Origin of the sequence: Mesorhizobium sp. B2-4-15 (assembly GCF_006658505.1) — a bacterium.
GTDB lineage: Bacteria > Pseudomonadota > Alphaproteobacteria > Rhizobiales > Rhizobiaceae > Mesorhizobium.
The window spans coordinates 1-346,096 of the sequence record NZ_VFUZ01000004.1 but is presented as its reverse complement, the minus strand read 5'-3'; the positions used below and the strand labels follow the sequence as shown (position 1 = coordinate 346,096).

Sequence of the window (346,096 nt, the reverse complement as noted above, 5' to 3'; positions counted from 1 at the left end):
AACCGACCAGAGCTTCGCAGCCATCATCCTTCTCGCAGCCGCCGTCATCAACTCGCGATGAATCTCAACAAGCCTTAGTGCATGTCGCCCAAAAGTGATCTCGGTTTTGGGAGAACGACATGCTTAAAAACAAAGACCTCAAGCGCGTTGCATGAATCCGCTTCGACGCGACGCGCTTTGGATCGTTTTCGCTTACGTCAGAAGGGGAATGGCCCGCGCTGACTATCGCCGCATCTTTTGCCGCAGCATGGCCTTCACATCAGGCCATTCGGAATCGATGATGCTGAACCGGACGGAATTGCGCTTTCGCCCATCCGGCATGATCCGCTCATTGCGAACGATTCCTTCCTGTTTTGCCCCTATTCTCAAAATAGCGGCTCTCGACGCTTCGTTGAGTTCGTCGGTGGTGAATTGCACGCGAACACATCCCATCACCTCAAATGCATGCGCCAAGAGAAGGTATTTGGCCTCGGTATTCACGCCCGATCGCTGAACCGAACGGCTGAGCCAGGTGTGCCCAATCTCTAATTTCCTATTCGTACGGTCGATCTTCCAGAACCGTGTGCTCCCGCAGATCGCTCCTGTGCCGCGCAGGATGATTGTATAGGGCATGACAGTCCCGGCCTGTCGTCCAGTCAGAGCGCTGGCAACATAGCCATCGATCGTGGCTGGCCCGGGGACCACGGTGGCTTTCAGGTTCCACAGCTCACCGTCGGCGGCTGCACAGACAAGTCCCTGCGAATGCGCCGGCTGCAGGGGTTTCAGTTCAACAATTTCACCGACCAGGGCGAGTTGCCTGGAGTGGATATCCATTTCCAATGGTCCTCGATTCTCTGGCCGGCGGTCATCGGGAGACAAATCGAGGGCGGATTCCAATTTCAGGCAGTCTCCAAAGCCAGCTCGCTGATGTCACTGTCTAATTGGGATTGCGTCAGAGCCGCCTCCGCCATGACCCATTGTTTGAAGAGCAGCACCTTGCGTGCGGCAAGGCTCTTGTGGGGGGAAACAAAATACCAACCGGCCGTGTTCGGATGATGGACGGCGAAGGGAGCCACCAATCTCTCGGCGTGGATGTCGCTGGCCATGTAGGCGCGGTTGGCGACGGCAAAACCCATTCCGGCGTTGGCCGCCTCGTAGGACATCATGCACGAGTCGAAATAGATGCTTTTGGTCTCGCTGAGCACGAAGCTGGCGCCGGCGAAACCAAGCCAGGATTGCCAGTTCTGGGTGCAGGTGTCGGAGTGCAGCAGCGTGAAGTGCTTGAGATCGTCCGGTGTCACTTTTGACAGCGGCCTGTCGCCGAGAACCTCACGGAACAGCTTGCGGCTGCACACCGGTGTCAGGTCTTCCCGAAACAGCAGATCGGACGGTAGCCCGTTGAAATGGCCGTCGCCATAGCGGATTTCGAGATCGAAATCCGAGGTCGTGAACTCATGCGTCGCGTATAACGTCGAGACCCGCATCACGATATCGGGATATTGCCGCTGGAAAAGCGGCAGGCGCGGAAACAGCCAGCGCGCGGCAAAGGTCGGTAGCACGGATATCTTCAGCACATGTTCCTGCGATTGCCCGGTTGCTTCCATGCTGGCAGCGACGATCCGCTCCAGCGCCTCGCGAACGCGCGAGACATAGGTTTCGCCCTCCGGCGTCAACGACACGGCATTGCCACCGCGTTGGAATATCTTGAATCGCAGCTGGTCCTCCAGGCTCTTGACACGCTGGCTGACCGCCGAAGCGGTGATGAACTGCTCCTCGCCAGCACGCGTGAAATTCCCGTGCCGTGCAGCACTTTCCACGATTTTCAGGGAATTGAGGTTGACCTGACTGAGCAGACGCACGGTTTTCGACCTTAAGCTGGGCTTACACTAGCACCAGCATTCCTAATTTTACAGGGGGTGCTAATTTAATCGACTGTTTACCAAGTGTTTGCCCCCCACTTGGAGAAGTACAATGAACGCACATACCATCCCCGAGCTGCGCTATGCGATGAGCCGCGAGGCCATCATCGGCCACGAAACCGCCTGGAAAGTGTCGAGTTTCGGCGTCGCGCAGTATCGGCATGGCTATGACCCGGCGCTGCTTGCGGCAATCGAGGAGGCTGCGCTGCAGCTCAAGGCCAGCCACGCCGTGCACAAGCACCTCGATCTGACTTTCATCACCGGCGCCGACCGTTTCATCCCCGAAATCAGGGAGTTGCTGCACGATAAGCTCCGCCTGGAACGCCTGTCCGACATGATGGGCACGAAGCTGGAGCCCTATCCGCTGTCGATCGTCGGCTCGACCGTCACCTTCATGAATCCCAGGGACGGTGCCGTCGAATGGCATTGCGACGGCGTTCCGGTCACCGAACTCATTCCGCTGTCGATCAGCGATCCGCTGGTCGGCGGGCATCTCGAAATTTATTGCGACGACTCCGAAACCGGTCGCGCCATCCTTGAATCCGGCAGCGAGATCCCGCGCAACCGCATCATGCGCATCGACCACAAGATGCACTACGCGACACTCGGGCAGTTCCTTGGCGTCCTGCATCGCACTGCGCCGATCCAGTTCGGCGAGCGTGTCACCCTGGTGCTCAATCAACGCTCGGTCGCCAAGCCCTATGTCGACGACAACAGAATGTTCTACCTTGCCGCAGACAACGATCACGACCGCGAGTGGGTCAACGAGCTGGCCGAAGACGTCTGGACCAACCAGTTGCCCGCCTATCGCCGCTTCGAGGCAGAGCGCCCCGTGCCGGTGCTGCCCGAGGCGCCGTTCCCCGGCGGTGCAAGGGAATCGTGGTGACCAGCCATCATGGCTCCGTCCGGCCGCAGCCGCCCCTTGCCTCGATGAGCCGGGGGTCGGCCGTGGCTGACAGACCGGAAGGGAGCCTGTCTCGGGCCGCGCGGAACCGGCCTGGCTCCAGGCTGGCCCTGGCCTTCGCCGCTGGCGCGGTCGCACTTTGGGCGACCAACGCATTGGTCGGCAAGGCGCTGTTGGCAAGCCATCCAGTGTCGCTGGTGCAATGCCTGCAGTTCTGCGGGGCGACCATGGTCTTCGCCTTGATCCGCCTGATCGGCGCCGCGCGGGAACCCGCCATGCCGCGCCATGCGGGTCTCGTCGCGGCACTGGCGCCATTCGTGGTCGGCTTCGTCGGTCTCGTCGGCACGATGATCCTGCAATATGTGGCCTTCGCCTCGATGTCGGTGATCGAGGCGAACCTCGTCGCCTACACCTGGCCCCTGATGGTCGCGGCGGCGGTGATCGCGTTCGAGAACCCGCAACGACCCACGGTGCTGGGCCTTGCCGCGGCCCTTGGGTTTGCCGGCGTCGTGCTTGTCATCTCGGGCGGGCGCGGCCATTCCTGGTTTCAGGGCAACCTTGTCGGCTATCTCGCCGCCTTCGGATCGGCGCTGTGCATGGCCTTCTATTCGATCCTGGTGGGGCGGCTCGCCGTCTCAGCGGACCGTCTTTTGCTGCCGTCCTCATTGATCGGCGTGGCCGTGACATTGCTGTGGTGCATCCATGACGGCGCAACCTTGCCCGCTGCTGCCGACCTTGCGCTTGGGCTCTATCTTGGTGCTGGCCCGATGGGCCTGGGTTATTATTTCTGGTCGCGGGCCTTGAAGCTCGAGGATCGCGGCAAGGTCGCGGTTATCGCCTATCTCACCCCGATCGCTTCGACACTGCTTCTGGTCCTGTCCGGCGAACGGCTCACGATGACGGCCATCGCCGGCGCGATCCTTGTCATTGGCAGTTGTATTGCCGTCGGTGTGGAGCGTTCGGAGGCCGAAAATCATGTTTGACGACAACGAACGTCTGGCCCGCAGGGAAGCGCACTGGCTGATCAAGGAATTTGGCGCCGAGGCGCCACTTTACGCGGCGATGAAGGCTGAAAAGGCGATCGAGCAGAAGGATTTCGGGCGTTGTGCCCGTTGGAGGCGTATTCTTGAGATATTGGCTGACGGCCGCACAACCAAGTCTGCTGCCTTGAAGTATTAGATTTTCTAATTTGCCCGATGTCGATTTCCCATAAAAATAGTTGATGTCAAGTCTTGATTCGTTTTGGGACTGGGCGGTCCGTTGGGGGACGCGGTTCAGGCGATACATCGACAAAAGTCTTCTATGGGGTGGATGACTTTGTCGCAAATAGGATGAAAGAATTGTCAAATATCGAGGATAAGACCGTTATCGAGCTTACGGCCGATATTGTCTCGGCCTATGTCGGCAACAATCCGCTTCCGGTCTCCGGCCTGCCTGACCTGATCGCCAGTGTCAGCGCCTCGGTTCGAAAACTGGCTGGTGCGGCTGTCGCGGAAAGCCCAAGCCTGGTTCCGGCTGTAAACCCGAAAAAGTCGGTGTTTCCCGACTACATTATCTGCCTGGAGGACGGGAAGAAGTTCAAGTCGCTCAAGCGACACCTCAGGACAGACTATGGCCTAAGCCCGGATGACTATCGGGCCAAATGGGGTCTGCCGCCGGACTATCCGATGGTCGCACCGAACTATTCGGCCACCAGGTCCGCGCTCGCGAAGTCGACGGGACTTGGCCGCAAGCCGGCCGCGGCGCCGGCCACCGTGGCCAAGGCGACGAAGCGTGGCAAGGCGACCGCCTGAGGGTCTGCTGGCCAGTATGGCAAGCCACTGAGCGGCTGCCCTGACGGCGCAATCGCGCGCGCCGTTTTCGGGCCTTGTGCGTTCAACTGGCCGGCAGGGCCTTGCGAAGCGTTGATGTCCGGTGCAAAAGCGCCGCCATGCTGATCATCAACGACCTTTCACTCCGCATGGCGGGGCGCCTGCTTCTCGACCACGCCTCGCTGACTTTGCCGGCCGGCACCAAAGCCGGCCTTGTCGGCCGCAACGGCACCGGCAAGACGACCCTGTTCAAGGCGATCACCGGCGATTTTCCCTCCGAGACCGGCTCGATCAGCCTGCCGAAGAGCACGCGCATCGGCCAGGTGGCGCAGGAGGCACCCGGCACCGAGGAGCCGCTGATCGAAATCGTGCTCAAGGCCGATGTCGAGCGCACGGCTCTGCTCGAAGAGGAAAAGACGGCGACCGATCCGCACCGGATCGCCGATATCCATATGCGGCTGGCCGACATCGACGCCCATTCCGCGGAGTCCCGCGCGGCCACCATCCTGGCCGGCCTGGGCTTCGATGACGCGGCACAGCGCCGCCCGGCTTCGTCCTTCTCCGGCGGCTGGCGCATGCGCGTGGCGCTGGCCGCCGTGCTGTTTTCCGAGCCCGATCTTCTGCTGCTCGACGAGCCGACCAACTATCTCGACCTCGAAGGCACGCTATGGCTGGAAAATTACGTGTCGAAGTATCCGCACACCGTGCTTTTGATTTCGCACGACCGCGACCTGCTCAACCGCGCCGTCAACTCGATCGTACACCTCGACCAGAAAAAGCTGACCTTCTGGCGCGGCGGCTATGACCAGTTCGAGCGCCAATACACTGAACAGAAGGAATTGCAGGAGAAGGGCCGCGTCAAGCAGGAGGCCGCCCGCAAGCACATGGAGTCCTTCGTCGAACGCTTCCGCGCCAAGGCTTCCAAGGCCAGGCAGGCGCAGTCGCGCATCAAGGCGCTGGAAAAGATGAAGCCGATCGCGGCGATCGTGAACGATACGGTGCGGCCGTTCTCCTTCCCGGAACCGGTCAAGACGGTGGCCTCGCCGATCGTTGCGCTGAACAACGTCAATGTCGGCTATACCGAGGGCCAGCCGATCCTGAAGAAGATGACGCTGCGCATCGATGCCGACGACCGCATCGCGCTGCTTGGCGCCAACGGCAACGGCAAGTCGACCTTCGCCAAGCTGCTGTCCGGCCGGCTCAAGCAGGAGACCGGCACCATGACGGTGGCGCCCGGGCTGAAAGTGGCGATCTTTGCCCAGCATCAGCTCGACGACCTTCGTCCGGAGGAAAATGCCTATGAGCATGTCCGACGGCTGATGCCGGAGGCGCCGGAATCTAAGGTGCGCGGCCGTGTCGCCCAGTTCGGTCTGTCGACCGAGAAGATGAACACACCCGCCAAGGATCTCTCGGGCGGCGAGAAGGCGCGGCTTCTGATGGGGCTGTCGGCCTTCGAGGGCCCGAACCTGTTCATCCTCGACGAGCCGACCAACCATCTCGACATCGACAGCCGCGAATCGCTGATCCACGCGCTCAATGAATTTCCCGGCGCCGTGATCCTGATCTCGCACGACCGCCATTTGCTGGAAGCGACCGCCGACCGGCTCTGGCTGGTCAAGGACGGCGCGGTCAACCCGTATGATGGCGACCTGGAAGATTACAAGACTTTGGTCACCGGCGTGTCCGGCGACCGCCGCGAGCGGCGCGAGGCAGACAAGGCGTCAAAGGCCGACCGCCGCCGCGAGGCGGCCCAGCGCCGCGCCGCCTTCGAGCCCCTGGCCAAGGAAATCCGCGCCACCGAAGCGTTGATGGATCGCATCCGCAAGCGCATCGACGGCATCGAGGACGAACTGGCCAACCCGGCGATCTACGAAAAGGATCCGTCGACCGCGACACGGCTGGCCAAGGAGCGTTCGCAACTGGCCCACACGCTCGCCGGCCACGAGGAGAAGTGGCTCACCATGTCGGCCGAGTACGAGGAAGGCACGGCGGAGTAGGGGGAGCCTCTTCCTTCTCCCACAAACAAGGGGAGAAGGGAACGCGCCATCTGGCTCTACACGCCGTGCCCGAAACCCGCTAGACAAACGCCATGAACCAGCACGCCAAGCTCAGGATCGGCTATTCGGCCTGTCCGCATGATTGCCCGTCGACCTGCGCGCTCGAGGTCGAACTGCTCGATGGCTACCGCATCGGCCGCGTCCATGGCGCGAAGGCCAACACCTACACATCCGGCGTCGTCTGCGCCAAGGTCGCGCGTTATGCCGACCGCGTCCATCACCCCGAACGGCTGCTGAAGCCTCTGGTGCGGGCCGGCGCCAAGGGCGACGGCGTCTGGAAGGAAGCGAGTTGGGAGGCCGCCCTCGATCTGGTCGCCGAAAAGTTCGTTACTGCCGAGGAGAAATACGGCTCGGAGACGGTCTGGCCCTATTTCTACGCCGGCACGATGGGGCTGGTGCAGCGCGACGGCATCGACCGGCTGCGGCATGCGAAGAAATACTCCGGCTTCTTCGGCTCGATCTGCACCAATCTGGCCTGGACCGGCTGGATGATGGGAGCGGGTGCGCTACGCGGTCCCGACCCCCGCGAAATGGCGAAATCCGACTGCGTGGTGATCTGGGGCACCAATGCCGTGGTCACACAGGTCAATGTGATGACTCACGCCATAAAGGCGCGCAAGGAACGCGGCGCCAAAATCGTCGTCATCGACGTCTATGAAAACGCGACCATGAAGCAGGCCGACATGGGCCTGATCCTAAAGCCCGGCACCGATGGCGCGCTGGCGTGCGCGGTCATGCACGTTCTGTTCAGGGAAGGTCTGGCGGACCGTGCCTATCTCGAAAAATACACCGACGACCCTGCCGGGCTGGAAGCACATCTCAAGCCCAGGACACCGGAGTGGGCGGCAGGCATCACCGGGCTTTCGGTGGCCGAGATCGAGGCCTTCGCCCGTCTCGTCGGCACGACGAAAAAGACCTATTTCCGCCTTGGCTACGGCTTTGCCCGCCAGCGCAATGGCGCGGTCAACATGCATGCCGCGTCTTGCATCGCCGCTGTCATCGGCAGCTGGCAATATGAGGGCGGTGGCGCCTTTCATTCCAATTCCGGCATCTTCAAACTCAACCAGGAGGTGCTGGAGGGCACGCGCATGCGCGATCCCTCGATCCGCTATCTCGACCATTCGCGCATAGGTCCGGTGCTGACCGGCGCCACCGATGCGCTCTATGGCGGCCCGCCGGTAACGGCGATGCTGATCCAGAACACCAATCCGGCGAATGTCGCGCCCGAGCAGCGGCTGGTGAAGCAGGGGTTTCTGCGCGACGACCTGTTCTCCTGCGTGCATGAGCAATTCATGACCGATACGGCCAAGCTTGCCGATGTCGTGCTGCCGGCGACGATGTTCCTCGAGCACGACGATCTCTACAAGGGTGGCGGCAACCAGCACATCACGCTCGGCCCCAAACTGATCGATCCGCCGGAAGGGCCGCGAACCAATCATTTTGTCATCGAACAGCTGGCCGAGCGCCTGGGCGTCGCCGACCGCCCGGGCTTTGGTCTTACCGAGCAGCAGCACATAGACATCATTCTCGGCAAGCGCGGGCTGGGCAGCTTCGACAGCTTGAAGGAACAGAAGTGGGTCGATCTGCAGCCGGACTTCGAGACCGCCCACTACATCAGGGGCTTTGGCCATCCCGACGGAAAATTCCGCTTCCGCGCCGATTGGACCGGCCAGCCGGCCCCCAACCGGCCGCCGAGGAGCATGGGACTGTTTGGCCCCGTGGAACGCTTGCCTGAATTTCCCGACCATGTCGACCTGATCGAGGTGGCGGACGAGGCGCATCCGTTCCGGCTGACGACCTCGCCGGCGCGCAATTTCCTCAACTCGACATTCTCGGAAACGCCGATATCGAAAGCCAAGGAAGGCCGTCCGGAACTGCTTCTCCACCCCGACGATGCCGCCGCTCACGGGCTGACGGAGGGCGACCGTGTCGAGATCGGCAACCAGCGTGGTGAGGTGGTGCTGCACGCCAGATTGTTCGACGGCATCAAACGCGGCGTGGTGATCGCCGAAGGCATCTGGCCAAACAGCGCGCATGAGCGCGGCGAGGGCATCAACGTGCTGACCGGCGCCGACGCGCCGGCGCCCTATGGTGGTGCGGCCTTCCACGACAACAAGGTCTGGCTGCGCAAGGCGCAAGAACTCGGCGCCGGCTGAAACCGTCAAATGCTTTTGCTGTCGAGGATCCTCGGCATGATGCTGAAGACAGGGCGCCTCGTGGATTGAGAAGGCAAAGCGCGGCCGTAATGCGCCAAATCACACCGGCAAGATTTCGGCGGCCTTTTTCCTGTTCAGCCGGAGCCGGACGTCGTCGGCGATCGCCTGCGCTTCGATCCCGATTTCGCGCAGCAATCCGGTGACTGCGTTGTGGAAACCAACAAGGTAAAGGCCGAGATCCGAAGCTTGCGCGGTAACGCCGCTGCGGTCTGGCTGGATGCCGGGCTCCAGGAATTTGGCATAGCCCGGCCGGAAACCGGTGGCGAAGATGATCGTGTCGAATTCGCTGTGCTTGCCGTCGGCAAAACGGGCGCCGCGTTGCGAGATCTCTGCGATATCGGGCGCAACCTTGATCGCGCCTTCCCGGATCTTGCCGATGGTGCCCACATCGATCACCGGTATGCGCGATGCGATCGCAATCTGTTCCAGCAGTCCCTGTCTCGGCCGTCTGAGCCCATATGTCTCCAGCCTGCCCATCACCAGGTCGAGGATAATGGGGAAAAGAACATCGTTGAGGCGTCGCGGCCCCAGGCGCGTCGCCATGCCGACCATTTGAATAGGCACGCCGAACAGTTCGCGTGGCACGACATGAACGCCGCCGCGCACGGAAATCGTCGGTCGTGCGCCGCTTTCCGCCAGATCGAGCGCAATCTCGGCGCCCGTGTTGCCCATGCCGATGACCAGCACCGACTGGCCGGCGAAAGGCTCGGCATTGCGGTAGTCGGCGCTGTGCAGTGTCCGGCCCTTGAATGTGTCGATGCCAGCAAATCCGGGCCGCAAGGGTTCGGCATTGTAGCCTGAGGCGATCACCACATGCCTGGCGCCCAGCGAGCCGGATGTCGTGTCCACACGCCAGCCGCGACCCTCCCGGGTGATCGCCTTCACCGTTTCTCCGAAGCGGGGCTTGAGGTCGAACCGCTTCGCATAGGCATCGAGATACTCGACGAAAAGATCGCGCGGTACATAACGTGGATAGTGCTTGGGGAAGGGCACGAAGGGCAGCGACGAATAGCGCTTGGTCGTATGCAGATGGACGCGCTCGTAATGGCGCCGCCAGGCGGGCGCCGCCTGCTGCTCTTTTTCGAGAAGGATGAAGTCGACCCCGGCCTGCCGCAGGCATGCGCCAACAGCCAGGCCCGCCGGCCCGGCACCGATGATCGCAACTGGGGTGGTGTCGTCCAAGCGCGCCTCCACTGCACAATTCGCGTCCGGAGCATGTCAAAAGCATGGCAGAGCCTCGCTTCAGCTGCGCCCGGCAAGGTTCAATCCGGCAACGGCACCGTCAGCCCCACCTTGACGCGATCCATGGCCACGAAGGTGCGGAACTTGCGGACATTGTTGCTGCCGAAGAACAGCTTTCGCGTCAGCGCCTCATAGGCGCCCATGTCGGCCACGGTGATGACGAGGATGAAGTCGGCCTCACCAGTCACATAGTAGCATTGCTGCACTTCAGCCGCCGCCGAGAACTGCCGCTTGGCCGCGTCGATCAGCTCGGAGCGCTCGCTCTCGAGCTCCACTTCGACGAAGATGGTGATCGGCTGGCCGACCGCCGCCGGATCGACCACCGCGACATTGCTTGCAATGACGCCGTTCTGCTCCATGCGCTTGATGCGGCGCTGCACCGCCGGTGCCGACAGGTTGACCGCTTCGCCGATCAGTCGCTGCGGCGTGGTGTTGTCCCGCTGCAGGATGGCAAGGATGGCGAGATCAAAGCTGTCGAGTGAGCGGGGCGATGGAGGCAATGGAGACATCCTGGCGAAACAAACTTGCGTTCTGGAGGGTCAATTACAGCGCTCTTTGCGCCGATCCTGCAATATATTCTCGGCGACCCAAAAGGAGAGAGCGCCAGTGTTCCTGCTCAATCGCGATGCCCTGCACCGCCAGCCACTCATCGCCTCCGATGCCGAAACACTTGGGGTCGCCGGGGCGGACATCGTCGAGCACTTTCTTGCTCATCGCGACAATCACCTGACAACGCCGCTGCACGCCCTGCCGGCGCTGGCTGCCGAACTCGGCCTCGGTGCCTTGCATGTCAAGGATGAGGGCTTTCGTCTCGGCCTCGGCAGCTTCAAGGCGCTGGGTGGCGCCTATGCCGTATTCCGCCTTGTGCTGGAGGAAGCGGAGAAGCGGTTTGGAGGCCCTGTCGATGTCGGTGATCTCGATCGACCCGATGTTCGGGCTGTCGCCGCGACGATGACGGTTGCCTGTGCCACAGATGGCAATCACGGCCGCTCCGTCGCGCAAGGGGCTGAGCTTGCCGGTGCCAAGGCCGTGATCTTTGTCCATTCCGGTGTCAGCCAGGAGCGGATTTCGGCAATAGCCCGCTACGGTGCGGAGATGGTCCGTATCGATGGAAACTACGACGATTCGGTCAGGCAAGCCGCGAAGGTCGCGGCCGACAAAGGCTGGACCGTGGTGTCGGATACGTCGTGGCCGGGCTATGAGCGCATCCCTGGCCTGGTGATGCAAGGCTATACCGCGATCGTGCGCGAAGCGCTGCGCCAGCTCCGGGAACCGCCAACCCACGTTTTCGTCCAGGCGGGTGTCGGCGGCATTGCCGCCGCGGTGGCCGGCCATCTGGCCATCGTGCTCGGCGACGCCAGGCCGATTTTCACCGTGGTTGAGCCGGCGCGCGCCGGTTGCGTTGTCGCGGCTGCCCAGGCAGGGCGCGTGGTCAAGGTGGCGCACGACCGGCCGACGGTGATGGCCATGCTTGAATGCTATGAAGCCTCGCAAGTCGCCTGGCGCGTGCTGGCACGCACCGCCGACGCCTTCATGACCGTGGACGAGGATGACGCCATCGCGGTGATGCGCCGGCTGGCACGGCCGGCCGGCAGCGATCCGGCGATCGTCGCCGGTGAAAGCGGTGGCGTCGGCCTCGCCGGACTGATGCGGGCGGTGGCCGAAAACAAGATGGTTCTCGGGCTCGACGGCAACTCCCGCGTCCTGGTGATCAACACCGAGGGCGCCACCGACCCGCAACGTTATGCCGAACTGGTCGGCACGAACCCGGCCGACGTGCTGGCCGGCAAGCTGGCTGCCGAGGCAACACCATGATCGCGATCGATGCACCGCGCCTGCTTGGTCGCATCCGTGAGTTGGGCGCTGTTGGTCGCGACGGCGAGGGCAGGCTGATCCGGTTGGCCGCCTCCGACACGGACAGGCTGGGCCGTGATCTCTTCATCGGCTGGCTGCGCCAGGCCGGGCTTGATGTCGCCATCGACCGCATCGGCAACATTTTCGGCGTTTGGCAAAGTGCCGACAATGCAGGCAAGGCACCACTGCTCATCGGCTCGCACATCGACACCGTCATCGACGCCGGCATCTATGATGGGTGCTACGGCGTGCTCGCCGGGCTGGAGGTGATCGAGACGCTGAAGGCGTCCGGCCTTTCGCCGTCGCGCCCGCTCGCCGTCGCGGCCTTCACCAATGAGGAGGGCGTGCGCTTCTCTCCCGATATGATGGGCTCGCTGGTCTATGCTGGTGGCATCGACGTCGAAGCGGCACTCGCCGCTGTCGGGACCGACGGCAGCACGCTTGGGCAGGAACTGGCCCGCATCGGCTATGCCGGCGATCGCGAACCGGGCTTTCTCAAGCCGCATATCTATCTCGAACTGCATATCGAACAGGGGCCGGTCCTGGAGCGCGAAGGCATTCCGATCGGCGCGGTGGAAAGCCTGCAGGGAATCTCCTGGCAGCGCATCACCATCGATGGTGTCGCCAATCATGCCGGCACCACGCCGATGTCGATGCGCCGCGATGCCGGATACGCCGCGGCACGCGTGGTCACCTTCCTGCATGACCGGGCCGCGGCCTCCAACTCGCCAACGGTTGCCACGGTCGGCACGATGCGCTTCGAGCCGAACGCCATCAATGTCATTCCATCACGCGCTGTCTTCACCGTCGATTTGCGCGATCCCGACGAGCAGCGCCTGCAGGCGGAGGAGGCGGCGCTGGCGGTCTTTCTGGAACAGCTCGCCGCCGACGGCATCGCCGTGACGGTCGAAAGGCTGGCGCGCTTCGAGCCCGTTGTCTTCGACAGGCAAGTCGTCGAACTGATCGAGGCCGCGGCGAGGAAGCGCGGGCTTGTCTCGAGGCGCATGACCTCGGGCGCGGGCCATGACGCCCAGATGATCGCGCGCATTGCGCCGGCGGCGATGATCTTCGTGCCGAGCGCCGGAGGCATCAGCCACAATCCGCGCGAGCACACCGAAGATGCCGAGCTTGTTGCCGGCGCCAATATCCTGCTTGATGTGGTCACCGAACTTGCCGAGTTCGAGGGGTGAGGAAATGGCTGGACTCGATCCCGAAACACTGAAGCACGAGATGACGGGATGGCGGCGTGACCTGCATGCGCATCCCGAATTCGGTTTCGAGGAGAAGCGCACGGCAGCCTTCGTCGCGGCCAAGCTGCGCGAATTCGGGCTGGACGATGTCGTCGAGGGGATCGGCGGCACCGGTGTCCTCGGCACGTTGAAACGCGGCAGCGGCAACCGCGCCATCGCGCTGAGGGCCGACATGGACGCGCTGCGCATCGCCGAGCAATCCACCGCGCCATATCGCTCCGGCAATCCCGGAATCATGCACGCCTGCGGCCATGATGGCCACACAACGATGCTTCTTGGCGCGGCGAAGCTGCTGGCCGAGGCGGGCGGTTTCGACGGCACCGTACGCTTCATTTTCCAGCCGGCCGAGGAGTGGGGCAGGGGCGCGCTGGCCATGCTCGACGATGGCCTGATGGAGCGCTTTCCCTTCGACGAGATCTTCGGCTTGCACAATATGCCCGGCCTGCCCGTCGGGCATTTCGAGACCCGTGCCGGCCCGGTCATGTCGGCCGAAGACAATTTCGAGATCGTGCTCAGGGGGTTGGGCGGCCACGCCGCGCGGCCGCATTCGGGCCAGGAAACGCTGGTCGCCACCTGTGCGCTGGTCGTCAATCTGCAGACCATCGTCGCGCGTCGCCTGAGCCCTGCCGACATATCCGTGGTTTCGGTGACCGAACTGGTTACCGACGGCACCCGCAATGCACTGCCAGGTCTTGCCCGCATCCTCGGCGACGCGCGCAGTTTCCGCCCCGAGGTCAGCGCCGAGATCGAACGCCAGATGCGCGTCATCGCCGAAGGCACCGCTGCCGCCTACAATGTCACCGCCGTGGTCAACTATACCAGAGAGTTCGTTGCGCTGCGCAACGATGCCGAACTGGTCGACGCGGCCTTCGCCGCCGCCAAGAACGTCTTCAAGCCGGGCAGTATCGCGCTCGCCCGCGAGCCAATGACGGCGTCGGAGGATTTCGCCCGCTTCCTCGATCACGTGCCCGGCTGCTTCGTCTTTCTCGGCAACGGCGAGGCCTCGGCGCCTTTGCACAATCCGACCTATGACTTCAATGATGAGGGGCTGTTGTTCGGCGCCAATTTCCACGTCGCCATCGCCAGGCAACGGCTTGGGATTTGAACGGTGATGGATACATTCGGCGCGCTTTTGCCGGGGGAAAACGCCCGGGAAAGCCGGAAATCCGCGATGTCGCATGACGCAGGGGCAAGACTCAGCTAGCCTCTGTGTCGCGGCGGACCTGATATCCGCCTGGCCGGCGCTATCAGATTACCTCCCAAGCGGCGCCGGCCTTCTTCCTTGCGCCTCTTGTCTTGCTAAATTAGCAATCCTTAAATTTAGAATGTTCGCCATTGCAGGAAGTTAGGGTCTTGCTGGCATGGAAGCGACGGACTTTCGGGGATGCTTGCAGGACACAGATGCGCGGGCGGAGCTGGATAAAGGCGTTGCGTCAGGAGGAGGCCCTCCAGGTTCGTGCGCGCATCGCCGAGCTCGAAAAAGACCTGACGGCGGCGTCCCCAGCCCAAGGCCGTCAGCAACGGCATGAAGCAGGGCATGAATTGCGCAATGCGAAGTTCCGCCTTGAGCGGCTCGAGGAGTGCATCGCGGCGATGCCCTGATGCTCCGGCCCAATCTTGTTGTACGGAACACCATCTCAATTGCCGGCACTGCCTGCTTTCGTAACGGAATTGCCGGCGACGTAAGGGCTCTGTCCGGCATCCGGGGCCTTCGTCGGCGGCAGTTTGTTGTCGCAAGCCGAGACAGTCGCCGAAACGATCAAAGCCACCAGAACGAGGCCCAATCTTAGCTTTTTCATCGCTATCGCCTCCAGCCTCACAACGATGCGGTGCCGGTTTGGTTGCGAATTTCGCGTCGGGAACAAAACGTCATATCTGCGGTTGATCTCCATCAAAGGAGAACCGCCGCATGTTTCGTTTGCTTCTGGCAGGCACCTTTGCCTTTCTCGCCTACCGCCTCGCTCGCAAGATAATCGATGAGGTGCCCGGTAACGTTGATCCGCTGTTGTTGCCGGCGCCAAGAAGTGATCGCGAGGCACTGCGCCGCCAATCGGCGGCGATGGGTGTCGACCCCAAGCGGTAGTATCACGGCGCTTCTGTGTTGCGAACAAAGCGGAAACGATGCTTGATGGGCGATGAACCTTGCCGCCCATGATTCGACCTTCCTGGAATCGACTGCCCAGCCTGCCTATCTCGCCCGCCTGAACGACGCCCAGCGCCAGGCCGTCGAGCATGGTGACGGCAAGATCGCCGGGCCGCTTTTGGTCATTGCCGGCGCCGGCTCCGGCAAGACCAACACGCTGGCGCATCGTGTCGCTCACCTGATCGTCAAGGGCGCCGATCCGCGCCGCATCCTGCTGATGACCTTTTCGCGGCGCGCCGCAGCGGAAATGGCCAGGCGCGTCGAGCGCATCGCCGGCGAGGTGCTTGGCCGCGACGCCGCGGTGATCACGGATGCGCTGACCTGGGCCGGCACCTTTCACGGCATCGGTGCGCGGCTGTTGCGCGATTATGCGCTGGAGATCGGCCTCGATCCGGCCTTCACCATCCATGATCGGGAGGATTCCGCCGATCTGATGAACCTCGTGCGCCATGAACTCGGCTTCTCGAAGACCGAAGCGCGCTTTCCCACCAAGGGCACCTGCCTTGCCATCTACTCGCGCGCCGTCAACGCGCAGACGCCGCTCGGCGAGGTGCTGGGGTCCGCCTTTCCCTGGTGCGCCGGGTGGGCGGAGCAGCTGAAGCAGCTGTTCGCTGGTTATGTCGAGGCCAAGCAGGCGCAGAACGTGCTCGATTACGATGATCTGCTGCTCTACTGGGCGCAGATGGCGGCAGAGCCGGAAATAGCGACGCATCTCGGGAGCCGCTACGACCATGTGCTTGTCGATGAGTACCAGGACACCAACCGGCTGCAGGCTTCGATCCTTATGGCGCTGAAGCCCGACGGGGCCGGACTGACGGTGGTCGGCGACGATGCGCAGTCGATCTATTCGTTCCGTGCCGCCGAGGTGCGCAACATTCTCGATTTCCCCCGGCAGTTCGCGCAGGCGGCCGATGTGGTGCTGCTGGAGCGCAACTACCGCTCGACAGAGACGATTCTCGCAGCCGCCAATGCGGTGATCGGCGAGGCCCCGGAACGCTTCACCAAGAACCTGTGGTCGGAGCGTAAATCCGCCGACAAGCCGAGACTGGTGAGCGTGCGCGACGAGGTCGAGCAGGCCAATTTCGTTTGTGACACCATCCTGGCCGAGCGCGAGGCCGGCACGGCGCTGAAATCGCAGGCGGTGCTGTTTCGCGCCTCGCACCACAGTGGGCCGCTCGAAATCGAGTTGACGCGGCGCAACATCCCTTTCGTGAAGTTCGGAGGCCTGAAGTTCCTCGACGCCGCGCACGTCAAGGATGTGCTGGCGGTGCTGCGCTTCGCCGAAAATCCGCGCGACCGCGTCGCCGGCTTTCGGGTGCTGCAGCTCATGCCTGGCATTGGCCCTTCGGCCGCCGGGCAAATCGTCGAGACCATGACAACGGCACTGGACGAGGCGATGGGCCTGGCGGGATGGCGTCCTCCGCAACGCGCGGCGGATGACTGGCCGGGCTTCGTCGAGCTCTATTCCGGCCTGCGGGCCGGCGCCAAATGGCCGGCTGATCTCGAACAGGTCAGGCTCTGGTACGAGCCGCATCTGGAGCGTATCCACGAGGATGCGATCACGCGGCGGGCCGACCTGTTGCAGCTCGAGCAGATCGGGTCGGGCTATGCCTCGCGCGAGCGTTTCCTGACCGAGCTGACACTCGATCCGCCCGACGCGACCAGCGATCAGGCCGGGCCGCCGCATCGCGACGAGGACTATCTGATCCTGTCGACCATCCATTCCGCCAAGGGCCAGGAGTGGAAGAACGTCTTTGTGCTCAACACGGTCGACGGCTGTATCCCGGCCGATCTCGGTGTCGGTACCAAGGAGGACATCGAGGAGGAGCGCCGGCTGCTCTATGTGGCGATGACAAGGGCCAAGGACAACCTGAATCTGGTCATGCCGCAGCGTTTCTTCCCGCACGGCCAGCCAGCGCGGGGAGACCGCCATCTTTACGCCTCGCGCACCCGCTTCATTCCGGCTTCGATCCTGGGTGCGTTCCAGCAAATGTCGTGGCCAGGCGCGCAAGCGGCGCAGGGCAGGGCACCCCGGCCGGAGGTGCGCGTGGACATCGGCGCGCGCATGCGCGGCATGTGGAAATAGGCGAAGGCCAATGGCGCAACCGCCGGTCAGGATTGCCATCGCCGGCGCGCTGGGTCGCATGGGCCGCCAGATGGCGGAAGCCGTGCAGGCCGATCCGCGGCTGGCGCTCGCGGCGCGCTTCCGCCGCCCGGGCAGTGTCGGCGAAGGGATGGTGAGCCGCGATCAAGCGCTTGCAATGGCTGATGTGGCGATCGATTTCACCACGCCGGCCGCGTCCGCTGATCTGGCAAGCTTGTGTGCGGAGCGCGGCGGACCGGCCCTGGTGATCGGCTCGACCGGTTTCGGTACCGCCGAACTGGCCACTATCGCCAACGCTGCAAAGACGATCGCTATCGTCCGCTCGGCCCCGATGATTTGGATGCAGAGATATTCGAGGCACACCATCGCCACAAGATCGACGCCCCGTCAGGCACCGCCCTGATGCTGGGGCAGGCTGTTGCAGGCGGGCGCGGCATCGAACTGGACACGGTCGCAAGGCGCGTCCGCGATGGCGTCACCGGCGCGCGTCCCGCCGGCGAGGTCGGTTTTGCGGTGACGCGTGGCGGCAGCATTGTCGGCGAACACAGCGTCGGCTTCTGTGCCGAAGGCGAGCTTTTTACCTTGTCGCATACGGCCGGCGACTGCGTCATGTTCGCCCGTGGCGCCATCGCCGCGGCGCTCTGGGTGGCGGGGCGGCCGCCTGGCCAATACGATATGCGCGACGTGCTGGGGCTGGACAATTGAGACGGGCACGTTGCGGATGTAGCCACGTGCCGTGGAAATTGGCTGGTCATGGCTTACCAATCTGCAAGATTTCCCATCGTTTTCGGCTTGAAAGCTGGATGAAAGGTTGATGCCATTACCATTGTCGGCGCGTCCCCATATTGTCGCAGAAGCGATGGGAGAGAGAGGGACGCGGAAACGAACAAAGGGAAGAGGCCATGTCGCTCGCGCGAATACTGCTTGATTCAGCCGCCACAACCGCACTCGTCGCCACCATGGCCTTGTCCGCGCCGTCCGCGCGCGCCGCCGACAAGGTTTCGATCATGGTCGGGGGCTACGAGAAACAGATTTATCTGCCCGCCAAGCTGACCGAGGCGCTCGGTTATTTCAAGGACGAGGGTCTCGACGTCGAATTGCTGAATGAGCCCGCCGGCGTCGATGCCGAGAACGAGATGCTTGCCGGCGCAGTGCAGGGGGTCGTCGGCTTCTACGACCACTGCATCGATCTGCAGGCAAAGGGCAAGTTCGTCGAATCGATCGTCCAGTTCAGCCAGGCGCCGGGCGAAGTCGAACTTGTTTCGACCAAGCATCCCGAGATCAAGTCCCCAGCCGATTTCAAAGGCATGAGCCTTGGCGTGACCGGCCTCGGCTCCTCGACGAATTTCCTGACGCAATATCTTGCCGTCAAGAGCGGTCTGAAGCTCGGTGACTTCACTTCCGTTCCGGTCGGCGCTGGCAACACCTTCATCGCCGCCATGCAGCAAGACAAGATCCAGGCAGGCATGACCACCGAACCGACAATCACGCGGCTCTTGAAGACCGGCGAAGCCTCCGTTCTGATCGACATGCGCACGATAGAAGGCACCAAGGCCGCTCTCGGCGGCACCTATCCGGCTGCTTCCCTCTATATGCAGACCGATTGGGTCGAGGCGCACAAAGACGTTGTGCAGAAACTGGCCAACGCCTTCGTCAAGACGCAGAAATTCATCAACACGCACAGCGGCGCCGAGATCGCTGAAAAGATGCCGAAGGACTACTATGTCGGCGACAAGGAAGGCTACGTGAAGGCACTTGATGCCGGCAAGGCGATGTTTACGCCGGACGGGATCATGCCGGAAGGTGGGCCCGAGACGGTGCTGGCGGTGCTTTCGGCCTTCTCGAAGGACTTGCAGGGCAAGCAGATCGATCTGGCCAAGACCTACACCTCGGAATTCGTCAAGAACGCCAAGTAGCCGGCCGTGCCGGCGCGATGAAAGCATCGCGCCGGCAATCGTCAGTTTCCAGCGTCCGGCGGCTCTGGCCGACGGCGGGCGTTCGCTCGAACCCGGAGTTCCACCATGATCCAGGAAAAGACCACACCAGCGATCGAGCTGATCAATGTCAGCCGTCGCTTCCTTTCGCCCACCGGCAAATCGCTGACGGCGTTGCGCGATTTCACCATGACGGTGGAGCGCGGCGAGTTCGTCGCCGTTGTCGGTCCAACCGGCTGCGGAAAATCCACGACGCTCAACCTGGTCACGGGGCTGGCCAGCCCAAGTGCCGGCGAGGTTCGGGTCATGGGTGCCCCTGTAAAGGGCATAGATCCGCGCATCGGATTTGTGTTCCAGAGCGACGCCTTGTTTCCCTGGCGGACCGTGATCGAGAACGTGATGGCCGGTCCACTGTTTCGCGGCAAGGCGAAGCCGGAGGCCACGGCCGCTGCAAAGGACTGGCTGGCGCGTGTCGGGCTGTCGCGGTTCGAGCACCATTATCCGCACCAGCTTTCGGGCGGCATGCGCAAGCGGGTGGCGCTGGCGCAGACGTTCATAAACGGACCCGAGATCCTTCTCATGGACGAGCCGTTTTCCGCGCTCGACGTCCAGACGCGTGTCCTGATGCACGAGGAACTGTTGCGCCTATGGTCGCAAACGAAGGCTTCCGTGGTATTCGTCACACATGATCTGGAAGAGGCGATTGCCCTCGCCGACAAGGTCTATGTCCTGACCGCCGGACCCGCGACTGTGAAATCGGTCTACAGCATAGATTTGCCACGTCCTCGCGTCGTTGCTGACATCCGCTACGAGCAGAGCTTCATTGATTACTCGCGCACCATCTGGGCCGACCTCAAGGAAGAGGTCGAGACCAGCTATGCACGCGCCGCGGCCTAAGGAGGAAGCCATGACCGATGCTGCCATCGACATCAGAGCGGGAGCTTTCAAGCCGGGCACCTCCGATGCGGAAATCGAAGCGGCCGCCGCCAAGGCAGCCCTGCATCGCCGCCGTACCGTGATGTTCTGGCGGGTCTCTATTCTCGTCGCCTTTCTCGTGCTGTGGGAAGTCGCCGCGCGGATGACCTGGATCGATCCGTTCTTCTATGCGATGCCGAGCGCGATCGCGCAGCGGCTCTATGAGTGGACGACGGAAGGAACTTCCGAAGGGCCTCTCTGGTACCACCTCTACGTCACCATGGAGGAATCGGTCATCGGCTTCGTCACCGGCTCGGTCGCCGGCATCATCATTGGTGTCGCGCTCGGCCGCAACCGGATGGCCGCCGATATCTTCTCCATCTACATCAAGGTCATCAATTCCATCCCGCGCGTGGTTCTGGCGCCGATCTTCATCATGATTCTCGGGCTCGGACTCGCCTCCAAGGTGGCACTCGCCTTCGTGATGGTTTTCTTCGTCGTTTTCCACAACGCTTTCCAGGGAGTCCGGGAAGCCGACAGGGCAATGATCGCCAATGCCCGCATCCTCGGCGCCTCCAACTGGCAGCTCACGCGCTCGGTGATCGTCCCCTCGGCGATGAGCTGGATCTTCGCCAGCCTGCATGTCAGCTTCGGCTTTGCCATCATCGGCGCGATCGTCGGTGAATTCGTCGGCTCGCGCTACGGCATCGGCCTGCTGATCAACATCGCCAAGGGATCCTTCGATGCCGCCGGCATGTATGCCGCGATCGTCATCGTAATGGTGGTGGCGCTTGGCGCCGAATACCTGATGACAATGGTCGAGGACCGCCTGGCAAAATGGCGCCCCCAGCCGTTGCACGAGACGCAGTAAGCTTCGGACTTTAGCTGGCTGCGAGCGGCAGCCGCACCTCGACCACCAGACCACCGGCCGCGCCATCCCCAAGGGTGACGCGGCCGCCGGCATTTTCAACGACCTCGCGCACGATAGCGAGCCCGAGCCCGCTGCCTTCCTCCGCAGAACCCGCGATGCGGTAGAAGCGCTCGAACACGTGATCCCGTTCGTCCTCGGGAATGCCGGGTCCGTCGTCGGCGACCGTCAGAACGGCTTCGCCTTCGATGATCGCCAGTCTGACCGTGACGCAGCCGCCTGATGGTGAGTAGCGCAGCGCATTGTCGACAAGATTGACGATCATCTCGCGCAGCATGGTGCCGTCGCCGATGACCGGCACGGGGCCGGCCTCCTCGAGGCCGAGATCGATCTTACGGGCGATCGCGTACGGAGCATGCGTTTCCAGCACCTGCCGGGCGGCCTCGGTGAGGTCGATGCGATCGGCGCGTGGCCGCCGGCTGCCCGGCTCGGCCCGCGACAGGGTGAGCAGCTGTTCGGCGAGCCGCGCCAGCTTGCCGGAACTCGCCTGCAGCGCCACCAATGCTTCCTGGCGCTGATCGGCCGAAGTTTCGCGCAGCGCATAGCTTGCCTGTGTCGACAGCAGCGCCAGCGGTGTGCGCAACTGGTGTGCGGCGTTGGCGATAAAGCGGCGTTGCGCCGCCATCTGCGCCCGCACGCGTTCCATATAAGCGTTCAGCGCGTCGATCAGCGGGCGGATCTCGCTTTGCGCACCGGGCACTTCGACCCGATCAAGTTCATTTCGGCCTGGCGAGCGCACCACGTCGCGCAGCCTGATCAGCGGCGCCAGGCCACGATGCAGGCCAAGCAGAACGAACACACCGGCGATTGCCACCAGCGCCAGTTGCTGGGCAAAGGCGCTGAGCCACAGGCGTTTGACCATCGCGTCGTGACCGGCAAGCGTTACACCCACAGTGACCGTTATGGGTGAATCGACGCCGGCTCCGACCACGGCGTGGCTAAAGGTGAGGAGCCTCAGCCGATGGCCGCGATAGCTTGCCTCGGCGTCGGGCGGCTTAGACGCCTCCGGCAGGTCGGGATAACCGGTCAGCAACCGCCCCCCGGCAGCCTTGACATGGTAATAGACGCTGTCGCGATCACCGGTATCGAACATCTCGATCGCCGCTGGTGGTATCGCGGCATCGAGCACGCCGTCGGTTACGGCCACGTGCTCGGCAATGGTCCGCGCCGAACCCAGCAGCATGCGGTCGGTGACCAGATCTGCGGTCGCCAGCGCATTGCCATGGCTGGTCCATAGGTTGATGGTGGCAAGCCCGGCGAGCGGCAGCACCACCCAGGCCAGCAACTGCAGGCGAAGACTGTTAATCCTCATGGCGCAAAAGATAGCCGAGGCCGCGCAAGGTGGCGATCTGGACCCGCGACCCTTCGAGCTTCTTGCGCACACGGTGCACATAGATCTCGATGGCGCTGGGGTCGGCGTCGGTCTCGAAGTCGTAGATCGCCGCCGACAGGGCGGCCTTGCTCACGGTTCGCCCGGCCTTGACCATCAATTGTTCAAGCACCGCGTGTTCGCGCGGCGTCAGTGACAGTGTCTCGCCAGCGAGCGAAAACAGCCTCGTGTTGGTGTCGAAGACGAGATCGCCACAGGCAACGACAGGCGCGGTCCGGTCGTTGGCGCGCCGCAACTGCACGCGGATGCGCGCTTCGAGTTCCTCGATCTGGAAGGGTTTGGCCAGATAGTCGTCGGCGCCTTCGTTGAGACCCTTGACCCGTCCGTCGAGGCTGGCGTTGGCGGTCAGCACGATCACCGGTACCCGGTTGCCGCGCGCCCGCAGCATGCGCAGCACCTCCAGCCCGCTCATGCGCGGCAGCGCAAGGTCGAGGATGACCAGCGCATGGTCGCCGGCCGCCAGCGCATGCTCGACATCCTCGCCGTCATGGACGATGTCGACCACGTAGCTTGCCTGACGCAAGGTCTTGCCCAGCCAATCAGCCAGTTCGCGATTGTCCTCGACAAGCAGCAGCCGCATTTCTCTAACTCTGTCCCGGGCAGCACTTCATGCTGAATTCCGTCCGCTTCTTTGACCGGCACAGCCGGATCGCGTTCCATTGGTGAGCGTCTGCAAGCGATAATATCGATCCCGTCGCAACGCAAATGTGGGAGATCCAGTGCCCGGGCTGCAATCTCGATCGTAAAGCCAACCCGTTCGGTTCGATTTCTATGAGGGACCGTGTGGTGGGCTTGGCCCTCTTGTTTATGAGCAAGAGGGCAGGCCCAGCCGGCATCGTCTTGAGCGCCGGTCTTCGCGCTCGGCACCAAAAAGCTTCCACTTCGAGGAATAAAACCGAACGGCCTCGGGTCTTGTCCTCAGCGGAACCGTCCTCCCAAGACGCCGCCTAACGGATGAAACAGGAGATTGAAATGAACAAGATCGCTCTGGCTATCGTCGCCATCCTTGTTGCTGCCGGCGCCGCCTTTGCCGGCAGTGACCATTATGGTTCGGACAATGCCAATCAGCCGGTTGCTGCGGTAGCCGGCGTCGACCATGCCGTCACCGGCGCGGTCAAGACTGCGGAAATGGCCGTGCACAAGGCAGCAGCCGACACCAAGATGAAGGCCACCACCGACTGGCCGGAACCGGGCCAGGGCATCTGGGGGAACTGACGTCTTGAGACGGTGTGCAGCAGGCTTGACGGAGTCTAGCTCAGATCCTTTGGACGCAGGCAATGTGTCAACCGCGCCGACGATAGGTCAGACCAGTGGCCTTCGAAGACAAAGCGCGCAAGGGCCGCTGTCGGGAACTTTTCCTCCAGCCTCTTGCGCGCCTTGATCTCCGACGTTGGCGCGGCAAGCTGTCTCGCCAGGTTCTCCAGGCCTGGATTGTGGCCAACCACCACCAGGCAACCGCTCGACGGGTCGGCTTTATGAACCTGCCCCAGAATATCGGCTGCTGAAGCTTCATAGAGCGCTTCGGCGAACGCCACCCGCGGATGCACGGGCAACTCCGCCGCCACCAGCCGCCAGGTGTCGCGGGTGCGCAGCGCCGGCGATACCAGCGCCAATTCCGGCAGCCAGTCGCGCGCCGCAAGCTCGCGGCCCATCAATCGGGCGGCCTTCAACCCGCGATCGGCCACGGGCCGGTCGAAATCATCGAGATCAGGGTCGTCCCAGCTCGATTTGGCATGACGAAGCAAGAGAAGTTGTTTCATCGGCATTTGTCAGGACCAGGGAATCAAGGCATTGAAATCCTTGCCATGTCCGCCACCGTACTTCGCGCCTGTGGCGGCATCAAAGGCGGCTGTCAGGACGCCGAAGACAAACAGGCCCACACGTTGCTCGTCCCGATCCCACCTGACGGCGACATCTGCCTCGGTGATCGCCCACGCGCCTGAGCGAATGTGAATCACGCCAACGATCGGTCCAACCGCCTGGCCCTCGATTTCGCTCAGATAAAAATAGGCCGTAGCGTTTTGTGGTCCACCGGCCTCATCGTACTCGAAGACACCGGCGAGGTCGCCTTTTCTTCGCATTGAACTGTCGAAGATGTCCAAGGCTTCCATCCTAAAACAGCGTCGACACATCACGCGCGCCATGCACGATGCGCACGACCTCGATCCGTCTTCCGGCCAGGCGATAGAGAATTAGATGGTTGCCAATGGTCAGCGCTCTGGCGTCAGCGGCGATGTCGGGTCTGCGCGGTCCGGCTTCGGGAAGGTCAGCAAGGTGCAGGATGCGCTCGGCGATGGCATCCAGAAAATGGTCGGCGGCACGTGGGCTGTCCCCGGCGATGGCAAGCCAGATATCGACAAGATCATTTTCCGCCGCCGGGCTGCGAATGATCTGTACGCTTCCCATGGCCTATTTCTTGGAAGTGTCGATGAGCCGGCTGCGGGCTTTTCGCTTGATGTCCTCGATGTCGAAATCAGCAAACGGGCCGCTCTCCAGCCCCTCCGCCCAAGCCTTGCGCAATCGCTCCACTTCGGCTTCGCGGAGCGGCTGACGCAAGCGCCACTCGCGCAGTGCCTCGCGGATCACTTCGCTTACCGATCCATAGCGTCCGCTGCCGACGGCGTCCTTGACCATCTCCAGGAGTTCCGGGGAAAGCGCCACGCTGACCTTTTCGACTGTCGTCATCGAACTGTCTCCTTGGTCAGAAGGTAGCAATATTTGCTACCAACCTCAAGGTCAGGGCGTAATCCGTGCCAGATGCTCAAGGTCGGCTTCCTCGCGCAGCGGGTCGGGTGCCATCACCACCGAAGTGCCGTTGTCGGCATCGTCGGCAAAATAGGCAAGCACGGTCCGGCCGGCCTCCATGCGCGCCTTTCCCTCGGCAACCAGTCCCAGGGCCAGAGGATAAAGCCTGTGCTCGGCCTTCAGCACCCGGGCGGCCAGCATATCCGCATTGTCACCGACCATCACCGGCACGGCCGCCTGAGCGATGATCGGGCCGTCATCCATTTCGGGCGTGACGAAATGGACGGTGCAGCCGTGGATGCGCAGGCCGGCCGCGAGCGCCCTGGCATGGGTGTCGAGGCCCTTGAACGCGGGCAGCAGGGCGGGGTGGATGTTGATCATGCGGCCCTGCCATTTCTCGACAAGGCTGGTGGTGAGGATACGCATATAGCCGGCCAGCGCCACGATCTCGGCATTGAACGCCTTGAGTGCCGCGTCGATCGCGGCATCATGCGCCTGCTTGCTGCCATGGTCGGCACGGGAAATGACCTGCGTGGCGATGCCGCGGGACTTGGCGATGCCGAGCCCAGCGGCATCCGCCTTGTCGGCAATGACGCCGACGATCTCGGCCGGGAAGGCCGGGTCGCTCGCCGCCGCGATCAGCGCCGTCATGTTGGAGCCACGTCCCGATATCAGAACGACGGTGCGTTTCCTCTGCATGCTCATAGGCCGATCGAGCCCCGATAGATCACTCCGGCGTCGCGGCGCGGCACGATGCGGCCTATTGGCGTCACCGTCTCGCCGGCTTCCTGCAGCACGGCGGCGACCTGCGCCGCCTGGCCGGACGCCACCGCCAGGATCATGCCGATGCCGCAATTGAAGGTACGCATCATCTCCTCCGGCGCCACGCCGCCGGTCTTGGCCAGCCAGGAGAACACTGCCGGCACCTCGATGGCGTCGAGGTCGAGTTCGGCGGAAAAGTCCTTCGGCAGCACGCGCGGAATGTTTTCGGGGAAGCCGCCGCCGGTAATGTGCGCCAGCGCCTTTATGCCATGCGTGTTGCGGATCGCCTTCAGGATCGACTTGACGTAGATGCGCGTCGGTTCGAGCAGCGCCTCGGCCAGCGTGGCCTCGTCGTTGAACGGAGCCGGATCGCCCCAGGCAAGGCCGCTGGCGGCGACGATGCGGCGAACCAGGGAAAAGCCGTTGGAGTGGAGGCCGGAGGAGGCGAGGCCCAAAAGCACGTCGCCTTCGACAATATCGTCGGTCGGCAAAAGCTGGCCGCGTTCGGCCGCACCCACGGCAAAGCCGGCAAGGTCGTAATCCTTGCCATGATACATGCCGGGCATTTCCGCCGTCTCGCCGCCGATCAGCGCGCAGCCGGCCTGCCGGCATCCTTGGGTGATGCCGCCGACGATCGCGGCGCCCTGGTCGGGATCGAGCTTGCCGGTGGCGAAATAATCGAGGAAGAACAGCGGCTCCGCGCCCTGCACGACGATGTCGTTGACGCACATGGCGACGAGATCGATACCGATCGTGTCGTGCTTGCCGGCCTCGATGGCGATCTTGAGCTTGGTGCCTACGCCGTCATTGGCGGCCACCAGAACCGGATCGGTGAAGCCGGCAGCCTTGAGGTCGAACAGGCCGCCGAAACCGCCGATTTCGCCATCCGCGCCCGGCCGGCGCGTGGCGCGCACCAGCGGCTTGATCTTCTCGACCATCAGATTGCCGGCATCGATGTCGACGCCGGCCTCGGCATAGGTGAGCCCGTTCCTGCGCTTGCCCGTTTTGTGCTGGCCCGTTTTGTGCTGGCCAGTTTCGCGCTTGCTCATCACAATTTTCCTGCTCGTTTGCGGGCTCTTCGCATGAACGGTTTCTGTCCGCAAGGATAACGGCGGAAGCGGGCGCCATTTGGCCCGACAAAAGCGTGGATAGCCGGGGCATCGCACGCGGCGTTTGCGGCTAGCCAACCTGCTTCCTCCTTGCCTCGGCTCTCCATCTCCCTCATCTATCTCAAGGCAAAAATACGGCGGGACAATGCGTTGACCATCCCCAACATGATCACCCTCCTGCGCCTTATCCTGGTGCCCGCCGTGGTGCTGGCGATGCTGCAGGCGCGCTGGGACTGGGCCTTTGCCGGGTTCGTCGTTGCCGGCGTCTCGGACGGCGTCGACGGCTTCATCGCCCGCCGTTTCAACCAACAGTCCAGGCTCGGCGCCTATCTCGATCCGATGGCCGACAAGCTGCTGCTGGTGTCGGCATTCGTCGTCATGGGCTTCGCAGGCGAACTGCCGCTGTGGCTTGTCGTCACCATGGTGTCGCGCGACGCGCTGATCGTTTGCGCCGTATTGCTGTCTACCGTCATGGCCCATCCGGTCGAGATGAAGCCGCTTCTGGTGTCGAAGGCCAATACCGCCATCCAGATCGTACTGGCGGCGACTGTGCTGGGAGAGCTCGCCTTTGCCACGCACCTCGACCCTCTGCGGCCTGCCCTCATATTGCTGTCCGGGGTCTTGACCGTGGCTTCGGCCACGGCCTATCTCGTGGCTTGGCTGAGGCATATGAGCGGCTATGGCGAAAGCTCCACTCCGGACATCTGAGAAAGAAGCGGCAGTGATCGAAGCTGCGGCTGCCGATCTTGCCGCGTCCTACGCGTTCCGCCGGCAAATCTTCTTCTGGCTCGCCGGCGCGGCGATCGTGGCGCTTTTCCTCTATGTTTTCAGCGCTATCCTGTTGCCTTTCGTCGCCGGTATGGTGCTTGCCTATTTCCTCGATCCCGTCGCCGACCGGCTGCAGCGGCTCGGCCTGTCGCGCTTCATGGCGACGGTGGTCATCCTCATCACCTTCCTCATCGTACTGGTGCTGGCCTTTGTCATCCTCATTCCGGTTCTGGCCACCCAGATGGCCGATTTCGCCGGCAAACTGCCGGAGTATCTGACCCGGCTGCAGAGCCTGATCACATCCTTTGATCCGAAATGGCTCGAACAGAAATTCGGCGTCAACGCCAATGGTTTGCGCGACGGGCTGAACTCCTTGCTGACCTCGGGCTTCGGCCTGCTGACCACGGTCTTCACCTCGATCTGGAGCTCCGGCGTGGCGCTGGTCTCGGTGATCAGCCTGTTCGTGGTGACGCCGGTCGTTGCCTTCTACATGCTGCTCGACTGGGACCGCATGGTGGCGGTCATCGATAGCTGGGTGCCGCGCGACAATGTCGCGACCGTGCGCGCCATCGCGCGCGACGTCAACACCGCGACCGCCGGCTTCGTGCGCGGGCAGGGCACGCTCTGTCTTGTCCTGGGCGCCATGTATGCCACCGGCCTGACGCTGACCGGATTGAATTTCGGCATTCTCATCGGCCTGTTCGCCGGACTGATCTCTTTCATCCCCTATGTCGGCTCTCTGACCGGACTGGTGCTGGCCGTTGGCGTCGCTTTCGTGCAGTTCTGGCCGGATTGGACCATGATCGTCGCGGTGGCGGTGGTCTTCTTCATCGGCCAGTTCATCGAAGGCAACATTTTGCAGCCCAGGCTGGTCGGCAAAAGTGTCGGCCTGCACCCGGTGTGGCTGATGTTCGCGCTGTTTGCCTTCGGTGCGCTGTTCGGCTTCGTGGGCCTGCTGATTGCCGTGCCGGCATCCGCCGCCGTCGCCGTGCTGGTGCGCTTTGCCATAGCCCGCTATCTCGAATCGCCGCTCTACAAGGGCCATTCGACACAGCCCTTGCCGCCGCTGCCGGCAGATCGCGGCGGGGGTCACCGCACGCAGTCGCGTGGCTGAAGTGACCGCCCAGCGAACCGATCCGCCTCGCCAACTGCCGCTCGATCTCGGCCATGGTACCGGCTATTCGCGGGACGAACTCGTCGTCTCCGGCACCAACCATCAGGCGGCGGCGTTGGTCGATCGTTGGCCGGACTGGCCCTCGCCGGTGGTGGTGCTGGCCGGTCCCGCCGGTTCCGGCAAGACGCATCTCTCCTCAATCTGGCGTGCGCATGCCAACGCGCTGGCCGTGGATGCCAGGCGCATTGGTGACAGCATCGCCAATCTCGGCGCTCGCCCTGCGCTGATCGACGATGTCGATGCGGGGCCAATCGACGAACAAGGCCTGTTCCATCTGATCAATGCGGTGCGCGGCGCCGGCTCGACGCTGTTGTTGACGGCGCGCCGCTTTCCCCTGGCCTGGGGTGTTTCGCTGCCGGATCTTGCCTCACGGCTGAAGGCGGCGGCGACGGTCGAGATCCATGAGCCTGACGATCTCCTGCTCGCCGGCGTCATCACCAAGCTCTTCGCCGACCGCCAGGTCGAGGTCGAACCGCATGTGGTGCAGTATCTGGTGCGGCGCATCGAACGCTCGCTGGCGACAGCAATGCGCGTGGTGGAGCGGCTCGACCGCACCGCGCTCGAGCGCAAGATGCCGATCACCAGGGCGTTGGCGGCCGAAACAGTCAGTGCCATGGATGAGGGGCAGGGCGAGTTCGAGATCTGAGCAGTTCCAGGAAAGGGCGTGAAACGGTTTTCTGTCCGGAATTGCGTCAAAACAAGAGTTAGGCCGGCCTCGATATTCATCCGGCCTGCAAATGGCGGTTCGTTGTCCCCAACTGCCGTCCCATTTCGGGAAACGGCAGCTGGCACCCGTCTTGCAACGCAAGCTTGCCGGCTGATCCCGGTCCTGATTGCGCTCCAAATCAGGTTGCGGGCTCGCCGGGCACGAGGCGGTTGGGGTTCTCGCCCGGCGAGCTTGCCTTCAAATGCATTGGGCGATTGCCGATGCTCAGTCGGCGGAACGTGCTCAACCACGGCGGTAGCCGGCGAGTTGGGCGTCGTCGACGTCAGGCAAATTGATCACGATGTTCTCAGGGGTTCGGCAGGCCAGCCACCACAGTTCTTCCGTCGTGCTCATATTGGCCTCGAGATGCGGCAGGAACGGCGGCACGAACATGAAATCGCCCGCCGATAACTCGACGAACTCCTGATAGCCCTCGCCGAAATAGATACGGGCATTGCCCGACAGCAGGTATGCGCCGGTTTCAGCTTCGCCATGGTGGTGTGGCAGCGAACGAAAGCCGGGCGCGTTGCTCGCCTTGCCAAACCACAGTCTTGTCGCCGAGGTGTGTTGCGGCCCGACACCGGTGACCAGCGCCATGCCCCCGGACTGGCTGGTCTTGTTGCTCTCCTGGCCTTTCCTGGTGATCACCGGCCTGTCGTTTGGTGCCATTTCGAAGCGCCCCCGTTGCCGCCTTTGGACTTTCGCCAGAAAACAGACTTGCACCAGAAAACTGTCGCGGCAAGGCCCACGACCGGAAGCGGCGCGAGGTGGCCATAGGGTCACGCCAATGGCGGTCGATACTGTGTTTTCGAGAGGGATGGTCGGAGTGGAGAGATTCGAACTCCCGACCCTCTGGTCCCAAACCAGATGCGCTACCAGCCTGCGCTACACTCCGAACGGTCTGTTGCCTATTCATTTCGGTGCTGCATGGCAAGTGCAAAAACCTTGCCGCGGTCCTCATTGCGCAGTAATGACGGGCGAAAAGGTGGCGATGCTGCCTTGCACAGTAACGAGGTGGCCATGTCCGCGCGCATTTTCAGCCCAGCCAAAACCGCGATGCAGTCCGGCAAGGCCAAGACCGGCCACTGGGTGCTGGAATTCGACCCCGAGATGCGCAAGAAGATCGATCCTCTGATGGGCTATACCACGTCGGGGGACATGAAAAGCCAGATCAGGCTCACCTTCGACACGCGGGAAGAGGCGGTGGCCTACGCCGAAAAGGAAGGGCTTGCCTTCCGCGTCGAGGAGCCGAAAGAGCCCAAGCGCCGCCAGATTTCCTATGCGGAGAATTTCCGCTATGACCGCAGGACGCCCTGGACGCATTGATCGCAGGCCCAAATGGGCGCCAGAGCGAACACTACCGGCCCCAAGCCGGCCAGCGGTCCCGTAGCTCAGCTGGATAGAGCACCGGCCTTCTAAGCCGATGGTCGCAGGTTCGAATCCTGCCGGGATCGCCAATAATTTCAACGGCTTATGCCGTATGATCTTGCCGAAGCCGCCGAATCTAATCGCTGCCAAGGCTGCGCTGTGTAACGGAAGCTGGGCGGGAGTTTCAGGCCCGTCCGCGCGGCGACCGTAGAATTATTTCGTGATCTGCCAAGGCTGGAACCTTAGCGCGCACTGCGCGTTCGGGGCCTTGTATTCGCGGAGCCTCATAAAAGGCAATATGCGGGCTGGCGAATGGGCGAGGCAAAGCAAGCACGGGTTGGGGGAGGAGAAGCCAAGCCATGTCGAAACGTGAAATTGGAACGTCCCCTGCCTTGGGGCGGCGTATCGCCGAACTCAAGGCCAGAATGCGGGATGCCGAAATTTCCGATTATGAGATGAAGACCTTTCATAAGGTCGCCGCCATCATGGGTGCAGGCGACGGCTCCCTACAACTGGATGCCGACGACCTGATCGCGGCATCCTTCGTTGTCGAGGCGGGCGAATCGATGCCCAACCGCTGACGTTCAGGATTTCCCTGCATCCGCATCGGATTCGGTGAATGAGCTTTGCTTTCATCGCCGGAGCACGGTTGTCCATTGGCGAGCGTGCCCGGCTCCGGGGCATCTGATCTCGAATTAAAAGGAAAGTCTTATCATTTTGTTTGCGTTGGCACGTCATGGTTGAGACGGCTAACGGAGTGGAACAGGATGAGGCTCGACCTGTCGCCGACCAGCTGGGGCAGGGTGATCGCTGTGACGGCCGCCGGCACGGCATTCTTCATTGCCGTGGCGTTTTTCGTCGATTCGTTCAATTTTCCCTATCTATCGTCCGAAGCTGTTCGGCGCGCGGAAATGACCGACCTGCTGCTTCCTCTGATCCTGGGCGGTTCGTTTCTGTTTTTTCTTATGTGGAAGATCCGCCAACTGGCCATAGCCCAGCGCGATCTCAGCATCATTGCCGCGACCGACAGTCTGACGGCGGTTCTGAACCGCGGCGCCTTCTCGATGCTGGTCGAAGCCTATCTCGAGCAGACCCGCAAGCAAGAGCAGACCCGCTCCGGCGCGTTGCTGATCATCGATGCCGACCACTTCAAGGCGATCAACGACCGCCTCGGTCATGACTGTGGCGACCAGGCCCTCAAGCTGATCGCGCAGGCGATCAAGGAACAGTTGCGCGGCAGCGACATCGTCGGCCGCATTGGCGGCGAGGAATTCGGCGTGTTTCTTCCCGGTGTCGATCCCTCCCAATCCTGGCTGGTTGCCGAAAGCATCTGCCGGCGGATTCGCGAGATGGACTTTTCGCCCGGCGGCCGCTCCTGTCCGCTTTCCGTCAGCATCGGCGGCACCAGCTTCAACGGGCCGACCACCTACGAGGCAATATTCTCCGCCGCCGACAGGCGCCTTTATGCGGCCAAATCGAATGGACGCGATCAGGTCAGCTTCGATCCGGCGGAAGCCTCGCTGATGCCTGCGCCCAGCCCCGCCACCGTGCATTGACCAGAGCCACCGGCGGTGCGGACGGACAGAGACCGCTTCCTTGACGCTTTCTTGTCTGTGTGCTTCCTCCGGTAAGTGATGTATGGGGCACCGCCGGGGACGTTCCAGCCCTTCTTGAGCTCCTCGACCGTCCGGCCGACGGTACGGTCAGGGCCTTTTCGGTGCCGGCGAATGAATGGCGAGACAGCCCGGCAAGGCCAGATAAGCACAGCGATCATGATCCATTTGTTCAACGGCTTTCAAAACCCGTTTGGCGGCAGCGAACGCGAAACCCTGGAGCTGTATCGGCTGTTAAGCGCCGACTCGGCGGTACGTCTTTGGGCAACCTCCTCGCGCGTGTCCGACGAGTTGATGCGGCAGTTTCCGATTCGCCGTGTCTCGCCGGCAACGCGCAACGTGCCTGATGGCGGCATCCATGTTTTCGTCGGCGCGCATTGGCGCAACAAGCTGTGGCCCCACCTGATCCGGCGACCACGCCGGCTGATCTATGTCTTCAACACCTTTCATCCGAAGATCATAGCGCTGACGACACGCATGCCGCGCCTGCTGGGCTGGCCGGAGGCTGAATTGGTGCTGATCTCCGACTTTCAAAAGCGCATGCTGCATGTCGAAGGCGTCGTGCATCCGTCGCCGATCGATATCGACCGTTTCTCACCACGAGTGGCAAGGCTGGATGGTCCGTTCACTGTGGGGCGGCTGAGCCGGGATACGGCGGACAAGCATCATGGCGACGATGTGGCGCTCTACGAGGCCTTGCTGGCCGATGGCGCCGCGGTAAGGATTCAGGGCGGGATGCCGCTCAGGGACAAGCTCACGCCGCACCCCCAACTCGAACTCCTGCCTCAGGGCCAATTGGCCGCCGAACAGTTTCTACCGACGCTCGACGTGTTCTATTATCGCACCGGTTCGCATGTCGAGACATTCGGCCGCGTGGTGTTCGAGGCGATGGCCTGCGGTTTGCCCGTGGTCTGCCATTCGCATGGCGGCTACGCCGACCATATCAGGCACGGCGAAAACGGTTACCTGTTCGAAACGACGCAACAGGCGGCAGCGATTCTGGCCGAACTCAAAGCCGACCCGGCGCTGCGGGCGAAAGTGGGCCGCAAGGCGCGGCAGACCGTCGAGCAGCTGTTTTCGCCGCAGGCATTGCGGCAGCGGCTGGACTTTTATCGCAGTTAGCGATGCCACGCGGTCTGGCCTTCCAGACACTCTCAGCCAACAATCCAACCAGCCCGTTTGGCATCGATCCCCACATCGCGCTAAGGCTTTTCGTCGGGTGAATCGCGGGGCGTCCGGCATCGGTGCGCAAACAGATCGAGCAGGGCTTCTACCGATGACACTAATGGGCGCCGCGGCACTGCTGATCCTGGTCCTCACCTATGCCGGCGTCGCCATCGGCCGCATACCAGGTCTGCGCCTTGATCGGGCGGGCATTGCGCTGCTTGGCGGCGCGGCGATGATCGCCATCGGCGCGGTCAGCATGGAGGACGCCTACCGCGCCATCAATTTCGACACCATCACGCTTCTCCTCGGCATGATGATCGTGGTGGCGCATCTGAAGGTGTCGGGCGCCTTCCGCGGCCTTGGCGCCATCGCCATCGAGCATGCGCATGCGCCCTTCATGCTCCTGGTGATGGTGACGCTGCTGACCGGCGTGCTCTCGGCCTTCCTGGTCAACGACGCCATCTGTCTGGTCATGGCGCCGATCGTCGTCCACGTCACCCGGGTCATCAACCGCAACCCGGTTCCCTATCTGATCGCCACCGCCACGGCATCGAACTGCGGCAGTGTCGCCACCATTACCGGTAATCCGCAGAACATGGTCATCGGGGCGCTGTCGGGCATTTCCTATCCGGCCTTTTCGGCGGCGCTGGCGCCGGTCGCCTTGTTCGGCCTTGTCGCGGTCATTGTCATCGTGCGCATCGTCTACCGGGCCGAATTCACCCGCACCGCCCAATTGACGCCCCATGTCTCGCGCGGCCGCATGCATCGCGGGCAAGTGCTGAAGGCCGTGATTGTCTGCATCGGGTTGGCCATTGCCTTCTTCGCCGGCGTTCCCGTTGCCAAGGCAGCCTTGATCGGCGGCGCCATTCTCCTACTCACACGCGCCATCAAGCCGGAACGCATCTATCGCGAGATCGATGGGCCGCTGCTGTTCATGTTCGCCGGCCTGTTCGTGGTGGTTGCCGGCGCCGAAAGGACGCTGCTGACGCCCGATATCATCGCCTCGGCCAGGAATCTCGGCCTGGACGACGTCTGGCGGCTATCCGGCTTCACAGCGGTACTCTCGAATATCATGAGTAATGTTCCGGCAGTGCTGGCACTGCGGCCGTTCATACCCGGCCTGGAGAACCCGGAGCGTGCCTGGCTGGTGGTCGCCATGAGCTCGACGCTGGCCGGCAATTTCACCCTGCTCGGCTCGGTCGCCAATCTGATCGTCGCCGAGCAGGCCAAGGCGGCGGGCACGCCGCTTTCCTTCGGCGCTTTCTTCAAGGTCGGCCTGCCGTTGACACTGACAACGCTCGTCGTCGGCACGGCGTGGCTGGCGCTCGGACTCTAGACCCGGCTGCCTGGAATCCACGCCCTGACCAGCAGTGCCGCAGCCCGCCCGGCGGCTTCGATGGAGTCGGGATTGCGATGGATCAGCATGATCGAAAAGCTACCGTCGATCAGCAGCACGATTCCCGACGCACCCGCATGACCGGACCAAGGATCTGCACCAAGAACCCGACGCCAGGATCGAGCGGCGCAGGCCGAGCCATGATGACTCATGGACGCATGCCGCCCGGCGCGACGAGGCCAGGCGTGCTTCGCTGTAAATCGAGCGCCCGCGGGTCAGGGCGACACGCCGACATGGCCTTTCATCTTGGGTTGGAGGCGGCAGAAACATCGACCGCTCCCGCCGTGGCGGCATCGCTATTTTTACGCCGCCGCCAATCCCTTGTCCGCAGTCTGCATGCGCGCGGCCGCCGCCAGAAGGTCGGTCTGGGTGATGAGGCCGAGAATCCGCCGCTCGCCGTCGACGATGACCACGGCGTGACTGCGCCCGTCGGTCAGCACCGGCAGCAGGCTCATCGCCGGCGCCTCGGGCGAGGCGGTGCCGGCTTTCTGCATAACACTCTTCACGGTGTCGGTGGCTCTTGTCAGTTCGCGCAGGCCGACGGCACCCAACAGCCTTGCTTCGGCGTCGACCACCGGCAAGGTGCGGATATTGTGATCGAGCAGTTGCTGGCGCGCCTCGTCGATCGTGGCCTGCTCGGGCACTGAAACGACGTCGCGGGACATAATGTCCTTGCACAGCAGCGTCCGGTGCGAGCGCACCATGGCCTGCAACTCGACTTGTCTCAGCAGCCGTTCGAGGTCGTCGCGGTCGATGTCGAACGTCTCGTCGAGGGTGGTCAGCGCCGCGTCGATATCCTCGGGCCGGAAGCCGACGCGCTGCTGCGCCGGCGGATCGGCGGTGCCGTGGCTGTTGGCGGCGGGGGCGGCGACATGCGGATAGTTGCGCCGCGCGAGTTTGTGGAAGAGGAAACCGAGCGTGACCAGGATGGTCGAATTCAAGGCCACCGGCACGAAAGGAAACAGGAAGCCCGCGCTGATGACGGCCGGCCCACCGAGCACTCCCGTCAGCGCCGCCGCGCCGCCCGGCGGATGCAGGCAGCGCGTGAACGACATCGCCGCGATGGCGAGCGCTACAGCCAGGCCCGACGCAATGACCGGATCATGGACGAAATGCGCCACGGTAACCCCCACCAGCGCCGATATCGAATTGCCGCCGATGATCGACCAGGGCTGCGCCAGCGGGCTCGCCGGCACGGCGAAGAGAAGCACGGCGGATGCGCCCATCGGCGCCACCAGCAGGGCCACATGCGGGCCGCCACCCATGGCCAGCCCGCTGATCACGCCGGTCAGCGCGATGCCGATCGTGGCGCCGATACACGCCAGGATGCGTTCACGCAGCGTCGCGCCGGCGAGGATGGGGACAAAAAGACGAAAGGCCATGGGCAAGCTTGTGACGAGTGGGTTGAACGCGGATGCCGGTGCACCACGCAATGCAGCCGAACCCGCGGATTTGAAAGTCAAACAAATCCGGAAAGTCACGACCCGGGAGAATAATATTGCGCGCGGCATCCCCGCTCGAATGCTGCGAGCGGTTCGCGGTTTGTCATCAGCGTCAAGATGTTGCGGTCGTTCTTGCCGTTCCGTCCGGCAGTCGGCCTCGTATGCGACGGTCAGGCGGCGGCTGCGGCCAGGCCGCGCATGATGTCGGTTTTCAGGTCGTCGACATCCTCAAGGCCGATCTGCAGGCGGATCAACGGACCTTCATAAGGGGCCGTTGCAACAACGCGGTCGCTGAGCCAGACCGGCACCGCAAGGCTCTCATACCCACCCCAGGAATAGCCGAGCCCGAAGATCTGCAACGCGTCGAGGAACGCGTGCTGTTCTTTCTGGCCGCCTCCGGCAAGCACGATCGAAAAGATGCCGCTCGAACCGGTGAAGTCGCGCTTCCATAGGCCATGGTCCGGGTGGCTGGGAAGGGCGGGGTGAAGCACGCGCGCCACGCCCTTCTGGCCTTCGAGCCACGACGCGATGGCGAGTGCGCTGCGCTGGTGATGCTCCAGGCGCACGCCCATGGTCCGCAGGCCGCGCAGCACCTGGTAGACATCGTCGGGGCCCGCGCAGCAACCAAGCGTGCAAAAGCTCTCATAAAGTTGCTCCCAGCAGCTCTCAGTGGCCGAGACCGTGCCAAGCAGCACGTCGGAATGGCCGGCCGGATATTTGGTTGCCGCATGGATGGAGATGTCGACGCCATGGTCGAGCGGCCGGAAATAGAGCGGTGTCGCCCAGGTATTGTCCATCATCACGATAGCGCCGGCGGCACGCGCCGCCTTGGCGATCGCCGGGATGTCCTGCACCTCGAACGTGTTGGAAGCCGGCGATTCCGTGAACACGACCCTGGTGTTGGGCTTGATCAAGGCGGTGATGCCTGAACCGATATGGGGATCATAATACTCCACCTCGACGCCGAGGCGCTTCAGCATCGTGTCGGCGAAATTGCGGGTCGGATGGTAGACGGAATCGACGATCAGGAGATGATCGCCAGCCGATAGGAAGGCGAGTAGCGGAACGGTCACCGCTGCCAGGCCAGACGGCACCACGATGGTGCCGGCGGATCCCTCCAGCGCGTCGACGGCGTGGGCAAGGGCATCCGTCGTCGGCGTGCCGCGCGTGCCGTAAGTGTATTTCTGGCTGCGTCCCACCATTGCTTCGGCATTGCGGAACAGCACGGTGGAGGCATGCACAACCGGCGGATTGACGAAGCCGAAATAGTCATGCGGGTTGTTGCCCGAATGGGCAAGCCGCGTGTTGATGCCCACCTTGCCGTAACCCTGCTCGCTGCCGTCTTTCGCCATTCTTCTTCGCCTTGTTTGATAGGGCGCTAGCCATAGTGCGGCGTCACGGGCCGTGCAACAGCCCAGCACCCGCCAGGAATGGACTTCGAATGTGCCAATTCTCCAGCGGACTGGCATCGCGGCCAGACGCCGACCTGGCCGGCCAGCCGCGTGGTGCTGATGGCTCTGCTGTTCGTCATCGGCGTCATGAATATGCTGTGGATCGCCGGTGCCGCCATCCTCGTCTCCCCCGGGGAAAGACAGCCGCGACCCTGTTGATCTCGCCCATTTCCGGCGCGTTGATGGCGGCGGCCGGGACGAGGCTCCTGTCTCGCGCATTCTAAGGGCGCAGCCCTGGCGACAGTCTTCGGAAGGGCCAATTCATTGCGCGTCCAGATCAGTAGCGCCAAAGCTATTGCCAAGATGGATTTCGCTACCGCGGCCCCGCATTGTGTTGAATGCGCTTTGCCGACTTTATTTGCTCTCTGATCAAATTGCGGGTGCGTTTGTCTGCAATTCAGGCAAACAGGGCAATCGATTTTCAAACACGTTCGGATTCGGTCATTTCCCTTGACCTCACGGGAATTATCGCCTTCGATGCCGTCCGTGAATGGGAGGCAGCGCGTCGGTTGCGATGCGGGGTTCCGGGAATGGGCCGGGATGGGAGCTGCGTTCACACGGGAAAAAAGATCAGGGTTTGCCTGAAAAACAGAGAAAAGGGTCTGTGGGTCATGAAACATATTGCTTTCGGCATTCTTGGCGCCGCCACGCTGGGGTTTATGGCGTCGGCCGCATCGGCTAGCACGCTCGACACCGTCAAGGCGAAGGGCTTCATCCAGTGTGGCGTCTCGACCGGTTTGGCCGGCTTCTCGGCGCCGGACGACAAGGGTGACTGGCAAGGCATCGACGCGGATTTCTGCCGCGCCGTTGCAGCCGCTGTCTTCGGTGACGGCACCAAGGTCAAGTTCACGCCGCTCAGCGCCAAGGAGCGCTTCACCGCCCTGCAGTCCGGCGAGGTCGACGTCCTGTCGCGCAACACCACCTGGACCATCAACCGCGACACAGCACTTGGCCTGAATTTCGTCGGCACCACCTATTATGACGGCCAGGGTTTCATGATCAACGCCAAGAAACTGCCGGGCGTCAATTCGGCGCTCCAGCTTTCGGGCGCCGCCGTCTGCGTGCAGAGCGGTACCACCACCGAGCTCAATCTCGCCGACTACTTCAAGGCGAACAAGATGGAGTACAATCCGGTCGTCTTCGAGAAGCTCGAAGAGGTCAATGCCGCCTATGATGCCGGCCGCTGCGATGTCTACACCACCGACCAGTCGGGCCTCTACGGCATCCGCCTGACGCTGGGCTCGCCGGCCGATCACGTCGTGCTGCCCGAGATCATCTCCAAGGAGCCCCTCGGACCGGCGGTGCGCCAGGGCGACGACCAGTGGTACCACATCGTCAAGTGGACCTATTTCGCGCTGCTCGATGCCGAGGAACTCGGCATCACCAAGGCCAATGTCGATGAGATGAAGAACTCCGCGAGCCCCGAGATCAAGCGCGTGCTCGGCCAGGAAGCCGACACCAAGATCGGCACCGATCTCGGTGTCTCCAATGACTGGGTCGTCAACATCGTCAAGGCTGTCGGCAATTACGGCGAAATGTTCGACAAGAATGTCGGCTCGGGCAGCCCGCTCAAGATCGCCCGCGGCATCAATGCGCTGTGGACCAAGGGCGGCCTGCAATACGCTCCGCCGATCCGCTGATTGAAATGTGATCCGGGAGGCATATCATCTGCCTCCCGGTTTCTCTTTCCAGGGGACGGTCGAATGGCATCGCAGGAAGTTCTTCGCGAGGAGTCCAATCGGGCTTCCTTCGTCAATGATCCGAAAGTCCGTAGTCTCTTCTTCCAGACGCTTGTCGTCATCGTTCTGTTCGGCTCTGTGTGGTGGATCGTGCAGAATGTCATCGACAATCTGCAGCGCCTTCACATCGCCTCCGGTTTCGGCTTCCTCAAAGGGCGTGCCGGGTTCGATATCTCGGACACGCCGATCGCCTACACGTCTGACGATACTTATGGCCGCGCCATCGTCGTCGGCCTGATCAACACGATCATCGTCGCCGTCGCCGGCGTCATCACCGCCACCATCATCGGCTTCGTCATCGGTATCGGCCGCCTGTCGCAGAACTGGCTGATCCAGAAGATCTGCACGGTCTATGTTGAGGTCTTCCGCAACATCCCGCCGCTGCTGGTCATCTTCTTCTGGTATTCCGGCGTGCTTGCCGTGCTGCCGGCGCCACGTGACAGTATCCATCTGCCGTTTGGTTCCTTCCTCAACCAGCGCGGCTTCTATTTTCCGCGCACCATCTGGGGCGAAGGTTCCTGGCTGATCCTGGTGGCGTTCGTCGTGGCTGTTGCCATGGCATGGTTCGTCGCCCGCAGGGCGCGCCAGCGCCAGATGGCGACGGGCCAGCAATTCCCGGTGTTCTGGACATCCGTCGCGCTGATCGTTGGCTTGCCGCTGCTCGCTTTCCTGCTCAGCGGAATGCCGCTCACCTTTGATCTGCCGAAACAGTCGACCTTCAACCTGACCGGCGGCTTCCAGGTCAAGCCGGAGTTCCTGTCGCTCTATCTGGCTCTGTCCTGCTACACGGCGGCCTTTATCGCCGAGATCGTGCGTGCCGGCATCAGGGGGGTCAGCAAAGGTCAGACCGAGGCGGCCGGCGCCCTGGGCTTACGCTCGGGGCCGATTTTGCGGCTGGTCGTGGTGCCGCAGGCCATGCGCATCGTGATCCCGCCGCTGACCAGCCAGTATCTCAACCTGACCAAGAACTCGTCGCTGGCGATCGCCATCGGCTATCCGGACCTGACGGCGACCGCCGGCACCGTGCTCAACCAGACCGGACAGGCGGTCGAAGGCGTGCTGATCATGATGGTCGCCTACCTCATACTCAGCCTTGTGACCTCGGCCGTCATGAACGTCGTCAACGCCAAGATGGCGCTGGTGGAAAGGTAGAGCCATGCAGGAACACGACATGTCCTGGGTGCGTACCGAAATGGCGCTGGCGCAGCCTGCGCCAGCAAGCGTGCGCGGCCCGACGGCCTGGGTACGCAAGAACCTGGTCGGTTCGGTCGGTGACACGATCCTGACCATAATCGGCATCGCGCTGGTCGTCATGATCCTGCCGCAGATCATCAACTGGGCGTTCATCAATGCCCAGTGGACAGGGCCGAATCGCACCGTCTGCGCCACCGTTGCGCAAGGCGGCATTCAGCCGGACGGCTGGAGCGGCGCGTGCTGGGCCTTCGTCAATGCCAAGTTCGGCCAGTTCATGTTCGGCACCTATCCGATCGAGGAGCGCTGGCGCCCGATTCTGGTCGCCATTCTATTCGTGGAGCTGCTGGTGCCGATGCTGATCCCGCGCGTGCCGCGCAAGGGGCTGAACGCGATCCTGCTCTTCCTGGTGTTGCCGATCGTTTCGTTCGTTCTGCTGATCGGCGGCATGTTCGGCCTGCCGAATGTCGAGACCTCGCGGTGGGGTGGCCTGCTGGTAACGCTCAGCCTGTCTTTCGTCGGCATTGCCGTGTCGCTACCGCTGGGCACCGTGCTGGCGCTCGGCCGGCGTTCGAAGATGCCGATCGTCAAGACGCTTTGTGTGGTCTTCATCGAGACGGTGCGCGGCATCCCGCTGATCACCGTTCTGTTCTTCGTCAGCGTCATGCTGCCGCTGTTCCTGCCGGCCGGGGTCACCTTCGACAAGTTCCTCAGGGCATTGATCGGCGTGTCGCTGTTTGCTGCGGCCTATATGGCCGAAGTCGTGCGCGGCGGCCTGCAGGCGATCCCGAAGGGCCAGTATGAAGGCGCCGATTCGCTTGGCCTCGGCTACTGGCAGAAGATGGGGCTGATCGTGCTGCCGCAGGCACTGAGGCTGGTCATCCCCGGCATCGTCAACACCTTCATCGGCATGTTCAAGGACACCAGCCTGGTTCTCATCATCTCGATGTTCGACCTGCTCGGCGTCGTCAAACAGAATTTCTCGGATGCCAATTGGGCGACGCCACAGACCGCGAAATCCGGTCTGGTCTTCGCCGCCTTCGTGTTCTGGCTGTTCTGCTTCGGCATGTCGCGCTATTCGATGTATACCGAACGCCGACTCGACACCGGCTACAAACGCTAAACAAAAGAATAAGGGGATCCTGTCATGGCCACCGAAAACGCCGTCAGCGCGGAAGAGCTCAAAGTCAACGCCGCCAAGATGCACATCTCGACCACCGATGTCGCCATCGACATCATCGCCATGCACAAATGGTACGGCGAGTTCCACGTGCTGAAGGACATCAACCTCAAGGTGATGCGCGGCGAGCGCATCGTCATCTGCGGCCCGTCCGGCTCCGGCAAGTCGACGATGATCCGCTGCATCAACCGGCTGGAGGAGCACCAGAAGGGCAAGATCATCGTCGACGGCAAGGAACTGACCAACGATCTGAAGAAGATCGACGAGGTGCGCCGCGAGGTCGGCATGGTGTTCCAGCACTTCAATCTGTTCCCGCACCTGACCATCCTGGAGAACTGCACGTTGGCACCGATCTGGGTGCGCAAGACGCCGAAGAAGCAGGCTGAGGAAATCGCCATGCATTTCCTCAAGCGCGTCAAGATCCCGGAGCAGGCCAACAAGTATCCGGGCCAGCTCTCCGGCGGCCAGCAGCAGCGCGTGGCGATCGCCCGTTCGCTGTGCATGAACCCGCGCATCATGCTGTTCGACGAGCCGACCTCGGCGCTCGACCCGGAAATGATCAAGGAAGTGCTGGAGACCATGGTCGGCCTTGCCGAGGAAGGCATGACCATGCTGTGCGTCACGCACGAAATGGGTTTTGCCCGCAAGGTCGCCAACCGGGTGATCTTCATGGATCAGGGCCAGATCGTCGAGCAGAACACACCGGCCGAATTCTTCGACCATCCGCGCCACGAGCGTACGAAACTGTTCCTGTCGCAGATATTGCACTGAGCGCTCCGGCGCCGGTTCAAAAAAGCCCGGCGGCACCACGGTCGGGCTTTTTTGCATATGGCGATCGGCCATTGGTCGCTGCTGTCGAGGCGAGGGAGCCCCCAAACCGCACGCCGATGAAAAAGCTCCTGCGTTTACTGGCCGCGTTGGCAACCATGTTCATGCTTGCCGCCGCTCTCGGCACGCTGGTGCCACGCCCGCTCTGGCCGGCGGCTGCCGCGGGCGAGGGCACGCGGCGCATATTGGTGCTGAAGAACCCGATCCACACCGACATCGCCATCCCGGTGGACGACGCGGTTCGCAGGCGTTTTCATTTCCTGACCGAGGCCGGCCTTCCGGCCGACGCACCCGAGGTGCGCTACATCGTCTTCGGCTGGGGTGGTCGCGCCTTCTATCTTGAAACGCCAACATGGTCGCAACTAAAGGCGGTGCCGGTGGTCAAGGCGCTGACGCTCGATGCCTCTGTGATGCATGTCGATGTCGCCGGCGCGATCGCCGAGCCGCATCCTGACATCGCTGGCTTCGACATCGGCGAGGATCGGTTCACGGCGTTGCTCGATTATATCGCGGCGAGCTTCCAGCAGGGGCAGAACGGTCCGGTCGTGATCGAGAATGCGCGCTATTCCAGCTTCGACCGCTTCTACGAGGCGAATGGCCGTTTCAACGCGCTGATCGGTTGCAACACCTGGACGGCGGCGGCGCTGCGCACGGCCGGCCTGCGCACAGGCTGGTGGAATCCGCTGCCGGCTTCGCTTGGGCTGTCGCTGCGGCTTTACAATTAGCGCGGCCTCCGAGCGTCTCTACGTCGCATGACAGGCGGTTTAGCGCCGGACGATCCTTTGTTGCTGCCAGCCGTAAAGCCAGTCGAGATCGGCAGCAAGCTGGTCAGCCGAGCGCACCTTGAGGTAAAGGTTACGAGCCATCGCCACCGGCCCGGCGGCGTGCCAGGCGAGCCGATTGAGGCCGCCGCGTCGGGCGACGCTGGCGACGCGCCGCCGCCGCAAATCTTCCCAGATGACGAGAGCCCGTGAAGGGTCGGTTGGACAGGCGGCCAGCCAAGCGGCAAGCGTGGCGGCGTCCTCGATGGCCATTGCCGCGCCTTGTGCCGCGAACGGGGTCATCGCATGCGCGGCGTCACCGATCAGAGCGATGCCGGATGGCGTCGTCCAGGGCTGCTTTTGTTCGACCGTGTGGAGCGGCCAGGTCAGCCAAGGGCCAGCCATTTCCACCAGTCTTGCAAGGCCCGCGGCCGTGCCGCGCATGGCGCCGGCGAGGATGCCGGGATCGGCGTGCCCGGACCAGCCCTCGGCAATGCGCTCGCCTCTGGTGAAGGCGACAAAGTTGAAGGCGTCACCCTTGCTGACGGGGTAGGCGACCATGTGGAACCCCGGATGCAGGAAGGTCGTGACGCTGTCGGTAGCGCCGATCGCGGCAAATGCTTGTCCGGCGGCGCTGCCGGCGGCGACGGTGGTGCGCCAGGCCAGTTCGCCGAAAAAACGGCTTCTTGGCGATGCCGCTCCCCGGGCCCGATCGACAACCGCGCGCACCGACGACCATACGCCATCGGCCCCGACCAAAAGGAAGCCCCGGGACTGGACGATCTTGCCGTCCCTCTCGAGTGTGGCCGTCACACCATGGCCACCTGTGACAACATCGCTCAAGCGCGCGCCTGTGAGGAGCGCAATATTCGGGTTTTCGGCGACGCGTTCGGTCAGTGCGCTCTGCAGATCGGCCCGGTGAGCGACGAGATAAGGCGCCCCCCAACGTTTTTCGGCGGCTTGCCCCAGCGGCACGCGCGCCAGTTCGCGCAACGTCGCGGCGTCCTTCAGCACCACGGCTTCCGGACGCACCGCTGCCGCCAGCAGCCGGTCGAGCACGCCGAGCTGGCGTAGGATTCGTGTCGCGTTTGGAGAAAGCTGGATGCCGGCGCCCACCACGTCCAGCCGCTGCGCCTGTTCGAACAGCTGTACAGGGTAGCCGCGTTCGCCGAAAGCAAGAGCCGCGGTCAGCCCGGCGACGCCAGCTCCGGCTATCACGATCTGCCGGGGCTGTGCATCGGGCATGGTTTCAGCCGCTGGAAATCAGGCGGCCTGGTCGATGTAGAGACAGCCGGCCGGAACCGTTTCCGTCGCCTTCAGCTTCGGCGAATAGCGGTAGAGCGTCGAGCAATATGGGCAGACCTTCTCATTGTCGTCGCCCATATCGAGAAACACATGCGGGTGGTCGAAAGGCGGATTGGCGCCCGTGCACATGAATTCCTTGACCCCGATGTCGATCGCCGGGTAGCCCGCATCGTTCTGGAAATGGGGAATGGAACCGCCTGCCATCGTCGTCTCCTTAACGCAGTCTCGTCTGCATCTGGAACATAACAGGTCTCTTTGCAAGATCGATGAAATGAAACTGTCGCAAAAGCCTGTCAGAGGATAAGTTAAGCCGGTTAACCGGCTGAGCTGGTGGGAAGAGCAGGAATCATGAACGAACTGAAGCCGGTGCAGAGCGAATTCATCAATGTCGAGGCGGCGAGCCCGCAGGGCGGCAATCCGGACCGTTTCGTCAATCGGGAGTTTTCCTGGCTGCAGTTCAATCGCCGCGTTCTCGAAGAATCGCTGAACGAGCACCATCCGCTCCTCGAACGCGTGCGCTTCCTGTCGATCTCGGCCGCCAACCTCGACGAGTTCTTCATGGTGCGCGTCGCCGGCCTCGCCGGGCAGGTCCGCGAGGGCATCGTGCTGAAGAGCCCTGACGGCCGCACGCCCGAACAGCAGCTCGAACAGCTGCTGCGCGAGGTCGAGCGGCTGCAGGAAGATCAGCAGAAGAGCCTTTCGGCGCTGACGATACTGCTCAACAAGGAAGGCATCGAGAGCATCACCCGCGACGCCCTGACCAAGGACGAGAAGGTCTGGCTGGAAGAGCATTTCCAGGACCAGGTGTTTCCGGTGCTTACCCCACTGTCGATCGACCCGGCGCATCCGTTCCCGTTCATCCCCAATCTCGGCTTCTCGATGGCGCTGCAGCTTCGCCATCGCAAGAATGGCGAGGAGATGAGCGCGCTGCTGCGCCTGCCGGTGGCGCTGAAGCGCTTCATCCGCCTGCCGGACCGCAAGAACCACGTCCGCTTCATCCCGCTGGAGGAGGCGGTCGGCCTCTATATCGGCAAGCTGTTCCCGGGATATGAGGTCAAGGGCTCCGGCACCTTCCGCATCATCCGCGACAGCGATATCGAGGTCGAGGAGGAATCGGAAGATCTCGTGCGCCTGTTCGAGACGGCGCTGAAACGCCGCCGCCGAGGTTCGGTGATCCGCATCGAGTTCGACAGGCTGATGCCTGCGGAACTGCGAGACTTCGTCGCCGGCGAGCTTGGCGTCTCGTCGAGCCGTATAAGCGTGCTCACCGGCCCGCTGGCGCTCAGCCAGATCTCAGAAATCGTCTCCGTTCCCCGCGACGACCTGAAGTTCACGCCTTATAATCCACGCTTCCCCGAACGCATCCGCGAGCATGGCGGCGACTGTTTCGCCGCCATCCGCGAGAAGGACATCGTCGTCCACCACCCCTACGAATCCTTCGACGTGGTGGTGCAGTTCCTGCGCCAGGCGATGGCCGACCCCGAGGTGGTGGCGATCAAGCAGACGCTCTACCGCACCTCGAACGACAGCCCTATCGTGCGTGCGCTGGTCGACGCGGCCGAGGCCGGCAAATCGGTGACGGCGCTGGTCGAGCTCAAGGCCCGTTTCGACGAGGAAGCCAACATCCGCTGGGCCCGCGATCTCGAGCGCGCCGGCGTGCAGGTTGTGTTCGGTTTCCTCGAACTCAAGACCCACGCCAAGATGTCGCTGGTGGTGCGGCGCGAGGACGGCAAGCTGCGCAACTACGTGCATCTCGGCACCGGCAACTACCACCCGGTCACAGCGCGCATCTACACCGACCTGTCCTTTTTCACCACCGATGCGACGATCGCGCGCGATGTCGCCCAGCTGTTCAACTTCATCACCGGCTATGCCGAGCCGACCGCCGAGATGCGTATCGCGATCTCGCCGTTCACGCTCAGAAACCGCATTCTCCAGCACATATCCGACGAAGTCGCCCACGCGCTGGAAGGCAGGCCGGCGCGCATCTGGATGAAGATGAACTCGCTTGTCGACCCGATCATCATCGATGCGCTCTATGATGCCAGCCGTGCCGGGGTGGAAATCGACCTCGTCGTGCGCGGCATATGCTGCCTCAGGCCGCAGGTGCCGGGCCTGTCGGAGAACATAAGGGTCAAGTCGATCGTCGGCCGCTTCCTCGAACACAGCCGCATCTACTGCTTCGGCAATGGCCACGGCCTGCCGGCGGACGAGGCGATCGTCTACATCTCCTCCGCCGACCTCATGCCGCGCAATCTCGACCGCCGCGTCGAGACCATGGTGCCGATCACCAATCCAACTGTGCATGAACAGGTTCTCGGCCAGATCATGCTGGGCAACATCATGGACAATCAGCAAAGTTTCGACGTATTGGCTGATGGAACCTCCCGGCGTGTCGTGCTGGAGGAGGGCGAAGAACCGTTCAACGCGCAGGAATATTTCATGACCAATCCGAGCCTGTCGGGACGGGGTGACGCGCTGAAGTCGCATGCGCCCCAGCGGATCGCCCAGTTCAAGCGCCGCAAGAAGAACGCCGCAGCGTCCATCTGATGTTGTCCATTTCCCAGGGCCGGCTGCAGGATCGCCGACCGCTGTCCATCATCGACATCGGCTCGAATTCGATCCGCCTTGTCGTCTATGAGGGGCTGGCGCGCTCGCCGACCGTGCTGTTCAACGAAAAAATGCTGGCCGGCCTCGGCCGCGGCATCGTGTCGACGGGAAAGCTCGACCCCGAAGGGGTGACGCGCTCGATGGAAGAATTTCGCCGTTTCCGCGCGCTCTCCGACCAGGCCGGCGCCGAACAGATGTATGTGCTGGCCACCGCCGCCGCCCGCGAGGCAATCAACGGTCCCGATTTCATCCATCGCGCCGAAGATGTGCTCAAGACCGAGATCCGGGTGCTCTCCGGCCGCCAGGAAGCGCATTACTCCGCGCTCGGCGTCATCTCCGGATTCCACCCCGCCAACGGTATCGCCGGCGACCTTGGCGGCGGCAGCCTCGAGCTCATCGACATCGATGGCGAGGCGATCGGCGACGGCATCACGCTGCCGCTCGGCGGCTTGCGTCTGCAGGACATGGCGAAGAATTCGCTCGTTCAGGCGCAGAAAATCGCGCGCCAGGAATTGGCAAGGGCCAAGCTGCTGAAAAGCGGGCAGGGCAGGACCTTTTATGCCGTCGGCGGCACCTGGCGAAACCTCGCCCGGCTGCACATGGAGATGAACAACTACCCGCTCGGCGTCATGCACAATTACGAGATATCGGCCGACAGCGCGCAAAACTTCCTCAAGCAGGTGGCGAGAGGCGAGGTCGAAAAAGTGCGCGGTATCGAGGGTGTCTCCAAGAACCGCCGCTCGCTGCTGCCCTACGGCGCCCTGGTACTGCAGGAGATCATGGCCGCGATGCAGCCCTCCAGGATCATTGTTTCGGCGCAAGGTGTGCGTGAAGGCTTCCTCTATTCGTTGCTCGACGAGGCGGAACAGAAGACTGATCCGCTGATCTCGGCCGCGGAGGAGCTTGCCCTTTTGCGCTCGCGTTCGGTCCATCACGCGCATGACCTCGTCGAATGGACCGGCAAGGCCTTCAAGGCCTTCGGGATCGACGAAACGGAGGACGAGGCGCGCTATCGGCACGCCGCCTGTCTGCTTGCCGATATCGGCTGGCGCGCGCATCCCGAATATCGCGGTCGGCAGTCGCTCAACATCATTGCGCATGCCTCCTTCATTGGCGTCGACCATCCCGGCCGCGCCTATCTGGCGCTGACCAATGCCTATCGCCACGACGGTGTCTTCAACGAGGCGATTGCGCCCGAGATCAAGGCGCTGGCGCCACCGCGCCTGTTGGAGCGCGCCCGCGTACTGGCGGCGATGATGCGGGTCATTTATCTGTTGACGGCCGCAATGCCCGGCATCATGCCGCGGCTGAAATGGGAAAGCCGCCCAAACGGCGCGCTGGCGCTGGTGCTGCCGGCTTCGCTCTCCGACCTCTATGGCGAGCGCCCAGCCGGCCGGTTGGCGCAACTGGCTCGAATCACCGGACGCCGCCTGGTGCTTGCGGTCGAGGGCGGGCCGAGCGTGTCGGTGAAGTAGGCACGGCCTTACGGCAATTCAGGAAATGCGCAGCGGTTTTCCGTCCGAAATCGCGTAATGCCAAAGACTGAGAGCGGGCCTACGATTCCATCAGACACGGAACCGCTCTAAACTGAACCGCGTCCATCGGCCGACCATGCTCCCGCACCGGCCATGGCCAGCGCCAGGAAGCCGCCCGCAATAGCAATGTCCTTCATCAGCATCTGCTGGTGCAGGAAGGCGAGCGTCGCATCGCCAGCGCCTTGGCCGTAATGGCCAATGAACCCGGCCGCGACGCAGAAGGCCGCCAGCAGCAGTGCCACGATCCGGGTCTGGAACCCGATGAGGATCAGCAATCCGGCGATCAACTCGAACAGGCCCGTGCCCCAGGCGGCGAGCGTTGGCAGCGGCAGGCCGAGGCCGACGAAATAATTGATTGTGGCGGCGATGCTGCTGAGTGCCTGGAAGCCGGACGGCACGAACAGCACGGCAAACAGCAGCCGCGAAACCAGGAGCAATGCATTGCGGTTCATGGCTACTCCCTTGCCGGCGCCCCGGTCAGGCCCACGCCGGCTATCGTCCACCTTACGCCTGCGGGACTGCGGCCGAAACCACCGAGGCGCTCGTTTTGGACAACGAAAAAGCGGCGCGGAAAATTCCGCGCCGCTTGAATTCAGGTCGTTGGGAGGATGGAATTTCAGCCGCGCTTGGCGTCGATCGAGTAGGCGCCGGCGCCCAGCGCCGCAAGCAGAATAAAGCCGCCGGTGAGGCCGAGATTCTTCTCCAGCATCAGCAGCTGGATCTGGTCCGAGAAGTTGAGATGCGCGATGGCGGTGGCGGCGAGCGTGAAGATGGCGAGCACGATCGCCACAATGCGGGTCTGGAAGCCGACCAGAATGGCGAGGCCGCCGAAGAATTCCAGCAGGCCCGAACCGATCGCGGCGACCGTCGGCAGCGGCAGGCCGATACCGCCGAACCATTGCGCTGTGGCGGAAATCGCCGTGAGCTTGGCGAAGCCCGAAAGGATGAACAGGATTGAGAGAAGGACGCGGCCGGCGAGGATCGCGCCCGAGGCGTTGGATACGGTGCCGGTGCCGGCGACAGAAGTGTTGGTGGACATGGTGGCTCTCCGAATGGGTTGAATGCCAATCAAATAGACCATGCCGACTGTTCACCAAAGGCGCCTGTGTGGCGACACATTGTTCACAGGTTGTACGTCCTCGGGGCCGGGCAAGACGCGCAAAATTCGTGCCGGGCTGTGCGACGGTGGAGGAAAATTCTCCCGCCGAAATATGCCTTACCCCGGATGCGTCATGTCCTCCGGCCGCACCAGCCGGTCATAATCGGCTTCGCTGACCAGGCCGGTGGCCAGCGCTTCCTCTCGCAGCGTGGTGCCGTTCTTGTGCGCGGTCTTGGCGATCTTGGCGGCGTTGTCGTAGCCGATGGTGGGCGCCAGCGCCGTCACCAGCATCAGCGAGCGATCGAGCGCCGCCTTGATGTTGTCTTCCCGCGCCTCGATGCCGACCACGCAATTGTCGGTGAAGGAAACCGAAGCGTCGGCGAGCAACTGCACCGACTGCAGGAAGTTGTAGGCCATCAGCGGGTTGTAGACATTGAGCTCGAAATGGCCCTGGCTGCCGGCGAAGGTCAGCGCTGCATTGTTGCCGAACACCTGCACGCAGACCTGCGTCATCGCCTCGCACTGCGTCGGATTGACCTTGCCCGGCATGATGGAGGAGCCGGGCTCGTTCTCCGGCAGCGACAATTCGCCAAGGCCCGAGCGCGGGCCCGAACCGAGGAAGCGGATGTCGTTGGCGATCTTGAAGAGTGCCGCGGCAGCCGCATTGATGGCGCCGTGCGAGAACACCATGGAATCGTGGGCCGCCAACGCCTCGAACTTGTTCGGCGCGGTGACGAAGGCGATGCCGGTGATCGCGGCGATCCGGTCCGCTACCTTTTCGGCGAAGCCGACCGGCGCGTTGAGGCCGGTGCCGACGGCGGTGCCGCCCTGCGCCAGTTCCTGCAGGCCGGGCAACGTCATCTCGATGCGCTTGATCGAGGAGGCGACTTGCGCCGCATAGCCGGAAAACTCCTGGCCGAGGGTGAGCGGGGTGGCATCCTGCGTGTGCGTGCGGCCGATCTTGATGATATGATTGAAGTCCCGGCTCTTGGCGGCGAGCGCCTTGTGCAGGTGGTGCAACGCGGGGATCAGGTGATGCACGATCTGCTCGGCGCAGGCAATGTGCATGGCCGTCGGATAGGTGTCGTTGGACGACTGGCTCATATTGACGTGGTCGTTGGGATGCACCGGCTTCTTCGAGCCCATGACGCCGCCCAGCATTTCGATCGCCCGATTGGAGATCACTTCATTGGCGTTCATGTTGGACTGCGTGCCTGAGCCGGTCTGCCAGACCACCAGCGGGAAATGGTCATTGAGCTTGCCGTCGATGACCTCTTGCGCGGCCTCGACGATCACCTTGCCGATCGCGGGATCGAGCCGCTGCAGGTCCATGTTGGCTTCCGCCGCGGCCCGCTTGACGATGCCGAGCGCGCGCACGATCGAAGCCGGCTGCTTTTCCCAGCCGATCTTGAAATTGCCTAGGGAACGCTGCGCCTGCGCGCCCCAATAACGGTCGGTGGCGACCTCGATAGGCCCGAACGTATCGGTTTCGGTTCTGGTCTTTGGCGTGCTCACAAGGTTTCTCCTTCTCGAAGTCGGCAACGGCGTATCGCGTTGCACAAATGGCTTCAAGCAGAGATTGTGCGCGGTAAGGATGCAAATCGGTTGAAGAAGGTGCTCCGGTAATACGCTTCGCAGGCAGCCGAAGCGTGGTTAGGCGCTAGGCTATCCCACGGTATGAACTTCGCCAGTTGCCAGCCTCTTGCATCCCCCTCGTCAACGGGATAGCCGCCTTGATGAACGAGCCGCGCACGGTCAGATTGTATCAGTCGGCTTTCGGATCTAGATGGGTCGCGGCAAAAGCGTCGTCAAAAATGGCACCACTCAAGACGGGACTGAACGCGCTTCCCATGGCTGTCGATGTCGCCGAGGTCGGCAGGCGCTTTCTGCCTGGGCTCAATCGCGGCGAGATCCACTGCCGTTTCGAGGGCGGCAAGCTCAGGGTGCGCTCCCGCGCGGCCTGGCTTGAGAGGCACGTGCAGGTCCTAACCCTCATTGCCGACGCGTTGGCGTCCCTTGGCGTCCGCAGCCTGCCACCATTCTATATGCTTCTCGGCGATACGCCGTCGCGCAGAAGGCATCGCTATTTTCGCACGCGTTTCGCCTTCTCCCAGGCCGACGGCTATGGCGAGGTGGCCGCACCCGATTTCGTTTTCGATGGCTGGCCGGACGCGAAGTTCGACGACTATGACCGGAAGACGCGGGCGATGGCGGCTGCGTCGGAAGAGCCGCCGCGCGATGACAGGTTGTTCTGGGCGGGGCGCTGCATGAACGGTGTCCGCAGAAGGATTGTCGAGATCGCGTCGGTCCGCCCGGACCTCGTCGAGGCGTACGACACCGAGCAGAATTACGACGTCGCCATCAATCGGTACTCCACCAGGTTCAGGACGATGGAAGACCAGGTCGCGACTTACAGGTACATGATCGATGTCGAAGGCGCTGGCTACAGCGGCCGCTTCAAGATGCTGCTCCACACCAAACGCGTCGTGCTGCTGCAGGACCGGCCCTGGCGAGAATGGTTCTTCGACGATATCGAGCCGTTTCGCCACTATGTTCCGGTGGCGCGCGACCTGTCGGATCTGACTGAACGCATCGAGTGGCTGCGCGCCAATCCGAAGATGGAAACCGAAATCGCCGCGGAAGCGCGGCATTTCGCGCAGACCCGCCTGACGCGCGCGGCAGCCGTGGCGGCATGGGCGAAGCTCCTTCAGGATCATGCGGCGGCTGGAGGCAATCTGAAGTCCGGTCTTCAGCGGCGCAAGCGCGCGACCGGCTGGCCTGACTGATGGCGCGCGGTGCAGGGCCGGCGAGTGGTGCCAAGCCCTTGGATCGGCGTGGTGATACCGCGCGATGTCGCCCGGCATTCCTATGCGAGGCAAGTCCAGCAGGCGGACAATAGGTTTGAGCCAGGTAAGGGGGGATTGATCCAACAAGTTCATCGGGCAGCCTCCATAAACAGGTTGATCATCCTGTTTATAAACAGACAGGTTGTCCTGTTTTGTCAACATGCTATTGTCGGCCAATGTCAGCAGAGACGACCAGTCGATCAGCGCCCCGGCGGCGAAAACGCGTCAACGACCCCGAGGGCATGCGCAGGAAAATGCTCGACGTGGCCGAGGAATCATTCCAGGCGCGCGGCTATCACGCTTCCAGCCTGGGCGACCTGATGACGGCGGCGGGCGTCAGCGGCGGGGCTTTGCATCATCATTTCCCCACCAAGAAGGCATTGGCGCTGGCGGTAATCGATGAGCGCGTCGCGGCGGCGGTCGAGGAGACGTGGATCGCGCCGGTGCGGGCGGCGGCTTCGGCGCGCGACGGCGTGCGGGCTGTGTTCGAGGCCGTGGCGGCGGAACTGGAGCGGCAGGGTTTCGTGCGCGGCTGTCCGCTCAACAATCTCGCGCATGAACTGTCGCTCGCCGATCCCGATTTCCGTGCTGCCCTTGCCGGCATTTTTGCGGCGTGGCGCCAGGCGCTCGCCGACAAGATCAGGGCCGACCAGCAGGAGGGCAGGGAGCAAGGCACCGATCCTCAGCGTTTTGCGGCACTTGCCATGGCCACCTATTCCGGCGCCATGTCGATGGCCAAGGCGATGCAGGACGCCGCCGTGCTGCGCGACTGTCTGACGGCCCTGGACAAAGCCTAGAACCTGGCTTCGAAGCCCGCGATGACCATGGCGAGGTCGCCTTCACCAGTGCTTTCAGCAAGGGCTGGAGCACATGAAAAAGGCGGCTTTGGCAGCCGCCCTTCCTGATGAACAGAACCAGGTTGGCTGGGGTCATAGGGCCTTCCTAACCTTGTCCTTCAAGTCGCCATAGGTCTTCTGCACCTTGCCCGCGGCCTTTTCCGCCATGCCTTCGGCCTGGGTCCGCTTGTTGCCGGTCGCCTTGCCGGCCGCCTGTTTGACCGAGCCCTTGACCTGCTTGGCCATGCCCGCGACCTGATCCTTGTTCACCATTTTCCGCATCTCCTGGGAGTTCGAGTTCGGAGGAACTCGTCCGCGCGCAACAAACGGGCCAGTGTCTGTTAAGTTCCAGGCATTGTCCCGCAAGCAAATGAGTGCGAGCAGCCGCTTCCGGCGGCAAAGCTGACCGGGTAGGTTGCCGAGACGCACGCGCCGAAGTTTCCAGGACGGTCGTGCGCATGGGGAGAGAAATGGCGGACTTCACGCTCTACATCGGTAACAAGTGCTTCTCCTCATGGTCGCTACGGCCATGGCTGGCGATGAGGCATCTGGAGATCCCGTTCGAGGAAGGTTTTGTCCGGCTGCGCACGCCCGAAACTGCCGCCAGCCTCGCCAAAGTGTCGCCGACCGGCCAGGTGCCGGTCCTGAATCACAAGGGCAGGGTCGTCTGGGAAACCCTTGCCATCCTTGAATATCTCGCGGACCTGTTTCCGGACAAGAAACTCTGGCCCGCCGATATCGGCGCTCGCGCGCTGGCGCGCGCGGCGGCGACCGAGATGCATTCCGGTTTCCGCGACGTCCGCTATGGCTGGCCGATGAATTTGCGGCGGCCGAAAGCGCACAAGCCGCTTGACGCCGAAGGCGAGGCGCAGCGAGCGCGCATTGAAGCCCTATGGCGCGAGTGCCGCGAGAAATACGGCAAGGGTGGCCCTTTTCTGTTCGGCCATTTCACCGCGGCCGATGCCATGTACGCGCCCGTTGTCACACGCTTCGACACTTATGGCGGCATGCTGGCGCCTGACACCAGGGCCTATGTCGATGCCGTGCTCGCGACGCCGGCGATGCGACAATGGTACGCGGAGGCGGCGAGGGAACCTTGGCCCGAGCCCGGACCTGACGAATAGCGTCTGTCTGGAAGCGGCCTTTCAGAAGGATCGGGCCAGCCTATCTAGGAGCGTTGGGCAGGGGCTTTTTGGAGATGTTGCAATGACCGTTTCTTCCACGCTTGCCGACAAGGTCGCTCTCGTCACCGGCGCCTCATCGGGTATTGGTGAGGCAACAGCCATGGCGCTGGCCGCCGCTGGGGCAAAGGTGGCGGTCGCCGCCCGCCGTGCCGATCGGCTCGAAGCGCTGGCCGCGCGCATCGAAAAGGCCGGCGGAGCGGCGTTGCGCGTCGAGGCTGATGTGACCCGCAACGATGACATCACTGCTGTGGTCGGAAAGGTGGTGGCCGAATGGGGCCGGCTCGATATCCTCGTCAACAATGCCGGAGTGATGCTGCTGTCGCCGGCCGCGGAGGCGACGCTCGAGGACTGGCGCCAGATGGTGGAACTCAACCTGCTGGCCCTGATGGGCATGACCAAGGCAGCCCTACCGCATCTCCGGGCTGCCAAGGGTCATATCGTCAATGTCTCGTCCGTCGCCGGCCGCGTCGCCAATCCCGGCGCCAGCGGCTATGCGGCGACCAAATTCGGCGTCGTCGGTTTTTCGGAATCGCTGCGGCGTGAGGTCTATGCCGACAAGGTCCGCGTTACCGTCATCGAGCCCGGCTTGGTGCGCACCGAACTCGGCGACCACATCACCAACGCCGCCTCGAAGGCGGGACTGGACCAGCGCCTCGCCACGATGGAGGCGCTGACCGCCGAGGATGTCGCCGCCGCCATCCTCTATGCGGTCACTCAACCGGCACGCGTCAACGTCAACGAGATCGTCATCAGGCCGACCGACCAGGAGCGCTGAGCAGTCTTTTGGAGCAAGGTTGACGGAAGTCTGTAATCGGCATAATACGTAACCAAATGGATACGCATTATGCCGCAGACTGATCCTGACCGTTCCGTCTTTCGGGCCATTGCCGACCCGACCCGCCGTGCCATTCTCGACCGGTTGAGGCATGGGCCGGCGCCGGTCAACGAACTCGCCGCGGCCTTTTCGCAGAGCCGGCCGGCGATTTCCAAGCATCTGAGGGTTCTGCGCGAGCTGCGCGTCGTCTCCGAGCAGAAGCACGGCCGCGAGCGGCTCTACCGGCTGGAGCCGGCTGAACTGAAGGACGTGGCCGACTGGATCTTGCCCTATCGCGATTTCTGGCAGGCAAGCCTCGGCAATCTGAAGTCTTACCTGGAGAACGAATGATGGCCAGCCACGACAGACCTCGCGCCATTGCCGACGTGTCGACGGGCACGATTCTCGCCACCGTGACGATCTCGTCACCACCCGAGCGGGTGTTTCGCGCCTTGACAGCGGATGATCAGATACCGCTCTGGTGGGGGTCGGACGAGCTCTACCGGACAACGAGACATACGGCAGACGTGCGGCCGGGCGGCACGTGGCGATCGGAAGGCAAGGGCGCCGATGGCCAGGAATTTCATGTCCAGGGCGAATATCTCGAGGTCGAGCCGCCCCACCTTCTGGTCATGACATGGAAGGCCCCGTGGGACGGCGACAACGTCACCACCGTGACCTACATGCTCGAAGCGATCGACACCGGAACGCGGCTGATTTTGCGTCATGAGGGGTTCGGCACTCGCGAGGGTGCTTGCCGCGATCACGGCCTCGGCTGGGAACGCGTGCTGGGTTGGCTGGCCGCCTTCCTCACGGATGGGGCCGGCGGCAAACCGCAGGGCGTGTTTCACTGCCGGCTGATTCCGCCACGGCCCGACTTTGCTTTCACTCTGACCGATGCGGAAAAGGCGCTGATGAAACAGCATTCGGATTATCTGCGCGGCAAGCTGGGCGAGGGCGGTGTCATCCTGTTCGGACCGGTCGCCGATCCTGTCGGCCCCTGGGGACTCGGCATCGTGCGCGCCGACGATGAGGCCGCTGTGCGGGAATTGACCGAGGCGGACCCGGCGATTCGTTCCGGGTTGGGCTTTCGCTATGAAATCCTGCCGATGATGACCGCCGTGATGTGAAGGCCAGGCGCCATACAAAAACGCCCCTCGTGCGTTTTATTGCGCGGGAGGCGTCCTTTTGCCGTCAACCTTCTTCGATTGCTCTCATGAATTGTTGACGGCATGTCCAAAACGGCCGATCGGGACATCGGTTCCCAACGAACACAAGTTTTTCTTCACGCGGCTGTGGCAAGTGGCCGCGGCGTTGCGGCGCAGCAGCGCGGGCATCGTCTTTCTCGTGCAGGACCATCGAATTCCGGGCCGCTGGCCGTCAGGCTGTGCTATGCATATTTGTGGGCCAGTCATAGCGGCGAGGCAGCACCCGACAAATTTGAACCAGACGCCGTATTGCTTTGTACGCAGCCATGGCCGAAAGACCGGCCTCGCCATTTTCGGCGCGCTCCGGACAGGAGAATATTTTGACCGCCACTTCGAATGAACCGCGCAAGCCAGCCTTGCCGAAACACACGGACGCACGCTGATGGCCACCAAACGCGTGCCGCCAACGCCGATCGCTGCCCATGCGACCATCGCCGATATGGTCGAAGTGCTGGACAAGCCGGTCGAATATGTCCGGCGTGTGCTGGAAAAGCTCGAGCGCTGCAAGCGGGCCCACGGCGATGCGCAGGTGCGGATTGGCGTGCGTGGCCGTGCCGAGTGCCCGAACTATCTGATCGAATATATCCGCGAAGATCCCAAGACACGGCAGCTGGTCACCTATCAGGACGCCGCTTACAGCGGCAGCACGCATCGCGAACTTGGGCCGCATCACATCGAGGCAACGGCGATCTGGTCGCCGGAGGAAATGAACATCACGGCGGTTTCGGCGCTGATCGGCCGCTTGCGCAATCCGCGAGCGCCATCGCGCTCCGGCAACGAGGACTGACATGGCCATAAAATTCTCCGCCAAGGACCAGCCGGCAGCGTCGGCCGTTGCAAAGCCGGTGAAGCCGGCCGCGGCGCTGAAGACCGCGCCCGTTGAGGCAGCGACCGACCTGTTCAAGTCACCGGTCGAGACGCCACCGCGCAAGGCGGGTAGGAAAAAATAGCGCCTTGCCGCAGGACGCCGATCGCAGCCTTGTCGTGCTTGCGCCGCGCGGCCTTGCGGCGCCCGCCTTCGACTGCCAGAGCTGTGGCGCTTGCTGTTCCTACTCGGCCGAATGGCCGCGCTTTTCCACCGAGGATGACGCGCAGCTCGACCGTATCCCGGCAAAATATGTCGCGACCAACGAATCCGGCATGCGTTGCGAGGGCGTGCGCTGCTCGGCCCTGACCGGCGAGGTCGGCAAGGCGACGGCTTGCGGCATTTACGACGTCCGCCCGGATGTCTGTCGCGCCTGCATGCCCGGCGACGACGACTGCCTGATGGCGCGCCGGGCGCACGGATTGCCGACGACGTCGTAGCCGCATTTCCGGCGGCTTGTGCTGTTCTACCTTGCTGGCTAGGCTGCATCGGTGCAGGGCTGCGGAGGATCAATCGTGAGCATCGAATTCCTGTTGACGTCGCTGATCGTCGTGGCTTCGCCCGGTACCGGCGTTCTCTACACGCTGAGTGCCGGGCTTTCGCGCGGTGCGCGGGCCTCGATCATTGCCGCCTTCGGCTGCACGCTCGGCATCATCCCGCACATGGCCGCCGCCATCACCGGCCTTGCAGCGCTGCTGCACACCAGCGCGATCGCCTTCGAGACGCTGAAATATCTCGGCGTCGCCTATCTGCTCTACATGGCCTGGAACACGCTGAAGGAGAAGGGTGGCCTCAGCGTCGATGAAAATGTCGCGCCGCGCTCGTCCGGCAAGGTGATTGCCACCGGTATCCTCGTCAACGTGCTCAACCCGAAACTGTCGATCTTCTTCTTCGCCTTCCTGCCGCAATTCGTCAGCACCACCGAGCCCAATGCGCTGTCGAGGATGCTGGAACTCAGCTTTGTCTTCATGCTTCTGACCTTCGTGGTTTTCGTCGGCTACGGCATCTTTGCCGCTTCGATCCGCAGCCATGTCGTGTCGCGGCCGATGGTGCTGACCTGGATGCGTCGCACCTTCGCCGGCGCCTTTGTGATGCTCGGCGCCAAGCTGGCGCTGGCGGACCGCTAGCGCCACAGGGGAAAGCGGTTCAGCTTCGTAGATACCCTCCCTGCACTGGCTCCTGCGCAACTCCGGACGGAAAACCGCCATGGACTTTCCGGGAATTGCGCGAGGCGCTATCCCTTCACGTAGCCCATCGCCTCGACGATCCGCCCGTTTGCGACACGCATCAGGTTGACGCCGCGCAGCGAGTTGCCGTCGACCATCCAGTAGCGCCAGCGGATCGTCGCCCGGTCGCCGGCCACGAACGTCTCTTCAATGTCGAAGCGTGTGCCGGGTCCGGTGGCGATCGCCGACCACAGTTCGACGCAGGCGGCTTTGCCGGCGTGGCGAGCGCCGTCCGGTGCTGGCGTGGTGTTCTCGATCACACAGCCTTCGTCGACCAGTTCGCTCAGCGCCGAAGGGTCGTGGCGCTGGAAGACGTCGTTGAAGCGCCGCATGATTTCCGCCGTTGCATCGGAGCGCGAGGCAGCGGCAGTGTCGATGATGTTTTCAGTGGTCATTTGATTTGCTCCTTCCATTCAGTCGTTGGGGCTAGGCAGTCCTGAGCGTGATGGTGGCGACGCCGGCCAGCGCCCGCGGGACGAGCAGGCAATCTTGGCCTTTTGCGCCAGCCGCTCGAAATCTTCCGCATCAATACCTCTAAAAATATATAGACCGATTTACATATTATGTAGACCGGTTGTCATATTTAAGGCAAGGCCTATAATGCGCTCTGCTGACAGAGGTTGACATGGCGACGGACACACGCACCCGGATGATCAAGGCGACGGCCCTGCTTTTGCGGCGGCGTGGCTATCACGGGACCTCGCTGAACGACATTTTGAGTGCCAGTGCCGCGCCGCGCGGCTCGCTCTACTTCCATTTCCCGGGCGGAAAGGATCAACTGGTTATCGAGGTGACGCGGGCCAGCGTGGCCGAGGTGACCGAGCGGCTGGGCGCGGCCTTGGCGGCGGAAAAAGATCCGGCGGTGGCCGTCCACCACATCTACCAGTCTGTGGCCCGCATGCTGGAGGAGAATGAGTTTTCGCTCGGCTGTCCGATCGCGCCGGTCGTGCTCGACGCGCCCAACGACGTGCCGGACTTGGCGGAAATCTGCCGCTCCGCCTTCGAGCAGTGGATTGGGCTGCTGCGGGAGGCGTTCGTGCGGGCAGGGGTGGCCGAGCGCCGCGCGCAGGCGCTGGCGCTGCTGGTCGAGTCGTCGCTGGAAGGCCTGATGGTGATTGCCCGCGCCACGCGCGACCGCGCGCCGCTGGCTATTGTGGCAGACGAGGTCGCCGCTTTGGTCGAATCGGCGGTGCTTGCGGGCAAGGTCGCGCAACGCGCTGATGCTGTTGTCTAACGGTCGGTCCGCCAATCGGCGCACCGAAAAAGCTATCGCGAGTTCCTAATGAAAAGGGCGGCCTCTCGGCCGCCCTTCCATATTTAAGCGAGATGGCTGGATTAGAAATCCATGCCGCCCATGCCGCCCATGCCGCCGCCCATGCCGCCAGGCATGCCGCCGCCGCCAGCCGAGTCCTTCTTCGGAGCTTCGGCGATCATGGCTTCGGTGGTGACGAGCAGGCCGGCAACCGAGGCCGCGTCCTGCAGAGCCGTGCGTACGACCTTGACCGGGTCGACGATGCCCATGGCGATCATGTCGCCATACTCGCCCGTCTGGGCATTGTAGCCGAAGGTCGCGCCCTTGTTCTCAAGGATCTTGCCGGCAACGATCGATGCTTCCGCACCGGCGTTCGCAGCGATCTGGCGGGCCGGAGCCTGCAGTGCGCGGCGCACGATGTTGATGCCAGCGGCCTGGTCGGCATTGGCGCCAGCAGCCTTGATGTTGGCCGAAGCGCGCAGCAGGGCAACGCCACCGCCGGCAACGATGCCTTCTTCCACGGCCGCGCGGGTCGCGTTCAGGGCGTCGTCAACGCGGTCCTTCTTTTCCTTGACTTCCACTTCCGTCGCACCGCCGACGCGGATTACGGCAACGCCGCCGGCGAGCTTCGCCAGGCGTTCCTGCAACTTCTCCTTGTCGTAGTCCGAGGTGGTCTCCTCGATCTGCTGCTTGATCTGGGCGACGCGGCCCTGGATCTCGGCCTTCTTGCCGGCGCCGTCGACGATGGTGGTGTTCTCCTTGGAGATCGACACCTTCTTGGCGCGGCCGAGCATGTTGAGGCCGACGTTCTCGAGCTTGATGCCGAGGTCTTCCGAGATGACCTGGCCACCGGTGAGGATGGCGATGTCTTCCAGCATGGCCTTGCGGCGATCACCGAAGCCCGGCGCCTTGACGGCGGCGATCTTCAGGCCACCACGCAGCTTGTTGACGACCAGCGTGGCCAGGGCCTCGCCTTCGACGTCTTCCGAGATGATGAGCAGCGGCTTCGAGGTCTGCACGACGGCTTCGAGAACCGGCAGCATGGCCTGGAGGTTGGAAAGCTTCTTCTCGTGGAGGAGGATGTAGGCGTCCTCGAGATCGGCAACCATCTTGTCGGCGTTGGTGACGAAATAGGGCGAGAGGTAGCCGCGGTCGAACTGCATGCCTTCGACGACTTCCAACTCGGTCTCGGCGGTCTTGGCTTCCTCAACCGTGATGACGCCTTCGTTGCCGACCTTCTGCATCGCTTCCGCGATCATCTTGCCGACCGACTCGTCGCCATTGGCCGAGATCGTGCCGACCTGTGCAACTTCCTCGGAGGTCTTGATCTTCTTGGCTGCCTTGCCGAGCGCCGTGACGACTTCGGTGACCGCGAGGTCGATGCCGCGCTTCAGGTCCATCGGGTTCATGCCGGCCGCAACCGCCTTGTGGCCTTCCTGGACGATCGACTGAGCCAGAACGGTCGCGGTCGTGGTGCCGTCGCCGGCGATGTCGTTGGTCTTCGAAGCAACTTCGCGGACCATCTGCGCGCCCATGTTCTCGAACTTGTCCTCAAGCTCGATTTCCTTGGCGACGGTGACGCCGTCCTTGGTGATGCGCGGGGCGCCGAACGACTTGTCGATGACGACGTTGCGGCCCTTGGGGCCGAGCGTGACCTTCACCGCGTCGGCGAGGATGTTGACACCGCGCAGCATGCGCTCGCGGGCGTCGCGGGAGAATTTTACGTCTTTGGCAGCCATGTTTAACTCCTGGCAGGGGCTCGGATCGAGCCCGAAGATTCAAGATTCAGTTGATGGAAAGGCCGATATTCAGCCGATGATGCCCATGATGTCGGATTCCTTCATGATCAGAAGGTCTTCGCCGTTGAGCTTGACTTCAGTGCCCGACCACTTGCCGAACAGGATGCGGTCGCCAGCCTTGACGTCCATGGGCACGAGCTTGCCGCTTTCGTCGCGGGCGCCGGAGCCGACGGCGATGATCTCGCCTTCCTGCGGCTTTTCCTTCGCCGTATCCGGGATGATGATCCCGCCGGCGGTCTTGGATTCGGATTCGACCCGGCGAACGACCACGCGGTCATGAAGCGGGCGGAACTTCGACTTTGCCATTTTTTCTTCCTCGATGAGAACGGTGAGAAACAGTTCCTCCATCCGGCGAAGCCGGACAACAACAAAGTCCGGCGGCGCCGGACCTGTAGTTAGCACTCACCAAGGGCGAGTGCTAACGTGGCGCTGAGATAGGCCGCTGGTTGGCGAGAGTCAAGGCGCGCGGAGTGCCTCTTTCCATCATGATGGTGAACTTACCGAAGCTTGGCCGAACCGAAGACCAGAAGCGGGCAACGTTCCGCCAGCGGATAGCTGCCGCTCGGCACGACACGCACCTCGTAGAACCAGCCACTCGCTTCATCTACCAGCATGGCCAGCGTCGCGAAACTGTACCTCGTTTCGGAGCCCGCATAGACGTCGATCGTGTTGATGGACGCCATGCTCCATCCCGTCTGGGCAGCAAGAGCCTCGCGATCCGGAAACAACCGGTCGAACGCCGTGCGGATTGCCTGGACATCGACGGTATTGTCGCAGTCGTGCGTCGTGCACGCCATCGCAATCCGCCATTTGAGCGCGTGGAAATTCTCGACCCCGCCGGCCAAGACCAGGGCGTGGACGCCGCGCAGGTCATCCGCCGTTTCCGGCCGCGCAAAAACGCGGATCGCCGCACGCCTGCCAGGCTTCAGCACTCTTGCGATTTCAGCGAACAGCAGACCGCGTGCCGCCTTGGAATCGACCGCCGACAGGCATCCGTCACCGATAACCGCGTCGAAACTTGCCCGCTCCACGGGGAGGTCGAGCCAGTTGCCGGCCATCGCCTTTCGCGAGGCGTTGTCGCCGGCCCATACGCCCGAAATCATGCTTGCCGATTGATCGATCGCGACCATCGATCTGCCCAGGACTGCCAGTTCAGGGGTCACACCGAGGAGGAGGACATCGGCATCCTTCAGATCAAGTTCGCGATCGAATATGTCGACGGTTTCCGGGGTCGGCCGCAGCGGGGCATCCAGGAGCTTCCAATGCCGATGATAATTGTCCCAATGATTGGTCATTCAAACCTCTTGGAGCCCAAGAAAGTCTGGCGTCGATTGATTAGAGCCGCTTAATAGAAGCGGGCGTGTAAGCCAAGGGTATGGCCATGGCGCGTGTCACCGTCATAACGCATGAACATGACCGGTTCCTGGGCAAGCGCAACCTCATGTTGCGCAGGGGCAGCCCCTATTTGCTTTTCGATGTCCTGGAGCAACTAAAAAGCCGCGGCCATTCAGTCCGGATTCAGCAGGGACCGTCAAAGACACACGGTGCCGACATCGCGGTTCTGCATGTCGATGCGACGACAACGTCCGCCGATTACGTCGACTATGCGCGGGGTTTTCCATTTTGCCTCAACGTCGGCGCGGCCGATATATCCAAACGGCTAATCAGTGGCGCCTTGATAACCGAAGGGGACGCCTGGCAGGGCCCGGTCATTGTCAAGAGCAACCTCAACAATCAGGGCATTCCGGAGATACTCCTCAACCGGCGATCGAAGCGCGCGGGCAAACCGCCGCCTTTTCCGCATCTGCAGGCTCCGCGGCCTTATGAGGTCTATGGTTCTCTTGGCGAGGTTCCGGACGACATCTTCGAATGCGATGACCTGGTGGTGGAAAAGTTCATTCCGGAAACAGAACCCGACGGCTTCGCGGTGCGCTTCTGGGTGTTTTGCGGAGAGCGGGAGCGCTGCACCCGCTATGTCTCGCCAAACAGCCTGGTCAAGGCATCGCAAACGTTTCGACGTGAACCCGTCCCTGTTCCCGACGAAATGCGCGAGCGGCGACGTGAGCTGGCCTTTGACTACGGGAAATTCGATTTCGTCCTGCACGAGGGCAGAGCCATCCTACTCGACGCCAACAAGACTCCCGGCCGTCCCCAAAACCTCGTGAAGATGTTCGCGGCCGGCGCCTCCGATCTGGCCGACGGCTTCGAGGGCCTCATTCGTCGGGCGAGATAGACCAGCAACCGGCCAGGATCGCCCTCACGCCGCTCCCGCCTGTTGACATCGGTTGCAGCAGTTCATGGGCCTGCCTGCCGATACGGTCATCAGGCCAGGCGACTACGCGTTCCTGCGGCCGACGCAGAGCGAGGCAGTGCTGCAGCGGGCTGATCGCGGTGCTATCCGGCGGCAGGATTGTGGATCGTTGGCCGGTGTTGCCGATGATGTGAACATGTCGGAGATACTTGACTAAGTCAAGTAAATGATTGATCCTGTAAAGACAGGAGATGTCCATGACGGTTCACCATCAGTCCGGCAATGATGCGCCCAACAAGGAGCGGATCGACGCGGTGCGGGCTTTCAACCGCTTCTACACCCGCCAGATCGGGCTGCTCGACGAAGGGTTGCTGAAAAGCGCCTTCTCCCTGACCGAGGCGCGTGTGCTCTACGAATTGGCGCATCGCGACGGCCTGACCGCGACCGACCTCGGACGCGATCTCGGTCTCGACGCCGGCTATGTCAGCCGTTTGCTGAAAAAGTTCGAGCGCCTTCACCTCATCTCCAGGTCGACGCTGGTTTCGGACGCCCGGCAATCGTCGATTGCGCTGACGCAGGCGGGCAGGAAAGCCTTCGCACCGCTGAACCAGGATTCGCACGATCAGATCCGGGCCCTGCTTGATCGACTGCCCGCGTCGGAGCAGGATCGGCTGGTCAAATCCATGCAGACGGTGCAGCGTCTGCTCGGCGAAAATGCCGAGCCAAGGATCCCCTATCTGTTGAGGCCGCTGCAGATCGGCGACATCGGCTGGATCACCCACCGGCAAGGACTGCTCTATGCCCAGGACTATGGCTGGGACGAAACCTATGAGGCGCTGGTCGCCGAAATCCTCGCGGCCTTCGTGAAATCCTACGATCCGAAATGGGAGCGCAGCTGGATCGCCGAGCGGGAAGGCGAGGTCGTCGGCTCGGTCTTCGTCGTACGCAAGTCGGATCAGGTGGCGAAGCTGCGTCTGCTCTATGTCGAACATTCGGCGCGTGGCCTCGGCATCGGCAAGCGACTGGTGGAGGAATGCATCGGCTTTGCCCGCGCCAGGGAATACAAGACGCTGACCTTGTGGACAAACGACATTCTCGCCGCTGCCCGGCATATCTACCAGGCCGCCGGCTTCAAACTGATCGAGGAAGAACCTCACCATTCCTTCGGCAAGGATCTGGTTGGTCAGAACTGGAATCTTGATTTGTTATCTTCCGCCAGAGCGTGATGCCGAAAAGTGTGAAGCGGTTTTCGGACGACATCATGCTCTATCTCTTTTGGAGCGGATTCAGATTTCAGGTCGAGTCGACCTGAATCATCCGGCTTTCCGCTCTCGGCCAATTTGATCGAAATTGCGCACTCCGAGCAATCGCTCGACAATGGCTGACAGCCATCGCTTGACAGCGCCGGGCCTCATGCACTAGTACGTTATGTTATTACATAAAGGGGTGTGTGGTCGCACGCGGCTTCGGCTCCGATCGTGGCGACCGAGAAATCCGTTGCGAAGCAATCTGGGGAAAACTAGGGTGGAATGGTGATGGTCCCCGAGTCGAAAGGCGAGGGGTGAAAAGGGAACACGGTGAGATCCGCCTCGGATCGAGGCCGTGGCTGCCCCCGCAACTGTAAACGGTGAGCGAGATCCAAAATGCCACTGGCCGGCAAGGCTGGGAAGGCAGGATTGCGCCGAGACCCGCGAGCCAGGAGACCTGCCATTACAGAGTTGACCGGACGGGGTGTGCCGGGAGGAGACGTGGACGTCGGTCTGTCGACCGACCGCCAACATCCTTCCGTCGCCAATCGAGAAAGACGGAAAGTTGGGCGCCGCCATCGATCGTATTCACCGCATCGTCGTGTGCACGCTTTGCCGCGACATCCCGACAGGGACCAGGTCGGGCGAAGCTTTGTGCGCCGATTTGCGCTCCCGGCTCTCGGCCCACATCGAGCCAGCTTTAGCGCATGGTTTCATGGTCGAGGGCGTGGCTTGCATGGCGGGCTGTGCACGGCCACTCGCGGTGGCATTCCAGGCGCCCGGCAAGGCAGCCTATCTCTTCGGGTCCATCGATGCGGAAGCCGATGCCGGCGATCTCGTGCGATTTGCCAGCCTCTACGCCTCGCTCGCCGATGGCTGGTGCAATGCCGGACAACGTCCGCCGCGGCTGGCCGGCAAGACGCTGGCCCGCATCCCCGGACCGGGCAAGCCTGCGGGTGGCGACCTATGACAGTGCCGCTTCTCGAAGCGCGCGATCTGGGCGCGGTGGCGAATGGCCGGGCTCTGGTCCATGCGGTCAGCCTGTCCATGGCTGTCGGCGATCGCCTCGCCATCATCGGTCCCAACGGTGCCGGCAAGACCACGCTGCTGCGCATGTTGTCGGGCATGCTCAGGCCAAGTTCCGGAGAGGTAAAGCTTGGCGGCCGCCGCCTCGACAGGATCTCGGCCGCCGAGCGGGCCCTGCACATCGCCGTCGTCGGCCAGACCGACCAGCCGGATCCGCGGCTGGCGGTGATCGACTATGTCGAGCTTGGCCGCGTTCCGCATGCCGGCCTGAGGCACAGGAGCGAGGAACGCGACATTGTCGTGGACGCGCTGCGACGGACCGGCCTGCTGCCGCTGCTTGGACGCACCATTGGCTCGCTGTCGGGCGGCGAGCGCCAACGCGCTCAGCTCGCACGCGCCATCGCCCAGGAACCGAAAGTGTTGTTCCTCGACGAGCCGACCAACCATCTGGACCCACGCGCCCGCGCGGAACTGCTCGAACTCGTTGCTGGCTTCGGCATGACGGTGATCGCGGTGCTGCACGATCTGGCCCTGGTGGCGCCCTTCGCCACCAGGGTCGCGGTGATGAACGAGGCCCGGCTGCATGCGCTGGCGGCGCCGCGCGAAGCGCTGACGCAACAACTGATCCGCGAGATTTTCGGCGTCGATGTGTTTCGCCTGCGCCATCCCACCGAGGATCGCGAACTGACCGTGTTCGATGTTCCGAACCGTGCCGCGCCTTCCTGACCGAAACCGACTTTCATCCGACACAGTTCAACCAAGGAGCAAAAAAAAATCGTGAAACGCCTCGCTTTGTCGCTCGTCTTCTCGCTGCTGGCCTCGGCAGCTTTCGCCTTCCCGGTCACTGTCGACAGTTGCGGCAAAACGCTGACCTTCGATGCGCCGCCCAAACGCGCCGTCATTCACGATCTCAACATGGCGGAGATGGCCTTCGCGCTGAAGCTGCAGCCGTCGATCGTCGGCCTGACCGGCATCACTGGATGGTATAAGGTGGGCCCCGAATTCAAGGCCGAGCAGGGTTCCATTCCGGAACTGGCGCCAAAATACCCGACGCTCGAGAACCTCGTCGCGGTGGAGCCCGATTTCTTTTTCGCGGGCTGGTACTACGGCATGAAGCCGGGCGGCGACGTGACCCCCGACACGCTCGCGCCACACGGCATCAAGACGCTGGTGCTGACGGAAAGCTGCGTCCATCTCGACAAGAACCGGCCCGCCGCCTCGATGGACCTTCTCTACGGCGATGTCGAAAAACTGGGCAAGATCTTCGGCAAGGAGGCCGAGGCGGAGAAGCTCGTTGCCGGCTGGAAGAGCCAACTCGCTGACATCACCGCCAAGGTCGGCGATCGCAAGGGAACACGGGTATTCCTCTACGATTCCGGCGAGGACAAGCCATTCACCGCCGGAAAATTCGCCATCCCCAGCGCCATGATCACGGCAGCCGGCGGCGACAACATCATGGCCGACATGGACACAAGCTGGGGCAACACCGACTGGGAAACGGTGGCGTCGCGCAATCCGCAATTCCTCATCCTGCTCGATTATCAGGACGGTGGCGGCTACAAGAAGCTCCTCGACTTCCTCAAGGCCCATCCGGCGATGAAAGAGACGGATGCGGTCAAGAACGAGCGTTTTGTGGCCCTGCGCTATGCCGAACTCACGCCGGGACCGGCAAACATCGAAGCGATCGGCAAGATCGCCAGGGCGATGCATCCGGAAGCGTTCTGATGCATCTCGCCCTGAAGCACAAATCCGGCGCGCTCTCAGGGCACAAGGCATTCCCGCTGGCCATGGCGGCGGGCGCGGTGGCGACCGTCGCTCTCGTGCTGCTGTCGATCGCCTATGGTTCGACGCTGATACCGCTGACCGACGTCATTGCCGCACTTGGCCATGCCGTTGGGTTGAGTGAACATCAGGTGTCTGGCCCGGTGGGCAAGATCGTCGTCGATCTGCGGCTGCCGCGCACGATCCTGGCAGTCTGTGTCGGCGCGGGCCTCGGCATGGTCGGCGCGTTGCTGCAGACGGTGACGCGTAACGATCTCGCCGATCCCTTCCTGTTCGGCCTGTCTTCGGGGGCCGCCGCGGGCGCGGTTTCCGTCATCACCGTCTTTGGTGACAGTTTCGGCATCTGGACCTTGCCGATCGCGGCCTTCACCGGCGGCATACTGGCAGCGGGCATCGTGCTGCTGCTGGTCGCGCGGGTAAGGGGGCAGGGCCCGGAACGCTTGATCCTCGCCGGGCTTGCCGTCTCCTTCATGTTCACGGCGTTGACCAACTACCTGGTCTTTGCCGGAGACCAGCGCGCGGCCCATTCGGTGCTGTTCTGGACGATGGGCGGGCTTGGGCTGGCGCGCTGGGACAATGTGTGGCTGGGCGCGTTGGGGGCCGGCACGATTGCGATTTACGGGCTGTGGAACCATCGCAGGCTGGACGCCTTCCTGGCTGGTGAAAGTGCCGCCGAAAGCCTTGGTGTGCCCGTGGCAAGGATGCGCAGGGCGACATTCCTCGTCGCCGCCTTCTCGACGGCAATTCTGGTTTCGGTTGCCGGCGTCATCGGCTTTGTCGGATTGATGATCCCGCATTTGTCGCGGCCGCTGGCCGGCCCCTTGCATTTGCGCCTGGTCGCAAGCTGCGCGCTGTTTGGGGCGGTGCTTTTGCTGGCAAGCGATCTTCTGGCCCGCACGCTTCTGCCGCCACAGGAATTGCCGATCGGCATCATCACCAGTTCGCTCGGCGCGTTCTTCGTCGTCACGATGGTCGTTCGAAATCGCCTGTGAGAACGTTCGGTTCTGCCTTGTCAGGTTCCTTCTAAAAAGCTCACGACGCTTACTTCTTGCCAACCATGACCGTGTCGCATGGCTGTCCTGCACATTTTGCCGGCTTCCGTCGCGATTTCGCACCTTGAATAGTAAGCACGCTTATTATAAGTATCGCTCATGGTTTCTGATGGCATCGATAGATTGGGATTTTTAATCCACGACGTACAGCGTCTGCTGCGCAAGCGCTTCGAGATGCGCGCCAGCGGGCTTGGCCTGTCGTCGGCGCAGTGGCGGCTTATGGTGCGTGTCGCCAAGGAGGCTGGGGTCTCCCAGGCCCGGCTCGCGGAATTGCTCGAAATCGAGCCCATCAGCGTCTCGCGCCTCGTCGACCGGATGGAGGAGGGCGGCTGGATCGAACGCCGCGCCGACGCCGCCGACCGCCGAGTGCGGATGATTTTCCCGACCGCCAAGGCGAGCGCGGCCTATGCCGAGGTCAAGAGCCTCGCCGGCGAGGTCTATGAGGAATCGCTTGTCGGCGTTTCGCCGGAGGACCGTCGCGTCCTGATCAGGTCGCTCGATGCGATGGCGCAAAATCTCGCGGATGGCGATTCATCGTCGGACGAAAAGGTCAAGAATACAGAAGGCGCAACAGCATGAACGCGGTAGCCAAGATAGACGAGAGCGCCCCCAAGGTGGAGATGGAAGCACCGGCCCAGCCGGCTGCTGCTCCTGTTGCCGTCGCTCCTCCCGTGCAGCCAGTGCCAGCGCCCAAGAAGCGCCGCATGGGCCGTTTTTTTCTGATGTTCGCCTTGCCGGCGGCCCTGGTCATCGGCGGCGGCTATGTCTGGGTGACCGGCGGACGCTATCAGGAAACAGAGAACGCCAATCTGCAGCAGGCCAAGGTGTCGATTGCTTCAGATACGGCGGGACGTATCGTCCAGGTCGCCATATCGGACAATCAGATGGTGAAGCAGGGCGATCTCCTGTTCGCCATCGACCCCGAGCCTTACCGGATCGCGCTTGCCCAGGCCGACGCGGCTGTTGCTGCCGCGCGCCTCAATGTCGAGCAGCTGCGCGCCGCTTACAGCCAGGCAATGGCGCAGGAGAAGTCCGCCAGCAGCGAGGTCGACTACGCCCAGTCGCAGTATGGCCGTGCCGCCGATCTTGCCCAGAAAGGCATCAACGCCAAGTCTTCACTCGACCAGGCCAGGAACGATCTCGACAAGGCAAAGCAGCAGCTTGCCGTTGCCCAGCAGGGCATCATCAGCGCCAAGGCCGCCCTCGGCGGCAACCCGGACATCGAGACCGACAAGCATCCGACGGTGATGTCGGCGCTCGCCGCCCGCGACAAAGCCGCCTACGACCTGGCGCAGACCACGGTGAAAGCGCCCGCTGATGGCGTCATCTCCCAGGCCTCGTCCTTCAAGGTCGGCCAGTTTGTCGGCTCCGGGACGCCGCTGTTTTCGCTGGTCGAGACCGGCGACACCTGGATCGATGCCAATTTCAAGGAAACCCAGCTCACCAACATGAAGCCGGGCCAGAAGGCCGAGATCGTCGTCGACACCTATCCGGGCAGGACCTTCGAGGCAACCGTCAAGGCGATCGGTGCTGGAACCGGTGCGGAATTCTCGCTGCTGCCCGCGCAAAATGCCACCGGCAACTGGGTCAAGGTCACCCAGCGCATCCCCGTGCGCCTGGAACTGACCGACCCCGACGCCAAGATGGCACTGCGTACCGGCATGAGCGCCTCCGTCACCGTCGATACGGGCGTTGCGCGCGGTTTTCCAGCCATATTCGGTCATGCAACGGCTGGCGAGCCCACGCAATAAGTCGGCGGAAGCCCGCGGGGACCAGGCGGGTGGAAGCGAATAGCAGGATTGGTCCGATGGGCGGCGCGGGAAGGATCAGTGCCTGGTTCGAGCCGCGTCGTGGTTTGGCCGACATCTGAAATCTTCGACTCGGCCCCGTCGGTCCTCATGTTTCCGGGCGGCAGGCATCCGCTCACTCGAGACTTTCGGTCGATGTAACCCCCACATCGATAATCGCGTCCCACCGTGATGAAGGTCTCTCAACGGAAGGCCTTGCCGCCCGGAAACCCTGTGTACACGTTTTTGTTACCTGCTGGAAGTTCCGCGCATGAGCACGTCCGAACCCTTCAAAGAAGTGCCGCACCGCGGCCTGATCACGGTAGCGCTCATGCTGGCGACGATCATGCAGGCGCTCGACACGACCATCGCCAATGTCGCGCTGCCGACGATGACCGGCGATCTCGGCGCCTCCCCGGACAACATAAACTGGGTGCTGACCTCCTACATCGTGGCCGCCGCCATCATGACGCCGGTCACCGGCTGGCTTGCCGATCGCTTCGGCCGCAAGGAATTGTTCCTGACGGCGGTGGTCGGCTTCACCATCTTCTCCATGCTGTGCGGCCTGGCGTGGAGTCTGGAAACCATGGTGCTTTTCCGGCTGATGCAAGGGGTGTTCGGCGCCGCGATCGTGCCGCTGTCGCAGACCTTCCTGCTCGACATCAATCCCAAGGAACGTCACGGCCAGGCAATGGCCATCTGGGGCGCCGGCATCATGCTGGGACCGATCCTTGGCCCGACGCTGGGCGGCTGGCTGACCGAGAACTTCAACTGGCGCTGGGTGTTCTTCATCAACCTGCCGGTCGGCATCGTCGCCTTCCTTGGCATGGCCGCCTATTTGCCGGTCGTTGCCCGGCGCGTGCGCAGCTTCGATTTCTTCGGCTTTGCCATGATATCGCTCGGCGTCGGCGCGCTGCAGCTGCTGCTCGACCGCGGTGGCGAGGTCGACTGGTTTTCCTCGGTCGAGATCTGGATCGAGCTGGGGCTTTCGATCACCGGCTTCTGGGTGTTCATCATTCACACGGTCACATCGGAACATCCCTTCATCGATCCGAAGATTTTCCTCGACCGCAATTTCGTGACCGGGCTGGCGTTCATCTTCGTCATGGGTGTGCTGATTTTGGCTTCCATGTCACTGCTGCCGCCGATGCTGTCCACCATCTTCGGCTATCCGACCGTCACCATCGGCATCGTCATGGGCCCCCGTGGCGTCGGCACGATGGTTTCGATGCTCGTCGTCGGACGCATCATGAGCAAGATCGACGCCAGGATTCTCGTCGTCATCGGCTTTCTGCTGACGGCGCAGTCGCTCTACACCATGGCCAGCTTCACGCCGCAGATGGACAACTGGCTGATCATCAGCTCCGGCGTGATCCAGGGCCTGGGCATGGGAATGGTGTTCGTGCCGCTGTCGACGGTTGCCTTCGCCACGCTCGACGCACGCTACCGCACCGATGCAACCTCGTTGTTCAGCCTGGTGCGCAATCTTGGCTCGTCGATCGGCGTCTCGGTCGTGACCGTGCTGCTGGTGCGCAACACGCAGGTCAATCACGCCGAACTTTCCGCCTTCATCAGCCCGTTCAACCCCAATCTCTGGGCAGTCTCGCCGGCTGCGGCGGGTGGCGATCCAATGGCGCTGTCAGAGGTGGACCGCATGGTCAATCTCCAGGCCATGATGATCTCCTACGTCAACGACTTCAAAATACTGATGGTGATGACGCTGCTCGCCATCCCCTTTGTCTTCCTGCTGCGCAAGCCGACGGCCGGTCCGGCCGGCGGCGCGCCTGCAGCGCATATGGACTAGACCCGGCGGCAGGCGGTCTGCCTGCAGCCAATATGGACTAGGCCCGGCGGCAAGCGGTCTGCCTGCTGCCAATATGGACTAGGCCCGGCGGCAGGCGGTCTGCCTGCTGCCAATATGGACTAGGATGGACCAGGATTGCCGGGTCGATTGGTCCCAGCCCGCTGTCCAGGCGGACTGCATGTTCCATCATTGATCAGCTGGATGACGTTCTTCCACCATCCGAACTGGGACGTCGAGATCAAGGTGCTGGACGCCTGTCTTGCCGATGGCGAAGCGCCGAATACGAGGCGGTGCGCTCCGGTCCCTATCTGATGGGGAAATTCAAGGCGACGCCCAAATTGGGGCGCTACCTGCCGAGAACCAGCGCCCAATAGCGCAGATTAGGATCACGTCCGTCGCGGACATAGGCGAGCCCGAAGCGGCTGAAATCCGGGTCGAGGATGTTGCGCCGGTGGCCCTGCGAATGCATCCAGATGTCGAACAGTTTTTGCTGGTCGAAGCGGCCCTCGGCGATGTTCTCGGCCGCGGCACCCCGCACTCCGTTGTCCTTCATGCGCGAGGCGAAATCCTTGCCCCAACCTGTGGTATGGCTCATGCGCTCCCGCGACGCCATGTAGCCGGCCTGCTGGAGTGCTGCTTGTTGCAGCTGTGCATCGGGAACCAGCGGCCCCAGTCCCGCGGTCGCGCGCAGGCTGGCCAGCGTGCCGGTGGCGGAGGAGGAGACCCCCGCACCTTGACCGGTCGGCACAGAAACGGTGCCGCAGGCGGCCAGCCCGGCCAACGCCGCGAGGCCGGCTGCCTTGAGCCACATGCGCCTGTTCAGGCCTGCTTGACGGATTTCGATTTTTTCAGCGGTCATGCTTGCCTGACATAGTCGCGATCATGGCTTTTGCCGGGCCGGGCAATGAAAATCGCGTGAGGAGAGGCGAAATGCCGTCCATGCGGCGACAATCCCGGGAAGATCGGCTATGATGCCGGCGTTCTTGAAGTGGCAGCTACGGGCGGCCATCCCAGGCGGTGACCGCCCCCCGAGAAAAACGGAGGAAGGTTATGGCCGGCTTTCATGTCATGGCGGACGCGCGCGGAATGCATGTGCAGCCCACGGTGCGCCACATCAGGACGTCCGACCTCTGGGATGCGCTGCGGCTCGGCGCAGAAGATTTCTGGGCAAAACCATCCCACTACGTGTTCCTGTGCCTGATTTACCCGATCGTCGGCCTGATCCTCGCCCGGTGGTCGTCGGGCTCCAATGCCATCCAGCTCGTCTATCCCTTGATGTCGGGCTTTGCGCTGGTCGGCCCGTTCGCCGCCATCGGGCTCTACGAGATCAGCCGCCGCCGCGAGCTCGGCATGAACACCAGCTGGTGGCATGCCCTCGATGTCCGTCGCTCCCCGGCGCTGCCCTCGATCGCCGCCATCGGCATCATGCTGTTCGCCCTGTTCCTTTTGTGGCTATTCACGGCACAGTCGATCTACACCAGCCAGTTTGGTGACCAGCCACCAGCTTCCGTCGGCGCCTTCCTGCGTGACGTTCTGACGACCAGCAAGGGCTGGACGCTGATCCTCGCCGGCAATGCCGTGGGGTTTGTCTTCGCCGTGGTCGTGCTGGCCACCACCGTGATCGCCTTCCCGCTGTTGCTCGACCGTGATGTCGGCGCCGTCTCGGCAATCGAGACATCGGCCCGCGCGGTGATGGCGAACCCGCTGCAGATGGCGCTGTGGGGTCTGACGGTCGCCGTGCTGCTGGTGATCGGTTCTATCCCGCTGTTTGCCGGGCTGGCCGTCGTGATGCCGATCCTGGGCCATGCTACCTGGCATCTGTACCGCAAGGTGGTCGAGCCGGCGCAGATCCAGCCGATCCGTCGGCCAATGTAGGACGCCTTCAGCGCTGCGCGTCGGTCGCCATCTTCAGCGCCAGCGCCGTCAGCACGGTTCCCATCGTCCAGCGCTGAATCACCAGCCACAGTGGCCGTCCGGCCAGGAAGGCGGTGATCGAGCCAGCGGTGATCGCGATGATGGCATTGACGCTGAGGCTGATCGATATCTGCGTCGCGCCGGGCACCAGAAGCTGCGACAGGACATGACCCTTGCCGGGGCTGATGAACTGCGGCAGCAGCGACAGGTAGAGAACGGCCACCTTGGGGTTGAGCAGATTGGTCATCAGCCCCATGGCGAAGAGCTTGCGTGGCCTGTCCTTCGGCAGTTCGCGCACCTGGAATGGCGAGCGTCCGCCGGGCTTTACGGCCTGCCAGGCCAACCACAAGAGATAGAGCACGCCGGCAAAGCGCAGGACGTCGTAGGCATAGGGCACGGCAAGCAGCAGCGCCGTGATGCCGAACGCGGCCGATAGAACATAGAACAGAAAGCCGACAGCGACCCCGCCAAGCGAGATCAGCCCTGCTTTTGGGCCTTGCGACAGCGAGCGCGAGATCAGGTATATCATGTTCGGGCCTGGCGTCAGAACCATGCCGAGGCAGACCAGCGCGAAGGCGAGGTGATTGGCGGTTTCGGGCATTGTTCGTCCCCAGCGGGCCGCGCTGGATGCGCGATTTGCGAGCGATATGTGCCTGTCGCGGCAGGGCACGCAAGAGCTTGACGGCGACAGGCGTTGCGCCAGAAAGGCCGTGTGGCCAATGCCTGTCGCCCAAGAGCGGCGGCGCGCTTTAGCCGACCACGCGCAGGTTCGACAGTTCGTTGCCGATTTCCTTGAAATCGCTCGACAGGCTGGCGCCGGTCGCGTTCCAGAACAGTTTCGCCGGCTTGCTCGGATCCGTTGGATCCTTGCGGAAGCGCGAATCCGACGAGCAGGACTTCAGCGCATCGATCGCCTGCTTATCGGCGGTCTTGGTCGTCGACAGGTCCAGCGCTACCGTCATCACCATGATGTTGGCCGCCTTGGCGTTGTAACCACCCGCCAGCCCCGGGCCATGCCCTCCGGAACATTGGTGCCGCCATTGGGCTGCATCAGGTCGATGGCGGCCTTGATCGAGGCTAGTCCATCGGCGACGCTGACGTCGGTCAGCGGCGTGATGGGGTTGGTGTACAGCTGTAGTTCGGACCATTGCCGGCCGGCGGCACGGGCGCATCGATCGGCCGCGGCTGGAAATATTTGGCCATGTTGCGCAACCGGGATTGGCCGGTCGTGCTCGAAGGATCGTCATTCCACCAGCTGTTCACCGCGCCATAGGTAACCGGTGCAGCCTCGTGTCACGCTGGTGCCGGTGACGAAGTATTTGGGCATGTAGCGCAGGCGTTCGGCATCGGTGCCGGTCGAAATATCGGCGCTCCAGTCATTGTTCGCGGGCCAGGATGAACTGTCGGTGTTGTCAGTCTCGTCGGGCGCGAACATCGGGACGAACAGGGTGGCGGCTGTCGTGGCAGCCGTATCCTGGATATTATGGGGATAGGGACGGGACTCGACGCATCCACCCCAGGATGCGACGCTGCCGTAGGTCGCCGGTGTCGTGGTCGTCGTACAGGTCTGGTTCCTGCCGGAGCCGGTGCAGCTTGTGTTGGACGAACTTGGTGCAACAGTGCGGACGTCGCCCGGATCGCGGATTTTGCCGTCAATCGAAGGCGCCGATCGGGCGGACAGGCGGCGGTTCGCGTCGATCTCCAGCGACAGGCAGGCGAAAGCTGGTGACAGCATGGGCCGGTTCGGATAATTCGGACCGGCTGCGGCGAACCGTCGGCCGTGGCACTTGCAACAATCACATTGAAGGAAACGGCATGGCGGAATCGCCTGAAATCGTCGGCTCGCTCGAAGACGCGTCGAAAGCCTATTCGGCGATTCTTTGCGATGTCTGGGGCGTCGTCCACAACGGCGAATGGCATTTTCCGGCAGCCGCCGCGGCGCTGGCGAGGGCAAGGGCAGACGGCGTTCCGGTTGTGCTTATTACCAATTCACCCCGCCGCAGCGCCGATGTCGTGGCACAGATGAGCGTGATCGGCGTTCCCCCGTCGGCCTACGACCGTGTCGTGACCTCGGGCGACGTGACCCGCGACCTGATCGCGGAGGGCCCGCGCAAAGTCTTCCACATCGGCGCCGACCGCGATTTGACCCTCTATGATGGCCTGGATGTCGAGCTGGTCGAGGAATTCGAGGCCGCCGGCATCGTGTGCACCGGGCTGTTCGACGACGAAGTCGAAAAGCCCGAGGACTATACGGAGCTGTTGCGGCGATTGCGCGCCAGGAACCTGCCGTTCATCTGCGCCAACCCCGATATCATGGTGGAGCGCGGCGAACGGATCATCTGGTGCGCCGGCGCCCTGGCGCGCGACTATGCCCAGCTCGGCGGTCGCACGCTGATCGCCGGAAAGCCCTACGCGCCGATCTATGACGTCGCGATGAAGGAGGTGGCCGAGGTTCTCGGACGGCCGGTCGAGCGTTCGCAGGTGTTGGCCATCGGCGATGGCATCATGACCGACGTCAAGGGCGCGGCCGACAATGGCTTCGACGTTCTCTATGTCTCTGGCGGCATTCACGCCCGCGACTATGGCGACGCCTTGCGGCCGGATCCGGCAAAGCTCGGGCTCTTCCTGGAACGGCACGGCTATCGTCCGGTGTCCGTCATAGCCAGACTACAGTAGGTGGCAATGGTGGCTTTCCAGCATCTTTCAGCAACGGCGCCGCTGCCCGCCGATCTGCGTGGTGGTGTCGTCGCGATTGGCAATTTCGACGGCGTCCATCGTGGCCATCAGGCGGTGCTCGAACGGGCGTTGGCCGAGGCCACGCGGCGCGGCGTGCCGGCCTTGGTACTGACCTTCGAGCCGCATCCCCGAAAGGTTTTCAGGCCGGACATGCCGCTGTTCGTGCTGACGCCGCCGCCGATGAAGGCGCGCCTCCTGTCGTTGCTGGGCTTTGCCGCGCTCGTCGAGCAGCCCTTCACGCGGGATTTCGCCTCGCTGTCGGCGGAAGCTTTCATCACCGACGTCTTGGAGAGGACGCTCGGCATCACTCACGCCGTGACCGGTTTCGATTTTCATTTCGGCAAGGACCGGCAGGGCGGGCCGGCCTATCTCATGGCGGCCGGCGAGCGCCATGGTTTCGGCGTCACGCTCGTCGACGCCTTTCGAGACGAGGGTGCCGAGGTGGTTTCGTCAAGCCGGATCCGGGGCTTGCTGTGCGATGGCGAGGTAGCCGAAGCCGCCAGTCTGCTCGGCTATCGCTTCACGGTGGAAAGCGAGGTCGTGGGCGGCCAACAGCTCGGGCGAACGCTCGGCTTTCCGACCGCGAATATGAGGCTTGCCGCGGAGGCAGCTCTCAAGGAAGGAATCTATGCCGTCCGCTTTCGCCGCGCCGACGGCACGCTGCACGATGGCGTCGCGAGCTTCGGCCGCCGCCCGACCATCGACGACAATGGCGCACCGCTCCTGGAAACCTTCGTCTTCGATTTTTCCGGCGATCTCTATGGCGAGACCTGCCAGGTGTCGTTCTTCGGCTTCCTGCGCAGCGAGATCAAGTTCGACGGGCTGGATGCACTGGTCGTACAGATGAGGCGGGACGAAGCCGAGGCTCGCGCGCTGCTTGCCGGCGTCAAGCCGCTGTCCAGTCTGGACGCGGCAGTGGCGTTTTAAGGCATGGTCTCGAAACCGGTGCCGGCTTTCGGCCGGGATCACCGTCTTTCGGCGGACGGCTCAAACGAGATCTTACTTTTTCAGTGCAAGGCCGACCGCGATGAAGGTCCAGCCCTGGAAGATCAGGTCGATTGCCAGGAACATGCCGAGTACCCATAGGCTGTTGACCGGCCAGCCCATGGCGATGATCAAGCCCGCAAGCACGCTAATGACACCGGCCGCGACGATCCAGCCCCAGCCGCTTTCCGGGCGGTGGCTGTAGCCGACCCAGGCGCGCAGCGCGCCGGAAGCGACAAGCGCAACGGCCAGCAGGAAGGTCAGCACCGCGGAGGCCAGCAACGGATTGTCGAAAGCGAAAAATCCGGCCACCGCATAAAGCAGTCCGCTGAGCAGCCAATAGAAGAAGCGGCCCCAGGTCTTCACACCGAAGGCATGCATGATCTCGATGATGCCGGCCACCAGCATCAGCCATCCCACGACATAGACAGAAGCCACCGTGGCGATGAACAGATTGCCGAAGGCGATGCCGCCGAGGATCAGCAGCACCACGCCCAGACCAACAAACCATCCCCACTTGTCTCGCGTCTGGCCGATCGCGTTCTTCAGTGTATCGCCGTGCAAAGTCATGTCGCCACCTCCGTTGAGGTCTGCCAGTATGCGACGAAGTTAGCTTCGGTGCCAGTCCACCGCCAACCGGTGGCGGGTCGATGGTGCAGGCAATGCGGCCCGGACGTCTCGCCCTTAAATCAAATTTTACCAAAGCCTCGTCAAAGCTGTCGCCGCAGGACAGTTGTATCGTGTTAGTGGAGTGGCCATGAGTCCGGTCGGGAAGATTTCGGTAGCTTTGGCCACCATCATGCTGGCGACGTCAGGCGCGGCCAAGGCCGGCGACGGCGCTTTCGGCTGGTTGTCCGGCGACTGGTATCTGACGGTCGGCGCCACCGGCTTGGTCGCGCCGAATTTCGAGGGCGGCAAGAAATACATGCTCAGCGCCCAGCCCATCATCTCTTTGGGCAAGGCGGGTCCCGCGGCACGCTTCACGTCGCGTAACGACAATATTTCGCTGGCGCTTATCGATGATGGCGGCGTTCGCGCCGGCCTGACCGGCAAGTTCCTGTTCTCGCGCGATGATAGCGATGCCGACGAGCTCAAAGGCCTCGATCCGGTCCGCTGGGGCGGCGAAGTCGGCGGCTTCTTCGAATTCTATCCAACGGACTGGATGCGCGCGCGCGCCGAATTGCGGCATGGCATCCGCGCCCATAACGGCTTTGTCGCCGATATCGCCGCCGATGCTTTCTATGATGTGACGCCAACCGTGAGAATTTCAGGTGGGCCGCGCGTGTCCTTTGCCTCGGCGAACTATTTCGACGCCTATTATGGCGTCAATGCGCAGGAAGCCGTGGCCTCGGGCCTGAGCCAATATAATCCTGGCGGCGGCCTTAAATCCGTTGGCCTCGGTGGCGCGGTGACTTGGAAGGTGACCGATCCGATGACGGCCAGCCTGTTCGGCGAATATTCGCGCTTGAAAGGTCCGGCGGCCGATTCCAGCCTGGTCAGGGAGCGCGGCGACCGCAACCAGTTCATGGTCGGCGTGTCGACGACCTATCGCTTCGACTTCAAGATGTAAGCGAATCGAACGAGACGCTTTATTCCTGCGCCTATCTCCGCTAAAAGCCCAGCAATGACGAGCTTTTCGCGCCTTCACGCGCCGACGATACGAATTACCAGCCCGGTGTTCCTGGCGGCCTGAAGGCTGTCGGAGCCGCCGGGAATCTTGCGCGCGGCTCCTCGCGCTTTTCCAGATCATCAAGGCATCTCGCCCAAAAGTGGCCCCGGTTTTGGGAAAACGACAGGCGCAGAAGTAAAATCAACGCCGCAGGCCGCATGGCCCGGCACGCACATGGCAGACCAATGACCGACGAAACACTGGACACCCCGACGATCGACTATTCCAAAACGCTTTACCTGCCGCAGACGGATTTCCCGATGCGCGCCGGCTTGCCCGAAAAGGAGCCGGTGCTGGTCAAGCGCTGGCAGGATATGGACCTCTACCGCAAGCTGCGCGACAGCTCTGCCGGCCGCGAGAAGTACGTGCTGCATGACGGCCCCCCCTACGCCAACGGCAACATCCATATCGGCCACGCGCTGAACAAGATCCTCAAGGACGTCGTCACCCGCTCGTTCCAGATGCGCGGCTACGACTCGAATTACGTGCCGGGCTGGGACTGCCACGGCCTGCCGATCGAATGGAAGATCGAGGAGCAGTATCGCGCCAAGGGCAAGAACAAGGACGAGGTGCCGGTCAACGAGTTCCGCAAGGAATGCCGGGATTTCGCCGCGCACTGGATCAATGTTCAGGGTGCGGAATTCCAGCGGCTAGGCGTCGTCGGTGATTTCAAGAACCCCTATACGACCATGGCTTTCCACGCCGAGGCGCGCATCGCCGGCGAGCTGCTGAAATTCGCCATGTCGGGCCAGCTCTATCGCGGCTCCAAGCCGGTGATGTGGAGCGTTGTCGAGCGCACGGCACTTGCCGAGGCGGAGATCGAATACCAGGACTATGAGTCCGACACGATCTGGGTGAAATTTCCGGTGGCCAATCTTGTCGTCGCCAGCGTCGTCGACGGCCAGCCGGCCGAATTCGATCCCGACCTGAGCGGGCGGTCGCTGGACCTGCTGGATGCCCATGTCGTCATCTGGACGACGACGCCATGGACCATCCCGGGCAATCGTGCCGTCAACTATTCGCCGCGCGTCGCCTACGGCCTCTACGAAGTCACGGCCGCCGAAAACGCGTTTGGGCCGCAGCCGGGCGAAAAGCTGATCTTTGCCGATGCGCTGGCCGAGGAAAGCCAGGCCAAGGCCAAGATCACCCTGAATCGCCTTCACTGCGTTTCGGCCGAACAGCTTGGAAGTCTTGTGCTTTCGCATCCCTTCAAGGGTCTCGGCGGCGGCTACGAATTCCAGGTGCCGCTGGTTGCCGGCGACCATGTCACCGACGATGCCGGCACCGGCTTCGTGCACACGGCGCCCGGCCACGGACGTGAGGATTTTGACGCCTGGATGGATGCGGCGCCGGACCTTCGCCAGCGCGGTATAGACACGGTCATCCCCTTCACTGTCGATGATGCCGGCTTCTTCACCAAGGATGCGCCGGGCTTCGGCCCCGACCGCGAGGGCGGACCCGCGCGTGTCATCGACGACAATGGCAAGAAGGGCAACGCCAACCAGGCGGTCATCGACGAGCTGATCAAGCGCAACGCGCTGTTTGCGCGCGGCCGCCTGAAGCACAGCTATCCGCACTCCTGGCGCTCGAAAAAACCGGTGATCTTCCGCAATACACCGCAATGGTTCGTCTACATGGACAAGGATCTCGGCGACGGCACGACGCTGCGCAGCCGCGCGCTGAAGGCCATCGACGACACCCGCTTCGTGCCGCCCGCCGGCCAGAACCGCATCCGCGCCATGGTCGAGGAACGCCCGGACTGGGTGCTCTCGCGCCAGCGTGCCTGGGGCGTTCCGATCGCCGTCTTCGCCGACGCGGACGGCAATGTGCTCAGGGATGACGCCGTCAACCAGCGCATCATGGATGCCTTCGAGAACGAGGGCGCCGACGCCTGGTTCGCCGCTGGCGCCAAGGAGCGTTTTCTTGGCAATCACGACGCCTCCAAATGGAAGCAGGTGATGGACATCCTCGACGTCTGGTTCGATTCGGGCTCGACGCACGTCTTCACGCTGGAGGACCGTCCTGATCTCAAATGGCCGGCCGACGTCTATCTCGAAGGCTCCGACCAGCATCGCGGCTGGTTCCACTCCTCGCTGCTCGAAAGCTGCGGCACAAGGGGCAGGGCGCCTTACGACACTGTCGTCACCCATGGCTTCACCATGGACGAGGACGGCCGCAAGATGTCGAAATCGCTCGGCAACACCGTCGTTCCGCAGGACGTCATCAAACAGTCCGGCGCCGACATCCTGCGGCTCTGGGTGGTGACGACGGACTATTGGGAAGACCAGCGGCTTGGCAAGAACGTGCTGCAGACCAACATCGACGCCTACCGCAAGCTGCGCAACACCATTCGCTGGATGCTGGGCACGCTCGCCCATGACGATGGCGAGACCGTGCCGCTGGAAGAGATGCCGGAGCTGGAACGGCTGATGCTGCATCGGCTGGCCGAGCTCGACGAGGTGGTGCGCCAGGGCTACGACGCCTTCGAGTTCAAGCGTATCACCCGCGCGCTGCTCGATTTTATGGTGGTAGAGCTGTCGGCCTTCTATTTCGACATCCGCAAGGACGCGCTCTACTGCGAGGCGCCGTCGAGCGTGAAGCGCCAGGCCTCGGTGCAGGTGGTGCGTCATCTCTTCGATTGCCTGGTGAAATGGCTGGCGCCGATGCTGCCCTTTACCATGGAAGAGGCTTGGCTCGACCGTCATCCCGATGCGGTGTCGGTGCATCTCGACCAGTTCCCGGAAGTTCCGACGGAGTGGAAGAGTGAGGCGCTGGCGGAGAAATGGCGCAAGGTGCGGCAGGTGCGCCGCGTCGTCACCGGAGCGCTCGAGATCGCGCGTGCCCAGAAGGTGATCGGCTCCTCGCTTGAGGCCGTCCCTGTCGTGACGATCAATGACGCTGTGCTCGAGGCGGCGATATCGGACGTCGATATGGCCGAGATGGCGATCACCAGTGATCTCGTGATTGCCCATGGCCAGGCGCCGGAAGGCGCTTTCACGCTCGACGACGTCAAGGGCGTCGCCGTGGTCGTCGAGAAGGCGCAGGACCGCGGCCTTGTCAAATGCGCGCGTTCCTGGCGCTACACGGCCGACGTCGGGCAGGATCCTGCCTTTCCCGGCGTCTCGGCGCGCGACGCCGCGGTGCTGCATGAGCTGAAAGCGCTCGGTAGGCTCTGATGCATGTCGCCCAAGAGTGTGTAGCGGTTTGGGACAACGACATGCATGCAGTCAAAAAGGTGCACAAATGCCACGCCGGGGGATGCAAATCCGCCCGCGCGTTGCCCTTAACGAGTGGTTGAGGTAAACACGCGAGACTCCGGAAGACAAATTGTCGCCGGATTTCCGTCGCAAGTGCGTAGACGATGGGGACCGGACATGGGCCGGTGACGATCGAGAGGCTGTCTAGAGTGGGACTTTTTGGCATGACCGAGAGATATAAGGCGCGCCTTGCGCTGCTGGCGCCGCTTTTCGCATCCGGGCTTGCTCTGGCCGGCTGCGTCGGCTCTCCGACCTACGGCACCGACAAGACCGCCGGCGAACAATTGGCCGGCGATCTATCGAGCGCCTTTTCCATTGCGCCGAAGCACAAGGACCAGATCGATTACAAGCCGCGTCCCACATTGGTGAAGCCGGCGCCTGGCCAGAAGGGCGCGCTGCCGGCTCCGCAGGACAGCATCGAAACGGCAAGTGCTCAATGGCCCGAATCGCCCGAGCAGCGCCGTGCACGTCTGCGTGCCGACGCCACCGCTCATCAGGATGATCCGTCTTACCAGTCGCAGATCGTTGATGACGTGCAGACGGACCCCGAATCTGTGAAAAAGGCGATGGAAGATTCTGGCTCGAGCCATCCGCCGCGCTGGACGCCCGCTGATTCCGACAAGGGCCGCGCCGCCGAGATCCAGCGCCGCCTTGCCGAGAGCAAGCAGGGCGATCCGAACACCCGCAAATATCTTAGCGAGCCGCCGGTGGCTTATCGCGTCGCGGCCGACACCGCCCCGCAGGGTGAGCTCGGCGAGGACGAGTACAAGAAAGAACGCCGCCTGAAGAAAGAGGCGGAAGGCAAGAAGAGCGGCTGGTTCGACTGGTTGCCCTCGCTGTAACGGCTGGCCTCGCTGACCAGAGGTGGGCAGAGCGCCCGCTTCAGTCGCGGCGTTCCCTGAAAAAATCCTTTAGCAGCAGGCCCGCTTCGGTTTCGCCCATGCCAGGATAGATATCCGGCGTATGGTGACAGGTCGGCGAGGCGAAGAAGCGTACGCCATTGACCACCGCGCCACCCTTTTCGTCGGCGGCGCCAAAATAAAGCCGGCGCAATCTGGCGAAGGAAATGGCACCGGCGCACATGGCGCAGGGTTCGAGTGTCACATAAAGATCGTGGCTGGTGAGGCGCTCGCTCGAGAGTTTGCCGCAGGCTTCTCGTATGACCAGCATCTCGGCATGCGCCGTTGGGTCGGCAAGCTCGCGGGTACGGTTGCCGGCACTGGCCACAATCGTGCTGCCATTCGCAATGACGGCGCCGACCGGCACTTCGCCGCGCAGGGCTGCCGCTTCGGCCTCCTGCAGCGCCACGGCCATGAAATCCGGCCGCTTCACGCGGTTTCCATTCCCATTATCTCCTCGCCTCCCGGCGGTGATCCTGTTATTGAGCGCATCAACCTGAAAATCGGACTCGATTTTCAGAAATGATCATGCGCCAAATCAAAGTGCTACAGCGTTCGTTGCGCGCCCGAAAGGATGCGCCACGCTGTAGCAGCGCAAACGGACAAAGGCCACATGGACGACAACGACAAGAAATCTCCGCGCCAAAAAGGCCCGGGCAAGAAACCCGCGGCTCCGCGCGGCGACAGGGGCGGCAAGCCATCGTTCGGTGCCAAGAAGCCCTATGCGCCGCATGGCGATCGGCCGATGGCCGCTGAGGGCGAGCGCCCGAAGCGCGACTTCAAGGGCGGCGACAAGCCATTCAGCAAGGGGCCGCGCCCCGCGGGCAAGCCTTATGAGAAGCGCGAAGGCCCGCGCAAGCCCTATGCGCCTCGCGGCGACCGTCCGATGGCGCCCGAAGGCGAGCGCAAGCCGTATGAGAAGCGCGAGGGGCCGCGCAAGCCCTACGCCCCACGCGGCAACCGCCCAATGGCGGCCGAAGGCGAGCGCAAGCCATATGAGAAGCGCGAGGGGCCGCGTAAGCCCTACGCCCCACGCGGTGATCGTCCGGTTGCTGCTTCGGCGGATGGCGAAAAGCGCTTCGACCGTCCCAAGCGTGATTTCGTAGATCGTCCCAAGCGTGATTTCGCAGATCGTCCGAAGCGTGACTTCGCTGACCGTCCCAAGCGTGACTTCGGGAGCGACAGACCCAAGCGTGATTTCAGTGATCGGTCCCAAGGTGCATCGGGCGGCGGTTTCAAGCCGCGCCCGCGGCCGGCGGAAGCAACGGAAGAAGCCGGCGAGCGCATCGCCAAGCGGCTGGCGCGTGCCGGTCTCGCCTCGCGCCGCGATGCCGAGGACCTGATCGCTGCCGGCCGTGTCAAGGTCAATGGCCGGGTGCTGGCTTCGCCGGCTTTCAATGTCATGCCCGACGACATCATTCATCTCGACGGCATGGAAATTCCGCCGATCGAACGCACGCGTCTGTTCCTGTTTCACAAGCCGGCCGGCGTCGTCACCACCAACCGCGATCCCGAAGGCCGCAAGACCGTCTTCGACGTGTTGCCGGCCGAATTGCCGCGGCTGATGACCATCGGCCGGCTCGACATCAACACTGAGGGCTTGCTGCTGCTCACCAACGATGGCGGTCTGTCGCGCGTGCTCGAACTGCCGGCCACCGGCTGGCTGCGCCGCTACCGCGTGCGCGTCCACGGCAAGGTCGAGGAAAGCGCGCTGGCCGGCCTGCGCGAAGGCATTGCCGTCGACGGTGTCTTCTATGGCGCCATCGAGGCCAGTCTCGACCGCGAGCAGGGCTCCAACGCCTGGCTGACGATCGGCTTGCGCGAGGGCAAGAACCGTGAGGTCAAGAACATTCTCGGTGCGCTCGGCCTCGATGTGACGCGGCTGATCCGCATTTCCTACGGGCCCTTCCAGCTCGAGGATCTTCCGGAGGGCCATGTGCTGGAGATCAAGGGCCGGGTGCTGCGAGACCAGCTTGGCGAGCGGCTGGTGGAAGAATCCGGCGCGAACTTCGACGCCGAGATAACGAAACCGTTTTCCAACAAGCCGGTGCGGCGCACCGAGACCCGTGAAGCAGAGCCCGAGCGGCCGAAATTCACGCGTGACGGCGAGCGCCGGCCGATCGGCGAGGGCGGGTTGATCAAGAACCGCAAGCGCCGGGAAGGCAGCCGCGACGAGGCGCTCGGCAAACTGTCGACAAGTCCCGACAGAAGTTCATCGGAAAAGAGCTTTGGCGAACGCGGTCCGAGGCCCGAACGCGGCGGCTTCGGGGATAAGCCGCGTGGCAGCTTTGGCGAAAAGCCGCGCGGTGGCTTCGGGGACAAGCCTCGTGGCGGCGGCAAGAAATCCGAGCGCGAGCAGCGGCCGATCGAGCCGCCCGGCCAGCGCAAGGCCAATGTCTGGATGGCGCCGGGTGCCCGGCCGATCGGCAAGGGCAGGGCGGAGGCCGAAGCGGCCAAGGCCGCCGACGCCAAGGCGCGCAAGGCCTCGTTCAAGCCGGCCTATGGCAAGCCTGGCGGCAAACCGGTCGGTGCAAAGCCGTTCGGCAAGCCGCGTGGCGAGCGTCCGGGCGGCGCGGGTGGCGGTGAGCGTCCGCGCGGCGGTCCCAAGGGCCCCAGGACAAGATGAGGATCGTTGGCGGGGAGTTTCGCGGGCGTCCGCTGGCGACGCCCCGCAGCAGCGCCATCCGTCCGACGACCGACCGCACCCGCGAGGCCGTCTTCAACGTGCTGGCGCATCGCTTCGCCGGTCAACTGGACGGAGCACGCGTGCTCGATCTGTTTGCCGGGACCGGCGCGCTTGGTCTGGAAGCACTGTCGCGCGGCGCGTCCTACGGAGTCTTCATCGAGGAGTCGGCCGAAGGCCGTGGCTTGATCCGCGACAATGTCGAGGCCTTCGGCCTGACCGGCCGCACCAAGATCTTCCGCCGCGACGCAGCCGCCCTTGGCGAGGCAGGCACGCTGGCGCCGTTCGGCCTCGTCTTCGCCGATCCGCCCTATGGCAAGGGCCTCGGCGAGCGCGCCCTGCGGTCGGCCAGTGCCGGCGGCTGGCTGCGCCCCGGTGCACTGTGCGTGGTTGAGGAGACGGCGGCGGTTCCATTTGAACCCGGCCCCGGCTTTTCGGTGCTTGATGAGCGCAACTACGGCGAGACCGTCATCCGCTTCATCGAGGCTGCGTGACACGCCTGCGCCCAGCGGCGGCCTCTTTGCCGCCGCCTTTGCCGGCAACATAGCCAACAATTCACTTTGCTTGTCACAAGCACCTTGCCTATCGTCTTGCCGAGGAAACCGGAGCCATTGATGACACAAAGGGCTGAATGGCTGCGGATGGCGCTGCTGGCGACATCGCTGGCCTTTACCATGGCCGGCCCGGTGCTGGCCGACGGCCCGGTATTGCCCAATACGGTGCCGGCCGAGTTCAAGGTGACGGATTTCCTGCTCGACAACGGCATGGAGGTGGTCGTCATTCCCGACCACCGCGCGCCGATCGTCACCCATATGGTGTGGTACAAGATCGGCAGTGCCGACGAGCCGCCGGGCAAATCCGGCATCGCCCATTTCTTCGAGCATCTGATGTTCAAGGCGACGACCAATCACGCGGCCGGCGAGTTTGACCGCGCCGTCTCCGACATTGGCGGCTCCAACAACGCTTTCACCTCCTACGATTACACCGCTTTCCACGAGACGGTGGCGCCATCGGCGCTCGAGCTGATGATGAGCTTCGAGGCCGACCGCATGCGCAACCTCGTCCTGACCGATGATGTCATCAAGACCGAGCGCGATGTCATTCTCGAGGAGCGCCGCTCGCGCATCGACAACAATCCGCAGGCGGTGCTCGACGAGGAAGTCGATGCCACGCTGTGGCAGAACCAGCCCTATCGCATTCCGGTCATCGGCTGGATGCAGGAGATGGAGCAGTTGAACCGCACCGATGTGGTGGCCTTCTATAACAAATACTACCGGCCCAACAACGCCGTGCTGATCGTGGCCGGTGATGTCGAACCCGACACGGTGAAGGCCCTCGCCGAGAAGACCTATGGCAAGGTGGCCCGCGGGCCGGACCTGCCGCCGCGCGTACGCCCGGTAGAGCCGGAACAGAACACCAAGCGCACCGTCACACTCTCCGATGCCCGCGTCAGCGTACCGAGTTTTTCGACGGAATGGGTGGTGCCGTCCTACCACACCGCCAAGTCGGGCGAAGGCGAAGCGCTCGACCTGCTGGCCGAGATCCTCGGCGGCGGCAACCGCAGCCGGCTCTACCAGGCGCTGGTGGTCCAGCAAGGCATCGCTTCCAGCGCTGGCGCCTATTTCCAGGGCACCATGCTCGACGACACCAATTTCACCGTCTACGGCGTGCCGCGCGGCGACGCCAAGCTGGCCGATGTCGAGGCCGCGGTCGATGCCGAGGTGGCGCGCATCGCGAGCGACGGCGTCACATCGGATGAGCTCGAAAAGGCCAAGGACCGCTATGTCAGGTCGATGATCTTTGCCCGCGACAAGCAGGATTCCATGGCCAACATCTATGGCTCGACCCTGGCTACCGGCGGCAACGTGCAGGATGTCCAGCAATGGCCGGACCGCATCCGCAGGGTCACGGCGGACGAAGTCAAGGCCGTCGCCGCGCGCTATCTGGTGCTGGCTCGCTCGACGACCGGCTATCTCGTGCCGCAGCAACAGGCGGGGAATTGATGATGAGCCAGCACCACCATCCCACAAGGGGAGAAGGTAAGGCGCGTGCCGCACTGGCAACCCTCTTCCTCTCCATCTTCTTCCTGATCTTGCCGGCGCTTGCCGCCCGCGCCATGGAAATCCAGTCGGTGACCTCTTCGAAGGGTGTCACTGCCTGGCTGGTGGAGGACTATTCCGTGCCGGTCGTCGCCATCCGCTTCGTCTTCGGCGGCGGCTCGACGCAGGATCCGCCAGGGAAAGAAGGTCTGGCCAACCTGATGACCGGCCTGTTCGACGAAGGCGCCGGCTCTCTCGACTCGGAAGCCTTCCAGATCAGGCTCGACGATGCCGGCGCCGAGATGAGTTTCGAAGAGACCCGCGACGGTGTCTATGGTTCGATGCGCATGCTGGCTGAACAGCGAGACGAGGCGTTCGATCTGTTGCGGCTGGCGGTCAACGAGCCGCGCTTCGATCAGGCACCGATCGACCGCATCCGCGCCCAAATCCTGTCCGGCATCATCGCCAACGAGAATGATCCCGACACGGTGGCGCAGAACCGCTGGACACGCGCCATCTATGGCGACCATCCCTATTCGCGCTCCGACCAGGGCACGAGGCAGAGCATTGCCGCCATCACGCAGGACGATCTCAAGGCCCTGCACAAGGCGGTGTTCGCGCGCGGCGGCCTGCATGTCGCCGTGGTCGGCGCCATCGATGCCGAAACGCTGAAGAAGAAGCTGGACACGGTGTTCGGCGACCTGCCGCAGAATCAGGCGCTCGCCCCTGTCGCGGATATCGAACCCAAGCTGGCGCAGCGTGTGGAGGTCAATTACGACCTGCCGCAGACCTCGCTGCAGCTCGCCTGGCCCGGCGTGAAGCGCAAGGCGGCGGATTTCTTCCCCACCGTGCTGATGAACGAAATCCTCGGCGGCGGCACCTTCACCTCGCGCCTGTTCCAGGAGGTGCGTGAAAAGCGTGGGCTAGCCTACAGCGTCAATTCCTCGTTGGTCAACCAGGACCACGCCAATGCGCTCATCGTCAGCACCGGAACGCGCTCCGACCGTGCGGCCGAGACGCTCGGCATCGTGCGCGACGTCGTCAAGCGACTGGCGGAGGAGGGCCCGACCGAGGCCGAACTTGCGGCGACCAAGAAATATCTGATTGGCGCCTATGCCATCAACAATCTGGACTCCTCCAGCTCCATCGCCGCGACGCTGGTCGAGCTGCAACTGGACGATCTCGGCATCGACTACATGCAGCGCCGTGCCGGCTACATCAATGCGGTGACGCTGGATCAGGTCAAGGCGGCGGCGCGGAAGCTGCTCTCGGCCGAGCCGACCATCATGGTGGTCGGGCCTCCGCTGGCCGCGGCCGGTAAGGGATGAGCCCGACTTTCGGCATAGCGTTCGGCGGCGGCGGTGCGCGCGGTCTGGCGCATATCCATGTCATCGAGGCGCTGGACGAGCTCGGCATCCGGCCCGTGGCGATCGCCGGTTCGTCGATCGGTGCCATCATGGGCGCCGGCATGGCATCGGGCATGACCGGCAAGGACATCCACGACTATGCCCGCTCGATCCTCGGCCGGCGTGCGGAAGTGGCGAGCCGCATGTGGCGCGCGCGGCCGGGCACGATTGCGGAGGCCATGCAAGGCGGCATCCGGGTCAGCCAGTTCAATGTCGAGCGCATCCTGAAGGCCTTCCTGCCCGAGGCCATTCCCGAAACCTTCGCCGAGCTGAAGATCCCGCTGAAGGTGACGGCGACTGACTATTTCGGCCACAAGCTCGCCGTGTTCGACGACGGTGACCTGCACTCCGCGCTTGCCGCCTCTGCCGCCATTCCGGCCGTCTTTCGGCCGGTGACCCGCGACGGCAGGCTGCTGATCGACGGCGGCATATACAATCCTGTGCCCTTCGACCTGATCGAGGACGACGCCGACATCATCATTGGCGTCGACGTGGTCGGCGCGCCGGAAGAAGCCGACCGCAAACAGCCGACCTCCGTCGACCTGATGTTCGGCGCCACGCAGCTGATGATGCAGTCGATCATCGCCAACAAGCTGAAACAGTGCCGTCCCGACATATTGGTCCGCCCGGCAGTGTCAAAATACCGCGTCCTCGATTTCCTGAAGATCGACGCCCTGATGAACGAAACGGCCGACATCAAGGATCGATTGAAGCGGGAGGTGGAAAGGGTGGTGGACGCGCGGGCTGGCAAGAGCGAGCGCGGGAATCGGGTGGCTGGGTAATCGACAGGTTTTCTGGCCGATACTTACTGGGCGAAACGACGCTTGATGCGATCCACGACCATGCGAATTGGGGCGGATGTGCGCCAGGTCGTGCTGGACATTATGGCGGCGAGGTGGGTCTGCGCGTCCAGGCTCGCCTTTCGCATGCATTCAACCTCATCAGACAGCTTTGAGTTGTCGGACTGCAACTGCTCTATTTCGGCGTGGATTTTTGGATAATGCACCTTGGCTACGTGTGACCATAGCTGCCGCCGTGATCGCTCGAGATAGGTCTCCCGATCCAAGGCGTGAGGTTGAAGCTGATCCCGGACCGCTGATGCCAGCCCGCCCAGGCCCATAACGGCCACGGTGTCTGGAAGGAACACTGTTTCGTATGTGATGCCGACATGATCGAGGAAACGTTCCGCGTTGACGATCGCGTCCGCGATCAGGTTGGCGTCATGGAAGGAAACAATGCAGTCCGGTTTCATAAGTGAATAAACGCCGACAAAGTCCGAGAAACAGGCCCTGTTCGTATGCTCGCCGTCGATCAGCGCAACTGTGGCTTTGAAGGCGACCGCATCGGGACGCACGTCGGAGACGTCGCTGTCGATCGTGGTCAGTTTGGCCATTGCAGCAGGGGGAAGCCAATACGACAGCCCGGCGATCATGCGGGCAGCTGAGTTTTCTGGATAATGAAAGACTTGGGAGCGCTCGTCAGGCTGCGCCGGAGGGCGGGGATCGACGGATATCGCTGCCTCGCAGGCCGGATCAATCAAGTGCGGGAACAAGCTGCCGCCGAGATGTGAGCCAACCTCCAGATACACATAATGGCCCAGCACTGACCGGGCGAAATTCTGCACGCGCAGGAAACTCTTGCGGTCGCTGAGCGTGCTCTCGGTCTTGATCTGGAAAGCGGCAATATCGAGCCTCTCGATCATGCCCATGGCTTCATCTAGGGTTGGCATTGGACGGTTTCCTAGGCAACTGATTGCGACTTGCTTTCACGGCGCTTTGGATCGACGTCGCGAATTGATGGTCGTTCCGTTGCACTTCGGCTGGATATCCGCAACAGCATATTTCGATATCGAAACGCGATGCACTGAAAGGTCGATTGTGAACCGCCTCTATACAGATCTCCTGATCAAGATCATTGCCAATACAATCTACGGCTCCGGCTCGCAGGTGATTGATCCGGCGAAAGTCGGGGAAACGACGCCCTTCAATCGCGAGGATCGCCTCCTGGGCCGCGATTGGCCGGCGATTGCTCATTCCATGGCGGGTGTGAGACGTTTGACGAACGTGCGTGACCTCGTCCAGCAAGCCATTGATGAGAACGTGCCTGGGGATTTCATCGAGACCGGTGTTTGGCGCGGTGGCTGCTGCATTCTCATGCGCGGCGTGCTGGCCGCCAACGCAATCACGGACAGGAAGGTCTATGTCGCCGACTCATTCGACGGTCTGCCGCCGCCGGACGCCGAAAATTTTCCAGCCGACCAGGGAGACAGGCTGTACGAATATCGCCAGTTGGCGATTGACCAGGCTCAGGTTCAATCCAACTTTGCTGCCTATGACCTTTTGGACGATCAGGTGGTCTTCGTCAAAGGCTTGTTCGGGGACACCTTGCCGGACTTGAAAGCCGGCCCATTCGCCCTCATCCGACTGGACGGCGATATGTATGAGTCGACGATGGATAGCCTTGAAGCGCTTTATCCAAGGCTGTCACCCGGCGGCTTTGCGATCATCGACGACCTTGCGCATCTGCCATGCCGAAAGGCAGTTGAGGATTATCGCACACGCAACCACATCACTGCGCCGATGCATGAGATAGACTGGACAGGCGGTTGGTGGCAAAAGCCGATTGTCGACAACTGAGCCACGGAAGCGCGATGAAGCAGAACCTCGTGTCGGTCGTTGTTGTCGCGTACAACATCGCCCGAGAACTGCCCCGAACGCTGCTTTCGCTTGCATTGCCCTATCAGCAAGGTGTGACGACGGACGACTACGAGGTGATCGTCGTAGATAACGGATCGTCACCTGCGGTCAGCGAGAGCCTTATCGCGGAATATGGACCAAACTTTCGTCTGCTGCGCATCGATGACGCGTCACCCTCGCCTGCGGCTGCCGTCAATCGCGGGATCATGGCTGCAAGGGGCGACAAGATCGGCGTGATGATCGACGGTGCGCGAATCGTGACGCCCGGTTTGGTGCATTTCGCGCGCATCGGCCTGGACATGGCATCGACGGCAGTCGTGGCCGCGCCTGGCTGGTATCTTGGAAGCGATATCCAAGCCAATGCGCCTGCGAATGGTTATACAAGGGCGATCGAGGATTCGCTTTTGCAATCGATCCAATGGCCGGAAGACGGCTATCGGTTGTTCGAGATCGGGACGATGGATGAATCGTCGGTCGATCCGTGGTTCTCACCGATACACGAAGCGAATGTCCTCTTCATGAGCCGGGAGGGCTGGCAGGCGATCGATGGCATGGATGAGCGCTTCAGCTGTCCTGGGGGCGGCCTCGTCAACCTCGACACGCTCGAACGCGCGATGAAGTTGCCGCAAGCACAGCTCATCCTCACTCTGGGAGAGGGCACATTTCACCAACTGCATGGCGGCGTGTCCACCAATGCAAGCCTCGAGCAGCAGCGCAAGAACTGGATTGTCTGGAAGGCAGAAAGGGATGCACTGAGGGGGGCAGGCGAGTTTACCTTTCACACCCCCTCGGCATTCGTAGGTTCGCTGCCTCCATCGCTTCTGCCGCATCTTGCCCGAGCGACAATTGCAAACCCATTCAGGGTGGCGCCAGCCACCGCCGCTGGCTTCAGGGCGCATTTGAAGCCGCCAGAAGAGCGCGAGCCGACGAACCGGACTGCCGCGACGCTGGTCGAGTTGGCCAAGGGGCGATTTCAGTCAGGGCATTACCAAGCGGCGGCTGACATCCTTCGGATGGCAAGCACGCATGCACCCGCCGAGCTTGCGGCGTCGCGCCTTCTTGCGTTCGCCGCCATTCTTGCTCGGCACGATCCGGTTCGAGATGCCGCCTATTTTGCGGCGATCGGCGATGCGTATCTTGCCATCGGCGAGAGCGAAAAAGCTGCGGTCCAGTACCGCAAGGCGCTGGAACTCGACCCCGAGATCGCGACGAACCTTGGGGAGGCGCTTTGTCTTGTCGCGAACGTATCGGAGCCAGCGCTTGCGCGGCTGTCTATGACAGCGTTGTCGTCTTTGAAAAACGACCGCAAGGCAAACGTCAATCGATCGTGACTGGCAAGGGCTAGAGCCCACCCAGCGCCGCTGCATCCGAAATCCGGCAATGCCATCCGATAGCAGCGAGCCGCCGATTGGTGGCCACGCGGGTCTGGAGTGCCGGCTGAACCAATCAAGCCGGCCTCAGTCCTTCGCCCGCTCCACATACGAGCCGTCCGCCGTCATCACCACGACGCGGGTGCCGGGGGCGATGTGCGGGGGCACGGTGGTACGCACACCATTGGAGAGCAAGGCAGGCTTGTAGGAGGACGATGCCGTCTGGCCCTTGGTCGTCGGCTCGGTTTCGACGACTTCAAAGGTGGCGCGCTGCGGCAGCACCAGCGCGATCGCGATGCCGTTGAACTGCGAAACTTGCACCGGCATGCCTTCCTGCAGGTAGGGTGCCGCGTCGCCGACCACGGCTTCCGATACCGCCACCTGGTCGTAGGTTTCCGGGTTCATGAAATGATAGCCTTCGCCGTCGGCGTAGAGGAACGTGTGCTCGCGTTCCTCGACATAGGCGCGCTCGACCTGTTCGGTGGTGCGGTAGCGCTCGGAAACCTTCACCCCGTCGCCGATACGGCGCATGTCGAGCTGCGTCACCGGCGTGCCCTTGCCTGGGTGGATGTTTTCGGCAAAGAGGATCACATAAAGCTTGCCGTCCTTGTCGACGACATTGCCTTTGCGGAGCGAACTGGCGATGACTTTCACCACGGTTTTAAATCCTGCGAGAGTTGACTGGCGTTTGCCGGCTTGTGCGGCGCTGGATGGGGCCCTAGCGCATCTTGGCGCGAACCGCCAGCCCCCCAGGCGAATCGGCATGCGTTCAATCCGCCCATGACCGCCGCTTCGCCCTGGTGGACGCCGCATGTCCATGCCGACCGCCGCCCCCGCCTGATGCTGCGAAGCGGCCTCACGGCCGCCCTGCGCGACTGGTTCACCCGCAACGATTTCGTCGAAGTGGAAACGGCGGCCCTGCAGGTCTCGCCCGGCAACGAGGCGCATCTGGCCGCTTTCGCCACGGAAGCGATCGGGCCGGATGGCGCTCGCTCGCCGCTTTATCTCCATACCTCGCCGGAATTCGCCTGCAAGAAGCTGCTCGCCGCCGGTGAGGCCAGGATTTTCAGCCTGGGTCCGGTCTACCGCAACCGCGAACGCGGCCCTTTGCACCATCCCGAATTCACCATGCTCGAATGGTACCGGGTGGGCGAGACCTATGAGAGCCTGATGCGCGACTGCGCTGATCTGCTGGCGCTGGCCGCGACAAGGGCAGGGGCTACGCTCTTTTCCTTCCGTGGCCGCGATTGCGATCCGTTTGCCGATCCGGAACGGCTGACGGTGGCGGATGCCTTCATGCGCCATGCCGGCATCGATCTGCTGGCCACGGTCGCCGCCGATGGCGGCACGGACCGCGACGCGCTGTACGCCGCCTTGACCAAGGCCGGCATGCGTACGGCGCCCGACGACAGCTGGGCCGACCTGTTCAGCCGTGTGATGGTGGAAAAAATCGAGATCAATCTCGGCATCGGCCAGGCGACCATCCTGTGCGAATATCCGCTGGCCGAGGCGGCCCTTGCCCGGCCAAGCCCCAGGGATGCGCGCGTCGCCGAGCGCTTCGAGCTCTATTGCTGCGGTGTCGAACTCGCCAACGGTTTTGGCGAGCTTACCGACGCGGCCGAGCAGCGACGTCGCTTCATCGTCGAGATGGATGAGAAAGAGCGCATCTATGGCGAGCGCTATCCGCTGGACGAGGATTTTCTCGCTGCCCTTGCCGTCATGCCCCAGGCCAGCGGCATCGCGCTCGGCTTCGACCGGCTGGTGATGCTGGCAACGGGCGCGCAAAAGATCGAGGATGTGATCTGGACGCCGGTCGCGGCGTCCTGAACGACAGCGCCCGCTGCGAGCCCTCCCGTCCTCAGTGCGCGAAAACCTGCTCCAGCGAGCGAAAGCCCTTGAATTCCAGGGCGTTGCCAGAAGGGTCGCGGATGAACAGCGTCGCCTGTTCGCCCGGCTCGCCCTTGAAGCGGACCATCGGCCGTTCCAGCCAGTCGATGTCGTCGCGCGCTTCCAGCCGCGTGGCCAGGCGCTGCCAGTCGTCCATCAACAGCACGGCACCGAAATGCGGGATCGGCACGGTGATGCCGTCTACCTTGCCGTCGCTGGCGGCTTGCGCCGGCCGCAGATGCGCCGACATCTGGTGGCCGTAAAGGTCGAAATCGATCCAGGTAGCCGACGAACGGCCGATCGCGCAGCCCAGCACCTCGCCATAGAAAGTGCGGGTTTCATCGAGATCACGGACCGGAAAGGCGAGATGGAAAGGCGTCATCGAAGATGCTCCGTGCGGGCTGGCGGCTGATTTTGCGTCACTCGGGCCGCGATGGGTACCGCGAACCTGCATTTTGATTGAAGCCTATGCCATTGCACAAGCCGGACCGGAACAATAGATGGGTGGGCAGCGGCCAGGCTCTGGCCCCGACAGCAGGATCACAGTCATGGCCGATACATCAGACGCAGCAAAATTGACCGACCGCGTCGCGGCGCTCGTCGAGGCCGCCAAGAAGGCCGGCGCCGATGCCGCCGACGCGGTGGCCGTGCGCGGCCGCTCCACCGGCGTGTCGGTTCGGCTCGGCAAGGTCGAGGCCACCGAATCATCGGAGGCCGAGGACGTCTCGCTGCGCGTCTTCGTCGGCCAGAGAGTGGCCAGCGTCTCGGCCACCGCCGTATCCGACCCGGTTTCACTCGCGGAGCGGGCCGTGGCGATGGCGAAAGTGTCGCCGCAGGATCCCTATCAGGGCCTTGCCGATCCGGCGCTGCTTGCGAAGCAAATGCGCGATCTAGACCTGTTCGACGCCACCGAAGTCTCCGCCGATCAGTTGAAGGAGGCCGCCCTTGCCGCGGAAGCGGCGGCCCTTGCGGTCAGGGGCGTGACCAATTCGTCAGGCAGCAATGCCAGCGCCGGGCTGGGCGGGCTGGTGCTGGCCACGTCGCACGGCTTTCTCGGCCACTATGTCGCCTCGCGGTTTTCGCGTTCTGCCAGCGTCATCGCCGGCGAAGGCACCGGCATGGAGCGCGACTATGAATTCTCCTCGCGCCAGCATTTTGCCGATCTCGATGCGCCTGAAGAGATCGGCCGCAAGGCCGGCGAACGCGCCGTGCGCCGCATCGGCGCGCGCAAGGCGGCGACCGGCCCGGTCGATGTGGTGTTCGACCCGCGCGTCGCGCGCGGCATTGCCGGCCACCTTGCCGGCGCCATCAATGGCGCCTCCGTCGCGCGCAAGACCTCGTTTCTGCGCGACATGATGGGCAAGCAAGTGGCCGCGTCCGCGATCACGGTCACCGACGAGCCGCTCAGGCCGCGTGGCCAGGCCTCGCGCCCGTTCGATGGCGAAGGCGTCGAGGGCGAGAAGCTTCTGATGGTCGAAAAGGGCGTGCTCAACCACTGGTTCCTGTCGACCTCGGCGGCGCGAGAGCTTGGCCTCGTCACCAATGGGCGGGGATCGCGCAGCGGCTCTTCCGTATCGCCATCCTCCACCAATCTCGCCATCGAGCCGGGGGAGCGCTCACCGGAGGATCTTATCAAGTCGCTCAAGACCGGTTTCTACGTCACCGAAGTGTTCGGGCAGGGCGTCGACATGGTCACCGGCGAATACAGCCGCGGCGCCTCCGGTTTCTGGATCGAGAACGGCGCGCTGGCCTATCCGGTCGCCGAAGTCACCATCGCCTCCAACCTGAAGACCATGTTCCTGAACATGGTGCCGGCGAACGACCTCGACCGCAATTTCGGCACGGCCGCCCCAACGCTCCTGATCGAAGGCATGACCCTTGCCGGAGCATGAACTGACCACTGCCGGTGCCCCCTCTGGCGCTATCGGGGATCTGCCGCTGCTGCGCGATGCCGCCCGCGAGGCGGGCCTCATCGCCATGCGTTATTTCGGCAACAGTCCGCAAGTCTGGATGAAGGGCGGCACTTCGCCGGTCAGCGAAGCCGATCATGCGGCGGATGCCTATCTGCGCCGCACGCTGCTGGCGGCGCGGCCGGACTATGGCTGGCTGTCGGAAGAGACGGTCGACGATCCGGTGCGGCTTTCGGCGCGCCGCACCTTCGTCGTCGACCCGATCGACGGCACGCGTGGCTTCCTCGAAGGTCAGCGCACCTGGTGCGTCAGCGTTGCCGTCGTCGAAAACGGACGCACGCTGGCCGGCGTGCTCGAATGCCCGGCGATGAACGAGATCTATTGGGCGTTGCCCGGCCAGGGCGCATTCCGCAACGGCAAGCGCATTGCGGTGCGCACGCTTGGGGATAAGGCCGAGATATCCGGGTTGAAGCAGTTGATCGACCTGGTGCCCCCCGGCTGGCAGAAGCGGTTGACACGGGCGCCCTACAGCCCTTCGCTTGCCTACCGCCTGGCGATGATCGCCAACGGCACGCTCGACGCCACCTTCGTCAAGCCGAACGCGCATGACTGGGATATCGCCGCCGCCGATCTTATCCTGCGCGAGGCGGGCGGCCAGTTGCTCGACCCGCATGGCCGCGCCCCGCTCTACGCCGGCGAGGTGACCCGCCACGGCGCGCTCGCCGCCGGCAGCGGTGATTTGCTGGCGGTGCTCGTCGATGTCATCGCCGGGCTGGATGCGTGAAAGCATTTTCGAAGGTTCCAAAGTCATCGGCTTTGGTCTAGACCTGTCGCAAACTCACAATATGTGAAGGACCGACATGGCCGCGGAAGACGGAAAGAAACAGCTTTTGCATCTGGTGTTCGGCGGCGAACTGAAGAAGCTTGGCGGCACGGAGTTCCGCGATCTCGAGGCGCTCGACATCGTCGGCATCTATCCGGACTATCAATCCGCGCACACAGCGTGGAAAGCCAAGGCGCAAGCCAGCGTGGACAATGCCCATATGCGTTATTTCGTCGTTCATCTGCACCGTCTGCTGGACCCCGACAACAAGGTCGTCGGTTGATTTCGATGGAGCATGATCTGGCGAAAGAGCCAGCCGGCGAGGCCGCGCCCGCAGGCAGGGGCGGCAGCCGCACGACCAAGGCCTTCTGGCGCAAGATACGCGAACCGCTCGCGCAGTCGCGATTCGTCAAGAATGCCATTGCCAGCCTGCTCGCGCAGTTCGTGCGGCTGGTTCGCCTGACCAGTCCCTTGGTCGCCGGGTCGGCGCGCTTTTCGGGAGGCGCCTACGCCGAGTTCGAGCCGGGTATCATCGCCTTGTGGCACGGCCAGCATCTTTTGACGCCCGCCTACTATCCCAAGCGCAAGCCGCTGGTCGCCATGGTGTCGCGCAGCGCCGATGCCGAGCTCAACGCGCTGATGCTGGAGAAATTCGGCATCGAGGCGGTGCGCGGTTCGGGCGGGCGTGACAACGCCAGGCATCTCGACAAGGGTGGGGCCAAGGCACTGATCGCCCTCAAAAAGTCGCTCACCGCCGGCAAGAACGTCGCCATGATCGCGGACATTCCCCACGGTACACCGCGCGACGCGGGGCTTGGTATCGTTCTCCTGGCTCGCCTCTCAGGCCGGCCGCTCCTGCCGGTCGCCATCGCCACCAGCCGCCGCAAGGTACTGAAGAAGAGCTGGGACAAGACCACCATAAACCTGCCATTCGGCCGTTCCGCGGTAACCATCGGGGCGCCGATCTTTGTGGCCGCGGACGCCGACGACGCCGAAATGGAGCGCAAGCGCCAGGAAATCACCACCGCACTCAATGCCGCGACGGCCGAGGTCTACCGCCTCGTGGACGGTCCACGATGAGCGGCCGCTGGGCGCGTGCCATGCTGACGGCATACCGTTTCGCGGGTGCCGCCGCCTATCCGCTGATCGGGCCCTATGTCGCCTGGCGCACCTCGCGCGGCAAGGAGGACCGCAACCGCCGCCGCGAGCGCTATGGCGTCGCCGGCCGCCCGCGCCCCGAAGGGCCTGTTATCTGGATACATGCCGCCAGCGTCGGCGAGACCATAGCCGTCGTGCCGCTGGTCGAAAGCATTCTCGACTATGGCGTCAACATCGTGCTGACGACCGGCACCGTGACATCGGCCCAGGTTGCCGACGAGCGGCTCGGCGACCGTATCATCCATCAATATGTGCCGCTCGATCTGAAGCCGGCGGTCAGCCGGTTCCTCGATCACTGGCGGCCGGATCTGGCGATCATCGCCGAATCCGAGATCTGGCCGATGACCATCCTCGAGCTTGGCGCGCGCCACGTTCCGCAGGTGCTGGTCAATGGCAGGCTTTCCGACCGCTCGTTCATCTCGTGGAAGAAGCGGGCCAATATCGCCGAGGCGCTGTTCGAGAATCTCGCCCATGTCGTTGCCCAATCCGATGTCGACGGCGAGCGTTTTCGCGCGCTTGGCGCCCGGCCGGTCACGGTGTCGGGCAACCTTAAGGTCGATACCAATCCCCCGCCGGCCGACGGACGGGCGCTGGCCTCGTTGCAGCGGCAGATCGGCGGCCGCCCGACCTGGGCGGCGATCTCGACCCATGACGGCGAGGAAGTGGTCGCGGCGGAAGTCCACGCGATGCTGCACAAGCGCCACCAAGGTCTGCTGACGATCGTCGTCCCGCGCCATCCCGATCGCGCCGACGCGCTTGCCGCGCAGATTTCAGGCATGGGCCTGAAGGTCGCGCGGCGCAGCAAGGGCGACCGTATCGGGCCCGACATCGATATCCTTCTCGGCGATACGATTGGCGAGATGGGGCTTTATCTCCGATTGACCGAGATCGCCTTCGTCGGCCGCTCGCTGACCTCCGAGGGCGGCCAGAATCCGCTCGAGCCGGCCATGCTCGACACTGCGGTTCTCGCCGGGCGCAATGTGCAGAATTTTCGCGAAGCCTACCAGCGCCTCATCGACAGCGGTGGCGCCAAGCTGGTGCGCGATCGCGACATGCTGGCTGGTGCCGTCAACTTCCTTTTGACCAATGAAGTCGCACGCCACGAGATGATGGCCGCTGGAGTGGCGACCGTCGATGAGATGCGCGGCGCGCTGGCGCGCACGCTGAAATCGCTTGAACCCTATATCCAGCCGCTGGTCGTCAAGTCGCGCCTGAAGGGCGCGAACGGGCGTTAACGTGGCCTCCGAAGCACCGCCATTCTGGTGGGAAAAGCCGGACTGGAAAGTCCTGGCACTGGCGCCGCTCTCGGCCGTCTATGCACTGGTTGCCGGCCGCGGCATGCGACGGGCCCGGCGCGAGAAGATCGACGCGCCGGTTCTGTGTATCGGCAATTTCACTGTCGGCGGAACCGGCAAGACGCCGGTCGCCATCGCGCTCGCCGAACAGGCCAAGCGCATGCATCTGAAGCCTGGTTTCCTGTCGCGCGGCCATGGCGGCTCCTTTGCCGAGCCGCATGTCGTCGATGCCAGTCACGACAGCGCCAAGCATGTCGGTGACGAGCCGTTGCTCCTGGCCGAACACGCCCCCGTCGCGGTAACGCCGAACCGCGCGGCCGGCGCCCGGTTGCTGCTGGAAAGGCACGGCTGCGATTTCCTGATCATGGATGATGGTTTTCAGAGCGCGCGCATCCACATCGACTATGCGCTGGTAGTGGTCGATGCCCGCTATGGGATCGGCAATGGCCGCGTCATTCCAGGCGGACCGCTTCGGGCCAACATCGTCGACCAGTTGGTCTTCACCAGTGGGCTGTTGAAGATGGGGGAGGGCACCGCGGCCGACAGGGTGGTGCGCCAGGCGGCCCGCGCTGGCCGCCCGATCTTCGAGGCTCACACGGAGCCAAGCAGCAAGGCTGGCCTTGGCGGTAAGCGGTTCCTCGCCTTCGCCGGTATCGGCCATCCCGACAAATTCTTCGACACGGTGCGTGAGGCAGGCGGCGAGGTGGTCCTCTCCAGGCCCTTTCCGGATCATCATTTTTACGCCGAGGACGAACTTGCCGAAATGGCGACGACGGCGCACGCCGAAGGTCTCGGCCTCATCACCACGGCCAAGGACGCCGCCCGGCTGGGCCACGGCGCTTCGCAGGACTTTCTCGGGCGTCTCGACGTGTTGGCAATCGAAACGGTGTTCGAGCTCGACCACGTGCCCGAGCGCATCATCGAGGAAACGCTCGATGCCTGGCGGCAGCGCAAGCTTAGAGCCTAGCCGCGCTTGCGCATCTCGGGATGCACCTCGATTTCGCGTCGCAGCGAGGCGGCGGCGTTGACGTAAGGCTCCTGCCTTGCGACGCTCCAGTATTTCAGTTCGTCCAAGGGGATATTTTCCCCGGTCACCGCGCAGCGCACAAACGAGCCGGGACTGGTGACCTGGAAATCGCCATCGAGGTAGCGAATGCGGGCTTCCTTGCCGCCCGGGCCTTCGAAACGGTTCATCATGCGGTGGTGCCGAGGTTCATGGAGATTTCATCGCCACAAATCGCCGTCCAGGTCAAGCTTGCGACAAGCCTCGGGCAATGCCGATCCGCTACCAGATGCTGGAAAAGCGCTTTTGTTGGGGGCACGATGGATATTTCTACCGCCCGCCTGGCTTCCCTGCTCAAGGAGGCGACGACGCCGCAACCCATGCCTTTGGCGAAGGCCGATCCGGTCAGGACGGCATTGGTCCGGGAATTGGTCCAGCCCCCGGTGCCCTCCCTGTTCGCGCAGCGGACGGCACCGGCGCTGTTGGCGATGCCCGCGGCGCCGGCGGCCGCCAAGTCGCAGCAGATTGCTTCGGCTGGCATCGTCGAAGCCTATATGGCGCAACTCGACGCGAGGGACGAAGCGGCGCTGGCAACGGTCGTGGCAAGGAAGGCGGCGCCTGAAGCCGAGTCGCAGCCGCGAGGCTTCTTGCCGCCTTCGGCAACGGCCAACGACAACACTCCGGCCCGAGCTGTAAGCTTGTCACTGCTGTCGCTTATCCCGCCGCAGGGACCTGTCCCGCGCAACGCCGCCCTGGATGCGCCGGCAGGCCGGCGACAGCCTGCCAATCAATCCTATGGAGCGGCGCCGAACCCTGACCGGCTGCTGGTGAAAATTGGCTTTGTTTCGATGATGGCCGCTTTGCTGGGAACCGTGATCGTCGGGTTCATCCTGCTGCTGCTTCGCTGAACTCCCGAATCGGCTGGCGCTCAGGAAAAGCTGGCCAAGCCTATCGCTCCGCTTCGATGAACGCTTCGATCTTTTCCGGCGCCAATCCGGCCTGCTGCGCGATACGGCGGGCGAGGTCGGCCGCTGCGGTGCGTGGCCGTCCCAACGGCCGGTCGAGCCAGTAGGACACCGGATTGAGTGCGGTGCGATCGTCGACCGCGGTGATGCGGCCCGACGCCAGCTGATGCACGGTCAGCGGCGGACGCGCCAGCGCGATGCCGAGCCCATAGGCGGCGGCGTCGAGCACCAGATTGTAGTCCTCGAAACGCCGGTCCTGCGGGCGCGGCCGGTAGTCCATGCCTTGCGCGGCGAACCAGGCACGCCAGCCGGAGGCGTCCGAATCGTTGATCAGTGGAAATTTGAGCAGCCGGGCCGGGTCGCCGTGACCGATCTCACGTGCCAGTTCCGGCGAGGCGACGGGGAAGACATGCTCCTCGAAAAGTTTCACCGAGACGCGGCCTGGAATGCCGCCACGGCCGCAGCGGATCGACAGGTCGATGCCTTCATCGGCAAGGTCGTTCTGGCGGATGTCGACATCGAGCACGATGCGCAGCTTGGTGGGATTGTTCTCCAGTGCCGCCATGCGCGGCATCAGCCACAGCCCGCTGACCGAGGGGATCGAGGTCAACCGCACCACCGCCGTTCCCCGCGGCTCGACCCAGCGGTCCGAATGGCTCAATATCAGGGCGAAGGCTTCCGATGTGCGCAGATGCAGCCGGTTGCCTTCGATCGTCAGCGTCACGCCGCGCGCGCCGCGATCGAAAACTTTCAGCCCCAGCCAGCCCTCGAGCTTGGCGATCTGCCGGCTGACGGCGCCATGGGTGACGTTGAGCCTTTCGGCGGCTGCCGAAAAACTGCCGGTCCGCGCCGCCGCATCGAAGGCACGCAGGGTTTCGAGCGGCACCATCGCCTCTGAGCTGTGATCCATACTCACAGGTGATCCTCGATTTGGTCGTTTGTCAACGGACTGGAAAAGGCGTTTTGTGGCTTCCAAGATGGAAGAGCATGAGGCTATGAGATGAGTGCGACGACGGGCGCGTTGAATTCGACACAGCGGATGGACACCACTGCCGCCATCGCCGTGGCGCTGACGGTGGTCGGCTGGGCATCCGCCTTTCCGGCTATTCGTGCCGGCCTCGCCGCCTTCCAGCCGCTGGAGCTTGGCGCGCTGCGCTTTGCCATCGCCGCGGTGCCGGCGGCGATCTTCCTTGCCGTCAAGCGCCCAGCGCTGCCCCGAATCGGCGAGTTGTGGCGCTTCGCCTTTGGCGGCGTCGTCTTCGTCGCGCTCTATACGGCGATGCTCAATTTCGGCGAACTGACCGTCTCCGCGGGTGCGGCCGGCTTCATCATCAATGTCAGCCCGATCTTCACCGCCATCATGGCGATGGCGCTCCTGGGCGAGCGTTTCTCCGGCATGGCCTGGGTCGGCACGGCCATTTCCTTCGCCGGCATCGGCATCATCGCCGTGGCTGACGGCCATGGCCTGCACTTCAACGCCGGCGCGCTGCTGGTGCTCGGCTCCGCGCTCTGCTCGTCCGTCAACACCATCGTCCAGAAGCCGCTTTTTGCGCACCATCATCCGCTGACCATCTCGGCCTCCAACATGGTGCTCGGCGCGCTCTGCCTGTCGCCCTTCCTGCCCGCTGCTTTCCAGCAGGCCGCCATTGCCAACACCGCTGGCCTCGGCGCCGTCATTTACCTTGGCATCGTGCCGAGCCTGATTGCCTACGCGGCCTGGGCGACGGCACTGTCGCGTCTGCCGGCGGCGCGTGCTTCGAACTTTCTCTATCTCGTCTCGCCGATGTCCGCCCTGATCGGCTTCTTCTGGCTGGGCGAAGTGCCGACGCTGCTCGGCATCCTCGGCGGCGCGCTGGCGCTCGGCGGCGTCATCGTGGTGAATTTGAAGCGCTGATGTTTCTAAGTCTTGGTGCTGTCAAAAGACGTTTTTGGTAAAAGTATTCCTATTATTATCTCCCAGTCCTTTTCTGAGAGCTTCGACGGTGCAAACACCGTAATTGGTGAAATGTGAAACAGATCGTTCCATGTCTTGGATGCGCCCCTTAAGGAAGGGAGCAATGTGCCAAGTTCGTCTATTCTTAAAATCAGCCTAGGGTCGCTGAGCGGTACGATTGTAAACGGGAGATGCCATTCATGTTCCCATACATGTCGTATGATGACGTTGTCATTTGGTTTCGATGTCACGATGAATGGTGTAGTGAGGGCTTTCGCTTCGACACAGTAAAATAACCCGAATGCCCCGGTTGGCAAAGATTTCGCCTTGCCCCGAATGGAACTATTTCCCGCTTGTTTCGCGGATACAGCCCAATAACCTGCCCCAACACCTGCCCAGAGGTTTGTCAAATTTGCTGAGGTAAAAACATATACATCCGGCATCCCAAGCTCCCTACCGACGGCAAATTGGCCGGTTCTGTCCTATCGTCTGCCAAACAAACGCTCGATATCGGCCAGCTTGAGCTCGATATAGGTCGGGCGGCCATGGTTGCAGGTCCCGGAACCCGGCGTCGCCTCCATCTGGCGCAGCAGCGCGTTCATTTCCTCGGCCTTGAGCAGCCGGCCGGAGCGCACCGAACCGTGACAGGCCATGGTCGCGGCGATCTTGTCGAGGCGTTCCTTGAGAGTGTCGACCGTGTCGTTGTCGGCAATCTCGTCGGCAAGGTCGCGCACCAGTTGCTGAACGTTGGTTTCGCCCAGCATCGACGGCGTTTCGCGCACGGTAACGGCGCCCGGGCCAAAACGCTCGATGCCGAGGCCGAAGCGGGCGAGCGTTTCGGAGTGCATGGCCAGCCTTTCGGCGTCCTCCTCCGGCAGATCGATGATCTCCGGCAGAAGCAGGATCTGCGAGGGCACCGGCCGCGAATGCAGGGCATGCTTCAGCGCTTCATAGACCAGTCGCTCATGGGCGGCGTGCTGGTCGACGATGACGAGTGAATCCCTGGTCTGGGCAACGATGTAGTTTTCATGCACCTGGGCTCGTGCCGCACCGAGCACCGTGCCAAGCAGCGTCTCTGTCGATTCGCTCTGCCCTGCGCGTGTATCGGCGCTGGCAAGCGTGCCGGTATCGAACGCCGCCTGGTCAGGTTCACCAAAGCCGCCATGCCTTGCGCTGGCGCGTTCAAAGCCCGAGCCTTCGAATTGCATGTCGAGCGGCCGCTGCGGCGAGCGCGAGGGGTCGAAGCCGGCCGGACCGGAGGCTCGGTAAGCCGCTTCGTAGCTGCGATGGCCGTTGGCCGGGCCGCCGTGATCATAGGATGCGGCACCTGGCCGGAACGCCGCCATCATGCCCGCGGCGCCGGTGGTGGCTGAGCGGATACCCGCCTCGGCTAGGGCCTGGCGAATGGCGCCGACGATCAGGCCGCGCACCAGGCCCGGATCCCGGAAGCGCACATCGGCCTTGGCCGGGTGCACATTGACGTCGACAATGGCCGGATCGAGCGACAGAAACAGCACCGTCACCGCGTGGCGGTCGCGCGGCAGGACATCGGCGAAAGCGCCGCGGATGGCGCCGGCAATCAGCTTGTCGCGCACCGGCCTGCCGTTGACATAGGCATATTGCTGCAGCGCGTTGGCGCGGGTGAAGGACGGGATCGAGACATGGCCGGTCAGATGCACGCCTTCGCGCATCGCATCGATGGCAATGGAATTGTCGGGAAAGTCGGCGCCCATCACCTGGGCGACGCGGCGCAGGCTGCCTTCCGGACTGTCGTCGGCCGCCGGCAATTCCAGCGTCGAGCGGTCGGAACCGGCCAGCGTGAACCGAACGGCGGGGAAGGCGATGGCGATGCGCTTGATCACGTCGCTGGTTGCCGAACTTTCGGCACGCTCGCCCTTCATGAACTTGAGCCTTGCCGGCGTCGCGAAAAACAGGTCGCGCACCTCGACCGTCGTGCCGCGATTGGCGGCCGCCGGCCTGACGGGCAGGACGCGGCCGCCCTCGATGCCGATTTCCGCGGCGCTGTCCCCGAAAGCCGTGCGCGACCGGATCGACAGCCGCGACACCGAGCCGATCGATGGCAGCGCTTCGCCGCGAAAGCCGAGCGAGCGGATGTCATGAATGTCCTCGGCGAGCTTGGAGGTGCAGTGACGCGCGATTGCCAATGAAAGCTCTTGTTCGGGGATACCGGAGCCGTCATCGGTGACGCGGATGAGGTTCAGCCCGCCGCCGGCGGTAACGACCTCGACGCGTGATGCGCCGGCATCGAGCGCATTCTCGACCAGCTCTTTGACCACGCTCGCCGGACGCTCGATGACTTCGCCGGCGGCGATCTGATTGATCATCGTTTCGGAAAGCTGGCGGATGGGCATGGCGCCACTATAGGCGGATTCGGCACTCATGCGAGAGGGCAGAATCTTGCGGACGGTGGATCAGTTCGCGGCGCGGATTTCGCGCACGCCCTTGTGCAGCCGTCGCCGTAGCAGATTGCGCAGCGTTACCCCGTCGCCGTAGCCGACCTTGGCAGCAATATGGTCGACGCTGTCGGACGTCGTCTTCAAGAGATGCACCGCTTGCTCGACACGGAGATCCTGGAAATAGGACAGCGGTGTCTTGCCGAGCACGTCGTTGACGCGCCGCGACAGCGTACGCTTGCTGGCGCCAAGGGCTGCGGCTGCCTCATCGAGATTGAAGCCAACCGCAAGATGCTCGCGCGCCCAGCGCTCGAAGCGCTCGACCAGCGGGTTCGAATGGGCGAGGTGGTCTGAGATGGCATAGGCTGATTGGAACGGCCGGCTGTCGACGATCAGGTATTTCGCGGTCAGCGCCGCCAGTTCCGGGCTCGTCTGCCGGACCACCATCAGAGCGAGGTCTATATGGCCGAGTGCCGCCCCGGCGGTGACGAACTGCCCGTCATTGACCAGCATGCGCGCCGCGTCGAGCCGCACTTGCGGGTAGCGCTGCCTGAACATCGGTGCCAGCCACCATGTCGTGGTTGATGGCCGCCGGTCGAGCAGGCCAGTCTCCGCCAGCACAAAGGTGCCGATACAGGCCGCACCAATGCGAGCGCCGGTTTCGGCGGCACCGCGCAAGGCTGCTACCGCGTCCGCGATATCCGGCCTGAGCAGCGCTTGCCCTAGCGGCTCAGGCATCTTCTGGCCGAGTGCTGGAATGAGCAGCCAGTCCGCCGGCTCATTGCCGAACCTAGTCACCGGCACTTGCAAGCCTTGCCCGGTAAGCACCGTGTCCCTCACACCGACAATGGTCGTGCTGAAGCGGGCGGGCGGCGCTGGCAGGAGGCCAGCCAATTCGTTGGCGGTGCCGAAAACGTCGAGCACCGTGGCGAGACCAGTATCAAAGGCACCATCGAGAACAAGCACGGAAATGTTCATGGCAAGAATGATATCAAAGAAGTCATTTTTGCCAATACGGTTTTCGCGGCATTCCTGCGACGCTGCTGTCGACGGCCAGCTCGGCCGCACGAAACACCAACTGGAGAAGTCAGATGATCAAGCTCGCTTTGTTCGCACGTTTTGAGGCCAAACCCGGCAAGGAGAAGGACGTCGCCGCATTCCTGAGCGTGGGATTGCAGATGGCCAATCAGGAAGCCAAGACGCCGATCTGGTTTGCCTTGCAGCTCTCGCCAAGCGTTTTTGGCGTCTTCGATGCCTTCCATGACGAGACTGGGCGGCAGGCGCATCTCACCGGCGAGATTGCCAAGGCGCTGATGGCCAATGCCGAAGCGCTGTTCGTCGGCCCGCCGACCATTGACAGGATCGACGTCCTTGGCCTGAAGAATGACGGTTCTGTCTGAACTGCTCAAGGGCAACGACATGCATCAAAACAAAGACTTTAAGCACCGCAATCCGGCTGCCGGGTTGCGGTGTTCGGCATCCTCACGCCTGCGCCAATAGCCAATCCCTTACCTTGCGCGCATTGTCGCTGAGCTCGCGGTTCTTCGGCCAGATGACGTAGAACGCCGTGCCCGTCTTCATCACGTGGTCCGTCACCGGCACCAGCAGCCCGGTCGACAGCAGCCGCTCGACAAGGTGGCGCCAGCCGAGCGCGATGCCTTGTCCTTCCATCACGGCCTGGATCACGATCGCATAATCATTGATGCGCAAGCCACGCTCGGCATTGCGCAGGCTGGCCCCGGCCGACTGGAACCATTCGTCCCAGTTCGGGGCCTCGCGATAGGGCTCCTCCAGGTGGATAAGGCGATGTGTCGCCAACTGCTCCACGGTCTCAGGCCGGCCGAATTTGGCGAGGTAGCTGGGGCCCGCGACCGGAAAAATCTCTTCGTCGGAGAGCGATAGCGAATGGTAGTCCGGCCAGTCGCGTGGCACGCCTCCCCGCACGGCGAGCGGAATGCCTTCGGCGATGATGTCGAGGTCGCGGTCGCCCGTCTGGATGCGAAGGTCAATGCCCGGCAATTCGTCGCGAAACCGCTGCAGGCGCGGCATCATCCAGAACGAACCGAAGGCCGTCGAGGCGGCAAGCGTCACATGGCCGCCAGTCGCCTGCAGGCGCAGGTCCTCGGCCGACTTGCGGATGTGGGAAAGGCCGAGCGAGACGTCGGCATGAAAGCGCTCGCCGGCCTCGGTCAGGCTGACCTGGCGATGGCGGCGCTGGAAGAGCTGGGCGCCAAGCTGTTCCTCCAGGCCGCGCACCGCATAGGAAACGGCAGCCTGGGTCATGCCGAGCTCGCGCCCGGCGGCGGTGAAACTCGACAACCGGCCCGCAGCCTCGAAGACGATCAGGCTGCCGGCGGAGGGCAAGAGGTGGCGCAGGCTTCGCATAAGCGCAGCTTATACAAGAGATCAGGATTTTCCAGCGTCACAGCAATATTTCACCTCGCTAAGTTGACCGGGATCGAAGGGATGGAGACCTCATGAACGCACCGGCCGCTGAATTGACCGAACCGACACACCGCCGTGGCGGCGGCCGTCTCGGGCGCAAGGCGCTCCGCAGCGCGCCGATTGCCTCTTTTCCGACCCTGGTGCGGCAGATTCCCGTCTATCAGATGGTCCCGGACGAGGCGGTGGAGCTGATCCACGAAGCGTCGCTCTCCATCCTCGAAGAGATAGGATGCGAATTCCGCGACGATGAGGCGATCGCCATGTGGAAGGCGGCCGGAGCGGACGTTTCCGAGACGCGCGTCCGCATCGACCGCGCCCTCCTGATGGAACTCGTCTCGAAGGTCCCGTCGGAGTTCACGCTCAATGCGCGCAATCCGGAGCGCACGGTGCGCGTCGGCGGCAACAACTCGATCTTCGTGCCGATGTATGGCGCACCCTATGTGCGCGACCTCGACAACGTAAGGCGCTACGGCACGCTGGCCGACCTCAACAACTTCCACAAGCTCGCCTACATGGCGCCGGCGCTGCACTCTTCGAGCTCGATCATCTGCGAGCCGATGGAAATTCCGGTGCCGAAGCGCCACCTCCATATCATCCATTCGGCGCTGAAGCACTCCGACAAGCCGTTCATGGGCATCGTGACGTCAAAGGATCGCGCCGAAGACACGATGGCGATGGCCGGCATCGTGTTCGGCGAGGACTTTGTCCGCGACAACCCGGTGCTGGTATCGATCACAAACTGCAACTCGCCGCTGGTGTGGGACGCCACCATGCTGGACGCCATGAAGGTCTATGCACGTCACAACCAGCCGCTGATTCTCGCGCCCTTCGCCCTTTGCGGCGCCTCGACCTCGGCTTCCGCCGTCGGCGCGGTGGCGCAGGTCAATGCGGAAGCGCTTGCTGGCGTTGCGTTCACCCAGCTGCTGCGTCCGGGTTCGCCGCAGATCTACGGGCAGTTCATGGTGACGGTGGACATGAAGACCGGCGCTCCGATGGGCGGCACGCCGGAGGCGGCGCAGATGATGTATCTGATGGGAGCCCTGGCACGGAAGTACCGGCTGCCGTGGCGCACGTCTGGCTTCCATGTCGGGTCGAAGCTGAACGATGCCCAGGCGGGCTACGAGGCGAACATGCTCATGCATGCCGCCATCCTTGCCGGCGCCAACTACATCTGGCACTCGGCTGGATGGCTCGAGGCTGGTCTCGCCTGCGGCTATTCGAAATTCGCCACAGACTGCGAGCAACTCGTCGGCTGGTACAAATATGCCGGCGGGCTCTCCTTCGACGACTTCAAGGACGCGATGGCTGCGATCCGCGAGGTGGGGCCGCAGGGTCATTTCCTCGGCACCCAGCACACGCTTGACCATTTCGAGCGGGCTTTCTTCATGCCCAGCATCATGGACTTCAATTCGTACGAACAATGGAATGCCGAAGGGGCAAAAGACCACGACGCACGTGGCCGTGAGAAAGCGCGCAACATGCTGGCCGACTACGAGGAGCCGAAGCTCGATGAGGGTATCGCCGAGGGTCTCGCGGATTTGATCGCGCAGCGCGAGGAGAAACTGCCGGACAGCGTTAGTTGATGGAACGGGCGAAGACCCGACGGAACCAATGGGAGAAGAAAAATGACACTCTACAGAAGCAATGGTGATCGTGTTCCAGCCGTTATCGAGGCGATGGCTGAAGAGACGCGCGCGGGTCGTATGGACCGGCGCGAGTTCCTGGCGCTGGCGAGCGCCTTCGGCGCATCGACGGCCGTGGCCTACGGCATGATCGGCCTTGCGGTGCCCCGGCAGGCTTTGGCCGAGGAACCGAAGAAGGGCGGAACGCTGCATGTCTCGATGTCGGTGAAGGCGCAGAAGGATCCGCGCACTTACGACTGGGTGGAAATGGCAAACATCACCCGCAGTTGGCTGGAACCGCTTGTCCGCTATACCAGACAGTTCACCTTCGAACCTGTCCTGCTCGAAAGCTGGGACATCAATGACGACGCCACCGAATACACGCTGCATCTGCGCAAGGGCGTGACCTGGAACAATGGCGATACCTTCAACGCCGATGACGTGGTCTTCAACCTGACGCGCTGGTGCGAGAAGGGTGCTGCCGGTAATTCCATGGCCGCACGCGTCGGCGCGCTGATCGATGCCAAAACCGGCAAGGCCAGGGACGGCGCCATCACAAAGGTCGACGACAACACCGTCAAGCTGAAGCTCAGCGAACCCGACATCGCGATCATTCCAAACTTCACCGACTATCCGGCGCTTGTGGTCCACCGCAATTTCGATGCCGACGGCGCCGATCCGATCAAGAAGCCGATCGGCACTGGACCTTTTGAGCTGGTGTCCTACGCGGTTGGCACGAAGGCGGTCGTCAAGCGCCGCGAGAATGGCAAGTGGTGGGGCGGCGAGGCGCCGCTCGACGGTGTCGAATTCATCGACTACGGCACCGACTTCAACGCTTCGGTGAACGCCTTCGACTCCGGCGAGATCGACCTCAATTTCGAGACGCCCTCCGATTTCATCGACATCCTCGACAAGATGGGGCTGGTAAAATCGGAGGTCGCGACGGCGACCACGCTGGTTGCCAGGACCAACATCACGCACAAGCCGTATGACGACCAAAAGGTGCGCAACGCGCTGCAGATGGCCGTCGACAACAATGCCGTGCTCGAGCTCGGCTATAACGGGCGAGGCACGGTCGGTGAGAACCACCATGTCAGCCCGATCCACCCGGAATACTATCCGCTGCCCAAGAAGACCCGCGACGCCGCCGGCGCCAAGAAGCTGATGGCCGAAGCTGGGCAGGCTGACTTCGAGCATGAACTGATCACCGTTGAGGACGACTGGCAAAAGGCCACGGGCGACGCGATCGCCGGACAATTGCGTGATGCAGGCATCAAGGTGAAGCGCACGGTGCTGCCCGGCTCGACCTTCTGGAACGACTGGACGAAATACCCGTACTCCATGACGATCTGGTACATGCGTCCGCTCGGCGTCCAGGTGCTGGCGCTCGGCTATCGCACCGGTGAGGCCTGGAATGAGACGGCGTACTCCAACCCTGAGTTCGATGCCAAGCTCAAGCAGGCGCTCTCGGTGATCGATGTCGCCAAGCGCAAAGAGGTGATGAAGGATGTCGAGCAGATCCTGCAGGATTCCGGCGTCATCATTCAGCCCTTCTGGCAGAAGCTCTACAGCCACATGAACAAGAAGGTGAAGAACTACGGCGTTCACCAGACCTTCGAGATGGATCTCCAGAACGTCTGGCTGGACACGTAATTCCCGAGGCTTGGCCACAGGCTGTGCCGGCACCCTCCAAGGTGCCGGCGTTTCCCGTCTGGAGCATCGTGCGCGAGCCGTCGGCACCAGGCCAGTGTGCGGTCGCGCGTCGCAGGAGAGTGAGCGCATGTCTGAGCGGGTCTTCAAGCGTCTTTTCGAGCCGGCAAAATTGCGTGGCAAAACGCTGCGCAACCGGATCGTGTTTGGAGCGCATACCGCCAATATGGCCGAAGAGGGGCTGCCGACCGAACGCCATGTCGGCTACTACGCCGAACGCGCGATCGGCGGAGCCGGTATGATCGTGGTCGAGCCGATGCCTGTACATCAGGCCGCGGTGCTGACGCGCGGCAATTTTCGCCCCTCCGACGACAGCGTCGTTCCGCATTTTCGGAAGGTGACAGAGGCGATCCGCGGCAATGGCGCCATCGCTATCCAGCAGCTTTACCACGTCGGTCAACACGCGGACGCGGATAACTCGTTCCATGCGGGCTGGTCACCTTCAGGCTTACCGAGTTATCACGACTCCGACGGTTCGCATCGGATGTCCGAGCACCAGATTGAAGAAACGATCGACGGTTTCGTACAGGCTGCGCGCCGCTGCCGCGACGCCGGGTTCGACGGCGTCGAGGTCTGGGCCGCGTACCATTCGATGCTGGACCAGTTCTGGACCCCCTGGTCGAACCGCAGGGACGACCGATGGGGCGGCAGCCTTCAAAACCGGACCCGGATGAGCCGCGAAGTGATGACGCGCATTCGCAAGGAATGCGGCGACGACTTCATCATAGGTCTCGCAATCAACGACGAGCCGGAAGTCGAAGTGGCGCTGAGGCGCGAAGCACTGGCCGAGATCATCGACCTGCACGACCGCGACGCGTTGATGGATTACGTCACCTGCGGGACCGGTTCCTACTTCGATTTCTACAAGATCATGCCGACCTTCCTCTATCCGGAAAAGCTCGGCGCTGACCTTGCGGCGGTGCTCAAATCGACGGTGAGCCACGCGTTGATCACCGCCGAGAGCCACATCCGTACTCCTGAGAACGCCGAGAGCGTGCTGAGTGAAGGCCGCGCTGACCTTGTCTCCATTGTGCGCGGGCAGATCGCCGATCCGCATCTTGCCGCAAAGGCGGCCGCCGGACGGCACGAGGACATCCGCGGGTGCCTGTCCTGCAACCAGATGTGCTGGGGTCGACGCAGCCGCGACTATTGGATCAGCTGCGTGATCAATCCGTCGGCGGGGCGAGAGTGGGAGTGGGGCGGCGACCGCTTCACCGCAGCCGTTCGGCCGAAACACGTGTTTGTCGTTGGCGGCGGCCCAGCCGGCCTCGAAGCGGCGCGTGTGGCAGCCGAGCGCGGTCACCGTGTCACGCTGGCCGAGGCATCGGATCGCCTCGGGGGCCAATTCCGACTTGCCGGCCTGCAGCCGCGCCGGGCGCAGATCCTGGACCTCATCGACTGGTACCAGCGTCAGCTCAGCCAGCTTCAGGTGGACGTTCGGTACAGTCAGTATGTCGAAGCCGACGATGTCGAGCGCGAAGGCGCGGATCACGTCATTGTCGCGACCGGCTCCATGCCTCCAGACGGCGCTTTCCAGCGGGCACTGCCGCAGTGGGACGGCATTCCAGGTGGCGGCCCGGTTCTCTCTGCCGAAGCAGTGATGGCCAGAGAAGCAAGACCAGGGAAAAATGTGGTTGTCCTGGACGATGGCGGCAACTGGAAAGGGTGTGGCACCGCCTGGAAACTCGCCGAGGATGGGCACAATGTGACGATCGTGACTCCTGACGCCTTGGTCGGCAAGGAACTCCAGCGAATGGCCGCGGATGCGCCACTGCGTCGGGCACTCGCCGGGCTGAAGGTCAAGTTTGTGACCGAGAGCGCCATCATGCACTGGGACGGCGGGGTGGCGAGGGTCGCTTCGCTGCTCGACGGGACCGAGCAAGAGGTCGAGGCCGACGCATTGGTCTTCGCCGCCACCAGCATGGCGCAGGACGGCCTGTCCATCGAGCTCGAAAAGCGCGGAATTGCGCACACCTCTATCGGCGATTGCACCGCCTCCAGACAGGCCGCATTTGCCATTCATGACGGGCGCAAGGTGGCGCTTGGTCTTTGACGGTCGCGAAAGGCGCCAGACCAGGCAAGCATGAACGGGGCTAACGTCTGAATGCGTATCCAGTCAATCAAAGTCTATCAGGTGCTTCTGCCCGTCAAAGGTGGTGCCTACCGGATGGCCAGCGATACCGTGCGGAACTTGGACGGCACGCTGGTTGAAGTGACCACCGAGGACGGACTGTCGGGCTGGGGGGAGACTTGCCCGATCGGTCCTGTTTATCAGCCTCAGCATGCGCTTGGCGCGAGGGCGGCAATTGCCGAAATGGCGCCTGGCCTCGTCGGCGAGGACACTTCGTCCATGCGCCGCCTCGCCAAAAGAATGGACGAGCGGCTGAACGGTCACAACTATGCGAAGGCGGCCCTGGATATAGCTCTCCTCGACCTCGCCGGCCAACGGTTGGGCGTTCCGGTTTCAACACTTCTTGGCGGTGCGCTCACCGATCGCGTGCCGTCTTATTATTCGACGATCGTCGGTGCTCCCGACGAGACCGCGCGTATTGCCCTCGACAAGGTCAAGGCCGGCTACCCACGGCTTCAGATCAAGATCGGCGGGCGGGATCTCGAACAGGACGTCGCCACGGTGCACAAAGTATGGGAGGCGGTCGGCTTCAAGGCCCGGATCGCCGTCGACGCCAATCGCGGGCTGACCGCTGCCGCGGCGCTGCACATCGATCGGCTTTGCCAGGCAATTCCATTCGTGTTCGAACAGCCCTGCAACACCATGGAGGAAGTCGCTGGTCTCAAAGGACGCGTTACCCATCCGATCTATCTCGATGAGAACACCGAGGATTTGAATGCCGTGCTGCGGGCGGTTAGTTCAGGCATCGCGGATGGTTTCGGACTGAAAGTCACGCGCCTTGGTGGTCTCACCAAGATGGTCACGGTTCGCGATCTCTGTGCGATACGATCGCTTCCGCACAGCTGCGACGACGCCTGGGGCGGGGATATCATCGCTGCGGCATGCGTGCACCTTGCCGCTACGGTCGAGCCGAGACGTTTTGAGGGAGCCTGGATCGCGCAGGAGTACATCGAAGGACATACCGATCCCGCAAACCCGATCGTGATCGAGAACGGGCATATACGCGTCCCGCAGATGCCAGGGCTCGGTGTCAAGCCTGAGCGCTCCCAACTCAACGAGCCGATCGCGACTTTCGGAGACTGAGGATCGAATGATGTGGTCCGTGCAAGCAGACGAGCCGCCCGAAGGCTTCATGAGCCGCAAAAAAGCCGGTATGCACGATGCGTGGTATTTGATTGCCGTCCGCAGCCAAACATTCGGGGAAATCCATGAAACTGCTGCTCGCTGCCATCCTGTTGATTGCCGCACCCGCCGCCGCTTGGGCTGGTCCGGCGTCCGACGCTGTGAAGTTCTTCTATGTTCCGCAGGTCAAGTTCGAGGCCGACGCACAATACCGGGATCACTTCACCGAGCCGGTGACGAAACTGTTCAATCTCAACGACCAGGCGACCAAGAAGAATTCGGACCAGGTCGCCTGCATCGACTTCGACCCAGGTCTGGATGCGCAGGATTTCGACCAGAAGACCATCTCAAAGACCCTGAAACTGTCCGAGACGGTGGATGGCGACACGGCGCAGGTGGTGGCGAATTTCAGCCTCTTTTCAGAAGGAGACGATTCACAGCGCGAAATGCATTGGTCGCTGAAGAAGGTCGATGGCAAGTGGAAGGTATCGGACATCGCTTCCAGGACCAGCGACTGGACACTGAGCCAACTCGAATGCATGACGGGCCAAGATCAGGAGTGATGCGATGGCCCGTCGTTCGATCCTGGCGGTGTCGGCCATGTGCCTGTTGGCGGGTTTGAACGGCGCCGCTGCCCAGGGGTTGCTCGGCGCGCCGCCGGCAAACGCGCCGGCCGGGACAGTGCCGGGCGACAGCGGTTCGCCGCCGGCGAATGCGCCCGGCGGAGCCGCGGAGCCTGCAACGCCACCAACTGCCGGCGGGCCTCCGGCTCCCATCCAGCCAGGATCGCCGACGGCGGTGGTGAGGCCGTTCTACGATCAAGTCGGCCTGGAGATCGATCCGTCGCAGCGCAGCCACTTCGTGGATCCGGCGAAAACGGTGCTCGACAAGAGCGATGGGTTGCGCAAATCCGGGCAGGGCGAGTGCCTCGACCCCAACATGGCGCTCGACAATGCCGATTACGACAAGGACGAGATCGACAAGAGCCTGAAGACACTCGAGGCGATCAATGGCGATCAGGCCAAGGTCATCGTCGCCTTCGTCGTGGCCGGCAACCCGCACCGCCTCGAATGGAAGTTCAAGAAGGTCGGCGGCGAATGGAAGATATCGGACCTTTTGTCGGTGACCGGCGAATGGGCGCTCAGCCAATATCAATGCGAATGACGGTCGAACTAGCCGCGCCCGCGATAGGGGGCCACGCCGGTCTCCGGCAGCCAGGCGCCTTCCGGCGGAGCGCCGGTTTGCCAGAAGACGTCGATCGGGATGCCGCCGCGCGGGAACCAGTAGCCGCCGATGCGCAGCCACAGCGGCTTGGTCGCCGCCACGATGCGCCGGCCGATCATGACGGTGCAGTCTTCATGGAAGGCGCCATGGTTGCGAAACGAGGTCATGAACAGCTTCAGAGACTTCGATTCCACCAGCGCCGCGTCGGGCGCGTAGTCGATGACGATATGGGCGAAATCCGGCTGCCCGGTGACCGGGCACAGCGAGGTGAATTCCGGGCAGGTAAAGCGCACGATGGCGGGCGGTCCGTCACCGCGCGTAAACGGCACGGTCTCCAGGACCGCTTGTTCGGGGCTCTGTGGCGTCTCGACATGCGCCCCGAGCTGGGTGAGGGTTTTGGTATCGATCATGAGTGGCTCCTTGGTGTTGGCCGCTGGAAATTCCACGGCGGCGAACACGAAACAAAGGTCGAAAAAGCCCCGCATCCATTTGGCTGCGGCGCATTTGGGCGCTCATTAGCACAATTTGAAACGGCAGGAAGACGATGACCAGCAACGATCCGCTTCTCCAACCCTACCAGCTCAAACATCTGACGCTGAAGAACCGGGTGATGTCGACCAGCCACGAGCCGGCCTATTCCGAGGACGGCATGCCGAAAGAACGCTACCGGCTCTATCATGCCGAAAAGGCTAAGGGCGGCATGGCGCTGACCATGACCGCCGGCTCGGCCATCGTCTCGCGCGACAGCCCTGCCGCCTTCGGCAATCTGCATGTCTATGACGACCGGATCGTGCCGTGGCTCAGCGAACTCGCGGATGCCTGCCACGAACATGATTGCAAGGTGATGATCCAGATCACCCATCTCGGCCGCCGCACCGGCTGGAACAAGGCCGACTGGCTGCCGGTGCTCTCGGCCTCGCCGGTGCGCGAGCCCGCACACCGTGCCTTCCCCAAGACCATCGAGGACTGGGACATCGAGCGCATCGTCGCCGACTATGCGTCCGCCGCCCAGCGCTGCCAGGCCGCGGGCCTCGACGGCATAGAGTTCGAGTCCTATGGCCATCTTATGGATGGTTTCTGGTCGCCGGCCACCAACCATCGCGACGATGAGTTCGGCGGCTCGCTCGACAACCGGCTGCGCTTCACCGACATGGTGCTGGACGCGGTACGGGCGGCGGTGGGCGACAAATTCGTCGTCGGCATCCGCATGGTCGCCGACGAGGATTTCGAGAAAGGCCTGTCCAAGGAGGAGGGTATCGAGATCGCCAGGCGGCTGGCCGGTTCGGGCAAGGTCGATTTCCTCAACATCATCCGCGGCTCGATCGAGACCGATGCCGCCTTGACGAAGGTCATCCCGGTGACCGGCATGCGGTCTTCGCCGCATCTCGATTTCGCCGGTGAGGTGAGGGCGGCGACAAAGTTCCCGACCTTCCACGCGGCGCGCATTTCCGATGTCGCCACGGCGCGCCACGCGATTGCCACCGGCAAGCTCGACATGGTCGGCATGACCCGAGCACATATCGCCGATCCGCACATCATCAGGAAGGTGATGGAAGGCCGCGAACATGAGATCCGCCCATGTGTGGGCGCCACCTATTGTCTCGACCGGATCTATGAGGGCGGCGAGGCGCTGTGCGTCCACAATGCAGCGACCGGCCGCGAGGCCGATGTCCCCCACATCATCGTCAAGACGGGCGGGCCGAGCAAGAAAGTCGTTGTCGTCGGCGCCGGTGCCGGCGGGCTGGAGGCGGCGCGCGTCGCGGCCGAGCGCGGCCATCAAGTCACGGTCCTGGAGGCGTCGTCACAAGCGGGCGGCCAGGTGCGGCTGGCGACGCAGAATCCGCGCCGCAAGGAGCTGATCGGCATCATCGACTGGCGGCTGGCTGAACTCGACCGGCTCGGCGTCGAAATCCGCTACGATACCTGGGCGGAGAAGGACGACGTTCTGGCGCTGGCGCCAGATGTAGTCGTTATCGCCACCGGCGGCCTGCCCCAGAACCCGCCGCTGACGGCGGGCGACAATCTCGTTACGTCGAGCTGGGACATCATGGCCGGCAGCGTCAAGCCGGCCGAAAATGTGCTGCTCTATGACGACAATGGCGGCCATCAGGGCATGGGCGCGGCCGAACTGATCGCCAACAGCGGCTCAAGGCTGGAACTTGTTTCGCCGGAACGCTTCTTCGCGCCGGAAATGGGCGGCATGAACCATGTGCCGTATATGCGCGCCTTCCAGGAAAGGGGTGTCACAGTCACCATCAACACGCGCCTGCGTTCAGTGCGGCGCGAGGGCAATCAACTGGTCGCGGAACTCGCTTCGGATTTTGCCGATGGCTGGCGCGGGGAACGCAGGGTCGACCAGGTGGTGGTCGAGCACGGCACGGCGCCGCTCGACGATCTTTATCTCTCATTGAAACCGCTAGCGAAGAACGGCGGCGCGGTCGACTATGAGCGCCTGGTCAAGGGCGGCGACATCTTTCCTGAGCGCAATCCGCAAGGTTCTTTTGTGCTGTTCCGTATCGGCGACGCCGTCGCCTCGCGCAACATCCACGCTGCAATTTATGACGGGATCCGGTTCGGCCTGCGGATCTGATCCGCGGCCCGCCTAATGCATGCCGCCCAAAGTGACCTCGGTTTTGGAGAACGACATGCATAAAAACAAGGAATCCAAAGCGCGTCACATGAATCCATTTCGACGCGACGCGCTTAGATCGGCATGTTGAACGGCGTGATGATCTGGATATTGGACGCGCCCGGCGCGACCGATTTCGGCAGCGCGCCCTGTGCCCGCATGATGTGGACGCAGGCCGTGCGCATATCTTGCCGGAGATCGTGATACAGCACGGCCGAGATGCGTCGGCTTCGCAGCAATTCGAGATTGTCGGCGTCGAGATCATGACCGATGAACACCCGGCAGGGCCGTTTCAGTTCGGCGAATGCCTGCACGATCGAGGCGTTTCCGCCGCCGATGGAATATACGGCTGCGATGTTGGGATTGTTTGTCAGTGCGGTGCGGATCAGTTCGCCCGTCGCCCGATCAATGCCGTGTCCTTCGCTGACGTCGACGATCCCGAGGTCGGGAAAGTGTTCGCGCAAGGCGCGGCGAAAGCCGATTTCGCGCTCCTCCTCGCCCCGGAAGCGGTTGCTGCTCAAGGTGACGAGGACATCGGCTCGTCGTCCGCCAAGCCATGCACCGATCAGATAGGCAGCCGTTTCGCCGGCGGCGCGGTTGTCGACGCCGACATAGGCCAGCCGTCGGCTGTTCGGCAGATCGGTGACCAGCGTCACGACGGGTATTCCTGACCGGACTACCCGGTCCACCACGGCGGTTACGTCAGGAACATCAGGCGCTTTGAGGAAAATACCGTTCGTGCCGCGACGGGCAATCGCGTCGAGCAAGGAGACGGTGTTCGCCACCGCACGCACTTCTACAAGGTGGTGGCGTGCCCGGAAGACGGCCGGGCGGAGCCCCGGCATCTCGGCTTCCAGCGCCGCGCGCACAGCCTCGGTGAAGCGCACCGGAGCTTCCATAACAAGATCGAGAATGAATTTGCGGCCCGACAAGCCGAGTTGCGAGCGTTGCGTTTCTAGCTCGCGGATCGCCTGCTCGATGCGCCGGACGGTGTGCTGACGCACGCCGCCGCGTCCATGCAGGACACGGTCGACCGTGGCGATGCTGACGCCCGCCTGCTGGGCGATGTCCTTCACCAGGAATGGATGCGACATCAGCCGTCTCAGTCAGTCTTGAGGTGTTTTTGAGGTGTTTCAGCCGTATGCCACCTCTCAGTCAAAGCTATACTTGCGCCATCTAATCGAAACAAGACCATAGGGAGGATGCCGTGAAGGCCGACAACTTTGCCAAGCTCAGATCCGATCGCGTCTGGCTTACCGCCGATATGTGCAGCATCGGTGACTTTGCCGCGTCGACGCAAAGGACGACTAACCTCGCGGATTATCCGTTTGCCTCCGATGCTCAGAAAAATGTCCTGATCTATGACGGTGCGGCGGTTCGCGCCGCCGCCGGCGATCCGGCCCGGCGCAAGGCGCTGCTGGCCGAGTGGGTCGAGGCGATGACGGACGGCCCGGGTGTGGTCGTGTTCCGCGGAGCCTTCGAGGATGTGGCGCCGATCGATGCCGCCACGGACGCCTTCAACGCCATCATTGCGGAGGAGCACGCGGCCGGAGCGGGCGGTGGCGATCATTTTGCCAAGCCCGGCGCGAACGACCGGGTGTGGAATGCGCTTGAAAAGCTTTGCCTGCGCGATCCCGCGACTTTTGCCGCCTACTATGGCAACGACATCATCGCGCTGATATCGGAAGCGTGGCTTGGGCCAGCCTATCAGCTTACATCCCAGGTGAACAATGTCAGGCCGGGCGGCGCATCGCAGTCGGCGCACCGGGACTATCATCTCGGCTTCCAGACCGCATCGGTCATTGAGCGCTATCCGGTGCATGTCCATCGGATTTCGCCCGTGCTGACGCTGCAGGGCGCGATCACGCATTGCGACATGCCGGTGGAAAGCGGCCCCACGCTTTACCTGCCCTATTCTCAGACCTACCTGCCCGGATATCTGGCGATGAGCCGGCCCGAGTTTCAGGCCTATTTCAACGAGCATCATGTTCAGTTGCCGCTGAAGAAGGGGGATGCGGCCTTCTTCAATCCGGCCCTGTTCCATGCCGCCGGCACCAACCGATCCGTTGATATCCAGCGCATGGCGAACCTGTTGCAGGTGTCGTCGGCCTATGGCCGCGCCATGGAGAGCGTGGACCGGACCCGCATGAGCGCGGCCCTTTATCCCGTTCTGCAACGCATGCTGGGCGATGGCTGCCTCACCAGGCAAGCGGCTGACAATGCCATAGCCGCTTCGGTGGAAGGCTATTCCTTCCCGACCAATCTCGATCGCGACCCGCCGCTCGGCGGCCTTGCGCCGGAAACGCAGCAGGCGCTTTTCCACCGCGCGCTGGATGCAGGATGGGAGGCTGCCGTCTTCGTGGAGGCGCTCGAGAAACAGGCGAAGAAGAAGCTGACCTGAGAAAGCGGTTGCCGTAACGATTGGTGGCGCGCGGTCGGACCTGCATACGAGAGCCCATGTAGGCCGGCCTGGCCGCGCGCCCGCACGTCATTGGCTCATCGCCGGGCAACGTGCGATCTTTGTGAGCTGCTTATGTTCAGACCACCCTGGCGATCGCCATGCACAGCACGGTGACCACCAGCAGCCATGCGGCAATGCGTTCGCCCATCGCCATTCTGGCGCGCAATCGGGTTTCGATTTCGGCATTGGCGCCTGCAAGCCGTCTGCTGGGCGCTCTGACCATGGCGCCGAGCACGCCGGCGGCGGCGAAAGCGGCCAGGATGCCGAGCGCCAACACCATTTCCATCGAGCCGAGATACGCGCCGTGGAAGAAATACCACAGCAGCGCCCCGGTCAGGAAAACCATGCCGGCCGCGCCCATCTGCGGCTGGATGAAGCGCTCCGCCTTGATCTCGGGATCGCGGGCAAGCGTGATGGTGGTGCCGGCCCAGAACACTCCGGCCATGACGTGAAGACCGATGACGACGATATAGACATATTGCATGCCGGCTCTCCTCTCTCGCCTGCTACGCCGCTATAATTAGATATCTAACTGTTAGATGTCAATGTATGATCGCGAACCTGTTCCATCCATGGGAAAACACCATCCAGAGACGGATGATTTCAGGTCGATCGATCTGAAATCTGAATCCGCCTCTAGATCAAAGAGATAGGGCATGACGTCGTCCGAAAACGCTTCACACTTTTCGGCATCATGCCCTAGTGTCCGCCAATGACACCCTTTGAACGCCCGCCTGTCGGCATGAATCTCGGCCGCACCGCTAAGCTTGTTGCACAAGCCTTCGATGCCGCTTTGGTTGAAGCGGGCGGGACCTTGCCGGTCTGGCTGACGCTGCTGTCGGTCAAGTCGAGCAAGCAGGCCAACCAGCGCGAACTCGCCGGCATGATCGGCATTCAGGGGGCGACACTGACCCATCATCTCAACGCGATGGAGACACAGGGCCTGCTGACCCGCCGCCGCGATCCCGTCAACCGTCGGGTTCATCTGGTCGAACTGACAGAGGCGGGTGAAGCGCTGTTCGAGACATTGCGGCAAGCAGCGCTCGTCTTCGACAAGCGGCTTCGCGCAGGATTGTCCGATGAACGGCTGAAGGAGTTCGCGGACATGCTGGCGTTGTTGCGTGCCAATGTCGGCGGGATGTGACGACCGCATTGTTTCGGTGAGTTGATCGTGCTATATGACTACACTAGTCATATAGGACATTGCGATGCGCGAAATTCAATTGAAGGATGCAAAGGCCACTCTTTCGGCGGTGGTTGATCAGGCCATCGCAGGAAAACCCGCAGTCATCACGCGGCACGGCCGCAAGCAGGCCGTGATCTTGTCGTTTGAGGATTATCAAAGGCTGTCACGGGTACCAAGCTTCGGGCAGTTGTTGGCGGCCTTCCCCGGCCATACAGACGATATTCCACCTCGTTCCCGCAAGCCGCTTCGCAAAGCAGTGTTGTAAAAAGGCTTGTGATGTTTCTGCTGGACACCAACATCATCTCGGCGTTCGCTCCGACCAAGAAGGCCGATCGAATGGGGTTGGCGAAGTGGCTGGAAGAAGCCAGCGAACATCTATTCCTGTCCGTTGTCACGGCATCCGAAATCTCAGCCGGAATAGCCAAGGCCGAGCGCGAAGGAGCGACCACGAAAGCCGCTTTGCTCCGCGACTGGTGGCAGGCGATCGAGTATTTTTATGGAGAACGGATTCTTCCCTTTGATTTGCGCGCGGCAAATGCCGCCGGAGCCATTGTCGATCGTGCAAGGGCACATCGGCCAGGATACGAGGATATAGCGATCGCCGCGACGGCTGAGGTTCGTGGGCTGACGATATTGACGGACAACGAGCGCCATTTTGCACCTCTGGGAGTGCCAATGCTGAATCCGCTGAAGATGCTTCCGCCGCTCCCCGCCGCCAATCCATCACTTTAATCGTCGTAGCCAGCGATTGCACCAAAGACATAGCGGCGCAGCTTCAGCGCGGTGATCAGGTTGGTGAGTTTTCTCTTGCCGTCAAAACTGTCCTGGAACATTTCGTCATGCATAAGCAGGATCGGCCTGCCCGGCCTGGCGGCCATAGCCGAACAGGTGGTCGCGATCTCGCTGACCAGATGGTCGACGCTCTGTACCGGCTCGCCGCTGTCCTTGTGCACCCATTTATGGTCCCAGCCATAGAGATAGAAGCCGGAAGCCGCGACAAATTCGTAATCGGGATCTTCGCGCCCGGCTTACGTGGGCCCAAGGGAGTTGTCGTCCTTTGACATCGAAGGCAAGCGGAACACATCGCGTCCCGGCAGGCGCGCATGCACCGCGGGCTTCAGGCCCAGCACGGCATTCGCCATGAGCATATCGGCAACCACCGCTTCCGTAGTCAAGGCGGGCCGGGTTCTGCCTACGCCAGGCTGCCTTGCAGCACCGTCAGCCTGGCCCTCCTCGGCATGCGGGCAGTCAGCCATTCGAGCGCCTTGTCGCTCGGCATGGGGAAGGCGATCGAATAGCCCTGCACCTGGTCGCAGCCGATCGCCATCAGCGAGTCGAGCTCGGCCTCGGTTTCGGCGCCCTCGGCGACGATCGAGATGCCGAGGCCGCGGGCAAGTTCTGTGATGGCGCGCACGATCTTGGAGTTGTCGCCGTTCTCGTGGATGTTCTGGACAAAGCGGCGATCGATCTTGAGCCGATCGATCTCGTTGGGATTGACGTGGCTCAGCGAGGCATAGCCAGTGCCGAAATCATCGAGCTCCAGATGGACGCCGGCTGCCCTGATGTGACGAAGCTTGGCCGCGATGCCTGTCTTCTCATCGTCCAGGATGACGGACTCGACGATTTCCAGCGACAGTTTCTGTGGCGGCAATCCGGCCTTCTCCAGTGTCTCGAACAGGAACGTATCGAAATCGTGCTCGCGCAACTCGGTACCAGAGACATTGACGGCAAGCCGGCCGAAGGCAATCCCGGCACGGTTCCATTCGGCTGCCTCGCTGATCGCCTTGCTGATCACGATGCGACCGATCTCCGGCATGAAGCCGCATTTCTCGGCGACCGGAATGAATTCGCCTGGCGAGATCATGCCGCGCTTGGGATGGTTCCAGCGCACGAGGGCTTCGATGCCGCTGATGGTGCCGTTCGTCAGGGAAACCTGCGGCTGGAAATAGACCTGGAACGCTTTTTCCGAAATGGCGACCTTGATGTCATGCTCGAGTTGCTTGCGGTAGTCGAGCTCGCGACGCAGTTCCTCCGAGAAGAACGAGAAGTTGCCGCCACCCATCTTCTTGGCGGAGTAGAGCGCCAGATCGGCATGGACGAGCAGGTCCTGGGCATTGTCGGCATCGATCGGATAGACGGCGATGCCGCCGCTAGCGCCAGGAAGAATGGTGGTGCCCTGGAAAATGATGGGCTCGTTGATGTGTACAAGGATGCGCCGTGCCAGCATGTTGATGTCTTCGGTGCTGCCGGCCCCATTGAGGATCATCACGAATTCGTCGCCGCCGAGCCGCGCGCACAGATCCGACGCCCGGCAGGAATCGCGCATGCGCTGCGCCGTCACCACCAGGACGTAGTCGCCGGCGGCGTGGCCCAGCGTATCGTTGATCTGCTTGAAGCGGTCGAGGTCGAGCTGGACTACGGCCAGGCGTTCGCGCCGGCGATGCGCGCCCTTGATCAGCGTGTCGAAATGGTCGGTCAGGAAGGTGCGGTTGTGCAGCCCGGTCAGACCGTCGTGAACCGCGATGAAGGCCATCGAATTGCGCGCATCGACCAGTTCACGCGTCTTGCGCAGGATCGCGTTGGACATCGGCCTGAAGATGAACAGCGCCACCAGCAGGATGACGCCGAGGGTGGCGAAGAAGAGCGTGCGATGGAGGGCGAGCAGTTTTTCGGAGCGCTCGTCGGCATCGGCGCTGATACGCTGTCCGAGCGCGGCATAGCCCGACAGCGTGGCATTGGCGACCGAGGCGTCGAGGTTGACGCGTTCGGCGCCGCCTTTGTAGCCGCCATTGTCGGGATGGTTGAGTTGCGATTCGAAGGCGGAGACCAGACGGTCGCCATTGGCGATCAAGCCAACCGAGAAATAGTCGAGATGGAAGGGTTTGGCGAACAGCACGCTCTCGATCGACTTCGCATCGAGCTTGGCCGGTGATTCCGGCCTCGCGCCCGTCTGTTTGAGCAGCAGATCGTAGTTCGTCTCGAATTCCGCGGTGGCTTGCTTGAGCGCACTGACCAGCGCCGGCTGCTTGTCGCGAGAAGCGGCGCCAGTTGCGCTGGCAAGAAAGACGATACGCTGCGACAATGTTTTCTGCGTGCTGACGATGTCGAGCAAGGTGTGGTTGTGCTGCTGTGTGGCCATGGTCTGCTGCAGCAGGACGAAGGAGGCTGCCACCATGGCGGCAATGATCAGCAGCGCCAGCCAGTAGCCAGCCTTGATCAGCAGTATGAGCTTGCCTGAAACGGTTTGCACCGGCTGCTGCGACATTTTCGGGGGCGGCCTCTCGCCAACGGATTCCTGTGTGAGCACCATTGAACCGTAAATGTTAACAGGACTGGAAATCGGCGGTCGGCCGGCAAGGGGCAAAGGGGTAAAGATCGCGAAATGGTTATCGGGTTCTTGCGCGGCCGGCCCGCATTTGAACATTCGTCGTCCCGTACGTTCCCGCATGATCGTTTGAGCGCTGCCCGTGACGTCTTTGCCGATGCTGCCCGGCCACCCGATCCGGTCGCTTTTACGATGGATTTTTTGCGCTGAGGGGACGACAGTCTGCCCACGTCAAACGAGGCCTGATCATGACCGCAGCATTTCTCTCCCATATCGACAGCGAGCTTGCAGGGCTGAAATCCGCCGGCCTCTACAAGTCCGAGCGGGTGATTTCTTCGATGCAGTCGGCGCAGATCGAGGTCGGCGGCGAGAAAGTGCTGAATTTCTGCGCCAACAACTATCTCGGCCTCGCCGACAGCGCCGATTTGCGAACGGCGGCCAAGCAGGCGCTCGACCGTTATGGCTACGGCATGGCGTCGGTGCGCTTCATTTGCGGCACGCAGGAGGAGCACAAGCAGCTCGAGGCGACGATTTCATCTTTCCTGGGCCTGGAAGACACCATTCTCTACGGTTCCTGCTTCGACGCCAATGGCGGCCTGTTCGAGACGCTGCTTGGTGAGGAAGACGCTGTTATCTCGGATGCGCTGAACCACGCCTCGATCATCGACGGTGTCAGGCTGTCGAAGGCCAAGCGCTTTCGCTACGCCAACAACGACATGGCCGATCTCGAAGCGCGATTGAAAGAGGCGAAGGACTGCCGTTTCCGGCTGATTGCCACCGACGGCGTGTTTTCGATGGATGGCATCATCGCCAACCTCGAGGGTGTCTGCGATCTTGCCGAGAAATATGACGCCATGGTCATGGTGGACGACAGCCATGCGGTCGGCTTCGTCGGCAGGAACGGCCGTGGCTCGGCCGAGCATTGCGGCGTCGAGGGCAGGGTCGACATCATCACCGGCACGCTCGGCAAGGCGCTCGGCGGCGCGTCCGGCGGCTACACGTCGGGCAAAAGCCAGGTGGTTGACTGGCTGCGCCAGCGCTCGCGGCCCTATCTCTTCTCCAACACGCTGATGCCGGCGATCGCAGGCGCCTCGATCAAGGTCTTCGACCTGATCCGCCATGGCGATGCCTTGCGCGAGCGCCTATATGCCAATGCGGCGCGATTCAGGTCCGAAATGGGCAAGCTCGGCTTCACGTTGGCGGGAGCGGATCATCCGATCATACCGGTGATGCTGGGCGATGCGACGTTGGCGCAGGAGATGGCGGCGCGCATGCTGAAACGCGGCATCTATGTCATCGGCTTTTCCTTTCCGGTGGTGCCGAAGGGACAGGCGCGCATCCGCACCCAGATGTCGGCGGCGCATTCCACCGCGGATATTGACCGCGCGGTGGCGGCGTTTGGCGCGGTCGGCAAGGAACTGGGCGTGGTTTCCTGAGCGGCCCGGTACCGAAAAACGATTCCGGATCAAGAGATTCAAGGGACAAAAGCATGTCGAACATGATGAAGGCGCTGGTGAAGGCCAAGGCCGAGCCGGGCATCTGGATGGAAGAGGTGCCGGTGCCGGAGATCGGCCCCAACGATGTGCTGATCAAGGTGAAGAAGACCGCGATCTGCGGCACCGACGTCCACATCTACAATTGGGACCAGTGGGCGCAGAAAACGGTGCCGGTACCGATGGTGACCGGCCATGAATTCGTTGGCACCGTCGCTGATTTCGGCGCGGCGGTCACCGAATACAAGGTCGGCCAGCGCGTTTCGGGCGAGGGGCACATCGTCTGCGGCCATTGCCGCAACTGTCGCGCCGGGCGAGGGCATCTCTGCCGCAACACGCTTGGCGTTGGCGTCAACCGGCCGGGCGCTTTCGGCGAGTATCTGGCGATCCCGCAGCACAATGTGGTACCGATCCCCGATGACGTGCCGGACGAGGTCGCTGCGATCTTCGATCCTCTCGGCAATGCCGTCCACACCGCATTGTCGTTCGATCTGGTCGGCGAGGATGTGCTGGTCACCGGCGCCGGGCCGATCGGCATCATGGGCGCGCTGGTGGCGCAATGCGTCGGCGCCAGGAAAGTCGTCATCACCGACATCAATCCGGTGCGGCTAGCACTGGCGAAGAAACTCGGTGTCCAGCATGTCGTCGATGCCTCGAAGGAAAAGCTGCGCGACGTCATGCCGGCGCTCGGCATGACCGAGGGTTTTGACGTCGGGCTCGAAATGTCCGGCGCCGCCCTCGCCTTCCGCGACATGATCGACACCATGAACAATGGCGGCAAAATCGCCATCCTGGGCATTGCGCCCACCGGCTTCGAGATCGACTGGAACAAGGTCATCTTCAAGATGCTGCACCTGAAGGGCATCTACGGCCGCGAAATGTTCGAGACCTGGTACAAGATGATCGCCCTAGTGCAGGGGCCGCTCGACGTCTCTGGCCTCATCACTCACCGGATCGGGATCGACGATTTCCAGGTCGGGTTCGATGCGATGCGGAGCGGCAGTTCGGGCAAGGTGGTGATGGACTGGTAGTCCGCGGGGCCGAAACGAAAAGCCGTACCGCAGCGATCCTTCGCGCCCCCCTCTGTCCTGCCGGACATCTCCCCCACAAGGAGGGAGATTGGCAGTTCCGGCGCATAGCTCTTTCCTGCAACATGGGTGATCGGCGAAAGCCAGCGTGACGGCTGATCTCCCCCCAAGTGGGGGAGATGTCCGGCAGGACAGAGGGGGGCGCTGTCCCGCCAGCCCTTCAGCTTTACTTTCCTTTCAACACCTTCTCCAGCGCTGCCACGCCCCTCACGATCGCTGCCCGCTCGTCCGCACTCAGCCTCTGCAGCAACTCCCTTTCAAACGCCTTCGCCAGCGGCACCATCTCCCGATAGGCCACGAGACCCGCTTTGGTCAGCGCCAGGTGCTCGACACGGCGATCGTTCTCGTCCGGCACACGCGTCAACCACCGCCGCCGCTCGAGCTCGGCAACAGCGCGCGAGACCTTGGTCTTGTGCATGGCCGATTGCTCGCCGAGCTCCGTGGCCGTCATCGTGCCGTGCTGGCCAAGCCCGGAAAGGGTGCGCCATTCCGGCCGGGTCAGGCCGTGGCGCTCCTTGTAGATGCGGGAGAATTCCCGGCTGACCGTATCGGCAAGCCGGTAGAGCCGATAGGGCAGGAAGCTTTCGAGGTCGAGGGTTTCCGGTTCCATGATGCGCACCGCGGATACGGCGTTTGCCGTTGATAGTTACATTTTCAATGGTTACAAATGAAACCAGTTTGGTCAACATTGCCGGTGAGCCGCGATTGGCGGGGCTGAAGACCGGGATCTGGGAGGATCGGATGGCCTTTTCCTACATGCCGGGTTTCGGCAACGACTTCGAAACCGAGACACTGCCCGGCTCGCTGCCACAGGGGCGGAACTCGCCACAGCGGCCGGCTTACGGCCTCTATGCCGAGCAGCTTTCCGGATCGCCCTTCACCGCGCCGCGTGGCACCAACGAGCGTTCCTGGCTTTATCGCATCAGGCCAAGTGTGAAACACACTGGCCGCTTCAAGCCGGCTAACTATCCGTTATGGAAAACAGCTCCCAACGTCGGCGATCATGAACTGGCGCTCGGCCAGTATCGCTGGAACCCGGTGCCGATGCCGAAGGAGCAGACCGATTTCATCGCAGGCATGCGCACCATCACCACGGCCGGCGACGTGCTCGGGCAGACCGGCATGGCAGCCCATGTCTATGTCGCAAACACATCGATGATCGATGATCATTTCTTCAACGCCGACGGCGAGTTGCTGGTCGTGCCGCAGGTCGGCGCCTTGCGCCTTGTCACCGAGATGGGCGTCATCGAACTGCGGCCAGGCGAGATCGCCGTATTGCCGCGCGGCCTGGTTTTCAAGGTCGAACTGGTGGACGCCGAAGTGCGCGGCTATGTCTGCGAGAACTACGGCGCCAAGCTGACCTTGCCTGACCGCGGTCCGATCGGCGCCAATTGCCTGGCCAATCCGCGCGACTTCAAGACGCCTTGCGCCTGGTTCGAGGAGAAGGAAACGCCGTGCCGGCTGATCGTCAAATGGTGCGGTAACTTCCACGTCACCGAACTTGGCCATTCGCCGCTCGACATTGTCGCCTGGCACGGCAACTACGCACCCTACAAATATGATCTGGCGACGTTTTCGCCCGTCGGTGCGATCCTCTTCGACCACCCCGATCCGTCGATCTTCACCGTGCTGACGGCTCCGAGCGGCGAGGAGGGCACCGCCAACATTGACTTCGTCATCTTCCCGCCCCGCTGGCTGGTGGCGGAAGATACGTTCCGTCCGCCCTGGTATCACCGCAACATCATGAGCGAGTTCATGGGCCTGATCCACGGCCAGTACGATGCGAAGGAGGAAGGGTTCGTTCCCGGCGGCATCAGCCTGCACAATCTGATGCTGGCCCATGGGCCGGATGCGCCTGGCTTCGAAAAGGCCTCGCGCGCGGACCTGAAACCGGTCAAGCTCGACAACACCATGGCCTTCATGTTCGAGACGCGTTTTCCGCAGATGCTGACCCGCTTCGGCGCCGAACTGGAGACCCGGCAGGACAATTACATCGACTGCTGGGCAGACCTGAAGAAGCGTTTCAATGGCACGCCGGAGGGCGATTGGTCTTGAGGCGCGTCCGATGAGCGACCGGCTGGTTCTGCTGGGCTCCAAGGGCGGTCCGGCGCTGCGGCCGGGCGGACCGTGGCCGAGTTCGTCGCTGCTTGAGATCGCTGGGCGCGCCATCGTCGTCGATTGCGGGCTTGGCGTGACGCGCGGTCTGGTCGATGCCGGCATCGGCCTTAAGGCGCTCGACCTGATCTTCATTACCCATCTGCATTCCGACCATGTGCTGGAACTCGGGCCGCTGATCCACACCGCCTGGACGGCGGGACTGGCAACGCCGGTCGCCGTGTTCGGTCCGCCCGGCACCGGTCACTACTGGCGGCGCTTCTGCCAGGCGATGGAATTCGACATCGAGATCCGTATTGCAGACGAGGGGCGGCCGGACATTCGCGAGCTGGTTTCGGTCGAGGAATTCGGCGAAGGCCAGGTGGTTCAGCAAAATGGCCTGAAGGTCACGGCGCTGCGCGTCGATCATCCGCCGGTGACGGACTGCTTTGCCCTGCGCTTCGAGTATGGCTCCAAAAGCGTGGTGTTCTCCGCCGATACGGTCTTCTTTCCGCCGCTCGTCGATTTTGCCGCAGGTGCCGACATCCTCGTCCATGAAGCCATGCTGGAAAGGGGCATCGATCGGCTGGTTGCCAGAACCGGCAATGGCGCGCGATTGAAAGAGCATCTGCTCGCCAGCCACAGTTTTGCCGGGGACGCCGGGCGCATCGCCAGCGATGCCGGCGTGAAGAGATTGGTCCTCAATCATCTCATTCCCGCCGACGATCCCGAGATCAACGAGCCCGATTGGATCGCGGCTGTCAGGAAAACATGGGCCGGCGACTTGACGATCGCACGCGACGGCCTTGTTGTGGAACTCGCATGATCCCGAAAAGTGGGAACCGGTTTTCGGAAAGGATCATGCGTAAGGCAAAAGACCAAAGCAGCAGCAAAGCTGTACCAGGAGGGGAAATCGCATGAAGCTTGCCACACTGAAGGACGGGACGCGCGACGGAAAACTGGTCGTCGTCTCGCGCGACCTGACGCGCTTCACCGATGCCTCGTTCCTGGCGCGCACGCTGCAGGCAGCACTCGACGACTGGCGCAGGATTTCGCCGCATCTGGCGACGATCGCGGAATCGCTGGAAAACAACGCAATGCCGCCGGCCCGCTTTCACGAGCACGACGCGCATTCGCCGCTGCCGCGCGCCTATCAGTGGGCTGACGGATCGGCCTATGTGAACCATGTCGAACTGGTGCGCAAAGCGCGCGGCGCGGAAATGCCGGCGAGCTTCTGGACCGACCCGCTGATCTACCAGGGCGGGTCCGATTCCTTCATTCCACCGCGCGATCCGATCCGCATGGCCGACGAAGCCTTCGGCATCGACATGGAAGCGGAAGTGGCTGTCGTCGTCGACGATGTACCGATGGGCGTCAGCCGTGATGATGCGCGTGCCGCCATCCGGCTGGTCATGCTGGTCAATGATGTCACGCTGCGCGCGCTCACCGGGCCGGAACTCGCCAAGGGGTTTGGCTTCTTCCAGTCGAAGCCGTCCTCGGCCTTTTCTCCGGTCGCGGTGACGCCCGATGAGCTGGGCGACGCCTGGGACGGCGGCAAGGTCAGCCTGCCGCTGCTTGCTGATCTCAACGGCAAGCCGTTCGGCCGCGCCAATGCCGGCGTTGACATGACCTTCGATTTCCCGGCGCTGATCGTGCATGCCGCCCGGACAAGGCCGCTGATGGCCGGCACCATCATCGGCTCGGGTACCGTCTCCAACAAGCTCGACGGCGGGCCGGGCAAGCCGGTTTCGGCGGGCGGCGCCGGCTATTCCTGCATTGCAGAGTTGCGCATGATCGAGACAATCGAGACCGGTGAGCCGAAAACGCCGTTCCTGCGCTTTGGCGACACGGTGCGCATCGAGATGAAGGACAAGGCTGGGCATTCGATCTTCGGCGGGATCGAGCAGAAGGTCGAGAAGTACGAGGGATAGTTACGAGAGGTTGAGGCTCATTGATGAACCTTCTCGATCACCTGCGCCGCATGGCCGGCAACAATCTCTGGTCGAACGACCGGCTCTATCGCGCCGTACTGTCACTCCAGCCAGGCGAATTCGAGGCTCAACGAACCAGCTTCTTTCCGTCGATCAAGGAGACGCTCAACCACATACTGGCGGTCGACCATCTCTATCTCGATTTCCTGCAAGAAGGCGGCGTAGGGGCCGCGGCCTATGACGATTTCGTGCCGTTCGACGACCCGGTGGAATTAGCGAAGGCGCAGGCCGATTTCGATCGCAGGCTCATTGCTTTCTGTGACGGGTTGTTGGATGCCGATCTCGACCGCCGTGTCGCCACCGACCGGCGCGAGGACGGCATGATCCCGGAAAAGATTGGGGAGATCCTCGCCCATGTCCTCCTGCACGACATCCATCATCGCGGCCAGGTCCACGCCATGTTGTCCGGAACCTCGGTCGCGCCGCCGCAGCTCGACGAGTTCCTGCTCGATTACGATGCGAAGCTGAGGGAGAAAGAGGTCGAGCGGCTGGGGTTGTGAATCGATCAGGCCATCGCGACGTCATAGGCTGAAAAATGACGATCCGAGGAGACCAATGTCAGGCCCTCGATTTGAGCTTGTGCGATGAGCAGACGATCAAAGGGATCGCGATGATGAAGCGGCAGATGCTCCAGTCTCGCTGCGTGTAATTCATTCACGCTGAGAATTGGAATCCCGTTCGATCGCAAGATCTCCACGACGTCGCCATTGAGCGCGATCTTGCCAAGCGATTTCTTGATGGCGATTTCCGCCACGGAGACGGCACTGACGATCACCTCCTCACCAGCAAGAAAGATGTCGCGATGGCGGTCGGAAAGACGTGAATCCGCGTTGAGTACCCAAAGCAGAGTATGGGTATCAACCAGATATTTGCGGCTCATTTAATGTACTCGTCCCATTCGGGACCGAGTTCATTAAAATCGTCCGATATCCGAATTTTGCCTTTCAGCGCTCCAAACAAGCCTTTACTCCCGCCAGCCCGGACGGGAGCACTCAAGGTTGCGACTATCTCCCCGTGCCGTGTCAGATGGATCTCCTCACCTGCCTGGGCACGCTTCACCAACTCGGAGAGTTGAGCCTTCGCTTTCGCCATCGGAATGTTCATGCCAAACCTCTTATGACCAGAATTTAGGTCATAATTGGTTAGGCCGCAAGCAAGAGGAACCGAAAAACTACTCTGCCGCCTCTATCTTGATCACGCCGCGCTTGATCTGGTCCTGCTCAATCGATTCGAACAGGGCGCGGAAATTGCCTTCGCCAAAACCCTCGTCACCCTTGCGCTGGATGAACTCGAAGAAAATCGGCCCGATCACGGTTTTGGAAAAGATCTGCAGCAGGATCTTGGTCATGCCGCCATCGACCACGCCCTCGCCGTCGATCAGGATGCCGTGCTTCTTCATGCGCTCGATCGGCTCGTCATGGCCGTTAACGCGTTCATGCGACATCTCGTAATAGGTGTCGGGCGGACCGGGCATGAATTTCAGGCCGTTGGCGGCGAGCTTGTCGGTGGCCTCGTAGATCTCGTCGGTGCCGACGGCGATGTGCTGGATGCCTTCGCCATTGTATTTCTTCAGATACTCGGCGATCTGGCTGGTCTCGTCCTTGGATTCGTTGAGCGGAATGCGGATCTTGCCACAGGGCGAGGTGATGGCGCGGCTGACCAGTCCGGTGATCTTGCCGTCGATGTCGAAGAAATGGATCTGCTTGAAGCCGAACAGGTCGCGATAGAAGTCCCACCATTTGTCCATGTTGCCGCGATAGACATTGTGGGTGAGGTGGTCGAGGAAATAGAAGCCGACGCCTTCAGGCTTGGGGTCGCGCTCGCCCAGCCATTCGAACTCGGCGTCATAGACCGAGCCCTTCTTGCCATAGGCATCGATGAAATAGAGCAGGGAGCCGCCGATGCCGACGATGGCTGGCACGTCGAGCGCCTTGTCGTCGCCTTCGTAGGGCGTCGCACCCTTCGAGACGGCATGCTCGAAAGCATGCCTGGCATCGACCATGCGCCAGGCCATCGAGGCGGCGCAAGGGCCATGCTTGTCGACGAACTTCATCGCATGCGAGCCGGACTCGGCATTGACGACATAATTGATATCGCCCTGGCGCCAGACAGTGATGTCTTTCGTGCGGTGCTTGGCCACTGCCACATAGCCCATGCGGGTGAACAATTCGGCCAACTTCTGCGGCTCGGGATGCGCGAACTCGACGAACTCGAAACCATCGGTGCCTGCGGGGTTGTCCTTGCTGATTTTTGCCGGCGGTGCGTCGTGCGGGAAGGGACCCATGGCTTTCCTCCAAAATGTGAGGTGAATGTGAGGTGAATGTGAGGTGGCCGCGTTGGACCACACGCGACGCGATTATAGTGCAAATAGGCTGCATGGTGCTTGCATTCAAACGCTTGAAATGATCATCTCATGCGCGAAGCGTGCATGATGAGAGGAAAAGCCATGGATGAGGCGCGCATTGATCAATTCGATCGCAAGATAATGGCGCTCTTGCAGGGTGATGCGCGGCTCACCAACAACGATCTCTCGGAGCGAGTAAACCTGTCGGCATCGCAGTGCTCGCGCCGCCGACAGCGGCTCGAGGAAGATGGCTATATCAAGGGCTATCGGGCGGTGCTCGACCGCGACAGGCTAGGCTTCTCGCTGGTCAACGTCATTTCGGTGACCTTAGCCACCCACAACCGCGACAATGCCCGCCGCTTCGGCGAATTGGTGGCGCGATTGCCGGAAGTGCAGGAGGCGCACGCGCTCACTGGCGAGATGGATTACATCTTGAAAGTGGTGACGCCCGACCTGAAGTCGCTGTCGGAATTCGTCAATGGCGTGCTCCTGCCGCACGAATCCGTGCAGCACGTGAAGACGGCCATCGTGCTGGAGACGCTGAAGGAAACCGGCGCGCTGCCGATCTAACCTTTCGATTGCTGGATCAGCCCGTAAAGATTGGTGCAGCGGGCGCCGGAGCGGCAATAGGCGAACACCGGGCCTTCCAACTCATCCATCGCCTCGGCCTGATCCTCGACATTCTCGGCGGTGATCTGGCCGCTGATCACCGGTATGTAGCGGAAGGCGAGTCCGGCGCCTTCGACCGCCGCCTTGAGCGTGTCCGCCGAAGGCTGGCCGGGCTGCTCATCGTCAGGCCGGTTGCAGATGACGCTCTTGAAGCCTGCGGCCTTGATGGCCGCGACGTCTTCGGGCTGGATCTGGCCAGAGACCGAATAATCCTCGCTGATTTCGCGGTATTCCATGGCAGCATCCTCGCAATCTGGTTTGTCGGGGAGTCTTGCCACTCCCCGACGTGGCCGGCAATCCGCGCCGACATAAATCGTTCAGCGCAGATAGATGTTTCCGGCGAAGAATCCAACTCAAGCCGCCCAGGCTGGGAACGGATCGGGCAAAGTGCGCCACAGTTCGGGCCGGAAGTCTTCTGCGTCGACCAGGCAGTCGTCCAGTTCGGCACGTATTTTCGCCTCATCCATCGGATCGCAGCCAATGAAGACCAACTCCTGGCGGCGATCGCCCCAGACAGGGTCGAGATAGGGGATCATGCTTTGGCGCCACTCTGCATGGGAGGGCCATCGGCCTTGCGGGACCGCGGCCCACCACAGGCCACGTTTCTCGGTCCGCACCAGCGCGCCCGCCTGGCTCATTTCGCCGACATGGCGCGGCCGTGTCGCCAGCCAGAAGAAGCCCTTGGCACGCACCACGCCCGGCCATGCGCGATCGATGAAGGCCTGGAACCTCGCCGGTTGGAACGGTTTCCGCGTCCGGTAGACAAAAGAGCGGATGCCATATTCCTGCGTCTCGGGAACATGGTCGCGAAAACCGTTGAGTTCCTTGAACCAAAGTGGGTTCTGTTGCGCCTTGTCGAAATCGAAGCGGCCGGTGGCGAGCACCTTGTCGAGCGGCACCTTGCCGAAATCAGCTTCGACGATCTCGGCATCGGGATTGAGCGCGCGCACGATCAACCGCGCCATATCTCGCTGATAAGGGCTCGCCATGCCGATCTTGTTCAGCACCACGACGTCGGCGAACTCGATCTGCTCGACCAGCAAGTCGACCAGCGCGCGGCCATCCTGCTCGCCGAGCGACTGGCCCCGTTGCTTGAGGAAATCGGACGAGGAGTAATCCTTGAGCAGGTTGAGCGCGTCGACCACCGTCACCATCGTGTCGAGGCGGGCCACGTCGGACAGGCTGTCGCCATGCTCGTCACGAAAATCGAAGGTCGCGGCGACGGGCAGGGGCTCGGAAATGCCGGTGGATTCAATCAGGAGATAGTCGAAACGGTCCTGCTCGGCCAGCGCGCGAACCTCCTTCAAGAGGTCGTCGCGCAGCGTGCAGCAAATGCAGCCATTCGACATCTCCACCAGCTTTTCGTCGGTCCGCGACAGATCGGCGCCGTCGCGCACCAGTTCTGCATCGATGTTGATCTCGCTCATGTCGTTGACGATGACGGCGACGCGGCGGCCTTCGCGGTTCGACAGGATGTGATTGAGCAGCGTGGTCTTGCCGGCGCCGAGAAAACCGGAAAGCACGGTGACGGGAAGGCGTCCGAGGTCAGGCGTTTGATTCATGGTTTGGTTCCCGAAGGTCAGGTTAATTCGTTATGTTATTTTATTACAAGCCGAAGCCTGAAAAAGGCGGAGACTGGCTCCGCCTTTTCAGAACAGCACTCCTCAGCTGCCGACGATCGCACCTTTGATCTGGCGGATGTTGCTGTGCATCATGTCGATATAGGTCGAGCCCGGGCCATCGGCCTGCGACAGCGCGTCCGAATAGAGCGTGCCGCCCACCTTGATGCCGGTCTCGCTGGCAATCTGTTCGATCAGGCGCGGGTTGGTGATGTTCTCGACGAAGATCGCCGTGGCTTTGTCCTGCTTGACCTGCTCGACCAGCTTGGCGACATCGGCGGCCGACGGTTCGGAGTCGGTCGAGATGCCCTGCGGAGCGAGGAAGGTCAGGCCGTATTCATGTTCGAAATAGCCGAAGGCGTCATGCGAGGTGATGACGACGCGCTTCGCTTGCGGGATCGACTGGATCGCTTCCTTCACCTCGCCCTCCAGCGCATCGAGCTTCTTGGTGTAGGCGGCGGCATTGGTCTGGTAGCTGACACAGCCATCGGAGTCGGCGGCGCAGAAGGCCTCGGCGATGTTCTTCACATAGATCTTGGCGTTGGCGATCGACTGGAAGGCGTGCGGATCGGTGACCGTCTTGCCGCCTCCGGTACCGGCACCCTCGGCCGCGTCCGCGTCGGCGAACTCAGGCTTGAAGTCGATCCGCGTCACGCCATTGGTCAAGGTGATGATCGAGGCCTTGGTGGCGCTGGCATCGACCAGCCGCTGCAGGAAACCTTCGAAATGCAGCCCGTTGACCAGCACGATATCGGCCTTGGCCATGGCGACCGCGTCGGCCGGGCTCGGCTCATAGACATGGGCGTCGCCATCCGGTCCGACGATCGTGGTGATGTTGACGCGGTCGCCGCCGACATTTTTGGCGAAATCGGCGATGACCGTGAAGCTGGCGACGACTTTCAACGGTGCAGCGAAAGCCGACGACGCGCCGAGGCCGCTTAATGTTATAACACTCATCGCCAGGGCGACACGGATCGATTTCAGCATAAGCGGGGTCTCCTTCTAGGGGCGGGGGATCAGGCTGTTCTGTGACGGTGATGAATGATGCGGGCGCGCAGAATGCCGCGCGTGCCGAACAGGATCGAGGCAAAATAGACGACGCCGGCCGAAAGGATGATCGCCGGGCCTGAGGGCAGCGACGCGTGATAGGACAAAAGCAGCCCGGCGATGCAGGAGGCGAAGCCGATCAGCACGGCGAGCACGCACATCGGCTCGACGCGTACCGTCCAGAATCGGGCGGCCGCCGCAGGCAGCATCATCAATCCGACGGACAGCAAGGTGCCGAGCGCCTGGAAGCCGCCCACGAGGTTGAGCACGACGAGGCCAAGGAAGATGAAATGCACCGGGCTGCCCATGCGGCTGACCGAACGCAGAAACAGCGGATCGAGGCATTCGGCGACCAGCGCTCGCCAGAAGACGGCGAGGCTGATCAGGGTTACCGCGACGATGCCCCCTATGAGGATCAGCGCTTCGTTGTTGAGCGCCAGCACCGTGCCGAACAGCACATGCATGAGGTCGACGCTGGAGCCGCGGATCGACACCATCAGCACGCCGATGGCGAGCGAGATCAGATAGAAGGCCGCCATCGAGGCGTCCTCGCGCTGGACGGTGAAGCGCGAGACGGCACCGGCGCCAAGCGCCACGATCACGCCGGCGATCAGGCCGCCAATGGTCATCGGCAGGATTTCCAGCCCATAGAGCAGGAAGCCGGCGGCGGCCCCCGGCAGGATCGCGTGCGCCATGGCATCGCCGGACAGGCTCATGCGTCTCAGCATCAGGAACACGCCGACCGGGCAGGCGCCGAGCGACAGCATCAGCGAACCGAACAACGCCCGCTGCATGAAGGCGAAATCGGCAAAGGGCGCGATGAAGAGGCCATAGAGAAAATCCATCAGGCAGCCCTCGGCCCGGCGCCGTGATGATGGTCGTGGTCGTGATCGTGACCGTGATGATCGTGCCCATCGGCATGATCATGGGCGTGCTCGCCCGGTTCACACCAGGGCGCGTTTTCCTCCCAGGCTTCGTGAAAACGGCGGGCGCGCAACAGGTTTTCCGGTTTCAGCGTTTCCCTGGTTTCGCCCCACGCGACCGGCTGGCGAGCCAGCAGGAGTGTTTCAGGGAAATTCTGGCGCACCAGTTCCAGATCGTGGACGACGACCATGATGGTGCGTTCCTCGCCGTGCCAGCACTTGATCAGCGCGATCAGGTCACCCACCGTCTTGGCATCGACGGCATTGAACGGTTCGTCGAGCAGGATGAGGTCGGCATCCTGCAACAGCACACGGGCAAACAGCGTGCGCTGCAGCTGGCCGCCCGACAGTGTGTCGATCGGCCGCTTTTCGAAGCCCCCGAGGCCGACCGCCATCAGTGCCTGGCTGACGGCATCACGATCTTCCCCGGTGTAGCGGCCAAGCATGCCGCGTTTCGGCCAGAGACCCAGCGAAACCAGATCGACGACCCGCGCCGGGAAGGAGCGGTCGAGTTCGGATTGCTGCGGCAGGTAAGCGGTCCGCACACCTGGCGCGCGAATGACCGCGCCAGCCATCGGCTTCAGCACGCCGACAATACCCTTCATCAGCGTCGACTTGCCGGAACCATTGGCGCCGACCACGGCTGTCAGCGAGCCCTTGCGGATCGTACCGTCGAGATGATGGATCGCCGGATGGCTGTTGTAGCCCAGGGTCAGGTCACGGAATGTCAGGCTGGTCTGGGTCATCTTGTTCCGTGGGAAGCCAATTCCGGCTAGGGTACGGCCGTTGGATATGTGATGTTATTACATTAGTCAACAAGCCAGTCGGGCGGAATTGCGGCCGACGACCCAACTTGCCGTGAACCCGGTCCCTCCTGGTCCAAGGAGATTTGGCGCCGGCGGCCTTGCCCGAAGCCCATGGCGACTCTAAACAGGCACGACCCTCAAAACGAAGGAACTTCCCATGAGCATTCGTCGCATCGATGTTGGCCCGCGCATGAGCCAGATCGTCATCCACGGCAACACCGTCTATCTGGCCGGCCAGGTCGGCGAGCCCGGCGGCAACGTCGCCTCGCAGACCCGCCACATCCTGGCGACCATCGACGAATTGCTGGCCAAGGCTGGTAGCGACAAGACCAAGATCGTCCAGGCAATCATCTGGCTGGCCGACATGGGCACCTTCGCCGAGATGAATTCGGAATGGGACAAGTGGGTGCCGCAGGGCCACACGCCCGCCCGCGCTACTGGCGAAGCCAAGCTCGCAGGCCCGGAGTATCTGGTCGAGATCATTATCACGGCGGCGATTTAAGCCGACGATGAAGTCGCCAATCTCCCCCCTTGTGGGGGAGATGCCTGGCAAGGCAGAGGGGGGGCGTTGTCCCGCCAGCCTTTCAGTCTTCTATATGAGTTCCCGGCAGGCACATTCGAAGTACGCGCTCTACGGCGCCCCCTCTGGCCTGCCGGCCATCTCCCCCACCAGGGGGGAGATCACCTCATCCCTGCGAAGGCGTAAACCTTGCCACCAGCGTGTGACTTTCCGCAGGATAGACAAATCGGACATGGGTGACCGGGTGCTCCGCGCTCCAGGTGCGGCGCTCGACCACAAGGCAAGGCGCGCCGGGATCGATGTCGAGCGCGTCGGCGATAGCCTCGTCGGCCGCCATGGCCCGTATCCGATGCTCCGCCTCGCTCCAAGGTACGCGGCCGATCAGCCAAGGTCCGGCGGCAATTTCCAGAAACTCCTCGTCCCCGGCTTCCAAAACCGCCGAAAGATTGATCAGGCGCTGCTCGAGCGCGAACGGCCGCTCGCCCGCGAAATGCAGGCCTTCGAGCCATACCACCGAGCCTGCGCCGGACGATCCGAGCAGCGCCCTGTCTTCAGCATTGCTGCGCCGCTTCAGGCGCTCCAGCCGCTCGTAGCGGTAGGGCAGGCCGAGCGCTTCGACTTCGATCCTGATGTCGTGGAGTTCCAGTACGGCCGCCTGCGACTGCGGCCGGCGGACAAAACTGCCCGAGCGGCGGCGGCGTTCGATCAAACCGGCTTTGGCGAGTTGCGACAGCGCCTTGTTCACCGTCATGCGCGAGCATCTATATTCGGCCGTCAGCTCATGTTCGAACGGGATACGGTGGCCGGGCGCCCAGGCGCCGGATAGAATCTTTTCGCGGATATCGGAAAGGATGCGCTGATGCAGCGAGATTGTCTCGCTGTCCTCCAACCCCATTGTTTCGGCCATGTTCATCTAGAATCAGCCCGCGGAAAGTGCCGTCATCACGTTGCGGAACCGCTCGCCAACCGCCTCACGCTTCAGATGCTTGCCGCCGCTCACCTGTTTCTGCCCATGCACCCAGACGCAGTCGACCTTGCTGCCATTGGCAAAGATCCAGGCGTCGAGAACCGCGTCACCGGTCTTGCCGGCCAGCGAGGGGTTGTCGGCGTCGAGCGAGACGAGGTCGGCGGCTGCGCCGATGGCGATCTGCGAGGCACCGGCACCGAGCGCGATGCCGCCGCCGTCAAGCGCGGCGTCGAACAAGGCGCGCCCGGTCGAGCCGCCGGCCACCGCAAGCACATTGCGGGCGCGATGGGCGAGGCGCTGCGAATATTCGAGCTGGCGCAGTTCGTCGGGCAGGCCGATCAGCACGTTGGAATCAGAGCCGACGCCGAAGCGGCCGCCATGCTTCCTGAACAGCGGTGCGGCGAAAGTGCCGTCGCCAAGATTGGCCTCGGTGATCGGGCAGAGGCCGGCGATGGCGCCGCTTTTGGCCATGCCGATGGTCTCGGCGTCGGTCATGTGGGTGGCATGGATCAGGCACCAGCGCTGGTCGACATCTGCAGCTCCAAGCAGAAATTCGACCGGGCGCGCACCGGCCCAGGCAAGGCAGTCCTCGACTTCCTTCACCTGTTCGGCGACGTGGATGTGGATCGGCCCATTCGGCGCCAGAGCGACGACCTTTGTCAGTTCCTCCGGCGTCGCGGCGCGCAGACTGTGCGGGGCGACGCCGACGACAGCGTGATTCAACACGCGAACCGATTCGCGGCTTTTTTCAACAAGCCGCGAGAACCGATTCACATCATTGATGAATCGCCTTTGGCCTTCATTCGGCGCGGCACCGCCGAAGGAGGAATGCGCATAAAACACCGGCAGCAGCGTCAGGCCGATGCCCGTTTCGCCGGCCGCGGCAGCTATCCGTTCGGCCATCTCGGCAAGATTGGCATAGGGTTGTCCATCGCGGTCGTGATGCAGATAGTGAAACTCGCCGACGCGCGAAAATCCGGCCTCCAGCATCTCGACATAGAGCTGCGCGGCAACCGCCTCGACCTGATCGGGCGTCATCGACAGCGCGAAGCGGTACATCACCTCGCGCCAACTCCAGAAACTGTCGGCGGAGGGGCCGCGAAGCTCGGCAAGCCCGGCCATGCCGCGCTGGAAGGCGTGGCTGTGCAGATTGGGCATGCCGGGCAGCACAATGGAATGACGCTCGTCGTCGGCATGCGCGGCCACGCCGGCATCGATTGACGAGATCAGGTTTGCGTCGATTGCGATCCGTACATTGCTCTGCCAGCCTCCCGGCAGGAGCGCCTGTTCCGCGAAGATTGTCGTCACGCTCGTCTCCGAATCCGGTTCGCCGATAACAATAGCACTTGCAGTGCGAGTTAATATGTATATACATAATCGCCATCCTTTCAAATGGAAAAGATGATGGCTGGAGAGAGCAGGGCAGGAGGACTTCGTCTTTGGCGCAATGCGCGCCTGGCGACCATGGCCGAGAGTGCGGCGGGGCTCGGCATCGTCGAGAAGGGCGCGGTCGCGGCGCGAGATGGGCTGATCGTCTATGCGGGCGCCGAGACCGAAATGCCGGCGGCGTTCGCGGAGGGGGAAACCGTCGACTGCGAGGACCGCTGGATCACGCCCGGCCTGATCGACTGCCACACCCATCTGGTCCATGCCGGCAACCGCGCCAACGAGTTCGAGATGCGGCTGGCCGGCGCCACCTATGAAGAGGTCGCCAGGGCCGGCGGTGGCATCGTCTCATCGGTCAAATCCTTGCGGGCCGCCAGCGAGAGCGAACTGGTCGCCCAATCGCTGCCACGCCTCGACGCGTTGATCGCCGAGGGCGTAACCACCGTTGAAGTGAAGTCGGGCTACGGCCTTGACCTTGAAAACGAGCAGAAATCGCTGCGCGCCGCCCGCCAACTGGGCGATCGGCGGCCGGCAACGATCCGAACGACTTTCCTCGGCGCCCATGCGCTGCCGCCGGAAGCCAAAGGCGACAAGGACGCCTTTATCGATCTTGTCGCCAGGGAGATTCTTCCTGCCGTCGCCGCTGAAGGGCTGGCCGACGCCGTCGATGGCTTTTGCGAGGGCATAGCGTTTTCGCCGGAACAGATGGCGCGCGTCTTCGACGCCGCCAAGGCCGCGGGCCTGCCGGTCAAGCTCCATGCCGACCAGCTGTCCAACCTGCACGGCGCCGAACTGGCCGCCCGCTATGGCGCGCTGTCGGCGGATCATCTCGAATACACCGATGAAGCAGGCGCCATGGCCATGGCCAAGGCCGGGACCGCGGCGACGATCCTGCCCGGCGCTTACTACTTCATTCGCGAGACAAAGAGGCCGCCGATCGACGTGTTCCGCCGGCATGGCGTCAAAATGGCGGTCGCCACCGACAACAATCCCGGCACTTCGCCACTGACCTCGCTGTTGCTGACCATGAACATGGCGGCGACATTGTTCGGCATGACAGTCGATGAATGTCTTGCCGGCGTTACCCGCGAGGCCGCCCGCGCGCTGGGGCTGTTGAAGCAGACCGGCACGCTGGAAGCGGGAAAATCCGCCGACCTGGCGATCTGGGACATCGAGCGTCCCGCCGAACTCGTTTATCGCATGGGCTTCAATCCGCTGCATGCCCGTATCTGGAGAGGACAATGAACGAACTGACCTTGAAGCCCGGCAATGCGACGCTGGCCGACTGGCGCGCCATTTACCGTGGTGCCGTGCCGAGACTTGACGATGCTTGCCGTCCAAAAATCAAGGCGAGCGCAGAAGCGGTCGCCAGGATCGTTGCCAAGGGTGAACCTGTCTACGGCATTAACACCGGCTTCGGCAAACTGGCTAGTGTACGCATCCCTGCCGGGGATCTCGAAACCTTGCAGCGCAACATCGTGCTGTCGCACGCCGCCGGCGTCGGCGAGCCGATGCCGGTAGCCGTTGCCCGCCTGATGATGGCGCTGAAGCTTGCCAGCCTGGCGCAGGGCGCCTCCGGCGTGCGGCCCGAGACCATTCAGCTGCTCGAAGCGATGCTCGCCAACGACGTCATCCCGGTTGTGCCGGCGCAAGGCTCGGTCGGCGCGTCGGGCGATCTGGCCCCGCTGTCGCACATGACGGCGGTGATGATTGGCGTCGGCGAATGCTTTACCCCGCATGGCCGCTTCCCGGCCAAGGTCGCCTTCGTCTCGCATGGGTTGGAGCCGGTCACATTGGGCGCCAAGGAGGGGCTGGCGCTGCTCAACGGCACGCAGTTTTCGACGGCCTATGCGCTGGCCGGCCTGTTCGAGGCCGAAGTGCTCTACCAGTCGGCGCTGGTTGCGGGGGCGCTGTCGACCGACGCGGCCAAAGGTTCCGACGCGCCTTTCGATCCGCGCATTCATCTGTTGAGAAAGCACCGTGGCCAGATCGAGACGGCGGAGGCGCTGCGCAATCTGATGGCCGGCAGCGCCATCCGTGAATCGCACCGCGTCGGCGACGAGCGCGTGCAGGACCCATACTGCCTGCGCTGCCAGCCGCAGGTGATGGGCGCCGCGCTCGATGTGCTGCGCAAAGCCGCCGATACATTGGAAACCGAGGCCAATGGCGTCACCGACAATCCGCTGATCTTCGCCGAGGACGACACCGCGCTTTCCGGCGGCAACTTCCACGCCGAGCCGGTGGCTTTTGCCGCCGACATGATCGCGCTGGCCGTCTGCGAGATCGGCTCGCTTTCGGAACGCCGCATCGCCATGCTGGTCGACCCGGCGCTGTCGGGCATGCCGGCCTTCCTGACGCCGAAGCCCGGCCTGAATTCCGGTTTCATGATCCCGCAGGTGACGGCGGCTGCTCTCGTTTCGGAAAACAAGCAGAAAGCCTATCCGGCCAGCGTCGATTCGATCCCGACCTCGGCCAATCAGGAGGACCACGTTTCGATGGCCGCGCATGGCGCGCGCCGGCTGATCGGCATGGTCGAGAACGCCACGGCGGTGATCGGCATCGAACTGCTGGCTGCCGCGCAAGGCTGTGATTTCCACCAGCCGCTGGCGTCGAGCAATGCGCTGGAGGCCGTACGCAAGCTGGTCCGGGCCGAAGTGCCGCATCTCGACAATGACCGGCATTTCCATCCCGACATGGAAAAGGCCATCGCCATGGTGCGCAGCGGCGCGACCGCCAAGGCCGCTGGCGCGGTGGCGCTGCCGTCGATCGCGGGAGCGGCGTGATGGCTGCCACCCCCTGGCTCACCGTCAGGCAAGGCACGGCGCCGCTGCTGGTGTCGATCCCGCATACTGGCACCGACCTTGCCGATATAGAGAGCCGGCTTGTCTCGACCTGGCTCGGTCGACGCGACTGCGACTGGTGGATCGACAAGCTCTATGATTTCGCGGCCGACCTTGGCGCCACCATCGTGCACACCGCCATCTCGCGCACTGTCATTGACGTCAACCGCGATCCTTCCGGCGCCTCGCTCTATCCAGGCCAGGCGACCACCACGCTTTGCCCGACCGACACGTTCGACGGCGATCCGCTCTATCGCATGGGCGAGGAGCCGACCCCGTCCGAGATCGACCAGCGCCGCGAGACCTATTTCAAGCCCTACCATGCCGCCCTTAAGGCGGAGATCGACCGGCTGCGCGGTATGCATGAAAACATCGTGCTCTACGATTGCCATTCGATCCGCTCGGTGCTGCCGCGCCTGTTCGAAGGCACGCTGCCGGTATTCAACCTTGGCACCAATGACGGCAAGAGCACGGGTCCGGTGCTGCAGCAAAAGGTAGCCGGCGTCCTCGCGGCGACTGGCGAGACCTGGGTGGTCAATGGCCGCTTCAAGGGCGGCTCGATCACGCGCACCTTTGGCCAGCCGCAAAACGGCGTTCACGCGCTACAGATGGAACTCGCCAACCGCGGCTACATGCGCGAGCCGGCGGAGAAGGGTTCGGCGGAGAATTGGCCGGTTCCCTACGATCCGACTTATGCCGCTCCAATCCGCGCCACGCTGAAGCAGATTCTCGAAACCGCCATTGACTGGGCCGGTCGCTGACGCGCCGCCATCCGAAAGGGACAATGATGACCAATCCTCGCCACAACATTCGCGAAGTCCGCGCGCCACGCGGTGACAAGCTCAATGCCCGGTATTGGACGACCGAGGCGCCGCTGCGCATGCTTATGAACAACCTCGATCCCGAAGTTGCCGAAAACCCCAACGAACTGGTCGTCTATGGCGGCATCGGGCGGGCGGCGCGCACCTGGAACGATTTCGACCGCATCGTCGCTTCGCTGAAGACGCTCGGCGAGGACGAGACGCTGCTGGTGCAGTCGGGCAAGCCGGTCGGTGTGTTCCGCACCCATCCGGATGCGCCGCGCGTGCTGATCGCCAACTCCAACCTGGTGCCGCACTGGGCAACCTGGGAGAAATTCAACGAGCTCGATAAGAAGGGCCTGATGATGTACGGCCAGATGACGGCCGGCTCCTGGATATACATCGGCACGCAGGGCATCGTGCAGGGCACCTACGAGACCTTCGTCGAGGCCGGCCGCCAGCATTATGGCGGCAACCTCAAGGGCAAATGGATCCTGACCGGCGGTCTCGGCGGCATGGGCGGCGCCCAGCCGCTCGCGGCCGTCATGGCCGGCGCCTGCTGCCTGGCGATCGAATGCAATCCCGATTCGATCGATTTCCGCTTGCGCACCCGCTATGTCGACGAGAAGGCCGAGACGCTCGACGAGGCGATGGAAATGATCGAACGCTGGACCAAGGCCGGCGAGGCGAAGTCCGTCGGCCTGCTCGGCAATGCCGCCGAGATCGTGCCCGAGATGTTCCGGCGTGGCATCCGCCCCGATATGGTCACCGACCAGACTTCGGCTCACGACCCCATCAATGGCTATCTGCCGAAGGGCTGGACCATGGCCGAGTGGCGCGAGAAGCGTGTCAGCGATCCGAAGGCGGTGGAGAAGGCGGCGCGCGCTTCGATGCGGGAACATGTCGAGGCGATGGTGGCGTTCTGGAATGCAGGCGTGCCGACGCTCGACTACGGCAACAACATACGCCAGGTGGCCCTGGAAGAAGGTTTTGAGAACGCCTTCGCCTTCCCCGGCTTTGTGCCGGCCTATATTCGCCCGCTGTTCTGTCGCGGCATCGGTCCATTCCGCTGGGCAGCCCTTTCCGGCGATCCGGAGGATATCTACAAGACCGACGCCAAGGTGCGCGAGCTGACCCCCGGCAATACCCATCTGCACAACTGGCTGGACATGGCGCGCGAGCGCATCGCCTTTCAAGGGTTGCCGGCGCGCATCTGCTGGGTTGGCCTCGGCGACCGCCACCGACTCGGTTTAGCCTTCAACGAGATGGTGGCCAAGGGCGAGCTCAAGGCCCCGGTCGTCATCGGCCGCGACCACCTCGATTCCGGCTCGGTCGCCTCGCCGAACCGTGAGACCGAGGCGATGAAAGACGGTTCCGACGCCATCTCCGACTGGCCGCTGCTCAACGCGCTGCTCAACACGGCGTCCGGCGCCACTTGGGTGTCGCTGCATCATGGCGGCGGCGTCGGCATGGGCTTCTCGCAGCATGCCGGAATGGTCATCGTCGCCGATGGCACGTCCGAGGCGGCAAAGCGGTTGGAGCGCGTGCTGTGGAACGACCCGGCGACCGGTGTCATGCGCCATGCCGATGCCGGGTACGAGATCGCCATCGAATGCGCCAAGGAGCACCAGCTCAACCTGCCCGGCATTCTCGGATAACAGGCTGACGTCATGCGCGTCCTGCGGGCAGCCGAATACAAGTCGATGCCGTGGAAGAACGGCGGCGGGGTGACGACGGAAATCGCCGTCTCTCCCACTGGCGCCGGGCTCGACGAGTTCGACTGGCGCGTGTCGATGGCCCGCGTCGAAAGCAGCGGGCCCTTCTCCAGTTTTGCCGGCATCGACCGCACGCTGTCGGTGCTGGAAGGCGAGGGGATCGTGCTTGATATCACCGGCCAGCCGGCGACACGGCTGGCGCCGGCTTCCGCGCCTTTTTCCTTCCCAGCCGACCTGCCCACGCGTGCCGCCTTGATCGCCGGCCCGATCACAGACCTCAACGTCATGACTCGCCGCGGCCGCATGCTGCATTCGGTCGAACGCCTGGCGATTTCGCGGCCTGTGGAAATCGTGACCCGGGCCGGTTCGACCCTCATCCTTTGTCACGATGGCGAAGCCGTTTTCCCCGACGCCGGGCCAATTCGCCTCGGGCCTCTCGACACGCTGCTGCTCGGCCCGGACGCTTCGGTCCTGCGGGCCGAGCCCGCCCGGAATGCGACGCTGTTCGTGGTCCGGATAACCGCTGCGCCCTGATGCCTTCGCGCTAACGGTTACCGCCTGTTTCCAAACATGATCGCGATGTCGGCGAAATATAGCGTAAGCTGTCGCCGGCATCACGAAAAAGCCTGAATCCTCGCCGCCGATCAGTGCCGACGGGAGCGAGGAGCGCTCGTCTTTGAATCTTGTCGAGAGATGACGCTCTGTCGTGGTGCGGAAACAAACTTTCGGCAAGTGGGATTATGCAACCAATTGCATTTGAATCGGTTTTAGGGCCATTGCCGTGGCGGTGACGCCGCTGAGTGCTCCGCTTACGGATTTTCAATGAATATTCAGACGAACCCAGCCCAGATCGAGAAGACAAGCGCGAGCTTCCCGGCCATTACGGAAGAGCCGATAAGATCGACATTCCTGCCGGAGGAACGCCTCCGGCTGCTTGGCGAAAGCCTGGCAAAGGGGGACCTCGCCGACCTGTTCGGCCTCATGCCATTCGATTTCCAGGCCCGCATCCGCGACAGCGCCAAGAAGATCCTCGAAGTCTATCGCTCGACCAATGCGGCGCAGGCCAAGGGCGAGACGATCACTCCGGCCGCCCAATGGCTGCTCGACAACAACTATCTGGTCGAGGAGACCATTTTCCAGGTCAAGCGCGACCTGCCGCGCCGCTTCTATCGTCAGCTGCCGACGCTGAAGCTGCCCGATGGCGGCACCGTGCCGCGCGCGTTGGCGCTGGCCTGGACCTATGTGGCGCATTCGGACAGTTCCGTCTCGGCGACGATGTTCAAGGCGATCGTCCAGGGTTTTCAGTCGGTCGAGCCGCTGAAGATCGGTGAACTCTGGGCGCTGCCGTCGCTCCTGCGCTTCGTGCTGATCGAAAATCTCCGCCGGCTGGCCGTCAGGGTCAATCGCACCCGCCAGATGCGCCAGATCGCTAACGAGGTGGCCGACAAGGTGCTGGCGACCGACGACAGCGCTGACCGGCAGTCGATCCTGGCCAATTTCAGCATGCACGCCCAGGACACCACCTTTGCCACCCAGCTTCTCTACCGCTTGCGCGATGGATCGCAGAACGCCGGCAAGGCCCTGGAATGGCTGGAAGGCGAGCTTGAGAAGACCGGCTCCGATGCCGAGGAGATCATCATCTCCGAGCATCACACGCTGTCCAGCGGCAATGTGACGACCGGCAACATCATCCGCGGCTTGCGCCTCATCAACGACGTCGACTGGACGGTGTGGTTCGAAGGCGTCAGCCGCATCGATACCGTGCTGCGCGAGCGCACCGATTTCGCCGCGCTCGACTTCTTCTCGCGCGACCAATACCGGACCGCGATCGAGGAATTGGCGCGCCGCTCGAGCCTGTCGGAATACCGCGTCGCCGAAAAGGCGATCGAACTGGCCGGTCATGCCGTCGGTGAGACCACGTTGGTCGGTAGCGAAGGCAGTGATGCCCCTGTCGCATCCGCCCATACCGATGTCGGGTTTTATCTCGTTGGCCCGCGCCGGCTGGAGCTTGAAAGGGCGATCGGCTATCGGCCGACCGTCAGCCAGACGGTCAAGCGGACCTTCGCCAAGACCGGATGGCTTGGCATCGTCCTGCCGGTCTTCGCGCTGACCGTGCTGCTGCTCGTGCTTTCGGGCAATGCGCTGGCCAATCTCGGCCTGTCGGTGCCGTCGATCGTGCTGATGCTGGCGCTGTTCGCCGTGCCGGCGAGCGAGGGCGCACTCGCTTTCTTCAACACCGTGGTCTCATTGTTCCTCAAGCCGACACGCCTGATCGGCTATGACTACAGGCACGGCGTGCCGCCCGAAGCGCGCACGCTGGTGGTTGTGCCGTCGCTGATCGGCTCGCGCGACGATGTCGAGGAAAACATCCGCAACATCGAAGTGCATTACCTTGCCAATCTGGCGGACGAGATCCATTTCGCGCTTCTGTCGGACTGGCCCGACAGCAAGATCGAGATCGATGCGGCGGACACCGAAATCCTCGAATACGCCCGCGCCGAGATCGCCCGTCTCAACGCCCGCTATCCCTCGGAAGGCGCGCCGCGCTTCTACATCCTGCATCGCCGCCGGCTCTTCAATGCGGCTCAAGGGTCCTGGATGGGCTGGGAGCGCAAGCGTGGCAAGCTGCACGAGCTCGACCTGCTGCTGCGCGGCGACAGTGACACCACATTCCTGCCGCTCGATGTGCCGCTGCCGGAAAAAGTCGTCCATGTGATGACGCTGGATGCCGATACGCGCACCACCCGTGATGCCGTATCGAGCCTTGTCGGCAAGCTTTGCCATCCGCTCAACCGCCCGCATTTCGACGCAACCAAGCGCGTCGTCACCGCTGGCTATACGATCCTGCAGCCACGCATCACCGCCTCGCTCACCAGTGGCGACGAGGCTTCGTTCTTCCAGCGCGTCTTCTCGGCCAATCGCGGCCTCGACCCGTATGTCTTCGCCGTCTCGGACCTCTATCAGGATGTGTTCGGCGACGGGTCCTTCACCGGCAAGGGCCTCTACCATGTCGATGCCTTCGAGGCGGCCCTGCAGGGCCGCATCGAGGAAAACACCGTCCTCAGCCATGATCTGCTCGAAGGCGCGCTGGCGCGTGCCGCGCTGGTCACCGACGTCGAACTGGTCGAGGACTACCCGACCCGCTACTCGGTCGACGCCTCTCGCCACCATCGCTGGGCACGCGGCGACTGGCAGCTGCTGGGCTTCATCCTCGATCCGCGTTCGGGCGTTCCGGCCCTGTCGCGCTGGAAGATGGTCGACAATCTGCGCCGTTCGCTGACACCGATCTTCTGGGTGATGGCGGCGATCGCCGGCTGGACGCTGCTGCCTTTCACACAGGCCGCGCAATGGCAGGCTTTGCTGATCCTCAGCCTGTTCATGGCGCCGACCTTCGACGTGGTCAACGCCATCCTGCCCAAGAGCGGCGACCAGACGCCGCGCGGCCATTTCTCCGCGCTCGCACGCGACGTCGCCTTCGGCACCGCCATGGTGGCGCTGAAAATCGTGCTGATGGCGCACAATGCCTGGATGATGGGCGACGCCATCGTGCGCACGGTCTACCGGCTGTTCGTCAGCCGCCAGAACCTCCTGGAATGGCGCACCGCCTCGCAGGCACACAAGGCCGGCGACAACGACGTCGGCTCTTATTATGGCATGATGTATGGCGCCGTGATCGTCGGCTTCGTCGGTCTCGCCATTCCGGTGCTGGCCGATTCCACCGGTGCCTTCGTCGCCTTCTTCTTCGCCCTATTCTGGATCGGCTCGCCGGCGATCGCCAGCTGGATCAGCCGCTCGGCCGAAACCGAGGATCGCCTGCGCATATCGCAGGCCGATATCCATGCGCTACGCACGGTGGCGCGGCGCACCTGGCACTATTTCGAGACCTTCGTCACGGCAGAGCATCACAATCTGCCGCCGGACAATTTCCAGGAAAGCCCGGCACCGGTCGTGGCGCCGCGCACCTCGCCGACCAATATCGGCGTCTATCTTCTGTCGATCGTCTCGGCGCGCGATTTCGGCTGGATCAGCCTGTCCGATGCCATCACCCGCATCGATGCGACGATGACGACCATAGAGAGCATGCCGCGCAACCGCGGCCATCTCTTCAACTGGTACGACACCACGACGCTGAAGCCGCTCTACCCGCTCTATATTTCGGCCGTCGACAGCGGCAATCTCGCCGGCCATCTCGTGGCGGTGGCGGCTGCCTGTGCCGAGTGGGCGGAAGCGCCTTCCGTCCATCTCCAGGGCGATTTCGAAGGCATTCTCGACACGGTGACCATTCTCAGCGAAAGCCTGGACGAGTTGCCCGACGATCGCCGCCAGCTGCGGCCTCTGCGCCAGCGTCTTGTTGACCGCCTGGATGGCATGCGGCGCGCCGTCGACACGATCAAGGCGCAACCGGAAATGGCCTCGATCCGCACCATCAACCTGGCGGTTCTGGCGGGCGAGATCCGCAAGCTGGCCACCGCCATCCACACCGAGGCGGCGTCGGCCCAGAGCGACGTCATCGTCGATTGGGCGGCGAGGCTGGAAGCCACGTGCGAGGCCCATGTCCACGACGCCCACAGCGACGACAACGCCGTCGAAGCGCTGCGCGCCAAGCTCTTGACCCTGCGCGAGCGCACGCGCCGCTTCGCCTTCGAGATGGAGTTCGCCTTCCTGATGCGGCCGGAGCGCAAGCTGCTGTCGATCGGTTATCGGGTCGAGGAACACCAGCTCGACGAAAGCTGCTACGACCTTCTTGCCTCCGAGGCGCGGCTGACCAGCCTGTTCGCCATCGCCAAGGGCGACCTGCCGACCGAGCACTGGTTCCGGCTCGGCCGCCCGATCGTCGAGATCGGCTTCCAGGGTGCGCTGATGTCCTGGTCAGGCTCGATGTTCGAGTATCTGATGCCGCCGCTGGTGATGAAGGAGCCGCAAGGCAGTATCCTGAACCAGACCAGCAAGCTGATCATCAAGCGCCAGATCCAGTATGGCCGCCAGAAGAACGTGCCGTGGGGCATTTCGGAGGCGGCTTACAACGCCCGCGACCGGGAACTGACCTACCAGTACACCAATTTCGGCGTGCCCGGCCTCGGCCTGAAGCGCGGCCTTGGCCAGAACACGGTGATCGCGCCTTACGCCACCATCCTGGCGGCGCAGTTTAACCCGCGTGAAGCCGTGCAGAATCTCGCGCGTCTGCGCGAGATCGGGGCGCTTGGCCGCCATGGCTACTATGATGCCGTCGACTTCACGCCGCAGCGCGTGCCGGAAGGCACCAACCACGCCGTGGTGCAGAATTACATGGCCCACCATTCCGGCATGTCGATCGCCGCCGTCGCCGACGCCATCTTCGAAGGCCGCCTGCGCGATCGCTTCCACAGCGATCCGGTGATTGAATCGGCTGAACTGCTGCTGCAGGAGAGGGCGCCGCGCGATATCCCGACGGCAACCGTGCGCACCGAGGCGGACGAGCGCGCCAAGGACGAGACCGAAACCGAGAGCCCCGACACCCGTATCGTGCTCGATCCCTTGCGGGCATTGCGTTCCACCAATGTGATGTCGAACGGCCGCTATTCGGTGATGGTCACCGCGACCGGCTCCGGCTACAGCCACTGGGGCGATCTTTCCGTCACCCGCTGGCAACCCGACCCTGTCGAGGATCGGCTTGGCTCCTACATCTTCTTGCGTGATGCAGCCACAGGCGATTGGTGGTCGGCGACGTCGGAGCCCAAGCGTGCGACCGAGGAAAGGACGCAGACCCTGTTTTCCGACGACAAGGCGAGCTTCGTCAAAACGGTCGGCACGCTACGCTCCGAGGTTGAATGCATCGTCATCTCCGAAGGCAATGGCGAAGGCCGGCGCGTCACACTTTTCAACGAGGGCCCCGCAGACCGTCATATCGAGGTGACCTCCTTTGCCGAGCTGGTGCTGGGTTCGGAGGCCTCCGACAACGCACATCCGGCCTTCTCGAAGATGTTCGTGGAGACGGAAATCGCCGCCAACAATGGGGCGATCTTCGCCACGCGCCGCAAGCGTGAAACCAGTGAGCCCGATGTCATCCTGGTGCATTTCGTCACCGATCCGTCCGGGCCGGCGCGCGATGCCGAGGCCGAGACCGACAGGCGCGCCTTCATCGGTCGAGGCCGTACCATCGTCGACGCAGCCGCTTTCGATCCAGGCGCCAGGCTCGGCGGCCATTCCGGCTTCACGCTCGATCCCATCGCTTCGCTGCGCCGCCAGGTGCGCGTGCCCGCCAACAAGAAGATCTCGCTGACCTTCTGGACCGTGGTCGGAGCCAACCGCGCCGAACTGGTGGAAGCCATCAACCGGCTCGACCATCAGGAGAGCTTTGCACGCCAGGCCATGCTCGCCTGGACGCGCAGCCAGGTACAGACCCGCCATATGGGCCTCAGCCTGACCGACGCCGCCAACGTGCAGAAACTGGCGCGTTATCTGATCTATCCGGATTCATTCCTGCGCCTGCCCGCCGAATCCATCGCCTCCGGCCTCGGCAAGCAGTCAAGCCTGTGGCCGACCAGCATTTCGGGCGATTTCCCGATCTTCCTGGTCAGGATCGGCGATGTGGCCGACCTGGAGATCGTTGCCCAGGCGCTGCGCTTCCAGGAATATATGCGCACCCGTGGCATGATGATCGACTTCGTCGTCGTCAACGAGCAGGCCTCGTCTTACGTCCAGGATCTGCAGCGTGCGGTCGAGACGCTGTGCGAAAACAGCCGTTTGCGCGGCAAGGAGCTTGGGCCGAGACAGCACATTTTCGCGGTGCGCCGCGATCTGATGGAAGAAACCACCTACAAGACGCTGCTCGCCGTTGCCCGGGTGGTGCTGCATACGCGCAACGGCACCATCTTCGATCAGATCGAGCGGGCCGAGGCGGCTGCCCTGCAGGCGCGCGACGGACTGGTGCCCGCCGGATTGCCGGCTCCGCGCGAAATTCAGGCGACGGCTCCGATCGCGCATGCACATGCCTCGCAAGCCGTGGCGGTTGCCAGCGCCGATGGCTCCGGCCTCAGCCAGTGGAATGGTTTCGGCGGTTTCGACGGCGACGGACGGCACTATGTGGTGCGGCTGGCTGGCCGGCGCACCACGCCGCAGCCCTGGATCAATGTCGTCTCCAACGCTTCTTTCGGCTTCCACACTTCGGCCGAGGGGGCTGCCTTCACCTGGAGCCGCAACAGCCGCGACTACCAGTTGACGCCGTGGTCGAATGATCCGGTCTCCAATCGGCCGGGCGAGGGCATCTACATCTATGATCAGGCCAGCGGCCGGGCGTTCTCGCCGCTCGCCGCGGTGGTGCGCGATCCCTCGGTGACCTACGAAGCCTGGCACGGCCAGGGTTTCTCGACCTTCCGCGCCAAGCGTGGGACCTTGTCGATGGACCTGACCCATGTCGTCGATCCGGTCGATCCGGTGAAGATCACACGGCTGCGCATCCAGAATTCCGGCTCGGTGCCGGCGCGGCTGCGCGTCTATGCCTATGCCGAATGGGTGCTTGGCGGGCATCGGTCCCGCACCGCGGCAACCATCGTCCCGTCCCGCGACGGGGCGACCGGCGCGTTGCTGGCGCAAAACCCCTACGGGCTCGATTTCAGCGAGCGGGTGGCTTTCCTTGCCGCCGATGCCGGCGTCCACTCGGTGACGGCCGACCGCTCGGAGTTCCTCGGCCGGCATGGTTCCAGCGAGCTGCCGCAGGCGGTGCTGAGCGGTGCGGCGCTCTCGGGTCGCGTCGAAGCCGGAGACGACCCTTGCGCGGCGATTGCCCGCGACATCGAAATCCCCGCCGGCGGCGACGTCACGCTGCTCTGGCTGCTCGGCGATGCCGAGTCCCCGGCTCATGCGAGCGCCCTGGTGCAGAAGCACCGGGGCAAGGATTTCGATCAGCGCCTAGCCGACAATGAGCGCGAGTGGCGCGGCTTCCTCGACACCATCCAGGTCGAGACGCCGGATAAGGCGCTCGATGCCATGGTCAATCACTGGCTGCCCTATCAAAGCCTTGCCTGCCGCATCCGGGCCCGCTCGGCCTTCTATCAGGCAAGCGGTGCCTTTGGCTTCCGCGACCAGTTGCAGGACACGCTGGCGCTGCTGGCGCATGATCCGACGCTGGCACGCGACCAGATCCTCAACGCCGCACGGCGGCAGTTCCCGGAAGGCGACGTACAGCATTGGTGGTTGCCGCGCACGGGAGCCGGCGTGCGCACCATGATCTCCGACGACGTGGTCTGGCTGGCCCACGCCACGGCGCGCTATCTCTCGGTGACCGGCGACGCCGGCATCCTGAAGGAGCAATTGCCTTTCATCGACGGGCAGGCGCTGGGCGAGGGGGAGCACGACGCGTTCTTCACCCCGGAAATATCGAAGAGGACGGTGTCGCTTTACGACCATTGCGCGCGTGCGCTCGACTTGGCCATCAAGCGCAGCAGTCCCGCCGGTCTGCCGCTGATCCTTGGCGGCGACTGGAACGACGGCATGAACCGTGTCGGCGAGCACGGCAAGGGCGAGAGCGTGTGGCTCGGCTGGTTCCTGCTGAAGACGCTGGGTGACTTCGCCGCCGTCGCCAAGAGCGAAGGCGACACCAAGCGCGCCCAGGCCTGGGTCAAGCATGCCGAGGCCCTGAAGCGGGCTCTTGAAAGCACGGCGTGGGACGGCGAATGGTACCGGCGCGGCAGTTTCGATGACGGCACGCCGCTGGGTTCCCGCACGTCGCAGGAGTGCAAGATCGACTCCATCGCCCAGTCCTGGAGCGTGCTTTCGGGCGAGGGCGACCCGGCGCGATCGACAACGGCGATGCAGCAGGCGACAAACCTGCTCGTCGACGACCAGCTCAAGATCGTCAAACTGTTCACGCCGCCTTTTTCGAAGACGGACAAGGATCCCGGCTACATCAAGAGCTATCCGCCCGGCGTGCGTGAGAATGGCGGCCAGTACACTCACGCCGCCACCTGGTTCGTCATCGCACTCGCGGAGATGGGACTGACCGACGAAGCCTATCGCTGCTTCTCGATGCTGAACCCGGTCAACCATGCGTTCGACGAGGCTTCGGCCGAGCACTACCGCGTCGAACCTTATGTGGTCGCGGCCGATATCTATGCCGGAGACGGCAGTGCAGTCGGTAACAAGGGCGGGCGTGGCGGCTGGACGTGGTACACAGGCTCGGCGGGCTGGCTATACCGCGCCGCGGTCGAAGGCATCCTCGGCATCGAGCGGCGCGGAAAGCAGATCACGTTCCGGCCCAAACTGCCCAGCCATTGGGATGGCTATGAAGCCTCGCTCAACATGCTGGGCGCCGAGATCAAGGTTCATGTCGTTCGCGACAAAAAGACCAAGACGATCTCGCTTGAAGTCGATGGTTCAAAAACAAAGTCGGCGTCCTTCGAGCCCAAAGCTGGTGGTAAAATCGACGTCATCGTCAAGATACCGGCATAATATCAACAGTTTGGATCAAAAGATCGCGCGTCCTCCTGGGCGCGCGAAACCGCCTCCTGTTTACTTGCGCCCGATCTGTGACGGTGTCCGTCAAACACGCCCGGATCCGACTGCGCAGGCCTGTGGTGCTTAAAAATGTGGCAGTGCTCGGATACTGCCATGATTTTGCCGCAAGGCTGACATTTCACCTTTTATCTCAAACCGTTAGGTGATCACGTCAGATTTCGCACCGTCGTCATCTTTTGTTCGCTATATGGGAACGGAAGGGATAGACGAGCATTGTTTTGCGACGCATCAACCGTTACGTGTCAGGAAATGGTGCAGTGCACAATATTGATATTGGGCACAATAGAGAGTTGGCGGAGTAGCTGAAGTGTCACTTCTGCAGATCTATTGGAGAGCGCTGGGGTATCTGGCCGCCGACAAGAAGCGCGTCGCGCTGATTTGTTCGGCCAACGTGGCCCTTGCCGCTGTCGCCATCCTCGAGCCGATCCTATTTGGCCGGGTGATTGACGCAATCTCCGCGCATGGCTCGGTATTCTCCACGCTTGCCGTATGGGCCGCCTTGGGCGCCTTCAACGTGGTCGCCTTCGTTCTGGTGGCACGCGGCGCGGACCGCTTTGCCCACGCCCGGCGCAGCCAGGTTCTGTGCGAGTCGTTCGAGCGTGTCATCACCATGCCGCTCGCCTGGCATCACCAGCGCGGCACTTCGAACGCCCTGCACACGCTGCTGCGTGCCGTCGAGACGCTGTTCAGCCTTTGGCTCGAATTCATGCGCCAGCATTTGTCCACGGCTGTTGCCCTCGTCCTGCTGGTTCCGACCGCCATCAGCATGGATGTGCGCATGTCGGGGGTGCTGCTTGCGCTCGGCATGCTCTATGTCGGCATAGGGCGCCTGGTGATGAAGCGCACCAAGGAGGGTCAGGCCGCTGTCGAGCGCCACTACCACAAGGTGTTCGCTCACGTGACGGACTCCGTGAGCAACGTCGCCGTTCTCCAGAGCTACAACCGTCTCGGTCTAGAGGCCGAGACGCTGCGCCGTTACGTCAAGAACCTGCTCGATGCGCAGAACCCTGTGCTCGACTGGTGGGCCATTGCGAACGCGCTCAATCGCCTGTCATCGACAATCTCGATGATGGTGGTGCTTCTGATCGGCGCCTATCTGGTCACCCATGGCCAGTTGCGCGTCGGCGATGTCATCGCCTTTACCGGTTTCGCCACGCTGCTGATCTCGCGGCTCGACCAGATGTCGGCTTTCGCCAACCAGATCTCGGAGGCTCGCGCCAAACTCGAGGACTTCTACAAGCTCGAGGACTCGGCAGCCGATGCCGCCGAGCCGGATGGCCTGCGCGATCTCACCAACGTCACCGGCCATGTCCGTTTTGAGGATGTGAGCTTTGAATTCGCCAATTCGGGGCAGGGCATCAGTGATGTGTCCTTCGAGGTTCAGGCTGGCCAGACGGTTGCCATCGTCGGACCGACGGGTGCGGGCAAGACCACGCTCATCAACCTTTTGCAGCGTGTCTTCTCGCCATCCAGCGGCCGCATCCTGATCGACGGCATCGATACCCGCACCGTGACCCGCAAGTCGCTGCGCCATTCGATCGCCACCGTGTTCCAGGATGCCGGGCTTCTCAACCGCTCGATCGAGGACAATATCCGCGTCGGCCGCGCCGATGCCACCAATGACGAAATCCACGCCGCTGCCGCCGCGGCCGCGGCCCAGGACTTCATCCTGGCCAAGAGCAATGGCTATGACACGGTGGTCGGCGAGCGCGGCGGCCAGCTCTCGGGTGGCGAGCGCCAGCGTATCGCCATTGCCCGTGCCGTGCTGAAGGATGCCCCGATCCTGGTGCTCGACGAGGCGACCAGCGCGCTCGACGTCGAGACCGAGGACCGGGTCAAGGAAGCTATCGACGAGCTGCGGCGCGACCGCACCACCTTCATCATCGCCCATCGACTGACCACCGTTCGCGACGCCGATCTGGTCGTGTTCATGGACAAGGGCAGGGTGGTTGAAATGGGTGGCTTTGCCGAACTGTCGCTGCGCAACGGCCGCTTCGCCAGTCTGCTGCGCGCCGGCGGCCTGCTCAACGATGAGGAAGTCCGCCGTCTCAGCCGCTCCGTGCAGGGCGAGGCCGCCTGAGCCCTTTTTACCTCCCCCTTGTGGGGAGGTCGGACCGAAGGTCCGCGTTGGGCAGCGCCACCCCAACTGCTGCTTTGCGCCAATATGCGACACCGCCGCTCGATTGCCCCAAACGCGGCGGCGGTTTATGTAAGGCGGCATGAGTGACACCACTTCACGCCTGAGCGGCTGGACCGATCTTGCCAACCCGACGCGGTTCGTCGCGTTGGCAGATAGGCTTGTGCCATGGCTGGCGGCGATCGCCGCAGTTGTCTTGGCCGTCGGGCTCTATATGAGCTTCACGGCGCCCGAAGATTTCCAGCAAGGCATCACCGTGCGCATCATGTACATCCATGTGCCTTTCGCCTGGCTCGCCATGATGTGCTACACGCTGATGGCGGTTTCGGCGCTGGGCACTCTGGTCTGGCGTCATCCGCTGGCCGATGTCGCGCTGAAATCGGCCGCACCGATCGGCGCCGTCTTCACCGCGCTGGCGCTGATCACCGGCTCGATCTGGGGCAAGCCGATGTGGGGCACCTGGTGGGTGTGGGACGCACGCCTGACGTCGGTCTTCGTGCTGTTCCTAATGTATCTCGGTATCATCGCGCTGACGCGTGCGCTCGACGATGCCGGACGTGCCGCCTGGGCGGCCGCCATCATCACGCTGGTCGGTTTCATCAACATCCCGATCATCAAATTCTCGGTCGACTGGTGGAACACGCTGCATCAGCCGGCCTCGGTGTTCCGCATGGGTGGTTCTACCATCGATCCCTCGATGCTGTGGCCGCTGCTGGCGATGGCACTCGGCTTCACCATGCTGTTCTTCGCGCTGCACCTGATGGCGATGCGTACCGAAATCCGCCGCCGCCGGATCATCGCCATGCGGCGAGTGGCGGCGCGGCAGGTCAACTGACGCACGCCGAGTCTCTCCCGGCGCCAGCGTTATGACGAATTTTGCGATCCGCCAGGTCGCTCGTCACCTCATCCCATCAGTCCGCGTGCTGCCACCGGCAGCCTGTCGAGCACCTTCTCGCCGTCGATCAGGTTGATCTCGTTGAAAAGATTGGTGACGACGCAGCAATGGTCGGGCACCACCCGCACGCGCTCGCCGATGCGGAGCTTGGCCTCACCCGACAACGTGAGGGTGCCGTGCTCCTCACTGAGGCCCGTCACCCGCGCTCCCGGCACGCTTAACAACTCGCCGAAGTCAGGCAGACCCAGCGTGTCGCTGGACAGCGCCTTGCTGCCGGCATCGAGGATGGCGCGGCTTGGCGTCGGGTGGCTGACCACTGTCGACAGCACCGTGAGCGCGCAATCGTCCAAGGTGCCGACGCCTTTGGCGACCTGATAGCGGTCGAGATAGATGTAGGTCCCAGGACGGTATTCGGTGACGACGGATGTGTCGGCGGATCGCCACATGTCCGGCGTGCCACCGCTCGAGACGCGCTCGCAGGCGAGACCCGAAGCGGCCAGCGCCCGCTTGGCGTCGGCAAGCCAGGCTTCGGCTTCCGTCGCGCGGCCGGCGGCCGGATAGGTCATCAACCCGCCAAAGGTGAGGCCGCTCGCCTTGTCGATCAGCCTTGCAAGTGCCACCGCTTCATCGGTCGTCTGCACGCCGCAGCGACCCATGCCGGTATCGCATTCGACCAGAACCGGCAGAGGGTGGCCGGCATCGGTGAAAGTCGCCGCGAGCCCCCCCAACGTATCCGTGCTGTCCGCCGTCACCGATAGCGTTACGCGGCCGTGCAGCGCCTTCAGCCGTTCCAGCTTGGCGCGGCCGAGGATGTTGTAGGGGAGAAAAATGTCGGTGAGACCGGCATCGGCCATCACCTCGGCCTCGCCGATCTTCTGGCAGGTGATGCCGACGGCTCCCGCCGCCACCTGCTTCTTTGCCCAATAGGGCAGCTTGTGGGTCTTGATGTGCGGCCTGAGCTTCAGCCCGTTCCTGTCGGCGTGGGCCTGCGCGCGGGCAATGTTGGCTTCGGCGCGTGCGGCGTCGACCAAGATCGACGGCGTATCGAGGTCGTGGATCGTCGGCATCGGCTATCCCTATGAAAATTCACAGGGGTTATGAGCCTGAAAGCACGCTATGTCACGCGGCCAGCCGGCCGGATCGATAGGCCATCCGTTCACGGTGCAAGGCAGGGCAGGCGGCTGGGTGGATCGACACCGAACCCGCGTTCGGCTATGCGATGCCAGACAAGTCGACACCAAAGGGTCACGATCATGAAACGCTCCGCCATCAACGAAATCATCCGCGAAGCCGACGCTTTCATCCGCTCGTTCGGCTACATCATGCCGCCCTTCGCCTACTGGTCGCCGGAGGAAATGAAGGCGCGCCAAGTAGATTCCTCCGCCATCCACACCTCGCGGCTGGGCTGGGACATCACCGACTATGGCCAGGAGAAGTTCAAGGAGCTCGGCCTGTTCCTGTTCACAGTGCGCAACGGCCGTTACGAGGACATGAAGAAGGGCATGGGCATGCTCTATGCCGAGAAGATCATGATCTCGCGCAAGGACCAGCTGTCTCCCATGCACCGTCACAACATCAAGGCCGAGGACATCATCAACCGTGGCGGCGGCAAGCTGGTGCTGGAACTGTTCATGCACGATCGTGACGGTGGCATCGACCCCAAGGCCGAAGTATCGGTGCCAGTCGACGGAACCATCCACCGGCTTCCGGCGGGCGGACTGCTGAAGCTCGACCCGGGCCAGAGCGTCACGCTGCTGCCGGGCGTCTGGCACGCCTTCTGGGCCGAAGGCAAGGACGTGCTGATCGGCGAGGTCTCCACCGTCAACGACGATCTCACCGATAATGTCTTCCGCGAGCCGATCGGCCGCTTCTCCAACATCGAAGAGGACGTCGCCCCCCTGCATCTGCTGGTAGCCGACTATGAGAAGTGGCTGAGATAAGGGCAAGGCCGGCGGCGGCCGCCTCCCGGCATCTTTAATGGCAGCAACCTGCGGCAGCCTCATCAAAACGGATGGCGACGCTCGTCCGCGTCTGTGGTGGTATCCAGCCCAGGTGGGGAGCGGGGACGCGGAGCAAAAAGGTGGCCCTATTCCGCCAATGGGCCAACACCCTCATTGAGCGGCCCCTTTATGGACTCCGACCGAGGAGAGTCGAGAATGCTGTATCCTGCCGAGAGGAACAAAAGGCCGCCTTGTAGCCAACCAGCCGACGATGAGCGCCAAGCGCGGCTCGAGAAAACAGCCAGGCTCAAGCGGCTTCGGTCATACGCTTCCTGGCTCACGCCTGATCCACACGCCCAACTTCATGATGAGATAGACTGCTCTGCGCTAATTGAGGAAAGCAGGTCAGTGAGCCTGGCCTGATCGGCAGGGTGAAGCAGCTGCGCGGCGAGGCGCCTACGGTAGCCTCAATGACAGCAGCTTGCCGCTGATTGCACGCTCGTCCGGCATAGGCATGACGAACTGATCGGCATGTCGGCCTTGGCCATCGCTGTGGCGAGCTTTGCCTGCAGTGCCGGCAGCTCGTCGCTCTCGCCCCGCCGTTTCTGGCACTCCACCAGACCGTGCAACGCCCAGACATTGTCCGGGTGCTGGGCGCAGCGCTGCACCTTGCCGCTCAGGCCCAGATCGTCGCGATAGACCTGTTCGGCCTCCTGCGCGTAGCCCTGGTCGAGAAGCAGCGCCGCCAGCGCATGGCGCGGCGGGTGCATCCAAGCCCACGGCTCGGTGTAGGACAAATTGTCGTCGAGCTCGACCGCTTGCCGCAAATGGGCGTAGGCCTCGTCATGCCGGCCCTGGTGATAGCAAAGTTCGCCGTCAAGCAAGGCAGCGCCCACGGCGAGCGAAGCGCGGGTCGGGTTGCTGAGGAAACGCCGCTCGGCTGGAATGCCCGCCACATGCTGGCGGAACCGGTCGCGCTCACGCTCGGCTTCAGCGAAGTTCCTCAACGTCGCATGCGCGACACCCTTGGCATAATGCTGCATGGCCGCCGTGAGCACGTAGAGGCCGGGCTCCCCCGTCATCGGTTCATCGACGATCTCCCGCCAGCGGCCGAAGCGCACCTGCACATGCGATTTCATCGCATGATAGCCTTCCACCGTCTGGGTGAGCTTTGGCCGCTCCGGCAGGCTCACCACATCGCGCGTTACCAGGCTGCGCACCTTGTCGGCGGCCCACAGCGCCGGCCTGTACTGGCCAAGGAACATGCAGGTGAACATCATCAGATGGAGGTCGTGGCAGCAGCCGAGCAGGTAGTAGGTCGGCTCATCGGCATAGGCGAGGTAGAGATCGTTGGCGCGGACCGCTTTTTCGCTGGCGAACTTCGCCTTTTCGTATTCGCCGCACAGCACATAGATATGCCCCGGCATGTGGTTCATGTGCCCCGCATCGGGGCACATTTCGCCGAGTAGGGCGGCCGAGCGCATGCCGCGTTCCGGCATGGTGGACATTTCCAGGAGATGGATGTGCAGATGCAGGATCGCCGGATGCTGGGTTGCCCCGGCTTCGTCGGCGAGCCGGATTGACCGCTCGCAGACCTCCAGCGCCTCGACGACATCGGAATTCGGCGCGGGCGCGCCGGTCTTGAGGTTCCACAGGCGCCGGACGGTGCGCATCATCAGCGCCTCGACCAGCAGCGCCATCACATCATGGTCGTCGGGAAAATCCCGGTAGACCCGCCGCATCGCGGCGGCATAGGCATCATCCCACTGTTCGAATTCCCGCGGGCTCACCCGCTGCGGCTTCTGGAAGCGACAGGCCAGCGCTTCGATCAACCGCTTTTCGATGTCGCTGGCGCCAGCCGCATTGGCGCGCGCCAACTGAACATGCTCGAAGCAACGCTTCGTCGCAATGTTCGCCTCGGCCTCGCCATGCTCCTTCCAGGTCAGATTATAGAAAGGCCCGGCGGCATAGGCGATGCCCCAATGAACAAAAGCGCAGTCCGGATCCGTCTCCAGCCCCTTCTCGAAACACTTGATGCCTTCCTCATGGTTGAAGCCGTAGCACCAGTTCAGCCCGATATCGAACCAGCGCTGGGTTTCGGCGGAGCGGGTGGAGATGGGGCGGCGGTAGGTGCCGAGGTTGAAGCGGTCCATGGGGTCTCGTTAGTTCTTGTTGGCAGGCAGCCAAGCTCCGGACAGATTTCGTCACCAACAATGTGTGCCGAAATCTCTAGGCATGGCAAACGCCCAGAGTGCAATCGCCACTGTTTGAGAGGTACGGCCGTAGGCGCGGCCGGCTTTTTTAAAAATGAAGGTCTGAGTGGGAATTGAACCCACTACGTCGGTTTTTGCAGACCGATGCGTCTGCCCTCAGATCGCCAGACCAGTGCTCGCCATGTCATCACGTACGCTCGAACCGTTGCCATATTGTCACGAGCCGCTTGACCGAGCGGCTATAGGTCAGATGCACCACGCGGCCATCGGCCAAATCGAACTCGGCGGAGCCCCATCGCCTGACAGGAGGTTTTCCTGTTGCCTGTCCGAGGGTTCCAATGCGGAAGGCAAGGCGTGCCTGCTTTGAGCAGCGCATGTCGCGACAGCCATGCCTCTGGCGCAACAGGCATTTGGCCCAGAATGTCGCCTTCGTCGAACCTATCGGTCATCTTGTGTAAGGTGACGCACCTTGATCAAGCCCGCGCCGGGGGCTGGTGGCGGTTGCAGCTTGACAGTTCCGGGCAACGATGTAGCCTGAATCGACTGGTCTAGCGCGCCGCTCGTTCGCTGTGTTGGCCTGTTTGCCGCTCGCCAATGGAGGTGAAGCGGCGCCACCTGCCAAGAAAGCGGCGATACGCCGGCGCGCCTCACGATGGGAGGAGCCAATGGCAACCGGTTGGCAATTGTCTGGAAATTATTTCGAGAATTGTAGCTGCGACGTCGTATGCCCCTGCCTGATGTCGCCTAACGCGCAGCTGACATCAAGGCCGACGCGAGGCGTTTGCGACGTCGCCATGGCCTTCCATATCGATACGGGCAACTACGGTGACGCTCGATTGGATGGCCTCAACGTTGCGATGATTGCCCACACTCCGGGTCCGATGGCGGACGGCAATTGGACGGCTGCCGCCTATATCGACGAACGGGCCGATGAAGGGCAGATGGAGGCGCTGGGCGCGATCTTCACCGGCGCCGCCGGCGGCCCGTTGGCTATGCTCGCGCCTCTGATCGGCACGAACCTGGGAGCCAGGAAGGTGCCGATCAGGTATCAGATCGACGGCAAGAAGCGGTCGGTGGAAATCCCGGGTGTCATGCAAATTGCGGTCGAACCACTGCCGACAATGCGCGAGGACGGCGAGATGTGGGCCGCGACCGGCCATCCCGTCAACCCCGACTGGCTCGGTATGGCGATGGGCGTGCAGGGCAGCACGTTCGGCGACCACGGCATGCGCTGGGACAATTCCCGCCGAAACGGGCATTACGCTCCGATCAACTGGTCCGGCCAGCAATAGGCCGCGCTCGCATATCGGAACGGGGCTTGCCCATGGCCAATGCGGGAACTCCATCGCTGACGCTGCAGCGAAACATCATTGTCGCGCTGTTGATCACTATCGCGGCCGTGGCTTGGGCCATGCTCATCTGGCAGCAGACTGGCATGGACATGCCGATGGAAATGAACACGCCCACCATGGGCATGAATGCGCCGCTGTTCCTTGCAGTCTGGATCATCATGATGATCGCCATGATGTTCCCGACGGCGGCCCCCATGATCCTGACGTTTCACCAGGTCCAGGCCGGTCGGCGGGGGCGCGGTGAGACCTTCGTCTCAACCTGGCTGTTCGTGGGGGGCTACATGTTGGTCTGGGGCGCGGCGGGCGTGCTTGTCTTTGCCGGCGCGGCGGGCGCGGAGAAGATTGCCACGCATACAGGAATGTCCGCGGCGATGGCCTCCCGCATCGGCGGTGTGCTGCTGATCATTGCCGGCGCCTATCAACTCTCGCCGCTGAAGGATCTCTGCCTGGCCAAATGCCGTACTCCAATGAGTTTCATCCTCACCTCGTGGCGCAATGGACATTGGGGCGCGGTGCGCATGGGCTGGGAGCATGGGCTCTTTTGCCTGGGCTGCTGCTGGCTCTTGTTTCTTGCCCTTTTTCCTCTCGGGATCATGAATATTGCCGCGATGGCTGTGCTCACCTTGCTGATCTTCGCGGAAAAGACCTTCCCGGCAGGAGAGAGGATAGCAAAGCTATCGGGCACCGCTTTGCTGCTTTACGGCGCGGCGGTGTTGATCTTTCCACAACTGTTGCCGACGTTTCCGGCAGTGCACGTCATGTCAATGGATTGACGAACGGCTTGATGCGCCCACCGCGCCGCTTGCCTTCGAGCATCCCTAAGCCAAAGAGGCATGTTCTACTTAAAGTTAAATTGATTTATGCCCTGCTGTAGAGATTGTTTTTCAAGCATGTGCTAATAAATGCATTGCAGGAGGATGCCATGCCGTCCTTGAGGTGGGCTGCTATTGCCGCGCTGGCCGCGACGCTCAACAATGCGACGCCGACCATGGCCGCCGAAGCAGTGGGTCAAGCGGTCGTGATCAAGACTGCCGTTACCGGCACAACCAGACCGACACAGCAAGATCGCTGCCTGGCTGGGCCTTGCTCGACGCGGGATCGCTGGAGCTCAAGGGAAAGAGCGCGAGGACGCGTGTTCAGAAACCGCACGACGGCGGTGGGCGGCAGTCTTTCGCTGATCTCGGTGAAGTTTCGCACATCGACGAACATCACGGTCAGCTCGCGGTCGCCTCCGCCAAGACGAAGCGCGTTGCGCGTGTGCTCGATGCGGTAGAGAAGCGACGGCGATAAATATTGGCCGAAGGCCCGCCGGATCGCGCGCCGCTCCCGGTCGGTCACCAGGAAGCGGAAGGAGGTTGTCGCGAAATGCGTGATCGTGCCCATTACGATCGGCGCAAACGGGTCGAACAGCAGCCCCGCCAGCGAAAAGGCAAAGCAATCGCCGGGCTCACGAAAATCGTGAGAATCACCAGAAGGGTGCCCAGGATCGCGATCGACGCGATTTCCAGCCCGTTTGCCCAGTCGGGCCGCGACAGATAATGGCCGGACAGGATCTGTTCAAGCATCTGCGCGTGGAGCGAGAGGCCGGGCACGTTCTCACCGAGTGCCGGTGACACGAATATCCTGCAGCCCGGCGGCGGACGTGCCGACAAACACGATGTGCCCTCGATCGCGGCCCTTGTTTCGGGCGAGACGCCGGCGGGTGCGAGCACGTCCTTTGCCGAAACGTATCGTTCCGCCCTGTCGGGAGTGACATAGAGCCAGAGTTCGCCGGCCGAGGTCACCGGGATAACGAAGTCGCCGATCTTGACGGAGGTCATTATGCCCTGCCGATCCGGCACGCCGGCAATGAGATAGGTGGACGCGCCCTGCGCTACCCTCATGGCTTCGAGGGCAAGATTCGGATAAAGCTGCTCGCCATCGCTCAGAAAGAGTGGAGCTGCCCTGACCACGGCGGTCGATCTGCCCGGATTGAGGCTGATATGTCCGAGACCGGCGGCATTGGCCTCAAGCTGCGGCCGCAACGGTGTGGCGGCCTTGATATGAGGAGGAGCCTCGACCGGGCTCTCGCCCGTAAGGATGGAACGCACGGATATCCTGTCGTGATAGGCATCGGGATCCTGGTCGGGCGCGTCTCAACCGTGATTGTGCAGCGACTGATGGCCAGTAACAGCCATCTTGCCAAATATTAACCGTTAGCCGATGGTCATCCCGCCTTTGTGGGAGGGCTTGGCGGAATGAATAAAACAACGAAGATCGACGCAACCGAACCGGTCGAGCCGAGAACGATAAGAACCTCACGAATCAAAGCGCTTTTCTATCTTTTCGGAGGCATCGCCCTCGTTTGGATATGTACTCATGCGGTCAAGGACTCGGCATCTCAATCAGGACTAATCGCGGTCAAATTGATGATTGCGGGATGGGGTGGCGTATTTCTCTTCGGACTATCTGCGCTGGGCGGTGCAATATTGTTGATCAGCCCGCGTGCTTTGATTCTGGACGGTAGTGGGCTCGCGATCAGCGGCAGCTTTGTTAGATCTCCGGTGAAAATAGCATGGCGGGACGTTCAAGGCTTCTACGTCCGGAAACAGAAGCGCTACAAGTCGATCGGCGTCGCTTTGCGACACCGTGGCTGAGGAACCAAAGCCGGTAAACAACGGAGGGCATGCCCATCGTCACCACAACGCGGGCGGAGCGGCCGCGAAGCAATGTCTTGGGGAGGCCGCCGCCCTTGTCCGGGTAGGCAAAGGCCGTTCCCGGCCGCATGACCTGCTCCAAGAATGCCTTGACCATTGCGGGCAAGGTCCCGAGCCAGAGTGGGAAAACGAAAACGATGTGTTGCGCCCAGACGATTGCTTCGGTGGCCTCCTTGAGTTGGGAACGACGCCATGCTCGAATTCCTGCATTGTCCGAAGCATCGGAAAATCGAGCGTTGCCACGTCGATTTGGCGCACGGCGTGCCCAGCCTGTTTCGCGCCCTCTAGATAGGCTTTGGCAAGGCAGCGGCAAAGACGGGCTGGAGATGGGTCGGGATGCCCGATGATGACGAGAATGCGTCGCGGCATGGCTTCTACCTTCGAACCTCCTTCCGCCTGCTATGGTCGTTCGACGCGTGCCACCTGATAGGTGTGCATGGCGCCGTTGCGCGCGATCGAAACATATTCTCCCGTGACGAAACGCTCTTCGCCGAGTTGGAAGCCGAGCTCGTCATCGCGATCGCCTTCGGCATAGTCGAACAACCATTGCCCACCCGGCTTGCGCCGCAGGCGGCCGATCAGATCTCCCTCGCCGGTCCGGAAACGGCGGACACGGCAGGAGGCCCGATGTGATTTCCACTCGTCCGCATCGAGCCGGCCTTCGTTGGTCAACGGTGCGAGCACGTCATAGCCTTCCGCGCGGTCGCCTTCGGGATGGTCCTTCTCGCGGGCGAGCGAAAGGCGAATGTGCCTGAGCGTCGGGGTGAGATCCTGCAAAGTGGTCATGGTGAACTCCGTTTGAGAAGTTCATACCGCAGCGGCGAGAGTTGGCCTTTGATCCGCGTCAAGGCAAAGCCTTTAGGACTTAGTGCCGTCAGAAGTTATTCAACAGCATCGCACAGTAGCCCGCGGTCGCCGCAATCAGGGTTGTGCCGGCTAAAGGCAGCCAGAATTTGACTGGCCCAGCGAACACTGCCAGCGACAAGCGGCCGACCGCATTCGCCGCCAGCGCAGCAAGCACGGCCTGGCCCACCGTCTCGACGGCGACCGATTGCCTGACCAGACGCAATGCGCTGAGGACCGAAACATCGACATCGAACGTGCCCGCAACCGCCGAACTTGCGAGCAGGCCGCGTCCGCCGAACTGGTCCGCCAGGGCTGCGCTGGCGGTGGCGACAACTGCAAACAGCAGAGCAAAGAGCAGTAACGGACCCAACTCGAAAGGATTGCGTGTCGGCGCACCACCTTCGCTTTCCGTGCTGCTTCGGGCCATCAGGAACGCCCCGCAAAGCGCGAGGGCGACCGCTGCGGCAGTCGCAGGGATACCGACCACAGGAGCTACACTTGGTTCGATAATGACGACCACCATGCAAACACGCAGCACCGAGACCATTGCCGCCAACGAAGCCGCTCCGGCGAGCCGCAATGGATTGCTTGCGGATGTCGCGTTGCGTGCAAGCGCCAAGGTCGTGGCGGTGGAAGAGACAATGGCACCGACGAGAGAGCTGACGAGGAGACCGCGCGTGCTTCCCAGGATGCGAACAGCGATATAGCCGGCAAACGATATTGACGCCATCAGCACCGTAAGGAACCAGACCTCCCACGGATTGAAACCGTTCCACGGGTCCAATGTCCGGTTTGGCAATAGGGGCAGAACGATCGCGGTCATCACCGCCAGGATCAGTGCCGAACGAAGCTCGATCCAGGTCAGCCGCTCCAACAGGCCGTGCAGGATCTCGCGACTGGCAAGGACCGCCGCAAGCGCTGCGCCACCAGCCGCTGCCGCCTGGTAGTCACCGACGACGGCGAGCGCGCCGAGCGCGAACACGCCGAGGCCCGCAATCACCGAGGTAACGCTGAAATCGTCGTCGTGAGCTGCCTCACGCATCTTGTACCAGGCGAAGATCACCGCAAAGACGGTGAAGCCACCCACCAGCACGGACACCGCGCCCAGCGCGTTGGACAGCGCCGCGATCAAGCCGCCGAGCAGCCCCGAAATTCCGAAAGTGCGGATGCCGGCCGTCCGGCTGCCCGCGGGCTCGTCCCGTTCGCGCCAGCCGCGTTCCAGTCCGACGAGGAGGCCGATCGCCAAGGCAAGTCCAAGCCGGGGGATGAGGGGGTCCATGATCTCGCGGCCATCAGGCGGCGGCCATCGGCAGCTGGTCGCGCACCCATCTGACGATCTGCCCGGCCGTCATCGCGCCTGACATGCGTGCGACCTCGCGTCCGCCATGGAAGAGGATCATGGTCGGGATGCCCCGAATGCCGAGCCTGGCAGAAGCAGCCTGCTCATTGTCGGAGTTGAGTTTGATCAGTCGAACATGCGGCTCAAGTTCGTTGGCTGCTGCCTCATAGGCCGGCGCCATCATCTTGCAGGGACCGCACCATGGCGCCCAGACATCGACCAGCACCGGCAGCGTGCTGCGTGCGACCTGGCGATCGAACAGTCCTGCGTCAACGTCTTCCGGATGACCGGAAAACAGCTTCGTCCCGCACTTGCCGCATTTCGCCTCTTTGGCGTTGCGTGCTGCCGGCAGGCGATTGATCCCGCCGCATTTGCTGCAAACCGTCAGATTCTGCTGCGCCATCGCTCCATCCATCCGTCAGACGACATCATCACATTGCGCGCCTGACGCGTCCATCGCCAAGTGCGCGTAGCGCGTTGAGGATAACCGCCACGTCGATGCCTTCCTGAAGCAGCGCTCCCGCCACGGGTGTGATCTGCCCCATTGCCGCCACGACCATCGCCGCGGCAGAGAAAGCCAGTCCCGCCACGATGCTTTGCAGGGCGATACTTCGGGTACGCTGCGCAATTCGCAATGCCTCGGCAACCGGTTGCAGCCTGTCGGTCAACACGACAACGTCCGCGGCTTCGGAAGAAGCAGTGCCGCCGCGCGCGCCCATGGCAATGCCGACGGTGGCGGCGGCAAGCGCCGGGGCGTCGTTGATGCCGTCTCCCACCATCATTGTCGGCGCCAACGCTTTTTCTGCTTCTACGGCGGTGACCTTGCTTCCCGGCGTTGCATCAGCGACGACGGCGTCAAGGTCGAGGAAGGTGGAAACCCGCTTCGCCGCCGTGCTGTCATCGCCGGTAAGCATGATCATGCGCGTTATCCCAGCCGAGCGTAAGCTGTGGAGTGTATCGCGAGCATCCATGCGCAAGGCATCTCCGAAAGTGAAGATGCCGGCAAGGCGACCATCAAGCGCCACGAAAACCCTGAGCACCGGCGCATGCCGGCATCGCTCCTCACCGGCTATCGCCCAGCAGGGAAGCTGCCTGTCCTCAAGCACAAGCGCCCGGGAGCCAGCAGCGATCGATATCTTGCCCACCTGACCTTTCAGACCCTCGCCGCGATATTCGCAAACATTGCGGGGGTGAGAAAGCACGAGCTTTCTCACCCCGGCGGTCCGGATTATCGAGTCGGCAAGGACGTGGTGCGAGGCTTGCTCCAACGAGGCCAGCAGCCGCAGCAGTTCATCGGCTTCGTGGCCCGGCGCAACATCGATCTCGACGAGCTCGGCACCGCCGATCGTCAGGGTGCCCGTCTTGTCGAAGATCGCGGTGCGCACCTGTGCGAGCGCCTCCAGCGCCGCGCTGCCTTTCATCAGGATGCCGGCACGAGCCGCGCGCGACACGCCGCCGAGGAAGGCGACGGGGGCAGCAAGGATCAGCGGGCAAGGCGTTGCGACCACCAGCACGGCGAGGGCCCTGATCGGATCCTTCGAGAGATACCAGGCAATGCCGGCGAGGAAAAGTGTAGCCGGAAGCAGGAGCAGGGCGAAGCGATCGGCCATGCGGATGAACGGAGCCTTCGCGGTCTGTGCCGCCGCAACCATGCGGACGATCGCCGCGTAGGTGCTCTGATCCGCGAGGGCCGATGCCCGCATGCTGAAGGCATCGCCGGCGTTGACAGTGCCGCTGCGCAGCGTATCGCCCGCGTCTCGCCGCTCCGGCAGGGGCTCTCCGGTAACCGCTGATTCATCAAGCAGGGCCGCAGCATCGATGAGTATCCCGTCGACCGGCAACAGCTCGCCGGCCCGCACCAGAAGCTCATCGCCGACTGCCACCTGGTCGACACAAATTGTCTCCACGCCTTGGGCCGACTTCCGGTGTGCGACACGCGGCGCCCGGTCGGTCAGTGCTCTGAGATTGCGCTCCGCCCGGCCGCGCGCGAAATCTTCCAACACGGTGCCGCCTGCATACATGATGGCGACCACCACGGCCGCCAACGACTGCCCAAGCACCAATGTCGCGGACATCGAAACCAGTGCGATCGCATCGACGCCGACGCGGCCGATCCAGAAATCGCGTAACATGGAGATGGCCAGCGTCACGGCCACCGGCAGGGTTGCCGCTGTCCAGATCGTGTCCGCATCGATCGGACCGGGCCCGGTTCGCCAAGCAGCGGTGCCCAAGGCCAAGCCCGCAATGGCGATGACCAGCAAGGCGCGCCGCAGGATCGACTCATTCATGCGATCCCTTTCATCGGTCGATCGATGTGAATCCCCGGCGTGCGCTCCGCGGTGGCACGCCTTGCAAACAGCTAATCGGGATCATCCGGATCGGCTTTGATCCAACGCAATGAACCAGCTTCGACGCTCGGTGATGGTAACAGGAAGGAGTTCCTGACAATGACCATCCGCAATCTGGAATACGCAGTCACTCCGAAGTCGGTCGCGGTCTTCGGCGCTTCCGCGCACGCAGGCTCGGTTGGGCGTGTCGTCCTCGACAACATCGTCAATGGCGGCTTCGAAGGCGAGATATGGCCCGTCAATCCCAAATACCCGGAGATATCTGGCCGGCGCTGCTATGCAAAGGCCGCCGATCTGCCAGGCGTCCCCGACCTCGGGGTGATCGCAACGCCACCCGATACTGTGCCTGACATTATCCGCGACCTCGGTGAAAAAGGGGGACGGGCCGCGGTCGTCCTTACCGCGGGGCTGACGCGTCAAAACGGCCTGCGCCAGGCCATGCTCGATGCCGCCAAGCCCTCACTGTTACGCATCATCGGGCCGAACACGGTCGGGTTGATGATCCCTCCCGTAAAGCTCAACGCCGGGTTCGCGCACATGGCGGCCAAACCCGGCAACATTGCCCTGATATCGCAGTCCGGCGCCATCGCCACGTCGCTGATCGATTGGGCCGCCGACAACGATATCGGCTTTTCTCAAATCGTGTCTCTCGGCGACATGGCGGATGTCGATGTCGGAGACTGCCTCGACATGCTGGCGGGTGATTTTCACACGCGCGCGATCGTGATGTATCTCGAAACCATCCCCAATCCGCGCAAGTTCATGTCGGCGGCGCGGGCGGCGGCGCGCCTTAAGCCGGTCATCGCCATCAAGCCAGGGCGCCATGAACAGGCGGCCAGGGCGGCGGCGACGCATACGGGCGCGCGTTCGGGAGCCGATCGGGTGGTGGACGCCGCCTTACGGCGGGCGGGAGTGCTACGCGTCAAGGATCTCGCCGAATTGTTCGACGCCGCCGAGACGATCGCCCGCTACTCTCCGCTTGAGCAAGTTCGCGTTGGCATCGTCACGAACGGCGGCGGCGCCGGTGTTCTTGCGGTCGATAAACTCATCGATCGGAGGGGCCAGCTGGCGGAACTTTCGACGGCGACAATCGAACGGCTGAACCGCGTGCTGCCGCCGACCTGGTCGCGAGCAAATCCCGTCGACATTGTAGGCGACGCCGCACCTGAACGCTACAAGTCCACCCTCGATGCCATGGCGGACGACCCGGGGACAGACGTCATTTTGGTCATGAACTGTCCGACGGGATTGGGTTCTTCGCTCGAAGCGGCCAATAGAGTGGCCGAACTCGGGGAGGAGGGTGAGATCGGGGGAAAGCCGGTGCTTGCGTGCTGGCTCGGCGAGCATACCGCGCGCGAAGGCCGGCGTGTCCTGCAGGATGCCGGCTTCGCGACCTTCGAGACGCCTGAAGATGCTGCGATTGCGGTATCCTATCTCGGCGAATGGTCACGAGCCCAGCGGGCTCTGCTGCGCACGCCATCGAGCCAAGGCAAAGACGCTCTCGGCGACAGGGCGGCAGCGCTTGCCATTTTCAGGCAAGTCGCAAGCGAAGGACGGCGCATGCTGACGGAGCCGGAGGCAAAGGCGGTGATCGCCGCCTACGGCATCGGCGCGCCGCGAACCATTGTCGCCGGCTCTGCCGCCGAAGCAGAGCAAGCAGCCAACCTGCTTCTCGGAACATCCGAAAGAGTCGCCGTCAAGCTGTTGTCGAAGGCAATTTCGCACAAGTCCGACATAGGTGGCGTGGTTCTCGACATCACGTCCGCGGTGGAAGCAGGCAAGGCCGCAAGGGCGATCGAGGCGCGCGTGCTTGGACGGGCTCCGGCAACGATCATCGACGGATATGCCGTCCAGCCCATGATCGTGCGTAAGCATACGCAGGAGCTCATCGTCGGCATGAGCCGGGATCCGATGTTCGGCCCGGTGATCCTGTTTGGCGCCGGCGGCGTCGCGGTCGAGGTGCTCGACGACACGGCGATCGCCTTGCCGCCGCTCGACGACGTGCTTGCCGGCGACCTTATCGATGAGACGCGCGTTGGACGCCTGCTTGCCGGCTATCGCGATCGCAAGCCAGCCGATCGTGCGGCGATTGTCGCCGCGCTCAACGGCCTATCGCAGATAGTCGTCGATTTTCCCTGCCTTGTCTCCATGGACATCAACCCGTTGTTGGCAGATGGCGAAGGCGTGATCGCGCTCGACGCCCGCACCGAAATTGATCCGGAACGCGTGGAAGAGGAAGGGCCAAATCCGGCGCTCGCAATCAGGCCATATCCAGCAGGTTGGGACAGGGATTTTGTCTCGGGAGGGACGTCCTTTCACATCCGGCCGATCATGCCGGCAGACGCCAAGCTCTATCCTGAGTTCCTGGCGAAGATTTCCCCTGATGACCTGCGACTGCGTTTCCTCTCGCCGCGAAAGAACTTCCCTGATCAGATGCTGAAGCGGCTCACCCAGCTCGATTACGATCGCGACATCGCCTTCGTCGCGCTGGAGGCAGGCACGGGTGCGTTGGCCGGCATCAGCCGGCTTTCCTGCGATCCGGATCACAAGGTCGGCGAATACGCCCTGCTCGTGCGCACGGATATGCAAGGGCGTGGCCTTGGATGGGAACTGCTGAAGCAGATCATCAACTATGCCAAGGTCGACCGGGTCGGTCGAATCGAGGGCGTAATGCTTAGCGAAAACGCCAAGATGCTCACCATGTGCCGCGATTTCGGTTTTTCGATTGCACACCATCCCAGCGAGCCAGGCCTGTCGGTCGCGAGGCTCGACATCGGCTGAAACCGGCGGTGTGGGCTACGATCCTGTCTTCCCGATCCCGACAGCAACCAATGTGTGGCCCTCCATGAGGGTGAGCATGTCACCCACGATTTCCGAAAGGCTCCGGTCGGCATCGTTTTTGTGCCAATTCAACGGACCAGCATTTCGCTGCAATTGCCGCGAAAGTATATCGACCGTGGCGTCGGACGGACCGCCCTTGCGGACGCTGACCCGTTGCCAAAGCACGCCTGGATCGGCGCTCAGCCAGAATCCGGCAAAAGGAATGGTTCTCTCGTAGGCAATGCGCTCGATCCGGTCGCGATCGGCCGGGTTGTCGAAGACCGCGTCCGCCACGACCGAACCCCCATCGGAAACGATCAGGTCCGAGCGCCATGCCATCTGGCGGTAGACACGCACCGACACATCCGGCCGATAAGCTTTGTCAGGCAGTCTCGTCTCGGCGGCCACGCCGTGTATGGCTTTACGGATACGGTCGCTTTCTATGATCCGCGCACCTGGTGGCGACCCGACGTGTGGGGCAAGCGCTTCGGCGACCGTCATCTTGCCGGAACCGCTCACAATTCACCCCTTTATCTTATCGGCGTTCAATTGTGACCGCCCGTGTGCTGTAAATCCAGCGCTTGGCCTGCTCGGCGCCGACCGGGATTGCAGAGGGTAGGCAAGTGCGGGTAATGATCGTCCTCGACTTTAGCCTTGAGAACGGTTCTTGAACCGCCAGGACTCGTGACTGACCAAACGAACCTGCGCCTAAAGCCCCAAGCCAGCCAGGAAAACATCGATCTGGCGCTCGAAACGGGGCCGGTCGAAATCCACCAGTGCCACGCGCCAGATGCCTTGCACGTAGGTGGCAATGATCGATGCGTTGGTCTGCGGATCGAACGTGGCCGGCAGCACACCTTTATCCCGATCCTGGCTCAGCCGCTCGGCAAGACTCGCCTGGAATTTTTCCTCACGGTCCTCAACGAGCTGCCGCAGGTCAGGTTCCGACAGCACCTCCTCCGAGGCCATCGCCGCCGACATGCACAGGCGGGACGGTGTCTGCGGATCGTCCAGGCAGTCGAGCACGACGCCGAACAGCGCGCGAATTCCCTGGCTGGCCGTGGGCGCGGACATAAGTGCCTGGGCGCGCTTGCGGCCCTCCGTCATCTCGTAACGCTCCACGCATGCCAGATAGAGCTGCTTCTTGCTCTTGAGGGTGTTGTAAAACGAGCCTTCGCCAATCCCCATAATCTTCAGGAGATCGCGTAGTCCGGTCCCGGCGTAGCCGTGTTTCCAGAACAGCCGCATCGCCTTGTCCAGAGCCCGTTCGTAGTCGAAAGCAATTGTGCGTGCCATGGCGTCATCATAGCCTATTTGTAGCAATTGATAAAGAATTTTGTTGACAGCCGGCACGCGCGGGCCGATATCTGTATCGGTTGCTACAAAATAAGAGCTTGTTACCGACTTCTGGAACCACACCCGTTAGGAGAGAAAGCATGACCAAGATCAATGTGCCGACCCGCAATGAGGTATCGCCCGTCAATCAGGCGCTCTTCGACAAGCTGAAGGCGAGCCTCGGCACCGTGCCGAACCTGTACGCAACGTTCGCCCATTCCGAACATGCGCTAGGCAATTACCTCGCCCTCCAGAATGCGAAAAGCAGCATCGCGGCCAAGGCTCGGGAAGTGATTAACCTGGTCGTAAGCCAGGTCAACGAATGCGAATACTGCCTTGCCGCACATACTGCCGTTGGAAAATTGGTCGGATTTTCGGACGCGCAGATCCTCGAAATCCGCCGCGGTCAAGCGAGCTTCGACGCGAAACTGGACGCACTGGCCCGCCTGGTGAAAGCCGTTGTGATTCAGCGCGGTCGTGCAGATCAGGGGCTCGTTGATGCGTTCTTCGCGGCCGGCTGGACAAAGGAGAACCTCGTAGACACAATTGTCACCGTCGGTGATAAGACTGTGAGCAACTATCTTCATGCAGTAACCCGCGTGCCCGTCGACTTCCCGGCCGCGCCCAAACTGATTGGTTAAGGATCGCGCCGGTCGGAGCCACCGCCATGTGGCGCTCCGGCCGGCAAGCAGAGGGGGGCCGAAGGTGAACCGTTAAGGAAGGCTCATCAGGCTTGGCGTACGATTTTTCCCGAATTCTGAAGCCACCCCTTGTAGAACTCGGATTGTCGATCGTCATGCCCACGGCAAGCAGGCGAAGCTGGCAATCTTGACCTGCTCCGTGAATCTCTGCCGGTTTAAGCTAGGATACGCCTCAAATGTTCTCTGGCGTTACAATTTCGAATGGTATCGACCGCTGCAGGGTGGCTAGCGGCGCCTGTGGGCTAATGATGTCGATCATCGTCTGCACGAGAAGAGCCGATGTGGCTTCGAGTGGATGACAGAGAGCTGCAGTGATCAGTCCTTCTGAAAGGCCCCTGCGTGTCTCGGGACCAATGTCGCGGCATACCACCTTGATGCCCGAACGCCTTTCCGAAGGGACCTCTCTCAATGCACGAAGTACCCCTGTGATTCCGCCGCCAACGATCAGAATTCCCACAAGATCGTCTGTCGCTTCCAGCAACTCGGCCACCATACGATAGGCCTCGCTCGATTCTTCGTGGGTGGGGCGGCTTTCCTCGACTGTGAGCCGAGGCGCGTGCTCGCGCAAATAGGAGCGGAAGCTGGCGTCCGAGACGTCCTGGCATTGATACCGATGATTGCCTATGAAAACGGCAATACGACCTGGACCATGGGTCGTTTGGGTAATCAGGAAGGCTGCGGTGCGCCCCAGCTTCCAGTTGTCCGTGCCCACATAGGCCGCCCTTTCCGGCGCCGACTGATCCGTGATGTAGGAAACAACTGGTTTCCCCATCTCCTTCAGGGAACGGATGGCTTGGCCAATGATTGGGTGATCCGCCGCGACCACCGCGACAGCGTCGCATGAATCGCCGAGCGCAATGAGACGGTTCGAGATCGTCTCTGGCGTCAAAATATCGACGAAGTCGACGACAGGTTCGATGACCTCGTCCCGACGCTCGCGACAGGCGGCAACGATCTTCTTCCCGAACAACTGGTAGAGGTCACGGGTCGACTGCTGGAGCAGGAAACCCAATCGGTAATGCGGCGATATCTTACGGGCCCGATCGTCGATCGCGCCGATACCGTAAAAGCCAATTTCTTCCGCGGCGCTCTGGACGCGTTGGACTGTTTTCGGCCGCACGGAAACGGTGCCACCCAAAATTCTGTTCACAGTCGCCACTGATACGCCTGCCGCAGTGGCGAGATCGTGAATTGTCGGCCGCTTCATCGAACGCCCATTCCTGTATCATCATGATTGAAACTAAATGATACAAATGCAATTTTGATTTTATTTCTGCCTTCTCCGAATATCAACCCTCCGATATGAATTGCGCCGAACGAGGGCTCGGCCGGCTGAGCCCCAGGGCGGGTCTGAACCCCGCAGTCACCAGACCGATCCGGGTGAGGAGGCGCTGTTACGATGGATGACCTTCAGTATGGAACACGCGACAAGCGCGGCAACTGGGCTCCCCATCGCCGGGCAGAGCCGGCACCGATCTGGCACCGTCCGTTCAATGCGAAAAAGGTCTTGGCCTGGATTCCTGAATTCTTCTGGCCGTGGAATACCTTCCACCTCGCCACGTCGCTCATTTGGGTCAACCTGCTGATCCCGAGCTGGCAGAGCCTCGCGAGCCTCTCGCCGCTAAACTATCTTTGGCTGTACGGGCTCAACGCCGCTGGGATTTTTCTTTTCTACGGCTTCTTCGAGCTGCGCTACTATGTCCAGCGCAAACAACAGAACCGCTTCAAGTACAATTCAAAGTTTCCCTCGGACGCGCCGTCCGACGTGTTCTGGTTTCAAAGCCAGAACATCGACAATTTCGTCCGCTCGTTTTTCGTCACCATACCACTGTGGACGGTAGTCGAGATCGTGATGTTGTGGGTCTATGCCAACAGCTGGGCGGTCTGGCTGCCATGGACGACGAACTGGCTTTACCTGTCGTTCCTGGTGCTTATCGCGCCTGCCGTGCATGAGGTCTATTTCTTCTTCCTGCACCGGGCGATCCATTGGCCTCCGCTCTACAAATGGGTGCACTCGGTCCACCACAATTCGATCAATCCGAGCCCGTGGTCGTCGCTGTCGATGCATCCGGTCGAGGGCTTCCTCTATCATGCCGAAGCCTGGCTGCACCTGTTGATTCCATCCAACCCGGTGTGCGCCTATTTCACGCTGCATGGAGCGGGCTTCGGCGCGGTTAACGGCCACCTCGGCTTCGAGATGTTTGAAATCACCGACAAGATCAATCTCGATAGCCATTCTTACGTGCATTACCTGCACCACAAATACTTCGAGGTGAATTACGGCGGCGACGGGCTTGTGCCCCTCGATAAGCTGTTCGGCACCTGGCACGACGGAAGTAAGGAAGCCGACGAAGTCATGAAGACCCGCTTTCGCAAGAAAAAGGAAAAGGTACGGGGCCGACAGGAAGGCCGCGGCGATCCAGCGTCTGGAATGCCGGCCGAATAACGAAACCAAGCGCTGTTTCGGCTGAGGCCGTGAGGAGCGGGCCTGGAACAGGAAGACTTTTGTCGAAACCCTACGGGGTAATCTGGGAGGAAAAACCATGAAGCTTTTCAAGACGCTTGTGTCGACAGCGGTGCTGGTCGGCTTCAGCACCGGCGCGACGCTTGCCGCCAACATCTTCGTCGTCGGCGGCAAGCCCGACGATCCGTTCTGGTCGATCGTCAAGCGCGGCGCCGAAGACGCCGGCAAGGTGGTCGAGGCTCAGGGTGGCAAGGTCACTTGGCTCGGGCCGCAGAACTACGACAATCTGGGCGTGGACGCCGCCGAACTGATCCGCCAAGCCATCGACCAGAAGGCGGACGCCATTGTCGGCCCGGACTGGGTGCCGGAAGCGATGGACCCTGCGTTCAAGGCTGTCAGGGATGCTGGCATTCCGCTGCTCATCTACAATGCCGGCGGGCTGAAAGCGGCCGATCGTCTTGGCGCCATGAACTATGTCGGCTCCGACGATTACAAGGGCGGTGTCGCGGCTGGCGAGTACCTTGCCAAGGGCGGCAACAAGAAGGGCGTCTGCATCAACACGCTGCCAGGCGCCGCCAACATCGAGGCCTTCTGCGGCGGTTTCAAGGAAGGCATGACCAATGGCGGCGGCGAAGCCGACGTCCTGCCATTGCCTGCTACATCCTTCGGCTCGGCCACGGCCGTCGCGCAGGCGGTGAAAGCCTATCTGCTGCAGCACCAGGATGTGAACGCTGTCTTTACGATCGGCAACGTCGACGCCAACTCCGCCATGAACGGTCTTACGCAGGCCGGCAAGGTCGGGAAAGTGCAACTCTGCGGCATGAACTTTGACGAAACCATCCTGAACAACATCAAGGATGGCAAGCAGGCCTGCGCGATCGATCAGCAAGGCTACCTGCAGGGATACCTGGCCGTTGCGATCCTGAATGGCCACGTCAACTATGGTTTGTCGGTGCCCACCCGCGAGATCCTTACGGGACCAGGCATCATCGACAAGGCAAATGTCGACGCCACCATCGCTGGCGTGAAGGCCGGGACGCGATAATCCTCCCGCCTGGGCCGCCTTCGCGTTTGCGGCGGCGGCCCTTTTTCCTCTCTCTGCGGCGGCGACATCAAGGCTGGCCGTATGCTCGCGGATTACCCTAATGGCACATCCCGTGACGTCCACATCAACGCCGGCGATTGACCGCCCGCAGTCCGGACTGGCACTCGGCCGCCTGGCGCGACGACCAGAGTCGGGCTCGTTTCTCGGCATGATCGCTGTTCTTCTTTTCTTCGGCGTGTTCGGCGGAAGCGGCTTTATGTCAGCAGCCGGCGCGGCGAGTTGGTTGAACATCGCTTCCGAGATCGGCATCATCGCGCTGCCGATAGGGTTGCTGATGATCGCTGGCGAATTGGATATCTCGGTCGGCGCCGTGATCCCGGCGGCATCGCTGACCGCTGCCATCATCTCCGGTCACTATGGGCTCCCCGACTGGCTTGGCATAACGGCCGCGCTCGGACTCGGTCTCGCTGTCGGCCTCCTCAACGGCCTGCTCGTCACGAGAACGTCCATCCCATCCCTGATAATCACCATCGGCACCATGTTCGGCACGATGGGTCTGACGCTGGGTCTCACCGTCAAGATCGCTGGCAGCACCGGGGTCTCGCTTGTGCCGGATCCGTTCACCAAGGAAATCCTCGGTGATTATCTCGGTGGCATGTTCCAGGTCACGATCCTGTGGTGGGTGGTGTTCGTGGTCGGCCTGTTCTGGCTGTTGCACATCTCGCCGATAGGCAACTGGATCTATGCGCTCGGCGGCGACAAGGAGAGCGCGCGCAATGTCGGCGTCCCAACCAAGCGTCTGAGCATCGGCCTTTTCATGCTCTCCGGCTTCAGCGCCGCTTTCGTCGGCGTCAGCGAGGTGATGGTCTATCAGAGTGCGCAGGTTCTGGCGGGCCAGTCCTTCATCTTCAATTCCATCATGTGCGTGGTCATCGGCGGCGTTTTGCTCACCGGTGGCTTCGGCTCGGTCGTTGGCATCGTGTTCGGCACTCTCACCTTCTCGATCGTGAACCAGGGCATCTACTTCACGAGTTTGGACCCCAATGTTGGAAGCGTCATCATCGGCGTGCTCCTCCTGATTGCGGTGCTGACCAACGACACCTTCCGGCAACTCGCGCTCAGCTATTCGTCGAAGAAGGGAGGGCGGTCATGATGGACGCAATCAGATCCTTGTTGCGGCGTCCGGAAGCCGGGTCGATCCTCAGTCTCATCGGCGTGGTGCTGTTCTTCGTTTTGTTCGGCGGCGCCAATCTGGGCACACTCGTTGGCGCGGCGAGTTGGGTCAATTTCGCGGCCAATCTAGGCATTGTCGCCATTCCCGTCGGCCTGTTGATGATCTCAGGCGAGCTCGACATCTCCATCGGCGCACTGATCCCGGCGGGTTCGATGACCACTGCCATCCTCACTGGTTACTACGGGCTGCCCATTACGGTAGGGATAGCAGGAGCGTTGGCGATAGGCGTGGCGGTTGGCCTGGTCAACGGCTTGCTGACGATACGCACCTCCGTGCCATCGCTTATCATTACCCTGGCCACGCTGGTCGCCATGCAAGGGGTGGTGCTCGGCGGGTCGGTACTTCTGACCGGCAATGCCAGCGTTGCGGTAACCGCGCCGGACTGGGCCAAGTTCCTGTTCGGCCAGCTGATCGGCGGCAGTCACCAAGTCATCATCGTCTGGTGGCTAGCATTCGCCGCTATAATAGGCTTCGTTCTGCACAAAACCCGCTACGGCAACTGGCTCTTTGCAATGGGCGGCGACCGCGTCAGCGCCCGTAATGCTGGCATTCCGACTGATCGCTTGACCATTGCGCTTTTTGTGTTGTCCGCGGTCAGTGCAACGTTCGTTGGCATCTGCCAGGCGATCCTGTTCAATTCCGCCCAAGTCTCCGGCGGCATGAACTTCATCTTCAACGCCATCGTCTCCGTGGTGGTGGGCGGCGTCCTGCTGACCGGCGGCTTCGGGTCCGTCCTCGGCATTTTCGTTGGCACCATCACCTTCGCCATTGTCAGCCAGGGCATCTACTTTACGCAGATCGACCGAAACTGGTCGAACCTGATCATCGGCGTGATGCTCCTGATAGCCGTGCTGATGAACCAGTCGTTCCGTGACCTGGCTCTGTACTTCAGGCCGCGGAGCAAGCGAAGCCTGCCGCGGGAGCCAGCAAACCCATGAGAAATGAGTTGTTAGAGCAGTCCAAGCCCGCGGTCGCATGGTTGGTCAAGGATAGGGCTTCGATGAACAGCCTGGCCAGTCGGCAGCATCAATCACACCGGGCGCGATATGAAGGGCTGAGCACGCCATGAACGACAAACCCGCCATTCTCGAACTGAAGAACGTCAACAAATCCTTCGGCCCAATCGACGTCCTGCACGATATTTCGCTCAAGGTGCGTGCGGGCGAGGTGCTTTGTCTGCTCGGCGACAACGGAGCCGGCAAGTCGACCCTCATCAAGACCTTGGCTGGTGTCCATAAGCCCACCAGCGGGCAGATACTGATGGACGGTCAGCCAGTAACTTTCGTCGGACCGAGTGACGCGCAGGGGCGGGGTATTGCCACGGTGCACCAGTTCGGCGGCACGTTCCCGCTGATGAGCATAGGGCGGTCTTTCTTTGTTGGGGTCGAGCCGACCAAAGGTTGGGGACCGTTCAGGATCTACGACCGCAAGCGCGCCAACGAAATCGCGGTGAGAGCGGTGCGGGATTTCGGCATCACCCGCATTGATGACGGTGACCGCTTGGTTGGGGGCCTGTCGGGCGGCGAGCGCCAGTCGCTCGCCATTGCCCGCGCCGTGTATTTTGGAGCGCGTGTGCTGATCCTGGACGAGCCGACCGCTGCGCTCGGCGTCAAGCAGGCCTCGCACGTGCTGCGTATCGTCAACGAGGCCAAGAGGCGCGGCCTGGCGGTGGTCTTCATTACTCACCAGGTCATGCACGCCATGGCCGTCGGCGATCATTTCGCAGTGCTGATCCGTGGCGCCATCGCCGCCGATTTCCGCAAGGGCGAAAAGTCCCGCGAGGAGATCACAGATCTGATGGCTGGCGGCGAGACCATGGCTGACCTCGAAGCGCAGGTTGAGGGTTACATGGAGACCCATGAGGGGCATCCGCCGTCCCCGCAGGTGCTGGAGGTCCCAGCCGCTCACTAGACTTCCTTGCGAGGCTATCCAGTCCGGCTCGGCTTCATCTCGCCGCTTGTCGCGGCCCCGTAAACTCGAAAGCAAAAACAGGACAGAAATGACAGTTCGTATTGCAGTGATCGGCGCCGGCTTGATGGGCGCGGATCATGCCAAGATAGTCGCGGAGGAACTGCCCGGCGCAACCCTTCAATTGGTTTGCGACATGGATGAGCAGCGCGCTCGCCGCGTCGCCGATGCGTGCGGGGCCTTCGACATTGCGACCGACCCCAAGGACGCCGTCGCGCGGCAAGACGTGGACGCCGTGATCATTGCGAGTCCCGATTTCACGCATGCGCCGCTTGCGATGGCCTGCATCGCCGCCGGCAAGCGGGTGCTGTGCGAAAAGCCCCTGTCACAAGCCTCGGCTGACTGCGTCGCGGTGATGGAAGCCGAACGGAAGGCGGGGGCGAAGTTCGTCCAGCTCGGCTTCATGCGGCGTTACGATCGTTCCTACCAGGAGATGAAGCGGGCACTGGATGATGGCCACCTCGGCCGGGCGCTGATGATGCATAATTTCCACCGCAATGTTGAAACGCCTGCAGCCGATTTCACCGGTGCGATGGCTATTACCAATTCCGCCCCGCACGAATTCGACGTCGTGCGTTACGTGTTGGGGACGGAATATGCCTCTATTTCCGCATTCCAGCCGAGACGCTCGGACGCGCGGGTCGCGCCCGTCGTGATGGTGCTGGAAACGGTGGACGGCCAGCTCGTCAACATCGAGATCAACAACAACGCAGCCTATGGCTATGACGTCCGTGCCGAGCTGATCGGCGAGCGGGGAACCGTTGCGACGAATAATGTCGCGTACACCCGCACCGAGTCCGCGCTCACCCAAAGCACAAGCTACGACGCAGACTGGCGGACCCGCTATTACGACGCCTATCGCCGCCAGAACCGCGACTTCCTTCGCTTCGTGATGACTGGCGAGTTCCCCGCGATCGCCTCGGATTGCTGGGACGGCTATTGCGCCGCCGTCGTTGCCGAGGCTGGCGTGGTGGCGCTGAAGGAGACCCGTCACACACCCATCCAGATGATTGCAAAGCCGGAGTTCTACGCGTGAAGCTGGGTTTCGTTTCAGACAGTCTCGGCAACCTGCCGTTCGACGCCGTGCTCGATCATGCCCGGCGCATGGGGGTATCCGGCATCGAGGTGAACACCTGTGGCTGGTCGACCGCCCCGCATTTCCGGCTGTCGTCCATGCTGGGCGACAGGGAAGCCCAGAAGCGGTTCGCCGGAGCGTTCGAGGAACGCGGGCTGGAGATCATCAGCCTGAACGCGAACGGCAATCCGCTGCATCCGACCGATCCGTCCCAGGGCGAGGGGTTGAAAGATACGATCCGCGTCGCCGGCGAAATGGGCATCCGCACCGTCTGCACGATGAGCGGTCTGCCGGCCGGCAGCGCCAGCGACAGCCTGCCAAACTGGGTCGTCTCCTCCTGGCCGCCGGAAACGCAGACCATTCTCAGATATCAATGGGAAGACAGGCTGATCCCGTTCTGGTCGGAGATCGTGGCGCTGGCGAAGGAAAACGGTGTCGAGCGCATCGCACTCGAACTGCACGGCAATCAGTGCGTATACAACGTGCCCTCGCTTCTGAAATTGCGAGAAGCGGTCGGGCCTGTCGTGGGCGCCAATCTCGACCCCTCGCACCTGTTCTGGATGGGCGCCGACCCACTCGCCGCCGCCGAGGCGCTGGGCGAGGCCGTGTACCATGTTCACGCCAAGGATACGATGCTCAACCGGCCCGTTCAGGCCACGACCTCGCTGCTTGAGAATGGCAGCCTCATGGACATTCCGGCCCGCTCCTGGAGCTACATCACGCTTGGGTTCGGCCATGGCCAGGAATGGTGGCGGCAGTTCTGCTATCGGCTCAAGATGGCTGGCTATGACGGCTGGCTTTCGATCGAGCACGAGGACGTACTTCTCAATTCGCTCGAGGGGCTGGAGAAGTCCGTCGCGCTGCTCCAGGGCGTGATGCCATCAGCCCCCGCGGACTTCAAACCACAAGATATCTGAGGAGACACTCAATGCCCTGGGTCGACGCATGCGCCGCCGATGACATCGAAGCCGAGGAAGCCAGGCGCTTCGACAATGGCGGCCGGGCCTTCGCAATCTTCCGCAACGACGCCGATGAATATTACTGCACTGACGGACTGTGCACGCACGAGGCGATCCACCTTGCCGACGGCCTGGTCATGGGCAACACGGTGGAGTGCCCCAAGCACGCTTCCGTTTTCGATTTCACGACCGGCGAGGTAGAGACGCCGCCGGCCTGCGAGAACCTCAGGATTTACAAGACGAAGGTCGAGAACGGCCGCGTTATGGTCGAGGTTTGAGCTGTCATGACCCAATCCTTCCAACTGGCTGCCTGCGCAGAGATGCTTTGGCGCGATCGTCCGATGGCTTGGCGCGTCGCGCGGCTGCATGAAATGGGTTTCGGCGTCGGATTGTGGAATTGGCCGGACCATGACCTCGCGGCGCTCGAGAAGACAGGCGCAACCTTCACGATCATGAACGGCTATCTCGAAGGACGGCTCGCCGACGACGAGGGCGCCGACATGCTCTTAAGATCGGCTCTTGAGACCGCCAGGGTCGGAAGGCGCCTCGGCATTGCCCGGCTGAACCTGCACGGCACCGGGCTCGGCGAGGGCGGCATACCTGTCGTCAGCGCCGACGTCGAGACCGGCCCGATGTGGCTGAAGGCGCGCGATACGCTGAACCGCATCTGCGACATGGCAGAGGCCGAAAGTGTCGTCTTCACGCTCGAAAATCTGAACCTGCTCGACCACCCTGGCTGCCCGTTTGGCTCGACGGCATCGGTGCTGGCATTGGTGTCGTCGATCAACAGACCCCAACTGCGGATCAATCTCGACCTCTATCACACGCAGATCGGCGAAGGCGATATCGTGCGCTGGTGCGAGAAGTGCCTGCCGTTCATCGGCGAGGTGCAGGTGGCCGACAACCCGGGTCGTTGCGAGCCGGGAACGGGCGAGATGAACTGGCCCTACATAGCAAGAGCCCTGTTCGACATGGGGTACCGCGGGCCAGTGGGTCTGGAAGCGTTTGCCCAACACGATCCCGAGGCGGCGCTGGAGGCTTTCCGGCGGGCGTTCACGGTGAGCGATGAACTATAAGGGAGGCTGACCATGGGCATGTATCACAACCGTCCTCATATCGAGGACATCCGAAAGATGAAGCGGAATGGAGAGAAGATCTCCATGCTCTTCGTCAGCACGCCCGACGAAGCCACGGCAGCAGCGGCAGCGGGCATTCACATGCTTTCGATCGAAGGCCGGTATTTCGACCAGGAAATGCGGGATGCAGCCGGCAACTGTTTCGTGCAGGTCGGTCTGCCTTATGGCGGCTGGGGCAGTTTTGCCAGCCGTCCGCTCGCGACGGCGGAGGACTATCTGCGTGCGGCCTTCCACTTTGCCGGCATCGGAGGCGACGCCTTCTACTGTGCCGCGTCCTACGATATCCAGAAGGCGCTTTGCGACAACCACCTCCCTGTCGTCGGCCATATCGGCCTGATCCCTTCCTACATCACCTGGACGGGTTGGCGAGCGGTCGGCAAGACGGCGGACGAAGCGCTCCGCCTCTGGCGACATACGAAGAGACTGGAGGAGATCGGCGTCTTCGGGGCGGAGTTGGAAGTCGTGCCCGACCGCGTCGCGAAATTCCTGACCGAAAACTCATCGTTGGTCATGCTCGGTATGGGCGCCGGCAGATATGCGGATGCGCAGTATCTGTTCACCGAAGATGTCTGCGGCTACGGCAAGAACCACAAGCCGCGACACGGAAAGGTATACCGAAACCTCAGCCCGGAGCTGCAAAAGATCCAGGACGAGCGCGTTGCGGCCTTCAGGGAATACAAGGCCGACGTCGATTCCGGCCGGTACCCCGGTTACGAACATACCGTTCCGATTGGGGATGCCGAGTTCGACAGCTTCATGCAAGCAGCAAAACGGTGAAACAATGCCTTTGGGGCTACCCATTTCATCACGAGCGGATGCCGGACAAGTCGTGGTTCGCAACACCAGGGCGCCAACGCTCGATGAACTCAAAATGCTGATTGCCAAGCGGAAGCTCATCCTTCCGACGAAATTGGCGTAGTAATCCGCCTCGGCCAATGGTTCCTCCGACACGGCTTCAATGATCAGCCTAGCCTTCTTCCCCACGGCAGACCTCCGGCGTTCGCGGGGCCCGTTCCGTTCGATTCAGGCGACACGTCCAAGCCGATAGGGCGCTCCGCCGGAACTGTCAGCCGTCATGACCGTTTTCATTCATATGCGGGCCAGGCTTGGAAAGCTAAAGAGAGGAGGATGAAAATTGACTGTCATTCTCATCGGTGCGCTACTCATCGTCGCTGGCATTGTCTACATGGCAGGCGCGGCACTCTCATACGGCCGGCTCAGCAATTTGGCACCGCTCGGCACTCCAGCCGACCGGTCGGCCTCAAGGCTGGCAACGCCTGGCCCAACTCTCGAGCCGCGACGGCGTGGGTTCGGGTTTCTCGGCTTCTCGCGCAACTGGCCAGGCCTGCTAATGATTGCGGTCGGCATCGTTCTAATGTTGTCGAGCGCAGTGCCCTAGGCGCGGGTGCTAGGCGGCGCGACGGTCGGGCTAGCCGGTGCTGCAGCTTCGTCGCTCTGCATGCTGCCTCAACGCCAGAAGCGCCTGGTGTTGACAAAGTTGTCGTGGGCTTCCGCGGCGTCCTTGAGAAGCTTGGATTTCTCCTCGGCGCTGAAGAGATCCTTCGCACCGGCCACGTTCGAAAGCTCCAGCGCCGCCAGCAAATCGGGGGCGGTGGCGATATCGTTGAGGCTGCCGAGCTGATCCTGCAGGCTCTTCATCGCCTCGATGAATCGTCGATGGCGTTTGACTTCCGCCTTGCTGTTGTAAAGCGGTTCAAAGAACTCCGCCGCGTAGCGCAGTTTCTTTGCGGCAATGCGGACTTTGTGGCGGGTCTCGTCATCGGCATCAATGAGGTTGTCGCCGCCCTTCGCCACCTTCTTCCAAAATTTATCAAATACACTCGAGGCGAAATCGCTTAACGACTGCTCGTCCGATTGGGTTCGCCAGTCTCTGATGGAGATCCACTCGATGGCATCGATCATCAACGAGCGAGCGCGCACCGAGGAGAGCGATGCTTCGACCGCCACATAGGCGTCGTCGCGCGCATCTTGAAGACGGCTTGAAAGAGCCTCGCTCGAAGCGCGCTCGATCATCACGTCAATATTGCGCGCATCGCCAAGTTCCGAGGTAAGCCATTTAAATTCTTCTCGCAGGTGGTCGAAACGGCTGTCGTCGAACAGGGACTTGCAGATCGAAAACAGAGATCGCAGCCGTCGCAGCGACACACGAGCCTGGTGCAGGGCCTCTGCGTCGCGGGACCAGCCCAGCGCCGTTTCATTCAGACGAAACTGTCTGAGACAGGCTGCGGCGATACGCGCGAAAGCCGTTGCCGCGCTCATCTCGGACGAGAGCGGGGTCGCCGCCGATTTCACGGCACCCGGCGCCGAGTCAAGCAGACGATAACCCCGTTCTGCTTTGCTCAGCACCCCGAGATGCGCCGGCGTGATCAGGTCGACTTTCCGGGCGAGCGCAAACAGCGCCTTCGGCGAGCCTACCTTCTTTTCCAACTCGATCTCGCAGACCGGCGCCTCGCGATCGGCTGCAACGACCTTGCCAAGATCCAAGGCGACTTCGACCGTGGCGCCGCTGTCCGTCACATTCCAACGATGCCGTTTGACATGAACCTCGAACAAGGGCGCCAGCCTTGGGCCAGCCTCTGCAAGCAGGCCTCGGATCTGCGGATCGTCAAGCACCGGAATATCGTCGGCGACCGGCCGCTCCCATTCCTCGCGTGCGAACGATCCGGCCGCGGCGTCATTGCTGGCTTTGACGGTTTGTATCCGTTCATTTCCCGATTTGCGAATGCGAAGCGACAGGCCGCGCTTGGACAGGTCCCGTCCCGGGGTGTCGAAATAGATCGATCTTTGCTGGAGAATGGTGGGCGAGGCTCCGAACGGATTTTTCTTGAGGAGCGATCCCGCACCCGACCGCGAAAGCTCGAGCTTCAGTTCCGTTTCCTGCATAGTGTCCTCGGCGCAGCGTCGCTTCGCATTGTGCGTCATAAACCTGTCACAAACAACTGGACCAGCTGCGTCCGGATCTCAAGCCGGCCGAGGTCGAGGACATCCTGCGCCGCCGCCAGGCGCTCAAGGTGGAGAACGGCATCATTGGCCGCGAGGCAGCGATCGGCATCGAAGTGGCCTGGGCAAGTCATTTCTTATCCACGGCGAGCGTCGCCAGCGATCTGCCAGGCGTCAGTCGCGCGATATGGAGCGCCCCGCGAGAAGCGGCGCGTACGCGGCGACGCTGCGGGACACGAACTCAGTGAAGAGCCGCACGCGCTTCGTCTTGCGTGTCTCCCCCTGTGTGAGAAGCCAGAGGGTCCCATGCATGGGCAGGTCGATCCCCGGCACCCTTACCAGCAGGGGGTCGGCATCTCCGACGAAGCACGGCAGTTTCGTCATCCCGATCCCTTGCCGCACCGCGATGATCTGCGTCTCGGCGTCCGGGGTTCTGAACGGAACTCCCGTGGTGTGAACTTCTCCCTCGCGCGCCCAGTCCGGAATTCCACGATTGTCTATGGCTATCCACCGAATGGGATCAGGCGTGCCCGCACGCCACGCGGCTAGCCGATCGCGAGACATGTAGACGCCGCTGAACAGCTCCGGTCCCTTCAGGCCGTGAAGATTGAGCGGCAGGGTCTTGCGGTCGGCGACGATCCGGATCGCGACGTCGGCCTCTCGGTTCGTCAGATTCGCCACCTCGCCGGTCGTCAAGATTTCCATCTCGATGTCCGGATGCATACGCGCGAAGTCGGCGAGATCAGGCATGAGCAGGTGTGTGGCTAGGAACGGTGGAAGCGTCACCCGCAAAAGCCCGCGCGCGCTCTGGTCGCGACCGAAGACGCGCGTCTCCAGCAAATGCGACGACGCTTCCATCTGGATCGCGAGATCGAGGACCTCCTCGCCCGCAGCCGTCAGGCGGTAGCCCGAAGGCAGCTTTTCGAACATATGCGCCCCGAGGCGTTTCTCGAGCTGAGCGATGCGTCGCAGGACGGTTGCGTGGTTCACATCAAGGCGCTTGGCGGCGGCCCGAACCGAGCCTCCGCGCGCGACGGCAAGAAAGTAGCGAACGTCATCCCAGTCGAACATGGTGCAATCCGGCACCGAGCGGTGCGCTTTCCAAATCCCGTATCTAGCACATCGATGGAGAAAATGGCGATCGTCCCGCTGACATCTGTCGCCCAGCCGGATCGATTTCGCACCACCGATGTGCGCGCTTGCGTACTGAATGCCTCAGGCCGGCGGACCCATCTTAAGCGTCTCGCGGGGCCCCACTCGGGCGACCAGAGGCTTGAGACGGCGAAACAAGGAGACTGCACGACATGACCAGATTGAATGAAAAAACCGCCGTCATCACAGGTGGCGCCACCGGCATCGGCCGCGCCGCGGCACAGCGATTTGTCGAGGAGGGCGCCTTCGTCTTCATCTTCGGCCGCCGACAGGAAGCGCTCGACGCCGCAGTGGCGGAACTCGGGCCCAGCGCCCGCGCGGTGAAAGGCTCGGTCTCATCTGAGACCGACCTCGACCGACTCTACGCTGCGGTGAAGGCCGAGCGCGGAAGCCTCGACATCGTCTTCGCCAACGCCGGGGCGGGAAGCCCGCTTCCGCTCGGCCAGATCACCGCCGAGCACATTGACGAAACCTTCGACACCAATGTGAAGGGCTCGATCTTCACGGTCCAGAAGGCGTTGCCGCTAATGGGCCCGGGCGGTTCGATCATCCTGACCGGGTCGAGCGCCGGCACTACGGGCGCCCCGGGATTCACTGCCTACAGCGCGAGCAAGGCGGCAGTGCGCAATCTCGCGCGGACCTGGGCGGAGGACCTGAAGGGCACCGGCATCCGCGTAAACGTGCTGTCGCCGGGGGCGACGGCGACCGAGCTCGCGAAGGAAGCGCTGGGCGAGGAAGGCCAGAAGGCCTACGGCGCGATGACTCCGCTCCAGCGCATGGCCGATCCGGCGGAAATTGGGGCGGTGGCCGCCTTTCTCGCGTCGCCTGACAGCAGCTTCATGACCGCCAGCGAGGTCGCCGTCGACGGCGGCCTTGCCCAACTCTGACGCCGCGCGGTCCCGCGCCTGGCCCACACAACGAAGGATAGAAGATCATGAAAAAGCTACAAGGTAAGGTCGCTGTCATCACCGGCGGAAGCAGCGGGATCGGGTTGGCGACAGCCAAGCGCTTTGTTGAAGAAGGCGCGCACGTGGTGATCACCGGGCGACGAGAGACAGAGCTGAAGGAGGCCGCAGCCTTCATCGAGAGAAACGTTACGACGGCCGCGGGCGACGTGTCGCGTTTGGAGGATCTGGACCGGGTCTATGGCGTCGTGAAAGAGAAACACGGCCACATCGACATTCTCTTCGCGAACGCAGGCGCGGGGACAATCGCACCGCTCGCGGCAGCGACTGAGGCCCATTTTGACCAGACCTTCGATGTGAACGTGAAGGGGCTGTTTTTCACGGTGCAGAAGGCGCTTCCTCTATTCAGAGACGGCGGTTCGATCATCCTGACCTCTTCGGTCTCCAACGTGTTGGGGCTGCCAGGGTTCAGCACCTACGCTGCGAGTAAGGCGGCGGTGCGAAACTTCGCGCGCGCTTGGACACTGGAGCTGAAAGATCGCAAAATTCGCGTGAATTCAATGAGTCCCGGACCAACCGAGACCCCGGCGTTGGAGACAACGACGGGCCTTACCCCCGAGCAAGCCGAGCAAGCGGCCGCCCAGTTTGCTTCACAGATACCAATGGGTCGCAGGGGCAAGCCAGAGGAAATTGCGGCTGCCGTCACGTTCCTTGCTTCTGACGAAAGCTCTTACATCACCGGCGTGGATTTCGCCGTCGATGGAGGCATGGCCCAGGTCTGACCCCGGCATCACACAAGATCAGAGAGACATCATGAGCTACGCAATTATCGGCTTCGGAAATATCGGCCGCGCCCTCGCCAAGGCATTTGCCCGCGAGGGCATCGAGGTATACGTCGCAACCACGCGCGACCCGGAAAGCTTTGCAGCCGACGCGGCCGCGATCGGACCGACGATCATTCCCAAAACCCTGGCGGAAGCCGTCAAGGCGGACATCATCTTTTTGGCTGTCCGTTTCGAGTCGCACCCGGGGGTCGCGAACGCGCTGTCCACATGGCAGGGCAAGACCATCGTCGATGTGACCAACGCCTATGGCGTGCCCCCTGAGGACCTGGGAGGACAGCCTTCTTCCAGGTTCGTCGCGCAAGCCTTCTCTGGTGGACGACTGGTCAAGGGCTTCAACCATTTGGTCGCCGCCGTCCTTGACCAGGACCCGGCCGTGCATGGTGGCAGGAGAGTCGTGTTCCTGGCGAGCGACGATGACGCTGCGGCGGCGGAGATTGGTGCGCTCGCGGAAAATCTCGGTTTCTCGCCGATCAAACTTGGCCGGCTGTCGGAAGGTGGGCTGCTAGTCCAGGCGCGCGGACGTAGCTGGGGTCATCTGATCTTTCAGGACCTTGTCAAGTTCGACTGATGAACACGACGTGCCAACCGGCCGGGCCACGATGCACGGATCGGATCGAGCGCGATGCGATCCGTGCGAAATGGAGGAATTCCCATGAGCATCGAGAACATCCAGACCGTGAAGAACTTCTTCGCCGCGATCGGCCGCGGCGACAGGAAGGCTCTGCTGGCGCTGGTCGCAGAAGACATCGAGTGGATCATTCCGGGCGAGGACTGGCCCTTGGCCGGAACGCGGCACGGACACGCCGGGCTGGCTGATTTGGTTGAGACGGCATCCAAGTCGATAGAAACGTCCACGGAGCCCCGGGAGTTCGTGGCGCAAGGAGACCGGGTCCTCGTCGTCGGCTTCGCGAGGGGAAAGATCAAAGCTACGAACAAGATGTTCGAGGACGACTGGGTCTTCGCCGTCACGGTCCGGGACGGCAGACTGACCAACATCCGGGAATACGTCGACACGCAAGCGCTGGCCCGGGCCTCGCAGATGGACGCGTCCGGCTCTGCGTAGCGCTGGCTCTCTGCGGCCATCGGCTCGGAGTGGACGGTGGATCAGCCGGTGCATTGCCCCCTCGCACGCCCGCCCTCTCGTCGAATACCTGGCCGTAAGGTCGTGACAGAAGTGCGAAACGCCGGGCTGCTCGATGCAGCCTTTGCAATTATTTCGTATAACAGCTCTCATCAACCGTTCGGTCCACTCGGTGAGCGGCCTCTTCCAATTGACTTACGTGTTCTGAGAGATCGCTTTTCAGAGGTCGAGATCGATGACGCACGTCGCCGGGCGCGCGCACTTTTACAAGACGCTTATCAAGCCGGCGAGGATGCACTCGCCCATAGATTTGGTCGTCCGGAGATCGTTGACCAACTCCGCCAACGTCATCCCGGATTTTCCGACAAATGCTACGAGGATACCATTCGTCAAGGATGCTTTCTGGCCCGCTGAAAGGGAGGGATTGGGTGACGGTGAACCTCGGTGTGCCGGTCACAGTCAACGCCGACACCGTGAGGCTGGTGACCGCCTACGTACCTCCGAAGAGAAAGATGCCGTTGGTCGACAAGTCCACATGAGAACAAACCGGGGATTCACAGATTCGCGGTTTCGATCTATGTTGGTCGGCATGGAACACGCGTTTGATGACATCGCCGCTGCCCTCAGAGGGGCCCAGGCAAGCGTTTGGCCTCGGTTCCGCGCCTTTGCCCTCGATCTTGCGGAAAAGCTCTTCCTGGGCGTCGCTATCGGCATTGGCTTTGCTATCGTACACGCCTTCGTCGGCTAGGTCGCCATGCGGGAATTGCCGGCACTTCCGGTCTACACCCCAGACGATTATTCCCTTATCCGGCAGCTTCCTGGTGCCGGGGATATGCCCCCGACCTGGGAAGAGTGGCACAGGAATTTCGATGCGACGAACATGGAGAGCTTGGAGGGACTCACCTACGCTCCTGTCCGCATTGAGCCCGACTTGTTTAAGGTATGGCTGGACTCCAATTCGCAGGTCGCATCGGAACACTGCAGACAAATCTATGCCCAAGAGCTGCTCGATGCGCGCAAGGCAAAATATGAAAGTCGCAGAGAGGACGAGCGTGCCCGGCGCTTAATCGCGAGAATGGCGAACGAACCACTACCGGCCGATCCGTTGACGCGGCAACTGACGAAAATAGGTGCGCTGTCCATCGTGATGGCGGCTGCAATTGGGGTCTTGATCACCTTATGCGCGAGTGGAAGCTAAAATGCCCGAAGGGCAAGCTCGACCTGGTGTTCCCGAATGGCGAGGGCAACATCGAGTTTCACGCCAACATCGTGACGCGCGGCCTTCACCCGCCACAGATCGCCGCCGGCCTCACGGTTCCCGCGCTCGATAGAAACGGGAAGCCGAAGGTCGACAAGGATGGCAATCCGGTCATGGCAGCGAAATACACCGGCCTGCACGCGCTGCGCCACTTCTATGCAAGCTGGTTGATCAACCCGAAGGAGGCCGGCGGGCAGGGCAAGGACATTAAGACGGTGCAGGCGCGCATGGGGCATTCCAGCATCGTCACGACCGCCGACACCTACGGCCATCTGTTCCCTGGCACCAATGACCAGGAGGAACTGGCAGCGGCGGAAAAGTCCCTGCTTGGCGCTTGACGCGACATGGCGGCTTCGTCGGCGTGTCTGGATTGGCCTAAGTCGTTGATTTTGCTTGGCTGGGGAACCTGGATTCGAACCAGGACTAACGGAGTCAGAGTCCGTGGGTCTACCGTTAACCTATTCCCCAGCAGGCGTGGTCATGAACCGCGCGGGCCGAGCGGCTGAGCCGCTTGAGCGCTGCCTTGTAGCCGCCAGCGGAAAATAGTCAAGCCTGCTTTGCGGTTCAATCCCGGGTAAAATGCACAAGTGTGCGCCGCCCCTCACCGCCTGCCGGAACCTCTCCCGTGAACCGGGGGAGAAGCCCGCTGGCCGCGCCTCAGCTCTCTGTCCGGCTGAATTGCGAGCGTTCGAAGAACAGCACCACGCCGAGGCCCAGAATCAGCGGGATGATCAGGTAGAACAGCCGAAACACCAGGAGTGCGGCCAGCACACCCACCGGGTCCATGTCTGACAGGCCTGCGAGGAACACCACCTCGAACACGCCAAGCCCGCCTGGCGCGTGCGAGAGTTGGGCGACCGAGAAGGAGACGAGGAATACGCCGAGCACGACGAAATAGCCGGGATTGTGGGCTTCGGGCAGGGCAAAGAAGATGATCGCGGCGGCGGCGAGCAATTCGATCGGGCCTATAAGCAACTGCCTGGCGACGATCGGCAGCGCCGGATAGTGCAGCTGGAAGCTGGCGATCTTCAGCGGGCGCAGATGCAGCCAGCTGCCGAATATATAGGCGGCGACGATCAGCAGCATCGCGATGCCGGCCGCTTCCGACAGGCCATGATGGGCAATGCCGGAAAACCGATCAAGAATCTGCGGCTCGAACACCAGCACCAGGCCGGCCGTCAGGATGGTCGACAGCACGAAGGTGATCCAGCAGATTGCCACCAGCACGCCGACATCCTGTCCGGTCAGCCCTCTGGTACCATAGGCGCGGTAGCGGATGACGGCGCCGGAGAACACCGAACCGCCGATATTGTGCGAAAGCGCATAGGTGGTGAAGGAGCACAACGTCACGAACAGCCACGACACTCTCTTGCCGATATGCAGGAGCGCGATGTGGTCGTAGCCGGCGAGCGAGGCATAGGCGATGACGGAACTGAGCGCCGCCAGCACCCAGCCGCGGGTTGGAATGGCGGCCAGCCCGTCCCAGACATCGTCGATCGAGATGCCGCGCAGTTCGTGCCAGAGCAGCAGCAGCGAGAAGATCACCGCGGCACCGCCGACGACCGGCCAGAAATAGCGTCTCCAGTTCATTGCCTGACCGCCATGCGTTGCGTGTCCGCTTCCTTTTCTCTTGAAGATGGGAGGCCGGTTGCCCTGCTTCTTCCGTTCATTTCAGAAATGCCTCATTGAAGCCGGCTATTCAACCGCGAACGCTTACCGTGCCGGCCGCTTGCAATATCCGCCCGCACCGAGGGCGGTGCAAAGGGGTCAGCACGCGGTGAGGCGTCGGCTCTTCCGGGAGATCGTCTCCGACAGTCTCATGCTATCAATCCAGCCTTGCGGCTACATTACGCGCGAAGGTGGCTTGGGAGCCCAGCCGGCAAAATTCGGCGCATGGCTCTTGGTGATCGGGCGCACCGCTGTTAGTCTGGCGGCAACTTGAAACATGCCAAAGCGCCTGCAGCGTCCGTCATCGGTTCGCGCGGCGCCGGAAGGAACGACAGTGGAAGACCGCGACACCGGCGCAGGCGCGCCGGAGGTGGGCGCGTCCAGCGCTTCTCCAGGGCCATCTGGCTCGGGGACAGCCGGTTGGCAGCAACGCCGCCCGACGGAGCTTCGCTCCGCCGACGGGCCGGCGGGCGACGCGACACGCAACCAGAAGGGCAAGCCCAAGAAGCGGCGCAAGCGAAGGCGCGGGCGCAAGGTTTTTGCGCGCGACGAAGCGCGCGCCCAGGACAATCGATCGCCGATGCCAGGCAAGGCCGCTGTCTCGGCCATGGAACCGAAGCAGGCGGCTCCGGTCATCTCACTCGTCGCTCCAACGCCGCGTCCGGAGCAGAGCACCCGCCGGCCGCCGGTGCACGAGCTTCCCGTCTTCGCGGCCCTCGACCTCGGCACCAACAATTGCCGGCTGCTGGTCGCCGTTCCCACACGGCATGGCCAGTTCCGCGTCATCGATGCCTTCTCGCGCATCGTCAGGCTGGGCGAAGGGCTCACCGCCAATGGCCGGCTCAGCCAGCCGGCGATGGACCGCGCCGTCGAGGCGCTGAAGATATGCGGCGACAAATTGCGCAGCCGCAAGATCAGGAAGGCAAGGCTGATCGCCACGGAAGCCTGCCGCTCGGCGGCAAACGGCGTCGAGTTCCTGGAACGCGTCGAGCGCGAGGCCGGCGTGAAGCTCGAGATCATCGACCGCCAGACCGAGGCGCGGCTGGCGGTGTCCGGCTGCGGCTCGCTGGTCGAGCGCGACACGCAGGGCGTCGTCCTGTTCGATATCGGCGGCGGCTCTTCGGAAATCGCGCTGATCGATCTCACCGGTCGCCGGTCGCCGCGCCTCGCCAACCATATCGTCTCTTGGACGTCGCTGCCGGTCGGCGTCGTCTCGCTGGCCGAACGTTTCGGCGGCCGCACGGTGACACGCGAAATCTTCACGGCCATGGTCGATGACGTTGCCGGCCGGTTGGCGGCCTTCGATGGTCGCGACCGGCTGAGCCACCTCAAGACCAGCCCGAACTTCCATCTGCTGGGCACGTCCGGCACGGTGACGACGCTCGCCGGCGTCCACCTCGATCTTGAGCGTTACGATCGGCGCCGGGTCGACGGGCTGTGGATGGACCGCGACAGCGTCGACCGCATGGTGGAGAGACTGGTCGGCTGGGATTTCCAGCAGCGTGTGGCCAATCCCTGCATTGGCGCCGATCGCGCCGATCTGGTGCTGGCCGGCTGCGCCATACTGGAGGCGATCCGCGCGGTTTGGCCGTCGGAGCGGCTGCGTGTCGCCGATCGTGGCCTGCGCGAGGGCATATTGAGCGAACTGATGGCCGATGACGGCGTCTGGCGCAATGATGGGCGTGGCAGAGCATGATCACGCTCGGACAAGAAATCAAGCGATGACCAAGAAACCGGAAAAGCCAGGGACGGCCGGCATTCGCGTGCTGAAGACGCGTATCAAGAAGAAGAGCGGCCTGAAGGAGTCCTCGCGCCGCTGGCTGCAGCGCCACATCAACGACCCCTATGTGCAGAGGTCGAAGGCTGACGGCTATCGCTCGCGCGCGGCCTACAAGCTGATCGAGATCGACGACAAGCATCATCTCCTGAAGCCTGGCATGAAGGTGATCGACCTGGGTGCTGCCCCCGGCGGCTGGTGCCAGGTGGCGGCCGCGCGCACGAAATCGACGGCGGAAAATCCACATGTCGTCGGCATCGATTATCTGGAAATGGATGCCGTGCCTGGAGCGCCGGTGCTTTTGATGGATTTCCTCGATGCGGATGCGCCGCGCAAGCTGGCCGAGGCGCTGGGTGGCGATCCCGATGTCGTGCTGTCCGACATGGCGGCTCCGACCACCGGCCATAAGCGGACCGACCACATCCGCACCATGCATCTGTGCGAGGTGGCGGCCGATTTCGCGCTGTCCGTGCTGAAGCCCGGCGGACATTTCCTCGCCAAGACTTTTCAGGGCGGCGCAGAAAACGAGCTGCTGTCAATGCTCAAGAAGAATTTCCGCTCCGTCCACCACGTCAAACCGCCGGCTTCGCGCGATGAGTCGGTCGAACTCTATTTGCTGGCGAAGGATTTTAAGGGGCGCTCCCTTCCGTCTCCCCTTGTGGGAGAAGGTGGCGCCGAAGGCGACGGATGAGGGGTGTTCCAAGGAACATCAACGTCTCACTCCGCTGGAACACCCTCAACCATCTCGGCGCTGCGCGCCGATCCACCTTCTCCCGCAAGCAAGGGGAGAAGGAAAGGGCTGCCTCACTCCCCCGGCGACCTTGCCGGTTCCAGCGTTTTGGGTGTCGTTAGCCGCCCATGGCCCGACACGGCGTTGCCGGCGTCAGGCGCCAGCCGCATGAACGATAGTGATGCGGCGGCCGAAATCGCGGCGACGATGAAGAAGGCGGTATGGAAATCCGTCAGCGTCAGCGGTCCGCCATGGACGCTCGTCGACACTTCCAATATGCCGCCGGCCATCGCCACGCCAAGCGCGATCGACAGTTGCTGGAATACGGCGGTGATCGGCGTCGCCTTGCTGGTGTCCTCGGCCGAAACCTCGGCGTAGGACAGCGCGTTGACGCCGGTGAAGAACATCGAGCGGATGAAGCCGCCGACCAGAAGCACGGACAGCATCAGCAGGTAGGGCGTGTCGGGCGTGAACAGGCCGTTGATGGCGATCGATCCGGCGGCGACCAGCGAGCCCACGATCAAAACGCGGCGGAAGCCGACGACGCGGAAGATCAGAGCGGTGACGAATTTCATGCCGATGGCCCCGATCGCCGAGACGAAAGTGATCATGCCGGACTGGAACGGCGTCAGCCCGAAGCCGATCTGGAACATCAGCGGCAAAAGAAACGGCACCGCCCCGATGCCGATGCGGAACAGCGAGCCGCCGAATACGGAGGAACGGAACACCTGGTTGCGGAACAGTTCGAGCGCCAGCAGCGGATTTTTGGCGCGGCGCGCATGCATCAGGTAAAGCGCGCCCGACACCAGCCCGACCGCCACGGTGATGAAGCCGGTCGCCGGCGGCAAATAGGGCAGGCTGACCACCGACAGGCCGAACACGATCCCGGAAGCCGCCAGCCCGCTCAGCACGAAGCCGATGAAGTCGAGCGGCGGCGTCTCCATGGATTCGGTCTTGGGCAGGAAGCGCGTGGCCAGCCAGATGCCGATCAGGCCGATCGGCACGTTGATCAGGAAGATCCAGTGCCACGTGAAGTAGGTGGTGATGAAGCCGCCGATCGGCGGGCCCACCAGCGGGCCGACCAGCGCGGGAATGGTCAGCCACGACATGGCCGCGACCAGCTCGCTCTTGGGCGTGGCCCGCACCAGCACCAGGCGCCCGACTGGCGTCATCATGGCGCCGCCAATGCCTTGCAGGAAGCGCGACACAACGAAGGCCGGCAGCGAACCTGAGAACGCGCAGGCGACCGAACCGGCGATGAAGACCGCGATTGCGGCGCGGAAGATATTCTTGGCGCCGAAGCGGTCGGCCATCCAGCCGCTGATCGGAATGAAGATCGCCAGCGACACCAGATAGGCGGTCAGCGCCAGCTTGAGCGCGATAGGGCTGGTATGGATATCGATGGCGATCGCCGGCAGCGACGTCGCGATCACGGTCGAATCCATGTTTTCCATGAAAAGTGCGACCGCCAGGATGAGCGGAATGGTGCGATTCACGAGCGTGCCCGTTTCAAATTCTCTTTCCGGCCGGGGGCGAGCCGATATGCCGATATAAGGGGGCGGTTATCACGGCTGGACACCGATGTCGTGTTAATTTGCTGTCACTTTTGTGCGACCGAGGGGATGCGGACTTTCGCTTTGGCATGCCCCATCAGTCCTTTCGCAGCGCCGCGCCATGCATTGCTTGATGCTGTGGCGGGGAAGTCTGGCGACTAGAACGCGGAACGCCGCAACGATCGGCTTTTCATCGGCGCCGCGACGTGTTACCAGCCAGCGCCAATCCTGAAAGGGAAGATGAGAGTCGGCGCTGTCCATTCCGGTCCAGCGCTTTTTCCGCATTCAAAGGGCTGGCCATGGCAAAGATCATCGAAACGTCCACCGGCGCGCTGGCGCTGACCTTTGACGACGTGCTGTTGCAGCCCGGCCATTCCGAGGTCATGCCCGGCCAGACCGACATCCGCACCCGCATCGCCGGCGACATCGACCTCAATGTACCGATCCTGTCGGCGGCGATGGACACCGTCACCGAGGCGCGCCTGGCCATCGCCATGGCCCAGGCCGGCGGCATCGGCGTCATCCACCGCAATTTTTCGCCGGCGGAGCAGGCCGAACAGGTGCGGCAGGTCAAGAAATTCGAGTCCGGCATGGTGGTCAACCCGGTCACCATCGGCCCCGACGCCACGCTCGCCGATGCGCTGTCGCTGATGCGCACCTACTCGATCTCCGGCATTCCGGTGGTTGAGAATGGCGGCACTGGCGGCCACAAGACCGGGCGCCTGGTCGGCATCCTGACCAATCGCGACGTGCGCTTTGCCTCCGATCCGGCGCAGAAGGTCTACGAATTGATGACGCGTGAGAATCTGATCACGGTCAAGGAGAATGTCGACCAGGACGAAGCCAAGCGGCTTCTGCACCAGCACCGGATCGAGAAACTCGTCGTGGTCGACAAGTCAGGAAATTGCGTCGGCCTGATCACCGTCAAGGATATCGAGAAGTCGCAGCTCAACCCGCATGCCAGCAAGGACGCGCAGGGGCGCCTGCGCGCGGCGGCCGCCACCAGCGTCGGCGACGACGGCTTCGAGCGCGCCGAGCGGCTCATCGAAGCCGGAGTAGACCTTCTGGTGATCGATACCGCGCATGGCCACTCGCAGCGCGTGCTGGATGCGGTCACGCGTGCCAAGAAACTCTCCAACTCGGTTCGCATCCTGGCCGGCAATGTCGCCACCGCCGAAGGCACGCAGGCGCTGATCGATGCTGGCGCCGACGCCGTCAAGGTCGGCATCGGCCCGGGCTCGATCTGCACCACACGCATCGTTGCCGGTGTCGGCGTGCCGCAGCTTTCGGCCATCATGTCGGCGGTCGAGACGGCGCACAAATCGGGTGCCTCGGTTATTGCCGACGGCGGCATCAAATATTCCGGTGATCTCGCTAAGGCGCTCGCGGCCGGCGCCAGCGCCGCCATGATCGGCTCGCTGCTGGCCGGAACCGACGAAAGCCCAGGCGAGGTCTATCTGCACCAAGGCCGCTCCTTCAAGGCCTATCGCGGCATGGGTTCTGTCGGCGCAATGGCGCGCGGCTCCGCCGACCGCTACTTCCAGGCCGAGGTGCGCGATACGCTGAAACTGGTGCCGGAAGGCATTGAAGGGCAGGTTCCCTACAAAGGACCTGTGTCTGGCGTGCTGCACCAGCTTGCAGGCGGCCTGAAAGCCGCTATGGGTTATGTAGGCGGTCGCGATCTTGCCGATTTCCGCGAACGCGCCACTTTTGTGCGCATATCCAACGCCGGACTTCGTGAAAGCCACGCCCATGACGTCACGATTACCCGCGAAAGCCCGAACTATCCCGGCGGAGCCTGATTCCGACGGTTTCGGGCGAAGCCTGACGGAGGCGGTCCTGCGACTGTCACGTCACGCTGCCGCGCTTTGTTTCCTGTCGGCGGCGGTTTTCATCGTCATGACGGTGCTGGAGTTCTTCTATTTCCGCCAATTGAGCGGCGGCCTGCCTTCGCTCGACATGCGTTATTTCGGTTTTACGCCCGACGAAGGCATGGCCTGGCTGACCACGCTCGGCCGGCGCGGTGGCGAGATCATTCTGGTCTGGCACTATCTGACCTTCGACCTCTTGTTCCCGGCATTGCTGTCGCTGACGCTGGTCAGCCTGATCCTGGCGACCGGTCGTCGCCTGAAGAATTTCCGCGTACTGTCGGGGCAGGTGCAGTCGATTTTCGCGCTGGTCCTTGTGCTGCCCTACACGATCGCCGACTATGCCCAGAACGTCGCTGTGGCGCGGCTTTTGTCTGACTTCCTGTACGCCAACCCGGATTCGCTGGCCTTCGCCTCGGCGCTGATCGTCACTAAATTCGCGCTTCTCGCCGTCCCGGTTATCGCGATTGCCGTTTTCTGGGTGGCGGGCCAGACACGCCAGGATTGATGACGCCAGAATCGATGCCGAACAGGGCAGGGGCCACTTCATGAACCAGACGGCGATCTTCTGGCCGATGCTTGCGCACGTGCTGCTGATTTATATCGTTTACGCAGTCCTCGGCCGGCGCAGATATTTTGCCGTCAGGTCGGGCGAAGCCAAGGCCGGCCAATACAAGGCGCGCTCGACCGAACCTGTCTCCAGCGTCACCGTTGCCAGCAATCTCATCAACCAATTCGAATTGCCGGTGCTGTTCTATGTGCTGTGCCTGGCGCTGCACCTGACCAATGGCGTCAACTATCTTACGCTGGCGCTGATGTGGATTTTTGTCCTGACACGCTATGTCCACGCCTGGATCCACCTGACCAGCAACAGTCTGCGCCTGCGCAACCGGTCTTTCGTCCTCGGGGCGGTGGTTCTTTTGCTGGGGTGGATCTGGTTCGCCCTGCACCTGCTGCAAGTGGTTTGAGCCGCGCCGGCAGGCGCCTACAGATCGAACACCGCGATCTTGCGCTTGTCGAACTTGATGCCGATCTCGCCGCGCACAAGCTGCAGCGCCTGTTCCCCGAATACAGCCCGTCGCCACCCCTGCAGGGCCGGCACGTCGGCGGCGTCCCCCTCGGCCGCGATGCGGTCGATATCGTCGCTGGAGGCCAGCACTTTCGAGGCCACGCCCTGTTTTTCGGCGACGATCCTGAGCAGCACTTTCAACAGTTCCGCCGCAGCGCTTGAGCCCTCCGGCGGCTGAAAATTCTTCGGCAGTTTCGGCATCTGCTCCTTGGGCAAGGCCAGCGCCGTATTGACGGCTCCAAGCAGGGCTGTCGCCGTCGACGAACGCTCCCAGCCCTTGGGCGTCGTGCGCAGCTTGGCAAGGGCGACCGCATCGCGCGGCGCCTGCTGCGCCACCTCGTAGATCGCATCGTCCTTGAGCACGCGGCCGCGCGGCACGTCGCGTTCCCTGGCCTCGCGCTCGCGCCATGCGGCGACGGCCTGCACGATCGCCAGTTCCTGCGGTTTGCGCAGCCGCATCTTCAGCCGCTTCCAGGCATCTTCGGGGTGCGGATCGTAGGTCTCGCGCGAGGTCAGGACATCCATTTCCTCATTCAGCCAGTGAGCGCGGTTTTCCCGCGCCAGCTCGGCGCTCAGGTGTTGATAGACCTCGATCAGATGGGTGACGTCGGCGAGCGCGTAATCCAGCTGCTTGTCGGAAAGCGGCCGGTGGCGCCAGTCGGTGAAACGCGACGACTTGTCGAGTCGCGCCCCGGTAATGCGCTGCACGAGCTGGTCGTAGGAAACGCTGTCGCCGAAGCCGCAGACCATTGCCGCGACCTGCGTATCGAACACCGGATGCGGAACCAGATCGCCGAGATGGACGATGATCTCGATGTCTTGCCGGGCGGCATGGAAGACTTTGACCACCGCCTCGTTGGCCATCAGCCTGAAGAACGGGGTGAGGTTTATGTCGGGCGAAAGCGGATCGATCAGCGCCGTCACGCCGGGGGCCGCCATCTGGATCAGGCACAGGATTGGCCAGAAGGTCGTTTCGCGAATGAATTCGGTGTCGACGGTGACGAATTTCGACTTTTCGAAAGCGGCGAGAACGGTCTCGAGTTCTTTCTGGGTGGTGATGACGTGCATCAAATCGCTTTTGGCAGGAGTAGGGTCTCCTAGATTTCAGCCGGGAAGGCTTTCGTCAAGCCGTGGTGCACGCGTTACGGCCCCTCTGCGTTGTCTGGATCGCCGTTTCTTCTGGCCAGCCGGGCGAAAACGGTCGATGTGCGCAACAGCGCGGTGAAGCGGCTGCGTTTGCCCGCCGGGACGCCGGACCGGGCCTGCATGCGGTAGAGGATGACGGCCATGAAGATTGCATAGACGATGGCGCTGAACACGAAAAGCGCGCTTGGCCCGAAATACTGCATGGCCGTGGAGGCGGCGAAAGGGCCGCCGATGGCGCCGAAGGAATAGAACAGCATCAGCGCCGCGTTGATCAGTACGAACTCGCCCTTGCCGGCACGGTCATTGGAATGCGCCGCCGACAGCGAATAGAGCGGCATGGCGAAACAGCCGAAGATGAAGATGATGATGAAGTTGAGCAGCGGATTGCTGCCGGCGATGAACACCAGCGCCAGCGCTGAAAACATCGCGCAGCAGGTCGTCATCAACAGGACCCGGCGCCTGTCCCAGCGGTCGGAGAGGTAGCCGAGCGGATACTGGATGACGGCGCCGCCAAAGATACCGACACTGACGAAGGTGACGACATCGGCGACCGACATGCCGATCTGCTCGGCATAAACCGGCGACAAGGTGCGAAAGGCGCTGTTGGTGACGCCGACTGCAATGCAGCCGAAGCAACCCAATGGCGAAATGCGCCAGACGCGCGCCAGATCAAGCTTGACCTCCTCCGGCGGCGTCGGGTTGGAGCGGTCGCCGAGCGAGACCGGCACCAGCGACAGCGTGATCATGATCGACATAATGGCGAAGATGGTGAAGCCGCCGGCACCGAAGAGGGGAATCAGGAACTGGGCTGATGTCACCGATCCGGTATCGACCATCCGGTAGATCGCCAGCACACGGGCGCGGTCCCTGTTGGTGACGCCGGAATTGAGCCAGCTTTCGACGATCGTGAACAACCCGGCGAAGCAGAAGCCGCCGGCGAAGCGCACCGCGCACCACATCACCGGATCCAGCACCAGCACCATGAGCAAGGTGCCAGCCGAGGCGATCGCCGCCAGCGCCGAGAACGCCCTACCGCTTTCATGATGCGCGTGATGGCAAGGCAACCGAGCAAAAAGCCGGCGAAATAGAATGTACCCATCAGCCCGATGTCCGCGGCCGAAAACCCCTCCTGCGCACCGCGCAGCGCGATCAGCGTGCTTTGCAGGCCATGGCCGCCGAGCAGGATGCCTGCGGCGACAAGGAGTGGGATCAGCGGGCGGATGGAGGACATGAAGAAGGCGATCACGTAGCGGTGATCTCTTAATGGACCATCGCCTACGCCAATGCCAGCGGCAATTCCGGGCGACGTTGGGCCAGCGGTATCCGCTTGCCTTGACAAATCCGGCCTCGCATGCGCTTTTCGCGCAAATTTTTGGGCCGGGCTGCGATGCCTTGGCCCACAACTCAGCACCCCGGACTTTACCAATGACCATGCACCGTTACCGCAGCCATACCTGTGCCCAATTGAGAAAGAGCGATGTGGGCAATTCCGTTCGCCTGTCGGGCTGGGTGCATCGCGTGCGCGACCATGGCGGCCTGCTGTTCATCGATTTGCGCGACCACTACGGCCTGACCCAGATCGTCGCCGATCCCGATTCGCCTGCCTTCAAGGTCGCCGAGACCTTGCGCGGCGAATGGGTCATCCGCGTCGATGGCGAGGTCAAGGCACGCTTGCCCGAGACCGTCAACGCCAACCTGCCGACCGGCGAGATCGAGATTTTCGCCCGCGAGATCGAAGTGCTTTCTGCCGCCAAGGAACTGCCGCTGCCGGTGTTCGGCGAGCCGGATTATCCCGAGGACATCAGGCTTAAGTACCGTTTCCTCGATCTGCGGCGGGAGACGCTGCACAGGAACATCGTGGCGAGGACCAAGATCATCGCCGAGATGCGCAAGCGCATGACCGATGTCGGCTTCACCGAGTTCTCGACGCCGATTCTCACCGCCTCGTCGCCGGAAGGCGCGCGCGACTTCCTGGTGCCGTCGCGCATCCATCCCGGCACGTTCTATGCGCTGCCGCAGGCGCCGCAGCAGTACAAGCAGTTGATCATGGTGTCGGGCTTCGACCGCTATTTCCAGATCGCGCCCTGCTTCCGCGACGAGGACCCGCGCGCCGATCGCCTGCCCGGTGAATTCTACCAGCTCGATCTCGAAATGAGCTTCGTCGAGCAGGATGACGTGCTGTCGACCATGGAGCCGGTGATGCGGAGCGTCTTCGAGGCCTTCGCCAACGGCAAGCCGGTGACGCAGAAATTCCAGCGCATTCCCTATGATGTCGCCATGCGCAAATACGGTTCCGACAAGCCGGACCTGCGCAACCCGATCGAGATGCAGGCCGTCTCCGAGCACTTCCGCAATTCCGGTTTCAAGGTGTTCGCCAACATTCTCGCCAACGACCCCAAGGCCGAGGTGTGGGGCATTCCGGCAAAGACCGGCGGCAGCCGCGCCTTCTGCGACCGCATGAACTCCTGGGCGCAAGGCGAGGGCCAGCCGGGGCTGGGTTACATCTTCTGGCGCAAGGAGGGCGAAAAGCTCGAAGGCGCCGGCCCGCTCGCCAAGAACATCGGCGAGGAGCGCACCGAGGCGATCCGGCAGCAACTCGGCCTTGCCGATGGCGATGCCGCCTTCTTCGTCGCCGGCGATCCGAAGAAGTTCGTTTCCTTTGCCGGAGCGGCACGCACCCGCGCCGGCGAGGAGTTGAACCTCGTCGATCGCGAGCGCTTCGAATTGTGCTGGATCGTCGATTTCCCGTTCTTCGAATGGAACGAGGACGAGAAGAAGATCGACTTCGCCCACAATCCGTTTTCGATGCCGCAGGGTGGCATCGATGCGCTGAACGGCGAGGATCTGCTCGGCATCAAGGCTTTCCAGTACGACATGGTTTGCAATGGCTTTGAGATTGCTAGCGGTGGCATCCGCAACCATCTGCCCGAAACCATGGTCAAGGCGTTCGAGACCGTCGGGCTCGACCGTGCCACGGTGGAAGAGCGCTTCGGCGGCCTTTACCGCGCCTTCCAGTACGGCGCGCCTCCGCATGGCGGCATGGCCGCCGGCGTCGACCGCGTCGTCATGCTGCTGGTTGGCGCCAAGAACCTGCGCGAGATCACCATGTTCCCGATGAACCAGCAGGCCTATGACCTGTTGATGAACGCGCCCTCGGAGGCCACGCCGCAGCAGCTTCGCGAACTGGCTCTGCGTGTCGCGGCGGTGAAGAAGGACTGACGGCAGCGTTGCAACTGCCCTTTCTCCTCGTCACTACACGGGGAGAAATGTCCGGCAGGACAATAAGGGGCAGCGCGGATGCTGGCGATTTGCGAGCGGTCGTAGCAGCTGAGGCCTTCTGACAGGCAATCGTTTCAGACTGGAATTCATATCCGCAAGCGTCGGCGCTGCCCTCATCCGCCTGCCGGCACCTTCTCCCCGTATAGTGATGGGGAGAAGGCAGCCAATTCGATCAGTCTTCGTTGGCCTTGACGGCCACGCCGAGCGTCTTCGGCAGGTCGAGAGGGTTGGACATCGCGCCCGCCATGATCAGCGCGAACGGCACCGATGCCGGCGGTTCGGCCGAGATTTCGAGGCTCTTGGGGTCGTCGAGATATTTGCTGACGGCTGCCGTAACCTGCGCCGTCAGTTCCGGATTGTTGAGCTGCGCCATGCCGAACGGCACGATCGCCTTGGCCTGGTTGGCGACGTCCTTGGCCGACATGCCTTGCTGCTTGCCGACATAGTCCAGCACCTTGCCGGTCAGCGAATCGTCGTCGAAACGGATCGAGGCGCTGTTGAACGAAAGCTGCTGCAAGAGGCCGAGCATGGCCATGCCTTGCGCGGAATTGTCGGCGCCTTGGGGCTGTGCCGCCATCTTCTTCTGCATCTCCTGCAGTGACTTGATGAAGTCCAGTGTGTAGCCGCCGAGGTTGAAGGTCATGCCGAGCGTGCCGGCATTCTCAACGGAGATGTCGTATTTCGACAGTTCCATCTTGCCGTCGGTTGGCTGCCAGGTGCCAGCCATCTCGAAATTGCCCGAGATGTTCTGGTAGCCAAGCGCGTCGATCACTTCTTTCGACTTGGGGTCATCGACCAGCGTCAGATCCGCGTGGAACTTTTCCGTGGTGCCGGTGAATTCCATCGCCTTGCCGTCGGCCGGCGGTGTGATCTGGATGGCGAGCCCGTCCATCGAGAAGGCGGTCTTGTCGGCGACCTTGACCGTCATGTTCGAAAGTTCTGCGGACTTGTACATCATCAGCGAGCCGAGCGGGCCGGTCGCGCCGTCGGCGGGAACCGCCATGTCATGGATGACGAAGGGGCTTAGATTGAGGGTGACGCCGTCCTTGCTGTGTTCGAACGCCGATGTCGAAACGGTGGCGATGTCAAAGCCACCGTTCGCCGCGGTAATGCCTTCGAGTTTGACGTCACCGATGGTGAGGGGTTCCTTTTCCGCCGCCGGCTTTACCGACACGCCCTGCAACACCATGCTGGTGTTGTCGCCGGTCACGCCGGTCCAGGAGATGTCGACGCCCTGGGCCGAAAGCGCCGCCTTCAGCCGATCGGCGACCGCCGTGTCCTGGGCAAGGGCCGCATTCAACGGCAGTGTGAGCAAGAAGGTCGAAAGAGCGAATTTCCGGAGAGTTGAGCGTTTGATTGTCATCGCAAAGTTCCCTGAGAGTGTCCTGAAATTGTTTTTCACTTCTTCGCCATCACCATTCCGTGACGAACTGGACGGGAAAAAGGCGTGTCCCGGCACAATGGTCAAAAATCGCAGCGAAAGGCAAACCGATCCGAACGCTATCGGATAATGCAGTGAATTTGGCATGAAGGTGTTATCGTGCTTCGCAATAGCGGCGGCATGTAACAGATTGATGTTGGTCGGTAAGCCCGCCCTTGCCGTTTCGTGTTGCCGAAGGCGCGCAAATCGGTCGGCCCCGTGCACGCCTCTTGCCGCGAATCACCCGCTCGGCTAGTTCCAGCCCATGGGAAAAAGGCTTTTGCCGCCTGAAAATGGCGGCGGTGACAACATCGAGCCGGTCGATCTGAAGAAAGCGCTGGAAGAGCGCTATCTCGCCTATGCGCTGTCGACCATCATGCATCGGGCGCTGCCTGACGTGCGCGACGGACTGAAGCCGGTCCATCGTCGAATCATGCACGCCATGCGCCTGCTGCGCCTCAACCCCGATCAGGGCTTCGCCAAATGCGCCCGTATCGTCGGCGAGGTGATGGGTAAGTTCCATCCCCATGGCGACCAATCGATTTATGACGCGCTGGTGCGGCTGGCGCAGGATTTTTCCATGCGCTATCCCCTGGTCGACGGCCAGGGCAATTTTGGCAACATCGACGGCGATAATGCCGCGGCGATGCGCTACACCGAAGCGCGCATGACCGATGTGGCGACCGAGCTGCTCGCGGGTATCACCGAGGATGCGGTCGACTTCCGGCCGACCTACAACGAAGAAGACGAAGAGCCGGCGGTGCTGCCAGGTGCCTTTCCCAACCTCTTGGCCAACGGCTCGTCCGGCATCGCGGTTGGCATGGCGACATCGATCCCGCCGCACAATGCGGCCGAGCTTTGCGATGCGGCATTGCACCTGATCGAGCACCGGGACGCGCCGGTGGCAAAGCTGATGGATTTCGTCCAGGGGCCGGATTTCCCGACCGGCGGCATCATCGTCGACAGCCGCGCCTCTATCCTCGAAGCGTACCAGACCGGCCGCGGCGGCTTTCGTGTCCGGTCGAAATGGAACCAGGAGGACCAGGGCAGGGGCACCTGGAGCATCGTTGTCACCGAAATTCCCTACGGCGTGCAAAAGGCCCGGCTGATCGAGAAGATCGCTGAGCTCTTGATGGCCCGCAAACTGCCGCTGCTTGAGGATATCAGGGACGAAAGTGCCGAGGACATCCGCGTCGTGCTGGTGCCGAAGAGCCGTTCCGTCGATCCAGGCATCCTGATGGAATCGCTGTTCAAGCTCACCGAGCTCGAAAGCCGCTTCCCCCTCAACATGAACGTGCTGTCGCGTGGCAAGGTGCCTAACGTCCTGTCGCTGAAGGGCGTGCTGCAGGAATGGCTCGACCACCGTCGCGACGTGCTCGTCCGACGCTCGAGGCATCGCCTGGGCGAGATCGAAAGACGGCTGGAGATCCTTGCCGGTTACCTGATCGCCTATCTCAACATCGACGAGGTGATCAAGATCATCCGCGAGGAGGATGAGCCCAAGCAGGTGATGATGGCCCGCTGGTCGCTCACCGACACGCAGGCAGAAGCCATCCTCAACATGCGCCTGCGCGCTTTGCGCAAGCTGGAAGAATTCGAAATCCGCAAGGAATTCGACGGCCTGAGCGCCGAGAAGAAGCAGATCGAGGCGCTGTTGGCGTCCGATGCGAAGCAGTGGTCGACGATCAAGTGGGAAGTCACCAATCTGCGTGAAAAATTCGGCCCGGAGACCGGGCTCGGCAAGCGGCGCACGCAGTTCGCCGACGCGCCCGAGCACGACCTGACCGACATCGCGCACGCAATGATCGAGCGCGAACCGGTCACCGTGGTGGTTTCGGAGAAGGGCTGGCTGCGGGCGATGAAGGGCCATCTGGCCGACCTTTCGACGCTGACCTTCAAGGAAGGCGACAGCCTCAAGCTCGCCTTCCATGCCCAGACCACCGACAAGGTGCTGGTCTTCACAACCGGCGGCAAGTTCTACACGATCGGTGCCGACCGGCTGCCGGGTGGGCGCGGTCACGGCGAGCCGATCCGCATCATCGTCGATATGGACAACGACCAGGACATCGTCACCGCCTTCGTCCACGATCCGAAGCGCAAGCTGCTGCTGGCCTCGTTCGAGGCCAACGGCTTCATCGTGCCGGAGGAGGAAGTCGTCGCCAACACCCGCAAGGGCAAGCAGGTGATGAACGTCAAGGCGCCGGACGAGGCCAAGCGCTGCGTACCGGTCACCGGTGATCACCTGGCTATCGTCGGTGAGAACCGCAAGATGCTGGTCTTTCCGCTTTCAGAAATTCCGGAGATGGGCCGCGGCAAGGGCGTGCGGCTGCAGAAATACAAGGATGGCGGCCTTCTCGACCTGAAGCCGTTCACGCTGGAGACCGGCCTGTCCTGGCAGGATTCTGCCGACCGCACCTTCACCCGCTCGCGTGAGGAACTGGCTGAATGGATCGGCGCCCGTGCGTCGGCCGGGCGCATGGTGCCGAAGGGTTTCCCGAGGACGGGCAAGTTCGGGTGACGTGCTGATCTCCCCCCTCGAGGGGGAGATGTCGCCGAAGGCGACAGAGGGGGTCGGTACGACCTGCCGTGACTCCCTCTTTGTGGTAACGAAGGCCAGCACTTCCGCGGCCTCTGGCCTGCCGGCCATCTCCGCCCCGACAGGGGCGATTCCCAATCATTTGGACTATCGTCACGATTGCTGCACTATATCAGTGCATAACTGACCGGATGGGCCGGAGAGAGCAGGGCATTTGAAGGAAGCGAGAATCCAGAAACCGGAACGGCAGCAGCGCCTGTTTGGCCTGTCGACGCCGCTGCGGTCGGCTGTCATTCCGCCGCTGTCGGCGGCACGCTGGCTGCTGGTGCTGATCGTCGCCGCCGGCGTCTATTTCTTCCACGGCTTCCTGTTTCCCGTTCTGGCGGCGCTCGTCATCGCTTTCGCAAGCTGGCCGCTCTACCGACGCCTCCTTGCCGGGGTCGGCGGCAATCGCACCATCGCCGCGACGTTTGCAATCCTCTTCATTCTCGCCTTCCTGGTCATACCGATCGCCCTTGCCGGCACCTATGCCATCAACGAGGTGCGCGAATGGGTCGGCTGGGCGATCGAGACCAACCGGCACGGTGCGGTGACGCCGCATTGGATCGCAACCATGCCTGCCGTCGGCGACTGGCTGAACGAGCAATGGACCACCAATCTTGGCCATCCCGGCGGCATCGGCGAACTCATCCAACTGGTCAGCGGCGCCAATATCGGCAGCATCTATCGCGGCGCGCTCGCGGCGGGCGGCAGCGCCTTCGGCCTGCTTTTGACGCTGCTCTTCATGATGATCGCTCTGTTCTTCGCTTATCGCGACGGCGAGCATTTTGCAGGCCAGATCGACCGCTTGGGCGAACGTATCCTGCCGACAAGGTGGGAGCGGATTTCGCGCGTCGTCCCCGCGACCATCTCGTCGACCGTGACCGGCATGACCGTCATCGCCATCGGTGAGGGGCTGGTGCTGGGCATCGCCTACTGGCTGGCTGGCGTGCCGTCGCCGGTCACGCTCGGCGCCTTGACCGGCGTCATGGCGCTGATCCCTGGCGGGGCGCCGCTGTCCTTCACCCTGGTGTCGATCTACCTCGCCGCCAGCGGCTCGCCGATGGCCGGCCTGGCGCTGTTCATATGGGGCACGGTCGAGCTGTTCATCGTCGACAAGACGTTGCGCCCGAAGCTCGTCGGCGGACCGATAAAACTGCCCTTCCTGCCAACCTTTTTCGGCCTGATCGGCGGCGTCAAGACCATGGGCTTCCTGGGTCTCTTCATCGGCCCGGTGCTGATGGCGCTGCTGGTCGCGATCTGGCGCGAGTGGCTGCGCGAAGTGGAACTTTCCGACGAGATGGCCGCCGACTCGGCGGCCGAGATCGAGGCCGGTCCACAGATCGAGATCTTGCCGGAACCTGGCGCGGCCAAGAAGGCCAGCGCCTGACCCAAAGCCAGATACCCTTATTCTGGCCCGGTTCTCCTACACCGGATGGTGCACAGCGAAGTCTACCCGGCGCTTGCGGCCGTCATGCAGTTGCCAGAGAGAATGCGCGACCAGCGTGATGATCAGGATCCCGCCGCCGATCAGGCTGTTGCGGGTCGGCGTCTCGGCAAAGACCATCCACACCCAGACGGGCGCCAGCACGGTTTCGAGCAGGTAGAACATCGCCACTTCCGGTCCTGAAATGTATTTTGGGCCGGCGGCGAGGCAGAAGAACGAGATCGGCATGATGACGGCGCCGTTGAAGATGATCCACCCTGGCGCATTCACATGAAAGCCTTCGCCGGTGACCATGAAGGCTGCCAGCCCAAGCGGCAGAAGGACGCCGACGAGTGAGGTGAAACCCATGTCCTTGCCGCTGGCGCGCGAGATGGTGATGGCCACCGCAACGAAGAAAGCCGAGCAAAGCGCCATGAAATCGCCGAAGAAGTGACCGGTGCCGATCGAGCCGCCGACGATGACCAGCACGCCGAGGATCATGACAGCCATGGCAATGATCGTCGCCAGCCGCGGTCTTTCCCCGAGGAATATCCACGACAGCAGCGCCGCGAAGACCGTGTTGAAGGCCAGGATGAACACCAGGTCGGCGGTTGATGTGTGGTACACGGCAGTGATGAAGGTAACGCTGGTCAGCCCATAGCATATGGCGACGGCAAGTCCGGACCAGCCGGGGATGAGCTGCGGGGCGTTCCGGCTCAGGGCGCGCCAGACCGACCAGATGATCATGGCCGCGACGAATGTGGTGCCGGTGCGCAGCAGCATGATCGTCCATGCGCCACCGTCGGCGAGGCGGATCAATGGTATGTCGACAGTCAGTGTCAGCCCGCCGATGGCGGTTATCAAAAGACCTTTCTGGTGATCGTAGGGAGAGGACATGCAGGAACTTTCGCAATGAAATGCAGGCTGGCGGCTGGCCGGTGCAATGGCGCACTGTCTCCAGCCAACCGGCTGAAAGACCAGCATCGCCCGCGTTGAAACAGTTTAAGCGTGGATCGTGGAAAAACTCAGCGTGAAACCGCTTCGTTGGTGTAGCGTTCCCAGCCTTTTGGGCCGAGATGCTCCTGCGGCATGAAGCGCATCTTATAATTCATCTTGCGCGAGCCATTGACCCAGTAGCCGAGGTAGACATGGGGCAGGCCCATCGCCTTGGCGCGGGCGATGTGGTCGAGGATCATGAACGTGCCGAGCGAGCGGCTTTCGAAATCGGGATTGAAGTAGGAATAGACCATCGACAGCCCGTCGGCCATCTTGTCGGTGAGCGCCACCGCGATGAGTTCGCCCTGACCCTTGCCGGTGATGAAGGTATCGGGCCCGCGCCGCCGGTATTCGATCACCTTGGTGTCGACATGGGTGTCCTCGACCATCATGGCATAGTCGAGCACCGTCATGTCGGACATGCCGCCGCGGCGATGGCGGGCGTCGAGATAACTGCGGAACAGCGAATATTGTTCGGTCGAGGGCTCGGCATCGTGCATCGCGCCAACGAGATCGGAATTGTGCTGCAGCACGCGCTTCATGTTGCGGCTGGCAACGAATTCCTGGGCGAGGATGCGCACCGAAACGCAGGCGCGGCAGGTCTCGCAAGCCGGCCTGTAGGCGATGTTCTGCGAACGCCTGAAGCCACCTTGCGTCAGGAGGTCGTTCATCTCGGAGGCCTTGTCGCCGACCAGATGCGTGAACACCTTGCGCTCGAACTGGCCGTCGAGGTAGGGGCACGGCGACGGCGCGGTCAGGAAGAACTGCGGCGACTGGGTCGGATGCTGCGTCATCGAGACTTGGAAATGCTCCTTCGAGTCGCTCTACCTTTGGCGCGGAAAGCGAAAAATTCAACAGGATTGTGAAGGCGCGGGCAAGCGGACGCCTTCACATTTGCGCTGACGCGACGGGAGCGCTTCCGGAAAATGCCATTAACGGCCGGTGCGGCTGACCACCGTGCCGAGCAGAAGGTCATGTAGTGTGCGCTTACGATCAGCGACCAAGGTCACCAGCAGGACCAGCGGCGACAGGATGACGTTGCCGGCCCAGAACAGCACTGAGTGGACGACCGCGGTGAGGCCATCGATCGGCCTGCCGTCGAGTCGGTCGAGGCGAATGCCCATCATCTTCATGCCCGTGGTGGCCTGGTCGGCGCTGCCCAGCGTGTTCCAGATGTAGAGGATGGCGACGGCCGGGACCAGGATGCCGAACAGCATCCAGCCAAGCCCGAGAGTCAAGAGCCCGAGGACGAACACCAGTATGGCGAAGGGAATGGTGAGCAATGCGACGATGATGTAGTCGAGCACGAAGGCCAGGATGCGCCTCGTGCGCACGCCCTCATAGGCCCTGACATCGTCGAGCCGGGTATTGATGATTTCGCCGTCGAGAACGCGCGCGTTCATGTCATTTCCTCGTAACGGGGCCCGACATAGGGTGCGGGCCACTCGATGATGAAATGGTGAAGTCCTGTATCGGAATCAAGGCCAGGACTTTCACCGGGCCGCAAGGCTCGAACCGCGACGAGCACAATCCGAACCGGTTGAATTTGGCGCGCGGATGGCATTAGCTTGTTGCGGCGCAACAAAAGCACTCTGGGAAAGAGGCAAGGGGACAGGGCGACATGGATTACGACATGCTGGTCATCGGCAGCGGCCCTTCCGGCCGCCGCGCGGCGGTGCAAGCGGCCAAGCTCGGCAAATCGGTGCTGGTGGTCGACCGCGGCCGGCGTCTGGGCGGCGTCTCCGTGCACACCGGCACGATCCCCTCGAAAACGCTGCGCGAAACGGTCCTCAACCTGTCAGGCTGGCGCGAGCGCGGCTTCTACGGGCGCGGCTACCGGGTCAAGCAGGACATCTCGGTCGGCGACCTGATCGAGCGCCTGCACAAGACGCTCGACCACGAGGTCGAGGTGCTGCAGCACCAGTTCATGCGCAACACGTCAAGAGCGCGCGTGCGGCGGTGAAGTTCCTCGGCCCCAACAAGGTCAGCCTGACATCGGAAAATGGCGATTACAGCGAAGTCGGTTTCGCCAATGCGCTGATCGCGGTCGGCACCCGGCCGCACCGGCCGAGCGACGTGCCTTTCGACAAGACCCGTGTCTTCGACAGCGACGAGATGCTGGAACTCCACCGCCTCCCCCGCACGCTGACCGTGATCGGCGCCGGCGTCATCGGCGTCGAATATGCCACGATCTTTTCCGCGCTCGATGTACCGGTGACACTGGTCGAGCCGCGCAACTCCATCCTCGATTTCGTCGACCGCGAGATCGTCGACGATTTCATCCACCAGATGCGCGATCGCGGCATGACGATCCGGCTGGGCAGCGCGGTGAAGGAAATCCGCTCCAGGCCCGAAGCCGCCGAGGTGGAATTGGCCGACGGCCGCACCATTCGTTCGGAGGTCGTGCTCTACGCCGCCGGCCGCACCGGGAATGTCGGCAGCCTGGGTCTCGACGTGGTCGGCATCGAGGCCGACTCCAGGGGCCGCATCAAGGTCGATCCGCAGACTTTCCAGACCAGCGTGCCGAACATCTACGCCGCCGGCGATGTCATCGGCTTTCCGAGTCTTGCCTCGACATCGATGGAGCAGGGCAGGGTGGCGGCCTGCCATGCTTTCGGCGTGACGTTGCCACCGCCGCCGGAGACCTTTCCCTATGGGATCTACGCGGTGCCGGAGATCTCCACGGTCGGCCATTCCGAAGAGCAGGTGCGCCAGAGCGGCGGTGCCTATGAGGTTGGTGTGGCGCGCTTCCGCGAGACGTCGCGCGGCCACATCATGGGCGTCGACACCGGCTTCCTGAAGCTCCTGTTCTCGATCGAGACGCGCCGCCTGCTCGGCGCGCATATCGTCGGCGAGGGCGCTACCGAGCTGATCCATATCGGCCAGGCGGTGATCAACCTCGGCGGCACGGTCGACTTCTTCGTCAACAACACCTTCAACTATCCGACGCTGGCCGAGGCCTACAAGATCGCAGGGCTGGATGCCTGGAACAGGATGGGGCGGTAGGCTCTATCCGTCCAGCTGCGACAGCAGCGCCAGCATCACATCGGCCGAAGGCATGGGCAGCACAGCCTCGATTTCCGCCGGCCGCACGCCGGCAATGGTGTCGCTGCCGGCCGCGACCGTTCCGAGCGGCCCGCGGAAACCGTGCTTCGACCAGGCGAGCTCCTGCAGCTTCGGACTGGTCAGTGCTTGCAGCAACCTGTCGACGGTCGGGTCTATGGTGATCAGCGGGTGCGCCGAATAGACCGTCGGACGCGGGTAGAGGATTTCAGGCTTGGCGCCGGCGCCAGCCTGCACGCGCTGCCAGCGCGCCGGGTCGGCAAGCGCCCATTCCACCAGCTGGTTCTCATAGCCCACCGCCATCGGCTCGGCACCAAGACCGCCAGCAATGTACTGGTCGAACAGTTTTCCCGACGATGAGGATTTCAACCCCATGCTGCGGAAGATTGCCTTGGCCTGGTCGCCATGCTGGGCAAGCAGCTCCTGCGTCGCCACGTCGCCGCTCATCAGGCTCAGTACCAGGCCGGCGAACATGAAGCCCGAATTCGAACGGTTGGGATCGGTGGAGACGATCCGGGTGCGGCCATAGAGCTCGGCGATGCCCAGATCCGACCAGTTCTTGCCGGCAAGGATAGCGTCAAGCAGCGCCTTGAGGTCGAGCTGGTTGTAGTCGCCCTTGGCGGCGACCGTGACCAGCCCGCTTTTCTTCAGCCCCTCGACCACCGGTCCCCAGGTGTAGACGACGATCGGCGAATTGAGCACGACCTGGTCGTTACGGATCGCCACACCGCTCTTGCGCGCCAGGTCGACCATGATCGATGAGGATGGCCACAGGAATTGCGGCTTTTGCGTCAACAGTGCCGGCTCGCGGACCATCTCGACCGAGCCGGCGACGCGCGCGTCGAGCTCCAGCCCGTATCCGCCGAGTGCATGGACGACATCCGGATCGGCGAGGAAGGCCTGCTTCTCGCCGCCGATGAAGCCGAACAGATGTGCCCGGTTGCCGAGATAGCCGCGAAATTCCGGCCGGTCTTTCAGCGTCAGATAGCCGCCGGTGCCGGCCGCGGCGGCACCCAGCAGTCCCAGTCCGAAAGCGCGGCGTGAAATGGCCATCAGCGACCGATATCCTCTTTGAGTGATTCCTGAATGAGTCGCAGGTCAACGTCGAGCGTGCCGAGTTCGCTATCGGCAAGGCTGTCGGCATAATGCACGAAGGCATCCTGCAGCTTGGCGATGACAGCACCGACTTTGGCAAGCCGCGCCTGGCTTGGCGCCCGCCGGTTCGCCAGCGTCGCGTAGCCCTCCGCCACCTCCGCCGCTTGCGGCACATAATAGGTAAGGAAGCGCCGCACCGATGGTGCGGTGTCCGGTTTTTGTTCGACCTTGGAAATCACGTCGGCGGCAATGTCGGACAGGTTCTTCACCTTGGCCTTCATATCCTTGTCGGCGATCGAGCCGGCCGCAGCCGTAAGCCGGTCGGCGGCCGGCTGCGCCTGCGCTAGAAGTTCGCGGGCAAACGCGACGCGGCTGCCGTTCATTGTGCTCAGATCGAGCCCTTCGAACAGCTGGCGCGGCGCCAGCACGAACACCAGCCCGGCAAAGACCAGCACCGAAATCACCGCCGAGACAAGGAACGGGAACTGGGTGAGGGCGCTCAGACCGATCAGCAACGCGGCGGACGCCAGACCCGCGACGATCCAATTCCAGTCATTGCCGAACAAGCCGCGCATATCCAGCCTTAATTGTAGCCGCGCGCGGCGCGGAAGGCGCCCGCCAGATCGCCGCCGCCATTGAAGACGCGCGCCGACGTCGCCTTGGCGAGACTGTCGAGCTGGCTCTTGTCGGCGTCGCCGAAGGTGATGCCGAACACTGGTACGCGCACCGGCGCCTGACGCCATTGCTCGAGGAAACGGTCGGCGCTGCCATCGGTGCGGCCGTCGGTCATGATGACGATGGCCGGCAGGTATTTCGCAAGCTCGGCGGTTGCGGTGATCTTCTGCAGCGCCTGTTCGGCGCAGGCATACATGTCCGTGCCGCCGCCGGCATGCTGCTCCGCGACATCGCCGAGCAACTGGCTCTGCCCAGCCGGATCGCCGCTCGCCTCGAAAACGGTGCGCACCGTGCCGTCGAAGGGCAGCACGAAGATGCGGTCCGCGGGCGTCCACTGCGCCAGGACTTCGCTCGCCTTCTCCGGTGTGAACAGGAACTGTGCGGCCGCCTGGAGCTGCTTCTCGCCTTCGTTCTCCATCGAGCCGGAGAAGTCGAAACAGAGCGCCGTCAGCGATGGCTTACGCAAGGCCTGCTGGTAAAGATCGAGCGCCTTTCGGATCACCGCGGGTTCGGGCATGCGGATCGAGGTCACAAGCTTGCCCGGATCGAAATTCCAGTCCGGTTCGGCCGCGGCCTGGATAGCCGAGCCGCCAAGCGGGAGCCGCCGGCCGGTGTCGGCGATGCGTTTGCGCACCGCCTCCGATTGCAGATAGGCGAGCAGGTCGGTGAAGAATTTTTCGACATCCGGGCCGTGGCCATGGTCGATGAAGCCGAGCGGCGAATCGCCGACGGCGACCCCGTCGGCCGGATAGATCGCGTAGAGCGGCTCGTCGCCCATCTGCTTCAACTTATCGTTGGCCTCCTTGAGCGTCGCTTCGTAGTTCCACATCGCGTCATAGAGCGTGCCCTGACGCGCGGAATCGACATAGAGATCGGCGAGCCAGCCGGACGACCCGGAAGACCTCTCGACGCCTTGCAGCAGGGCGCTGACCGTGTCGTGCACAGCCGGATTGTCGAGATCGCCGGGCTCGATCACCTGCTTGCCGCCAAGCGCGCTGGACAGCATGGCGAGATAGGCGCTGGCGCCCGAATTCGACTGCGTGGCCGAGGTCATCAGGAATTTCAGCTTGCCGTCCTTCACCGCGGCGAGGATGTCCTTCATGAACACTTGCCTGCCGACCCAACCGAGTTCGGCGGCCTTGGATTTGCGCACGCCCAAAATGACCGGCATCTGCGCGATCGAGGTCAGGTTGCGCACCTTGCGGCCGGAATCGAACAGATCGACCCAGACGCTCGATGCCGGCCACACCGCATCCTGCCCTAGGCCATCAGGCTTTTGCAGACCGAGCCCGATATCGAGCGACCCCTGATAAGAGATGGTGCAGGTCGCACCCTGCTTGGCGCAGAACTCCTGCACGATCGGCTCCAGCACCGTGTTTTCGGAGCCGGAGACGATCGAGAATTTCATATTGCTGGAATTGCAGGCCGCCAAAAACACGGCGCAGGCCAGGAGCAGAACGGACGTCAGCGTCTTCGGCATGGCGGTTCCGATCAGGCCTGGGTCAGCGCTTTCTTCAAATCGATCGTCATCTGGTCCATCTGCTTTTCAGCGTCGGCCCGCTTCCGGCGGCCTTCCTGCTGGACCTTCAGTACGCCCTGCACCGTGTCGATGAGGTCGCGATTGGCCTGCGCCAAAGTTTCGACGTCGACGATGCCGCGCTGCGCCTGTTCCTCGATCGAGATCGCCTGATCCTTCATCATCTTGGAAGTCTGGCGGATCATCTCATTGGTGGCATCCGTCACCGTCTTTTGCAGCTCAAGCGCCGATTTCTGGTTGGTCAGGCCGAGCAGGATGACCATTTTCTGCTTCCAGGCCGGCACTGTCAGCGCCGAGGTCGCCTGCAAGTTCTCGATCAGCGTCTCGTCGCCTGACTGGACAATGCGGATCTGCGGCAATTGCTGGATGCCGAGTTGGCGCGCCTGCACCAGGTAGAAGATACGTTTTTCAAGGCGATCCAGCGCTTGTACCGCGTCTTGGTAGGTCTGCGCCTCAAGTGTGCCGCCGACATCGCCCCCGGTCGAATCCGCCGCCGCCTTTAGTTTCGGCAGCTCAGTGGCGCGGTAGTCGTCGACGAATTTCTTGCCGGCCTGCACATAGGCGTCGAGCTTGAGGATGGAGTCCTTCGTCTGCTCATGCAGGTCGTCGAGCACGGCGATGTCGCGCCGCAGCGTGTCCTTGTGACGATCGAGTTCGAGACCGATGCGGTCGATCTGGCCGGCGACGTCCTCGTATTTTTCCTTGAAGCGCTCCAGCCGCGCCTTGAACGACGAAAACAGATTGCTGAGAAATCCCTGGTCTTTCAGCGAGGCCGGATCGAGGTTCTTGGCCTTCATGATGATGTCGGTCAGGAGGTTGCCGGTGTCGCCCAGATCGCGGTTGCGCAACTGGGAAAGGATCTTGTCGGCATACTCGCTTACGGCCTGCTGGGCGCGATCGCCGAAAACCGAGATCGCGGCGCGATCACGCACATCGATACTGGTTTCAATCCTGGCTATCTCGGCCGGATTGGCGGCTATGACAGGCAATTGCGAAGTGTCGTCGAGCAGAGTGATGCTGTTCTTGTCGGCCATGCAGACCTCCCCTCAGTGAACAGTATCTCGATAGACAGTCTGTAACAGAGATATGTCGCCGCTGTGGAGAAAGGAAGCCCCAGGCCATTTTAGCGGGTAATTCGGAGTAAATAGCGTTGCCTTTCAGCCTACGTGCGCCACGGCGGCCGGCCCCGCCAGCCATTGCCTGACGATCACGGCGTCCGGATCACCGATTTCGTGGCCCGATGGGATGATCCGGGCCTCGATCTCGCTACCGTGCCGGCTGAGCAGCGTCACCAGCGCCGGCGCGAAGGGTCCGTAGGTTTCGTCGGCCGCCCCGGCGATGATCAGTGCCCGGGTTCCCTTCAGGTCCGTCGCCGGCGTTTGGTCGAGCACGGGCATTGGCCTCAGCAGCGCCGCCCTGCGCACGATGCCGGGATGGAGCAGCATCAGGCTGGAAATCAGGTTGGCGCCATTCGAGTAGCCGAGGAAGGTCGCGTGATCGAGGTCGAGCCCGTGGCGCTTGGCGGCCTGACTTGCGAATGCCGCGAAGGCAGCCGTTTCCCCAAGAACACTCTTCTGTTCGAAACGCGTCGGGGTTATCCGCTCGAACCAGCGAAAACCGTCCTCCTGGGGGATACGGCCACGTGCCGCGACCAGAACGGCGCCGGGCGCGACCCGTCTTGCCAGCGGCACCAGGGTGGTCTCGTCGACGCCCGATCCATGCAGCAGGAAAAGGCATTCACGGCTCTCCCCGCCAGCCCCCAGGAGACGATAGGGAAAGGCCAGATCCATCCGCGGCGGGCTGGTTTCGACGCTGTCGCCAGTCATCCCGCATCCTCTTGATTATATGACGTCCCGCTCAATTTGCCGGCTTCAAAACGCAATATTTTCATGCTCCGCGAAAGTTGATTGAACCAGGCGCATTCCAGCCCGTTTCTGCGCCGATATACTCCCGATGGGAGGAATCGGAGCGGTGCGCCGGGGGTCGCATTGCTGGACATGAACAACCAGCTTTGAGGCCTTTTGTCGATGACCACCCCTGTTTCGCCCGAACGCGACACGCGTATCGATGTACTGCGCGCGCTGGCGCTGCTCACCATTTTCATCGATCATGTGCCAGGCACGGCTTTCGAGACCCTGACCTACAAGAATTTCGGCTTCTCGGACGCGGCCGAGGGATTCGTGCTGATTTCGGGCATCTCGGTCGCGCTCGCCTATGGCACGAAGTTCCGACCGGGCGGCCGGCTTCTCGCGACATTGAAGATGTGGCGGCGGGCTGGCGTGCTCTATATCACCCACATCGTCACGACGATGATGGTGATGGCCCTGTTCTGCGCCGTGGCGGTGCTTGCCAGGCGGCCGGAACTGCTGAAGATGATCAATATCGAGCCGCTGATGAAGAACACGCCGGAAGTGCTGGTCGGCATCGTCACGCTTGGCCACCAGCTCGGCTACAACAACATCCTGCCGGTCTATGCCGCGCTGCTTTTGATGGCACCGGCCTTTGTCCTGTTCATCGGCTACAGGCCCGCCGCGGCACTTGCCGTGTCCGGTGCGCTGTGGCTCGTCGCCGGCATCTGGCAGATCGCCCCGCCCAACTATCCCGAGCCCGGCTTCTGGTTCCTGAATCCTCTGTCCTGGCAGTTCCTGTTCAACATTGGCGTGGCCGCCATGCTGCATGTCAGGCGCGGCGGCGTCATTCCGGTCAACCGCTGGCTGGTTGGCGCCGCCGCCGTCTATGTGCTGGCGGCACTGGCATGGGTGCACAGCCCGCTCTGGGGGCAGATAACGTGGTTCAACCTGCCGGTGGTGATCGGCGGCTTCGACAAGACGTTCCTGTCGCTGCCGCGACTGCTGCACATACTGGCGGTCAGCTATCTGATCGTCGTCTTGCCGGCGCTCTCCAACCTGTTCCGCACCAGTCCCGACCATCCGTTGGCGATATTGGGCAAACGCTCGCTGCCGGTCTTCGTCGCCGGCACGGTGATCGCCATGGTCGCGCAGGTGATGAAACTGGTCAATCCGGGCGGGCTTGCCTATGACAGCCTGTTGCTTTCAGCCGGCATCGCCATGCAGTTCGCACTCGCCTTCTATCTTGAATGGCTGTCGACCATCGGCGGCTCCGGCAAGGTCCGCATGACGCAAAGGGATATCGCGCCGGTGCGTGCGTCTTTCGGTATCTCCGCCGTGGCACGGGCCAATCGCTGAGGGAATGCGGTTCAGCCGCACGGCGGAGCCGACGACCCCCGCACGATCAGTTCGACCGGCAGTTGCTGCCGGCTGACCGGCCCGTCGCTCTCCAGGATCGCCCTGACGGCAAGGCGGCCCATCTCGGCAATCGGCTGGGCGATCGTGGTTAATGGCGGCTCGGATACGGATGCTTCCGGAACACCATCGAATCCGACGACGGAAACATCGCCGGGCACGTTGAGCCCGCGCGCGCTCAGCCATTCGAGCGTCACCAAGGCTATCCTGTCCGACATCGCCAGGACGGCCGTCGGCGGCTGGTCGGAAGCGAAGATGGTTTCGAGCCCCGCCTTCGTGCTCGCCGCGTCGTTGGCGGTCTCGTATACCGGCACTTTGGCTGTGTCGATGCCGACCCGCGAAAGCTCCCGGAGATAGCCGGTGAGCCGGTCGCGCGTCCCGGCATAGGTTGCGGCGCGAACCTGTTCGGGCGAAACAAGTCCTGTCCTGTCATCGACGAAGGGCAGCGCCAGGACGGCAAAGCGGCGATGGCCGAGATCCGTGAGATGGCGCGCCGCGATGCCGGCGCCCGCGATGTTGTCGACACCGATCGCCGCGACCGACCCATCCTCGGAGTCCAGATCAAGCGCCACAAAGGGCAGTTTGCGCTCACGTGCCAATTCCACCAGGCGCGAACCGCCTTCGATGCAGAAGACGATGAAACCGTCGACCAGGGCGCTCTGGATGTTCCAGGCAAGCTGTTCGTTGTTGGCGGCCGAGACCAGGGAGATGCCGGCTCCGGTCGCATCGCAGGCCTGCGAGATGCCCGCCATCATGACGCGCGCAAAGGGATCGTCGAAGAAATAGGAGAGGGGCTCGGCGGTGGCCACGCCAATGGCGTTTACCTTGCCGGCCCGCAGCAGCCGACCCTTTGGATCAGGCCCGCCATAGCCCATCGCTTCGGCTGCTGCCCGAACCCGTTCGCGGACTTCTTCGCGCACGATCTCGGGGCGGCTGAAAACATTGGATGCGGTGCCGTGCGAAACGCCGGCCGCTTTGGCGATGTCGGCCAGCCGGACGGGTCTTCGGTTGCCTGCGGTGAGTGACGCCATTGTGCGTGCCTCCTGACATGCATTTAGCACGTTCCGGATTTGCAGCCAGTACTTTCGTTGGATCGATTCAAATTTCCCTTGACCGGCAACAATCGCAAGTTTATGTTTGAATCGATCCAACCAAGGCGGATTCGTTTCTGTTTGATGGTCTTGAGAGGAGCGTCATGCCTTCCGTCAGCTACCCGTCCGAAGACATCTATCGCAATGATTGGAGCATCGGATCGAGCGCCAACAATTCCAGGCGCCGGGGTAGAACGGGCTCATGGATTCGCGACCGTCGCTTCCTGGTGGAGCGCAAGCGGAGCCGATCGGCGCAACTTTTTGCGCTCGTTGATTGGATCGATTCAATTCAAAGGGAGAAAGGCTATGCATCCCATCAAGCATCTTTTCGAGGACATCTACCGCAACTACTGGGGTATCGCGCCGGCCGCGGAACGGCCGGAGGCGCAACGCCGGACAAAGCCCGCAACGCGCAGTCGCGAGGTGGCGGTCCGACCCGAACGTCGCCGGAGCTGAGCCTTTCCTTCTCCCTAAGGACGTGGACGCGTCAGCGCAGAAATTGCTATCCCCAGCCAGCCTGCGATGAGCAGGGTGCCGCCGATCGGCGCCGACATCGGAAACAGTCTCGATCCGAGGAAATCGCGGGCGAGGAGATCGCCCGCGAAAAGCAGGAGCCCGGCAAGCAGGGCGAAGCTGGCGATCCGCAGAAAGCGATTCGCGCCGACGAGACCGACGGCCAGGAACACCGGCGCGTGCATCAAAAGGAATGACGCGGCGGTGCCGGTGAAGGCGCCGCCGCGGTGCGCGGCTGCTGCCGACAGCGCCACGCCCGCCGCGCCGACGAGACCGCCGGCAAACACAAGCATACGGCTGCCGTTCGGATCGGCGAGGGTCATGTCGGGCTCCTTCTTGCGGCGGGCCAGGCCCGCCTTAGGGCGCGCCCGGTACCAGCACCATATGCCGTGTCCGTCGCGACTGGACAATCCAGTTGTAGATGGCACCGCCGGCCATCAACACCGATGTGCCGACAAATACAGCCCGCATGCCGAAGTGACCGCCCACGAAGCCGCCGGACAGCGGCCCCGCGACCTGGCCGACATATTGCGCCGAAATCGCCAGCCCAAGCACGTTGCCGCCAACGCCGTCGGGAATGTTGTGGCGAATGACGCTGGTGATGCAGGGCAGCAGGCCGCCGAGCGCCAGGCCCATCAAGAAACGCAGGCCGATCAGTTGCCAGCCATTGGTGACGAAGGCCTGCGGAATGAGCAGCAGGGCCGAGACGGCCAACGCTCCTACGACGACATTCCAGTGGCCGACACGGTCGGCAAGCTTGCCAAGCCACGATGCCGACAGGATCGTCCCAAGGGCCGCCGCCGACATCACCACGCCGGCGACCATCGTCACGCGGCTCTGATCCTCGATGAGCTGCTGGACATAGACAGTGATGATAGGTTCGATCGACATGTTGGCGAAGGCAAGCAGCATGCCGGTCGCCAGCATGGCCACCACCGGGCGTTTGTCCGGGATCCGCGACCAGCCGCTTTTCGGCTTTGTGCCTGACGCCGACTTGGCGGGCTTCGGGCGCGGGTTCTCCTTGATCAGGAAGGTCGTCGCCAGGAAGGCAAGGAAGATAACGGCGCCGGACAACAGGAAGGTGGCGCGAATGCCGATCACCGGCGGCAGCGCGCCGCCGAGCAAGGGGCCGACCAGCGAGCCGGCCGTGATCCCGGCCGACAGGACCCCCAGCGCCCAGCCGGAGCGGTCCTTGGGTGTCTGCATGGCCACCAGAATGGTCGAACCGGAGGAATAGCCGCCGGCAAAGCCGATCAGCAGGCGCAGCAACACCAATTGCCAGACCGTCTCGACCATGCCCGTCAGCGACATGCAGATCGCCATGCCGAAGCTGGCGCGCACCAGCATCACCTTGCGGCCATAGCGGTCGCCCAGCCGGCCCCACAACGGCGCGACAAGGGCGGCGGCGAAAAAGGTGGCGCCATAGGCGATACCGGACCACTGCACGATCGCCGCATGGCCCTGGGCGCCGAGCTGTCCGACATAGAGCGGCAGGAAAGGCAACAGCAGCGTCATGGCGATGAGCGTGCTGAACGAGCCCGCAAAACAGACGGCGAGGTTGCGCCGCCAATGGATGTTGTGGCCGCTTTGTTGAGCGTCTTCCTGTGTCATGTCCTGCCTGCTCGATATCAGCACTTGTTGCGGATACCACTTTGGGATACCAGTTCGGTATCCGTCATGAACTCCGACCCGGCCGCTGTCAATGCGGGCTTCAGAAAAAGGGCAGCGCGATGTCGCAAATGCAGAATGTCGAACGACGGTTGCGCGAAATGATCCTGGGGCTCGAGATCGGTCCCGGCGAGAAATTGACCGAGCGATGGATCGAAGGCCGCTTCGGCGCCTCGCGCACACCGGTTAGGGCAGCACTGCTGCGGCTGGAAACCGAGGGCCTTGTCGGCAGGGACGGGCGCGGCTGGACGGTCTCGCCCATCAACCTGGCCGAGCTTGAGCAGATCGCGGTCTATCGCGAAGCGGTCGAGGTCGCGGCTCTGAGGCTGACATGCGCGCACGACGAAAGGAGCGCCCTCGACGTCATCGAGGCGATGCTCGATTCCTGCGACGAAAACACTCGTCGCGAGGAATGGCACCGTGTCGGCATGGATTTTCACATCGAGCTGGCGCGGCTGTCGGGCAACGAATTCCTGTTCAGGGCGGTGCGCGATGCCATGACGCGCCTGTCGCGTGCTCGCTGGCTGGAGGTGCGCGACGAAGCCGCCCTTGGCCGCGCCTGGGCCGAACATCGCGCCATTCTGGCGGCAACACGGCTTGGCGACGCTGATGAAGCCGCGCGCCGGCTTTCAGCCCACATCATCGGCAGCCGCGACCGGCTGGTGACGTCGCTTGCCAACGATCGGCGCGGTCTTCGCGCCAGAGGATTTGCAGTCGTCCCCGCTTAGCGGCCTTGGACGGGCAGGGCACTCGCCGGGCAAAAAGGCGGTGTCCGGACGCGGAGCGCACTTTCGGCCTCGCTTCGTGGGCGCCGATAGCGTAAGAGCGGCGATGGAAAACAACCGATTTGAAACGCCCGTGACCGTCAAGTCCGTCACGGCAGGAAGCACTCAGCTCTTGCGTTCGGCGAGGGAGGCTTCCGATTACCTCCTCAACAGCTGGCCCGGCAAGCGCAGTCCCAAGCATCGCGCGGCACTTCAGGCCTGCCACGACGCGCTGGCCGGCGATAAGCCGGCCATGAATGCCCGGCGCGCCTTCATCGCCGCGGCGCGTGAAGTGGACGTATTCATCAGCGACAAGGCGCCCGCCTGACGCAGCGCGACATGCGTTAAGACGGAGCCGGCAATCGCGGGCCTGTTGCCGTCATTCCCCTGTTTCGGCTTCGACCTTGGCCTCGGGCTTCGACCGCTCCCGCGCGGCAACCTTGGCCGCCAGCTTCTCGGCCTTTTTGGCCGCCTTCTGCCGGTCGCGTTCCTTGCGTTCCTGATCGTAGTTCGGTGCTCGCGCCATATCGGCTCCCTTTGACCTGCCTTGCGGCTTTGAACCTGCCTAGGAGCATTAGCCGTCAAACACAACAGCTGAAACGACAGTGCGTGGGTGCTGACGTCGAAGATATGCCGGGGCCTTGCCAGACGGGCGCCACAATGATGTAGGAAACGCCAGGGCGCCAGCGTCTTGAGAGCTGCCCGTTTGATCAAGTGAACCATGGCCACAATTGCGCGGACGTCGGCAAAGGTCTTCTATTATGCGCGAAACGTTGCGCGCGATGCCGTTCCGCAAGCATTGTTCCGACGCAGGCTGGGCATTCGCCTGGAAAAGGCGAGGCTTTCCGATGAGGCGGCGCGCCGGCGGTTGAACTACTACAATCAGCTGCAGGATGGTTTCACGCCAAGCGCGAATGCCGTGCGCGTCGGCAAGCTGCCCTTCACGCCGACCATGTACTATTACGACCTGAAGGAATTTGCCCGCTACTTCGATCCCGGATTGCTCATCGACCTGGAGTTCGGCGACGTCAGGAATGTGCCGAAGGTGCCGTCGATCGTGAAGGACCGGCCGATCCGTGATGACGACAAGAACGCGGTCATCATGAAGCTCGACAAGTTTCGTCACTTCCAGATGCCGGCCGACGCCATTTCGTTCACCGACAAGCTGCCTGCGGTGGTCTGGCGCGGTGATCTCAACAATCCGATCAGGACAAGATTCCTGAAGGCTGTGCGTGACCTGCCGTTTTGCGATGCCGGCTCGCACAAGCCGAACGCGCCAGCCGAATACGCCAAGCCCTTTCTCAGCATCAGCCAGCATCAGCGCTATCGCTACATCGTCTCGCTCGAAGGCAATGACGTGGCGACCAATCTCAAATGGATCATGAATTCGAAGTCGCTCTGCCTGATGCCGCCGCCGACCTATGAGACGTGGTTCGCGGAGCGGCTGCTCGAGCCCAATGTCCATTATGTACCGCTTGAAGCGGATTTCTCGAACCTGGCCGAACATGTGGCCTATTTCGAACGGCACCCGGCGAAGGCCGAGCGCATCATCGCGGCCGCCAACGCTTATTGCCGGATATTCGACAACGAACAGACGGAGCAGGCGGTCTCGCTGCTGGTGCTCTACAAATATTTCGTGCTCAGCGGCAGATCAAGCCCGATGCCGAGATCTGGCGTTACATAGTGGGCTAGTTACCGGCGACACTGGCGTCGGCGCCATTGGTCTCGCTTTTGGATGACACCGGATCGCGAAATGCCTGGCACAATGACGTGTGTGGATGGCGCAGGAACTAACTCAGCTGCCGGGTGTTTTGGTCGCGTTTGTCCTGATATCAACGTGGTACGATGGCCACCATAAAACGAACGACGCAGAAGGTTTTCTACTATGCGCGAAACGTCATGCGCGATATCGCCCCCCAGGTCCTCTTCCGACGACGGCTGGCGGCCCGCCTGGAGCAGGCCAGGCTCTCGGATGAGGCCGTGCGCCGGCGGTTGAATGACTACAACAAGCTGCAGGGCACCTTTATGCCAAGCCCGGATGCGGTGCGCATCGACAAGATGCCGTTTGAGCCGAGCATGTACTATTACGACCTGAAAGAGTTCGCCCGCTATTTCGATCGGGCATTGCTCCTCGACCTGGAGTTCGGCGACGTCAGGCATGTCCCGAAGGTGCCGACACTCGTGAAGGATCGGCCGATCCGCGCCGACAACAGCAACGCGGTCATCCTGAAGTTCAACAAGTTCCGCCACTTTTACATGCCGGACGACGCGGTCGCCTTTGCCGACAAGCTGCCGATCGTGATCTGGCGCGGCGATCTCAACAATCCGATCAGGACACGGTTCCTGGACGCAGCGCGTGACCTGCCTTTCTGCGACGTGGGTTCGCATAAGCGAAGTGCACCGGCCGAATACAGCAAGCCCTTTCTCAGCATCAGCCAGCATCTGCGCTACCGCTACATCGTCTCGCTCGAGGGCAATGACGTGGCGACCAACCTCAAATGGATCATGAATTCCAACTCGCTCTGCCTGATGCCGCCGCCGACCTATGAGACATGGTTCGCGGAGAGCCAACTCCAAGCCAATGTCCACTATGTGCCACTCGATCCTGATTTCGCCGATCTCGGCGAAAAGGTGCGCTATTTCGAAGCGCATCCGGCGGCGGCGGAGGGTATCATCGCCGCAGCCAACGCCTATTGCCGCAAATTTTCCAATGAACGAGACGAGCAGGCGATCTCCCTGCTCGTGCTCTACAAATATTTCGTGCTCAGCGGTCAGATCGAACCCGACCCCGAACTCTGGCGGTTCATCGAAGGTTAGGCGTCAGGCGCCTTCGGTGAGCCGCAGTGGCTGCAATCGCGGCTGGGCTGCAATAAAACCGTCACTGCCGGCCTATATTGAAGTCGGCTCAGGTGTTCCATTTCAGGCCGCCGGCCAACATTTGGGGCGCCGTCCGGGAACCGACAGGGCTTGCAAGCGGAGCAGCTGACATGACCGAGCTAAAACAGAATTCTCCCGCCAAGGACTGGCTCGAAGCCGAGCTCGCCGACACGCTCGACGAAGATTATGAACTCGAAATGTCGGAGCCGGCGCTGTCGATGGAGATCGCCAAGATCTACAAGAACTCGCATCCGCCTTCGATCGATCGCATGCAGTATTTTCGCGACCTGATCACCTTGCAGTCCGAATTGATCAAGCTCCAGTCCTGGGTCGCCTACCACAAGAAGAAGCTGGTGGTGATTTTCGAGGGCCGTGACTCCGCCGGCAAGGGCGGCGTCATCAAGCGCATCACCCAGCGGCTCAATCCGCGCATCTGCCGTGTCGTGGCGTTGCCGGCGCCGACCGAGCGCGAGAAGTCGCAATGGTATTTCCAGCGCTACGTCCCGCATCTGCCCGCAGGCGGCGAGATCGTGCTCTTCGATCGCTCCTGGTACAACCGTTCCGGCGTTGAACGGGTGATGGGCTTTGCCTCGCACGACCAGGTCGAGGAGTTCTTCCATGACGTGCCGGAGTTCGAGCGCATGCTGGTGCGCTCGGGCATCACTGTGGTCAAATACTGGTTCTCGATCACCGATGAGGAACAGCAGATGCGCTTCCTGATGCGCATCCATGATCCGATGAAACAGTGGAAGCTGTCGCCCATGGATCTCCAGTCGCGTGTGCGCTGGGAGCAATACACCAAGGCCAAGGAAGAGACCTTCGCCCGCACCAACATTCCCGAAGCGCCGTGGTTCATCGTCGAGGGCAACGACAAGAAGCGCGCGCGGCTCAACTGCATCGATCATCTGTTGAAGCAGATGCCGTATGAAGATGTGCCGCACGAGGAGATCACACTGCCCGAGCGCGTGTTCAACCCGGAATACGAGCGCCAGGTTCTGCCGCGCGAACTTTACGTGCCGGAGAAGTATTGAGGCGCAAGGGGCAGCGCCGGCATCAAGGACGGCTTTTCACTCCTGCACCCTCCAAATCCACTGGTAGCTTGTCGCTACTCTTCGACGGTTGCGCTGCCCCTCATTGGCCTGCCGGGCATTTCTCCCCGTATAGTGACGGGGAGAAAGACGCTTGCACCCGCGGGTTTCGCCAATGACCGGAGTCGCGGCTATGCCCGCTCGATGACCACATGCATGGCGTGCGGCGAAGCGACCTGTTCGCTGCATCGGTAGCCGAGTTTCGGCAGGTCGAGGCCAGCCAGAAGGTTTTCGCCAGCGCCGAGTAGCACAGGCGAGATCGCGAGATGCATCTCGTCGATAAGTTTCTCCTGCAGATATTGCCTGATCGTCGCGACGCCGCCACCGACCCGCACATCCTTGCCATCAGCCGCCGCCTTCGCTTGCTCAAGTGCCGAATGGATGCCCTCGGTGACAAAATGAAAGGTCGTGCCGCCTTCCATGACGACAGGCTCACGCGCATGATGCGTCAGCACGAAGACCGGCACGTGATAGGGCGGATTGTCGCCCCACCAGCCTTTCCAGCTGTCGTCGGGCCATTCGCCGCGGATCGGTCCGAACATGTTGCGGCCCAGGATCCATGCGCCGACATCTTCGAAGCTCCGCGCCGCGAAATCCTCGTCGACGCCCGTGGCGCCGCCTTCCTCGCCGAACATCTTGCGGAAGGTGCGGGTGGTGAAGGCCCATTTGTGCAGCGCTTTCCCACCAACGCCGAGCGGATTCTCCAAGTCCTGGTTTGGACCGGCGCCATAACCGTCGAGCGATAGGGTGAATGCATTGACACGCAGCCTTGACATGAAACCTCCTCGATCGTCAGTTGTGTTTTGCAAGCAGATTTTGTAGCAAACTGATTGCGAATTGCAAGTGGTGTCTTTGGCGATGCAAAGACGCGTGTCCGGACCTCGCGGCCAAGCTCGACGATCGATTCGGATGGCAAGCCGCCGTCGGGGCAACTGCCGTACCAACTCATTCGCCGGTGATTTCCATGAAGCGGATATGGTTGCTGAACGGGTCGATGACCTCGACCGTCAGCCGCCCGTCCTCATCTTCCAAGCCGGGTTTCATATAGCGGTAGTTCTTACCCGCAAGCTCCTCGTGGAAGTCGCGGATGCCCTTCATGTAGACAACCATGTTGCCGCCCGGCGTCGCGTCGCCGGCGTGTTCGGACAGGTGCAGGACAAGATTGCCACGCGACACCTGCGTGTACAGCGGGAAGTGGTCGCCGTGGCGGTGTTCCCAGTCCACAGTGAAACCGAGGAAGCCGAGGTAGAATTCGTGCGCCTTCGCGACGTCGAAGATGCGCACGATTGGCGCCGTCCGTTCGAAGATGACCGTCTCCTGCCTCGCGAGCGGCGCTTCGATCTTTGCCGACAGGATATTCCAGTTCGCCAGTCCGAACTGGCGCGCGACGATTTCCAGGGCCTCGCTGTGGCTGATCGTCAGGTCGCGGTCGGCAAGCGCGTCCCGCATGGCTTTCGCCATGGTCTTGGCATCGCGATAGGCAAGCATGTCCGTTTCCTCGGGTCACGGCGAAGTCTTCGTCAGTGCCCGCATTGCCGACGCCTTCGCCCGACGGTGAAACGGGTCAGGAAGCATCCTCTGGAGGCGTTCGCCATGCCTCTTGGCGAGGTGCGGGCTGCCGGCCGCCTCCGGCCATGCGGCATCATAGCCGCAACCAGCCCACCTTGTCAGCGGGAATTCGCCAGAGATGACAGCCGGCTCCGAAGCGTGTCATGGCAAGACCTGGAAGGTCGCGGTGCGGGCTGCGAAGTTACCCCTTCAGCATCACGGCCACTTCGGGCGCGAAATAGGTCAGGATGCCGTCGCAGCCTGCACGCTTGAAGGCGAGCAGCGATTCCAGCATCGCCTTCTCGCCATCGATCCAGCCATTGGCGCCCGCTGCCTTGATCATCGAATATTCGCCCGAGACCTGGTAGGCGAAGGTCGGCATCTGGAATTCGTCCTTCAGCCGGCGGATGATGTCGAGATAGGGCAGGCCGGGCTTGACCATCAGCATGTCGGCGCCCTCGGCGAGGTCCTGCTCCGCCTCGCGCACCGCCTCGTCCGAATTGGCGTGGTCGATATAGTAGGTCTTCTTGTCGCCCTTGAGCAGGCCGGCAGTGCCGACCGCCTCGCGATAAGGGCCGTAGAAGGCCGAGGCGAACTTGGTCGCGTAGGACATGATCGCCACGTCCTGAAAGCCGTTGGCGTCGAGCGCGTCGCGGATGGCGCCGATACGGCCATCCATCATGTCGGATGGCGCGATGATATCGGCGCCCGCCGCCGCCTGGATGACGGCCGCCGCCGCGACCTGTTCCACCGTTTCGTCGTTGACGATGATGCCGTCGCGCAGGATGCCGTCATGGCCGTGGCTGGTGAACGGATCGAGCGCGGCGTCGGTGATGACGCCGATCTCGGGCACTGCGTTCTTTATCGCGCGGGTGGCGCGGTTGATGATGTTTTCCGGGTCGAGGATATGCGAGCCGGTCTGGTCGCGCAGGCCGAGTTCGACATTGGGGAAGGTGGCGAGTGCCGGAATGCCGAGCTTGGCCGCGCGTTCGGCCTCCTTGACGGCAAGGTCGACCGACAGGCGAAAGACGCCTGGCATGGCGGCGATCGGCTCGCGCACATTATTGCCCTCGACGACGAAGATCGGCCAGATGAGGTCGTCGACCGAAAGCCGGTTCTCCTGCACGAGCCGGCGCGACCAGTCAGCCTTGCGCATGCGGCGCAGGCGGCGGCTGCCGGTGACGTCGTCGACGCTGCGCGCGCCGGCTGGTTTTGTCGGGGTGAATTTGTTCATTGCCAAAACTCCGGATAGCCTGCTTTTACCACGAGCCCGTGGCGCTGACCAATGCGACACGTTTGTGCCAGCTTTTCGTTTCTCCGTTCACGGAGAAAGTGCCGGCACGCGGATAGGGGCCGCGGACTTCTCAAGGCTGCCCGTTGCCGGACAGAATCTGCGCCGCACCGCTGATGGCCACACGAAACGCCTCGTCGAAGCTGACGCCACGCACCTGCCAACGATAGGTCTTGCCGTGATCGGCCAGTCGCCAATCGGCGATCCAGCCGAGCTCTTTGTCGCTCCATACGATGCTGCCGGCGAGCGCTTGGGTGCCACCGGTCTGTTTGGCCAGTCGGTCCAGCCTTGCCATATCGGCGGAGCCCAGCGCTGTTTCGCCCAGGCCGGCAAGCTGCGCAGCCTCCGGAAACACGACATGCATCAGCGTTGGACCGGCGGCATTGGCGAAGGATTCGCGCATCGTTTCGCCACGCTTTTCCTCGGCGCTCAGCACGAAATGCCGAGCGCCCTGTTCGGTGGCGAGAAAGATGGTGAGCGTCGGCCGCTCACCAAGCCAGGGTTTGCTGCCAAGCGACGCCAGCACCTTGTCGAGGATATCAGGCTTGTAGAGGCAGGTGAGATCGTGTGGCCGGTCGTGCGTGCCTTGCTCGTCATGGATCGGAATGCCTTCCAGCCGGTCGCGGTAGCGGAAGGAATCGACGAAGCTGCCAGCCTTGTCGCGCAGATCCGCCATGTCTGGTTTCTTCAGCAGCCGCTGATCGCCTGAAACCCTGACCAGAACCCGGTCCAGGCAGTCTCTGAAGCCTATCTGGCGGTTCGCTTCGCCTTGGCCGGTGACGATGGTCTTCGACTGGTAGAGTTCGTCGGCCGTGACGGCGAATGCGGCGCGCGGTGCAAGGCCAGCGATCACAAGTCCGATCGTGAAAAGCGCGGTACGAATCAATCCGGACATGCCCAACTGTCCCCGATGCCATCTGCGTGCTTAATATCGGCGCGTCGCTTTGAATGGCGGTGATCTTCGTAGCATCGGCTGCCGCCAGCCGCCAAGACCGCGGCGAAGAGGCTGCTGCCATTGACGCACCCATGCGCCGCCTTTAGCACTTCAGTCCCGCAGGCGCGGGGAAGGGATTCTCTGGCGATGGATTTTGGTGGAGGCGACGAAATTCGCTTCGAACGGTTGGGCAGAGCTGGTGCCGTGACGCTGACACGGCCGCAGGCGCTCAATGCCGTCACCCATCTCATGGTCAAGGCGCTGGGCAAGGCGCTGCATGCCTGGGAGCGCGATGACGGCGTGGACGTCGTCGTCGTCAAGGCAGAGGGCAGGGCGTTTTCGGCCGGAGGCGATATCCTCCACATCTACGAAGCCGGCCGGGCTGGAAAGCCGCCGGTCGAGTTCTTCGCCGATGAGTATCGGCTGAACGCCCGCATCAACAGCTTCCGCAAACCCTATGTGGCGCTCATCGACGGCATCGTCATGGGTGGTGGCGTCGGCATTTCCTTTCACGGCTCGCATCGGGTGATGACCGAGAACGCCCAGTTCGCCATGCCGGAGGTCGGCATCGGTTTTTTCCCCGATGTCGGCGCCAGCCATTTGCTGCCCGATCTTGGCGGCTCCTTCGGCATGTATCTGGCGCTGACCGGCAACCGTATCCGCTATGGCGATGCGCTGTGGTCGGGTCTGGCAACCCACACCATCAAGGCCGAGGACCAGACGAGCTTCCTCGACCGGCTGGCGCTGACTGGCGATCCGGAATCGGTGCTGCGTGGTTTCCTTGTTCCGGCGAAGCGGGAGACCGAAAGGCCGATCCTGGAAGCGATATCGCGCCATTTCGCCCAGCTGTCGCTGCAGGATGTCATCGACAGCCTGGACCGCGCGGCAAGCACCGACGAATTCGCGGCAAGGACGCTGGCGACGATCCGCACGCGCTCGCCGACCAGCCTTCGCGTCGCCTGGCGGCAAATCAGCGCCGGGCTGACATTGTCGATGGACGACTGCGTGAAGATGGAGTTCCGTATCCTCAACCGCATGCTTGCCGGCCACGATTTCTACGAAGGCATCCGCGCCGCCATCATCGACAAGGGATCGAAGCCGCAATGGCGGCCGGCAAGTCTCGATGCGGTCCGTGAGGCCGATATCGATGCCTATTTCGCCCCGCTCGGTGAACGGGAACTCCTGACATGAGCGAAGTGACGTCGAGACGCGTCGTGCTTCAGCCATCGACGGTCGAGGTGATCTTCGCCTGGTTCCAGCGCGTCATCGCGGGCTACTGCCTGCTCTTCGGCATCCTGTACTGGATCAAGCTGATCGGCTTCTATCCAGGCTCGCTGTGGCGCTTCGACCTCATGCCGGTGCACTGGCAGGTGGCGACGGTGATGCTCGCCGTGTTTTTTCCCTTCGCCGCCGCGGGGCTGTGGATGCTGGCCTCCTGGGGCCCGGTGATCTGGTTCATCTGCGCGGTCACCGAGACCGTCATGTATGCCGGTTTTCCCGAGCTTTTCGGCCATCGGCTGCTGATCGTCGTCTCGCATGCGGCGGTGGCGCTGCTCTACATCGTCTTTCGCGTCGTCATCTACCTGCAGAAACGCCCCGTACGGCACTAAGCCTTTGCGGCCATTGATGACTTGGCGGCCGCCTGAATCCAGCCCCGCGATCATTGCCTAAATCTTTAGGTTAATCATCCTTGCTCGGGTGACCGTTCGTTAAGCCTCTTTCGAAACCTCTTACCGGTAAGCTCTTGTTAGCCCTAGCGTTTAAGTCGAATTTTATGAGTATTCGATAGTGTCGCGATCAAGGTGAAAAACAAAAAATCACCAGGGCGACAAACGAGAGGCAAAGACAATGATCAATTCGCGTCCGGCGACGAAGACCGCCAACGTATCCGACGATCGCCGCGAGGCTATCCGTTCCCTGTACATGGAATCGCTGCAGCTGGTCGAGCGGTTGCACCGCCGTCTGCTTGACGTGATCAAGGACGAATTTGACCGCAACGGCCGTTCCGACATCAATGCCATCCAGGCGCTGCTGCTCTTCAACATCGGCAATTCCGAGCTGACCGCCGGCGAGTTGCGCTCGCGTGGCTATTATCTCGGCTCGAACGTATCCTACAATCTGAAGAAGCTGGTCGATCTCGGCTTCATCAATCACCAGCGCTCGCGCATCGACCGCCGTTCGGTCCGCGTTTCTTTGACGCCGAAGGGCAACGAGGTGGCGGATGTGGTCGCCGGCCTCTATGAGCGCCATGTCGGCTCGATCGAACAGGTCGGCGGCATCAACACCGACGAGTTCAAGCAGATGAACCGCGCCCTGCAGCGGCTCGACCGCTTCTGGAACGACACCATCGCCTACAGGATGTAAGGCGCCACACAGATCCGGCCCGCGCCACAGAAGCGCGGCCGAAACAGCGACCTCCAGTCAGGGCCGGTGCCGAAAAGCACCGGTCCCTTTCTTTTCAGAGCGAAGGCCGGTCAGATTTGGGCGCAAGGCCACGTTGCCGCCATATTCCAGTGGAACCGAGGATCGCAGTGATGCAGTGGTGAGGGCCTTGCGTCCACCTGCAACCGTGTCGCGCTCGTGCGTTTATCGCCAACGTGATACGGACCATGGTTGGCTAATTGTTAAGATTGCCAATTTTAGAGTGCGGGCGAGATCGCCCGGTGATCAACGCAGCAAAGTGATCGAACCGCTACAAAAATGTCTGGAACGTCCATGATAACCAGCCGCCGTTTTTTCCTTTCCGGAGCATCGTTGCTCGCTGCCGCCATGGTGGCCGGGCGTGCGAATGCGCAGGATGTAATCGGGGATATCTTGAAATCCTCGGCGCGCGGCAACTGGGACGACCAGTTCGACGCCCGCGCCAGCGAAGGCGGCAAGGTGGCCTCGACATTGCCGATTTTCAGCCCGCAGACGGTCGCCTTCACCGAGCAGGCCGTCGCGCAATATCAGAACATCGTCGGCCAGGGTGGATGGCAGCCGGTGCCGGACACCAAGAAGCTGCAGCTCGGCGTTGACGACCCGGATGTGGTGCCGCTGCGCAAGCGCCTGATGATTGCGGGCGACCTGTCGCAGAATGCCGGCATCTCGACGGCTTTCGATTCCTATGTCGACTCGGCGGTGAAGCGCTTCCAGCTGCGCCACGGCCTTCCCGCCGATGGCTCGATGGGCAAGTACACCTATGCCGCGATGAACGTTTCGGCGCAGATCCGGCTTGGCCAGTTGCAGACCAATCTGCAAAGGCTGAAGGAGAAGGCCGGCACACTCGGCAATCGTTACGTGCTGGTCGACATTCCGGCGGCTCAGATCGAGGCGGTCGAGAATGACCGTGTCGTGCTTCGCCACACGGCAATCGTCGGCAAGATCGATCGCCAGACGCCGATCGTCAATTCGAAGATCAATGAGATCATCGTCAATCCGTACTGGAACGCGCCGGTGTCGATCGTGCGCAAGGACATCATTCCGCTGATGCGGAAGGATCCCAACTATCTGAAGAACAGCCATATCCGCCTGTTCGCGCCGGATGGCGGCGAAGTCGATCCGATGAATGTGGACTGGTCGACGGATGATGCGGCCAAGTACCGGTTCCGCCAGGATCCGGGCTCGGAAAACGCCATGGCTTCGGTGAAGATCAATTTCCCGAGCCCGGATGGCGTCTATATGCATGACACGCCGCAGCAGAGCCTGTTCGGCAAGATGATGCGCTTCGATTCCTCGGGCTGCGTGCGCGTCCAGAACGTGCGCGACCTCGTCACCTGGATCCTGCGCGACACGCCCGGCTGGGACCGCCAGCATTTCGAGGCGGCGATCAAGACCGGCCAGAACACGCCGATCCAGGTCACCAATCCGGTGCCGGTGCACTTCCTCTATCTCTCTGCCTGGTCGACGGGACCCGGCGTCGTGCAGTTCCGCGACGATATCTACGCGCTTGACGGCGCCAGCGAGCTGCAGATCACCTCTTCGCTCTAAGGGATTGATTATTTTAACAAAAGGCTGCCTTCGAGGCGGCCTTTTGTTTTGCCGAGGACGTGTTTCAAATCAGTCTCTAGTCGACCAGCCGCACTGCCGCCTTGACGCAGTTGACGGTCTTTGCCGCGCGGCGCCTTGTCTGGACGCGAGACCGACGATTGCGCATGGTTCGTGAAACAGCCGGAATCGCGCCATGCAAGCCGCTATCTTTGTCCTCCTAGTGCTCGTCTTCGTCGCCGTTTCCGGCGCATTGGTGCGCCTGGTGCGCGTGCCGCTGCCGGTGCTGCAGATCGCGATAGGCGCCGCACTTGCCTGGCCCGTGCGCGGCATCCATATCGAGATCGATCCGGAACTGTTCCTGCTGGTGTTCATTCCGCCGCTTTTGTTCAGCGATGCCTTTGGTGCGCCCAAGCGCGAGCTGGTGGCATTGCGCTGGCCGATCCTTGCCCTTGCCATAGGCCTCGTCTTCTTCACCATCGTCGGCTTCGGCTATGCCTTGCACTGGCTGGTGCCCAGCATTCCGCTGGTCGTTGCGTTCGCCCTTGCCGCGGTGCTGTCGCCGACGGATGCGGTGGCTGTCTCCTCGATCGTCGACAGGAACGTCGTTCCGGCGCGGCTGATGCATATCCTGGAAGGCGAGTCGCTGCTCAACGACGCATCGGGTCTCGTCATGTTCCGCTTTGCCGTCGCAGCAGCGCTTACCGGCAGTTTTTCCTTGGCCGCCGCCTCGCTGAGCTTTCTCTATGCGGTGGCGGTCGGCATCCTGGCCGGCGTCGCGGCATTGTTCGTCGCCGCCAAGGCATTGCAACTGCTCGACCGCATCGGCGGCGTGCCTGCCGAGGCGCAGGTGCTGATCACCATCCTGCTCCCCTTCGTCGCCTATCTCGGCGCCGAGCACTTCGGGGCCTCGGGCATCCTGGCCGCCGTGACCGCTGGCCTCTTGACCGGGAGCACCGGCATATTCCGCTTTCTCGGTGTCTCGGCGCGCATGCAGACGATCTCGCTTTGGACGACGTTTTCCTTCGTCTTCAACGGCGCGCTGTTCATTGTGCTCGGCCTGCAGCTTCCCGAAATCATCCGCAAGGTGCCGCCGGAACTCACTGGCCACTATCCTGTCATCCAGCCGGTGTTGACCGTGGTCGCGCTGACCTTGTGCCTCATCGCGCTCCGCTTCGTCTGGATCTGGATTGGCGACATCGCGGCGGCGCTCGCCGCACGGCTCGGGAAGCACAAGGCCGAGCCATTCGGCCTGCGGGTGCGGCTCGCGGGATCGGTCGCGGGCGTACGAGGTGCCATCACGCTGGCCGGCATATTGTCGCTGCCGTTGGCCCTGCAGGATGGTTCGCCATTTCCCGCGCGGGACTTGGTCATTTTTCTCGCCGCCGGCGTCATCATCTGCTCCCTGGTCATCGCCAGCCTTGCCTTGCCGGTGATCGCGCGCGGGCTGATCGGGCCAGGCGAAGACTCCGGAGCCGCTGAGGAGCGCATGGCGCGTGTCGGCGCGGCGAAGGCGGCAATCGCCCGTCTTGAGAGCATCGCGCAGACGGATGAAGGGGAGGGCGATGTGCCTGGCGCCAGGCTCGCCGCCGCCAACGGCATTGTCGCTGCCTACCGGCGACGTATCGCTGCGTCCGACGAGGCCGACGAAGCGCGCGCCGAAGTGCGCGAGGCAGGCAGGCTGGAGGTCGACCTGAGGCTCGCCGGCATCGCCGCCGAGCGTGACGCCTTGCGCGCCATGCTTCGCCGCGGCGAGATCAACGACCACACGGCGCAAGCGCTGTTCACCGAGACCACGCTTACGGAAGCTCTTTTGAACGGCAGGCAGATGCGGAAGTAGGACTGGCGACGCTCTGCTGTCATGAATTTGCTGCCTCTGCCGCAAACCGGCCAGCAAATTTCGCGCTGCAAACGTGGCGGGTTGAAAACAACTGTGTTAATGGCGCGGCGAACTCAATGCATGTCGCCCAAAAGTGTGCAGCGGTTTTGGGACAACGACATACTCAAAACAAAAACTGACCTCGAACCCTGGGGAATTCAGGCCATGGCAACAGCAGCGGCAGCGTCGAACAAATTCGAATCCTTCTTCGAAACCACGCTGGAAGATGCCGATCCGGAGATTTTCGGCGCCATCCGCAACGAACTCGGTCGCCAGCGCCATGAGATCGAACTGATCGCCTCGGAAAACATCGTCTCGCGCGCCGTGCTCGAGGCGCAGGGGTCGATCATGACCAACAAATATGCCGAGGGCTATCCGGGCAAGCGCTACTATGGCGGCTGCCAGTTCGTCGACGTCGCCGAGGAATTGGCCATCGAGCGGGCGAAAAAGCTGTTCGGCTGCAACTTCGCCAACGTCCAGCCGAACTCGGGCAGCCAGATGAACCAGGCGGTGTTCCTGGCGCTGCTGCAGCCTGGCGACACTTTTATGGGCCTCGATCTCAATTCCGGCGGCCATCTCACCCACGGTTCGCCGGTCAACATGAGCGGCAAGTGGTTCAAGGTTGTGTCGTATGGCGTGCGCAAGGACGACCATCTGCTCGATATGGACGCGATCGAAAAGACCGCGCATGAGACCAAGCCGAAGCTGATCCTGGCCGGCGGCACTGCCTATTCGCGCATCTGGGACTGGAAGCGTTTCCGCGAGATCGCCGATGCGGTCGGCGCCTATCTGATGGTCGACATGGCGCATATTGCGGGCCTCGTTGCCGGTGGCGTGCATCCCTCGCCACTGCCGCACGCGCATGTGGTGACCACCACCACGCACAAGTCGCTGCGCGGCCCACGTGGCGGCATGATCCTTTGCAACGACGAAGACATTGCCAAGAAGATGAATTCGGCGGTGTTCCCCGGCCTGCAGGGCGGCCCGCTGATGCATGTCATCGCTGCCAAGGCAGTGGCCTTCGGCGAGGCGCTGAAGCCGAGCTTCAAGGTCTATGCCGAGAGCGTGGCCGCCAACGCCAAGGCGCTGGCCTCCAGCCTCAAGGAAACGGGTCTCGACATCGTTTCCGGCGGCACCGACAACCATCTGATGCTGGTCGACCTGCGTCCCAAGAACGCCACCGGCAAGCGGGCCGAGGCAGCCCTTGGCCGCGCCAACATCACCTGCAACAAGAACGGCATCCCGTTCGACCCGGAAAAGCCCTTCGTCACCTCGGGCGTGCGGCTGGGCACGCCCGCCGGCACCACGCGCGGCTTCGGCCAGGCCGAGTTCCGGGAGATCGGCAAGCTGATCGCAGAAGTGCTCGATGGCCTCAAGGTCGCCAATTCCGACGAGGGCAATGCCGCGGTCGAGGCGGCGGTCAAGGCCAAGGTGGTGGCGCTGACCGATCGCTTCCCGCTCTATCCTTATCTCGGTTGACCGGACGCGAAGCGTCATCTTTTATCCGCCGCGGTGCATCACCCCTGATCGGGTGATGCATGGAACCGGAGAATCGATGATGCGCGAATTTCGTTTTACCTTGCTCGGCGTTGTCGGCTGGCTGGCCGTTTGCGGCGCCGCGTTGGCGCAGACCCAGCCCGCCCCGGACCTGCCTGCCACCAGCACCTTCGGCCGATGGACAACCCTCGTCGATGCGCTCGACACCGGCCAGGATGCTCGCAAGACCTGCGCGGCTTCGACGGCGTTCTTCGATGCGAGTGGCAATTCGGGCACGCTGACACTGTCGATTTCGACCGGCGATGCCCTGCCGCCTGACGCTTATCCGGCCGTCATGCTGACCATCGACAATCGCAACCTGCCGACCGGCGACAAGATCGCGGCGACTTTCGGCGATCCGGGCGTCAAGGTTTCGGCTACGGTCTCTTCCAACGATGCCGTCAACGGCCACCCGAGCTGGACGATCGACAATCAGGCCAAGACCAGTCTCGCGCTGCTGCGTGCCATGCGCCAGGCCACCTCGCTCGATGTGGCCTTCGGCAAGGAGGCAGTCGCCAGCATTCCGATGGACGGCTTCACCAAGGCCTACCGCAACCTCGGAACATCCTGCGGCTTTCCAACCAAGGACGTCGCGCCGTGATGCGGACGGCCGGATGGGAGTGGGGCTGCGAATGGCCTTGCATGAAGGGGTCTGGTCGGCGGCTGGTTGCCGCGCTGGCAATCTTGCTTGCGCCTCGCTATCTCTGATGCGGCGGGCCGTCGAAGAAACGGAACTGCTTCAATCCCGACCGGAAAGGCTCTAAGCCTTTCGCCTCATCAGATTCGCGAACCCAAGGCTTCTCATGCGTTGTCCCTATTGCCAGTCCGAAGATACGCAGGTGAAGGATTCGCGTCCCGCCGAGGATGGCGCGGCGATCCGGAGGCGGCGTGTCTGCCCCGACTGCGGTGGCCGTTTCACCACCTTCGAACGCGTGCAATTGCGCGATCTGGTCGTGGTCAAGAAATCAGGCCGGAAAGTGCCGTTCGACCGCGACAAGCTGTTACGCTCGGTCGAGATCGCGGTGCGCAAGCGCAATGTCGATCCTGAACGCATCGACCGCGCGGTGACCGGCATCGTGCGCCAGCTCGAAAGCTCGGGCGAGACGGAAGTGGCTTCCGGCGAGGTCGGCCGGCTGGTCATGGAAGCACTGAAGTCGCTCGACGACGTCGCCTATGTCCGCTTCGCTTCGGTCTACCGTAATTTTCGGGAGGCCAAGGACTTCCATGAGCTGCTGGGCGAACTGAAGGGCGACGAAGACAAGAGCGAAGAGGACGCCGGCTGACCATGGCAGCACCGCAACGCAGCGAGGCCGAACAAGCTGCCCTTGATCGCCGTTTCATGGCCGCCGCTCTCCGGCTTTCGCGCAGGAATGCGGGCAGGACCTCGACCAATCCGTCGGTCGGCACGCTGATCGTGCGCGACGATGGCGCGGGGCCGATGATCATCGGCACCGGTGTCACCGCGATCGGTGGCCGCCCGCATGCCGAGACCGAGGCGCTGGCCGAGGCTGGCGAATTGGCGCGCGGCGCCACCGCCTATGTGACACTGGAGCCCTGCGCCCATCACGGCCGCACGCCGCCTTGCGCCAATGCGCTGGCCAATGCCGGCATCGCGCGCGTCGTGGGTGCTGCGAGCGATCCCGATCCGCGTGTCTCCGGCAAGGGCTATGCCATCCTGCGCGCCGCCGGTGTCGAGGTGGTCGAGAAGGTGCTGGCGGCGGAAGCCGCCGAGCAGATGGCCGGTTATCTCATTCGCTCGCTCAGGAAGCGTCCGGAAGTGATTCTGAAGCTTGCGCTTTCCAGCGATGGCAAGATTGGCAGGGAAGGCGCCGGCCAGGTCGCGATAACAGGCGATATCGCGCGCCGCGAAGTCTACATGATGCGAGCCGAGGCCGACGCCATTCTGGTCGGCATCGGCACGGCGCTGGAAGACGATCCGGCGCTGACGGTGCGTTTGCCTGGGCTGGAGAACCGTTCGCCGGCGCGCATCGTGCTCGATCGCCAGATCAGGCTGCCCGAGGGATCGAAACTGGTTCTGGGCGTGGATCGCGTGCCGCTCTACGTCGCCGCTTGCCTGGAGGCAGATCCACGGCGCCGGGCGGCGCTCGAACGGGCCGGCGTGCGCTTCATCGGCACCGAGACGCACGAGGGCGGCGTCGCATTGCCGGAACTGCTCGAGGATCTGGCGGCGCTCGGCATGGCTACTGTACTGGTCGAAGGGGGCGCCAAGGTAGCCAACGCTTTCCTGGCCGATGGGCTGGTCGACCGCGTCGTGCTGTTCCAGGGGCCGGAAGCGATCGGCGATGACGGCATTGCATCGCCCATCGATGCTGACCATATCCCGGCTGGCTTTCGCAGGTTGCGCGAGATGCAGTTCGGCGAAGACAGCTACGCCGAGTGGGTAAGAGACCTCTAGGGATCAGCATCGATGTTTACTGGAATTGTCACCGATATCGGCACCGTCGCGGCCGTCAAGCCGCTGAGCGAAGGCATCGGCTTACGCATCGATACCGCCTATGACCCCGAGACCATCGCCATTGGTGCTTCGATCTCCTGCGGCGGTGTCTGCCTGACGGTCACGGCGTTGCCCGACAGCGGCTCGAACGCGCGCTGGTTCGAGGTCGAAGCGTGGGAAGAAGCCTTGCGGCTGACCACGGCCTCGGGCTGGAAATCAGGCACGCGGATCAATCTGGAGCGGGCGCTGAAGATCGGCGACGAATTGGGCGGCCACATCGTGTCTGGTCATGTCGACGGCACCGCCGAGATCGTCGAGCGCAAGGATGAGGGCGACGCGGTGCGCTTCACGCTGGAGGCGCCGCGCCATCTCGCCAAATTTATCGCGCCGAAAGGCTCCGTCGCGCTCGATGGCACCTCGCTCACGGTCAACAAGGTCGAGGGCACTCGCTTCGACGTCCTGTTGATCCACCACTCGCTGACCGTCACCAGCTGGGGCGAGCGCAAGGTCGGCGACCACGTCAATCTCGAGATCGACACCATGGCCCGCTACGCGGCGCGGCTGGCGGAAGCGGCCAAAGAGGGGCTTTGAACGTCACCGGCCTGACCCTCTACCTCGACTTAGTCAGATTAATCGCGATGATTAATCTGATTGTGAGGTTCGGATGGACACCAAGGTAATCACCGCTCACCTTCCGCTGCCGCTAGCGGAAAAGGTAGATCAAACTGGCTGCTCGCCTTGAGCGCCCGCGCGGCTGGATTGTCAAACAAGCTCTTTCTGCGTGGGTGAATTTGAAGGAAGAGCGCCGAGGGCTTACGCTGGAAGCCCTGGCCGATGTGGACGCAGGACGGGTCATAGACCATCAAGCCGTGCAGGCATGGGCTGAGAGTCTTGGCACCGAAAAGCCGCTGCCGGTTTCGAACCACGCGAGGCGCGCCGCATTTTGGCAGGCAGCCACGAAATTCGTTACGAAATGCAGGGCATGACAATCTCCGTGTTGCGCCTATGGCATACGCGGGAGGATCGACAGGGCAGGCGTCCATAGAGCAATCTTCTGCTTGCGATCAATCCGGCTTCGGCCTAAGTCACCGGCAACCCCCCGGAGACTTTTATGGCTGGTATATCCCAACACGGCAAAGCCTTCATTCGTCCGAAGGCTAAGGCGCATCTGCTCATCGTCGAAGCACGCTTTCACGACGATCTTGCCGACGCGCTGCTGGAAGGCGCGACAAGCGCGCTCGATGAAGCGGACGCAACCTATGACGTTATCACCGTTCCCGGCTCGCTGGAGATTCCCGCGGTGATCACCTTCGCGCTAGACGGCGCCGCCGAGGGCGGCACGCACTATGACGGCTTCGTTGCGCTCGGCACCATCATCCGCGGCGATACCTATCATTTCGACATCGTCGCCAATGAATCCAGCCGCGCGCTCATGGACCTGTCCGTGCAGGACTCCGTCTGTGTCGGCAACGGTATCCTGACCACCGAGAATGACGCGCAGGCGTGGACCCGGGCAAAGCGCTCGGAAGGCGACAAGGGTGGTTTCGCCGCGCGTGCGGCTTTGACCATGATTGCCCTCAAGGAACAACTGGGAGCGCGATCATGAGCGAACCCGCTTCACCCGGCCAGCCCGCGGCACGCCAGGCCAACAAGCGCGGCGCCGCTCGGCTTGCCGCCGTGCAGGCTCTCTACCAGATGGACGTGGCCGGTAGTGGTGTCTTCGAGATCACCGCCGAATATGAGGCGTTTCGCCTCGGCAAGGAAGTCGACGGCGCGCTCTATCGGGAGGCCGACGCGCAATGGTTTCGCGCCATCCTTACGGGGGTCGTCGAGAATCAGAAGACCATCGATCCGATCATTCGCCAGGCGCTGACGGATGACTGGCCATTGTCCAGGCTCGATTCGACATTGCGCGCCATGCTCCGTGCCGGCGTGTATGAGTTGATGAAGCGCGAGGATGTGCCCGTTGCCGTCATCGTCACCGAATATGTCGACATCGCCAAGGCCTTCTACGAGGAAGACGAGCCGAAGCTGGTCAATGCCGTCCTGCACCGCGTATCGCGCCGGGTGCGCGGCGAGGGACGTGGCAAGGACGCATCGTGACGGCCATTGCTGTCGAGACGGGCAGGGAAGGGCGACGCACCGCGTTGATCCTCGCCGCCTCGCAGGCGGTTATCGGATCGGCGGCACCCATCGCCATCTCCATGGGCGCGCTGGCCGGGCAATATCTGCTCGGCGCCGACAAATCGCTGGCGACAGCGCCAATCACCGGCTTCAACCTTGGCGTGGCGCTCGGCGCTCTCCCCGCCGCGGCGATCATCCGCCGGATGGGCCAGCGCGGCGGCTTCATGACCGGAACCGTCGTCACCGCGCTTGGCGGTCTCATTGCCACCCTGGCGCTTTTCCACGGCAGTTTCTGGATTTTCGCGTTCGCGCTGCTCGTGATCGGCATCGGTGGTGCCTTCGTCCAGCAGTTCCGCTTCGCCGCCGCCGATAACGCGCCGCCGGAGTTCAAGGCGCGCGCCATCTCCTTCGTGCTGGCCGGCGGCATCGTTACCGCCATCCTTGGGCCGCAAATTGTCATCTTCACCCGCGAATTGTTCGCGCCGGTGATGTTTGCCGGTTCGTTTGCATCTATCTTGGTGCTGGCGGCCGTCGGCGCCGCGATCCTGTCGCTGCTGAGATTGCCGACAAAGACCGCCGCCAAGGTCGACGTTGCCGACAGCGATGCCAGGCCTTTAGTCGAAATCATCACGAAGCCGCGCTTTATCGCCGCGTTGTCTTGCGAGGTCGGCAGTTACGCGCTGATGAGCTTCGTCATGACTGGCGCGCCACTGGCCATGGTCGGCTGCGGCCTGTCGGAGGACAATGCGACGCTCGGCATTTCCTGGCATGTCATGGCGATGTTCGCGCCGAGCTTTTTTACCGGCTCGCTGATTCATCGCTTCGGCGCCGAGCGCATCGTGGCGGCAGGTCTGGTCCTGCTCATCGGCTGCGCCATCGTCGCCTTGTCGGGCTTGGCATTATGGCAATTCTGGACGGCGCTGATCCTGCTCGGCCTTGGCTGGAATTTCGGTTTCATCGGCGCCACCGCCATGGTCGCGGCCAGTTACCGGTCCTCTGAAAAGAGCAAGGTGCAGGGTTTCCACGATTTCGTCCTGTTCGGCTCGGTCGCCTGCGCGTCGCTGCTCTCGGGCATGGTCTATAACACCTGGGGCTGGACGATGCTGAACTGGATGATCTTTCCGGTCACCGTGCTGTGCTTCGTCGCGCTCGGTGCGCTCAAGCTGACAAATTTACGCAAGGCCAACGCCTGATCCAGATTGCTGTCGCCCTGACAGGATGCTGTCGGCATGCTTCGGGCCGAACGCGCCGCGTCGAACAAAAATATTGCGCCTGTGCCGGTTGTTATGAAACCGTATGCCCCGACGGGCCGTTCGAGCCATGCTCATATTCGGCTGCCGAATCTCGGTGGATAACAAGGGGTTTTCACAATGTTTTCAGTCAAGGTTTTGGCCAGCGCGGCATTTGCTCTGGCCGTCACGGCGGCTTCTGCCAGTGCACAGGTGGTTGTCTCCTCCAAGATCGACACCGAGGGCGGCGTGCTGGGCAACATCATCCAGCTCGTTCTCAATGCCAACAACATCAAGACCACGGACCGCATCCAGCTCGGCGGCACGCCGGTGGTGCGCAAAGCGATCACCGCCGGCGAGATCGACATCTATCCCGAATACACCGGCAACGCGGCCTTCTTCTTCGAAAAGGCTGACGACCCGGTATGGAAGGATGCCGCCAAGGCCTATGAGACGGCGAAGAAACTTGACTATGACGCCAACAAGATCGTCTGGCTGTCGCCTGCGCCGGCCAACAACACCTGGGCGATCGCGCTGCGCAAGGAAGTGGCCGACACCAACAAGCTCGCCACGCTTTCCGACTTCGGCAAATATGTTGCCGGTGGCGGCCAGGTTGTGTTGGCGGCTTCGGCCGAGTTCGTCAACTCGGCCGCGGCCCTGCCGGCCTTCCAGACCACCTATGGCTTCAAGCTGAAACCGGAGCAACTGATCACGCTGTCGGGCGGCGATACGGCGGCGACCATTGCCGCGGCCGCCAACCAGACCAGCGGCGCCAACGCCGCCATGGTCTACGGCACCGACGGCGGCATCGCGCCGTCGGGCCTCGTCGTGCTCAACGACGACAAGGGCGTGCAGCCGGTCTATCAGCCAGCGCCCATCATCCGCGAATCCGTGCTGAAGCAGCATCCGGAGATCGAGACCCTGTTGAAGCCGGTCTTCGCCAAGCTCGACCTCGTCACGCTGCAGGAACTGAACGGCCGCGTGCAGGTCGGCGGCGAGCCGGTCAAGGGCGTCGCCGAGGACTTCCTGAAGAAGAACGGGTTCTTGAAGTAACGACCACAAGATCGCGACGCAGGTGCAAGTAGTGCGGTCGGCGGAGCTGCCAATCTCCCCCCTTGCGGGGGAGATGTCCGGCAGGACAGAGGGGGGTGCTGTCCCGCCGTCCTATCGGCGCATCACAATTGCCTTCCTTGGCAGGTTTGCTTCCAGACACGCCAGGGCTCGAACGCCGGCGATCCTTCACACCCCCCTCTGGCCTGCCGGCCATCTCCCCCGCAAGGGGGGAGATCGGATCTCACGCCGGATTTCGCCAATCACCGATGGAGGCCGCAGGAAGCGGAAAATCGCCTGTCTTGAGGGACATCGATGACCCTGCGGTTCGACAAACTCGGCGTGGTCATAGCAGTGATCGTTGCCTATGCGACTTTCGCCGCCTCCTTCGCCACGTTCCGCGCCAACCGCATCGTCCCCGGCCAGGCGCGTTCTATTCTCGAGGCGCTGCCGCCAACGACCGGGCCATTGCTTTTGGGAATCGTGATCGTGGCGGCGCTCATCGCACTACTGCGGACGCCGCTCATGCTGCGCCTTGCCGCCAGCGTGGCGGCACTTGCCGCACTTGCGCTGCTGATCGGCGTCGCCGGCACATTTCTCACGCCGGCCGGCAACACTTTTGCCAGGATATCTCCGGCCTCCGGTTTCTGGATTCTCATCTTCGCTTTCACGCTTTTGCTGGCCGACGTACTGACGCGGTTCAATTTGTCGCCATGGGCCCGGATCGGCGTGCTGGTCGTTGCCACCGTGGCGATTGGACTGCTTTTGATCTCGGGAAGCTGGAACGACCTTTCCATCCTCAAGGAATACGCCAACCGCGCCGACAGCTTCTGGGCCGAAGGCTCCAAGCACGTCACGCTGGCGCTGGGTTCGCTGGCCGCCGCCGTCATCATCGGCCTGCCGCTCGGCATCCTCTGTCATCGTGTCGAAAAGCTTCGAGCGGGCGTGCTCAACGTCCTCAACATCATCCAGACCATCCCTTCGATCGCGCTGTTCGGCCTGCTGATCGCGCCGCTCGGCTGGGTCGCCACGCACGTGCCGGGGGCGGCCGCGCTGGGCATTCGCGGCATCGGCACGGCACCCGCCTTTGTCGCCCTGTTCCTCTATTCACTGCTGCCGGTGGTGGCCAACACGGTGGTCGGGCTCGCCGGCGTGCCGCGTGCCGCCAACGACGCGGCGCGCGGCATGGGCATGACCGATCGCCAGCGCCTGTTCGGCGTCGAGTTTCCGCTGGCCTTCCCGGTGATCCTGACCGGCATCCGCATCGTACTGGTACAGAATATCGGGCTTGCCACGATCGCCGCGCTTATCGGTGGCGGTGGCTTTGGCGTGTTCGTCTTCCAGGGCGTCGGCCAGACGGCGATGGACCTGGTGCTGCTTGGCGCGGTGCCGACCGTAGCGCTCGCCTTCGCCGCGGCCATCATCCTCGATGCGGTGATCGAAATGTCCGCCACCAAGCGCAGGGTTGAAACGGCATGATCGAGATCGAAGGCATCACCAAGCGCTATGACGCGACAACGGTGGTCGACGACGTATCGATGGTCATCGAGCCACGCACCATCGCCGTCATTGTCGGCACCTCCGGCTCCGGCAAGACGACATTGCTTCGCATGATCAACCGGCTGGTCGAACCAACCGCCGGGATCATCAAGCTCGACGGCGCCGACAATCGCTCGGTGCCCGGTTACGAACTGCGCCGCAGCATCGGCTATGCCATCCAGGGCCACGGCCTGTTTCCTCATCGCACCGTGGCGCAGAACATCGCCACCGTGCCGGTGCTGCTTGGCTGGGACAAGGCACGCATCAAGGCCCGCGTCGACGAGTTGATGGCACTTTACCAACTCGATCCGAAGGAGTTCGGGCCGCGCTATCCGCATGAATTGTCCGGTGGCCAGCAGCAGCGCGTCGGCGTGGCCCGCGCGCTCGCCGCCGAGCCCAACGTGCTGTTGATGGACGAGCCGTTCGGCGCGCTCGACCCGATCATCCGCACCAAGGCGCAGGAAGACCTGCTGGCGATCCAGAAGCGCTTCGGCACCACCATCATCCTCGTCACCCATGACATGGAGGAAGCCGTGCACATGGGCGACAAGATCGCCGTCATGGATGCCGGCAAGCTCGTGCAATATGCCAGACCCGCCGAGATCCTGGCAAACCCGGCCAGCAGCTTCGTCGAGACCTTGGTCGGCGCCAGTGAGAGGCCATTCAGGCTGCTGTCGCTCGGACGGGTGCGCGACGCGGTGGAGACCGGTGTTGCCGATGGCGAAGCGATCCCCGGCGATGCCAGCCAGCGCGATGCGCTGGCCGAACTCCTGTGGTCGGGCCGGCCGGCGTTGCCGGTAAAGGGCGCCGACGGCAAGCCGCTTGGCCGTGTCACCGTGGACGGGTTGGTCAAGCGGGCGGCGAGGCCGGCATGAAAGCCTGGCTGCCTCTGCTGCTCAGGCTTGTGCTGGTGGTGTTGCTCGTGGCCTTCGTCACCAGCCCAGGCTGGTTCGAGCCGCTGCTGAAGCCGCTGACCGAGAACAACGCTCCCGCGATCTACAATCAGGGCAGCCTGCTGACTTTGACGCTGCTGCATCTGCGCACCGTGCTGATCGCCACCGTCGCCGCGACCGTCGTCGCGGTGGCCTTGGCTATCCTTGTCACCAGGCCGGCTGGTGCCGAATTCCTGCCGCTGTCGCGCAGCCTGGTCAATATCGGCCAGACTTTTCCACCGGTGGCGGTGCTGGCGCTCGCCGTACCGGCCGTCGGCTTCGGCGAGAAGCCGACGCTGATCGCCCTGTTCCTCTACGGCCTGCTGCCGATCTTCGAGAACGCGCTGACCGGACTGACGACGCTGCCGGCCAATGTCGTCGAAGCGGCGCGGGGCGCCGGCATGACTGGCTGGCAAAGGCTCACCAAGGTCGAACTGCCGCTCAGCGCGCCGATCATCCTGGGCGGCATCAGGCTCTCGGTCGTGATCAGCCTGGCCACCGCCACCATCGGTTCGACGGTGGCCGCCAGGACACTGGGCGAAGTGATCATCGCCGGCCTCTTGTCGAACAATCTCGCCTTCATCCTGCAGGGTGGCCTGATCGTGGCGGCCCTGGCCGTGCTGATCTATGACGGGCTGTCGGCGGTTGAGCGTTACGCGGCGCGACGCATGGGCAGGGACGTCGAGTAGCGCGCCTCATCACCGGAATCGATTTCAATCGATCTAACCGCAAGGCGGGTAGGGCGCACGCCGTCCAGTACGGACGTTTTGGGCGAAAGCCGGGCAGAAACCGAACAATATCTTGACGTTCGCAGCCCTGTTTCGCATACACCGCAGCGAAGAGGTGGATTCCGTGCGCGGAATCCGGTCTTTGTCTCAACGGCCCAGGGAGGGGTTCATTTGGGCCAACAATCGAGGAAAATTCGGCAATGACCATTATTTCCGCCGTCATCGCCTGCGGTCTGCTTTCTGTCCTCTACGCCATCTGGGCGACACGTTCGGTTCTCGCGTCCGATCAGGGCAATGCACGCATGCAGGAAATCTCCGCCGCCATTCGCGAAGGCGCGCAAGCCTATCTGGCGCGCCAGTACACCACCATCGCCATCGTCGGCGTTGTGGTGCTTCTGCTCGCCTGGTGGCTGCTTTCGATCACCGCCGCCATCGGCTTCCTGATCGGCGCCGTTCTGTCTGGCGCCGCCGGCTTCATTGGCATGCATGTTTCGGTCCGCGCCAATGTGCGCACGGCGCAGGCGGCCTCCAACAGCCTCGCCGCTGGTCTCGACATAGCCTTCAAGTCGGGTGCCATCACCGGCATGCTGGTTGCCGGCCTGGCGCTGCTCGGCGTCTCGATCTACTATCTTATCCTCACCCATTTCATGGGCCTTCAGCCAAACGACCGCGTCGTCATCGATTCTCTGGTCGCGCTTGGCTTCGGCGCCTCGCTGATCTCGATCTTCGCCCGTCTCGGCGGCGGCATCTTCACCAAGGGTGCTGATGTCGGCGGCGATCTGGTCGGCAAGGTCGAAGCCGGGATTCCCGAGGACGATCCGCGCAATCCGGCCACCATCGCCGACAATGTCGGCGACAATGTCGGCGACTGCGCCGGCATGGCCGCCGACCTGTTCGAGACCTATGCGGTGACCGTGGTTGCCACCATGGTTCTCGCCGCCATCTTCTTCGGCGGCACCGCCGTGCTCGGTGCGGCGATGCTCTATCCGCTGGCCATCTGCGGCGCCTGCATCCTGACCTCGATCGTCGGCACCTTCTTCGTCAAGCTCGGCTCCAACGGCTCGATCATGGGCGCGCTCTACAAGGGCCTGATCGTCACCGGCCTGCTGTCCATCGTCGGCCTTGGCGTCGCCACATCGGTCACGCTTGGTTGGGGGGAGGTCGGCACGGTTGCCGGCATCACCATCACCGGCAAGAACCTGTTCATCTGCGGCCTAATCGGCCTCGTGGTGACCGGTTTGATCGTGGTGATCACCGAATACTATACCGGCACCAACAAGCGCCCGGTCAACTCGATCGCCCAGGCTTCGGTGACCGGCCATGGCACCAACGTCATCCAGGGCCTCGCGGTGTCGCTGGAATCGACGGCGCTGCCGGCCATCGTCATCGTCGGCGGCATCATCGCCACCTATCAGCTCGGCGGTCTCTTCGGAACGGCGATCGCCGTCACCACCATGCTCGGTCTTGCCGGCATGATCGTGGCGCTCGATGCCTTCGGCCCGGTCACCGACAATGCCGGCGGCATCGCCGAAATGGCAGGCCTGCCCAAGGAAGTGCGCCATTCCACCGACGCGCTCGACGCGGTCGGCAACACCACCAAGGCGGTGACCAAAGGCTATGCCATCGGCTCGGCTGGCCTGGGCGCGCTGGTGCTGTTCGCCGCCTATTCGAACGATCTGAGGTTCTTTGCCGCCAATGGCGACAAATACCCCTACTTCCAGGGCATGGGCGAGATCTCCTTCGACCTCTCCAATCCTTACGTCGTCGCCGGTCTGATCTTTGGTGGCCTGATCCCGTATCTGTTCGGCGGCATCGCCATGACAGCCGTCGGTCGTGCCGCGGGCTCGATCGTCGAGGAAGTACGCAAGCAGTTCCGCGAGGATCCGGGCATCATGGCCGGCACCTCCAAGCCGAACTATGCGCGCGCGGTCGATCTCCTGACCAAGGCGGCGATCCGGGAAATGATCATCCCCTCGCTGTTGCCGGTTCTGGCGCCGCTTGTCGTCTATTTCGGCGTGCTTTTGATCTCTGGCTCGAAGGCGTCCGCTTTCGCGGCACTCGGCGCCTCGCTGCTCGGCGTTATCGTCAACGGCCTGTTCGTGGCCATCTCGATGACCTCGGGCGGCGGCGCCTGGGACAATGCGAAGAAATCGTTCGAGGACGGTTTCACCGACAAGGACGGCGTCAAGCACCTCAAGGGCTCCGAGGCGCACAAGGCCTCGGTGACCGGCGACACGGTCGGCGATCCCTACAAGGACACCGCGGGTCCTGCGGTCAACCCGGCGATCAAGATCACCAACATCGTGGCGCTCCTGCTGCTTGCGGTGCTCGCGCACGGCTGAGCAAGAGCTGTTGAAAAAAGCGAAACCCGCGCGGAGCGATCTCCGCGGGTTTCGTTGGTTCGGGATCGGGCACGGTGCTTCAGCCGCCGTCAGGCTTGGCTCCATTGCTCTCGGCACGTTTTCGGTAGCGGGCCAGCATGTCGTCTACTCCTGGTTCGCGCGAAGGCATCGCCGGCAGGCCGCGTATCCCACGTAGCCTCGTGACGAAGGCGCCGCGCCCGTATTTGCGGCGAAACTCCCTGGCTCTCGGATGGATGCCGCATGCGGCCAGAATCCGGCGTTTCAGATAGGTGGATTTCTTCAAGGGTCGAGGGTCCTCGGCCGCGGCAAGAATTTCCACGCGCAGGACGCCCCATCACTGACAAGTCGGCCTGTCCGGGCCAAACAAAAACCCGTGAGATCGCTCCCACGGGTTTTTGGTCGCCTGAGATGCTGCTGCTTTCCCGGGGGAAGCAGTGACTGAAGATCAGGGGGTGCCGCCGCCGGGGATACCGGGCGCCAGCTTGCTTGCGCCGTTGATGATCTGGCTGAGGAAGTTCTGGTCCTTGCCGCCAGTAGGGGTGGTGCGCGAGATGAAGTCGAAGATCTTGCCGTCCTTCAGGCCGTAATTGGCGATCTGGGTGACGCGGCCGTCCGGGCCGAAATAGACCGCCAGCACATGCTGGTCGACCAGGTGCGGCTTGTCGAACGCGACATAGCGCTTGCGCGTCTGCGAGATGTAGTAGAACGCCTCGTTGTCGAAGGTCGCCGTGGTCGACGGCGTGCCAAGCGCCAGCAGCACCTGCTCGCGGCTGGAGCCGACCGGTACCGAATCAACCGCCTGCTGGTCGATGACATACCCTTGCGTCAGCGTCTCGCTCGGATTGAGATCGCCGATCATCTTGTTCGTGTGGCATGCCGAGAGCGCCGAAACCATGAGCAGCAGCGAGATCGCGCCGGCGGGCCTGGAAGTGAAGGTCGACTTGAAATTCAGCGCGCGCAACAACAATTCTCCATTACATCGCCGCAACTTGCGCTGGGCCGCAAAACCGGTAAACCAGCTTGCTTGCCGATGCAACAAGGCCAATTCAACAAACGGTCCCCGGAGACCATCCCCATGTTCCAGCGCCTTTTTGGCCGTGAACGCCACACCAACCGCGCCATCACCGACGCGCTCTACGCACAAATCGTGGCGGCGGCGCGGCAGACTGCATTTTATTCCCACTGGAATGTTCCGGACACGCCGCTTGGCCGTTTCGAGATGCTTTCGCTGCACATGTTCCTGTTCCAGCATCGCTTGCGCGGCGAGGGCGGCGTGGCGCAGGAGATCGCGCAGGTGCTGATCGACGAATTCTTTCTCGACGTCGATCATTCGCTGCGGGAACTGGGCATTGGCGACGTCGGCGTGCCGAAGCGCATGAAGAAACTGGCCAAGATGTTTTATGGCCGCACCGCCGCCTATGATGATGCGCTGGAAAGAAACGATCATGACGGCTTGACCGCGGCACTTGCCCGCAACATCCGGCCCGACGCAGGCACCTGGCCGGAAGCATCGCAATTGGCCGGCTATGTCGCCGGTGCCTGCAAGCAACTGGCAGCGCAGCCGTCCGAATCAATCGTTTCCGGCACGGTGACATTTCCGCTGGCCAGGGAGGTCGATCGATGAAACATGCTGATCCGCAAAGCCCGGTTTCCTTTTTCGCGAATGTCGCCCGGCTACCGCAGAAAGGGCTGCCCGTGGTGATCGAGGCCGACGCCACACAGCGCGCGGCCCTCGCCGAGGAGCACGGGCTGGTGTCCGTCGAAGCCTATCGCGCGGAACTCCTGGTCGCCTCCTGGAAGCGCAATGGCGTGAAGGTCAGCGGCCGTGTCGAGGCCGACATCACGCAAGCCTGCATCGTCACGCTCGATCCCGTCGCGGCGCATATCGACGAGCCGATCGAGGCGCTGCTGCTCCCCGAGGACTCCAAGCTTGGACGGCAGGGATTTGAAGGCGGTGGCGAAATTCTGCTCGATGCGGACGGGCCCGACAGTCCCGAAACATTTTCCGGCGACACTATCGATGTCGGGGCACTCGCGGAGCAGTACTTCGGTTTGGCGATCGACCCCTATCCGCGCAAGCCGGGCGCGTCCCTGGATGCCGGTGGCGACACCGAACCGGAGGAGAACGAATTTCAGCAAAAACTGCGGTCCTTGCTGGGAAAATCCTGAAAACCTCGCCCGCGACGGAAAAGTCGGTTGTGTGAAAACCCAAAACCGCTATTTTCGCCAAACCTTTGCGATCACTAAAGCGACCTGCCGCCTAACCGTGAGATGAATACCGCGTGATCAGGATTTCCATCGATGCCATGGGCGGCGATCACGGACCAGCCGTGGTCATTCCGGCGCTCATGACGGTTGCGACCCGCCGCCCAGACATCCGCTTCGTCATCTACGGGCGTGAGGACGTGGTGCGTCCTGAACTGGCCAAGTTTCCCAAACTGGCCGAGGTGAGCGAATTCTTCCACTGCGAGGTCGCGGTCAGGATGGACGACAAACCAAGCCAGGCGCTGCGCCATGGCCGCTGGAAATCGTCAATGTGGAAGGCGGTCGAGGCGGTCAAGTCGGGCACGGCGGACGCCTGTATCTCGGCAGGCAACACCGGCGCGCTGATGGCAATGTCGAAATTCTGCCTGCGCACCATGGCCACCATTGATCGTCCGGCGATCGCGGCCTTGTGGCCGACATTGCGTGGCGAAAGCGTGGTCCTCGACGTTGGCGCCACCATCGGCGCCGATGCGCACCAGCTCATTGATTTTGCCATTCTCGGCACCGGCATGGCGCGCTCCGTATTCGGCATTGCCCGGCCGACCGTCGGCTTGCTCAATGTCGGCGTGGAAGAGATCAAGGGCCAGGAAGAGGTCAAGGAAGCGGGACGCATGCTGCGCGAGGCCAACATGGCCTCGATGAATTATCATGGCTTTGTCGAAGGCGACGATATCGGCAAGGGTACGGTCGACGTGGTGGTGACGGAAGGCTTTGCCGGCAACATCGCGCTGAAGACGGCGGAAGGCACCGCCCGCCAGATCGCGGGTTATCTGCGCGCCGCGATGAGCCGCACCCTGCTGGCCAGGATCGGCTATGTCTTCGCCAAGGGCGCTTTCGATCGCCTGCGCGAGAAGATGGATGTCGGCCGCTCGAACGGCGGCGTGTTCCTGGGACTGAACGGCATCGTCGTCAAAAGCCATGGCGGTGCTGATTCGGACGGTTTTGCCGCGGCGATCGAGCTCGGCTACGACATGGTGCGCAACAATCTGATCGACCGCATCGAGGCCGACCTGGACCTGTTTCATGCGCGCAACCCGCATGCCCTGTCATCTCGGAAATCCGACGTCGTTAGCGACGCGAACGAATAGGAAAGAACTTTGATCAGATCAGTCGTGCGCGGCACGGGCGCCGCGCTGCCCCGCCGCATCATGAAGAATGCCGATTTCGAAGGCATGGTCGAAACCTCGGACGAGTGGATCGCCCAGCGCACCGGCATCCGCCAGCGCCATATCGCGGCCGACGACGAGACGACGGCTTCCCTGGGCGAGGCAGCGGCGCGCGCCGCCCTCGCCGATGCGGGGTTGACGCCAGATGACATCGACCTGATCGTGCTGGCGACGTCGACGCCCAACAACACGTTCCCGGCCACCGCGGTCGAGATCCAGGACCGGCTCGGCATGCATCACGGCTTTGCCTTCGACATGCAGGCGGTGTGCTCGGGCTTCGTCTATGCGGTGACCACGGCCGATCTCTATATTCGCGGCGGCCTGGCCAAACGCGTGTTGGTGATCGGCTCCGAGACATTCTCGCGCATTCTCGACTGGAGCGACCGCTCGACCTGCGTGCTGTTCGGCGACGGCGCCGGTGCCCTGGTGCTGGAAGCGGGCGAGGGGGGCGGCACGATCGCCGACCGCGGCGTTCTGGCGGCCAGCCTGCGCTCCGACGGCACGCACAAGGACAAGCTTTTTGTCGATGGCGGACCATCGACGACGGGAACGGTCGGCCACCTCAGGATGGAGGGCCGCGAGGTCTTCAAGCATGCGGTCGGCATGATCACCGACGTCATCGAGGCGACCTTCTCGGCCGCCGGCATCACCGCCGACGATCTCGACTGGTTCGTGCCGCACCAGGCCAATAAACGAATTATTGACGCTTCCGCCAAGAAGCTCGGTATTGCCGAACAGAAAGTGGTGGTTACGGTCAATTTGCACGGTAACACCTCGGCGGCCTCGGTGCCGTTGGCGCTGTCGGTGGCCGTTGCCGATGGGCGCATCAAGAAGGGTGACCTCGTGCTCCTGGAAGCGATGGGCGGCGGCTTCACATGGGGTGCCGTTCTGGTCCGCTGGTAAGTGCCGAACGGCTCGGTTTCGGTCCTTGACCTTGCCGGATCAATTACTTAGGCTCAGCCGTTGTTGTGCCGATTTTATGTTTGAGCTGATGGGACGGTCGCATGGGGGGAAAGACACTTACGCGCGCCGACCTTGCCGAGGCCGTCTACCGGAAGGTTGGTCTGTCGCGCACTGAATCCGCCGAACTCGTTGAAGCCGTTCTGGACGAAATCTGCGAAGCCATCGTCCGCGGTGAGACGGTCAAGCTGTCGTCCTTCGCGACATTCCATGTCCGCTCCAAGAACGAGCGCATCGGACGCAATCCCAAGACCGGTGAAGAGGTGCCCATCCTGCCGCGCCGGGTGATGACCTTCAAGTCGTCCAACGTATTGAAGAACCGCATCTTGCGTTCTCACCAGAACAGCAAGGCCAAGGGCGGCAAGTAGCGTCCATTGTACGGTTGAAAAACCGGCCCCACCATAACGTTGGGCTTGAATATTGTTTCACAAACCGCTGAAATAAGGCCCGATTCGGCAGCATGGCCGGATTGGTGTTCCGCGTATGATCCATTCCGCGCAAACGGAATGAGCTTCTCTCTTTGTTGAGCGTGATCTCGTCTGAAGACCGTTCCGGATCACGTTCCAGCGTGAGGATTTCGCCCATGGACAAGAGCCCTGACGCCTTCCGTACCATCAGCGAGGTCGCCGAAGACCTCGACCTGCCGCAGCATGTGCTGCGTTTCTGGGAAACGCGCTTCAACCAGATCAAGCCGATGAAGCGCGGCGGCGGCCGACGCTACTACCGGCCGCAGGATGTCGAGTTGATCAAGGGCATCCGCCACATGCTCTACGACCAGGGTTACACCATCAAGGGCGTGCAGAAGCTGCTGCGCGAAAACGGCAATCATTTCCTGGTTGCCATCGGCAATGGCGACATGGCCGCGGTCGAGGCCATTTCCCAGCGAAAGCAGGCCGACCAGGTGCCGCTGACGCCGGCAGCGCAGCCGCGCGGCGGCGATGATGAACTGGTTGGCCAGCCAAGGGTCAAGCCCAGTCGCCGCTTTTTCGGCCTTGGCAAGGGCGATGAGGAGGGTCCCGTTCAACCGGACGCCTCGAAACTCTCGCGCGACAATCGCGCACTGCTGCAGGAGGCGCTGTTCGACCTGCTCGAATGCAAGCGCTTGCTCGACCAGGTGCGCTGAGCGCCGCCCGAAGTGCTTTGAAGCCGCGAAACTGGAACCCGCCTTTGGGGTGAGGCGTTACGTTTCCTTCTGCAAGAGAAGGAAACGCATGATGGCACCATTCTCGACCCTTTCGGACATCGATCTCGAAAAGCAAGTCACGGCGCTGTCGAGGGAACTCGCGGCGTTGCGCAAGGCAGTGTCCAGGCGGGGTGGCGCCTACTATGAAGATAGTCGTGATGCCGCGCTCGACACATATTCCGATCTTGCCGGGCGTCTGCGGGAGGCCATGCCGGCAATTCGCAGGCAGGGAAGGGTGATCGAGAGATCGGCCCGCGACCATCCGGCGGCAGCTGCGGCGGTTGGCCTTGTGGTGCTCGGCCTGGTGGCCAGCCTGTTATTCAGCCGACGCTGATACCATCGCCGACGTTGGCATGTGGGTTCAAGGCAAAATGGCGGCGCCGGTTTGGCCTGCGGCCATTACCGTTTTTGGAGGCGGTTGCCTCGCCGCCCTGATCTGCCGGCGCTGATCGATTCAGTGATCTCGGCTGCTCCGGCATCTGGCACTGAGCGCTTCGGCATAGAGGCGCATGGCGCCCTTGTGCCGTCGGCGCAGGAATGCTGATTGCTCCAGCCGCCAGAGCCGCTCGATCTCCGCCGTGATCGCCGGGTTTGTCCATGTGCCGTAGCCGGCGGCTGTGTAGACAACCACCTCGCCGGCATAGAGCCGCTCGTCGGTGACCAAAAAGTCGATACGGATATAATCGAGATCGCCAGCGATCCCCGGCGCGATCGAGATTGCCTGGCGAACGTAGTCGATGAGCCGAGCGCTGACCGGCAAGGCCTGGTCCTCGCGGGGATAGTCCGGATCGCGACCGGGCAGTGGATTGGCTTCCCGGTCGAACAGAAGCGATTGCTGGGCGGTCTTATCCTCGACCCAGACGTGGGCGATCACCCCGCTGCAGATATGGACCTTGATATCTGTGGCAATGGTTCCGCCGCAAAGTGCCAGCCGCTCTTCCGCGAAGACGGTTGGATCAACAGGCCAGTACGCCCATTCGCCGTCGCGCCGTCCGTAGCGTTTCTTGAGCCAGCGTCTCGCCTTGCGTACGATGACGGCGCGATCCGGCTCACCGTCGGATACGAATATGTTCATCGCGCAGCCATGGTTTGCCTTGACCACAACGGGGCCGATCAGCATATCCGCAGGGATGTCGGCAGCGTCGCCCCCGGACCAGAGCGTCTTTGGCATGGCGATCCCGGGGCAGGTGTCACGGATATAGACCTTGGCAGCGAGCTTGTCGGTCAACGTCACGAACAACGGATTGCGGTCGAGGATCTTTCGCCAAAGCAACAGCTCATGGTAGCGCTCGGGCGCGGCCGGATTGGGCAGATAGCCCAGTTTCGTGGCAAATCGCGCGACAAGGCCAGGGTGACGAACCGTCAGCCACAATCGCGCGACCGACAGGACAAGACGATTTTTCCAGGAAATATTGGCCGCGGTCGTCATCGGGATACCTGGCCATGTTGGCGAAGCCGGACCCGGTGCGCGTACCCGGTCAGCACATGCCTTGCCGTATCGTGATTTGGCTCTGCGTGAAAGGTTTCACTTACCGTCGGGGCATCGGGATTGACGCCGGAATCCTGGGGCTGGCGGTTTCGGTGTAACTCGACAGGCCCGATTCACGTCGTCCCCGGCATTGCATCACCAAGAGAAGACCGGCCTTGAACAAGAAGCCAAGGCGGTCTTCTCGTTGGTCGTCTGGTATGCTTAGTAGGCCTTCTTCACCATTTTCTTCGTGTGATGGTGGTGATGGTAGTGGTAGTGGTGATGGCGATGGTGGTGGCGATGGTGATGATGCTTTGCCATGGGGGCCGCATCCGCGCTCGTCGCACCGATGACCGGCGCCGTGAAAGCGAGGGCAACTGCAAGCCCGAGGGCCGAGAGGAGGGACTTCTTCATGGATCGTTTCCTTCTTTTGGCAGGCAGATCTAAATCGGGTCGATAACCCGACCGCCGCGAATGGAATTACGCTCCCGAATTTTTTCGTCAGTATTTCCCGATTGTAGAATTTTGTTTCTGAACTGTTTCTGGCCGACCGAGTCTCCATCACCGCCATGGCACGGGCTGCAAGCTGCCTTAGTCGGCTGTTTGGCTACGCACGCGCAGATGCGCTTGCGAGGTGTGGGGTTCACGATAGTGTGACGGCCCGTTTGGCTCTTGGCAAATCGCTGACGAGCGGGCATCTTCCTGCTCGTCTCAGGCAACATCCATTTTGATCAAACTCTTTCAGCCACCGGAGTTGCCAATGCCCCACAATGCAAAAGAACATGCCCTTTCCGAACCGTTAGCCAATGAGATCGGGCCAATTTACAGCACCCTCAAGGCGATGCGGGAAACCCGCGGTTACAGCGTGGAAGAGCTGTCGCTGACCTGCGGCCTGTCGGTCGACGAGATCGAGGACATCGAGAGCGGCAGGGCGGCCGACCCGGCGAAGCTGCGTCGTATTGCGTCCGCGCTTCAACTGCCCCAGGACGCTGTGATTGTTTCCGCTGCGCCGGCACCGGCCGCACAAGGTCGGCCCCTGGCATAGAATCAGCAACAGGCATGCCCAAGAAACCCGCTAGGCCCGCTTGGCGGGTTTCTTGTTGATGCCGCAGCGTTCTCCAGCAGCCGGGCTTGCCGACTTGCCGATCGCACGTGTTTATACCCACGGCATCCAGATCTGTTGCCGATTGGTCCGCTGTGCATTGGGTTTTGAGCTGTGGGTCTTCTGATATGAGCCTGGAATCTGTTCGTGCCTTCTTCGCCGCGCATGCGCCGGACATCGAGGTCATCGTCACGGAAGCGAGTTCGGCGACGGTGACGCTGGCGGCGCAGGCGCATGGTGTGTTGCCGGCGCAGATCGCCAAGACGATCTGTCTTCGCGTCGCGGAACGGACCATGCTCATCGTGACCAGCGGCATCGCCAGGCTGGATAACCGCAAGTTCAAGGACCAGTTCGGCGGCAAGCCCCGCATGCTGGATGCCGAAGAGGTCGTCGAGGCGACAAGCCACCCGGTGGGTGGCGTCTGCCCGTTCGGCCTGCCGTCGCCGCTGCCGGTCTACTGCGACGTGTCGCTGCGCGAATTCGGCGAGGTCGTGCCGGCCGCCGGCGCCACCAACGCTGCGGTACGGATTGAGCCGCGGCGCATGGCGGACCTAGTCGGCGCCGAATGGGTCGATGTGTGCCAGGGTTAGAGGCCGTATCCAAGCCGGAGCTGAAACCAGCAAGGCAAAGGAAAGAGGCGGTTTGAGAATCGGCCGATCTGGCCGGGCGGACTTCGGGGGCAAGTCCTGCTTCAAAATGGTCGGAGTGGCCGGATTCGAACCGACGACCCCTTGACCCCCAGTCAAGTGCGCTACCGGGCTGCGCTACACTCCGGACCGGTCGCGATGTATCGTGATAACCCTGCTCGGGTCAACCGAAATTCGGCGTTTATCGTGGCGGCGTGGATACGATGGCTCTTGGCCTCTGCAATGCCGGCCGCAGCAGCCGCTGATGGCGGTATTCGAGCGCGATGGCGCCCCAGATCAAGCCGAGCAGCAGGTAGACGTGGCGCCAGTGATCGATGTCGATGAAGGTGCCGAGCCCGGTATTGCCGATGAAGGCGACATAGGCGCACAACAGATAGGGTTGCCACGGCCGGTCGCGCAGAAGGATGCGGAACCCGGCTGCCAGGGTCCAGAGGACGAGCGTCAGGAAAGACACGAAGCCGAGCCAGCCATAGTCCATCAGCATCTTCAGCCAGATGTCATGCGTGTCCTCGCCGAAGAGCTTGCCGAAGACCAGTGGTCCGATGCCGAAAGGACGCTCCATCGCCATCTGGAAACCGATCGTATAGCGGGCGAAGCGGCCGAGGCGGGCGGTGTCATAGCTCTGTTCGAGGTGCGCGCGGTTGGAGAACATCTCCGCCACGCCGGGCAGCTGCAAGATGACGATGATGGCGATGGCCAGCAGCGAAAGTGCGGCAATGGTCATGATCACCACGCGCAGCCGGAACATGCCGCTGTTGCTCTGCAGGAACAGGCAGCCGGTGAGCAGCACAGCGGAGACGGCAAACATGCCCCAGGCGCCGCGCGAGAAGGAGAAGAAGATGCCGGCCGCGATGATCAGCAACGGTATCGCCAGCAACGGCATGCGCGACACCGGGCCCGTCAGGAGCAGATAGAGCAGATAGATGCCCGGCAGCACCAGGAACGGTCCGAACACGTTCGGGTCCTGGAAGGCGCCGGCGGCGCGGTCGTACTTGGTGAAGATTTCCGCGCCGGGAAAGGCGTGGAAATAGCCTGCTATGCCAAGCAGCGACGTTGCCACCGCCGAGACGACATAGGCAATGAAGATCAGACGGTAGAGGTTTGGCTGCGTGGCGACAACCGATGCGAAGAACACGGCGCTGAAGGCGAGAAACAGCGATACGGCGAGATAGAGCGGCGTGTTGGCGAGATCAGCCATCTGCGTCATCGAGATCATGCCGCCGATGTTCATCGTCACCAGAAGCACCAGCAGTGGGGTGGCGGCGCGGGAGATCCTCAGGCCGAAAAGGGCCCAAACGGCGATCAGCCCGGCCATGTAGATTTCATAAGGGGCCGGCTCGCTGATGACGAAGCCGGACAGCAGCATGCCGACCACCACCGCGCCCGAGGAAATCAGCGTGATCAGTTTGGCGTTGACCGCGGCGCGCGGCAAATCATGGCTGATCGCGCTCAATAGGCGTTTTCCGTATTGAGCAGCCGGATCGGGGTCAGGAACAGGATCCGCAAATCGAACAGCAACGACCAGTTTTCGATGTAGTAGAGGTCGTACTCCGTTCGCATGCGGATCTTTTCGTTGGTGTCCATCTCGCCGCGCCAGCCGTTGATCTGCGCCCAGCCGGTGACACCGGGCTTGACCTTGTGGCGGGCGAAATAGCCGTCGACCACCTCGTTGTAGAGAAGGTTGTGAGACTGCGCGGCAATGGCATGTGGACGAGGACCGATGAGCGACAGCGAGCCCAGCAGCGAGTTGAAGAATTGCGGCAGCTCGTCGATCGAGGTCTTGCGGATGAAGCGGCCGACGCGGGTGACGCGCGGGTCGTTCTTGGTCACTGTCTGCTTGGCGGTCGGGTCTGACCTGTCGGTATACATCGAGCGGAATTTATAGACCTCGATAACCTCATTGTTGAAGCCGTGCCGTTTCTGCTTGAACAGGACCGGCCCCTTGCTGTCGAGCTTGATGGCGATCGCGGTGCCGAGCATCACCGGCAGGAACACGACGATGCCGATGAGGCTGAAGATGATATCGAAGGCACGCTTGGCGACCGAATCCCAATCGTTGATCGGCTTGTCGAAAATGTCGAGCATCGGCACCGAGCCGATGTAGGAATAGGCGCGCGGACGAAACTGCAGCGCGTTGGAGTGTGCCGACAGCCGGATGTCGACCGGCAGGACCCACAGCTTCTTCAGCAATTGCAGGACGCGCGATTCGGCGGTCAGCGGCAGCGACACGATCAGCATGTCGATGCGGGCGATGCGGGCGAACTCGATCAGTTCCGAAATGGTGCCGAGCTTGGGATAGCCGGCAACGATGGGTGGCGAGCGCTTGTCGCTGCGATCATCGAAGATGCCGCAGATGCGGATGTCGTTGTAAGGCTGCTTTTCGACCGAGCGGATCAGGATCTCCGCCGCCTTGCCGCCGCCAACAATGACGGCGCGTCGCTCCATGCGGCCATCGCGTGCCCAGCGCCGGATCAGCTTTGACATCATTAGCCTGAGGCCGAAGAGGAAGACAAAGCCGACGACGAACCACGTCCCGAACAGCAGGCGCGAGTAATCTTCCGACATCTTCGTGGCGAAGGCTGTCAACGCCATCAGGGCGAAGGCGCCGGCCCAAGCCAGCAGGATGCGGCCGAAATTGGCGATCGGCCGCATGAGGGAGACCACCTGATAGCAGTCGGTGACATCGAGCAGCACCACGGCGAGGAACGATGCGGCGGCAATCGTCACCGGATATTGCCAGGCGAGATAGTTGAAGAACCCGACATAGTAGAAATAGACGCAGAGCCCCGAAAGGAACAGCACCGCGAATTCGACCATGCGCAGGACGCCGCTGACCATGATCGGCGACATCGTATCGCGCCGGTACTGCGTGGCGACCTGCCGGGCAACGTCGTTCATGCCGCCGGACGCGTCGCCGTCGGTCGGGTCGTCGAATTTACGGACCGCTTCGGGTGAAAAGCGGCGCGCGGGGTCGATCTCGTTCATGGGACAGTCCGCAAGCTTTCCTTGGGGAATAGCAAAGGAGAGCTAAGAAACCCTTGAAACAACGCATGGCTTTGGAACGGCTCGGACTACCTGTCGAGCGCCGCGAAGTAGGCTTTCTCGATGTCGGCGGCCATGACGTCGGCGCCGAAACGCGCCCTGAGGCCGGAACCGTCGGGCATCAATTCGCGATAGGCGGCAAGGTCGGCCAGCGCCTGGCTTATCTTGCCGGCAAGTTCGACCGCATCGGGCCGGATCAGGGTAGGGGAGGCGGCACCAAAAATCTCCGGTATGCCGCCGACGGCGGTCGCGATCATCGGCCTTGCCCCCGCAAGGGCCTCCAGCACGATATAGGGCATGGCCTCGGCACGCGAAGGAACGACGACGAGCGCCGCCAGCGCGAAGGCCTCCCTGGCCGGCATCGGCGGCAGGAAGCGGACATTGTCTTGCAGCCCCAGGCGCTTCACCTGCGCGTGGTAGCGCGGCAGGTCGTCGCCGTCGCCGACCATCACCGCGCTCAATGCGCGGCCGAGCCGAGGGCCGGCGGTGGCCAGGGCATCGATGAAGATGTCTGGCCCCTTTAGGTCCCGCATCATGCCGATGTAGAGCAGGTCCGCCACATCGGCGTTGGTGATCACTGGTTCGAATTCGGCGGCGCGAAGTCCATTGTAGACCAACGTGTTCGGGATCGGCGGTTCGCCCACTTTCCTGCGATAGGTCCGCCGCTCATAATCGGAGACGAACAGCAGGCAATCGGTGAAGCGCGCCATGAAGCGCTCGATCGCGAAGAACAGCTTTCCGGTGGCTGTGTTCTCGTCATAATGGAGGGAGCCGCCATGCGGCGAATAAAGGCGGGCTACGCGAGACCTTGATACCCGCAACAGTGAGCCGAACAGACGGGCATAGGCGCCACCCTTGGCGCCGTGCCCGTGCAGCACGTCCGGCCGCAATTCCTTGATGATCCTGTAGGTGCGTCTGGCAGAGGCGAGGTCGCCCGGGCCGACATGGCGCTGCATTGGCGTGCGATGGATGCCGAGCGCCAGCATCTCCTTCATTTGCGCGAACAGACGCTCCTCGAATTCGCCGCCCGTGGTCGAATCGCAGACGATACCGACCATGTGACCGGCGGCGACCTGCGCTTCCGTCAAATCGCGCACATGCCGGAAAATTCCCCCGACGGGTGAACGAAAGCAGTGGACGATCCTGAGCTTGTCCGCCACGTGGTGTCATTCAGAACAGGCGTTCACGAACGTAGACGGTATCTCCGGGCAGCAGCGGGTCCGAGGTGACCACACGGCCGGTAATCACCTTGCCGTTGATGTCGCGGGTGATGTCGACGCTTTCCTGATTGGCGCGCGGCGTGAAGCCGCCGGCAATGGCGATGGCCTTCTGCACGGTCAGGCCGGGTACGTAGGAATACTGGCCGGCGGCGCCCACCTCGCCCATGACGAAGATCGGCCTGTAGCGATCGATCTCGACCGAGACGTCGGGGTCGCGCAGATAGCCTTGCCGCAACTTGTCGGCGATCGCCTTTTCCATCTGCTGCGCGGTGTGGCCGCGGGCCGGTATCACGCCGACGAGCGGGAAGGAGATGTAGCCGGACTGGTCCACACTGTAGGTATTGGTCAGCCCGTCCTGCTCGAACACCGTGACACGGACACGGTCGCCGGCCCCGAGGCGGTACGGCTGGTCGAGGACTTCGTGGAAGGCTGCCGGTGTCGGCCGGTAGCTGGAGCAGCCGGCAAGCATCGATACGGCAAGCAGTGCGCGAAAGAGGGTAGCAGTGCTTTTCATGACCGGATACGTACCTTCGACTGGCCGCTGCCGCAGCGCAGCAAACATCTGGGATCGGGCTCGTTATCATCCTGTTAGGGTTAATGGCCGGTAAAGGCGCTGGCTGATACCGCTCGCGCCGGCGAGAATTTCGCCTTGTTTGCTGGTTTTGTCGTTTTTCTTGCCGCTCGCGCGTAAATCCTAACCAAAACTTACCGTGATCTTAACCGCTGAGTTACCATAGTTGTTTACGGTGTATCCCGACCCAGTTTCGGAGTAGGGATGCATGTCCGTTCAGTCCGCGGCCGCAGATGTCGATGTTGATCTCAGGCAGCTCTTTGCCAGCCTTGCGAGGAACTGGTTGCGCATCCTGGTCTTCGTTCTGGTGGTGACGGGAGTGGCGTTCGGGTTCGCTTCGCTTGCGACCCGGCATTACAAGGCCCAGACGCAAGTGGAGATCGTCCCGCGTGAATCCGTCTACACGCGTCCGGCCGGCAACACGGACGGCGATAAGCCGATCCTCGACGAGCAAGGCGTTGCCACCCAGGTCCAGATAATTTCGTCCAACGAGATCCTGAAGCAGGTGGCGCAGAAGCTCGGCCTGTCGCGGCTGCCTGAGTTCGACGAAACGATCAATATGTCCTCCCTGAGCCGCGTGCTGATCCTGCTTGGCTTGAAAAACGACCCGATGGACGTTCCGGCCGACGAGCGTGTCCTGAAGAAGATGCGTGAGAAGCTCAACGTCTATGGTGTTGAAAAGACTCGCATCATTGCCATCGAGTTCTCCTCGGAGGATCCCAAGCTCGCCGCCGCCATTCCCGATGCCATTGCCGCCGCCTATATTGCGGGGCAAGGTGCGGCCAAGCGCGAATCGAACACTGCCGCCGCCGACTTTCTGGCGCCCGAGATCGCCGACCTCTCGAAGCAGGTCAAGGACGCCGAGGCCAAGGTTGCGGCCTACCGCGCCCAGTCCGATCTCCTGATCGGCGGCAACAATTCCGTTCTGGCCACCCAGCAACTGGCCGAGCTGTCGACCGAATTGTCCCGGGTGCGGGCCAACCGCGCCGCGGCCGAAGGCACCGCCGACAGTGTGCGCAAGGCGCTGCAGAACGGCGGCTCGCTGGATTCGCTGCCGGAAGTGCTGTCGTCCGACCTGATCCAGCGCCTGCGTGAGCGGCAGGTCGAGCTGCGCGCCAACATCGCCGATATGTCGACGACACTGCTCGACAATCATCCGCGCATCCGCGCCGCGAAATCGCAATTGGCCGATCTCGACGCGCAGATCCGCAGCGAAGCCCAGAAAGTCATGAAGGGCCTTGTGATGCAGGCGGACGCGGCCAAGGCGCGCGAAAACCAGCTCGTCGCCGACGTCAACACGCTGAAAGCGGCTTCGGCACAGGCTGGCGAACAGCAGGTCGGCCTCGACGCGTTGCAGCGCGATGCCGCCGCCAAACGCCAGCAGCTCGAACTCTACCTGACCAACTACCGCGAGGCGGCTTCGCGTCAGGATCGCAACTATGTCCCGGTCGATGCCCGCATCGTCTCGCCGGCCTCGGTGCCCGCCGAGCCATATTTTCCCAAGATCGGGCCAATCGTTGGTGCTGCCGCAGCGGCCTCGCTTCTGCTGGCGGCGGTGTTCACGCTGTTGCGGGAGCTCTTCTCGGGCCGAGCCATGCGCCCGGCCACCGGAGCCCGTTTTGTGCCGATCGACGAAGTGCCGATGCCACCGCCTGTCCATCAGGAACCATCTTCTCGCCTGGAACCGCCTGTCGCCCGCGAGCTCGCCAATCGTCCCGCCGAAGCGCCATTGCCCGAAAGGGTCATGGCGGAGATGATCGCGCAGCCCCAGCCAGCTGTGGAGGCAGAGTCTGCCGCCCATGCCGCCCCTGTCGCCGGGGCCGCGCCGGTGGCTGAGGCCAAGCCTATGGCTGAGGCCGAGCCTGTCACGGAGATCCAGCGGCCACGCTCCGTGCTTGGCGAGATCGACATCGAGAAGGCCGCTGAAAAGCTGATCGCGAGCGGGGCCGCGCGCGCCATATTCGTTTCGCCCGAAGGCGACGAGGCGGCCGCGTCGGCGATCCTGGTGGCGCGCGAGGTGTCCGACGCCGGCCTGCGCGTCCTGCTGCTCGACCTCACGGCCTCAGGCGCCGCCTCGCGGCCGATGCTCGACAGCGGGCTTTTCCCGGGCATTACCGATCTGCTCGCCTCGCAGGCGCAGTTCAGCGACGTGATCCATGCCGACCTCTACTCCGACTGCCACGTCATTCCCGTCGGCACCGCCGACCCGGTCCGCGCCATGCGTGCCGCCGACCGGCTGCCGATCATCATGCAGTCGCTGACCACGGCCTACGACCTGGTGGTGGTCGAATGCGGACCGGCCGACGCGCAAGGCATAAGCCGCCTGGGCAGCGATGCCACCGAGGTGTTCCTGTCCATGCTCGAGCCGGACGACGAAGTGACGCGAGCCGCCGTCAAGCTGATCGAGAACGGCTATCCCGACCTGACGCTGGTGACGCCGCTCGGTCACGAACCGCCGGGCACGCCGGGTCGGCGCTCCGCGGCTTGAAAGAACAGCCGTTCGGAGGCTTGCTCATTTAACGGCGAGCTTAGCTGTCGTCCTCGCCAGCCGTGGGCGCTGCCTGTCCCGCTGACTTACGGCGCAGCATCTTGGCCAGCTTCCAGATCGCCGGGCTGTTCTTGATAAAAGCCTTCAGCCGCGCATTCTGGCGAAGCATCAATGCCAGCGCACGGCCCTTCAGAGTCAGCGGGACCAGCACCTCGAAATGCTGCGTTTCGATGTCGCACCACTGCCGCTTGTAGGGCTCGTCGCCGACGGAGAAATCATAGACCGCGAAACCCGTCTCGCAGGCCTCCTGGATGTTGTCGAAGAACAGGAAGTCGCCGGGACTGGTGTGCGCGAGATCGTCCTCGGCGATCGCTCCGAACTCGCAGATCAGCCGCCTGCCCGAGCGGCTCGATCCGGTGATGGCGCGCAGCTTGCCGGCGACCTCCAGTCCGTGCAGCACGAAAGGAGGCTCGGATTGGTCCAAGGCCTGGGTAAACAGCTCTCGGAAGAAGGCGCGCGTCGGATCGTCCCCGAAGACGTTGGCGATGCCCATCTTGCGAAAGCGAAGCTCCTTCATCTCGAAGAAGGCGTCGAGCAACCGCTTCACCTCGTCCGAGCTGCGAGCCTCGATGCGTCGGTGGTTGCCGACGGCCTCGAATTTGCGGGTCTGCGAACGATGCTTCTTGCGTTTGCGCTTGCCGCTGGCGCGCAGCAGCAACGCGTCGAAGCCTCCGGCAAGGTCGACGGCCAGCGAAAGATTGGGGCTGGAAAAATGTGCAAGCGATGCCAGCGGATTGGCGACGCCATCAAGCTTGGGCAGCAAGCGTTCCAGCGCGATGAGATCGATGTCCGGACGGGATTTGGCGACGGCCGCAAGCATCGAACGGACGGCTGCGACATCCGCATTGGCCAGCCATTGCGGGTCAGCGGCCGCGAAATTGCCGTTGGCGTGCCGGTCGCCCATGAAACGGGCGACTCGGAACGGTCCCTGATTCACAACCTCCAGCGCCAGTGCGAAGACCGGCTTGCCTTCGAGAGCAAGCGTCGCCACGAGGAATTCGGGCTTGACCTGCGCGGCCCAGTTCAGGACCCAGGTCGCGCCCTGTGCCGGCGCGCAGACCGCCGAGCGGCAGAACCTCGCATAGGCCGCCAGCCCCTCGGCGCCCGCGACCGAGATCGATGGCCCGGCGGTATCCCCAGGCAGGGCGCGTGGTGATGCCCCGATCGCCGCAAGCCGATTGCCGTCAAATGACGCCATTGCGTCAACCATACCTCAATCCTTAAGGCGTATTGATCCCGATTTGGGGGGGCGCTCAGGCGTATTCCGTGCTTGGATCAGCCTAGGCGCAAAAGGTGAATGAATGATCGACGGTGGGGAGGCTATCCGAAAACTGGCGCTCAACGTCGTGCGCTATACCGGGCTCGCCCCATTGGCCAGACCGTTTGTCGGCGGCATCGGCGCCATCCTGATGCTGCACCGCGTGACGGCGACACCCGAAAAGCCAGATAGCGTCAACCGGCACCTCAACATCGCGCCCAGCTTCCTCGACGCCGTGATCGCCGACATGAAGGCCGGCGGCTATGCCTTCGTCTCGATGGACGAGGCAGTTGAGCGCATCAAGGCAGGCGGCAAGGGCGGCCTCTTCGCCACCATCACCGCCGACGATGCCTATCGTGACAACATGACCGAGGCGCTGCCGGTGCTGGAAAAGCACGGCGCGCCGATCGCCATCTATGTCGCGCCGGGGTTGGTCGACGGTACCGCAGATCTGTGGTGGGACGTGGCCGAGGACATCGTCAATGCCTGCGATCGGCTGACGCTGGCGACCTCAAATAGTCCGATCGTGATTGATTGCGCGACCCCCGCCAGGAAGCGCCAGGCCATAGCCCGGTTGCATGCTTACCTCGCCACCGAGGTCCGCGAGGAAGACCTGCGGACTGTGCTGCGCGATCTCGCCACTTCAAACGGCATCGACGCGGATGCCCCGCGCCTGCGGACCCTGATGAACTGGAATGAGATTCGCACCATCGCCGCGCATCCGCTGGTGACGATCGGCGCCCATACGATCAACCACAGCAATCTGAAGCGGCTTTCCGAGGCCGACGCGCGACACGAGATCGGCGCTGTGAGGGACATGTTGCGGGCCAGGCTCGGCACGGAGCCGCGCCATTTTGCCTACCCCTATGGCTATGCAAGCGCCGTCGGCTGCCGCGAAGTGGGTTTTGCCCGCGAGGCCGGCTATTCCTCCGCCGTGACGACCCGCCATGGTGTGCTGCGCGCCGAACATGCCGGTTTTCTCCATGCCTTACCCCGCATTTCAGTCAATGGCCGCTACCAGAGCCTTGCCCATATCCGCACCATGCTGTCGGGCGTGACGACGCCGCTCGCCAATGCTGGCAAGATGGTCGTCACCGTCTGACGGGCTGCCAAGGCATGGTTCAACGCTTGGCGCGTGGCTCCAGCATCAGCCACTTGATGATGCCCATGGCCGGCAGCACCCAGAGCAGACCGCTGAGCAGAAAGAAGAAGAAATGCACCCACGCGCCCGATTCCGACAGGCGGGCGACCGCGAAGATCGATGCGACCAGCGCGTAGATGATAACCAGCGCCACCAGCAGGAACATTCCGATCAGCTTTTTCAGGCGAATGGGCATGGCTTGGCCTCGTTGATCGCTATCGCTTAGGCCGAACACACGGCACGCGCAACCCGTGACAGGCGGCGCGACGGCGTGCCGCGCCGCCCGGTCTTGCCAGCAGGAATGCGATGGTCCACCAATCCGCGACATCAACCTGCCGGGATAGATTCATGGCCGCCATTACTGCTGCCGCGCCTTACCAAGCCCGTGACCGTGACCTGCGCAACCGGGCGCTGGTGCGCGGCTGGCTCTACGTCGTGCTTCTGGTGCTGTTTGCGTTGATGCTGGTTGGCGGCGCCACGCGGCTGACCGAGTCCGGCCTGTCGATCACCGAGTGGCAGCCGATCCATGGCGTCATCCCGCCGCTGAATGACGCCGAGTGGCAAGATGAATTCCAGCGCTATCAGCAGATTCCACAATACACCGAGCTCAACAAGGGCATGAGTATCGCGGCGTTCAAGTCGATCTTCTGGTGGGAGTGGGCGCACCGTCTGCTGGCGCGCAGCGTCGGCCTGGTCTTTGCCTTGCCGCTGCTGTTCTTCTGGGTGACGCGCCGCATAGAGCGCGGGCTCGGACCGAAACTTGCGGGAATTCTTCTCCTCGGCGGCCTGCAGGGCGCCATTGGCTGGTGGATGGTGGCCTCCGGCCTGGTCGACCGCGTATCGGTGAGCCAGTACAGGCTGGCCACGCACCTGACGCTGGCGGCACTGATCTTCACCGCGACCATGGTCGTCGCACGCGGGCTGGCGCCACATTCCGAACCCACGGCCGATCGCTCGACCCAGAGAGTGGCTGGCTTCATCGTACTTCTGGCGCTGATCCAGATCTATCTCGGCGGTCTGGTTGCCGGTCTCGACGCCGGCATGAGCTACAACACCTGGCCGCTGATGGATGGCAGGATCATCCCTGGCGATCTGCTGATCCTCGAGCCGGTATGGCGCAACGTCTTCGAGAACCCGAAGACGGTGCAGTTCATACATCGGCTCGGCGCTTATACGGTTTTCGCCGTTGCTCTCTGGCACATGATCGCCACGCGTCGGCGGCTGCCCGGCTCAACCCATGCGCGCCGCGCGACGCTGTTGTTTTTTCTGGTGCTGGTGCAGGCCTCTGTCGGCATCGGCACGCTGCTGATGCAGGTGCCCCTGCATATGGCCCTGACGCATCAAGGCTTCGCTCTGGTTGTGCTGGGTTTTGCGGCGGCGCACTGGCGCGGCACCAAGGGCGCCTATCCCTTGCCCAACGAGGTCGCCGTCGGGCGTTGATCTAAGTCGGGGGCATCCGGAACCCGCTCGACCGCGGCGCCTTGCGGCTTCACTGTTCGAAGGGATCAGAAGCGCGCCCGCACCGCGCGGATCGCCCTGGCGATCGATAGTTCGCGATTCTCCTCGACCTCGTTCTCATCGTCGTGGTGCCAGGCCGCCGACAGACAGCCATACGCGATGGCGTGGTCGAGAATGGCTGCCGGCGTCTGGGCCAGCGTCCCGGCGAAGACTTCAGCCATGCGCGCGATGCGCTCCGGATCCAGGCAAAGCGCGTCACGGCCGAGCGGATTGTAAAACATGTTGGCAGCGTCGAAGCCGGGGTCGCCGAGCACGCCCTTTGGGTCGATGGCCAGCCAGCCGCGTGGGCCATGCAGGATGTTCTCGTGATGCAGGTCGCCGTGTAGGGGCCTGACATCGTAGGGAGCAGCCAGCAGCCGATCGGCGATGGCGCCGGCCTCGACATAGATGCTGGCGATGTCGGCCTCACGATCAGCCCTTGCCTTCTTGAACAGGCTCGAAAACCGCTCCCTGAGCGGCTGAAGCCCGGATGGGAAGGGGTGCTTCGAAGACGAAAGCAGCCTCGTCATCACCTCTGCGGCGATTTCGGTGGCGGTACTGTCCCCCTGTCCATCGAGAACCTCCGAAAGCAGGGTTTCGCCGCCATATTCGAGCAGCATGGAATGTCCGTCCCGGCCGAGCAGCCGTACCGCACCTTCGCCGCTTCGCCAGGCCAGGTAGTGCTCGCCGCGCAACTCGTCGGCGACATCGTCGAACGGTTTGAGCGCCTTGACGATCGCGGGCGAGCCGTCCTCGAACCGCACCTTCCAGATACGGCTCGAAAAAGTCTCGGCGATGAGTTCGGGCGCGCTGACCTTCCAGCGCGCCGGAAATGCGGGTCCGTCCATCAAAGGCCGAGCATCAGGTCCATGTTCTGGACGGCCGCGCCCGAGGCGCCCTTGCCGAGATTGTCATAGACCGCCAGCAGCAGCGCCTGCGCTCTGCTGTCGTTGGCAAAGACATAGAGCTTCATGCGGTTGGTGCCATTGTAGATCTCGGGATCGATCTCCGGCATGCGTTCCAGATGCGTATAGGGCGCCACTTCGACCACACCGCCCTTGATGGCGGCGAAATGGTCGGCAATGGCCGCATGCAACTCCGCACCCGTCGGCACATAGTCGAGGCCACCGAGTTGCAGCGGCACCACCGTGATCATGCCTTGGGCGAAATTGCCGACAGCCGGCTGCATGATCGGATCATGCGACAGCTTCGCGTAGGCCCGCAGCTCCGGCACATGCTTGTGCTGCAAGGTCAGGCCATAGGGCAGGAACTCCGAGGCGTCTTCGCCCTTGGCGACGTAGTCCTCGATCATCGGGCGTCCACCGCCCGAATAGCCCGAAATGCCGTTGACCGTGATCGGGAAATCCGCCGGCAGCAGACCGGCTGTGACCAGTGGTCTGAGCGTCGCGATCGGCCCCTGCGGCCAGCAGCCGGGATTGGCGATGCGCTTGGCCGTGGCGATCTTCTTCGCCTGCTCCTTGTCCATTTCGGCGAAACCATATTCCCAGCCTTCGGCGACGCGATGCGCGGTCGACGCATCGATGACCTTGGTGGTGTCGTTGGCGATCAGCGAGACGCTTTCCTTCGCAGCATCGTCCGGCAGGCACAGGATCGCGATGTCGGCGGCATTGAGGAATTCGGAGCGCGCCGCCGTTTCCTTGCGGCGCTCGGCGGGAATGGAAATGATCTCGAGGTCGCCACGCTCGGCAAGCAGCGCCCGGATCTGGAGGCCGGTGGTGCCGTGCTCGCCGTCGATGAAGATTTTCGGTTTCATTGCCTGGTCAAATTCCCTGAGGTTTCAAGACTATATGCCGTTGCCGTGATGCACCGCGGCACCATTGTGGCTGCCGTTGTTCAGTTCCTCAAGCCTGGCTTTTCGCTCCGCCAGCAGGCCGAGATATTGCATGGCGATCATCGAGCCGGCGATCGCCGTAATATCGGCGTGATCATAGGCCGGCGCAACCTCCACCACATCGGCGCCGACAATATCGATCTGGTTGAGCTGGCGCAGCGTCGACAGGATTTTCGCCGAGGATGGCCCGCCGGCAACCGGCGTGCCGGTGCCGGGCGCGTAGGCGGGATCGAGGCAGTCGATGTCAAAGGTCAGATAGGTCTTCTTGCCGCCGGTGCGGTCGACGATGGCGTAGGCAATGTCGGAGGCGCGCATCTCCTCGATCTCGTGGCCGTAAAGGATCTTGATGCCGAACGTGTCCGGCGCGTGGGTGCGGATGCCGATCTGGATCGAGCGGTCGGGATCGATGATGCCTTCGTTGACCGCGCGGCCGACGAAGGACCCGTGGTCGATGCGCTTGCCGTCATCGGGCCATGTGTCCTGATGGGCGTCGAACTGTACCAAAGCGAGCGGTCCGTGGATGGCGGCATGCGCCTTGAGCAGCGGCCAGGTGACGAAATGGTCGCCGCCGAGGGTCAGCAGGAAGGCGCCTGACTTCAGGATCTTCGACGCCTCGCGTTCGATCGCTGCCGGCGTCTTCTGATGGTTGCCGGAATCGAGCAGGCAATCGCCGTAATCGACCACGGCGAGATGCTCGAACAGGTCGCGTGAGAAGGGATATTGCGGGTCATTGTCAAGGATCGCCGAGGCACGGCGAATCGCCTGCGGCCCGAAACGGGCGCCGGGCCGGTTGGTAACGGCGGCATCGAACGGAATGCCCCACACCACCGCGTCCGCGCCTTTCACATCCTTGGTGTACCGGCGGCGCATGAACGACAGCGCGCCGGAATAGGTCGGCTCGAACGCGGCGCCCGTTTTGGAACGGGCGGTGAAGGCGTGGTCGATGTTCTTGTTCGCCATTACGAATCCTCGTTTTGTCGGGGTGCAACAACTACAGAACCGGCATGGAAGATGCCAGTCATAGCTTGGGGAGACGAAACGGTGCCGCCCGGGTGCCACGGCAGGACAGGATTTGTATCATCATGACGCAGACCGCGTTTCTTAATCCGTCTCATGCCGTAGTGTCGACCCACGCCGGCACGATCGCCGGCGAACGCTTCCAGGTGCTCGATTCGTGGCGCGGCATCTGCGCCCTGCTGGTCGCGGTGTTTCATTTTCCGACCGCTTCGGCGATCTCGCAGAGCGGCTTCATCGGTTCGTCCTATCTGTTCGTCGACTTCTTCTTCGTCCTTTCCGGTTTCGTCATCGCCGGCAGCTACGCCAATCGGCTGAGCCAGCCGGCACAAGTCGCCCGCTTCGCGCTGGTGCGTTTCGGTCGCATCTACCCGCTGCATCTGCTGATGCTTGCCGCCTTCGCGGGGTTTGAACTGCCGCGGCTGCTGTTGCCGGCACTGCATGGCACCGGCGCCGCACCCTTCACCGAAGGGTTCGATCTGAAGAGCCTGCTTGCCAATCTTTTGTTGCTGCAGGGTGTCGGCTTCGAGGATCGACTGACCTGGAATGCACCGAGCTGGAGCATTTCGACCGAGTTCTTCGCCTACCTCCTCTTCGCGGGCGTGGTGTTCGTCGCGGGCGCACGCGCCTGGATATGGTTCGTCGCCGCCGCCGTCACCGCGCCGCTGTTCCTGCTCGGCTTCTCCACGCATCATATGGATGTGTCCTACGATTTCGGCTTCATCCGCTGCCTCTACGGCTTCTCGCTCGGCGCCCTGCTAGCCTGGTTTCAGCATGATTCCATTGCAGGGGCGCGACAGATCCTTGCCAGGAGCGGCCCGCGGGCGAACTGGACCCTTGCCGAAATCGTCATGATTGCGGTCATCGTCGTTTTTGTTTCGCTGGCGGGCGACAATGATTCTGGGATCGCGGCACCCCTCGTGTTCGCGCTGGCGCTGTTCCTCTTCGCCCATGAAGGTGGCTGGGTTTCCGCTGTGCTGAGCGCGCCGTTCATGCTGACGCTCGGCGCGCTGTCCTACTCGATCTACATGGTCCATCTCTTCGTCCAGGCGCGCATGATCAATCTCGCCGGGCTCGTCGAGCGCGAGCTCGGTTTTGACCTTGTCGGCGATATCGTCTTGCGCGGCCAGCCCGCGACCGGTTTCGGCACTGGCTGGGCCGGGACAATCGCGATCGTCGCCATGCTCTTCGCCACCATCGTCGTGTCGTGGATCACCTGGCGTTTCGTCGAGATGCCGGCGATGGCGTGGTCCCGCCGGCTGTCGGAGCACATGTGACCGACATCGCCGGCCAATCCCTAGTCGGCTTCGTTCACCTGTCTGTCACGGGCATCGCCTATCCGGATTTCGATCCGGCAAGGAGCGATTCTCGATGCGGGCCCTTTGGCTGAGCCTTCTGCTTTCCACGGCGCTTGTGGCATCTGCTGGCCAGTCAGTGGCCGGCGAAAGCCGCGCCAGACAAATCCTCGACCGCTTCGAAAATGCCAACCAGTGGCGCGATCATGTCATGGTGGCCGCGCATCGCGCCGGCAGCATGCAGGCCGGCAAGACGCTCTACGCGGAGAATTCGCTCGCGGCGGTCGAGGGCTCGATCGCCATGGGCGCGGAGATCGTCGAGGTCGACATCAGGCGGTCGAAGGACGGCGCGTTCGTCGTCATGCATGACAGCTGGCTCGACCGCACCACGACCTGCAAGGGCGAGGTGGTGAAGTACACGCTGGCCGACCTGAAGACCTGCCGGCTGGTGGTCGAAGGCACCCGCGCCGTTACCGACGAGCGGGTCTCAACGTTGCGCGAGATGCTGCTGGCGACCCGGGACAGGATCCTCATCAATCTCGACAACAAGCTCGAAGTCGGCGACCTCCCGGGTATGATCGCGGTCGCCCGGGATCTCGGCATGGCCGATCAGGTCATCGTCAAGGAGAACCTCTGGAACCAGAACCGGATCGCCACGGTGAAGACCGCCATGGCCGCGATCAGCGGCGGCTTCCAGTTCATGCCGATCATCGCCGATGACGCGGTGCACGATGCCGGTTTCGCTGAGACGGTCGACCACGTATTCGCGCCGCGCGCGATCGAGCTGATCAACTGGCGGGCAGGCGCCGAGACGCTGACCGAGACCGGCGGACCGCTGTTCAGCACGCGCATGCGGGCGGCCGCGGTGCGGGGTAACTGGCACATCTGGGCCGACACCTACGCCATCGTCAATAAGCCCGGCGGTTTTCTCGCCGGCGGCCGTGGCGACGAACTGGCCGTGCAGGCCAGCCTGCCGCGTGAGGCATGGGGTTTCTGGGCCGATCGTGGCGCCATCATCATCCAGACCGACGAGCCGAAAGCGGCCATCGACTGGCTGGCGGCGAACGGCTATCGCGTGCCTTATGCCGGGACGGGCGAACGCCTCGAACCTGCCGCGACCGCCAGCATCAATTGAGCCAGAGCTACGAGCGCATGGTGCTGCTGTTCAACGGTGACGATCCTGCCGCACTGCCTTGACCCGCGGCACCTGGACGGATTGCAAGACGCGCGGATTTGAGGTCACCTGGACGACCGGCCCGCGTGCGGGCATCTACACGATCACATCCGGCCGCCTGTCCTCGATAGAGGGCACGCCGGAAGCGCCGGTTGCACCGAAGCCGGCCAAGCCGAAGGCGAAGAAAAAAGCGGCGACGTAAGGCGCCGCACGCATTAAGCGGCCTTTCGCCCCTTGATCGCCGTCGACCAGGCGTGAACCGTGATCGCTCCCGTGGCGCTTGCCGGCAGTCTGTCCTTTAGTCGGCGTTTCAGCTCCGCACTCTCCGCATCCGACAGCTTCCCGACGATTCCGCTCGGGCTGCTCACGACCATGGATAGCCAATAATCGTCGAAGTCAGCGAAGGTGCGTTCGACGACAAGCTCGCGCGTTTCGACATCGCGGATGCCGAGCTCAGCCCAAAGCGCCTTCAGTGCCGCGAAACGCGAGACCTCCGCGCTCGGCGGACGTGCGGCCGGTTTGCCCATCGCGTCCATCTCCTCCCACAAATGCTGCGTAGGGGTGCCGCCGCGCATGACGTCCCAGGTGTAGGACGCGACGATGCCGCCGGGCTTGGTGACGCGGAGCATTTCCGAGGCGCCCTTGCGCGGGTCGGGGACGAAGAACAGCACCAGCGCCATCACCGCGACGTCGAAGCGGTTGGCGTCGTAGGGAAGGGCCATCGCATCACCAATCGACAGCTCGACCTGCTTTGCAGAGATTTTTTGCCGAGCAGTCGCAATCTGCGCGTCGGAGGGATCGATCGCGCAAACTGACGAAGGGGCGGACTTCGCTAGAATGAGCTCTGTGAACGCGCCGTTGCCGGCACCGACATCAACCCAGGCCCGTCCGGAGTCCGGCGCCAGCCAGTCGAGGAACAAAGCCCCGGCGGATCGGCTCCAGGGAGCCATGAAGCGCTCGTAAGCCGCGCCGTCGGTGAATTTGATCGGTTCGGGTGACGACACCTGAGATCTCCCCTAATAATTACCTATCCAGATATCCTTTGGACCGAAAAGGCCGGTCCCTGTTTCGTAGCATGGTGCCGCGCCGCGCGCGACGGACCGCAGCAAATTTGCCCATGGCATGCAACTGGCGTTCCTCGGCTCTGCGCTCGCCGTGGCCGGTGCGGCGCTCTGCGCGTTCCTGTTCATCCGCGACGCCGATCATTCCGCCGGTTGAGAGCGCACAATGCAAAAAGGCCGCCCGGAGGCGGCCTTTCGGTATTCGGAACGTTCGAGACGCTTAGCGCTTCGAGAACTGGAACGAACGACGGGCCTTCGCCTTGCCGTACTTCTTGCGCTCGACGACGCGGCTGTCGCGGGTCAGGAAGCCGCCCTTCTTGAGTACGGCGCGCAGCGCCGGCTCGTAGTAGGTCAGCGCCTTGGAGATGCCGTGACGCACCGCGCCGGCCTGGCCGGAGAGGCCGCCGCCGACGACTGTGGCGACGATGTCGTACTGGCCCGAGCGGTTGGAGGCGATGATCGGCTGGTTGAGGATCATCTGCAGGACCGGACGCGCGAAATAGGTCGCGAATTCCTTGTCGTTGACGACGATCTTGCCGGAACCCGGCTTCACCCAGACACGCGCGATGGCGTTCTTGCGCTTGCCGGTGGCATAGGCGCGGCCCGACTTGTCGAGCTTCTGGACGTGGACGGGGGCCGCGGCCTGCGCGTTGGAGTTGCCGGTGGCGGCGCCCAGTTCTGCGAGCGAGGAAAGCTCAGCCATCTTATGCGACCTTCTTGTTCTTGGAATTCAGCTTGGCCACGTCGAGGACTTCTGGCTGCTGGGCGACATGCGGATGCTCCGCGCCTGCATAGACGCGCAGGTTCTTCATTTGGCGGCGGCCAAGCGGGCCGCGCGGGACCATGCGCTCAACAGCCTTTTCGACGACACGCTCGGGGAAACGGCCTTCGAGCAGCTGGCGCGCGGTGCGCTCCTTGATGCCGCCGGGGTGACCGGTGTGCCAGTAATAGACCTTATCGGTGAACTTCTTGCCGGTGAACACCACCTTGTCGGCATTGATGACGATGACGTTGTCGCCGTCGTCGACATGCGGGGTGAAGGTCGGCTTGTGCTTGCCGCGAAGATGATTGGCGATGACAGTGGCGAGACGGCCGACGACGAGACCCTCGGCGTCGATCAGGATCCACTTCTTCACCACATCCGCAGGCTTCTGCGAAAAGGTTGTCATGTTTTCTGCTTTCGGTTCTGACCTTCACGAGGAAGGCGTTTCTTGTTGCTTGGATTGGCTAAAGGCCCGTGCCCGTCGCCAATAACGAAACGGCGGCCTTTGCGGGCCGCTGCTTCGTGAGGGCTTATAGGCGAGGGCGGCGATCGCGTCAAGGCGACGGAAAAGTCCCATAACAGGCAAAGCACTGTAGAAACAATAAGTTAGATGAAAGGTATTATTTTACCACATCAGCAATGGGCTTCGGCGGGATCGAATAGGTGCCCGTGGCGTGCGCCACCGTCTGCCCTTCCGGCCCGGCGACGATATCGATGTCGAACACCATCAGGCTCTTGCCCAGCTTCAGGATGCGGCAATGGCCATCGATCGGCCCGGCCTCGGCCTTGCGCACGAAATTGATGTTGAGGTTGGTCGTGACCGAGAGCGCGTCGGGTCCGGCATGGCTGAGCACGCAGACATAACCGCCAATGTCGGCCAGCGTGAACAGGGCAGGGCCCGATACCGTGCCGCCGGGACGCAAATGCTGTTCGCTGGCATTGAGCCGCACCGTGCAGCCGCCGGGAAATATGTCGATCGCCTCATAGGCAGCGGAATTCTCGTTGAGTTGCGGGAAGACGTTTTCCATCAGCGTATTGATCTGCGCTGCGGTCAGCACCGGCTCGAGTTTGGTCTGGGCGGGCATGTCGGTCTCCCATTCTGCGTCAGGCCTGTATGGGCGCAGCCTGGCGTTTCTGGCAACACCTTCATCCGGCTGGCGCAAGCGATGGGTGTTGGATGAAATCCGATCCGGTATTAGATATTCTGTCAGCCCGACTGGAATCGCGGAGACCTTCGCCATGGTCGAAATCCTTGCCATCAAGCCTGCCGCCGTCGAAGGCCCGGTCACGACGAGCCTGGACAGGGGCGTGCTGCGCCTGACGCTCGCCAATCCGCCCGCTAACGCCCTGTCGCTTTCCGTAATGGCGGCGCTGACCGCGGAACTCGACCGCGTCAAGGCGGACAAGGCCGTTCGCGTCATCGTGCTGTCGGCTGCCGGCAAGGTCTTTTGCGCCGGCCACGATTTGAAAGAAATGACCGCGCGCCGCACCGATGCCGATCGCGGCAAGGCCTTCTTCGAAGAGACGTTCGCCGCTTGCGCCACGCTGATGCAGGCGATCGTGAGCCATCCCGTGCCCGTGATCGCCGAAGTCGACGGCCTGGCCACCGCCGCCGGCTTGCAGCTTGTGGCGAGCTGCGATTTGGCGATCGCCTCGCATGAGGCGACCTTCTGCACCCCAGGCGTCAACATCGGCCTGTTCTGCTCGACGCCGATGGTGGCGCTGTCGCGCAATGTCTCGCGCAAGCAGGCGATGGAGATGCTTTTGACTGGCGAGACGATCGACGCCGCGACGGCCAAGGAATTCGGCCTCGTCAACCGCGTGGTGCCGCGCGAGTACCTGAATCAGATTGTCACCAAATACGCGCAAACCATTGCGTCCAAATCATCTCTCGTGGTCAAGACCGGCAAGGAAGCCTTCTACGCGCAGGCCGAAATGGGGCTGGCGGATGCCTACGCCTATACCGGACGCGTCATGGTCGAGAACATGCTGACACGCGACGCGCAGGAGGGCATCGGCGCCTTCATCGGCAAGCGCAAGCCGGAATGGACGGACGACTAGCCGTGGAACCGCGTATCTCCATCATTACCATCGCTACGGATGATCTCGACCGGGCGGTGCGCTTCTATGAGGCAATGGGCTTGAAACGCCATGCCGGGATTACCGACGGCGTCGCCTTTTTCCAGATGGGCGGCGCCATTCTCGGCCTGTTTCCGCGCGCCAGCGCCGAGGAGGATTCGGGTATCGTGTTTGGTGGGGCGCCATCGGCGGTCTATCTCGCCTACAACACCCGCTCCGATGCCGAAGTCGATGAGGTGCTCGCCTTGGCAGAGCAGGCCGGCGGGCGCATCGTCAAGCCGGCCGGCCGCGCCTTCTGGGGCGGCTGGTATGGCTACTTCGCCGATGCGGACGGACATGTCTGGGAGGTGGCGCACAATCCGGCCTTTCCGATCGCGGAAGACGGCACGATTTCGCTGCCTGATTGATGGCTTACCGCAAGCAACTGACGCGGCTCAAGGCACCGTATCTCAAGCGCATTTTGCTCGATGCCGAGCGCGTGGCTATCCGCAGGCCTTGATGGAGGAAGCGCTGAGGGAGGATAACGCGTGACTGTCGAGGATGACCTCAACTGGCGGGTCGAGCAGGCCTGCCGCGAAGGATGGCCGGCGGCAACCCAGACGGTCGTCGAAGGCTGGCTCATGAGGCGCTCAGGTGGCAGAATCCGCCGCACCAATTCGGTCAATCCGTTACGCTGCAAGCGGGCAGGGCCGGCTGACGCTCTTGCCGCTGCCGAGACCTTTTATGCCGGTTATGGCCAAGCACTGTTGTTTCGCGTTCCAGATATCGCCGGCGAGATGGATGAGGTTCTCGATCAGCACGGCTATGCCGTCGAAGGCGGTACGATCCATCTCTGCGCTGACATCGATGCGATGGCCCGGGTGCGCGACGAAAAGGTCGTCGTTTCGCCTAAACCGAGCGAGGACTGGTTCGGCGCGCGATTTCGCATGGGCGGCTATGACGGTGCCGACCGTCGCATCTTTCGCGAGTTGACCGGGTTGATCGTCGGCGACCGCGCGTTTGTCTCCTATGAATACGACAGCGAAATCGCCGCCCTGGCCTATGGCGTCGTCCGCGATGGGCTGCTTGTGGTGGAATCGGTTGAAACGGACGCCCGCTTCAGGCAGCAGGGCCTTGGCCGCAGGACTGTCGGCAGCCTCATCGATTGGGCGCGGCGAGCGGGTGCCGTGGCTGCCTGCTTGCAGGTCGCTGCAGACAACGTGGCCGGGCGTGCGCTCTACGCTTCGCTCGGCTTCAACCGCGAGCTCCACAGATATCACTACCGCAGGAAGGCAGTTGCCCAGTGAACCACGACACCTATGACAACGCCTATATCGGCGGCATCCTCAATTCGGTGAAGACCATCGCCATGGTCGGCGCGTCCGCCAACGATGTGCGGCCGAGCTATTTCGTGCTGAAATATTTGCTGGCCAAGGGCTTCTCGGTATTTCCGATCAATCCTGGCCAGGCCGGCAAGGAAATCCTCGGCCGGATGACCTATGCCAGGCTGGCCGATGTGCCGGAGCCGATCGAAATGGTCGATATCTTTCGTGCACCTTCAGCGGTGCCGGGTATCGTCGACGAGGTGTTGCGGCTCGATCCTTTGCCCAAGGTCATCTGGATGCAGCTTGGCGTGCGCCATGACGAGGCCGCCGCGCGCGCCGAGGCCGCCGGCATCAAGGTGGTGATGAACCGCTGCCCCAAGATCGAGTACGGCAAGCTGTCCGGCGAGATCGGCTGGACCGGTGTCAATTCCGGGGTGCTGTCATCGAAAAAGCCGTTGATGCGCCAAGGCTTCCAGAGTTTTGGTGTGCGCCAGAAATGACGCAACCCGAAAAAATCGGGATCGTTTTTTCGCAAAAGATTTTGGTCAAGCGCTGATGCGCAAAAATTTTTCGGGAGGCGATTGAGTTTCCCGTGCGTTCATCGCAGATCGCGCGCCGAAAGGTATTTTCTTCTTTGCATTCCGGTCCGGGCTTCGCCAAGAATGCCCGGCGAATTTTGAGAAGTTCTCGAGGGAGGTTTCAGTGACCCGTACGCCCGGTTTCAATACGCTCGCCGTCCATGCCGGCGCCAAGCCCGATCCGGCCACTGGCGCGCGCGCCACGCCGATCTACCAGACCACCTCCTTTGTCTTCGACGACGCCGATCATGCCGCCTCGCTGTTCGGGCTGAAGGCCTTCGGCAACATCTACACCCGCATCATGAACCCCACCCAGGCGGTGCTCGAGGAGCGCGTTGCCGCGCTCGAGGGCGGCACGGCTGCCCTTGCCGTCGCCTCCGGCCACGCCGCGCAGGTGATAGTGTTCCACAATCTGATGCAGCCCGGCGATAATTTCGTCGCTGCCAACAAGCTTTACGGTGGTTCGATCAACCAGTTCGGCCATGCCTTCAAGAACTATGGCTGGGAAGTGCGGTGGGCCGACACCAACGACATCTCGACCTTTGAAAGCCAGATCGACGACAGGACCAAGGCGATCTTCATCGAGAGCCTCGCCAACCCCGGCGGCACCTTCGTCGATATCGAAAAGATCGGCGAGATCGCCCGCAAGCACGGCCTGCCGCTGATCGTCGACAACACGCTGGCCTCGCCCTACCTGATCCGGCCGATCGAGCATGGCGCCGACATCGTCGTGCACTCGCTGACCAAGTTCATCGGCGGCCACGGCAATTCGATCGGCGGCGTCATTGTCGACGGCGGCACCTTCGACTGGTCGAAATCCGGCAAATACCCGATGCTGTCGGAACCCCGCCCCGAATATGGCGGCCTCGTCCTGCATGAGACCTTCGGCAATTTCGCTTTCGCCATCGCCGCGCGCGTGCTCGGCCTGCGCGACCTCGGCCCTGCGATTTCGCCCTTCAACGCGTTCCTCATCCTCACCGGCCTCGAAACCTTGCCGCTGCGCATGCAGCGCCATTGCGACAACGCCATCACCGTCGCCGGCTGGTTGTCCAATCATCCGAAGGTCGCCTGGGTGAATTATCCTGGCCTGCCCAGCGACAAGAACAACGCGCTGCAGAAGAAGTACTCGCCGCTGGGCGCAGGTGCGGTATTCACATTCGGCCTCAAGGGCGGCTACGAGGCCGGCGTTAAATTCGTCGAGGCGCTGGAGCTGTTTTCGCATCTGGCCAATGTCGGCGACACCAAATCGCTCGTCATTCACCCGGCGTCGACCACGCACCGCCAGTTGTCGGACGAGCAGAAGGTCAAGGCCGGCGCCGGCCCGGACACGGTGCGGCTTTCCATTGGCATCGAGGACGTCAGCGATATCGTCGCCGACCTCGAACAGGCGCTCGCCAAGGTTTGATCACCGATGACCGCGTTTCTTTCCATCGACGCCAAGGCCGTCGAACCCGAATCCGGCGCGCCGGCGCCGGACCGGCTTATCTCAGGCGATCCCAAATTCCGCACCTGGAACGTCGAGGAGCGGGACGGTGGGCTCTACGCAGGTATCTGGGAATCGACGCCGGGCAAGTGGCGGATCGTCTATGACGAATGGGAATTCTGCCACATCCTGTCCGGTGTTTCGGTGATCGCCGAAGACGGTGGCGAAGCGCGCACGGTCAAGTCCGGCGACAGTTTCGTGCTGAGACCCGGCTTCAAGGGAAGCTGGGAAGTGCTTGAAACGACTCGCAAGGAGTACGTGATCAAGTTGTGAGCTGTTTTGGCCGGGAACTCGCGCACCCCGGGCTCACGATTCTCAGAGGCCGACGCCGAGCGCCTCCAGTCCATGGAAGTGGTAAGTGTCGCGGAAGCGCGGCTCGTCGGCAAGATGCAGTTGCGGGTGCCGATCGAACAATGTCTTGAGCGACACCTGCAATTCGAGCCGGGCCAGCGGAGCGCCGATACAGAAATGGATGCCGGCGCCGAACGACACGTTCTTCTGTTCCGCACGGTCCGGACGGAAGGCTAGCGGTTCGGCGAAAGCGCGCGGATCGTGATTGGCCATGCCAAGCAAAAGGCCGATCGTCTCGCCCGGTTTCACCGTGATGCCCGGTGCGACTTCAATTTCCTGATAGGCATAGCGCGTGAACATATGCAGCGGTGCATCGAAGCGAAGGCATTCCTCGACCGTCGCCGCCACAGCGTCGGGCGAGGTGAAGAAACGGCGAGGATCGCCGCCCTGCGCCAGGATCGAGCGCACCGCATTGCCGGTCTGGTGCACGGTTGCCTCGTGCCCGGCATTGAGCAGCAGGACGGCCGAGGACACCATCTCGTCCTCCGACAGTTTTTGGCCGTCCTCCTGCGCCGAGATCAGCAGCGACAGCAGGTCGTCGCCGGGATTCTTGCGCCGCTCGGTGACGTAGCCGCGCAGGAAATCGGAGAACTCGCGTGCCGCGCGGTTGGCCGTGTCCTCGGTCTCGCGGGTGCGGCCATGGACATACATGGCGACCATTTGATGTGACCAGTCGAGCAGTTGCGGCCCCATCTCGACCGGCACGCCGAGCATTTCGGCGATGATGGTGATCGGCAGCGGAGACGCGAAGGCGGGCAGCAGGTCGACGGTTTTCTGTCCTTCGAAACGGTCGATCAGCTCGTTGGCGAGTGCTTCGACGCGCGGCCGCAGCCGCTCGACCTGGCGCGACACGAAGGCCCGGTTGACCAGTGTCCTCAGCCGCGTATGCACCGGCGGCTCCAGTTCGAGCATGGAGTTCGCTTCGATGCCGTCGAATGCCTTGAGATGGCTTCGGTCCTGGCCGATGCCGCGGCTGTCGGGAATGCCGGCCGGGTTCTGGCGGCCGAAGCGGCGGTCGCGCAGCAGCCGGTTGACATCGTCGAAGCCGCCAAAGCACCAGAACCCGAACTCCTCCCAGTAGAACGCATTCGAGACGCCATGCAGGAAGGCATAGGCCTCGTAGGGGTTCAGGAAGAAGGCCGGCTCGTGCGGGTCGAGCCTGAGGCGGCGGGTGGCTGGATCAAGGGCGAGATAAGGGAGGTTCGATTTGGTCATCCCAGACCAATAGCGCGGCTTGCCAGCTTGGTTCCAGACCGTATGTTGGCGGCCAATGAACTAAGTTTGGCGGCCCAATGAATTGAGCCAGCGGTGCGGCTGCGGAAGGTCTGAACGGATGGATGTGATCGTTGTTGGCGCGGGTATCGCCGGTCTCTCCACCGCATGGTCGCTGGTCAAGGCGGGTCACAGCGTCTCGATCGTCGAGCAAGGACCGATCCCCAATCCGCTGGCGGCGTCGGGCGACCATCACCGCATCATCCGCCGCGCCTATCGGGCCGGAACCGGTTACGGCCGGCTGATCACCGAAGCCTATGAGGCCTGGGATGAGATGTGGGCCGATCTCGGCGAGAGCCACCTCGACGCGCGGGGGTTCCTCTGCATTTCACGCGAGCCGGGCGACGAGGCAGAGGACTACCGCGAGGGTTTGGAGGAGGGGAATTTTCCTTTCGAACTGTTCGAGCCTGACGCCGCGGTCAAGCGCTGGCCTTTCCTGGAACCGGGCTCGTTCCGCTATGCCTATTTTTCGCCCGAGGGCGGCGCCCTCCATTGCCGAAAGATCGCGGCGGGCCTGGCCACCTGGCTGCGTGCCAACGGTGCCAATGTCTACGAACACAGCAAGGTGACGGAAGTCGATGCCGAGGCCGGTCACATCGTGCTGGAGAGCGGCGAAACGATGCGGGCCGACAGCATCGTCGTCACGGCCGGCGCCTGGGTGCTGAAGCTGTTTCCTAAACTCGGCGGCGAGTTGAAGACCTTTCGCACCGCGCTCGCCTATGTCGAGCCCCCTGCAGACCTCAAGGCGGCCTGGGAGGCCGCACCTGTCATTCTCGACGTCGGCGGCAAGACCGACGGCTATATGATCCCGCTTTCGCGCGGCGCCGGCATGAAGTTCGGGTCAGGCCTGCACAAGGTGCCGACCAGCAATGCCGACTGGAACCGTGAGCCGGTACCGGGCGAGGGCGAGGCAATCCGCAACCTGTTTTCGCCGCCGATCGCCCGCATCGAGGAATATAGGGTCACCGAAGTGGTCACCTGCGCCTACACGTTCACCGCCGATGAGAAGTTCCTCGCGCATGAGCAAGGAAAATGCCTTGTTGTCTCGGCCTGCTCCGGTCACGGCTATAAGTTCGGCGCGGCGGTCGGCAGGCGAGTGGCGGCGGCGGTGGGCGGTGGCGATATCGCCGGTCTCAAGAAATGGTTGCGGGCAGAGGTGGCCTGAACGCCTGCCTGAACGGGAATTAGTCCTGGCAATGCCTGGGAATATGCACGCGCCGCCAGCCAGAAGAGCCTTCCCGCACCAGCACGCGCCGTGCGACGGTCTGGTAGGACGCAGGAACATCGATGACACGCCTTTGCTCTGGCTGCACCAGCACTTCCTCGGCGATCCGGTCATATTGCGCCGGGATGACGACACGCCGGGTACGTTCCGGCTGGATCACCACCGTCTCGGCGACGCGTTCGTAGCGCGTCTTGTGCCAGATCTTGCACAGCACGCGCCGGCCATGGATGACGCGCCATTCCCAGGAATAGCCGCCGCCATCGACTTTCACTGTGTGGTAGACGGTGCGGGTGATCGCGGGCTCGACCTCGTAGGTCACCTGTGAGGGAACGGTCATCACCACGCGTTCGCGCGTGCCGTAGATGGGTGGCGTGTAATCGACCTGCTGGCCCGGCGGGCTTACCATCACATCGTCATAGACCGTGTCGTAGACGGCCGGTGCGCGCACCGGTTCATAGCACTCGACAGCGCGGCCACCGGCTGCCGTCTGCGACGTTGTGCCGAGCATTGCCAGCCCGGCAACGGCGAAGGACGCACTTCTCCTGAGCATCACATTCCCCCTGTTTGAACTACAGGCACAAGTTCAACGTTGAATTGTAGGGTACGCGGTCCTGGAGAAAAGCGGTTTCCCGCATCTCGTTAAGTGACGCGGTTAAGAAATTGCTACGTTGGCGGCGGGTTGATTGCGCGGCCGTGGCACGGCGGAGCCTGTCATTGCAACGAATCCTGGCCGCACAGCTTGATTCGCCTTACCCAGATGGCTAGGACGGGTCGGCCTTGCACAAGGATGAGCCGGCATCCTATCTACGGAACAGCGATCCAGAACCGATTCTTCCCGACTTGCCAGCATTCCCGGCGCCGGAACCCCACCGCGAGATAAGAGATAAATAATGAAGAACCCCGTCGAAACCTACATGAACCTCGTTCCGATGGTGGTCGAACAGACCAATCGCGGCGAGCGGGCCTACGACATCTTCTCGCGCCTCCTCAAGGAGCGCATCATTTTCATCACCGGACCGGTCGAGGACGGCATGGCGACGCTGGTCTGCGCGCAGCTTCTGTTCCTCGAAGCCGAGAATCCGAAGAAGGAAATCAACCTTTACATCAATTCGCCAGGTGGCGTCGTTACCTCGGGCATGGCGATCTACGACACCATGCAGTTCATCAAGCCGGCCGTGTCGACGCTCTGCATCGGCCAGGCGGCCTCGATGGGTTCGCTGCTGCTGACCGCCGGCCACAAGGACATGCGCTTCGCCACGCCGAACGCGCGCATCATGGTCCACCAGCCGTCCGGCGGCTTCCAGGGCCAGGCGTCCGACATCGAACGCCACGCCCAGGACATCATCAAGCTGAAGCGCCGCCTCAACGAGGTCTATGTCAAGCACACCGGCAAGAGCTATGACGAGATCGAGAAGACGCTCGATCGCGACCATTTCATGACCGCCGACGAGGCGAAGGATTTCGGCCTTATCGACAAGGTCATTTCGTCGCGCGAGGCGGCCGAAGGGGCGCTGGCATAAAGCCTTATTGGCAGCTGGATGGCACCATCACGCGCTTTTGGCGCCTTTCGCGGCATTTCGGCCACAATTGGCTGTTCCCTCGGGGATCGGGATTGCCTACGTTAAGGCTATGTTGATTTTCGACGGCTTAGCTTTGTGTGGGGTTGCTGCGAATCATTGCCACGTTTTCTGATTTGTGTTTCGTACGGAATACGTTGCGGGAGCCGGGACACTGGCGGCGGCGGATTCCCGCGATAGATTGAAGTTACGCCCTTTCAGCCAGACCATCGGCGGGCGGCCATGAAAGGACATGAATATGAGCAAGGTCGGCAACAACAGCGGTGATTCCAAGAACACGCTTTATTGCTCGTTTTGCGGCAAGAGCCAGCACGAGGTGCGCAAGCTGATCGCTGGCCCGACGGTCTTCATCTGCGACGAGTGCGTCGAACTTTGCATGGACATCATCCGCGAGGAGAACAAGACCTCGATGGTGAAGTCGCGCGAGGGCGTGCCGACACCGCAGGAGATACTCAAGGTTCTCGACGACTACGTCATCGGCCAGCCCTACGCCAAGCGTGTGCTGTCGGTGGCGGTCCACAACCACTACAAGCGCCTCGCGCACGCCGGCAAGAACAACGATGTCGAGTTGGCCAAGTCCAACATCCTGCTGATCGGCCCGACCGGTTGCGGCAAGACGCTGCTCGCGCAGACACTGGCCCGCATCATCGACGTGCCCTTCACCATGGCGGACGCCACGACGCTGACCGAGGCCGGTTACGTCGGCGAGGACGTCGAGAACATCATCCTGAAGCTGCTGCAGTCGGCCGACTACAATGTCGAGCGCGCCCAGCGCGGCATCGTCTACATCGACGAGATCGACAAGATTTCGCGTAAGTCCGACAATCCGTCGATCACCCGCGACGTGTCGGGCGAAGGCGTGCAGCAGGCGCTGTTGAAGATCATGGAAGGCACGGTCGCCTCCGTGCCGCCGCAGGGCGGCAGGAAGCATCCGCAGCAGGAATTCCTGCAGGTGGACACCGCCAACATCCTGTTCATCTGCGGCGGCGCGTTTGCCGGCCTGGACAAGATCATCTCGGATCGCGGCCGCAAGACCTCGATCGGCTTCGGCGCCATCGTCGCTTCGCCTGAGGATCGCCGCACCGGTGATGTGTTCCGGCTTGTCGAGCCGGAGGATCTGCTGAAGTTCGGCCTCATTCCGGAGTTCGTCGGCCGTTTGCCGGTCCTGGCGACGCTGGAGGACCTCGACGAGCCGGCGCTGATCCAGATCCTGACCGAGCCGAAGAACGCGCTGGTCAAGCAGTATCAGCGGCTGTTCGAGATGGAGAATGTCGACCTGACCTTCCACGAGAACGCCCTGTCGGCGATCGCCAAGCGCGCCATCGAGCGCAAGACCGGCGCGCGCGGCCTGCGTTCGATCATGGAAGCGATCCTGCTCGACACCATGTTCGAACTGCCCGCGCTCGAAGGCGTGCGCGAAGTGGTGATTTCGGAAGAAGTCGTGACCGGCAGCGCCCGGCCGCTCTACATCTATTCCGAACAGAAGGAAAAGAAGGGCAACGTCAGCGCGTGATATCGCACTTGATCCGATGTTTTTTATGGAACGGCGCCCTCGCGGCGCCGTTTTGCTGTGAGGGCATGCGACCTTTGCACTGGAGTGGATTGCGGCGATGTTAACTCTTGATCTTTGCCCCTCTTGCATCCACCTAACACGAGAAGGCCGAGGTGCCCGATTTCTGTGCTGTAAAACTCCCGTCACAAACGGTGGTAGGCGGAACGATCCCCGGTCGTTAATATGAGATTCGCGGTTGGCCTGATGGCGACCGCGACATGAAAGGTTGGACAATGGCCAAAATATCCAAGGCTCCCAGCGACGGCGTCTTCGCAGTCCTCCCACTGCGCGACATCGTGGTGTTCCCGCACATGATCGTTCCGCTCTTCGTTGGGCGTGAAAAGTCGATAAAGGCGTTGGAGGAGGTGATGGGTCAGGAAAAGCAGATCCTGCTCGCCACCCAGATGAATGCCGCCGATGACGATCCCGAGCCCGATGCCATCTTCGACATCGGCACGCTCGCCAATGTGCTGCAATTGCTGAAGCTGCCCGACGGCACCGTCAAGGTTCTGGTCGAGGGCGCCTCGCGCGCGAAAATCGTCTCCTTCACCGACCGTCCCGACTTCCACGAGGCCCGCGCCACGGCGCTGGTCGAGCCGGAAGAGGAAGAGGTCGAGGTTGAAGCGCTGGCTCGTTCGGTCGTCACCGACTTCGAGAACTACGTTAAGCTGAACAAGAAGATCTCGCCCGAAGTGGTGGGCGCCGCCAGCCAGATCGACGACTATTCCAAGCTCGCCGATACGGTTGCCTCGCATCTCGCCATCAAGATCCCTGAAAAGCAGGAGATGCTGGCCACGCTCTCGGTCAAGGAGCGGCTGGAAAAGGCTATGGGCTTCATGGAAGCCGAAATCTCCGTCCTGCAGGTGGAGAAGCGTATCCGCTCGCGCGTCAAGCGCCAGATGGAGAAGACCCAGCGCGAATACTACCTCAACGAGCAGATGAAGGCGATCCAGAAGGAGCTCGGCGAAGGCGAGGACGGTCGCGACGAGGCCGCCGAGATCGAGGCGCGCATCAAGAAGACCAAGCTTTCCAAGGAGGCCCGCGAAAAGGCGGAAGCCGAATTGAAGAAGCTGCGGACGATGTCGCCGATGTCGGCTGAATCGACCGTCGTGCGCAACTATCTCGATTGGCTGCTGTCGATACCATGGGGCAAGAACTCCAAGGTCAAGCAGGATTTGGCCTATGCGCAGAACGTGCTCGACACCGATCATTTCGGCCTCGACAAGGTCAAGGACCGCATCGTCGAATATCTCGCCGTCCAGAGCCGCCAGAAGAAGCTGAAGGGGCCGATCCTGTGCCTCGTCGGCCCTCCCGGCGTCGGCAAGACCTCGCTCGGCAAGTCGATCGCCAAGGCGACCGGCCGCGAATTCATCCGCATGGCGCTCGGCGGCGTGCGTGACGAGGCCGAGATTCGTGGCCACCGGCGCACCTATATCGGCTCGATGCCCGGCAAGGTCATCCAGTCGATGAAGAAGGCGAAGAAGTCCAATCCGCTCTTCCTGCTCGACGAGATCGACAAGATGGGCCAGGACTTCCGCGGCGATCCGTCGTCGGCGCTGCTCGAGGTGCTCGATCCCGAACAGAACTCGACGTTCATGGACCACTATCTCGAGGTCGAATACGACCTGTCGAGCGTGATGTTCGTGACGACGGCGAACACGCTGAACATCCCTGCGCCCTTGATGGACCGCATGGAGATCATCCGTATCGCCGGCTACACCGAAGACGAGAAGATCGAAATCGCCAAGCGGCACTTGCTGCCCAAGGTGGTGCGTGACCATGCCCTGCAGCCGAAGGAATTCTCCGTCGGCGAGGACGCGATCCGCGCCATCATCCAGACCTACACCCGTGAAGCGGGCGTTCGTAGCCTGGAGCGCGAGCTGATGAAGCTCGGGCGCAAGGCGGTGACCGAGATCCTGAAGACGAAGAAGAAGACGGTGAACATCACGGCGGCCAACCTCGCCGATTACCTCGGTGTCCAGCGCTTCCGCTTCGGCCAGGTCGAGGCTGACGATCAGGTCGGTGTGGTCACCGGTCTTGCGTGGACGGAAGTCGGCGGCGAACTGCTCACGATCGAAGGCGTCATGATGCCCGGCAAGGGCCGCATGACGGTGACCGGCAATTTGCGCGACGTGATGAAGGAATCGATCTCGGCGGCGGCCTCCTATGTCCGCTCGAGGGCGATCGATTTCGGCATTGAGCCGCCGCTGTTCGACAAGCGCGACATCCATGTGCACTTGCCGGAAGGCGCCACGCCGAAGGACGGCCCGTCTGCTGGCGCCGCCATGGCTACGGCTATCGTGTCGGTTCTGACGGGTATTCCAGTCCGCGCCGATGTGGCCATGACCGGCGAGATTACGCTTCGCGGCCGCATCTTGCCGATCGGTGGCCTCAAGGAGAAGCTGCTTGCCGCGCTCCGCGGCGGCATCAAGAAGGTGCTGATCCCGGAAGACAACGCCAAGGATCTGGCGGAGATTCCGGACAACGTGAAGAACGGCATGGAAATCATTCCGGTCTCGCGGGTCGGCGAAGTGTTGCGCCACGCGCTGGTGCGCATGCCCGAGCCAATTGAATGGGTCGAGCCCGTCAATCCTCCGGCCGCGACTGACACGGCGGATGACGCTGGAAAGTCACTTGCGCATTAGAGTTTGCTAAAGTTGCAGCGCACAAACAGAAAGCCGGGCCTCGCGCCCGGCTTTTTCATGTTAAAAACCCCGGATTCCCGGGCTTTTTTCCACTTTTCCCGGGCTTTTCGACTTGGTTGCGGGAACGCTTCTTTCTAAAGTCCGTTTCCTGCCGGATGAGTCGTATGTTCCGGCGTTCTCATGGAAGGGAATTTTTATGAACAAGAACGAACTGGTGTCCGCTGTCGCCGACGCCGCGAGCATTTCGAAGGGTGACGCGCAGTCGGCGGTCGATGCGGTATTTTCCGTGATCACCGGCGAACTGAAGAAGGGCGGCGATGTACGGCTTGTCGGCTTTGGCAATTTCACCGTGTCAAAGCGTGCGGCTTCGACTGGCCGCAACCCGCAGACCGGCGCTGAAGTGCAAATCCCGGCACGCACCGTGCCGAAGTTCTCGGCCGGCAAAGGCCTCAAGGACGCAGTCAACTAAGCGCGTTTTTTTCTTTTTTCAGAGACCAGAAAAGCCGGGCTCCCCGGCTTTTCCTTTTTATGTCTGCCTGGAGGCGGATGATTGTCATGCGGTTGGCGCATCCGCACGCATCAGACCTTCCTGTTTGAGGTCGGCCCAGAGGGCGGCGGGCAGTTTCGCGTCGAGCAGCGCCCGGTTGCTCTCTACTTCGCTCGGCCGCTGGCCGCCGGGGATCACTGAAACGACCGAGGGGTGCAGCAGCGGGAATTTGAGCGCCGCCTCGATCAGCCGCACGCCATGGCGTTTGCAGACAGCTTCGATGCCGGCGACCCGGTCGAGAATGTCCTTGGGCGCTTCGGAGTAGTTGTAGTAGGCGCCGGGCTTCGGTCCTGTCGCCAAGATGCCGGAATTGTAGGGGCCGCCGAGAACGATGCCAATGCCGCGTTTCTGGCAAAGCGGCAGGAAGGACGTCAGCGCCTCCTGTTCGAGCAGCGTGTAGCGTCCGGCCAGCAGAAACAGGTCGAAATCGCCGCGCTCGGCCAGTATCTGGGCAACCTGCCATTCGTTGATACCGCCGCCGAAGGCCTTGATGACGCCCTGGTCGCGCAGCGACAGCAGCCCGTAATAGCCCGAGCGCATGAACTCCTCGATGCGCCGGTCGGACGCCTCCTTGCTGCCATGAGTGAAAATGTCGACGTCGTGCACGAACAGGATGTCGATCCGATCGACACCCAGGCGTTCGAGCGAGGCTTCGAATGAGCGCATGACGCCGTCATAGCTGTAATCGTACACTTCCTGACGCGACGGCGTGTCGAAGAACTTGCCGATGCCTGTGCGCCGCTCTGGCGGGCAAGCGCGCATGAGGCGCCCGACCTTGCTCGACAGCACATAGTCGTCGCGCTTTTTGCCGCGCAGGAAGGGATTGAGGCGTATTTCGGACAGGCCAAGCCCATAGAGCGGCGCGGTGTCGTAATAGCGGCAGCCGGTCGCCCAGGCGGCTTCGAGCGTGGCATTGGCATCCTCGTCCGAGACGGCGCGATAGAGATTACCCAGCGGCGCCGTGCCGAAGCCGAGCTCCGTAAAGGTGATGCCGCCATTGCCGATGCGATCGAAATGCCGTGTCTTCATGTCCTGCTCTTCCCGGTTCGATTTGTCCGACGTGACACTATCATGCCTGTGGCCCGGCAAAAGCGGCGCGCAGCGTTGGACATGCATTTTCGCCGTTGCTAGCATGAACGAAATCAAGCTGTTCGTGGAAAGATCCAGGACGATTTCGAGGACGGGCTTGCCGTGGGTGACCAGAACGAAAACCTGTTCAGAACCGCGCTCGACGAACTCGGCGCCGTGCTGGCGCGCGTGGATGAAGGCCGCATCGATGCCGCCTGCAGTATGTTGGCCGATGCCGGGCGGATCGTCGTCTATGGCTGCGGCCGCGAGGCCCTGCAAGTCAAGGGTTTCGCGATGCGGCTCTATCATCTGGGACTGCCGGTCTCGGTGGTCGGCGACATGACCACGCCGCCGCTGGGGCCGGGCGATGTCTTCCTGGCCAGCTCCGGGCCGGGAGAAACCTCGACGGTGCTCACCTTGATGCGCGTCGCGCGCGAAGCCGGCGCGACAAATCTGCTGCTGACCGCTCAGGCTGATGGTAGTACGGCGCGGCTGGCTGACGCCACGCTGCTCATCCCGGCCCAGACCATGGCCAATGACCAGGGACCGCCAAGGACTTCGGTGCTGCCGATGGGCTCCGTATTCGAGGGGGCGCTGTTCCTGCTGTTCGAGGTGATGGTGCTGAAGCTCAAAGCCCTGACCGGTGCGTCGCCCGAAGCCATGCGCGCGCGCCACACCAACATGGAATAGATCATGCGCTATGAACTGATGCTGCCGCACCAGATCCGCAAGGCGATCGCCGAGAACTGGCCGGTCGCGCTGCCGCTCGGCGTGCTGGAATACCATGGCGAGCACATGGCCGTCGGGATGGACACGCTGGCGGTCATCAAGACGCTTGACCTGTTCGAGAAGGAGCGGGACGTCGTCATCCTGCCGCCCTTCTACTATGGCGCGGCGAGTTACGCGGTGGCACCACCGGAAGGCAGCGGTTCGGTGCAGGTCGGCGGCCCGGTGCTTGCGCCTTTCGCGGAGGAGCTGTTCTACGGCCTGCTGCGCATCGGCTTCCGCAACATCCACGCCATCATTCACCACCAGACCGAGAATTTCGCCGCTGGCATGCCGACCGATCTGGCCTTCAAGACCGCGGGCCGGCAAGCCATCTTTCGGTTTCTCGAGAAGGAGCGCGGCGAGGGCTGGTGGGGTTCAAACACCATGGTCGATTACTATGCCGGCCATGCCCAGGGCGAGAATGTCTTCAACTGGGTGCAGGTGCATCCACTGATGCCGGCCGCCATGAACGGCGAGTATCCGTTCGATCATGCCGGGATCGGCGAGACGTCATTGATGATGGCGCTATGTCCGGAGGCTGTCGATGCGGCTCACTTCGCCGACAATACAGGCTGGTATACGGCGAGCGCCAACGATGCCTCGGCGGAACTCGGGAACAAGGGCGTCGCCATGATCATGGATCACCTGCGCGCTGTCCTGAAGGCCTAACTCAGGTTTTCAAACCGCTCCGCCTGGTAGTCGGCGATGGATTTGTCCGGATCGCTCCTTGGTCGTCACTTCACGGCTCCCGCCGTCATGCCCATGATCAGGTAGCGTTCGAGCGCGATGCCGATGACCGCCAGCGGCGCGATGGCCGCGGTGGCAAGGGCCGCCATCGACCACCAGTTGATGCCTTGCGAGCCGGTCTGGCTCGCCACCATCACCGGGATGGTCTTGGCATCGGTCGAGGTCAAAAGGGCGGCAAAGAAATACTCGTTCCAGCACAGCACCATCGCCAGGATGAAGGCGGCGACCATGCCGGGCAGAGCGATCGGCATGACGATGCGCAAGAATGCGCCCCAGATCGACAGGCCATCGACGAGCGCTGCTTCCTCCAGTTCGACGGGTATCGAGTTGAACTGGTCACGCATGATCCAGATGACGATAGGCAGCACCATCAGCGTGTAGAGCAGGATCAGCCCTCCGCGCGTGTCGAGCAGGCCGACCTCCCGGTAGAGAACCAGGAAGGGCAGGGCCAGCACCACAGGCGGCAGGATCAGCTGCGACAGGAAGAAGAACGAGATATCCTCGTTCTTGAACCAGGCGAAGCGGTAGCGGTAGCGCGTGAGGCCGTAGGCGGCGAGGCTGCCGATGATGATGGCGAGGCTCGACGCGCCAACCGAGGTGATGACCGAATTCATGAAGCGCTTGAAGAATTCGTCGCGCACCGTGGAGGTCTGGGAAATCGAATCCGGTGAGAGGCCAAGCGATCGCCAGCCCTTCCAGTCCGGCTGGAAGTCGACGAAGGGGATCAGATGCCCTTGCGTGACGTCGACCGCCGATTTGAACGAAGTCGTTATCGTCCAGTAGATCGGGAACAGGCAGATGAAGGCCCAGAAGACCAGCGCGCCATAGATGAAGACGCGGCTGGTGATGAAGCTCGCAGGAGAGCGGATTTCGGAGACGGTATAGTCGGTGGTCTGAACCCTCATGATCCGGCCACTCAGTTGACGTTGCGCACGAAGCGGTTGGCGAGCTTCAAGAGCCAGGTCACGAACACGACGATGATGACGAGATAGGCCATCGCCAGCATGGTGCCGTAGCCGACATTCGAGCGGTCGCGGTATTCGCGGTAGATGAAGCTCGAGACGGAATCGGTCGCACCACCCGGGCCGCCCGACGTCACCGTGATGATGATGTCGGCAAGCTTCAGCTTGAAGATGATGCGCAGGATCACCGCCGTCACCGAGACCGGAAGCATCAGCGGGAAGGTGACCTGCCAGAAGGTCTGCCACGCGGTCGCGCCGTCGACGCGCGCCGCCTCCAGCACCTCGCGCGACATTGCCTGCAGGCCGGCGAGCAGCATGATCATCATGAACGGTATGAAGGTCCAGGCATCAAGCAGCATGATCGAGATGCGCGCGGTGATCGGGTCCGAAAAGAAGGCGGGATTGTCCCAGCCGAGATGGCGTGCCAGCGTGGCCGCCGGACCGAACCGGTACTCCATCAGTGATTTGCCGATCATCCAGGACACCGCGACCGGCGACAACATCAGCGGCATCAGGAAGACGACGCGGAAGAATTTTCGCGCCCGGATCTGCGCGTTGAGCAACAACGCCAGCCCGAAGGCGATGACATATTCGACCAGCACCGCCAGCACGTAGAGCACCATGTTGAACAGTGCGTTGCGGTAGTAGGGATCGCCGAGCATCTGCCAGAAATTGTCGAGGCCGTTGAACCTGCGGCCACTGAAGGAGCTGAGATTCCAGTCGGTGAGCGCAATGTAGAAACCGAACAGCGTCGGGAAGATCACCATGGCGATGGTGAAAAGCAGCGCCGGTAAGAGGAACAGCGCGCGCTGGCCGTCCTCGCCCCGCGTCAGAACCTGGCCGATGCCGAGTGCCACGCCCCACAGCACATAGGCATAAACGACGGGACGCCATGTCTCGAAGCCGATCGCGTCGACTTCGGTCTTGTAGAGGATCTGAAGCAGGATCATCGCCAGGAGGCCGAACGTGGCCAAGGCCATCAGTGCCCAGCCGAGACGTTTGCGGCCAGGCGGGATCAGGTCCAGTGGTGCGGAATTTGCCGGCCACGCATTCGTGGTCGAAGTCTGTTCAGCCACGCCTCTCGCCTCTTCTGCCACACTGACCGACAGGAGCCGGTCAAAATTCGGCCCGGCGATGATGTGACGCCGGGCCGTGACTTTTATCAAGGGTCCACTTAGGCGCCGAGCGAGGCCTTGTAGAGCTTGATCTGCTTCTCGCGGCCGATCTGGTCGGTCAGCTTCTCCCAGGCCGCGGCGATGGCATCCGCACCTTCCTGTGCCTTCATCTTGCCGGCGAAGGTGTTGGCCAAAATGTCCTCGGCGGCGCTGTAATACTGGAAAATGCCGGGAATGCGTGGCTCGATCGCCGCGTTGGGATGGTTATAGCTGTCAGCTTCCGACTTGAGATAAGAACTGATGAAAGCCTCGTCGTAGCCGGCCGCCACCCACTCCGGGATGTCAAAGTGGGAATTACGATAGGGCTGGAAGCCCGACGGATAGGCCGCGCACCAGAGGGACAGGTCTTTGCCACCGAGATGGGCAGCGGCTGACCATGCCGCCTTCTTCTTCTTTTCGTCGGCATCGACCCGGGCCATGACATAGACGCCCCAGCCGAGATAGGCGCAGTTCGGCGAATAGTTCGGGCCGCTGGCGAGCTTGTCCCACTTGCCGGTCTTGGAATTGTAGACGTCTTCGGAGCCCGGCAGGATTGAGAAGCCGGTGACGTCCCCGACGACCGAGGAGTCGTTGGTCTTCGCATTCGAGCCGGCATCTCCCCACCAAGCCAGCATCGAGCCAGTGCCGCCGAGGAATTGGGAGAAACAGGTCTGGTTCGGGTCGGCGTTGATTTGATCTTGCGGTTCGAAGGGCAGCGCGTCGATCACGTCCTGGATCGCCCGCACCCAGGCCGGATTGTTGACGCGCGGTTTCATCGTATCCGGATCGAACAGCCATGCCTTGTCGTCGGGATGCTTGGCATAGGCACTGGCGCGGCTGCCTAGGAAGTAGAAGCCGAAACCGCCCCAGGGCTTGGGCGCGTCGAGATAGCCATAGACGTCTTGGCCCTTCATCTGCTTGCCCTTGAGGAATTTGGTCACGGCCTGCACCTGCTGCCAGGTCTTCGGCACGCCCCATTCCGTCAGGCCTGCCTTGTCGCCGCCGTCGGCTTTCCAGGCTGCTGCCAGGTCAGAGTCGGAGAACACGTCGGTGCGGTAGTTAAAGTTGTGCGTGTCTCCGTCGACGGTCACCCGATACTGCTTGCCATCCCAAGTGCCGACCGGCGGCTTCAGATAGGCCACCAGATCGTCCATATCGATCTGCTTCTTCACCCAGTCTGGCATTTCGGACGTGAGGCCCTTGCCGCAGACATCGCCTTCGAAAGGCGCACCCATCTCGACGATATCAAAGTCGATTGTATTGGTGGCGATCGACTGCTGCAAGCGGGCGTTGTAGTCGGCCTGCGCCAGGTCGATCCAGCTGATCTTGGCGCCGGTATAGGCTTCCCAAGGCTTCAGAAAGCCGCGGAACAGCACGTTATGCAGGTTCTGGTTGTTGAGACCCATGAACTTGAGCTCGACACCGGCGAACTCGCCTTCCTTGACACTGGCCTTGGTCGCATCGAGGCAGAGCTCGCCGACCTTCTGGAAATCGGCATCGGTCGGCTGGCCTTTGCCGACGCCGGGAATCTGCAGGATTTTTGCACGAAGTTCGCTTGCCGCGGAGGCAGGACGCGTCAAGGCGCCGAGACCCGCGCCCGATGCCGCCGCGATCGCGGCCATCGACGCCGCGCCTTTCAGTATGTCGCGTCTGGTAGCGCCGGCACGGACCAGTTTCTCGTAAATGTCTACTCTCATCGATTGTTCCTCCCAGAACATCTGTGTGGATGGGTGTGGCCAAACTTTTCAGGCGCTGGAGCGCCAACGATTCTCCCGGCTCGGAAGCGAACTTTGCAGGTCCCCACCTGCTCGATTGAAGTTCCGATTTCGCGGTTCGGGCGACCAGTATTCGGACCAGCGCCAGTCACTATTCTCACAACCAAACGCCGTGTCAACGAGAACGGGTTTTTATCTATAAGGGACCGACTTGCCCTGGCAGGTCGCGTTGGTTAGCTTCTGCGCCTGCGGCCAGTGGAGCCGATGGGGGAGACATGGCTCAAGTCACAATCAGCAAAGTGGCCAAGGCATTTGGAACCGTCAAGGTTCTGCACGAAGTCAGCGTCGATATTTCGGATGGTCAGTTCGTGGTGCTGGTCGGTCCCTCGGGTTGCGGCAAGTCGACATTGCTCAGAATGGTGGCCGGGCTGGAGACCGTCTCGGGCGGCACGATCGCCATCGGCGACCGCGTCGTCAATCATCTGCCGCCTGCAAAACGCGACATCGCCATGGTGTTCCAGAACTATGCGCTCTATCCGCACAAGACGGTGGAGCAGAACATGGCGTTTGCCCTGAAACTGCGGAAAACCGATCCGGCCGTGGTCGCCGAGCGGGTCAAGCGGGCCGCCGACATCCTCGACCTCAACCCTTACCTGAAGCGCTACCCCCGGCAGCTTTCGGGCGGTCAGCGCCAGCGCGTGGCCATGGGCCGCGCCATCGTGCGCGACCCGCAGGTGTTCCTGTTCGACGAGCCGCTCTCCAACCTCGACGCCAAGCTGCGCGTGCAGATGCGCACCGAGATCAAGGAACTGCACCAGCGGCTGAAGACCACCACCATCTACGTCACCCACGACCAGATCGAGGCCATGACCATGGCCGACAAGATCGTCGTCATGCGCGATGGCCACATCGAGCAGGTCGGCGCGCCGCTGGATCTGTTCGACCGGCCGGCGAACCTGTTCGTCGCCGGCTTCATCGGCTCACCTTCGATGAACCTGCTCAAGGGCGTCGTGCGCAAGGGCGGCGTCGATATTGCCGGAACGATGTTCCCGCTTGCTCCCAACAATGTCGTTGAGGAGGGGCGTGGCGTCGTCTACGGCGTGCGGCCCGAACATCTCGAAATCCACCCCGACGGCGTGCCGGCGAAGATTTCGGTGGTCGAGCCGACCGGCTCGGAGACCCTGGTGTTCCTCCGCTTCGGCGACGGCGAGATGGTGGCACTGTTTCGCGAGCGCCACGACTTCAAGCCGGGCGACATGCTCAAGCTCCGGCCAAGGCTCGACCACATTCATCTCTTCGACGCCGAGACCGGCAAGCGTCTTTGATCTCAAACGGACTTCACGAGGACCATCATGCTCAAAGGGATCGATCCGCTGCTCAATGCCGATGTGCTGCAGGCATTGCGGGCGATGGGCCATGGCGATGACCTGATCATCGCCGACACCAACTTCCCGTCCGATTCGGTGGCGCGCCAGACGGCGCTCGGCCGGCTGCTGCGCATCGATGCGTCGGCGGCGCAAGTGGTCAAGGCGGTGTTGTCGCTCTACCCGCTGGACACGTTCGTCGACGATTCCGCCGCCCGCATGGAGATCGTCGGCAAGCCGGACGAGATTCCGCCGGTGCAGAAAGAGGTGCAAAAGGAGATCGACGCGGCCGAGGGCAAATCCTGGCCGATGCTGCCGGTCGAGCGCTACGCCTTCTACGAGCGCGCCAAGCAGGCCTATTGCGTTATCCAGACCGGCGAGCGCCGCTTCTATGGCTGCTTCGCCTTCCGCAAGGGCGTCGTTCCGCCGGACGCGGAGTAGCGGCATGGCCTCGGGCAAGCCGATTATCATCCTCGGTGTCTTTGTCGCCGACACCGCCTATCGCGCCGACCGTCAGCCGCGCATGGGGGAAACTATCCTCGGCAACTCCTTCAAGCTCGGGCCGGGCGGCAAGGGGTCGAACCAGGCGGTGGCCGCCGGCAAGCTCGGCGCCGACATCACCTTTCTGACAAGGCTCGGCGTCGATGCCTTCGCCAACATGGCTAGGCAGACCTGGAAGGATGCCGGCGTGAAGAGCGCCGTCATCGACACGCCGGACAGCTACACGGGCGCCGCCTATATCTTCGTCGAGGAGGGGAGCGGCAACAACGCCATCATCGTCAGCCCCGGCGCCGCCATGTTGATCTCGCCCGAGGACATCGAAGCCAATGCCGCCCTGATCCGTGGCGCCGGCGTTTTTGTCACCCAGCTCGAACAGCCGATCGATGCCGCGATGCGGGCACTGGAGATCGCGCGCGGGGCAGGGGTGACGACCATTCTCAACCCCGCCCCCGCTGCCAAGTTTCCCGACTGCATCTACACACTCAGCGACTATCTCACGCCCAACGAGACGGAGACCGAGGAGTTGACAGGAATGAAGGTCTCCTCGGTCGACGACGCCCGCGCCGCCGCCGGAAAGCTGCTCGAAAAAGGCGTCGGCACGGTCATCGTCACGCTGGGCGACAAGGGTGCGCTGCTGCACACGAAGGATCGCTCCGAGCACATCCCGGCGATCAACGCAGGTCCCGTGATCGAAACCACGGGGGCGGGGGACGCCTTCAACGGTGGCCTTGCCGCCGCGCTGTCGCGAGGCGTGGAGCCGCTGCAAGCGGTGCGATTCGCCTGTGCCGTCGCCGGCATTTCGGTGACGCGACCCGGCACGGCACCGTCGATGCCGACCCTGCAGGAGGTCGAGGCGCTGCTGGCGAAAGGCGATGCGGCTTAAGCCGAGATCTTAGCCTCGGAATCCAGCCTTCAACGCCCCGTTAATATGCTCAAGAGACCGAGCGGAGGTCCGAAAGAACTTGTGTCGCTTCATGCTTTGCAAGGGGGGATTCTGACATTCAACGTCGACATTTCTCCAAAACCAAGGGCTTGATACCCTTGAGAGAAATGGCGCGAGTGACGGGGCTCGAACCCGCGACCTCCGGCGTGACAGGCCGGCACTCTAACCAACTGAGCTACACCCGCGCATTGACGAGCACGTGTCAGCCGTGTTCGTCGTTGGGCCGCTGGATAAGGGGTTCGCCATCGGGTGTCAAGCGCACCAAACCATCATAACAGCAAACTGGAGAAGGTTTTTTGACAGCCGGCGTTTTGTAGGCAAATCCGGCGTGCGAACAGGGCGTCAGCTGTTCATTTGGCCTTGCGAAGCCGGTCCCGACCGCTTAAAGGTCCGCGCCGGAGCGGGCGATTAGCTCAGTTGGTAGAGCGCTTCGTTTACACCGAAGATGTCGGCGGTTCGAGCCCGTCATCGCCCACCATATGGTCTCATGGTTTTATGGATTATTTCGCATTGTCGGCTGGCCATTTTTGCGCTGAGCCCGAGCTTGGATGTGAAAAATAGGTGTGATGCGTCTTTGGATGTCTCCCGTTCATCGTAACATCGCGGTGTCGTTGATCGGATGTCTGTTGGTGGCAGGCTGCTTCGACATGAAGCAGGATCTGGCCTTCCGTCGCGACGGGACCGCTACGGCCAACGTCCGGATAGCTGTGGATGCTTCGCTGCTTGCGATGGCCAAGGACGCGAACAGCAAATGGTGCAGTTCTGAAAAGCTGTTGTCCTTGCGAGGAATCACCGGAACAGCCGAGCTGACAACCGAGAGAGGGGATGAAGTCTGCTCCATCTCATTCTCCGGCAAGACGGACGATCTCGTTGCGGCTCTTTCGAATGCCAATGTCGGAGGGGACAAAAGGCAAGGGGTTCAGCTCAACCAAGTTGGGGAAAATTACGAATTCGTCGTCAATTTCCCCAGTCTCAAGCCAACCGGCAAGTACGCCGACGATCCAATGGCACAAGGGCTGCAGACCCTCATATTGGCGAAGATGTCAGGCAGGCATATCGCATGGACGGTGACCGCTCCGCGCATCATCGAGACGAGTGGCACGATATCGGACGACGGACGGACGGCATCATATTCCCGACCGCTTGCTTCGGCACTTTCCAGCGACCAGCCGACGACATTTAGAGCGGTGTTCTCGTTGGAGCCGCCGGGAATGTTCGAACAATTGTTGAACTGGTTCGGATGAGGGCGCCGGCTTTCACGTGCAGAATCGGGCGTCAGGCTCAGGGCGGCGCCATCCGAAAATCATTGCCCTCGGGCAGCAGCTGCCCGCCGTCGACGACAATGGTCGTCCCGGTGATGTAGCTGGCATCGTCGGAGGCCAGGAACAGGAAGGCGTTGGCGACGTCGCGCGCGCTGCCGAGGCGACCGAGCGGGATGGAATCCTCCATGTTCTTGATATAGGCGGCGCCACGGTGCTGCTGGATGGCTTCGGTGAGGATGTTCCCCGGTTCTACGCCGTTGACGGTGATGCCGTAGCCGGAGAATTCGAGCGCGGCGGCGCGGATGAAGCCGTTGATGCCTGCCTTGCTGGCCGAATAGTGACCATGGCCGGGACTGGTGACATGCGGGCCGGTGATCGATGAGGTGTAGAGCATGCGGCCGAAGCGCTGCGCCTTCATCGGCACCAGCGCCGCTCGGCTGGCGTTAAAGGTGCCGCGCAAATTGACGGCCATGACGCGGTCCCAGTCATCGGTGCTGGTGTTCTCGATCAACTGCCAGGGATAGATGCCGGCATTCTGGACGATGATGTCGAGGCGGCCGTGGCGCTCCAGCGCCAGAGCCACTGCCGCCTCGGCATCGCCCATCTGCGCGATGTCGGTGCGGATGAAGGGGACGCTGAGCTCATTGGCGGTTGCTTGCCCGGCATCGGCATCGGCATCGGCGAGCACCAGCCTTGCGCCTTCTTCGGCGAAGCGCAGCGCGATACCCTTGCCGATGCCGCGTGCGCTGCCGATGATCAGCGCCACCTTGTCTTTCAGTCGTCCTGTCATGCGAGCCGTCCTGTCATGCGAGTCTTTGGCGAATGGTTTGCTTGAATGCGTCGAGCAGCACGGCGGCCAGCACGAGCAGGCCGTGGATCACCTGGGTGAAGTTGGCGGGCAGGCCCATCAGATTGATCGCCGTGTTGATGGCCGAGAGCAGAAGCACGCCGGCATAGACGCCGGGCAGGGTGCCGACGCCGCCTTTCAGGCTGACGCCGCCGATGACGACCGCGGCAAAGGCATTGAACAACAGGCCAACGCCAAGATTGGCGGTGGCGCCCGAGGTGCGGATCGCCAGCAGCCAGCCGGCGAGCCCGGCGATGGCGCCGGCGAGTATAAAGGCGATGATGAGGTTGCGGTTCACCCGGATGCCGGCGCGAAAGGTCGCCGTCTCGTTGCCGCCGATCATCACGAGGTGCCGGCCGAAGGGCGTTTTCGCCATGATCAGCGAGAAGACCACGAAACAGGCGATGGCGATCCAGGCGGTGAGCGGCAGGCCGATCAGCCGCTGGATGCCGAACCAGCGGATGGAGGGTGCCAGATCCTGAGCCGAGCGGCCGCCCGAAATGACCAGCACCAGGCCGCGCACCCAGATATAGGACGCCAGCGTGATGATGAAGGCGCTCATCTTGACCTTGACGACGAGTAACCCGTTGAAGGCGCCGATCAGCCCTCCGACGGCCAGCGCCAGCAGCAGCGACACCGGAACCATCAGCCATTCCGGGTGCAACTGGATGCCAAGGCCGATGCCCGATGAGCAGAACAGGATGCCAACCACCATTGCGCTGAGCGCGGCAACAGATTCGACCGACAAATCCATGTGGCCGGCGATGATGACCAGCGCCAGGCCGATCGACATCACGCCCAGCACGCTCGAGGCTTCGATGATGTTGGCGAAGATGCCGAGTTGGAAATAGTTCGGGATGAAGATGGAGAACACCACCAGCACGAAGACCAGCATGAACCAGACGAGGTTGTCGAGGACGAACTCCAGGGCATGGCGTGTGCGGGGGTTCATGGCATGATCCGGCTGGCGGCATGGCCCCAAATTTCAGTCGGGACCTTGCACGGATTGGAATTTGCGGGGAGGTGCTCCGGGCCATTGGCCCGGAGCGTTTCGCATCTCACCTATTCGACGGCCTTGACGGTATCCGTCGGCGCCTTCTGGTTGCCCCAGAAGGCCGCATTGTCGACGTTTTCCTTGGTGATGGCGGCACCCGGAATCTTGATGTTCGGGCCCCACGCTTCCTTGGTGACGACCGATTTCAGCCCGAGCACGTCGTAATCGCCGGGCTTGATCTCCTGCTTGTTGGCGACCTTGTCCATGAACATGGCGACCGCCGCTGCCTGCGCGTAGAGCGGCTGCTCGACTTCGACGTTGAGCCAGCCTTTGCGGATGAGGTCGAGGCCGACCGGCGCGCCGTTCGAGCTCATCAGCATGACGTCGCCGGGCTTCTTGCCGGCGGCCTCGAGCGAGGCGACGGCGGCGACGGAGAGATGCGCGGCATGGCTGAAGATCAGGTCGATGTCGGGATTGGCCAGCATCTGGTCCGCCACGATGGTTCCGGCATTGCTCGCCTCCCATTGCATGGCCGGGAGCGAGATGATCTTGACGTCCGGGAACGCCTTCATCTTCTCCTCAAAGCCCTTCTGGATGTCGAGCGTATAGGGATCGCCGGGATCGCCGAGCACCTGCAGGACTTTGCCCTTCACCGATCCGTTCTTCGCCTTCAGCAGCTTCTCCGCTTGGTCGGCGGCGATGTGACCGATCTCCACGGTCCCCGCCACCGAGGTGAAGTCGGAAGGCGTCGACGTGATCTGGCGGTCGAACTCGACTACTGGAATGCCGGCGGCACGCGCCGCCTCGATCGATGGCTTCAACGCGTTGAAATCGACCGCCGCCAGGATGATCGCCTTCGGCTTCAGTGCGATGACGTCGTTCATTTGCGACTGCTGCGCGTCGGTCTTGTTGTCGGCGTTCAGCGTCTTCATCTCGTAGCCGACCTGCTTCAGGAACAGTTCCAGCGCGCTCACTGAGCCGGTCTGGAATTCATCGAGCAATGTCGGCACCATGTAGTAGACAGTACCCTTGGACTGGGCGAATGCCGGCGTGAGCGTGGCAAAGGCCAGTGCCAGGATACCGAAGACAGCAAGAAGTATTCGCTTCATGTCATTGGCTCCCTGTTAAGCCGGACCCCTCTTTGTCCCTCAGCCTGTCGGTCCGGCACCGGCAAGCGTCTCCCCGGTGATCATGTTGATCACCGCATCGGGACTTGTTTTGTTTCTGGCGACATCGCCGGCCACGACGCCTTGCCGGATCACAACGATCCGGTCGGCGACCTGAAAAGCCTGCTGCATGATGTGGGTGATGATGACGACGCCGATGCCCTGGCTCGCCACCTGGCGGATCATGTCGAGGCCGCGCCGCGTTTGCTCGACGCCAAGGGCGGCGAAGGGTTCGTCGAGGAGCACCAGCTTGCCGCCCCAATGCACGAAGCGGTTGAGTTCGATGGCCTGCCGCTGGCCGCCCGAGAGGTGCTCGACATTGGTGCGCAATGACGGAATGCGGGTGCCGGCGTTGGCCAGCGCCTTCCCGACGACGACCTCCATGGCACGTTCGTCGAGCACGGGAATGCCGAGCACCTTCCTGGTGATCTCGCGGCCCATGAAGAAATTGGCGACCACATCGACATTGGTGCAGAGCGAGAGGTCCTGGTAGACGGTCTCGATGCCCGCCGCCTTGGCTTCCGCCGGTGACCGGGCAAGAAACTCCTTGCCCTCGAACAGCATGCGGCCCGAGGTCGGCTCCAGTCCGCCTGATATGATCTTGACCAGCGTCGATTTGCCGGCGCCGTTGTCGCCGAGCAATGCCACCACTTCGCCCTTGCCGATGGAGAAGCTGATCCCTTTCAGCGCTTCGATCGCGCCATAGTTCTTGGTCACGTTGTCGAGCACCAGCAGCGGTTCGCTCATGCCGCGATTTCCTTTTCTGTCAGAAGATCGCGACCGCGTTCGCGCTCGGCCGCGAACATCTGGCCGAAGCGGGGCGAAAGCACTCCGGAGACCGCGAGGGCGGCGGCGCCGCGCAGCACCGAATGTTGACCGCCGCGCGCGACCATGACCCGCGGCGTCGTTCGGTCGTTGCGCGCGGAGACGGAGTTGTGCAAAGCACCAGTCGAGCCGGCCAGCCGTTCGAGCAGATCAGGGGAGGCCAGCCCGCCGAGGATGACCGTCTCAGGGTCGAACAGATTTTCGATGACGGCGATGGCATTGTGAAAGATCGGCGCGACTTCCGCCACCCAATCGGCCTCACTGCCGTTCCAGCGCCGAAGCGCCTCGAGCGAAAGATATCTTTCGAGGCAGCCGCGATTGCCACAGGGGCAAGACTCGCCGCCGGGAATGATGGGAATATGCCCAACCTCGCCAGCGTTCCCCCAGGCGCCGCGCAGCGCGCCGCCGTCATGGACCATGACGCCGCCAAGGCCGACGCCGAAATAGAGGTAGTAATATTCGGAGAATTGAGCGCCGAGCCCATAGAGCCGCTCGCCCATGGCCGCCGCCGCCATGTCGGTTTCAAAGAAGGCCGGCAGTCCGGTCGAGGCCGCCAGCCGCTCGCGCAGCGCCACATCCTTCCAGCCGGCCATCGTGGTCGGTCCGACGAAACTCATGGATTCAACGCCAAATGGACCGGGCAGGGCCATGCCAATGCCCAGCACGCGTCCTCCGGGTCTGAGGGCGGTCAGTTCGCGCACCATGTCGCCAATCAGGCCGAAGGCATGATCGGGTGTCGCATTGGAGGCTTCGCGGTGCGCGCTTTCGACCACGTCGCCACTGAGATTGATCAGCGCGGCATTGATGCCCAGGGGCGTGATGTGGATGCCGACCGCGTAGCCGCCCTCGGGGTTGATGCGAAGGGTTGTCGGCGGCAATCCGCGACCTTTCGGCTCCTCGCGCACGGACAGGATGTAGCCCTGTTCCTCCAGCTCACGAACGATGGTCGATACGGTCTGGACGGTGAGGCCGACATGTGTGGCGATGTCGCCACGCGCGATGGGACCGTGCCGGCGGATGGACTCCAGCACGATGCGCCGGTTGTAAGGCCGCCCGAACTCCTGATTGGTCCCCCGCAATGCCATGCCTTGCGCCCTCGGTTGACCCAAGGTTCGCACCAAAGATTTATTCAGTCAAATGGAATTCAAAAATAGGGCGCAACACCGGTGAATGCGTTTTCAGTATTTGATGGCTCGGCTCGCCGGATTGATCGCGGAGCGGGACAGGCTGTTCTGAATTCCTGGGCGGACGAACAGACCAGCGCCTCAGAGAAACTGCGCGACCTTCTTGCCAACGGTGAGAAAACGCAGGGGATCGATCGCCTCGCCATTGTGCCGGACCTCATAGTGCAGGTGCGGGCCGGTCGAGCGGCCGCTGCTGCCGGTCTTGCCGATGATGGCGCCGGCGTCCAGTCTCTGGCCCACGCTCACGTCGATTTCGCTCAGATGCCCGTAACGGGTCGCAAAGCCGTTGCCGTGATCGACTTCCACCATGCGGCCATAGCCGCCGTTCCAGCCGGCCTTGGTGACAATGCCCGGGGCAGTGACCCGCGCTGCCATGCCGATGGGCGCCCTGAAGTCCATGCCCGAATGCAGCGCGGCGGTGCCAAGGATGGGGTCGGTGCGCACGCCGAACGGGCTGGTGACGGAATGGCCGGGAGCGGGGTTGGCAAGCGGCAGCTGGCGCGCCTCCTTCTTGAGATGGTCGAGCGTATCCAGGGCTTCGTCCAGTTCCTTGACCTTGCTGTCGAACATCATCGAACTGTCGAGAGGGATCAACGGTCCCCCGACATCGGTTTCGTTCTTGCCGAAATCGCTGTCGACCGGCAGTCCGGCCGTCTGTAGCGCCTGTTGGATGGCATCGGCGTTCTTATAGGCATTGTCGGCCAGCGTGCTGATGCGGGTGAGTTGGTCATTCTCGATGGATTTCAGCGACTGGTTGATCGAGACGAACAGCTTGTCTGCGCGATCGGCGGCTGAATCGGGCAGCGGATCGGTGCGGGTCGACCACAGGGAGAATGGCCTGGTATCGGCGGCGCCAAGGTCGGCGCCCAGGCTGGCGACCGCATAATTGTGCGTGGGCTGGGTGAGGCTGCCGGTCACCTCGGTGCGCTTGTCAGGTTTGCCAGCCGTTGCCGGATCCTCGGCGGGCACCGCTCCGACGTCGTTCTCGGCGCGTTCGAGCAGCGGACCGAGACGGCCGTGACGCTGGCTGAGCTGCGTCTGGCGTTCAAGCAGTTCGCTGACCTTGGTCTCCATCAATTGCTGGTCGAGAAGCTGACGGCTGGTGATGCGGTCAACCTGCGCGCGAAGTGCCGAAATGCGGTCTTCGTAAGCCTGCTGCATGCGTGCCTGGCGTGCCGTGGTGGCTCCGATCAGGTCGTCGCGCAGCACGAGATAGGACGTGGCCAGGAGGTAGCCGATGGCGATGGCGGCCAGCGCGGAACCGATGAATGCCGCGAGCCAGGGCCGGATCGTGAAGTGCCTGATCTCATTGCCCCGGGCGATGATGACCGTGTGCGGTTCCTTGCGCCTGCCGAAGATTGCGGACTGACCGGTTGCGTTCACGGGACCAAGCTTTCGTCTACGACACCACGACAGCTGGATTACACATTATTAGGGTTAACAAAGGCTTGCCGGGGAGAATGAGTGGCAACGAATGCACGCCGCGCGGGCGGATGGTTGTATGAAGACCGCCAAGTTGAGGCCCCGGTGTAGCGAAATCCCTGGCGATCGGCACCAACGTGCTGGCAGGACAAGCGACTGTCGCTCGCGCGTTAGGGGTTAGTTTCTTAACTGTCTTCGATTGCTTTTAGTTGACGGTCTTCGAGTAAAAGCGTGCCGGGATTTGGGATTCATTATGGCGGTGGGAATGCTGAGCGACCTGGTTGGCAAGATCCTCGACAAGATTTCGGGCACTGGTCTGCTGGCGACGGGGCTTTTGCTGCTGACTGCCTTTGTCAGTGCGCTCGTGGCCTATTGGCGCACGGTCGAGAATAAGAGCTGGAAGGAGTTTTTCGAGTTCGTCATCCCGCACGAGGTCATCACCCATCCCTCGGCGAAGGCCGATCTGCTGTTCTGGGTGACGAAGAAGGCCCTGATGCCCTTCCTGATGCTGCCTGCCGGCATTGTCTTCGTCACCGCGGTTGGCTACGCGACCAATTGGCTGTTTTCGACACTCTTCCAGTTCCAGCCGCCGCTGGTCGAGGGGCCGGTGGGGCCGGTGACGGTGCTGATCTTCACCATCACCATGCTGCTTGCCTATGACGTTTCCTATTATCTCTATCACGTCGCCCAGCATCGCTATCCGCTGCTTTGGGAGTTGCACAAGGTGCATCACTCGGCCGAGGTGATGGTCGGGATCACCAAGGACCGGGTTCACCCGCTCGACGAGCTGATGAATCGGGCTTGGGACGGCCTCATCGTGGGAGTCTGCTTCGGCATCTGGTCGCTGATCTCGCTGAATCTTGTCGAACTGACCGTCTTTGGCGTGAATGTCTATGTCATGCGCAACATCCTGATGATGGATTTCGTCAGGCACACGCATTTCAAGATCTCGTTCGGCCCCCTCAACAATGTGATCCTGTGTCCTCATTGGCACCAGTTGCATCACAGCACCGATCCACGCCACTACGACAAGAATTTCGGCCTGCTGTTCTCGTTCTGGGACCGGCTGTTCGGAACATTGTGCGTGCCGAAGCCCGACGAGGACTTCAAGTTCGGACTGATCGACCGCGATGTGCGCGATTATCAGTCGCTCGCCGGCCTCTATGTCATGCCGCTGAAGCGGATGTGGAGGCATATCGCCAGGCGCATGCGTCCTGGAAAACCACGGACCTCACGATCATCGGAAGGGACACGGCCATGAACGCTCCACCTTTCGTGCTCGCCATCCCGCGGACACGCACCTTCGAAGTCGTAACATCGGCGGAGCGGCTGGCCGAGATCACGCCGGCCTGGAGCGCACTTTGGCGGCGCGTCGGCGGGCTGGTCTTCCAGCACCCAGAATGGATCGCGGCCTGGTGGCGCACGACCCCGCACCAGGAACTGCGCACGCTCAGGATCGGACTGGCCTGGAACGGCGACCGGCTCGATGGCGTGATTGCGCTCGCCACTTTCAAGCGCTCCGGCATCCGCATGCTCGAATGGGCGGCGAAGGATCACAGCGACTATGGCGACGCGCTGTTTGCTCCCGACAGCGACCCGCAGGCGCTCTCCCGGCTCTGGCAGTATGTTCTTGATCAGGGTGGCTTCGACCTGATCTATCTCAACCGTCTGCTGCCGGATGCCGGTGTTGGTGCTCTGCTGGACCCGGCCTCGCGCCATGGCAAGGCGCTGCGGCCCAACCACCGCAGTGAAATCAGCTACCGTGTCGCCGGTCCCTGGCAGGGTGGGGTGAAATGGTTCGAGACGCTGTCCAAGAAGGCCCGGCAGAACTACCGTCGTGGCCGCAAGTTCATGGAGGAAGGCGGCGAATTGTGTTTCCGCCTGCTGGATGCGGACGAGCCGCGCGAGCCTGTGCTCGCGCGGGTTGCGGCGCTGAAGCGCCTCTGGCTCGCCCGGCATGGCCGCGTCTCGGACCTGTTCGACGAGGGCTCGCCCGTTCTCGCCGCGCTTGTTTCCGTGCTGGCCGAGCTCGGGCTGTTGCGCATCTTCGTGCTGGAGCTTGACGGCACGATTATCGCCGTCTCCATCAATTTCGAGCAGCACGGCACGATGATGGCTTTCGTCACCACCTACGATCCCGAATACGAGCGCGCCTCGCCGGGTATGGTGCTGATGATGGACTATATCCAGTGGTCGCTCGACCGCGGCTTGGCCAAGATTGATTTTCTCTGCGGCGGCGAGGACTTCAAGCGCCGCTTCGCCACGCAATCAGTCACGCTATGGTCGATGATGGGCGCGCGCGGTCTGCGCGGCCATCTCGCCGCGCTGGCCGATCATGCGAACCATGTTGCGAAATCCTGGCGGGCGCGGCGGCAGCCGACGGCGGAAACACCCGACGAGTAAGGCCGGCTCGTGTGAACGTGGCATCGCCACGCTCAAAGGGCGCGAACCGCTTCCAGCACTTCCTCCGCGTGGCCCTTGACCCGGACCTTGCGCCAGATCCTGGCGATCCGGCCGTCGCGGCCGATCAGGAACGTCGCGCGCTCGACGCCCATGTATTTGCGGCCATACATCGATTTCTCGACCCACAGATGGTAGGCCTCTATCACCTTGCGCTCCTCATCGGCGGCGAGGTCGATGGTGAGGTTGTATTTGGACTTGAACTTGTCGTGCTTCCTGACGGGGTCGGGTGACAGGCCGATCACGACAGCACCTGCCTTTTCGAATTCCGGTTTCAGCTGCGAAAAGCTGATTGCTTCCTGCGTGCAGCTTGTCGTGTCGTCCTGCGGATAGAAGTAGAGAACCACCGGCTTGCCCGCCGATGCGGAAAGGCTGAGCGAGCCGCCCCCATCCCGCGGCAGGTCGAATTGCGGGGCAAGATCGCCCACGTCGAGGTCAGCCATACCGATGCCCTTGTTTGAGGTTACGCGCGAAGCCACACCGATATAGTGTCGACCGGGGATTCGTCCACGAGCGAATTTGTACAACGGAAGATTGCGTGGATCAGGAGCAACCGCAGCACGAAAAGATCAGGTTCCGGCGGGATGAAATCACCGACCTGAGGGCCATGCCGTCCGCGTGCCGCGTTCCGCCGCTCGGCCAGGCGTCGATCGGCCGCGGCTTCCGCATTCTTTCGCGCGTATTCGCCGGCTCGGTCGCGCTCATGTTGCTGGCCGCGGTGGCCGTTTACCTCATAGGCCTTTCCGGCATCGGGGCAGACAGGCTTCGGATCGAGGCGGAGAGCGCCATCGAGAGGCTGGCGGGCGTCGACGTCCATGTCGCGGTCGGGCCTGCTCGCATCACGCTCGACGGTTCAAGCTTCGTCGCTCTCCAGGTGAGCGACGTCAGCCTGAAGACCAGCGACGGCAACGCCATGGCCGACGCGGGGCGCGTGCGCTTCGGCGTTCGCCTTGTGCCGCTGCTATGGGGTGAGGTTCGGCTGACCAGTGCCAGGATCTCCGATGCGCGCATCGTCACGGCGGCCATGCCATCGGGGGGCGACTGGACGGCCGAGTTGCGCAATGGCGATGGGCTGATCGATCCGGAAAAACTGTCCGACGCGGTGTTCGGCAACATCGGCAATGCACTCGATGCGGTGCGCGAGGAGTCGATGCATCGCATCGATCTCCACAATGTCGAATTCGTCTTGCCCGAGGCTGGTACGATCAAGTCGATCAAAGTGGCCGACGCCACCGTCGCGCAGTCCGGGCCTGGCGGTATCGAGCTGTCGTCGCAGGTGGATCTGGACGGCAAGGCGGTGACCATCGCCGCATCCGCGGCACGCGATACGATGACCAGGCGCGTGACGGCACTGGATGCCACGATCGGGATTGCCAGCGACGGCAGCGAAACCGCGGTGGCGGGCGGTGGCAAGCTGGGTGCGCTCACTGTGAAGCTCAAGGGAGCGCAAGGGGCGGGCGACACCGCCTCGCGGCTGACGGCGACCATGTCGTCCACCGGCTCGGTGCTCGATCTGGGCCCGCGCGGGCTGCTGCCGGCCGATGTCGATGTCGATGCTACGCTTGTCTACGGCAGCAACAAGATTCAGGTCGACAGGCTGTTGCTCAAGACGGGTCGCTCGAGCTTCGATTTCGCTGGCTCGATCGGGCCCAAGCCCTCGACTGGCGCCGCAGGCGAGGAGCCTGCCTACCGCTACGACCTGACCAGTGACGGCTCTACACTGGCGCCTTCGGAATCACCCGAGCCCGCACTGACCTTCCTCGCCCGCATCGCCGGCGTCTATCAGACCAAAAGCCACAAATTGGTGGCCGAACAGATCGCCGTCCGGTCCGCCGCTTCCAGCGAGGTGCTTGGCACCGCGGCCGTGGAATTCGTCGACGGCAAGGCTCCCGGGATCAATCTGGCGCTCAACGTCCACGATATGCCGGTCTCTCACGTCAAACAGCTTTGGCCGTGGTTTTCGGCGCGCAATGCGCGGCTCTGGGTGCTGGACAATCTGTTCGGCGGCCGCGTCGTCGATGCCAACCTCCAGTTCCAGGTCGTGCCGGATCGCCTGGGCAACGGCGTGCCGCTTTCGGCGGACGAGGTGTTCGGCCGCTTCCAGATCGAAGGGTCGCGCTTCGACACGGCCGGCCGCATTCCGCCGATACGCGATGCGGTGGGCGTCGTCGGCTTCCACGGCAATGATGTCGATATCTCGCTCTCCTCAGGCACCGTCTTCATGCCCAGCGGCCGCACCGTGGCGGCGAGCAACGGCACGCTCACGATCAAGGCGGCGAACCGGCCGCCGGTCATCGGCGCGCTCGACATCGACGTTGCCGGCGATGCATCCGCCGTCGCCGAACTTGCCTCCTACGAACCGATCAATGCCATGCGCCATGTCGGCCTGCTGCCCGAAGACCTCTCCGGCGGCGTCACCGGCCATGTCAGGGCCGACATCCCGTTGCAATCCGGCGTCGATACCTCGAAGCTCGATTGGCTGGTGTCGCTCGACTACACCGGCCTGTCTCTGGCCAAGCCGTTCGAGGGGCAGACCGTGACGGCTGCCGACGGCTCGATCACGGTCGACCCGGAAAAGGCTGTCATTTCCGCCAAGGCATCGCTGAACGGCATTCCGGCCGAACTCGACCTCATCGAGCCGCTGGCGGATGACGGACCGGCGCGCAGCCGCAAGGTGGCCCTGGTGCTCGACGACAAGATCCGTGCCGCCGCCATGCCCGGCCTGACGCCACTGCTCGGCGGAACGGTGAAGGTCGCGATCGACAAGAGCGGCAGCGGCAACCAGAACGTCTCGGCCGACCTGACCAATGCCAGGCTGGACATTCCCTGGGCCGGCTGGAGCAAGGGGACAGGGGTTCCCGCCAGCGTCACCTTTGTCATGACCAAATCCGGCGACACCACGACGCTGTCCGACTTCAAACTCAACGGCAAGACATTTTCCATCGACGGCGGCATCGTGTTGGTCAACGGCGCCCTGTCGTCGGCAAAATTCAGCAAGGTCACCTTGAACAGGGGCGACGATGTCGCGGTTTCGGTGAAGCGATCGGGCAAGGGCTATGCGGTCAACATCAGCGGCAACGCCCTGGACGCCCGCTCGCTGATCAAGCAGTTCACCTCGGATGTGGATACGGCCACCAAGACCACTGGAGCTGACGCCATTTCGGTCAGCGCCGATGTCGATCTACTCACCGGGTTTCACGACGAGCGATTGTCCAACCTGAAGCTCGACTACAGCGTGGCCGGTTCGAGGGTGAACGGCCTCAAGGTCAGCGCCACGGCCAGTTCAGGTGCCGCCATAGCGGTCAGCAACACGACTGGCGACGGCCGGCGCACGCTCAACGTGCAATCGGCGGACGCCGGCGCGATCCTCAGGTTCCTCAACATCTACGAGCATATGGAAGGTGGCTCGATCACGCTGGCGCTGACGGGGGCCAGCGACGGACCGATGAAGGGCAAGGTCGACACCACCAACTTCTTCGTCGTCAACGAACCGAAACTGGCCTCCATCGTCTCGACTACGCCGGCAGGCGACAGCCGCAGCCTTAACCAGGCGGTCAAGGGCTCTCTCGACACCTCGCGCGTCAAGTTCGAGCGCGGTTACGCCGAGATCGAGAAAGGCAGCGGCTATCTGAAGCTCGCCAACGGCGTGCTGCGCGGTCCGCGTATCGGCACGACGTTCCAGGGCATCCTCTATGATCAGAACAACAATATGGACATGACCGGCACCTTCATGCCGGTCTATGGCCTCAACCGCATCTTCGGCGAACTGCCCATCGTCGGCGCGCTTCTGGGCAACGGCCGCGACCGCGGCCTGATCGGCGTCACCTACCGGCTGAGGGGCAACGCCAACAAGCCGGTGCTCGACGTCAATCCGTTGTCGGTGATCGCGCCGGGCATATTCAGGTCAATCTTCGAATATCGGTGAGGGGCCTCAGGCCGGCCGCACCAGGACGTGTTTTTTCCTGCCCAGTGACAGCTTTACCACGTTTTCCGGACTCAAATCCTGAAGCGTGACCATGCGGCGATCATCGCTGACCGGCTGATCGTTCAGGCGGACGGCGCCACCCTGGATGTGCCGCCGCGCCTCGCCATTGGACGAGGCCAAACCAGCCGTGACCAGCAGCGACAGGATGCCGACGCCGGCCTCCAGAGCGGCCTTGTCGGTCTCTACGGTCGGTAATGTCTCGGCGAGCGAGCCTTCCTCGAACGTCTTGCGCGCTGTCTCTCCGGCTTGTTCCGCGGCTGCGCGACCGTGCAGCAAAGCGGTGATTTCGGTGGCGAGGATTTTCTTTGCCTCATTGATCTCGGATCCACTGAGCCGCTCGAGCCGCGCGACCTCGTCCAATGGCAATGTCGTGTAGAGTTTCAGGAAACGGGCAACGTCGGCATCCTCGGTGTTGCGCCAGTACTGCCAGAACTCGTAGGCGCTCAGCATTTCCGCGTCGAGCCAGACCGCGCCCGAGGCCGACTTGCCCATCTTGGCGCCGGACGAGGTCGTCAGCAGCGGCGTCGTCAGCGCGTAAAGCTGCGCATCCTCCATGCGGCGGCCGAGATCGATGCCGTTGATGATATTGCCCCACTGATCGGAGCCGCCCATCTGCAGGCGGCAGCCGAGATGCTTGTAGAGCTCGACGAAATCATAGGCCTGCAGGATCATGTAATTGAATTCGAGGAACGACAGCGACTGCTCGCGATCGAGCCGGAGCTTGACGGAATCGAAAGCGAGCATGCGGTTGACCGAAAAGTGCCGGCCGACGTCGCGCAGGAAATTGACATAGTTGATCTCCATCAGCCAGTCGGCGTTGTTGATCATCACAGCGTCGTTGGGACCACTGCCGAATTTCAGGTATGGCATGAAGTTGCGGCGGATACCGGCCAGGTTGTCGTCGATGTCCTGCGGCGTCAAAAGTTTGCGCGCCTCGTCCTTGAAGGACGGATCGCCGATCATCGAGGTGCCGCCACCCATCAGCGCGATCGGCCGATGACCAGTCTTCTGCAACCAGTGCAGCATCATGATCTGGATGAGTGAGCCAGCATGCAAGCTCTTGGCGGTTGCATCGAAACCAATATAGGCAGTTACCGTCTCCGTGGCGAAAAGCTGGTCGAGACCGGCATCATCCGAGGTCTGATGGATAAAGCCGCGCTCGCTCATCGTGCGCAGGAAGTCGGATTTGAAGGCGGACATTTTTTCTTTCCCGAGAGCGTCGGCGCAATCCGGCGCGGACATATGAACGCGCGCGTTTAGCATCCAAGCGCGATCAGCAAAAGTGGAATCCGGTTTTGCGTCAGATCGCGCGCCAAACAGAAAGTTGCGATCAGCAAAAGTGGAATCCGGTTTTGCGTCAGATCGCCCTTGTGGCCACCTCGGCAATCATCCCTTGTTGAAACGGCAGGGCGCTCCCTCCGGCACGAATGCTTGCTTCATCGTTTCGGCTGGCGTAATGAGGCGCCGCGCCACAAGGTTCCTGCAACCCCACGACCTCCAACGGCACCGCATGGCATCCATCGAATGCCATACCCGACGACAGAGCCCCACGCGACATGCCGGACGCATTGATATCCATCGTCATTCCTTGCAGGAACGAGGCGGCAAACCTGCCGCTGCTGATCGACGAGATCGAGACGGCGATGACCGGGCGTGATTTCGAACTGATCATCGTCAATGACGGTTCGACCGACGAGACCGCCGCGGTGCTTGCCGAGCAGGCGGCACGTCGCCCATTCCCGGTACGAGAGTTGCGGCACCCGAAATCCGCCGGCCAGAGCCTCTCGGTGCGTTCGGGCGCCTGGGCGGCGCGCGGCGGCATCGTCGCCACGATCGACGGCGACGGTCAGAACGATCCGCAATACATTCCGGTGCTGGTCGACGCCCTGCTGCAGGCTGGCCCCGATTTCGGCGCCGCGCAGGGACAGCGCCTCAAGCGCCGCGACAGCAAGGTCAAGCAACTGGCATCGCGTTTCGCCAACTGGCTGAGAAGCGCCATCCTGCACGATGAGACGCGCGACACCGGCTGCGGCCTGAAAGCGGTTCATACCGATATCTTGCGCAAACTGCCGTTCTTCGACGGCACCCATCGCTTCGTTCCGGCTTTGGTAATCCAGGAGGGGTATCGCGTCGTGCATTGCGACGTCGTCGACCGCTCGCGCCGGCACGGGAAATCGAACTACGGCATTTTCGACCGCGGCCTGCAGGGCGTGCTCGATCTTGGCGGCGTCTGGTGGTTGCGCCGCAGGCGTCGCAGAATGCCAAAAGTAGAGGAAATCAGGCGTGGTTAACGTGTTACAGGAACTGGTAACCTGGCTTCACCAGGTTTTCATCAAGCAATTCGACGCCTGGGTTCTGCTCGGTTTCATCGCCCAGTTCTTCTTCACCATGCGCTTCGTCGTGCAGTGGCTCGCCTCGGAAAAGGCCAAGCGCAGCGTCGTGCCGGTGGCGTTCTGGTTCTTCTCCCTGTTCGGCGGCGGCCTGCTTCTGATCTACGCCATCCAGCGCCAGGATCCGGTGTTCATCGCCGGCCAGGCCATGGGCATGTTCATCTACGTCAGAAATCTCTGGCTGATCGCCAACGAGCGCAAGGCGGCGATGACCAAGGTCGATTGAACGGCCCGTCACTTGGAAAAATGATTAGAGAGGCTGATGCATGGCGCTGAACAGGAACTACATTCTTCTCTTCCTGTTCAGTCTGGTGATGACGGTTTCGGGGCTGGCATCGATGCCGCCGCTCGACCGCGACGAGCCGCGCTTCGTCCAGGCCACCAAGCAGATGGTCGAGAGCGGCGACTATGTCGATATCCGCTTCCAGGACGCTTCGCGCTACCAGAAGCCGATCGGTATATACTGGCTGCAATCGGCGGCCGTGGCACTCAGCGGGCAGGGCGCCGAGGCGCCGATCTGGATCTACCGCACGGTCTCCGCGCTTGGCATCGCCATTGCCGTGCTGGCGATTGCATGGACAGGGACCAATCTGTTTGGAGCCAGTGCCGGTATTGCCGCCGGCCTGGTGATGGCCGCGATCTTCGCCACCGCTTTCGAAGGCCGCGACGCCAAGACCGATGCGATGCTGCTGGCCTGCTGCGTGGCCGCACAAGGCGCGCTGGCGCAGATCTATCTGGCATCGCGCCGCAAAGAGCCGGTCGCCGGTCATCTCTGGTGGATCTTCTGGATCGCTCAAGGGGCGGCGATCCTGATCAAGGGCCCGATCGCGCCGCTGCTGTCGGCGCTGACCATCGCGGTGCTGTTCGCCTTCGAGCGTGACGGGCGCTGGCTGTCGAAGCTCAGGGTCGGGCGCGGCCTGCTGCTCGTCGTGCTGATCGCGCTGCCGTGGCTCGCCGCGATCACCTGGAAGAGCCACGGCGCCTTCCTGCAGCAGGCGGTCGGCAAGGATATGCTCGGCAAGGTCGCGTCGGGCGAGGAATCGCACGGCCTGCCGCCCGGCTTCTACATGCTGACCTATTCGCTGTTCATGTGGCCGTTCGGCCTGATCGCGGTCGGCGCCGGGCTGCAGGCCCTCAACCGCCTGCGCGATGATCCCAGGCTGCGCTTCTGCCTTGCCTGGTATATTCCATTCTGGCTGGTGTTCGAACTGATCCCGACGAAGCTGCCGCACTACGTGCTGCCGGCCTATCCCGGCATGGCGCTGCTGATCGGCTGGCTAGTGACCTTGCAGCCGCAGGACGCCAATGCGCCGCTCAGGCGCTGGCAGCAATGGCTGTGGTGGTCGACCGCGTTTGGTCTGGTGGTGGTCAGCCTCGGCCTTGCCGCGGTCTGCATCGGAGCGCCGATCTATCTCACCCACACTTTCTCCTGGTGGAGTATCCCGGCGGCCGCGGCCGCGCTCGGCACCGGCTATCTTGCGTTTTCCCGGCAGTTGCAGATGCCGCTGCCCCGCATTGGCGCCGTCGCGGCTTGTGCCGGCATCACCTATGCCTTGCTGTTCGGGGTCATCGCGCCGTCGCTGAAGCCGATATGGCTGAGCCCGGCGATCAAGGAAGCCGTGCGTGCCAACAGGCCTTGCGACACGACTGTACTGGCCTCGTCGCGCTATCAGGAGCCGAGCCTGGTGTTCCTGGTCGGCACGAAAACGGTGCTGACGGATGTCGGTGGTGTTGCGGAACATCTGCTTGCCGACCCTGCCTGCGCGCTGGGGCTGGCGCCGATCGGCGACGAGCAGAAACTCAATGGCATGCTGTCGGTGCGAGGCAAATCGGTGAACCGTGTCGCCGAGATCGACGGCCTCAACTATTCGTCGGGAGACAAACTGTCGCTCGGCCTTTACCGTGTCGCGCAATGACTTCGATGATGGTGTCGAGTTCCCAATGCTCGTGAAATCGCGCCCACCCGTTTCTGGCAAGCTCCTGAGGGTGGGGCGGCGGTCGGTCGACAATTTTCGCGACACGATGCGCATCGCGAAAGGCCGCTTTGCCGCCCGGCCTGCCCGATACCCTGATATGGTGTGGCCGGTTTGGGCAATTGTTTGGGTCTTGCTGACGGCTGCGGCGTTCGTTCGGCTCGACACGCCGGCAGGGCAGATTCATGGCCAGTGGTCGCCCGGCGTCGGTAGGCTTGCAGAATTCCTGACGCAGTTCGCGCTCGGTGGCTGGTACCTGATCCCGTCGGCGCTCCTGCTTGTCGCAGCCAACCTGACCGATTGGCGCAGCCTTTCGCGGCGGCGGTTGATGCTTGTTTACAACTGGACCTGCCTGGCGTTTCTCGTGCTCGCCTCGGTCGGCCTGTCCGGTCTGCTGGTGAATATGCTCAAATACGCGATCGGCCGCGCCCGTCCGCTCTATTTCGAGGATTTCGGTGTTCTTGCGCTGCATCCTTTTGCCTTCGACGCCCGCTTCGCCGGATTTCCCTCCGGCCACGCCACGACAATGGGCGCCGTGTTCGGCATCCTGCTGCTCTTGTTTCCGCGGCGCTGGTACATCGCCTTGGCGGTGACGGCCTGCGTCGCCTCGACCAGGGTCTTCGTCGGTGCGCACTATCCGAGCGACACGGTGGCCGGCTTCGGCCTCGGCTGCGCCTTCGCGCTTGTCTGCGGGTTGGTTTTTGCCCGCCTCGGCTTCATCTTCCGGCCGGCCGCGACGGGCCTGCCGGTCCGCAAACCGTCATTCCGGCTGATTGCCCCGGAAAGATAGGCGGCGCCGGGCGCGTGGATGAGCGAAAAGGCTTGCCCAATGTGGCCGGCACGCCCGCAAAGCAGATACCGGCGAGGCGGACATTGTCCGCCTGCCCATGGCATGAATACGCGTGACCTGATGTCCTAGCGCAGCCGCTTCGGCCGTGGATCCGACAGCTCGCCGGCGAGCCGCCGATCGAGATAGTCGGCACATTCCTCGATCAAAAGGTCGGCGTCATTGGCGAAGAAATGGTTGGCGCCGGGCAAGGTCTTCTGCGTGATGGTGATGCCCTTTTGCGTGTGCAGCTTATCGACCAGGCCTTGCACATCCTTGGGCGGCGCCACCTTGTCGGCATCGCCATGGATGATCAGGCCGGATGACGGGCAGGGCGCCAGGAACGAGAAATCATAGGTGTTGGGCTGCGGCGCGATCGAGATGAAGCCTTCGATCTCGGGCCGGCGCATCAGGAGCTGCATGCCGATCCACGAACCGAACGAATAACCGGCGACCCAGCAGCTCTTGGAATCCGGATGCAGCGACTGCACCCAGTCGAGAGCGGCGGCCGCGTCCGACAATTCGCCGGTGCCGTGATCAAATTCGCCCTGGCTGCGGCCGATGCCGCGGAAATTGAAGCGCAGCGTGGTGAAGTCACGCTTCTGGAACATGTAGAAGAGGTCGTAGACGATCTTGTTGTTCATCGTGCCGCCGAACTGCGGGTGCGGATGCAGGACGATGGCGATCGGCGCGCTCTTTTCCTTGGAGGGCTGGTAGCGTCCCTCCAGGCGGCCGGCCGGACCGGTGAAAATGACCTCAGGCATAAAATACTCCACTTGGTATACGAATGCGCGGCGCCCGGAACGTGTCTTCCTCTGGCCTTGACGCAGGGCGAGCGTCTTCTTAGAAGCTAGTTTAGAACTATTCAAAACTGGGTGGCCAGACGTCGAGCCTGGCTACCCGCGCCGCAAGCCGCGTAAATAGGACGGCTCGCCTTGGAATTTCAAGGAAATAACGCCATACGACAGCGGAATGGCTTCTGAAGGGACCGACTGGACGAAAATGGCCGCAAAACGCGCCTATCTCGACTACAATGCCAGCGCTCCGCTGCTCGCGGCGGCACGCGAGGCTATGGTCGCGGCGCTTGACCTGTCCGCCAATCCCTCCTCGGTCCACGCCGAAGGGCGCGCCGCGCGGCGCCTGGTCGAGACTGCGAGGCGTGAGGTTGCGGCGCTGGTGAATGCCAGGCCCGAGCATGTTGTGTTCACCTCCGGCGCGACCGAAGCGGCCTCGACGCTGCTGACCCCCGACTGGCAGATGGGGCGTGGCAGCGTTCGCATGAGCCGGCTTTACGTATCGGCGGCCGACCACCCCTGCCTGTTGAATGGCGGGCGCTTCCCGGCAGCGCAGGTGACGCGCATCGGCGTCGATGCCAATGGCATAGCCGATCTTGAAGCCCTGGCCGCCGCGCTTGGCGGTCATGACAAGGCGGATGGCCTGCCGCTGGTGGCGATCCATGCCGCCAACAACGAGACCGGCGTCATCCAACCGATCGATCGGATCGCCGGGATTGTCAAGGCGGCGGGCGGTATTCTCGCCGTCGACGCCGTTCAGGCCGCGGGCCGCGTTTCGATCGATCTGCCAGCGGGTTACGCCGATTATCTTATTCTGTCCTCGCACAAGATCGGTGGCCCCAAGGGCGTCGGCGCCATTGTCGCCGCCGCCGATCTGATGATGCCCAAGCCTCTGATCAACGGTGGTGGCCAGGAAAAGGGCCATCGCGGCGGAACGGAAAACCTCGCCGCCATCGCCGGTTTTGGCGCGGCCGCGCGTGAGGCTCTGGCCGGATTGCAGGCTATGGATGCGGTGCGGCAGCGCCGTGACGAGATCGAAGCCATCGTGAAAACGCTGGCGCCGGACGTGGAAATCTTTGGAACCGGCGCGCCAAGGCTTGCCAACACGACATTCTTCGCTATTGCGAACGTCAAGGCGGAAACCGCGCAGATTGCGTTCGATCTGGCCGGTGTGGCGCTGTCGGCCGGCTCCGCCTGCTCGTCGGGCAAGGTCGGGCCGAGCCATGTGCTGAAGGCGATGGGCTACGGCGACAGTCTCGGCGCCTTGCGCGTGTCGATCGGTTCGGCGACGGGCGCCGAGGACATCGAACTGTTCCGCGCCGCGCTGGCGGGGATCGCCGCGCGCCAAACCGCCAGAGACAAGGCGGATAGAGGCAAAGCCGCGTAGCGGTTGGGAGCATCGGACCGAAAAGCGCGTAGCGGTTTTCGGGAGAATCCGATGTTTGGGTAACGTATTCGGGCCTTCGGGCCTGGTAGAGCCGTGCGTTTCATGCTGGCCGGGTGAATTTCCGGTCGAAGCGCACTATATGAAACTTACGCTGCCGCGAATGCCCTTTTGGTGTCCATTTCGGCGGTGCCATAGTTTGAAAACTGTCGGGCCTTGACCCCGGCGTGGATGGAGAACGCTTATGCCTGCTGTGCAGGAGACGATCGATCGAGTCCGCAAGATCGATGTCGACCAGTATAAATATGGATTCCAGACCGATATCGCTGTCGACAAGGCCCCCAAGGGCCTGAGCGAAGACATTATCCGTTTCATTTCGGCCAAGAAGGACGAACCGTCCTGGATGCTGGAATGGCGGCTGGAAGCCTATCGCCGCTGGCTGACGCTCGAGGAGCCGACCTGGGCGCGCGTCAACTATCCCAAGATCGATTTCCAGGACATCTATTATTATGCGGCGCCCAAGAGCACGCCCGGCCCGAAGTCGCTGAGCGATGTCGATCCCGAACTGCTGAAGGTCTACGAGAAGCTCGGCATTCCGCTGAGGGAGCAGGAAATCCTGGCCGGTGTCCAGAAGACCGATGCTTCCGAACTCGAGGAAGTCAGCGACAATGTCTACAAGTCGGGCCGCGTCGCGGTCGACGCGGTGTTCGATTCCGTGTCGGTCGTCACCACCTTCAAGAAGGAACTGGCGCAGGCCGGCGTCATCTTCTGCTCGATCTCGGAAGCGATCCGCGAGCATCCCGAACTGGTGCAGAAATATCTGGGCTCGGTGGTGCCGACGTCAGACAATTTCTACGCCACGCTGAATTCGGCTGTCTTTACCGACGGCTCGTTCGTCTTCGTGCCCAAGGGTGTGCGCTGCCCGATGGAGCTGTCGACCTATTTCCGTATGAACGAGAAGAACACCGGCCAGTTCGAGCGCACGCTGATCATCGCCGAGGAGGGGGCCTACGTCTCCTACCTCGAAGGCTGCACGGCGCCGCAGCGCGACGAGAACCAGCTTCACGCCGCTGTCGTCGAACTGGTGGCGCTCGACGATGCCGAGATCAAATATTCGACCGTGCAGAACTGGTACCCCGGCGATGCCGAGGGCAAGGGCGGCATCTACAACTTCGTCACCAAGCGCGGCGACTGCCGTGGCGACCGTTCGAAGATCTCGTGGACGCAGGTCGAAACCGGCTCGGCCATCACGTGGAAGTATCCGAGCTGCATCCTGCGCGGCGACGATTCCTCCGGCGAGTTCTATTCCATCGCCGTGTCGAACGGCTATCAGCAGGTCGATAGCGGCACCAAGATGATTCATCTCGGCAAGAACACATCGAGCCGCATCATCTCCAAGGGTATTGCCGCCGGCTTTTCGCAGAACACCTATCGCGGCCAGGTCTCGGCGCACCGCAAGGCGACCAACGCACGCAACTTCACCAACTGCGACTCGCTCCTGATCGGCGACCAATGCGGCGCCCACACCGTACCCTACATGGAAGCCAAGAACTCGACGGCGCAGTTCGAGCACGAGGCGACGACCTCGAAGATTTCCGAGGACCAGAAGTTCTACGTCATGCAGCGCGGCATTCCGGAAGAGGAAGCCATCGCTCTGATCGTCAACGGCTTCGTCAAGGATGTCATCCAGCAGCTGCCGATGGAGTTCGCGGTCGAGGCGCAGAAGCTGATCGGCATCTCGCTTGAGGGAAGCGTGGGCTGACTAGATGGAACGGCGCTCTTGGAAATTCTTCGAACGAATCGAGAGCTTGATAGTCGTCGTTCTGATGCTCTTGCTGACGCTGGCTATTGGAGGTGCCGTGGTGGCTCTGATAGGCGCAATGTTTGGCTTGAGTTCGGTAAAGAATATTGGTGGTTCGATTGCGGGCCTAGGCGCGGTTGGGTTTTTTGGCTGGATGTTCGTTACCGGCAATCTTGCGGGCGCGCTTCTGGGGAGATCCCGTCAAGGATCGAGCGTCGAGAACAACAAGAACGCGAAAGTAGAGAATGATGCTTGAGATCAAGAACCTGCATGCCCGCATCGTCGATGACGGCACCGAAATCATCCGCGGCCTGAACCTGACGGTGAAGGCCGGCGAGGTCGCCGCGATCATGGGCCCGAATGGGTCGGGCAAATCGACGCTGTCCTATATCCTCGCCGGCCGTGAGGACTATGAGGTGACCGAGGGCGACATCCTCTACAACGGCCGGTCTATCCTCGAAATGGATCCGGCCGAGCGCGCCACGTCAGGCATTTTCCTCGCCTTCCAGTATCCGATGGAGATACCGGGCGTGGCGACGATGGAATTCCTGAAGGTGGCGATGAACGAGCAGCGCAAGGCGCGCGGCGAGGAGCCGCTGAAGATTCCGGAATTCCTGAAGCGGGTGAAGGAAGCCGCCGCCTCGCTCAGCATGGACATGGCGATGCTGAAGCGGCCGCTCAATGTCGGCTTCTCCGGCGGCGAGAAGAAGCGCGCCGAGATCCTGCAGATGAAGCTTTTGGAGCCAAAGCTCTGCGTGCTCGACGAGACCGATTCCGGCCTCGACATCGATGCGCTGAAAATCGTGTCCGATGGCGTCAACGCGCTGCGTTCGCCCGACCGCGCCTTCCTGGTCATCACCCACTACCAGCGCCTGCTCGAGCACATCGTGCCCGACAGCGTGCACGTACTCTACAAGGGCCAGGTCATCAAGTCGGGTGACAAGTCGCTGGCGCTCGACCTCGAAGCCAACGGCTATGCCGGCGTCATCGGCGAAGCCGCGTGAAATGGCAGAGGCAAGACTGATGAACATGCACGCACAACCGCAGCGGACGCCGGCCGAGACAGCGCTGATCGATGCGTTCGGGGACCGGCTGTCGCTGCTGCCGGGTGACGGCGCGGTGATGCTGAAGCGCGACGATGCCATCGAAGCGATCAAGCACGGCCTGCCGACGCGGCGCGTCGAATCCTGGCACTACACCGATCTGCGCCGGCTGTTGAATACGGTTCCGGATTTCGATCCGGCCGCCGCGGCGAAAGCCATTGCGCCAATCGTTGAAGGCTCGACGGTTCTGGCCATGCTGAACGGCGTGTCGAGCGCCAAGACGCCGGTCGTCGAGGGCGTGAGCGTCCAGCGCCTGTCGGAAAAGCTGACCGATGGCAGCATTGCGCCGGGCCTCGCCCCCTATGGCAGCGACGACGCTATCGGTGCGCTGAACACCGCCTTTGTCGCCGACGGTTATTTCATTGACATTGCCCACGGCGCCGAGCTGGAAAAGCCGCTCGAATTGCAGAATTTGCAGGCAGGCGGCCAGACCCATGTGCGTTTACCTGTACGCGTCGGCGCTGGAGCCAAAGCTGTTATCGTCGAACGTCAGGCAGGTGAGGGCGTGGCGCTGGTCAGCTCGGTGAGCCAGCTTGTGCTTGGCGAGGGCGCCGAGGTGACCTGGCTGATCGTGCAGGAGCAGCCGGACACGGCCACGCATCTGGCGCAGTTCAAGGCCCATATCGGCAAGAACGCGAAGCTGACGCTGTTCGTCATGAACGCCGGCGGGAGACTGGTGCGCCAGGAGATCGTGATCAAGACCACCGGCGAGGGCGCCGACTTCAAGTTGCGTGGCATCAACCTGTTGGCGGGCGACAGCCACACCGACGTCACCATGGTGCTCGACCACGCCGTGCCGCACACGACATCGACGGAAGTGATCCGCAATGTCGTCACCGGCAAGGCGCGCGGTGTCTTCCAGGGGCGCATCAACGTCCATCAATATGCGCAGAAGACCAACGCCAAGATGGCCTGCAACACGCTGCTTCTGTCGGACGATGGCGAGTTCTCGACCAAACCCGAACTCGAAATCTTCGCCGACGACGTCGTCTGCGGCCATGGCGCGACGGTCACCGAGATCGACCACGACCATCTGTTCTACCTGATGGCGCGCGGCGTCGACGAGAAGACCGCACGGGGCCTTCTGGTGAAAGCGTTCGTCGCCGAAGTGATCGAGGAGATGGATGACGAGACGATCGTCGAGGCGCTGGAAGCGCGGCTCGACGAATGGTTCGTGACACACGGATAAGCACTCTTCCCTTCCCCTTTGTGGGAGAAGGTGGATTGGCGCGAAGCGCCAAGACGGATGAGGGGTGCTGGACGAAACGCTGCCCTGGAGCGGCAAGGACTTCGAAATGGACCGGAAAGTCGAAACCATCCCCTACGACGTCGAGGCGATCCGCCGCGACTTTCCGATCCTGTCGCGGGAAGTCTATGGCAAGAAGCTGGTCTATCTCGACAATGGCGCTTCGGCGCAGAAACCGCAGGTGGTGCTCGATACGATCCAGCACGCCTATTCCCAGGAATATGCCAACGTCCATCGCGGCCTGCATTTCCTGTCCAATGCCGCGACCGATGCCTATGAGAAGGCGCGTGAGACGGTGCGCCGCTTCCTCAACGCGCCAAGCACGGAAAACATCGTCTTCACCTCGAATACGACGTCGGCGATCAACACGGTGGCTTATGGCTATGGCATGCCCAATATTGGCGAGGGCGACGAGATCGTGCTGTCGATCATGGAGCACCATTCCAATATCGTTCCCTGGCATTTTATACGCGAGCGCCAGGGCGCCAGGCTGGTCTGGGTGCCGGTCGACGATCTCGGTGTCTTCCACATCGAGGAATTCGAAAAGCGGCTGACCGACAGGACGAAGCTTGTCGCCATCACGCAGATGTCGAATGCGTTGGGCACGGTGACGCCGATCAAGGAGATCGTGCGCATCGCGCATGCGCGCGGCATTCCAGTGCTCGTCGACGGCAGCCAGAGCGCCGTGCATATGCCGATCGACGTCCAGGATCTCGATTGCGATTTCTTCGTCTTTACCGGCCACAAGGTCTATGGCCCCTCGGGCATCGGCGTTCTCTACGGCAAGAAGGACATTCTCGGGAGCATGCGCCCCTTCATGGGCGGTGGCGAGATGATCGAGGAGGTGACGGAAGACATCGTCACCTACAACGATCCGCCGCATCGTTTCGAGGCCGGCACGCCACCGATCGTGCAGGCGATCGGGCTGGGTGCCGCGCTCGACTACATGGACTCTGTCGGTCGGGAACGCATCGCCGCGCATGAGGAAGACCTCAAGAACTACGCCCATGAACGGCTGCGCGCCATCAACTCGCTGCGCATCTTCGGCGATGCGCCCGGCAAGGGCGCCATCATCTCCTTCGAGCTGCAGGGCATTCATGCCCATGACGTGTCGATGGTGATAGACAGGCAGGGCGTGGCAGTGCGCGCCGGCACCCATTGCGCCCAGCCGCTGTTGAAACGCTTTGGCGTAACCTCCACATGCAGGGCATCGTTCGGCATGTATAATACCAGGGCCGAAGTCGACGCTTTGGCCGAGGCGCTGGAAAGAGCGCGCAAATTTTTCGGGTGACGACCATGGATGATGTGAGCACCACTGCCGAAACCTCCCCGGAAGCCGGCGCCAACAGCGTCGTCTCGGCCTCGGCCATTCCCGCCGACGAACTGGCGCGGCTGACCGACGACATCGTTTCGGCGCTGAAGACCGTCTATGACCCGGAAATTCCGGCCGACATTTACGAACTTGGCCTCGTCTACAAGATCGACATCGAGGACGACCGCTCGGTCAAGATCGACATGACATTGACCGCGCCCGGCTGTCCGGTGGCCGGCGAAATGCCGGGCTGGGTCGAGAATGCGGTTGGGGCGGTCGAAGGCGTGTCCGGTGTGGAGGTCAACATGACCTTCGATCCGCCCTGGTCGCCCGACCGCATGTCGGAAGAGGCACAGGTGGCGGTTGGCTGGTACTAGCGTTGAGCCTGGCACACTTGCACCATGGATAAAACTTCACCATTTTAGGTGAGAATCATTCGGCAGGCCTTGAACCTGCACGGAATGGAGAAGGAAAAAGAATGGGACGCTTTGCCGTCATCACGATGACCGAAAAGGCCGCCGCGCGGGTGCGCGAGATCGTCGCCACACGCGAGAACGCGCATGGCATCCGCCTCGGCATCAAGAAGGGCGGCTGCGCCGGCATGGAATACACGGTCGACCTGGTGACCGAGCCCAATCCCAAGGACGACCACATCGAGCGCGATGGCGCGCACGTCTATGTCGCGCCGGAAGCGGCGCTGTTCCTGTTCGGCACGCAGATGGATTTCGAGCAGACGACGCTGCGCACGGGCTTCACCTTCCATAACCCGAACCAGAGCTCGGCCTGTGGCTGCGGCGAATCGGTCGAGCTGAAGCCGGCCGACCTGAAGGCGCTGGCAGAGGCGCGCGCCTCGGCCTAAAGCACTTCCTTCGCCCCGTTTACGGGGAGGTGAGGAATGGTCCGCGCAGCGGGCGAAAAGCCAAGTGCTTGGCTTTTTCGAATGACGAACGGCTCGAAGGGCCGGATGAGGGGCAGCGCCAGCCTCTCCAACATTTGCGCGGTCTGCTTGCCGGCATCTTCGCCCCGTAAGCGGGCGAAGAACGCTACTCGACCCACATCCCCGTCCGCTTGTGCCAGTCGGCGATCGATTCCTCGGGATAGACGTCGAACGTCTTGTCGCCCTTGCCGACATCGGGCTCTACCCAGTTCGCCTTGTATTTCAGCATCAGGTGCACCTTTTCAGGTGGTTTCGGCAGGTCGCTGTCGATCGCCGAGGCGAAGGGATGCACCAGATCCGGCCATGTCGGGTCGTAGAGCCACAACGCCGCCCCGCATTTGCGGCAGAAATTGCGTTCCCCCGTCGAGATTTCGCATTGCGGATGCTCGTCATCCTCGATCTCGGCCCGATAGACGCCGAGGCTTCTCTTGCCCCTGATGTTGAGCGTTTTGTAGTCGGCGCCGAGATTGATGGCAAACCCGCCGCCGCCTTGCTGCTTGCGGCAGATCGAGCAGTAGCAGAGCATGAACGGCACGGGCGTATGGCTTTCAACCTCGAAACGCACGGCATTACAGCGGCAGGACCCCTTGAGCAGAATCGGCATGATAAAAACTCCGACGAAATGTTCCCAGCCCGTCAGCATGATTTGGTTGCGCGATGACAATGTCAAATGCCGATGACATGATCGCGGCATGGACAATGAACGCATCGCTGAACTGTTCGAAGGCCTCGGCCCGGTCAGCATCCGCAGGCTATTCGGCGGCAAGGGCATCTATTTCGATGGCGTGATCGTCGCCATCGTGCTGCGCGGCGAATTGCTGCTCAAGGCCGACGAGCAAAGCGCGCCCGACTTCGAAGCCGCCGGTTGCCGGCAATGGACCTATACCGGTTCGCGCCACGGCAAGCTGGTCGCCATGCCTTATTGGAGCATTCCCGACAGCGCTTTTGACGACCCGGACGAAATGACGGTCTGGGCGCGCCGCGCCTATGAAGCGGGGCGGCGCGCGGGCAAATAACGGTCGCGGAACCTACAGCGCCCCCGCGATCTCGGCAGCCAGCCTTGCATTGTTTTCGACCAGCGCGATGTTGGTCTTCAGGCTCCGGCCGCCGGTGAGTTCCAGGATTTTTCCGAGCAGGAACGGCGTCACCGCCTTGCCGCTCACGTTGAGCGCCTCGGCCGCCTTCTGTGCTGCTTCGATATAGCCGACCATCTCTTCCGCCGGAATTTCATGATTTTCGGGCACCGGGTTGGCGATCAGCATGCCACCGCCGAGACCGAGCGCTGCCCGCGTCTTGTAGAAATGCGCGATGTCTTCCGGCTTGTGCAAGGTCAACGGGGCGCGGAACGGCGATTGCCGCGACCAGAAGGCCGGCATTGTCTCGCAGCCATGGCCAACCACGGGCACGCCGCGCGTTTCCAGCACCTCCAGCGTCTTTTCGATATCGAGGATGGCCTTGGCGCCGGCCGAGACGACGATGACCGGTGTGCGCGCCAACTCATCGAGGTCGGCCGAGATATCGAAACTCTTTTCCGCCCCCTTATGCACGCCGCCGATGCCGCCGGTGGCGAACACTTTTATCCCCACCATGTGCGCAGCGATCATGGTCGCGGCGACCGTGGTGCCGCCCGTGCGCCCTTGCGCGACGGCAAAGCCGAGGTCGGCGCGCGACAGCTTCATCGCATCGCCGGTCATGGCCAGCGATTCGCGCTCGCCGTCGGAAAGACCGATCTTGATGCGGCCGCCAACCACGGCGATCGTGGCGGGCACAGCACCGCCATCGCTGATGATCTTTTCGACATTGGCCGCCATGGCGCCATTGTCGGGGTAGGGCATGCCATGGGTGATGATGGTGCTCTCCAGCGCCACCATCGGGCGCCCGGCGGCCAGGGCTTGCGCCACGGGAGCATGGACATCGATGAAGGGGTGGGCGGTCTCTGGGGTCATCTCGAATCTCCAATCGCGGCGCATCCATCAGGACGCGTAAACATCACTGCGGCGCTATGAATTTGCCGGTCTCATGCCACTTCCCGCGCATCCGGCACAAGGGCCAGTGCTTCCGCGAAGCTTGCCGCGGTGAATTCGGGCACGGCGTTGGCGCTTTCGATGGCCAGCGTCGCCGCCGCAATGCCTTCGCGCAAGGCCTTGCGCAAGGGCAGACCGCGCAGCAGCGCCGCGACCGTCGCGCCCGCCAGCGCGTCGCCGGCGCCGGTGACATCGGCGACTTTCCTCGGGGCAGGCGGCAGGATCGAAAAAGCGCCTGTTTCATCAAAGCCCAGCACCGGCGCGCTGCCTGCCGTGACCACGCCGCTGGCAAGCCCGCTGCATCGCAACCCGTCGATCATTTCCCGCTCGGCGGCATTTGCATTGACGCCAGCCAGCACGACGGCCTCTCGCCGGTTCATGAAGAGCTGCGCCAGTTCGCCGAGCACCGGTATCAGCCGCGTCACCTTGGCCGGCGAAATGGCAATGGCGAAAACCGGCTTGCCGGCGGCGAGCGAGACCAGCCGCTCCAGAGCCGACGCCGGCAGATTGGCATCGCACAGGATGGCATCGGCATGGGCGACCACCTCCCGCACCTTGGAGCGCCTGATTTGCTTGGGAAACGCCAGGTCATAGAGCGCCATGTCGGCAAAGCCGACGATCAGCTCACCCTCGCGGTCGATCAGCGCCGTGTAACTCGGCGTGGTGCGGTCGAGGAACACTGCCGACAGGTCTGTAATGCCCGCTTCTCCTATAGCACGTAGAACGGTATCGCCCGCGGCATCGCCGCCACGCACGGACAGCAGCGAAGCCGAGACACCGCGGCGCACCGTGCTGCGCAGCGCGTTGAAGACGCCGCCACCGACGTCCTCGCGCATTGTGCCGGGATTGGACGCCGCCGGCACATACGGGCCAGCCACCTGGCCACGCCGATCGATATGGGCGCCGCCCACGGCCAATATCTTTGCGGATTTCACCATGGCGGCGATATGACCTTTGTTGTTGGCGCCGCACAAGCGCTACACTGCGCGACAGAGCTTCGCATGCAAGGCAGCGATTCGACGGATCGATACAATCAAGCCATCTGGCCCAACGCGGAGGACATTTCTGCCTCGGTCTGCGAGACAAAAAAAGAACAGATCAGGATATCTCTTGCTTTTCAACTGGTTGTCTCCCCTTGCCAAATGAGAACAAAAAAGGTACAAAATGACAGGGATTGCGGATTGTCCGGCCTTCATTGACGACCAAGGGGTGATGTATCATGGCTCAGAATACTTTGCGGCTTGTAGAGGATAAGGCAGTGGACAAATCAAAGGCTCTGGATGCGGCGCTGTCGCAAATCGAGCGGGCGTTCGGCAAGGGCTCGATCATGCGGCTCGGCGCCAACGAGCAGGTCGTCGAGATCGAAACGGTGCCGACCGGGTCGCTCGGCCTCGACATCGCGCTCGGCGTCGGCGGCCTGCCGCGCGGCCGCATCATCGAGATCTACGGGCCGGAAAGCTCGGGCAAGACGACGCTGGCGCTGCACACCGTGGCGGAAGCCCAGAAGAAGGGCGGCATCTGCGCTTTCGTCGATGCCGAGCATGCGCTCGATCCGGTCTATGCCCGCAAGCTCGGCGTCGATCTTGAAAACCTCCTGATTTCGCAGCCCGACACCGGCGAGCAGGCGCTGGAGATCTGCGACACGCTGGTGCGCTCCGGCGCCATTGACGTGCTGGTGGTCGATTCGGTGGCGGCGCTGACGCCGCGTGCCGAAATCGAAGGCGAGATGGGCGATTCGCTGCCCGGCCTGCAGGCCCGGCTGATGAGCCAGGCGCTGCGCAAGCTGACCGCTTCGATCTCGCGTTCCAACACCATGGTCATCTTCATCAATCAGATCCGTATGAAGATCGGCGTCATGTTCGGTTCGCCCGAAACCACCACGGGCGGCAACGCCTTGAAATTCTATGCATCGGTGCGCCTCGACATCCGCCGCATCGGCTCGGTCAAGGACCGCGACGAGGTCGTCGGCAATCAGACCCGCGTCAAGGTGGTCAAGAACAAGCTGGCGCCGCCCTTCAAGGTGGTCGAGTTCGACATCATGTATGGCGAGGGCGTGTCCAAGACCGGCGAACTGGTCGATCTTGGCGTCAAGGCCGGCGTGGTCGAAAAGTCGGGTGCCTGGTTCTCCTACAATTCGCAGCGCCTCGGCCAGGGCCGCGAGAATGCAAAACTGTTCCTGCGCGACAATCCCGACACCGCGCGCGAGATCGAACTGGCGCTCAGGCAGAACGCCGGATTGATCGCCGAGAAATTCCTTGAAAATGGTGGCTCTGAAGGTGGGGACGATGGTTTTGAGGACGAAGCCGGCGCGATGTAGGGCGATGGCCAGAGTTCGGCCATGAATTCAGCCTTTCACCTGATGCTTAAGTAACCGAGTTCTTTAGTACCGCGTTCCAAACCGCCGGCCTTCGCGCCGGCGGTTTCGTTTTGCGAGCCCGCCAAGCTCCTGGATTGGCCAATTCCGTGTTTCTGGACAGGGTCGGGCGTGCCCGCTAAAAGGCCAAGTCTATTTTCTAAGAAGCAGAGACCAGTTTCCGCCGGCTGTGCCGGCGGTTTTCGCGAAAAGGCAGCAGTCATGAGTGGCTTGAACGAGATCCGGTCGACATTTCTCGACTATTTCCGCAAGGAGGGCCATGAGGTCGTGGCCTCGAGCCCGCTCGTGCCGCGCAACGATCCGACCTTGATGTTCACCAATGCCGGCATGGTGCAGTTCAAGAACGTCTTCACCGGTTTGGAGAAGCGGACCTATTCGCGCGCCACCACCGCCCAGAAAAGCGTTCGCGCCGGCGGAAAGCACAATGACCTCGACAATGTCGGCTATACCGCGCGCCATCTGACCTTTTTCGAGATGCTCGGCAATTTCTCCTTCGGCGACTATTTCAAGGAGCGCGCCATCGAGCTTGCCTGGAACCTGATCACCCGAGAGTTCGGGCTGAAGAAGGACAAGCTGCTGGTCACCATCTATCATACGGACGACGAGGCGGCCGGCTTTTGGAAGAAGATCGCCGGGTTCTCGGACGATCGCATCATCCGCATCGCGACCTCGGACAATTTCTGGGCGATGGGCGACACCGGTCCCTGCGGGCCGTGCTCGGAAATCTTCATCGATCGTGGCGAGCACATCTGGGGTGGACCTCCCGGCAGTCCCGAGGAAGACGGCGATAGGTTCCTCGAATTCTGGAACCTGGTGTTCATGCAATACGAACAGGTGACGAAGGACGAGCGCATCGACCTGCCGCGCCCGTCGATCGACACCGGCATGGGCCTGGAGCGCATGGCCTCCATCCTGCAAGGGGTGGAAAGCGTCTTCGAGACCGACCTGTTCCGGCACCTGATCGATGCGGCGTCGTCCGCGCTTGGGCGGGCGCCGGACGCGGAAACGGTGGCGTCCTACCGCGTCATTGCGGATCACCTGCGCTCGTCCTCCTTCCTAGTGGCCGACGGCGTGCTGCCGTCGAACGAAGGCCGCGGCTATGTGCTGCGCCGCATCATGCGCCGTGCCATGCGCCATGCGCAGTTGCTCGGCGCCCGCGATCCGCTGATGTGGAGGCTGGTGCCGGCGCTGGTGCGCGAGATGGGCCAGGCCTATCCCGAGCTGGTGCGCGGCGAAGAGATGATTACCGAAACCTTGAAACTCGAGGAAACCCGCTTCCGCAAGACGCTGGTGCGCGGGCTTGGGCTGCTGTCGGAGGCGACAGAAAAGCTCCATGCCGGCGACATGCTCGACGGCGAGACGGCGTTCAAACTTTATGACACCTATGGCTTCCCGCTCGACCTGACGCAGGACGCGCTGCGGCAGCGCAATATCTCGGTCGATCTTGCCGGATTCACCGATGCGATGGAGCGGCAGAGGACTGAGGCGCGTGCACACTGGGCAGGCTCCGGGGAGGCCGCGACCGAGACGGTCTGGTTCCCGATCCGTGAGAAGACCGGTGCCACCGAATTCCTCGGCTATGAGACCGAACAGGCGGAGGGCCTAGTCCAGGCGCTGGTCAGGGACGGCAAGACCGTCGACAGCGCCACCAAAGGTGAAGCGATTGCCGTGGTCGTCAACCAGACGCCGTTCTATGCCGAATCCGGCGGCCAGATGGGCGACACCGGCGTTATCTCGGGCGAAGGCTTCGCGATCGAAATCTCCGATACGCAGAAGAAGGCGGATGGGCTGTTCGTACATATCGGCAAGGTGACGAATGGCACGGTCAAACCAGGTGCCGCCGTCGAGTTGAAGGTCGACCATAACAGGCGCTCCAAGCTGCGCGCGAACCATTCGGCGACGCATCTCATCCATGAGGCGCTGCGCGAAGTGCTGGGCACCCATGTCGCGCAGAAGGGCTCGCTGGTCGCGCCCGAGCGCCTGCGCTTCGATATCTCGCACAACAAGCCGATCTCGGCCGAGGAACTCGAAGAAGTCGAGCGCATGGCCAACGAAATCGTCGTGCAGAACGGCCCGGTGACCACGCGTCTGATGTCGGTCGATGACGCCATTGCCGAGGGCGCCATGGCGCTGTTCGGCGAGAAATATGGCGACGAGGTGCGCGTCGTGTCGATGGGCACGGGACTGCATGGCGCCAAGGCCAACCGGCCCTATTCGGTCGAGCTCTGCGGTGGCACGCATGTCAGGGCGACCGGCGATATCGGTCTGGTGCGCATCGTGTCGGACGGCGCGGTCGCTGCCGGCGTGCGCCGCATCGAAGCGTTGACGGGTGAAGCCGCGCGCAAGCATCTCGACGAGCAGGACCGGCGGCTGAAGACGGCGGCGGCAACGCTGAAGATTTCACCGGCCGACGTCCCGGCGCGTGTCGAGGCGCTGCTCGAGGAACGCAAGAAGCTTGAGAAGGAACTGACCGAAGCGCGCAAGAAACTGGCGCTGGGCGGCGGTGCGGCGGCTGGTGCGCCAGCTGAAAACGAAGTTGTCGCGGGCGTCGGCTTCCTCGGCAAGGCGGTATCCGGTGTTTCGCCGAAGGATCTGAAGCCGCTGGCCGATGCCGGCAAGACATCGCTGGGTTCGGGCGTCGTTGTCTTCGTGGGCGCCGGCGAGGACAACAAGGCGAGCGTCGTGGTTGCCGTGACCGATGACCTCGTCGGCCGCTTCAGTGCCGTAGACCTGGTGCGCGTGGCGTCCGCCGCATTGGGCGGGCAGGGCGGTGGCGGCCGGCCCGATATGGCTCAGGCCGGCGGCCCGGACGCGTCGAAGGCCAATGACGCGATCGCGGCGGTGAGGGCGGCGCTCGAAGCAGCATGATCGATTAAGGTTGGGCAATCGCTTCGGGGCGAATTGCTTTGTATTGAGGGGTGGCGCTGCCCCTCATCCGCCTGCCGGTATCCTTGTAACTTGTCGTTTGCCGAATCCGTTATGATGGCGGGAGCGGTGGCGGACGAGAGGCCGACGCATCTTTGGGCCATGAAGCCCGTGGG

At 62.7% G+C, this 346,096-nt stretch carries 331 protein-coding genes, 7 tRNA genes, 10 pseudogenes and 1 riboswitch; of the genes and pseudogenes, 214 read left to right on the top strand and 134 right to left on the bottom strand.

Annotated elements, in window-relative coordinates:
• Positions 1–222: 222 nt before the first annotated feature.
• On the bottom strand, positions 223–813 hold the full coding sequence (locus FJ930_RS07785; protein ID WP_140738047.1) for a GNAT family protein: 591 nt from the start codon (positions 811–813) through the stop codon (positions 223–225).
• 65 nt (positions 814–878) lie between these two features.
• A complete protein-coding gene (locus FJ930_RS07780; protein WP_141836497.1) occupies positions 879–1,838 on the bottom strand; it encodes a LysR substrate-binding domain-containing protein in 960 nt (319 codons plus the stop codon).
• 112 nt (positions 1,839–1,950) lie between these two features.
• Between FJ930_RS07780 and FJ930_RS30030 the strand changes: the two genes are divergently transcribed.
• From FJ930_RS30030 to FJ930_RS07745, 6 genes are all read left to right on the top strand, one after another.
• Positions 1,951–2,784, top strand: coding sequence for a hypothetical protein (locus FJ930_RS30030; RefSeq protein ID WP_181763308.1), 834 nt, complete (start codon positions 1,951–1,953; stop codon positions 2,782–2,784).
• Positions 2,785–2,846: 62 nt separating this feature from the next.
• Positions 2,847–3,785, top strand: coding sequence for an EamA family transporter (locus FJ930_RS07765; RefSeq protein WP_246676830.1), 939 nt, complete (start codon positions 2,847–2,849; stop codon positions 3,783–3,785).
• Positions 3,778–3,981 carry a hypothetical protein gene (locus FJ930_RS07760; protein WP_140610807.1) on the top strand — a complete coding sequence of 68 codons (204 nt, stop codon included), beginning with the start codon at positions 3,778–3,780 and terminating at the stop codon, positions 3,979–3,981. Before FJ930_RS07765 ends, FJ930_RS07760 begins: the two co-directional genes overlap by 8 nt.
• Before the next feature lie 152 nt (positions 3,982–4,133).
• Positions 4,134–4,595: a MucR family transcriptional regulator gene (locus FJ930_RS07755; RefSeq protein WP_181763307.1), complete on the top strand. Its 462-nt coding sequence runs from the start codon at positions 4,134–4,136 to the stop codon at positions 4,593–4,595.
• Positions 4,596–4,732: 137 nt separating this feature from the next.
• Positions 4,733–6,610 (top strand): ABC-F family ATP-binding cassette domain-containing protein, encoded by a 1,878-nt coding sequence (locus FJ930_RS07750; RefSeq protein ID WP_140738060.1) that lies wholly within the window; start codon positions 4,733–4,735, stop codon positions 6,608–6,610.
• A 92-nt stretch (positions 6,611–6,702) separates the two neighbouring features.
• Positions 6,703–8,826, top strand: a complete 2,124-nt coding sequence (locus FJ930_RS07745; RefSeq protein ID WP_141836493.1) for a molybdopterin oxidoreductase family protein — start codon at positions 6,703–6,705, stop codon at positions 8,824–8,826.
• A gap of 99 nt (positions 8,827–8,925) precedes the next feature.
• Here the strand turns inward: FJ930_RS07745 and FJ930_RS07740 are convergent, their stop codons facing one another.
• Both FJ930_RS07740 and FJ930_RS07735 read right to left on the bottom strand, forming a co-directional pair.
• Positions 8,926–10,068 carry an NAD(P)/FAD-dependent oxidoreductase gene (locus FJ930_RS07740; RefSeq protein WP_141836491.1) on the bottom strand — a complete coding sequence of 381 codons (1,143 nt, stop codon included), beginning with the start codon at positions 10,066–10,068 and terminating at the stop codon, positions 8,926–8,928.
• 80 nt (positions 10,069–10,148) lie between these two features.
• Positions 10,149–10,628, bottom strand: a complete 480-nt coding sequence (locus FJ930_RS07735; RefSeq protein WP_141836489.1) for an Lrp/AsnC family transcriptional regulator — start codon at positions 10,626–10,628, stop codon at positions 10,149–10,151.
• A 106-nt stretch (positions 10,629–10,734) separates the two neighbouring features.
• Here FJ930_RS07735 and FJ930_RS07730 point away from each other — a divergent pair, with 106 nt between their 5' ends.
• The 4 genes from FJ930_RS07730 to FJ930_RS07715 all read left to right on the top strand — a co-directional run bounded on the left by FJ930_RS07730 (position 10,735) and on the right by FJ930_RS07715 (position 14,834).
• Complete coding sequence (locus FJ930_RS07730) at positions 10,735–11,943, top strand: diaminopropionate ammonia-lyase (protein ID WP_141836487.1); 1,209 nt, start codon at positions 10,735–10,737, stop codon at positions 11,941–11,943.
• Positions 11,940–13,172 carry a Zn-dependent hydrolase gene (locus FJ930_RS07725; RefSeq protein WP_141836485.1) on the top strand — a complete coding sequence of 411 codons (1,233 nt, stop codon included), beginning with the start codon at positions 11,940–11,942 and terminating at the stop codon, positions 13,170–13,172. Before FJ930_RS07730 ends, FJ930_RS07725 begins: the two co-directional genes overlap by 4 nt.
• Before the next feature lie 4 nt (positions 13,173–13,176).
• Complete coding sequence (locus FJ930_RS07720; protein ID WP_141836483.1) at positions 13,177–14,337, top strand: M20 aminoacylase family protein; 1,161 nt, start codon at positions 13,177–13,179, stop codon at positions 14,335–14,337.
• Positions 14,338–14,660: 323 nt separating this feature from the next.
• Positions 14,661–14,834, top strand: a complete 174-nt coding sequence (locus tag FJ930_RS07715) for a hypothetical protein (RefSeq protein WP_226890592.1) — start codon at positions 14,661–14,663, stop codon at positions 14,832–14,834.
• 35 nt (positions 14,835–14,869) lie between these two features.
• On the opposite strand, the gene FJ930_RS30025 is transcribed toward FJ930_RS07715, so the two are convergent.
• Entirely contained in the window at positions 14,870–15,031 is a 162-nt protein-coding gene (locus tag FJ930_RS30025; RefSeq protein ID WP_181763306.1) for a hypothetical protein, read from the bottom strand.
• Between the two features lie 110 nt (positions 15,032–15,141).
• On the opposite strand from FJ930_RS30025, the gene FJ930_RS30020 reads away from it, so the two are divergent.
• The 6 genes and pseudogenes from FJ930_RS30020 (at position 15,142) to FJ930_RS07690 (ending at position 21,199) form a co-directional block, all read left to right on the top strand.
• The gene (locus tag FJ930_RS30020; protein ID WP_181763305.1) at positions 15,142–15,315 is read left to right on the top strand and encodes a hypothetical protein; all 174 of its coding nucleotides are present in this window, start codon (positions 15,142–15,144) and stop codon (positions 15,313–15,315) included.
• A gap of 52 nt (positions 15,316–15,367) precedes the next feature.
• Positions 15,368–17,461, top strand: a complete 2,094-nt coding sequence (locus tag FJ930_RS07710) for an ATP-dependent helicase (protein ID WP_141836481.1) — start codon at positions 15,368–15,370, stop codon at positions 17,459–17,461.
• A 10-nt stretch (positions 17,462–17,471) separates the two neighbouring features.
• A pseudogene (locus tag FJ930_RS07705) lies at positions 17,472–18,184 on the top strand (4-hydroxy-tetrahydrodipicolinate reductase).
• A 197-nt stretch (positions 18,185–18,381) separates the two neighbouring features.
• A complete protein-coding gene (locus FJ930_RS07700; RefSeq protein WP_141836479.1) occupies positions 18,382–19,395 on the top strand; it encodes an ABC transporter substrate-binding protein in 1,014 nt (337 codons plus the stop codon).
• A gap of 105 nt (positions 19,396–19,500) precedes the next feature.
• On the top strand, positions 19,501–20,310 hold the full coding sequence (locus tag FJ930_RS07695; RefSeq protein WP_140738090.1) for an ABC transporter ATP-binding protein: 810 nt from the start codon (positions 19,501–19,503) through the stop codon (positions 20,308–20,310).
• A gap of 10 nt (positions 20,311–20,320) precedes the next feature.
• Positions 20,321–21,199: an ABC transporter permease gene (locus tag FJ930_RS07690; protein WP_140738093.1), complete on the top strand. Its 879-nt coding sequence runs from the start codon at positions 20,321–20,323 to the stop codon at positions 21,197–21,199.
• Positions 21,200–21,209: 10 nt separating this feature from the next.
• Here the strand turns inward: FJ930_RS07690 and FJ930_RS07685 are convergent, their stop codons facing one another.
• The gene (locus FJ930_RS07685; RefSeq protein ID WP_141836477.1) at positions 21,210–22,568 is read right to left on the bottom strand and encodes a sensor histidine kinase; all 1,359 of its coding nucleotides are present in this window, start codon (positions 22,566–22,568) and stop codon (positions 21,210–21,212) included.
• A complete protein-coding gene (locus FJ930_RS07680) occupies positions 22,558–23,226 on the bottom strand; it encodes a response regulator (protein ID WP_141836475.1) in 669 nt (222 codons plus the stop codon). The genes FJ930_RS07685 and FJ930_RS07680 overlap by 11 nt, the downstream gene beginning before the upstream one ends.
• A 392-nt stretch (positions 23,227–23,618) precedes the next feature.
• On the opposite strand from FJ930_RS07680, the gene FJ930_RS07675 reads away from it, so the two are divergent.
• Complete coding sequence (locus FJ930_RS07675; protein WP_140738099.1) at positions 23,619–23,861, top strand: DUF680 domain-containing protein; 243 nt, start codon at positions 23,619–23,621, stop codon at positions 23,859–23,861.
• A 35-nt stretch (positions 23,862–23,896) separates the two neighbouring features.
• On the opposite strand, the gene FJ930_RS07670 is transcribed toward FJ930_RS07675, so the two are convergent.
• Genes FJ930_RS07670 through purM form a run of 6 tightly spaced genes read right to left on the bottom strand, consistent with a single transcriptional unit; the run spans position 23,897 to position 27,202 of the window.
• Positions 23,897–24,406 (bottom strand): histidine phosphatase family protein, encoded by a 510-nt coding sequence (locus FJ930_RS07670; protein WP_140738102.1) that lies wholly within the window; start codon positions 24,404–24,406, stop codon positions 23,897–23,899.
• A gap of 9 nt (positions 24,407–24,415) precedes the next feature.
• Positions 24,416–24,757, bottom strand: coding sequence for a hypothetical protein (locus FJ930_RS07665; protein WP_246676829.1), 342 nt, complete (start codon positions 24,755–24,757; stop codon positions 24,416–24,418).
• Position 24,758: 1 nt separating this feature from the next.
• On the bottom strand, positions 24,759–25,052 hold the full coding sequence (locus tag FJ930_RS07660) for a type II toxin-antitoxin system RelE/ParE family toxin (RefSeq protein ID WP_141836471.1): 294 nt from the start codon (positions 25,050–25,052) through the stop codon (positions 24,759–24,761).
• A 3-nt stretch (positions 25,053–25,055) separates the two neighbouring features.
• The gene (locus FJ930_RS07655; RefSeq protein ID WP_141836469.1) at positions 25,056–25,331 is read right to left on the bottom strand and encodes a type II toxin-antitoxin system ParD family antitoxin; all 276 of its coding nucleotides are present in this window, start codon (positions 25,329–25,331) and stop codon (positions 25,056–25,058) included.
• A 51-nt stretch (positions 25,332–25,382) separates the two neighbouring features.
• A complete protein-coding gene (gene purN, locus FJ930_RS07650) occupies positions 25,383–26,096 on the bottom strand; it encodes a phosphoribosylglycinamide formyltransferase (RefSeq protein ID WP_141836467.1) in 714 nt (237 codons plus the stop codon).
• Complete coding sequence (gene purM, locus FJ930_RS07645) at positions 26,093–27,202, bottom strand: phosphoribosylformylglycinamidine cyclo-ligase (protein ID WP_141836465.1); 1,110 nt, start codon at positions 27,200–27,202, stop codon at positions 26,093–26,095. The genes purN and purM overlap by 4 nt, the downstream gene beginning before the upstream one ends.
• Positions 27,203–27,412: 210 nt before the next feature.
• Here purM and FJ930_RS07640 point away from each other — a divergent pair, with 210 nt between their 5' ends.
• From FJ930_RS07640 to hdaA, 3 genes are read left to right on the top strand one after another with little or no spacing between them, the layout of a single operon-like run.
• Entirely contained in the window at positions 27,413–27,970 is a 558-nt protein-coding gene (locus FJ930_RS07640) for a CDP-alcohol phosphatidyltransferase family protein (RefSeq protein ID WP_141836463.1), read from the top strand.
• The gene (locus tag FJ930_RS07635) at positions 27,942–29,144 is read left to right on the top strand and encodes an AI-2E family transporter (RefSeq protein WP_141836461.1); all 1,203 of its coding nucleotides are present in this window, start codon (positions 27,942–27,944) and stop codon (positions 29,142–29,144) included. Before FJ930_RS07640 ends, FJ930_RS07635 begins: the two co-directional genes overlap by 29 nt.
• Before the next feature lies 1 nt (position 29,145).
• On the top strand, positions 29,146–29,850 hold the full coding sequence (gene hdaA / locus FJ930_RS07630; RefSeq protein ID WP_140739101.1) for a DnaA regulatory inactivator HdaA: 705 nt from the start codon (positions 29,146–29,148) through the stop codon (positions 29,848–29,850).
• Between the two features lie 303 nt (positions 29,851–30,153).
• On the opposite strand, the gene FJ930_RS07625 is transcribed toward hdaA, so the two are convergent.
• Complete coding sequence (locus FJ930_RS07625) at positions 30,154–30,579, bottom strand: cupin domain-containing protein (protein ID WP_141836459.1); 426 nt, start codon at positions 30,577–30,579, stop codon at positions 30,154–30,156.
• Between the two features lie 149 nt (positions 30,580–30,728).
• Positions 30,729–30,805 (bottom strand) — tRNA-Pro (locus FJ930_RS07620).
• A 125-nt stretch (positions 30,806–30,930) separates the two neighbouring features.
• Between FJ930_RS07620 and FJ930_RS07615 the strand changes: the two genes are divergently transcribed.
• The 6 genes from FJ930_RS07615 to FJ930_RS07590 all read left to right on the top strand — a co-directional run bounded on the left by FJ930_RS07615 (position 30,931) and on the right by FJ930_RS07590 (position 35,394).
• Positions 30,931–31,236: an ETC complex I subunit gene (locus FJ930_RS07615; protein ID WP_140738129.1), complete on the top strand. Its 306-nt coding sequence runs from the start codon at positions 30,931–30,933 to the stop codon at positions 31,234–31,236.
• A 54-nt stretch (positions 31,237–31,290) separates the two neighbouring features.
• Positions 31,291–31,367: transfer RNA gene (locus tag FJ930_RS07610), tRNA-Arg, on the top strand.
• Between the two features lie 270 nt (positions 31,368–31,637).
• Complete coding sequence (locus FJ930_RS07605) at positions 31,638–31,859, top strand: hypothetical protein (protein ID WP_140611363.1); 222 nt, start codon at positions 31,638–31,640, stop codon at positions 31,857–31,859.
• Positions 31,860–32,045: 186 nt separating this feature from the next.
• Positions 32,046–32,834: a GGDEF domain-containing protein gene (locus tag FJ930_RS07600; RefSeq protein WP_141836457.1), complete on the top strand. Its 789-nt coding sequence runs from the start codon at positions 32,046–32,048 to the stop codon at positions 32,832–32,834.
• A gap of 171 nt (positions 32,835–33,005) precedes the next feature.
• Positions 33,006–34,013 carry a glycosyltransferase family 4 protein gene (locus tag FJ930_RS07595; protein ID WP_246676828.1) on the top strand — a complete coding sequence of 336 codons (1,008 nt, stop codon included), beginning with the start codon at positions 33,006–33,008 and terminating at the stop codon, positions 34,011–34,013.
• Between the two features lie 154 nt (positions 34,014–34,167).
• Entirely contained in the window at positions 34,168–35,394 is a 1,227-nt protein-coding gene (locus tag FJ930_RS07590; RefSeq protein ID WP_141836455.1) for an anion transporter, read from the top strand.
• On the opposite strand, the pseudogene FJ930_RS07585 reads toward FJ930_RS07590, so the two are convergent.
• The 3 genes and pseudogenes from FJ930_RS07585 to FJ930_RS07575 all read right to left on the bottom strand — a co-directional run.
• Positions 35,391–35,516, bottom strand: a pseudogene (locus FJ930_RS07585) (TetR family transcriptional regulator); the annotation flags it as partial. The gene FJ930_RS07590 and the pseudogene FJ930_RS07585 sit on opposite strands and share 4 nt — an antisense overlap.
• A 240-nt stretch (positions 35,517–35,756) precedes the next feature.
• Positions 35,757–36,836 (bottom strand): HPP family protein, encoded by a 1,080-nt coding sequence (locus tag FJ930_RS07580; RefSeq protein WP_141836453.1) that lies wholly within the window; start codon positions 36,834–36,836, stop codon positions 35,757–35,759.
• Positions 36,837–37,066: 230 nt separating this feature from the next.
• Complete coding sequence (locus FJ930_RS07575; RefSeq protein ID WP_141836451.1) at positions 37,067–38,248, bottom strand: cystathionine beta-lyase; 1,182 nt, start codon at positions 38,246–38,248, stop codon at positions 37,067–37,069.
• A gap of 78 nt (positions 38,249–38,326) precedes the next feature.
• On the opposite strand from FJ930_RS07575, the gene FJ930_RS30015 reads away from it, so the two are divergent.
• The 6 genes from FJ930_RS30015 to FJ930_RS07545 all read left to right on the top strand — a co-directional run bounded on the left by FJ930_RS30015 (position 38,327) and on the right by FJ930_RS07545 (position 44,010).
• The gene (locus tag FJ930_RS30015; protein WP_181763304.1) at positions 38,327–38,506 is read left to right on the top strand and encodes a hypothetical protein; all 180 of its coding nucleotides are present in this window, start codon (positions 38,327–38,329) and stop codon (positions 38,504–38,506) included.
• A 452-nt stretch (positions 38,507–38,958) separates the two neighbouring features.
• Positions 38,959–39,987 carry an amino acid ABC transporter substrate-binding protein gene (locus FJ930_RS07565; protein WP_140738150.1) on the top strand — a complete coding sequence of 343 codons (1,029 nt, stop codon included), beginning with the start codon at positions 38,959–38,961 and terminating at the stop codon, positions 39,985–39,987.
• 63 nt (positions 39,988–40,050) lie between these two features.
• On the top strand, positions 40,051–41,238 hold the full coding sequence (locus FJ930_RS07560; RefSeq protein WP_141836449.1) for an amino acid ABC transporter permease: 1,188 nt from the start codon (positions 40,051–40,053) through the stop codon (positions 41,236–41,238).
• A 4-nt stretch (positions 41,239–41,242) separates the two neighbouring features.
• Positions 41,243–42,400, top strand: coding sequence for an amino acid ABC transporter permease (locus FJ930_RS07555; protein ID WP_141836447.1), 1,158 nt, complete (start codon positions 41,243–41,245; stop codon positions 42,398–42,400).
• Positions 42,401–42,424: 24 nt separating this feature from the next.
• On the top strand, positions 42,425–43,228 hold the full coding sequence (locus FJ930_RS07550; protein WP_140611345.1) for an amino acid ABC transporter ATP-binding protein: 804 nt from the start codon (positions 42,425–42,427) through the stop codon (positions 43,226–43,228).
• Between the two features lie 116 nt (positions 43,229–43,344).
• The gene (locus FJ930_RS07545; RefSeq protein WP_141836445.1) at positions 43,345–44,010 is read left to right on the top strand and encodes a TIGR02117 family protein; all 666 of its coding nucleotides are present in this window, start codon (positions 43,345–43,347) and stop codon (positions 44,008–44,010) included.
• 39 nt (positions 44,011–44,049) lie between these two features.
• On the opposite strand, the gene FJ930_RS07540 is transcribed toward FJ930_RS07545, so the two are convergent.
• Positions 44,050–45,291 (bottom strand): FAD-dependent monooxygenase, encoded by a 1,242-nt coding sequence (locus FJ930_RS07540; protein WP_141836443.1) that lies wholly within the window; start codon positions 45,289–45,291, stop codon positions 44,050–44,052.
• 18 nt (positions 45,292–45,309) lie between these two features.
• A complete protein-coding gene (locus tag FJ930_RS07535; RefSeq protein ID WP_140738165.1) occupies positions 45,310–45,555 on the bottom strand; it encodes a zinc-finger domain-containing protein in 246 nt (81 codons plus the stop codon).
• A 144-nt stretch (positions 45,556–45,699) separates the two neighbouring features.
• Between FJ930_RS07535 and FJ930_RS07530 the strand changes: the two genes are divergently transcribed.
• Together FJ930_RS07530 and ppx are read left to right on the top strand one after the other, a co-directional pair.
• Positions 45,700–47,901, top strand: a complete 2,202-nt coding sequence (locus FJ930_RS07530; RefSeq protein WP_140738167.1) for an RNA degradosome polyphosphate kinase — start codon at positions 45,700–45,702, stop codon at positions 47,899–47,901.
• A complete protein-coding gene (ppx, locus tag FJ930_RS07525; RefSeq protein WP_141836441.1) occupies positions 47,901–49,436 on the top strand; it encodes an exopolyphosphatase in 1,536 nt (511 codons plus the stop codon). The genes FJ930_RS07530 and ppx overlap by 1 nt, the downstream gene beginning before the upstream one ends.
• Positions 49,437–49,543: 107 nt before the next feature.
• Here ppx and FJ930_RS07520 read toward each other — a convergent pair whose 3' ends face one another.
• The 3 genes from FJ930_RS07520 to fumC form a co-directional block, all read right to left on the bottom strand.
• Positions 49,544–49,948, bottom strand: coding sequence for a DoxX family protein (locus FJ930_RS07520; RefSeq protein WP_140738173.1), 405 nt, complete (start codon positions 49,946–49,948; stop codon positions 49,544–49,546).
• A gap of 164 nt (positions 49,949–50,112) precedes the next feature.
• Positions 50,113–50,535 (bottom strand): DoxX family protein, encoded by a 423-nt coding sequence (locus tag FJ930_RS07515; protein WP_140738176.1) that lies wholly within the window; start codon positions 50,533–50,535, stop codon positions 50,113–50,115.
• 177 nt (positions 50,536–50,712) lie between these two features.
• Positions 50,713–52,110: a class II fumarate hydratase gene (fumC, locus tag FJ930_RS07510; RefSeq protein ID WP_140738179.1), complete on the bottom strand. Its 1,398-nt coding sequence runs from the start codon at positions 52,108–52,110 to the stop codon at positions 50,713–50,715.
• 299 nt (positions 52,111–52,409) lie between these two features.
• Between fumC and FJ930_RS07505 the strand changes: the two genes are divergently transcribed.
• Both FJ930_RS07505 and FJ930_RS07500 read left to right on the top strand, forming a co-directional pair.
• Positions 52,410–53,381, top strand: coding sequence for a glycosyl transferase family 90 (locus FJ930_RS07505; protein WP_181763303.1), 972 nt, complete (start codon positions 52,410–52,412; stop codon positions 53,379–53,381).
• Positions 53,382–53,683: 302 nt separating this feature from the next.
• Positions 53,684–54,238, top strand: a complete 555-nt coding sequence (locus FJ930_RS07500; RefSeq protein ID WP_181763302.1) for a TetR/AcrR family transcriptional regulator — start codon at positions 53,684–53,686, stop codon at positions 54,236–54,238.
• A 132-nt stretch (positions 54,239–54,370) separates the two neighbouring features.
• Here the strand turns inward: FJ930_RS07500 and FJ930_RS07495 are convergent, their stop codons facing one another.
• A complete protein-coding gene (locus FJ930_RS07495; protein ID WP_181763301.1) occupies positions 54,371–54,559 on the bottom strand; it encodes a CsbD family protein in 189 nt (62 codons plus the stop codon).
• Between the two features lie 188 nt (positions 54,560–54,747).
• Between FJ930_RS07495 and FJ930_RS07490 the strand changes: the two genes are divergently transcribed.
• The 4 genes from FJ930_RS07490 (at position 54,748) to FJ930_RS07475 (ending at position 57,405) form a co-directional block, all read left to right on the top strand.
• Complete coding sequence (locus tag FJ930_RS07490) at positions 54,748–55,401, top strand: glutathione S-transferase family protein (protein ID WP_181763300.1); 654 nt, start codon at positions 54,748–54,750, stop codon at positions 55,399–55,401.
• Between the two features lie 82 nt (positions 55,402–55,483).
• Positions 55,484–56,236 (top strand): SDR family NAD(P)-dependent oxidoreductase, encoded by a 753-nt coding sequence (locus tag FJ930_RS07485; RefSeq protein ID WP_141836432.1) that lies wholly within the window; start codon positions 55,484–55,486, stop codon positions 56,234–56,236.
• 69 nt (positions 56,237–56,305) lie between these two features.
• Positions 56,306–56,626, top strand: coding sequence for a metalloregulator ArsR/SmtB family transcription factor (locus tag FJ930_RS07480; protein WP_140738193.1), 321 nt, complete (start codon positions 56,306–56,308; stop codon positions 56,624–56,626).
• On the top strand, positions 56,623–57,405 hold the full coding sequence (locus FJ930_RS07475; RefSeq protein WP_246676827.1) for an SRPBCC domain-containing protein: 783 nt from the start codon (positions 56,623–56,625) through the stop codon (positions 57,403–57,405). Before FJ930_RS07480 ends, FJ930_RS07475 begins: the two co-directional genes overlap by 4 nt.
• Positions 57,406–57,489: 84 nt before the next feature.
• Here FJ930_RS07475 and FJ930_RS30695 read toward each other — a convergent pair whose 3' ends face one another.
• A complete protein-coding gene (locus tag FJ930_RS30695) occupies positions 57,490–57,612 on the bottom strand; it encodes a hypothetical protein (RefSeq protein ID WP_281408897.1) in 123 nt (40 codons plus the stop codon).
• 253 nt (positions 57,613–57,865) lie between these two features.
• On the opposite strand from FJ930_RS30695, the gene FJ930_RS07470 reads away from it, so the two are divergent.
• From FJ930_RS07470 to FJ930_RS07460, 4 genes are all read left to right on the top strand, one after another.
• Positions 57,866–58,270, top strand: coding sequence for a hypothetical protein (locus FJ930_RS07470; RefSeq protein WP_141836430.1), 405 nt, complete (start codon positions 57,866–57,868; stop codon positions 58,268–58,270).
• Between the two features lies 1 nt (position 58,271).
• Positions 58,272–58,433, top strand: a complete 162-nt coding sequence (locus tag FJ930_RS30010) for a hypothetical protein (RefSeq protein ID WP_181763299.1) — start codon at positions 58,272–58,274, stop codon at positions 58,431–58,433.
• 34 nt (positions 58,434–58,467) lie between these two features.
• A complete protein-coding gene (locus FJ930_RS07465) occupies positions 58,468–58,788 on the top strand; it encodes a YkgJ family cysteine cluster protein (protein ID WP_226890681.1) in 321 nt (106 codons plus the stop codon).
• Between the two features lie 75 nt (positions 58,789–58,863).
• Positions 58,864–59,475 (top strand): LysE family translocator, encoded by a 612-nt coding sequence (locus FJ930_RS07460; RefSeq protein WP_141836428.1) that lies wholly within the window; start codon positions 58,864–58,866, stop codon positions 59,473–59,475.
• A gap of 107 nt (positions 59,476–59,582) precedes the next feature.
• Here the strand turns inward: FJ930_RS07460 and FJ930_RS07455 are convergent, their stop codons facing one another.
• Complete coding sequence (locus tag FJ930_RS07455) at positions 59,583–59,969, bottom strand: nuclear transport factor 2 family protein (protein WP_141836426.1); 387 nt, start codon at positions 59,967–59,969, stop codon at positions 59,583–59,585.
• Positions 59,970–60,199: 230 nt separating this feature from the next.
• Between FJ930_RS07455 and FJ930_RS07450 the strand changes: the two genes are divergently transcribed.
• On the top strand, positions 60,200–60,808 hold the full coding sequence (locus FJ930_RS07450; RefSeq protein ID WP_141836423.1) for a TetR/AcrR family transcriptional regulator: 609 nt from the start codon (positions 60,200–60,202) through the stop codon (positions 60,806–60,808).
• Between the two features lie 101 nt (positions 60,809–60,909).
• Here FJ930_RS07450 and groL read toward each other — a convergent pair whose 3' ends face one another.
• The 3 genes from groL to FJ930_RS07435 all read right to left on the bottom strand — a co-directional run bounded on the left by groL (position 60,910) and on the right by FJ930_RS07435 (position 63,920).
• Positions 60,910–62,565 (bottom strand): chaperonin GroEL, encoded by a 1,656-nt coding sequence (groL, locus tag FJ930_RS07445; RefSeq protein ID WP_140738211.1) that lies wholly within the window; start codon positions 62,563–62,565, stop codon positions 60,910–60,912.
• A gap of 69 nt (positions 62,566–62,634) precedes the next feature.
• The gene (gene groES / locus FJ930_RS07440; protein WP_141836422.1) at positions 62,635–62,931 is read right to left on the bottom strand and encodes a co-chaperone GroES; all 297 of its coding nucleotides are present in this window, start codon (positions 62,929–62,931) and stop codon (positions 62,635–62,637) included.
• Positions 62,932–63,122: 191 nt separating this feature from the next.
• Positions 63,123–63,920: a class I SAM-dependent methyltransferase gene (locus FJ930_RS07435; protein WP_141836420.1), complete on the bottom strand. Its 798-nt coding sequence runs from the start codon at positions 63,918–63,920 to the stop codon at positions 63,123–63,125.
• Positions 63,921–64,006: 86 nt separating this feature from the next.
• On the opposite strand from FJ930_RS07435, the gene FJ930_RS07430 reads away from it, so the two are divergent.
• The 10 genes and pseudogenes from FJ930_RS07430 (at position 64,007) to FJ930_RS07385 (ending at position 73,574) form a co-directional block, all read left to right on the top strand.
• On the top strand, positions 64,007–64,858 hold the full coding sequence (locus FJ930_RS07430; protein ID WP_141836418.1) for a hypothetical protein: 852 nt from the start codon (positions 64,007–64,009) through the stop codon (positions 64,856–64,858).
• A 55-nt stretch (positions 64,859–64,913) separates the two neighbouring features.
• A pseudogene (locus tag FJ930_RS30310) lies at positions 64,914–65,070 on the top strand (DSD1 family PLP-dependent enzyme); the annotation flags it as partial.
• Between the two features lie 63 nt (positions 65,071–65,133).
• A complete protein-coding gene (locus tag FJ930_RS07420; RefSeq protein ID WP_141836416.1) occupies positions 65,134–66,102 on the top strand; it encodes a helix-turn-helix domain-containing GNAT family N-acetyltransferase in 969 nt (322 codons plus the stop codon).
• 293 nt (positions 66,103–66,395) lie between these two features.
• Positions 66,396–66,603, top strand: a riboswitch (cobalamin riboswitch).
• A 4-nt stretch (positions 66,604–66,607) separates the two neighbouring features.
• Positions 66,608–67,093, top strand: coding sequence for a DUF1636 family protein (locus FJ930_RS07415; RefSeq protein ID WP_348642716.1), 486 nt, complete (start codon positions 66,608–66,610; stop codon positions 67,091–67,093).
• On the top strand, positions 67,090–67,875 hold the full coding sequence (locus FJ930_RS07410; protein WP_140738225.1) for an ABC transporter ATP-binding protein: 786 nt from the start codon (positions 67,090–67,092) through the stop codon (positions 67,873–67,875). Before FJ930_RS07415 ends, FJ930_RS07410 begins: the two co-directional genes overlap by 4 nt.
• Positions 67,876–67,926: 51 nt before the next feature.
• Positions 67,927–68,874, top strand: coding sequence for an ABC transporter substrate-binding protein (locus tag FJ930_RS07405; protein ID WP_141836412.1), 948 nt, complete (start codon positions 67,927–67,929; stop codon positions 68,872–68,874).
• The gene (locus FJ930_RS07400) at positions 68,874–69,923 is read left to right on the top strand and encodes an iron ABC transporter permease (protein ID WP_181763297.1); all 1,050 of its coding nucleotides are present in this window, start codon (positions 68,874–68,876) and stop codon (positions 69,921–69,923) included. The genes FJ930_RS07405 and FJ930_RS07400 overlap by 1 nt, the downstream gene beginning before the upstream one ends.
• 159 nt (positions 69,924–70,082) lie before the next feature.
• Entirely contained in the window at positions 70,083–70,562 is a 480-nt protein-coding gene (locus FJ930_RS07395) for a MarR family winged helix-turn-helix transcriptional regulator (RefSeq protein WP_141836410.1), read from the top strand.
• Entirely contained in the window at positions 70,559–71,734 is a 1,176-nt protein-coding gene (locus FJ930_RS07390) for an HlyD family secretion protein (protein ID WP_141836407.1), read from the top strand. The genes FJ930_RS07395 and FJ930_RS07390 overlap by 4 nt, the downstream gene beginning before the upstream one ends.
• A gap of 307 nt (positions 71,735–72,041) precedes the next feature.
• The gene (locus FJ930_RS07385; protein WP_140738237.1) at positions 72,042–73,574 is read left to right on the top strand and encodes a DHA2 family efflux MFS transporter permease subunit; all 1,533 of its coding nucleotides are present in this window, start codon (positions 72,042–72,044) and stop codon (positions 73,572–73,574) included.
• A gap of 346 nt (positions 73,575–73,920) precedes the next feature.
• Here the strand turns inward: FJ930_RS07385 and FJ930_RS07380 are convergent, their stop codons facing one another.
• Positions 73,921–74,433, bottom strand: a complete 513-nt coding sequence (locus tag FJ930_RS07380) for a CAP domain-containing protein (RefSeq protein ID WP_141836405.1) — start codon at positions 74,431–74,433, stop codon at positions 73,921–73,923.
• 191 nt (positions 74,434–74,624) lie between these two features.
• Between FJ930_RS07380 and FJ930_RS07375 the strand changes: the two genes are divergently transcribed.
• A complete protein-coding gene (locus tag FJ930_RS07375) occupies positions 74,625–75,449 on the top strand; it encodes a DUF2189 domain-containing protein (RefSeq protein WP_141836403.1) in 825 nt (274 codons plus the stop codon).
• A 7-nt stretch (positions 75,450–75,456) separates the two neighbouring features.
• Here FJ930_RS07375 and FJ930_RS07370 read toward each other — a convergent pair whose 3' ends face one another.
• Positions 75,457–76,089 carry a LysE family translocator gene (locus FJ930_RS07370; RefSeq protein ID WP_141836401.1) on the bottom strand — a complete coding sequence of 211 codons (633 nt, stop codon included), beginning with the start codon at positions 76,087–76,089 and terminating at the stop codon, positions 75,457–75,459.
• A 148-nt stretch (positions 76,090–76,237) separates the two neighbouring features.
• Positions 76,238–77,028, bottom strand: a pseudogene (locus FJ930_RS07365) (hypothetical protein); the annotation flags it as partial.
• A 275-nt stretch (positions 77,029–77,303) separates the two neighbouring features.
• Between FJ930_RS07365 and FJ930_RS07360 the strand changes: the two are divergent.
• Together FJ930_RS07360 and FJ930_RS07355 are read left to right on the top strand one after the other, a co-directional pair.
• Positions 77,304–78,164, top strand: coding sequence for a TIGR01459 family HAD-type hydrolase (locus FJ930_RS07360; RefSeq protein WP_141836399.1), 861 nt, complete (start codon positions 77,304–77,306; stop codon positions 78,162–78,164).
• Positions 78,165–78,170: 6 nt separating this feature from the next.
• Positions 78,171–79,151: a bifunctional riboflavin kinase/FAD synthetase gene (locus tag FJ930_RS07355; protein ID WP_141836397.1), complete on the top strand. Its 981-nt coding sequence runs from the start codon at positions 78,171–78,173 to the stop codon at positions 79,149–79,151.
• A 72-nt stretch (positions 79,152–79,223) separates the two neighbouring features.
• Here FJ930_RS07355 and FJ930_RS07350 read toward each other — a convergent pair whose 3' ends face one another.
• Complete coding sequence (locus FJ930_RS07350; RefSeq protein WP_140696141.1) at positions 79,224–79,778, bottom strand: HdeD family acid-resistance protein; 555 nt, start codon at positions 79,776–79,778, stop codon at positions 79,224–79,226.
• Between the two features lie 187 nt (positions 79,779–79,965).
• On the opposite strand from FJ930_RS07350, the gene FJ930_RS07345 reads away from it, so the two are divergent.
• From FJ930_RS07345 to FJ930_RS07335, 3 genes are all read left to right on the top strand, one after another.
• Entirely contained in the window at positions 79,966–80,778 is an 813-nt protein-coding gene (locus FJ930_RS07345) for a MipA/OmpV family protein (protein WP_141836395.1), read from the top strand.
• Between the two features lie 284 nt (positions 80,779–81,062).
• Complete coding sequence (gene ileS, locus FJ930_RS07340; protein WP_141836393.1) at positions 81,063–84,053, top strand: isoleucine--tRNA ligase; 2,991 nt, start codon at positions 81,063–81,065, stop codon at positions 84,051–84,053.
• A gap of 245 nt (positions 84,054–84,298) precedes the next feature.
• Positions 84,299–84,976 carry a hypothetical protein gene (locus FJ930_RS07335; RefSeq protein ID WP_141836392.1) on the top strand — a complete coding sequence of 226 codons (678 nt, stop codon included), beginning with the start codon at positions 84,299–84,301 and terminating at the stop codon, positions 84,974–84,976.
• A gap of 40 nt (positions 84,977–85,016) precedes the next feature.
• Here the strand turns inward: FJ930_RS07335 and FJ930_RS07330 are convergent, their stop codons facing one another.
• Complete coding sequence (locus FJ930_RS07330; RefSeq protein ID WP_141836390.1) at positions 85,017–85,466, bottom strand: nucleoside deaminase; 450 nt, start codon at positions 85,464–85,466, stop codon at positions 85,017–85,019.
• Positions 85,467–85,646: 180 nt separating this feature from the next.
• On the opposite strand from FJ930_RS07330, the gene FJ930_RS07325 reads away from it, so the two are divergent.
• The 5 genes from FJ930_RS07325 to FJ930_RS07305 all read left to right on the top strand — a co-directional run bounded on the left by FJ930_RS07325 (position 85,647) and on the right by FJ930_RS07305 (position 91,943).
• On the top strand, positions 85,647–87,659 hold the full coding sequence (locus tag FJ930_RS07325; RefSeq protein ID WP_141836388.1) for a pseudouridine synthase: 2,013 nt from the start codon (positions 85,647–85,649) through the stop codon (positions 87,657–87,659).
• Complete coding sequence (rsmD, locus tag FJ930_RS07320; RefSeq protein WP_141836386.1) at positions 87,656–88,210, top strand: 16S rRNA (guanine(966)-N(2))-methyltransferase RsmD; 555 nt, start codon at positions 87,656–87,658, stop codon at positions 88,208–88,210. The genes FJ930_RS07325 and rsmD overlap by 4 nt, the downstream gene beginning before the upstream one ends.
• 120 nt (positions 88,211–88,330) lie before the next feature.
• A complete protein-coding gene (locus tag FJ930_RS07315; protein WP_141836384.1) occupies positions 88,331–89,719 on the top strand; it encodes a pitrilysin family protein in 1,389 nt (462 codons plus the stop codon).
• On the top strand, positions 89,719–91,083 hold the full coding sequence (locus tag FJ930_RS07310) for a pitrilysin family protein (protein WP_246676826.1): 1,365 nt from the start codon (positions 89,719–89,721) through the stop codon (positions 91,081–91,083). Before FJ930_RS07315 ends, FJ930_RS07310 begins: the two co-directional genes overlap by 1 nt.
• Positions 91,080–91,943 carry a patatin-like phospholipase family protein gene (locus FJ930_RS07305; RefSeq protein WP_140738277.1) on the top strand — a complete coding sequence of 288 codons (864 nt, stop codon included), beginning with the start codon at positions 91,080–91,082 and terminating at the stop codon, positions 91,941–91,943. Before FJ930_RS07310 ends, FJ930_RS07305 begins: the two co-directional genes overlap by 4 nt.
• 23 nt (positions 91,944–91,966) lie before the next feature.
• Here FJ930_RS07305 and FJ930_RS07300 read toward each other — a convergent pair whose 3' ends face one another.
• Positions 91,967–92,890: a class I SAM-dependent methyltransferase gene (locus tag FJ930_RS07300; RefSeq protein WP_141836382.1), complete on the bottom strand. Its 924-nt coding sequence runs from the start codon at positions 92,888–92,890 to the stop codon at positions 91,967–91,969.
• Positions 92,891–92,957: 67 nt separating this feature from the next.
• On the opposite strand from FJ930_RS07300, the gene FJ930_RS07295 reads away from it, so the two are divergent.
• Both FJ930_RS07295 and FJ930_RS07290 read left to right on the top strand, forming a co-directional pair.
• Entirely contained in the window at positions 92,958–93,797 is an 840-nt protein-coding gene (locus FJ930_RS07295; RefSeq protein ID WP_141836535.1) for a TylF/MycF/NovP-related O-methyltransferase, read from the top strand.
• Positions 93,798–93,811: 14 nt separating this feature from the next.
• On the top strand, positions 93,812–95,188 hold the full coding sequence (locus FJ930_RS07290) for a glycosyltransferase (protein ID WP_141836380.1): 1,377 nt from the start codon (positions 93,812–93,814) through the stop codon (positions 95,186–95,188).
• Positions 95,189–95,314: 126 nt separating this feature from the next.
• On the opposite strand, the gene efp is transcribed toward FJ930_RS07290, so the two are convergent.
• A complete protein-coding gene (gene efp / locus FJ930_RS07285; protein WP_140613495.1) occupies positions 95,315–95,884 on the bottom strand; it encodes an elongation factor P in 570 nt (189 codons plus the stop codon).
• A 123-nt stretch (positions 95,885–96,007) separates the two neighbouring features.
• Here efp and epmA point away from each other — a divergent pair, with 123 nt between their 5' ends.
• Positions 96,008–97,054, top strand: a complete 1,047-nt coding sequence (gene epmA, locus FJ930_RS07280) for an EF-P lysine aminoacylase EpmA (RefSeq protein WP_141836378.1) — start codon at positions 96,008–96,010, stop codon at positions 97,052–97,054.
• A gap of 31 nt (positions 97,055–97,085) precedes the next feature.
• On the opposite strand, the gene FJ930_RS07275 is transcribed toward epmA, so the two are convergent.
• Positions 97,086–97,496, bottom strand: coding sequence for a VOC family protein (locus FJ930_RS07275; RefSeq protein WP_140762999.1), 411 nt, complete (start codon positions 97,494–97,496; stop codon positions 97,086–97,088).
• 166 nt (positions 97,497–97,662) lie between these two features.
• Here FJ930_RS07275 and FJ930_RS07270 point away from each other — a divergent pair, with 166 nt between their 5' ends.
• From FJ930_RS07270 to lpxK, 6 genes are all read left to right on the top strand, one after another.
• Positions 97,663–99,006, top strand: coding sequence for a TldD/PmbA family protein (locus FJ930_RS07270; protein ID WP_141836376.1), 1,344 nt, complete (start codon positions 97,663–97,665; stop codon positions 99,004–99,006).
• The gene (locus tag FJ930_RS07265) at positions 98,993–99,808 is read left to right on the top strand and encodes a 3'(2'),5'-bisphosphate nucleotidase CysQ (RefSeq protein ID WP_141836373.1); all 816 of its coding nucleotides are present in this window, start codon (positions 98,993–98,995) and stop codon (positions 99,806–99,808) included. Before FJ930_RS07270 ends, FJ930_RS07265 begins: the two co-directional genes overlap by 14 nt.
• A 76-nt stretch (positions 99,809–99,884) precedes the next feature.
• A complete protein-coding gene (locus FJ930_RS07260) occupies positions 99,885–100,130 on the top strand; it encodes a DUF4170 domain-containing protein (protein WP_140696113.1) in 246 nt (81 codons plus the stop codon).
• A gap of 5 nt (positions 100,131–100,135) precedes the next feature.
• Positions 100,136–100,927 (top strand): lysophospholipid acyltransferase family protein, encoded by a 792-nt coding sequence (locus FJ930_RS07255; RefSeq protein ID WP_141836371.1) that lies wholly within the window; start codon positions 100,136–100,138, stop codon positions 100,925–100,927.
• A complete protein-coding gene (waaA, locus tag FJ930_RS07250) occupies positions 100,924–102,240 on the top strand; it encodes a lipid IV(A) 3-deoxy-D-manno-octulosonic acid transferase (protein WP_140738298.1) in 1,317 nt (438 codons plus the stop codon). The genes FJ930_RS07255 and waaA overlap by 4 nt, the downstream gene beginning before the upstream one ends.
• Position 102,241: 1 nt before the next feature.
• Complete coding sequence (gene lpxK / locus FJ930_RS07245) at positions 102,242–103,267, top strand: tetraacyldisaccharide 4'-kinase (RefSeq protein ID WP_141836369.1); 1,026 nt, start codon at positions 102,242–102,244, stop codon at positions 103,265–103,267.
• Here lpxK and FJ930_RS07240 read toward each other — a convergent pair.
• Positions 103,264–103,497: a DUF2093 domain-containing protein gene (locus tag FJ930_RS07240; RefSeq protein WP_140738304.1), complete on the bottom strand. Its 234-nt coding sequence runs from the start codon at positions 103,495–103,497 to the stop codon at positions 103,264–103,266. The genes lpxK and FJ930_RS07240 overlap by 4 nt on opposite strands.
• 18 nt (positions 103,498–103,515) lie before the next feature.
• On the opposite strand from FJ930_RS07240, the gene FJ930_RS07235 reads away from it, so the two are divergent.
• On the top strand, positions 103,516–104,211 hold the full coding sequence (locus tag FJ930_RS07235; protein WP_246676825.1) for a hypothetical protein: 696 nt from the start codon (positions 103,516–103,518) through the stop codon (positions 104,209–104,211).
• A 40-nt stretch (positions 104,212–104,251) separates the two neighbouring features.
• Here FJ930_RS07235 and FJ930_RS07230 read toward each other — a convergent pair whose 3' ends face one another.
• The gene (locus tag FJ930_RS07230) at positions 104,252–105,178 is read right to left on the bottom strand and encodes a LysR substrate-binding domain-containing protein (RefSeq protein ID WP_141836367.1); all 927 of its coding nucleotides are present in this window, start codon (positions 105,176–105,178) and stop codon (positions 104,252–104,254) included.
• A gap of 90 nt (positions 105,179–105,268) precedes the next feature.
• Between FJ930_RS07230 and FJ930_RS07225 the strand changes: the two genes are divergently transcribed.
• Positions 105,269–106,162 carry a DMT family transporter gene (locus tag FJ930_RS07225; RefSeq protein ID WP_141836365.1) on the top strand — a complete coding sequence of 298 codons (894 nt, stop codon included), beginning with the start codon at positions 105,269–105,271 and terminating at the stop codon, positions 106,160–106,162.
• A gap of 5 nt (positions 106,163–106,167) precedes the next feature.
• On the opposite strand, the gene FJ930_RS07220 is transcribed toward FJ930_RS07225, so the two are convergent.
• The 3 genes from FJ930_RS07220 to FJ930_RS07210 are packed head-to-tail and all read right to left on the bottom strand — an operon-like array spanning position 106,168 to position 109,593.
• Positions 106,168–106,644, bottom strand: a complete 477-nt coding sequence (locus FJ930_RS07220) for a hypothetical protein (RefSeq protein WP_141836363.1) — start codon at positions 106,642–106,644, stop codon at positions 106,168–106,170.
• A 39-nt stretch (positions 106,645–106,683) separates the two neighbouring features.
• Entirely contained in the window at positions 106,684–108,573 is a 1,890-nt protein-coding gene (gene mutL, locus FJ930_RS07215; protein WP_141836531.1) for a DNA mismatch repair endonuclease MutL, read from the bottom strand.
• 60 nt (positions 108,574–108,633) lie between these two features.
• Entirely contained in the window at positions 108,634–109,593 is a 960-nt protein-coding gene (locus FJ930_RS07210) for a helix-turn-helix domain-containing protein (protein ID WP_141836361.1), read from the bottom strand.
• Positions 109,594–109,706: 113 nt separating this feature from the next.
• On the opposite strand from FJ930_RS07210, the gene FJ930_RS07205 reads away from it, so the two are divergent.
• A complete protein-coding gene (locus FJ930_RS07205) occupies positions 109,707–110,015 on the top strand; it encodes an antibiotic biosynthesis monooxygenase (protein ID WP_140738319.1) in 309 nt (102 codons plus the stop codon).
• 82 nt (positions 110,016–110,097) lie between these two features.
• Here the strand turns inward: FJ930_RS07205 and FJ930_RS07200 are convergent, their stop codons facing one another.
• Positions 110,098–111,000, bottom strand: coding sequence for a LysR substrate-binding domain-containing protein (locus FJ930_RS07200; RefSeq protein WP_140613242.1), 903 nt, complete (start codon positions 110,998–111,000; stop codon positions 110,098–110,100).
• 92 nt (positions 111,001–111,092) lie between these two features.
• Between FJ930_RS07200 and FJ930_RS07195 the strand changes: the two genes are divergently transcribed.
• From FJ930_RS07195 to FJ930_RS07170, 6 genes are all read left to right on the top strand, one after another.
• Positions 111,093–112,643 (top strand): trimethylamine methyltransferase family protein, encoded by a 1,551-nt coding sequence (locus FJ930_RS07195; RefSeq protein WP_141836359.1) that lies wholly within the window; start codon positions 111,093–111,095, stop codon positions 112,641–112,643.
• Between the two features lie 42 nt (positions 112,644–112,685).
• On the top strand, positions 112,686–114,335 hold the full coding sequence (locus FJ930_RS07190; protein ID WP_141836357.1) for an ABC transporter substrate-binding protein: 1,650 nt from the start codon (positions 112,686–112,688) through the stop codon (positions 114,333–114,335).
• 127 nt (positions 114,336–114,462) lie between these two features.
• On the top strand, positions 114,463–116,445 hold the full coding sequence (locus FJ930_RS07185) for an FAD-dependent oxidoreductase (RefSeq protein ID WP_141836529.1): 1,983 nt from the start codon (positions 114,463–114,465) through the stop codon (positions 116,443–116,445).
• Between the two features lie 51 nt (positions 116,446–116,496).
• Positions 116,497–117,606, top strand: coding sequence for a mandelate racemase/muconate lactonizing enzyme family protein (locus FJ930_RS07180; protein WP_141836355.1), 1,110 nt, complete (start codon positions 116,497–116,499; stop codon positions 117,604–117,606).
• Between the two features lie 125 nt (positions 117,607–117,731).
• Entirely contained in the window at positions 117,732–118,208 is a 477-nt protein-coding gene (locus tag FJ930_RS07175; RefSeq protein ID WP_141836353.1) for a DUF3828 domain-containing protein, read from the top strand.
• Between the two features lie 4 nt (positions 118,209–118,212).
• On the top strand, positions 118,213–118,809 hold the full coding sequence (locus FJ930_RS07170; protein ID WP_141836351.1) for a hypothetical protein: 597 nt from the start codon (positions 118,213–118,215) through the stop codon (positions 118,807–118,809).
• Positions 118,810–118,817: 8 nt separating this feature from the next.
• Here FJ930_RS07170 and queF read toward each other — a convergent pair whose 3' ends face one another.
• On the bottom strand, positions 118,818–119,279 hold the full coding sequence (gene queF / locus FJ930_RS07165; RefSeq protein WP_140738337.1) for a preQ(1) synthase: 462 nt from the start codon (positions 119,277–119,279) through the stop codon (positions 118,818–118,820).
• Positions 119,280–119,413: 134 nt separating this feature from the next.
• Here queF and FJ930_RS07160 point away from each other — a divergent pair, with 134 nt between their 5' ends.
• Positions 119,414–121,459 (top strand): NADH:flavin oxidoreductase, encoded by a 2,046-nt coding sequence (locus FJ930_RS07160; RefSeq protein WP_141836349.1) that lies wholly within the window; start codon positions 119,414–119,416, stop codon positions 121,457–121,459.
• 113 nt (positions 121,460–121,572) lie between these two features.
• On the opposite strand, the gene FJ930_RS07155 is transcribed toward FJ930_RS07160, so the two are convergent.
• A complete protein-coding gene (locus tag FJ930_RS07155) occupies positions 121,573–122,592 on the bottom strand; it encodes a LacI family DNA-binding transcriptional regulator (protein WP_141836347.1) in 1,020 nt (339 codons plus the stop codon).
• 113 nt (positions 122,593–122,705) lie between these two features.
• Here FJ930_RS07155 and FJ930_RS07150 point away from each other — a divergent pair, with 113 nt between their 5' ends.
• Positions 122,706–123,899: a phytanoyl-CoA dioxygenase family protein gene (locus FJ930_RS07150; protein WP_141836344.1), complete on the top strand. Its 1,194-nt coding sequence runs from the start codon at positions 122,706–122,708 to the stop codon at positions 123,897–123,899.
• Between the two features lie 136 nt (positions 123,900–124,035).
• Here the strand turns inward: FJ930_RS07150 and FJ930_RS07145 are convergent, their stop codons facing one another.
• Positions 124,036–124,443 (bottom strand): hypothetical protein, encoded by a 408-nt coding sequence (locus FJ930_RS07145; protein ID WP_141836342.1) that lies wholly within the window; start codon positions 124,441–124,443, stop codon positions 124,036–124,038.
• Between the two features lie 228 nt (positions 124,444–124,671).
• On the opposite strand from FJ930_RS07145, the gene FJ930_RS07135 reads away from it, so the two are divergent.
• The 3 genes from FJ930_RS07135 to FJ930_RS07125 all read left to right on the top strand — a co-directional run bounded on the left by FJ930_RS07135 (position 124,672) and on the right by FJ930_RS07125 (position 125,877).
• Positions 124,672–125,103, top strand: a complete 432-nt coding sequence (locus FJ930_RS07135; protein WP_140738355.1) for a MarR family transcriptional regulator — start codon at positions 124,672–124,674, stop codon at positions 125,101–125,103.
• 64 nt (positions 125,104–125,167) lie between these two features.
• On the top strand, positions 125,168–125,410 hold the full coding sequence (locus FJ930_RS07130) for a type II toxin-antitoxin system Phd/YefM family antitoxin (protein WP_140738358.1): 243 nt from the start codon (positions 125,168–125,170) through the stop codon (positions 125,408–125,410).
• 11 nt (positions 125,411–125,421) lie between these two features.
• Positions 125,422–125,877: a type II toxin-antitoxin system VapC family toxin gene (locus FJ930_RS07125; RefSeq protein ID WP_141836338.1), complete on the top strand. Its 456-nt coding sequence runs from the start codon at positions 125,422–125,424 to the stop codon at positions 125,875–125,877.
• On the opposite strand, the gene FJ930_RS30305 is transcribed toward FJ930_RS07125, so the two are convergent.
• The gene (locus FJ930_RS30305; RefSeq protein WP_246676824.1) at positions 125,874–126,098 is read right to left on the bottom strand and encodes a hypothetical protein; all 225 of its coding nucleotides are present in this window, start codon (positions 126,096–126,098) and stop codon (positions 125,874–125,876) included. The genes FJ930_RS07125 and FJ930_RS30305 overlap by 4 nt on opposite strands.
• A gap of 239 nt (positions 126,099–126,337) precedes the next feature.
• Positions 126,338–128,410, bottom strand: a complete 2,073-nt coding sequence (locus tag FJ930_RS07115) for an EAL domain-containing protein (protein WP_141836336.1) — start codon at positions 128,408–128,410, stop codon at positions 126,338–126,340.
• A gap of 308 nt (positions 128,411–128,718) precedes the next feature.
• Here FJ930_RS07115 and FJ930_RS07110 point away from each other — a divergent pair, with 308 nt between their 5' ends.
• Positions 128,719–129,906, top strand: a complete 1,188-nt coding sequence (locus FJ930_RS07110) for a glycine C-acetyltransferase (protein WP_141836334.1) — start codon at positions 128,719–128,721, stop codon at positions 129,904–129,906.
• Positions 129,907–129,959: 53 nt separating this feature from the next.
• Complete coding sequence (tdh, locus tag FJ930_RS07105) at positions 129,960–130,994, top strand: L-threonine 3-dehydrogenase (RefSeq protein WP_141836332.1); 1,035 nt, start codon at positions 129,960–129,962, stop codon at positions 130,992–130,994.
• 223 nt (positions 130,995–131,217) lie between these two features.
• On the opposite strand, the gene FJ930_RS07095 is transcribed toward tdh, so the two are convergent.
• Positions 131,218–131,661: a MarR family transcriptional regulator gene (locus tag FJ930_RS07095; protein WP_141836330.1), complete on the bottom strand. Its 444-nt coding sequence runs from the start codon at positions 131,659–131,661 to the stop codon at positions 131,218–131,220.
• A gap of 131 nt (positions 131,662–131,792) precedes the next feature.
• On the opposite strand from FJ930_RS07095, the gene hmgA reads away from it, so the two are divergent.
• The 4 genes from hmgA to FJ930_RS07075 all read left to right on the top strand — a co-directional run bounded on the left by hmgA (position 131,793) and on the right by FJ930_RS07075 (position 135,636).
• Positions 131,793–133,106, top strand: coding sequence for a homogentisate 1,2-dioxygenase (gene hmgA, locus FJ930_RS07090; protein WP_141836328.1), 1,314 nt, complete (start codon positions 131,793–131,795; stop codon positions 133,104–133,106).
• Between the two features lie 10 nt (positions 133,107–133,116).
• On the top strand, positions 133,117–133,971 hold the full coding sequence (locus FJ930_RS07085) for an MBL fold metallo-hydrolase (protein WP_141836326.1): 855 nt from the start codon (positions 133,117–133,119) through the stop codon (positions 133,969–133,971).
• A 91-nt stretch (positions 133,972–134,062) separates the two neighbouring features.
• Complete coding sequence (locus tag FJ930_RS07080) at positions 134,063–135,076, top strand: fumarylacetoacetate hydrolase family protein (RefSeq protein ID WP_141836324.1); 1,014 nt, start codon at positions 134,063–134,065, stop codon at positions 135,074–135,076.
• A gap of 23 nt (positions 135,077–135,099) precedes the next feature.
• A complete protein-coding gene (locus FJ930_RS07075; protein WP_141836322.1) occupies positions 135,100–135,636 on the top strand; it encodes a DinB family protein in 537 nt (178 codons plus the stop codon).
• Positions 135,637–135,641: 5 nt separating this feature from the next.
• Here the strand turns inward: FJ930_RS07075 and FJ930_RS07070 are convergent, their stop codons facing one another.
• From FJ930_RS07070 to hppD, 3 genes are all read right to left on the bottom strand, one after another.
• Positions 135,642–136,016 (bottom strand): type II toxin-antitoxin system VapC family toxin, encoded by a 375-nt coding sequence (locus FJ930_RS07070; RefSeq protein WP_141836320.1) that lies wholly within the window; start codon positions 136,014–136,016, stop codon positions 135,642–135,644.
• Positions 136,013–136,240 carry a type II toxin-antitoxin system prevent-host-death family antitoxin gene (locus FJ930_RS07065; protein ID WP_141836318.1) on the bottom strand — a complete coding sequence of 76 codons (228 nt, stop codon included), beginning with the start codon at positions 136,238–136,240 and terminating at the stop codon, positions 136,013–136,015. The genes FJ930_RS07070 and FJ930_RS07065 overlap by 4 nt, the downstream gene beginning before the upstream one ends.
• Positions 136,241–136,307: 67 nt before the next feature.
• Complete coding sequence (gene hppD, locus FJ930_RS07060) at positions 136,308–137,420, bottom strand: 4-hydroxyphenylpyruvate dioxygenase (protein ID WP_141836316.1); 1,113 nt, start codon at positions 137,418–137,420, stop codon at positions 136,308–136,310.
• 162 nt (positions 137,421–137,582) lie between these two features.
• Between hppD and FJ930_RS07055 the strand changes: the two genes are divergently transcribed.
• Positions 137,583–138,050, top strand: coding sequence for an Lrp/AsnC family transcriptional regulator (locus FJ930_RS07055; protein ID WP_140609928.1), 468 nt, complete (start codon positions 137,583–137,585; stop codon positions 138,048–138,050).
• On the opposite strand, the gene FJ930_RS07050 is transcribed toward FJ930_RS07055, so the two are convergent.
• From FJ930_RS07050 to aztA, 5 genes are all read right to left on the bottom strand, one after another.
• Positions 138,047–138,385 (bottom strand): TIGR01244 family sulfur transferase, encoded by a 339-nt coding sequence (locus FJ930_RS07050; protein ID WP_141836314.1) that lies wholly within the window; start codon positions 138,383–138,385, stop codon positions 138,047–138,049. The genes FJ930_RS07055 and FJ930_RS07050 overlap by 4 nt on opposite strands.
• Before the next feature lie 117 nt (positions 138,386–138,502).
• Positions 138,503–139,711 (bottom strand): zinc metallochaperone GTPase ZigA, encoded by a 1,209-nt coding sequence (zigA, locus tag FJ930_RS07045; protein WP_141836312.1) that lies wholly within the window; start codon positions 139,709–139,711, stop codon positions 138,503–138,505.
• Between the two features lie 102 nt (positions 139,712–139,813).
• On the bottom strand, positions 139,814–140,755 hold the full coding sequence (gene aztC, locus FJ930_RS07040; protein ID WP_141836310.1) for a zinc ABC transporter substrate-binding protein AztC: 942 nt from the start codon (positions 140,753–140,755) through the stop codon (positions 139,814–139,816).
• A gap of 29 nt (positions 140,756–140,784) precedes the next feature.
• The gene (gene aztB, locus FJ930_RS07035; RefSeq protein WP_141836308.1) at positions 140,785–141,660 is read right to left on the bottom strand and encodes a zinc ABC transporter permease AztB; all 876 of its coding nucleotides are present in this window, start codon (positions 141,658–141,660) and stop codon (positions 140,785–140,787) included.
• The gene (gene aztA / locus FJ930_RS07030) at positions 141,660–142,484 is read right to left on the bottom strand and encodes a zinc ABC transporter ATP-binding protein AztA (RefSeq protein WP_141836305.1); all 825 of its coding nucleotides are present in this window, start codon (positions 142,482–142,484) and stop codon (positions 141,660–141,662) included. Before aztA ends, aztB begins: the two co-directional genes overlap by 1 nt.
• A 217-nt stretch (positions 142,485–142,701) precedes the next feature.
• Here aztA and FJ930_RS07025 point away from each other — a divergent pair, with 217 nt between their 5' ends.
• A complete protein-coding gene (locus tag FJ930_RS07025; protein ID WP_140738407.1) occupies positions 142,702–143,046 on the top strand; it encodes a RidA family protein in 345 nt (114 codons plus the stop codon).
• A gap of 184 nt (positions 143,047–143,230) precedes the next feature.
• On the opposite strand, the gene hutC is transcribed toward FJ930_RS07025, so the two are convergent.
• Positions 143,231–143,977: a histidine utilization repressor gene (hutC, locus tag FJ930_RS07020; RefSeq protein WP_181763296.1), complete on the bottom strand. Its 747-nt coding sequence runs from the start codon at positions 143,975–143,977 to the stop codon at positions 143,231–143,233.
• 6 nt (positions 143,978–143,983) lie between these two features.
• Positions 143,984–145,339, bottom strand: coding sequence for a formimidoylglutamate deiminase (locus FJ930_RS07015; protein WP_141836303.1), 1,356 nt, complete (start codon positions 145,337–145,339; stop codon positions 143,984–143,986).
• Between the two features lie 96 nt (positions 145,340–145,435).
• Here FJ930_RS07015 and hutI point away from each other — a divergent pair, with 96 nt between their 5' ends.
• The 8 genes from hutI to FJ930_RS06975 all read left to right on the top strand — a co-directional run bounded on the left by hutI (position 145,436) and on the right by FJ930_RS06975 (position 163,236).
• Positions 145,436–146,662: an imidazolonepropionase gene (hutI, locus tag FJ930_RS07010; RefSeq protein WP_141836301.1), complete on the top strand. Its 1,227-nt coding sequence runs from the start codon at positions 145,436–145,438 to the stop codon at positions 146,660–146,662.
• A complete protein-coding gene (hutH, locus tag FJ930_RS07005; protein WP_141836298.1) occupies positions 146,659–148,200 on the top strand; it encodes a histidine ammonia-lyase in 1,542 nt (513 codons plus the stop codon). Before hutI ends, hutH begins: the two co-directional genes overlap by 4 nt.
• Positions 148,200–149,018: an N-formylglutamate deformylase gene (hutG, locus tag FJ930_RS07000; RefSeq protein ID WP_141836295.1), complete on the top strand. Its 819-nt coding sequence runs from the start codon at positions 148,200–148,202 to the stop codon at positions 149,016–149,018. Before hutH ends, hutG begins: the two co-directional genes overlap by 1 nt.
• Positions 149,019–149,041: 23 nt before the next feature.
• Positions 149,042–150,715: a urocanate hydratase gene (gene hutU / locus FJ930_RS06995; RefSeq protein WP_181763295.1), complete on the top strand. Its 1,674-nt coding sequence runs from the start codon at positions 149,042–149,044 to the stop codon at positions 150,713–150,715.
• Between the two features lie 12 nt (positions 150,716–150,727).
• Positions 150,728–151,306, top strand: a complete 579-nt coding sequence (locus tag FJ930_RS06990; protein ID WP_141836292.1) for a HutD family protein — start codon at positions 150,728–150,730, stop codon at positions 151,304–151,306.
• A gap of 288 nt (positions 151,307–151,594) precedes the next feature.
• On the top strand, positions 151,595–160,198 hold the full coding sequence (locus tag FJ930_RS06985) for a glucoamylase family protein (RefSeq protein ID WP_141836276.1): 8,604 nt from the start codon (positions 151,595–151,597) through the stop codon (positions 160,196–160,198).
• A gap of 373 nt (positions 160,199–160,571) precedes the next feature.
• Positions 160,572–162,344: a glucan ABC transporter ATP-binding protein/ permease gene (locus FJ930_RS06980; protein WP_141836273.1), complete on the top strand. Its 1,773-nt coding sequence runs from the start codon at positions 160,572–160,574 to the stop codon at positions 162,342–162,344.
• Positions 162,345–162,483: 139 nt separating this feature from the next.
• Entirely contained in the window at positions 162,484–163,236 is a 753-nt protein-coding gene (locus FJ930_RS06975; RefSeq protein ID WP_140738431.1) for a heme ABC transporter permease, read from the top strand.
• 68 nt (positions 163,237–163,304) lie between these two features.
• On the opposite strand, the gene FJ930_RS06970 is transcribed toward FJ930_RS06975, so the two are convergent.
• Positions 163,305–164,363 carry a D-TA family PLP-dependent enzyme gene (locus FJ930_RS06970; protein ID WP_140738434.1) on the bottom strand — a complete coding sequence of 353 codons (1,059 nt, stop codon included), beginning with the start codon at positions 164,361–164,363 and terminating at the stop codon, positions 163,305–163,307.
• A 186-nt stretch (positions 164,364–164,549) separates the two neighbouring features.
• On the opposite strand from FJ930_RS06970, the gene FJ930_RS06965 reads away from it, so the two are divergent.
• Complete coding sequence (locus FJ930_RS06965; protein ID WP_140609940.1) at positions 164,550–165,236, top strand: D-lyxose/D-mannose family sugar isomerase; 687 nt, start codon at positions 164,550–164,552, stop codon at positions 165,234–165,236.
• A 467-nt stretch (positions 165,237–165,703) separates the two neighbouring features.
• On the opposite strand, the gene FJ930_RS06955 is transcribed toward FJ930_RS06965, so the two are convergent.
• Together FJ930_RS06955 and FJ930_RS30000 are read right to left on the bottom strand one after the other, a co-directional pair.
• A complete protein-coding gene (locus FJ930_RS06955; protein ID WP_141836271.1) occupies positions 165,704–167,389 on the bottom strand; it encodes a hypothetical protein in 1,686 nt (561 codons plus the stop codon).
• Between the two features lie 158 nt (positions 167,390–167,547).
• Positions 167,548–167,620, bottom strand: a tRNA-Cys gene (locus FJ930_RS30000).
• Positions 167,621–168,114: 494 nt separating this feature from the next.
• Here FJ930_RS30000 and FJ930_RS06950 point away from each other — a divergent pair.
• Positions 168,115–168,741, top strand: a complete 627-nt coding sequence (locus tag FJ930_RS06950; RefSeq protein WP_141836523.1) for a DUF1326 domain-containing protein — start codon at positions 168,115–168,117, stop codon at positions 168,739–168,741.
• Positions 168,742–168,773: 32 nt separating this feature from the next.
• On the top strand, positions 168,774–169,574 hold the full coding sequence (locus FJ930_RS06945; protein ID WP_141836268.1) for a DUF2182 domain-containing protein: 801 nt from the start codon (positions 168,774–168,776) through the stop codon (positions 169,572–169,574).
• 235 nt (positions 169,575–169,809) lie between these two features.
• On the opposite strand, the gene FJ930_RS30300 is transcribed toward FJ930_RS06945, so the two are convergent.
• Together FJ930_RS30300 and FJ930_RS06940 are read right to left on the bottom strand one after the other, a co-directional pair.
• Positions 169,810–170,184 (bottom strand): adenylate/guanylate cyclase domain-containing protein, encoded by a 375-nt coding sequence (locus tag FJ930_RS30300; RefSeq protein ID WP_246676823.1) that lies wholly within the window; start codon positions 170,182–170,184, stop codon positions 169,810–169,812.
• Positions 170,184–170,891 (bottom strand): CHASE2 domain-containing protein, encoded by a 708-nt coding sequence (locus FJ930_RS06940; RefSeq protein ID WP_246676822.1) that lies wholly within the window; start codon positions 170,889–170,891, stop codon positions 170,184–170,186. Before FJ930_RS06940 ends, FJ930_RS30300 begins: the two co-directional genes overlap by 1 nt.
• 147 nt (positions 170,892–171,038) lie before the next feature.
• On the opposite strand from FJ930_RS06940, the gene FJ930_RS29995 reads away from it, so the two are divergent.
• A complete protein-coding gene (locus FJ930_RS29995; RefSeq protein ID WP_181763312.1) occupies positions 171,039–171,437 on the top strand; it encodes an STM3941 family protein in 399 nt (132 codons plus the stop codon).
• On the opposite strand, the gene FJ930_RS06935 is transcribed toward FJ930_RS29995, so the two are convergent.
• From FJ930_RS06935 to FJ930_RS06915, 6 genes and pseudogenes are all read right to left on the bottom strand, one after another.
• A complete protein-coding gene (locus FJ930_RS06935; RefSeq protein WP_348642717.1) occupies positions 171,334–171,810 on the bottom strand; it encodes an NAD(P)H-dependent oxidoreductase in 477 nt (158 codons plus the stop codon). The genes FJ930_RS29995 and FJ930_RS06935 overlap by 104 nt on opposite strands.
• A pseudogene (locus FJ930_RS30815) lies at positions 171,768–171,866 on the bottom strand (flavodoxin family protein); the annotation flags it as partial. The gene FJ930_RS06935 and the pseudogene FJ930_RS30815, both read right to left, overlap by 43 nt.
• Before the next feature lie 30 nt (positions 171,867–171,896).
• Positions 171,897–172,283, bottom strand: a complete 387-nt coding sequence (locus FJ930_RS06930) for a hypothetical protein (RefSeq protein WP_141836265.1) — start codon at positions 172,281–172,283, stop codon at positions 171,897–171,899.
• A gap of 88 nt (positions 172,284–172,371) precedes the next feature.
• A complete protein-coding gene (locus tag FJ930_RS06925) occupies positions 172,372–173,622 on the bottom strand; it encodes an MgtC/SapB family protein (protein WP_141836262.1) in 1,251 nt (416 codons plus the stop codon).
• Positions 173,623–173,635: 13 nt separating this feature from the next.
• On the bottom strand, positions 173,636–174,085 hold the full coding sequence (gene trxC / locus FJ930_RS06920) for a thioredoxin TrxC (RefSeq protein ID WP_141836258.1): 450 nt from the start codon (positions 174,083–174,085) through the stop codon (positions 173,636–173,638).
• A 28-nt stretch (positions 174,086–174,113) separates the two neighbouring features.
• Positions 174,114–175,970, bottom strand: coding sequence for a heavy metal translocating P-type ATPase (locus FJ930_RS06915; protein WP_141836255.1), 1,857 nt, complete (start codon positions 175,968–175,970; stop codon positions 174,114–174,116).
• 159 nt (positions 175,971–176,129) lie between these two features.
• Between FJ930_RS06915 and FJ930_RS06910 the strand changes: the two genes are divergently transcribed.
• The gene (locus FJ930_RS06910) at positions 176,130–178,811 is read left to right on the top strand and encodes a bifunctional acetate--CoA ligase family protein/GNAT family N-acetyltransferase (protein WP_141836252.1); all 2,682 of its coding nucleotides are present in this window, start codon (positions 176,130–176,132) and stop codon (positions 178,809–178,811) included.
• A 15-nt stretch (positions 178,812–178,826) separates the two neighbouring features.
• Here the strand turns inward: FJ930_RS06910 and FJ930_RS06905 are convergent.
• Positions 178,827–179,408, bottom strand: a pseudogene (locus FJ930_RS06905) (AAA family ATPase); the annotation flags it as partial.
• Between the two features lie 150 nt (positions 179,409–179,558).
• Entirely contained in the window at positions 179,559–180,203 is a 645-nt protein-coding gene (locus FJ930_RS06900; protein WP_210245347.1) for a TetR/AcrR family transcriptional regulator, read from the bottom strand.
• An 83-nt stretch (positions 180,204–180,286) separates the two neighbouring features.
• On the opposite strand from FJ930_RS06900, the gene FJ930_RS06895 reads away from it, so the two are divergent.
• Positions 180,287–180,826 (top strand): carboxymuconolactone decarboxylase family protein, encoded by a 540-nt coding sequence (locus FJ930_RS06895; RefSeq protein WP_141836249.1) that lies wholly within the window; start codon positions 180,287–180,289, stop codon positions 180,824–180,826.
• Between the two features lie 232 nt (positions 180,827–181,058).
• Here FJ930_RS06895 and FJ930_RS06890 read toward each other — a convergent pair whose 3' ends face one another.
• On the bottom strand, positions 181,059–182,093 hold the full coding sequence (locus FJ930_RS06890; protein WP_141836244.1) for a LacI family DNA-binding transcriptional regulator: 1,035 nt from the start codon (positions 182,091–182,093) through the stop codon (positions 181,059–181,061).
• A gap of 192 nt (positions 182,094–182,285) precedes the next feature.
• Between FJ930_RS06890 and FJ930_RS06885 the strand changes: the two genes are divergently transcribed.
• The 10 genes from FJ930_RS06885 (at position 182,286) to FJ930_RS06840 (ending at position 191,544) form a co-directional block, all read left to right on the top strand.
• The gene (locus FJ930_RS06885; RefSeq protein WP_141836241.1) at positions 182,286–183,332 is read left to right on the top strand and encodes a sterol desaturase family protein; all 1,047 of its coding nucleotides are present in this window, start codon (positions 182,286–182,288) and stop codon (positions 183,330–183,332) included.
• A 97-nt stretch (positions 183,333–183,429) separates the two neighbouring features.
• Positions 183,430–184,395, top strand: coding sequence for a sugar ABC transporter substrate-binding protein (locus FJ930_RS06880; RefSeq protein WP_140746641.1), 966 nt, complete (start codon positions 183,430–183,432; stop codon positions 184,393–184,395).
• A 208-nt stretch (positions 184,396–184,603) separates the two neighbouring features.
• Positions 184,604–185,548, top strand: a complete 945-nt coding sequence (locus FJ930_RS06875; RefSeq protein ID WP_246673497.1) for an ABC transporter permease — start codon at positions 184,604–184,606, stop codon at positions 185,546–185,548.
• Positions 185,548–186,567, top strand: a complete 1,020-nt coding sequence (locus FJ930_RS06870; protein WP_141836517.1) for an ABC transporter permease — start codon at positions 185,548–185,550, stop codon at positions 186,565–186,567. The genes FJ930_RS06875 and FJ930_RS06870 overlap by 1 nt, the downstream gene beginning before the upstream one ends.
• A gap of 127 nt (positions 186,568–186,694) precedes the next feature.
• Positions 186,695–187,540: an ATP-binding cassette domain-containing protein gene (locus FJ930_RS06865; protein ID WP_141836238.1), complete on the top strand. Its 846-nt coding sequence runs from the start codon at positions 186,695–186,697 to the stop codon at positions 187,538–187,540.
• Positions 187,541–187,628: 88 nt separating this feature from the next.
• The gene (locus FJ930_RS06860) at positions 187,629–188,633 is read left to right on the top strand and encodes a Gfo/Idh/MocA family oxidoreductase (protein WP_141836235.1); all 1,005 of its coding nucleotides are present in this window, start codon (positions 187,629–187,631) and stop codon (positions 188,631–188,633) included.
• Positions 188,630–189,589: a sugar phosphate isomerase/epimerase gene (locus tag FJ930_RS06855; RefSeq protein WP_140746633.1), complete on the top strand. Its 960-nt coding sequence runs from the start codon at positions 188,630–188,632 to the stop codon at positions 189,587–189,589. The genes FJ930_RS06860 and FJ930_RS06855 overlap by 4 nt, the downstream gene beginning before the upstream one ends.
• Before the next feature lie 11 nt (positions 189,590–189,600).
• Positions 189,601–189,909 (top strand): MocE family 2Fe-2S type ferredoxin, encoded by a 309-nt coding sequence (locus FJ930_RS06850; RefSeq protein ID WP_140610892.1) that lies wholly within the window; start codon positions 189,601–189,603, stop codon positions 189,907–189,909.
• 6 nt (positions 189,910–189,915) lie between these two features.
• Positions 189,916–190,707, top strand: a complete 792-nt coding sequence (locus FJ930_RS06845; protein ID WP_141836232.1) for a TIM barrel protein — start codon at positions 189,916–189,918, stop codon at positions 190,705–190,707.
• A gap of 57 nt (positions 190,708–190,764) precedes the next feature.
• Complete coding sequence (locus tag FJ930_RS06840; RefSeq protein WP_246676821.1) at positions 190,765–191,544, top strand: 3-methyl-2-oxobutanoate hydroxymethyltransferase; 780 nt, start codon at positions 190,765–190,767, stop codon at positions 191,542–191,544.
• A 690-nt stretch (positions 191,545–192,234) separates the two neighbouring features.
• On the opposite strand, the gene FJ930_RS06830 is transcribed toward FJ930_RS06840, so the two are convergent.
• A complete protein-coding gene (locus FJ930_RS06830; protein WP_348642714.1) occupies positions 192,235–193,710 on the bottom strand; it encodes an inorganic triphosphatase in 1,476 nt (491 codons plus the stop codon).
• Positions 193,711–193,902: 192 nt separating this feature from the next.
• Positions 193,903–194,799 (bottom strand): LysR family transcriptional regulator, encoded by an 897-nt coding sequence (locus FJ930_RS06825; protein ID WP_141836226.1) that lies wholly within the window; start codon positions 194,797–194,799, stop codon positions 193,903–193,905.
• Positions 194,800–195,032: 233 nt separating this feature from the next.
• Between FJ930_RS06825 and FJ930_RS06820 the strand changes: the two genes are divergently transcribed.
• The 7 genes from FJ930_RS06820 to FJ930_RS06795 all read left to right on the top strand — a co-directional run bounded on the left by FJ930_RS06820 (position 195,033) and on the right by FJ930_RS06795 (position 199,307).
• Positions 195,033–195,767, top strand: coding sequence for an SDR family oxidoreductase (locus tag FJ930_RS06820; protein ID WP_141836223.1), 735 nt, complete (start codon positions 195,033–195,035; stop codon positions 195,765–195,767).
• Positions 195,768–195,814: 47 nt separating this feature from the next.
• Positions 195,815–196,567: a glucose 1-dehydrogenase gene (locus tag FJ930_RS06815; RefSeq protein WP_141836220.1), complete on the top strand. Its 753-nt coding sequence runs from the start codon at positions 195,815–195,817 to the stop codon at positions 196,565–196,567.
• Between the two features lie 31 nt (positions 196,568–196,598).
• Positions 196,599–197,198, top strand: coding sequence for an NADPH-dependent F420 reductase (locus FJ930_RS06810; protein WP_141836217.1), 600 nt, complete (start codon positions 196,599–196,601; stop codon positions 197,196–197,198).
• Between the two features lie 84 nt (positions 197,199–197,282).
• On the top strand, positions 197,283–197,693 hold the full coding sequence (locus FJ930_RS06805; RefSeq protein ID WP_141836213.1) for a nuclear transport factor 2 family protein: 411 nt from the start codon (positions 197,283–197,285) through the stop codon (positions 197,691–197,693).
• A gap of 102 nt (positions 197,694–197,795) precedes the next feature.
• On the top strand, positions 197,796–198,125 hold the full coding sequence (locus FJ930_RS29990; protein WP_181763294.1) for a hypothetical protein: 330 nt from the start codon (positions 197,796–197,798) through the stop codon (positions 198,123–198,125).
• 340 nt (positions 198,126–198,465) lie between these two features.
• Entirely contained in the window at positions 198,466–198,909 is a 444-nt protein-coding gene (locus FJ930_RS06800; protein ID WP_141836210.1) for a hypothetical protein, read from the top strand.
• Positions 198,891–199,307, top strand: a complete 417-nt coding sequence (locus FJ930_RS06795) for a tyrosine-type recombinase/integrase (RefSeq protein WP_141836207.1) — start codon at positions 198,891–198,893, stop codon at positions 199,305–199,307. Before FJ930_RS06800 ends, FJ930_RS06795 begins: the two co-directional genes overlap by 19 nt.
• Before the next feature lie 56 nt (positions 199,308–199,363).
• Here the strand turns inward: FJ930_RS06795 and FJ930_RS06790 are convergent.
• Together FJ930_RS06790 and FJ930_RS06785 are read right to left on the bottom strand one after the other, a co-directional pair.
• Positions 199,364–199,437 (bottom strand) — tRNA-Gln (locus FJ930_RS06790).
• Positions 199,438–199,626: 189 nt separating this feature from the next.
• A complete protein-coding gene (locus tag FJ930_RS06785) occupies positions 199,627–200,559 on the bottom strand; it encodes a lysylphosphatidylglycerol synthase domain-containing protein (RefSeq protein WP_141836203.1) in 933 nt (310 codons plus the stop codon).
• A gap of 412 nt (positions 200,560–200,971) precedes the next feature.
• On the opposite strand from FJ930_RS06785, the gene FJ930_RS06780 reads away from it, so the two are divergent.
• Together FJ930_RS06780 and FJ930_RS06775 are read left to right on the top strand one after the other, a co-directional pair.
• Entirely contained in the window at positions 200,972–202,333 is a 1,362-nt protein-coding gene (locus FJ930_RS06780; RefSeq protein WP_141836513.1) for a Ppx/GppA phosphatase family protein, read from the top strand.
• Between the two features lie 25 nt (positions 202,334–202,358).
• A complete protein-coding gene (locus tag FJ930_RS06775; RefSeq protein WP_141836200.1) occupies positions 202,359–203,105 on the top strand; it encodes an RlmE family RNA methyltransferase in 747 nt (248 codons plus the stop codon).
• A gap of 113 nt (positions 203,106–203,218) precedes the next feature.
• Here FJ930_RS06775 and FJ930_RS06770 read toward each other — a convergent pair whose 3' ends face one another.
• A complete protein-coding gene (locus tag FJ930_RS06770; protein ID WP_141836197.1) occupies positions 203,219–204,640 on the bottom strand; it encodes an MFS transporter in 1,422 nt (473 codons plus the stop codon).
• A gap of 356 nt (positions 204,641–204,996) precedes the next feature.
• Between FJ930_RS06770 and guaB the strand changes: the two genes are divergently transcribed.
• Genes guaB through FJ930_RS06755 form a run of 3 tightly spaced genes read left to right on the top strand, consistent with a single transcriptional unit; the run spans position 204,997 to position 207,533 of the window.
• Complete coding sequence (guaB, locus tag FJ930_RS06765; RefSeq protein WP_140738467.1) at positions 204,997–206,499, top strand: IMP dehydrogenase; 1,503 nt, start codon at positions 204,997–204,999, stop codon at positions 206,497–206,499.
• Entirely contained in the window at positions 206,450–207,073 is a 624-nt protein-coding gene (locus FJ930_RS06760) for a hypothetical protein (RefSeq protein ID WP_141836194.1), read from the top strand. The genes guaB and FJ930_RS06760 overlap by 50 nt, the downstream gene beginning before the upstream one ends.
• Positions 207,074–207,113: 40 nt before the next feature.
• Positions 207,114–207,533 (top strand): MAPEG family protein, encoded by a 420-nt coding sequence (locus FJ930_RS06755; protein ID WP_141836191.1) that lies wholly within the window; start codon positions 207,114–207,116, stop codon positions 207,531–207,533.
• 17 nt (positions 207,534–207,550) lie between these two features.
• On the opposite strand, the gene rnd is transcribed toward FJ930_RS06755, so the two are convergent.
• Together rnd and FJ930_RS06745 are read right to left on the bottom strand one after the other, a co-directional pair.
• Positions 207,551–208,702, bottom strand: a complete 1,152-nt coding sequence (rnd, locus tag FJ930_RS06750; RefSeq protein ID WP_141836188.1) for a ribonuclease D — start codon at positions 208,700–208,702, stop codon at positions 207,551–207,553.
• 74 nt (positions 208,703–208,776) lie between these two features.
• Positions 208,777–210,011 (bottom strand): annotated as a pseudogene (locus FJ930_RS06745) (MFS transporter).
• A 200-nt stretch (positions 210,012–210,211) separates the two neighbouring features.
• Between FJ930_RS06745 and aspS the strand changes: the two are divergent.
• Positions 210,212–211,999, top strand: a complete 1,788-nt coding sequence (aspS, locus tag FJ930_RS06740) for an aspartate--tRNA ligase (RefSeq protein WP_181763310.1) — start codon at positions 210,212–210,214, stop codon at positions 211,997–211,999.
• A gap of 232 nt (positions 212,000–212,231) precedes the next feature.
• On the opposite strand, the gene FJ930_RS06735 is transcribed toward aspS, so the two are convergent.
• Complete coding sequence (locus FJ930_RS06735) at positions 212,232–213,422, bottom strand: hypothetical protein (RefSeq protein WP_140738482.1); 1,191 nt, start codon at positions 213,420–213,422, stop codon at positions 212,232–212,234.
• Positions 213,423–213,744: 322 nt separating this feature from the next.
• Here FJ930_RS06735 and parC point away from each other — a divergent pair, with 322 nt between their 5' ends.
• Both parC and FJ930_RS06725 read left to right on the top strand, forming a co-directional pair.
• Positions 213,745–215,997 carry a DNA topoisomerase IV subunit A gene (gene parC / locus FJ930_RS06730; RefSeq protein ID WP_141836179.1) on the top strand — a complete coding sequence of 751 codons (2,253 nt, stop codon included), beginning with the start codon at positions 213,745–213,747 and terminating at the stop codon, positions 215,995–215,997.
• Between the two features lie 232 nt (positions 215,998–216,229).
• Positions 216,230–217,444, top strand: coding sequence for an AI-2E family transporter (locus FJ930_RS06725; RefSeq protein WP_140738488.1), 1,215 nt, complete (start codon positions 216,230–216,232; stop codon positions 217,442–217,444).
• A 36-nt stretch (positions 217,445–217,480) separates the two neighbouring features.
• Here FJ930_RS06725 and FJ930_RS06720 read toward each other — a convergent pair whose 3' ends face one another.
• The 3 genes from FJ930_RS06720 to FJ930_RS06710 all read right to left on the bottom strand — a co-directional run bounded on the left by FJ930_RS06720 (position 217,481) and on the right by FJ930_RS06710 (position 219,879).
• Complete coding sequence (locus FJ930_RS06720; RefSeq protein WP_141836177.1) at positions 217,481–218,377, bottom strand: DMT family transporter; 897 nt, start codon at positions 218,375–218,377, stop codon at positions 217,481–217,483.
• 128 nt (positions 218,378–218,505) lie between these two features.
• Complete coding sequence (locus FJ930_RS06715; protein WP_140738494.1) at positions 218,506–219,270, bottom strand: arginyltransferase; 765 nt, start codon at positions 219,268–219,270, stop codon at positions 218,506–218,508.
• 138 nt (positions 219,271–219,408) lie between these two features.
• A complete protein-coding gene (locus FJ930_RS06710; protein WP_140738497.1) occupies positions 219,409–219,879 on the bottom strand; it encodes an RDD family protein in 471 nt (156 codons plus the stop codon).
• A 218-nt stretch (positions 219,880–220,097) separates the two neighbouring features.
• On the opposite strand from FJ930_RS06710, the pseudogene sthA reads away from it, so the two are divergent.
• Positions 220,098–221,482 (top strand): annotated as a pseudogene (sthA, locus tag FJ930_RS06705) (Si-specific NAD(P)(+) transhydrogenase).
• A gap of 3 nt (positions 221,483–221,485) precedes the next feature.
• Here sthA and FJ930_RS06700 read toward each other — a convergent pair.
• From FJ930_RS06700 to FJ930_RS06680, 5 genes are all read right to left on the bottom strand, one after another.
• Entirely contained in the window at positions 221,486–222,592 is a 1,107-nt protein-coding gene (locus FJ930_RS06700) for a substrate-binding domain-containing protein (protein ID WP_141836174.1), read from the bottom strand.
• Positions 222,592–223,209, bottom strand: coding sequence for a 5-bromo-4-chloroindolyl phosphate hydrolysis family protein (locus FJ930_RS06695; protein WP_141836171.1), 618 nt, complete (start codon positions 223,207–223,209; stop codon positions 222,592–222,594). The genes FJ930_RS06700 and FJ930_RS06695 overlap by 1 nt, the downstream gene beginning before the upstream one ends.
• 8 nt (positions 223,210–223,217) lie before the next feature.
• Positions 223,218–224,789 (bottom strand): substrate-binding domain-containing protein, encoded by a 1,572-nt coding sequence (locus FJ930_RS06690; protein WP_141836168.1) that lies wholly within the window; start codon positions 224,787–224,789, stop codon positions 223,218–223,220.
• Positions 224,790–224,800: 11 nt separating this feature from the next.
• Positions 224,801–225,880, bottom strand: a complete 1,080-nt coding sequence (locus FJ930_RS06685; protein WP_140738511.1) for a toxic anion resistance protein — start codon at positions 225,878–225,880, stop codon at positions 224,801–224,803.
• Between the two features lie 123 nt (positions 225,881–226,003).
• Positions 226,004–226,672 (bottom strand): alpha/beta hydrolase, encoded by a 669-nt coding sequence (locus FJ930_RS06680; protein WP_141836165.1) that lies wholly within the window; start codon positions 226,670–226,672, stop codon positions 226,004–226,006.
• A 201-nt stretch (positions 226,673–226,873) separates the two neighbouring features.
• Between FJ930_RS06680 and FJ930_RS06675 the strand changes: the two genes are divergently transcribed.
• Positions 226,874–228,052, top strand: a complete 1,179-nt coding sequence (locus FJ930_RS06675; protein ID WP_141836162.1) for an OpgC family protein — start codon at positions 226,874–226,876, stop codon at positions 228,050–228,052.
• Between the two features lie 11 nt (positions 228,053–228,063).
• Here FJ930_RS06675 and FJ930_RS06670 read toward each other — a convergent pair whose 3' ends face one another.
• The 3 genes from FJ930_RS06670 to FJ930_RS06660 form a co-directional block, all read right to left on the bottom strand.
• Positions 228,064–229,140: a substrate-binding domain-containing protein gene (locus tag FJ930_RS06670; RefSeq protein WP_141836159.1), complete on the bottom strand. Its 1,077-nt coding sequence runs from the start codon at positions 229,138–229,140 to the stop codon at positions 228,064–228,066.
• A gap of 530 nt (positions 229,141–229,670) precedes the next feature.
• A complete protein-coding gene (locus tag FJ930_RS06665) occupies positions 229,671–230,036 on the bottom strand; it encodes a DUF423 domain-containing protein (RefSeq protein WP_141836156.1) in 366 nt (121 codons plus the stop codon).
• A gap of 34 nt (positions 230,037–230,070) precedes the next feature.
• Entirely contained in the window at positions 230,071–231,324 is a 1,254-nt protein-coding gene (locus FJ930_RS06660) for a multidrug efflux MFS transporter (protein ID WP_141836153.1), read from the bottom strand.
• Between the two features lie 119 nt (positions 231,325–231,443).
• Between FJ930_RS06660 and FJ930_RS06655 the strand changes: the two genes are divergently transcribed.
• Both FJ930_RS06655 and FJ930_RS06650 read left to right on the top strand, forming a co-directional pair.
• Positions 231,444–232,109 carry a GntR family transcriptional regulator gene (locus FJ930_RS06655; RefSeq protein WP_141836150.1) on the top strand — a complete coding sequence of 222 codons (666 nt, stop codon included), beginning with the start codon at positions 231,444–231,446 and terminating at the stop codon, positions 232,107–232,109.
• A gap of 103 nt (positions 232,110–232,212) precedes the next feature.
• The gene (locus FJ930_RS06650) at positions 232,213–232,473 is read left to right on the top strand and encodes a DUF982 domain-containing protein (protein WP_140610007.1); all 261 of its coding nucleotides are present in this window, start codon (positions 232,213–232,215) and stop codon (positions 232,471–232,473) included.
• Between the two features lie 51 nt (positions 232,474–232,524).
• On the opposite strand, the gene FJ930_RS06645 is transcribed toward FJ930_RS06650, so the two are convergent.
• A complete protein-coding gene (locus FJ930_RS06645; RefSeq protein ID WP_140692699.1) occupies positions 232,525–232,671 on the bottom strand; it encodes a hypothetical protein in 147 nt (48 codons plus the stop codon).
• 195 nt (positions 232,672–232,866) lie between these two features.
• Between FJ930_RS06645 and FJ930_RS06640 the strand changes: the two genes are divergently transcribed.
• The 3 genes from FJ930_RS06640 (at position 232,867) to ppk2 (ending at position 236,053) form a co-directional block, all read left to right on the top strand.
• Complete coding sequence (locus FJ930_RS06640) at positions 232,867–233,829, top strand: glycosyl transferase family 90 (RefSeq protein WP_246676820.1); 963 nt, start codon at positions 232,867–232,869, stop codon at positions 233,827–233,829.
• A 161-nt stretch (positions 233,830–233,990) separates the two neighbouring features.
• Positions 233,991–234,962, top strand: coding sequence for a glycosyl transferase family 90 (locus FJ930_RS06635; RefSeq protein ID WP_141836147.1), 972 nt, complete (start codon positions 233,991–233,993; stop codon positions 234,960–234,962).
• Between the two features lie 170 nt (positions 234,963–235,132).
• On the top strand, positions 235,133–236,053 hold the full coding sequence (ppk2, locus tag FJ930_RS06630) for a polyphosphate kinase 2 (RefSeq protein ID WP_140738537.1): 921 nt from the start codon (positions 235,133–235,135) through the stop codon (positions 236,051–236,053).
• Positions 236,054–236,241: 188 nt separating this feature from the next.
• Here ppk2 and FJ930_RS06625 read toward each other — a convergent pair whose 3' ends face one another.
• The 4 genes from FJ930_RS06625 to FJ930_RS06610 all read right to left on the bottom strand — a co-directional run bounded on the left by FJ930_RS06625 (position 236,242) and on the right by FJ930_RS06610 (position 239,844).
• On the bottom strand, positions 236,242–236,886 hold the full coding sequence (locus tag FJ930_RS06625; RefSeq protein WP_141836145.1) for a dihydrofolate reductase family protein: 645 nt from the start codon (positions 236,884–236,886) through the stop codon (positions 236,242–236,244).
• 169 nt (positions 236,887–237,055) lie between these two features.
• Positions 237,056–237,598 (bottom strand): glyoxalase superfamily protein, encoded by a 543-nt coding sequence (locus FJ930_RS06620; RefSeq protein WP_141836142.1) that lies wholly within the window; start codon positions 237,596–237,598, stop codon positions 237,056–237,058.
• Between the two features lie 262 nt (positions 237,599–237,860).
• Entirely contained in the window at positions 237,861–238,892 is a 1,032-nt protein-coding gene (gene hemB / locus FJ930_RS06615) for a porphobilinogen synthase (protein WP_141836139.1), read from the bottom strand.
• Between the two features lie 130 nt (positions 238,893–239,022).
• On the bottom strand, positions 239,023–239,844 hold the full coding sequence (locus FJ930_RS06610) for a DUF2066 domain-containing protein (protein ID WP_141836136.1): 822 nt from the start codon (positions 239,842–239,844) through the stop codon (positions 239,023–239,025).
• Between the two features lie 186 nt (positions 239,845–240,030).
• Here FJ930_RS06610 and FJ930_RS06605 point away from each other — a divergent pair, with 186 nt between their 5' ends.
• The 19 genes and pseudogenes from FJ930_RS06605 (at position 240,031) to FJ930_RS06505 (ending at position 259,663) form a co-directional block, all read left to right on the top strand.
• On the top strand, positions 240,031–241,074 hold the full coding sequence (locus FJ930_RS06605; RefSeq protein WP_141836133.1) for an enoyl-CoA hydratase/isomerase family protein: 1,044 nt from the start codon (positions 240,031–240,033) through the stop codon (positions 241,072–241,074).
• On the top strand, positions 241,071–241,493 hold the full coding sequence (locus FJ930_RS06600; RefSeq protein WP_140609986.1) for a DUF6163 family protein: 423 nt from the start codon (positions 241,071–241,073) through the stop codon (positions 241,491–241,493). Before FJ930_RS06605 ends, FJ930_RS06600 begins: the two co-directional genes overlap by 4 nt.
• A 238-nt stretch (positions 241,494–241,731) precedes the next feature.
• Positions 241,732–242,247, top strand: a complete 516-nt coding sequence (locus FJ930_RS06595; RefSeq protein WP_140738558.1) for a winged helix DNA-binding protein — start codon at positions 241,732–241,734, stop codon at positions 242,245–242,247.
• Between the two features lie 351 nt (positions 242,248–242,598).
• Entirely contained in the window at positions 242,599–243,852 is a 1,254-nt protein-coding gene (locus FJ930_RS06590; protein ID WP_140738561.1) for a murein L,D-transpeptidase, read from the top strand.
• Between the two features lie 193 nt (positions 243,853–244,045).
• Positions 244,046–245,689 carry a Na+/H+ antiporter gene (locus FJ930_RS06585; protein WP_141836130.1) on the top strand — a complete coding sequence of 548 codons (1,644 nt, stop codon included), beginning with the start codon at positions 244,046–244,048 and terminating at the stop codon, positions 245,687–245,689.
• Between the two features lie 204 nt (positions 245,690–245,893).
• The gene (gene glyA, locus FJ930_RS06580; RefSeq protein ID WP_015318249.1) at positions 245,894–247,207 is read left to right on the top strand and encodes a serine hydroxymethyltransferase; all 1,314 of its coding nucleotides are present in this window, start codon (positions 245,894–245,896) and stop codon (positions 247,205–247,207) included.
• Positions 247,208–247,286: 79 nt separating this feature from the next.
• Positions 247,287–247,865, top strand: a complete 579-nt coding sequence (locus tag FJ930_RS06575) for a hypothetical protein (protein WP_181763309.1) — start codon at positions 247,287–247,289, stop codon at positions 247,863–247,865.
• Positions 247,866–248,067: 202 nt separating this feature from the next.
• Positions 248,068–248,547, top strand: a complete 480-nt coding sequence (nrdR, locus tag FJ930_RS06570) for a transcriptional regulator NrdR (protein ID WP_010915593.1) — start codon at positions 248,068–248,070, stop codon at positions 248,545–248,547.
• Between the two features lie 2 nt (positions 248,548–248,549).
• Positions 248,550–249,680, top strand: coding sequence for a bifunctional diaminohydroxyphosphoribosylaminopyrimidine deaminase/5-amino-6-(5-phosphoribosylamino)uracil reductase RibD (ribD, locus tag FJ930_RS06565; protein ID WP_141836124.1), 1,131 nt, complete (start codon positions 248,550–248,552; stop codon positions 249,678–249,680).
• Positions 249,681–249,692: 12 nt separating this feature from the next.
• A complete protein-coding gene (locus FJ930_RS06560) occupies positions 249,693–250,310 on the top strand; it encodes a riboflavin synthase (RefSeq protein WP_141836121.1) in 618 nt (205 codons plus the stop codon).
• Between the two features lie 73 nt (positions 250,311–250,383).
• A pseudogene (locus FJ930_RS30295) lies at positions 250,384–250,630 on the top strand (ribbon-helix-helix domain-containing protein); the annotation flags it as partial.
• Positions 250,631–250,830: 200 nt separating this feature from the next.
• Positions 250,831–251,325 carry a 6,7-dimethyl-8-ribityllumazine synthase gene (gene ribH / locus FJ930_RS06545; protein WP_140738575.1) on the top strand — a complete coding sequence of 165 codons (495 nt, stop codon included), beginning with the start codon at positions 250,831–250,833 and terminating at the stop codon, positions 251,323–251,325.
• Positions 251,322–251,822 (top strand): transcription antitermination factor NusB, encoded by a 501-nt coding sequence (gene nusB, locus FJ930_RS06540; protein ID WP_141836118.1) that lies wholly within the window; start codon positions 251,322–251,324, stop codon positions 251,820–251,822. Before ribH ends, nusB begins: the two co-directional genes overlap by 4 nt.
• Positions 251,819–253,036, top strand: coding sequence for an MFS transporter (locus FJ930_RS06535; RefSeq protein ID WP_141836115.1), 1,218 nt, complete (start codon positions 251,819–251,821; stop codon positions 253,034–253,036). The genes nusB and FJ930_RS06535 overlap by 4 nt, the downstream gene beginning before the upstream one ends.
• A 177-nt stretch (positions 253,037–253,213) precedes the next feature.
• Positions 253,214–254,125, top strand: a complete 912-nt coding sequence (locus FJ930_RS06530) for an ABC transporter substrate-binding protein (RefSeq protein ID WP_140738584.1) — start codon at positions 253,214–253,216, stop codon at positions 254,123–254,125.
• A gap of 312 nt (positions 254,126–254,437) precedes the next feature.
• Entirely contained in the window at positions 254,438–255,601 is a 1,164-nt protein-coding gene (locus FJ930_RS06520; protein WP_141836109.1) for an ABC transporter permease, read from the top strand.
• On the top strand, positions 255,598–256,536 hold the full coding sequence (locus FJ930_RS06515) for an ABC transporter ATP-binding protein (protein WP_141836106.1): 939 nt from the start codon (positions 255,598–255,600) through the stop codon (positions 256,534–256,536). The genes FJ930_RS06520 and FJ930_RS06515 overlap by 4 nt, the downstream gene beginning before the upstream one ends.
• Entirely contained in the window at positions 256,533–257,282 is a 750-nt protein-coding gene (locus FJ930_RS06510; RefSeq protein ID WP_140738596.1) for an ABC transporter permease, read from the top strand. Before FJ930_RS06515 ends, FJ930_RS06510 begins: the two co-directional genes overlap by 4 nt.
• A 239-nt stretch (positions 257,283–257,521) precedes the next feature.
• Positions 257,522–259,663, top strand: coding sequence for a sodium-translocating pyrophosphatase (locus FJ930_RS06505; RefSeq protein WP_140738599.1), 2,142 nt, complete (start codon positions 257,522–257,524; stop codon positions 259,661–259,663).
• Between the two features lie 79 nt (positions 259,664–259,742).
• On the opposite strand, the gene FJ930_RS06500 is transcribed toward FJ930_RS06505, so the two are convergent.
• Entirely contained in the window at positions 259,743–259,967 is a 225-nt protein-coding gene (locus FJ930_RS06500; protein WP_181763293.1) for a hypothetical protein, read from the bottom strand.
• Positions 259,968–260,129: 162 nt separating this feature from the next.
• On the bottom strand, positions 260,130–260,645 hold the full coding sequence (locus FJ930_RS06495) for an outer membrane protein assembly factor BamE (RefSeq protein WP_140609557.1): 516 nt from the start codon (positions 260,643–260,645) through the stop codon (positions 260,130–260,132).
• A 114-nt stretch (positions 260,646–260,759) separates the two neighbouring features.
• Here FJ930_RS06495 and FJ930_RS06490 point away from each other — a divergent pair, with 114 nt between their 5' ends.
• From FJ930_RS06490 to FJ930_RS06460, 7 genes are all read left to right on the top strand, one after another.
• Positions 260,760–261,308: a ubiquinol-cytochrome C chaperone family protein gene (locus FJ930_RS06490; RefSeq protein ID WP_141836103.1), complete on the top strand. Its 549-nt coding sequence runs from the start codon at positions 260,760–260,762 to the stop codon at positions 261,306–261,308.
• On the top strand, positions 261,305–261,853 hold the full coding sequence (locus tag FJ930_RS06485; protein WP_141836100.1) for a DUF177 domain-containing protein: 549 nt from the start codon (positions 261,305–261,307) through the stop codon (positions 261,851–261,853). The genes FJ930_RS06490 and FJ930_RS06485 overlap by 4 nt, the downstream gene beginning before the upstream one ends.
• A gap of 113 nt (positions 261,854–261,966) precedes the next feature.
• Positions 261,967–263,037 (top strand): phosphate acyltransferase PlsX, encoded by a 1,071-nt coding sequence (plsX, locus tag FJ930_RS06480; RefSeq protein ID WP_141836097.1) that lies wholly within the window; start codon positions 261,967–261,969, stop codon positions 263,035–263,037.
• A gap of 9 nt (positions 263,038–263,046) precedes the next feature.
• Positions 263,047–264,018 (top strand): beta-ketoacyl-ACP synthase III, encoded by a 972-nt coding sequence (locus FJ930_RS06475; RefSeq protein WP_141836094.1) that lies wholly within the window; start codon positions 263,047–263,049, stop codon positions 264,016–264,018.
• A 101-nt stretch (positions 264,019–264,119) separates the two neighbouring features.
• The gene (locus tag FJ930_RS06470) at positions 264,120–264,443 is read left to right on the top strand and encodes an integration host factor subunit alpha (protein WP_010915609.1); all 324 of its coding nucleotides are present in this window, start codon (positions 264,120–264,122) and stop codon (positions 264,441–264,443) included.
• Between the two features lie 215 nt (positions 264,444–264,658).
• Positions 264,659–265,198, top strand: coding sequence for a MerR family transcriptional regulator (locus FJ930_RS06465; RefSeq protein ID WP_013895974.1), 540 nt, complete (start codon positions 264,659–264,661; stop codon positions 265,196–265,198).
• A gap of 91 nt (positions 265,199–265,289) precedes the next feature.
• Positions 265,290–265,592, top strand: a complete 303-nt coding sequence (locus tag FJ930_RS06460; protein ID WP_141836511.1) for a hypothetical protein — start codon at positions 265,290–265,292, stop codon at positions 265,590–265,592.
• Positions 265,593–265,712: 120 nt separating this feature from the next.
• Here the strand turns inward: FJ930_RS06460 and FJ930_RS06455 are convergent, their stop codons facing one another.
• Together FJ930_RS06455 and FJ930_RS06450 are read right to left on the bottom strand one after the other, a co-directional pair.
• On the bottom strand, positions 265,713–266,687 hold the full coding sequence (locus tag FJ930_RS06455) for an ATP-grasp fold amidoligase family protein (RefSeq protein ID WP_140738620.1): 975 nt from the start codon (positions 266,685–266,687) through the stop codon (positions 265,713–265,715).
• A gap of 261 nt (positions 266,688–266,948) precedes the next feature.
• On the bottom strand, positions 266,949–267,140 hold the full coding sequence (locus FJ930_RS06450; RefSeq protein ID WP_140738623.1) for a hypothetical protein: 192 nt from the start codon (positions 267,138–267,140) through the stop codon (positions 266,949–266,951).
• A gap of 346 nt (positions 267,141–267,486) precedes the next feature.
• Between FJ930_RS06450 and FJ930_RS06445 the strand changes: the two genes are divergently transcribed.
• A complete protein-coding gene (locus FJ930_RS06445; protein ID WP_140738626.1) occupies positions 267,487–267,771 on the top strand; it encodes a helix-turn-helix transcriptional regulator in 285 nt (94 codons plus the stop codon).
• A 185-nt stretch (positions 267,772–267,956) separates the two neighbouring features.
• Positions 267,957–268,418, top strand: a complete 462-nt coding sequence (locus FJ930_RS06440) for a YbaK/EbsC family protein (RefSeq protein WP_140738629.1) — start codon at positions 267,957–267,959, stop codon at positions 268,416–268,418.
• A gap of 107 nt (positions 268,419–268,525) precedes the next feature.
• Here FJ930_RS06440 and FJ930_RS06435 read toward each other — a convergent pair.
• The 5 genes from FJ930_RS06435 to FJ930_RS06415 form a co-directional block, all read right to left on the bottom strand.
• A tRNA-Pro gene (locus tag FJ930_RS06435) sits at positions 268,526–268,602 on the bottom strand.
• 54 nt (positions 268,603–268,656) lie between these two features.
• Positions 268,657–269,928: an O-antigen ligase family protein gene (locus FJ930_RS06430; protein ID WP_141836091.1), complete on the bottom strand. Its 1,272-nt coding sequence runs from the start codon at positions 269,926–269,928 to the stop codon at positions 268,657–268,659.
• Positions 269,925–271,460, bottom strand: coding sequence for an undecaprenyl-phosphate glucose phosphotransferase (locus FJ930_RS06425; protein WP_141836088.1), 1,536 nt, complete (start codon positions 271,458–271,460; stop codon positions 269,925–269,927). Before FJ930_RS06425 ends, FJ930_RS06430 begins: the two co-directional genes overlap by 4 nt.
• Before the next feature lie 86 nt (positions 271,461–271,546).
• Positions 271,547–272,677, bottom strand: a complete 1,131-nt coding sequence (locus FJ930_RS06420; RefSeq protein WP_141836085.1) for a glycosyltransferase — start codon at positions 272,675–272,677, stop codon at positions 271,547–271,549.
• Positions 272,678–272,687: 10 nt separating this feature from the next.
• Positions 272,688–273,251: a polysaccharide biosynthesis/export family protein gene (locus tag FJ930_RS06415; protein WP_140738641.1), complete on the bottom strand. Its 564-nt coding sequence runs from the start codon at positions 273,249–273,251 to the stop codon at positions 272,688–272,690.
• Positions 273,252–273,516: 265 nt separating this feature from the next.
• Here FJ930_RS06415 and FJ930_RS06410 point away from each other — a divergent pair, with 265 nt between their 5' ends.
• Positions 273,517–275,796: an exopolysaccharide transport family protein gene (locus FJ930_RS06410; protein ID WP_141836082.1), complete on the top strand. Its 2,280-nt coding sequence runs from the start codon at positions 273,517–273,519 to the stop codon at positions 275,794–275,796.
• A gap of 40 nt (positions 275,797–275,836) precedes the next feature.
• Here the strand turns inward: FJ930_RS06410 and FJ930_RS06405 are convergent, their stop codons facing one another.
• Positions 275,837–277,066: a GNAT family N-acetyltransferase gene (locus tag FJ930_RS06405; RefSeq protein ID WP_141836080.1), complete on the bottom strand. Its 1,230-nt coding sequence runs from the start codon at positions 277,064–277,066 to the stop codon at positions 275,837–275,839.
• 91 nt (positions 277,067–277,157) lie between these two features.
• On the opposite strand from FJ930_RS06405, the gene FJ930_RS06400 reads away from it, so the two are divergent.
• Entirely contained in the window at positions 277,158–278,216 is a 1,059-nt protein-coding gene (locus FJ930_RS06400; protein ID WP_141836077.1) for a polysaccharide deacetylase family protein, read from the top strand.
• Between the two features lie 19 nt (positions 278,217–278,235).
• Here FJ930_RS06400 and FJ930_RS06395 read toward each other — a convergent pair whose 3' ends face one another.
• On the bottom strand, positions 278,236–278,451 hold the full coding sequence (locus FJ930_RS06395; RefSeq protein WP_140692613.1) for a DUF2842 domain-containing protein: 216 nt from the start codon (positions 278,449–278,451) through the stop codon (positions 278,236–278,238).
• 152 nt (positions 278,452–278,603) lie between these two features.
• On the opposite strand from FJ930_RS06395, the gene FJ930_RS06390 reads away from it, so the two are divergent.
• Entirely contained in the window at positions 278,604–279,695 is a 1,092-nt protein-coding gene (locus FJ930_RS06390) for a COX15/CtaA family protein (RefSeq protein ID WP_141836074.1), read from the top strand.
• Between the two features lie 65 nt (positions 279,696–279,760).
• Here the strand turns inward: FJ930_RS06390 and FJ930_RS06385 are convergent, their stop codons facing one another.
• Genes FJ930_RS06385 through speB form a run of 3 tightly spaced genes read right to left on the bottom strand, consistent with a single transcriptional unit; the run spans position 279,761 to position 282,564 of the window.
• A complete protein-coding gene (locus tag FJ930_RS06385) occupies positions 279,761–280,603 on the bottom strand; it encodes an aminoglycoside phosphotransferase family protein (protein WP_210245346.1) in 843 nt (280 codons plus the stop codon).
• Entirely contained in the window at positions 280,600–281,526 is a 927-nt protein-coding gene (gene argC, locus FJ930_RS06380; RefSeq protein ID WP_141836068.1) for an N-acetyl-gamma-glutamyl-phosphate reductase, read from the bottom strand. Before argC ends, FJ930_RS06385 begins: the two co-directional genes overlap by 4 nt.
• 30 nt (positions 281,527–281,556) lie before the next feature.
• Positions 281,557–282,564: an agmatinase gene (gene speB / locus FJ930_RS06375; RefSeq protein ID WP_141836065.1), complete on the bottom strand. Its 1,008-nt coding sequence runs from the start codon at positions 282,562–282,564 to the stop codon at positions 281,557–281,559.
• A 122-nt stretch (positions 282,565–282,686) separates the two neighbouring features.
• On the opposite strand from speB, the gene FJ930_RS06370 reads away from it, so the two are divergent.
• The 3 genes from FJ930_RS06370 (at position 282,687) to FJ930_RS30290 (ending at position 285,289) form a co-directional block, all read left to right on the top strand.
• Entirely contained in the window at positions 282,687–283,895 is a 1,209-nt protein-coding gene (locus FJ930_RS06370) for an acyltransferase (RefSeq protein ID WP_141836061.1), read from the top strand.
• A 94-nt stretch (positions 283,896–283,989) separates the two neighbouring features.
• Complete coding sequence (locus tag FJ930_RS06365; RefSeq protein WP_141836059.1) at positions 283,990–285,048, top strand: glycerophosphodiester phosphodiesterase family protein; 1,059 nt, start codon at positions 283,990–283,992, stop codon at positions 285,046–285,048.
• Between the two features lie 58 nt (positions 285,049–285,106).
• On the top strand, positions 285,107–285,289 hold the full coding sequence (locus FJ930_RS30290) for a hypothetical protein (RefSeq protein ID WP_246676833.1): 183 nt from the start codon (positions 285,107–285,109) through the stop codon (positions 285,287–285,289).
• 13 nt (positions 285,290–285,302) lie between these two features.
• Here FJ930_RS30290 and FJ930_RS06355 read toward each other — a convergent pair whose 3' ends face one another.
• The 4 genes from FJ930_RS06355 to FJ930_RS06340 form a co-directional block, all read right to left on the bottom strand.
• Positions 285,303–286,091 (bottom strand): class I SAM-dependent methyltransferase, encoded by a 789-nt coding sequence (locus FJ930_RS06355; protein WP_027042359.1) that lies wholly within the window; start codon positions 286,089–286,091, stop codon positions 285,303–285,305.
• Between the two features lie 277 nt (positions 286,092–286,368).
• Positions 286,369–286,851: a 30S ribosomal protein S9 gene (rpsI, locus tag FJ930_RS06350; protein ID WP_140609507.1), complete on the bottom strand. Its 483-nt coding sequence runs from the start codon at positions 286,849–286,851 to the stop codon at positions 286,369–286,371.
• Position 286,852: 1 nt separating this feature from the next.
• A complete protein-coding gene (rplM, locus tag FJ930_RS06345; RefSeq protein WP_010915638.1) occupies positions 286,853–287,317 on the bottom strand; it encodes a 50S ribosomal protein L13 in 465 nt (154 codons plus the stop codon).
• Positions 287,318–287,531: 214 nt separating this feature from the next.
• The gene (locus tag FJ930_RS06340) at positions 287,532–287,996 is read right to left on the bottom strand and encodes a PaaI family thioesterase (RefSeq protein WP_141836056.1); all 465 of its coding nucleotides are present in this window, start codon (positions 287,994–287,996) and stop codon (positions 287,532–287,534) included.
• A gap of 154 nt (positions 287,997–288,150) precedes the next feature.
• Between FJ930_RS06340 and FJ930_RS06335 the strand changes: the two genes are divergently transcribed.
• The 7 genes and pseudogenes from FJ930_RS06335 (at position 288,151) to FJ930_RS06310 (ending at position 292,628) form a co-directional block, all read left to right on the top strand.
• Positions 288,151–288,972 carry an enoyl-CoA hydratase gene (locus tag FJ930_RS06335; protein WP_141836053.1) on the top strand — a complete coding sequence of 274 codons (822 nt, stop codon included), beginning with the start codon at positions 288,151–288,153 and terminating at the stop codon, positions 288,970–288,972.
• A 2-nt stretch (positions 288,973–288,974) separates the two neighbouring features.
• Entirely contained in the window at positions 288,975–289,397 is a 423-nt protein-coding gene (locus FJ930_RS06330; protein WP_141836050.1) for a VOC family protein, read from the top strand.
• Positions 289,397–289,474 (top strand): annotated as a pseudogene (locus FJ930_RS30810) (ATP-binding protein); the annotation flags it as partial. The gene FJ930_RS06330 and the pseudogene FJ930_RS30810, both read left to right, overlap by 1 nt.
• Before the next feature lie 43 nt (positions 289,475–289,517).
• Complete coding sequence (locus tag FJ930_RS06325; RefSeq protein WP_246676818.1) at positions 289,518–290,276, top strand: GNAT family N-acetyltransferase; 759 nt, start codon at positions 289,518–289,520, stop codon at positions 290,274–290,276.
• Positions 290,273–290,794 (top strand): CoA-binding protein, encoded by a 522-nt coding sequence (locus FJ930_RS06320; protein ID WP_140738686.1) that lies wholly within the window; start codon positions 290,273–290,275, stop codon positions 290,792–290,794. Before FJ930_RS06325 ends, FJ930_RS06320 begins: the two co-directional genes overlap by 4 nt.
• 202 nt (positions 290,795–290,996) lie before the next feature.
• Complete coding sequence (locus FJ930_RS06315) at positions 290,997–292,277, top strand: O-acetylhomoserine aminocarboxypropyltransferase (protein ID WP_140738689.1); 1,281 nt, start codon at positions 290,997–290,999, stop codon at positions 292,275–292,277.
• A 6-nt stretch (positions 292,278–292,283) separates the two neighbouring features.
• Positions 292,284–292,628: a cupin domain-containing protein gene (locus tag FJ930_RS06310; RefSeq protein WP_141836049.1), complete on the top strand. Its 345-nt coding sequence runs from the start codon at positions 292,284–292,286 to the stop codon at positions 292,626–292,628.
• Positions 292,629–292,670: 42 nt separating this feature from the next.
• On the opposite strand, the gene FJ930_RS06305 is transcribed toward FJ930_RS06310, so the two are convergent.
• Positions 292,671–293,921, bottom strand: coding sequence for a cytochrome P450 (locus FJ930_RS06305; RefSeq protein ID WP_141836046.1), 1,251 nt, complete (start codon positions 293,919–293,921; stop codon positions 292,671–292,673).
• A 118-nt stretch (positions 293,922–294,039) separates the two neighbouring features.
• Here FJ930_RS06305 and FJ930_RS06300 point away from each other — a divergent pair, with 118 nt between their 5' ends.
• On the top strand, positions 294,040–295,143 hold the full coding sequence (locus FJ930_RS06300; RefSeq protein ID WP_141836044.1) for an FAD-dependent oxidoreductase: 1,104 nt from the start codon (positions 294,040–294,042) through the stop codon (positions 295,141–295,143).
• Positions 295,144–295,162: 19 nt separating this feature from the next.
• Here FJ930_RS06300 and FJ930_RS06295 read toward each other — a convergent pair whose 3' ends face one another.
• On the bottom strand, positions 295,163–295,753 hold the full coding sequence (locus FJ930_RS06295; protein ID WP_141836041.1) for a hypothetical protein: 591 nt from the start codon (positions 295,751–295,753) through the stop codon (positions 295,163–295,165).
• 340 nt (positions 295,754–296,093) lie between these two features.
• Here FJ930_RS06295 and clpP point away from each other — a divergent pair, with 340 nt between their 5' ends.
• The 4 genes from clpP (at position 296,094) to FJ930_RS06275 (ending at position 301,446) form a co-directional block, all read left to right on the top strand.
• Positions 296,094–296,723 carry an ATP-dependent Clp endopeptidase proteolytic subunit ClpP gene (gene clpP, locus FJ930_RS06290; RefSeq protein WP_027028064.1) on the top strand — a complete coding sequence of 210 codons (630 nt, stop codon included), beginning with the start codon at positions 296,094–296,096 and terminating at the stop codon, positions 296,721–296,723.
• Positions 296,724–297,018: 295 nt separating this feature from the next.
• A complete protein-coding gene (gene clpX, locus FJ930_RS06285; RefSeq protein WP_023759839.1) occupies positions 297,019–298,293 on the top strand; it encodes an ATP-dependent Clp protease ATP-binding subunit ClpX in 1,275 nt (424 codons plus the stop codon).
• 272 nt (positions 298,294–298,565) lie between these two features.
• Positions 298,566–300,977 (top strand): endopeptidase La, encoded by a 2,412-nt coding sequence (gene lon / locus FJ930_RS06280; RefSeq protein ID WP_140738704.1) that lies wholly within the window; start codon positions 298,566–298,568, stop codon positions 300,975–300,977.
• A 196-nt stretch (positions 300,978–301,173) separates the two neighbouring features.
• Positions 301,174–301,446, top strand: coding sequence for an HU family DNA-binding protein (locus FJ930_RS06275; protein ID WP_023798342.1), 273 nt, complete (start codon positions 301,174–301,176; stop codon positions 301,444–301,446).
• An 84-nt stretch (positions 301,447–301,530) separates the two neighbouring features.
• On the opposite strand, the gene FJ930_RS06270 is transcribed toward FJ930_RS06275, so the two are convergent.
• Positions 301,531–302,553 (bottom strand): aldo/keto reductase, encoded by a 1,023-nt coding sequence (locus tag FJ930_RS06270; protein ID WP_141836037.1) that lies wholly within the window; start codon positions 302,551–302,553, stop codon positions 301,531–301,533.
• Between the two features lie 162 nt (positions 302,554–302,715).
• Here FJ930_RS06270 and FJ930_RS06265 point away from each other — a divergent pair, with 162 nt between their 5' ends.
• Positions 302,716–303,282 carry an SIS domain-containing protein gene (locus FJ930_RS06265; RefSeq protein WP_141836036.1) on the top strand — a complete coding sequence of 189 codons (567 nt, stop codon included), beginning with the start codon at positions 302,716–302,718 and terminating at the stop codon, positions 303,280–303,282.
• A 3-nt stretch (positions 303,283–303,285) separates the two neighbouring features.
• Entirely contained in the window at positions 303,286–304,029 is a 744-nt protein-coding gene (locus FJ930_RS06260; RefSeq protein WP_141836033.1) for a creatininase family protein, read from the top strand.
• A gap of 65 nt (positions 304,030–304,094) precedes the next feature.
• Here the strand turns inward: FJ930_RS06260 and FJ930_RS06255 are convergent, their stop codons facing one another.
• From FJ930_RS06255 to FJ930_RS06245, 3 genes are all read right to left on the bottom strand, one after another.
• Positions 304,095–305,012 (bottom strand): carbohydrate ABC transporter permease, encoded by a 918-nt coding sequence (locus FJ930_RS06255; protein ID WP_141836030.1) that lies wholly within the window; start codon positions 305,010–305,012, stop codon positions 304,095–304,097.
• Between the two features lie 11 nt (positions 305,013–305,023).
• Entirely contained in the window at positions 305,024–306,145 is a 1,122-nt protein-coding gene (locus FJ930_RS06250; RefSeq protein ID WP_141836027.1) for a sugar ABC transporter permease, read from the bottom strand.
• Between the two features lie 98 nt (positions 306,146–306,243).
• Positions 306,244–307,920 (bottom strand): sugar ABC transporter substrate-binding protein, encoded by a 1,677-nt coding sequence (locus FJ930_RS06245; protein ID WP_140738717.1) that lies wholly within the window; start codon positions 307,918–307,920, stop codon positions 306,244–306,246.
• 293 nt (positions 307,921–308,213) lie between these two features.
• On the opposite strand from FJ930_RS06245, the gene ugpC reads away from it, so the two are divergent.
• Genes ugpC through rbsK form a run of 3 tightly spaced genes read left to right on the top strand, consistent with a single transcriptional unit; the run spans position 308,214 to position 310,686 of the window.
• Positions 308,214–309,263: a sn-glycerol-3-phosphate ABC transporter ATP-binding protein UgpC gene (gene ugpC / locus FJ930_RS06240; RefSeq protein WP_141836024.1), complete on the top strand. Its 1,050-nt coding sequence runs from the start codon at positions 308,214–308,216 to the stop codon at positions 309,261–309,263.
• A 27-nt stretch (positions 309,264–309,290) separates the two neighbouring features.
• Positions 309,291–309,743: an RbsD/FucU family protein gene (locus tag FJ930_RS06235; RefSeq protein ID WP_140609467.1), complete on the top strand. Its 453-nt coding sequence runs from the start codon at positions 309,291–309,293 to the stop codon at positions 309,741–309,743.
• Positions 309,744–309,747: 4 nt separating this feature from the next.
• Entirely contained in the window at positions 309,748–310,686 is a 939-nt protein-coding gene (rbsK, locus tag FJ930_RS06230) for a ribokinase (RefSeq protein ID WP_141836021.1), read from the top strand.
• A gap of 168 nt (positions 310,687–310,854) precedes the next feature.
• Here the strand turns inward: rbsK and FJ930_RS06225 are convergent.
• Positions 310,855–310,931, bottom strand: a tRNA-Asp gene (locus FJ930_RS06225).
• Positions 310,932–311,148: 217 nt separating this feature from the next.
• Between FJ930_RS06225 and FJ930_RS06220 the strand changes: the two genes are divergently transcribed.
• Together FJ930_RS06220 and FJ930_RS06215 are read left to right on the top strand one after the other, a co-directional pair.
• Positions 311,149–311,224, top strand: a tRNA-Val gene (locus FJ930_RS06220).
• A 169-nt stretch (positions 311,225–311,393) separates the two neighbouring features.
• A complete protein-coding gene (locus tag FJ930_RS06215; protein WP_141836018.1) occupies positions 311,394–311,990 on the top strand; it encodes a hypothetical protein in 597 nt (198 codons plus the stop codon).
• Positions 311,991–312,027: 37 nt separating this feature from the next.
• Here FJ930_RS06215 and FJ930_RS06210 read toward each other — a convergent pair whose 3' ends face one another.
• The 6 genes from FJ930_RS06210 to FJ930_RS06185 all read right to left on the bottom strand — a co-directional run bounded on the left by FJ930_RS06210 (position 312,028) and on the right by FJ930_RS06185 (position 318,407).
• Positions 312,028–312,798 carry an SDR family oxidoreductase gene (locus FJ930_RS06210; protein WP_141836015.1) on the bottom strand — a complete coding sequence of 257 codons (771 nt, stop codon included), beginning with the start codon at positions 312,796–312,798 and terminating at the stop codon, positions 312,028–312,030.
• A gap of 13 nt (positions 312,799–312,811) precedes the next feature.
• Complete coding sequence (locus tag FJ930_RS06205) at positions 312,812–313,807, bottom strand: ABC transporter permease (protein WP_141836012.1); 996 nt, start codon at positions 313,805–313,807, stop codon at positions 312,812–312,814.
• A gap of 110 nt (positions 313,808–313,917) precedes the next feature.
• A complete protein-coding gene (locus FJ930_RS06200; RefSeq protein ID WP_140738803.1) occupies positions 313,918–314,958 on the bottom strand; it encodes a sugar ABC transporter substrate-binding protein in 1,041 nt (346 codons plus the stop codon).
• Positions 314,959–314,997: 39 nt separating this feature from the next.
• Positions 314,998–315,762, bottom strand: coding sequence for an ATP-binding cassette domain-containing protein (locus tag FJ930_RS06195; protein WP_141836009.1), 765 nt, complete (start codon positions 315,760–315,762; stop codon positions 314,998–315,000).
• Positions 315,759–316,925, bottom strand: a complete 1,167-nt coding sequence (locus tag FJ930_RS06190) for an ROK family transcriptional regulator (protein WP_141836006.1) — start codon at positions 316,923–316,925, stop codon at positions 315,759–315,761. Before FJ930_RS06190 ends, FJ930_RS06195 begins: the two co-directional genes overlap by 4 nt.
• A gap of 180 nt (positions 316,926–317,105) precedes the next feature.
• A complete protein-coding gene (locus tag FJ930_RS06185; protein WP_141836003.1) occupies positions 317,106–318,407 on the bottom strand; it encodes a M23 family metallopeptidase in 1,302 nt (433 codons plus the stop codon).
• 304 nt (positions 318,408–318,711) lie between these two features.
• Here FJ930_RS06185 and FJ930_RS06180 point away from each other — a divergent pair, with 304 nt between their 5' ends.
• Entirely contained in the window at positions 318,712–319,707 is a 996-nt protein-coding gene (locus FJ930_RS06180) for a sterol desaturase family protein (RefSeq protein WP_181763292.1), read from the top strand.
• Entirely contained in the window at positions 319,704–320,849 is a 1,146-nt protein-coding gene (locus FJ930_RS06175; RefSeq protein WP_141835999.1) for a GNAT family N-acetyltransferase, read from the top strand. Before FJ930_RS06180 ends, FJ930_RS06175 begins: the two co-directional genes overlap by 4 nt.
• 32 nt (positions 320,850–320,881) lie before the next feature.
• Here the strand turns inward: FJ930_RS06175 and FJ930_RS06170 are convergent, their stop codons facing one another.
• Positions 320,882–321,349, bottom strand: a complete 468-nt coding sequence (locus FJ930_RS06170) for a peroxiredoxin (protein ID WP_140738818.1) — start codon at positions 321,347–321,349, stop codon at positions 320,882–320,884.
• Positions 321,350–321,444: 95 nt separating this feature from the next.
• Between FJ930_RS06170 and FJ930_RS06165 the strand changes: the two genes are divergently transcribed.
• The gene (locus tag FJ930_RS06165; RefSeq protein WP_141835996.1) at positions 321,445–324,831 is read left to right on the top strand and encodes a DUF3971 domain-containing protein; all 3,387 of its coding nucleotides are present in this window, start codon (positions 321,445–321,447) and stop codon (positions 324,829–324,831) included.
• A gap of 6 nt (positions 324,832–324,837) precedes the next feature.
• Here the strand turns inward: FJ930_RS06165 and tyrS are convergent, their stop codons facing one another.
• A complete protein-coding gene (tyrS, locus tag FJ930_RS06160) occupies positions 324,838–326,091 on the bottom strand; it encodes a tyrosine--tRNA ligase (protein WP_141835993.1) in 1,254 nt (417 codons plus the stop codon).
• 356 nt (positions 326,092–326,447) lie between these two features.
• On the opposite strand from tyrS, the gene FJ930_RS06155 reads away from it, so the two are divergent.
• The 4 genes from FJ930_RS06155 (at position 326,448) to FJ930_RS06140 (ending at position 330,044) form a co-directional block, all read left to right on the top strand.
• Positions 326,448–327,182, top strand: coding sequence for a glycosyltransferase family 2 protein (locus tag FJ930_RS06155; RefSeq protein ID WP_141835991.1), 735 nt, complete (start codon positions 326,448–326,450; stop codon positions 327,180–327,182).
• Positions 327,175–327,507, top strand: coding sequence for a lipid-A-disaccharide synthase N-terminal domain-containing protein (locus FJ930_RS06150; RefSeq protein ID WP_140609439.1), 333 nt, complete (start codon positions 327,175–327,177; stop codon positions 327,505–327,507). Before FJ930_RS06155 ends, FJ930_RS06150 begins: the two co-directional genes overlap by 8 nt.
• Before the next feature lie 40 nt (positions 327,508–327,547).
• Positions 327,548–329,197, top strand: a complete 1,650-nt coding sequence (locus FJ930_RS06145) for a glycosyltransferase family 39 protein (protein WP_181763291.1) — start codon at positions 327,548–327,550, stop codon at positions 329,195–329,197.
• A 190-nt stretch (positions 329,198–329,387) separates the two neighbouring features.
• Positions 329,388–330,044 (top strand): phosphatase PAP2 family protein, encoded by a 657-nt coding sequence (locus FJ930_RS06140; protein ID WP_246676817.1) that lies wholly within the window; start codon positions 329,388–329,390, stop codon positions 330,042–330,044.
• A gap of 125 nt (positions 330,045–330,169) precedes the next feature.
• Here the strand turns inward: FJ930_RS06140 and FJ930_RS06135 are convergent, their stop codons facing one another.
• Complete coding sequence (locus tag FJ930_RS06135) at positions 330,170–330,844, bottom strand: alpha/beta hydrolase (protein ID WP_027042409.1); 675 nt, start codon at positions 330,842–330,844, stop codon at positions 330,170–330,172.
• A gap of 238 nt (positions 330,845–331,082) precedes the next feature.
• Here FJ930_RS06135 and FJ930_RS06130 point away from each other — a divergent pair, with 238 nt between their 5' ends.
• The 8 genes from FJ930_RS06130 to sufA all read left to right on the top strand — a co-directional run bounded on the left by FJ930_RS06130 (position 331,083) and on the right by sufA (position 338,579).
• Positions 331,083–332,261 carry a cysteine desulfurase family protein gene (locus tag FJ930_RS06130; protein WP_141836503.1) on the top strand — a complete coding sequence of 393 codons (1,179 nt, stop codon included), beginning with the start codon at positions 331,083–331,085 and terminating at the stop codon, positions 332,259–332,261.
• A gap of 241 nt (positions 332,262–332,502) precedes the next feature.
• Positions 332,503–334,020 (top strand): Fe-S cluster assembly protein SufB, encoded by a 1,518-nt coding sequence (gene sufB / locus FJ930_RS06125; protein WP_141835985.1) that lies wholly within the window; start codon positions 332,503–332,505, stop codon positions 334,018–334,020.
• 4 nt (positions 334,021–334,024) lie between these two features.
• Positions 334,025–334,315, top strand: coding sequence for a hypothetical protein (locus FJ930_RS06120; protein WP_141835982.1), 291 nt, complete (start codon positions 334,025–334,027; stop codon positions 334,313–334,315).
• Entirely contained in the window at positions 334,308–335,063 is a 756-nt protein-coding gene (sufC, locus tag FJ930_RS06115; RefSeq protein ID WP_141836501.1) for a Fe-S cluster assembly ATPase SufC, read from the top strand. Before FJ930_RS06120 ends, sufC begins: the two co-directional genes overlap by 8 nt.
• A gap of 19 nt (positions 335,064–335,082) precedes the next feature.
• Positions 335,083–336,351: a Fe-S cluster assembly protein SufD gene (gene sufD, locus FJ930_RS06110; protein WP_141835979.1), complete on the top strand. Its 1,269-nt coding sequence runs from the start codon at positions 335,083–335,085 to the stop codon at positions 336,349–336,351.
• 106 nt (positions 336,352–336,457) lie between these two features.
• The gene (locus tag FJ930_RS06105; protein WP_141836499.1) at positions 336,458–337,699 is read left to right on the top strand and encodes a cysteine desulfurase; all 1,242 of its coding nucleotides are present in this window, start codon (positions 336,458–336,460) and stop codon (positions 337,697–337,699) included.
• Positions 337,700–337,704: 5 nt separating this feature from the next.
• Entirely contained in the window at positions 337,705–338,097 is a 393-nt protein-coding gene (locus FJ930_RS06100) for an SUF system Fe-S cluster assembly protein (protein WP_140738842.1), read from the top strand.
• A gap of 101 nt (positions 338,098–338,198) precedes the next feature.
• Positions 338,199–338,579 carry a Fe-S cluster assembly scaffold SufA gene (sufA, locus tag FJ930_RS06095; protein WP_141835977.1) on the top strand — a complete coding sequence of 127 codons (381 nt, stop codon included), beginning with the start codon at positions 338,199–338,201 and terminating at the stop codon, positions 338,577–338,579.
• 184 nt (positions 338,580–338,763) lie between these two features.
• Here the strand turns inward: sufA and FJ930_RS06090 are convergent, their stop codons facing one another.
• Entirely contained in the window at positions 338,764–339,261 is a 498-nt protein-coding gene (locus tag FJ930_RS06090; RefSeq protein ID WP_141835974.1) for a GFA family protein, read from the bottom strand.
• 88 nt (positions 339,262–339,349) lie between these two features.
• On the opposite strand from FJ930_RS06090, the gene FJ930_RS06085 reads away from it, so the two are divergent.
• Positions 339,350–339,673 carry a TfoX/Sxy family protein gene (locus tag FJ930_RS06085; protein WP_140609417.1) on the top strand — a complete coding sequence of 108 codons (324 nt, stop codon included), beginning with the start codon at positions 339,350–339,352 and terminating at the stop codon, positions 339,671–339,673.
• A 12-nt stretch (positions 339,674–339,685) separates the two neighbouring features.
• Here the strand turns inward: FJ930_RS06085 and FJ930_RS06080 are convergent, their stop codons facing one another.
• Both FJ930_RS06080 and FJ930_RS06075 read right to left on the bottom strand, forming a co-directional pair.
• Positions 339,686–340,603: a pseudouridine-5'-phosphate glycosidase gene (locus tag FJ930_RS06080; protein WP_141835971.1), complete on the bottom strand. Its 918-nt coding sequence runs from the start codon at positions 340,601–340,603 to the stop codon at positions 339,686–339,688.
• A gap of 71 nt (positions 340,604–340,674) precedes the next feature.
• The gene (locus FJ930_RS06075; protein WP_141835968.1) at positions 340,675–341,619 is read right to left on the bottom strand and encodes a carbohydrate kinase family protein; all 945 of its coding nucleotides are present in this window, start codon (positions 341,617–341,619) and stop codon (positions 340,675–340,677) included.
• 281 nt (positions 341,620–341,900) lie between these two features.
• Between FJ930_RS06075 and recA the strand changes: the two genes are divergently transcribed.
• Positions 341,901–342,998 carry a recombinase RecA gene (recA, locus tag FJ930_RS06070; RefSeq protein WP_027028105.1) on the top strand — a complete coding sequence of 366 codons (1,098 nt, stop codon included), beginning with the start codon at positions 341,901–341,903 and terminating at the stop codon, positions 342,996–342,998.
• Between the two features lie 258 nt (positions 342,999–343,256).
• A complete protein-coding gene (alaS, locus tag FJ930_RS06065; protein ID WP_141835966.1) occupies positions 343,257–345,923 on the top strand; it encodes an alanine--tRNA ligase in 2,667 nt (888 codons plus the stop codon).
• The last annotated feature ends 173 nt before the right edge of the window (positions 345,924–346,096 follow it).

Bases quoted from the DNA above. Each gene is read 5' to 3' on its own strand.
- FJ930_RS07785 (WP_140738047.1), bottom strand. From the start codon at position 813: ATGGATATCCACTCCAGGCAACTCGCCCTGGTCGGTGAAATTGTTGAA.
- FJ930_RS30030 (WP_181763308.1), top strand. From the start codon at position 1,951: ATGAACGCACATACCATCCCCGAGCTGCGCTATGCGATGAGCCGCGAG.
- FJ930_RS07760 (WP_140610807.1), top strand. From the start codon at position 3,778: ATGTTTGACGACAACGAACGTCTGGCCCGCAGGGAAGCGCACTGGCTG.
- FJ930_RS07755 (WP_181763307.1), top strand. From the start codon at position 4,134: ATGAAAGAATTGTCAAATATCGAGGATAAGACCGTTATCGAGCTTACG.
- FJ930_RS07750 (WP_140738060.1), top strand. From the start codon at position 4,733: ATGCTGATCATCAACGACCTTTCACTCCGCATGGCGGGGCGCCTGCTT.
- FJ930_RS07745 (WP_141836493.1), top strand. From the start codon at position 6,703: ATGAACCAGCACGCCAAGCTCAGGATCGGCTATTCGGCCTGTCCGCAT.
- FJ930_RS07725 (WP_141836485.1), top strand. From the start codon at position 11,940: ATGATCGCGATCGATGCACCGCGCCTGCTTGGTCGCATCCGTGAGTTG.
- FJ930_RS07720 (WP_141836483.1), top strand. From the start codon at position 13,177: ATGGCTGGACTCGATCCCGAAACACTGAAGCACGAGATGACGGGATGG.
- FJ930_RS30025 (WP_181763306.1), bottom strand. From the start codon at position 15,031: ATGAAAAAGCTAAGATTGGGCCTCGTTCTGGTGGCTTTGATCGTTTCG.
- FJ930_RS30020 (WP_181763305.1), top strand. From the start codon at position 15,142: ATGTTTCGTTTGCTTCTGGCAGGCACCTTTGCCTTTCTCGCCTACCGC.
- FJ930_RS07710 (WP_141836481.1), top strand. From the start codon at position 15,368: ATGAACCTTGCCGCCCATGATTCGACCTTCCTGGAATCGACTGCCCAG.
- FJ930_RS07700 (WP_141836479.1), top strand. From the start codon at position 18,382: ATGTCGCTCGCGCGAATACTGCTTGATTCAGCCGCCACAACCGCACTC.
- FJ930_RS07695 (WP_140738090.1), top strand. From the start codon at position 19,501: ATGATCCAGGAAAAGACCACACCAGCGATCGAGCTGATCAATGTCAGC.
- FJ930_RS07690 (WP_140738093.1), top strand. From the start codon at position 20,321: ATGACCGATGCTGCCATCGACATCAGAGCGGGAGCTTTCAAGCCGGGC.
- FJ930_RS07685 (WP_141836477.1), bottom strand. From the start codon at position 22,568: ATGAGGATTAACAGTCTTCGCCTGCAGTTGCTGGCCTGGGTGGTGCTG.
- FJ930_RS07680 (WP_141836475.1), bottom strand. From the start codon at position 23,226: ATGCGGCTGCTGCTTGTCGAGGACAATCGCGAACTGGCTGATTGGCTG.
- FJ930_RS07675 (WP_140738099.1), top strand. From the start codon at position 23,619: ATGAACAAGATCGCTCTGGCTATCGTCGCCATCCTTGTTGCTGCCGGC.
- FJ930_RS07670 (WP_140738102.1), bottom strand. From the start codon at position 24,406: ATGAAACAACTTCTCTTGCTTCGTCATGCCAAATCGAGCTGGGACGAC.
- FJ930_RS07665 (WP_246676829.1), bottom strand. From the start codon at position 24,757: ATGGAAGCCTTGGACATCTTCGACAGTTCAATGCGAAGAAAAGGCGAC.
- FJ930_RS07660 (WP_141836471.1), bottom strand. From the start codon at position 25,052: ATGGGAAGCGTACAGATCATTCGCAGCCCGGCGGCGGAAAATGATCTT.
- FJ930_RS07655 (WP_141836469.1), bottom strand. From the start codon at position 25,331: ATGACGACAGTCGAAAAGGTCAGCGTGGCGCTTTCCCCGGAACTCCTG.
- purN (WP_141836467.1), bottom strand. From the start codon at position 26,096: ATGAGCATGCAGAGGAAACGCACCGTCGTTCTGATATCGGGACGTGGC.
- purM (WP_141836465.1), bottom strand. From the start codon at position 27,202: ATGAGCAAGCGCGAAACTGGCCAGCACAAAACGGGCCAGCACAAAACG.
- FJ930_RS07635 (WP_141836461.1), top strand. From the start codon at position 27,942: ATGGCGAAAGCTCCACTCCGGACATCTGAGAAAGAAGCGGCAGTGATC.
- FJ930_RS07625 (WP_141836459.1), bottom strand. From the start codon at position 30,579: ATGGCACCAAACGACAGGCCGGTGATCACCAGGAAAGGCCAGGAGAGC.
- FJ930_RS07615 (WP_140738129.1), top strand. From the start codon at position 30,931: ATGTCCGCGCGCATTTTCAGCCCAGCCAAAACCGCGATGCAGTCCGGC.
- FJ930_RS07605 (WP_140611363.1), top strand. From the start codon at position 31,638: ATGTCGAAACGTGAAATTGGAACGTCCCCTGCCTTGGGGCGGCGTATC.
- FJ930_RS07600 (WP_141836457.1), top strand. From the start codon at position 32,046: ATGAGGCTCGACCTGTCGCCGACCAGCTGGGGCAGGGTGATCGCTGTG.
- FJ930_RS07595 (WP_246676828.1), top strand. From the start codon at position 33,006: ATGAATGGCGAGACAGCCCGGCAAGGCCAGATAAGCACAGCGATCATG.
- FJ930_RS07590 (WP_141836455.1), top strand. From the start codon at position 34,168: ATGACACTAATGGGCGCCGCGGCACTGCTGATCCTGGTCCTCACCTAT.
- FJ930_RS07580 (WP_141836453.1), bottom strand. From the start codon at position 36,836: ATGGCCTTTCGTCTTTTTGTCCCCATCCTCGCCGGCGCGACGCTGCGT.
- FJ930_RS07575 (WP_141836451.1), bottom strand. From the start codon at position 38,248: ATGGCGAAAGACGGCAGCGAGCAGGGTTACGGCAAGGTGGGCATCAAC.
- FJ930_RS30015 (WP_181763304.1), top strand. From the start codon at position 38,327: ATGGACTTCGAATGTGCCAATTCTCCAGCGGACTGGCATCGCGGCCAG.
- FJ930_RS07565 (WP_140738150.1), top strand. From the start codon at position 38,959: ATGAAACATATTGCTTTCGGCATTCTTGGCGCCGCCACGCTGGGGTTT.
- FJ930_RS07560 (WP_141836449.1), top strand. From the start codon at position 40,051: ATGGCATCGCAGGAAGTTCTTCGCGAGGAGTCCAATCGGGCTTCCTTC.
- FJ930_RS07555 (WP_141836447.1), top strand. From the start codon at position 41,243: ATGCAGGAACACGACATGTCCTGGGTGCGTACCGAAATGGCGCTGGCG.
- FJ930_RS07550 (WP_140611345.1), top strand. From the start codon at position 42,425: ATGGCCACCGAAAACGCCGTCAGCGCGGAAGAGCTCAAAGTCAACGCC.
- FJ930_RS07545 (WP_141836445.1), top strand. From the start codon at position 43,345: ATGAAAAAGCTCCTGCGTTTACTGGCCGCGTTGGCAACCATGTTCATG.
- FJ930_RS07540 (WP_141836443.1), bottom strand. From the start codon at position 45,291: ATGCCCGATGCACAGCCCCGGCAGATCGTGATAGCCGGAGCTGGCGTC.
- FJ930_RS07535 (WP_140738165.1), bottom strand. From the start codon at position 45,555: ATGGCAGGCGGTTCCATTCCCCATTTCCAGAACGATGCGGGCTACCCG.
- FJ930_RS07530 (WP_140738167.1), top strand. From the start codon at position 45,700: ATGAACGAACTGAAGCCGGTGCAGAGCGAATTCATCAATGTCGAGGCG.
- ppx (WP_141836441.1), top strand. From the start codon at position 47,901: ATGTTGTCCATTTCCCAGGGCCGGCTGCAGGATCGCCGACCGCTGTCC.
- FJ930_RS07520 (WP_140738173.1), bottom strand. From the start codon at position 49,948: ATGAACCGCAATGCATTGCTCCTGGTTTCGCGGCTGCTGTTTGCCGTG.
- FJ930_RS07515 (WP_140738176.1), bottom strand. From the start codon at position 50,535: ATGTCCACCAACACTTCTGTCGCCGGCACCGGCACCGTATCCAACGCC.
- FJ930_RS07505 (WP_181763303.1), top strand. From the start codon at position 52,410: ATGGCACCACTCAAGACGGGACTGAACGCGCTTCCCATGGCTGTCGAT.
- FJ930_RS07500 (WP_181763302.1), top strand. From the start codon at position 53,684: ATGCGCAGGAAAATGCTCGACGTGGCCGAGGAATCATTCCAGGCGCGC.
- FJ930_RS07495 (WP_181763301.1), bottom strand. From the start codon at position 54,559: ATGCGGAAAATGGTGAACAAGGATCAGGTCGCGGGCATGGCCAAGCAG.
- FJ930_RS07490 (WP_181763300.1), top strand. From the start codon at position 54,748: ATGGCGGACTTCACGCTCTACATCGGTAACAAGTGCTTCTCCTCATGG.
- FJ930_RS07485 (WP_141836432.1), top strand. From the start codon at position 55,484: ATGACCGTTTCTTCCACGCTTGCCGACAAGGTCGCTCTCGTCACCGGC.
- FJ930_RS07480 (WP_140738193.1), top strand. From the start codon at position 56,306: ATGCCGCAGACTGATCCTGACCGTTCCGTCTTTCGGGCCATTGCCGAC.
- FJ930_RS07475 (WP_246676827.1), top strand. From the start codon at position 56,623: ATGATGGCCAGCCACGACAGACCTCGCGCCATTGCCGACGTGTCGACG.
- FJ930_RS30695 (WP_281408897.1), bottom strand. From the start codon at position 57,612: ATGCCCGCGCTGCTGCGCCGCAACGCCGCGGCCACTTGCCACAGCCGC.
- FJ930_RS07470 (WP_141836430.1), top strand. From the start codon at position 57,866: ATGGCCACCAAACGCGTGCCGCCAACGCCGATCGCTGCCCATGCGACC.
- FJ930_RS30010 (WP_181763299.1), top strand. From the start codon at position 58,272: ATGGCCATAAAATTCTCCGCCAAGGACCAGCCGGCAGCGTCGGCCGTT.
- FJ930_RS07455 (WP_141836426.1), bottom strand. From the start codon at position 59,969: ATGACCACTGAAAACATCATCGACACTGCCGCTGCCTCGCGCTCCGAT.
- FJ930_RS07450 (WP_141836423.1), top strand. From the start codon at position 60,200: ATGGCGACGGACACACGCACCCGGATGATCAAGGCGACGGCCCTGCTT.
- groL (WP_140738211.1), bottom strand. From the start codon at position 62,565: ATGGCTGCCAAAGACGTAAAATTCTCCCGCGACGCCCGCGAGCGCATG.
- groES (WP_141836422.1), bottom strand. From the start codon at position 62,931: ATGGCAAAGTCGAAGTTCCGCCCGCTTCATGACCGCGTGGTCGTTCGC.
- FJ930_RS07435 (WP_141836420.1), bottom strand. From the start codon at position 63,920: ATGACCAATCATTGGGACAATTATCATCGGCATTGGAAGCTCCTGGAT.
- FJ930_RS07430 (WP_141836418.1), top strand. From the start codon at position 64,007: ATGGCGCGTGTCACCGTCATAACGCATGAACATGACCGGTTCCTGGGC.
- FJ930_RS07420 (WP_141836416.1), top strand. From the start codon at position 65,134: ATGACGGTTCACCATCAGTCCGGCAATGATGCGCCCAACAAGGAGCGG.
- FJ930_RS07410 (WP_140738225.1), top strand. From the start codon at position 67,090: ATGACAGTGCCGCTTCTCGAAGCGCGCGATCTGGGCGCGGTGGCGAAT.
- FJ930_RS07400 (WP_181763297.1), top strand. From the start codon at position 68,874: ATGCATCTCGCCCTGAAGCACAAATCCGGCGCGCTCTCAGGGCACAAG.
- FJ930_RS07395 (WP_141836410.1), top strand. From the start codon at position 70,083: ATGGTTTCTGATGGCATCGATAGATTGGGATTTTTAATCCACGACGTA.
- FJ930_RS07390 (WP_141836407.1), top strand. From the start codon at position 70,559: ATGAACGCGGTAGCCAAGATAGACGAGAGCGCCCCCAAGGTGGAGATG.
- FJ930_RS07385 (WP_140738237.1), top strand. From the start codon at position 72,042: ATGAGCACGTCCGAACCCTTCAAAGAAGTGCCGCACCGCGGCCTGATC.
- FJ930_RS07380 (WP_141836405.1), bottom strand. From the start codon at position 74,433: ATGACCGCTGAAAAAATCGAAATCCGTCAAGCAGGCCTGAACAGGCGC.
- FJ930_RS07375 (WP_141836403.1), top strand. From the start codon at position 74,625: ATGGCCGGCTTTCATGTCATGGCGGACGCGCGCGGAATGCATGTGCAG.
- FJ930_RS07370 (WP_141836401.1), bottom strand. From the start codon at position 76,089: ATGCCCGAAACCGCCAATCACCTCGCCTTCGCGCTGGTCTGCCTCGGC.
- FJ930_RS07360 (WP_141836399.1), top strand. From the start codon at position 77,304: ATGGCGGAATCGCCTGAAATCGTCGGCTCGCTCGAAGACGCGTCGAAA.
- FJ930_RS07355 (WP_141836397.1), top strand. From the start codon at position 78,171: ATGGTGGCTTTCCAGCATCTTTCAGCAACGGCGCCGCTGCCCGCCGAT.
- FJ930_RS07350 (WP_140696141.1), bottom strand. From the start codon at position 79,778: ATGACTTTGCACGGCGATACACTGAAGAACGCGATCGGCCAGACGCGA.
- FJ930_RS07345 (WP_141836395.1), top strand. From the start codon at position 79,966: ATGAGTCCGGTCGGGAAGATTTCGGTAGCTTTGGCCACCATCATGCTG.
- ileS (WP_141836393.1), top strand. From the start codon at position 81,063: ATGACCGACGAAACACTGGACACCCCGACGATCGACTATTCCAAAACG.
- FJ930_RS07335 (WP_141836392.1), top strand. From the start codon at position 84,299: ATGACCGAGAGATATAAGGCGCGCCTTGCGCTGCTGGCGCCGCTTTTC.
- FJ930_RS07325 (WP_141836388.1), top strand. From the start codon at position 85,647: ATGGACGACAACGACAAGAAATCTCCGCGCCAAAAAGGCCCGGGCAAG.
- rsmD (WP_141836386.1), top strand. From the start codon at position 87,656: ATGAGGATCGTTGGCGGGGAGTTTCGCGGGCGTCCGCTGGCGACGCCC.
- FJ930_RS07315 (WP_141836384.1), top strand. From the start codon at position 88,331: ATGACACAAAGGGCTGAATGGCTGCGGATGGCGCTGCTGGCGACATCG.
- FJ930_RS07310 (WP_246676826.1), top strand. From the start codon at position 89,719: ATGATGAGCCAGCACCACCATCCCACAAGGGGAGAAGGTAAGGCGCGT.
- FJ930_RS07305 (WP_140738277.1), top strand. From the start codon at position 91,080: ATGAGCCCGACTTTCGGCATAGCGTTCGGCGGCGGCGGTGCGCGCGGT.
- FJ930_RS07300 (WP_141836382.1), bottom strand. From the start codon at position 92,890: ATGCCAACCCTAGATGAAGCCATGGGCATGATCGAGAGGCTCGATATT.
- FJ930_RS07295 (WP_141836535.1), top strand. From the start codon at position 92,958: ATGGTCGTTCCGTTGCACTTCGGCTGGATATCCGCAACAGCATATTTC.
- FJ930_RS07290 (WP_141836380.1), top strand. From the start codon at position 93,812: ATGAAGCAGAACCTCGTGTCGGTCGTTGTTGTCGCGTACAACATCGCC.
- epmA (WP_141836378.1), top strand. From the start codon at position 96,008: ATGACCGCCGCTTCGCCCTGGTGGACGCCGCATGTCCATGCCGACCGC.
- FJ930_RS07275 (WP_140762999.1), bottom strand. From the start codon at position 97,496: ATGACGCCTTTCCATCTCGCCTTTCCGGTCCGTGATCTCGATGAAACC.
- FJ930_RS07270 (WP_141836376.1), top strand. From the start codon at position 97,663: ATGGCCGATACATCAGACGCAGCAAAATTGACCGACCGCGTCGCGGCG.
- FJ930_RS07260 (WP_140696113.1), top strand. From the start codon at position 99,885: ATGGCCGCGGAAGACGGAAAGAAACAGCTTTTGCATCTGGTGTTCGGC.
- FJ930_RS07255 (WP_141836371.1), top strand. From the start codon at position 100,136: ATGGAGCATGATCTGGCGAAAGAGCCAGCCGGCGAGGCCGCGCCCGCA.
- waaA (WP_140738298.1), top strand. From the start codon at position 100,924: ATGAGCGGCCGCTGGGCGCGTGCCATGCTGACGGCATACCGTTTCGCG.
- FJ930_RS07240 (WP_140738304.1), bottom strand. From the start codon at position 103,497: ATGATGAACCGTTTCGAAGGCCCGGGCGGCAAGGAAGCCCGCATTCGC.
- FJ930_RS07235 (WP_246676825.1), top strand. From the start codon at position 103,516: ATGGAGATTTCATCGCCACAAATCGCCGTCCAGGTCAAGCTTGCGACA.
- FJ930_RS07230 (WP_141836367.1), bottom strand. From the start codon at position 105,178: ATGGATCACAGCTCAGAGGCGATGGTGCCGCTCGAAACCCTGCGTGCC.
- FJ930_RS07225 (WP_141836365.1), top strand. From the start codon at position 105,269: ATGAGTGCGACGACGGGCGCGTTGAATTCGACACAGCGGATGGACACC.
- FJ930_RS07220 (WP_141836363.1), bottom strand. From the start codon at position 106,644: ATGCCGGATGTATATGTTTTTACCTCAGCAAATTTGACAAACCTCTGG.
- mutL (WP_141836531.1), bottom strand. From the start codon at position 108,573: ATGCCCATCCGCCAGCTTTCCGAAACGATGATCAATCAGATCGCCGCC.
- FJ930_RS07210 (WP_141836361.1), bottom strand. From the start codon at position 109,593: ATGAACATTTCCGTGCTTGTTCTCGATGGTGCCTTTGATACTGGTCTC.
- FJ930_RS07205 (WP_140738319.1), top strand. From the start codon at position 109,707: ATGATCAAGCTCGCTTTGTTCGCACGTTTTGAGGCCAAACCCGGCAAG.
- FJ930_RS07200 (WP_140613242.1), bottom strand. From the start codon at position 111,000: ATGCGAAGCCTGCGCCACCTCTTGCCCTCCGCCGGCAGCCTGATCGTC.
- FJ930_RS07195 (WP_141836359.1), top strand. From the start codon at position 111,093: ATGAACGCACCGGCCGCTGAATTGACCGAACCGACACACCGCCGTGGC.
- FJ930_RS07190 (WP_141836357.1), top strand. From the start codon at position 112,686: ATGACACTCTACAGAAGCAATGGTGATCGTGTTCCAGCCGTTATCGAG.
- FJ930_RS07185 (WP_141836529.1), top strand. From the start codon at position 114,463: ATGTCTGAGCGGGTCTTCAAGCGTCTTTTCGAGCCGGCAAAATTGCGT.
- FJ930_RS07180 (WP_141836355.1), top strand. From the start codon at position 116,497: ATGCGTATCCAGTCAATCAAAGTCTATCAGGTGCTTCTGCCCGTCAAA.
- FJ930_RS07175 (WP_141836353.1), top strand. From the start codon at position 117,732: ATGAAACTGCTGCTCGCTGCCATCCTGTTGATTGCCGCACCCGCCGCC.
- FJ930_RS07170 (WP_141836351.1), top strand. From the start codon at position 118,213: ATGGCCCGTCGTTCGATCCTGGCGGTGTCGGCCATGTGCCTGTTGGCG.
- queF (WP_140738337.1), bottom strand. From the start codon at position 119,279: ATGATCGATACCAAAACCCTCACCCAGCTCGGGGCGCATGTCGAGACG.
- FJ930_RS07160 (WP_141836349.1), top strand. From the start codon at position 119,414: ATGACCAGCAACGATCCGCTTCTCCAACCCTACCAGCTCAAACATCTG.
- FJ930_RS07155 (WP_141836347.1), bottom strand. From the start codon at position 122,592: ATGTCGCATCCATTCCTGGTGAAGGACATCGCCCAGCAGGCGGGCGTC.
- FJ930_RS07145 (WP_141836342.1), bottom strand. From the start codon at position 124,443: ATGCAATATGTCTATATCGTCGTCATCGGTCTTCACGTCATGGCCGGA.
- FJ930_RS07135 (WP_140738355.1), top strand. From the start codon at position 124,672: ATGACACCCTTTGAACGCCCGCCTGTCGGCATGAATCTCGGCCGCACC.
- FJ930_RS07130 (WP_140738358.1), top strand. From the start codon at position 125,168: ATGCGCGAAATTCAATTGAAGGATGCAAAGGCCACTCTTTCGGCGGTG.
- FJ930_RS07125 (WP_141836338.1), top strand. From the start codon at position 125,422: ATGTTTCTGCTGGACACCAACATCATCTCGGCGTTCGCTCCGACCAAG.
- FJ930_RS07115 (WP_141836336.1), bottom strand. From the start codon at position 128,410: ATGTCGCAGCAGCCGGTGCAAACCGTTTCAGGCAAGCTCATACTGCTG.
- FJ930_RS07110 (WP_141836334.1), top strand. From the start codon at position 128,719: ATGACCGCAGCATTTCTCTCCCATATCGACAGCGAGCTTGCAGGGCTG.
- tdh (WP_141836332.1), top strand. From the start codon at position 129,960: ATGTCGAACATGATGAAGGCGCTGGTGAAGGCCAAGGCCGAGCCGGGC.
- FJ930_RS07095 (WP_141836330.1), bottom strand. From the start codon at position 131,661: ATGGAACCGGAAACCCTCGACCTCGAAAGCTTCCTGCCCTATCGGCTC.
- hmgA (WP_141836328.1), top strand. From the start codon at position 131,793: ATGGCCTTTTCCTACATGCCGGGTTTCGGCAACGACTTCGAAACCGAG.
- FJ930_RS07085 (WP_141836326.1), top strand. From the start codon at position 133,117: ATGAGCGACCGGCTGGTTCTGCTGGGCTCCAAGGGCGGTCCGGCGCTG.
- FJ930_RS07080 (WP_141836324.1), top strand. From the start codon at position 134,063: ATGAAGCTTGCCACACTGAAGGACGGGACGCGCGACGGAAAACTGGTC.
- FJ930_RS07075 (WP_141836322.1), top strand. From the start codon at position 135,100: ATGAACCTTCTCGATCACCTGCGCCGCATGGCCGGCAACAATCTCTGG.
- FJ930_RS07070 (WP_141836320.1), bottom strand. From the start codon at position 136,016: ATGAGCCGCAAATATCTGGTTGATACCCATACTCTGCTTTGGGTACTC.
- FJ930_RS07065 (WP_141836318.1), bottom strand. From the start codon at position 136,240: ATGAACATTCCGATGGCGAAAGCGAAGGCTCAACTCTCCGAGTTGGTG.
- hppD (WP_141836316.1), bottom strand. From the start codon at position 137,420: ATGGGTCCCTTCCCGCACGACGCACCGCCGGCAAAAATCAGCAAGGAC.
- FJ930_RS07055 (WP_140609928.1), top strand. From the start codon at position 137,583: ATGGATGAGGCGCGCATTGATCAATTCGATCGCAAGATAATGGCGCTC.
- FJ930_RS07050 (WP_141836314.1), bottom strand. From the start codon at position 138,385: ATGGAATACCGCGAAATCAGCGAGGATTATTCGGTCTCTGGCCAGATC.
- zigA (WP_141836312.1), bottom strand. From the start codon at position 139,711: ATGAATCAAACGCCTGACCTCGGACGCCTTCCCGTCACCGTGCTTTCC.
- aztC (WP_141836310.1), bottom strand. From the start codon at position 140,755: ATGCTGAAATCGATCCGTGTCGCCCTGGCGATGAGTGTTATAACATTA.
- aztB (WP_141836308.1), bottom strand. From the start codon at position 141,660: ATGGATTTTCTCTATGGCCTCTTCATCGCGCCCTTTGCCGATTTCGCC.
- aztA (WP_141836305.1), bottom strand. From the start codon at position 142,484: ATGACCCAGACCAGCCTGACATTCCGTGACCTGACCCTGGGCTACAAC.
- FJ930_RS07025 (WP_140738407.1), top strand. From the start codon at position 142,702: ATGAGCATTCGTCGCATCGATGTTGGCCCGCGCATGAGCCAGATCGTC.
- hutC (WP_181763296.1), bottom strand. From the start codon at position 143,977: ATGAACATGGCCGAAACAATGGGGTTGGAGGACAGCGAGACAATCTCG.
- hutI (WP_141836301.1), top strand. From the start codon at position 145,436: ATGGCTGGAGAGAGCAGGGCAGGAGGACTTCGTCTTTGGCGCAATGCG.
- hutH (WP_141836298.1), top strand. From the start codon at position 146,659: ATGAACGAACTGACCTTGAAGCCCGGCAATGCGACGCTGGCCGACTGG.
- hutG (WP_141836295.1), top strand. From the start codon at position 148,200: ATGGCTGCCACCCCCTGGCTCACCGTCAGGCAAGGCACGGCGCCGCTG.
- hutU (WP_181763295.1), top strand. From the start codon at position 149,042: ATGATGACCAATCCTCGCCACAACATTCGCGAAGTCCGCGCGCCACGC.
- FJ930_RS06990 (WP_141836292.1), top strand. From the start codon at position 150,728: ATGCGCGTCCTGCGGGCAGCCGAATACAAGTCGATGCCGTGGAAGAAC.
- FJ930_RS06985 (WP_141836276.1), top strand. From the start codon at position 151,595: ATGAATATTCAGACGAACCCAGCCCAGATCGAGAAGACAAGCGCGAGC.
- FJ930_RS06975 (WP_140738431.1), top strand. From the start codon at position 162,484: ATGAGTGACACCACTTCACGCCTGAGCGGCTGGACCGATCTTGCCAAC.
- FJ930_RS06970 (WP_140738434.1), bottom strand. From the start codon at position 164,363: ATGCCGACGATCCACGACCTCGATACGCCGTCGATCTTGGTCGACGCC.
- FJ930_RS06965 (WP_140609940.1), top strand. From the start codon at position 164,550: ATGAAACGCTCCGCCATCAACGAAATCATCCGCGAAGCCGACGCTTTC.
- FJ930_RS06955 (WP_141836271.1), bottom strand. From the start codon at position 167,389: ATGGACCGCTTCAACCTCGGCACCTACCGCCGCCCCATCTCCACCCGC.
- FJ930_RS06950 (WP_141836523.1), top strand. From the start codon at position 168,115: ATGGCAACCGGTTGGCAATTGTCTGGAAATTATTTCGAGAATTGTAGC.
- FJ930_RS06945 (WP_141836268.1), top strand. From the start codon at position 168,774: ATGGCCAATGCGGGAACTCCATCGCTGACGCTGCAGCGAAACATCATT.
- FJ930_RS30300 (WP_246676823.1), bottom strand. From the start codon at position 170,184: ATGGGCACGATCACGCATTTCGCGACAACCTCCTTCCGCTTCCTGGTG.
- FJ930_RS29995 (WP_181763312.1), top strand. From the start codon at position 171,039: ATGAATAAAACAACGAAGATCGACGCAACCGAACCGGTCGAGCCGAGA.
- FJ930_RS06930 (WP_141836265.1), bottom strand. From the start codon at position 172,283: ATGACCACTTTGCAGGATCTCACCCCGACGCTCAGGCACATTCGCCTT.
- FJ930_RS06925 (WP_141836262.1), bottom strand. From the start codon at position 173,622: ATGGACCCCCTCATCCCCCGGCTTGGACTTGCCTTGGCGATCGGCCTC.
- trxC (WP_141836258.1), bottom strand. From the start codon at position 174,085: ATGGCGCAGCAGAATCTGACGGTTTGCAGCAAATGCGGCGGGATCAAT.
- FJ930_RS06915 (WP_141836255.1), bottom strand. From the start codon at position 175,970: ATGAATGAGTCGATCCTGCGGCGCGCCTTGCTGGTCATCGCCATTGCG.
- FJ930_RS06910 (WP_141836252.1), top strand. From the start codon at position 176,130: ATGACCATCCGCAATCTGGAATACGCAGTCACTCCGAAGTCGGTCGCG.
- FJ930_RS06895 (WP_141836249.1), top strand. From the start codon at position 180,287: ATGACCAAGATCAATGTGCCGACCCGCAATGAGGTATCGCCCGTCAAT.
- FJ930_RS06890 (WP_141836244.1), bottom strand. From the start codon at position 182,093: ATGAAGCGGCCGACAATTCACGATCTCGCCACTGCGGCAGGCGTATCA.
- FJ930_RS06885 (WP_141836241.1), top strand. From the start codon at position 182,286: ATGGATGACCTTCAGTATGGAACACGCGACAAGCGCGGCAACTGGGCT.
- FJ930_RS06880 (WP_140746641.1), top strand. From the start codon at position 183,430: ATGAAGCTTTTCAAGACGCTTGTGTCGACAGCGGTGCTGGTCGGCTTC.
- FJ930_RS06875 (WP_246673497.1), top strand. From the start codon at position 184,604: ATGATCGCTGTTCTTCTTTTCTTCGGCGTGTTCGGCGGAAGCGGCTTT.
- FJ930_RS06870 (WP_141836517.1), top strand. From the start codon at position 185,548: ATGGACGCAATCAGATCCTTGTTGCGGCGTCCGGAAGCCGGGTCGATC.
- FJ930_RS06865 (WP_141836238.1), top strand. From the start codon at position 186,695: ATGAACGACAAACCCGCCATTCTCGAACTGAAGAACGTCAACAAATCC.
- FJ930_RS06860 (WP_141836235.1), top strand. From the start codon at position 187,629: ATGACAGTTCGTATTGCAGTGATCGGCGCCGGCTTGATGGGCGCGGAT.
- FJ930_RS06850 (WP_140610892.1), top strand. From the start codon at position 189,601: ATGCCCTGGGTCGACGCATGCGCCGCCGATGACATCGAAGCCGAGGAA.
- FJ930_RS06845 (WP_141836232.1), top strand. From the start codon at position 189,916: ATGACCCAATCCTTCCAACTGGCTGCCTGCGCAGAGATGCTTTGGCGC.
- FJ930_RS06840 (WP_246676821.1), top strand. From the start codon at position 190,765: ATGAAGCGGAATGGAGAGAAGATCTCCATGCTCTTCGTCAGCACGCCC.
- FJ930_RS06830 (WP_348642714.1), bottom strand. From the start codon at position 193,710: ATGACGCACAATGCGAAGCGACGCTGCGCCGAGGACACTATGCAGGAA.
- FJ930_RS06825 (WP_141836226.1), bottom strand. From the start codon at position 194,799: ATGTTCGACTGGGATGACGTTCGCTACTTTCTTGCCGTCGCGCGCGGA.
- FJ930_RS06820 (WP_141836223.1), top strand. From the start codon at position 195,033: ATGACCAGATTGAATGAAAAAACCGCCGTCATCACAGGTGGCGCCACC.
- FJ930_RS06815 (WP_141836220.1), top strand. From the start codon at position 195,815: ATGAAAAAGCTACAAGGTAAGGTCGCTGTCATCACCGGCGGAAGCAGC.
- FJ930_RS06810 (WP_141836217.1), top strand. From the start codon at position 196,599: ATGAGCTACGCAATTATCGGCTTCGGAAATATCGGCCGCGCCCTCGCC.
- FJ930_RS06805 (WP_141836213.1), top strand. From the start codon at position 197,283: ATGAGCATCGAGAACATCCAGACCGTGAAGAACTTCTTCGCCGCGATC.
- FJ930_RS06800 (WP_141836210.1), top strand. From the start codon at position 198,466: ATGCGGGAATTGCCGGCACTTCCGGTCTACACCCCAGACGATTATTCC.
- FJ930_RS06795 (WP_141836207.1), top strand. From the start codon at position 198,891: ATGCGCGAGTGGAAGCTAAAATGCCCGAAGGGCAAGCTCGACCTGGTG.
- FJ930_RS06785 (WP_141836203.1), bottom strand. From the start codon at position 200,559: ATGAACTGGAGACGCTATTTCTGGCCGGTCGTCGGCGGTGCCGCGGTG.
- FJ930_RS06775 (WP_141836200.1), top strand. From the start codon at position 202,359: ATGACCAAGAAACCGGAAAAGCCAGGGACGGCCGGCATTCGCGTGCTG.
- guaB (WP_140738467.1), top strand. From the start codon at position 204,997: ATGGCAAAGATCATCGAAACGTCCACCGGCGCGCTGGCGCTGACCTTT.
- FJ930_RS06760 (WP_141836194.1), top strand. From the start codon at position 206,450: ATGACGTCACGATTACCCGCGAAAGCCCGAACTATCCCGGCGGAGCCT.
- FJ930_RS06755 (WP_141836191.1), top strand. From the start codon at position 207,114: ATGAACCAGACGGCGATCTTCTGGCCGATGCTTGCGCACGTGCTGCTG.
- rnd (WP_141836188.1), bottom strand. From the start codon at position 208,702: ATGCACGTCATCACCACCCAGAAAGAACTCGAGACCGTTCTCGCCGCT.
- aspS (WP_181763310.1), top strand. From the start codon at position 210,212: ATGCACCGTTACCGCAGCCATACCTGTGCCCAATTGAGAAAGAGCGAT.
- FJ930_RS06735 (WP_140738482.1), bottom strand. From the start codon at position 213,422: ATGACAATCAAACGCTCAACTCTCCGGAAATTCGCTCTTTCGACCTTC.
- parC (WP_141836179.1), top strand. From the start codon at position 213,745: ATGGGAAAAAGGCTTTTGCCGCCTGAAAATGGCGGCGGTGACAACATC.
- FJ930_RS06720 (WP_141836177.1), bottom strand. From the start codon at position 218,377: ATGTCCTCTCCCTACGATCACCAGAAAGGTCTTTTGATAACCGCCATC.
- FJ930_RS06715 (WP_140738494.1), bottom strand. From the start codon at position 219,270: ATGACGCAGCATCCGACCCAGTCGCCGCAGTTCTTCCTGACCGCGCCG.
- FJ930_RS06710 (WP_140738497.1), bottom strand. From the start codon at position 219,879: ATGAACGCGCGCGTTCTCGACGGCGAAATCATCAATACCCGGCTCGAC.
- FJ930_RS06700 (WP_141836174.1), bottom strand. From the start codon at position 222,592: ATGGCCATTTCACGCCGCGCTTTCGGACTGGGACTGCTGGGTGCCGCC.
- FJ930_RS06695 (WP_141836171.1), bottom strand. From the start codon at position 223,209: ATGCGCGGCTTGTTCGGCAATGACTGGAATTGGATCGTCGCGGGTCTG.
- FJ930_RS06690 (WP_141836168.1), bottom strand. From the start codon at position 224,789: ATGCCGAAGACGCTGACGTCCGTTCTGCTCCTGGCCTGCGCCGTGTTT.
- FJ930_RS06685 (WP_140738511.1), bottom strand. From the start codon at position 225,880: ATGGCCGACAAGAACAGCATCACTCTGCTCGACGACACTTCGCAATTG.
- FJ930_RS06680 (WP_141836165.1), bottom strand. From the start codon at position 226,672: ATGACTGGCGACAGCGTCGAAACCAGCCCGCCGCGGATGGATCTGGCC.
- FJ930_RS06675 (WP_141836162.1), top strand. From the start codon at position 226,874: ATGACCACCCCTGTTTCGCCCGAACGCGACACGCGTATCGATGTACTG.
- FJ930_RS06670 (WP_141836159.1), bottom strand. From the start codon at position 229,140: ATGGCGTCACTCACCGCAGGCAACCGAAGACCCGTCCGGCTGGCCGAC.
- FJ930_RS06665 (WP_141836156.1), bottom strand. From the start codon at position 230,036: ATGACCCTCGCCGATCCGAACGGCAGCCGTATGCTTGTGTTTGCCGGC.
- FJ930_RS06660 (WP_141836153.1), bottom strand. From the start codon at position 231,324: ATGACACAGGAAGACGCTCAACAAAGCGGCCACAACATCCATTGGCGG.
- FJ930_RS06655 (WP_141836150.1), top strand. From the start codon at position 231,444: ATGTCGCAAATGCAGAATGTCGAACGACGGTTGCGCGAAATGATCCTG.
- FJ930_RS06650 (WP_140610007.1), top strand. From the start codon at position 232,213: ATGGAAAACAACCGATTTGAAACGCCCGTGACCGTCAAGTCCGTCACG.
- FJ930_RS06645 (WP_140692699.1), bottom strand. From the start codon at position 232,671: ATGGCGCGAGCACCGAACTACGATCAGGAACGCAAGGAACGCGACCGG.
- FJ930_RS06640 (WP_246676820.1), top strand. From the start codon at position 232,867: ATGGCCACAATTGCGCGGACGTCGGCAAAGGTCTTCTATTATGCGCGA.
- FJ930_RS06635 (WP_141836147.1), top strand. From the start codon at position 233,991: ATGGCCACCATAAAACGAACGACGCAGAAGGTTTTCTACTATGCGCGA.
- ppk2 (WP_140738537.1), top strand. From the start codon at position 235,133: ATGACCGAGCTAAAACAGAATTCTCCCGCCAAGGACTGGCTCGAAGCC.
- FJ930_RS06625 (WP_141836145.1), bottom strand. From the start codon at position 236,886: ATGTCAAGGCTGCGTGTCAATGCATTCACCCTATCGCTCGACGGTTAT.
- FJ930_RS06620 (WP_141836142.1), bottom strand. From the start codon at position 237,598: ATGCTTGCCTATCGCGATGCCAAGACCATGGCGAAAGCCATGCGGGAC.
- hemB (WP_141836139.1), bottom strand. From the start codon at position 238,892: ATGAACAAATTCACCCCGACAAAACCAGCCGGCGCGCGCAGCGTCGAC.
- FJ930_RS06610 (WP_141836136.1), bottom strand. From the start codon at position 239,844: ATGTCCGGATTGATTCGTACCGCGCTTTTCACGATCGGACTTGTGATC.
- FJ930_RS06605 (WP_141836133.1), top strand. From the start codon at position 240,031: ATGGATTTTGGTGGAGGCGACGAAATTCGCTTCGAACGGTTGGGCAGA.
- FJ930_RS06600 (WP_140609986.1), top strand. From the start codon at position 241,071: ATGAGCGAAGTGACGTCGAGACGCGTCGTGCTTCAGCCATCGACGGTC.
- FJ930_RS06595 (WP_140738558.1), top strand. From the start codon at position 241,732: ATGATCAATTCGCGTCCGGCGACGAAGACCGCCAACGTATCCGACGAT.
- FJ930_RS06590 (WP_140738561.1), top strand. From the start codon at position 242,599: ATGATAACCAGCCGCCGTTTTTTCCTTTCCGGAGCATCGTTGCTCGCT.
- FJ930_RS06585 (WP_141836130.1), top strand. From the start codon at position 244,046: ATGCAAGCCGCTATCTTTGTCCTCCTAGTGCTCGTCTTCGTCGCCGTT.
- glyA (WP_015318249.1), top strand. From the start codon at position 245,894: ATGGCAACAGCAGCGGCAGCGTCGAACAAATTCGAATCCTTCTTCGAA.
- FJ930_RS06575 (WP_181763309.1), top strand. From the start codon at position 247,287: ATGCGCGAATTTCGTTTTACCTTGCTCGGCGTTGTCGGCTGGCTGGCC.
- nrdR (WP_010915593.1), top strand. From the start codon at position 248,068: ATGCGTTGTCCCTATTGCCAGTCCGAAGATACGCAGGTGAAGGATTCG.
- ribD (WP_141836124.1), top strand. From the start codon at position 248,550: ATGGCAGCACCGCAACGCAGCGAGGCCGAACAAGCTGCCCTTGATCGC.
- FJ930_RS06560 (WP_141836121.1), top strand. From the start codon at position 249,693: ATGTTTACTGGAATTGTCACCGATATCGGCACCGTCGCGGCCGTCAAG.
- ribH (WP_140738575.1), top strand. From the start codon at position 250,831: ATGGCTGGTATATCCCAACACGGCAAAGCCTTCATTCGTCCGAAGGCT.
- nusB (WP_141836118.1), top strand. From the start codon at position 251,322: ATGAGCGAACCCGCTTCACCCGGCCAGCCCGCGGCACGCCAGGCCAAC.
- FJ930_RS06530 (WP_140738584.1), top strand. From the start codon at position 253,214: ATGTTTTCAGTCAAGGTTTTGGCCAGCGCGGCATTTGCTCTGGCCGTC.
- FJ930_RS06520 (WP_141836109.1), top strand. From the start codon at position 254,438: ATGACCCTGCGGTTCGACAAACTCGGCGTGGTCATAGCAGTGATCGTT.
- FJ930_RS06515 (WP_141836106.1), top strand. From the start codon at position 255,598: ATGATCGAGATCGAAGGCATCACCAAGCGCTATGACGCGACAACGGTG.
- FJ930_RS06510 (WP_140738596.1), top strand. From the start codon at position 256,533: ATGAAAGCCTGGCTGCCTCTGCTGCTCAGGCTTGTGCTGGTGGTGTTG.
- FJ930_RS06505 (WP_140738599.1), top strand. From the start codon at position 257,522: ATGACCATTATTTCCGCCGTCATCGCCTGCGGTCTGCTTTCTGTCCTC.
- FJ930_RS06490 (WP_141836103.1), top strand. From the start codon at position 260,760: ATGTTCCAGCGCCTTTTTGGCCGTGAACGCCACACCAACCGCGCCATC.
- FJ930_RS06485 (WP_141836100.1), top strand. From the start codon at position 261,305: ATGAAACATGCTGATCCGCAAAGCCCGGTTTCCTTTTTCGCGAATGTC.
- FJ930_RS06470 (WP_010915609.1), top strand. From the start codon at position 264,120: ATGGGGGGAAAGACACTTACGCGCGCCGACCTTGCCGAGGCCGTCTAC.
- FJ930_RS06465 (WP_013895974.1), top strand. From the start codon at position 264,659: ATGGACAAGAGCCCTGACGCCTTCCGTACCATCAGCGAGGTCGCCGAA.
- FJ930_RS06460 (WP_141836511.1), top strand. From the start codon at position 265,290: ATGGCACCATTCTCGACCCTTTCGGACATCGATCTCGAAAAGCAAGTC.
- FJ930_RS06455 (WP_140738620.1), bottom strand. From the start codon at position 266,687: ATGACGACCGCGGCCAATATTTCCTGGAAAAATCGTCTTGTCCTGTCG.
- FJ930_RS06450 (WP_140738623.1), bottom strand. From the start codon at position 267,140: ATGAAGAAGTCCCTCCTCTCGGCCCTCGGGCTTGCAGTTGCCCTCGCT.
- FJ930_RS06445 (WP_140738626.1), top strand. From the start codon at position 267,487: ATGCCCCACAATGCAAAAGAACATGCCCTTTCCGAACCGTTAGCCAAT.
- FJ930_RS06440 (WP_140738629.1), top strand. From the start codon at position 267,957: ATGAGCCTGGAATCTGTTCGTGCCTTCTTCGCCGCGCATGCGCCGGAC.
- FJ930_RS06425 (WP_141836088.1), bottom strand. From the start codon at position 271,460: ATGAACGAGATCGACCCCGCGCGCCGCTTTTCACCCGAAGCGGTCCGT.
- FJ930_RS06415 (WP_140738641.1), bottom strand. From the start codon at position 273,251: ATGAAAAGCACTGCTACCCTCTTTCGCGCACTGCTTGCCGTATCGATG.
- FJ930_RS06410 (WP_141836082.1), top strand. From the start codon at position 273,517: ATGTCCGTTCAGTCCGCGGCCGCAGATGTCGATGTTGATCTCAGGCAG.
- FJ930_RS06405 (WP_141836080.1), bottom strand. From the start codon at position 277,066: ATGGTTGACGCAATGGCGTCATTTGACGGCAATCGGCTTGCGGCGATC.
- FJ930_RS06400 (WP_141836077.1), top strand. From the start codon at position 277,158: ATGATCGACGGTGGGGAGGCTATCCGAAAACTGGCGCTCAACGTCGTG.
- FJ930_RS06395 (WP_140692613.1), bottom strand. From the start codon at position 278,451: ATGCCCATTCGCCTGAAAAAGCTGATCGGAATGTTCCTGCTGGTGGCG.
- FJ930_RS06390 (WP_141836074.1), top strand. From the start codon at position 278,604: ATGGCCGCCATTACTGCTGCCGCGCCTTACCAAGCCCGTGACCGTGAC.
- argC (WP_141836068.1), bottom strand. From the start codon at position 281,526: ATGAAACCGAAAATCTTCATCGACGGCGAGCACGGCACCACCGGCCTC.
- speB (WP_141836065.1), bottom strand. From the start codon at position 282,564: ATGGCGAACAAGAACATCGACCACGCCTTCACCGCCCGTTCCAAAACG.
- FJ930_RS06370 (WP_141836061.1), top strand. From the start codon at position 282,687: ATGACGCAGACCGCGTTTCTTAATCCGTCTCATGCCGTAGTGTCGACC.
- FJ930_RS06365 (WP_141836059.1), top strand. From the start codon at position 283,990: ATGCGGGCCCTTTGGCTGAGCCTTCTGCTTTCCACGGCGCTTGTGGCA.
- rpsI (WP_140609507.1), bottom strand. From the start codon at position 286,851: ATGGCTGAGCTTTCCTCGCTCGCAGAACTGGGCGCCGCCACCGGCAAC.
- rplM (WP_010915638.1), bottom strand. From the start codon at position 287,317: ATGACAACCTTTTCGCAGAAGCCTGCGGATGTGGTGAAGAAGTGGATC.
- FJ930_RS06340 (WP_141836056.1), bottom strand. From the start codon at position 287,996: ATGCCCGCCCAGACCAAACTCGAGCCGGTGCTGACCGCAGCGCAGATC.
- FJ930_RS06335 (WP_141836053.1), top strand. From the start codon at position 288,151: ATGGTCGAAATCCTTGCCATCAAGCCTGCCGCCGTCGAAGGCCCGGTC.
- FJ930_RS06310 (WP_141836049.1), top strand. From the start codon at position 292,284: ATGACCGCGTTTCTTTCCATCGACGCCAAGGCCGTCGAACCCGAATCC.
- FJ930_RS06305 (WP_141836046.1), bottom strand. From the start codon at position 293,921: ATGACCAAATCGAACCTCCCTTATCTCGCCCTTGATCCAGCCACCCGC.
- FJ930_RS06300 (WP_141836044.1), top strand. From the start codon at position 294,040: ATGGATGTGATCGTTGTTGGCGCGGGTATCGCCGGTCTCTCCACCGCA.
- FJ930_RS06295 (WP_141836041.1), bottom strand. From the start codon at position 295,753: ATGCTCAGGAGAAGTGCGTCCTTCGCCGTTGCCGGGCTGGCAATGCTC.
- clpP (WP_027028064.1), top strand. From the start codon at position 296,094: ATGAAGAACCCCGTCGAAACCTACATGAACCTCGTTCCGATGGTGGTC.
- clpX (WP_023759839.1), top strand. From the start codon at position 297,019: ATGAGCAAGGTCGGCAACAACAGCGGTGATTCCAAGAACACGCTTTAT.
- lon (WP_140738704.1), top strand. From the start codon at position 298,566: ATGGCCAAAATATCCAAGGCTCCCAGCGACGGCGTCTTCGCAGTCCTC.
- FJ930_RS06275 (WP_023798342.1), top strand. From the start codon at position 301,174: ATGAACAAGAACGAACTGGTGTCCGCTGTCGCCGACGCCGCGAGCATT.
- FJ930_RS06270 (WP_141836037.1), bottom strand. From the start codon at position 302,553: ATGAAGACACGGCATTTCGATCGCATCGGCAATGGCGGCATCACCTTT.
- FJ930_RS06260 (WP_141836033.1), top strand. From the start codon at position 303,286: ATGCGCTATGAACTGATGCTGCCGCACCAGATCCGCAAGGCGATCGCC.
- FJ930_RS06255 (WP_141836030.1), bottom strand. From the start codon at position 305,012: ATGAGGGTTCAGACCACCGACTATACCGTCTCCGAAATCCGCTCTCCT.
- FJ930_RS06245 (WP_140738717.1), bottom strand. From the start codon at position 307,920: ATGAGAGTAGACATTTACGAGAAACTGGTCCGTGCCGGCGCTACCAGA.
- ugpC (WP_141836024.1), top strand. From the start codon at position 308,214: ATGGCTCAAGTCACAATCAGCAAAGTGGCCAAGGCATTTGGAACCGTC.
- FJ930_RS06235 (WP_140609467.1), top strand. From the start codon at position 309,291: ATGCTCAAAGGGATCGATCCGCTGCTCAATGCCGATGTGCTGCAGGCA.
- rbsK (WP_141836021.1), top strand. From the start codon at position 309,748: ATGGCCTCGGGCAAGCCGATTATCATCCTCGGTGTCTTTGTCGCCGAC.
- FJ930_RS06215 (WP_141836018.1), top strand. From the start codon at position 311,394: ATGAAGCAGGATCTGGCCTTCCGTCGCGACGGGACCGCTACGGCCAAC.
- FJ930_RS06210 (WP_141836015.1), bottom strand. From the start codon at position 312,798: ATGACAGGACGACTGAAAGACAAGGTGGCGCTGATCATCGGCAGCGCA.
- FJ930_RS06205 (WP_141836012.1), bottom strand. From the start codon at position 313,807: ATGAACCCCCGCACACGCCATGCCCTGGAGTTCGTCCTCGACAACCTC.
- FJ930_RS06200 (WP_140738803.1), bottom strand. From the start codon at position 314,958: ATGAAGCGAATACTTCTTGCTGTCTTCGGTATCCTGGCACTGGCCTTT.
- FJ930_RS06195 (WP_141836009.1), bottom strand. From the start codon at position 315,762: ATGAGCGAACCGCTGCTGGTGCTCGACAACGTGACCAAGAACTATGGC.
- FJ930_RS06190 (WP_141836006.1), bottom strand. From the start codon at position 316,925: ATGGCATTGCGGGGGACCAATCAGGAGTTCGGGCGGCCTTACAACCGG.
- FJ930_RS06180 (WP_181763292.1), top strand. From the start codon at position 318,712: ATGCTGAGCGACCTGGTTGGCAAGATCCTCGACAAGATTTCGGGCACT.
- FJ930_RS06175 (WP_141835999.1), top strand. From the start codon at position 319,704: ATGAACGCTCCACCTTTCGTGCTCGCCATCCCGCGGACACGCACCTTC.
- FJ930_RS06170 (WP_140738818.1), bottom strand. From the start codon at position 321,349: ATGGCTGACCTCGACGTGGGCGATCTTGCCCCGCAATTCGACCTGCCG.
- tyrS (WP_141835993.1), bottom strand. From the start codon at position 326,091: ATGTCCGCCTTCAAATCCGACTTCCTGCGCACGATGAGCGAGCGCGGC.
- FJ930_RS06155 (WP_141835991.1), top strand. From the start codon at position 326,448: ATGCCGGACGCATTGATATCCATCGTCATTCCTTGCAGGAACGAGGCG.
- FJ930_RS06145 (WP_181763291.1), top strand. From the start codon at position 327,548: ATGGCGCTGAACAGGAACTACATTCTTCTCTTCCTGTTCAGTCTGGTG.
- FJ930_RS06135 (WP_027042409.1), bottom strand. From the start codon at position 330,844: ATGCCTGAGGTCATTTTCACCGGTCCGGCCGGCCGCCTGGAGGGACGC.
- FJ930_RS06130 (WP_141836503.1), top strand. From the start codon at position 331,083: ATGGCCGCAAAACGCGCCTATCTCGACTACAATGCCAGCGCTCCGCTG.
- sufB (WP_141835985.1), top strand. From the start codon at position 332,503: ATGCCTGCTGTGCAGGAGACGATCGATCGAGTCCGCAAGATCGATGTC.
- FJ930_RS06120 (WP_141835982.1), top strand. From the start codon at position 334,025: ATGGAACGGCGCTCTTGGAAATTCTTCGAACGAATCGAGAGCTTGATA.
- sufC (WP_141836501.1), top strand. From the start codon at position 334,308: ATGCTTGAGATCAAGAACCTGCATGCCCGCATCGTCGATGACGGCACC.
- sufD (WP_141835979.1), top strand. From the start codon at position 335,083: ATGAACATGCACGCACAACCGCAGCGGACGCCGGCCGAGACAGCGCTG.
- FJ930_RS06105 (WP_141836499.1), top strand. From the start codon at position 336,458: ATGGACCGGAAAGTCGAAACCATCCCCTACGACGTCGAGGCGATCCGC.
- FJ930_RS06100 (WP_140738842.1), top strand. From the start codon at position 337,705: ATGGATGATGTGAGCACCACTGCCGAAACCTCCCCGGAAGCCGGCGCC.
- sufA (WP_141835977.1), top strand. From the start codon at position 338,199: ATGGGACGCTTTGCCGTCATCACGATGACCGAAAAGGCCGCCGCGCGG.
- FJ930_RS06090 (WP_141835974.1), bottom strand. From the start codon at position 339,261: ATGCCGATTCTGCTCAAGGGGTCCTGCCGCTGTAATGCCGTGCGTTTC.
- FJ930_RS06085 (WP_140609417.1), top strand. From the start codon at position 339,350: ATGGACAATGAACGCATCGCTGAACTGTTCGAAGGCCTCGGCCCGGTC.
- FJ930_RS06080 (WP_141835971.1), bottom strand. From the start codon at position 340,603: ATGACCCCAGAGACCGCCCACCCCTTCATCGATGTCCATGCTCCCGTG.
- FJ930_RS06075 (WP_141835968.1), bottom strand. From the start codon at position 341,619: ATGGTGAAATCCGCAAAGATATTGGCCGTGGGCGGCGCCCATATCGAT.
- recA (WP_027028105.1), top strand. From the start codon at position 341,901: ATGGCTCAGAATACTTTGCGGCTTGTAGAGGATAAGGCAGTGGACAAA.
- alaS (WP_141835966.1), top strand. From the start codon at position 343,257: ATGAGTGGCTTGAACGAGATCCGGTCGACATTTCTCGACTATTTCCGC.